General features: G+C 38.8%; 418 protein-coding genes, 24 tRNA genes, 1 other RNA gene, 4 pseudogenes and 2 other annotated features (1 of these 449 cut by a window edge). Of the genes and pseudogenes, 180 read left to right on the top strand and 267 right to left on the bottom strand.

Features of this window, described 5'->3' with window-relative positions; all coding sequences use genetic code 11:
* Together DPV85_RS02600 and DPV85_RS02595 are read left to right on the top strand one after the other, a co-directional pair.
* Positions 1-1,159: the 3' portion of an AsmA-like C-terminal region-containing protein gene (locus tag DPV85_RS02600; RefSeq protein ID WP_111326881.1), read on the top strand. The gene continues 32 nt to the left of window position 1, outside the view; 1,159 of the gene's 1,191 nt are visible here — the last part of the coding sequence; the start codon falls outside the window, past its left edge; the stop codon is at positions 1,157-1,159.
* A complete protein-coding gene (locus tag DPV85_RS02595) occupies positions 1,159-2,337 on the top strand; it encodes a sugar transporter (RefSeq protein WP_070868904.1) in 1,179 nt (392 codons plus the stop codon). The genes DPV85_RS02600 and DPV85_RS02595 overlap by 1 nt, the downstream gene beginning before the upstream one ends.
* 40 nt (positions 2,338-2,377) lie before the next feature.
* On the opposite strand, the gene DPV85_RS02590 is transcribed toward DPV85_RS02595, so the two are convergent.
* The 5 genes from DPV85_RS02590 to uvrD all read right to left on the bottom strand — a co-directional run bounded on the left by DPV85_RS02590 (position 2,378) and on the right by uvrD (position 8,546).
* Positions 2,378-3,361: a peptide ABC transporter ATP-binding protein gene (locus DPV85_RS02590; protein ID WP_111326879.1), complete on the bottom strand. Its 984-nt coding sequence runs from the start codon at positions 3,359-3,361 to the stop codon at positions 2,378-2,380.
* Positions 3,354-4,337 (bottom strand): dipeptide ABC transporter ATP-binding protein, encoded by a 984-nt coding sequence (dppD, locus tag DPV85_RS02585; RefSeq protein WP_111326877.1) that lies wholly within the window; start codon positions 4,335-4,337, stop codon positions 3,354-3,356. Before dppD ends, DPV85_RS02590 begins: the two co-directional genes overlap by 8 nt.
* 8 nt (positions 4,338-4,345) lie before the next feature.
* A complete protein-coding gene (locus DPV85_RS02580) occupies positions 4,346-5,242 on the bottom strand; it encodes an ABC transporter permease subunit (RefSeq protein ID WP_049370181.1) in 897 nt (298 codons plus the stop codon).
* 12 nt (positions 5,243-5,254) lie between these two features.
* Positions 5,255-6,259, bottom strand: a complete 1,005-nt coding sequence (locus DPV85_RS02575; RefSeq protein ID WP_165816458.1) for an ABC transporter permease subunit — start codon at positions 6,257-6,259, stop codon at positions 5,255-5,257.
* A gap of 109 nt (positions 6,260-6,368) precedes the next feature.
* Positions 6,369-8,546, bottom strand: coding sequence for a DNA helicase II (gene uvrD / locus DPV85_RS02570; protein ID WP_111326875.1), 2,178 nt, complete (start codon positions 8,544-8,546; stop codon positions 6,369-6,371).
* Positions 8,547-8,694: 148 nt separating this feature from the next.
* On the opposite strand from uvrD, the gene DPV85_RS02565 reads away from it, so the two are divergent.
* Positions 8,695-9,741 (top strand): ABC transporter substrate-binding protein, encoded by a 1,047-nt coding sequence (locus DPV85_RS02565; protein WP_111326873.1) that lies wholly within the window; start codon positions 8,695-8,697, stop codon positions 9,739-9,741.
* 69 nt (positions 9,742-9,810) lie between these two features.
* On the opposite strand, the gene fdhD is transcribed toward DPV85_RS02565, so the two are convergent.
* Positions 9,811-10,620 carry a formate dehydrogenase accessory sulfurtransferase FdhD gene (fdhD, locus tag DPV85_RS02560; RefSeq protein WP_111326871.1) on the bottom strand — a complete coding sequence of 270 codons (810 nt, stop codon included), beginning with the start codon at positions 10,618-10,620 and terminating at the stop codon, positions 9,811-9,813.
* A gap of 275 nt (positions 10,621-10,895) precedes the next feature.
* Between fdhD and fdnG the strand changes: the two genes are divergently transcribed.
* From fdnG to fdhE, 4 genes are read left to right on the top strand one after another with little or no spacing between them, the layout of a single operon-like run.
* Positions 10,896-13,979, top strand: coding sequence for a formate dehydrogenase-N subunit alpha (gene fdnG / locus DPV85_RS02550; RefSeq protein WP_165816457.1), 3,084 nt, complete (start codon positions 10,896-10,898; stop codon positions 13,977-13,979).
* Between the two features lies 1 nt (position 13,980).
* Entirely contained in the window at positions 13,981-14,913 is a 933-nt protein-coding gene (gene fdxH / locus DPV85_RS02545) for a formate dehydrogenase subunit beta (RefSeq protein WP_049366835.1), read from the top strand.
* The gene (locus DPV85_RS02540) at positions 14,906-15,622 is read left to right on the top strand and encodes a formate dehydrogenase subunit gamma (RefSeq protein ID WP_049365400.1); all 717 of its coding nucleotides are present in this window, start codon (positions 14,906-14,908) and stop codon (positions 15,620-15,622) included. The genes fdxH and DPV85_RS02540 overlap by 8 nt, the downstream gene beginning before the upstream one ends.
* Positions 15,623-15,682: 60 nt before the next feature.
* Positions 15,683-16,591, top strand: a complete 909-nt coding sequence (fdhE, locus tag DPV85_RS02535; RefSeq protein ID WP_049384057.1) for a formate dehydrogenase accessory protein FdhE — start codon at positions 15,683-15,685, stop codon at positions 16,589-16,591.
* Positions 16,592-16,645: 54 nt separating this feature from the next.
* Here the strand turns inward: fdhE and rimI are convergent, their stop codons facing one another.
* Genes rimI through DPV85_RS02520 form a run of 3 tightly spaced genes read right to left on the bottom strand, consistent with a single transcriptional unit; the run spans position 16,646 to position 18,090 of the window.
* A complete protein-coding gene (gene rimI, locus DPV85_RS02530) occupies positions 16,646-17,086 on the bottom strand; it encodes a ribosomal protein S18-alanine N-acetyltransferase (protein WP_070583420.1) in 441 nt (146 codons plus the stop codon).
* A 5-nt stretch (positions 17,087-17,091) separates the two neighbouring features.
* The gene (locus tag DPV85_RS02525; RefSeq protein WP_070583216.1) at positions 17,092-17,496 is read right to left on the bottom strand and encodes a DNA polymerase III subunit psi; all 405 of its coding nucleotides are present in this window, start codon (positions 17,494-17,496) and stop codon (positions 17,092-17,094) included.
* Between the two features lie 3 nt (positions 17,497-17,499).
* Positions 17,500-18,090 carry a hypothetical protein gene (locus tag DPV85_RS02520; protein WP_070583217.1) on the bottom strand — a complete coding sequence of 197 codons (591 nt, stop codon included), beginning with the start codon at positions 18,088-18,090 and terminating at the stop codon, positions 17,500-17,502.
* Between the two features lie 87 nt (positions 18,091-18,177).
* Here DPV85_RS02520 and rsmC point away from each other — a divergent pair, with 87 nt between their 5' ends.
* Complete coding sequence (gene rsmC / locus DPV85_RS02515; RefSeq protein ID WP_070583218.1) at positions 18,178-19,170, top strand: 16S rRNA (guanine(1207)-N(2))-methyltransferase RsmC; 993 nt, start codon at positions 18,178-18,180, stop codon at positions 19,168-19,170.
* A 10-nt stretch (positions 19,171-19,180) separates the two neighbouring features.
* The gene (locus tag DPV85_RS02510) at positions 19,181-19,678 is read left to right on the top strand and encodes a YbhB/YbcL family Raf kinase inhibitor-like protein (protein WP_049370169.1); all 498 of its coding nucleotides are present in this window, start codon (positions 19,181-19,183) and stop codon (positions 19,676-19,678) included.
* Positions 19,679-19,754: 76 nt separating this feature from the next.
* Here DPV85_RS02510 and DPV85_RS02505 read toward each other — a convergent pair whose 3' ends face one another.
* On the bottom strand, positions 19,755-20,105 hold the full coding sequence (locus DPV85_RS02505; protein WP_049362174.1) for a DUF496 family protein: 351 nt from the start codon (positions 20,103-20,105) through the stop codon (positions 19,755-19,757).
* A gap of 178 nt (positions 20,106-20,283) precedes the next feature.
* Between DPV85_RS02505 and serC the strand changes: the two genes are divergently transcribed.
* The 3 genes from serC to tpx all read left to right on the top strand — a co-directional run bounded on the left by serC (position 20,284) and on the right by tpx (position 23,046).
* The gene (gene serC, locus DPV85_RS02500; RefSeq protein ID WP_111326867.1) at positions 20,284-21,366 is read left to right on the top strand and encodes a 3-phosphoserine/phosphohydroxythreonine transaminase; all 1,083 of its coding nucleotides are present in this window, start codon (positions 20,284-20,286) and stop codon (positions 21,364-21,366) included.
* A 64-nt stretch (positions 21,367-21,430) separates the two neighbouring features.
* Positions 21,431-22,540 (top strand): histidinol-phosphate transaminase, encoded by a 1,110-nt coding sequence (hisC, locus tag DPV85_RS02495; protein ID WP_111326865.1) that lies wholly within the window; start codon positions 21,431-21,433, stop codon positions 22,538-22,540.
* A gap of 8 nt (positions 22,541-22,548) precedes the next feature.
* Positions 22,549-23,046 (top strand): thiol peroxidase, encoded by a 498-nt coding sequence (gene tpx, locus DPV85_RS02490; protein WP_111326863.1) that lies wholly within the window; start codon positions 22,549-22,551, stop codon positions 23,044-23,046.
* Positions 23,047-23,083: 37 nt separating this feature from the next.
* Here the strand turns inward: tpx and DPV85_RS02485 are convergent, their stop codons facing one another.
* From DPV85_RS02485 to gshAB, 4 genes are all read right to left on the bottom strand, one after another.
* Positions 23,084-23,869: a Cof-type HAD-IIB family hydrolase gene (locus tag DPV85_RS02485; protein ID WP_165816456.1), complete on the bottom strand. Its 786-nt coding sequence runs from the start codon at positions 23,867-23,869 to the stop codon at positions 23,084-23,086.
* 18 nt (positions 23,870-23,887) lie between these two features.
* The gene (gene ybeY / locus DPV85_RS02480) at positions 23,888-24,352 is read right to left on the bottom strand and encodes an rRNA maturation RNase YbeY (RefSeq protein ID WP_111326859.1); all 465 of its coding nucleotides are present in this window, start codon (positions 24,350-24,352) and stop codon (positions 23,888-23,890) included.
* A 1-nt stretch (position 24,353) separates the two neighbouring features.
* A complete protein-coding gene (locus tag DPV85_RS02475) occupies positions 24,354-25,442 on the bottom strand; it encodes a PhoH family protein (RefSeq protein ID WP_111315517.1) in 1,089 nt (362 codons plus the stop codon).
* 98 nt (positions 25,443-25,540) lie between these two features.
* Positions 25,541-27,814, bottom strand: a complete 2,274-nt coding sequence (gshAB, locus tag DPV85_RS02470) for a bifunctional glutamate--cysteine ligase GshA/glutathione synthetase GshB (RefSeq protein WP_111326857.1) — start codon at positions 27,812-27,814, stop codon at positions 25,541-25,543.
* 206 nt (positions 27,815-28,020) lie between these two features.
* Between gshAB and DPV85_RS02465 the strand changes: the two genes are divergently transcribed.
* The 3 genes from DPV85_RS02465 to DPV85_RS02455 all read left to right on the top strand — a co-directional run bounded on the left by DPV85_RS02465 (position 28,021) and on the right by DPV85_RS02455 (position 31,698).
* Positions 28,021-29,019 carry an iron ABC transporter substrate-binding protein gene (locus DPV85_RS02465; protein WP_111326855.1) on the top strand — a complete coding sequence of 333 codons (999 nt, stop codon included), beginning with the start codon at positions 28,021-28,023 and terminating at the stop codon, positions 29,017-29,019.
* Positions 29,020-29,111: 92 nt separating this feature from the next.
* The gene (locus DPV85_RS02460) at positions 29,112-30,632 is read left to right on the top strand and encodes an ABC transporter permease (protein ID WP_111326853.1); all 1,521 of its coding nucleotides are present in this window, start codon (positions 29,112-29,114) and stop codon (positions 30,630-30,632) included.
* Between the two features lie 13 nt (positions 30,633-30,645).
* Positions 30,646-31,698 (top strand): ABC transporter ATP-binding protein, encoded by a 1,053-nt coding sequence (locus DPV85_RS02455; RefSeq protein WP_111326851.1) that lies wholly within the window; start codon positions 30,646-30,648, stop codon positions 31,696-31,698.
* Between the two features lie 38 nt (positions 31,699-31,736).
* On the opposite strand, the gene DPV85_RS02450 is transcribed toward DPV85_RS02455, so the two are convergent.
* The 7 genes from DPV85_RS02450 to DPV85_RS02420 all read right to left on the bottom strand — a co-directional run bounded on the left by DPV85_RS02450 (position 31,737) and on the right by DPV85_RS02420 (position 40,564).
* On the bottom strand, positions 31,737-32,456 hold the full coding sequence (locus tag DPV85_RS02450; RefSeq protein ID WP_049365379.1) for a TerC family protein: 720 nt from the start codon (positions 32,454-32,456) through the stop codon (positions 31,737-31,739).
* A 69-nt stretch (positions 32,457-32,525) separates the two neighbouring features.
* The gene (gene uvrC, locus DPV85_RS02445) at positions 32,526-34,352 is read right to left on the bottom strand and encodes an excinuclease ABC subunit UvrC (RefSeq protein ID WP_111326849.1); all 1,827 of its coding nucleotides are present in this window, start codon (positions 34,350-34,352) and stop codon (positions 32,526-32,528) included.
* Positions 34,353-34,361: 9 nt separating this feature from the next.
* Positions 34,362-35,120, bottom strand: coding sequence for a 3-deoxy-manno-octulosonate cytidylyltransferase (kdsB, locus tag DPV85_RS02440; protein WP_049365377.1), 759 nt, complete (start codon positions 35,118-35,120; stop codon positions 34,362-34,364).
* Between the two features lie 9 nt (positions 35,121-35,129).
* Positions 35,130-35,309: a Trm112 family protein gene (locus DPV85_RS02435; protein WP_111326848.1), complete on the bottom strand. Its 180-nt coding sequence runs from the start codon at positions 35,307-35,309 to the stop codon at positions 35,130-35,132.
* A gap of 17 nt (positions 35,310-35,326) precedes the next feature.
* The gene (gene lpxK / locus DPV85_RS02430; RefSeq protein WP_111326846.1) at positions 35,327-36,307 is read right to left on the bottom strand and encodes a tetraacyldisaccharide 4'-kinase; all 981 of its coding nucleotides are present in this window, start codon (positions 36,305-36,307) and stop codon (positions 35,327-35,329) included.
* Positions 36,308-36,360: 53 nt separating this feature from the next.
* On the bottom strand, positions 36,361-38,109 hold the full coding sequence (gene msbA / locus DPV85_RS02425) for a lipid A ABC transporter ATP-binding protein/permease MsbA (RefSeq protein WP_111326844.1): 1,749 nt from the start codon (positions 38,107-38,109) through the stop codon (positions 36,361-36,363).
* A 52-nt stretch (positions 38,110-38,161) separates the two neighbouring features.
* Positions 38,162-40,564, bottom strand: a complete 2,403-nt coding sequence (locus DPV85_RS02420) for a DNA internalization-related competence protein ComEC/Rec2 (RefSeq protein ID WP_111326842.1) — start codon at positions 40,562-40,564, stop codon at positions 38,162-38,164.
* Between the two features lie 263 nt (positions 40,565-40,827).
* Here DPV85_RS02420 and dksA point away from each other — a divergent pair, with 263 nt between their 5' ends.
* The 3 genes from dksA (at position 40,828) to folK (ending at position 43,362) form a co-directional block, all read left to right on the top strand.
* Entirely contained in the window at positions 40,828-41,265 is a 438-nt protein-coding gene (dksA, locus tag DPV85_RS02415) for an RNA polymerase-binding protein DksA (RefSeq protein WP_049370154.1), read from the top strand.
* 235 nt (positions 41,266-41,500) lie between these two features.
* Positions 41,501-42,859 (top strand): polynucleotide adenylyltransferase PcnB, encoded by a 1,359-nt coding sequence (gene pcnB / locus DPV85_RS02410; RefSeq protein ID WP_207798031.1) that lies wholly within the window; start codon positions 41,501-41,503, stop codon positions 42,857-42,859.
* Positions 42,859-43,362, top strand: coding sequence for a 2-amino-4-hydroxy-6-hydroxymethyldihydropteridine diphosphokinase (gene folK / locus DPV85_RS02405; protein WP_014065105.1), 504 nt, complete (start codon positions 42,859-42,861; stop codon positions 43,360-43,362). Before pcnB ends, folK begins: the two co-directional genes overlap by 1 nt.
* Before the next feature lie 53 nt (positions 43,363-43,415).
* Here folK and dcuC read toward each other — a convergent pair whose 3' ends face one another.
* From dcuC to DPV85_RS02380, 5 genes are all read right to left on the bottom strand, one after another.
* Positions 43,416-44,774 carry an anaerobic C4-dicarboxylate transporter DcuC gene (dcuC, locus tag DPV85_RS02400; protein ID WP_111326838.1) on the bottom strand — a complete coding sequence of 453 codons (1,359 nt, stop codon included), beginning with the start codon at positions 44,772-44,774 and terminating at the stop codon, positions 43,416-43,418.
* A gap of 210 nt (positions 44,775-44,984) precedes the next feature.
* Positions 44,985-47,516: a tetratricopeptide repeat protein gene (locus DPV85_RS02395; protein WP_111326836.1), complete on the bottom strand. Its 2,532-nt coding sequence runs from the start codon at positions 47,514-47,516 to the stop codon at positions 44,985-44,987.
* A 14-nt stretch (positions 47,517-47,530) separates the two neighbouring features.
* The gene (hrpA, locus tag DPV85_RS02390) at positions 47,531-51,442 is read right to left on the bottom strand and encodes an ATP-dependent RNA helicase HrpA (protein ID WP_111326834.1); all 3,912 of its coding nucleotides are present in this window, start codon (positions 51,440-51,442) and stop codon (positions 47,531-47,533) included.
* A 2-nt stretch (positions 51,443-51,444) separates the two neighbouring features.
* Positions 51,445-51,828 (bottom strand): DUF423 domain-containing protein, encoded by a 384-nt coding sequence (locus DPV85_RS02385; protein ID WP_111326832.1) that lies wholly within the window; start codon positions 51,826-51,828, stop codon positions 51,445-51,447.
* Entirely contained in the window at positions 51,829-52,281 is a 453-nt protein-coding gene (locus DPV85_RS02380) for a DUF441 domain-containing protein (RefSeq protein WP_111326830.1), read from the bottom strand.
* Positions 52,282-52,447: 166 nt separating this feature from the next.
* On the opposite strand from DPV85_RS02380, the gene DPV85_RS02375 reads away from it, so the two are divergent.
* Positions 52,448-54,352, top strand: a complete 1,905-nt coding sequence (locus DPV85_RS02375; protein ID WP_111326828.1) for a monovalent cation:proton antiporter-2 (CPA2) family protein — start codon at positions 52,448-52,450, stop codon at positions 54,350-54,352.
* Between the two features lie 36 nt (positions 54,353-54,388).
* Here the strand turns inward: DPV85_RS02375 and rlmKL are convergent, their stop codons facing one another.
* From rlmKL to mltA, 4 genes are all read right to left on the bottom strand, one after another.
* Positions 54,389-56,524 carry a bifunctional 23S rRNA (guanine(2069)-N(7))-methyltransferase RlmK/23S rRNA (guanine(2445)-N(2))-methyltransferase RlmL gene (gene rlmKL / locus DPV85_RS02370; protein ID WP_111326826.1) on the bottom strand — a complete coding sequence of 712 codons (2,136 nt, stop codon included), beginning with the start codon at positions 56,522-56,524 and terminating at the stop codon, positions 54,389-54,391.
* Positions 56,525-56,642: 118 nt separating this feature from the next.
* On the bottom strand, positions 56,643-57,623 hold the full coding sequence (znuA, locus tag DPV85_RS02365) for a zinc ABC transporter substrate-binding protein ZnuA (RefSeq protein ID WP_111326824.1): 981 nt from the start codon (positions 57,621-57,623) through the stop codon (positions 56,643-56,645).
* Positions 57,624-57,790: 167 nt separating this feature from the next.
* The gene (gene tcdA, locus DPV85_RS02360) at positions 57,791-58,552 is read right to left on the bottom strand and encodes a tRNA cyclic N6-threonylcarbamoyladenosine(37) synthase TcdA (RefSeq protein WP_165816455.1); all 762 of its coding nucleotides are present in this window, start codon (positions 58,550-58,552) and stop codon (positions 57,791-57,793) included.
* Positions 58,552-59,679, bottom strand: a complete 1,128-nt coding sequence (gene mltA, locus DPV85_RS02355; protein ID WP_111326820.1) for a murein transglycosylase A — start codon at positions 59,677-59,679, stop codon at positions 58,552-58,554. The genes tcdA and mltA overlap by 1 nt, the downstream gene beginning before the upstream one ends.
* Before the next feature lie 191 nt (positions 59,680-59,870).
* Here mltA and DPV85_RS02350 point away from each other — a divergent pair.
* Positions 59,871-59,947: transfer RNA gene (locus DPV85_RS02350), tRNA-Met, on the top strand.
* A 58-nt stretch (positions 59,948-60,005) separates the two neighbouring features.
* On the opposite strand, the gene DPV85_RS02345 is transcribed toward DPV85_RS02350, so the two are convergent.
* From DPV85_RS02345 to metC, 4 genes are all read right to left on the bottom strand, one after another.
* A complete protein-coding gene (locus tag DPV85_RS02345; RefSeq protein WP_111326818.1) occupies positions 60,006-63,290 on the bottom strand; it encodes a TonB-dependent receptor domain-containing protein in 3,285 nt (1,094 codons plus the stop codon).
* Positions 63,291-63,485: 195 nt separating this feature from the next.
* On the bottom strand, positions 63,486-63,992 hold the full coding sequence (locus tag DPV85_RS02340; RefSeq protein WP_111326816.1) for a DUF2301 domain-containing membrane protein: 507 nt from the start codon (positions 63,990-63,992) through the stop codon (positions 63,486-63,488).
* 74 nt (positions 63,993-64,066) lie between these two features.
* The gene (gene mpl / locus DPV85_RS02335) at positions 64,067-65,422 is read right to left on the bottom strand and encodes a UDP-N-acetylmuramate:L-alanyl-gamma-D-glutamyl-meso-diaminopimelate ligase (RefSeq protein WP_111326814.1); all 1,356 of its coding nucleotides are present in this window, start codon (positions 65,420-65,422) and stop codon (positions 64,067-64,069) included.
* Between the two features lie 91 nt (positions 65,423-65,513).
* Positions 65,514-66,704 (bottom strand): cystathionine beta-lyase, encoded by a 1,191-nt coding sequence (gene metC, locus DPV85_RS02330; protein ID WP_111326812.1) that lies wholly within the window; start codon positions 66,702-66,704, stop codon positions 65,514-65,516.
* 141 nt (positions 66,705-66,845) lie between these two features.
* On the opposite strand from metC, the gene DPV85_RS02325 reads away from it, so the two are divergent.
* The 5 genes from DPV85_RS02325 (at position 66,846) to DPV85_RS02305 (ending at position 68,512) form a co-directional block, all read left to right on the top strand.
* Positions 66,846-67,448 (top strand): peroxiredoxin C, encoded by a 603-nt coding sequence (locus DPV85_RS02325; protein ID WP_049370140.1) that lies wholly within the window; start codon positions 66,846-66,848, stop codon positions 67,446-67,448.
* Positions 67,449-67,538: 90 nt separating this feature from the next.
* Entirely contained in the window at positions 67,539-68,096 is a 558-nt protein-coding gene (gene pgsA / locus DPV85_RS02320; protein WP_049365349.1) for a CDP-diacylglycerol--glycerol-3-phosphate 3-phosphatidyltransferase, read from the top strand.
* Between the two features lie 155 nt (positions 68,097-68,251).
* Positions 68,252-68,327 (top strand) — tRNA-Gly (locus tag DPV85_RS02315).
* 4 nt (positions 68,328-68,331) lie between these two features.
* Positions 68,332-68,418, top strand: a tRNA-Leu gene (locus DPV85_RS02310).
* An 18-nt stretch (positions 68,419-68,436) separates the two neighbouring features.
* A tRNA-Lys gene (locus DPV85_RS02305) sits at positions 68,437-68,512 on the top strand.
* Between the two features lie 135 nt (positions 68,513-68,647).
* Here the strand turns inward: DPV85_RS02305 and miaB are convergent.
* From miaB to DPV85_RS02275, 6 genes are all read right to left on the bottom strand, one after another.
* Positions 68,648-70,072, bottom strand: coding sequence for a tRNA (N6-isopentenyl adenosine(37)-C2)-methylthiotransferase MiaB (miaB, locus tag DPV85_RS02300; RefSeq protein ID WP_049371534.1), 1,425 nt, complete (start codon positions 70,070-70,072; stop codon positions 68,648-68,650).
* A gap of 151 nt (positions 70,073-70,223) precedes the next feature.
* Positions 70,224-71,048 carry a 3',5'-cyclic-AMP phosphodiesterase gene (gene cpdA / locus DPV85_RS02295; protein WP_111326810.1) on the bottom strand — a complete coding sequence of 275 codons (825 nt, stop codon included), beginning with the start codon at positions 71,046-71,048 and terminating at the stop codon, positions 70,224-70,226.
* Between the two features lie 7 nt (positions 71,049-71,055).
* Positions 71,056-71,679, bottom strand: coding sequence for an ADP-ribose diphosphatase (gene nudF, locus DPV85_RS02290; protein WP_111326808.1), 624 nt, complete (start codon positions 71,677-71,679; stop codon positions 71,056-71,058).
* 160 nt (positions 71,680-71,839) lie between these two features.
* Positions 71,840-73,159 (bottom strand): exodeoxyribonuclease VII large subunit, encoded by a 1,320-nt coding sequence (gene xseA / locus DPV85_RS02285; RefSeq protein WP_111326806.1) that lies wholly within the window; start codon positions 73,157-73,159, stop codon positions 71,840-71,842.
* Complete coding sequence (locus DPV85_RS02280; RefSeq protein ID WP_111326804.1) at positions 73,159-74,370, bottom strand: ribosomal protein uL16 3-hydroxylase; 1,212 nt, start codon at positions 74,368-74,370, stop codon at positions 73,159-73,161. Before DPV85_RS02280 ends, xseA begins: the two co-directional genes overlap by 1 nt.
* A 4-nt stretch (positions 74,371-74,374) precedes the next feature.
* A complete protein-coding gene (locus tag DPV85_RS02275; protein WP_049364381.1) occupies positions 74,375-74,701 on the bottom strand; it encodes an RnfH family protein in 327 nt (108 codons plus the stop codon).
* A gap of 81 nt (positions 74,702-74,782) precedes the next feature.
* Here DPV85_RS02275 and DPV85_RS02270 point away from each other — a divergent pair, with 81 nt between their 5' ends.
* The 4 genes from DPV85_RS02270 to tesB all read left to right on the top strand — a co-directional run bounded on the left by DPV85_RS02270 (position 74,783) and on the right by tesB (position 77,921).
* On the top strand, positions 74,783-75,199 hold the full coding sequence (locus DPV85_RS02270) for an EamA family transporter (RefSeq protein WP_014065081.1): 417 nt from the start codon (positions 74,783-74,785) through the stop codon (positions 75,197-75,199).
* A 60-nt stretch (positions 75,200-75,259) separates the two neighbouring features.
* On the top strand, positions 75,260-75,844 hold the full coding sequence (gene pth, locus DPV85_RS02265) for an aminoacyl-tRNA hydrolase (RefSeq protein ID WP_111326802.1): 585 nt from the start codon (positions 75,260-75,262) through the stop codon (positions 75,842-75,844).
* A 67-nt stretch (positions 75,845-75,911) separates the two neighbouring features.
* The gene (gene ychF / locus DPV85_RS02260; RefSeq protein WP_049355809.1) at positions 75,912-77,003 is read left to right on the top strand and encodes a redox-regulated ATPase YchF; all 1,092 of its coding nucleotides are present in this window, start codon (positions 75,912-75,914) and stop codon (positions 77,001-77,003) included.
* Positions 77,004-77,060: 57 nt separating this feature from the next.
* Positions 77,061-77,921, top strand: coding sequence for an acyl-CoA thioesterase II (gene tesB, locus DPV85_RS02255; protein WP_111326800.1), 861 nt, complete (start codon positions 77,061-77,063; stop codon positions 77,919-77,921).
* A 24-nt stretch (positions 77,922-77,945) separates the two neighbouring features.
* On the opposite strand, the gene rnhA is transcribed toward tesB, so the two are convergent.
* Positions 77,946-78,407, bottom strand: a complete 462-nt coding sequence (rnhA, locus tag DPV85_RS02250) for a ribonuclease HI (protein WP_005699219.1) — start codon at positions 78,405-78,407, stop codon at positions 77,946-77,948.
* A gap of 59 nt (positions 78,408-78,466) precedes the next feature.
* Here rnhA and dnaQ point away from each other — a divergent pair, with 59 nt between their 5' ends.
* From dnaQ to der, 4 genes are all read left to right on the top strand, one after another.
* Complete coding sequence (gene dnaQ / locus DPV85_RS02245) at positions 78,467-79,228, top strand: DNA polymerase III subunit epsilon (protein ID WP_054418076.1); 762 nt, start codon at positions 78,467-78,469, stop codon at positions 79,226-79,228.
* 87 nt (positions 79,229-79,315) lie between these two features.
* Positions 79,316-79,392: transfer RNA gene (locus DPV85_RS02240), tRNA-Asp, on the top strand.
* Positions 79,393-79,419: 27 nt separating this feature from the next.
* Positions 79,420-79,496, top strand: a tRNA-Asp gene (locus DPV85_RS02235).
* A gap of 111 nt (positions 79,497-79,607) precedes the next feature.
* Entirely contained in the window at positions 79,608-81,128 is a 1,521-nt protein-coding gene (gene der / locus DPV85_RS02230) for a ribosome biogenesis GTPase Der (RefSeq protein WP_049384377.1), read from the top strand.
* Between the two features lie 67 nt (positions 81,129-81,195).
* On the opposite strand, the gene hpt is transcribed toward der, so the two are convergent.
* Positions 81,196-81,735 (bottom strand): hypoxanthine phosphoribosyltransferase, encoded by a 540-nt coding sequence (gene hpt, locus DPV85_RS02225; RefSeq protein ID WP_049381715.1) that lies wholly within the window; start codon positions 81,733-81,735, stop codon positions 81,196-81,198.
* Positions 81,736-81,937: 202 nt separating this feature from the next.
* Positions 81,938-83,293 (bottom strand): metalloprotease PmbA, encoded by a 1,356-nt coding sequence (gene pmbA / locus DPV85_RS02220; RefSeq protein WP_111326798.1) that lies wholly within the window; start codon positions 83,291-83,293, stop codon positions 81,938-81,940.
* 88 nt (positions 83,294-83,381) lie between these two features.
* Between pmbA and yjgA the strand changes: the two genes are divergently transcribed.
* The 6 genes from yjgA (at position 83,382) to rapZ (ending at position 87,246) form a co-directional block, all read left to right on the top strand.
* Positions 83,382-83,918, top strand: a complete 537-nt coding sequence (yjgA, locus tag DPV85_RS02215) for a ribosome biogenesis factor YjgA (RefSeq protein WP_111326796.1) — start codon at positions 83,382-83,384, stop codon at positions 83,916-83,918.
* An 81-nt stretch (positions 83,919-83,999) separates the two neighbouring features.
* Entirely contained in the window at positions 84,000-84,608 is a 609-nt protein-coding gene (gene lptC / locus DPV85_RS02210; RefSeq protein WP_014065071.1) for an LPS export ABC transporter periplasmic protein LptC, read from the top strand.
* Positions 84,589-85,107, top strand: coding sequence for a lipopolysaccharide transport periplasmic protein LptA (gene lptA, locus DPV85_RS02205; RefSeq protein ID WP_049367753.1), 519 nt, complete (start codon positions 84,589-84,591; stop codon positions 85,105-85,107). The genes lptC and lptA overlap by 20 nt, the downstream gene beginning before the upstream one ends.
* 3 nt (positions 85,108-85,110) lie before the next feature.
* On the top strand, positions 85,111-85,836 hold the full coding sequence (gene lptB, locus DPV85_RS02200) for an LPS export ABC transporter ATP-binding protein (RefSeq protein ID WP_049364392.1): 726 nt from the start codon (positions 85,111-85,113) through the stop codon (positions 85,834-85,836).
* A 3-nt stretch (positions 85,837-85,839) separates the two neighbouring features.
* Positions 85,840-86,343 carry a PTS IIA-like nitrogen regulatory protein PtsN gene (gene ptsN, locus DPV85_RS02195; RefSeq protein WP_111326794.1) on the top strand — a complete coding sequence of 168 codons (504 nt, stop codon included), beginning with the start codon at positions 85,840-85,842 and terminating at the stop codon, positions 86,341-86,343.
* A gap of 45 nt (positions 86,344-86,388) precedes the next feature.
* Positions 86,389-87,246 (top strand): RNase adapter RapZ, encoded by an 858-nt coding sequence (rapZ, locus tag DPV85_RS02190; protein ID WP_111326793.1) that lies wholly within the window; start codon positions 86,389-86,391, stop codon positions 87,244-87,246.
* 40 nt (positions 87,247-87,286) lie between these two features.
* Here the strand turns inward: rapZ and DPV85_RS02185 are convergent, their stop codons facing one another.
* The 8 genes from DPV85_RS02185 to DPV85_RS02150 all read right to left on the bottom strand — a co-directional run bounded on the left by DPV85_RS02185 (position 87,287) and on the right by DPV85_RS02150 (position 94,750).
* Positions 87,287-87,967 (bottom strand): M15 family metallopeptidase, encoded by a 681-nt coding sequence (locus DPV85_RS02185; protein ID WP_111326791.1) that lies wholly within the window; start codon positions 87,965-87,967, stop codon positions 87,287-87,289.
* 1 nt (position 87,968) lies between these two features.
* Positions 87,969-89,102: a succinyl-diaminopimelate desuccinylase gene (gene dapE, locus DPV85_RS02180; protein ID WP_111326789.1), complete on the bottom strand. Its 1,134-nt coding sequence runs from the start codon at positions 89,100-89,102 to the stop codon at positions 87,969-87,971.
* A gap of 26 nt (positions 89,103-89,128) precedes the next feature.
* The gene (locus DPV85_RS02175; protein ID WP_049370122.1) at positions 89,129-89,473 is read right to left on the bottom strand and encodes an ArsC family reductase; all 345 of its coding nucleotides are present in this window, start codon (positions 89,471-89,473) and stop codon (positions 89,129-89,131) included.
* 154 nt (positions 89,474-89,627) lie between these two features.
* Positions 89,628-90,146, bottom strand: coding sequence for an opacity family porin (locus DPV85_RS02170; RefSeq protein ID WP_005696480.1), 519 nt, complete (start codon positions 90,144-90,146; stop codon positions 89,628-89,630).
* A gap of 50 nt (positions 90,147-90,196) precedes the next feature.
* Complete coding sequence (locus DPV85_RS02165; RefSeq protein WP_111326787.1) at positions 90,197-90,712, bottom strand: SprT family zinc-dependent metalloprotease; 516 nt, start codon at positions 90,710-90,712, stop codon at positions 90,197-90,199.
* 56 nt (positions 90,713-90,768) lie between these two features.
* Positions 90,769-91,923, bottom strand: coding sequence for a methionine adenosyltransferase (gene metK, locus DPV85_RS02160; protein WP_005696483.1), 1,155 nt, complete (start codon positions 91,921-91,923; stop codon positions 90,769-90,771).
* A gap of 183 nt (positions 91,924-92,106) precedes the next feature.
* Entirely contained in the window at positions 92,107-93,783 is a 1,677-nt protein-coding gene (recN, locus tag DPV85_RS02155) for a DNA repair protein RecN (RefSeq protein ID WP_111326785.1), read from the bottom strand.
* 76 nt (positions 93,784-93,859) lie between these two features.
* Positions 93,860-94,750, bottom strand: a complete 891-nt coding sequence (locus DPV85_RS02150; protein ID WP_054418107.1) for an NAD(+) kinase — start codon at positions 94,748-94,750, stop codon at positions 93,860-93,862.
* A gap of 130 nt (positions 94,751-94,880) precedes the next feature.
* Between DPV85_RS02150 and grpE the strand changes: the two genes are divergently transcribed.
* The 4 genes from grpE (at position 94,881) to DPV85_RS02130 (ending at position 98,997) form a co-directional block, all read left to right on the top strand.
* Entirely contained in the window at positions 94,881-95,450 is a 570-nt protein-coding gene (gene grpE / locus DPV85_RS02145) for a nucleotide exchange factor GrpE (protein ID WP_165816454.1), read from the top strand.
* Positions 95,451-95,715: 265 nt separating this feature from the next.
* Positions 95,716-97,842 (top strand): anaerobic ribonucleoside-triphosphate reductase, encoded by a 2,127-nt coding sequence (gene nrdD / locus DPV85_RS02140; RefSeq protein WP_111326781.1) that lies wholly within the window; start codon positions 95,716-95,718, stop codon positions 97,840-97,842.
* Positions 97,843-97,916: 74 nt separating this feature from the next.
* Positions 97,917-98,498: a uracil-DNA glycosylase family protein gene (locus tag DPV85_RS02135; protein WP_111326779.1), complete on the top strand. Its 582-nt coding sequence runs from the start codon at positions 97,917-97,919 to the stop codon at positions 98,496-98,498.
* A 124-nt stretch (positions 98,499-98,622) separates the two neighbouring features.
* The gene (locus DPV85_RS02130) at positions 98,623-98,997 is read left to right on the top strand and encodes a hypothetical protein (protein WP_049363859.1); all 375 of its coding nucleotides are present in this window, start codon (positions 98,623-98,625) and stop codon (positions 98,995-98,997) included.
* A 25-nt stretch (positions 98,998-99,022) separates the two neighbouring features.
* On the opposite strand, the gene DPV85_RS02125 is transcribed toward DPV85_RS02130, so the two are convergent.
* Both DPV85_RS02125 and DPV85_RS02120 read right to left on the bottom strand, forming a co-directional pair.
* Complete coding sequence (locus DPV85_RS02125) at positions 99,023-99,445, bottom strand: hypothetical protein (protein WP_111326777.1); 423 nt, start codon at positions 99,443-99,445, stop codon at positions 99,023-99,025.
* Between the two features lie 4 nt (positions 99,446-99,449).
* The gene (locus DPV85_RS02120; RefSeq protein ID WP_111326775.1) at positions 99,450-100,487 is read right to left on the bottom strand and encodes an IS1595 family transposase; all 1,038 of its coding nucleotides are present in this window, start codon (positions 100,485-100,487) and stop codon (positions 99,450-99,452) included.
* Between the two features lie 131 nt (positions 100,488-100,618).
* Here DPV85_RS02120 and DPV85_RS02115 point away from each other — a divergent pair, with 131 nt between their 5' ends.
* The 11 genes from DPV85_RS02115 to cydC all read left to right on the top strand — a co-directional run bounded on the left by DPV85_RS02115 (position 100,619) and on the right by cydC (position 115,911).
* On the top strand, positions 100,619-100,951 hold the full coding sequence (locus DPV85_RS02115; RefSeq protein WP_111326773.1) for a helix-turn-helix domain-containing protein: 333 nt from the start codon (positions 100,619-100,621) through the stop codon (positions 100,949-100,951).
* A gap of 107 nt (positions 100,952-101,058) precedes the next feature.
* Entirely contained in the window at positions 101,059-102,717 is a 1,659-nt protein-coding gene (locus tag DPV85_RS02110) for a site-specific DNA-methyltransferase (RefSeq protein WP_111326771.1), read from the top strand.
* 10 nt (positions 102,718-102,727) lie between these two features.
* Complete coding sequence (locus DPV85_RS02105; RefSeq protein WP_111326769.1) at positions 102,728-105,355, top strand: DEAD/DEAH box helicase; 2,628 nt, start codon at positions 102,728-102,730, stop codon at positions 105,353-105,355.
* Between the two features lie 199 nt (positions 105,356-105,554).
* On the top strand, positions 105,555-106,646 hold the full coding sequence (locus DPV85_RS02100; protein WP_111326767.1) for an IS1595 family transposase: 1,092 nt from the start codon (positions 105,555-105,557) through the stop codon (positions 106,644-106,646).
* A 29-nt stretch (positions 106,647-106,675) separates the two neighbouring features.
* Positions 106,676-107,158, top strand: coding sequence for a hypothetical protein (locus DPV85_RS02095; RefSeq protein ID WP_111326765.1), 483 nt, complete (start codon positions 106,676-106,678; stop codon positions 107,156-107,158).
* Positions 107,159-107,418: 260 nt separating this feature from the next.
* Entirely contained in the window at positions 107,419-108,816 is a 1,398-nt protein-coding gene (locus tag DPV85_RS02090) for a DASS family sodium-coupled anion symporter (RefSeq protein WP_207798030.1), read from the top strand.
* A 133-nt stretch (positions 108,817-108,949) separates the two neighbouring features.
* Positions 108,950-110,260, top strand: a complete 1,311-nt coding sequence (locus tag DPV85_RS02085; protein WP_111326763.1) for a nucleobase:cation symporter-2 family protein — start codon at positions 108,950-108,952, stop codon at positions 110,258-110,260.
* 113 nt (positions 110,261-110,373) lie between these two features.
* Positions 110,374-111,231, top strand: coding sequence for a co-chaperone YbbN (locus DPV85_RS02080; protein ID WP_111326761.1), 858 nt, complete (start codon positions 110,374-110,376; stop codon positions 111,229-111,231).
* Between the two features lie 89 nt (positions 111,232-111,320).
* Positions 111,321-112,274, top strand: coding sequence for a thioredoxin-disulfide reductase (gene trxB / locus DPV85_RS02075; protein ID WP_111326759.1), 954 nt, complete (start codon positions 111,321-111,323; stop codon positions 112,272-112,274).
* A gap of 146 nt (positions 112,275-112,420) precedes the next feature.
* Positions 112,421-114,181 (top strand): heme ABC transporter permease/ATP-binding protein CydD, encoded by a 1,761-nt coding sequence (cydD, locus tag DPV85_RS02070; RefSeq protein ID WP_111326757.1) that lies wholly within the window; start codon positions 112,421-112,423, stop codon positions 114,179-114,181.
* The gene (cydC, locus tag DPV85_RS02065) at positions 114,181-115,911 is read left to right on the top strand and encodes a heme ABC transporter ATP-binding protein/permease CydC (protein ID WP_111326755.1); all 1,731 of its coding nucleotides are present in this window, start codon (positions 114,181-114,183) and stop codon (positions 115,909-115,911) included. Before cydD ends, cydC begins: the two co-directional genes overlap by 1 nt.
* A 26-nt stretch (positions 115,912-115,937) precedes the next feature.
* Here cydC and ffs read toward each other — a convergent pair.
* An RNA gene (gene ffs / locus DPV85_RS02060) (signal recognition particle sRNA small type) lies at positions 115,938-116,036 on the bottom strand.
* Between the two features lie 127 nt (positions 116,037-116,163).
* Between ffs and nrdG the strand changes: the two genes are divergently transcribed.
* Positions 116,164-116,631, top strand: coding sequence for an anaerobic ribonucleoside-triphosphate reductase-activating protein (gene nrdG, locus DPV85_RS02055; RefSeq protein ID WP_111326753.1), 468 nt, complete (start codon positions 116,164-116,166; stop codon positions 116,629-116,631).
* Here nrdG and DPV85_RS02050 read toward each other — a convergent pair.
* The gene (locus tag DPV85_RS02050; protein WP_111326751.1) at positions 116,628-117,416 is read right to left on the bottom strand and encodes a TatD family hydrolase; all 789 of its coding nucleotides are present in this window, start codon (positions 117,414-117,416) and stop codon (positions 116,628-116,630) included. The two genes, nrdG and DPV85_RS02050, sit on opposite strands and share 4 nt — an antisense overlap.
* A gap of 58 nt (positions 117,417-117,474) precedes the next feature.
* Entirely contained in the window at positions 117,475-117,984 is a 510-nt protein-coding gene (locus DPV85_RS02045; RefSeq protein WP_005699853.1) for a peptidylprolyl isomerase, read from the bottom strand.
* 107 nt (positions 117,985-118,091) lie between these two features.
* Here DPV85_RS02045 and cysS point away from each other — a divergent pair, with 107 nt between their 5' ends.
* Positions 118,092-119,471: a cysteine--tRNA ligase gene (gene cysS, locus DPV85_RS02040; RefSeq protein WP_111326749.1), complete on the top strand. Its 1,380-nt coding sequence runs from the start codon at positions 118,092-118,094 to the stop codon at positions 119,469-119,471.
* A gap of 62 nt (positions 119,472-119,533) precedes the next feature.
* Here cysS and DPV85_RS02035 read toward each other — a convergent pair whose 3' ends face one another.
* Positions 119,534-119,875 (bottom strand): hypothetical protein, encoded by a 342-nt coding sequence (locus DPV85_RS02035; RefSeq protein WP_049370109.1) that lies wholly within the window; start codon positions 119,873-119,875, stop codon positions 119,534-119,536.
* Between the two features lie 112 nt (positions 119,876-119,987).
* Here DPV85_RS02035 and DPV85_RS02030 point away from each other — a divergent pair, with 112 nt between their 5' ends.
* Together DPV85_RS02030 and DPV85_RS02025 are read left to right on the top strand one after the other, a co-directional pair.
* A complete protein-coding gene (locus DPV85_RS02030) occupies positions 119,988-120,536 on the top strand; it encodes a sigma-70 family RNA polymerase sigma factor (RefSeq protein ID WP_111326747.1) in 549 nt (182 codons plus the stop codon).
* Between the two features lie 11 nt (positions 120,537-120,547).
* Complete coding sequence (locus tag DPV85_RS02025) at positions 120,548-120,715, top strand: zf-HC2 domain-containing protein (RefSeq protein WP_054418136.1); 168 nt, start codon at positions 120,548-120,550, stop codon at positions 120,713-120,715.
* A 34-nt stretch (positions 120,716-120,749) separates the two neighbouring features.
* On the opposite strand, the gene DPV85_RS02020 is transcribed toward DPV85_RS02025, so the two are convergent.
* The gene (locus tag DPV85_RS02020) at positions 120,750-121,310 is read right to left on the bottom strand and encodes a YtfJ family protein (protein WP_111326745.1); all 561 of its coding nucleotides are present in this window, start codon (positions 121,308-121,310) and stop codon (positions 120,750-120,752) included.
* Positions 121,311-121,421: 111 nt separating this feature from the next.
* Between DPV85_RS02020 and DPV85_RS02015 the strand changes: the two genes are divergently transcribed.
* A complete protein-coding gene (locus DPV85_RS02015) occupies positions 121,422-121,748 on the top strand; it encodes a zinc ribbon domain-containing protein YjdM (protein ID WP_111326743.1) in 327 nt (108 codons plus the stop codon).
* Between the two features lie 66 nt (positions 121,749-121,814).
* Here DPV85_RS02015 and pheA read toward each other — a convergent pair whose 3' ends face one another.
* The 19 genes from pheA to DPV85_RS01920 form a co-directional block, all read right to left on the bottom strand.
* Complete coding sequence (gene pheA, locus DPV85_RS02010; protein WP_111326741.1) at positions 121,815-122,972, bottom strand: prephenate dehydratase; 1,158 nt, start codon at positions 122,970-122,972, stop codon at positions 121,815-121,817.
* A gap of 8 nt (positions 122,973-122,980) precedes the next feature.
* Entirely contained in the window at positions 122,981-124,621 is a 1,641-nt protein-coding gene (gene ushA, locus DPV85_RS02005) for a bifunctional UDP-sugar hydrolase/5'-nucleotidase UshA (protein WP_111326739.1), read from the bottom strand.
* Between the two features lie 122 nt (positions 124,622-124,743).
* Entirely contained in the window at positions 124,744-125,661 is a 918-nt protein-coding gene (gene lpxC / locus DPV85_RS02000) for a UDP-3-O-acyl-N-acetylglucosamine deacetylase (protein WP_049364420.1), read from the bottom strand.
* 41 nt (positions 125,662-125,702) lie between these two features.
* Positions 125,703-127,010 (bottom strand): cell division protein FtsZ, encoded by a 1,308-nt coding sequence (gene ftsZ, locus DPV85_RS01995; RefSeq protein ID WP_111326737.1) that lies wholly within the window; start codon positions 127,008-127,010, stop codon positions 125,703-125,705.
* An 86-nt stretch (positions 127,011-127,096) separates the two neighbouring features.
* Complete coding sequence (gene ftsA / locus DPV85_RS01990; RefSeq protein ID WP_111326735.1) at positions 127,097-128,371, bottom strand: cell division protein FtsA; 1,275 nt, start codon at positions 128,369-128,371, stop codon at positions 127,097-127,099.
* Between the two features lie 28 nt (positions 128,372-128,399).
* Positions 128,400-129,185 carry a cell division protein FtsQ/DivIB gene (locus DPV85_RS01985; RefSeq protein WP_111326733.1) on the bottom strand — a complete coding sequence of 262 codons (786 nt, stop codon included), beginning with the start codon at positions 129,183-129,185 and terminating at the stop codon, positions 128,400-128,402.
* Complete coding sequence (locus DPV85_RS01980; protein ID WP_111326731.1) at positions 129,185-130,105, bottom strand: D-alanine--D-alanine ligase; 921 nt, start codon at positions 130,103-130,105, stop codon at positions 129,185-129,187. Before DPV85_RS01980 ends, DPV85_RS01985 begins: the two co-directional genes overlap by 1 nt.
* A gap of 59 nt (positions 130,106-130,164) precedes the next feature.
* Entirely contained in the window at positions 130,165-131,592 is a 1,428-nt protein-coding gene (murC, locus tag DPV85_RS01975) for a UDP-N-acetylmuramate--L-alanine ligase (protein ID WP_111326729.1), read from the bottom strand.
* Positions 131,593-131,664: 72 nt separating this feature from the next.
* Entirely contained in the window at positions 131,665-132,717 is a 1,053-nt protein-coding gene (gene murG / locus DPV85_RS01970) for an undecaprenyldiphospho-muramoylpentapeptide beta-N-acetylglucosaminyltransferase (RefSeq protein WP_111326727.1), read from the bottom strand.
* Between the two features lie 8 nt (positions 132,718-132,725).
* On the bottom strand, positions 132,726-133,910 hold the full coding sequence (ftsW, locus tag DPV85_RS01965) for a putative lipid II flippase FtsW (protein ID WP_111326725.1): 1,185 nt from the start codon (positions 133,908-133,910) through the stop codon (positions 132,726-132,728).
* 15 nt (positions 133,911-133,925) lie between these two features.
* The gene (gene murD, locus DPV85_RS01960; RefSeq protein ID WP_111326723.1) at positions 133,926-135,239 is read right to left on the bottom strand and encodes a UDP-N-acetylmuramoyl-L-alanine--D-glutamate ligase; all 1,314 of its coding nucleotides are present in this window, start codon (positions 135,237-135,239) and stop codon (positions 133,926-133,928) included.
* Between the two features lie 62 nt (positions 135,240-135,301).
* Positions 135,302-136,384 (bottom strand): phospho-N-acetylmuramoyl-pentapeptide-transferase, encoded by a 1,083-nt coding sequence (gene mraY, locus DPV85_RS01955; RefSeq protein ID WP_111326721.1) that lies wholly within the window; start codon positions 136,382-136,384, stop codon positions 135,302-135,304.
* On the bottom strand, positions 136,378-137,748 hold the full coding sequence (gene murF / locus DPV85_RS01950) for a UDP-N-acetylmuramoyl-tripeptide--D-alanyl-D-alanine ligase (protein ID WP_111326719.1): 1,371 nt from the start codon (positions 137,746-137,748) through the stop codon (positions 136,378-136,380). The genes mraY and murF overlap by 7 nt, the downstream gene beginning before the upstream one ends.
* 7 nt (positions 137,749-137,755) lie before the next feature.
* Positions 137,756-139,225 carry a UDP-N-acetylmuramoyl-L-alanyl-D-glutamate--2,6-diaminopimelate ligase gene (gene murE / locus DPV85_RS01945; RefSeq protein ID WP_111326717.1) on the bottom strand — a complete coding sequence of 490 codons (1,470 nt, stop codon included), beginning with the start codon at positions 139,223-139,225 and terminating at the stop codon, positions 137,756-137,758.
* A 14-nt stretch (positions 139,226-139,239) separates the two neighbouring features.
* On the bottom strand, positions 139,240-141,060 hold the full coding sequence (locus DPV85_RS01940) for a penicillin-binding transpeptidase domain-containing protein (protein ID WP_111326715.1): 1,821 nt from the start codon (positions 141,058-141,060) through the stop codon (positions 139,240-139,242).
* A 14-nt stretch (positions 141,061-141,074) separates the two neighbouring features.
* A complete protein-coding gene (gene ftsL / locus DPV85_RS01935) occupies positions 141,075-141,395 on the bottom strand; it encodes a cell division protein FtsL (protein ID WP_005696538.1) in 321 nt (106 codons plus the stop codon).
* Between the two features lies 1 nt (position 141,396).
* The gene (gene rsmH / locus DPV85_RS01930) at positions 141,397-142,365 is read right to left on the bottom strand and encodes a 16S rRNA (cytosine(1402)-N(4))-methyltransferase RsmH (protein WP_111326713.1); all 969 of its coding nucleotides are present in this window, start codon (positions 142,363-142,365) and stop codon (positions 141,397-141,399) included.
* Between the two features lie 84 nt (positions 142,366-142,449).
* A complete protein-coding gene (mraZ, locus tag DPV85_RS01925; RefSeq protein ID WP_005696540.1) occupies positions 142,450-142,908 on the bottom strand; it encodes a division/cell wall cluster transcriptional repressor MraZ in 459 nt (152 codons plus the stop codon).
* A gap of 209 nt (positions 142,909-143,117) precedes the next feature.
* A complete protein-coding gene (locus tag DPV85_RS01920) occupies positions 143,118-144,692 on the bottom strand; it encodes a carbon starvation CstA family protein (protein ID WP_111326711.1) in 1,575 nt (524 codons plus the stop codon).
* A 202-nt stretch (positions 144,693-144,894) separates the two neighbouring features.
* On the opposite strand from DPV85_RS01920, the gene DPV85_RS01915 reads away from it, so the two are divergent.
* The gene (locus DPV85_RS01915; RefSeq protein ID WP_111326709.1) at positions 144,895-145,128 is read left to right on the top strand and encodes a zinc ribbon domain-containing protein; all 234 of its coding nucleotides are present in this window, start codon (positions 144,895-144,897) and stop codon (positions 145,126-145,128) included.
* A gap of 49 nt (positions 145,129-145,177) precedes the next feature.
* On the opposite strand, the gene DPV85_RS01910 is transcribed toward DPV85_RS01915, so the two are convergent.
* The 6 genes from DPV85_RS01910 to lpcA all read right to left on the bottom strand — a co-directional run bounded on the left by DPV85_RS01910 (position 145,178) and on the right by lpcA (position 149,565).
* Positions 145,178-145,888, bottom strand: a complete 711-nt coding sequence (locus DPV85_RS01910) for an SIR2 family NAD-dependent protein deacylase (RefSeq protein WP_111326707.1) — start codon at positions 145,886-145,888, stop codon at positions 145,178-145,180.
* A 116-nt stretch (positions 145,889-146,004) separates the two neighbouring features.
* Complete coding sequence (gene artM, locus DPV85_RS01905) at positions 146,005-146,688, bottom strand: arginine ABC transporter permease ArtM (protein WP_111326705.1); 684 nt, start codon at positions 146,686-146,688, stop codon at positions 146,005-146,007.
* A complete protein-coding gene (gene artQ / locus DPV85_RS01900; RefSeq protein ID WP_111326703.1) occupies positions 146,688-147,359 on the bottom strand; it encodes an arginine ABC transporter permease ArtQ in 672 nt (223 codons plus the stop codon). The genes artM and artQ overlap by 1 nt, the downstream gene beginning before the upstream one ends.
* A 3-nt stretch (positions 147,360-147,362) precedes the next feature.
* Positions 147,363-148,082 (bottom strand): arginine ABC transporter substrate-binding protein, encoded by a 720-nt coding sequence (locus DPV85_RS01895; protein ID WP_111326701.1) that lies wholly within the window; start codon positions 148,080-148,082, stop codon positions 147,363-147,365.
* Positions 148,083-148,093: 11 nt separating this feature from the next.
* Positions 148,094-148,831, bottom strand: coding sequence for an arginine ABC transporter ATP-binding protein ArtP (gene artP, locus DPV85_RS01890; RefSeq protein ID WP_005696556.1), 738 nt, complete (start codon positions 148,829-148,831; stop codon positions 148,094-148,096).
* A gap of 149 nt (positions 148,832-148,980) precedes the next feature.
* The gene (gene lpcA, locus DPV85_RS01885; RefSeq protein ID WP_014065007.1) at positions 148,981-149,565 is read right to left on the bottom strand and encodes a D-sedoheptulose 7-phosphate isomerase; all 585 of its coding nucleotides are present in this window, start codon (positions 149,563-149,565) and stop codon (positions 148,981-148,983) included.
* A 199-nt stretch (positions 149,566-149,764) separates the two neighbouring features.
* On the opposite strand from lpcA, the gene DPV85_RS01880 reads away from it, so the two are divergent.
* A complete protein-coding gene (locus DPV85_RS01880) occupies positions 149,765-150,574 on the top strand; it encodes a DNA ligase (protein ID WP_111326699.1) in 810 nt (269 codons plus the stop codon).
* Positions 150,575-150,627: 53 nt separating this feature from the next.
* Here the strand turns inward: DPV85_RS01880 and trxA are convergent, their stop codons facing one another.
* Positions 150,628-150,951, bottom strand: coding sequence for a thioredoxin (gene trxA, locus DPV85_RS01875; RefSeq protein WP_005696559.1), 324 nt, complete (start codon positions 150,949-150,951; stop codon positions 150,628-150,630).
* Between the two features lie 117 nt (positions 150,952-151,068).
* Positions 151,069-152,178 (bottom strand): methionine biosynthesis PLP-dependent protein, encoded by a 1,110-nt coding sequence (locus DPV85_RS01870; protein WP_111326697.1) that lies wholly within the window; start codon positions 152,176-152,178, stop codon positions 151,069-151,071.
* Between the two features lie 255 nt (positions 152,179-152,433).
* Between DPV85_RS01870 and DPV85_RS01865 the strand changes: the two genes are divergently transcribed.
* From DPV85_RS01865 to DPV85_RS01855, 3 genes are all read left to right on the top strand, one after another.
* Positions 152,434-152,509: transfer RNA gene (locus DPV85_RS01865), tRNA-Gly, on the top strand.
* Positions 152,510-152,516: 7 nt separating this feature from the next.
* A tRNA-Cys gene (locus DPV85_RS01860) sits at positions 152,517-152,590 on the top strand.
* 28 nt (positions 152,591-152,618) lie between these two features.
* A tRNA-Leu gene (locus tag DPV85_RS01855) sits at positions 152,619-152,705 on the top strand.
* A 193-nt stretch (positions 152,706-152,898) separates the two neighbouring features.
* Here DPV85_RS01855 and DPV85_RS01850 read toward each other — a convergent pair.
* The 15 genes and pseudogenes from DPV85_RS01850 to DPV85_RS01760 form a co-directional block, all read right to left on the bottom strand.
* Positions 152,899-154,722, bottom strand: a complete 1,824-nt coding sequence (locus DPV85_RS01850) for a hypothetical protein (RefSeq protein WP_049366182.1) — start codon at positions 154,720-154,722, stop codon at positions 152,899-152,901.
* 107 nt (positions 154,723-154,829) lie between these two features.
* Positions 154,830-156,032, bottom strand: a complete 1,203-nt coding sequence (locus DPV85_RS01845) for a WD40 repeat domain-containing protein (RefSeq protein WP_049366180.1) — start codon at positions 156,030-156,032, stop codon at positions 154,830-154,832.
* Entirely contained in the window at positions 156,029-158,071 is a 2,043-nt protein-coding gene (locus tag DPV85_RS01840) for an alpha/beta hydrolase family protein (RefSeq protein ID WP_049366177.1), read from the bottom strand. Before DPV85_RS01840 ends, DPV85_RS01845 begins: the two co-directional genes overlap by 4 nt.
* Positions 158,064-159,386, bottom strand: a complete 1,323-nt coding sequence (locus tag DPV85_RS01835; protein ID WP_111326695.1) for a DUF4123 domain-containing protein — start codon at positions 159,384-159,386, stop codon at positions 158,064-158,066. The genes DPV85_RS01840 and DPV85_RS01835 overlap by 8 nt, the downstream gene beginning before the upstream one ends.
* A 231-nt stretch (positions 159,387-159,617) precedes the next feature.
* Positions 159,618-159,833, bottom strand: a pseudogene (locus tag DPV85_RS10000) (DUF6396 domain-containing protein); the annotation flags it as partial.
* A gap of 120 nt (positions 159,834-159,953) precedes the next feature.
* On the bottom strand, positions 159,954-160,454 hold the full coding sequence (locus DPV85_RS01820) for a hypothetical protein (RefSeq protein ID WP_165816453.1): 501 nt from the start codon (positions 160,452-160,454) through the stop codon (positions 159,954-159,956).
* A gap of 130 nt (positions 160,455-160,584) precedes the next feature.
* The gene (locus DPV85_RS01815) at positions 160,585-161,049 is read right to left on the bottom strand and encodes a lysozyme inhibitor LprI family protein (protein WP_111326691.1); all 465 of its coding nucleotides are present in this window, start codon (positions 161,047-161,049) and stop codon (positions 160,585-160,587) included.
* A 221-nt stretch (positions 161,050-161,270) separates the two neighbouring features.
* Positions 161,271-161,942, bottom strand: a complete 672-nt coding sequence (locus DPV85_RS01810; RefSeq protein WP_243584639.1) for a hypothetical protein — start codon at positions 161,940-161,942, stop codon at positions 161,271-161,273.
* A 199-nt stretch (positions 161,943-162,141) separates the two neighbouring features.
* On the bottom strand, positions 162,142-162,918 hold the full coding sequence (locus tag DPV85_RS01805) for a hypothetical protein (protein WP_111326687.1): 777 nt from the start codon (positions 162,916-162,918) through the stop codon (positions 162,142-162,144).
* Positions 162,909-163,055, bottom strand: coding sequence for a hypothetical protein (locus DPV85_RS09995; RefSeq protein ID WP_243584637.1), 147 nt, complete (start codon positions 163,053-163,055; stop codon positions 162,909-162,911). Before DPV85_RS09995 ends, DPV85_RS01805 begins: the two co-directional genes overlap by 10 nt.
* 352 nt (positions 163,056-163,407) lie before the next feature.
* Positions 163,408-164,382: a hypothetical protein gene (locus tag DPV85_RS01790; protein ID WP_111326683.1), complete on the bottom strand. Its 975-nt coding sequence runs from the start codon at positions 164,380-164,382 to the stop codon at positions 163,408-163,410.
* Positions 164,357-164,731: a glycoside hydrolase family 19 gene (locus DPV85_RS01785; protein WP_243584635.1), complete on the bottom strand. Its 375-nt coding sequence runs from the start codon at positions 164,729-164,731 to the stop codon at positions 164,357-164,359. The genes DPV85_RS01790 and DPV85_RS01785 overlap by 26 nt, the downstream gene beginning before the upstream one ends.
* 218 nt (positions 164,732-164,949) lie before the next feature.
* Positions 164,950-165,597, bottom strand: a complete 648-nt coding sequence (locus tag DPV85_RS01775; RefSeq protein WP_111326681.1) for a hypothetical protein — start codon at positions 165,595-165,597, stop codon at positions 164,950-164,952.
* Positions 165,594-168,131, bottom strand: coding sequence for a hypothetical protein (locus DPV85_RS01765; RefSeq protein WP_243584633.1), 2,538 nt, complete (start codon positions 168,129-168,131; stop codon positions 165,594-165,596). The genes DPV85_RS01775 and DPV85_RS01765 overlap by 4 nt, the downstream gene beginning before the upstream one ends.
* 36 nt (positions 168,132-168,167) lie before the next feature.
* Entirely contained in the window at positions 168,168-170,237 is a 2,070-nt protein-coding gene (locus tag DPV85_RS01760; RefSeq protein WP_111326679.1) for a type VI secretion system Vgr family protein, read from the bottom strand.
* 160 nt (positions 170,238-170,397) lie between these two features.
* Here DPV85_RS01760 and tssH point away from each other — a divergent pair, with 160 nt between their 5' ends.
* The 10 genes from tssH (at position 170,398) to DPV85_RS01710 (ending at position 184,977) form a co-directional block, all read left to right on the top strand.
* Positions 170,398-172,995, top strand: coding sequence for a type VI secretion system ATPase TssH (gene tssH, locus DPV85_RS01755; RefSeq protein WP_111326677.1), 2,598 nt, complete (start codon positions 170,398-170,400; stop codon positions 172,993-172,995).
* A 180-nt stretch (positions 172,996-173,175) separates the two neighbouring features.
* Positions 173,176-174,549: a DUF4123 domain-containing protein gene (locus tag DPV85_RS01750; RefSeq protein ID WP_111326675.1), complete on the top strand. Its 1,374-nt coding sequence runs from the start codon at positions 173,176-173,178 to the stop codon at positions 174,547-174,549.
* Between the two features lie 4 nt (positions 174,550-174,553).
* Positions 174,554-177,559: a toxin VasX gene (locus DPV85_RS01745; RefSeq protein WP_111326673.1), complete on the top strand. Its 3,006-nt coding sequence runs from the start codon at positions 174,554-174,556 to the stop codon at positions 177,557-177,559.
* 1 nt (position 177,560) lies between these two features.
* Entirely contained in the window at positions 177,561-178,592 is a 1,032-nt protein-coding gene (locus DPV85_RS01740; protein ID WP_111326671.1) for a hypothetical protein, read from the top strand.
* A 103-nt stretch (positions 178,593-178,695) separates the two neighbouring features.
* Entirely contained in the window at positions 178,696-179,667 is a 972-nt protein-coding gene (locus tag DPV85_RS01735) for a hypothetical protein (RefSeq protein ID WP_111326669.1), read from the top strand.
* Positions 179,668-179,819: 152 nt separating this feature from the next.
* On the top strand, positions 179,820-180,848 hold the full coding sequence (locus tag DPV85_RS01730; protein WP_111326667.1) for a hypothetical protein: 1,029 nt from the start codon (positions 179,820-179,822) through the stop codon (positions 180,846-180,848).
* Positions 180,849-180,943: 95 nt separating this feature from the next.
* Positions 180,944-181,957: a hypothetical protein gene (locus DPV85_RS01725; protein ID WP_111326665.1), complete on the top strand. Its 1,014-nt coding sequence runs from the start codon at positions 180,944-180,946 to the stop codon at positions 181,955-181,957.
* Positions 181,958-182,056: 99 nt separating this feature from the next.
* The gene (locus DPV85_RS01720; protein ID WP_111326663.1) at positions 182,057-183,025 is read left to right on the top strand and encodes an HMG-box domain-containing protein; all 969 of its coding nucleotides are present in this window, start codon (positions 182,057-182,059) and stop codon (positions 183,023-183,025) included.
* A gap of 151 nt (positions 183,026-183,176) precedes the next feature.
* Positions 183,177-184,205: a hypothetical protein gene (locus tag DPV85_RS01715; protein WP_111326661.1), complete on the top strand. Its 1,029-nt coding sequence runs from the start codon at positions 183,177-183,179 to the stop codon at positions 184,203-184,205.
* Positions 184,206-184,461: 256 nt separating this feature from the next.
* A complete protein-coding gene (locus tag DPV85_RS01710) occupies positions 184,462-184,977 on the top strand; it encodes an Hcp family type VI secretion system effector (protein ID WP_005696601.1) in 516 nt (171 codons plus the stop codon).
* Positions 184,978-185,072: 95 nt separating this feature from the next.
* Here DPV85_RS01710 and tssM read toward each other — a convergent pair whose 3' ends face one another.
* From tssM to tssB, 12 genes are read right to left on the bottom strand one after another with little or no spacing between them, the layout of a single operon-like run.
* Positions 185,073-188,759, bottom strand: a complete 3,687-nt coding sequence (tssM, locus tag DPV85_RS01705; protein WP_111326659.1) for a type VI secretion system membrane subunit TssM — start codon at positions 188,757-188,759, stop codon at positions 185,073-185,075.
* Positions 188,756-190,210 carry a type VI secretion system protein TssA gene (tssA, locus tag DPV85_RS01700; protein WP_111326919.1) on the bottom strand — a complete coding sequence of 485 codons (1,455 nt, stop codon included), beginning with the start codon at positions 190,208-190,210 and terminating at the stop codon, positions 188,756-188,758. The genes tssM and tssA overlap by 4 nt, the downstream gene beginning before the upstream one ends.
* A 1-nt stretch (position 190,211) precedes the next feature.
* On the bottom strand, positions 190,212-190,847 hold the full coding sequence (locus tag DPV85_RS01695; RefSeq protein WP_111326657.1) for a type VI secretion system-associated protein TagO: 636 nt from the start codon (positions 190,845-190,847) through the stop codon (positions 190,212-190,214).
* Positions 190,848-190,864: 17 nt separating this feature from the next.
* On the bottom strand, positions 190,865-191,710 hold the full coding sequence (gene icmH / locus DPV85_RS01690) for a type IVB secretion system protein IcmH/DotU (RefSeq protein WP_111326655.1): 846 nt from the start codon (positions 191,708-191,710) through the stop codon (positions 190,865-190,867).
* Positions 191,710-193,056, bottom strand: coding sequence for a type VI secretion system baseplate subunit TssK (tssK, locus tag DPV85_RS01685; RefSeq protein WP_111326653.1), 1,347 nt, complete (start codon positions 193,054-193,056; stop codon positions 191,710-191,712). The genes icmH and tssK overlap by 1 nt, the downstream gene beginning before the upstream one ends.
* A 3-nt stretch (positions 193,057-193,059) precedes the next feature.
* A complete protein-coding gene (gene tssJ, locus DPV85_RS01680; RefSeq protein ID WP_111326651.1) occupies positions 193,060-193,740 on the bottom strand; it encodes a type VI secretion system lipoprotein TssJ in 681 nt (226 codons plus the stop codon).
* A 13-nt stretch (positions 193,741-193,753) separates the two neighbouring features.
* Positions 193,754-194,533: a hypothetical protein gene (locus tag DPV85_RS01675; protein ID WP_111326649.1), complete on the bottom strand. Its 780-nt coding sequence runs from the start codon at positions 194,531-194,533 to the stop codon at positions 193,754-193,756.
* Positions 194,534-195,532, bottom strand: coding sequence for a type VI secretion system baseplate subunit TssG (gene tssG, locus DPV85_RS01670; protein ID WP_111326647.1), 999 nt, complete (start codon positions 195,530-195,532; stop codon positions 194,534-194,536).
* Positions 195,496-197,247: a type VI secretion system baseplate subunit TssF gene (tssF, locus tag DPV85_RS01665; RefSeq protein ID WP_111326645.1), complete on the bottom strand. Its 1,752-nt coding sequence runs from the start codon at positions 197,245-197,247 to the stop codon at positions 195,496-195,498. The genes tssG and tssF overlap by 37 nt, the downstream gene beginning before the upstream one ends.
* Positions 197,248-197,664, bottom strand: coding sequence for a type VI secretion system baseplate subunit TssE (gene tssE / locus DPV85_RS01660; RefSeq protein ID WP_111326643.1), 417 nt, complete (start codon positions 197,662-197,664; stop codon positions 197,248-197,250).
* Between the two features lie 11 nt (positions 197,665-197,675).
* Complete coding sequence (gene tssC / locus DPV85_RS01655) at positions 197,676-199,163, bottom strand: type VI secretion system contractile sheath large subunit (protein ID WP_111326641.1); 1,488 nt, start codon at positions 199,161-199,163, stop codon at positions 197,676-197,678.
* Between the two features lie 12 nt (positions 199,164-199,175).
* Positions 199,176-199,673: a type VI secretion system contractile sheath small subunit gene (gene tssB, locus DPV85_RS01650; RefSeq protein ID WP_111326639.1), complete on the bottom strand. Its 498-nt coding sequence runs from the start codon at positions 199,671-199,673 to the stop codon at positions 199,176-199,178.
* Between the two features lie 290 nt (positions 199,674-199,963).
* On the opposite strand from tssB, the gene DPV85_RS01645 reads away from it, so the two are divergent.
* The 3 genes and pseudogenes from DPV85_RS01645 to DPV85_RS01635 form a co-directional block, all read left to right on the top strand.
* Complete coding sequence (locus DPV85_RS01645; protein ID WP_111326637.1) at positions 199,964-200,233, top strand: PAAR domain-containing protein; 270 nt, start codon at positions 199,964-199,966, stop codon at positions 200,231-200,233.
* A 58-nt stretch (positions 200,234-200,291) separates the two neighbouring features.
* Positions 200,292-202,346 (top strand): type VI secretion system Vgr family protein, encoded by a 2,055-nt coding sequence (locus tag DPV85_RS01640; protein WP_111326635.1) that lies wholly within the window; start codon positions 200,292-200,294, stop codon positions 202,344-202,346.
* Positions 202,347-202,436: 90 nt separating this feature from the next.
* Positions 202,437-202,646, top strand: a pseudogene (locus DPV85_RS01635) (hypothetical protein); the annotation flags it as partial.
* A 58-nt stretch (positions 202,647-202,704) separates the two neighbouring features.
* Here DPV85_RS01635 and DPV85_RS01630 read toward each other — a convergent pair.
* The 4 genes and pseudogenes from DPV85_RS01630 to DPV85_RS01615 all read right to left on the bottom strand — a co-directional run bounded on the left by DPV85_RS01630 (position 202,705) and on the right by DPV85_RS01615 (position 207,290).
* Positions 202,705-204,089: pseudogene (locus DPV85_RS01630) on the bottom strand (cytochrome c peroxidase).
* Between the two features lie 232 nt (positions 204,090-204,321).
* Entirely contained in the window at positions 204,322-205,209 is an 888-nt protein-coding gene (gene hflC / locus DPV85_RS01625; RefSeq protein ID WP_111326633.1) for a protease modulator HflC, read from the bottom strand.
* On the bottom strand, positions 205,209-206,450 hold the full coding sequence (gene hflK, locus DPV85_RS01620) for an FtsH protease activity modulator HflK (protein ID WP_165816452.1): 1,242 nt from the start codon (positions 206,448-206,450) through the stop codon (positions 205,209-205,211). The genes hflC and hflK overlap by 1 nt, the downstream gene beginning before the upstream one ends.
* 129 nt (positions 206,451-206,579) lie before the next feature.
* A complete protein-coding gene (locus DPV85_RS01615; RefSeq protein ID WP_111326630.1) occupies positions 206,580-207,290 on the bottom strand; it encodes a 4'-phosphopantetheinyl transferase family protein in 711 nt (236 codons plus the stop codon).
* Between the two features lie 172 nt (positions 207,291-207,462).
* On the opposite strand from DPV85_RS01615, the gene DPV85_RS01610 reads away from it, so the two are divergent.
* On the top strand, positions 207,463-208,956 hold the full coding sequence (locus tag DPV85_RS01610; protein WP_111326628.1) for a PTS transporter subunit EIIC: 1,494 nt from the start codon (positions 207,463-207,465) through the stop codon (positions 208,954-208,956).
* Between the two features lie 79 nt (positions 208,957-209,035).
* On the opposite strand, the gene thrC is transcribed toward DPV85_RS01610, so the two are convergent.
* The 3 genes from thrC to thrA all read right to left on the bottom strand — a co-directional run bounded on the left by thrC (position 209,036) and on the right by thrA (position 213,812).
* Positions 209,036-210,310: a threonine synthase gene (gene thrC / locus DPV85_RS01605; protein WP_111326626.1), complete on the bottom strand. Its 1,275-nt coding sequence runs from the start codon at positions 210,308-210,310 to the stop codon at positions 209,036-209,038.
* A 97-nt stretch (positions 210,311-210,407) separates the two neighbouring features.
* Positions 210,408-211,352, bottom strand: coding sequence for a homoserine kinase (gene thrB, locus DPV85_RS01600; protein WP_111326624.1), 945 nt, complete (start codon positions 211,350-211,352; stop codon positions 210,408-210,410).
* A 12-nt stretch (positions 211,353-211,364) separates the two neighbouring features.
* Positions 211,365-213,812, bottom strand: coding sequence for a bifunctional aspartate kinase/homoserine dehydrogenase I (gene thrA, locus DPV85_RS01595; RefSeq protein ID WP_111326622.1), 2,448 nt, complete (start codon positions 213,810-213,812; stop codon positions 211,365-211,367).
* Between the two features lie 33 nt (positions 213,813-213,845).
* Positions 213,846-213,960 (bottom strand) — a sequence feature (Thr leader region).
* Between the two features lie 162 nt (positions 213,961-214,122).
* Between thrA and DPV85_RS01590 the strand changes: the two genes are divergently transcribed.
* The gene (locus DPV85_RS01590) at positions 214,123-214,827 is read left to right on the top strand and encodes a YggS family pyridoxal phosphate-dependent enzyme (RefSeq protein ID WP_111326620.1); all 705 of its coding nucleotides are present in this window, start codon (positions 214,123-214,125) and stop codon (positions 214,825-214,827) included.
* Positions 214,828-214,884: 57 nt separating this feature from the next.
* Here DPV85_RS01590 and murA read toward each other — a convergent pair whose 3' ends face one another.
* The 14 genes from murA to galT all read right to left on the bottom strand — a co-directional run bounded on the left by murA (position 214,885) and on the right by galT (position 226,647).
* Positions 214,885-216,165, bottom strand: a complete 1,281-nt coding sequence (murA, locus tag DPV85_RS01585) for a UDP-N-acetylglucosamine 1-carboxyvinyltransferase (RefSeq protein WP_111326618.1) — start codon at positions 216,163-216,165, stop codon at positions 214,885-214,887.
* Positions 216,166-216,173: 8 nt separating this feature from the next.
* Positions 216,174-216,431, bottom strand: coding sequence for a BolA family protein (locus DPV85_RS01580; RefSeq protein WP_005697151.1), 258 nt, complete (start codon positions 216,429-216,431; stop codon positions 216,174-216,176).
* A gap of 13 nt (positions 216,432-216,444) precedes the next feature.
* On the bottom strand, positions 216,445-216,780 hold the full coding sequence (locus tag DPV85_RS01575) for an STAS domain-containing protein (protein ID WP_111326616.1): 336 nt from the start codon (positions 216,778-216,780) through the stop codon (positions 216,445-216,447).
* 4 nt (positions 216,781-216,784) lie between these two features.
* Positions 216,785-217,432: a phospholipid-binding protein MlaC gene (gene mlaC / locus DPV85_RS01570; protein ID WP_111326614.1), complete on the bottom strand. Its 648-nt coding sequence runs from the start codon at positions 217,430-217,432 to the stop codon at positions 216,785-216,787.
* A gap of 21 nt (positions 217,433-217,453) precedes the next feature.
* Positions 217,454-217,960 carry an outer membrane lipid asymmetry maintenance protein MlaD gene (gene mlaD, locus DPV85_RS01565; RefSeq protein ID WP_049373950.1) on the bottom strand — a complete coding sequence of 169 codons (507 nt, stop codon included), beginning with the start codon at positions 217,958-217,960 and terminating at the stop codon, positions 217,454-217,456.
* A gap of 12 nt (positions 217,961-217,972) precedes the next feature.
* Positions 217,973-218,758, bottom strand: a complete 786-nt coding sequence (gene mlaE, locus DPV85_RS01560; protein WP_049366355.1) for a lipid asymmetry maintenance ABC transporter permease subunit MlaE — start codon at positions 218,756-218,758, stop codon at positions 217,973-217,975.
* Positions 218,755-219,549 (bottom strand): phospholipid ABC transporter ATP-binding protein MlaF, encoded by a 795-nt coding sequence (mlaF, locus tag DPV85_RS01555; RefSeq protein ID WP_049369220.1) that lies wholly within the window; start codon positions 219,547-219,549, stop codon positions 218,755-218,757. Before mlaF ends, mlaE begins: the two co-directional genes overlap by 4 nt.
* Before the next feature lie 72 nt (positions 219,550-219,621).
* Positions 219,622-221,154, bottom strand: a complete 1,533-nt coding sequence (lnt, locus tag DPV85_RS01550) for an apolipoprotein N-acyltransferase (RefSeq protein ID WP_111326917.1) — start codon at positions 221,152-221,154, stop codon at positions 219,622-219,624.
* A 74-nt stretch (positions 221,155-221,228) separates the two neighbouring features.
* Positions 221,229-222,125, bottom strand: a complete 897-nt coding sequence (corC, locus tag DPV85_RS01545; protein ID WP_111326612.1) for a CNNM family magnesium/cobalt transport protein CorC — start codon at positions 222,123-222,125, stop codon at positions 221,229-221,231.
* 356 nt (positions 222,126-222,481) lie between these two features.
* A complete protein-coding gene (locus DPV85_RS01535; protein WP_133253067.1) occupies positions 222,482-222,841 on the bottom strand; it encodes a hypothetical protein in 360 nt (119 codons plus the stop codon).
* Positions 222,842-222,965: 124 nt separating this feature from the next.
* A complete protein-coding gene (locus DPV85_RS01530; RefSeq protein WP_111326608.1) occupies positions 222,966-223,205 on the bottom strand; it encodes a VHS/ENTH/ANTH domain-containing protein in 240 nt (79 codons plus the stop codon).
* 167 nt (positions 223,206-223,372) lie between these two features.
* Positions 223,373-224,398 (bottom strand): galactose-1-epimerase, encoded by a 1,026-nt coding sequence (gene galM, locus DPV85_RS01525; RefSeq protein WP_111326606.1) that lies wholly within the window; start codon positions 224,396-224,398, stop codon positions 223,373-223,375.
* Positions 224,392-225,546 carry a galactokinase gene (galK, locus tag DPV85_RS01520; protein WP_111326604.1) on the bottom strand — a complete coding sequence of 385 codons (1,155 nt, stop codon included), beginning with the start codon at positions 225,544-225,546 and terminating at the stop codon, positions 224,392-224,394. The genes galM and galK overlap by 7 nt, the downstream gene beginning before the upstream one ends.
* Positions 225,547-225,600: 54 nt before the next feature.
* Positions 225,601-226,647: a galactose-1-phosphate uridylyltransferase gene (gene galT / locus DPV85_RS01515; protein ID WP_111326602.1), complete on the bottom strand. Its 1,047-nt coding sequence runs from the start codon at positions 226,645-226,647 to the stop codon at positions 225,601-225,603.
* Positions 226,648-226,862: 215 nt separating this feature from the next.
* Here galT and DPV85_RS01510 point away from each other — a divergent pair, with 215 nt between their 5' ends.
* From DPV85_RS01510 to mglC, 4 genes are all read left to right on the top strand, one after another.
* Positions 226,863-227,870 carry a substrate-binding domain-containing protein gene (locus tag DPV85_RS01510; protein WP_111326915.1) on the top strand — a complete coding sequence of 336 codons (1,008 nt, stop codon included), beginning with the start codon at positions 226,863-226,865 and terminating at the stop codon, positions 227,868-227,870.
* Positions 227,871-228,049: 179 nt separating this feature from the next.
* Positions 228,050-229,045 (top strand): galactose/glucose ABC transporter substrate-binding protein MglB, encoded by a 996-nt coding sequence (mglB, locus tag DPV85_RS01500; RefSeq protein WP_049373957.1) that lies wholly within the window; start codon positions 228,050-228,052, stop codon positions 229,043-229,045.
* A 78-nt stretch (positions 229,046-229,123) separates the two neighbouring features.
* Positions 229,124-230,638 carry a galactose/methyl galactoside ABC transporter ATP-binding protein MglA gene (gene mglA, locus DPV85_RS01495; RefSeq protein ID WP_165816451.1) on the top strand — a complete coding sequence of 505 codons (1,515 nt, stop codon included), beginning with the start codon at positions 229,124-229,126 and terminating at the stop codon, positions 230,636-230,638.
* An 18-nt stretch (positions 230,639-230,656) separates the two neighbouring features.
* Positions 230,657-231,667 (top strand): galactose/methyl galactoside ABC transporter permease MglC, encoded by a 1,011-nt coding sequence (gene mglC, locus DPV85_RS01490; RefSeq protein WP_049373959.1) that lies wholly within the window; start codon positions 230,657-230,659, stop codon positions 231,665-231,667.
* A gap of 113 nt (positions 231,668-231,780) precedes the next feature.
* Here the strand turns inward: mglC and iscX are convergent, their stop codons facing one another.
* From iscX to DPV85_RS01375, 23 genes are all read right to left on the bottom strand, one after another.
* Positions 231,781-231,975, bottom strand: coding sequence for a Fe-S cluster assembly protein IscX (gene iscX / locus DPV85_RS01485; protein ID WP_049366368.1), 195 nt, complete (start codon positions 231,973-231,975; stop codon positions 231,781-231,783).
* Complete coding sequence (gene fdx, locus DPV85_RS01480; RefSeq protein ID WP_005696659.1) at positions 231,975-232,316, bottom strand: ISC system 2Fe-2S type ferredoxin; 342 nt, start codon at positions 232,314-232,316, stop codon at positions 231,975-231,977. The genes iscX and fdx overlap by 1 nt, the downstream gene beginning before the upstream one ends.
* 45 nt (positions 232,317-232,361) lie before the next feature.
* Complete coding sequence (gene hscA, locus DPV85_RS01475; protein WP_111326598.1) at positions 232,362-234,218, bottom strand: Fe-S protein assembly chaperone HscA; 1,857 nt, start codon at positions 234,216-234,218, stop codon at positions 232,362-232,364.
* Positions 234,219-234,258: 40 nt separating this feature from the next.
* A complete protein-coding gene (locus DPV85_RS01470; protein WP_111326596.1) occupies positions 234,259-234,945 on the bottom strand; it encodes a DUF2625 domain-containing protein in 687 nt (228 codons plus the stop codon).
* Between the two features lie 74 nt (positions 234,946-235,019).
* Positions 235,020-235,541 (bottom strand): Fe-S protein assembly co-chaperone HscB, encoded by a 522-nt coding sequence (hscB, locus tag DPV85_RS01465; protein ID WP_111326594.1) that lies wholly within the window; start codon positions 235,539-235,541, stop codon positions 235,020-235,022.
* Between the two features lie 9 nt (positions 235,542-235,550).
* The gene (gene iscA, locus DPV85_RS01460; protein WP_032822628.1) at positions 235,551-235,874 is read right to left on the bottom strand and encodes an iron-sulfur cluster assembly protein IscA; all 324 of its coding nucleotides are present in this window, start codon (positions 235,872-235,874) and stop codon (positions 235,551-235,553) included.
* Positions 235,875-235,924: 50 nt separating this feature from the next.
* Entirely contained in the window at positions 235,925-236,308 is a 384-nt protein-coding gene (gene iscU / locus DPV85_RS01455) for a Fe-S cluster assembly scaffold IscU (protein WP_005696665.1), read from the bottom strand.
* Between the two features lie 54 nt (positions 236,309-236,362).
* On the bottom strand, positions 236,363-237,577 hold the full coding sequence (locus DPV85_RS01450; RefSeq protein WP_111326592.1) for an IscS subfamily cysteine desulfurase: 1,215 nt from the start codon (positions 237,575-237,577) through the stop codon (positions 236,363-236,365).
* Positions 237,578-237,640: 63 nt separating this feature from the next.
* Positions 237,641-238,096 (bottom strand): Fe-S cluster assembly transcriptional regulator IscR, encoded by a 456-nt coding sequence (gene iscR / locus DPV85_RS01445; RefSeq protein ID WP_049366379.1) that lies wholly within the window; start codon positions 238,094-238,096, stop codon positions 237,641-237,643.
* A 59-nt stretch (positions 238,097-238,155) separates the two neighbouring features.
* The gene (trmJ, locus tag DPV85_RS01440; RefSeq protein ID WP_111326590.1) at positions 238,156-238,875 is read right to left on the bottom strand and encodes a tRNA (cytosine(32)/uridine(32)-2'-O)-methyltransferase TrmJ; all 720 of its coding nucleotides are present in this window, start codon (positions 238,873-238,875) and stop codon (positions 238,156-238,158) included.
* A gap of 122 nt (positions 238,876-238,997) precedes the next feature.
* Positions 238,998-239,073 (bottom strand) — tRNA-Lys (locus DPV85_RS01435).
* 29 nt (positions 239,074-239,102) lie between these two features.
* A tRNA-Lys gene (locus DPV85_RS01430) sits at positions 239,103-239,178 on the bottom strand.
* 25 nt (positions 239,179-239,203) lie between these two features.
* Positions 239,204-239,279, bottom strand: a tRNA-Lys gene (locus DPV85_RS01425).
* Positions 239,280-239,454: 175 nt separating this feature from the next.
* Positions 239,455-239,922 (bottom strand): peptidoglycan-associated lipoprotein Pal, encoded by a 468-nt coding sequence (gene pal, locus DPV85_RS01420; protein ID WP_005696669.1) that lies wholly within the window; start codon positions 239,920-239,922, stop codon positions 239,455-239,457.
* Positions 239,923-239,946: 24 nt separating this feature from the next.
* A complete protein-coding gene (tolB, locus tag DPV85_RS01415; protein ID WP_049366381.1) occupies positions 239,947-241,230 on the bottom strand; it encodes a Tol-Pal system beta propeller repeat protein TolB in 1,284 nt (427 codons plus the stop codon).
* Between the two features lie 41 nt (positions 241,231-241,271).
* Complete coding sequence (tolA, locus tag DPV85_RS01410) at positions 241,272-242,519, bottom strand: cell envelope integrity protein TolA (protein WP_111326588.1); 1,248 nt, start codon at positions 242,517-242,519, stop codon at positions 241,272-241,274.
* 18 nt (positions 242,520-242,537) lie between these two features.
* Positions 242,538-242,957 carry a colicin uptake protein TolR gene (gene tolR / locus DPV85_RS01405; RefSeq protein ID WP_032803822.1) on the bottom strand — a complete coding sequence of 140 codons (420 nt, stop codon included), beginning with the start codon at positions 242,955-242,957 and terminating at the stop codon, positions 242,538-242,540.
* 78 nt (positions 242,958-243,035) lie between these two features.
* A complete protein-coding gene (gene tolQ, locus DPV85_RS01400) occupies positions 243,036-243,722 on the bottom strand; it encodes a protein TolQ (RefSeq protein ID WP_049369196.1) in 687 nt (228 codons plus the stop codon).
* A gap of 20 nt (positions 243,723-243,742) precedes the next feature.
* On the bottom strand, positions 243,743-244,171 hold the full coding sequence (ybgC, locus tag DPV85_RS01395) for a tol-pal system-associated acyl-CoA thioesterase (protein WP_243584630.1): 429 nt from the start codon (positions 244,169-244,171) through the stop codon (positions 243,743-243,745).
* 71 nt (positions 244,172-244,242) lie between these two features.
* Positions 244,243-244,530, bottom strand: a complete 288-nt coding sequence (ybgE, locus tag DPV85_RS01390) for a cyd operon protein YbgE (protein ID WP_111326586.1) — start codon at positions 244,528-244,530, stop codon at positions 244,243-244,245.
* Positions 244,531-244,532: 2 nt separating this feature from the next.
* Positions 244,533-244,631: a cytochrome bd oxidase small subunit, CydX/CbdX family gene (locus tag DPV85_RS01385; RefSeq protein ID WP_101494276.1), complete on the bottom strand. Its 99-nt coding sequence runs from the start codon at positions 244,629-244,631 to the stop codon at positions 244,533-244,535.
* 11 nt (positions 244,632-244,642) lie between these two features.
* Positions 244,643-245,782 (bottom strand): cytochrome d ubiquinol oxidase subunit II, encoded by a 1,140-nt coding sequence (gene cydB / locus DPV85_RS01380; protein WP_111326584.1) that lies wholly within the window; start codon positions 245,780-245,782, stop codon positions 244,643-244,645.
* Between the two features lie 14 nt (positions 245,783-245,796).
* Positions 245,797-247,362: a cytochrome ubiquinol oxidase subunit I gene (locus DPV85_RS01375; RefSeq protein ID WP_014064908.1), complete on the bottom strand. Its 1,566-nt coding sequence runs from the start codon at positions 247,360-247,362 to the stop codon at positions 245,797-245,799.
* A 458-nt stretch (positions 247,363-247,820) separates the two neighbouring features.
* Between DPV85_RS01375 and DPV85_RS01370 the strand changes: the two genes are divergently transcribed.
* On the top strand, positions 247,821-248,132 hold the full coding sequence (locus DPV85_RS01370) for a DUF5339 domain-containing protein (RefSeq protein WP_049368010.1): 312 nt from the start codon (positions 247,821-247,823) through the stop codon (positions 248,130-248,132).
* Positions 248,133-248,187: 55 nt separating this feature from the next.
* Here DPV85_RS01370 and ruvB read toward each other — a convergent pair whose 3' ends face one another.
* From ruvB to aspS, 9 genes are all read right to left on the bottom strand, one after another.
* Positions 248,188-249,195 carry a Holliday junction branch migration DNA helicase RuvB gene (ruvB, locus tag DPV85_RS01365; protein ID WP_111326582.1) on the bottom strand — a complete coding sequence of 336 codons (1,008 nt, stop codon included), beginning with the start codon at positions 249,193-249,195 and terminating at the stop codon, positions 248,188-248,190.
* A 13-nt stretch (positions 249,196-249,208) separates the two neighbouring features.
* On the bottom strand, positions 249,209-249,820 hold the full coding sequence (gene ruvA, locus DPV85_RS01360) for a Holliday junction branch migration protein RuvA (RefSeq protein WP_049368011.1): 612 nt from the start codon (positions 249,818-249,820) through the stop codon (positions 249,209-249,211).
* A gap of 59 nt (positions 249,821-249,879) precedes the next feature.
* On the bottom strand, positions 249,880-250,452 hold the full coding sequence (gene ruvC, locus DPV85_RS01355) for a crossover junction endodeoxyribonuclease RuvC (protein WP_111326580.1): 573 nt from the start codon (positions 250,450-250,452) through the stop codon (positions 249,880-249,882).
* A gap of 50 nt (positions 250,453-250,502) precedes the next feature.
* On the bottom strand, positions 250,503-250,937 hold the full coding sequence (locus DPV85_RS01350) for an ACP-like domain-containing protein (protein WP_049369189.1): 435 nt from the start codon (positions 250,935-250,937) through the stop codon (positions 250,503-250,505).
* Between the two features lie 17 nt (positions 250,938-250,954).
* Complete coding sequence (locus tag DPV85_RS01345) at positions 250,955-251,695, bottom strand: YebC/PmpR family DNA-binding transcriptional regulator (protein WP_005697071.1); 741 nt, start codon at positions 251,693-251,695, stop codon at positions 250,955-250,957.
* Positions 251,696-251,742: 47 nt separating this feature from the next.
* Entirely contained in the window at positions 251,743-252,201 is a 459-nt protein-coding gene (gene nudB, locus DPV85_RS01340; RefSeq protein WP_111326578.1) for a dihydroneopterin triphosphate diphosphatase, read from the bottom strand.
* Between the two features lie 101 nt (positions 252,202-252,302).
* Positions 252,303-253,571 (bottom strand): NRAMP family divalent metal transporter, encoded by a 1,269-nt coding sequence (locus tag DPV85_RS01335; protein ID WP_111326576.1) that lies wholly within the window; start codon positions 253,569-253,571, stop codon positions 252,303-252,305.
* 323 nt (positions 253,572-253,894) lie between these two features.
* Positions 253,895-254,275, bottom strand: a complete 381-nt coding sequence (locus tag DPV85_RS01330; protein ID WP_111326574.1) for a hypothetical protein — start codon at positions 254,273-254,275, stop codon at positions 253,895-253,897.
* A gap of 80 nt (positions 254,276-254,355) precedes the next feature.
* Positions 254,356-256,122, bottom strand: a complete 1,767-nt coding sequence (gene aspS, locus DPV85_RS01325; RefSeq protein ID WP_111326572.1) for an aspartate--tRNA ligase — start codon at positions 256,120-256,122, stop codon at positions 254,356-254,358.
* A 184-nt stretch (positions 256,123-256,306) separates the two neighbouring features.
* Here aspS and cmoA point away from each other — a divergent pair, with 184 nt between their 5' ends.
* Positions 256,307-257,032, top strand: a complete 726-nt coding sequence (cmoA, locus tag DPV85_RS01320; protein ID WP_111326570.1) for a carboxy-S-adenosyl-L-methionine synthase CmoA — start codon at positions 256,307-256,309, stop codon at positions 257,030-257,032.
* A 67-nt stretch (positions 257,033-257,099) separates the two neighbouring features.
* On the opposite strand, the gene DPV85_RS01315 is transcribed toward cmoA, so the two are convergent.
* A complete protein-coding gene (locus tag DPV85_RS01315; protein WP_111326568.1) occupies positions 257,100-259,766 on the bottom strand; it encodes a GDYXXLXY domain-containing protein in 2,667 nt (888 codons plus the stop codon).
* A gap of 124 nt (positions 259,767-259,890) precedes the next feature.
* Complete coding sequence (gene pgtP, locus DPV85_RS01310; RefSeq protein ID WP_005634143.1) at positions 259,891-261,219, bottom strand: phosphoglycerate transporter protein PgtP; 1,329 nt, start codon at positions 261,217-261,219, stop codon at positions 259,891-259,893.
* 234 nt (positions 261,220-261,453) lie between these two features.
* Between pgtP and gloA the strand changes: the two genes are divergently transcribed.
* Both gloA and rnt read left to right on the top strand, forming a co-directional pair.
* Positions 261,454-261,861, top strand: coding sequence for a lactoylglutathione lyase (gene gloA / locus DPV85_RS01305; protein ID WP_049356445.1), 408 nt, complete (start codon positions 261,454-261,456; stop codon positions 261,859-261,861).
* 74 nt (positions 261,862-261,935) lie between these two features.
* The gene (rnt, locus tag DPV85_RS01300) at positions 261,936-262,625 is read left to right on the top strand and encodes a ribonuclease T (RefSeq protein ID WP_111326566.1); all 690 of its coding nucleotides are present in this window, start codon (positions 261,936-261,938) and stop codon (positions 262,623-262,625) included.
* Positions 262,626-262,641: 16 nt separating this feature from the next.
* Here rnt and DPV85_RS01295 read toward each other — a convergent pair whose 3' ends face one another.
* On the bottom strand, positions 262,642-262,956 hold the full coding sequence (locus tag DPV85_RS01295) for an excalibur calcium-binding domain-containing protein (RefSeq protein ID WP_431830605.1): 315 nt from the start codon (positions 262,954-262,956) through the stop codon (positions 262,642-262,644).
* 175 nt (positions 262,957-263,131) lie between these two features.
* Positions 263,132-263,259: a sequence feature (His leader region), on the top strand.
* A 104-nt stretch (positions 263,260-263,363) separates the two neighbouring features.
* Between DPV85_RS01295 and DPV85_RS01290 the strand changes: the two genes are divergently transcribed.
* Positions 263,364-264,716: a Na+/H+ antiporter family protein gene (locus tag DPV85_RS01290; RefSeq protein ID WP_111326564.1), complete on the top strand. Its 1,353-nt coding sequence runs from the start codon at positions 263,364-263,366 to the stop codon at positions 264,714-264,716.
* Between the two features lie 38 nt (positions 264,717-264,754).
* The gene (priC, locus tag DPV85_RS01285; protein WP_111326562.1) at positions 264,755-265,336 is read left to right on the top strand and encodes a primosomal replication protein PriC; all 582 of its coding nucleotides are present in this window, start codon (positions 264,755-264,757) and stop codon (positions 265,334-265,336) included.
* Positions 265,337-265,403: 67 nt separating this feature from the next.
* On the opposite strand, the gene DPV85_RS01280 is transcribed toward priC, so the two are convergent.
* Both DPV85_RS01280 and rne read right to left on the bottom strand, forming a co-directional pair.
* Positions 265,404-265,493: transfer RNA gene (locus DPV85_RS01280), tRNA-Ser, on the bottom strand.
* A gap of 155 nt (positions 265,494-265,648) precedes the next feature.
* Positions 265,649-268,462, bottom strand: coding sequence for a ribonuclease E (gene rne / locus DPV85_RS01275; protein ID WP_111326560.1), 2,814 nt, complete (start codon positions 268,460-268,462; stop codon positions 265,649-265,651).
* Between the two features lie 426 nt (positions 268,463-268,888).
* On the opposite strand from rne, the gene rluC reads away from it, so the two are divergent.
* From rluC to hflX, 3 genes are all read left to right on the top strand, one after another.
* On the top strand, positions 268,889-269,869 hold the full coding sequence (rluC, locus tag DPV85_RS01270) for a 23S rRNA pseudouridine(955/2504/2580) synthase RluC (RefSeq protein ID WP_111326558.1): 981 nt from the start codon (positions 268,889-268,891) through the stop codon (positions 269,867-269,869).
* Positions 269,870-269,955: 86 nt separating this feature from the next.
* Positions 269,956-270,240, top strand: coding sequence for an RNA chaperone Hfq (hfq, locus tag DPV85_RS01265; RefSeq protein ID WP_111326556.1), 285 nt, complete (start codon positions 269,956-269,958; stop codon positions 270,238-270,240).
* 9 nt (positions 270,241-270,249) lie between these two features.
* Complete coding sequence (hflX, locus tag DPV85_RS01260) at positions 270,250-271,605, top strand: ribosome rescue GTPase HflX (RefSeq protein ID WP_111326554.1); 1,356 nt, start codon at positions 270,250-270,252, stop codon at positions 271,603-271,605.
* Here the strand turns inward: hflX and DPV85_RS01255 are convergent.
* From DPV85_RS01255 to mepM, 6 genes are all read right to left on the bottom strand, one after another.
* Complete coding sequence (locus DPV85_RS01255; protein WP_049372947.1) at positions 271,595-272,545, bottom strand: sigma 54-interacting transcriptional regulator; 951 nt, start codon at positions 272,543-272,545, stop codon at positions 271,595-271,597. The two genes, hflX and DPV85_RS01255, sit on opposite strands and share 11 nt — an antisense overlap.
* Positions 272,546-272,665: 120 nt before the next feature.
* Positions 272,666-273,574 (bottom strand): siderophore ABC transporter substrate-binding protein, encoded by a 909-nt coding sequence (locus tag DPV85_RS01250; RefSeq protein WP_111326552.1) that lies wholly within the window; start codon positions 273,572-273,574, stop codon positions 272,666-272,668.
* Positions 273,575-273,588: 14 nt separating this feature from the next.
* On the bottom strand, positions 273,589-274,350 hold the full coding sequence (locus tag DPV85_RS01245) for an iron ABC transporter ATP-binding protein (RefSeq protein WP_111326550.1): 762 nt from the start codon (positions 274,348-274,350) through the stop codon (positions 273,589-273,591).
* Positions 274,341-275,300: an iron chelate uptake ABC transporter family permease subunit gene (locus tag DPV85_RS01240; protein WP_111326548.1), complete on the bottom strand. Its 960-nt coding sequence runs from the start codon at positions 275,298-275,300 to the stop codon at positions 274,341-274,343. The genes DPV85_RS01245 and DPV85_RS01240 overlap by 10 nt, the downstream gene beginning before the upstream one ends.
* Positions 275,293-276,246: an ABC transporter permease gene (locus DPV85_RS01235; RefSeq protein ID WP_111326546.1), complete on the bottom strand. Its 954-nt coding sequence runs from the start codon at positions 276,244-276,246 to the stop codon at positions 275,293-275,295. Before DPV85_RS01235 ends, DPV85_RS01240 begins: the two co-directional genes overlap by 8 nt.
* A gap of 132 nt (positions 276,247-276,378) precedes the next feature.
* Positions 276,379-277,854 carry a murein DD-endopeptidase MepM gene (gene mepM, locus DPV85_RS01230; RefSeq protein ID WP_111326544.1) on the bottom strand — a complete coding sequence of 492 codons (1,476 nt, stop codon included), beginning with the start codon at positions 277,852-277,854 and terminating at the stop codon, positions 276,379-276,381.
* A 178-nt stretch (positions 277,855-278,032) separates the two neighbouring features.
* Here mepM and znuC point away from each other — a divergent pair, with 178 nt between their 5' ends.
* From znuC to tilS, 5 genes are all read left to right on the top strand, one after another.
* On the top strand, positions 278,033-278,827 hold the full coding sequence (znuC, locus tag DPV85_RS01225; protein ID WP_049356420.1) for a zinc ABC transporter ATP-binding protein ZnuC: 795 nt from the start codon (positions 278,033-278,035) through the stop codon (positions 278,825-278,827).
* 9 nt (positions 278,828-278,836) lie between these two features.
* A complete protein-coding gene (znuB, locus tag DPV85_RS01220) occupies positions 278,837-279,622 on the top strand; it encodes a zinc ABC transporter permease subunit ZnuB (protein ID WP_005699689.1) in 786 nt (261 codons plus the stop codon).
* Between the two features lie 87 nt (positions 279,623-279,709).
* A complete protein-coding gene (gene accA, locus DPV85_RS01215) occupies positions 279,710-280,657 on the top strand; it encodes an acetyl-CoA carboxylase carboxyl transferase subunit alpha (protein WP_070775685.1) in 948 nt (315 codons plus the stop codon).
* A 114-nt stretch (positions 280,658-280,771) separates the two neighbouring features.
* Positions 280,772-281,638 (top strand): pyridoxal kinase, encoded by an 867-nt coding sequence (pdxY, locus tag DPV85_RS01210; protein ID WP_111326542.1) that lies wholly within the window; start codon positions 280,772-280,774, stop codon positions 281,636-281,638.
* Complete coding sequence (gene tilS / locus DPV85_RS01205; protein WP_111326540.1) at positions 281,638-282,930, top strand: tRNA lysidine(34) synthetase TilS; 1,293 nt, start codon at positions 281,638-281,640, stop codon at positions 282,928-282,930. Before pdxY ends, tilS begins: the two co-directional genes overlap by 1 nt.
* Before the next feature lie 15 nt (positions 282,931-282,945).
* Here tilS and mutH read toward each other — a convergent pair whose 3' ends face one another.
* From mutH to DPV85_RS01190, 3 genes are all read right to left on the bottom strand, one after another.
* The gene (gene mutH, locus DPV85_RS01200; RefSeq protein ID WP_111326538.1) at positions 282,946-283,617 is read right to left on the bottom strand and encodes a DNA mismatch repair endonuclease MutH; all 672 of its coding nucleotides are present in this window, start codon (positions 283,615-283,617) and stop codon (positions 282,946-282,948) included.
* Positions 283,614-284,153, bottom strand: a complete 540-nt coding sequence (locus tag DPV85_RS01195; RefSeq protein ID WP_111326536.1) for a methylated-DNA--[protein]-cysteine S-methyltransferase — start codon at positions 284,151-284,153, stop codon at positions 283,614-283,616. The genes mutH and DPV85_RS01195 overlap by 4 nt, the downstream gene beginning before the upstream one ends.
* A gap of 90 nt (positions 284,154-284,243) precedes the next feature.
* On the bottom strand, positions 284,244-285,623 hold the full coding sequence (locus tag DPV85_RS01190) for an outer membrane protein transport protein (protein WP_111326534.1): 1,380 nt from the start codon (positions 285,621-285,623) through the stop codon (positions 284,244-284,246).
* Between the two features lie 209 nt (positions 285,624-285,832).
* Between DPV85_RS01190 and DPV85_RS01185 the strand changes: the two genes are divergently transcribed.
* The 10 genes from DPV85_RS01185 (at position 285,833) to mtgA (ending at position 293,537) form a co-directional block, all read left to right on the top strand.
* Positions 285,833-286,120, top strand: a complete 288-nt coding sequence (locus tag DPV85_RS01185) for a YfcZ/YiiS family protein (protein WP_049369142.1) — start codon at positions 285,833-285,835, stop codon at positions 286,118-286,120.
* Positions 286,121-286,273: 153 nt separating this feature from the next.
* Positions 286,274-287,311, top strand: a complete 1,038-nt coding sequence (gene purM, locus DPV85_RS01180; protein ID WP_111326532.1) for a phosphoribosylformylglycinamidine cyclo-ligase — start codon at positions 286,274-286,276, stop codon at positions 287,309-287,311.
* A gap of 68 nt (positions 287,312-287,379) precedes the next feature.
* The gene (purN, locus tag DPV85_RS01175; protein WP_111326530.1) at positions 287,380-288,018 is read left to right on the top strand and encodes a phosphoribosylglycinamide formyltransferase; all 639 of its coding nucleotides are present in this window, start codon (positions 287,380-287,382) and stop codon (positions 288,016-288,018) included.
* 111 nt (positions 288,019-288,129) lie between these two features.
* The gene (locus DPV85_RS01170) at positions 288,130-288,885 is read left to right on the top strand and encodes a beta-methylgalactoside transporter (RefSeq protein ID WP_111326528.1); all 756 of its coding nucleotides are present in this window, start codon (positions 288,130-288,132) and stop codon (positions 288,883-288,885) included.
* A 1-nt stretch (position 288,886) separates the two neighbouring features.
* Positions 288,887-289,441 carry a septation protein A gene (locus tag DPV85_RS01165; RefSeq protein WP_111326526.1) on the top strand — a complete coding sequence of 185 codons (555 nt, stop codon included), beginning with the start codon at positions 288,887-288,889 and terminating at the stop codon, positions 289,439-289,441.
* Positions 289,441-289,905 (top strand): acyl-CoA thioester hydrolase YciA, encoded by a 465-nt coding sequence (yciA, locus tag DPV85_RS01160; RefSeq protein ID WP_049372961.1) that lies wholly within the window; start codon positions 289,441-289,443, stop codon positions 289,903-289,905. Before DPV85_RS01165 ends, yciA begins: the two co-directional genes overlap by 1 nt.
* A gap of 11 nt (positions 289,906-289,916) precedes the next feature.
* A complete protein-coding gene (locus DPV85_RS01155; RefSeq protein ID WP_111326524.1) occupies positions 289,917-290,213 on the top strand; it encodes a YciI family protein in 297 nt (98 codons plus the stop codon).
* A gap of 66 nt (positions 290,214-290,279) precedes the next feature.
* Positions 290,280-292,472, top strand: a complete 2,193-nt coding sequence (locus tag DPV85_RS01150) for a transglycosylase SLT domain-containing protein (RefSeq protein WP_111326522.1) — start codon at positions 290,280-290,282, stop codon at positions 292,470-292,472.
* Positions 292,473-292,504: 32 nt separating this feature from the next.
* Complete coding sequence (gene trpR, locus DPV85_RS01145; RefSeq protein WP_049369133.1) at positions 292,505-292,813, top strand: trp operon repressor; 309 nt, start codon at positions 292,505-292,507, stop codon at positions 292,811-292,813.
* The gene (gene mtgA / locus DPV85_RS01140) at positions 292,791-293,537 is read left to right on the top strand and encodes a monofunctional biosynthetic peptidoglycan transglycosylase (protein ID WP_165816450.1); all 747 of its coding nucleotides are present in this window, start codon (positions 292,791-292,793) and stop codon (positions 293,535-293,537) included. Before trpR ends, mtgA begins: the two co-directional genes overlap by 23 nt.
* A 55-nt stretch (positions 293,538-293,592) precedes the next feature.
* Here mtgA and DPV85_RS01135 read toward each other — a convergent pair.
* Positions 293,593-293,668: transfer RNA gene (locus DPV85_RS01135), tRNA-Ala, on the bottom strand.
* 80 nt (positions 293,669-293,748) lie between these two features.
* On the bottom strand, positions 293,749-295,191 hold the full coding sequence (gene gltX / locus DPV85_RS01130) for a glutamate--tRNA ligase (protein ID WP_111326520.1): 1,443 nt from the start codon (positions 295,189-295,191) through the stop codon (positions 293,749-293,751).
* 172 nt (positions 295,192-295,363) lie between these two features.
* Between gltX and DPV85_RS01125 the strand changes: the two genes are divergently transcribed.
* The 4 genes from DPV85_RS01125 to DPV85_RS01110 all read left to right on the top strand — a co-directional run bounded on the left by DPV85_RS01125 (position 295,364) and on the right by DPV85_RS01110 (position 295,817).
* Positions 295,364-295,439, top strand: a tRNA-Val gene (locus DPV85_RS01125).
* 44 nt (positions 295,440-295,483) lie between these two features.
* Positions 295,484-295,559, top strand: a tRNA-Val gene (locus tag DPV85_RS01120).
* 59 nt (positions 295,560-295,618) lie between these two features.
* Positions 295,619-295,694, top strand: a tRNA-Val gene (locus DPV85_RS01115).
* A gap of 47 nt (positions 295,695-295,741) precedes the next feature.
* Positions 295,742-295,817, top strand: a tRNA-Val gene (locus DPV85_RS01110).
* A gap of 118 nt (positions 295,818-295,935) precedes the next feature.
* Here the strand turns inward: DPV85_RS01110 and DPV85_RS01105 are convergent.
* The 3 genes from DPV85_RS01105 to DPV85_RS01095 all read right to left on the bottom strand — a co-directional run bounded on the left by DPV85_RS01105 (position 295,936) and on the right by DPV85_RS01095 (position 299,081).
* Positions 295,936-296,928, bottom strand: coding sequence for an amidohydrolase family protein (locus DPV85_RS01105; protein ID WP_049374946.1), 993 nt, complete (start codon positions 296,926-296,928; stop codon positions 295,936-295,938).
* Between the two features lie 190 nt (positions 296,929-297,118).
* Positions 297,119-298,861, bottom strand: a complete 1,743-nt coding sequence (locus tag DPV85_RS01100; protein ID WP_111326518.1) for a DUF3413 domain-containing protein — start codon at positions 298,859-298,861, stop codon at positions 297,119-297,121.
* Position 298,862: 1 nt separating this feature from the next.
* Positions 298,863-299,081: a YejL family protein gene (locus DPV85_RS01095; RefSeq protein ID WP_111326516.1), complete on the bottom strand. Its 219-nt coding sequence runs from the start codon at positions 299,079-299,081 to the stop codon at positions 298,863-298,865.
* Positions 299,082-299,220: 139 nt separating this feature from the next.
* Between DPV85_RS01095 and yejK the strand changes: the two genes are divergently transcribed.
* The 4 genes from yejK (at position 299,221) to cpxA (ending at position 302,884) form a co-directional block, all read left to right on the top strand.
* Positions 299,221-300,237 (top strand): nucleoid-associated protein YejK, encoded by a 1,017-nt coding sequence (yejK, locus tag DPV85_RS01090; protein ID WP_111326514.1) that lies wholly within the window; start codon positions 299,221-299,223, stop codon positions 300,235-300,237.
* A gap of 62 nt (positions 300,238-300,299) precedes the next feature.
* Positions 300,300-300,713, top strand: a complete 414-nt coding sequence (bamE, locus tag DPV85_RS01085; protein WP_111326512.1) for an outer membrane protein assembly factor BamE — start codon at positions 300,300-300,302, stop codon at positions 300,711-300,713.
* A 63-nt stretch (positions 300,714-300,776) separates the two neighbouring features.
* Entirely contained in the window at positions 300,777-301,481 is a 705-nt protein-coding gene (locus DPV85_RS01080; protein ID WP_111326510.1) for a response regulator, read from the top strand.
* On the top strand, positions 301,481-302,884 hold the full coding sequence (gene cpxA / locus DPV85_RS01075; protein ID WP_111326508.1) for an envelope stress sensor histidine kinase CpxA: 1,404 nt from the start codon (positions 301,481-301,483) through the stop codon (positions 302,882-302,884). Before DPV85_RS01080 ends, cpxA begins: the two co-directional genes overlap by 1 nt.
* A 37-nt stretch (positions 302,885-302,921) precedes the next feature.
* On the opposite strand, the gene DPV85_RS01070 is transcribed toward cpxA, so the two are convergent.
* The gene (locus tag DPV85_RS01070; RefSeq protein ID WP_111326506.1) at positions 302,922-305,090 is read right to left on the bottom strand and encodes a heavy metal translocating P-type ATPase; all 2,169 of its coding nucleotides are present in this window, start codon (positions 305,088-305,090) and stop codon (positions 302,922-302,924) included.
* Positions 305,077-305,286 carry a heavy-metal-associated domain-containing protein gene (locus DPV85_RS01065; RefSeq protein WP_111326504.1) on the bottom strand — a complete coding sequence of 70 codons (210 nt, stop codon included), beginning with the start codon at positions 305,284-305,286 and terminating at the stop codon, positions 305,077-305,079. Before DPV85_RS01065 ends, DPV85_RS01070 begins: the two co-directional genes overlap by 14 nt.
* An 80-nt stretch (positions 305,287-305,366) precedes the next feature.
* On the opposite strand from DPV85_RS01065, the gene cueR reads away from it, so the two are divergent.
* Positions 305,367-305,753, top strand: a complete 387-nt coding sequence (cueR, locus tag DPV85_RS01060; RefSeq protein ID WP_111326502.1) for a Cu(I)-responsive transcriptional regulator — start codon at positions 305,367-305,369, stop codon at positions 305,751-305,753.
* Between the two features lies 1 nt (position 305,754).
* On the opposite strand, the gene metJ is transcribed toward cueR, so the two are convergent.
* Complete coding sequence (gene metJ / locus DPV85_RS01055; RefSeq protein WP_005696757.1) at positions 305,755-306,072, bottom strand: met regulon transcriptional regulator MetJ; 318 nt, start codon at positions 306,070-306,072, stop codon at positions 305,755-305,757.
* A gap of 227 nt (positions 306,073-306,299) precedes the next feature.
* Here metJ and aqpZ point away from each other — a divergent pair, with 227 nt between their 5' ends.
* Positions 306,300-306,989 (top strand): aquaporin Z, encoded by a 690-nt coding sequence (gene aqpZ, locus DPV85_RS01050; protein WP_049365679.1) that lies wholly within the window; start codon positions 306,300-306,302, stop codon positions 306,987-306,989.
* Between the two features lie 113 nt (positions 306,990-307,102).
* On the opposite strand, the gene galU is transcribed toward aqpZ, so the two are convergent.
* The 8 genes from galU to DPV85_RS01010 all read right to left on the bottom strand — a co-directional run bounded on the left by galU (position 307,103) and on the right by DPV85_RS01010 (position 315,751).
* Positions 307,103-307,990: a UTP--glucose-1-phosphate uridylyltransferase GalU gene (gene galU / locus DPV85_RS01045; protein WP_111326500.1), complete on the bottom strand. Its 888-nt coding sequence runs from the start codon at positions 307,988-307,990 to the stop codon at positions 307,103-307,105.
* A gap of 224 nt (positions 307,991-308,214) precedes the next feature.
* Positions 308,215-308,406, bottom strand: coding sequence for a carbon storage regulator CsrA (gene csrA, locus DPV85_RS01040; RefSeq protein WP_111304381.1), 192 nt, complete (start codon positions 308,404-308,406; stop codon positions 308,215-308,217).
* Between the two features lie 78 nt (positions 308,407-308,484).
* Entirely contained in the window at positions 308,485-311,109 is a 2,625-nt protein-coding gene (gene alaS / locus DPV85_RS01035; RefSeq protein WP_111326498.1) for an alanine--tRNA ligase, read from the bottom strand.
* A 187-nt stretch (positions 311,110-311,296) separates the two neighbouring features.
* The gene (uspA, locus tag DPV85_RS01030; RefSeq protein ID WP_005698692.1) at positions 311,297-311,722 is read right to left on the bottom strand and encodes a universal stress protein UspA; all 426 of its coding nucleotides are present in this window, start codon (positions 311,720-311,722) and stop codon (positions 311,297-311,299) included.
* Between the two features lie 104 nt (positions 311,723-311,826).
* Positions 311,827-313,119 carry a Xaa-Pro aminopeptidase gene (pepP, locus tag DPV85_RS01025; protein WP_111326496.1) on the bottom strand — a complete coding sequence of 431 codons (1,293 nt, stop codon included), beginning with the start codon at positions 313,117-313,119 and terminating at the stop codon, positions 311,827-311,829.
* Positions 313,120-313,131: 12 nt separating this feature from the next.
* The gene (locus DPV85_RS01020) at positions 313,132-313,680 is read right to left on the bottom strand and encodes a YecA/YgfB family protein (protein ID WP_049367870.1); all 549 of its coding nucleotides are present in this window, start codon (positions 313,678-313,680) and stop codon (positions 313,132-313,134) included.
* A gap of 111 nt (positions 313,681-313,791) precedes the next feature.
* Positions 313,792-315,438 carry a chaperonin GroEL gene (groL, locus tag DPV85_RS01015; protein ID WP_111326494.1) on the bottom strand — a complete coding sequence of 549 codons (1,647 nt, stop codon included), beginning with the start codon at positions 315,436-315,438 and terminating at the stop codon, positions 313,792-313,794.
* Positions 315,439-315,460: 22 nt separating this feature from the next.
* Positions 315,461-315,751 carry a co-chaperone GroES gene (locus DPV85_RS01010; RefSeq protein ID WP_005696765.1) on the bottom strand — a complete coding sequence of 97 codons (291 nt, stop codon included), beginning with the start codon at positions 315,749-315,751 and terminating at the stop codon, positions 315,461-315,463.
* A gap of 222 nt (positions 315,752-315,973) precedes the next feature.
* On the opposite strand from DPV85_RS01010, the gene aspA reads away from it, so the two are divergent.
* Entirely contained in the window at positions 315,974-317,392 is a 1,419-nt protein-coding gene (gene aspA / locus DPV85_RS01005; RefSeq protein WP_111326492.1) for an aspartate ammonia-lyase, read from the top strand.
* Positions 317,393-317,434: 42 nt separating this feature from the next.
* Here aspA and DPV85_RS01000 read toward each other — a convergent pair whose 3' ends face one another.
* From DPV85_RS01000 to pyrH, 15 genes are all read right to left on the bottom strand, one after another.
* Entirely contained in the window at positions 317,435-318,298 is an 864-nt protein-coding gene (locus DPV85_RS01000; protein ID WP_111326490.1) for a lysozyme inhibitor LprI family protein, read from the bottom strand.
* Positions 318,299-318,395: 97 nt separating this feature from the next.
* On the bottom strand, positions 318,396-320,249 hold the full coding sequence (locus DPV85_RS00995; RefSeq protein WP_111326488.1) for an SLC13 family permease: 1,854 nt from the start codon (positions 320,247-320,249) through the stop codon (positions 318,396-318,398).
* Positions 320,250-320,284: 35 nt separating this feature from the next.
* Positions 320,285-320,887, bottom strand: coding sequence for a ribonuclease HII (gene rnhB, locus DPV85_RS00990; RefSeq protein WP_111326486.1), 603 nt, complete (start codon positions 320,885-320,887; stop codon positions 320,285-320,287).
* On the bottom strand, positions 320,880-322,049 hold the full coding sequence (gene lpxB / locus DPV85_RS00985; protein ID WP_111326484.1) for a lipid-A-disaccharide synthase: 1,170 nt from the start codon (positions 322,047-322,049) through the stop codon (positions 320,880-320,882). The genes rnhB and lpxB overlap by 8 nt, the downstream gene beginning before the upstream one ends.
* Before the next feature lie 95 nt (positions 322,050-322,144).
* Entirely contained in the window at positions 322,145-322,933 is a 789-nt protein-coding gene (gene lpxA, locus DPV85_RS00980) for an acyl-ACP--UDP-N-acetylglucosamine O-acyltransferase (RefSeq protein ID WP_111326482.1), read from the bottom strand.
* 23 nt (positions 322,934-322,956) lie between these two features.
* Complete coding sequence (gene fabZ, locus DPV85_RS00975; protein WP_014064844.1) at positions 322,957-323,406, bottom strand: 3-hydroxyacyl-ACP dehydratase FabZ; 450 nt, start codon at positions 323,404-323,406, stop codon at positions 322,957-322,959.
* A 96-nt stretch (positions 323,407-323,502) separates the two neighbouring features.
* Entirely contained in the window at positions 323,503-324,528 is a 1,026-nt protein-coding gene (gene lpxD, locus DPV85_RS00970; RefSeq protein WP_070583022.1) for a UDP-3-O-(3-hydroxymyristoyl)glucosamine N-acyltransferase, read from the bottom strand.
* A gap of 12 nt (positions 324,529-324,540) precedes the next feature.
* Positions 324,541-325,149, bottom strand: coding sequence for an OmpH/Skp family outer membrane protein (locus DPV85_RS00965; RefSeq protein ID WP_049373177.1), 609 nt, complete (start codon positions 325,147-325,149; stop codon positions 324,541-324,543).
* Positions 325,150-325,252: 103 nt separating this feature from the next.
* Positions 325,253-327,631 carry an outer membrane protein assembly factor BamA gene (gene bamA / locus DPV85_RS00960; RefSeq protein WP_070868706.1) on the bottom strand — a complete coding sequence of 793 codons (2,379 nt, stop codon included), beginning with the start codon at positions 327,629-327,631 and terminating at the stop codon, positions 325,253-325,255.
* A 26-nt stretch (positions 327,632-327,657) separates the two neighbouring features.
* Positions 327,658-328,989, bottom strand: coding sequence for a sigma E protease regulator RseP (rseP, locus tag DPV85_RS00955; protein WP_111326480.1), 1,332 nt, complete (start codon positions 328,987-328,989; stop codon positions 327,658-327,660).
* An 8-nt stretch (positions 328,990-328,997) separates the two neighbouring features.
* Complete coding sequence (locus DPV85_RS00950) at positions 328,998-329,864, bottom strand: phosphatidate cytidylyltransferase (RefSeq protein WP_111326478.1); 867 nt, start codon at positions 329,862-329,864, stop codon at positions 328,998-329,000.
* Between the two features lie 11 nt (positions 329,865-329,875).
* Positions 329,876-330,595, bottom strand: a complete 720-nt coding sequence (gene uppS, locus DPV85_RS00945) for a polyprenyl diphosphate synthase (RefSeq protein WP_111326476.1) — start codon at positions 330,593-330,595, stop codon at positions 329,876-329,878.
* A 40-nt stretch (positions 330,596-330,635) separates the two neighbouring features.
* Positions 330,636-331,835 (bottom strand): 1-deoxy-D-xylulose-5-phosphate reductoisomerase, encoded by a 1,200-nt coding sequence (gene ispC / locus DPV85_RS00940; protein WP_111326474.1) that lies wholly within the window; start codon positions 331,833-331,835, stop codon positions 330,636-330,638.
* 89 nt (positions 331,836-331,924) lie between these two features.
* Positions 331,925-332,482 (bottom strand): ribosome recycling factor, encoded by a 558-nt coding sequence (gene frr, locus DPV85_RS00935; RefSeq protein ID WP_111326472.1) that lies wholly within the window; start codon positions 332,480-332,482, stop codon positions 331,925-331,927.
* A 124-nt stretch (positions 332,483-332,606) separates the two neighbouring features.
* Entirely contained in the window at positions 332,607-333,320 is a 714-nt protein-coding gene (pyrH, locus tag DPV85_RS00930) for a UMP kinase (protein ID WP_111326470.1), read from the bottom strand.
* A gap of 124 nt (positions 333,321-333,444) precedes the next feature.
* Between pyrH and DPV85_RS00925 the strand changes: the two genes are divergently transcribed.
* Positions 333,445-335,004, top strand: a complete 1,560-nt coding sequence (locus DPV85_RS00925; RefSeq protein WP_111326468.1) for a phosphoethanolamine transferase — start codon at positions 333,445-333,447, stop codon at positions 335,002-335,004.
* Positions 335,005-335,076: 72 nt separating this feature from the next.
* Here DPV85_RS00925 and tsf read toward each other — a convergent pair whose 3' ends face one another.
* The 4 genes from tsf to mtr all read right to left on the bottom strand — a co-directional run bounded on the left by tsf (position 335,077) and on the right by mtr (position 339,049).
* Positions 335,077-335,928, bottom strand: coding sequence for a translation elongation factor Ts (gene tsf, locus DPV85_RS00920; protein WP_005699805.1), 852 nt, complete (start codon positions 335,926-335,928; stop codon positions 335,077-335,079).
* A 133-nt stretch (positions 335,929-336,061) separates the two neighbouring features.
* Complete coding sequence (rpsB, locus tag DPV85_RS00915) at positions 336,062-336,784, bottom strand: 30S ribosomal protein S2 (RefSeq protein WP_005698638.1); 723 nt, start codon at positions 336,782-336,784, stop codon at positions 336,062-336,064.
* A gap of 169 nt (positions 336,785-336,953) precedes the next feature.
* A complete protein-coding gene (locus tag DPV85_RS00910) occupies positions 336,954-337,727 on the bottom strand; it encodes a class I SAM-dependent methyltransferase (protein WP_111326466.1) in 774 nt (257 codons plus the stop codon).
* Positions 337,728-337,792: 65 nt separating this feature from the next.
* Entirely contained in the window at positions 337,793-339,049 is a 1,257-nt protein-coding gene (gene mtr / locus DPV85_RS00905; protein WP_049375722.1) for a tryptophan permease, read from the bottom strand.
* Positions 339,050-339,170: 121 nt separating this feature from the next.
* Here mtr and DPV85_RS00900 point away from each other — a divergent pair, with 121 nt between their 5' ends.
* Positions 339,171-339,950, top strand: coding sequence for a M48 family metallopeptidase (locus DPV85_RS00900; RefSeq protein WP_111326464.1), 780 nt, complete (start codon positions 339,171-339,173; stop codon positions 339,948-339,950).
* A 128-nt stretch (positions 339,951-340,078) separates the two neighbouring features.
* Here DPV85_RS00900 and acrB read toward each other — a convergent pair whose 3' ends face one another.
* From acrB to priA, 5 genes are all read right to left on the bottom strand, one after another.
* Positions 340,079-343,183, bottom strand: a complete 3,105-nt coding sequence (acrB, locus tag DPV85_RS00895; RefSeq protein ID WP_111326462.1) for a multidrug efflux RND transporter permease subunit AcrB — start codon at positions 343,181-343,183, stop codon at positions 340,079-340,081.
* Between the two features lie 13 nt (positions 343,184-343,196).
* Positions 343,197-344,393 (bottom strand): multidrug efflux RND transporter periplasmic adaptor subunit AcrA, encoded by a 1,197-nt coding sequence (gene acrA / locus DPV85_RS00890; RefSeq protein WP_111326460.1) that lies wholly within the window; start codon positions 344,391-344,393, stop codon positions 343,197-343,199.
* A 30-nt stretch (positions 344,394-344,423) separates the two neighbouring features.
* On the bottom strand, positions 344,424-345,002 hold the full coding sequence (locus DPV85_RS00885; protein WP_111326458.1) for a TetR/AcrR family transcriptional regulator: 579 nt from the start codon (positions 345,000-345,002) through the stop codon (positions 344,424-344,426).
* 156 nt (positions 345,003-345,158) lie between these two features.
* Positions 345,159-346,049: a cell division protein FtsN gene (gene ftsN, locus DPV85_RS00880; protein ID WP_111326456.1), complete on the bottom strand. Its 891-nt coding sequence runs from the start codon at positions 346,047-346,049 to the stop codon at positions 345,159-345,161.
* Positions 346,050-346,142: 93 nt separating this feature from the next.
* Positions 346,143-348,332, bottom strand: a complete 2,190-nt coding sequence (gene priA, locus DPV85_RS00875) for a primosomal protein N' (RefSeq protein ID WP_111326454.1) — start codon at positions 348,330-348,332, stop codon at positions 346,143-346,145.
* A 113-nt stretch (positions 348,333-348,445) separates the two neighbouring features.
* On the opposite strand from priA, the gene trmB reads away from it, so the two are divergent.
* From trmB to DPV85_RS00830, 9 genes are all read left to right on the top strand, one after another.
* Positions 348,446-349,192, top strand: coding sequence for a tRNA (guanosine(46)-N7)-methyltransferase TrmB (gene trmB / locus DPV85_RS00870; RefSeq protein WP_049365646.1), 747 nt, complete (start codon positions 348,446-348,448; stop codon positions 349,190-349,192).
* Between the two features lie 50 nt (positions 349,193-349,242).
* Positions 349,243-349,584 (top strand): YggL family protein, encoded by a 342-nt coding sequence (locus DPV85_RS00865; RefSeq protein WP_111326452.1) that lies wholly within the window; start codon positions 349,243-349,245, stop codon positions 349,582-349,584.
* Positions 349,585-349,806: 222 nt separating this feature from the next.
* Entirely contained in the window at positions 349,807-350,349 is a 543-nt protein-coding gene (gene napF, locus DPV85_RS00860; RefSeq protein ID WP_049365644.1) for a ferredoxin-type protein NapF, read from the top strand.
* Positions 350,336-350,599 carry a chaperone NapD gene (locus DPV85_RS00855; protein WP_049367905.1) on the top strand — a complete coding sequence of 88 codons (264 nt, stop codon included), beginning with the start codon at positions 350,336-350,338 and terminating at the stop codon, positions 350,597-350,599. Before napF ends, DPV85_RS00855 begins: the two co-directional genes overlap by 14 nt.
* 63 nt (positions 350,600-350,662) lie before the next feature.
* Entirely contained in the window at positions 350,663-353,149 is a 2,487-nt protein-coding gene (napA, locus tag DPV85_RS00850; protein ID WP_111326450.1) for a nitrate reductase catalytic subunit NapA, read from the top strand.
* Positions 353,150-353,265: 116 nt separating this feature from the next.
* Complete coding sequence (gene napG / locus DPV85_RS00845) at positions 353,266-354,171, top strand: ferredoxin-type protein NapG (protein ID WP_049365641.1); 906 nt, start codon at positions 353,266-353,268, stop codon at positions 354,169-354,171.
* Positions 354,171-355,061, top strand: coding sequence for a quinol dehydrogenase ferredoxin subunit NapH (gene napH / locus DPV85_RS00840; protein ID WP_049374997.1), 891 nt, complete (start codon positions 354,171-354,173; stop codon positions 355,059-355,061). The genes napG and napH overlap by 1 nt, the downstream gene beginning before the upstream one ends.
* Before the next feature lie 21 nt (positions 355,062-355,082).
* Positions 355,083-355,511, top strand: a complete 429-nt coding sequence (locus DPV85_RS00835) for a nitrate reductase cytochrome c-type subunit (RefSeq protein ID WP_049356295.1) — start codon at positions 355,083-355,085, stop codon at positions 355,509-355,511.
* A gap of 11 nt (positions 355,512-355,522) precedes the next feature.
* A complete protein-coding gene (locus tag DPV85_RS00830) occupies positions 355,523-356,161 on the top strand; it encodes a NapC/NirT family cytochrome c (protein WP_005696808.1) in 639 nt (212 codons plus the stop codon).
* A gap of 49 nt (positions 356,162-356,210) precedes the next feature.
* Here DPV85_RS00830 and gss read toward each other — a convergent pair whose 3' ends face one another.
* Together gss and DPV85_RS00820 are read right to left on the bottom strand one after the other, a co-directional pair.
* A complete protein-coding gene (gss, locus tag DPV85_RS00825; protein WP_111326448.1) occupies positions 356,211-358,100 on the bottom strand; it encodes a bifunctional glutathionylspermidine amidase/synthase in 1,890 nt (629 codons plus the stop codon).
* Positions 358,101-358,270: 170 nt separating this feature from the next.
* Complete coding sequence (locus tag DPV85_RS00820; RefSeq protein ID WP_070775639.1) at positions 358,271-359,344, bottom strand: tRNA/rRNA methyltransferase; 1,074 nt, start codon at positions 359,342-359,344, stop codon at positions 358,271-358,273.
* Positions 359,345-359,493: 149 nt separating this feature from the next.
* Between DPV85_RS00820 and pssA the strand changes: the two genes are divergently transcribed.
* The 3 genes from pssA to bamJ all read left to right on the top strand — a co-directional run bounded on the left by pssA (position 359,494) and on the right by bamJ (position 362,509).
* Complete coding sequence (gene pssA / locus DPV85_RS00815; RefSeq protein ID WP_070775638.1) at positions 359,494-360,861, top strand: CDP-diacylglycerol--serine O-phosphatidyltransferase; 1,368 nt, start codon at positions 359,494-359,496, stop codon at positions 360,859-360,861.
* A gap of 124 nt (positions 360,862-360,985) precedes the next feature.
* Positions 360,986-361,855, top strand: coding sequence for an archaetidylserine decarboxylase (gene asd, locus DPV85_RS00810; RefSeq protein WP_070775637.1), 870 nt, complete (start codon positions 360,986-360,988; stop codon positions 361,853-361,855).
* Between the two features lie 21 nt (positions 361,856-361,876).
* Positions 361,877-362,509, top strand: coding sequence for a BamJ family beta-barrel-assembly machinery protein (gene bamJ / locus DPV85_RS00805; protein ID WP_054419202.1), 633 nt, complete (start codon positions 361,877-361,879; stop codon positions 362,507-362,509).
* 36 nt (positions 362,510-362,545) lie between these two features.
* Here the strand turns inward: bamJ and DPV85_RS00800 are convergent, their stop codons facing one another.
* Positions 362,546-362,926 carry a hypothetical protein gene (locus DPV85_RS00800; RefSeq protein ID WP_005696814.1) on the bottom strand — a complete coding sequence of 127 codons (381 nt, stop codon included), beginning with the start codon at positions 362,924-362,926 and terminating at the stop codon, positions 362,546-362,548.
* A gap of 112 nt (positions 362,927-363,038) precedes the next feature.
* Entirely contained in the window at positions 363,039-364,148 is a 1,110-nt protein-coding gene (proB, locus tag DPV85_RS00795; RefSeq protein ID WP_049368896.1) for a glutamate 5-kinase, read from the bottom strand.
* Positions 364,149-364,289: 141 nt separating this feature from the next.
* On the opposite strand from proB, the gene folA reads away from it, so the two are divergent.
* Entirely contained in the window at positions 364,290-364,781 is a 492-nt protein-coding gene (gene folA / locus DPV85_RS00790) for a type 3 dihydrofolate reductase (RefSeq protein ID WP_111326446.1), read from the top strand.
* An 85-nt stretch (positions 364,782-364,866) separates the two neighbouring features.
* Here the strand turns inward: folA and pfkA are convergent, their stop codons facing one another.
* From pfkA to dprA, 4 genes are all read right to left on the bottom strand, one after another.
* Complete coding sequence (pfkA, locus tag DPV85_RS00785) at positions 364,867-365,832, bottom strand: 6-phosphofructokinase (protein WP_049373141.1); 966 nt, start codon at positions 365,830-365,832, stop codon at positions 364,867-364,869.
* Between the two features lie 110 nt (positions 365,833-365,942).
* Positions 365,943-366,536: an HI_0983 family protein gene (locus DPV85_RS00780; protein ID WP_111326444.1), complete on the bottom strand. Its 594-nt coding sequence runs from the start codon at positions 366,534-366,536 to the stop codon at positions 365,943-365,945.
* Positions 366,529-367,305 (bottom strand): peroxide stress protein YaaA, encoded by a 777-nt coding sequence (gene yaaA / locus DPV85_RS00775; protein WP_111326442.1) that lies wholly within the window; start codon positions 367,303-367,305, stop codon positions 366,529-366,531. Before yaaA ends, DPV85_RS00780 begins: the two co-directional genes overlap by 8 nt.
* Positions 367,306-367,368: 63 nt before the next feature.
* The gene (gene dprA / locus DPV85_RS00770) at positions 367,369-368,484 is read right to left on the bottom strand and encodes a DNA-processing protein DprA (protein WP_111326440.1); all 1,116 of its coding nucleotides are present in this window, start codon (positions 368,482-368,484) and stop codon (positions 367,369-367,371) included.
* Positions 368,485-369,006: 522 nt separating this feature from the next.
* On the opposite strand from dprA, the gene leuA reads away from it, so the two are divergent.
* From leuA to DPV85_RS00720, 10 genes are all read left to right on the top strand, one after another.
* Entirely contained in the window at positions 369,007-370,554 is a 1,548-nt protein-coding gene (gene leuA, locus DPV85_RS00765; protein ID WP_005696823.1) for a 2-isopropylmalate synthase, read from the top strand.
* 168 nt (positions 370,555-370,722) lie between these two features.
* Positions 370,723-371,799, top strand: a complete 1,077-nt coding sequence (gene leuB, locus DPV85_RS00760; RefSeq protein ID WP_111326438.1) for a 3-isopropylmalate dehydrogenase — start codon at positions 370,723-370,725, stop codon at positions 371,797-371,799.
* 77 nt (positions 371,800-371,876) lie between these two features.
* On the top strand, positions 371,877-373,286 hold the full coding sequence (gene leuC, locus DPV85_RS00755; protein ID WP_111304353.1) for a 3-isopropylmalate dehydratase large subunit: 1,410 nt from the start codon (positions 371,877-371,879) through the stop codon (positions 373,284-373,286).
* A 10-nt stretch (positions 373,287-373,296) separates the two neighbouring features.
* Positions 373,297-373,899 (top strand): 3-isopropylmalate dehydratase small subunit, encoded by a 603-nt coding sequence (gene leuD / locus DPV85_RS00750; RefSeq protein ID WP_111326436.1) that lies wholly within the window; start codon positions 373,297-373,299, stop codon positions 373,897-373,899.
* Between the two features lie 175 nt (positions 373,900-374,074).
* Positions 374,075-377,767 carry a methionine synthase gene (metH, locus tag DPV85_RS00745; RefSeq protein ID WP_111326434.1) on the top strand — a complete coding sequence of 1,231 codons (3,693 nt, stop codon included), beginning with the start codon at positions 374,075-374,077 and terminating at the stop codon, positions 377,765-377,767.
* A gap of 45 nt (positions 377,768-377,812) precedes the next feature.
* Positions 377,813-379,003: a phosphoribosyltransferase-like protein gene (locus tag DPV85_RS00740; protein WP_111326432.1), complete on the top strand. Its 1,191-nt coding sequence runs from the start codon at positions 377,813-377,815 to the stop codon at positions 379,001-379,003.
* 223 nt (positions 379,004-379,226) lie between these two features.
* Positions 379,227-380,363 carry a reverse transcriptase family protein gene (locus DPV85_RS00735; RefSeq protein ID WP_111326430.1) on the top strand — a complete coding sequence of 379 codons (1,137 nt, stop codon included), beginning with the start codon at positions 379,227-379,229 and terminating at the stop codon, positions 380,361-380,363.
* Positions 380,364-380,394: 31 nt separating this feature from the next.
* Positions 380,395-381,174, top strand: a complete 780-nt coding sequence (locus tag DPV85_RS00730) for a hypothetical protein (RefSeq protein WP_111326428.1) — start codon at positions 380,395-380,397, stop codon at positions 381,172-381,174.
* 309 nt (positions 381,175-381,483) lie between these two features.
* Entirely contained in the window at positions 381,484-382,122 is a 639-nt protein-coding gene (locus DPV85_RS00725) for a hypothetical protein (protein ID WP_243584627.1), read from the top strand.
* Between the two features lie 172 nt (positions 382,123-382,294).
* Complete coding sequence (locus tag DPV85_RS00720) at positions 382,295-382,762, top strand: hypothetical protein (RefSeq protein WP_111326425.1); 468 nt, start codon at positions 382,295-382,297, stop codon at positions 382,760-382,762.
* An 89-nt stretch (positions 382,763-382,851) separates the two neighbouring features.
* Here the strand turns inward: DPV85_RS00720 and DPV85_RS00715 are convergent, their stop codons facing one another.
* The 6 genes from DPV85_RS00715 to DPV85_RS00690 all read right to left on the bottom strand — a co-directional run bounded on the left by DPV85_RS00715 (position 382,852) and on the right by DPV85_RS00690 (position 387,911).
* Positions 382,852-384,273 (bottom strand): sucrose-specific PTS transporter subunit IIBC, encoded by a 1,422-nt coding sequence (locus DPV85_RS00715; protein ID WP_111326423.1) that lies wholly within the window; start codon positions 384,271-384,273, stop codon positions 382,852-382,854.
* Positions 384,274-384,400: 127 nt separating this feature from the next.
* Positions 384,401-384,486, bottom strand: a tRNA-Leu gene (locus DPV85_RS00710).
* Positions 384,487-384,505: 19 nt separating this feature from the next.
* Positions 384,506-384,853: a preprotein translocase subunit SecG gene (secG, locus tag DPV85_RS00705; RefSeq protein WP_005696834.1), complete on the bottom strand. Its 348-nt coding sequence runs from the start codon at positions 384,851-384,853 to the stop codon at positions 384,506-384,508.
* Positions 384,854-384,969: 116 nt separating this feature from the next.
* Positions 384,970-386,913, bottom strand: coding sequence for a DNA topoisomerase III (locus tag DPV85_RS00700; protein ID WP_111326421.1), 1,944 nt, complete (start codon positions 386,911-386,913; stop codon positions 384,970-384,972).
* 4 nt (positions 386,914-386,917) lie between these two features.
* Positions 386,918-387,520: a recombination mediator RecR gene (gene recR / locus DPV85_RS00695; RefSeq protein WP_005696838.1), complete on the bottom strand. Its 603-nt coding sequence runs from the start codon at positions 387,518-387,520 to the stop codon at positions 386,918-386,920.
* Positions 387,521-387,581: 61 nt separating this feature from the next.
* Entirely contained in the window at positions 387,582-387,911 is a 330-nt protein-coding gene (locus tag DPV85_RS00690) for a YbaB/EbfC family nucleoid-associated protein (RefSeq protein ID WP_005696839.1), read from the bottom strand.
* 135 nt (positions 387,912-388,046) lie between these two features.
* On the opposite strand from DPV85_RS00690, the gene DPV85_RS00685 reads away from it, so the two are divergent.
* Positions 388,047-389,138: a metallophosphoesterase gene (locus DPV85_RS00685; RefSeq protein WP_111326419.1), complete on the top strand. Its 1,092-nt coding sequence runs from the start codon at positions 388,047-388,049 to the stop codon at positions 389,136-389,138.
* A gap of 45 nt (positions 389,139-389,183) precedes the next feature.
* Here the strand turns inward: DPV85_RS00685 and DPV85_RS00680 are convergent, their stop codons facing one another.
* From DPV85_RS00680 to mutY, 7 genes are all read right to left on the bottom strand, one after another.
* Complete coding sequence (locus tag DPV85_RS00680) at positions 389,184-390,554, bottom strand: L-serine ammonia-lyase (RefSeq protein ID WP_111326417.1); 1,371 nt, start codon at positions 390,552-390,554, stop codon at positions 389,184-389,186.
* 35 nt (positions 390,555-390,589) lie between these two features.
* Positions 390,590-391,828, bottom strand: a complete 1,239-nt coding sequence (locus DPV85_RS00675) for an HAAAP family serine/threonine permease (protein ID WP_111326415.1) — start codon at positions 391,826-391,828, stop codon at positions 390,590-390,592.
* A gap of 284 nt (positions 391,829-392,112) precedes the next feature.
* Positions 392,113-392,188, bottom strand: a tRNA-Asn gene (locus DPV85_RS00670).
* Positions 392,189-392,190: 2 nt separating this feature from the next.
* Positions 392,191-392,266: transfer RNA gene (locus tag DPV85_RS00665), tRNA-Phe, on the bottom strand.
* Positions 392,267-392,494: 228 nt separating this feature from the next.
* Positions 392,495-393,574 (bottom strand): membrane-bound lytic murein transglycosylase MltC, encoded by a 1,080-nt coding sequence (mltC, locus tag DPV85_RS00660; protein WP_005696844.1) that lies wholly within the window; start codon positions 393,572-393,574, stop codon positions 392,495-392,497.
* Between the two features lie 9 nt (positions 393,575-393,583).
* On the bottom strand, positions 393,584-393,856 hold the full coding sequence (locus DPV85_RS00655; protein WP_049365232.1) for an oxidative damage protection protein: 273 nt from the start codon (positions 393,854-393,856) through the stop codon (positions 393,584-393,586).
* Positions 393,849-394,967, bottom strand: a complete 1,119-nt coding sequence (gene mutY / locus DPV85_RS00650; protein ID WP_049373215.1) for an A/G-specific adenine glycosylase — start codon at positions 394,965-394,967, stop codon at positions 393,849-393,851. Before mutY ends, DPV85_RS00655 begins: the two co-directional genes overlap by 8 nt.
* A 192-nt stretch (positions 394,968-395,159) precedes the next feature.
* On the opposite strand from mutY, the gene rpmE reads away from it, so the two are divergent.
* Entirely contained in the window at positions 395,160-395,372 is a 213-nt protein-coding gene (gene rpmE / locus DPV85_RS00645; protein WP_005696847.1) for a 50S ribosomal protein L31, read from the top strand.
* 132 nt (positions 395,373-395,504) lie between these two features.
* Here the strand turns inward: rpmE and DPV85_RS00640 are convergent, their stop codons facing one another.
* A complete protein-coding gene (locus DPV85_RS00640) occupies positions 395,505-397,760 on the bottom strand; it encodes a FepA family TonB-dependent siderophore receptor (protein WP_111326413.1) in 2,256 nt (751 codons plus the stop codon).
* Positions 397,761-398,001: 241 nt separating this feature from the next.
* On the opposite strand from DPV85_RS00640, the gene DPV85_RS00635 reads away from it, so the two are divergent.
* The 3 genes from DPV85_RS00635 (at position 398,002) to DPV85_RS00625 (ending at position 401,088) form a co-directional block, all read left to right on the top strand.
* Entirely contained in the window at positions 398,002-398,709 is a 708-nt protein-coding gene (locus tag DPV85_RS00635; RefSeq protein WP_049373218.1) for a 7-cyano-7-deazaguanine/7-aminomethyl-7-deazaguanine transporter, read from the top strand.
* A gap of 14 nt (positions 398,710-398,723) precedes the next feature.
* Positions 398,724-400,040, top strand: coding sequence for an MFS transporter (locus DPV85_RS00630; RefSeq protein ID WP_049368826.1), 1,317 nt, complete (start codon positions 398,724-398,726; stop codon positions 400,038-400,040).
* A gap of 220 nt (positions 400,041-400,260) precedes the next feature.
* The gene (locus DPV85_RS00625) at positions 400,261-401,088 is read left to right on the top strand and encodes a class II glutamine amidotransferase (protein ID WP_049363313.1); all 828 of its coding nucleotides are present in this window, start codon (positions 400,261-400,263) and stop codon (positions 401,086-401,088) included.
* A gap of 68 nt (positions 401,089-401,156) precedes the next feature.
* Here DPV85_RS00625 and gorA read toward each other — a convergent pair whose 3' ends face one another.
* A complete protein-coding gene (gene gorA, locus DPV85_RS00620) occupies positions 401,157-402,527 on the bottom strand; it encodes a glutathione-disulfide reductase (protein ID WP_111326411.1) in 1,371 nt (456 codons plus the stop codon).
* 216 nt (positions 402,528-402,743) lie between these two features.
* Between gorA and DPV85_RS00615 the strand changes: the two genes are divergently transcribed.
* Positions 402,744-403,871 (top strand): glycosyltransferase, encoded by a 1,128-nt coding sequence (locus tag DPV85_RS00615; RefSeq protein ID WP_111326410.1) that lies wholly within the window; start codon positions 402,744-402,746, stop codon positions 403,869-403,871.
* Between the two features lie 141 nt (positions 403,872-404,012).
* On the opposite strand, the gene DPV85_RS00610 is transcribed toward DPV85_RS00615, so the two are convergent.
* Positions 404,013-409,265 (bottom strand): collagen-flanked surface repeat-containing protein, encoded by a 5,253-nt coding sequence (locus DPV85_RS00610; RefSeq protein WP_111326408.1) that lies wholly within the window; start codon positions 409,263-409,265, stop codon positions 404,013-404,015.
* 395 nt (positions 409,266-409,660) lie between these two features.
* Between DPV85_RS00610 and DPV85_RS00605 the strand changes: the two genes are divergently transcribed.
* A complete protein-coding gene (locus tag DPV85_RS00605; RefSeq protein WP_111326407.1) occupies positions 409,661-410,080 on the top strand; it encodes a hotdog fold thioesterase in 420 nt (139 codons plus the stop codon).
* Positions 410,077-411,048, top strand: coding sequence for a ferrochelatase (gene hemH, locus DPV85_RS00600; RefSeq protein ID WP_111326405.1), 972 nt, complete (start codon positions 410,077-410,079; stop codon positions 411,046-411,048). Before DPV85_RS00605 ends, hemH begins: the two co-directional genes overlap by 4 nt.
* A gap of 228 nt (positions 411,049-411,276) precedes the next feature.
* Here the strand turns inward: hemH and DPV85_RS00595 are convergent, their stop codons facing one another.
* Together DPV85_RS00595 and epmA are read right to left on the bottom strand one after the other, a co-directional pair.
* Positions 411,277-412,392: a porin gene (locus DPV85_RS00595; RefSeq protein WP_111326403.1), complete on the bottom strand. Its 1,116-nt coding sequence runs from the start codon at positions 412,390-412,392 to the stop codon at positions 411,277-411,279.
* 310 nt (positions 412,393-412,702) lie between these two features.
* The gene (gene epmA / locus DPV85_RS00590; protein ID WP_111326402.1) at positions 412,703-413,689 is read right to left on the bottom strand and encodes an elongation factor P--(R)-beta-lysine ligase; all 987 of its coding nucleotides are present in this window, start codon (positions 413,687-413,689) and stop codon (positions 412,703-412,705) included.
* Between the two features lie 279 nt (positions 413,690-413,968).
* Here epmA and frdA point away from each other — a divergent pair, with 279 nt between their 5' ends.
* The 5 genes from frdA to DPV85_RS00565 all read left to right on the top strand — a co-directional run bounded on the left by frdA (position 413,969) and on the right by DPV85_RS00565 (position 418,264).
* Positions 413,969-415,768, top strand: a complete 1,800-nt coding sequence (gene frdA, locus DPV85_RS00585) for a fumarate reductase (quinol) flavoprotein subunit (protein ID WP_111326400.1) — start codon at positions 413,969-413,971, stop codon at positions 415,766-415,768.
* Entirely contained in the window at positions 415,761-416,531 is a 771-nt protein-coding gene (locus tag DPV85_RS00580) for a succinate dehydrogenase/fumarate reductase iron-sulfur subunit (protein ID WP_065244112.1), read from the top strand. Before frdA ends, DPV85_RS00580 begins: the two co-directional genes overlap by 8 nt.
* 10 nt (positions 416,532-416,541) lie before the next feature.
* Positions 416,542-416,952 carry a fumarate reductase subunit FrdC gene (frdC, locus tag DPV85_RS00575; protein ID WP_049381565.1) on the top strand — a complete coding sequence of 137 codons (411 nt, stop codon included), beginning with the start codon at positions 416,542-416,544 and terminating at the stop codon, positions 416,950-416,952.
* 11 nt (positions 416,953-416,963) lie between these two features.
* Positions 416,964-417,308: a fumarate reductase subunit FrdD gene (frdD, locus tag DPV85_RS00570; RefSeq protein ID WP_111326399.1), complete on the top strand. Its 345-nt coding sequence runs from the start codon at positions 416,964-416,966 to the stop codon at positions 417,306-417,308.
* Between the two features lie 116 nt (positions 417,309-417,424).
* A complete protein-coding gene (locus tag DPV85_RS00565; protein WP_014064787.1) occupies positions 417,425-418,264 on the top strand; it encodes a MurR/RpiR family transcriptional regulator in 840 nt (279 codons plus the stop codon).
* A gap of 37 nt (positions 418,265-418,301) precedes the next feature.
* Here DPV85_RS00565 and DPV85_RS00560 read toward each other — a convergent pair whose 3' ends face one another.
* Positions 418,302-420,212 (bottom strand): bifunctional 5-dehydro-2-deoxygluconokinase/5-dehydro-2-deoxyphosphogluconate aldolase, encoded by a 1,911-nt coding sequence (locus tag DPV85_RS00560; RefSeq protein WP_111326397.1) that lies wholly within the window; start codon positions 420,210-420,212, stop codon positions 418,302-418,304.
* Between the two features lie 310 nt (positions 420,213-420,522).
* Here DPV85_RS00560 and iolD point away from each other — a divergent pair, with 310 nt between their 5' ends.
* The 3 genes from iolD to iolG are packed head-to-tail and all read left to right on the top strand — an operon-like array spanning position 420,523 to position 424,431.
* Complete coding sequence (gene iolD, locus DPV85_RS00555) at positions 420,523-422,469, top strand: 3D-(3,5/4)-trihydroxycyclohexane-1,2-dione acylhydrolase (decyclizing) (protein WP_111326395.1); 1,947 nt, start codon at positions 420,523-420,525, stop codon at positions 422,467-422,469.
* A 52-nt stretch (positions 422,470-422,521) separates the two neighbouring features.
* On the top strand, positions 422,522-423,418 hold the full coding sequence (gene iolE / locus DPV85_RS00550; RefSeq protein WP_111326393.1) for a myo-inosose-2 dehydratase: 897 nt from the start codon (positions 422,522-422,524) through the stop codon (positions 423,416-423,418).
* A 2-nt stretch (positions 423,419-423,420) separates the two neighbouring features.
* Complete coding sequence (gene iolG / locus DPV85_RS00545) at positions 423,421-424,431, top strand: inositol 2-dehydrogenase (RefSeq protein WP_111326392.1); 1,011 nt, start codon at positions 423,421-423,423, stop codon at positions 424,429-424,431.
* 296 nt (positions 424,432-424,727) lie between these two features.
* Here the strand turns inward: iolG and DPV85_RS00540 are convergent, their stop codons facing one another.
* The 6 genes and pseudogenes from DPV85_RS00540 to DPV85_RS00515 form a co-directional block, all read right to left on the bottom strand.
* A complete protein-coding gene (locus DPV85_RS00540) occupies positions 424,728-425,681 on the bottom strand; it encodes an ABC transporter permease (RefSeq protein WP_111326390.1) in 954 nt (317 codons plus the stop codon).
* A gap of 55 nt (positions 425,682-425,736) precedes the next feature.
* Positions 425,737-427,248 carry a sugar ABC transporter ATP-binding protein gene (locus DPV85_RS00535; protein WP_111326388.1) on the bottom strand — a complete coding sequence of 504 codons (1,512 nt, stop codon included), beginning with the start codon at positions 427,246-427,248 and terminating at the stop codon, positions 425,737-425,739.
* Between the two features lie 60 nt (positions 427,249-427,308).
* A pseudogene (locus tag DPV85_RS00530) lies at positions 427,309-428,240 on the bottom strand (substrate-binding domain-containing protein).
* A gap of 78 nt (positions 428,241-428,318) precedes the next feature.
* Positions 428,319-429,257 (bottom strand): substrate-binding domain-containing protein, encoded by a 939-nt coding sequence (locus tag DPV85_RS00525; RefSeq protein ID WP_111326387.1) that lies wholly within the window; start codon positions 429,255-429,257, stop codon positions 428,319-428,321.
* A gap of 270 nt (positions 429,258-429,527) precedes the next feature.
* A complete protein-coding gene (locus tag DPV85_RS00520; RefSeq protein ID WP_111326385.1) occupies positions 429,528-430,667 on the bottom strand; it encodes a Gfo/Idh/MocA family protein in 1,140 nt (379 codons plus the stop codon).
* 91 nt (positions 430,668-430,758) lie between these two features.
* On the bottom strand, positions 430,759-432,267 hold the full coding sequence (locus tag DPV85_RS00515; protein WP_054419141.1) for a CoA-acylating methylmalonate-semialdehyde dehydrogenase: 1,509 nt from the start codon (positions 432,265-432,267) through the stop codon (positions 430,759-430,761).
* A 254-nt stretch (positions 432,268-432,521) separates the two neighbouring features.
* Here DPV85_RS00515 and iolB point away from each other — a divergent pair, with 254 nt between their 5' ends.
* Entirely contained in the window at positions 432,522-433,352 is an 831-nt protein-coding gene (gene iolB, locus DPV85_RS00510; protein ID WP_054419135.1) for a 5-deoxy-glucuronate isomerase, read from the top strand.
* Positions 433,353-433,454: 102 nt separating this feature from the next.
* Here the strand turns inward: iolB and rplI are convergent, their stop codons facing one another.
* The 5 genes from rplI to infA form a co-directional block, all read right to left on the bottom strand.
* Positions 433,455-433,904 (bottom strand): 50S ribosomal protein L9, encoded by a 450-nt coding sequence (rplI, locus tag DPV85_RS00505; protein ID WP_049368816.1) that lies wholly within the window; start codon positions 433,902-433,904, stop codon positions 433,455-433,457.
* Between the two features lie 14 nt (positions 433,905-433,918).
* On the bottom strand, positions 433,919-434,149 hold the full coding sequence (rpsR, locus tag DPV85_RS00500; RefSeq protein ID WP_005696867.1) for a 30S ribosomal protein S18: 231 nt from the start codon (positions 434,147-434,149) through the stop codon (positions 433,919-433,921).
* 11 nt (positions 434,150-434,160) lie between these two features.
* Positions 434,161-434,487, bottom strand: a complete 327-nt coding sequence (priB, locus tag DPV85_RS00495) for a primosomal replication protein N (RefSeq protein WP_005627623.1) — start codon at positions 434,485-434,487, stop codon at positions 434,161-434,163.
* Positions 434,474-434,851 (bottom strand): 30S ribosomal protein S6, encoded by a 378-nt coding sequence (gene rpsF / locus DPV85_RS00490; protein WP_005627620.1) that lies wholly within the window; start codon positions 434,849-434,851, stop codon positions 434,474-434,476. Before rpsF ends, priB begins: the two co-directional genes overlap by 14 nt.
* Positions 434,852-435,041: 190 nt before the next feature.
* On the bottom strand, positions 435,042-435,260 hold the full coding sequence (infA, locus tag DPV85_RS00485) for a translation initiation factor IF-1 (RefSeq protein WP_005627617.1): 219 nt from the start codon (positions 435,258-435,260) through the stop codon (positions 435,042-435,044).
* Positions 435,261-435,563: 303 nt separating this feature from the next.
* Between infA and DPV85_RS10035 the strand changes: the two genes are divergently transcribed.
* The 6 genes from DPV85_RS10035 (at position 435,564) to DPV85_RS00455 (ending at position 440,657) form a co-directional block, all read left to right on the top strand.
* Positions 435,564-435,728, top strand: coding sequence for a glycosyltransferase family 25 protein (locus DPV85_RS10035; protein WP_332107980.1), 165 nt, complete (start codon positions 435,564-435,566; stop codon positions 435,726-435,728).
* Positions 435,729-435,810: 82 nt separating this feature from the next.
* Complete coding sequence (locus DPV85_RS00475) at positions 435,811-436,842, top strand: glycosyltransferase family 9 protein (protein WP_049356214.1); 1,032 nt, start codon at positions 435,811-435,813, stop codon at positions 436,840-436,842.
* A 41-nt stretch (positions 436,843-436,883) separates the two neighbouring features.
* Positions 436,884-437,744 (top strand): 16S rRNA (adenine(1518)-N(6)/adenine(1519)-N(6))-dimethyltransferase RsmA, encoded by an 861-nt coding sequence (rsmA, locus tag DPV85_RS00470; protein ID WP_111326384.1) that lies wholly within the window; start codon positions 436,884-436,886, stop codon positions 437,742-437,744.
* A 17-nt stretch (positions 437,745-437,761) separates the two neighbouring features.
* Positions 437,762-438,589: a bis(5'-nucleosyl)-tetraphosphatase (symmetrical) ApaH gene (apaH, locus tag DPV85_RS00465; protein ID WP_111326382.1), complete on the top strand. Its 828-nt coding sequence runs from the start codon at positions 437,762-437,764 to the stop codon at positions 438,587-438,589.
* Between the two features lie 9 nt (positions 438,590-438,598).
* Entirely contained in the window at positions 438,599-439,222 is a 624-nt protein-coding gene (locus DPV85_RS00460; protein ID WP_111326381.1) for a glucose-6-phosphate 1-dehydrogenase family protein, read from the top strand.
* A gap of 100 nt (positions 439,223-439,322) precedes the next feature.
* The gene (locus DPV85_RS00455) at positions 439,323-440,657 is read left to right on the top strand and encodes an NAD(P)/FAD-dependent oxidoreductase (RefSeq protein WP_049365317.1); all 1,335 of its coding nucleotides are present in this window, start codon (positions 439,323-439,325) and stop codon (positions 440,655-440,657) included.
* Between the two features lie 41 nt (positions 440,658-440,698).
* Here DPV85_RS00455 and folD read toward each other — a convergent pair whose 3' ends face one another.
* Positions 440,699-441,556 (bottom strand): bifunctional methylenetetrahydrofolate dehydrogenase/methenyltetrahydrofolate cyclohydrolase FolD, encoded by an 858-nt coding sequence (gene folD, locus DPV85_RS00450; protein ID WP_070775979.1) that lies wholly within the window; start codon positions 441,554-441,556, stop codon positions 440,699-440,701.
* A gap of 179 nt (positions 441,557-441,735) precedes the next feature.
* On the opposite strand from folD, the gene DPV85_RS00445 reads away from it, so the two are divergent.
* Together DPV85_RS00445 and DPV85_RS00440 are read left to right on the top strand one after the other, a co-directional pair.
* A tRNA-Pro gene (locus DPV85_RS00445) sits at positions 441,736-441,812 on the top strand.
* A gap of 52 nt (positions 441,813-441,864) precedes the next feature.
* Positions 441,865-441,941 (top strand) — tRNA-Arg (locus DPV85_RS00440).
* 156 nt (positions 441,942-442,097) lie between these two features.
* Here DPV85_RS00440 and DPV85_RS00435 read toward each other — a convergent pair.
* A tRNA-Ser gene (locus DPV85_RS00435) sits at positions 442,098-442,187 on the bottom strand.
* A 125-nt stretch (positions 442,188-442,312) separates the two neighbouring features.
* Here DPV85_RS00435 and dauA point away from each other — a divergent pair.
* The 6 genes from dauA to DPV85_RS00405 all read left to right on the top strand — a co-directional run bounded on the left by dauA (position 442,313) and on the right by DPV85_RS00405 (position 448,295).
* A complete protein-coding gene (dauA, locus tag DPV85_RS00430; RefSeq protein ID WP_111326379.1) occupies positions 442,313-444,055 on the top strand; it encodes a C4-dicarboxylic acid transporter DauA in 1,743 nt (580 codons plus the stop codon).
* A 62-nt stretch (positions 444,056-444,117) separates the two neighbouring features.
* The gene (gene rph / locus DPV85_RS00425; protein ID WP_049365314.1) at positions 444,118-444,834 is read left to right on the top strand and encodes a ribonuclease PH; all 717 of its coding nucleotides are present in this window, start codon (positions 444,118-444,120) and stop codon (positions 444,832-444,834) included.
* Between the two features lie 9 nt (positions 444,835-444,843).
* The gene (pyrE, locus tag DPV85_RS00420) at positions 444,844-445,485 is read left to right on the top strand and encodes an orotate phosphoribosyltransferase (RefSeq protein ID WP_111326378.1); all 642 of its coding nucleotides are present in this window, start codon (positions 444,844-444,846) and stop codon (positions 445,483-445,485) included.
* Between the two features lie 106 nt (positions 445,486-445,591).
* Positions 445,592-446,458 carry a co-chaperone DjlA gene (gene djlA, locus DPV85_RS00415; protein ID WP_111326376.1) on the top strand — a complete coding sequence of 289 codons (867 nt, stop codon included), beginning with the start codon at positions 445,592-445,594 and terminating at the stop codon, positions 446,456-446,458.
* Entirely contained in the window at positions 446,458-447,390 is a 933-nt protein-coding gene (gene dusC, locus DPV85_RS00410) for a tRNA dihydrouridine(16) synthase DusC (protein ID WP_111326375.1), read from the top strand. The genes djlA and dusC overlap by 1 nt, the downstream gene beginning before the upstream one ends.
* A gap of 152 nt (positions 447,391-447,542) precedes the next feature.
* Positions 447,543-448,295, top strand: coding sequence for a carbonic anhydrase (locus DPV85_RS00405; RefSeq protein ID WP_111326373.1), 753 nt, complete (start codon positions 447,543-447,545; stop codon positions 448,293-448,295).
* A gap of 52 nt (positions 448,296-448,347) precedes the next feature.
* On the opposite strand, the gene dapF is transcribed toward DPV85_RS00405, so the two are convergent.
* Both dapF and lexA read right to left on the bottom strand, forming a co-directional pair.
* Positions 448,348-449,172, bottom strand: coding sequence for a diaminopimelate epimerase (gene dapF / locus DPV85_RS00400; protein WP_014064761.1), 825 nt, complete (start codon positions 449,170-449,172; stop codon positions 448,348-448,350).
* A 121-nt stretch (positions 449,173-449,293) separates the two neighbouring features.
* Positions 449,294-449,920 (bottom strand): transcriptional repressor LexA, encoded by a 627-nt coding sequence (gene lexA / locus DPV85_RS00395; RefSeq protein ID WP_005698192.1) that lies wholly within the window; start codon positions 449,918-449,920, stop codon positions 449,294-449,296.
* A gap of 218 nt (positions 449,921-450,138) precedes the next feature.
* Between lexA and plsB the strand changes: the two genes are divergently transcribed.
* The gene (plsB, locus tag DPV85_RS00390; protein ID WP_111326372.1) at positions 450,139-452,592 is read left to right on the top strand and encodes a glycerol-3-phosphate 1-O-acyltransferase PlsB; all 2,454 of its coding nucleotides are present in this window, start codon (positions 450,139-450,141) and stop codon (positions 452,590-452,592) included.
* Positions 452,593-452,656: 64 nt separating this feature from the next.
* Here the strand turns inward: plsB and DPV85_RS00385 are convergent, their stop codons facing one another.
* The 3 genes from DPV85_RS00385 to DPV85_RS00375 form a co-directional block, all read right to left on the bottom strand.
* Positions 452,657-454,042 carry a DASS family sodium-coupled anion symporter gene (locus DPV85_RS00385; protein ID WP_111326370.1) on the bottom strand — a complete coding sequence of 462 codons (1,386 nt, stop codon included), beginning with the start codon at positions 454,040-454,042 and terminating at the stop codon, positions 452,657-452,659.
* Positions 454,043-454,205: 163 nt separating this feature from the next.
* Positions 454,206-454,706 (bottom strand): ribonuclease E activity regulator RraA, encoded by a 501-nt coding sequence (gene rraA / locus DPV85_RS00380; RefSeq protein WP_111326369.1) that lies wholly within the window; start codon positions 454,704-454,706, stop codon positions 454,206-454,208.
* Positions 454,707-454,751: 45 nt separating this feature from the next.
* The gene (locus DPV85_RS00375) at positions 454,752-455,663 is read right to left on the bottom strand and encodes a 1,4-dihydroxy-2-naphthoate polyprenyltransferase (protein WP_111326367.1); all 912 of its coding nucleotides are present in this window, start codon (positions 455,661-455,663) and stop codon (positions 454,752-454,754) included.
* A 61-nt stretch (positions 455,664-455,724) separates the two neighbouring features.
* Here DPV85_RS00375 and tsaA point away from each other — a divergent pair, with 61 nt between their 5' ends.
* Positions 455,725-456,462, top strand: coding sequence for a tRNA (N6-threonylcarbamoyladenosine(37)-N6)-methyltransferase TrmO (tsaA, locus tag DPV85_RS00370; RefSeq protein WP_111326366.1), 738 nt, complete (start codon positions 455,725-455,727; stop codon positions 456,460-456,462).
* Between the two features lie 36 nt (positions 456,463-456,498).
* On the opposite strand, the gene DPV85_RS00365 is transcribed toward tsaA, so the two are convergent.
* On the bottom strand, positions 456,499-457,545 hold the full coding sequence (locus DPV85_RS00365; protein WP_111326364.1) for an AI-2E family transporter: 1,047 nt from the start codon (positions 457,543-457,545) through the stop codon (positions 456,499-456,501).
* Between the two features lie 94 nt (positions 457,546-457,639).
* Between DPV85_RS00365 and arsC the strand changes: the two genes are divergently transcribed.
* From arsC to DPV85_RS00350, 3 genes are all read left to right on the top strand, one after another.
* Positions 457,640-457,990, top strand: a complete 351-nt coding sequence (gene arsC / locus DPV85_RS00360) for an arsenate reductase (glutaredoxin) (protein WP_111326363.1) — start codon at positions 457,640-457,642, stop codon at positions 457,988-457,990.
* Between the two features lie 65 nt (positions 457,991-458,055).
* Entirely contained in the window at positions 458,056-458,310 is a 255-nt protein-coding gene (locus tag DPV85_RS00355; RefSeq protein WP_049365298.1) for an alternative ribosome-rescue factor A, read from the top strand.
* 25 nt (positions 458,311-458,335) lie between these two features.
* Positions 458,336-458,632, top strand: coding sequence for a DUF5377 family protein (locus DPV85_RS00350; protein ID WP_111326361.1), 297 nt, complete (start codon positions 458,336-458,338; stop codon positions 458,630-458,632).
* 60 nt (positions 458,633-458,692) lie between these two features.
* Here the strand turns inward: DPV85_RS00350 and bamC are convergent, their stop codons facing one another.
* Both bamC and dapA read right to left on the bottom strand, forming a co-directional pair.
* Positions 458,693-459,694, bottom strand: a complete 1,002-nt coding sequence (gene bamC / locus DPV85_RS00345) for an NlpB/DapX family lipoprotein (protein ID WP_111326360.1) — start codon at positions 459,692-459,694, stop codon at positions 458,693-458,695.
* A gap of 102 nt (positions 459,695-459,796) precedes the next feature.
* Complete coding sequence (gene dapA, locus DPV85_RS00340; RefSeq protein ID WP_111326358.1) at positions 459,797-460,693, bottom strand: 4-hydroxy-tetrahydrodipicolinate synthase; 897 nt, start codon at positions 460,691-460,693, stop codon at positions 459,797-459,799.
* A gap of 116 nt (positions 460,694-460,809) precedes the next feature.
* Between dapA and bcp the strand changes: the two genes are divergently transcribed.
* Entirely contained in the window at positions 460,810-461,277 is a 468-nt protein-coding gene (bcp, locus tag DPV85_RS00335; RefSeq protein ID WP_111326357.1) for a thioredoxin-dependent thiol peroxidase, read from the top strand.
* Positions 461,278-461,373: the final 96 nt, after the last annotated feature.

Genomic DNA, 461,373 nt, shown 5'->3' with positions numbered 1-461,373 from the left:
GCTGTTTGCGATCTTTGCTTTTTTCTATACACGAATTCAAAAACTGGAAACAGTTATTACTACCACGCTAGCTCAGCATGAAACTACCTTCCAAGAGTTTAATATGGGCATTTTCCCTGAGCCGTATATTTCCTTTGACAAAGTTCAACATAATCAAATAAGTATTGAAAAAATAACTGGAAAATTTTCTCTGCCATCATTAGTTTTGGGTAATGCTCAACTACAAGAATTAGTTGCTCAAAATATCAAGTTATCCCCAAAGGCACAAAACTCAGCAAATGTTCAAGTGCATTTCAACGGTTTCCCACTTAATTATATTACTAGTGATGATATTCCATTTAGCACAACAACTCTCATTACTGTTGAACTAGCAAAACCACTTTATGGCAGTAATAGAATCTTTAATTTTCGTTTTATCAAAGGTCATGTTACCCTCCGTCGGGAAAGTGAATCACTTATTCAATTTGATCATGTTCAATTCAATCAGCAAGACCTGGGCTACATTGAAATTCATACAGATTTAACAAAGCCACAGAAACGTGCCATTGCTTACATTAAGCCTAGATGCACCACAAATTGTCTTGCTGTACTCAAATTTGATAGCTATCTACAAAAAAGTGCGGTCAATTTTTCTGGTAAAAATTTTCCTTTAACGCAGTTGTTAGCTTTACTTAATTTTCCGCAAACCATGACAGGTACGAGTGATTTTAACACTCAATTAGCCTTTACAAACTCAGAATTAATCGAAGGGAAATTTGATTTTAATGCACGTGATGGTGAGCTTTTAGGACTTAATCTACTGGATATGGCGGCACAGTATTTACCGATTAATTACAACAGTGATTTAACCGCGAGTAGAAATATGAACACGCCTTATGAGCGTTTTGAATCAAGCCTTTCATTCGAAAATCATTTGCTTAAAGTCGATAAAATAAACTTAAAAACAACCGCACTTTTAGCTGAAGGTGCTGGAGCCATTGATTTAGATAATGTACAATGCGACGTCAATTTAACCTTAAGATCCACTAACGAAAAATACAAAAAGCTGGCATTGCCTATTCGCTTTTTCGATAGTTGCTACTCACCACAGTATAAGGTAAATATTGACCAAAACTTTCGTCATCAATTGAAAGAATTAATTAAAGAGAAATTAAAATAATGTCATTTTATCAGAAAGCAGAAAGAACCCAATATTGGCGCGTAGTCATCATGGCTTGCGCCGCTTTTATTTTTAATACCACGGAATTTGTGCCAGTTGCGTTACTCACCGATATCGGACAAAGTTTTGATATGCAAAGCTCCGATGTGGGTTTAATGATGACCGTTTATGCTTGGACGGTTATGATTATGTCTTTACCTGCCATGCTCGCGACAGGCGATATGGAACGTAAAGGCTTGTTACTGAAGCTTTTCGTCATTTTTATCATCGGCCATATTATCTCTGTCATTGCGTGGAATTATTGGATTCTTCTCATTGCTCGTATGTGTATTGCGGTAGCGCATTCACTCTTCTGGGCAATTACCGCATCATTAGTGATGCGTGTAGCACCGAAGAATAAGAAAACACAAGCAATTGGTATGCTCGCTATCGGTACATCCCTTGCGACTATTTTAGGCTTACCATTAGGCCGTTTAGTCGGTCAATTAGTTGGTTGGCGTATTACTTTCGCAATCATTGCAGCATTAGCTTTGGTTGTGATGGTATTTATTATGCGTTTATTACCAAACCTACCAAGTAAAAATGCAGGCTCGTTATCTAGTCTGCCGATTTTAGCAAAACGTCCATTACTTATTGGACTTTATGCCACAACGGTAATCATTGTTTCAGCACACTTTACCGCTTATACCTACATTGAACCCTTTATGGTTCAAATCGGCGAACTAGATCCAAATCTTGCGACAATAATTTTGTTGGTATTTGGGGTTTCTGGCATTACCGCAAGTGTGATCTTTAACCGCTTATACCGTTTTGGTCCAACCCAATTTATCAGTACGGCAATGATTTTATTGGCAGTCTCTTTAGCATTTATGCTTGTTTCTGCAAGTTATACCGCCACCATGTTTACCCTTGCTTTTATTTGGGGTATTGGCATTTCTTGTATCGGACTGGCATTACAAATGCGTGTACTGCAACTTGCACCAGATGCAACAGACGTAGCAAGTGCCATTTATTCAGGTATTTTCAATGCGGGTATTGGTGCCGGCGCACTGTTTGGTAACCAAATCGCTCGCCATATTGGTCTTGAATATATTGGCTTTACGGGCGCAGCATTAGCGATGATTGCACTCGGCATCTTTGTCTTCTTCAACTTTCGCTATCGTTCTCAAAACGTCTAAAAAAATGACCGCACTTACTCAAGTGCGGTCATTTTCTTTTCTAATCTAGATGGAAACAAGCGATTAGCTTACCATCAGGATATTTTTCCAATTTCGGTTGCTCATTTCGACATTTATCAGTCGCTTTCCAACAACGCGGATTAAATGCACAACCCTTTGGAGGATTAATCGGACTTGGTAATTCTCCGGTTAATTTAATCCGTTGACGACGTAATTCAGGCGATAATCTAGGTGTCGCTGAAAGCAAAGCTTGTGTATAAGGATGCTGAGGATTATTAAAGATCTGCGCTTTTGTACCCATTTCAACACAGCGACCTAAATACATCACCATCACCTCATCTGCAATGTGTTCAACCACCGAAAGATCATGGGAAATAAACACATAAGATAAACCAAGCTCAGCTTGCAAATCCATCATCAAATTCAGCACTTGCGCACGAACGGACACGTCTAACGCAGAAACGGGTTCATCCGCCACAACCACGTCAGGTTCAAGCATTAAACCACGAGCAATCGCGATACGCTGACGTTGTCCACCTGAAAACATATGTGGATAGCGATCATAAAACTCTGCGCGCAATCCCACTTTCGCCATCATGGATAACACTTTTTCTTTACGTTCTTTAGCCGATAGATTGGTATTAATGACTAAAGGCTCTTCCAAAATTGTGCCGATTTTCTTACGCGGATTCAGTGAGGCATAAGGATTTTGAAACACGATTTGGATTTTCTGACGGCGCAATGCTTTCGTTTCGTGATCATTCTCTAAGAAATTTTGCCCGTTGTAGTACAACTCACCTTCTGTCGGTTCTTCTATCATCGTCAAAAGACGGCCTAGTGTGGATTTACCACAACCAGACTCGCCTACCACCGCAAGGGTTTTGCCACGCTCTAAGGAAAAAGACACACCATCTAACGCTTTCACTTGCTGTGTTTTAGCAAACATCCCTTTTTTGACCGGATAATATTTTTTCAGCCCAATAGCATTGAGCAATGGTGCATTTTCTTGTGCGACATCAGACATTGCTAGGTTCTCCTTGGGCATTTAATGGTGTATGACATTTTACTTGTCGATTTCCTACTTGGCGTAATTCAGGCTCCACAGTTCGACAAAGATCTGTCGCATACGGACAACGTGGATTTAGCAAACAACCTTGTGGGCGATCGTATTTACCTGGCACTACACCAGGTAAAGATTGCAAACGAGATTTACCTTCTGCAAACTCTGGTAAAGAACGCAATAACGCTTGAGTATAAGGATGTTTGGGTTCACGGAAAATATCTTCTGCTCGTCCTTCTTCCACTACTTGTCCTGCATACATCACAATAATACGATGTGCCGCTTCTGCAACTAACGCAAGATCGTGCGTGATCAGAATCAACGACATACATTCTTTTTGCTGTAACTCAAGCAACAAATCTACAATTTGAGCTTGAATGGTCACATCCAGTGCGGTGGTTGGTTCATCAGCAATGAGCAATCTCGGTTTACATGCAATGGCCATAGCAATCATAACACGTTGGCTCATCCCGCCAGAAAGCTGATGCGGATAAACATCAATACGTGATTCAGGATCAGGAATACCGACTAAACGTAATAGCTCTAAGGTGCGCTCACGACGTTCTTTTTTGCTGCCGCCTTGATGCGCTTTGATGGCTTCCATAATTTGGAAACCCACCGTATAGGCCGGATTTAAGCTTGTCATCGGGTCTTGGAAGATCATGGCAATATCTGCGCCAACTAATTCCCGCTTTTCTTTTGGCGGTAATCTTAAGAGATCTTTACCTTCAAATTCTAGCCCTTTCGCTGAAACACGCCCAGGAAAATCAATTAAGCCCATCACAGCAAGGGAACTTACTGATTTCCCTGAACCTGACTCGCCGACAATACCTAATACTTCGCCTTGATTGACTTGGTAGCTTATACGATCCACCGCTTTAAAAGGTGCTTTTTCATCACCAAAGTGAACAGACAGCTCTTTTACATCTAATAATGCCATTCTGCCCCCTATTGTTTTAATTTTGGATCGAGTGCATCACGCAACCCGTCGCCCATTAAGTTAAATGCTAAAACAAGCGATAAAATCACTAAACCTGGAATGGTAACCAACCAGTTTGCCGCCTGCATAAAGCTACGTGATTCAGATAACATAGTACCCAATTCTGGTGTTGGTGGTTTTGCACCGATACCTAAGAAACCTAAAGTCGCTAATTCTAAAATCGCATTAGAAATCCCCATCGTCATTTGTACGATAAGCGGTGCAAGGCAATTCGGTAAAATGACAATAAACATTAAACGTAATACGCTTGCTCCCGCCACTCGTGAAGAGGTGACATAATCTCTGTTTTTCTCGTTTAATACTGCTGCACGTGTTAAGCGCACATAACTTGGAATCGAAACCACGGCAATCGCCAACGTCGCATTCGTTAAAGAGGGCTCTAAAATTGACACCACCACAATGGTTAAAAGCAAGTTTGGGATAGCCAACATGATATCAATGAAACGAACAATTAATGTATCTAATGCTCCACCATAATAGCCTGCGAGCAAGCCAAGACTCGTTCCTAAAATGCAAGATAAAATGACAATAATGAAACCTGCAAAAACAGAAATGCGCGTACCATAAATAATGCGAGAAAGAATATCTCGACCAATGTCATCCGTACCCAGTAAATAAGCTGAATTGCCGCCTTCATACCACGCAGGCGGTAACAATAGCGCTGAACGATTTTGTTCGATAGGATCAAAAGGTGCAATCCAAGGGGCAAAAATACTGATTAATGCTACGACAAGAATAAAAGTGAGCCCAATCACCGCCCCTTTATTTTGTTTGAAATAAAACCAAAACTCCTGCAACGGTGTGCGAGGCGCAATCGTTTCAATAGATAAAGTTTGTTCCGTCATTAATAAGGCTCCTTATTGATGGCGAATACGTGGGTTTACCACGCCATAAAGTAAATCGATCGTCAAATTCACCACAATAATAATTGTAGCGATAATCAACACAGCGCCTTGTAAGACGGGATAATCACGATTAGAAATCGCATCAATAATCCATTTACCAATACCCGGCCATGAGAAAATTGTTTCGGTTAAAACTGCACCGGATAATAACTGTCCTACAATCAATCCCACCACGGTCACAACAGGGATCAGTGCATTACGTAGCGCATGAACAATCACAATTCGGGTATAACTTAAGCCTTTGGCTTTCGCTGTACGAATATAATCTTCACCTAACACTTCCAACATCGAAGAACGTGTCATTCGGGTAATCACCGCAAGTGGAATGGTACCTAGCACAATAGATGGTAGAATCAATGACTTAATGGCATTTACAAAGGCGCCTGGCACGCCTGAAAGCCAAGTATCGATTAACATAAAACCGGTTGGTGTATCGATCCAGAAACTGTCTTCTAAACGTCCCCCTTGTGGTAAATCTAACCAAGGTGAAACATATAAGATCAAAATTAATCCCCACCAGAAAATTGGCATGGAATAACCCGTTAATGACATAGCTGTCACGGTATGAGAAATCCAGCTATCTTTCTTGACAGCAGCAATCGTTCCTAGCGTAATGCCGGCAATTAATGACCAAAATAGTGCAAAGAAAGCCAATTCAAACGTGGCAGGGAAAAGTGTGAAAAACTCCCTCAGAACAGGTTGTTGAGTACGGAATGATTCACCAAAATCGCCTTGTATTACATTACCAATATAATTGAAATATTGCTGATACAACGGTAAATCGAGACCAAGTTGTTTCATCATTTGTTGATGAACTTCTGGCGTTAAACCTCGCTCTCCCATCATAATTTCCACAGGATCGCCTGGAATAAAATGAATGAGAGCAAAAGTCACAAAAGTGATGGCGATAAAGGTAGGAATCACCATCAAAATACGTTTTAAAATAAATTTAAACATCTACTTCCCACATGATAAAAGTGCGGTCATTTCTTCGAATGCTTTCGCACTTGGCACCTTGAGCATAAACATCAATATTCATACTCGTTGCAATAAAATCCTCCCGATTCTACCGCACTTTTTCTAATTTTGCCAAATGTGCAATCAACCACTTAATGCCTTGAGCTTGGAAAGCTATTTGTAAACGGGTGTTATTATCTGAGCCTTCAACGTTTATAACAGTGCCAAAACCAAACTTTTCATGTTTCACTTTTTGCCCCATTTTCCATTCATTTTCTGGCAAACTCGTGCTTAAACTCCCTACTTTCGCTTGGTTTAATGCTCGGGTGACTGTTCCGCGTAAACGGATTTCTTGAATGCACTCTGATGGCAATTCTGCAATAAAACGCGAAGGTAAATGGCGTTCTTCTTTCGTGTAAACACGACGACTTTCAGCATAACAAATGGTAAGTTTTTGCTTCGCTCGAGTAATGCCCACATAAGCAAGACGGCGTTCTTCCTCCAAACGACCAGGCTCTTCAAATGAACGGAAACTTGGGAATACGCCCTCTTCTACCCCCACCATAAATACGTGCGGAAATTCCAAGCCTTTTGCTGAGTGTAAGGTCATCATTTCCACACAAGATTGATGCGGTGAAGCCTGCTCTTCTCCCGCTTCTAAAGAAGCATGAGTTAAAAAGGCGGTAAGATCGGTCATATCCTCTGCTTCATCAGGTTTGATAAATTCTCGGGTTGCCGTCACCAATTCTTCTAAGTTTTCAATACGGACTTCACCTTTCTCGCCTTTTTCCTGTTTATACATATCGTATAAGCCAGAATGTTTAATCACGAAATCAGTTTGTGCAAACAGTGGCATTTCGGCTGTATCAACCTGTAAAGAATTAATCAACTCTTGGAAACGAAGCAATGCGGTTGAAGCACGTCCCGTTAGCATATTTTCTTGTGTGGCCACTTGTACTGCTTGCCATAAGGTAATTTGACGTTCACGCGTTAAGTTACGTAATACATCTAAAGTACGATCACCAATGCCACGTGTAGGGGTATTAATCACTCGCTCAAATGCCGCATCATCTTGACGATTATTGATTAAGCGTAAATACGCCAACGCATCTTTAATTTCTTGGCGTTCAAAGAATCGCATTCCACCGTAAATACGATAAGGAATTTGACAACGAATCAAGGCTTCTTCAATGACACGAGATTGGCTATTACTACGATATAAAACAGCACAATCATCTAATTTCCCACCGTCATCTACCCAATTTTGGATCTGATACGCCACAAATTTTGCCTCATCTAATTCATTAAATGCTGCATAAATACCTACTGGCTCACCCATTTCACCGTCGGTCCATAAATTCTTACCGAGGCGATCACTATTATTCGAAATAAGTTGGTTGGCACTTTTCAAAATATTGCCGGTAGAACGATAATTTTGTTCCAAACGAATGGTTTCAGCATTGAAATCTTTTAGGAATTTTTGAATGTTTTCGACCTGTGCACCACGCCAACCATAAATGGATTGGTCATCATCGCCCACAATCATCACTTTGCCCGTATTACCCGCAAGAATTTTGATCCAAGCATATTGGATTTTATTGGTATCTTGAAACTCATCCACCAAAATGTGCTGAAAACGCTGCTGATAACGTTGCAAAATCACTGGCTTTTTAGCAAATAATTCATACGCACGAATTAATAATTCAGCAAAATCCACTAAGCCCGCACGATCACAAGTATCTTGATAAATTTGATAAATCTTAATCCACTCTTTTTCCTGACGATCACCAAAATCATTAATATCTTGCGGTCTTAAACCTTCATCTTTTTTATTATTGATATACCAACACGCTTGTTTTGGTGGAAATGCTTTATCGTCATAATTGTGCAATTTCATCAAGCGTTTTACTAAACGAAGTTGGTCTTCAGAATCCAAAATTTGGAAATCTTGTGGCAAGTTCACATCTAAATGGTGAGCGCGTAATAATCGATGGGCAATGCTATGGAATGTCCCAATCCACATACCAAATAGATTCGATTGAGCATGTTTGGATAAGGTATCTTGAATACGATGACGCATTTCAGCAGCGGCTTTATTGGTAAAGGTTACCGCCATAATGCTGCCTTCAGAAATATTTTCTACGGCAATCAACCAAGCAATACGATGAGTCAAGACGCGAGTTTTACCACTTCCAGCCCCCGCAAGCACAAGGTAATTGCCAAGTGGTGCTGCCACTGCTTCACGTTGTTTATCATTCAAGCCATCAAGTAATTCTGAAATATCCATTGCTCTTATTTTAATCTGGTTAAATTTACAGGGAATTATAGTGGGAATTATGCGTTTAAACAATCCCAATATTTACAAATTTCCTCCGCCCGCTTATATTAGCAATATCAAATAATTACTATATATTGACGAAGAAAAAGGAGACATAATGTCAATAAAAACTACATTAAAATTAACCGCACTTTCAGCCCTAACCGCCCTCACGTACACTTCTCACGCACAGGCTGAAGGCAAACTCACCGTATATTGCAGTGTACAAAATGTCGTATGTGAAAAAGTCACGCAAGCCTTTAGTAAAAAATACAATGTAGATGCACAATTTGTACGTAATAGTACAGGCGTTGTATTAGGCAAAATTAAAGCTGAAAAAGAAAACCCACAAGCTGATTTCTGGTTTGGTGGCACGATTGAACCTCATCTCCAAGCGGCTGAATTAGGCTTACTTGAATCCTATCGTTCCCCATTACAAAAAGATATCATGCCGCAGTTTAAATCTTTAATGGATCAACGTGGCAATTTCACCTCTGTGATTTACTTAATGGAACTTGGCATTGGGGTCAATACTAAAAAATTAAAAGAATTGAATATTCCAGCGCCAAAATGTTATGCAGATCTAATAAAACCAGAATATCAAGGGCAAATTCAATATCCCGATCCACGTGTTTCTGGTACGGGTTATTCCCTTATCAGCACTTTTTCCACATTATGGGGAGAAGAAAAAGCTTTTGATTATTTAAAAAAATTAGAGCCAAATCTCATGCAACATACCAAAACAGGCCTTGCGAGCAACTATTTGGCTAACGGTACTGTAGCGATTGATTTAGGTTTTATGTTGGTTTATCCGCGTGAGAAGAAAAATGGTGCGCCAGTTGAAGGCATTTTACCATGCGAAGGCGTAGGCTATTCTTTAGGCGGGGCAAGCATTATTAAAGGAGCTAGAAACCTTGATAATGCCAAGCTATTTATGGATTTCGTGCTAAGCAAAGAAGCACAAGAAATTCCATGGAAAGAATCAGACTCTTACCAACTTCCAACCAATATCCATGCAGAACCTGCACCAGGTTTCCTACCGGCTGGTAAATTAAAACTGGTGAATATTGATTTTATGAAATTTGGTACAGATCAAGAAGGTAAACGCCTCACCCAACGTTGGGTTTCTGAAGTGCTCTTAGAGAGTAAATCGCCAAAAGAATAAAAGGAATAAACAAAAAGTGCGGTCAAAATAAGAATGTTTTTGACCGCACTCGTTTTTATATAGATAAAACTAAGCTAAAACCAACCGCTCTTTACCCGCATAGATATTAGCTTTTCCAGGGCGAGCAAAGCCGATAAGGGAAAGATTGTGTTGTTCAGCCATATTGACGGCAAGATCTGTTGCTGCAGAAATTGCAACAAGTAACTCGATGCCACAAGCGACCGATTTTTGGACCATTTCATAACTGGCTCGGCTTGAAACAAGTACGAATCCTTGCGGTTGATTCTGTTTAGCATGCCAGCCGATTAATTTATCTAGTGCCACATGTCGCCCAACATCTTCTCGAATCGCCAGTAAATTACCCGATAAATCAAAAAAGGCGGCGGCATGTGTCGCCCCTGTCTCTTTTCCGAGTGTTTGATTAGCTTGTAATTGTGCTAAGCAACCATCTAATAAATTTAAATTAAATTGGAAAGTGCGATCTAATTTTGGCAATTTTTTATAAACTTGTGAGATTTGTTCTGTGCCGCAAATGCCACATCCTGTTCTGCCTGTTAATGTTCGGCGATGATCTTTTAATGCCACAAATTGACGGCTAGATAATTCAATTTGCACTTCAATGCCATTGCATACTTCCACCACATCAATGCCATAAATATCCGCTTTTTTCTCAATAATACTTTCCGCTAATGAAAAGCCTAAAGCAAAATCCTCTAAATCTTGGGGAGAGCACATCATGACGGTATGTGCAATACCATTATAGACAAGTGAAACAGGGACTTCCGCAGCCAAACTATCTTGTTTTTCCACTAAAAGTAAGGTCGGATTTTCAGATGTTTTTTTTAAAAAATTAATTGTTTTTTGGATTATCCAGTGCATTATTTTTTCCCAATAAAATGACTGTTGTAAAAATGTTACTTTTTTTTAACAAAAAATGTTTGTTTTGTGATCTAGCTCAAGTTTTAAAGCGATTATAACAAGTTTTGATTATAGATTTTCGGTTAAAAAATAGTTAAAATCAGCTCCGTTTAAATTGGTCATTGTTATAATCAATTTAATGGTTGATACGTTATTTTAACGAAATCAAATAAATTATCTATACGAATTTATACTATCGAAATATCTTAACGGTTCGCCGTTATGAAGGAGTGATTATGCAGGTCTCTAGACGTAAGTTCTTTAAGATCTGTGCAGGTGGTATGGCGGGGACGTCTGCGGCAATGTTGGGCTTTGCACCATCATCTGTCTTAGCGGCACCACGTGAATACAAATTATTACGGGCTTTTGAATCCCGTAACACCTGTACATATTGTGCAGTGAGCTGTGGTATGTTGTTATATAGCACAGGCAAACCTTACGATGCTTTAAGCAGCCATACAGGCACCAATACCCGTTCTAAATTATTCCACCTTGAAGGTGACCCAGACCATCCGGTAAGCCGTGGGGCATTATGTCCTAAAGGTGCTGGCGCGTTAGACTATGTTAATAGTGAAAGCCGTGCATTATACCCTGAATATCGAGCACCGGGTTCGGACAAATGGGTTCGTCTTTCTTGGGAAGAAGCGATCAAACGTGTTTCTCGTTTACTCAAAGATGACCGTGATGCAAACTTCGTTGAAAAAGACGCAAGTGGCAAAACCGTTAACCGTTGGACCTCTACTGGTATTATGACCGCCTCTGCCATGAGTAATGAAGCCGCACTTCTTACTCAAAAATGGGTGAGAATGTTGGGCATAGTGCCGATGTGTAACCAAGCGAATACTTGACACGGACCAACGGTAGCAAGTCTTGCTCCATCATTTGGTCGCGGTGCCATGACAAACAACTGGGTTGACATCAAAAACGCCAATCTTATTATTGTTCAAGGTGGTAACCCTGCTGAAGCTCACCCTGTTGGCTTCCGTTGGGCGATCGAAGCGAAGAAAAACGGTGCGAAAATCATCGTGGTTGACCCTCGCTTTAACCGTACAGCTTCTGTAGCTGACCTTCATGCACCAATTCGTTCCGGTTCTGATATCGCATTCTTAATGGGTGTGATCCGTTACTTATTGGAAACTAACCAAATTCAACACGAATACGTTAAACACTATACCAATGCTTCATTCTTAGTTGATGAAGGTTTCAAATTTGAAGATGGTTTATTCGTAGGTTTTGATGAAGAAAAACGTACTTACGATAAATCTAAATGGAATTACCAATTTGATGAAAATGGTAATGCTAAACGTGATATGACCTTACAAGATCCACGTTGTGTGATTAATATCTTGAAAGATCACGTTTCTCGCTATACCCCAGAAATAGTTGAACGTATTACAGGCGTTAAGCAAAAACTCTTCTTACAAATCTGTGAAGAAATTGGTAAAACCTCTGCACCGAATAAAACCATGACGCACTTATATGCGTTAGGCTTTACTGAGCATACAATCGGTACACAAAATATTCGTTCAATGGCAATGATCCAATTACTCTTAGGTAATATGGGGATGCCAGGAGGCGGTATTAATGCATTACGTGGACACTCAAACGTACAAGGTACAACAGATATGGGCTTATTGCCAATGTCTTTACCTGGTTATATGCGTTTACCGAATGACAAAGATACGTCTTACGAACAATACATTAATGCGATTACGCCAAAAGATATCGTACCAAACCAAGTGAACTACTATCGTAATACCTCGAAATTCTTCGTGAGTATGATGAAAACGTTCTATGGTGATAAAGCAACCAAAGAAAATGGTTGGGGTTTCGATTTCTTACCAAAAGCAGACCGCTTATACGACCCTATCACTCATGTTAAGTTAATGAATGATGGCAAATTGAACGGTTGGATTTTACAAGGTTTCAACGTATTAAACTCATTACCGAACAAAAACAAAACTGTTGCAGGTATGAGCAAATTGAAATTCTTAATCGTGATGGATCCGCTTCAAACTGAATCTTCTGAATTCTGGAAAAACTTTGGTGAATCAAACAATGTGAATCCAGCAGATATTCAAACTGAAGTATTCCGTTTACCAACCACCTGTTTCGCAGAAGAAGATGGTTCTATAGCTAACTCTGGTCGTTGGGCTCAATGGCACTGGAAAGGCTGTGACCAACCAGGTGAAGCGTTACCAGATGTTGAAATTCTTTCTATGATTCGTGAAGAAATGCATCACCTTTATCAAAAAGAAGGTGGTCGTGGTATCGAATCTTTCGAAGCGATGACTTGGAACTATGCTCAACCGCATTCACCAAGTTCTGTAGAATTAGCGAAAGAATTGAATGGTTACGCGCTTGCTGATCTTCTCGATGCTGATGGCAATGTCATGTATAAAAAAGGTCAATTACTTAACGGATTCGCTCACTTACGTGATGATGGTACAACCTCATCAGGTAACTGGATCTATGTGGGTCAATGGACTGAAAAAGGTAACCAAACCGCAAACCGTGACAACTCTGACCCATCAGGTTTAGGTTGTACATTAGGTTGGGGCTTCGCATGGCCGGCAAACCGTCGTATCCTTTACAGTCGTGCTTCACTTGATATTAACGGTAATCCTTGGGATAAACACCGTCAATTAATCAAATGGAACGGTAAAAACTGGAACTGGTTAGATGTCGCTGACTATGGCACACAACCACCAGGCTCTGATGCAGGTCCATTTATTATGTCTGCAGAAGGTGTTGGCCGTCTATTCGCTGTAGATAAAATTGTGAATGGTCCTATGCCTGAACACTATGAACCAATTGAAAGTCCGATTGACACTAACCCACTACACCCAAGTGTCGTCTCTGATCCGACTGTTCGTATTTATAAAGAAGACCGTGAATTTATCGGTTCAAACAAAGATTTCCCTTATGTGGCAACCACTTATCGTTTGACCGAGCACTTCCACAGTTGGACTGCTCAATCTGCGTTAAATATCATCGCCCAACCTCAACAATTCGTGGAAATTGGTGAGAAATTAGCAGCAGAAAAAGGTATCCAAAAAGGTGATATGGTAAAAATTACTTCTCGCCGTGGCTACATTAAAGCCGTTGCAGTGGTAACAAAACGTTTGAAAGATTTAGAAGTCGACGGACGTACCGTACATCATGTGGGTATTCCAATTCACTGGAATATGAAAGCCTTAAATGGTAAAGGTAATCGTGGTTTCTCCACCAACACCTTAACACCATCTTGGGGTGAAGCAGTCACTCAAACACCAGAATATAAAACATTCTTGGTAAACATTGAGAAAGCGGAGGCATAATATGGCAGGAAGTGGTCAAGGCGTTCAATCGCAAGACATTATCAAGGTCTCCGCTACGTCTGGTTTAACACCAGCACCTCAAGCGCGTGATCATAAAGTTGAAGTAGCAAAATTAATCGACGTATCCACCTGTATCGGTTGTAAAGCCTGTCAGGTGGGCTGTTCAGAGTGGAATGACATTCGTTCTGATGTTAATGCTCAATGTGTGGGGATCTACGATAACCCAGTAGATCTCAATGCAAAAGCATGGACGGTAATGCGCTTTAACGAAGTTGAAGAAAATGATCGTTTAGAATGGTTAATCCGTAAAGATGGTTGTATGCACTGTTCAGAACCAGGCTGTTTAAAAGCTTGTCCTGCACCAGGCGCAATTATCCAATATGCAAACGGTATTGTGGATTTCCAATCTGATAAATGTATCGGTTGTGGTTACTGTATCGCAGGTTGTCCGTTCAACATTCCACGTATGAACCCAGAAGACAACCGCGTATATAAATGTACCCTTTGTGTGGATCGTGTTTCTGTGGGTCAAGAACCGGCTTGCGTGAAAACTTGTCCAACCGGTGCAATTCGTTTTGGTTCTAAAGAAGAGATGAAACTCTACGCAGAACAACGTGTTGCTGACTTAAAATCACGTGGTTACGAAAACGCGGGTATCTACGACCCTGAAGGCGTAGGTGGTACACACGTAATGTATGTATTACACCATGCGGATAAACCTGAACTTTATTCTGGTCTTCCAAAAGATCCAAAAGTTGACCTTACCGTCACCCTTTGGAAAGATGTATTGAAACCGGTAGCAGCTGTTGCAATGGGTGGTCTAGCACTTGCTGAAATCGCTCACTACTTAGCTGTAGGTCCAAACGTTGAAGAAGATGTAGAAGATCATCACCATGAATTTGAAGAAGATAAAAAAGGAGGCAAAGATGAGTAAGATTGAGATTAGCAATGATACTCGAATCATTCGTCATAGAACGCCTGCTCGTTTTAGCCACTGGTTACTCGTAATCTGCTTCTTTATGACGATGTTTACTGGTGTGGCATTCTTCTTCCCAGATTTTGCGTGGTTAACTGAAATTTTAGGTACTCCGCAACTGGCTCGAGCAATTCACCCGTTCACCGGTATCATTATGTTCGTTGCCTTTATTTTCCTCGGCTATCTTTACTGGGATCACAACATTCCAGAGAAAAACGATATTCGTTGGTTAAAAGGCATCGTTGAAGTATTAAAAGGGAATGAGCACGCTGTTGCAGATAACGGCAAGTATAACCTTGGTCAAAAAATGTTATTCTGGACATTGAACTTGGCGATGGTCACTTTACTTGTAACCGGTATCATTATGTGGCGTCAGTATTTCTCGCACTACTTCTCTATTCCGGTATTACGTTTTGCGATTTTCCTTCACTCTTTAAGTGCATTCATGTTGTTCACCGGTATTTTGGTACACATGTACATGGCATTCTGGATTAAAGGATCTATTCGCGGTATTGTGGAAGGTTGGGTAACTGTTCGTTGGGCGAAAAAACACCACCCGAAATGGTATCGAGATGAAGTACTTCCTAAGCTAGAAGAAGACCTCGAAAATGAAGCTGAAGGTAAAAAAGTAAAAACCAAAGCATTGTTCAAAGGTATCAATGGCTAAAATCAAAAAGTGCGGTTAAAATTGACCGCACTTTTTCTTATCAATACTTAAGAGACTATTATGAGTATCAAAATCTTATCTGCAGACGAAATCAAACAAAAAAAGAATTCATACGATATTCCACCTGTTTTGTTTGCTAACCCTAAAAATCTTTATCAACGTCGTGCAAAACGTTTAAGAGAATTAGCAAAAGATCATCCACTGGCTGATTATTTACTCTTTGCTGCAGATGTTGTGGAAACCCAATTAAGCGTATTTGAAAAAAATCCATTAGAAAAACAGCATTTCGATAATTTAAATGAAATTGAACCGTTAAATGCTAAAACATTTAAACGATCAGACATTTGGATTGAATATCTCAAAGAAATTTTACATAGCATAAAACCAAAAGCGAATGAGCAGGTTACTGCTACTATTGAAAATCTTGAAAAAGCCTCTGATAAAGAGCTTGAAGAAATGGCTACTCATCTTTTAAGCCAAGAATTTAATTTAGTGAGCACTGATAAAGCTGTCTTTATCTGGGCTGCACTTTCTCTTTATTGGTTACAATTGGCTCAACAAATTCCTCATAATAGCCGTCAAGAAGGTACAGATAATCTGCATTACTGCCCTGTTTGTGGTTCTGCACCAGTGGCAAGTGTTGTTCATATCGGCACATCACAAGGTTTACGTTATTTACACTGTAGCCTTTGTGAAAGCGAATGGAATTTAGTCCGAGCTCAATGTACTAATTGTAATGAACACAAAAATCTTGAAATGTGGTCATTAAATGAAGAGCTTGCTCTTGTTCGTGCTGAAACCTGTGGTGATTGCCAAAGCTACTTAAAAATCATGTTCCAAGAAAAAGATCCTAACGTTGAGGCAGTGGCTGATGATTTGGCATCGATTTTCTTAGATATTGAAATGGAAGAAAAAGGCTTCGCGCGCAGTGGATTAAATCCATTTGTCTTCCCTGCAGAAGAAGTGTAATTTTTACTTTTTAGATAAACAAAGTGCGGTCAAAATTGACCGCACTTTTGCATTCTAGAGATAACATGCCATCACGACAGCATTTTCTCGTCCACCATCTGGTTTTGGATAATAATTCTTACGAATATCAACCTCATTAAATCCTAGCCTTTCATAAAGGAAACGAGCCGGATTCGACTCTCGTACTTCCAGCCAAAGGGTTTGAATACCTTTCTCTTTAAGCTCACTCATTAAACCTTGCAATAAAAACGAACCGTAGCCCTTTCCTTGTTGAATCGGATCTATCGCAATATTGAATAATGTGGCTTCATCTAATACCGTTTGGCAAATAGCAAAACCAAACACTTGCTCTTTTTCCACTAATTTCAAATTGAGATAACGCTCGCCGACATTATTTTTCAATGTTCCCAATGACCAAGGCACAAGGTGTGCTGCTTGTTCAATTTCATATAGGCGACCCATATCGCATTCTTCAATAGGAAAAAGAGAAGGCATCATGATTAAATTTGTTGAATTTGTTGCCAAAGCTCACGCTTAGCTTGGCTATCTTGCTGGAATTGTGGCCAATCAACAGAGCGATAAACACGCTCGGCATTTAAGCAATAAGGCAAAGTGCGGTCGATTTCATCTACATTTTCAGCTAATAACCAATACCGCACAGAATGTTGTAATGTGATATGTTGAATTTGATCGAAATTCAGGCAAAGGCAATCTTCTTTGTTTAACTCGAGTGCCAGTCGAACATCTGAAAAAAGTGGAGAGTTCGATACGTTATCTTTCGCCACCACAATAAATTTCACTTGTTCAGACACACTCACACCAACCGCCCCTTGTAATACTTCTGGGCGATGTAGCTGCCAACGGGTTACCCCCATTTCATTTAAAAGCAGATTGCGTCTATCCATAGATTAACGAGCGATAGTATCTAACGGATAATCTCTTAAACCTTTAACAATCGCTTGTTCTTGCGCTTCGGTTGGTTTTTCTTGATACGCTTTTAAGCTACGGAAAGAAAGAATATTTTTCGCTTGATAAACCACGGCGATAAAACGTTGGAAATCTTTACCATCACAAGCATAGTAAACATCTGAAGCGTTACCAATTGTTTTTAACTCACATACTTTTTTGTTTGCATCAAGGTATTTTGTCGTTAATGCCGGAACATGTGAAACATCTTTTAGATAATAGGTTTCGCTCATAATGAATTTACGATTGCTACGATCTACATTCGCCGCACCACTTAAGAAACGCGGATCTTCTGATTTATCGAAGGCTTTCGTTTGTTTATAGAATTTCTCACCGTTGAATGTCACTTCTTGGTTACCTTTTTTAATGCGCTCAAACTGTGCATCTAAGCTTTGAGCTTGTGCCGCAGGTAATTCAACCGTTGAGCTAGTTGGTAAGGTTGAAGGTTTTTGCTTGCTACCTTGAATTTGTTCGATTAATTGACAGCCGGACAATAAACTTGCCATTGCCACTGCGGTGATGATTTTTTTCATAAATAATTCCTTAATAAATACGTCTAAATCGTTATCTTTTGTTAGAATAACACGTAATTTTAACCAATAAACTACAGGATTTAAAGCGTGATTTCTCTCGAAAGCGAAGTTTTACAACGCCATCTTCCCCTTTTTAACGGTAAATCAATTCTTCTTGCCGGTGGCATTAATGATGATTTCCCCCAAATATTAAAAAAACATTGTCAATCCGTACAAATTTGGAGCTGGTATTTTGATTATGCTAAAACCCAAAGTGCGGTCAATTTTGAGGTTGAATTTCAACCGCAAACCGATCTGATCATTTATTATTGGACGAAGAATAAACAAGAAGTGAATTTTCAGCTGATGCAACTACTCGCCAAAAGTAAAATTGGTCAAGAAGTATTAATTATTGGTGAAAATCGTTGTGGCGTCCGTTCAGCTGAAAAACTACTTGAACCTTATGGTGAAATTGGCAAAATCGACTCTGCACGTCGTTGCGGCTTATATCATTTTGCCTTACAAAAACAACCGCACTTTGATCTTCAATCTTATTGGAAATGCTACCAAAATGATGCATTAGGCGATCTCCGTATTTTCTGCTTGCCGGGTGTATTCAGTGCCAATGAACTTGATAATGGAACGTCACTTCTACTTTCTACCTTAACGTCACCAATTCAAGGCAAAGTGTTAGACATTGGTTGTGGTGCGGGTGTCATTGGTTCAATGATCAAAAAACATCACCCTAAAGCGGATGTCACAATGACTGATATTCATGCAATGGCAATTCAATCTGCTCGTCAAACGCTTGCTGAAAATCAGCTTGAAGGTCAGGTTGTCGCAAGTGATGTGTTTTCCCACATTGAGGGAAAATTTGATCTGATTATTTCAAACCCGCCTTTCCACGATGGAGTCGACACGGCTTATCGTGCAGTGAAAGAACTTATTCAACGAGCAAAATGGCATTTAACGGCAGGCGGAGAACTGCGTATCGTTGCTAATGCATTTCTACCCTATCCCGATTTATTAACACAACATTTCGGTAAGTTTGACGTACTTGCTCAAACCACCAAATTTAAAGTGTATTCCGTGAGAAATTAAGGAGAAAACAATGTTTGTAACCAGTTCAGCCATTCAAAATGGTGCCTTTGAAGACAAATATGGTAAACGCGGCACACAATTTAGCCCAAATGGTATGCCGATCTACTCTATCCCGTTTGAAATTCATGATGCACCTCAAGGTACCAAATCCTTTGCGGTTGTCTTAGAAGATAAAGACGCAATTACGGCGAGTGGCTTTGTGTGGATTCATTGGCTCATTGCGGATCTTGAACGTACCGTTATCCACGAAAATGAAAGTCAAACTGCAACAGATTATGTACAAGGTGCAAATACTTGGGCAAGTAAATTAGGTCAATTTGATATCGAAGAAGCCTCATTCTATGGTGGTATGGCCCCACCAAACTGCTTACATCGTTACGAGCTTATTGTGTATGCACTTGATACCAAACTTAACCTGAAACCGGGATTTCGTTTTAATGATCTACATTTTGCAATGCAAGGGCATATTTTAGATCAAGCTGTTGTGATGGGCACTTATGATGTTTAATCATTTATAGTTCATCCTAAAAACACCATAAAAAATGACCGCACTTCAACAAAGTGCGGTCATTTCTTTTAGGATTTTATAACGTGATTTTATTCGCGTCTTGCACTAATTTCGCGTGTGCTTTTTTCTGTTCTTTCATCTTATTGCTCGTTTCACGGCGTTGAGTAGAAAGTTCCGCATTGCGAATGTTGTAATCATCTACACGGCCTTCATAGTCGTCACGCATATTTTCAATAATTGCACGAACATCTTCAATGCTCATATCGTCACGGATATATTGATTTAAGTTATCTAATAATAAGACACGTTTTTGGTTATCACGAATTTTGCGGTTATTGTCTTCAATGTCACGCTTAAGTTTATTTTTTAAACGATATAAACGCACATACTCTAATACTTCTTGGAAGGACTTATTTACATTTCCCATGATCGACTCTCTCAAAGTTAAAAATAAACTTCAGGTAATGTAGCCTTTTTTTTCGTTCCCGTCAAAAGCTTAAATTTAAATTGATAGATTAGATCAAAAAACTGTTTGATTTAGTTGATTATCCTATTCGGTAGTGGTAAAAATGAAGAATCTATTCAAAATAAAATAAGGAAACACAATGTCAAAAGTCTTTAATTTTAGTGCTGGTCCAGCCATGATTTTCCCTGAGGTACTACACAAAGCACAATCTGAGCTAACTAACTGGCTTGGTCAAGGTGTGTCTGTGATGGAAGTCAGCCACCGTGGCAAATATTTTATGGAATTGATTGCTCAAGCAGAAAAAGATCTACGTGAGGTCTATCACATTCCAGATAACTATCGTGTGTTATTCCTACAAGGTGGGGCTCGTGGTCAATTTGCGGCATTACCGATGAACTTAATCGGTGAGAAAGGCAAAGCGCTTTACTTAAATAGCGGCCACTGGTCTGCAACTGCGGCTAAAGAAGCGCGTAACTTTGCTGAAATTGATGAAATTACCATTGTGGAAAATGGTGATCACACACACATCACCAATCTTGATTTCAGCGACATCGCTGAACAATACGATTACGTTCACTATTGCCCAAATGAAACCATCAGTGGTGTTGAAATTTTTGATGTACCAAATGTTGGCAATGCTGTTCTCGTGGCAGATATGTCATCTAATATCCTTTCTCGCGAAATTGATATTAGCAAATTCGGTGTCATTTACGCGGGTGCGCAAAAAAACCTTGGCCCAGCAGGAATTACGCTCGTGATTATTCGCGATGATTTAATTGGTCATGCTCGCCAAGCAACCCCATCAATTTGGAATTATGCAACACAGCGTGATGCCGACTCCATGATCAATACCCCACCAACCTTTGCTTGGTATCTCTGTTCATTGGTCTTCAAACACATTCAAGCAATCGGTGGCTTAAAAGAAATTGCAAAACGTAATGCAGTGAAAGCGCAAACCCTTTACGATTACATTGATAGCAGTAAACTCTATCGTAACGTCGTGGCTAAAGAAAGCCGTTCAACCATGAATGTGACATTCGTAACCGGTAATCCAGAGCTTGATGCTAAATTTGTCGCAGAATCTACAGTTGCCGGTCTTCAAGCTTTAAAAGGTCACAAAGTGCTAGGTGGTATGCGCGCCTCTATCTATAACGCGATGCCATTAGAAGGCGTACAAGCGCTCATTGAATTCATGAAAAAATTTGAAGCTGAAAATAGCTAATTATCTGATTCATTAAACTCAACGTGCGGGCTGAAAGGCCCGCTCGTTTTTATAAGGAAAGCATATGCAATACATCAACGTCGCCAATCAAGGCGTAAAATCTCTTTCACCTTACCAAGCCGGAAAACCAATTGAAGAACTCGAGCGAGAATTAGGCATTACTAATATCGTTAAACTTGCCTCGAATGAAAACCCTTTCGGTTTTCCTGAAAGTGCGAAAAAAATCATTCAAGCTCAACTGGATCATTTAACGCGCTACCCTGATGCGAATGGTTTTGAACTTAAAACAACTATTGCGAAAAAATTTGGTGTGCAACCAAACCAAATCACCCTTGGCAATGGTTCCAACGATTTATTAGAGCTCTTTGCTCATACCTTTGCGGGTGAGCATGATGAAGTGATTTATTCACAATATGCTTTTATTGTTTACCCTTTAGTGACGAAAGCTATTAATGCTGTCGCAAAAGAAATTCCCGCTAAGAATTGGGGACATGATTTAAACGGATTTTTGACCGCACTTTCAGATAAAACCAAGCTGATTTTTATTGCTAATCCAAACAACCCAACGGGGAATTTCTTAACGGAAGCAGAATTGGATGCTTTCTTAGCAAAAGTTCCTGAAAACGTGATTGTGGTATTAGATGAAGCTTATACTGAATTTACCCATCCAAACGAACGGGTTAATTCTTTTGCGTTACTAGATAAATACCCTAACCTTATCGTTTCTCGCTCCCTATCAAAAGCTTATGGTTTGGCGGGGTTACGTATTGGTTACGCAGTCTCTAATCCTGAAATTGCAGATTTATTAAATCGTATTCGTCAGCCATTTAACTGTAATAGCCTTGCTTTGACCAGTGCAATTGCAGTGATGAACGATGATGCCTTTATCGAAAAAGTGGCGGAGAATAATCGCCAAGAAATGAAACGTTATGAAACCTTCTGTCAACAATATGGCTTAGACTTTATTCCGTCTAAAGGTAATTTTATTACCATTGATTTTAAACAGCCTGCAGCATCAATTTATGATGCATTATTACGTGAAGGCGTCATTGTCCGCCCAATTGCAGGCTATGGCATGCCAAATCACTTACGTATCAGTATTGGCTTACCACAAGAAAATGACAAGTTTTTTACTGCACTTAAAAAAGTGCTTAATTTAGGAAATGAAAAATAGGAGCATTTATGACTCAAGTAACAATGATGGGTAATCCCATTGAAGTAAGCGGCAACTTTCCCAAAAAAGGGGAAAAAGTGACCGCACTTACGCTCACCAATAAAGAACTCGCTGACGTCACGCTTGATACTTATGCAGGAAAACGCAAAGTTTTAAATATTTTCCCAAGTATTGATACAGGTGTATGTGCAACTTCTGTTCGCAAATTTAATCAACAAGCAGCTAATTTAAAAAATGCTGTGGTACTTTGCATTTCAGCTGATTTACCTTTTGCACAAGCACGATTCTGCGGTGCGGAAGGTATTGAGAACGTAGAAACGCTTTCTACTTTCCGTCATAAAGAAGTCCATGACAACTTAGGGGTCAACATCACAACTGGTCCAATCGCGGGTTTGACTGCTCGTTCAGTGATTGTCTTAGATGAAAACAATAACGTGTTACATAGTGAATTGGTGTCTGAAATTAAAGATGAACCAAATTATGAAGCTGCACTAGCCGCACTATAATGAATAAGGCGCTTTTTCATAGAAAGCGCCTTTTTATTTATTCAGGAAAAATCTCATTCAATATCAATGCTATTCCATCATCATTATGCGAAGCTGTGACGCGATTTGCGGCTTGTTTAATCTCATCGGGAGCATTGCCCATTGCAACGCCTAATCCCACACTTTCTAGCATATCTAAATCATTAAAGTTATCGCCGAAAGCGACACATTCTTCCATCTTCACATGGAAGTAATCTTCGAGAAAACGTACTGCATTACCTTTTGTCGCGGATTTATGCATTACTTCAAGGAAATTCGCATGAGAACGGCAAATGCTTAAATGCGGAAATTTCTCTTTCAAGATTTGCTCAATACCAATCACTTCATCCGTTTCACCAATGATTTGAATTTTATGTGGAGAATAGACCGCACTTTCATCATAAGGATCAATCTGAATGCCTGTCACGCTACGTTCATAAATCACCCATTTATTATCCAAATCGCGAGCGACGCAATCATCATAGGTATAATAATTGACACCTAGTGCAGGATGGTCTGCTAATACTTGATTAATGGCTTGAATATCAGCGGGATCAATTTGTACCGAATAAATAGGCGTGGCGTTTTTATCTAAAATCAAGGCACCACTAAATGCCACAATGATGTTGTAGTTTTCAATGAGTTTCGCATAAGGCCAAATACCCAGCGGCGAACGAGCAGAGATTGGTGTAAATGGAATACCTTGTTTTGTAATGCGTTGAATTGCATCTAAGGTTTTAGGCGAAATTCGATGATCGGAAGTTAATAAAGTACCATCAAAATCGCTGAATACGGCTTTATACATAATTGCTCCAAATCGTCATTATTTTTCGGAAAGATAAGGGTCAGCAAAGCCCAAACCCTGCATAATTTCAGTTTCTAAACTTTCCATTTCTTCGGCTTCATCATCTTCAATGTGATCGTACCCCAACAAATGTAAGCTGCCATGCACAATCATATGCGCCCAATGTGCCATTAAAGGCTTTTCTTGCTCGATAGCTTCGCGTTCTACTACCTGGCGACAAATCACCAAATCGCCCAACAGCGGTAATTCCACTTCGTCAGGACATTCAAAAGGGAAAGACAATACATTGGTTGGACGATCTTTACCACGATAAGTCAAATTCAAGTCATGACTTTCCGCTTCATCCACAATACGTACTGTCATTTCCACATTATCACTTTCTGGTTGCACTGCAGCGGTTGCCCATTGCAGAATTTGCGTTTCTGATGGCAAGCCTTCTGTATTTTCACAGGCCAGTTGCAAATCGATAATCATATTGCCCATGTTATTCTCCTAAATTTGTTTCATTTTCTGACCGCACTTTTTGCTCACGCTCAGCTCGACGCTGCGCTGCGATTTCTTGGCGGCGAATTTCATCTTGAGCTTCCCATTCTTCGTAAGCTTGCACCACTTTTGCCACCACAGGATGTCGTACAATATCTTTACTCTCAAAGTAGTTAAAGCTCAATTCCGACACTTTGCTTAATACTTCCATGGCGTGGCGTAAACCCGATTTTGTGCTTCGCGGTAAATCGATTTGAGTCACATCCCCTGTAATCACGGCTTTGGAATTAAAACCTATACGAGTCAAAAACATTTTCATTTGTTCGACCGTCGTATTTTGGCTTTCATCTAGAATGATAAAACTGTCATTGAGTGTGCGACCACGCATATAAGCCAATGGTGCGATTTCAATCACATTACGCTCCATTAATTTTTGTACACGTTCAAAGCCAAGCATTTCAAATAACGCATCATAAAGTGGTCGTAAATAAGGTTCAATTTTTTGGCCTAAATCACCGGGCAAGAAACCTAATTTTTCGCCCGCTTCCACCGCAGGACGAGTCAGCAAAATGCGACGAATTTCTTGGCGTTCTAATGCCTCGACAGCCGCTGCTACGGCTAAAAAAGTTTTCCCTGTGCCAGCGGGTCCAATCCCAAAACTAATATCGTGCGTAAGAATATTATGTAAATACTGAATTTGATTTTCACCACGCGGTTTAATCAAACCACGCTTGGTTTTAATTGTGGTGCTATAGACGTGATTTTCACTGCGTGACTCACTGCCTTCTTGCGATAACATTCTGCTCTCTTGCAAGGCAATATGCACATCTTCCAAATCAAGTTCTTTCACTTTCCCCTTAATTGGTGCTGTCTCTACATATAATGCCTGGATTAATTTAGCCGCACGCTCAATTAATTGCTCATGATGTGGTTTCGGACTTTCATCGTTAGATTTCACCGTGAAAGTAAAATTATTGCGGGAAATATTGAGGTTAAATTCTTTTTCAATCAGTTTGATATTTTCATCGAATGCACCGCAAAGGGATTGTAGACGATCATTTTCTTGAGGTTCTAAGGTAAAAGTTGTCATTAAATTTCATTTTAGAATTGTGAATACTGTTTCCATTTTAGCCTAATTACGATGAATGTAAAACGGGCTTCACCAGCTGATGAAGCCCGATAACCAAATTAAGGCAATTCTGGGAAAAGCATCTTAATCACATTCATTGTCAATCGTCGAGATTGTCCACTAAATGGGAAAATATGCATCATCATCATAGGATTAAAGTTTGCCTCAATCACACCCCACGAATGTAAACTCGGTTCTGCCGGCTGTTTCAAATCAGGAATAATTAAATCTACACCACAAACTGCCGCCCCCATTGCCTTGCTAATCCCTACCGCAATTTCTTTGTAACTGGCATGCATTTCATCCGTCATATCAATAGAATCACCGCCTGTACTAATATTAGAATTCGCACGTAATTGAACAAGTTGCTCTTTTGCAGGAATAGAATTCACGGTTAATCCTTGCTCCTTAAGCTGCAACTGCTCAATATCCCCCAATGCTATTTTTTTCAATGGCGTACGACTGCCATCGCCCCGTAAAGGATGATCATTTTTAGCGGCAACTAATTCAGCAACGGTATGTACGCCATCTCCAATGACATTTGCTGGAACACGTAATAAGACGGCTAACGTTTGATCACCCAGCACAAAGAAACGATATTCAGTGCCAAGTAGATAATCTTCAACCATGATCTCTTTATCTTCACGGAAAGCAATTTCTACTGCTTTTGCAAAATCATCTCGATCCGTTACACCTTGCTGGAAAATACTGATCCCTAAACCAAAATTCGTTGATTTTGGCTTAATCACGACAGCTCGATTCTCAAAAAGTGGGAAATTTTCGACCGCACTTTTCACATCGGTAAACTCGATGCTTTGCGGTACATTAAATCCTGCTTTCGCTAACACTTTCTTCGTCACCACTTTATTTTCCATAATGAGTGGAGAAATATAGCTATCGTGAGAAGTCATATTACCGTTTTTGACATATTCCAAATGATCGCCAAATTGAAGACTGATAAATTGATCGCGTTCATCTAAAATCTCAATCTTTAATCCTTTTTGAATTGCATCAAACAATAACGCCTGTGTGGACAGTTCCATATTATCAAACGCACTTAATGCATAAAAACGTTCAAAGGCTTTTGCTTTATTGGATTGCGCGATATCCGCCCCTAACTGTTGGTAACTGCCAACCTGTTCAATTGCCGCGACTACTTTCGCACAAAGCGTTTGGTTTGGATCCGCAAATTGCCCTAATTTGTCTTTAACAATCGTTTTAATCTCATCACTCACATTAAGTTGTTCAAGCATCTTGAGCATTTCAAGGAGGACTAATTCGCCTTCTACCGCATAAACACTTTGCTCTCTTGGGTCTTCCCATGCGACTTCAGCAAGACGTGCTTTACCTAATTTTACGCCTTCTTGATCAGCGGTATCATTAAGCCATGCCATTAACAAAATAAAATAGTGAATGAATTTTGCATCAGCGAGTTCCATTCCATAAGGTGCAAACGGATTGAGATCAAACAAACGAAATTCTAAATATTGAATTCCTTTTTCAAGTAAATCTCGCGCTTTTTTAGCACCACGCAAACGTACACTCGAGTAAAACTCTTTTTCCGCAATCAAATCACCTGATTTCACCCAGTGTTCTAACGTCTCAACATACTCTTGCAAACTGTCATAAGAGACGTGGATCTTCGGATCATTCACATAACCATATTTCCCTGAACGTAAACTCCGCACATACTGATGCGGTTTAAGGGGTGAATTGCCTCTGAAATATTTTTCCTCTACCGTCGGTGTTGCAGAAAACAAGTAAAGTAAAATCCATTGATAGCGTAAGAAGTTCTTCGCTATTTTTAGGTAAAAATTATTTTGAAAATCAACCGCACTTTGTGTTTCATTTTGTGCATGAAATAAGGCATCAATAAACTTAGGGTCAATTTGAAAATTGTAATGAATACCACTGACCATTTGCTTATATTTACCGTAAGACTGGACTAAATGCTCTCGATAAGCCACATCTTCCTGATTATCTAATTGTGCAACCTTAATGTGTTCTTCTGGCGGTAACCCTGCAGGCATACTAAAAGGAAAAATAAATTCATCCTCTGGTAATGTACGCAAAGTCACTTCATGAATAGCTGAAAGCCACCGTAATGTATCCTCTAATTTCTTCATCGGAGGAGTCACCAATTCCAACTGACTTTCTGCAAAATCTGTTTGAATGTAAGGGTGGAAACGACGATTACCAAAGGCTTTGGGGTGCAATGATGTCACTATTGAACCATCCGCATGCACCCGTTGACTTTCCTTTTCAATCCCAAATGACCCTTGCTGAAATAAGAGCTCTAGGTGATATTGTTTAATGATTTGCTGAATATTCATATCCGTCCTTATTAGAAATTTCTACTAGACATTATGGAGAAAAATCAACATAGGACGAAGTAAAAAAATAGAATGGGATATGAAATTTTGATATAAGAGAAAAATATCTGAGAATTATTTGCATTATCTCTTTTGAATATATTAGAATGAGACAAATTTTATTTTCAGAAAATGGGCGATTTGCCCGATAACATAAAGGAGTTTTCATGAAAATTAAGCACTTCCAAATTGCCGCACTAACTGGCTTAATGGCGTTTGCAGGATTCGCTTCTGCAGATATTACCGTTTACAACGGTCAACACAAAGAAGGTTCTCAAGCTGTTGCTGATGCATTTACAAAGGCAACAGGTATTAAAGTGACCTTAAACAGTGCGAAAAGCGATCAACTTGCAGGTCAATTAAAAGAAGAGGGCGATAAAACCCCTGCTGACGTATTCTTTTCTGAACAAACGGCACCTTTCGCTGCTCTGTCTGATGCGGGCTTATTAGAACCGCTTTCTGCAGATACTATTAAACAAACTGCACACAAGGGCGTTCCTGTTGCACCGAAAAAAGACTGGGTCGCATTAAGCGGTCGTTCTCGTGTTGTGGTTTACGATCACACTAAATTATCTGAAAAAGACATGGAAAAATCCGTGTTAGATTATGCAACACCAAAATGGAAAGATAAAATTGGTTACGTTCCAACTTCAGGCGCATTCTTAGAGCAAGTTGTTGCGATTACCAAATTAAAAGGTAAAGATGCCGCTCTTAAATGGTTAAAAGGCTTAAAAGAAAACGGCAAACTTTATGCGAAAAACAGTGTTGCCCTTCAAGCGGTTGAAAATGGTGAAATACCAGCAGCGTTAATTAACAACTATTACTGGTATACTCTGGCAAAAGAAAAAGGTGCTGAAAACCTCAAAACACGTCTTTATTTTATTCGTCATCAAGATCCTGGTGCATTAGTGACTTACTCTGGTGCAGCTGTATTAAAAGGTTCTAAAAATAAAGAAGAAGCGAAAAAATTCGTTGATTTCTTAGCAAGCAAAGAAGGACAACAAGCATTTGTTTCAGTACGTGCAGAATACCCACTTCGTACCGACGTAGTTTCTCCATTTAACATGGAACCTTATGCAAAATTAGAAGCGCCAGTTGTTTCAGCAACCACTTCTGAAGACAAAGACAACGCAAACAAACTTATTGAAGAAGCTGGTTTGAAATAAGTTTAATTTGCTATGCAATATAGGGCGTGTAATACACGCCCTTCTGTTATTTACTCAACTTACTCTATACTGATATTTTAAAGGATTTTTCTGTGTCTAATCGCCCACCTCGCTGGCTTATAGCCTTAATCGTGCTGATTAGTTTGCCATTATTATTACCTTTTTTATATGTTATTGAGCGTGCTGCAGATGTCGGATTGGCTCGTAGCATTGAATTACTTTGGCGCCCAAGAATGTGGGAATTGCTCAGTAATACCCTACTTTTAATGATATTTGTCACGCTTTTCGCCATTATTCTCGGCACACTATGTGCATTTTTATTAGAACGTTATCGCTTTTGGGGAAAAGGCTTTTTCCAAGTTGCGATGACGCTCCCTCTTTGTATTCCGGCTTTTGTCAGTTGTTTTACGTGGATCAGTCTTACCTTCAGAGTGGAAGGCTTCTGGGGAACCATCGGCATTATGACGCTGAGTTCTTTCCCGCTTGCTTATCTCCCTGTCGCGGCGACCTTAAAAAGACTCGACCGCTCTTTAGAAGAAGTGAGCCTTTCATTGGCGAAAAGCCATGCTTACACATTTTGGCATGCGATTTTTCCACAACTCAAACCCGCCATCGGTAGCAGCGTATTATTAATTGCGCTTCATATGTTGGTAGACTTTGGCGCCGTGTCTATTTTAAATTACCAAACCTTCACTACGGCAATTTTCCAAGAATATGAAATGGCCTTTAATAACAACACCGCCGCCTTACTTTCTGGTGTGTTAATGGTGATCTGTATCTTTGTTGTGATGGGGGAAATTCGTTTTAGAGGCACACAAACACTCTATCAAAGCGGCAAAGGCGTAATACGTCCGTATCCATTGAAAACCCTCTCAGCAGGAAAACAAATTTTAGTCGTAAGCTTTTTCACGACCATTTTTGTGCTCAGTATTGGTGTGCCGATTACTATGCTGATTTATTGGCTAACCGTGGGAAGTTCCATTGAAGGTGCGGTCGATTTTGGGGAATTTTTTACCGCCTTCACAAATTCACTGACTATATCAACACTGGGTGCAACACTTACCGTTATTTGTGCACTACCATTGGTATGGGCTGCGGTACGCTATCGCAGTAAATTGACGATTTGGCTTGATCGAATCCCTTATCTACTTCACGCTGTGCCAGGGCTTGTTATCGCATTATCATTGGTCTTCTTTACCATCAACTATGCCTATTCCCTTTATCAAACCTTTGCCATGGTTATCGTTGCCTACTTTATGCTTTATCTTCCAATGGCGCAAACGACCTTGCGTAGCTCGCTTGAACAAATGTCTAGTAACATTGAAAAGGTAGGGCAAAGCTTAGGCCGTAGCAACTTTTATATTTTCCGTACCTTAGTCATTCCAGCTATGTTACCGGGGATTGCGGCTGCCTTTGCTTTAGTATTTTTAAACTTAATGAAAGAGCTCACCGCAACCTTATTACTGACCCCTAATGACATTAAAACGCTTTCAACTGCGGTGTGGGAATACACCTCTGATGCACAATATGCGGCTGCAACGCCTTATGCCATTATGTTAGTGCTATTTTCAGGGATTCCTGTATTTTTACTGAAACGATACGGTTTTAAATAACGAGAAGATAAAAATGACAACATTACTCGACATTAAAAATTTGAATAAATCCTTTAATGGGCAACAGGTTTTACACAATATCTCTCTGCAATTAGAGAAAGGTGAAATTCTATTTCTTCTTGGCGCATCTGGTTGTGGAAAAACCACCTTATTGCGTAGTATTGCTGGTTTTGAACAACCAACAAGCGGTGAGATTTGGTTAAAGAATCAACCTATTTTTAAAGAAAATCTCAATGTGCCGACCCAGCAACGCAAATTAGGCTATGTGGTACAAGAAGGCGTGCTATTTCCTCATTTAAATGTTTACCGCAATATTGCTTATGGCTTAGGCGATGGCAAAGGGAAAACGGAAGAGGAAAAACAACGCATCGAAGAAGTGATGAAACTCACGGGTATTAGCAGCTTAGCGGACCGTTTCCCTCATCAGCTTTCTGGTGGTCAACAGCAACGTGTTGCACTTGCTCGAGCACTTGCACCAAGCCCTGAGTTAATCCTGTTTGATGAGCCATTTAGTGCGTTAGATGAACATCTAAGAAATCAAATTCGTTACGATATGTTACAAGTATTAAGAGAAAGTGGTTCCTCTGCCGTATTTGTAACCCATGATCGCGATGAAGCACTATGTCATGCTGACAAAATCGCAGTGATTCAAGAAGGGAAAATTCTCCAAATTGCGACACCTAAAACGCTCTATTGGTCACCTCAGTATTTGTCTATTGCTAAATTTATTGGGGACAGCATTATTCTTCCTGCAACATTAAAAAACGATAGCATCGCGACCTGTCAATTAGGTGAAATTGCCATCGAAAATAAAGGAAATGGCCATACGCAAGGGAAAGTGTTATTCCGCCCTGAGCAATTCTCTCTTGCGAAAAAAATCCAAGACCCGACCGCTTCTTTTAAAGGTGAGATTAAGCGAATTGAATCAAGAGGACGAGCTATCAATATTTGTATTGATGTTTGCGGTTATGAATTGAATATCAATGAAGATCTCATCAACGAATACCATACTGACGAACAAGTCACCATGTATTTGTATGGGAAAGGGGTATTCTATAATGACTAAAAAAAGGCGGAACACATTGTTCCGCCTTTTTATATGATTTAATGACCAAGTGATTTTCGCATTTTGATGTTGAGCATTTCAACTACTGTTGAGAAGCCCATTGCAAAGTAAATGTAGCCTTTTGGAATATGAATATCCAAACTTTCAGCAATTAAACTTACTCCAACTAAAATTAAGAATGCTAAGGCTAAAATCTTCAATGTCGGATGGGTATCAACAAAATTACCAATTGGTTTCGCTGCAAACATCATCACACCTACTGCAATCATAATTGCCAAAATCATCACTGGAAGGTGGTTTGCCATCCCTACCGCGGTAATTACTGAGTCTAAAGAAAATACGATATCTAAAATCGCAATTTGGATTAATACACCCAAATAACTGACTTTCTTCTTGTTATTCTCTTCTTCATGATGTGCTTCAGGATGCATCGCCTCTTTAATTTCACCTGTACTTTTCACAATTAGGAATAAGCCCCCAAGGAATAAAATCAAATCGCGACCCGAAATTTCCTGACCAACCAAAGTGAATAGTGGCTCCGTTAATTTCATCATCCAAGAAAGGGAAACAAGAAGTAAAATACGGGTAATCATCGCTAATCCAAGGCCGATAATACGACCAGATTGACGTTGATTCGCAGGTAAACGTCCCACTAAAATACTAATAAAAATAATGTTATCGATACCCAAGACGATTTCAAGTGCGGTCAATGTGAGCAATGAAATCCATGCTTCAGGATCAACAAGCCATTCAAACATAATATGTTCCTATATAAAATCCGAAAGGTTGAAATAATAGACAGTTCGTGTAGAAAATCAAGATTTTTCCTAACTTTTTAAGGTCTCGAAAATCTTTTCGGCTAAGGCTTTAGAAATACCGGGTACAGAGGCGATTTCATCCAATGTGGCATTTTTGACACCTTGCAATCCACCTAAATATTTCAACAAGGCTTGACGTCGTTTAGCGCCTACCCCTTCAATAGTTTCCAATCCACTTTGGGTAAAGGCTTTTTGGCGTTTTTGACGATGACCGTTAATCGCATGATTATGGCTTTCATCTCGAATATGTTGGATTAAATGTAGTGCAAGGCTATCATCCGGCAAATGAATCTCACGATCTTGTTTGCTGATAATCAACACTTCTTGTCCCGCTCGACGATCTACACCTTTTGCCACACCAATTAAGTGCGGTCGATTTTTATCCCATTTTACGTTGAGGTGATGAAAAACCTCTAAGGCACGATTAAGCTGCCCTTTACCACCATCAATAAAAATAATATCGGGAATTTTATCTTCATCAAGATCGCGGTCGTAACGTTTCTTTAAGGCTTGCTCCATCGCTGCATAGTCATCACCACCTGTAATGCCTTCAATATTAAAACGGCGATAATCTGATTTCAGTGGACCTTCTTGATTAAATACCACGCAAGATGCCACGGTTTGATTCCCCATCGTATGGCTAATATCAAAACATTCCATTCGTTTAATTTCAGGCATATCGAGCAATTCGCAAAGGGCTTGATAACGTTCGTGCATTCGAGAAGATTGTTTGAGCTGAGTTGCTAAAGCTGCTTTGGCATTAATTTGCGCTAGTTGTAGATATTTACCTTTATCACCTTTAGCGGATTCTTGTATCACTACTTTTCTACCTGCTTGTTCAGTTAACAGGGCTTCAAGCTCAGCTTTTTCATCTAGTTTATGATCCACAATAATACTATTAGGAATACTTCTTCCCTGATGACCTTGCAAATAAAACTGCCCAACAAACGTCGCCGTTAATTCGGACAAATCAGTATTAGCAGGTACTTTCGGAAAATAACTGCGATTGCCCAATACTTTACCTTGACGAATAAACATCACTTGAACACAAGCTAAACCGTGCTGATACGCAATGGACATAATATCCATATCGTCCAAACGCTCATTGGAAACAAATTGTTTTTCGATAACCGCACGAACCGCTTGAATTTGGTCACGATAACGTGCCGCACCTTCAAAATCTAAATCACGGCTCGCCTGCTCCATTTTGCCGATGAGATAATCTAATACTTGCTGATCTTTTCCTTGTAAAAATAGTCGTGCTAATTCGACTTGCTGATTATATTCTTCATCAGTCACATAGCCTGGCACACAAGGTGCTGAGCAACGCCCGATTTGATATTGCAAACAAGGGCGGGAACGATTGTTATAAACCGAATTTTCACATTGACGAACAGGGAATAATTTTTGCATTAACGACAAGGTTTCACGCACTGCCCCCGCATGAGGATAAGGGCCGAAATATTCGCCTGCAATTTTTTTCGTTCCGCGATAAGAAGTAATACGAGGATGATGTTCTTTCGTCAGTAAAATAAAAGGATAGGATTTATCATCTCGCAATAATACGTTATAACGAGGCTGATAAAGTTTAATAAAGTTATGCTCAAGTAATAACGCTTCAGTTTCAGAAGAAGTAATGGTTGTGTCTATATGATGAATTGACGACACCAAGGCTTCTGTTTTTTTGCTGCTTAAGTTTTTGCGGAAATAGCTGGAAAGTCGCTTTTTGAGATCTTTCGCTTTGCCCACATAAATAACCTGATCTTTATCGTCATACATACGATAAACACCAGGTTCATGAGAAACGTCTGAGAGAAACTTCTTGGAATCAAACATCAGTAAAAACTATGCCAAAATTGACCGCACTTTTTCTAAATCTTCAGCCGTATCAACACCAACAGCAGGCACTTCTTTCGCCAATTCCACATGAATACGCTCACCGTACCACAATACACGGAGTTGCTCTAATTTCTCTAAGTTTTCTAACTGCGTTGGTGCCCATTGCACATATTGTTTAATAAAGCCTGCACGATAAGCATAAATACCAATATGACGGAGATATGCATCAGCCAGTTGCGCCTTTGAAGTATCCGCTAATTGCATAAATTGATCACGATCGTAAGGAATCACTGAACGGGAAAAATATAAAACGTAGCCATCTTTATCCGTAACAACTTTCACAGCATTTGGGTTAAATAACTCTTCCGCTTCGTGAATTTTTACCGCAAGTGTCGCCATATTCACGTTAAACTTCGCTAAATTCTCTGCCACTTGACTCACAATAACAGGTGGAATTAGCGGCTCATCCCCTTGGATGTTTACAATAATTTCATCATCAGCAATACTAAGCTTACTGACCACTTCCGCTAAACGCTCAGTACCAGAATTATGTGCTTCTGATGTCATACAAACTTCTGCTCCAAAAGCTTTTGCTGCCTTTTCAACTTGTTCGTTATCTGTGGCAATAATGACTCGGCTCGCGCCTGATTGTTGAGCTTTCTCAAAAACATGTTGAATCATGGGTTTACCGGCAATATCAGCTAAAGGTTTACCTGGTAAGCGGCTCGATGCAAAACGAGCAGGGATAATAACTGTAAATGACATAATCATTCCTTATTCTTTCAATCTTTCGGCTTTTTCTGCCAACAAAACCGGCACGCCATTTTCAATAGGATACGCCACTTGCTCAAAAGGGCAAATGAGCCGTTGATTTTCTTGATCGTATTTCAATCTTGCCAAACATCGCGGGCAAGCAATCACTTCTAATAATCGAGGATTAAGTTTCTCACACATATTTCACTCGAATAGAGTTAAACTAAATGACGGATTTTTTCCCACAATTGTGGAAGTTTTTGGCCTTGGTTTTCAGCCTCAACAATCTCCGCATCAACTGGAACATACCACCAATTCTCTTTAGCAAAAGCTTGGCATTTTACGGCATCCTTTTCGGTCATAAAGAGCGGTTGGTTTTCAGCGAGTTTTTCTAATAATTGCGGCTCGAAATGTTGATGATCTTGAAAAGCTTTCGTATTTTCTAAACGAATATTTAAATTTTCCAACATTGTAAAAAAACGTTGTGGGTTACCAATTCCCGCGATAGCTGAACCTTGGGAAAATTCACTTAACAAGCGTTTTTCAGCTGTCACTAAATTAATCGCATAATGAGGAACGAGCGTCATAACCGCATCTGAATAAGCATTTTTTCCTCCATTGGTAATCACAAAGTCCACATTTTTTAAACGACTTGGCAATTCACGCAAAGGTCCTGCAGGCAAAACAAAGCCGTTCCCTAAAGCTCGCTCTGCATCCATCACCACAATTTCAATGTCACGTTGCAACTTATAATGTTGTAATCCATCATCCGAAATAATCAGATCGCAATCCTGTGTGTTCAAAAGTAATTCAATCGCTTGTTGACGATTCGGTGAAATCACCACGGGTACACCTGTTCTTTTGGCAATTAAAACAGGTTCATCGCCCCCTTGAACGGGGTCTGTTTCCGGTGTGACAAGTAAAGGATAGGTTTTAGATTGGCTACCATAGCCACGAGAAATCACGCCTACACGTAATCCTTGTTTTTGTAACTCTTCAACTAGCCACACAACGACAGGCGTTTTACCATTTCCACCAACAGAAAGATTGCCGACAATAATGACCGGTTTCGGAGATTTATAAGAGGATAAGATATTCAGGGAAAATAATGCTCGGCGAATTTGGCTAATCAACCAAAATAGCAGTGAAAAAGGAAGGAGTAACCAAGCTAGCTTTGAATTAGAGTACCAAAAAGGCATTTCATTTATCCTATATTGATTTTGGGCGAACACATTGGTTCGCCCTTATTATTTTATCCGCTAAACTGCATACTGTGTAATTGTTTATACGCACCATCAAGCGCTAATAAATCTTGATGTGTACCACGTTCTTTAATTTCACCATGTTCAATGACTAAGATTTCATCGGCATTTTCAATGGTTGATAAACGATGCGCGATAACCAATACTGTACGATCTTTCTTCAGCTCTTCTAATGCAGACTGAATCGCACGTTCAGATTCGGTATCAAGAGCAGACGTCGCTTCATCTAAAATTAAAACCGGTGAATTACGTAATAACGCACGAGCAATGGCTAAACGCTGACGTTGGCCTCCAGAAAGACTCGCACCATTTTCGCCAATTACTGTATCAAAACCTTGTGGAAGCTTCTCGATAAACTCCAGGGCATAAGCTGCTTTTGCCGCTTCGACAATTTGCTCACGACTGTATTTATCTTCTGCCGCGTAAGCAATATTATTGGCAATCGTATCGTTAAATAAATGTACTTGTTGAGAAACGACAGAACAATTCTCACGTAAATTAGATAAACGATAATCTTGAATTCTCACGCCATCTAATAAAATCTCACCTTCATCAATATCGTAGAAACGCGTCACTAAATTGGCAATGGTTGATTTACCCGAACCTGAACGCCCCACTAATGCCACGGTTTTGCCTGCAGGCACATAGAAAGAGATATTATTTAAGGCTTTCTCTTCTTTACCCTCATAGGCAAAACTCACATTTTTAAATTCTAAATCACCTTTTGCGGGTTCGGCTTTATACGTACCATTATCTTTTTCAGTCTCTAAATCTAAGATCGCAAACAATGTCTGACAAGCCGCCATGCCTCGTTGGAATTGTGAGTTTACATTCGTCAAGGATTTTAACGGACGCATCATCGCTAACATAGAAGAAAAAACTACCGTGAAAGAACCCGCAGTTAAATTATCATCAGCAATTAATGGTGTCGTTGCTAAATAAAGCACTGCTGCCAACGCCAAAGAAGCAATCACTTGCACAACTGGATCTGAAATTGCATCAGCAGTTACCATCTTCATACCTTTACGACGCATATCGTTACTGACTTTATCGAAACGCTCTTCCTCCACTAATTGCCCACCAAAAGAAAGCACTACCTTATGCCCTTTCAGCATTTGTTCCGTCGCAGAGGTTAATTCCCCCATGGAATCTTGCATATTTTTACTGAGCTTACGGAAAATCTTAGATACCATGCGAATCAGTACTGCAATAATCGGGCCAATCACAAAAAGCACAAGTGTTAATTCCCAACTGGTATAGAACATCACAACAAGCAACGAAATTAAATAGGCTCCTTCGCGAACAATCGTCACTAATGAACTAGATGAAGAGTTAGCAATCATTTCTGAGTCGTAAGTAATACGAGAAAGTAATTTTCCTGTTGAATTACGATCAAAAAAGCTCACTGGCATAAACATTAAATGTTTAAACAAACGGCGGCGCATAATCATCACTACTTTACCGGATACCCACGCTAGGCAATAAGTAGAGACAAAGTTGGTCACCCCACGCAATATAATCATGCCAACCACAACAAATGCCATCATTTTCAAGAAAGAATGATCGGCTTTTCCGAAACCATCATCAAGCAAAGGCTTAAGCATATAAATCAAACCTGAATCTGCTAAAGCATTAAAAATTAAAGCAAAAGCGGCGACTAATAAGCCTGATTTAAACGGTGAAATCATCGGCCATAAACGCTTAAAAGTTTGTGTGGTTGAGAAATCTTTATCTTGCATAGTTTGTTCTTACATCACATTGTCTTAATAAAAATTGGCTGCATTGTACCTGTTATTTCGGGGATAATCCAATTACACGGGCAAACCAAGGTGAAAAATCTCCTCTCGCCTTTTCAATTTCAATGCCCTTTTCAGTAAAATTTAACCTTATATGACCTGAAATAGCGGTATTTTCGACCGCACTTTGATAACGATTTAACCGTTCAATCACGGTTGGATGAGGAAAATTCCACGCATTCCATCGTCCACTTGAAATTAAGGCAAGATCAGGTTTCGTCAGAGCCAATAAAAACTCGCCTGTTGAAGTTTTACTACCATGATGCCCCACTTGTAACACATTAATTTTGCCTATGTTTTCAGCAAATGCTCTTTCTGTCGCCACATCCGCATCACCGGTTAAAAGGATCTTGTACTGTCCATCTGTTAGTAAAATTACGCAAGATTGCGGATTCTCCGCTCTATCTGTTATTTGCGTTGGTGAAAGAACTTTAAAATCAAGTCCTCGCCACAGCCATTGTTTCCCCTGAAGACAAAAAGTGCGGTGCGTTTCGCCGTAGTTTTTACGAGAAGGTGTAATCAGTTCAATGTCTCGGTATGCGGCTAAAATCGCTTTAGCACCACCTGAATGATCGTTATCATCATGGCTTAAAATCAAAGTTTCAAGCTCAATGCCTTCCCGTTGAAGATAAGGTAATATTTCCAATTCTGCCATGGAAGATGCCCCTATTCCATTCTGCCAAGCAGGCCCTGTGTCATACAACACGCCTTTCCCCTCTTTCACAATTAAGGTTGCTAAACCTTGTCCCACATCTAAGGTATCTAGCTGCCATTTGGGTTTCGTGAAATATCGATATCCTAGCGTACTCATACAAATACTAAAAATAAGAATTATGCCCAATAGCGCTTGTTTATACTCTTTTGCCGATAAGATTTTTGTATGATTTAACGTGAAAAAGCGACTCGATTTTAACGGTGTATTTTTTGTTTGAGCTTGAGATGCAAAATACAATCTACTTAACATTCCGCCAAAAATAAGGCTTAAAAGTGCGGTCAGAATAAGAGATAAATTAATTGAAATCGGCACATATGAGCCTTGGAAAACACGGAGACATTGTGTAATACCTTGAGCAATCGCATTTGAAAAATACCAAGAAGAAAATGCACCATTCGTTAACACCGCAAAGAGAATCAAGGGTACAAGTAAGAAGCTATACAAGGGCACTGCAATTAAATTTGCTAAGAACCCATTTAATGCCAAGCCATTAAAAAAGAAAAGCTGAATAGGTGTGAATAAAATCAACAAACCAATCTGCAAATGAAACAATCCTAAAATCCACCGCACTTTGCGGGATAATTTTTGATGTTGCCATTCAATGATTGATAAGGGAACATATCGGTACCATACAATCAAACAGGTAACAGCACCAACTGAAAGCCAAAAGCTAACCGAAAGTGGCATAAGCGGATCACAAAAAAGCAAAAATGCCACCACCAAACACAGCATTTGCGAAGGCGTGTAATATCGTCGAGAACATTGAAGGATTGCAATAAAAAGCAATGCCATCATTGCACGAAAGGTCGGTAAACTAAATCCGGCTAAATAGGCATAACCTAAAGCAATCAACACACCAAAGCAAAGCGGAAACCAGGGCGAAATAACGCGTGTAGGCAGTGCAAATTGCAAAAATCGAGCAAAGAAAAATCCTATCCCCATTGCTAAACCGATATGGAGTCCTGAAATAGCAATCAAATGTGCTGTATTCGTTTGCTGATAAATCAGCCACGTTTTATTATCCAACCAAGCTCGCTCACCGAATGCCAATGCGATAAGTAAACCTTGTAAAGAAAGCCCTTCCGTCTGTTTGAGACTATTCTGTAGAAAATCTGTGCGATAAGAAAAATCTTCACTCATTTTGACCGCACTTTTCACATTCCCTACGGCAATAATTCTTTTGGAAAAATACCATTGCTGTCGATCAAATCCCCCATGGTTTAATCTCGCCGAAATAGGACGAAGCTTTACATCCGCCCGCCAAATTTCACCTACTTGTGGTTTTTCTGGTGCTCTCCAATTAATAAAAATTTGTTGTTCTTTCCCATCAAATAAAGAGGCCGTAGCAACCAACGTTTGATAATCTTGCTGATGAAAAATTTCTGAGATGTGGAGTTCTAACGTGATTTTATTCGGTAAACTTGAAATTCTCTCTGCTTGTCCCAATAACGATAAAGCGGGTGAATGTGCATAAGCTAAAGTAATCAAAAACAAGATACCGCTCATAAAAAAATTTCTGGCTTTAAAATAATTGAACCAATGGAAACAAAATGCGGTCATAACCAACAATAAAATGCTCAGCCCTGCTCGTTGCCAGGTAAACAGTAAAAAATCAGGCACGATAAGCAAAGAAAAGGCTGAAATGATGAGCATGATGCACAGTTGAAATAACGTGAGTTTCATTTGGAGTGTGATTTATAGCGAGAAAATAAGGCAACCTAGCCTTAACCTCATAAATAAACAAATAATTACGCCATTTTTTGCGATCTCGATCGCAAAATTTAAATTTCCAGGTTAAATTTATTTGCTAAATAGATGAAGTTCTGCTATTTATATCGCCCTTAAAATAACTAGGTTCTTATGTCAGCTATTTTTAGCAATAAGAACTAATCACAAAAAACAAGACAGGACGTCATTAAATTCTGTACTATTATTAGGAGTTATCAATGTCTAAGGCATCTCTAAGTTTGCTGGATTTAGCCGGTGTTACACCTTATCAACCAAAGAAAGGTGAAGAATACATGAATGAAGATCAAATTCTTCATTTCAGAAAAATTTTAACTGCATGGCATGAGCAAATTGTGGAAGAAGCATCAAGAACTGTTGCTCATATGCAAGATGAAGCTTCAAACTTCCCAGATCCAGCAGACCGTGCGACCCAAGAAGAAGAATTCAGTCTTGAATTACGTAACCGCGATCGCGAGCGTAAATTAATGAAAAAGATTGAATACACATTGAAAAAATTGGACACCGATGATTTCGGTTACTGTGATTCTTGTGGGGAAGAAATTGGCATTCGTCGCTTAGAAGCACGTCCTACTGCTGATCTTTGTATCGATTGCAAAACCCTTGCTGAAATTCGTGAAAAACAAGTCGCAGGTTAATTGATTCAAATAACCCAACGAAAAAGTGCGGTCAAAAACAACCGCACTTTTCGTGTTTTTATCAAATGCGCATTTAACATAGAGAATGGAGTAAATTATTCTTACTTATATAAAAAATTTATTTGGTAAAAAAACTAAAAAAGAAACTGAAACCAATATAAATTCCCCCGTCCAAAAAACGGCGCCAAAAACTGAAAAACCAAACGTTTCAAAAACAGAGCGTTCACAACCCAAGATCGCCCAGTCCTCTTCTCACCACAAAAAAACCAACACCCAAGCGCATCGTCACGACAAACATATCGTTAAAGCCTCTCATTTTGGTATTAACCCACGTATGTTTAGCCGTAATGCCATTACCGTGGTAGAAAAATTGCAACGCCAAGGTTATGACGCTTATATCGTTGGTGGTTGTTTGCGTGATTTATTGTTGGGCAAACATCCAAAAGATTTTGATGTAGCAACAAATGCACGTCCCGACCAAATTCAAGCGGTATTCCAACGTCAATGCCGTTTAGTCGGTCGTCGTTTCCGCCTTGCGCATATTATGTTTGGTCGTGATGTAATCGAAGTGGCCACATTCCGTGCTAGCCATTCGGACGCGCGCAGCGAAAATCAAGCAAAACAAAGCGATGAAGGGATGTTATTACGTGATAACGTGTACGGCACCATTGAACAAGATGCGGAGCGCCGTGACTTCACCGTAAATGCCCTTTACTACAATCCGCAAGATAATACATTGCGTGATTACTTCAATGGGATTGATGATCTGAAAAACGGAAAATTACGTCTGATTGGTGATCCGGTGACCCGCTATCAAGAAGATCCCGTGCGTATGTTACGCTCTGTGCGCTTTATGGCGAAATTGGATATGTTCTTGGAAAAACCAAGTGAACAACCCATTCGTGAGCTTGCACCATTGCTGAAAAATATTCCACCGGCGCGTTTATTCGATGAAAGCCTAAAATTATTGCAGTCTGGCAATGGCGTAAAAACTTATAAATTACTTCGCCAATATGGCTTATTTGAACAGCTTTTCCCAAGCTTAACACCTTATTTTACCGAAAAAGAAGACAGCCTTGCAGAACGCATGATTTTAACTTCGTTAAATTCAACTGATGAACGTATTGCCGACAAATTACGTATCAATCCAGCCTTTTTATTTGCGGCATTCTTCTGGTATCCATTACGCGAAAAAGTGGATGTGCTGAAAAATGAAGGTGGCTTAAACAATCACGATGCCTATGCCCTTGCGGCAAATGAAGTGCTTGATCAATTATGCCGATCATTAGCCGCACCTCGTCGTCATACATCCGTTATTCGTGATATTTGGATGTTGCAATTACAATTGCTTAAACGCACGGGTTCTCACCCTGCTCGCACGATGGAACATCAAAAATTCCGTGCGGCCTTTGATTTATTGGCGATGCGTGCCGAAGTGGAAGGTGGTGAAACCGTTGAATTGGCAAAATGGTGGCATGAGTACCAACTGAGCAATCAAGAACAACGTCGCCAGTTGGTTCAAGAACAACAAAAATTGCATCCTGCACCGAAGAAAAAATATTATCGAAGACGTAAACCTAAGGCGGCTAACTAATGGTTCAAGTGTATATCGCCCTTGGCAGCAATTTAAATACGCCGACAGAACAATTAAATTCCGCATTAGAGGCAATTTCTGCGCTACCTAATACCGAATTAAAATCGGTGAGCGGATTTTATCAAAGCAAACCATTAGGTCCGCAAGATCAACCTGACTATGTAAATGCGGTGGCTATGATCGAAACCACTCGCCCACCTTTAGCCTTACTCGATGAATTACAACGCATTGAAAATGAACAAGGTCGCGTGCGTTTACGTCGTTGGGGGGAGCGTACACTGGATTTGGATATTCTGCTTTATGGCGATCAAATCATTCAAAATGAACGCTTAACCGTGCCTCATTACGATATGAAAAATCGCGAATTCGTGATTGTGCCGCTTAATGATATCGCACAAGATTTGGTTTTACCGGAAGGCGAAAAAGTCGCAGATTTGGTGAAAGCCTTTGAAAATCATCAAATGCATAAAATCAAAAACAGCGAGAAAATTGACCGCACTTAACTTAAAACAAAGGGCTGATATTCACTATCAGCCCTTCTTTTTTGCCTATCAAATTAGGCAGCAACGGAAACAAAGATTTCTGTGCCGATAATCACACAAATAAAACCAACCAACATTGGGACAGACATACGTTTTACGATTTCAAATGGTGAGATGTTTCCCATACCGGATACTGCTACAACCACGCCAGAAACCGGTGATAAACCACGACCTAAGTTAGAGGCTTGTAACATTGGAATGGTTAAGAATGCTGGGTTGACGCCCATTTGTGTGGCTAATTTAGGAATTAATTCTGCAAAAGCGTAGAACGCCGCGTTACCTGAACCGGTCGCCATGGTGGCTAAAATGGTAATCACCGCAAGCACTAACATCATAAAGAAGGCTGAACCGCCGAAGGTTTGTGCTGAGTCGATTAAATTAGTGATAAAGCCGATTGTACTTAAACTTTGTGCAAATACACCTGCCGCCACTAAAAGCATCACCACACCCGCAAAGGCATCTGCCATACCGCGATATGCCACAATGAGATTATCGAAGGTTTGTTTTGCGTTAAAGCTACGTAAGAAATCTACCGCAGCAGTAATGATAAAGCAAAGCACCATCACGGTAACGATGTGTAAATTTGGTAAGCCCCATTTACCATCAAAAATCAATACGCCAATAATGGGTAATAATGGCAAAATCGCGTAGTAGTTTGGTGCTGTGGTTTTAATTTCATCTGCATTAATGCGTTCTACTTGCACACCTTCTTTTTTATCTAAATAACGCTGCCAGAAGAAGTGTGCTACAGCAATCCCTAAAATCGCAAAAATCGAAACCGGCAATGCGGTACCAAAGGCAAACTCACCTAAAGGAATTTTTGAAATTTCAGCCGAAAGCACCACGTCGCCTGATGTTGGGGAAAGGATAATGGAAATTGGCGATGCGCAAATTGCAGCCGCTGCCCCACGTGAAATCCCCACGTTTACCATCACAGGGAATAATGTCGCCATTAATAACACGCCTAAACCTGTTGCAGATGACACAGCAAAAGACATCAAACATGCAAGGAAGTAAGCAAACACCATTAAAATATAAGGTGAACGAATGTTTTTCAGTGGTTTTGACACCAATTTCACCACCACATCATTCGCGCCAAGATGGGTCATATACACAGAGAAACCACATAACACCATAATCATCAAGCCTAAGCCGCCGCCACGATTACCGAGTAGATATTTCACATATTCTAAAATATCAAAATAAGTAGAACCGGTACTTTTCACACCATCCGGTAAAATCGAATGCCCCATCAGCACTGAAATGAATAACAAGACCAAGCCACCGAACATCAATACGCCTGTCGCTGAATAGCCTTTCACGATGTAATATGCCACCAAGACAATGGCAATCAAACCTATTATCAGATCCATAATTTACCTCTTTATTAAAATAATAATATCAGCAAGATAGCGATTGAATTGGCACTTGTAAATCAGTTCAATACGAAAATTTGAGGTAGATCACAAAAAGAGTTTTGGGGAGAAAGTGCGGTTGGTTTTAGAGCATCTTTAAAGCAAAAAATCTTGCGAAACCAACCACACTTTTAGTTTATTATTAGAACAATAGAACCGTATAAGAAATTATTTATTTCTAAATGGATTTTTGGAATGACAAACTTTAGAACTATCTCTTAAAGCTCTAATAAAGAAATCTTCATACTGAGATGCTCCAATTGATAAATATATTTTATCTATATACTCTCCAATTGCCTCTTCATATTTTAAATACATTGATTTCTCATTTACATTTGAAACAATTCGCTTATCAAATAAATTTGTTATAAAAAATATTCTACATTCCTGCTCATCCTCAAATGCGGCATGTTTAACTAAAAACCTTAAGGGTAATAAAATATAATTAATCACATCAAACACATCATCATTAATATTATTTTTAATTATATTTCTTAATATAGACTTAATCTTATTAAGGTTATTTTTTGTTTCTATAGTTTTCTCATTAATAGTTCTTAAATAATCATTAAAATCCTTAGAAGACATTCCCCTTCTATAGAAATCAATCTCATTTCTCTTAGCTAATTTAATATAGTCGGATTCCTGATCTATATATATACACCTATAAACTGGTAGTTTTTTTATTTCATTATTATTAGCATTTGTATTTTCTTCTAAATAAGGTAAAGAAATTGGCAACTCTTTTCCTTCATAGTCAATAAAGTTATAAAATTCTGAATATTCATCAAAGAAATCTTTTCTTAAAACAATACTTACTCCTGAAGCTTCTTGGTTATTTTCTTTTCCATATAATCTAAACTGATTTAAGCTATCATGATTAAATGTAAAACAGCTAATAAATGAAGCAAGGCCAATTTCTCGATTAGGAAATCCTAGATAATCAAATAAAATTTTACCCTCTTTTGGATCATTTACATTTTTTATAGTACTTAAACGTAAGTTCGATGGCTGTTTATCATCACCTGAAAATCCTAATAATGAGAACGCTGTACTAGGTCTTGTATAATGGCAAATACAATCCTCATTCTTATTATCTAATTTTAAGCTATTTAAAATAGAAACAACTATTTCTTTTAAATCTTTTAATATTTCAATAAATTCATTTGAAGATTCTAAAATTCTTATAAAACACTCACTTTCATAACTATGAACTTTTTTAGAATATTTAAAATAAGTCATTGCATCAGAATATTTACCTTTGCAAACCAATATACTTCCAATTATAAATCTTGCTCTACAGAAAAAATATTCACTATCTTCTATCTTTATATCCAACAAGACCTTTATTGCCTCGTCAGATCTTTTTTGTTTATCTAGTAAAAGACCTAAATTAACACTTGCTCTTGCAAATTCTTTTGGAGAATCGTCTCTACCAACCTCTGAATAACTCTTCTCTGCAGCTTTATATTTTCCACGCTTGTTTAACAAATATCCTAAATTATTTCTTGCTCTAGCAAAGTGTTCTTTGTCATCTTCTTTTTTGACATTTAGATAAGCTTTTTTTGCCTCTTTATATTTTCCCCAATCACTATATAGAATTCCCAAATTCATTTGAGCAATTGCAAATAAACTCTTATCATCGTTACGCTCAACTTCTTTATAAACCAGCTCAGCTTCCTCATATTTTCTTCTTTTTTTTAATAATACACCTAAATTAATTCTAGATTTGGCATATTGTATTTTATCATCTTCTCTTCTAACCTCTTGATAGACTTTCTCTGCCTCTATATTTCTATTTAACTTACTTAATAGCACTCCTAAATTAATACTTAGAATAGCAAAATCTTTTGGAGAGTCCTCTCTAACAACTTCTCGATAAACTTTTTCAGCCTCTTCATATTTCCCGAATTTCTCTAATAATCTTCCTAAATTATTCCTTGATTTTGCAAAATATTCTCCACTATCCTCTTTTTGAATTATTCTATGAATTAGTTCTTCTTCTTTGTATCTTTCTTTTCTATTTAATAATTCACTTAATAAAAACATTGCCATAGCAAAACATTCTTTATTATCCTCTTTTTTTACTTTTAAATAAGCCTTTTCTGCCTCCTCAGATTTTCCCCATTCATCATATAAAATACCTAATTTCATTTGAGCAATGGCAAATAAACTCTTATCATCTTTTCTTCTTACTTGCTTATAAACCTGCTCAGACTCCTCATATCTTTTTTGTTTTTTTAACAGCACCCCTAAATTAATTCTAGATTTGGCATATTGTAATTTATCGTCCTCTCTTTTTACTTCTTTATAAACTTTTTCTGCCTCTATATTTTTGTTTAACTTGCTTAATAGAAGTCCTAAATTAATGCAGAGCATAGCAAAATCTTTTGGAGAATCGTTTCTAATAACTTCACGATAAACCATTTCAGCCTCTTCATATTTCTCTAGTTTTTCTAATAATCTGCCTAAATCATTTCTTGATTTTACAAAATATTCACCAATGTCATTTTTGTTGATTTCTCTATAGTACCTTTCTGCATCACTATATAAACCTAATTTTTCTGACAAAACGCCCAATTGTAATCTAGACTCTAAGAATTTATTTTCATCTGAATTAATCCTTGATATATTTTTTAATTCTATAATTTTACTTTTAATATTTTCATTATTTAATAAATCATTATTTATTTTGTTCATATTATTTCCTTTAACTAAACTTCATCAATCAAATTCAAAATCCGCTTATCCGACACCTGATACTTCGTGCCTAACTGCTGTGCAAATAAACTCACACGCAATTCTTCTATCATATAGCGAATTTCCGCCACTTCATCAGAAATCGGTTTGGATTTCGGCAGTTTAGCAAGCAATTGTTGATAAGCCTGTTGCACTTGTTTCACGCGTAGCATCGCGGCACGATCACGATTCACATCTTGAGCGAGTTTATCAATACGTTTATCAACGGCTTGTAGATAGCGCTGTAAATCCGGTAGGCGATCATAACCGCTCTTTTGCACAAAACCTGGATAAATCAATCCGCCTAACTGTGCCTTAATATCGGAAAAGGCAAAGGCCATAGTAAAATCCATTTTGCCTTTTAAACGTTGGTTTAAGGCGTGATTGAGAGATAGGATTTGTTCTACTTTCTGCGCAATATCCACGGTCACTTCGTTAAGGTTTTCTCGAACGAAATCACGTAATTTTTCAAAGCCTGCTTCATCCCATACAAACCCGCCAAAATCGGCAATCAGTTTATCCACCGCACAAGCAATACAGTCGTCAATCAAATCCAACACACGACCGAACGGGGTAAAATACAGCCCCAATTTGGCTTTATTCGGCAATTTTTCATGCAGATATTTAATCGGTGATGGTACATTGAGTAGCAACAATCGACGCAAACCTTCTTGCATCGCCACTGCTTGCTCAAACTCTGTTTCAAACAGTTTAATACCCACCGCATCTTTTTCATCCACAATGGCTGGGAACGCTTTGACGCTGAAACCGCGTTGTTTTTGTTCGTAACATTGTGGTAAATCTGCAAAGCTCCAAATATGTAGCCCGCTTTGCTCAATGCCGTCATCTGCCACAGCAGAAATGCTTTCCTGCACACGATCTTTTAAGTTGAATTTCAGCTCATCCAAATTCATGGATTCGGCAATTTTCTTGCCATTTTCATCCACCACACGGAACGTCATTTTCAAATGGCTTGGAATTTGTTCCCAATTCCAATGTTCCGCTTCTACGGTAACGCCCGTCATACGACGTAATTCATAAATCAACGTATCCAATAACGGTTTTTCCAACGGCACGGCACGACTTAAAAAAGCTTGAGCATAATTAGGTGCAGGCACGAAGTTACGACGATAAGATTTCGGCAGAGATTTAATCAGCGCAATCACCAATTCTTCACGCAAGCCTGGAATTTGCCAGTCAAAGCCTGTCATTTCCACTTGGTTGAGCAACGGCAACGGAATATGCACGGTCACCCCGTCCGCATCGGTGCCTGGTTCAAATTGATAAGTTAATTTGAGTTTTAAATTACCTTGATGCCAAAAATTCGGAAAATCCAGCTTGCTCACTTGTTCCGCATCATCATTAATCAAGAATGAACGTTCAAAATTAAGCAATTCAGGATCTTTTTGCTGCGTCTTTTTCCACCAGGTATCAAAATGTTTTTGGGAAACCACTTCCGTACCAATACGCTGATCGTAAAATTCAAAAAGCGTACGGTCATCCACCAAAATATCGCGGCGGCGGCTTTTGTGCTCCAACTCCTCTACTTCTCGAACGAGTCGTTGATTTTCTTTGAAGAATTTATGTTTGGTATGCCAATCCCCTTCCACTAAGGCAGATTGAATAAAGATCTCGCGGCTTACCGTTGGATCAATAGCACCGTAATTCACTGGCCTTGCAGCCACAATCGGCACACCATAAAGCGTGACTTTTTCATCTGCAATCACTGCCCCACGAGATTTCGACCAACGTGGTTCGGAATAGGATTTTTTAATTAAATGCTCAGCAAGTGACTCAATCCATTCCGGCTCGATTTCTGCCACCATGCGCCCCCAAAGTTTGGAGGTTTCCACTAACTCTGCGGCAATCACCCATTTCGGTTGTTTTTTGAAAAGCACAGAATTGGGGAAAATTGCAAAATGGGCATTACGTGCACCAAGATATTGTTGTTTCTCCGCTTCTTTTAAACCGATATGGGAAAGCAAGCCACTTAAAAGTGCGGTATGAATTTGCTGATATTCTGCTTTTTCGGAATTAATCGGCAACCCCATTTCACGCACGGTTAAGCGAATTTGATGATAAATATCTTGCCATTCACGAATACGTAAATAATTTAAGAAATCCTTTTGGCATTGACGACGGAATTGGTTTTTGCTCAATTCTTTTTGTTGTTCTTGTAGATAACGCCAAAGATTGAGGAAAGCCAAGAAATCTGATTTCTTATCAGCAAAACGACGATGTTTTTCATCGGAAGCTTGCTGTTTTTCTTGTGGGCGCTCGCGAGGATCTTGAATGGATAATGCGGCGACAATAATCATCACTTCATGCAACGCACCTTGAGAGACGGCGCTCAGCAACATCTTCGCTAAACGAGGATCCACTGGGAGTTGAGATAATTGACGGCCTACTGCCGTTAATTGACGTTTCTCACCTGATTTTGTGCGAACCAGTTCAAACGCACCCAATTCTTCCAACAGTTTTATCCCATCTTGAATATGGCGTTTATCCGGCGCATCAACAAATGGGAAAGCTTCAATATCATCCAAGCCCAATGCTGTCATTTGCAAAATAACGGAGGCTAAATTGGTGCGCAGAATTTCAGGATCGGTAAACTCTGGGCGAGAATTAAAATCCTCTTCCGAATATAAACGAATACAAATCCCTTCACTTACACGACCACAACGACCTTTACGCTGATTCGCAGAAGCCTGTGAAATGGGTTCAATCGGTAAACGTTGTACTTTGGTACGATAGCTATAACGGGAAATGCGCGCTGTACCTGGGTCAATTACATATTTAATGCCCGGCACAGTCAATGAGGTTTCTGCGACGTTGGTCGCCAACACGATGCGATTTAATCCGCTAGGATGGAAAATTTTATTTTGTTCTTGCGCAGACAAGCGAGCAAAGAGCGGTAGAATTTCCGTGTGTTTTAGATTTTGTTTTTGTAAAGCTTCGGCGGTATCGCGAATTTCACGCTCACCGTTCATAAAGATCAAGATATCGCCCCGACCTTCCGCTTGCAGTTCATCCACCGCATTAAGAATGCCTTGTAGCTGATCTTGATCGTCTTCTTCCACTACGGGACGATAACGCACTTCAACAGGATAGGTTCTGCCTGAGACTTCGATAATCGGGGCATTGTTGAAATGTTTGGAAAAACGTTCCACATCAATGGTTGCGGAAGTGATGATAAGTTTCAAATCACGACGGCGTGGTAAAAGCTGTTTCAGATAACCGAGAATAAAATCGTTGTTTAGGCTTCGTTCGTGGGCTTCATCGATAATCAAACAAGAATATTGATTGAGAAAACGATCGTTTTGAATTTCAGCTAACAGGATCCCGTCGGTCATCAATTTGATTTGCGTATCATCACTGATTTGATCGTTAAAACGAACCTTATAACCAACTAAACCGCCAAGCTCCGTTTCCAGTTCTTCCGCAATACGCGCCGCCACCGAACGAGCGGCTATACGGCGTGGTTGAGTATGACCAATCATGCCTAAATTGCCGAAACCTAATTCCAAACACATTTTCGGCAACTGGGTGGTTTTACCTGAACCGGTTTCCCCAGCCACCACAATGACCTGATGTTCAGAAAGCAGTTTTTGAATTTCTGCTTTGCGTTGGCTAACCGGTAAACTCTCTGGAAAAACAATCGGATTTTTGACCGCACTTTTACGATTTTCTACACGTAATTGGGCCTGTTCAATCTGAAGCTGAATTTCAGCAGCCACAGCTTGTTGAGCTTCTTGGCTTTTAATTTTTCCAATACCATGAATGCGGGCAGATAAACGACGTTGATCCACCAGCATGATATCCTTGAGTTTCGAAAAGAGAGATTGTTGTATCGGGTTTAATTCACGTCTGACTGATTTATTCTTCATATCTATTTACTTTTAAAACCACCGTAAGCCAAGCAAAGCCAACCAATTAAAAAGAGCGTACCTCCAATCGGTGTCACCCAAACGAGGAACTTACCCGCACCAAGCGCAAGTGCATAAAGGCTGCCACTAAAAAGAAGGATGCCATACGCCCAAGTCCCTGCAGCAAGATTAACTATTTTGTTTGCAACCAATGATTCACGGCATAATTGCAAAATGCCAATCGCTAAAATCGCAATGGTGTGGAACATTTGATATTTCACACCCGTTTCAATCCACGCTAATTCTTTAGGCTCTAAAACCTTGCTTAATCCATGTGCCGCAAAAGCACCAATTGTCACACACAAAAAACCGCTCAATCCTGCGATAAATAACCATTTGTTTTTCATTTAAAATTTTCCTATTAATATCGCTAAAATACCGGCGGCGATAAGTGGACCTACCGGAATACCGCCTAAGAAAGACACACCAATAATCGTACCAATTAATAATCCAGTCACTAAAACGGGTTGTTCTCCCATTAATGGTACCCCTTTGCCTGCAAGCCACGCCACTAATGCCCCGATTAAAATAGAGATTCCCATTTTCCAATTTAAAAATGAACTGAGATCAGGCAATTGGATTTTCCCCGAGACTAACGGCGCAAGCACACCAATCGTTAAAATGATGATCCCAATTTTTATCCCGTATTGCTCAAGTATGGGAATGTATTTGGATAATAAGGTTTGCTGCATGATTAATAACACAGCCGCTGAGATGGTAATTGCGCTGTTTTGACTCATTAAACCTAAAATGATTAAGAAAACCAACAATAACGCTATCACATTGAATTGTAATGACATAATACCTCTAAAGTGCGGTCAGAAAGATGACCATTTTTTGGCATGTAAAGTTTTTGTAAATTATACCAATTTCTTGCTTTTCTGTGTTTTTTATTTACCTAAAAAAGGCTAGAATACAAGAGAATTTTCTTCTCATACTCCCTGTTTTTACTAAGGTTTTTGCCCTATGTCGAATGCCGTCAGCCCTGAATTAATTAAAACTGTTGTTCTACTTGCAACCAGCGTAACCATTGTGCCACTTTTTAAGCGTATTGGTTTAGGTAGCGTGTTGGGTTATTTAGTGGCAGGCTGTTTAATTGGTCCTTCCGTTTTCGGCGTAGTAAAAGATGCAGAATCAGTTCTGCATATGGCTGAACTAGGTGTGGTGATGTTCTTATTCATCATCGGTTTGGAAATGCACCCAGAACGTTTATGGGCAATGAGAAAAGCAATCTTCGGGCGAGGTTTTCTACAAGTCGGACTATGTGGCGCATTGCTGACCTTTGCCGGTATCTATATTTTAAATCTTCCAAAAGAAGTCGCGTTTATTGCAGGTATGGGCTTTACCCTTTCTTCTACCGCGATTGTAATGCAGGTATTAGAAGAACGCGGGATTACGAACACACCAAAAGGCCAACGGGTGATTTCAACCTTAATCTTTGAAGATTTATCCATTGTGCCATTATTGGCTTCTATTGCCTTTTTAACGCCTGAAACCAAACATATTGAACATCAAACCAACTGGACATCTATTGCTATTGCACTCGGTGCCGTTGTCGGTTTAGTGGTTGCGGGTAAATGGTTAATGAACCCTATTTTCCGCTTAATTTCAAAAGCTCACATTCGTGAAATGATGACTGCAGCCGCCTTACTTGTGGTATTAGGCGCAGCCTTAGCCATGGAAGCAAGTGGCCTTTCAATGGCGATGGGCGCATTCGTCGCCGGTGTGATGCTTTCAGAATCTGCATTCCGTCACCAACTCGAAGCGGATATTGAACCGTTCCGTGGTCTATTGCTCGGTCTCTTCTTTATGGGCGTAGGGATGTCACTTGATTTAACCTTGGTGTTCGACAATGCACTTTGGTTATTAGGTATCGTGTGCCTTTATATCATCGGCAAAGCCTTAGCCGTTTACACTGTTGCACGTATTACGAAACTTGACCGAAAAGAATCCGTTGGACGAATGACCATCATGGCACACGGTGGGGAATTTGCATTCGTACTCTTCTCTGCTGCGACCACTGCAGGCGTGATGACAAAAGATCAAAATGCGACTTTTACCGCTGCCGTCATTATCTCGATGTTATTCTCCCCATTAATTGGTTTATTGATGCGTAAAATTAACCAACGCAAATCAGCGAATCAAGAGGAAAAAGTCGATACTAGTGATCTTGATCCAATTATGGATTTAGAAGATAGCGTGCTCGTAATTGGTTTTGGTCGTTTCAGCCAAATCGTGTGTCAATCGCTTCTTGTTCGAGGTATTAACGTCTCGGTGATTGACCGCAACATTGAAAACATTCGTGCAGCAGCGAAATTCGGTTTTAAAGTCTATTACGGTGACGGTATTCGTCTTGATGTTTTACGTGCAGCGGGTATCGAAAAAGCTAAATGTGTTGTCATTGGGATTAACGATACACAGCGAATTGAAAATATTGTTGAGAATCTGAAAGATGCTTATCCGAAACTCCCAATTTTGGCTCGAACTTATGACCGTAAAACGACAGTAAGTCTTATTAAGAAAGATGTGGACTTTATTGTACGTGAGACCTTTGAGTCTGCCCTCACGCTCAGTCATGCAACCTTAGTGCAATTAGGTGTAAATAAAATTGAAGCAGATGAAATCATTGCGGAAGTTCGTTATTTAGATCAAGAACGCTTGAATGAAGAAGTTTTACATGGTTTCTCAACGGACATCATCCGAAAATATTGGATGCCTAAACCCTTCATCAAACCACATTCTGATGCTGAAGCATTAAATGAAGAAACGGCTGAAATCTTAGAAAAAGAAGATGAGATCAATGATGCAGCTGCGGTCGAAACCCTTCTTCATGATGATTCTGAAACCGAAAAACAAAAAGAAGTCGAATAATAAAAAAGCCCGATAAATTATTATCGGGCTTTTTTATTAGGCTTTCATTGTCACAAGCCAGCAGTTGTGGATTTGTTTATTTCGCTCAAAATCAAGCGGTAAGGTTTTCGCTGAAATTTCGACCGCACTTAATCCCAATTCATCTAACGCCTCAAAATCCATTTTAAAACCACGTTTATTGTTCGAGAACACGATGGTACCGCTAGGGCGTAAAATACGTTTGAGATTACGCATTAATTTGATGTGATCACGTTGTACATCCCAACTGTCTTCCATACGCTTAGAATTCGAGAATGTTGGCGGATCCACGAAAATTAAATCAAACTGGCGATCACATTTCTCTAACCACTGCAAACAATCTGCCTGGATGAGCTTGTGCTGCTTGCCTTCAATATCATTTAAAATCAGGTTTTGCTCTGCCCAGTTTAAATAGGTGTTAGACATATCCACGGTCGTCGTCGATTTTGCCCCACCTAATGCCGCATGCACTGTTGCGGAACCGGTATAAGCAAAAAGATTAAGGAAATCTTTGCCTTTTGCCATTTCGCCAATCATTTTACGGGTTAAGCGATGATCTAAAAATAATCCTGTATCCAAGTAATCCGTTAGATTCACCCAAAGCTGTGCACCGTATTCATTTACATAGAAATATTCGCCTTTATTGGCCAATTTTTCATATTGATTCATACCTTTTTGTTTTTGACGGACTTTCAAAATCAGTTTATTGGTTTCAATACCGGTGACTTGTAAGGTTGCAGTCACGGCATCCAATAAACGTTGACGGGCTTTGTTTTCATCAATATTTTTGGGTGCGGCATACTCTTGCACCACAATATGATCACCATAACGATCCACCGCTACGTTATATTCCGGTAAATCAGCATCATATAAACGATACGCATCAAGGCCTTGCTGCTTCGCCCATTTTTCAATTTTCTTGATATTTTTCTGCAAGCGATTCGCAAAATCTACCGCTACCGTTGATGTGCGGTCAAATTCAAGCGGATTTTCAGCCGCACTTTCTTTACGTTCTGAAATTTGATAATTCTTCTGAACACAATCTAACGGGCCATTTTTCGCTTTAAATTGACGATAAGAACGCATACGCAAGCAATCAAGCAACGTAGATTCACTACTGAAAATCGACGCATTCCAACCACCAAATTCATTTTTAAGACGTTGTCCAAAGACTGAATACAGCGCAATCAAAGCAGGAGTTGTGCCTAAACGTTCACCGTAAGGCGGGTTACAAATCACTGTTCCCACTTCATCTGGACTTGGATTTTTTAATGCGGCGACATCACCTTGTTTCCACTCAATTAAGTGTGCTACGCCTGCATTTTGTGCGTTCTTTTGTGCTTTTTTCAGTACGCGATGATCGAGATCGAAACCATAAAAATGCGGTTTTGGATTTTGATTAAAATAAGTTTCAGCCTGCTGTACTGCTTCTGCTTTCACCTTATCCCAAGCATCTTGATTATGCCCTTTCCAGCAATCAAAGCCCCAATGTAAACGATGTAATTGCGGCGCAATTTGTGCTTCCATCTGTGCCGCTTCGATTAACAAAGTACCCGAACCGCACATTGGATCCACTAATGGAGTCCCTTTTGTCCAACCTGAACGAAGCACAATCGCAGCGGCTAAGGTTTCACGTAAAGGCGCTTGACCTGTATCTTCACGATAGCCACGTAAATGCAATGCTTCGCCACTTAAATCAAGTGAAACAACGAGTTCTTCTTTATTTAAATAAGCATGAATTCGCACATCCGGATAGTCTTTATCCACATTTGGACGCGCTTTCCCTTGGCGTTCAAAATAATCCACAATGGCATCTTTTACACGCATCGCACCAAATTGAGTGTGACGAATTTCTTGGTTTGTCCCGTTGAAATCGACAAAAAATGTGGTTTTCTCATCAAAATAACTTAACCAATCCTGCCCTGTCACAATTGAATACAAGTCTAAATCACTATATACCTTGCCATTTACAATCGGTAATAAAATACGTGAAGCTAAGCGTGACCATAATAAGCTGCGATAAAGTGTTTCATCATCAGCCTGAAAATGTACGCCGCCTTGTGCGATTTTACATTCCGTTGCACCAAGCTCAGTCAGTTCGACTCTTAAGAGTTCTTCAAAACCACGGGCAGTTGTGGCAAATAGTTGTTTCATGGGTTTTCTCGATAGGGAAAAATTGGGCGAATTATAGCACGAAAGTGCGGTTAAATTGGGGGATATTTCAAGAATATTCCCCCTCTTTTATAAAGAGGGGGCGAGGGGGAGATTTTAATTATTTACTTAAACATTGAGCATAGCTATCAGCTGTTGCTTGAAGGAAATTCGCATAAGAATTTGGACCAAGCTGTACGTTATCGCCAATAGGATCTAAACGACCTACGTTAACTTTTGTACTTTGAGCAAGAGAATCAATCACTTTTGGTGTGAATTGAGGCTCCGCAAAAAGACAATTTACACGATGTTCTTCAATTTCTTCTTTGATGTGAGCAATGGTTTTTGCACCTGGTGCCACTAATGGATTAATGGTGAAATAACCAGTTTGATTTAAACCATAAGCATCATTGAAATAGCTATAAGCATCATGGAATACAAAGAAGCCTTTATCTTTAAGTGGCGCTAATTGTGCTTTGATCTTGTCGCTTTGCTCAGTCAAAGTGCGGTTAAAATCAGCTAAGTTTTTCGCGATGAGCTCTTTTTTATCCGGATATTGTTCTGTTAATTTATCCGCGACTTTCTGTGCCACAATTTGGCTAATCGCTGGTGAATACCATAAATGCCAGTTCACACTTAACCCATTTTCATCCACATCGTGGTCGTGATGGTCATGACCGTGTTCGTGCTTATGATCGTGTCCATGTTTATGATCATGACCGTGCTCGTGTTCATCGCCTTCATGATAATGTTCATGATGGACTTTGCTTAAAAGCGGTTTAATTTCTGGAATATCAGAAATATTGATGACTTTTTTACTATCAATTTGGCTAATTGGTTTTGCTAAGAAAGCATCAATATCTTCACCAACCCAAAGCACTAAATCTGCAGATTTCACTTTTTGCACATCTGAAAGTTTTAAGCTGTAATCATGTGGAGAAGCACCAGCTGGTACTAAAACCTGTGTATCTGTCACACCGTTTGCAATAGATGATGTAATAAAACCGAGGGGTTTCACGGATGCTAACACATCTGCATTTGCCATCATTGGAAGGGTTAAAAGTGCGGTAGAAATTGCACTCATTTTTAATACTTGTTTCATGTTTGTTTCCTTACTTTTATTGGGAATTATTCTCAAAGCCAACATAGACTACTCCTTTTTGATAAAATTGCAACATTCCAAATAAAAAAATGAAGTGATATTTCTTCATCTTGTTAAATACTTTCATTCATAAAGAAAAAGCAACGTTTTCACGTCGCTTTATTTCTTTATTTTAATAATTTATCGATTACCCGAGAAACGGCAAAAAATCCAAAAGTTGCGGTGATCATAGTTGCCGCACCAAAACCATTTGCACAATTCATGGTAGCTGATACTTCACAGCCCTCGCCCATTTTAGGGAAAATCAGAGGCTGGGTGGAAAACACCGCATCAACTGCAAACTTACGTTGTGGATTTTGAGTAAAATTGAAATCCTTACGTAAAACTGACCGCACTTTTGCCAATAATGGATCTTGAATCGTTTTGCTTAAATCAGCAATTTGAATTTTCGAAGGATCGGTCTGACCACCTGCGCCACCAATGGTAATAATCTTGATTTTATTACGTTTGCAATAGGCAATCATCGCCGCTTTGGTTTTCACATTATCAATGGCATCAATGACATAATCATAGCCACGATTTAAGTATTCTGCTTGATTATCTGGTGAAATGAAATCATCGATAATATTCACCACACATTCTGGATTAATCAGCTTAATGCGCTCTGCCATCACTTCCGTTTTAAGCTTGCCAATATTGCCGCTTAATGCAGGAAGTTGACGATTAATATTGGTGACACAAATATCATCCATATCAATCATGGTGATCTGCCCTACGCCACTCCGAGCCAATGCTTCCACCACCCACGAACCTACGCCGCCAATACCAATGACGCACACATGAGCCTGACGCAAACGCGCCAAGCCTTCTGGTGTGTAAAGGCGGCCAATGCCGCCAAAACGTTGTTCGTAGTTATCGACTCGAGCCATTATTGTAGCACCCAAACACGTCCATAGTGTTTTGATAAACCTGCGATATGGCCTGCCTGATCACCAATACCACGATATAAGTCAAAGTGGTGACCATTTACCGCACCGCCCACATCAAGTGCCACCATTAAGTGTAATTTGTGTGTACCCATCCAGTTACCATCATTATCAATATCCGGCACTTCAACTAATAATACGGTTCCAGAAGGAATGACATTACGGTCAGAAGCAACAGCAGCCATTGGCACTAAAGGCACACCTGCAGAACCTTTTACTTCACCCGTTGGATCGTTTTTAAAGAAAACATAAGATGGATTACGTTCTAACAATTCTCGTACTCGAGATGGGTTTGCTTTCCCCCATTCACGAATCGCTTGGATAGACATTTTTTCTTTTGGAATTTCACCATCTTCTACTAACAAACGACCAACCGCTTGATATTTATAGCCATTTTGGCCAGCATAGGCTAAATAATTTAAATTGCCGTCACCATAATCAACATAGCCACTCCCCTGTACGCCTAATAAGAAGTTATCCATCATTGAATCACTGTAAGCGAGCTCTAAGCCTTGTCCAGCTAATGCACCATTATAAATTTCTGCACGGCTATAACGTTTATAACTTGGCATCGCATAAATTGGATGTTGATATTGGCCCTGTGCAGTACGGCGCGCATGAATAACCGGTGAGTAATAACCTGTCATCAACACATTTTGATAACCATCGAAACCTTTCATAATCTGTGGGTTAATGCCGTATTGTGCTAATTCATTCACATTAGCCCCTGCAAGTACCCAGTTAGTGATTTTGCCATAATTCGCCGCAAAGCGATTTGTTAATGAATTTGAATAATCACGAACATTCGTCAACTGCGTTAAAAAATCACCTTGATTAACAACCGCACTTTTGTTCTCCACGGAAGCCACTGGGCTTAAAATAGCTTGTTGATAATTACGTCCACTATACTTTGCACCAAATTTTTGTGGATCGTCGCCTGTCGCAGTACGCGGCAAGCTAGAATTATTTTTTGAAGAGACTTTACTTGGTGCTGAACCACATGATGCAAGCACTGAAACAGCCGCCATTACAGAAAGAATTTTTACGGCGAGATTTTGACGAAATTTCATTCTTATTTTCCTAAATTAAACTAACTAATACAAAGTTGCATACGCTATCAAAAATTCCCTTTTAGGACTAGCACTATTTCATAAAATGATTAATTAATATTCACATTGTTTATTTTCTTAACAAACAGAAAGTCAAATTCAGTTTAAATCTTGCAATAATTTTTGAAACGAGTATATTACGCGCCATCAGACGCGGGGTGGAGCAGCTTGGTAGCTCGTCGGGCTCATAACCCGAAGGCCGTCGGTTCAAATCCGGCCCCCGCAACCAAATTATAAAGCACCGAAATTTCGGTGCTTTTTTGTATTCAAAGTGACTGTTTTCTATTCTAGAAGGTTGCCGTCAACCCAAATTTAATCGTTCTTCCCGGTGCAGGCATGGAGGAACGTGTCATTGGATCAAGATAATAACGATCGGTTAAATTTGTCGCAGACAATGACAGCGCAAGATTCTCATTCACTTTGTAATTCATATACGCATCTACCAAGAACACTGGTTGCCAACGTGGGTTATTATTGCTATTGGCAAACCAACCAGCATCACGCAAGGATTTATTGCGGGTTTCTTTTACATTGGTGTGATACACCATGCGCGTGCCAACTTCTAATCGTTCATCTAAGAAACGTACACCAAGATTTGAGGTAATGCTGTATTTCGGTAAAATGGCATTTTTTAAGTAGCCGTTTTCATTACCACCATTAACACATTCGGGATAGGCTTTAAATGTACGTATATCACCCGTACTACCAACATCTCGAATTGCTGAACTTTTATCGCAGAATTTATTTTTGATGTTGTAGCTAATACCGATATCACCGAAGATGCGACCTTGATCATAACGAGCGGATAATTCTACACCTTCTAAAATCCGTTTATCAAACTGCTTCATCTCATAATTAATATCACGGTCAAAAATATTTTTCGTGGTGTTTTTGTACCAATTTAGGCGAATATCCGCACGGCGTAAACTTGGGAAGAAACCACGTAAATCATGTACATAGCCCACTTCAATATTTTTGCTGTGTTCCGGTTTACGTTTATAAAGTGGCGTGAGAATATCAATGGAATAGCCAATGGTATCTTCAAAAATACTCGGCATACGTTTGGTTTCATCATAGCGCACATAAATTCTGGCGTTATCACTTAAAAATGCGGTAGCACTAAAGGAAGGTGCCCAAGCGTGATCTTTACGCTCTGCCTTTTTCATTTTTTCCCACTGTTCTTTGGTTATTGGTGTTTTTTCTGGCGAACCGGAAAAATCAGCACCAATGTCATATAAATAATCTTCTTTCCCGGTTTGTGGATGGATTGCTTTTTTTTCTAACATTTCTTTTGTAATGCGTCCATCCGTAAACGGAAAATGCTCAACAGAAAAATTACCATATTCGTCCCGTTCCCAATAAATAGTCTGCGTTGCAGATTCATCCCATTCACCATTATTATTACCACTGAGCTGTAACCAACTATCATATTCCTCATCTGTGGTTGGAGTCCAGCCATGTGAAACAACATACTCATCACGATCATCAAGCCATTTTTGTAATTCTGGTGAATCATCAGCAGGTATTGGATATAATTTTTTAAATTCTGCCTCAAGAGAAACTCTTAAATTATTTTTTCTTTCAAAATTTATATAGTCTTGTGTTATTTCAGGGGCGACTTGTTTCAATTTTCTTACTGTAAATGGAATACGTGATTCGGTTAATACCTCTTCCTGTTTTAAGTTTGCAATTTTCTCCTGCAAACCGCGATCCTTAGATTTGTAATGGGTATATTTCATCCCGGCAGTCAGTAATAACCAATCGGTTGGTGAATATTCAAATTTAAAGCCTGCATTGAATTCATTTCGGTTGCCTTTTCGATTTCCTGAACGAGCAGAGTTTGATACTCGGCAAATACCATGTAAATTGCCTTCCACACAGGTAAGGTTTTCCCCTTCTGTTTTAGCATCAGTCTCGTATTGATTAAATGCAGTAAGTTGATATTTATCCCAAAGCTCATAAACATTGGTACTGTCTAAAGTTTCACGACGGTAATTTGTCATAATGCTTAAACGAAGTTTTGGACTTAGTTCCGTGACATTGCTAAAGGTTATTCCCATATGATTATCACGGGCAAATTGCACTTGAGCGGGTTGAGTATTAAAAATCCCATCAATATTTTTAAATTTAGGATTTTTCATATATTCTTTTACTTTATTATGAAAAATTTCATAAACGCGATCTTGTGCTCGTTTACGTTCAACAGGATCTTCTATCTGATCAAAATCATAAGCTTTATCACCGAGTTCATTAACCAGTTGGATGTACGCTTCACTTCCAAGTAATTGAGTTTCATAATCGCTAAAAAGCACATCGCCCGGTGAGCCGCCCGATGTATTAGTTGCCGTATCATTTTTTACTGCCCAAACACCTATCTTTAAATCAAGCCATTTGTTATCCGGCGGGTTATAGGAAAACTCAACATTACCTGTTTTTTGTTTTACATCTGCTAGTGGCCATTGGGTGACGGTATTACGCGCAGCATAGTTATAGCCAAGTCGGGAAGGCATTATGTCACCATAATTTATTTGCGTGTCTCGGAAGTTCGCTGAAAGTGAAGTATGTTTATTAAAGTGGAATTTTCCCTTTAATAACCAAGATCGGCTTTCATAAGATGTATTTGGTACTTCTTCACCCGGTTTATAAATTCGAGCAATGAGTGGAATATAAGGGTCATCGGAGTTTTTATCTAAATTAAGCGGGCCGGTTGTTCCTTCACCGTATTTTTTTCCTCCCCGTTTACCAGCAAAATAATTCCCTTTATTACGATAAGCATACGCCCCTAAGACTTCATAACCATCGTCTTTTGCGGCTAACGCTAAACGTACAGCATTATCGTGTAAAGGTTTGTTTCTGCCTTTTTTTCTTGGGCTAATCCGATCATCATCTTTAAAATACAACGCCCATTCAGCTAATTCAGCACGCCCATCCGGTGCAACAAGTCGATAATCCTGCCCAATAGGTATGCCTTCATAAGGACGAGCCTTAATGGAATTGTTGGCTGTCTCCGTTTTAAGCTCAATGCCCCATTTCTTGCCGGGTTTGATGATGTCGTCGGGGTTGAGCGTCGTCATACGAATCGTACCTGCCGCGCCGGAGCGTAAAGTGCGGTCTAAATTGGGACCTTTTTCCACATTTACTTCACTCACTAAAAATGGATCAAGATAGTTACGATTACTTACACCGGAATAACCGCGCCAAATGGTAATCGCCTGTTCAGTATCATCAACTAATACAGGAATCCGACCTTGTCCCCAAGAACTTCGAATGATTGGATCAATCGCACCGCCATTACGCGCATCGCCACTATAGACGCCTGTAATACCACTTAATAAATCAGATACAGATTGAGAATGATAAGTTTCAATTTCTTTTTTGCTTTTATATTCAGTGACATTGTTTTTACTATAAACCTCATCTTTACCCGCTAATATCTTATTTTCTGCCGTTGCATTAACATTAATGGTTTCCAATTGATTTATTTCTTCCGCTAGAGCTACTAAAGGGGTTATCCCCATAAAAGAAAAAAGCAATAAAGTTGCGGTGGTGTAATTTTTTTTTGAGTCATCCATCTCAATCCTCCTCAATCTAATAATGATAATAATAATGATATTTATTATTATATATTGATCATTAAAAAAAACTATCGCATAGATCGGCTTTATATTAAAAAATGAGAACAAGATCACAATTTTAATTTTTATAGAATACTAAAAAATAAAAAGGCACAATGTTTTGAAACATTATGCCTTTATTTATCAATCTTATTAGATTTGATACTTTGTCTTATCGCCAATATCAAAGTGCAATGACATTCGCCATTTTTGAACCGCAAGAATCAATAATAATCCGCCGACAATTAACGATAAAATTCGAGTAATCCAACCCCCTTCAAATACCCAAGCAAACCAAAGTGCGGCGACAAATGCAGGTTGTAAATTTAATAGCGGTACTCTAAAACAGAAGTATTCTTTAAAGCATAAACCGCCCAGTGTGACTAATGCACCACCTAACGCTAATTCATGCCAACCTAAAAGCGCACATAAGAGTGCAAGCCACATGGCAAATTGAAATGTTAAGCGGAAATGCTTTAAATAAATATGAAGCGATGATGCACAACAAGTTGCTGCAATTAATACGGCAATTTGAGCCTGTTGAGGATACCAAGTTAAAGCCAAGATGCTAAATGCTGCAATCACAAAGCCTGTACGATAAATAATGACGGTGAGTTTATCCCAAACATCCATTGGAGATTCAATATGTGGATCAGCCATGCTATTTCCTTATTTCTGATGATAAAAAGTGCGGTCAAAAATACTCTCATTTTTGACCGCACTTTATATTGAGATTATTTTAATCGATCTAAAATCTTTTGATGAATGCCACCAAAGCTACCGTTTGACATTACAAGAATCTGATCCGTTGGTTTCGCTTCAGCCACAATCATATCCACTAATTTATCAATATTTCCTGTGTAATGTGCGGGTTGAACACATTGTCCCGCAATTTCAGCCACATCCCATGGAATATTATCTGGTTGTAACATAAACACCGCATCAGCTCGTCCAAGTGCTGGTGCAATTTCATCTTTATGCACCCCCATTTTCATAGTGTTTGAACGAGGCTCTAATACGGCAAGAATACGTACGCCACCACCCACTTTGTCACGCAACGCCGTAAGTGTCGCCAGAATTGCTTCTGGATGGTGAGCGAAGTCATCATAAACCGTAATACCGTTGACTTCCCCCTTCACTTCTAAACGACGTTTTGCATTGATAAAGCTACCTAATGCCTGACATGCATCTTCAATTTTGACACTCACATGGTAAGCGGCTACAATTGCCATTAAAGCATTGTGCATATTGTGCTGTCCGACAATATTCCATTTCACTTCAGCCACTTTTTTACCGTGATGGAATACAGCAAATTCAGAACAATCATTAGTAATACGTTCCGCAAACCATTCTTTATCTTTACCGATAAATTGCTGTTCTGACCAACATCCCATATTGAGAGTTTCTTTCACACTCTGTTCATCTGCAAAAGAAAGAACACGTCCTCTGGAAGGAATGGTTCTGATCATATGATGGAATTGACGCTGGATCGCGTGAAGATCGTCGAAGATGTCAGCATGATCGAAGCTGATATTGTTGATGATCAAAGTTTTTGGATTGTAATGTACAAATTTAGAACGTTTATCAAAGAACGCCGTATCGTACTCATCCGCTTCAATCACGAAGAACTCACTTTCCCCTAAACGAGCAGAGGTACCAAAATTCCCCGCAATTCCCCCGATTAGGAAACCTGGTTTTAACCCATTTTGTTCTAAAATCCAGGCCAACATACCCGTTGTTGTGGTTTTACCATGTGTACCTGAAACTGCTAACACCCAACGATTACGCAATAAATGATCATGTAACCATTGTGGGCCTGATGTATAAGGCAACGCATTGTCTAAAACATATTCCACGCAAGGATTACCACGCTTCATAGCATTTCCGACAATTACCATATCGGGTGCTGGCTGAAGTTGAGCTACATCATAATTAGGAATAATTTCAATACCCTGCTCTTGTAAAAAAGTGCTCATTGGCGGGTAAACATTAGTATCGGAGCCTGTGACTTTATAGCCCATTTGTTTGGCAATCATCGCAACGCCGCCCATAAAGGTCCCGCAGATGCCTAAAATATGAATATGTTTCATTGTTCTTCTCTAGTTGCTAAAAATGCTGACTATGATAAATCAACTCAAAGATTGAGTAAATAAGGGCTGTTTACATAAACAGCCCTCTTTTTTATTTGATTCGATCAAAGCCAGCTTGAAGATCGGCAATTAATTCATCCATATCTTCAAATCCAATATGCAGACGAATTAATGAGCCTGTTAATTTACGTTCAATACCCGGGCGAATTTTCGCAATTTCTTCTGGTTGATTACATAAAATGAGCGATTCAAACCCGCCCCAAGAATAAGCCATCGTGAACAGTTCAAAGTGATCCATAAAGGCTGAAAGCTCTTCGTCATTTAAACGCTTATGTAATTCAAAAGAGAATAAACCGCTAGCCCCCGTAAAATCACGTTTAAAGTTTTCATGACCTGGACAGCTTGGTAACGCTGGATGATAAACTGCTTTCACTTGTGGTTGTTCACTTAACCATTTGGCGACTTTTAAACTACTTTCATGATGTTGTTTTAATCGCACTCCTAAGGTACGAATACCGCGTGCTGTCGTATAAGCGGAATCAGCGTCAACCATTTGTCCCATTAAATAAGAATGTTCACGCAATTTATCCCAAGTACGTGCATTAGCCACTGCGGTACCGATCATAATATCAGAATGCCCTACTAAATATTTAGTCCCAGCTTGAATAGAGATATCAATACCGTGTTCTAACGCTTTGAATAATATGCCCCCCGCCCATGTATTATCGATCATAATGACGATTTCGGGACTTACGGCTCGAACGGCTTTAACAATCGCAGGAATATCGGGTACTTCCATTGTTAAAGAACTTGGTGACTCTAAAAATAAGACTTTCGTGTTTGGCTGCACAAGTTTCGCAATATCAGTACCTATCATTGGATCATAATAGGTCGTATCAATATGCATTTTTTTCAAAATCACATTGCAAAAATCTTGTGTTGGCTCATAGGCAGCCCCTGTCATTAAGACGTGATCGCCCGTTTCTACAAATGATAAAATAGCATTGGTTACCGCTGCGGCACCACAAGGATAAAGATAGCAACCCGCTCCACCTTCCATTTCACACATTAAATCTTGAAGCGCAAAGTGTGTTAACGTGCCACGGCGTCCATAGAAAAGCTCTCCCTTGTAACGATTTTTTGTGCAATGTTTTTTATCTGCAATAGTGTCAAACACTAAAGAAGAGGCACGTTGGACCACCGGGTTTACCGCCCCTTGGGTAAAACGTTTTTTACGCCCAGCATGAACCAGTGTGGTCGATAAGGTATGATGTTCTGACATATATTTCACCTGTAACTTAGACAATATTAATTAATTCAATAGATAAAAACAGCTGTTAAAGTGCGGTCAATTTTTTTAAAATACTAACCGAGTTTTTGCGTTAGCAAAATTTTTATTAACATTTATATAGGAATTATGACTATGGTATTAGTAACTCGTCAAGCTCCAGATTTTACTTCTTCTGCAGTTTTAGGCAATGGTGAAATCGTTAACAACTTCAATTTCAAAAAACACGTTAATGGTAAAGCTGCGGTATTATTCTTCTACCCATTAGACTTTACTTTCGTTTGCCCATCTGAATTAATCGCATTCGACCACCGTTATGAAGAATTCAAAAAACGTGGTGTTGAAGTTGTTGGTGTATCTATCGACTCAGAATTCACTCACAATGCATGGCGTAATACCCCAACTGAAAACGGCGGTATCGGTGCAGTTAAATATGCATTAGCAGCTGACGTTAAACACGAAATCGCTAAAGCATACGGTATCGAACATCCAGAAGAAGGCGTTGCATTACGTGCTTCATTCTTAATCGACAAAAACGGTGTTGTTCGTCACCAAATCGTAAACGACTTACCATTAGGTCGTAACATCGATGAAATGTTACGTATGGTAGATGCGTTACAATTCCACGAAGAACACGGTGAAGTTTGCCCAGCTCAATGGGAAAAAGGTAAAGAAGGTATGAAAGACAGCCCAGAAGGTGTTGCTAAATACTTGAAACAAAACGCTGACAAACTTTAATTTTTAAGAAAAAGCCACATTAAGTGGCTTTTTTTATTTTTGTAGATCCTTTAAAATGAACGTATCTTTAACCAAAGTGCGGTTATTTTTATGAAATATAATATTCCCATTTTCCTGACGATTCTCCGAGTGATTTTAATCCCATTCTTCGTCTTGGCGTTTTATTTGCCTATCCCTTCTGCGCCTTTTATTACCACTCTTATTTTCTTTATCGCGGGCGTCACCGACTGGTTTGATGGCTATCTTGCTCGAAAATTAAAACAAACAACCCGTTTTGGTGCTTTTCTTGATCCTGTAGCTGATAAAGTAATGGTTATTACTGCGCTTGTATTAATTGTGGAATATCAACATTCTTTCTGGATTACCATCCCTGCGATTATTATGATTTCACGTGAAATTATTATCTCTGCTTTACGTGAATGGATGGCTGAGTTGGGTGAACGTAATAAAGTAGCCGTTTCATGGCTGGGAAAAGTAAAAACTACCTCTCAAATGCTAGCTTTAGGTGGATTACTCTGGCGATATAACGTTTATATGGAAACATTGGCAATCATACTACTTTACTTAGCTGCAATTTTAACGGTTTGGTCAATGCTCCAATACTTGAAAGCAGCAAAAGGTAGCTTGTTAGATAACATTGAATTATAAAATTGACTAAATTTTAAATAAAAGGTGCGGTTATTTTAATCGCACCTTTTGTTTTTGAATTATTTTTAACCAATCAAAAACTTTTTTTACGAATTTTATTTGACACAATGAGATAAATCCGTAAAATACGCCCCGTTGTTTGGCAACAAGCAAACGCGGGAATAGCTCAGTTGGTAGAGCACGACCTTGCCAAGGTCGGGGTCGCGAGTTCGAGCCTCGTTTCCCGCTCCAATTTGCCCGAGTGGTGGAATCGGTAGACACAAGGGATTTAAAATCCCTCGCCTTTCGAGGCGTGCCAGTTCAAGTCTGGCTTCGGGCACCATTTCAAAATCATACCAGTGGGTCGTTAGCTCAGTCGGTAGAGCAGCGGACTTTTAATCCGTTGGTCGAAGGTTCGAATCCTTCACGACCCACCACTTTAAATCAGCACCTTAATGGGTGTTTTTTTATGCCTAAAATTTAGGATAAAGACTTTCCTACTCTCTTTTCTAAAAAACACATAAAAAAATAACCGCACTTTCGTACGGTTACTTATCTATATTCTTAAATGATTAGCCGTGATAACGTCCTACGCCTAATTCATCTTCTTTACGAGTACGGTTCATCACTTCTTGTGGAGATTGTGCAATACGTAATCCCATTTGGTCTTCAGTACGCACCACTTCACCACGTAGAGAGTTAGTATAAACATCAGTAATCTTGATATCGACAAACTTACCGATCATATCTGGTGAGCCTTGGAAATTCACAATACGGTTGTTTTCCGTACGTCCCGTTAATTCCATAATATCTTTCTTAGACGGCCCTTCTACCAATACACGTTGCTCTGTGCCAAGCATACGACGGCTATATTGCGCCGCTTGTTGGTTGATACGCTCTTGTAAAAGATAAAGACGTTGTTTCTTCTCTTCTTCGGTTACATCATCTGGCATGTCTGCTGCAGGTGTACCTGGACGCGCGGAATAGATAAAACTAAAGCTCATATCAAAATTCACTTGTGCGATTAGGTTCATTGTTTGTTCAAACTCTTCATTGGTTTCACCTGGGAAGCCTACAATGAAATCTGAGCTGATTTGAATATTTGGACGCACGGCACGTAATTTACGAATAATCGATTTATATTCTAACGCGGTATGCCCACGTTTCATCATGGTTAAAATACGGTCAGAACCAGCTTGCACCGGCAAGTGAACGAAGTCCACTAATTCTGGTGTATCGCGATACACGTCAATAATATCGTCAGTAAATTCGATTGGGTGACTCGTGGTAAAACGTAAACGGTCGATACCGTCAATAGACGCTACTAAACGCAATAATTCCGCAAATGTACAGATACCGCCATCAAATGTCGGGCCACGATACGCATTTACGTTTTGGCCTAATAAATTGATTTCACGAACACCTTGATCGGCCAACTGCGCAATTTCAAATAATACATCATCAACAGGACGGCTCACTTCTTCACCACGGGTATAAGGCACCACGCAGTAAGTACAATATTTATTACAGCCTTCCATAATAGACACAAACGCGGTTGGGCCTTCTGCGCGAGGTTCCGGTAAGCGGTCAAATTTCTCAATTTCTGGGAAACTCACATCCACCACCGAACTTTTACCGCCACGAATTTGGTTAATCATTTCTGGTAAGCGATGTAAAGTTTGCGGACCAAATACGATATCCACATAAGGTGCTCGATGACGAATATGCTCACCTTCTTGTGATGCTACACAACCGCCCACACCAATCACTAGATTTGGATTTTGTTTTTTTAATTCTTTCCAACGACCTAACTGATGGAACACTTTTTCTTGTGCTTTTTCACGGATAGAACAGGTATTTAGAAGTAACACATCTGCTTCTTCTGGAATATCAGTTAATTCCAAACCATGTGTATTTAAGAGAAGATCGGCCATTTTTGATGAATCGTATTCATTCATCTGACAGCCCCATGTTTTAATATGTAATTTTTGCGTCATATTGCTTAAAAAATAAAGATTAGTAAAAAGATAAAATCGGTCGGCTATTGTACAGATTTGTGGGAATGCTGGCTAGTGTAAAATGGACTTTTACCCCTTTCGGTATAGAAAAAGTGCGGTTAAAATCACCTGAATTTTAACCGCACTTTATTTAGTATCCTTCTTCCTCCATATTCGGTAGGAATGTTTTTTGTTTGATTCGTTTCACTCTCGTTTCAATTCGCCCATCTAGATGTAGCTCAATTTCACGCCAACCTGGTTGTAAGGTATCTAAAGCAAAATGGTTGCTGTCCGGCTTAAATTGAATGCAAGTCGCTGGTGTTGCCATGGTTTGATAACCTTGCCAATAGCCATCAACCTCTTGATGAATATGACCGTATAAAATCCCTTTTACATTGTTGAATTGAGCCAGAACCTCTGAGAATTCATGAGCATTACGTAAGTTATGCTGATCAAGCCATGCTGAATTCGTTGGTAATAGATGATGATGTAATACGACTAAGCTATGACGCGCTGGATTTTCAGCTAATTTTGTTTTTAACCAATCTAACTGATAAGCGCTTAATTCACCATGAGGCACACCAGATACTTGGCTATCTAACAAAATCACTTGCCAATGTTTTCCAAGAAGTAAATGTTTTGACGCATTAATAGGCGGTTGGCTTAAATGCTCAACCATTTTGGGTTGAAAATCATGGTTACCCGGAAGCCAAAATACTGACTTATTTAATGGTTTAACCATTTCAACAAATCGTAGATAACCTTCATCGCTACTATCTTGTACCAAATCACCCGTCGCAAGCACGACATCATAATCAAAAGATTCTGCCTGAATTTCTTTTAACACCTGAGAAAAGCTTTCGTGCGTGTTAATACCTAATAAGTCTTTGCTTGTATCCTTAAACAAATGAGGATCGGTGATTTGTAATAATTTGACGATCTCAATCGCGGATTCGTATTCAAATCTATTGTTCATGGGACTCCTATTGCCAACGTTGCTGCAATTGGGCGTAATTTAATTGAAGCCATTGCAAGCCCATTACTGCAATGCCATTATCAATTTTGCCTTCACACATCCATTGATAGGCTTGCTCACGTTTCACCACATGAACACGAATGTCTTCATTCTCTTCTGCTAAACCATGAAGTCCCTTGGCTTGCGAGCTATCTACTCGACCAACAAACAAATGAATACGGTCGACGACACCGCCCGGGCTATCCCACACGCTTAAACAATGTGTGAGATCTTGAACAGATACACCTGCTTCCTCTTCACTTTCACGCAAAGCGACTTCTTCAGGTTGTTCCCCCTCTTCTATCATGCCGGCGATCAATTCTAATAACCAAGGGGAACGAGCTGATTCAGGTTGATATGCACCAATACGTACTTGCTCAACTAAAACCACTGCATCTTCTTCCGGATCGTAAGCAATTACTGCAGAAGCGGCACCTTTGACCAACAACTCCCGTGTCACGACACCACTTTCACCACCGGCAAAAAGCTTATGTTTAAACTGTACTTTCTTAAGTGTAAAAAAACCTTTATAAACAGTTTCTTCATTAAGAACTTCTATATCATGCTGACTAAACTGTTGAATTTCTGACATCATTACTCTCCTAGTATCGAGGTCGCATAATACTCCCATAAAAAAATAAAAAAAACTGAACCCTCTGTTTTTTTGTTGAAACTTTGAAGCTGGTCACAAAAAAAGAAAACCTATGATGATTTCTTATTCATCATAGGTTTACATTAAGAATCTATTTGAATTAACAAACGCGGCTGGTTATTTCCCCGTCAGCCACCTTCGTTTTAATCGTATCGCCTGTTTTGACTTGTTTCACACTCACAATGGCATGTTCTTTGGCATCCTCTGCAATGGAATATCCTCGTGCTAACACTTTCAATGGGCTTAATCCATCCAACTTGCCACACAATGTCGCCAATTTATTTTGGCGTTCCGTGACTTGACGATTCGCCCCTAAATTTAACCGCACTTGTAACTGAGCTAAATACTGTGATTGTTTTTGCAATCGATAAGGCAACGGATTTTGTTTTAAGCGCACTGAAAGTGCGGTCAATTTTTGCTGCGTTTTATCTATTTGGCGCTGCATCGCCAAGACTAAACGATGATGTAATTGTTCCGTTCTGGCTTTTTGCATCAATAATTGATTTTGCGGATGTTGGTTTTGCAGGCGTAAACGTAACTGTTGTAAACGTTGTTGTTGATGACTAAAAATGCGATCTAACGCCATCTCTAAACGCTGTTGTTTATAGGCTAACTGTTGAAGTAACTCGTGCTGATTGCGACTCACTAACTCCGCCGCAGCTGACGGTGTCGGCGCACGTAAATCAGCCACAAAATCGGCAATGGTGACATCCGTTTCGTGGCCTACTGCACTAATAATCGGTAAATTAGAACGGAAAATTGCACGTGCCACTTCTTCTTCATTAAAACACCAAAGATCTTCTAAGGAACCTCCACCTCGACCGACGATCAATACATCCACTTCTTGACGAGCATTGGCGAGTTCAATCATTTGGACGATTTCAGCCGTTGCTTCTTTGCCTTGCACGGCCGTTGGGTAAATCACAACCTTTAAACTGGGATCGCGGCGAGCCAAAATATGCAGAATATCTTGCAATGCGGCACCAGTCGAAGAGGTAACAATACCCACTGCTTTAGCAAAGTCCGGTAAGCTTTTCTTCAAGTTTTGTGCAAACAACCCTTCAGCCGCCAATTTCATTTTGAGCGCTTCAAATTGCTGTTGCAATAATCCTTCGCCAGCAGGGTGCATAGATTCAATAATCAGCTGATAATCACCGCGAGGTTCATATAAACTGACATTTGCCCGCACCAAGACCTGCATACCATTTTGCGGACGAAATCCCACGCGCAAATTTTTCATGCGGAACATCGCACCGCGAACTTGGGCATTTTCATCTTTCAGCGTTAAATACCAATGCCCCGACACAGGTTGGGTGAAATTGGAAATCTCCCCCGTAAGCCAAATCTGTGAAAAATTCCCTTCCAGCATTTGGCGGGCAGCGCTGTTCAGTTGGGAAACGGAGTAAATGTTTTCAGACATTATTCTATCAACACCCAACCGTCATCTAGCCAGTTACAAATCGAATCGAGCAATAATTCCATTGTACTTTCAGGATCTTCTGTATCATTCACTAAATTATTTAAGAATGTCCAATCTAGCGCTTCACCATTAGAAAGACGTTTCAGCACTTCCGCTTCAATGACATTCACTTCATCTAACCATTCGCCATTAGCATAAATGCGGAGCGGATTTTCGGTGTAAAGCAATTTGCAGTTATTGTCCTGCATTAATACACCTTGTTCCTCTTCTAAAATTGACCGCACTTCGTCAGGATCGGACATTTCATCGGACACCAACATTTCATAGCGACGTGAGCTCACTGTACTGGCTACTGCTTGTTTGAACAAGGCATCAAAGGCTTCAGACTCTGCCAATTTTGCTAAGAATTGTTTCTTCATTGCCTGAATATTTTCATCTGCCAATTTACCCGTACGTTGCTCCGCTTGCGTTAAACGTAACGGTAATTGGAATTCGCTTAAATTCAATTCAGGATCTTGATGACAAAACGCTTTATTCACGTTATCAAAAATGTCTGCTAAATTCGGATAACGCAAACCAAAAGAAAAGGTCAAACAATCATCTTCAGCCACACCATAATGCGACATGCGAGCCGGAATATAAAGAATATCGCCTGGATTCATGACTTCATCAATGACCAATTCGCCCATGTCATCAAAAATACGAATCGGCTGATTCGGTTTAAATTCTGTGGAAGAATCACACCATTTACCTAACTGCCAACGGCGATGACCATAACCTTGCACCAAGAACACATCATATTCGTCATAATGCTTACCAACGGAACCGCCTTTAGGTGCATAAGACACCATAATATCATCGCGTTGCCACTGTGGGATAAAGCCAAACTTATTCCAAAGCTGACCGAGTTCAGTGCTCCATTGTTCTAAATTTTGGACGAGCACCGACCATTTCTCCGGTACATCTGCAAAATCTTCTTCGGATAACGGACTAAAAAATACTTTCCAATTATCATCTGAAAAGGTTTTTACTAAACGCGCCGTCACATCTTCGCCTTGTGCTAATTCGATGATATCGTCAGGCTCAAATTGACCAACAATTTCAGGCAAGCCATTACGAATAATCAATGGTTTTTTCTGCCAATAATCACGCAGGAATATTTCAGGGGTAATGCCATCAGGCAGACAATATTGGTTGGAAAGTGCGGTCATTTTTTTACTCCTTTTCCTGTTTTTCTTGTTGAGCTTTTTCTTGTGCGGCTTTGGCTTGCTCTGCTGCACGTTTACGACGAATTTCTTTCGGATCCGCTAACAATGGACGGTAAATTTCAATACGATCACCATCTTTTAACTGATCGTTTAGTTTTGCTGGACGGGAATAAATTCCTACTTTATTCTCGCGCAAATCAATCTCGGTAAACTGTTGTAAAATGCCCGATTGCAAAATAGCCGTTTGGATCATCGTGCCTTCATCCACTTTGAAGGACTTCAAATAATAACGATCCGGCAAGGCATAGGCGATTTCAATATTGATTTGGTTCATGTCTTATTCTGTCTTGATGAGTTTTCCGTTATTATAGCGGAAAAGTGCGGTCAATATTAACGATAAAATCAGGAGTTCATCATGAATTGGGTATTTTTTGCCATTGGTTCAGCCTTTTTTGCTGGACTTACCGCTATTTTAGGCAAATTAGGGGTTGAAGGCATTAACAGCAATCTCGCGACCTTTATCCGCACAATTGTGGTTTTACTCGTTACAGCGGGTATCATTAGCGCCCGCAATGAATGGCAACTACCACAACATATTGCTGCAAAACCTCTCACCTTTTTAATTCTTTCTGGTGTTGCTACGGGCCTATCTTGGCTTTGTTATTATCGTGCGTTACAAATGGCGCCCGCCTCTTGGGTTGCGCCCATTGATAAACTCAGTGTCGTGATTGCCATTATTTTAGGTGTGGTATTGTTAGGCGAACCCTTAAGTATGAAATTAGTCATAGGAAGTCTATTAATTCTCTCAGGTGTTTTAGTCTTAGCCTTATAGATTGAGAAATTAGCCCTTTTTCGCTACAATACGCCACTATTTTTATTCAAGCAGAAAACTATGTCTGAAATTAAACTCATCGTGGGGCTGGGAAACCCTGGCGATAAATATGCGGAAACCCGCCACAATGCAGGTGAATGGCTGATTGAGCGTTTAGCTCGTCGCTTTAATGTTTCGCTTAATGCAGAAAATAAATTCTTCGGTCACGTGGGAAAAACACTGATTAACGGCAAAGAAGTGCGTTTTTTAGTGCCAACGACGTTTATGAATTTAAGTGGAAAAGCCGTAGGCGCACTTGCTAATTTTTATCGCATCAAACCAGAAGAGATTTTAGTGCTACACGATGAATTAGACTTACCACCTGGCACCGTAAAATTAAAACAAGGTGGCGGACATGGCGGACATAATGGTTTAAAAGATATCGTGGCACAGCTTGGTAACAGCAACAATTTCTATCGTTTACGCATTGGCATTGGCCATCCTGGACACCGTGATTTAGTTTCAGGTTTTGTGCTTAACAAACCCGCGCCTGCAGAAAGAGAAGCACTCGATAAAGCGTTAGACGAAGCCACCGATTGCATTGAATTGCTTTTCAAAGAAGGCATGGTGAAAGCCACCAATCGCTTAAACAGTTTTAAAATTTAACTCAAAAGTGCGGTGAAAAAACACCATAAATTTTAACCGCACTTACGCTTACAATAAGGAAAACATCATGGGATTTAAATGTGGTATCGTTGGTTTGCCAAACGTCGGTAAATCTACCCTTTTTAATGCATTAACCAAAGCCGGTATCGAAGCGGCAAACTATCCGTTTTGTACAATCGAACCAAATACTGGCGTGGTACCAATGCCGGATCCGCGTTTAGATGCGCTAGCGGAAATTGTTAAACCTGAACGCGTATTACCCACCACCATGGAGTTTGTGGATATCGCTGGTTTGGTTGCGGGTGCAAGTAAAGGTGAAGGCTTAGGTAATAAATTTCTAGCTAATATCCGTGAAACTGATGCAATTGGTCATGTTGTTCGTTGTTTTGAAAACGACGACATCGTGCACGTTGCGGGTAAAATCGATCCATTAAGCGATATCGAAACTATCAATACCGAATTAGCCCTTGCTGACTTAGACAGCTGTGAACGTGCAATCCAACGTTTACAAAAACGCGCTAAAGGTGGTGATAAAGACGCAAAATTTGAACTCTCTGTGATGGAAAAAATCCTTCCTGTACTTTCTGAAGCAGGCATGATTCGTTCTGTTGAGTTAGATAAAGACGAACTATTAGCAATTAAAAGCTATAACTTCCTCACATTAAAACCAACCATGTACATTGCGAACGTGAATGAAGACGGTTTTGAAAACAACCCATATTTAGACAAAGTACGTGAATTTGCTGAAAAAGAAGGCTCTGTTGTGGTGCCTGTATGTGCGGCGATTGAAGCAGAAATTGCTGAACTTGATGATGATGAAAAAATCGAATTCTTACAAGATCTTGGTATTGAAGAACCAGGCTTAAACCGTGTAATTCGTGCGGGTTATGCCTTATTAAATCTTCAAACCTACTTCACTGCGGGTGTGAAAGAAGTGCGCGCATGGACAGTTTCTGTGGGTGCAACCGCCCCTAAAGCAGCAGCTGTAATCCACACAGACTTTGAAAAAGGCTTCATCCGTGCAGAAGTAATTGCTTACGATGACTTCATCCAATTCAAAGGTGAAAACGGTGCAAAAGAAGCAGGTAAATGGCGCTTAGAAGGTAAAGACTACATCGTCCAAGATGGTGATGTTATGCACTTCCGCTTTAACGTATAAAAACGCTTTAGACCGCATGATTATGCGGTCTTTTTGTATTTAGAAAAGGAAAAAACAATGTCGGATAAATTAAATCAACTCATCGAATTGTTAAAATTAGAAAAAATTGATGATCTTATCTTTCGCGGAGCCAGTGAAGACTTAGGTTTTCACCAAGTGTTTGGCGGTCAGGTTGTGGCGCAATCTCTTTCTGCCGCGATGCAAGTTGCCCCTACGGAGCGTGTACTCCATTCTTGCCATGCTTACTTTTTAGCACCTGGCGATAGTCAACACCCGATTATTTATGATGTGGAAACTTTGCGTGAAGGACGCAACTTCTCTGCATTACGCGTAAAAGCCATTCAACATAAAAATGTGATTTGTCATGTTACTGCTTCATTTCAAGTACCCGAAGAAGGTTTTGACCATCAATCAGCCATGCCGCAAGTGCCTGGTCCTGAACAATGCATTGATGAACATGAAATCATGTTGAAAGTGGCGCAGACTTTGCCTGAAAGCTTGAGTGAAAAATTTGCCCAAGAACGCCCATTTCAGATTCATAGCCGATATTTGAACAATCCATTTGATGGTCGTGAACTCCCACCCGAACAATATGCTTGGTTTAAAACCAATGGAGAAGCACCACTGGATTTGCAGACGCAACAATGTCTCTTAGCGTATTTTTCTGATTTCCACTGTATTTTGACCGCACTTCACCCACATGGGAAAGGCTTTTTACAGAAAGGGATGAAAGTGGCTACAATCGACCACAGTATTTGGTTTCACCGCCCTTTCAATTTAAATAATTGGCACTTACATGCCATTGAAAGTAATAATGCTTCTGCGGGGCGAGGTTTAGCGAGAGGACAAATTTTTGCTGCAGATGGCACATTAATAGCCACAACACAACAAGAAGGATTAATTCGTTATCAAGAATAACCGCACTTTAAAACAAGGTGCAGATTACCCTTCGTAACCAATATCTTCGAAGGTCGGATTTTCTGCACCTTGTTTGGCTAATTCATCACAAATTTCATTTTCACGATGGCCTGAATGGCCTTTCACCCACTGCCAATCAATGTTATGGGTTTGAATCGCCTGATCTAACGCAATCCATAAATCTTGGTTTTTTACCGCTTTGCCCGTACTCGCTTTCCAATTGTTTTTCTTCCAATTGTAAATCCATTGTGTGATGCCATTTTTCATATATTGGCTATCGCTATAAAGCGTCACATGGCAAGGCTCTTTTAAGCTATTTAAAGCCTCAATCACTGCTCGTAATTCCATGCGATTATTAGTGGTTTTGAAATACCCTTTTGAAATATGTTTTTCATGCTGTTTATAGCGCAGGACAATCCCTATGCCACCGGCTCCCGGATTGCCGAGGCAAGATCCATCCGTAAAAATTTCAATCTGTTTTTGCATAACTAATTCGAGCTTGTGTAAAATAGGCAGTATTTTAAAGGAAACAGATAGGTAGAACAATGATAAATCCGGATCGCCAGATTGTACTGGATACTGAAACCACCGGTATGAACCAAATTGGTGCGCATTACGAAGGACATTGCATTATTGAAATTGGCGCGGTGGAAATGATCAACCGTAAATACACGGGCAATAATTTTCACATTTATATTAAGCCGGATCGTTTGGTTGATCCCGATGCCATTAAAGTTCACGGTATTACGGATGAAATGCTGGCGGATAAACCGGATTTCAAAACAATTGCACAAGACTTTATTGAATACATTCGTGGAGCCGAACTGTTGATTCATAATGCCCCCTTCGATGTGGGCTTTATGGACTATGAATTCCGTAAACTCGGGTTAGATATCAAAACAACCGACATTTGCCTCGTCACCGATACGTTACAAATGGCGCGCCAAATGTATCCCGGCAAACGTAATAGCTTAGATGCGTTGTGTGATCGTTTAGGTATTGATAACAGCAAACGAACACTCCACGGTGCGTTACTGGATGCGGAGATTTTGGCCGATGTTTATTTATCCATGACGGGCGGTCAAACCAGTCTATTTGATGAAGATCATGCGGATAGTTCAATTATCCAAGCTGGTGCTAATATGCAAGATCTTCAAAGTGCGGTCAATTTTTCGCAGAATTTAAAAGTGTTACAACCCACTGATGATGAACTCCAAGCCCATTTAGATTTCATTAAATTGGTCAATAAAAAAAGCGATGGCAAATGTTTTTGGTCTATTCGTGCGGGGGATGAAACCTCACATTAATCGGTTATCTATTAATCAGATAAACATAAAAAAGAAAAAAAAGATTGACGGTTTTAACGTTCATCATTATTATACCCAGCACTTAGCGGAGTGGTAGTTCAGCTGGTTAGAATACCTGCCTGTCACGCAGGGGGTCGCGGGTTCGAGTCCCGTCCATTCCGCCAATTTAAAACTTGTCTTAATATACTCACGGAGTGGTAGTTCAGCTGGTTAGAATACCTGCCTGTCACGCAGGGGGTCGCGGGTTCGAGTCCCGTCCATTCCGCCAATTAAGCCGAGATAATGAAGCACCAAAAGGTGCTTTTTTTATGCCCGAATTTTACCTGCCAGCCAACATTCGCTATAATTAACCAAATTTACATTTTACAGAGATATTTTTATGACAACTCCTGTCGTTGCCTTAGTGGGTCGCCCAAATGTAGGTAAATCCACCCTATTCAACCGTTTAACCCGTACTCGTGATGCGCTTGTCGCTGACTTCCCTGGTTTAACCCGAGATCGTAAATACGGTCATGCCAATATTTCTGGCTATGATTTCATTGTGATCGATACCGGCGGTATTGATGGCACTGAAGAAGGCGTTGAAGAAAAAATGGCGGAACAATCCTTATTAGCGATTGAAGAAGCCGATGTAGTGCTTTTCTTAGTGGATGCGCGTGCAGGTTTAACGGCTGCAGACATTGGCATAGCCAATTACTTACGCCAACGCACTAATAAAACAACCGTGGTTGTAGCAAATAAAACTGACGGTATTGATGCAGACTCACACTGTGCGGAATTTTATCAATTAGGCTTAGGTGAAATTGAACAAATCGCCGCATCACAAGGCCGTGGCGTGACTCAATTAATGGAGCAAGTACTTGCACCTTTAGCGGAAAAATTACAAGAAAACGAAGCAGAAAATGACCGCACTTCTGATGAAGAAGAAAAAGATGAATGGGATCACGAATTTGACTTCGATTCAGAAGAAGATACTTCATTGATTGATGAAGCATTAGACGAAGAGCTTGAAGAAGAACAAGATAAAAATATCAAAATTGCGATTGTAGGCCGTCCAAACGTTGGTAAATCCACATTAACCAATCGTATTTTAGGTGAAGATCGCGTGGTGGTTTACGATATGCCAGGCACAACACGTGACAGTATCTATATTCCAATGGAACGCGATGGTCAGCAATACACCTTAATTGATACAGCAGGTGTGCGTAAACGTGGTAAAGTGCATTTAGCCGTTGAGAAATTCTCTGTCATCAAAACATTACAAGCGATTCAAGATGCAAACGTGGTATTACTCACAATTGATGCGCGTGAAAACATTTCAGATCAAGATCTCTCTCTACTTGGCTTTATCTTAAATGCGGGTCGCTCGCTTGTGATCGTCGTGAATAAATGGGATGGCTTAGATCAAGATGTGAAAGATCGCGTCAAATCCGAATTAGATCGCCGTCTTGATTTCATCGACTTTGCCCGTGTGCATTTTATTTCTGCTTTACATGGCAGTGGCGTGGGTAATCTTTTTGATTCGATTAAAGAAGCTTATGCTTGTGCGACGCAAAAAATGACAACTTCCCTTCTCACCCGTATTTTACAAATGGCAACGGATGAGCATCAACCACCAATGATTGGCGGTCGTCGTATTAAATTAAAATATGCTCACCCAGGTGGTTATAACCCACCAATTATCGTGGTGCATGGTAACCAAATGGATAAATTACCGGATTCATACAAACGTTATTTATCTAATTATTATCGTAAGAGTTTGAAAATTATTGGTTCGCCAATTCGCTTGCTATTCCAAGAAGGTTCAAACCCATTCGCAGGTAGAAAAAATAAACTCACACCAAACCAATTACGTAAACGTAAACGTTTAATGAAGTTTATCAAAAAAGCGAAACGCTAATCTTAACAAACAAAGAGCGGTCAAAAATCACTGTGAATTTTGACCGCTCTTTTTATTGAAAAATAAATTATTCGTCTATAACCACTTTGCCAATATAGCCTAAGTTGCGATAACGTTGTGCGTAATCAATGCCATAGCCGACAACAAATTCATCCGGAATAGAAAAACCAATCCATTCAACCGGTACTTCCACTTCTCGGCGAGAAGGTTTATCTAATAAGGTACAAATCGCCAAGCTTGCAGGATCGCGTAAATTTAAAATGCCGCGCACTTTTTCAAGGGTGTAACCTGTATCAATAATGTCCTCAACAATCAGCACGTGTTCATTACGAATATCCCCTTCAAGATCTTTCGAAATTTTCACATCGTGATTACTTGTCATCCCTGCGCCATAACTTGATGTGGTCATAAACTCCACTTCTACCGGTAATTTTAATTCACGCACGAGATCGGCCATGAACATAAATGAACCACGTAAAAGCCCAACAACAATCAGTTTATCAATGGCTTGTTGTTGATAAAAATGCGTAATTTCTGCGCCAAGTTCAGTAATGCGGCTACGAACATCTGCTTCTGAAATTAAAATATCGACGTGGTGTTTTTTCATGGTCTTTCCTTTTTAATTTAATCGTTTGCGTATTCTATAATAAAAAAGGCTGAAGTTTAAACCTTCAGCCTTTTTAACCCTAACGAATTTACTTTCTACTCTACCTGTTGGAGCAATCTGCAATCGCTGCTAAACAGATGTGCGTATAGTAGCAGAAAGAAATCACATGTCAATAAGAATTATTATCATTTTTAAAAAAATATTAATTTCCTGAAATTTTCATCTTATCTAACAAGATTGAACCTGTTTGAATATTGGATCGATGTTCAATATCATCTGCTACTGCTACAATATTTTTTAACATATCCTGCAATTGACCAGCAATAGTAATTTCAGCAACTGGATATTGGATCTCGCCATTCTCCACCCAGAAGCCTGCTGCGCCACGGGAATAATCCCCCGTCACAATATTTACGCCTTGCCCCATGACATCTGTCACCAATAAACCGGTGCCCATTTGACGTAAAAGTGCGGTCAATCCACCCATTAAATTTGGTTTCACGAGCCAGTTGTGAATACCGCCTGCATGACCGGTACTTTGCATGCCCATTTTTCTACCGCTGTAACTGGTGAGCAAATAGGTTTGCAATACGCCATCTTGAATAATTTCAAGATCCTGTGTACGCACCCCTTCGCTATCAAAAGGCGTGGAGGCTAAACGTTTTAACAAATGCGGACGCTCACTAATTTGGAACCAATCTGGCAACACTTGTTTTCCAAGATGATCGAGCAAGAAACTGGATTTACGATATAAGCTGCCGCCACTAATCGCGCCCGTTAAATGAGAGATTAATCCTGTTGCCACATCATTTAAGAAAATCACCGGCACTTCACGTGTCGTTAATTTTTGTGGATTTAAACGCGCAATCACTTTTTTCGCACAATTCTGCCCTACCCAATCTGCTGGAGAAAGCGCATCAAACTCACGTGAAACTGTATATTCGTAGTCATTTTCAAGTTGATCTAGCTCGCCACCAATCACCGAACAGGATAAAGAATAGCGGCTAGATAAGTAACTTTGTAGCATGCCATGTGTATTACCATAAACACGCACACCAGTATGCGAATTAAAGCTTGCGCCATTACTATTCACAATTTTAGCATCGTATTCCAACGCTGATTTTTCAGCTTCTAAAGCTAATTTCGTAGCCTGTTCAACATCAACACTTGCCCCATGATAAAGCGCTAAATCGGGCGCTTCAAAAGCCATTAGTTCTTTATCGGCTAGCCCTGTGCAATCATCTGGTGAGGTATATTTTGCAATAGCAAGTGCTGCTTCAACCGTATTTTTAATCGCTTCTTCACTTAAGTCTGAGGTAGAAGCATTGCCTTTTTGTTGGCCTAAATAAACAGAAATGCCTAATGCCCCATCGTTAGTAAATTCAACATTTTCAATCTCTTGCAGACGGGTTGAAACCGATAAACCACTCACTTTTGTCACGCCAACTTCAGCGGTGGCTCCCGCTTTCTGCGCAGTTTCAATCGCAAAACTGACTGCATCACGCAATGTTTGCTCTTGAGATTTTAAAAGTGCGGTTAAATTTTCTGCTGTTTTCATGATGATAATCCTATTAAAAATTTGCGCCATTTTATCTTATTTTGAAAGTTTATGCTAAAATGCACCAAATTTTTCATAAGGTAATAGAATGGCAAAACGTAAGAAAAAAGAAGCCTTTGATTGGGAAGATGAAGACCAAGAAGAGATTATTTGGGTAAGTAAAAGTGAAATCAAACGCGACGCTGAGGATTTAAAACAGCTCGGCGAGAAATTGGTGAACTTAACCAAAGCAAATCTGACTAAGGTTCCACTAGACGATAGCTTGAAAGATGCCATTGAATTAGCGCAACGCCTACAAAAAGAGGCGCGTCGTCGCCAATTGCAATATATTGGTAAGCTCTTACGCTCAATTGATGCAGAGCCTATTCGTGAAGCTTTAGAAAAAATTGAAAACAAACATAATCAGCAACAAGCGATGCTGCATAAATTGGAAATCTTACGTGATAAATTAGTCGCGAAAGGTGATGCGGCATTAACTGATTTGTTAAATGAACATCCTTCTGCAGATCGCCAACAATTACGTAATTTGATTCGTGCAGCACAGAAAGAGAAGGAACAAAATAAGCCATCAAAAGCTTATCGCGAGATTTATCAGATCTTAAAAACACTCATTTTAGAAGACTAAAATACGGCTATTTTTGACCGCACTTTGTGTCAAAAAAGTGCTATGATTAGCTACCCTTTCAAGAAGGAAAAAACGTTATTTATGAATATTCGTTGGAATATTATTTTAGGTGTCATCGCCTTGGCTTTATTAGGCTGGTATTATTCGCTTAATCAAGATCATGGCGATTTACAAAGCCTAATCAAAAAGCCTGATAGCCCAGAATACGTCGGTAATAAAATGGAAACTACCGTATTCTCGCCTGAAGGTAAAAAGCAATATCTCGCGATTTCCGACAAAGTGGAATATTACACACAAGACGGTCATACGGATTTTATTTCGCCGTTAGTCTATCTTTTTGATGTCTCTTTAGATAATAAAGACAAAGATACGAAAACCGATAAAATTCAATTAGAAAAACAAAATTGGAAGCTTAGCGCGAAAAAGGCAAAATTAACTAAAGATCAAATGCTCTATCTTGAAGGCGGCGTAGTTGCCGAGAGCCTTGATCCTTTATCTCGCCTGCAACGTGTTGAGACCGAAGCGGCAGTGATTAATTTAAAAACACAAGACATTACTTCCGATACACAAGTAAAAATTAACGGATTAAACTTTAACTCAAGTGGATTGAAGTTGGTCGGAAATTTACGTCAGCAAGTTGCAACTCTAAAGGAACAGGTAAAAACATATTATGAAATCAACAAACAATAAAATTCTGCTTTTAACAGCGTTAATGATGACTTCTTTATCTGCTTTTGCGTTAAAAGACGATACCAATAAACCGATCAATATCGTCTCAGATAATCAATCTTTAGATATGGAAAACAGCGTGGTGACCTTTACGGATAACGTTGTTATTACACAAGGTTCTATTTTGATTAAAGCCAATAAAGTGGTTATTACTCGTCCGCCAGAAAATTCAGGTAAAAAAGAAACCGTCGAAGCATTTGGTAGCCCTGTTACCTTCCACCAGCAACTTGATGATGGTAAACCTGTTGACGGTAAAGCGAATAAAGTTCACTACGATTTAGGCACTGAATTCTTAACATTAACCGGTAATGCTGAATTAAAACAATTGGATAGCAAAATTAACGGTGAACGCATCACTTATGATGTGAAAAAACAACAGTTAAAAGCCAATGGTAATGGAAAATCACGCGTGCAAACCGTTTTAATTCCAACCCAATTACAACAAAAAGGTAAAAAATAACCGATGTCTGTATTACAAGCTGAATTCCTCGCAAAAAGCTATAAAAGCCGAAAAGTGGTTTCTGATGTGAGTTTAACCGTAAACTCCAATGAAATTGTGGGCCTGCTTGGTCCAAATGGTGCGGGTAAAACCACTACTTTCTACATGGTCGTCGGTTTAGTGCGTCACGATCAGGGAAAAATCACCATTGACGGTGATGATATTAGCGTATTGCCTATGCATGAACGTGCGCGCAGAGGAATTGGCTATTTACCGCAAGAAGCCTCTATTTTCCGCCGTTTAACTGTCTATGAAAATCTTATGGCGGTATTAGAAATTCGTAAAGATCTCACTGCAGAACAACGCAGAGAGAGAGCGGATGAGTTAATTGATGAGTTCAATATTAGCCATATTCGTGATAGTCTTGGACAATCGCTTTCTGGTGGTGAACGTCGTCGTGTAGAAATTGCACGCGCATTAGCGGCAAATCCAAAGTTTATTTTATTAGATGAACCTTTTGCGGGTGTAGATCCAATTTCAGTCACGGATATTAAGAAAATCATCACGGATCTCCGTAATCGTGGCTTAGGTGTGTTAATTACAGACCACAACGTACGCGAAACCCTTGATGTTTGTGAACGTGCCTACATTGTTGGTGAAGGGAAAATTATCGCAACCGGCACACCAGAAGAAGTCATGAATGATGAGCACGTTAAACGTGTCTATTTAGGCGAACAATTTAAACTATAACCTATGAAATTTACGACATTGCTCTCCCCTGATGATATTCGTCAGGGGGTTGCTTTTTCTAGCAAGAAACGATTATTTGAATCTATTGCCACTTTCGTTGTGGAAAAACTTCACTCTGAAAATGGTAAACAAGCTTGTTTTGAATGTTTATTTGAACGAGAAAAATTAGGTAATTCAGGATTAGGCAATGGTGTCGCCATGCCTAAAGCTAAGTTACCTGCTACTGTGTCAGATAAGATCCAGACGGTATTTATGCAATTAGAAACGCCTGTCGAATATGATGCCGCCGATAATAAACCGGTGGATATCGTTTTTGCTGTGCTCGTACCCGAAAATCACTGCCAAGAATATATTCCTGTTCTGGCAGAAATCAATGAAAAATTAACTGATAAAAACTTAATTAAACAACTTCGTTCAGCACAAAGTGCGGATGAAATTTGGCAAATTTTTGAATGTGCCGATCATTCAGAGGAATCTGAGGATGACACAAATTTAGATAATATTTAACCTCAAGAGGTATAACCTAACCTACAACCATAAGGAATCACGCAGATGGAAATTATCATTATCAGCGGTCGCTCTGGAGCCGGGAAATCTGTCGCATTACGAGCCTTAGAAGATATGGGCTATTATTGCGTGGATAACCTTCCTCTCAATTTACTTCCTCAACTCACGCAGATTCTCGCTAACACTCAATCGGCTGTTGCGATCAGCCTTGATATTCGAAATCTTCCTCATTCCAGTGCTGATTTAGACAAAATTTTGACTGATATTCAAGCCTCTTATTCCGTCAAAATCATCTTTCTGGACAGCGATCGCAGTACACTTATTCGCCGTTACAGCGATTCACGTCGTCTTCATCCACTTTCGGCTCAAGATCTCCCACTTGAATCAGCGATTGATTTAGAATATCAACAGCTTGAGCCTTTAATTCAGCATGCTAATTTTATTATTGATACCGCACCACTTTCTACTCATTCGTTATCTGAACGTTTAAGAGAAGTTTTACGTGGTAATACGGATAAAGAACTTAAAATCGTGGTTGAGTCGTTTGGCTTTAAATACGGCATTCCGCTTGATGCCGATTATGTCTTTGATGTACGTTTTCTACCTAATCCACACTGGAACCCAGAACTTCGTCCAATGACGGGGCTTGATGAACCTGTTGCACAATTTTTACTTGCGCATGATGAAGTGAATAATTTTATCTACCAAACGCGTAATTACATCGAAACATGGTTACCGATGTTAGAGCAAAATAACCGAAGCTATCTCACCATTGCTATCGGCTGTACAGGAGGTAAACATCGTTCTGTTTACATCGCTCAACAAATTGGTGAATATTTCCAAGCCAAAGGCAAGAATGTAAAAATTCAACATAAATCCTTGGAAAAGAATAAAAAGAATTAATCAAACCATAAAAAAACGCAGCGGCTTGCTGCGTTTTTTGTTAAACCACATATTGCTCAAAAATCTCGGGTAAATGCGCAATTAACGTTTCTTTTCCTGCTACGGTTTCATGCTGCCAAACTTGCAATAGCACGTCTGGCGTAAATAATCGTGATGCCTGTTCTGCTAAAGGTAAATAGCTAATATGCCAAGGCTCTCGACCAACTTTCTTACCTTTAGGTTGACTTATAAATGGCAAAGCAAACTCAAAGTGCGGTAGATTTTCAGTGAGAAATTCACTTAACTCAAAGAAATAACCACCTCTTTCATATTCCCAAGGTTCAAGTTGTAAAGATTGACCTTGCGGCAAAAGATCAGGATCAAAAATATCGATTTCTGTTCCCCAATGATGACGACTTCCCCCAGGAAGCGCTGACCAACGTAAAATGGCTTGTGCTTTTTGCCAATCATCTAATAACGCTAAATCTAATGGATTTCCCGCATCATCATGAACCTTGCGTTCACCGTTAAATTTACCGTTCCAAATGAGTTGTTGACGTTCAAAATCACGAAAGCTGCTCGCGGGTTGCAAATTAAAGCCATTTCTGACTGCACTTTGCTGCAATCCTTGAAATGCTTTCATTGCCTCAGCTTGCAAAAAATGATTTGGAGAATGAGGTGTAGGCAAATTGATCAAATGTTCACGAGATTTGCCGGTTAACATTTCTGGCGTTAATTTCATCTTACTTATCCAATAAATTCACTAACATTTGATGATAAATCTGACCGCACTTGGCAAGATCATCAACGTTTACACATTCATTCACTTTATGAATCGTTGCATTAAGCGGTCCAAATTCCACAACTTCAGCGCCCATCAATGCAATAAAACGCCCGTCAGAGGTACCACCGCCAGTTTCTGCTTGTGGTGTAATACCGGTTGTTTGCTCAATAGCTATCGTTAACGCATCTAATAATTTACCCGGTTTCGTTAAAAATGGTTTACCCGATAAATTCCAATCAATACGGTATTTCAAACCATGTTTTTCAAGCATTTCCGCCACTTTCTGCTTAATGCTTTCATCAGTCACTTCTGTACAATAACGTAAATTGAATTGCACATAAAGCTCACCAGGAATGACATTATTACTCCCTGTGCCTGCATGAATATTCGCAATTTGCAAACTGGTTGGCGGGAAAAATTCGTTGCCGTTATCCCATTGATATGTGGTTAATTCCTGTAAGAACGGCGCTGCTTTGTGAATTGGGTTTTCTGCTAAATGAGGGTAAGCTACATGACCTTGAATACCTTGAATATAGAGGTTGCCCGTAATCGAACCACGACGGCCATTTTTGACTACATCGCCTAATGTTTTTGAACTAGATGGCTCGCCTACCATGCAATAAGTGATTTTCTCACCGCGCGCCATTAAGGTTTCGACAACACGTACCGTGCCATCTTTCGCGGCAGCCTCTTCGTCAGAAGTAATCAACAAAGCAATCGTTCCTTTATGATTTGGATTAGCTTTCACATATTCTTCTGCCGCCACAATCATTGTCGCCAATGAGCCTTTCATATCTGCCGCACCACGACCATAAAGCATATCATCCACAATTTCGGCAGAAAACGGCGGATAAGTCCATTGTGTTTCATCGCCCGTTGGCACCACATCGGTATGCCCTGCAAAAGCGATAACGGGCCCACCACTACCATGCTTCGCCCATAAATTTAACGTATCGTTGAAAGGCATCCATTCAATTTGAAAGCCGAGTTTTTCTAAACGCTCCGCAACTAGTTGCTGACAGCCTTCATCATTTGGGCTAATAGAGGGGCGACGAATGAGGTCTTGTGCCAAAGAAACCACTTTTTCTTTCATAAAAACTCCTAAGAAATCCTGTTCTTTTAAGCAAATACTGCACTATATTCTTTTTCATTGAAGCCAATTAAAGCTTTACCATCTTGCAAAATAATCGGGCGTTTAATTAACGTTGGATTTTCGGCTAAAACGGAAAGTGCGGTGGATTTTGAGAGTGACTTTTTCACATTTTCATCAAGATTACGCCACGTTGTGCTGCGTTTATTGACTAAATTTTCCCAACCAAATTGTGCTTCTGCTTGTTGTAAGAATTGAGTATCTAATCCATCAACACGGTAATCATGCAATTTATGTTCAATATTATGTTCAGTTAACCACTTCAACGCTTTTTTCACCGTATCACAGTTTTTAATGCCATAAACGATAATCATATTCTCACCTCTAAAAATAAAAAATCCTCGATTTCATTTAGAACGAGGATTTTAACTGCTACATGAATTAATCACAAATAGATTAACCCTATATAACTTATGCATCCAAAAGAAAAAGTGCGGTAAAAATCAACCGCACTTTTCAAAAGGGAAATTAGAATTCGTAACCTACGCCCACTTTAGCGCCATAGTTATTCACTTTAGTATCGTCAAAGCTACCTAAACGGTTATACTCTAAACCACCGTTTGCATACACTTTGTCTGCTAATTTATATTTAGCACCCGCAACTACACCATAACCCACTTTGGTTTCAGAAGAGCTTTTATAACGTTGTTCTGCGCGATCTTCAAATTTGAAACGGTTAGCCGCAAGACGAGCACCTACATAAGGTTCAATTTGAGAGTTGGTATCGAAGTCATAGAATACTGTCGCACCTAAACCTTGAACTTTAGTGCCTTGGAAGTTACCGTGATGAGTATAATCACCCGCTACACGCACATTACCTAATTTGTAACCTACTGCAACACGAGGTTCAATTTTAGTTTTGCTTGAACCACCATTGGTTAATTTAGTTCTTGAAAGACCAAGATCACCTTCTGCATATAAACCTGCATTTGCAGTTGAAGCAACCGCTAATGCACCGACAACGATAGCTAATAATGATTTTTTCATTGGATAACCCCTGTTATTTGATTGAAAACACTAGAAATATACCACACTGCTTATGAATTTTCACTATGAAAAACCAATTTTCCCTGACATTTTCGGCATAAATAGGCAATTTTATCGCGTTGAATACTATTATGCCGACGAATTGTTAAGTAATGGGTCTGACATTCACATTGATAAGCAAACATTTTACCTTGTACACTTTCCACATCGAATTGATGGCAAGTATCAGCCGGAAGATTAAATAACTGTGTCATCACCGCTTGCCATTCCTGTCCATGCGGTTTCACCCGACCAAATACTTGATACACAATAAGATGGGCTAATTCATGGGGAACTACCTGACGAATAAATTCATCTGAGTTCTCGAGTAGCAAAGTGCGGTTAAATTTAATCTCATTTTTCTGCAAGTATGCAACGCCTGCCTTTACACCTCGCAAGTCATAACTGATTGTCGGAATAGGAAATTTCTGTTGAAAGTGACGTTCAGCCAGTTGTAATGTTTCTGCAAGCTTGCGTTGCACCTGCATTTTTAAATGCCGAAACTGAGTTTGAGATGACATCATCATACTAAGTAAACAAAAACCGCTAAATTAGCGGTTTTTATCATATACATTTAATTTACTTATTTTAGACCTGCTGCCGCACGTAATTCTTCAGCGCGATCTACTTTTTCCCATGGGAACTGTTCACGACCAAAGTGTCCATACGCCGCAGTTTGGCGATAGATTGGTTGAATTAAATTTAACATTTTAATTAAACCATAAGGGCGTAAATCAAAGAATTCACGCACTAACTTAACCAATACTTCGTTTGATACTTTTCCTGTACCAAAGGTTTCTACCATGATAGAAGTTGGCTCTGCCACACCAATTGCGTAAGAAAGTTGAATTTCACAACGATCTGCAAGGCCAGCCGCAACGATATTTTTTGCCACATAACGCGCAGCATAAGCCGCTGAACGGTCTACTTTTGATGGATCTTTACCAGAAAATGCACCTCCACCATGACGAGCTGCGCCGCCGTATGTATCGACAATGATTTTACGACCCGTTAAGCCACAGTCCCCCATTGGGCCACCAATCACAAAACGACCGGTTGGATTGATGAAATATTTTGTTTGTTGAGATAACCATTCACTTGGCAGAATTGGCTTGATGATTTCTTCCATCACACCTTCATAAATTTCTTTTTGTGACACTTCTTCACTATGTTGTGTAGAAAGGACGACTGCATCTACACCCACGATTTTGTTATCTTCGTATTTTAAGGTCACTTGGCTTTTCGCATCAGGGCGTAACCATGCTAATTTGCCACTTTTGCGCACTTCTGCTTGTTTTTCCATTAAACGGTGCGCATAAGTAATCGCTGCTGGCATCAAGACTTCGGTTTCATTTGTTGCATAACCAAACATAATCCCTTGGTCACCCGCACCTTGATCTAATGGATTCTCACGATCTACACCTTGATTAATATCCGATGACTGTTTGCCAATCGCATTTAATACAGCACAAGAATTGCCATCAAACCCCATTTCAGAGTGTTTATAACCAATATCACAAATCACTTGACGAGTAAGGTTTTCAATATCAACCCATGCTGATGTAGTAATTTCACCACCCACTAACGCCATCCCTGTTTTAACATAGGTTTCGCAAGCCACACGAGCTTTAGGATCTTGTTTTAAAATTTCATCAAGTACCGCATCAGAAATTTGATCGGCAATTTTATCTGGATGTCCTTCTGAAACTGATTCAGAAGTAAATAAATAACTAGACATAAGTTTTCTTCTTTTCTTTTGGATGTATTGACGTATAGACGTCTATAATACGCTTTTTTGACTAATAAGCAAGCATTTCTATCAAGTATTTTTGAAATGTGACAAGAAGAATCTAAGCTTTACGACAGAATTCACTCATTAATACATTAAATTGGTGACAAACACCCATTTATTTACCTGATTTTATTTAACTAAATCCAACATCTCTCGTGCATTCGCCAAGGCAAGATCCGTAATTTCACTGCCACCGAGCAATCTTGCAAGAGCAGGAACGCGCTCTTCTTGAGAAAGTGCGGTCATTTTAGTTTCTGTTTTATCATCAACGGTAAATTTCTCAACATTAAATTGATGATGTCCGTGGCATGCTACTTGTGGTAAATGGGTCACACAAAGCACTTGGCATTTATCACCTAATTGGCGCAATAATTTACCGACCACGCTCGCGGTTTTTCCACTAATACCAACATCCACTTCATCAAAGATCAATGTTGGAATCGCCGATTGATCGGATGTTAAGACTTGAATCGCTAATGAAATACGAGACAATTCACCACCTGATGCCACTTTTGCTAGCGGTTGTGCCTGTTGTCCTAAATTACTGCGTAAAGTAAAGACAATATTATCTGCACCATTTGCCGCTACTTTAGTTAAATCTGAATTCACTTCAATAAAAAACTCTGCATTTTCCATTCCAAGTCCTTTGATAGAATGTGTAACCTGTTGTGCTAATTTCCCTGCAGCTTGGCAACGGCTTTCATGTAATTGTTTTGACGTATGTTGCATTTTCTCAAAGGTAGCTTTTTCTTCTAGAATCAGACGTTCTTCACTTTCTGAAAAATCTAAAAGTGCGGTCAATTCTGCTTTTAATTTTTGATGCCATTCCACCAACTCTTCAGGTTTCACATTGTGCTTGCGAGCGAGTTGTAAAGCTTGACCTAGACGTTGTTCAATCTCTTGTAATAACATCGGATCTTGCTCAATATGAGATGCAAGGTGTTGGACTTCACTTGTCGCCTCTTGCACTTGAATTAGTGCATCATTCAACATGGTTTGAACGGAAGCATAGCGAGGATCTAACTCACTTAATTCATCAATATACTGTGTCGCACGATAAAGCATAGAGTCAATGCTCACCGTCTCATTTTCGCTGAGTAGCTGTAAGGCTGATTGTGATAACTGTGTCAGCTGTTCGCTATTTGATAGACGACGTTGATCCTCTTCTAATTCTAAATATTCATTTGGACGAAGTGCAAACTCATCCAATTCCTCTACCTGATATTGTAAAAGTTGTTTCTTCGCTTCATTTTCGGCAACTTTTTGTTGGAAATTTTTAACTTGCGTTTGAAGATTTTTCCATGCTCGATAATCTTCTCGCATTTGTGCGAGTAAATCATTGTGATGTGCAAATGTATCCACCAACTGAAGCTGATAATCATTTTTCAATAATAATTGTGAAGCGTGCTGCCCATTAATATGAATAAGATGTTGTCCTATTTCTTTTAATTGGGAAGCCGATACTGGCGTGCTATTAATAAAGGCTTTAGAACGCCCATCTGCATTAATGACACGACGTAGAATACAATCGGAGGGATTATCAGGATCTTGCAATTCTTGCTCTTGCAACCATTGATAAGCGGGATTAGTTGGTTCAATAAAAAATGTCGCGCAAATTTCAGCTCTTTCCTGCCCTTCTCGAACCATAGAGGTTTCAATACGCTGTCCCAAGCATAATCCCAACGCATCAATAGCAATGGATTTTCCTGCACCGGTTTCCCCCGTGATCACAGACATTCCTTTCGCCAATTCAATCTCTAATTGACGAACAATTGCAAAATTATTGATGGTAAGTTGGGTTAGCATAAAAAATCTCCTTAACTGTATATCTATATATTATAACTGATATAATATACAGTAAAGAGATTTTTAACTTTTTGGATTAGAAATTTTTAAGCCAACCTAATTTCGTGCTTAATACATTGTAATAATTGTAATTTTTCAGGTGTAATAGGCGCAGTTTATGCGGACTTTTTTCAATATGCACCACATCATCTGGGCAAAAATCGAGTGCAATTTGACTATCACAGCCTAATTCCAACTGTGAAGTGTTATGTTCTGCAAAGCGAATTGAAATTTTACTGTCTCCATCAATTACTAATGGTCGAGAAGAAAGTGTGTGTGGGAACATCGGCACAAGGGCAATCGCATTTAAATTTGGCGTTAAAATCGGGCCGCCTGCGGAAAGCGAATAAGCCGTTGAACCGGTTGGAGTGGAAACAATCAATCCGTCTGAACGTTGAGAGAAGGCAAATTTATCATTGATATAGACATGGAAATCAATCATGTGCGCAATTTTAGCGGGGTGAATCACCGCCTCATTTACTGCATTACCACTAGAAATAATTTCACCATTGCGTTCAATTTTAGCTTCCAATAAAAAACGCTCTTCGACAAAAAACTCGCCGCGTTCTAAACAAGCTTCAAGCTGTGCATAAGCATTTTTCGGATCGATATCGGTCAAAAAGCCCAAGTTACCTCGGTTAATGCCAATCATTGGAATATGATATTTAGCTAAAATGCGAGCACGCCCTAGCATATTGCCATCACCACCAATCACTATCACAAGTTGTGCTTGCTCACCGATTTGTTCAACTGTCGCTAAAACCTCTTCGGGTAAACCAAATTTTTCACCGACCTCTTTTTCGACTAAAACTTGATACCCTCGCTCTTTCAGCCATTGATACAAGTTTTTATGCATTTGCAAATTAATATCGCGACGTGGTTTTCCCATTAAAGCGATGGTTTTAAATGATTTAACTAATTCATCCATAACTATAATTGCTCCCAAGTGCAAACTCACCGATTTCTGACCGCACTTGAATTTAAAATTTTAGCCATTATATTACATAACAATTCAGTTTTGCTAAAATAGCACTAATTTTTGATAAATGGAGAAAAAGATGTCAGAACAAGCACAAAACTTAAATGAAGAACTTGTTGAAGAAGTTCAGCAGGAAACCACTTCAACGGAAGATCCGTTAGAAGAAGTGATCGCTCGTGTACAAGAGCTTGAAGAACAATTAAAAGCACAAGTAGAAGAAACCTCTAAAAAAGAACAAGATTTATTGCTTCGTACTCGTGCAGAAATTGACAATATGCGTCGCCGTAGTGAACAAGATGTTGAAAAAGCGCATAAATTTGCATTAGAAAAATTTTCAAAAGACATTTTAAATACCATTGATAACTTAGAGCGTGCGCTTTCAACCCCTGCTAATAAGGAAGATGAAAGCATCAAAGCGTTATTCGATGGTGTGGAGCTAACCTTAAAAGAGTTACTCTCAACGGTGGCTCGCTTTGGTGTTGAACCTGTTGGCGCAGTGGGTGAAACCTTTAACCCGGATCTCCACCAAGCCATCTCTATGCAACCAGCTGAAGGGTTTGAAAGCAACCAAATCACCACCGTTTTACAAAAAGGCTATACCTTAAATGGTCGTGTGATTCGCCCAGCTATGGTAATGGTTGCAGCTTAATTTCTTTTCTATGACTTAAAGAGCGGACGATTTTTCGTCCGTTTTTTATTGCTAAAAAACTTGATTTAGATCAAATTTATTAAAAAATAATTTGAGAATAATTCTCAACAAAAACACTCTTTCTTTCCAGATTTAACAAGGTTTAGACTCAATTTCAACCATCAAAAATTGATAAATAACACTACATATTGTGTGTTGATCTATTAAATAAAACTATATATAGTGCTTTCGATTTTTTTCATAGCTACCTTACAGGAGTCATAAAATGAACGCTTTCTTCGTGATTAAGCGTGATGGTTCACGAATTGGGTTTGACCTACAACGTATTACTAATGCAATCAAAAAAGCAGCAAGTGCGGTCAATATTGTTGATGAAATTTATATCCATGATCTGAGCCAGCAGATTAATACTGAAATTTTTAGTCATTATCAGCATGAAATTGATATCAACCAAATTCAAAAAATTGTTGAAGATCACTTAATGACAAGCAAGTATCCACAAATTGCACGTGCTTATATTGAATATCGTCACGATCGCGACCTGGCACGTGAAAAACGCAGCCAATTAACCAAAGAAATTGAAGGACTGATTGAGCAAAGCAACGTGGAATTGCTTAATGAAAACGCAAATAAAGATGCGAAAGTTATCCCTACCCAACGTGATTTACTGGCGGGTATTGTGGCAAAACATTATGCCAAACGTCATATTCTGCCAAGAGATGTCGTTGAAGCCCATGAAAAAGGAGAAATCCACTATCACGATTTAGATTACGCGCCATTTTTCCCGATGTTTAACTGCATGCTCGTTGATCTAAAAGGCATGCTCTCTCGTGGTTTTAAAATGGGTAATGCCGAAATTGAGCCGCCTAAATCTATCGGCACAGCAACAGCGGTTACTGCACAAATTATTGCTCAAGTCGCCAGCCATATTTATGGCGGTACAACCATTAATCGCATTGATGAAGTGCTTGCGCCTTATGTTCAACTCAGTTTCGAAAAACATTTAAAAAATGCCGCACAATGGCAAATTCCTGATGCTGAAGGTTATGCAAAAGCACTCATTGAAAAAGAATGTTTTGATGCGTTTCAATCCCTCGAATATGAAGTCAATACGCTCCATACATCAAATGGCCAAACGCCGTTTGTTACCTTTGGTTTTGGCTTAGGCACAAGTTGGCAAGAACGTTTAATTCAGCAATCAATCTTGAAAAACCGTATTCGTGGTTTGGGTAAAAATCATAAAACACCGGTCTTCCCTAAACTGGTCTTTACCATTAAAAAAGGCGTGAACCAAAACGAACAAGATCCGAACTATGACATTAAAAAACTGGCATTAGAATGCGCTTCAAAACGCATGTATCCAGATATTTTAAACTATGATCAAGTGGTTAAAGTTACAGGCTCATTCAAAGCGCCAATGGGTTGTCGTAGCTTCTTAGGTGCTTATGAAGAAAACGGTCATGAAGTGCATGATGGTCGCAATAATTTAGGCGTGGTAAGTCTGAATCTGCCTCGCATTGCTCTTGAAGCACAAGGAAATGAAGAAAAATTCTACTGCACTTTAGATGAACGCTTAGCCCTCGCGAAGAAAGCCTTGCTTACCCGTATTGCTCGCTTAGAAAATACCAAAGCCCGTGTCGCGCCAATTCTCTATATGGAAGGCGCTTGCGGCGTTAGACTAAAAGCCGATGATAATGTTGCGGATATTTTCAAAAATGGACGAGCATCCATTTCTTTAGGATATATCGGTATTCATGAAACCATCAATGCACTGTATAAAAAGGGACATATTTTTGACGATGAGCAACTACGTGAAAAAGGTACCGCGATTGTGCGTCGTTTAAATGAAGCGGTAAAACAATGGCAGAAAGAAACAGGTTATGCATTTAGCCTTTATTCCACACCTAGTGAAAACTTGTGTGATCGCTTCTGTCGTTTAGATACCAAACAATTTGGTGTCATTGACGGCGTTACCGATAAAGGCTACTACACTAATAGCTATCACTTAGATGTAGAGAAAAAAGTGAATCCATACGATAAATTAGACTTTGAAATGCCTTATCCTGAATTAGCGAGTGGCGGCTTTATCTGTTATGGCGAATACCCTAACATTCAACATAACCTGAAAGCACTCGAAGACGTATGGGATTATAGCTACGATCGCGTGCCTTATTACGGCACCAACACGCCAATTGATGAATGTTATGAATGTGGTTTTACAGGAGAATTTAATTGCACAAGTAAAGGCTTTGTCTGTCCGAAATGCGGTAATCATGATAGTGCAAAAGTCTCCGTGACCCGACGGGTTTGTGGTTATCTCGGCAGTCCTGATGCTCGTCCATTCAATGCGGGCAAACAGGAAGAAGTAAAACGTCGAGTAAAACACCTATAATGCTGAGATATTGATTATGATAAAATAGCTCATCAAAATTGAGCTATTTTTATTCCAATAAATAAGGAAGTACTATGCCAACACTTACACAAATCACTCAATCCATCATGCAAGATCCCGACAATCGATCGTTCACCGAAAAAGGCATTGAACCGCTTTTTGCTGCACCAACGACAGCTCGTATTAATATCGTCGGACAAGCCCCAGGAATTAAAGCCCAAGAAACTCGTTTATATTGGAATGATAAAAGCGGTGATCGCCTACGTGAATGGCTAGGTGTGGATCGCGATACCTTTTACCATTCGGGTATGTTTGCTGTCATTCCGATGGATTTTTATTACCCAGGCAAAGGCAAATCCGGTGATTTACCGCCACGCAAAGGTTTCGCGGAAAAATGGCATCCAGCAATTCTCACTAATTTACCCAATATTGAGTTGACGATTCTCATTGGACAATATGCACAAAAATATTATTTACCAGAAAATGAGCTTAATGTGACTGAAACAGTTCACCATTTCCGTGATTTTCTCCCTCATTTTCTCCCGCTCGTTCATCCTTCTCCACGCAACCAAATTTGGCTCAAGAAAAATCCATGGTTTGAACAAGAGATAGTTCCAACATTACAAAAGCAAGTGAAAGCGATTTTATATCGTTAAACAAATATCTCTCTAATAAAGTGCGGTCAAAAAACTCGGTATTATGTAGCAGTTGCACAAAGATTTAACCGATTAAAAACCTTAAAATCCCTATTGAAATTTTAACTCAATAGGGATTTTTATTATGGCACAAAAGTTGCTGAAACACGAGTTAGTGGAACGCCTATTAAAGCTAAAAGAAAAGCAAGATGAGCTGACGGTGCAAATGCAGTGTTTGTCACAAGAGATTAACGCATTAGCTCAACCTTATATGCCTAAAGAACCAAAACCGCAGCCCTTGATTACGATGCGATTAGTTGCTCAAGTTTTGCGTGAAAATCCCGATTGGATGTTTTGTGGGGAGATTGCTGAAAAAACCTTGGCATTGTTAGGAAAACCACAATTTGTTGATATGGGCGATAAGCACTATAAGACAGTCAATCGAATACTGGTTAAATTGCGTAAAAGAGGAATCGTTGAAAATGGGTTGAAGTTTTGGCGGTTAAAGCCATTAAAATAGGGATAAAATAGCGGTAGAAATACCGCTATTTTTGTTTCCATTGCCAGTGAACCTCATTTCGGCTGATTTGAATTCTATCAATCCATTCTCTTTTATAAAACTCATTCAGTTGTTTACGAACGGAATCAAGGTGTTTTTCGGACGGTGTATCAGGATTTTGTTCAATCTCAAAAATGCGCTGCGTGAGTTCGGCAATTGTAAAGGCTTTAGTGGGTGCTTCTCGCATCATTTGTACGATGTATTTACGAATTTTCCCTTTAAAGAGCTTATATTTGGAACGGTACACAAAGTTGTCCGTATTATAAAGAGCTACATCAGTTTCCTGTTGAGTAAGCTCAATAGCACGTTTTAATGTGGCAATGTTTGCATCAAGCAGCGCAAGATGATGTAATACCTGTTTACGCTCAAATTCAAACTCTTTGAGTTTCTTATCAAGGTTGTATGCCATATATCTACTGCCAAATCACTTCTTGATGAATAATTTTACGTTGCCAATAACCGCACCATTCATTGTTATCGTTGGTGGTTTTCAAACATCGGCTTAATACATCAATAAACTGTACTTTATTTGAGGTGCGGCGATTATCCTCACGGTAGGCAATTTCATTCGCGTAGTTAAGTAGATATTCGTTACTGATACGGTGAACTTGTCCGTAGTACATACGTTTGAAACGACTGAACAAACTTTCTGCCTGATTATTTGTTACACCTAAATCGCTACGATATTCTTCTTTATGGTTTACAGTTCTCAAATTATAGTAAGGTAACAAGACATCATAAGCCGTACTTTCATCGGTATTGATTTGCGTATTAGGTTTAATGAACTTATCGGCAAAACTTTTCACTACCGATTGCGATTCCGTATGCGCCACAAAAACGTGAGAGCGTTTTGCCCCACAATGCAGCGCATTACTGGCTTTTTCTTCTGGTGAATAATGCTCACGCGCAACCATGACACAACGTTTATCAGGATTCTGATTTTCCTTTAAACGATAGTCAATACGGTCAGATTTCTTATTTGCTTTACGTGGTGCAGGATGAACATAAGTACCGTCCATATCCACTACACCTGAAAGTGGTTTCATATCACGGCTTTCCAGTAATGCCTTGCGGAATTTATGTGATAAAACAAATGCCGTGCGAGGATTAAGTTTTGCATTACGTGCTAATTGAAGGGAAGATAAGCCTTTGACGGCATTTACCCATTCCATTAAAGCATAGAGATAAACCTTAATCGGTTTCTTGCGATTAGCAAAAATAGTGCCAGAAGTGACACTAAAAGTGTGATTACAATGTTTGCAACGCCATTGTTTACGTGTAGAAATATAATAAGGCTTGTGTTGTAACCCACATTTAGGACAAGTGATGAACTCTTTTCCACCCCATCTTAATTCACAAAGCAAATCATACGCTTCTTCTTCCGAGAGTTGTGCAATCTCGTAGGATGAAAGTGAGCGAGCTTTGCTAGAAAGTAAGAAATGCTGAGTCATCGTCTTGTTTAAAATTTATGTTAATAGAGATTTTAAATATGCTCAAACGTGATAAAATGCGTTTAAACTAAAAACAAATATACGCTCATTTGCGTAATTTGTCAATTGCAAATTGAAAATGGAGCGCTCAAATGTGTATATCAGAAAGATTAAGACAAGTTTGTGAAGCTAAAAATTGGAAAATTACAGATTTTGCAGAGCAGGCAGGAATAGCTTATCGCACAATGCAAGGTTATATCGGTGGTGAACGTGAGCCTAATGCAGAAGGAATGTCAGGCATTGCTAAAGCGGGAGTCAATTTGAATTGGCTCGTAAGTGGTGAAGGTGAGATGTTTCAAACTATGATGCTAAAAAATGAAATCTCTGAACAAGAAGAAAAGCTAATAGCAAATTACCGCATGATGCCTGAAAATTTAAAAGATGCTTTTTCAATTTCTTTTAAAGAAATTTCAGAAAAACAATAAACTTTAACATTAATTTTATAAGAGATAAAAATGAATAGATTTAGCTTAATTTTAACTTTTTTAAATCATTTCATTTCTTTTTTATCTAATATATTCAAGGAGGCTGTATGCCACAACTAACTTGGGTTGGAAAAGATAAAGTCAAAAATCATCATCACGATATCCCTTTCCATCTTTTAAAAAAAGAATACGATTTTAAAGCTAATAATGGCAAACCTGAAAATAGCCAAAATAATATGTTAATTCAGGGCGATAATTTATTAGCATTAAAAAGTCTTTTACCTAAGTACGAAGGGAAAATTAATTGTATTTATATTGATCCACCATATAACACAGGTAATGAAAAATGGGTATATAACGATAATGTAAATGATCCTCGTATCAAGAAATGGTTAGGTGAAGTGGTAGGTAAAGAAGGTGAAGATCTATCTCGTCACGATAAATGGCTTTGTATGATGTATCCTAGATTGAAATTACTACATCGTTTGTTAGCTGATGATGGGGTTATTTTTATTAGTATTGATGATAATGAATTTGCTCATTTAAAATTAATTTGCGATGAAATTTTTAGACCAGTTAATCGGATAACAAGTATTTCAGTAATCAATAATCCCAAAGGTAGAAGTGACGAAAAAGACATTGCAACAGCCCACGAATATCTTATCATTTATAAGAAATCAGATGATATTTATCTAAGTGGATTTGATGCAGAAGAAAAAATAACAAAAAGATACAATAGAATAGATAAAGATGGTTTTAAGTGGAGAGAAATAGATTTAAGAAAAACAGGTGATAATGATCTTAAAGAAGATAGACCAAATATGTTTTATCCTTTTTTTTATGATAAAGATAAAAATATATTATCGTTAGATGAATTTCCTAATGCGATAGAAATACTACCGATGAAAGATAGTACTACAGAAGGGTGTTGGCGCTGGGGAAAAGATACATCAAAGGAGAATATAAAAAATTTATATGCTAGATATATGCCAAATAAGAAACAGTGGAGCATCTTTGAAAAAGATTATTTTGATGTAAGTGAAAAAATAAAATCCACATCAATTTGGGATTTTAAAGATGTAAATAGTGAACGCGGTACAGAAATTTTTGTTAAAGAACTTAAATTTGATAAAAATGACTTCCCTAAACCTAAACCTATAGGAACTATTGAACGAGCTTTACAGTTAGCAACAAATAAAAACTCTATAATTTTAGATAGTTTTATTGGCAGTGGCACAACCGCCCACGCAGTCTTAAATCTTAATGCCAGAGATGGTGGCAATCGTCAATTTATCGGTATTGAAATGATGGATTATGCTGAAAATATTACAGCGGAACGAATCCGCAGAGTAATTAATGGTTATGGTTCAAAGTCTGAAACTCAACAAGGTACTGGTGGGGGGTTTAGTTTTTATACTATTGGAGAGACCTTGTTTGATAAAGAAGGTAATTTAAATGACCGTGCTGACTTGCAAAGTATTCGTGAATATATCGCACATAGTGAGAAACTAGAGACTGTATTTAATCAAGAAATAAGCGGTTATTTTTTAGGTAAAAATTACCAAACAGCTTATATTTTTTATTATGAAGCTAATCAAATTACTACATTAAGTTTAGAGTTTTTACGTCATTTAAACTCTGATTTCCTTTCTAAAAAAACGCAAGATTATATTATCTATGCTGATAAATGTACATTAAGTGATGAGCAGTTAGCGCAATTTAAAATTAGATTCAAACGCATACCAAGAGATATTAGCAAATTATAAGGAAAGAAGAATGGAATTAAATAGTTATCAAGAAAAAGTAATCCTTGATCTTAATGATTATCTGGAAGAATTAAATAAATATGGTAGTAAGAAGTTAAATCAATCCTTTGCTAGTTATTGGTTAAAAAAAGGTGTAGCTAACCAAAATTATATAGAAAAAATTCCAAATACACCTCACGTTTGCGTGAAAGTGCCTACAGCTGGAGGAAAAACCTTTATTGCCGTCAATGCCTTGCGATCTATTTATGATGCAGCTGAATATCACGGAGAGAAGAAACCTCGCTTTACTGTTTGGCTTGTACCTTCCACTGCTATTTTAGAACAAACATTAAAAAATTTACAAAATCCCGAACATCCTTATCGTCAAAAATTGAATGTATTATTCAATGGGCGAGTCAATGTATATGAAAAAGATGATGTGCTACTTGGACGAGGATTTGACGCAGACACGGTAAAAAGTGGAATTTCTATTGTGATAATGACTTTTGATGCATTTAGAACAAGAAATAAAGAAGGGCGTTTGATTTATCGTGAAAATGGTTACTTAGCTTCTTTTGATACTAAAACAACAGCTCTGCCAGAGAGTGATGATACTTCGTTAATTAACGTAATTCGTAGTCTTGAACCTGTAGTGATTGTTGATGAAAGCCATAATGCAACATCTGATTTATCATTAGAAATGCTGAGTAATCTGAATGCAAAATTTATTTTAGATCTGACTGCAACACCAAGAAGGAATAGTAATATTATTTCTTATGTAAGTTCACTTTCTTTAAAGAAAGAAAATATGGTTAAGTTGCCTGTTAATGCTTCTAATCAAGCAAATAAAGAAGATGTATTGATTTCCGCAGTGACTTTCCAACATTATTTGGAAAAAGTAGCCAAACAAGCCTTTGAGAATGGCGAGCCTTATGTTCGCCCTATTGTATTATTTCAGGCAGAAGCTAAAACTAAAGGAGATAATACGACTTTTGAAAAAGTAAAACAAACCTTAATAGAAGAATTACAAATTCCAGCAGAACAAATTAAGATTAAAACAGCAGAAATAGATGAATTAAAAAATGTTGATCTATTTTCGCCTGATTGCCCAGTTCGTTTTATAATTACAGTAAACGCTTTAAAAGAAGGTTGGGATTGCTCGTTTGCATACATTCTAGCTAACTTAGCAAATAAACATTCTGAAATTGATGTAACTCAAATTGTAGGGCGTATTTTACGCCAGCCAAATGCGAAGCTGTTTAGTAATCCATTGCTTAATATGAGCTATGTGTTCACTGCTTCAGCTCAATTTAGAACAGTGTTAGGTAATATTGTGGAAGGTTTAACTTTGGCTGGGTTTAGTCCAAAGGATTACCGTGCAATTAATTCCAATATAATCAAGAATGAAGAATCTATAAAACCAGTTTCAGATAACAAACCTATTGAGTTGCAGCTAGATTCAGATTTTAAAGAAGATGCAACAGAAAAAGAAGAGTTTAATTTTGATAAAAATAGATTAAAAAATAATTTAAAAAATCAAAATATTGATGAAATTAATCTTGGTGCTACATCTAGTGATTTTACAAAAGAAGTCATAACACAAAGTGAAAACTTTAATTTAGAAGTGAAAAACAGTCATTCATCTATTCCTAGAGAATTAAGTGAAAATATGAACATAGCGAAGATCAATCAAGAATTTACTGAAACAATTGGAAGCATATATATCCCTCAATTTTTTGAAACAGTTTCAGGGCTATTTGAAGATGAAGTCTTATTTGATAAAAATAATCTACTAACAAATTTTGAGTTAAACAAGTGTGATACAAATATCTCTTTTTCAGATTTAGATCCAGAATTATATAGTATTGATGTTGAAAATGAACAAAATGCTAAATTCTCACCATTAAATAAAGAAAAATCCGAACAGTTATTAAAATTATTTAGAAATTATTCTTTAGAACAAAAAAAAGAAAACCTTGTAACTAGCTTGCTAACTTTTGCTGGAAAAAATGCTTTTTTCCCTATTGCAGATTCTGAAATTCGAGTTTACTTTAGAAAAATCATTGAACAAATGAGCCTTGCTGATATGGAAAGCTGTTTAATTAAGCCCTCCCCATTTTTTGATAAGATCAAAAAGAAAATTAGGCAATTACAAGAAGATTTTGGTAAAGAAGAGTTTTTTAAATGGATAGATCAGGAGCGTTTTCAAATTAAAGCCGAATATCAACTTCCAATAGACATTACACCACAAAGCTTTGCTGATTCATTAAGCCGCAGCTTGTATGAGAGAGAGGCTAGTATGAATAATTATGAATTCAATGTAATTTCTCGTGTTATTAGTTTAGATAATGTTGTTTGGTGGCATCGTATTGATGATAAAAGAAAAGAATATAGCTTTAAAATAAATGGATTTATTAATCATTATCCTGATTTCCTGATATTAACCAAGAAAAACACCTTGATTTTAGTTGAGGTAAAAGGAGAACAACTAGCCAATCCTGAATCTAAGAATAAATTAGAGTTAGGGAAAAAGTGGGAGTCTCTTGCAAACCAACTTGGTTTACCGTATAAATTTAGATACTTTATGGTGTTTATCACTAAACCTATGGAAGGAGCTAAATCACTAGATGAACTAATTGAAACAATTTCTTATCTTTAGAAACTTTAGCGAGCTTAGGCTCGCTAGTTTTTCTTGCAAATCGATCAAACTTTGATCTAAAATGCCACCCACTTTTGAGCAAATCTTCTCGTTTGCTTTTTTCATATTTAATTCGTTCAACCAATTTAGCAAGAGAAACATAACTTATTGACTACAAAACAATAAGTTGAAAGTTGATTATACACGTTGAACGAAAAAAATGAAAAACAACAAGAAAACATCACCACTTTTACTTTCTGCACTTCGCAATCTCTCTGCGTTCGCTATTTACGATTTATCTGATACCGAAATACTCATTCTTCTTAAAAATGCTCGTTGGGGAAATTCTCATTGTTTTCATACTGTTCAATGTCCTCGTTGTCAGATTGAGCATAAAGCCTATTTTATTTCTTCTCGTAAGCAATGGCAGTGCAAACATTGCCAACATCGTTTTTCTGTAAAAAGTGGTACGATTTTTCAGCACACTAAACTTTCCCTAAAAAAGCTACTGTTATCGGTTTATTATTTCACTATCAATAGTAAAGGGATTTCTGCTCTTAACTTATCTCGTCATATTGGCGTGCAATATAAAACGTCATGGGCATTACTACATAAATTCCGTGAAGCAGTCGAAAAAACGCAAGATTACACACCACTCACGGGCATTATTCATATTGATGGTTGTTATGTGAATAACTACCTTCGCCCAAAAAATTTTAAACATAAGCGAATTGATAGACGTAAGAGATGTCACCAACGTAAAGATAAATCCTGCGTTATGGTTTTCCGTCAACAAGCTGCAAATCAGGAAATAATAAAAGGAGCCGACCGCACTCTCGTTGCATTAGTTAAAGAGGAAAATGCTGATGATATGCTTGCTTTAACACATAGCTTAGTCGCACCAAAATCTACAATTTGTGCTGATGAAAATCCTGCTTATGATGGCTTGGCATTTCACTATGACTTATGTCGCGTAAATCATTCGCAAGAATATTGCTCGATTGACGGCACCACCAATAACCTAGCTGAATCCTTCTTTGCAAGATTTAGAAGAATGATTATGGGTGTGTATCATAAGATGGGAAATAATTACATGATGCACTATGCGAATGAAACCGCATGGCGTGAGGATTTTCGTTACCAGTCAGATAAAGACAAATTCGACAACGTACTAAAACGCTGTTTGAAAGCCAGACCTTCACGAGATTTAACTGGTTACTGGCAGGGAAATAAGAAACCTGCGGCAAAATTCGGATTGGAAAGTTTATGTTTGGAAGCCTCAAACGATAACCAATATTTAGCCGTAGCCTAAATAATTTAAAACAACATTAAGGAGCAATGATGGAAGCTATGACACACACTCCACTTAACGTGGATTTAAAAAAGATGGACTATGAAATATTCAAAACTTTTATGCGAGAACTGGCTCAGATGTATTCAAACGTAAAAGATGATGCCTATCTGTTGTTCTATCACAATTTGCGAGACCTTGCGAAAGAAGTCAGTACTTTACCCCGTAATCCATTGATATTTTACGGAGCTTATGAAATCGCCAATAATCAGGTAGTTGTAGCGATATTTGAAATGCAATTTACCGATGAAGTGTTTGAAACCGAAGATGGGAAACCTTATCAGATGCTTTCTATTATTAGTAGTTTTGCAGAAGATAAAATCTATCTACGTTGCCCGACAAAAATTAGAGAACACCTCACCCAACCTGAATACGTTGCTCTCTGCGAACAGGCTTACCCTGCAATGATGGAACAAATGCTGCTAGAGGAGCAGCGAGAAAGACTGTTTAGAAGAAAACGGAAAAGTGAGTAACGTAAAAATAAGTAGAATTCTGTAAAATACATTTATAAAAAATAATGCCCTTATCGAAATAAGGGCATTTTTGTACGGTTTTGTTTAAATTTTGGTCTTTGTGCAACTGCTACATAATACCGAAAAAACTCGTGATTTTGACCGCACTTTGCTTTAATACTAATCAATTTTTAGTACTCCCTATTTTCTGATTAAACGCACTTATGCTAAAATCGCCAACTTCTTAAAATATATAGAAAAAATATATAGGGAAAAAATATATGCAACAAACCCCCATTACAGACTCGCAATCTAAAGCTTGGAATAAAAATACAGTGGTATTCCTTGCTGATGTGATTCTATTTTTTGTTTTATTAAACATTCTTCCTTTTGAGCCTACTGCCAATAAAGGCTTAGCATTATTGGCATTCGTGGCTATTTTATGGTTAACAGAAGCAGTAAACGTGACGATCACGGCGCTATTTGTTCCTATTTTGTCGGTATTACTCGGATTGGTAAATAGTCGTGAGGCGCTTGTTGCCTTTGCAGATCCCACTATTTTCTTATTCTTTGGTGGTTTTGCACTTGCTACAGCATTAAATGTGCAAAAGATCGACCAAATGATTTCCAACAAAATCATGCAATTAGCGAAAGGTCGTCTTTTTGTTGCAGTGCTTTACCTTTTCTTAGCGACGGCATTTTTATCCATGTGGATGAGTAATACGGCGACGGCAGCGATGATGATCCCGCTTTCAATGACCATTTTGAGTCAATTAGATCAAAAAGAAGAACATAATACTTATGTCTTCGTACTTTTAGGGATCGCTTATAGCGCAACCATCGGTGGGATGGGGACGCTTGTAGGAAGCCCACCTAATGCGATTGCCGCTTCACAGCTCCATTTAGACTTTGCTGACTGGTTAATGTATGGTACGCCAGTCATGTTAATTTTGTTCCCGATTATTATTGGTTGGCTATATCTTGTTTTTAAACCAAAACTAGGCCTTCGTTTTGCTGCTGAATTTGAAAAAATTCACATGACCAAACAACGTATTTTAACTTTGATCATTTTTATCACGGTAGCGATTCTTTGGATTTTTGGTGGCTACATCAACCCTATTCTTTCTCAATTATTAGGTTTACCAAAACCAATTGGCAGCTTTGACAGTATGGTTGCGCTCTCAGCAGCAATTGTCATCTGTGTAACCGGTATCGCAAGCTGGAAAGAAGTGCAAGAAAATACAGAATGGGGCGTGTTATTCCTCTTCGGTGGCGGCTTAACCTTAAGTTCTGTACTCACCCATTCAGGTGCAAGTAAAATCATGGCAGATGGTATAGTCTTCATTATTGAGGGTGGCCACTACCATGTGATGGCATTAATTGTTGCTGCCTTTATTGTCTGCTTGACTGAATTTACCTCAAACACTGCAAGTGCAGCTTTACTGGTTCCAATCTTTATTTCCATCGCACAAGCACTGAATATGCCACCGCTTGGTTTTGCGATGATTATCGGCCTCGGAGCATCTTGTGCCTTTATGATGCCGGTTGGTACCCCACCGAATGCGATTGTGTACTCGACAGGTTTTGTTAAACAATCCGAAATGATCCGCGTGGGTAAATTTATTGATTTAACCTGTATGCTAATTATCGGGACAATTGCTTATATCTTCTGGATGTAACCTTTAAAACCTAATAAGTGCGGTTAAAAACAAGATGATTTTTAACCGCACTTTTTTATTTTATTACGCAAACGTTTGCCTCAAATCAAAATTAACGTATAATTCGCACAATTTTTTTACTTAGGGAAACCAAATGAATAACAACCTGCTCTATACAGTGGAAGACAAACCACCTTTCGGATTGAGTTTACTCCTTGCTGCACAACATTTACTTGCCGCACTCGGGGGAATTATTGCTGTACCATTGGTCATTGGTAACGTCTTAAAATTACCTACCGAAGATACCATTACGCTAGTGAATGCTGCACTCTTGATTTCTGGCGTGGTGACCGTTATTCAATGTAAAGGCTTGGGACCTGTGGGCATTCGTTTGCCAAGTGTGATGGGAACCAGTTTTACTTTCGTTGCCGCTGCACTGGCCATTGGTTTCAGTGAATATGGCATCGCCGGTATATTAGGTTCTTCTCTCATTGGTTCCTTAGTGATGATTATTGGCAGTTTCTTTATGCCGTATATTCGCAAATTGTTCCCACCGCTTGTGACGGGGACTGTTGTCATGATGATCGGCTTAAGCCTCATTCCTGTTGCGGTTGACTGGTTTGCGGGTGGTCAACGTGGTGATGCGAATTATGCTACACCTGAAAATTTAATGATGGCGAGCTTTGTATTGGTGATCGTGGTTGCGCTCGTGCAATGGGGCAAAGGTATTTTCTCCGCTGCTGCGATCGTTATTGGCATGATGACAGGCTATCTCGTTTGTTTAGCCATGGGCTGGGTGAGCTTTGAAGGCGTCAAACAAGCGCAAACTTTCGCGATTCCACAACCACTACACTTTGGCTTAGCCTTCCCAATTTCAGGTATTATCGGCATGTCCATTGCGTATTTAGTCACGATCGTTGAATCAAGCGGTAACTTCTTAGCACTGGGTAATGCGACTCAAACAGAAATCACCGGTAAACATTTACGCGGTGGTGTTTTAGCCGATGGTTTAGGATCTGCCTTGGCCGCTATTATGTCCACCACACCATTCTCTTCATTCTCACAAAACATTGGTGTCATTTCTCTAACTGGCGTGGCTAGCCGTCACGTGGTTGCACTAACCGGTGTACTTCTAGCACTAGCGGGCTTATTCCCTGTATTTGGTGCATTAATTGTTTCAATTCCATTACCAGTATTAGGCGGTGCAGGCTTAATGATGTTCGCGATGATTATCGCCGCGGGTATCCAAATGTTGGATAAAGTGGCACGTAGCAAACGTAATGGTTTAATTATCGCGATTTCCATTGGCTGTGGCTTAGCCGTGACGACTCGTCCAGAATTGCTTGATAAATTACCGCACTTTTTCAAAGAAGTGCTCGGTTCAGGCATTACCGTAGGTTCATTACTTGCCTTAATTCTTAATCTCGTGCTTCCTGAAGATAAAGTGGAAGAAACAAAAGAATAGATAGTAAATAAGGGCAGATTAACACTGCCCTTTTCTTTTCCTGTAAAACATTTCTAAAACTGACCGCACTTTGTTAAAATCAGACATCATTTTCCATTCATCAAGGAATAAAAATGGCAGATTTACCTTTTTTAGTTGAACTCAACGAACAAAATCTTACTGAAACGTTGCAACGTTCGGTGGAAACCCCGCTTGTCATTAACTTTTATGCGCCAAGCCATAAAGAATCGGCAGATTTTGCAAAAGTTCTACAACGTGTTGCAGAACAACACCAAGGACAATTTATTCTCGGCTTAGTCAATTGTGAAACGGAGCAAATGATTACAGCTCAATTTCGTATTCAAGCGTTACCAACAACCTACCTTTTCAAAGAGGCACAAGCATTAGATGCGTTCCCTGGCGCATTAGATGAAGCCAGCTTATTACAACGTTTGAGTGCGATTTTGCCAAAAGAAGAAGATTTAAAATTCCAAAAAGCCTTGGATTTTTTACAAGTGGAAGATTACGACTCTGCTCTTCCATTACTGAAAGAAGCCTGGGAGCTTTCAGATAAGAAAAACAGCGACGTGGCATTACTTTATGCGGAAACCTATATTGCTATGAAGAAAACGGAACCTGCGGCAGATATTTTAGCGCAAATTCCGATTCAGGATCGCGACAGCCGTTGGCATAGCTTACAAGCACAGATTGAGCTTTTAATTAAAGCAGCCGATACGCCAGAAATTCAGCAATTACAAGCGGATTATGCGAAAAATCCAACGCCTGAAATTGCGTTGAAATTGGCAGTTCAGCTACATCAAGCCAATCGAAACGAAGAAGCATTAGATTTATTATTTAGCATTCTAAAACAAGATCTTTCTGCAGAAAATGGTGAAGTGAAACAACAGTTTTTATCTATTTTATCAGCCATTGGCAATGCAGATCCTATCACCAATAAATATCGCCGATTGCTGTATTCATTGCTTTACTAATACGATCAACTATTTTTTTATGCATGAAGGCTTTATAATGAACGAATTCCAAAAGCTTCATGCTTTATTCTATAAACAAAGGATTCTTTATGTCAGACGTTAAACACAGCAAATTATTAATTTTAGGTTCGGGTCCTGCGGGTTATACCGCCGCTATTTATGCTGCTCGCGCAAACTTAAAACCTGTTTTAGTGACCGGTCTTCAACAAGGTGGGCAACTTACCACTACAGATGAAATTGAAAACTGGCCGGGTGATTTTGAAATGACCACTGGCCCAGGTTTAATGCAACGTATGTTGCAACACGCCGAAAAATTTGAAACCGAAATCGTGTTTGATCACATTAATAAAGTCGATTTATCTTCTCGCCCATTCAAACTTTATGGCGATATGCAAACCTTCACATGTGATGCATTAATCATCGCAACAGGGGCATCAGCACGTTATATCGGATTAGAATCTGAAACCGCTTATAAAGGCCGTGGCGTTTCAGCTTGCGCAACCTGTGATGGTTTCTTCTATCGCAATAAACCGGTTGCCGTTGTCGGTGGCGGAAATACCGCGGTTGAAGAAGCGCTTTACTTGGCTAATATTGCGTCTGAAGTGCACTTAATCCACCGCCGTGATAGCTTCCGTGCAGAAAAAATCTTAATCGATCGCTTATACAAAAAAGTCGAAGAAGGCAAAATCGTGCTTCATACTGACCGCACTTTGAATGAAGTGTTAGGCGATAACATGGGCGTAACAGGTGTACGTTTAGAAAACGTAAAAACTGGCGAAAAAGAAGACGTGAAATTAGACGGTTTATTTATTGCTATCGGTCATGCGCCAAACACTGAAATCTTCCAAGGTCAGCTTGAACTTAACAACGGTTATATCGTCGTTAAATCTGGTCTTGAAGGCAATGCAACAGCAACCTCTGTAGAAGGCGTATTTGCTGCGGGTGATGTAATGGATCACAACTATCGCCAAGCCATTACTTCAGCGGGTACAGGCTGTATGGCTGCATTAGATGCTGAACGTTATTTAGATGCACTAGAATAAATAAATTTCCTTATTTATTTTCCCCCTCTTTAGCCAAGAGGGGTTAAGGGAGATTTTAAAGAATCAATTTTGTATCAATAAACTCGCCCTTCAAGCTCCCTCTCAATAGAGAGGGAGAACTTTTTAAATACTAACTCTACAAATCTATGGACAAACTTCGCCAAAAATATTTACAAAAATGGCTTCGTGCGCAGCAACAACCTGTTAAAAAATTAATGCGCACCAATATTGCCCTTGCCACACTTTCTTCCTTAATTCTTGTGGCTCAAACCTATTTTCTTGCGACATTGCTCGACAAGCTGATTATGCAAAATGTCGATCGCGGTGAGCTGGTTCCATATTTTATTGCATTAATCATTACTTTTGCTTTGCGTGCGGTCATTTTATGGCTACGCGAAAAAATTGGCTTTAAAGCAGGTCGATTACTGCGCAATCATATGCGTCAAAAGATCTTAGATAAAATCCATCAAGTTGGACCGGCCACCATCAATAATAAACCAGCCGGAAGCTGGGCAAGTATCATGCTTGAACAAGTGGAAAATCTGCATAACTTCTATGCGCGTTTCTTACCACAACAAAGTTTGTCTGCCATTGTGCCAATGGTGATTTTAATAGCTGTATTCCCACTCAACTGGGCTGCTGGACTGATTTTGATGGTCACTGCACCGCTTGTACCAATTTTTATGATTCTGGTAGGGATTGCGGCAGCAGATAGCAGCCAAAAAAATATGGCTACCCTTTCTCGCTTAAGTGCTCAATTCTTGGATCGCTTACGTGGTTTAGAAACCTTGCGTCTTTTCAACCGCACTTCAGAACAAACACAACATATTGAAAACACAACGGAAGACTTCCGTGAAACGACCATGACAGTACTTAAAATGGCATTTCTCTCTTCTGCTGTGTTAGAGTTTTTCACCTCCATTTCCATTGCTTTAATGGCGGTGTATTTTGGTTTTAGCTATTTAGGTCAAGTCGAATTTGGTACTTATGGCACTACGCTGACCTTATTTACCGGTTTTTTCTGCTTAATTCTTGCACCTGAGTTTTATCAACCATTGCGTGATCTCGGGACTTACTACCACGATCGTGCAGCCGGTATTGGTGCTGCTGATGCCATTGTCGATTTCTTAGAGGCAGATTATTTAATTGCACATCAGGGTAATGAACAAATTCCAGCACAAAGTGCGGTCGAAATTCAGGCTGAAAATTTAGTGGCGCTTTCTCCACAAGGTCAACCATTAACGAAGTCCCTTTCATTCCATATTCCGAAAGAAAGCCATATTGCCCTTGTGGGCCAAAGTGGTGCAGGAAAAACCTCTTTAATCAATGTATTACTCGGTTTCTTGCCTTATGAAGGCAGCTTAAAAATTAACGGTGTGGAACTGAATCAAAGCCGTTTAAGCGACTGGCGCAAACAAATTGCTTGGGTCGGACAAAACCCATTACTACTACAAGGTAGCATCAAAGAAAATCTACTTTTAGGCGATATTCAAGCAACTGATGAGCAAATTGAGCAAGCCTTGATTTCTGCCCAAGCGAAAGAGTTTACCGATAAATTAGGCTTGGATAGCGAAATTAAAGATGGTGGCATTGGTGTATCCGTAGGACAAGCTCAACGCTTAGCTATCGCTCGCGCTTTACTGCGCAAAGGCAATTTATTATTACTCGATGAGCCAACAGCCAGCCTCGATGCTCAGTCTGAAAATCTGGTACTTGCTGCCCTTGCAAAAATGAGCCATAACCAAACGACCTTAATGATCACACACCGTATTGAAGATCTAAAACAATGTGACAATATTTTTGTGATGCAAGAAGGTGAAATTATTCAACAAGGGCATTTCAACCAATTAAAAGATCAAGGCTTCTTTGCCGAATTATTGGCTCAACGAAAAGAGGATATTCAATAATGCGTGCTTTACTTCCCTTTTTACGTTTATTTAAATTTGCCAAGTTGCCTTTATTTTTAGGCTTGGTTTTAATGATTACAGGCCTTGCATCTAGCATTGGCTTGCTGACCACATCGGGTTGGTTTTTAGCGGCAACGGCCATTGCGGGTCTTGGCACGTTATTTAATTTCTTCTATCCTTCTGCCTCTGTGCGTGGGCTTGCCATTGGCCGTACCCTTTTCCGTTATTTTGAAAAGTTGGTGACACACGATGCGACTTTCCGCATTTTGGCTAAATTACGGGTACAAGTTTTTGAGAAAATTATTCCATTAAGCCCTGGTGTGTTAAATCGCTACCGTAACAGCGATTTGCTAAACCGCTTAGTGTCTGATGTAGATACCCTCGATAGCCTTTATCTTCGCTTAATTGCGCCATTTATTACGGCTATTTTTGTGATTCTAGCCATGTGTATTGGCCTAAGTTTCATCAATACTCCTTTAGCCTTAGGTTTAGGCATTAGCCTACTTTTATTGGTATTCGTTATTCCAACCGTTTTCTACCAACTGGGTAAAAAATTTGGTGATAAACTCGTGCATTCACGTGCACTTTACCGCACACAATTCTTAGAATTTATCCAAGCACAAGCGGAATTATTGCTCTTTAATGCTGAAGATAAATTGAAAGATAACATGGCTAAAACCGAAGCCAATTGGCAAGCAGATCAACAAAAAGAAGCCAATTTAAGCGGATTTTCAACCGCACTTTCACTCTTTTTAAATGGCTTAATTATTGCCGCAATGTTGTGGTTTAGCTCACAAGCGGAGTTTGGTAACGATGAATATCGCATGGCGTTTATTGCACTCTTCACTTTTGCGGCCTTAGCCTCATTTGAAATCTTAATGCCATTAGGTTCAGCATTCTTACATATCGGGCAAGTCATTGCGTCAGCTGAACGCGTGACAGATATTATCGAACAGCAACCATTAGTGACCTTTAATGGCAAAGCGGAGTTCGATCAAAACGCCACAACATTAATTGAAGCGAAAGATCTTTCTTTCACTTATCATGAACGTCAAAATCGTGCTTTAGAGAATTTGAATTTAACCATTCAAAAAGGTAAAAAAGTCGCAATTTTAGGTAAAACAGGCAGCGGAAAATCCACGCTATTACAACTTTTAGTACGTAATTATGATGCCAATCAAGGAGAATTATTCCTTGCTGGAAAACCGATTTCCGATTATGCAGAAGACACATTACGCAGCCAATTCTGCTTTTTAACGCAACGTGTTCATGTATTTAGCGATACACTTCGTCAAAATCTGCAATTCGCAAGTGCGGTCAATATTTCAGATGAAAAAATGATCGAAGTATTAAATCAGGTTGGTTTAGGCAAATTGTTGGAACAAGAACAAGGCTTAGATATTTGGCTAGGTGATGGCGGCCGTCCGCTTTCTGGTGGAGAACAACGTCGTTTAGGCTTAGCGCGTATTCTGCTTAATGATGCACCAATTTTATTATTAGATGAGCCAACTGAAGGCTTAGACCGCGAAACTGAGCGCCAAATTCTGCGTTTAATTCTTGCCCATGCTGAAAATAAAACCTTAATTATGGTGACTCACCGCTTAACGGCGATTGAGCAATTTGATGAGCTTTGTGTGATTGATGAAGCGAAGCTAATTGAAAAAGGCACTTATGCAGAATTATTGCAACTAGAAAAAGGGTTCTTCAAACAACTAGTGGAGCGTGTGTAAAATAAGGAAGGATAAGTTGGGTGGAAATCTTCCCAGCTTATTCTCGGCACACAGAAATTCCGACTTTGGCTGCTTTCTTCCGAACCTGACCGAGTAAACCGGACACCGTTGCGAGAGACCGAGAAGATTTCCATTGATATCGCAATGCGATTAGGTGGGCTATTATGCAAGAATTGGCCCTGTATTGCAAAGGTTAATTTATCAATTCGGTAAATTTGGCGAGAAAATCAACCGCACTTTTAAGGTAAAACCATGAACTATCTCCAATACTACCCTACCGATGTTATAAATGGCGAAGGCACGCGTTGTACCCTTTTCGTTAGCGGTTGTACGCATGGTTGCCGAGGTTGCTACAACCAAAAGAGCTGGTCTTTTGATAATGGCGTATTATTTGATGAAGCGATGGAACAACAGATTATCAATGATTTAAAAGATACGCGCATTAAACGTCAAGGGCTCACGCTTTCTGGTGGAGATCCGATGCATCCTCGTAATGTTGAAGCCTTACTTCCTTTTGTACAGCGTGTAAAAAAAGAATGTCCCGATAAGGACATTTGGGTGTGGACGGGTTATAAACTGGATGAACTTGATGATTATCAACGTCAAATGTTGCCTTATATTGACGTGCTCATTGATGGAAAATTTATACAAGAACAGGCTGACCCAAGCTTGGTTTGGCGCGGTTCAGCCAATCAAGTGATTTATCGTTTTAAGGTTTAACCGAATAAGGTTAAGCTATTCTGCCAAGCCGTTTCTTTAATCACTTCAGCATTTTCACTTCTTAAACGGCATAACGCTTCAAAGGTGTGAACTATCCGCTCTGGTCGATTAGGTTGTCCTTGAAAGCCAAACACCGGCATATCTGGTGTATCCGTTTCTAATACCAACGCCTCTAATGGCAACTTCGCAATCGCTTGACGCGTTTTATTTGCGCGTTCATAAGTAATAATACCGCCCACGCCAATTTTATAGCCTAAATCCACAAATCGTTTTGCTTGATCATAACTCCCTGAAAAACCATGCACCACACCACATTTTGGCAAATTGGCTTGTTTTAAAAAACGGAATAATTGCTCATGGGATTTTCGGCTATGTAAATTGACCGACAGATTGTATTTCTTCGCTAAATAAAGCTGACTTTCTAAAAAATGCTGTTGTTTTTGCCATAATTCATCAGCCAATAAATCTGCAATCGCACACTCTAAGCCTATTTCTGCTACGGCTGTACAATTTTGATTACGAACAGATAATGCTGCGTCCAATATCTCTAAATCATGCTCCTGATGCTCTTTGATATAAAGCGGATGCAACCCAAGTCCACAATAAAGATGCTCAGGGAAAAGTGCGGTCATATTTTGGATCGTTTTAAAATCCGACTCTTTTACCGCCACAATCAAGATTTTCTGCACATCAGCTTGCTTAGCGTTATCCACCAGCTGAGCTAATGGCTCTCCCGTGTCATGATGAAGATAATCGAGGTGGGTATGAGTATCGAAGAAAGGCATTACGTTATTTCACTTAAGAAAAAAAGTGTGTAGATTGCGCATCTACACACCAAATTAATTATTCAACAGAAACGGATGTAATCACCACATCTTCGGTCGGAACGTCTTGGTGGAAACCTTTATTACCGGTTTTTACTTTTTTAATTTTATCAACCACATCCATGCCTTCAACCACTTCACCGAATACGGCATAGCCCCATTCTTGTACCACTTCGCGGCCAAACATCTCTTTTGAGCGGTAGTTTAAGAAGTCATTATCTGCCACGTTAATGAAGAATTGTGCGGTTGCGGAATGTGGATCAGAGGTACGCGCCATGGCAATTGTGCCACGTTTATTGCTTAAACGATTGTTGGCTTCATTTTGGATCGGTGCATTTGTTGCTTTTTCACGCATTCCGCTTTCCATACCACCGCCTTGGATCATAAATCCATCAATAACACGGTGGAAAATTGTGTTATTATAGAAGCCGTTTTTACAATAATTTAAAAAGTTTTCTGCAGTGATTGGCGCTTTATCAAAATCAAGTTTAATTTTAATATCGCCAAAATTTGTGTGTAATGTAACCATGTTGTTTTCCTCTTGAAAATTAAGGCATTCATTATTCCACAAATGGCGAGAAAGTGCCACCATGAGCAGAAAAAGTGCGGTCGGATTCCAATCAGAAGAGAAAAAATATGTTAAAGATCTTTAATACCCTCACTCGAGAAAAAGAAGTGTTCAAACCTATCCATGAAGGAAAAGTGGGTATGTATGTGTGCGGCGTGACCGTTTACGATTTATGCCATATTGGCCACGGCCGTACCTTTGTATGTTTTGATGTGATTGCTCGCTATTTACGCTCTTTAGGCTACGATTTGACTTATGTGCGTAATATCACAGATGTGGACGATAAAATCATTAAACGTGCATTAGAAAACAAAGAAACCTGCGATCAACTTGTGGATCGTATGGTGCAAGAAATGTATAAAGATTTTGATGCGTTAAATGTACTACGCCCTGATTTCGAGCCTCGTGCGACACATCATATTCCTGAAATTATTGAGATTGTGGAAAAACTGATTGCACGTGGTCATGCTTATGTTGCAGACAATGGCGACGTGATGTTTGATGTGGAAAGCTTTAAAGAATACGGCAAATTATCACGCCAAGATCTCGACCAATTACAAGCGGGCGCACGTATTGAAATTAATGAAATCAAGAAAAATCCAATGGATTTCGTGCTTTGGAAAATGTCAAAAGAAAACGAACCGAGCTGGCCATCCCCATGGGGCGCAGGTCGTCCAGGTTGGCACATTGAATGTTCAGCGATGAACTGCAAACAACTTAGCGAACATTTTGATATTCACGGTGGCGGTTCTGACCTAATGTTCCCGCATCACGAAAATGAAATTGCACAATCTTGCTGTGCTCACGGTGGTCAATATGTGAATTATTGGATCCATTCTGGCATGATCATGGTAGATAAAGAAAAAATGTCGAAATCCCTCGGCAACTTCTTCACTATTCGTGATGTATTAAATCACTACAATGCAGAAGCGGTGCGTTATTTCTTACTAACGGCACACTATCGCAGCCAACTCAATTATAGTGAAGAAAACCTGAATTTAGCACAAGGTGCATTAGAACGTTTGTACACCGCTTTACGTGGCACCGATCAAAGTGCGGTTGCTTTTGGCGGTGAAAATTTTGTGGAAGCCTTCCGTGAAGCCATGGACGATGATTTCAACACGCCGAACGCTCTTTCTGTCTTATTTGAAATGGCGCGTGAAATCAATAAATTGAAAACTGAAGATGCAGAAAAAGCCAATGGTCTTGCTGCGCGTTTACGTGAATTAGCGGGTATCTTAGGTTTACTTCAACAAGATCCAGAAAAATTCTTACAAGCTGGCTCTGACGATGATGAAGTCGCAAAAATTGAAGCGCTTATCAAACAACGCAATGAAGCTCGTGCAGCTAAAGATTGGGCTGCTGCAGATGCGGCTCGTAATGAACTCACTGCAATGGGAATTGTGTTAGAAGACGGCCCTAACGGCACGACGTGGCGTAAACAATAATCTCACTTTGATACAAAAACTGCGGTCAAATTGACCGCAGTTTTTCTTTTAAGAAGAAAGCATTACATTTTCGGTTTTTCCATTGTTTTTGCTTTTTTCTTCATTTCTTTTGCTTTCATTTCTTTTGTTTTCATATCATCAGATTTCATTCCTTCTGATTTCATATTATCCATTTTCATGTCGTGAGATTTCATATCATGAGATTTCATCATCCCATCAGATGCCATTTTGTCATTTTGCATTGGCATAGCGTCTTTTGTCATCGGCATGGAATCTTTTGTCATCGGCATGGAATCTTTTGCCATCGACATTTCATTAGATTTCATATCGGTCGCATAAAGACTGGTTGCGAAGAAAAGTGCAGCAATAGCAGTAAAGGTTGTTTTTGAAGTAATATTTTTCATTTTGAATCTTCCTTAATTTGTGAATAATTAGCATTGGATGGAAAGGTTTCCCCTTTCATTATCATTAGACGAATGAGAAATCTATTTCTTACACTTTTTTCAAGGAAAAAATATGAAAACTGGAATTTCCAATAAAGACTTGGCTCAAATTAGAGAGCAAATGCTGAAATTTGCCACATTACAGGTGGGCGATTCTGTATTAGCTGAAGATTTGGTGCAAGAGAGTTTTTTAAGTGCATTTAACCATCTTGAGCAATTTAAACGACAAGCGGCATTTAAGACCTGGGTCTTTGCTATCTTAAAAAATAAAATCATTGATTTTCTTCGCCAGAAAGGCAAATTAGTGCTAGAAACCGAAATTGAAGATGAAGAACAAACTAATCATTTCTTTGATGAAGGTGGACACTGGAAAGCTGAACATTCCCCGCTTGATCTTGAACAGAGCGAAAGTGCGGTCTATTCCGAAGAGTTTTGGCTGATTTTTGAAACTTGTTTAACTTGCCTGCCCGCCAAACAAGCCAAGATTTTTATGATGAGAGAGTTTTTGGAATTATCTTCCGAAGAAATTTGCCAAGAAAATCAACTAAGCATAAGTAACTTGCACACGACCCTCTATCGTGCCCGCTTACAACTTCAAAACTGCTTATCTCATAAACTTTAAGGAGTGACTTTATGAAATGTCGCCAAGCGACTCGCCTCATATCAGATGCTCAAGAACGCCAATTAATGACCAAAGAAAAAATTGGGCTCAATTTGCATCTTGCCATTTGTACACATTGCCGTAAATTTCAACGAAATTGTGGCACATTGAGAAAATTAATGAAGGATTTCAAGGGATAAAAAAGCGGAAGACAACTTCCGCTTATTTACTCTATTAATTCGCAATTAACGCTTCTGCACGTGAAATCACTTCTTTAACTTCATCATCCGTCAATTTACCTTCTTTCACAAATTGCACCTTGCCGGTTTTATCAAGCAAAATAATCACGCTATCTTTTTCACGTAATCCCCATGCATTTTTGACCGCACTTTTATCATCTAAAATCACTTGGCTGTGGGCATTTTCTTTTTTACCTTTTTCTGCACTACTTTTCACAAACATGCCTGTGCCCACGACGGCATCATCTGCATTAATAATAGTCGTGGTTTGATATTTAGCTTGGTTAAAATGAGAGGCTTTGATGGCTTCTATCATCGCTTGATTTCTCTCTTTTGCCGCACTTCTGCCTGCAATATGCTGAATCACTCTAACTTTGCCTGGCAATGCCGTTGAGCTCCATGATTTATAAGACACATCATTTCCATTTAAAGTGATTTCACCTTTATCCGAAACCGTTACGTTCGCTAAAAGCTGATTAGGTTGAATATTGTGTGCGAATACATTGACTGAAATTAAACTTCCCATCACTGCACTCAAAAGCATAATTTTTTTCATAAATACCTCATAAATTCCGTGAAATTGCCCATTTTTTGGCGAATAGTCACTTTTTTGTTATACTCCGTGCGCATTATACTTTGCTTAAATCAGATAAAGAAGGAAAAAGAAATGGATCAAATGCCAGCTTGCCCAAAATGTAAAGGCGAATATGTTTATCATGATTCTGTAAATTTTGTTTGCCCTGATTGTGGCAATGAGTGGAATGGTAACGAAACAGTTGAAACCGATGAAGATCAACTAATTGTTAAAGACAGCAACGGTAATTTATTAGCCGATGGTGATGATGTGCTTTTAATTAAAGATTTAAAATTAAAAGGCTCATCTGAAGTGTTGAAGAAAGGCACTAAATTCAAAAACATCCGTCTAGTCAACGGTGATCACAACGTCGATTGTGGCAAAATTATGTTGAAATCAGAATTCTTGAAAAAAGCTTAAGAATTCCCAATAAAAAGAGCGGTCGATTTTAACGTTGTTTTAATCGACCGCTCTTTTTTATTTTCGTTATACCTTCGCAGGCTTCACAATTTCACTTGGATAACAACCAAGTACTTTCAGATAGTTACTGAATTGCTTAAGCTCTTCCAAGGCAATTTGGGTATCTGGATGATGAATGTTTCCTTCAATTTCTAAATAGAACATTTCTTCCCAAGGCTTGCCATAAATAGGACGAGATTCAAGCTTGGTCATATTAATACCGTGCTTTTTAAACACAAGTAAAGCATCCACTAGAGAACCCGCTTGTTGCGATGTTGCCATTAACAATAAAGTTTTCGTATGAATTTGCGGTGAAACTTCTCGAGCTTGTTTAGCTACCACAATAAAACGAGTGATATTGTTCTCTTGGTTAGCAATATTATGTTTTAACACATGTAAGCCGTAAAGCTTGCCACCATCTTCATTACCTAATGCCGCAATATTCGGTTTATTCAAGCTTGCCACAAGCTGCATTGCATGAGAGCTACTTTCGCAGTACTCAATATGCACACGCTCAAGACTTTGAATAAATTGACTACACTGCTGGATTACCTGTGGATGGCTATAAAGTGTATCAATTTTGCTTAAATCATCCTGCTCATTCACTAAAACACAGTGCTTGATAGGATAAGCCAACTCCCCTACCAATGATAAGCTAGTATGTTGAAGCAAATCATAAACTTCATTAATTGCACCTGATGTGGTGTTTTCTAAAGGAAGTACACCATAATCAGCTTCCCCACTTTCAACTTTTTCAAAAATTTGAGCAAAGGAATCGCAACTGATTTCAGCAAATTGTTGATGGTAACGAGCCGCATAGTTACGCGCAGCCAAATTAGAGTAAGAACCACGCTTGCCTAAGAAAGCGACATGTAACGTTTCTTCTCGTTGCTCATTGAGTTTTTTCTGCAAATACACTTGCTGTGTGAGCACAGAATCTTCAATGATTTTTTGGAAGACTGATGTAATATACTGTGGTTCAAGCTGATAATTTTGACTTTCAGCAAATTGCACAAGCTCTTGTAAGAGCTGTTGCTCTCGCTCTAAATCGCGCAACGCTTTTTGCGTGACCTCTTTGCTTCTCACTACATCATATGCCAGGCGGTGACGCTCTGAAAGCAGCTTTAACAAGCTGCGATCAATTTGCGTAATTTGCTGACGAATTTCTGATAAATCTAATGCCATTTCATTCCTTATTTAAAGGTTACTTCATTATGAGGGATGTATTTCTCCGCATTAATAGGTGAATTTTTCTCAAAAAATTCTTTTAAAACATCCGCATCAATAAAACCTGTGTTAACAAAAGTTGGATTTTTTGTCATGACTGGATAACCATCTCCACCTGCTGCATTATAGCTTGGTACAGAAATACGGTAAGTTTTATTTAAATCCAATGGTTTACCTTGAATCTTCACATTTTCAACTTTCTTATCCGAACGATTCACTGTCATGCTGATACCTGAATATTGTGCATAAGCACCAGAATCCACTTCTTTCAATGCCACCACATTTAAATAATCCAATAATTCTTTACCGGTTAATTCAAAATAGCTCACAATATTACCAAATGGATGGATTTTTAAAATGTCTTTATAAGTCACATCACCTTCTTGGATAGAATCACGAATACCACCTGAGTTCATGATACCAATGTCTGCTTTCGCTTTTTGACGTTGTGCTTCTGCAATTAAGTGACCAAGGTTAGTTTGTTCAAAACGAATAATGGTACGATCACCTTCTAACTTACCATTTAATTTCCCCACTTTTTGGCTTAATAAAGCATCACCTTTATCTTGGTAAGACTTTAAAAGTTTTTCCATTTCCGGATCTTGTGGAATCTCTTCCGCATAGTTCAAATATTCTGTTTTACCGTCTTCTTTTTTCACTTTTTTCTTCAAGTTCACTGGAATTAATTGATAATTCACTAATTTTAATTCACCATTTTTGAACTCAAAGTCAGCTCGACCAACGTATTTCCCCCATTCAAATGCTTGCATAATCCAAGTACCATTTTGGAAATCCGGTTTACATGGCTGAGTTGGTTGATAATCTTTAATCCATACACCTTTGTCATCCACACAAATCGGATCATGGCTGTGACCACCGATAATCATATCGAATGCGCCTTTATCTAAATTACGTGCAAGACTTACATCACCCGGCGCATTTGACCCATGTTTCGCATCATAGTAATAGCCCATATGTGTTAAAGCGATTTTTACATCGGGCTTAACTTTTTCATTTAGCTCTTTTAATGTGGCTTTTGCTACTGTTGTTGGGTCTTCAAACTTCACATTGTGAAGATATTCTGGGTTACCTAATTTTGCAGTATCCTCTGTGGTTAAACCCACCACGGCAATTTTAAGATCTTGTTTATTTAAAATGGTATAAGGCTTAACTAAGGTTTTACCTGTTTTCGTATTAATCACGTTTGCAGATAAGAATGGGAAGTTCGCCCATTTTTCTTGCATGTCAAGGATTTGTAATGGATTATCAAACTCGTGGTTACCTAATACAGTTGCTTCATATCCCATCGCATTCATTGCTTTAATGTCAGGTTTTGCCGTTTGCATATCTGACTCAGGTACACCAGTATTAAAATCACCTGCATTTAATAAAACGAGTGAGCCACCTTTTTTCTTCACTTCTGCTTTCACACGATTAACAATTGTTTTGTGTGCTGGAAAGCCATATTCACCTTTTGCATTCGGCCAAAAATGTCCGTGTGTATCATTGGTGTGCAATATGGTAAATTGATAGGTTTTATCTTGTTCATATGCCATTGCCGCAGAAGTTGCTAGCACAAGAGGAAGCACGGTAAATAATTTTTTCATAATAAAAAACACCTCTATTTTTGACCGCTCTTTACCTTCGCAGAAAACAAAAATAACATAGCAAGATGGGAAATAAAAAAGCTATACTCCCGAAAGAAGTATAGCTTTTCAACAAAACATTGTTAGATGAGTACCTGCGCAGGCGCAACATAACCTTGTGGAACTTGTTTCTTATCTTCAAAAGTAACAAATTCCCACGCTTCCTGATCGGCAAGTACAGCACGGAGTAACTTATTATTTAAACCGTGACCAGATTTATAAGCTTTGAAATCACCGATGATGTTATAGCCACACATATAAAGATCGCCAATCGCATCAAGCATCTTATGACGAACTAATTCATCTCTGAAACGTAATCCATCTTCATTTAAGATACGGTAATCATCTAATACGATGGCATTATCTAAGCTGCCACCTAGCGCAAGACCTTGAGATTGAAGATACTCAATATCTTTCATGAAACCAAAGGTTCTTGCACGACTAATTTGATGTACGAATGCCTGTGCTGAGAAATCCATCACGTAATTGCGTACATTTTTACTAATCGCAGGATGATCAAAGTCGATTGTGAAATCTAAACGGAAACCATTATAAGGTTTGAATTCTGCCCATTTGTCACCGTCTTCTACTCGTACATTTTTCTTAATACGAATAAATTTCTTCGGTGCATTTTGTTCTTCAATACCTGCATCTAAAAGCAAGTAGATGAATGGGCTTGCGCTACCGTCCATGATTGGAATTTCAGGTGCATCAACTTCAATAATAATATTATCGATACCTAAACCTGCTAATGCTGCGTTTAAGTGCTCTACGGTTGAAACACGCACACCTTGCTCATTCACAAGTGCAGTACAAAGCATCGTATCACGCACTGAATCAGCATTCGCAGGGAAAGTCACCGGCGGATTAAGATCGGTACGGCAGTAAATCACGCCAGTATTCGGCATAGCCGGGCGCAACGTTAATGTTACTTTTTTACCGCTATGTAAGCCTACACCTGTGACTTTAATGCTTTGTTTTAATGTTCTTTGTTTAATCATCTTTTTTACCTTATTGCTTAACAACAAGATTACTTCTACTCTTATTTCTCATCACGACCAAATGATGCCGGATTAAAGAAATTAGGATTATTTCTTAATTGCTCTAAACGGCTTGGATCAAGCGGTTTATTTAAGTTACCGTATTGTGGATTTTGCTCCTGTGTTGGTTCTGGTTGTAGATTATGTCTTAATGCATCTAAACCATGTAAACCAACTGGCGGTTGTGGCTGAATCGTTTCTTGTGCTACAGGTTGTTGAACTGGCGCTTGTTGTACTGCTGCTTGAGGACGAGCAATCACTACCGGCTCAGCCGCAACAACATCACCCAAACCTGTTGCAACGATCGTTACACGAATTTCATTGCTCATTTCAGGGACTAAACTGGTACCTACAACGATAGTCGCGTCTTCTGATGCGAAGCTACCTACTGTGTCACCCACCACGTTAAATTCGTCAAAGCCGAGATCCATGCCTGAGGTAATATTAACAAGAATACCTTTAGCATTAGAAAGATCGACTTTCTCTAATAAATCATTTTTAATCGCAAGACGCGCTGCTTCTTCTGCACGACCTGCACCTGGTTCACTTTGAGCTGAACCGAAACCAATCATTGCTTGGCCCATTTCCGACATAACGGTTCTTACGTCTGCAAAGTCCACGTTGATTAAACCTGGAGACGTAATCATATCAGAGATGCCCATAACAGAGTTACGTAATACGTCATTAGCAGCAGCAAAAGCATCAATTAACGTTGCATTTTTCGGGAGAACTTTTTGGATTTGTTGGTTAGGAATGATGATCATTGAATCCACATATTGTGAAAGATCTTTAATCCCTAATTCAGCAAATTGCATACGTTTTTTGCCTTCAAAGCTAAATGGCTTAGTAACAACAGCAACGGTTAAAATGCCTAATTCTTTCGCAACTTTAGCGACGATTGGTGCGGCACCAGTACCTGTACCACCGCCCATACCGGCTGCGATAAAGACCATGTCTGCACCTTCAAGCATTTTACGGATTTCTTCTTGATCATCTTCAGCCGCTTTACGACCTACGTTTGGGTTTGCACCCGCTCCAAGACCTTTTGTTGTTGCCCCACCAATTTGTACAGTTTGTTGAACTTGGCTTTTGCGTAATGCTTGCGCATCGGTATTCACCGCATAGAATACGATCTTACCGTGTTCTTCGCTATCAATTGCACTTTCGCCCAAGAAATTACCATTGAATTCCTGTTGCACCATGTTAGCAACCATGTGGTTAACTGCGTTACCGCCGCCTCCACCAACACCGACAACCTTAATCAGTGCACCTGTTTGCTCTTCAAAATCACCATACTCTGGGTATAACATTTGCTGTTCTCCGTTACTGCTAATACTCTGCTAGCACATTAATAAAAGTTAAATTTTTCCTATTGTAAATGAAAAAGCCAAAATGATCAAAATTCTGATTTCACTTTATTGAAAATATTTTTAAGGCCTTTCCAGAATTTTTTTCCTAATGCTTCATCACCATAGTTACTATCCACAGGATCATTATCACTATTTTGATGATGGTATTGTAATAATCCCACTACAGTTGAATATTGTGGGCGATTTACATAATCTGTTAAACCCGTAATATTTAATGGACTACCAATACGCACTTGGCAACCAAATACATTCGCAGCACAATCTTTTAAGTCTTCAATTTGTGCACCACCACCGGTAATAACGACACCAGCAATTAATTCAAATTTAATATGTTTGCTTTCTAAATCTTCTTTGAGCTTATCTAATTCGTCCTTAACAACGCCTAATAGTTCAATATATCTTGCTGAAGTGATTAAAGATAAATCACTTTTTGTTAAAGCACGTGGCGCTCGACCGCCAATACTTGCTACTTCAATTTTCTTATCACCATGTAAACGTGCCGGATATAATGCACTCGCATAATTCACTTTAATGCGCTCTGCCTCTGCACGAGAAACGGTACATGCATGAGCAATATCGTTCGTTACAATATTTCCTGCGTAAGGAATAACCTTGCTGAAACGCAATGAGCCATTGGTATAAACCATCATATTCATGGTGCCTGCACCGAAATCAACTAAGCAAACACCAAGATCTTTTTCATCTTCAGTTAAAACAGAATGTGTTGCAGCAAAGCCGGAGAACACGACTTTATCAACTTGCAATCCACAACGCTCAACTGCTTTTTTCAAGTTATTCTGCCAGTCTTGGTGACACGCAATTAAGTGTACGTTTGCTTTTAAACGAACACCTTGTAAACCTAATGGATTTTTAATATTAACTTGTTTATCTACGGCATATTCTTGTGGAATGATGTGTAATAAAGAAAGACCCTCAGGTAATTTCACTGAACTCGCTGTATGTAAAGCATCATCAATTTCATCTTGAGTCACTTCATTTTCAGAAATAGCAACAAAACCGCTCTCATTCAGGCTTTGAATATGTTCACCTGTAATCGCAAGAGTCACGCTCATAATTTGGCAATCGGCCATTGATTCAGCTGCCTCAATGGCACGTTGGATAGAATTAACAACGGCATCTAAATCAGTAATACTGCCACGATCAATCCCTTTTGATGGACAACTACCCACGCCAAGTACATTTACTACGCCATCAGGAAGCACTTCCCCAACGACAGCAACAACTTTTGATGTACCAACTTCAAGACCTACAATTACTTTCGGTTCCAACTCTTTTGCCATTTTCTTATTACACCCAATGAATTATTTTTTATTTCTCTGTCAATCCAACCGCTGCTGATGCAGATGCATAGCGCAAATCTACATAATCAATTCGTTTACCTTCAGGCACTTCAATTTGTGGATAAATCGTTACAAATCGATCTAATTTTGGTTTCCAATCTCCGCGCCCAAGTTTCAATACTATATCATTATCTAGCGTAACTTGCCACGCACCACGATCATCAATTGTCACACCTTTAACCACCAAATTTTTCGCTTTAAAATCAGCAAAAATTTGATTCCAAGCCTCTAATACTTTCAAGCTTTGATAATCCGGACCACCTAAATAAGGTAAAGCTTTTTCTTTTAACTTATCCATCGGCAATTGGAAAACGGTTCCCTCTTTTGTGACGAACTCTGTTTTGTTCCAAATAGCGACTGGCTGATATTCGGATAACCAGATACTTAAACGATTTGGCCAAATTTTACGAACTACCGCACCTTTTACCCAAGGAATCGTTTCAAGCTGCTCTTGAATTTGCTTAACGTCCTGTCCCCAGAAGCCCTTAAGTGAACCCATTTTGAGCAATACGTCTTGCACATCCGGATAAGTGGTAAATTCATTTTGACCCACTAATGCATAAGCAGTGATTTTTCTATCACCGTCTAAGCTTTCAAGCCAATTTTGCCAGTTTGAATAAACGAAATACCCTAGCCCCGCACAAAGTAACAGCAAAGCAAGTTTAATCTGCAACATAAAACGGAATTTACTTTCTCCGTTAGATGAGCGACCAAATTGCGTTGGCGGTGTATTTTTGCGCTTAATTACATTCATTACGCACTCAACTCCAAAATTTTCACGACGAGTTGTTCAAATGAAATACCGACTGTTGATGCAGATTTAGGGAATAAACTGTGACTTGTCATGCCTGGGTTCGTGTTTACTTCGACTAAACGGAAATTACCTTGTGAATCAGTCATCACATCAATGCGGCTCCAGCCACGACAACCCACGACGTCATAAGCACGCTTAACTAATTTCGCTAATTCTTGCTCACGTTCAGCAGAAAGTCCTGCGGGACAAAAATACTGAGTGTTATCTGAAATATATTTCGCATCGTAATCATAAAACTCACCTTCTGGCACAATGCGAACAGCAGGCAACACTTCGCCACCTAAAACAGGTACCGTTAATTCATCGCCAGCCAACCATTCTTCAATCAAAATGGTGTTATCAAATTTGAGTGCATAATCGACCGCACTTTTTAATTCTTCGACTGCTTTTACTTTTGTTAAACCCACACTTGAACCTTCAAGAGATGGCTTAACCATCAAAGGTAAACCTAATTTTTCGACCACTGCTTGTGGGTTTAGTTCGTGAGCGTTTTCTTTGGTCACGATCTCCATGTCAGCGACAGGTAAACCAAAGGCTTTCCATAACATTTTAGTACGCATTTTATCCATAGTTAACGCGGAAGCCATCACGCCACAACCCGTATAAGGCAAACCGATTTGTTCTAATAAACCTTGCATGGTGCCATCTTCACCACCGCGGCCATGTAAAATGTTAAAGACACGATCAAAACCATCTGCTTTTAAATTCGCGACATTATATTCTTTAGGATCGATACCATGTGCATTATAACCTTGGCTCACTAATGCATTTAACACAGCTGCGCCAGAATTAAGAGAAACTTCACGTTCAGCAGATGTACCGCCTAACAATACAGCAATTTTTTCTTGTTTTAAATTCATTGTTTTATCCTGTTTTCTTTTTATTCTTCATCAAAAGTGCGGTTATTTTTTCGATGTATTTATGCTTTCCAACGCTCAGCTAAACCACGAGAAATTTTGCTTACACTTCCCGCGCCTTGAGCAAGAATTAAATCGCCATCTTGAATAATTTGATCTAACACATCGCCAAGTTGTTCCGTATCAGAAACTAAAATTGGATCGACTTTCCCTAGATTACGAATAGAGCGACAAAGTGCTTTACTATCCGCACCGACAATTGGTGCTTCGCCGGCTGCGTAAACGTCTAACATAATCAATGCATCCACTTGGGATAATACTTGCACGAATTCATCAAATAAATCGCGAGTACGTGAATAACGGTGAGGCTGGAAGATCATGACAATACGTTTATCTCCCCAGCCTTCACGTGCTGCCTTGATTGTTACATCAACTTCTGTTGGGTGATGACCATAATCATCCACTAAGCGTACTTTACCATTTGGACGAATAAACTCACCTAATTGATCGAAACGTCTGCCCGCACCTTGGAAATCAGCAAGCGCTTCTAAAATCGCTTCATTGCCAATGCCTTCTTCTTTTGCCACAGCAAGTGCTGCCGTCGCATTTAACGCATTGTGTTTACCTGGCACATTCAATAATACATTGATGCGTTCACCACTTGGGCAAACTACGGTGTAATGGCCTTGGAAACCGGTTTGTTCATAATCTTTGATACGATAGTCAGCATGCTCGCTGAAACCATAAGTTAAGACTTGGCGTCCAACTTGAGGAACAAGTTCCATTAATACCGTATCATCTGCACACATCACCGCTAAACCATAGAATGGTAAGTTATGTAAGAACTTCACATAGGTGGCTTTCATTTTTTCAAAATCACCACCATACGTATCCATATGATCCGGTTCAATATTAGTCACCACAGAAACCATTGGTTGCAAGTGTAAGAAAGATGCATCACTTTCATCTGCTTCTGCAATTAAATAACGGCTTGCACCTAAATGCGCGTTTTTACCGGCAGATTTAACTAAACCACCATTAACGAAAGTTGGATCCAGTTTCGCTTGAGTATAAATCATCGAAATCATGGCTGTCGTTGTGGTTTTACCATGGGTACCAGCTACTGCAATACCATGACGGAAACGCATAATTTCAGCCAACATTTGTGCTCGCTGAATCACAGGAATACGATTTTGTTTAGCGGCAATTAATTCTGGATTATCTTCATGGATCGCGCTTGATACAACAACGACACTTGCCCCTTGCACATTTTCCGCTTGGTGACCAATGAAAATTTTTGCGCCAGCTTGAGCAAGACGCTGAGTCACGACACCATCTGCAATATCCGAACCAGAGATATCATAACCTTCATTTAATAAAATTTCGGCAATCCCACTCATACCGGCGCCGCCGATACCAATGAAATGAATTTGTTGAACCCGACGCATCTCAGGAATAATCTTTCTAATTTCATCCGAAATATGTTTCATATTATTTCACCTTTATTTTTAACCGCACTTTTAGGTTAAGGGTTTATTTGCTATCCCTCAACTTCTCTGTTCTTATTTCGCGTTCTCTACGATGACATCAGCTACACGTTTAGCTGCCAATGGGGCCGACATTTCTTTTGCCTTAATCGCCATCGCTAACAAGGTTTCACGATCTATTTTTTCTAAGAAATCAACCAACACATCCGCATTTAATTCATTCTGCTGAACAATTTTAGCTGCGCCTACATCAGCAAGAAATTTCGCATTTAAATATTGTTGTTGATCTTTATGCTGGAATGGTACAAAAATTGCTGGTGTCCCCACTGCTGCTAATTCACATACTGTTAAAGCACCAGAACGACAAATCACCACATCCGCCCAAGCGTAGGCTTCTGCCATATCATCAATAAATTCTGTAATTTTGACCGAATCTGCACGTTCACCATAAAGTGCGGTCACATTTTCAACAGAACCTTTACCCACTTGATGACGCACTTCTAGTTTATCTGCCAAACGCGCTACTACTTGCGGAATCGTTTGATTGAGTACACGAGCCCCTTGGCTTCCACCCACGACAAGTACTCTCAATTTTCCGCTTCTTTCTGAAAAACGCGCTTGTGGTGATGGCATTTCAAATAAATCTTGGCGAACTGGATTTCCTACCACTTCGGCATCTTTGAATGCAGTTGGAAAAGCTTGTAAAACTCGGGTTGCGATTTTTGCCAACCATTCATTGGTTAAGCCTGCTACGGCATTTTGTTCATGTAAAATAACTGGCACACCGCAAAGTTTTGCAGCAATACCACCTGGGCCGGACACATAACCGCCCATACCTAATACCGCATTAGGTTGATATTCTTGAATAATTTTACGAGCTTGTAACACGGCTCTTAAAATAGCAAAAGGCGCACCTAGTAAAGTTTTAATCCCTTTACCACGCAACCCTGAAATTTGAATAAAACGAATAGGAATGCCATGTTTTGGTACAAGCTGTGCTTCCATGCGATCTTTTGTACCTAACCAGCAAATTTCCCAACCTTCTTTTTGTAAGGTTTGAGCAACAGCGATGGCGGGGAAAACATGTCCACCCGTACCACCGGCCATAACTAATAATTTTTTACTCATAAATATCCCTAATCATCTCTCAGACGTGCTTGACCACCACGTTGTAATCTATTTTCATGGTCAATACGCAATAAAATTCCTACGGTTGCCGACATAATAATGATACTTGAACCACCGTAACTCACTAATGGGAAAGTTAAACCTTTTGTCGGTAACATCCCTAAGGCCATGCCCAGATTGACGAAACCTTGGAAGAAAATCCAGAAACTAATACCTAAAGCAAAAAAGCCACGGAAACGCTGTTCTAACATGAGAGATTCACGTCCAATTTTCATCGCGCGGAAAATCAATAAACCTAAAAGAATGACAACAACAAAAATACCAATAAAACCGAATTCTTCACCAATAATTGCCATGATAAAGTCTGTATGTGCTTCAGGAAGATAATCAAGTTTTTGAATGGAGTTACCCAGCCCTTCCCCACTAATTTCACCACGACCAAAGGCCATTAAAGAGTTAGTTAGCTGGAATCCTGTTCCATAAGGATCTTTAAACGGCTCTAAGAAACCGGTAAAACGTTTTAAACGATAAGAGGCAGAGAGAACCAGCCATACAAAGAGGAGTATGCCTGTACCAATTAGCAAAATAAATTGCCAAAAATTCGCACCGACAATAAAAAGCATACCAAAAGTGATTACAAATAGTACCACGGTACTCCCTAAATCAGGTTGAGCGAGTAAGAATACACCTAATACGCCCATCACAATAAAAGGCTTAGCTGCACTAAATTTTTTACCACGCACTTCATCATAACGACGCGTAAAATAGCTTGCTAGGAAACAGGTTAGCGCTAGCTTGGCAAATTCCGCAGGCTGGAAATTTAAAATTCCCAAAGAAATCCAACGTTTAGCACCATTAACAGAAGTACCGATACCGAGAACCAGTATTAATAAGACAATGGCTAATAAGAAAATTTTAGCGTACCACTTTTCCCATTGAGAAGAAGAAATTTGGAGGGTTAAATAACAAGTCGCTAAAGAAAGTAAAACATAAACAGCATCACGTTTAGCAAAATAGAAGGTATCATTAAATACGCGTGCACTGTAAGGCATTGAAGCAGAAGTTACTGCCACCAAACCAATCAGTAATAGCACGACAAAAAGCCAAAACAATGCGCGATCATAGAGCAACCCTTGCGGCGTCACTCTCGCCCATTGTTCATAATTTTGTTTAATTTTATTGATAAATTCCATTACTACCCTAATTCTTTAAGCTAATTTTGCTAAACGAGTAAACTCTTCGCCACGTTTTTCAAAAGAGGCAAATTGATCCAAACTTGCACAAGCAGGAGATAATAACACCATATCACCTGATTTTAAATGTGGACGTAAAAATGAAATGGCTTGCTCCATGGTTTCAAACAAATGGCTTTGACTTGAAAGTGCCGCAAGTTGTTTGCCATCACGGCCAAAGCAATACGTTGAAATATGAGGTTGGTTGATTAAATCAGCGAGTTCAGAAAAATCCGCACCTTTACCATCACCACCTAATAAAAGGTGTAACGTTCCCTCAACATATAATCCTGCCAATGCTGCAACGGTGCTACCTACATTGGTGGCTTTAGAATCATTAATCCAACGAATGCCATTCGCTTGATGGGCTAATTGGAAACGATGATCTAAGCCTTTAAATTGACGAAGTGCGGTACGAATTGCCTCTAAATTTATACCTACTGCTTGCGCTAACGCTGTCGCCGCTAAAATATTCATGTAATTATGACGGCCAACCAAGGTTGCTTCATCACAAGGTAAAATGACTTCCTCTTTCGCCATTAAGTACTGTTTGCCGTTTTCGGTTTTCAACCAGTAATCTGCTTGATTTTCAGCAAAAGACACCACCTTCTTAGCTTGATTTTCACCTTCGCCAAAAGTGAGTTTATCTTCTAAATTCACTACTGCTGTTTCTGCATTGTGGTAAATGCGTAATTTGGCTTGGCGATAATCTTCTAAATCCACATAGCGATCCATGTGATCTTCAGTCACATTAAGTACAGTCGCTGCAGCCGCTTTCAAACTATAAGTCGTTTCAAGTTGGAAACTGGAAAGTTCTAATATATAAAGATCGCAATCTTCATTTAATAATGACAACGCCGGAATGCCAATGTTTCCACCCATTCCTACTTTTATTCCCGCCGCTTTTGCCATTTCATAGACCAATGTTGTCACGGTGCTTTTACCGTTAGAACCAGTAATTCCTACAATTGGTTTGGTGGCGGCTCGGCAGAATAATTCAATATCTCCAATCACTTCTACGCCCGCTGAAAGTGCGGTCTGAATTTCAGGTGTTTTTACCGCGAGTCCCGGGCTAATGACAATAATATCGCTTTCAAGTAACCATTGTTGATTTAGACTACCCGTGTGTAAAGGAACATTTTTAGGTAATTGCTCTGCGCCTGCTGGATGTTGGCGAGTATCAATTACACGAATATTCGCTTGTTGAGATTGAAGATATTCAACGCAAGAAAGACCTGTTTTTCCGAGGCCTATGATGGTGATAGTTTTATTTTGATATAGAGTTGTCATGTTGTTTTTCTTCTCTCGTATTCTGGGATCACGCAGGGTGCAACAAGTGCACCCTACAAAAATTATCTTAGTTTGAGCGTTACAAGCCCCATCAACACCAACATTAAGGAGATAATCCAAAACCGAATAATCACTCTTGGTTCTGGCCAACCTTTTAATTCAAAGTGGTGATGAATTGGTGCCATTCTAAAAATACGTTGTTTTCTTAATTTGTAAGAACCCACTTGCAAAATCACAGACAAGGCTTCAACAACAAATACACCACCCATAATCACTAATAAGAATTCTTGACGAACAAGGATGGCAACAACACCGAGTGCTCCACCAAGTGCTAGAGAACCTACATCCCCCATAAAGACCTGAGCTGGGTAAGTATTAAACCATAAGAAACCTAAGCTCGCGCCTACGATTGCGGTACAGAACACCACCACTTCAGAACTATATTTGATATAAGGAATATGTAAGTATTCTGCAAAATTAACGTTACCGGTCGCCCATGCAATCAAAGCAAATGCACCAGCTACTAAAGCTGTTGGCATAATGGCAAGACCATCTAAACCGTCGGTTAAGTTTACCGCATTACCAGTGCCTACAATCACAAAGTAAGACAACACGATATAGAATAAACCTAATTGCGGCATGATATCTTTGAAGAATGGAATCACTAAACGGGTTGCATCGGTATCATGACCTAACCAATACAACCAAATGATTGCCACTAATGCGACTACTGACATCCAGAAATATTTCCAACGCGCAATTAAACCATCGGTATTTTTACGTGTAATTTTACGGAAATCATCCACAAAGCCAATTGCACCGTAGCCAAACAACACAAATAAGCAAATCCAAACATAAGGATTCATTAAGTTAGCCCATAATAACGTACTCACACCGATGGAGAATAAAATCATCACACCGCCCATAGTTGGGGTGCCTTTTTTCGCAAAGTGACTTTCAGGACCATCATTACGCACTTCTTGGCCAAATTTTAAAATTTGAAGGCGTTTGATCACTTTCGGACCAATCCATAAAGAAATGAAAAGTGCGGTCAATAATGCCAAAATCGCACGTACGGTAATATAGGAAATGGCATTGAATGCCGTTTCATAGCGAACTAAATATTCAGCAAGCCAAACTAACATAAGCTATCCTTTAATGAATAAATCGTCTCTTCCATTTTCATTGAGCGCGAGCCTTTCGCTAATACGACGACTTTTTGGTTTTCTTGTAATTTCTGTTTAATAATATCTAACGCATAAGCTGTCAATTCAGCTTTATCTGTAAAATGTTTTCCCAAAACAGCTTCAGAAATGACCGCACTTTCCGTTCCGTAAGAAAGCACTAAATCTAATTTCGCTTGTTTTGCATGTTCGCCCACTTGTTGATGACATTTTAGACTATCCTCGCCTAATTCTTTCATATCGCCCACGAGTAGAATGCGGAAAGCATCATAACCTTTTAAAACATCAATCGCCGCTTGTAAAGAATCGACATTCGCATTGTAAGTATCATCTAATAAAAGGAGATTTTCATTTACTTGAATCGGGAATAATCTTCCTTTAACTTGAGAACGATGTTCAAGACCTACTTTTACATCAGCGAGACTTGCGCCCACATTCATGGCAAGTGCGGTCGCCGCCAACGCATTTTTAACATTATGCTCACCTAAATAAGGTAAATTAATTTCAATGCTACCTTTTGGCGAAACTAACGTAAATGTTGATCCATTAGGTGAATGTTTTACATTTTCAGCTTTGTAATCGCCACCATTAAAATATTGAATAGCATGCGAACTAATTTCTTTTTGCCACAATTCAATATAATTATGTTCACTGTTAATAATGGCTACACCATTTGGGGTTAAACCACGATAGATTTCACCTTTCGCACGTGCAACACCTTCAATTGAACCAAAACCTTCTAAATGTGCTGCTGCTACATTATTCACTAATGCGGCTTCAGGCTGAGCAAGATGCGTAGTGTAATCAATTTCACCTTGATGATTAGCACCTAATTCAATAACAGCAAATTTATGTTGTTCGGTTAAGCGTAATAACGTTAATGGTACGCCAATATCGTTGTTGAAATTACCATTTGTGAATAACACGGCCTCAGGATTACCTGCTGTTTGTTGCAGAATGGATGCTGTCATCTCTTTCACTGTGGTTTTACCTGAAGAGCCTGTCATCGCCACAGTACGAGGATTAATTTTTTCACGTAACCATTTTGCTAATTGACCAAGGGCTAAGCGCGTATCTGCAACAACTAATTGTGGCGTTGCAATTTCAGTGTTGGCTTGTTGCACAACTAAGGCTTTCGCACCTTGCTCAACGGCTTTATCTAAGTATTGATGTGCATCAAAATGCTCACCTTTTAATGCAAAGAAAAGTGAGTTGGATACCGATTTACGCGTATCCGTATTGATATTTTCAACAACGGCCTGCTCATCTCCAATAAGATTAGCATTTAAAATTTTAGCAAGCTGTTGGGTAGTTAGTTTAATCATTCTGTTTTTATTTTTTCGTTAAATAAGCTTCAGCCACTTCTTGATCGGAGAAATGAAGTGTTTTATCCCCAATGATTTGATAGTTTTCATGCCCTTTACCGGCAATCACAATCACATCATTTTCAACCGCATTCTCAATGGTAAATTTAATAGCTTCTTCGCGATCTGGAATCACTCCAACATCTTCCATTCGACTAAAACCAGTCAGGATATCTGCTTCAATTTTATTTGGATCTTCTGTACGCGGATTATCTTGGGTTACGATCACTAAATCTGCAAACTGCTCAGCAGCTTTTGCCATCAGCGGACGCTTGCCTGCATCACGATCTCCGCCACACCCAAAGATACACCAAAGTTTACCTTTGCAGTGTTCACGCGCGGCATTTAATGCCTTTTCTAATGCATCTGGAGTATGGGCATAATCAACGATAACCGTTGGTTTTCCTGCTTTTTTAATCAATTCCATTCTTCCATTTACCCCTTTTAGCTGTGAAACAGTACGGATAAGATCGTCGAAAGAATAACCTAAAGCCAATAAAACGGCTGTGGCTAACAGCAGATTACTCACGTTAAAGGCGCCAATTAATGGGCTATGTAATGTGCCATTACCCCAACTTGAAGCAACATCAATCACTGCACCTTCGTGAGTAAAACGAATCTGTGTTGCATAAAGCCATTGTTTAGAAGTTGGTTGAAAATCTGGGCGACAGCTGACTGCAATACCATTTGGTAATTCACTTAACCACGCAGCCCCAACTGAATCGTCAGCATTGAAAATTTGTAATTCGGGGGCTAAATCAACGAAAAAGCGTTTTTTAGCTTCCGCATACTTTTCCATTGTCTCGTGATAATCCAAATGATCACGACTTAAATTGGTAAAAATGGCGGCTTTAAATTTAAGGGCTTCAACGCGATGTTGAACTAAACCATGTGAAGACACTTCGATAGAAGCAAAATCTGCCCCATTCTCTACAAAATCAGCAAGGTTTTCTTGAACTTCAACGGCTGAGCCTGTGGTATTTTTTGCTTCTTTGACTTGACCTAATAAACCATTGCCAATGGTGCCCATGACAGCAGCTTTATGTCCTAATAAGGTCGCCCATTGAGCTAATAATTGAGAAACGGTGGTTTTACCGTTTGTTCCAGTCACACCAACTAAAGTCAATTTTTCGGAAGGATTATCATAAAATTGACCGGCCAACGCTGAAAGATTGGCAGATAAATGATAATAATGAATCACAGGCACATTATTTTGCCATTGGATGTTCAAATGCTCGTTTTCTAAATCTGTTTCTAAAACGACCGCAATTGCACCAGAAGAGATGGCTTGAGGAACAAATTGACTCGCATCAAAACGATGCCCTTTTACTGCCACAAATAGATCTCCTTGAGTCACTTTGCGGCTATCTAACACCATTGCCTTCACATTAATGTCTGAAAGCACCGGAAGATCAAAAAGTGCGGTCAATTTTTTCATTGTTTTGCCTTTTCTTAATTCATTTTTTCAAGTTTTTGATCGCTTAAGCGAACGGTACGTCTTGCTGTTTTTTCTGTTGGTTCTGCATCTGGCGCAATACCATTAGCGCGTAATGCATAGCCCATGATGCTTGAGAATACTGGCGCAGATACCGCACCACCATAGTACTGCCCGGCTTTCGGATCGTTAATCAAAATAACTAATGCATAACGTGGATCGCTAATTGGTGCAATACCCGCAGTAAATGCCACATATTTATTAACATAGTGACCATTTTCAATTTTTCGCGCTGTACCTGTTTTCACGCCAACACGATAACCTTCAACCATCGCACGTTTATTTTTGATCGCGACTTTTTCTAACATGCCCACTACGTCTTTCGTGATTTTTTCAGAGAAGACACGTTGACCAATAACTGGCGGATCTACTTTAGTAATAGAAAGTGGGCGATAAATCCCAAAGCTACCTAAAGTTGCATAAGCGCGTGCAATTTGTAATGGTGTTGAAGTGATGCCATAACCATAAGCCACAGTAGCACGTTCGATATCTGCCCAACGTTTACGGTTTGCATTTAATACACCACGTTGTTCACCAATTAAGCCTAACTCAGTATCTTTACCTAAACCTGCATTTTGGTAAGTTTCCATTAATGCTGAAGGTGGCATACGTAACGCAAGACGGCTCACACCACGGTTACTGGAGTTAATCAAAATTTCATCTAAGGTTTGTTGTGGGCGAGGTGCCACGTCGACAATTTCTTTACCACTTACGGTAAATGAACCTGTATTAATTACCTCATCACGTCTCACTGCGCCACGTTGAAGTGCGGTCAATACAACAAAAGGTTTTACGGTTGAACCGGGTTCAAAGGTATCGGTAATCGCACGGTTACGTTTTAATTCATCTTTGACATTAGCCAAATTATTTGGGTTATAAGAAGGTGCAGTTGCCATAGCTAATACTTCACCCGTACGTACATCCACCAATACGGCTGTGCCTGATTCTGCTTTGTTCTCTGTTACCGCTTTTTTGATTTCACGATACACCATGGATTGTAATTTTTCATCAATACTTAAGGTGACATCTTGTGCATCGTATTTTTTCTCATCAGCAATATGTTCAACCACGTTACCACGTTTGTCTTTACGAACAACACGCGCACCGTCTTTACCCACTAACATTGAATTGAAGCTTGCCTCAACACCTTCAATCCCTTTACCATCAATGTTAGTAAAGCCGATTAATTGAGCCGCCTCTTCTACACGAGGATAAAAACGACGTGGTTCTGTCTCTAGTGAGATACCTTTAATTTTGAGTTCACGGATATAATTCGCTTTGCTCGCTTCTACTTGACGTGCTAAATACAAGAAGCCTGATTTTGCATTTTTCTCAATTTTTTTCACCAACTCGGCTGGTGTCATATTTAATTCGTTAGCAAGGGCTTTAATACGTTCTTTATCATCTAATGCATTTTCTTTTAGCATTAAACGCGGTTCAGCCACGATTGCACTCATCGGTACACTCACCGATAACAATTGGCCGTTACGATCTAAAATTGAGCCGCGAACAGAGAGGACATCATCTTTACGTAATGAACGTTTGTCCGCTTCACCAGAAAGGGTTTCAGAATTAACAGATTGCACATAAGCAGCACGAGCTACTAATGCGCCTAAACCTAAGAAAATAAAACTTGTTGCGATGAGATAACGACCACGAAGAAAGCATTTCTCAAACACCATCTTCGGTTTATTTGGTTTTACTGAGGCAGGTTGAGCCAATTTTCTAATTGTTTTCTTTGGCTTTACTGGTTTCTTAGAGGAATTAAATCTAACCATTTTATTCAAAATCCCTATTCAAAAATAACCACTTCTTGTTCACTTTGAACACGTTGCATTTTTAATGTACCGATTGCAATGGATTCAACTCTTGTATTATCACTTTCGGTTGCTTCTTGTAATTGCAAATTGCGATATTCGTTTTCAAGCGCTTGGTGTTGTAATACCAACTGCCCGTTTTCAGAAATCAAGCCTCTTGTTTGGTGGGTCATCCAAATTGTGCCCATTGCAGAAGCTAAAATTAATAAAAGTAAGACGACAATTAATTTATTAGAAGAAAAAATATCTTCAACGAGAATATGTTGTAAAGGATAACGTTCGCTATTTTCTAACATCTTATTTCACCCTTTCCGCAATACGTAACACCGCGCTTCTTGAACGTGGATTCGCTGAAATTTCAGCCTCACTTGGCTGGATTGCCTTACCTATGATTTTTAATTTTTGATTACGTTGAATTTGGTCTTCACGTAATGGTAAACCTCTCGGAATATCCTCACCTTTACTTTGTTTACGCATGAAATGTTTTACCATTCTGTCTTCAAGTGAATGAAAACTGATAATCGATAAACGCCCTTCAGGTGCCAACATATCTAATGCAGAATTCAATACACTTTCTAACTCATCTAATTCAGCATTAATATAAATTCGAATGGCTTGGAAGCTACGAGTTGCTGGATGTTTATGTTTATCTTTAAACGGTACAGATTGAGCAATTAATTCAGCGAGCTGAGAAGTACGACTTAAACATTCTGTGCCATTTTTAATCGCACTTTTGTTGAACTCTACGATGGCAGTCGCAATTCGTTTTGCAAAACGCTCTTCCCCGAAGGTTTTTAACACCCAAGTTAAATCATCAACAGATACCTGTTTTAGCCACTCTGCCACGGATAAACCTTGTGTGGTATCCATGCGCATATCTAACGGGCCATCTTTCATAAAACTGAAACCACGCTCTGCTTCATCAAGCTGTGGAGATGATACGCCTAAATCCAGCAAAATACCGTCAATTTTACCAACTAAATCGAGTTTTTGACAGATATCTGGAATGTGTGAAAAGCTATTATGTTCAATATGAAAACGAGGGTCTTGAATTTTTTCAGCTTCAGCAATTGCACGAGGATCACGATCCACTGCAATTAAACGACCATGTTCAGAAAGCTGCGAGAGAATGAGGCGAGAATGACCACCACGACCAAAGGTACCATCGATATAAATTCCGTTTTCTTTCAACGCCAAACCATTCACCGCTTCGTGAAGCAAAACCGTGATATGTTCAGGTGCAGAAAAGGAATTTTGCGTAGTCATAAATAAAAAGTAAACGTTAAATCAAAATCGATAAAGAAAAGATAGAGCGGCGCAAGCACCGCTTATCCTGCTAGTGCTGCTGTTCTATAATGACAGCATTTTTAGTTCTTCAGAAGCACCGAATTCAGCACTTGAGCCAATTTCGATATCCTCATCAATTTGTGCGTACCATTCAGTATCGCTCCAAATTTCAAATTTGTTCAACTGCCCTACCAACATTAAGCCTTTTTCTAATTTTGCGTGTTGACGTAATGGACCACTCAATAAGATACGACCTTGCGCATCCATTTCACATTCTGTGGCATAACCGAGCATTACACGTTGTAAACGGCGCTGATTTGGGTCAAAGTTGGAGAGTGAAAGTAGTTTTTGTTCGATTTTTTCCCATTCATCTAAAGGATAAAGTAATAAACAAGGTTGACGAATATCAACGGTACAAACCATTTGACCTTGGTTCTTTTCCATGATTTCAGCACGATAACGAGTAGGAATCGCTACACGACCCTTCGCATCTAAATTTACCGCTGCTGCACCACGAAACATTTCTCTACCTTTAAACGTTTATTTTTAGAAAAATTTGGCAGAATTTTCCACAAAATTCCACTTTTCACCACTTTGCGTAAGTTTATCGGTTGTAGCCTTAACTTGCAAGCAATTAAAACGTAAAGATTGGTAAATTTTGGCAATAAAATAAACAAAAAAACCGTTTAAGGTCTCCCTCAAACGGTTTTTCAATTTTTAACTCAATTTAATTAGTTATTTACATACGCTTCTTCGTCACGATCACCTAATGGTTTAAGCTGTGTGAAGAATAATACCAAGCAAAGAACAGTTAAGCCTAAGCCGATATAAACAGATAATTGATAGTCTAAACCGAAACCGATTTTGTTGTATGCAAGATAAGTAAAACATACAGTACTGATAAATGCCGCAGGGATTGTACATACCCAGTGGAATTTATTATAGCGATATAAGTACGCTGCTGCAGTCCATAACATAACCATCGCGGTGGTTTGGTTTGCCCAAGTGAAGTAACGCCATAAGACAGAGAAATCCACTTTTGATACGATATAACCAACCACGAATAATGGTACAGCAATAATTAAACGTTTAGCTAAGGTTTTTTGTTCTAAATGGAAAAATTCTGCAATAACAAGGCGTGCTGCACGGAATGCTGTATCGCCTGATGTAATTGGAAGAACAACCACACCTAATACTGCAAAAATACCACCAACAAGACCTAAGAAGTGGATTGAAGAATCATAAACCACTTTAGAAGGCGAACCCGCTTTAATCGCAGCTAACAAATCTGGTAAAGAATCATAGAAACTTAAACCAACTGCACACCATACTAATGCAATCACACCTTCACCGATCATCGCACCGTAGAAAATGAAACGCCCTTCTTTTTCGTTTTCAGTACAACGTGCCATTAACGGACTTTGTGTTGCGTGAAAACCAGATAATGCACCACAAGAGATAGTTAAGAACAAGAGTGGCCATAATGGTAAATCTGCACGGGTTTCAAAGTTTTGGAAGAATTTCTCAAAAGACATACCGTCCACAGAACGATAGAAAGAAATTGGATCTGCTGAGCTAAGATCTGCACTTACTAAACCATATACCATACCTACAGACATAAAGAGTAATAATGCACCGAAGAATGGGTAGATACGACCGATGATTTTATCAACTGGAAGTAATGTCGCAAGAATATAGTAAATGAAGATGATACCAGTCCAAACACTGATAACTGTCGCTTTATCCATACCCCAAACGGTAATACCACCTGCTTCAGCTACTTGATGGATTTCTTCCGCATTGCTAATAGAAATGCTACCTGATGCGGCACCGAACACATCCATTGTAATCGTACCCATTAATTGAGCTGGACTTGCAACGAATACCACCCCCACTAATAATAAAAGTACAACTGCTAGGATGTTAATAAATGCTTTAACCGGACGACCTAAGTATTTACCTGCTAGGTTAGGCATAGATGCACCACCATTACGTACACTTAACATTCCGCAGAAATAATCGTGTACCGCACCGGCAAAGATACAACCCACTACAATCCAAAGCATTGCAACTGGTCCGTATAACGCACCAAGAATTGGACCAAAGATTGGACCTGTACCTGCAATGTTTAATAATTGAATTAACCAAATCTTAGTTTTAGACATTGGCATATAGTCAACGCCATCATTCATTGTATAAGCTGGCGTTTTACGGTTTGGATTGATCACAAAAATGCGCTCAATTACACGACTATAAAAGAAATAACCTGCAAGCAATAACGCCACGCAGAAGAAAAACCACAACATAAAAAATACTCCTCAGGAATAAATGAATACCGAAATTTAGTCATATACTAGACTTCGTCGGCGGTATTCTAAGTGAAAATCATCAAAATCAAAATTTTAATTTTTACATTGTTTCAATTTTGTGATCCATGTCACGTTTATCATTCCGTTTTTTTCACTTACAATAGGCATATAAATTAAAATAATTAATAAAGGATTATCAATGGCTCTCACCCGCTGCCCTGAATGTCGTAAAAAAATCAGCGAATCTGCTCAGTTTTGTCCAAATTGTGGGTTCTCTTTTAAAAAAGAAGATCTTGAAATTTACAAACAAAAACTCGAACAACGACGCCAACAAAATGCCGAAATTAATCGAAAAAGTACTAAACTTCACCTTATTTGGTTGGCTATTTTTACTATCGTTATCTTATTGGCAAGTTGGTTAACGGGGAAATAACAAAGTGCGGTCAAAAAACAATGAGAATTTTGACCGCACTTCATCTTTATTACTTAGCTACAGGTGAATCTTTTATTTTATCTAACAATACACTCACCACCTTCGGTACGCCCTTTCCCGCTTTTTCTTTTATTGCGATGACTTGCTTACGAACAAATCCTGTATTGGGATTTGGATCGACCAAGTAAATTGGCGCTTTGCTTGGCGCTTCATTAACTAAGCCATTCGCAGGATACACTTGCAAAGAAGTACCAATCACTAACACGACATCCGCTTGCTCTACGATATCCACTGCACGTTCTAACATAGGCACCATTTCACCGAAAAAAACAATATATGGGCGCATTGGATGACCGTTAGGATCTTTATCTTCCAATTTCTGATCGCCAAAACAATCCACAATATAACTTTCATCAAAACTACTACGGGCTTTATTCAGTTCACCATGTAAGTGTAAAACATTCAAACTTCCTGCTCGTTCATGTAAATCATCCACATTTTGCGTGATAATTCTCACATCATAGGCTTTTTCTAATTCAACTAAGGCGATATGTGCAGCATTTGGCTTAGCTGCAGCCGCATTTTTTCGTCGTTGGTTATAGAAATCTAATACTTTTGCACGATTCTTTTGCAAGGCCTCAGGCGTACAGACCTCTTCAACTTTATGCCCTGCCCATAAACCATCTTCTGCTCTAAATGTAGGAATACCACTTTCGGCACTAACTCCTGCGCCTGTTAATACGACACAAATAGGTTTCATAATATCCTCCTCAGTACTTTATATTATAAGCCTGAAAAACAGATTTACTTCGCATTTATAATAAAAAATCGGGCAATTTTTAAACTGCCCGATTTGTTTCTATTTTTGACCGCACTTTATGCCTTGGCGGTATCAATACGTTCGAATGACAACACTTTATTTTCTAACTGACGGAGTAATAAAGTGGCAATACCAGTAATGATGAGGTAAATACCGCCTGCAATACCATAGATAGTTAACGCATCATATTCTGTGCCGTAAAGTTGGCGTGCGTATCCCATGATATCCATGATCGTAATGGTAGAAGCTAATGCTGTACCTTTAAATACCAAGATAATTTCATTGGTATAAGACGGGAGCGCACGTTTTAACGCATAAGGAATGAGAATTTTCAAAGTCTGCAGACGACTTAATCCTAATGCCGCACAGCTTTCCCATTGACCTTTAGAGATCGCTTTTACTGCTCCATGAAATAATTGGGTTGAATAAGCGGCACTATTCAAAGCTAAAGCTAATGCTGCACAGAACCATGCGTTGGAGAATAATCCCCATAATGGGCTGTCCACCAACCATTGGAATTGGCCTGGGCCTGCATAAATTAAGAAAAATTGCACTAAAAGTGGAGTGCCTGTAAATAAAACAAGGAACAAATTGACCGCACTTTTCACCAGTTTATTGCCGATAGAAAGCAAGAAGGTTAAACCCAATGCTAAGAAAAAGGCAATAAACAAAGACACAACTGTAAGCAACAGGCTAGTCGGAATACCTTGAGCAATCACTGCTAAATACTCTTGAAACATTATTCGACTCCCCGTTCAAATCGAGTGAAACGTAATTCTAATTTGCGAATACCTGCTTGGCTGATCAACGTAATCACTAAATAAATTAATGCAGCAATACCATACCAAGTAAAAGGCTCATGGGTATTTGTATTAATGTATCCTGCTTGACGCATTAAGTCATCTACCCCGATTAACGACACCAGTGCGGTATCTTTTAATAACACGAGCCATTGGTTGCTTAAGCCCGGTAAAGCGTGTCGCCATACTTGTGGCATAATCAAATGGATGAAGGTATAAGGACGGCTTAATCCTAAAGCAGCACCTGATTCCCACTGCCCTTTTGGAATGGCTTGAATCGCACCACGCAAAGTTTGTGAAGCATAAGAGGCAAAAATCAAAGACAATGCAAATACACCACAACCAAAGGCGCTGAATTCGATATACTCCCCTGTCAGCATTTCTACTACTTGGGTTGAACCAAAATAAATCAGTAGAACCACCAAGATTTCCGGTAAACCACGCAATAAAGCAATCACAACAGAAGCTGGTTTTGCAATAAAGACATATTTATTTGCTTCTAAGGCGGTAAAAATAATACTGAGCAATAAGCCGACAATTAACGAGCAAATAGCAAGCCCTAAGGTCACTAGGGCTGCATGTCCAATTAATGTAAGATAATCATAAAACATAGATTATTTTGTCATCCATTTGTCATAGATTTTTTGGTATTCACCATTTGCTTTCACGGTTTCTAAACCTTTATTTAAGCTTTCTAGCAATTCTTTACTTGATTTATTCACCGCGATACCTAAACCATTACCGAAATATTTTTTGTTAGTCACTTTCTCGCCAACAAATTGAATTTCAGGCTCTTTAGAAATCATATCAGACAATACGGCGGTATCACCGAAGATGATATCAATACGACCATTTTTTAAGTCTAAGATCGCATCTTGTAAGCTTGCATAAGATTTTGCATTATATTGCTTGGTTTCTGCGGCAGTATATTGTTGGAATGTTGTTCCGTTTTGAACACCAATTGTTTTTGCTGAAGCTAAATCTGCTTTGCCTTTTAAAGCCACATAACTTGCTGTGCTATCATAATACGCATTAGAAAATGAAACTTGTTTTGCACGCGCTTCAGTAATATCCATCGCAGAAATCGCTGCATCAAAACGTTTTGCTTTCAAGCTTGGAATCAATGCATCAAAAGCTTGGCTCTTAAAGTGACAAGTTGCTTGAATTTCCTTACAAATTGCATTCGCCACATCCACATCAAAACCGATGATTTCACCTTTTTCATTCGTTGTTTCAAATGGCGGGTAGCTAGGCTCCATCGCAAAAGTGATTTCTTGTGCATTCGCAGCAAAAGCTGAGCCCATTAACATTGCAGTTAAAAGTAATTTTTTCATGTTGTGTTTCCTTATTCTGAGTGTGAAAGATATTGTTTAAATTGCTCGGTTTTTGGATTATCAAAGCAATCTGCACTGCCCATTTCAATAATCTTACCTTGTTCCATATAAACGACCTTTGTCGCCACTTTTTGTGCCACGTTCACTTCGTGAGTTACAATCACTTGAGTAATGCCCGTTTGCTGAAGTTCTTTAATGATATCAACAACTTGAGCTGTAATCTCAGGATCCAGTGCTGCCGTTGGTTCATCAAACAACAACACTTGTGGTTTCATCATTAATGCTCGAGCAATGGCAACACGTTGTTGCTGACCGCCAGATAAGTGAAGCGGGAAACGATCGGCATGCTCTTCTAAACGTAAACGTTTTAAAAGTTCTAATGCATCTTTTTTCGCTTCTTCCTCGCTAATGCCTAACACTTTTTTAGGCGCTTCAATCAGGTTTTCAATCACCGTTAAATGTGGCCAAAGATTATATTGTTGGAATACCATGCCTACATCTTGACGCAGTTGACGAATGGCTTTCGGATTATTATTAGCCTGAGACAAATCAAAGTGGTTATTCGCAATATGTAATTCACCAGAGGTTGGTACTTCTAATAAATTTAATGTACGGATTAACGTACTTTTTCCTGCACCACTTGGTCCGAGTAACACCACGGTATCGCCTTCTTGTGCATCAAGATTGATATCAAACAATGCCTGTGATGAACCATAAAAGAAATTCAAATTTTTAACACTAATCGCCATTTTAAGTTTACTGCTGTCCTTGATTGACTTGTAAGAATGAATAAATATTACTTTTTAGTGATTATTTATGCAAGTGTTTTTTATAAAAAATCCCAAAAAACTTTTTGGGATCTTTAAATCATTGAATTTTTAACCGCACTTATCGCGTATTAAGCCTCTTTCGCCATTTCAAATTCAACTAGCATCATTAAAATATGGATCACTTTGATGTGAATTTCTTGAATACGATCTGCATAACCAAAGTGTGGCACACGAATTTCAACATCCGCTAAGCCCGCCATTTTACCGCCATCTTTACCTGTCATCGCAATCACTTTCATGCCTTTTGCTTTTGCCGCTTCAATCGCATTTAAGATATTTTTAGAATTGCCTGATGTCGATAATCCAAATAAAACATCGCCTTCTTTACCGACTGCTTCAACAAAGCGAGAGAATACATATTCATAACCAAAGTCATTACTTACACAGCTTAAATGACTTACATCTGAAATCGCAATCGCAGGATAACCCGGGCGGTTTTCACGATAACGACCGGTTAGTTCTTCTGCAAAGTGCATGGCATCACAGTGAGAACCACCATTACCGCAAGATAATACTTTCCCGCCATTTTTAAAGCTTTCCGCTAATAATTTAGCCGCTTTCTCAATGAGTTTGATGTTGTTATCATCTGAAACAAACTTATTTAATACGTCTTGTGCTTCCACAAGCTCAGCTTTAATTTGATCAAAATACATTTTATTCTCCTTAAAAATTAAAATTCGAAATCGCGTTGGCATTGTATAGCGTTCATTTCAAATAATCCACTGCTCTTTCTTATCTCTCTATTTTCCAGCTTACTTCTCATTATTTTGCGATACGAATCAAAGATTCAATTAAAAACGCTGTAAAAAATGACCGCACTTTTTAAACTCAAACAATTTAGAAGGAGAGATTATGCGAGTAGTTTATTTATTACTTTGTATGCTATTCAGTCTAATAATTTGGGCGAATGAGCGTGATTTAATGCTATTAGACACTTATGAAAACCAAGATGTTCAAGGCTGGGTAATGTCTGAAAAATTAGATGGGGTACGCGGTTATTGGGATGGCAAAACATTATTAAGTCGTCAAGGACTACCCTTGCCCGCGCCGACTTATTTTACCGCTCACTTTCCGCCTTTTGCCATTGATGGTGAGATATTTAGTGAACGTAATCAATTTGAAGAGATTGCCTCTATCACGAAATCCTTTAAAGGTAATAATTGGGCAAAATTAACACTTTATGTTTTTGATGTACCGAATGCCTCAGGAAATCTCTTTGAACGTCTTAAAACCTTAGAAGATTATTTAAAAGACCACCCTACACCTTATATCAAGATTATTCCGCAAATTCCAATACGAGATAAAACGCATTTATTCGAGTATTTACATGAAATTGAAAGGAAAAAAGGTGAAGGTGTTGTGTTACGTAATCCTAATGCCCCTTACGAACGGAAACGCAGTACACAAATTTTGAAGCTTAAAACCGCTTATGATGAAGAATGTATGGTGGTTGAGCATCACAAAGGAAAAGGACAATTTGAAAATATACTCGGTTCACTCACCTGTGAAAACCATCGTGGAAAATTCAAAATTGGTTCTGGATTTAATCTGAGTGAGCGCGAAAATCCACCGCCTATTGGCACCACAATCACCTATAAATATCGAGGATTAACTAATTCCGGAAAACCTCGTTTTGCCACTTATTGGCGAGAGAAAAAATAAGAACGGTCAAAAACATCGCTATTTTTGACCGCTCTTTATGTTTAATAACTCAATTATAGGTGTTGATTAATAAACGCCGCTAATTGATTTTTTGGTAATGCACCGACTTGTGTTGCAACAAGTTGGCCATTTTTGAAAAGTAGTAAAGTTGGGATACTACGTACACCAAATTGACCTGCAACTAATTGATTGTCATCTACGTTGATTTTAACGATTTTTGCTTTACCTGCGAATTCAGGTGCGATTTCATCTAAAATTGGCGCAATCATTTTGCAAGGGCCACACCATGGCGCCCAGAAATCCACTAATACTGGAATATCAGATTGCACAACAGTAGTTTCAAAATCTGCATCATTAATATGTAATACTTCGCTCATTTTTGTTTCCTTATTTAATAAGGTGTTGACAAATCAACACCTAGCGTTAATTGATGTTATTCATAATAGCACAAGGCATATTGAATTGCACAGATTAGTCCGATTGATAAAAACTAATTATTTAAGTTGTGCAAACGCCTGTAATAAATCGGCTTTGATGTCTTCCACATCTTCTAAACCAACAGAAAAACGCAATAATGTGTTTGTAATACCACGAGCGACGCGTTCTGCTTCTGGAATATCCATATGAGTTTGGGTGGCTGGATAGGTAATAAAGCTTTCTGTTCCCCCTAGACTTTCAGCAAAGGTAATCAATTTGATTGATTTTAAGAACGTATTCACCCAATTTTCATCTTTCAAACGGAAAGAAAGCATACCGCCTTTATTTGGATATAATACGCTATCAATTTGTGGCTGTTCGCGTAAAAATTCTGCAATCGCCTTTGCATTATCTTGATGGCGTTTCATACGTAATGAAAGGGTTTTCATTCCACGCACGGTTAACCAAGAATCGAATGGCGAAAGTACTGCACCTGCACCATTTTGAATATAGGCGATACGATCACAAAGCTCTTGTCCTTTTGCAATAATCAAGCCAACCAAACTATCATTATGACCCGCAATATATTTTGTGCCACTATGGATCACAATATCTGCGCCTAAATCTAATGGACGAGATAGCACAGGAGTTAAGAAAGTATTGTCTACAATCATTAACAAGTTGTGTTTTTTCGCTAATTTTGAAATTTCTACTACATCACACTCTTCCATTAATGGATTAGATGGGGTTTCAATAAAAATCGCTTTTGTATTCGCTGTAATCGCAGCTTCAATTTCAGCTAAAGAAGCTGTATTCACATAAACAGGTTTTACACTGTTGTTATTTTTATAGGCAAAATCCAATAAACGATAAGTCCCACCATATACATCACTTGACACAATCCATTCATCAGGACCTTTAAATAGGTTCATTAACACTTGAATTGCCGCCATGCCGGAGGAAAAAGCAAAACCACGATCACCATTTTCTAATTTTGCTACGGTATCTTCCAAAACACTACGCGTTGGATTTTTCGTACGCGTATAATCAAACCCGGTACTTTCACCAATCCCGTGGTGGCCATAAGCCGTTGAAAGATAAATAGGCGTAGAAACTGCACCAGTGCGCTCATCACTGCGATTTCCCGCTTGGGCTAATAATGTATCGATAGAATATTGTTGTGTCATAATTTACCTCTAAAACATGCAAAAATTTGACCGCGCTTTTCTTGATTTAATGGCGAACAAAACGCTCCAATTTTGTCATAAAGCCACTCTCGATAAAAGTAGAAATTGAAAACTCTGTGAAAATTATATTCTTGTGCTAAATTTTGCTGTAATTTCAACCGAAACGAAGATTTTTTCAACATTTGAATTTTTTTTTCAGATCTTCGATTGACAGAGTTTAAAATTTCCGTAAAATTCACCGCACTAACAGCGTATGCGGGAATAGCTCAGTTGGTAGAGCACGACCTTGCCAAGGTCGGGGTCGCGAGTTCGAGCCTCGTTTCCCGCTCCAAACTAACGGCGTGTTAGCAAAGCGGTTATGCACTGGATTGCAAATCCATGTAGCTCGGTTCGACTCCGGGACACGCCTCCATAACCACGCAGTTAGTTAATCACTCGATGCCCGAGTGGTGGAATCGGTAGACACAAGGGATTTAAAATCCCTCGCCTTTCGAGGCGTGCCAGTTCAAGTCTGGCTTCGGGCACCATTATTCATTCCAATCGAATAATCAATATCTCATTCAATAATTAAATATTTTATCCAAACTATTAAATAGAACTTCTATTCTGTTTCAAAAATTTTAGTTATCGTCTACATTTGAAATTATTTATTCCCAGAAAAACAATAATTTTTCTTAATAAAAGTGCGGTAAAAATTCGCACTTTTACTACATAATTCTGCTATTTAAATATTTCTATTTGGTAGCTAACCTGTTTCAATTCACATATTGGTGTTTTATTCGTTTGAAGCATACTTTCCCAATTCTCATGGTCAAAAACCGAGATATCCACTTGTTTATCTGAAAAATGCGTTAATTTTAACTCTGAATAATAATTTACACATTCCCCTAATCTGATGGTTTCTTGGGTTTCTGTTGGTCTGACTTCTCCCACTAATGTGATTATTTTGCCTTGTTGATCGACTAGTGCTTTCTGCAAATAAAATGGAAATCCGTTGAGAGTTAGCATTGTTTTGTGATAATTATATGGTGTAAAAACCAATAGCGCTGTATCAGAAATATTTTTATGCTGTGATTTATTTAATATATCCACATATTCTACATTTCCCATACCAACTTGAATCGGATCGTTTTCAATCCATAATAGACCATCCATATTTTCACACTCAGCTAATGCAAAATTATGGTAATCAAGCGTGTTATCGACAGGTTCCAAAAGATGAAGAAAACGCGAATTGCTATTTTTACTGCAGGAGAAAGTGCCAATTTTTGTACTCTCATCTGCAAATTTAGCCAAAATTGAAGATTCTGTACTTTCAAATGAGATAAGATTTACCTCTCCCCAAGAAAAGGATTTTTGGCTGCTCAATACTTTATCTAAGTATGGATATTCAGGTGCCCAAGTGACTTCCACATTATCATCTAAATGCTTGAAAATATTTAAGATTGGATCTCCTTTCATTTCGCCCACTTTAGTGGTTTGCAACTTCTCAAGAGGATTAGAGGAGTAAGTTAGCGAAGTTTTGAACGTCTCTGGACAAGATTCAGAAAAATGATGACTAAATTGTTTGATGAGATGCAAGGTTGCTTGTTCATTTTGGAGATCTGTTAAAATTACATCGAATTTAGGTGATTTAATGAGACATTGATCGATTTTTGTGTTGTTTAACCCCGTCTGATGTTTTGCTGAACCAATAAGAATCATCGGCTTGCCTTCTTGGTTTAAAATCAATAAGAGATCATCGACAATCCATTCTTCTCCAATTCTAGCGTATCCTTGAGGCCTCGCTGTCCAATAAGGATTAGGTAAGCTATTTAAGTCCGCAAGTTTGGTGGTTATTTTCTCTTTATAGATTGGAAGCCCAGAATTGTAATAGAACACAAAATCTTTAAGCTGAATACGATGTTGATTTAGCATTAAGGCGAATTCATCAACCTTACATTCAGAAAACTCAAATTCTTCAGCTGTTAAGCCTTTTTCTGCATCCTCTTGTTTTTTTCTTTTAAAGCCTAGTTCATGTGTACATTTTATGCCATGAGGCAATTCTTTTGGCTGAGTTAGACTTATCACATCAACCTGATCATAGTTTATGGGAGCTTTGAAAGAAGTCAGCTCAAAGTTTCCCCATTTAAAAGTAGGTTGATTACCATGTTCGTCTTTTAAGTTATCGGTTTTGGCATAAAGCGTATAGCCATATTCTCCAATTTCTGCCTTGGAAGGAAGATTTTCTAAGGCTTCGACTAGTTCGTGTTCACGTTGTATCTTTTGTTCTTGCACGCTTTGGGCATCTCGATATTCTGTCCATTTAGTATATCCCCAAGGAATGCTTATGGTTGGAATAATTAACAGAAGTTTTATTTTAGTTGTTAATGGCTTATCAGTTATTAATCCTATAACCGCATATAAAGCAAAATAGATGATCAGAAGAACCGCATAAGCTGGTAAAAGCCACCACGCAAAAAAGACAATAATATCCCCTGATATCAACGCTCCAACTAAAAATATAACTAAAACAAGGAAGATACCAACAATAACTTTAATCATCACTCTAACCTTCGGAGTATCACATAAAAATATTATATGGAGTGAATTATACCATTAAGGAAAGTACGGTTAAAAAACATTCGAAATGCTAACCGCACTTTTAACATTTAATCTGCCACCCAGATTTTCTCTAATTCCATTTTCTCAGGATGATATTTATACACATTAATTCCACCGCCGGTAGCTTGCCCGGTGACGAGAATATGAGCTTTTGGTGAAGAGGAGACGCTGAGGTTTCTCTGATAGTAATTTGTTGAAATACTCGGGTCGTTGCCGATTTCTACATAGGCTTTAATCCATGGTTCTCCAACGGTAAATAGACGGGCGAGTTCATCACCAAATCCATCTTTATTACCACTTTTCCCCAGTAGAATAAAATCTTTTTCAGTTAAAAAAGCAATTGCAACAGTATGATTTAATGCTAATTGTTTATTTTTAAATTTATCCGGTTTAGGTAATAGTTTTTGTTTATAACGCTCTGAATTTTCATGATTAAGATCACTATTAACTTGGGCTAGGTCTTGTCGATTATTAAGGTTATGAATTTCCCACATATAATTTGACAAGTTTTCACCTCCCGTCACTACCCAATCACCATTAGGGCTAATTAACCCCGTAGTATATCCACAATTTCCATAAAGACGGGCTAGCGGTTTTAGGGTATGCCTATCCCATAAAGTCACTCCGGTGTAGCTGCTTCTTTTACTGCTATCAGGATTTACTGGATTGATCGTCAAATTTGTCTCTACCACAGGATAAGGTGATGTTGTACATGTTTCAGTCGCTGATAAAAAATAATCCTTAGTCATTGATAAAGTTAGAGGGAAAGGGATACCTCCATCGGTATAAACAGGCACAAGATCTTCTCCATATCCCTTATAAAGCTGCCCGTTATCTTCCATATTGGAGGAAAGATAAAATTGTTTATCTGCTGACATAATATGCGTTTTCACTTGGAAGTGTCGGAAGTTAGTTACTTCTTTACCCTCTACATTTTGGATATGTACAATATTTTTACTGTCCTGCCACATAAATTCATGACTATCGGGAATAAACGCTGCACTAAAAGCATTAGCATTTCGGGCAAGTATTGTCTTTTCCTTTCTATCAACATCCCATAACACCAACTGACCAATAGGTTTATGTCGATCGGCATCTTCCGCAGCATGAGCACTAATGACATAACGGCCATCGGTTGAAACACTCAAAGAAAGCACAGGGGCTGTGCTAATGTATTTATATATACCAAATAAAATAACAAATAGAATTGTGGTTAGTACAATGATGCGGATTTTTAAGCTCCTACTCATTTTTTATATCTCCCAAAATTTGATTTCTCATTTATCCATTCATCAATTATTCTGCCTTTATAGCTTTCTTTATAAATATCAGGGAATACTTTTTGAGTATCTAATGCTTTCCATTCCCACTCTCGCATTGCCGAGTGGGAAATAAAATAGTTACTTTGATCCCAAAACCAAAATTGTTTTTTATTTTGGGCTGTAATAAATGAATCTATCCATTCTTTTTTTCTAGCCTCAGACAACCCTTTATTATTAAACCATGTACCTAAAACAGTTAATCTCTCTCCTTGATGACCTAGAGCAGGGCGCACAGCCATATCATTTACATATATTGTCCAGTTATTAAACACCTGATAAGTTAATACATCGACAATGTGTTTAAAATGTTCGTCTTCAGGACGGAAACGGCGGAAATGACTCCAAGGTTTTAAATAATTTAATTGAGTATTTAAATCCGAAGATACTGTATTGGCTTCCTCTAATAACAACCTTGCAATTTCTTTTTTGATTTCCATGCCCTTAGGGGTCGCCTCAGGATTATCCTGCCCCCATTGTGTTCCTTTATGTATCTGGCCATAGCGTTTGATTTCCTCAATGGTTTTATAATATTCACCTATTTTATTTTCTTTATAGTAATCTTTTAATGCGCCAGTAGTATTTGCTAATGAAGTATATTTTTTCGGATACGCTCCACCAAGCAACCCCGTATACTCTTGATCTCCACCACGACTATCCCCCCCCAAAACACCATCTTCTTGGGAATACAGCACACGAAGATATTTCACTGTTTTATGTGCATAAGGAAATAGTTCCATTGCCACCGGATTTTTCACGCGAGTATATGAGTCAGTTATTGAATTATCAGCTACAGCGGCTTCCCACATAATCAGATTATCAATTTTCTCATCATAGGCTCCGTCAAAATCACCTAAAATATTCAATGCACTTAATGCAACTCGGGCGCCTAATGAATGAGTAATAATATTAACTTTAATGCCTTCATTAAATAATTCTATCAATACCTTTGCGAGCTCTCGCCCTGCTTCGTTAGCATACATTTCCGCCCTGAAAAAAACCATGGAAGGATCAACACTACCAGACCAAGTCACTCCGATAATTCGGTGGTATTTATCCCAATCGGTAAAAGGATCATCGTAATTTAATTTACCTGATGCAGCTAAATTCAAATAATATTCAACATGTGGAAACCAACCTAAAGCTTTATGACCATTAACTTTTAAATCTACCTCATTGTAAACGTGCTTAACATAAATATTGTCATCCTCTTTTGCTTGCTCAAGGAGTGTATTTTTCGCCAATTGACCAATCGCCTTGTTATCATAATGCAAATAAGGTCTCTGAACCTGATCGGAAGGCGGTAGATTCGAATATTCTGGAATATCCCCAAAGTCTTCCGCTTGTGGAAATTTTCCAATATGGCCAAGAGAAACATTATAGCCATGAATAAACAAAGTGGCTGTGTTACCATCATCTTTTATCTGTTTAATTTGTTTGCTTGATAACCTTACATTACCTTTTTGACGAAAACGCAAATTCAATAAAATCGGTGGAGGAAGATAAATTGCCTTCACTTCTTTTGCATTTACCGAAACAAACACTTTTAGTGGTTTAGCAAGTTGTAATCGTGGATCTTCAGTTTTTTCATCATTTGCTTTGATCAGTACATAACCGTCTGAATCATTAAAAAATGCTTGCTCATCTTTATCAGTAAGCTGTCTGCCATCTTTTTTATGTCGGTCGTATTTTGGTGCTGTATCAGGACCTCTCATTAATTGCCAGGAAATTAAACCGCACTTTACACCAATATGATGGCTATCGCCGTTTTCATCAATTTCACCGTAAGAAACACCACCATCTTGGTCATAAACCTTTACCATAATACCTTTAGGTAAAGAACGCTCAAGGGTATCTTTATGATGAATAATAATGTCCGTGCGACAAGCTGCTGTTCCTGTCTCAGTGGATTCCGAGTGGTGTTTTTCTTCAAATTGATGATAAAAAGGTTTTTCATTGGTATTAACCATGTAAATTTGCTCCCAATTTATTACGGATAATCTTTTGATTTTCTAGAATACTTATCCGTTGTTTTATAAGATATCGTTTTTTTTGTTCTGCGATATCACTTTGCAAAATTTGATTAATTTTTTTCTCAGGATCTAATATATCAATTACGTTGCCATAGGCTAAACTCAGTAAAGCAAATAATCCAATATCAATAGTTTGATATAAAGCACAAGTTTGACAAAGACGATAGCAATGTTGAACGACTTTTTCAATTGTCGCTCTGTCATAGTGGTCATTTAGCATTGGGATAGTATCCAGTAATTCAGTAACCAAATTTTTTAGTAATACAGCATTTCTTTCATCAACAATTGTATTTAATTCAAATTTATCAAACTGTTTCTTAGCTGGTGTTATTTTAGCCAAATCTATTGTAGGTATATAATGCACGACATCATTTCCCTTAGGCAAAATAAAGGAATCGATTAAACCTTGCCCCCAAAAAGTTGCTAATTTTTTTGGATAATATATTAAACGGTCAAAATGGTCTTCCAATACTGTCGGGTCATAAAAGCGAAAATAGAGCAAGCGTCCGTCATAGGTCGGCATGTAGATAAATTTTCTGAAATGGTGCAACAGCTCATCAAATGTCGCGGTTGAGCGAAAGAAAAAACCAAATGATTTATTCCACTGTTGAAATCCATCCTCAGACTCTTTTCCTTTCGGGCTTTCACTGCATAACTCTTCCACAAAAGGATGATTTTCTGGTAAATGCAATAAATAAGGCGCTGTCTTTTTTCGTCTTTCACCGTCCTCCCCTTTAAATAAACATGCACTTTGAATATCATCCAATTCAAAACGCTGGGGAAACCAAACACTTACCTCTGCGTTGATAATGGCATAACATTGAGAATTGCTGTCTTCAGGCCACAGATAAGGCTTAATCGAATCGGGGATTGGTTGAAACAAGAAAGGAGAATGTTCATCTTCTTGTCTTAATGGAAATTCATTTTTGGTTAAGCATGCTGTTTTGCTTTTTTCACTTTCTAGATATTGGTTTGGATTAAAAATGAGAATAGGATGCTGTTCTGATAAATCTTGAGCTAGCGTTTTCAATTGCTCAATTAATGTCTCATCAGCATGACGTTGAAAATACGTATTAAGCGGTAAAGGAAGAAACGTATACTGCAATCGGAGCTGGTTTTGCTGCTGATACACCGTAATATAATTTTTTGCAATTTCTACATTAGAAGCATAGATTAAGATAATAATATTTTCTTGTTCATTATTAGAAAGCTGCAGACCATTAACGGCATAAACTAGATTTTCATACTGCATAAATTTCCCCTTTATTTACAAAGAGGTATTATAATAAATTTATTGATAAAAGCTAATCCCTATCAACTTGGATTACATTCTAAATAGAAATATAAGCAAAACAAGCCGATGATTGCCGCAATCACTAATACGAATAAAATTTTTAAACACTTTTTCATTATGTAACCCTGTTAGAACAACACGCTCAAATAAAACTGTACTTTACAATCTAAAGTGCGGTCGAAATTTTTGTTATTTTTTCACTTCTCTTAGTAAACCCGTTTCTAAATCCAACCTGGTATCCACCCAAAGTCCTACCTGATTCACCAGTTTCTGCATCAGTGCCTCACTCGGTTTAGGCGGAGCTTCCCCTTCATACCAACGCTGGAAGGCGATTTTACCGTCCCATTTCGGTAATTTTGCCGGGGGTAAGGGTACAATATCGTCCAAATCATGAACTTTGGGGCGGGGAGTCATAATAAGAAAGACAATCTGAAATAATTCTATAACATTTATAGTATTCTTGAGCTTATGGTAAATTAAAAAAAACACTGTTACATTAATAACAATGTTTTTAATTATCTAAAGCTAATAAACATTAAGCAATTTAGAAAACTCAATATCTTTTATATTTAAATCTTTAAACTTAATAACCTTTGATTCTCCCGTTCTAGATTGGATTATATCTTTCTTAATAAGATACACTTCATGTGAATGCACATTAAAATAATACCTCTCTAGATTAGACTGACCATTTCCATATTCAAAATCGATTGTAAATAAATTACCACTTTTATTTATTTCAGGGTAAACATCTCCTAACTCAGAAAACAATTTCTTACTATATACATAATTACCAGAAATATTAAAAAATACATCATATTTCTTATCATAACAGACATCTCCGCGATTATCTAAGTATGACACTAAAAATACTTCAATATTATTTATCTCAACTCTATTATTTAATAAAATACCCTTATGAGACAAAGCATTATTTAATGGAATGCTCTCTTCAATACATGGATTAATCAACTCTTCATCTTTAGCTAACACATTAGAAAAAATAAAGAAAGATAACACTAACAAAAAATTTTTTCTCATCTTACCACTCTCTAATTTTAGATCTGCATTCTTTCCATATTTAAAGAAAAGAGTGCCATCCTTAATAAAATAACTATGCTATTTTAAGGTTATTTATTTCTATTCTCTATGTACTTTATCTATCACTTAATAGCTTAATAATATTATCATCTTTAAACGTACAAGCTCTCTTATTAAAATCACATAAAAAAACCGACTCTAGCAAATCATTTCTCTCATTAATGGCTTTGGTTGCACAATCAATAAAATTTATCTTCCCCTCCTGACCATTTTCAAGTTCAGGATAACATTGCTTAAATTTTGATATATTCCATTTTTTTTGAGATGAAATTAGATACTCTCTTATCTTTTGATTTTCTTGTTGGATTGATACTTTATAGTTAAAATTTAATTTTTTTTGGGCCAGTATGTACCCCTTACTTACACAAGACATTAAATCTGCTTCTTGCACACTTCCAGACAAACAAGGCTTAGATAATGCATCTGAAACAAGCAAGTCTTCTGGCTCAAGAGAAAAAACTAAACGAGAAGAAAAAAGTGATAGAAAAATTACCACTGTATATTTATTATTGTTAAACAAATCGATTCCTTTTGACTTAAACTATACCATCAATAAATTAATCATATTTTCTCATTTAACATTATAAGCCCCATGAAATGGGGCAATATTGGATAAAACCAAGTCTATAATTCGCTAAAAATAGAATAACTATATAGGAAAAGTGCGATTCATTTTATATGAAACAAACCGCACTTTAGAAGTTGAAAAACAGGTTTACTATATACTTACAACATTAACCTCTATCTTGTTAAAAACTCACTATTTACACTTAAATAACTAATATTATAAGATCTCATCCATTTGATTATATTCCCCTTTCCTGGAAATAATATTTTATACCACTTATTGCTTTTAGAATCCTTTTTAACATCAAGTATCAATACCTTATCCCCTTTAACCAAATACATATCAGTCTTATTATAGTTTTCATTATACAAATAAGATTTTTTATTAACATATCCAAGAGAAAACATTCTATTTCCATTATCAGAAATATCTGTAGAAATATTTCGTCTAAAACTTACAAGATTATTGATTATAAACTCATCAACTTCTGATGGCCCACCACCCAAATAATAATATTCATACTTATCCAAGAGTAGATTATCATCTATCAATTTATAGGTATATATATTAGAAACACCATCAAATCCACACTCTATAGATATTTTATCTTTTGATATAGGGATAATGCTAAACTCTCCACATTCATTATTATCTTTTATGCGTAGAGTATCATAATAATTATTACCTAATTTTAACTCGCATTGATAGCTTATTGAATCAGATTGACTACAAGAAATTTTAGACTCCATATCACCACTAAATTTTTGCAGCCCATTCATGCTAGATGTAGCTTCAGCATAATAAGATATCAACAAAGTAATAATAAAAATAAATTTAATCATCATAACCTTCAAATTTCTTTTGTAGACTTTTGCTATATTTTGTGTTTTTAATACCAGCAGTAGAGAATTTATACTCTCCCATAGGCTTAGATAAATTCAAATTAGGACATTCTTGTATATTATTATCTCTAATAAGCGACTTAACCCTATTATGCTAGTAAAAAAAATAACCGCACGTTGTAAAGTGCTGTTAATAAATCATTTAATTTAAATCAACTGAATCAGCTTTAATCCACATGTTGATTTCTTTTTTTCCTTTGTAATTTATAAGGTACCATTTTTCATTTTTTAAAGATCTCACATCATTAATTATGACTTGATCCCCTTTAATCAAATACATTTTACTTATACTATTAGGAGATGTATATAAATAGCTTCTTTTATTAACAAATCCAATATCCTTACATGAGGATGTATTAATACTCTCATTTAAATATTCACACTTCATATATTTTTCACTCAATACCCCCCCATCGGAAGAAATATCATAATTAATAATCAATATACTTTTATCATCATATGTACTAAAAAAAATATTCTTATCATGGCCATTAATGTTTAGAACAAAATTATCGTTTTTATTAAAAAAAACATAATCTTTAAATCCATACCTGGACTCAAGACTATCTATAAATATTTCATTAATATCTTCTACATTTATACTATTATGAAAATTTAAAAAATAACCATAATACCTATCACACTCTGGAGAATAATTAATTCGCTCTATCTTTAATATATTTCCATTTAATTTACTAAAAATATAACTCAATTCAGTTTTAGTAGATGAAGCATTATATGAATTTGATATAACAATAACATCTTTATTATCCAATAACACGCTACCTAACTCATCATTAATTAAGATAGTTTTAACTTTATTACCATCATTATAAATATTATTATCTTTTACATAATATTCAGAAAAAGCAAATTGAGGAATAAACAATAGCAAAATAAATAATCTTTTTATAACCATCTTAAACACTCCTCTAATTTAGATGCATATCCAGCTATGCTAGCAGCGTTATCCATACCGTTAATAACCCTTCTGGCATTCAGGTAGTCAGCACTATCTTCTGAAATATAACTTGATATTTTTTTCGTCGTAAACATTCCTGTTTCCATTCCATATATCATTATTTTAGTTGCATTCTTTTGATCTAAAGCTAATTCTGGATTATTAACAAGATCTTTTTTTAGGTATTCCCCTGATTTCCTATAATTTTTCTTCCATGTAGTAACAGTACCTCGCCGCTTTCACCTATTTGGTTATATTCACCCATCAGACCTAATATTTCACCCGCTTTAATCTCAATGGGTTTATCCAGCTTTACTTCAACATCAGCTTGTGTATCTATTTTATGCTTACATAGTTGCAAAAGTTTCTTGATTATTTGGCGTGCAGCTGTTAGTTTTTAAAAAATAAAAAATAACCGCACGTTACAAAGTGCGGTTAATAAATCATTTAATTTAAATCAACTGAATCAGCTTTAATCCACATGTTGATTTCTTTTTTTCCTTTGTAGTTAATAAAATACCATTTTTCTCCACGCTCATCTATTTTCTCATCTAAAATAGAAATCCGATCTCCCTTAATTAAGTACATACCGCTCTTAATACCAATAGATGAATATAGATAGGATTTATTTATAACAGTGCTTGTAGCACCTGTTTTTCTATTTATAACCTTTTCTAAATAATTCTTTTCATTTATCAACTTTAATTTAGACAGCTCGCTAAGGATAATGGAATATTCTTTTTCATTGCTATTTCCATAAGGAAAAATTGATAGTAACTTCCTATAACGGTCAACTCCATTAACAATATTTATATCCCCCTCATTAAATCTTTTTATAAAGTCATCTAGTGAATTCTCAAAAAAATAATCTAACTCACAATTACTTTTAATATATTCATCAGATAAGTCATAATTAGGTAGTTTATCTTTAAGATTAGGTATAGAAATATCTAAGTCAATATTATTAAATTTACATATGTACTTTTTAGAGTAATCATCCAAAAAACCACTCACTTCAGAATTAATATTTTTTAGAATCCACTTTTTATTATTATATGTAATGTAATAACTATTAATAATATTTAATTTATCTGTATTTGTTGTTATAAGAATTGTATATTCGTTACTCTTTGGTTTTTTTATATCATTAATTCTCTCGCCTCCATCCTCAGAAAAATTACTCCCTTTAAGGACGAGATGGTAATTATTATTATTTTTTTTAAAAAACAACAATTCATCTCCAAATCCATTTACATTACTAATAACCTTATCAGCAACTCCATCATTATCAATGTCAATATCTCTATTAAAGAATTCATTACTATTTAAGTAATATTTAATATCTACATCATCAGCACTTGCGAAACAAGCAAAGAGAAATATAGATAGTATTATTTTATTTTTTGAGGTGGTTATTTTCATAATTAAAAATTCTCTTTAATTCATTAACATAAGATATTCTTTCTTCAATAGCATACTGACCACCATTTACCAAAAATGTAACTTGACGGGTATTGTCATCATCAGCAACTAAATTTATATCAATTGTTGTATGAGTAGGTAATTTAGTTTTTGGGTATTTAACTTTCACACCACTTGGATTAGGGTATCTAGCACTTAATAAATCACCAGCATTTAATAATTTTCCTCTTTTCCAGAAATACCCGCTAGCATCAACTGCCAAATGAAGATTTTGATTTAAAAGAGCATAATTTTTCTTGTAATCATTGTTCATCTTTCTTATATCGGCCCGGATAGTCATATTTTTCATAAACTGTCGCTGAATTGACCGCACTTTTAGACGTATCACTATCAGTAATCCTGGATGCCTGTGAATGATGTTGATGTTCGAGGTTGTAATTCGGATTTAAAAGGTGTAGTCTTGCAAGGTTTGGCAAGTTGATGATTAATTTTTATTGGTAAGTTGATGATTAGTTTTTAAAAGAACAAAAAATAACCGCACGTTACAAAGTGCGGTTAACAAATTATTTAATTTAAATCAACTGAATCAGCTTTAATCCACATATTGATTTCTTTTTTTCCTTTGTAGTTGATTAAATACCATTCATCTTTATTATCAATATAATGATAAAATACTTTAACTTTATCACCTTTAATTAAGTATTTATTACTATTTTTATTCGGTTGATTATAAAGCAATGCCTTATCCTTCTTTATGGAAACTTCATCTGGCAAACTTAATGTATCCATTTTACAGAAACCATCATTAGAATTTTCTTTAGTCAAAACTTCACCTGTTGATAAATCTAATATTGAGCAGTAGTACTCTACATGTTTCTCAGGTTTTTCTTCTTGGTTATATACATAACCAATTAGATCATAATTTAAAACAAGAAAATCATTATTATAATTATTATCAAAAGATCTATCCCATGATATAAAATCAGGACTATTACATTTTAAACTTAAGTTAAAACCATAGTCTAGAAAACTTAACCTATCTAAAATAGGTATATTCTTATTATCTTTTTTATTAAACAAATTTAATTTACTACAATTACCACTAGAATCCAAAGATAATCTATAAATGTCATTTTCAAATAAAACATTATTCTTTTCAGATGAAATAACAGAAAATGAAAATAGCAATAAAAATAATATTATCAATTTTTTCATAATTTCTTTTTCAACTCCATATATCTTGTTGGCATATCAGTTCCATCTCTATTTACTCCATAGTAATCAATAATTTCTTTTTCATATTTATTATGCAACGCCCCCCAAGTATTAGGATTTTTGCTTACATTAGGGTTTTTGGAAAAGAAAGAATCCAATGCTATACCAAAATATTTTGAAACATTGTTAGGTCGATTAACATGATGATCTAATACTGTTGCTTTGCCTAAATTACTTTTTACATAACTTGCTATTTGATAGTTATAGCCTTTAGGAATTATATTTAAGGCTAAACGAAGCCTATCTATAAAATCTAGAACTTGAAGTTCTTTATATTCATCTGTATCTATAGCTTCAGCAAAAATAGCTACAGCCTTATTTGGTACAAACTTTCCATATGTATCCGCTGTATATCCATTCCTAATTATGTTTTTTAACTCAGCACCGGTAACATCATTATAATAAGCTACATACTCGCCCGATTTAAGACGAACATCCCATCCACAACACTTGAAGTACTTATCAAACAACTGAGGAAATTGCTCTTTAAACTTATTCATTTGAGTTGGTAATTCACCCGCACCTAGAGAATTTATTGTTTTTTGACTAGCACCTGCCGTTAATATCTCGCTGTCATACGATTGAACGGCATCTAAATTACCTTCATTTGCAGACATAGCAATAAGTATTCGTGATTCATCTTGAGAGACTTTACCCTCTGATATAAGTCTGTTCCAATGAGCATAACTACTTAAAGGCTGGTTACCTTTATAAACCGGACCATATTGTGTCCTTACTTTAGTTTTATACCTAGTACATTTAATCGCATTAATAAGTTTCTGTCCACATTGACAACCTGCAACAGCCAACCACCCAATCAACCCCAACGGATGCAGATAATACGCCTGCTTGTTCGAGTTAAATCCGTCCACCTCTAACTTTATCGATAAGTCAGCTATCCGTTTCTCTATTCTCTTAGCGGTATCTTCTTTTCCATTTGCACGGTAAACACCACAGGTTTGACTAAAATCTGCCGTCCTGGCCTTCTTCCATTCGCTGTCATGTTTGACAACAATTCCCGTTAATCTTCGTTGTTGTACTGGGGTTAATAATAAATCCTTGAGCTTTCCTGCCTCAAATACCACTGGCTTGTTTTTATCCTTATCTAAACTAAGTTCGTTCATAATGGACTTAAACACCGGGTCTAATTCATTTTTCTGCTCAGTCGTTAAATCACCTTTCGGGTCTATGTTTTGATGAAGAGGATGTTTGAATATACAAAGCCCATTTCCAGATTGATTAAAAATATTCACACCAGGGAACAATAAACCATGTGTTAAATGGCTACTATCCACATAAATCCCACCCTCTTTATTCTTTTGTGGCAAACTATAAAGATAAGGTTGTACATTGTAGTAATCTTTACCCACCTTATCCGTTTTCTTCTTCACGGTCTGCTTCGCTACATCCGCTAACGGCACCATGATTTCAACTTTGCTTTTCTCAAGCTCTATCACTTCACCATTCGTTATACTATAAAGCTGACTACCTCGTGCTACATACAGAAAGTTATCTTTTATCCCTTTCTTTTCTTTGTCCTTTAGATAAGCTGCCTTCGCTTTTGCTGTAAATTGGCTTATATCATCATAAGTAAACACTTCCAAATGTAGGAGTTTTTCACCACTTTCACCTATTTGGTTATATTCACCCATCAGACCTAATGCTTCACCCGCTTTAATCTCAATGGGTTTATCCAGCTTTACTTCAACATCAACTTGTGTATCAATCTTATGCTTGCTTAGCAGTGGAAGGCCTTTGATTTTCTCATTTTGCATCTCCTCATAAGACTGATTAAAAATGCGCCAATGCTCACCTGGTTTAGGTTTATGCTCAACCGTTTTATTGTCCTTGGTCTCTCTATACCAAAGTAATTCATCAAACTTATCTTGCGTCTGCGTGTGTCGTTTGACTCCAATCGTTACGCCATTCTTCAACTCCACTCGTGGATTAAGCGGATTATTTTGTGCATCTCGGATAACAATCTTATTATCTGCCGACTTGGTGATACCAACAAGCTCTTCTATTCCACTTTTGTAATCACTTAATTTCGCTGTATGACGATAAAGCGAATAAAACGTCAGCACATTGTCTTTCGGATAAGCTACTTCATGTTTCAGTAAAAAAAAGCCCGTAGAATACACCGCACTTGCTTTTGATGATTCAGATTTGGCATCGGTTTTATATTCACTATCCACTTTATAAGCTATCAATTTGCCATCGGCTATCGCACAAATCTTGTTATTCTCAAATTCACTACTCGGAAACTTTGAGGCTCTTAAATGAATCCCTTGATGCCAAAGACCACTATTATTAAATAAAAAGCGCGCACTTTCATCTCCTGCAAGATGATTAAAGTATTGTTGAGACAGATTCGTGGTATTGCTTCTCGGTTTCAGTGGGTAGGCAACATTAGGTATTTTCGGACTTTCGACTTTTGAGGTTTCTGGAGTCGCTTTCTTCTTTTGTTCTGGCATAATGAAAACTTCCTTTATTATTCTTATTGTAATGAATTATGAAATAATTAAATCTTGAATATCTACCGGTTGTGAGCCATTAGGTTGCGTTTCAAACGGACTCACCCCATCTGCCGCCCCCGCATCTTCCGTAAGTGGTCCCTCAACATACACATTCCCAATCAGCGTAATCCCTTCTTGGTTTAACACGATTTCACCGGCAGGGCCTTGAATATGAACTTCGTCATAACCTTCTAAATCAAACTGTTTACAAACTTGTTCAAAAAGCTCACCCGCAACCCAGCTGCCATTTTGAGCAATTTCAATATTTAAATCCTGTCCGACTTTGATGAGGCTATCAGCATGGACGTTAACTCGACGGTTATTATTCACATTCAGAATATCGTCTTTTTCTATTTTCGTGATTCGATTGCGTCCAATACTGCGTATTTGGTCTCGATTGATAGTCAGGTCTTCATCCTGTCCGACTGTTTCTGTACGGTCATTGCCTATATGGATTGTTTCATTGCGACCCACTTGCTCTGTGCGGTCATGCCCCACTTGGGTCGTTTCATCATGTTTCACAATATGATTAAGGTCTTTCTCTGCATGAATAAAGACTTCTTCACGACCCATTTCATCTTCAAAACGCAACTCATTAAAACCATTGCCCTTATGGGTTTTGGATTTAATCGTCATGCGGGTTTTGTGCTTTGGAAGCTCGTAAGGGGGCTCTGTGGTACTGTGATAAGTTCTCCCCACAACAATCGGTTGGTCCGGGTCACCATTTAGATATTTCACCAGCACTTCATGGCCAATGCGCGGAATCATCATATTACCGTATTGTGCGCCCGCCCAACCTTGCACCACTCGCACCCAACAAGAGCTGTGCTCATCAAAGTTGCCTAATCTATCCCAAGGGAATTGCAGTTTGACTCTTCCCCATTCATCACAGTAGATTTCTTCGCCTTCAGGGCCCGTAACATGGGCAACTTGTGTACCGCGAATAATTGGGCGAGGCTTTAATGGACTGCGCCAAGGCTTGTTGTGAGGAATCAGGAAAAGTGTGTTTTCATAACGGTTGCCTTCTTCTCCCGCTTCTTCATCTAAAGCGCCTGTTTGTTTACCCGAATGCTCTACTCGCACCACTAGCCAATCTTGATTAAACGCTGAATTAGCATGCCCTTCTAAGGTAAAACCATAACCCGGTACGACACGCATATCATCGCCCACAGCATTCGCCGTTTCAGAAAGGGCCAGTTCTGATTCTAAACGATAAAGACTAAACGGATTACCTTGTTCATCTTTCTTATATCGTCCCGGATAGTCATATTTTTCATAAACTGTCGCTGAATTGACCGCACTTTTAGACGTATCACTATCAGTGAGCGCGGATGCTTGTGAATGATGTTGATGTTCGAGGTTGTAATTCGGATTTAAAAAGGTGTAATCTCGTAAGGTTTGGCTTGTTGTCGTCACCTTACGGCAATAGTCAAATCGCCAAAGGCAAGCAAATGAACGGTCTCCTGCGGGCTTTGCATTATAGGTTAAGGTGCCAAGAATCGGAGAAGCGATACTTTGATGGCCAAAACGCAACTCATGGCTGTCTGCTCGATGGTCAAAGTAATAATACCAGCCTTCTTCCGCCGCCAAGCGTTCAATAAAGGCTAAATCGGTTTCGCGATATTGCACACAATATTCACGCTCCCAATCTGAAGGTAAAGGCTCAAAGGAAACCTTTTCTACGCGATTTTTTTGCAATAAAGTGCGGATGATTTTTTCGCTGTTTTGATGTTGGAAGATTCGGCTATCAGATTGAAATGCTGCTCGCGCTAAAGCCGGCTCCACCACCATTTGATAATGCGTGCGAACAAACCCTGTTTTCCCCAAACCGAAACTGGTCACAATTCCATTCAAATAGCGAACCGGTTGTTCACCTTGCCAAAAAGTGAAGGTCACGGATTGATCCATTAATGCTGAAAATGAAATATTCGGATCAAAACTTGATAACATAAGCTCTAACCGAAATGGTTCTGAAAGCCCTTCAGTCAGCTTAAAACTGATCACATCAAAAGTATGTTTTTCACCGGCATCAAGGGTGTAACGGTAGTCGGATTGAACAGCCATGATTATCCTTTATTTAACGCGTAAAATATCGTCTAGTATAATGTAATTTCATCTATTTCTAAATAGTAAAAATAGTTGTAGTAAATTTCTATATAAAAAAATAAAATACCCAAGTTTATTTATCTTTCAAATGCTTTATTAAACATAAGGATCTCAAATAATGATCAAAATTAACTTAGCCGCGACACTAGGTGCATTAAATGATGTTTCTAAATTAATGTTAGAAGAATCTGCCGCTTATGCAATTAGTTGTGGTGAATCGGAAGTGCTTCCAGCCCATTTATTACTTAAGTCATTGGAAAATCCATTCTCAGACGTTCGCTTTATTTTAAATAAACTTAACATTTCTCACGAAGAATTGACCGCACTTTTACTCAGCAAAACGCAAACATCTCACACTAATATTGACTCTGTACCAAGCTTCTCGCCATTATTGATTGAAATGTTGCAAGAAGCATGGTTACTCGGCTCACTTGAGTTTGAACAGACACAAATTCGCAGTGCAAGCATTTTCTTAGCATTGGTATTGAATGCCTCTCGCTATTTGCCAACCGCTGTTGCAAGCTATTTAAATCAAATTAACAAAGAAACATTACGCCAATCTTTACTTGTATTTGCTAAAGGCTCCGCAGAATCTCAAGCTACACAAGAAAATACCGCAGCACCTTCAGCTGTACATACAGATCAATCTGATTTAGCACGTTTTGCTGAAAATTTAACTGCTAGAGCCTCTGCGGGTAATATTGATCCTGTTCTTGCTCGCGACAAAGAAATTGATCTGATGATCGATATTCTTTCACGCAGAAGAAAAAACAACCCAATTGTCGTTGGTGATGCGGGTGTCGGTAAAAGTGCATTAATTGAAGGATTAGCATTACGCATCGTCAATAAACAAGTTCCACCACATTTACAAAATGTTGAACTATGGAGCCTAGATCTTGCTGCTTTACAATCTGGCGCATCAATCAAAGGGGAATTTGAAAAACGTTTAAAATCGGTGATTGACTTTGTAAAAAATAGTACAACACCAATTGTGCTTTTCATTGATGAAGCCCATACCCTTATTGGTGCGGGTGGTAGCGAAGGTGGCAACGATGCAGCCAACCTTTTAAAACCGGCTCTTGCTCGTGGTGAACTTCGCACAATTGCAGCAACGACTTGGTCTGAATATAAAAAATATGTAGAACGCGATCCTGCTTTATCCCGTCGTTTCCAGTTAGTGAAAGTAGATGAACCTTCTATTGAAGAAAGTATTGTCATTCTACGTGGTTTAAAACCTCTCTACGAAAAAGCGCATGGCGTTTATATCACGGGTGAAGCACTTGAAACAGTAACAAAATTATCTGCGCGTTATATTGCGGCGAAAAAACTTCCGGATAAAGCCATCGATATTTTAGACACGGCTTGCGCTCGTGTTTCTACGGCAAAGGACACACCACCAAAACGCTTAAGCTACTTAGATAATAAGATCCATGAAATCAATGTTGCCATTGCTGAATTTGAGCGTGATTATCAGCTAGGTGAAACGGTTGATAGTACAGTGAAAACCAAACTAGAAAACCAACTCACTGAATTAGCCGAAGAAAAAAATGTGCTTTCTTCTCGATTTGAATCTCAAAAAGCATTAGTGGAAGAAATTTTATCATTACGGAGCAAGCTCTCTGATTCTGAAACAGAATATACTGAAGAAGAACGTCAAGAATTGATCGCTCAATTACAAGCGAAAAAAGCGGAATATGAAGCAATCAAACCTGAAGAATGCTTAATTCATGCAGAAGTGGGCAGCAAACAAATTACTGCGGTGATTGCTGATTTAACTGGTATTCCGGTGAATAGCATGACAGGTGATGAACTCACTAAACTCACTGAGCTTCCTAATATTCTTAACGATAATATTAAAGGGCAATCTCAAGCCATTGAGCAAATTCACAAAAACTTGCTTACTGCTATGGCGGATTTACGCCGTGCCGGCACACCTTTGGGGGCATTATTGCTGGTTGGACCGAGTGGTGTGGGTAAAACTGAAACCGCAATTCAAATTGCAGAACATATCTTTGGGGGCAAACAATTCCTGACCACGATTAATATGTCTGAATACCAAGAAAAACATACTGTTTCACGTTTAATTGGTTCGCCTCCGGGTTATGTGGGCTATGGTGAAGGTGGCTTACTAACTGAAGCTATTCGCCAAAAACCATACTCTATTGTATTATTAGACGAAGTGGAAAAAGCCCATCCAGATGTGCTTAACTTATTCTATCAAGCCTTTGATAAAGGTGAACTCGCAGATGGTGAAGGTCGTTTAATTGACTGTAAAAATATTCTCTTTATGCTCACCTCAAACTGTGGTTTCGATGCTGCAAATGATCAGTTTGCCGTGAAAAGTGATGAAGAATTACGTCGTTCGCTTCTCACATTCTTCAAACCGGCATTGCTTGCCCGTATGCAAATTGTGCAATATCACTATTTAACGACAGATGTAATGCAACGCATTGTAAAAGCAAAATTAGCGAAATTAGAGAAATTAATCGCTGAGCGTTATAAAGCGACTGTTACTATCGCAGAAAATATTCTTAAACATATTGAGCAACAATGTGAAGCCGATACAAATGGTGCCCGTTTGGTTGATGCAATTCTTGAAGGACAACTTTTACCACCACTTTCCTTGGCATTGCTTCAACGCATCGCGAGTGGTGAGAAAATGTCAAATATCACGATCAATTTTGAGAATGGTGAATACCTCGTTGAGATTGCGTAATTTATGATACAAAACGTCTAAAAATTTGACCGCACTTTGGCTTTCATTCATAAAGTGCGGTCATCTTTTAAGTTATTTTCTTGAGGTTTATATTTCAATCTTTAGATTTGAACTGCACAGCAGTTATTGCTATGATTTCAGAAGGCATTTTGCCTCTTCAATCATTTTAAAAGGAACATTATGTCTATATCCCTTTGGATTTCCACTGCATACTTACAAGAATCTCCAAGTACGGATAAATTTGTCGCATTATTGGCTTTTGCCGATAGCCGAGAAACATTTGAGCAGCTTGTAAAAACCACCTTTAACTCAGAACAAACGCATTATCAATATCAATTAGCCCCTCTGAAAGCTGAAATCTTTTTTCAACGACATGGGCAAATGTGGCTTGCGTATCAAGCTAATGGATTAAAAGAAGGTGAAGTACGGGTAGTAGAATTAGTTGGGGATAAACCAAAAGAAAACTTTGCTAGCGAGACTAATTACTTACTTTGTCATCAAATCAACAATGTGGAATTGCTAGATAGACAGTTTGAGCGCCACCCGAAAATCTTTGCACCTGATGAGATTTTTAAGCTGCTCTTCCCTAACACACCGATTCCGCCCAATATGACTCAACTGGGTTGGTCTGAAAATCACCAGGAACCAGTTTTCCCCTTGCCCGTTTGGGATGAAAACACACTAAAAAAAGATATCGCACTGTTTGGTGAACCATTACCGGAATTAAAATGTTATTTCATCTTAGACGCGAATAAGCATAAATTTTTAAAACCTGAAAGCTTTCACTGTAGAATTGAAAACCTATTCCAAGGCGAGTTTGCGGAAATCACCAAAGAAATAGGCCCTTATTTAGTCGAAGTTATCCCTTACCCAGACTATAAAGCTGAGAGCGAATTAATGGGCTTGTTTAGTGATGAAGGTGCAATGACAAGATTCAATTGGCATGAAGAGTTAGGCATTTTTATCCACTCCCGTTATGATTTTGATACCGTATTACACCATCTTCGCCACTTTCCAGTAATGAAAGACGAAAATGGAAAGTGGTTTTTCTTCCGTTTTTATGACCCAAAAGTATTACGTAATTATCTAGATGTTATCGCCACCAGCCCCGAAAAACTTAATAAGTTTTTTGGTTATGAAAAGCGCATTATTCATGCTTTTGGCTCTGGCATTGGAGACAGTTTTTATTATTATCAAATTAAAGCATTACCAGAAGACACTAGAAACATTCCCATTATCCTAACTGATTTTGAAATAAAAGGATTTAAAGATAAAAAGTGGCTGGAAACGAGAGAAAAAATGGTTGGATATATTTTAAAAACTTATCCTCATGTTTATTCCCCTCTGGAGCAAGAACAATTAATTAAAAATTTAGATGAAGGAAGGAACAAAAACTATATTTACGAAACAGCAATCGTGCAATATGCTGTTGCCAAACAAAGTGCGGTGAAAAACGGACGAGATTTTGCAACACTTGAAAAACAATTAGAACAAGAGTTCCCGACACCCTTAGCCCGTGCAATACAATTATTTAATCTCTTAAATTTGGAATAAGAAAATGGCAAATAAAGAACAAGATTATAAACCACAAGCAAAACCTGCCGATGAAGCAACCAAACCATGCCAAGAATTTATTCGGCTTTATCCCACAAGATGGGCATTAACAGACGGTGCATTTGAAAAAATTAAAAACACCGGCACAATACCTACTCCTCCAAAAGGAATAGCTGAAATGAACAGTGATTATGATCTCCGCCGTTTGCGTGATGGTTATATCTATATTTTGGCGACTAAAGCTGAATGTCAAAAGTTTAAAATAACTACTGAAGCATCTAATGGTGAAGCTTGGTATATTTATGACTGCAATAGTGATGGTGATAAACAAACATTTCATAAATGGTCTAAGAATTTTTTTGAGCAATGGGTTAAAGAACAATCTGAAAAGGATACATCTGAAAAGGATATATCTCAAAACGATACATCAAATGAGGTAAACGAAGATAATTCTCAACAACTTGAACAAAACAACAATGTAGATCTCGCTACTAGGGAAGCTCCTCAACTAGCAGAAATAGAACAAGTTAATGTAGCCGGAAAGCGATATACTGCATTTATAGAATTAAATCGGGCAATTGAAACCGCATATATTATGTACTCAGAATTTAAGTTGCCATACGAACTATTGCAGGCAATAGAAAGAGATCCTTTAGTTAAGATGTTCTGGATGAAAAAAATTCCGACTAATGCGCCTTCCAGCCTCACATTAGATATAAAAACGACAGAGAATATAGTTAATGATTTTGCTAGCAAAACAAAGTATGTACGAGACTATACCAGTAACTTATATCGTAATCATCCCATAGGAAAGCTTAGATCCTGGAAAGAACAACTACAGAAAATAACCCATTCAGAAGGGGTTGTTGTTGCATTAGATGATCCTATTGGTATTGCAAGAGACTTAGATTATTACGTTTATTATTTAGATGATAAACGTCAAGAGGTCTTAGCCAAATATGAATATGCATTTATTACTGCACAGATAATTGATGCACATGTCACACAATTACAGAAAGCGGAAAATAGTAAAAGACGTCGTTCTGTCTCTCCATATGTGCCGTATGATGCAAAAATGGACATGACAATAGAGAAAGTATATGCCCAATTAAATATTCAGGACTCTCACCTCAACAATAGTGAAGACTCAATCGTTGAAATACTTAAGAAGGAATTAGGCATAACTCAAACCATTCATGGTGTTAATACGATTAATAAAATTGCAAAAATACCAAACTTATTTAATACACATATAGATAATGTGGTACATAGCATTTGTGATCATATAGCTAAAAACACTCAACAAATAAAAAATTTATTTGAGTTATATGAGAAAAACAAAAGTGAGCCTATGGCTAGTTTATGCTGTCAGTATTTTGAGGGGCTTATTGGGCATTTAAGTTATACATCCCTAGGGCAGCAAGCTTTAATTACTGCATTCAACTTTAATAATGATGTAGTGACAAAAACGCAAAAACAAGTTGTAGCAAAAATAGCAGAATCATTAAAAAATTTATTAGATTCTTTTAAGAATTTTCTAAGCTCTCTTGCCAACATGGGGAATTTTTATCGTTTTAATCTCTATTCCTTTGATCGAATTGTTCAAGTTATCAGTAATGAAGTAGTACTAGCAGGTAGTTATAGAGAAAATGGCAAGCGGTACTATAAACGAACTGAAATCATGCGGAATATGGAAGAAGTTTATCGAAAAACCGGTGTATTTGGGCAAGAGGAATTCTTATCCGAAAAAAAAATTTTTAGTCATTCGAATAAATTAAAAGCATCACGAAAAAAACTCACTACAGAAGAGCTCATTCCTATAAGAACAGAACTTCCTAAAGGCTTAAAAGTAGATGATTTAGACTTTAAACGGGTAACTGAGCTCTCATCCAAACTTGATGGTGCAGCAAAACTGTTTGCTTTTTCAGCTATATTAGGCTTTTTTACTGAAGATTCCAGTTATACCAAAGAAGGGCAATGGGCAAATAATGCCACATTTGCTACTTTATTAGCCTTGACAGAAAAAGTTGCACCAAACAGCAATTTAGGATTTGAGTTTAAGCAGGTTGCTGGTCAACGCATGTCTTTAACAGCAATTAATAATGCAACAGGAGCAACATTCTCAAGCAGCTGGCAAGCTGCAAGGGCGGGGTTGTTTAATTTCGGCACAGCGCTGGCAGGTATTGGCGTATTAGTTGAAGTGGCAAATGCCCATGAAGCTAAATATAAAGGCGATGAAATAGACTATTGGGGGGCGGTATCTAGAGGTACTGGTTCTGCCTTAATAGCATTATCTCCCGCAACGTTAGGCACCGCGTTAACCATGATGGCATCCACATCAGCGAACGTGGCATTTGCCGGTGCTGCATTGCGTATAGCCGCAATGGCATTACCTTATGTGGGCGCAATATTGCTATTAATCGGTGTTGGTTTAGCATTGTTTAAGAAAAGCGACATGGAGCTTTGGATTAAACATAGCTTTTGGGGAGATAGTGATAATTATTGGGGAGAAGCTGTTGGGGCTTATGGTTGGAGTGAACCTAGGGATCAACACTTCAAAGAAAATATTTTTGACCATAGCATTTTTTATAATAAAGAAGCCCCAGAGTTTAATTACTATAAATTAGAAATTCAAAGGCTATTTGCTATAACAGAAAAAATTAAATTTGAAGTAATAGATAAGCATCATATTTTAGTGATGCATCCTAATATAAATACATCAGATACAGCACAAAAACTAAAAATTACTCACAAATCTATTACCATAAGACGTTCACCTTTCTTGGAAGTGTATTCTGAACCTCAAATTATTTTTGATGAAAATAGGTCGGGGCAGGCAATATTATATTTTAAAGATTGGTCTATTAGAGATTCTCTGAGTGGAAATCCTTTATTAGTTAATGCCGATGAAATGGAACGCCTCAAGTTACAAGTTTCCATTCCTCGTTATAATCAAGCGACTGAAGACATAACATCAGATACAACAATATTGGATATAAAAGGTAAGTAATATGCTGTTAAAAAAAATCTACCAAGACCTAGGATTTTCAATACGTAAAGTCAATGAAGATGAAATCGAAATCAAAAACTCAACTTTTGATGGCTATTTACGTGGTTTCTTCAGAACTCTAATTATTGGTATTTTCTCTGTAATTGCATTTTTAGATTATCAACACAAAGAGCCTCCTTTATCTGGAATATATAATTCTGTAAAAGAGGATTTTTACTGGGCAAGATCACCCGATACAATATTAATTCCACTGTACAAATATCGAGTGTTAAGAGAAAATGATCCTAATTATTTTATTAAAAACCCTAGTAAATATCCTCCCATGTCTTATGAGGAATATCGTAAACCATTTTTAGAAAATCATTTTTGGCGCACACACGTTTTTTACTTTGAGCTAATTCCAATCTTTTTGGTATTTGTACTCTTTTTCTATCCCCGCCACCGATCAATTCGACTTAACCGTAAAGAGAGGGTCATTTATATGCAGGCATTTCATAAAATCTTTGTAATGCCGGTACCGGATAAAGACGATCCGTTAATGGGCATGAAATATAACCGCTTTAGCTTTTATATGTTCGGTAGCCGCAAACACTTTTCGTTGTTGATGACGGGGCTTGTAGTGGAAGGGAAATACACCGAGGCTGAACTTTTAGGTTGTTATCCCCTGCCGAATCCTCTGCATAACATGCACCTGATTAAAGCCATGCGAGAGTTTTTTACTCAAGAAAATCCTGAGTTTTTAAAACATATCGGTAGGTTTTATCGCACCCCATGGCTTCGTCCTGCTATTGCTTTTTGTAACAGCTTCAGTTTTATTCGTTTTCCGATTTCCAGCCGGAAGAAAATCGACCGAGCTATTGCAGAACACAAAGCGTTTTGGAATTCTCTTTCTTACAAACAACAAATGCAACGTTATGATAAAGCAGTCAAAGAACAACAAGAACTTAATGAACAACTGGCTTCAGAAGGTTTAATTAACGAAGTTAACAATGACTGGGAGGAAACCGAAAAATCGCCAGCTTTGCAAGATTAATAAACAGGTTGATTGAAAAGTGCGGTAAAAATTTTCAATGTTTTAAAACGCTTAAAAAATCAACTGCACTTTTATTTGAGATTCATGAAGTAAAAAAGAAAAAATGTGTAAACAACTACGTTTTTCAATCCGAAAAATCAATGAAGACGAAATCGAAATCCGCAATTCTTTTTTTGACGGTTATACTCGAGGATTTATTCGGCTCTTATTTATCGGTATTTTTTGCATGAGTTGGTATCAAAATGCCAAATATAAACAACCGCCTTTTTCCTATGAAATTGCTGCAATAAAGGAAGATTTTGATGCAGTTTTTTTTCCTGATAAAGGAATTACTGAATTATATGAGGAACATATAAAAATAAGATCAGATCCTGAATTTATTAGAGACTTTCCAAATGCAAAGATTAAATCATATGAAGAATTTAGAAAACCTTACATAGAGCGGGATAAATGGAACAGAATTCGATTTTTCTTCCACCCAATTTGGATGGCATTCCTGCTATTTTTATTCTGTCTGCCGCGCCCGCGTGGAATCCGAGTAAACCGTAAAAAACGGATTATTTATGCACCAATTTTAAACGGCACCTATCGCGTCGCCTTTGTGCCGAAGGAAGGTGACCCGCTGGGTGGCGTAGTCTATTCCTGTTATGGCCCACACCCTTTCGGCGGGGAAAGTTTATACTCTTTTGTGATGGCCATTCGGGAAGAGAAGAACATGCTTCCCTCTCGTCATTATTTGGGCGTGTATCCGTCGGTGACTTCCAAGCAAAGCATTGATATTTTAAACGCCATTCGCGCTTATCTCACAGAAGATAACCCTGAATTTTTAAAACACATCAAGCGCCGTTTTAGCGTATGGCATTACATCGCCACTATCCCGTTTTGCAACGCTTTTGCCCTTCCCGTGCCGTTTAACCGAGGTAAAGCTGATGCGGCTATTGAACAAGCCCTCGCAGAATGGAATAAAAAAACGAATAATCAAAAACAAAAATGGTTTAAGGATATAATAGCTGAAGAACAAAAAATCATTAATGAAGAGCTTACCATCAAAGGCTTAGATAATCACTCGCCATAAGATAAGTTAGAAAAGTGCGGTAAAATCTTTCAACGTTTTAAAACGCTTAGAAAATCAACCGCACTTTTATTTTTTGTGAAAATTAGAATAGAAAGCATCCCGTAAGGTATACTAAATGCAAAAAATCAGATTCAGAAATAATAAGGAAAACGATGAATCGAAATCAAATTTACCATGATCTTGGGTTTTCAATACGTAAAGTCAATGAAGATGAAATCGAAATTAAAAACTCAGCTTTTGATGGCTATTTGAGAGGTTTTTTTAGAATGCTTATTATTGGTATCTTTGCAGTGATTGCATTTTTAGATTATCAACACAACGAATTCCCCTTATCTGGAATATATAGTGCTATAAAAAATGAACTAAGTTTTGGATTCTATTCTGATGAAGTAATTAAACCTATGCATGATAGACATATTATCACTAGGAAAGATAGCGAATTTATAAAGATGTTCCCCGATGAAAAGATTCTTTCTTATGAAGAGTATAAGTCAGAATATAGCACTGATATATTAAAATCTAAAATATGGTTTATTCTTCACTCTATTTTATTTCTCTTTATTTTCTTACTCTTTTTCTACCCACGCCACCGCTCCATTCGACTTAACCGTAAAGAGCGGGTCATTTATATGCAGGCATTTCATAAAATTTTTGTCATTCCTGTGCCGGATAAAGGTGACCCATTGATGGGCATGAAATATAACCGCTTTAGTTTTTATATGTTCGGTAGCCGTAAACACTTTTCGTTGTTGATGACGGGGCTTGTAGTGGAAGGGAAATACACTGAAGCTGAACTTTTAGGTTGTTATCCTCTACCGAATCCTCTTCATAACATGCACCTGATTAAAGCCATGCGAGAATTCTTTACTCAAGAAAACCCTGAGTTTTTAAAACATATTGGTAGATTTTATCGCACGCCATGGCTTCGTCCCGGTATTGCTTTTTGTAACAGCTTCAGTTTTATTCGTTTTCCTGTTTCCAGTCGGAAGAAAATCAATCAAGCCATCGCGGAACAAAAAGCTTTTTGGAATACGCTTTCTTATAAACAACAAATGCAACGTTATGATAAAGCAGTCAAAGAACAACAAGAACTTAATGAACAACTCGCCTCAGAAGGTTTAATTAACGAAGTCAACGATGACTGGGAGGAAACCGAAAAATCGCCAGCTTTGCAAGATTAATAAACAGGTTGATTGAAAAGTGCGGTAAAATTTTTCAATGTTTTAAAACGCTTAAATAATCAACCGCACTTTTATTTGAGATGAATAAAGAAAATATGCCAGAGCAACAAAAAGAAAAAGATTTGATTGATAAAATAAGTGAATTTTTTATTAATAAACATAAAGATATTGCCTACTCCATTCGTAAACGTGGCAACGATGAAATTGAAATTCGAGACTCCATTTTTGATGGTTATGCTCGTGGGTTTATTCGCTTTGTTTTAATTGGCATGACACTCATTAACGTATTTCATGGTTCATCTGGCATTCCATTTTATAGCCAATATCTCGAGGCAAAAAGTGATTATGAATGGGCTTTCAATCCTGACAAGCCAGCTATGGAAAATTATTTAAGTTACAAAGATAGAATGGAGGAAGTTAATCAGTTTAGAGAAAATAAATTGGAGATAACTCCATATGCAGAATATAAATATGGAATTTCCCCCAAATCACCACTAAAAGATTTTATCCTTGATATCATTTTAATTCCCTTTGTGGTCTTTGCCTTTTTCCTTCCCCGCCCACGTGGTTTTCGTGTCAATCGCAAAAAACGGGTGATTTATTGGCAAACCATCTTCGGCAGCCATGCTATTGCTTTCGTACCGGAACAAGGTGACCCGCTAGGCGGAATCAATTACAGCCGTTTCGGCTTGTATGCGTTTGGTGGGCATGAACGTTTTTCATTGCAACTTTGGATTGACGACTACCTTTCCAAACGTCGCGTCACTGCCCTGTTCGGCGTATATCCAAGCCCAAGCTCGGAACATAACGCCCAAATCCTACGCGCTATTCGTGCCTATCTTACGGAAGATAATCCGGAATTTTTAAAGTATGTAGGCAGAGATTTTAAAAACTTCGGGTTAAAATTTAACATTGCTTTATGTAATGCCTTTGCACTGCGTGTGCCGTTTAGTCGTAAAAAAGCCGACCGAGCCATTGACCTGGCGCTTGCCGAATGGAATAAGAAAACCCCGAACCAAAAACAAGGCTGGTTCAACGAATGCCGCGCAACACAAAAACTCATCAATGAACGTCATCTGCGGGAAGAATTAGATAACGAAGTAAAATAAACCAATTTAAAACAAAGTGCGGTAAAATTTTCAACGTTTTAAAACGCTTAAATAATCAACCGCACTTTTATTTGAGATTCATGAAGTAAAAAAGAAAAAATGTGTAAACAACTACGTTTTTCAATCCGAAAAATCAATGAAGATGAAATCGAAATCCGAAATTCTTTTTTTGACGGTTATACTCGTGGATTTATTCGGCTCTTATTTATCGGTATTTTTTGTATGAGTTGGTATCAAAATGCCAAATATAAACAACCGCCTTTTTCCTATGAAATCGCTGCAATAAAAGAAGATTTTGTTTGGGCATTTAATCCTGATAAAAAAATTTACCCTATATACGAAGAAAGTAAGAGAACTCATAATGATCCAGAGTTCAGAAAAATGTTTCCTAATAATAAGCTGCTTCCTTATAACGAATATAGAATTCCTTACATCGAAAGAAGAACTACTGAAAGAGTTAGAGCTTATTTCCACCCAATTTGGATGGCATTCCTGCTATTTTTATTCTGTCTGCCACGCCCGCGTGGAATCCGAGTAAACCGTAAAAAACGGATTATTTATGCACCGATTTTAAACGGTACTTATCGCGTCGCCTTTGTACCGAAGGAAGGTGATCCGCTGGGTGGCGTGGTCTATTCCTGTTATGGCCCGCACCCTTTGGGAGGAGAAAGTTTATACTCTTTTGTGATGGCCATTCGGGAAGAGAAGAACATGCTTCCCTCTCGTCATTATTTGGGTGTGTATCCGTCGGTGACTTCCAAGCAAAGCATTGATATTTTAAACGCCATTCGGGCTTATCTCACAGAAGATAACCCTGAATTTTTAAAACACATTAAACCCCGTTTTAGTGTGTGGCACTATATTATCACCATCCCATTTTGCAATGCTTTTGCCATTCCCGTACCGTTTAACCGAGGTAAAGCTGATGCGGCTATTGAACAAGCCCTCGCAGAATGGAATAAAAAAATGAATAATCAAAAACAAAAATGGTTTAAAGATATAGCTGAAGAACAGAAAATCATTAATGAAGAACTTACCATCAAAGGCTTAGATAATCACTCGCTATAAGATAAGTAGAAAAGTGCGGTAAAATTTTTCAACGTTTTAAAACGCTTAGAAAATCAACCGCACTTTTATTTTTTGTGAACATTAGAATAGAAAGCACCCTGTAAGGTATACTAAATGCAAAAAATCAGATTCAGAAATAATAAGGAAAACGATGAATCGAAATCAAATTTACCATGATCTTGGCTTTTCAATACGCAAAGTCAATAAAGACGAAATAGAAATTAAAAACTCAACTTTTGATGGCTATTTACGTGGTTTTTTTAGAACTCTTATTATTGGCATTTTTTCTGTAATTGCATTTTTAGATTACCAACACAAAGAAGCGCCCCTATCGGGAATATTAGAAGGAATCAAAAATGATTATATTTGGGCTATTAATCCAGATATAAAAATTAAACCTTTATATGAAGAACATATAAAGATTAGAAGCACTCCTGAATTTATTAAAAATTTTCCAGATGAAAAAATAGAAAGCTATAAAGAATACAGAAAACCATATATAGAAAATCATTTTTGGCGAACACATGTATTTTACTTTGAGCTAATTCCAATCTTTTTGGTATTTATACTCTTTTTCTACCCCCGCCACCGCTCAATTCGTCTTAACCGTAAAGAGCGGGTCATTTATATGCAGGCATTTCATAAAATTTTTGTCATTCCAGTGCCGGATAAAGGTGACCCATTGATGGGCATGAAATATAACCGCTTTAGCTTTTATATGCTCGGTAGCCGCAAACACTTTTCGTTGTTGATGACGGGGCTTGTAGTGGAAGGGAAATACACCGAGGCTGAACTTTTAGGTTGTTATCCCCTGCCGAATCCTCTGCATAACATGCATCTAATTAAAGCTATGCGGGAATTCTTTACTCAAGAAAACCCTGAGTTTTTAAAACATATTGGTAGATTTTATCGCACGCCATGGCTTCGTCCCGGTATTGCTTTTTGTAACAGCTTCAGTTTTATTCGTTTTCCTATTTCCAGTCGCAAGAAAATCAATCAAGCCATCGCGGAACAAAAAGCTTTTTGGAATACGCTGTCTTACAAACAGCAAATGCAACGTTATGATAAAGCCGTCAAAGAACAGCAAGAGCTTAATGAACAACTGGCTTCAGAAGGCTTAATTAACGAAGTCAATGATGACTGGGAAGAAATCGAAAAATCGCCAGCTTTAAGTGATTAGCAAGGTTTTAGTTATAATATTAATAAAAGTGCGGTGGATAATTGAAATGTTTTTAAAACATGTAAACAATTAACCTTACTTTAAAGTAGAGTTTATTTAACCCCTTAAATATCATGGGATTTAAATACTCTAACCATTTAAAAAATTTACTTATTTCATCTAAAATTTAATGTTAAATCGTTTATAATTTGATATAGTTACACTTGTCTGTAAAGACAATAAATATATTCATCTTTAAAGTCATTAGGAGAATTTTATGCCTACACCAGCATTTATTTCCATTGAAGGTAGTAATCAAGGAAAAATTACAGCAGGTGCATTTACCGAAGATTCTGTCGGTAATGTTTATGTTGAAGGTCATGAAGATGAGATCATGGCACAAGCGATTAGCCATATCGTGACTGTTCCAACTGATCCACAATCAGGTCAACCATCTGGTCAACGCGTTCACAAAGCATTCAAATTTACTTGCTCTTTAAACAAAGCAGTACCTTTAATGTATAACGCATTAGCTTCTGGTGAAATGTTACCAAAAGTTCAAGTAACTTGGTTCCGTACCTCTATCGATGGTCGCCAAGAAGAGTTCTTCTCAACAGTATTAGAAGACGCAGTAATTGTTGATATGAACTTAGTGATGCCAAATGCTCAAGATCCAAGCAACGCACCATATACTCAATTATTAGAAGTAAGTATGAGTTACCGTAAAATTAACTGGGATCACACTATTGCTGGCACATCAGGTTCTGATGACTGGCGTAGACCACAAGTTTAATTTTATCTACTTGATGAAAAAGCTAAATAGAAATCTATTTAGCTTTTTTATTTTCTATAAAAAAAGGGAAATATTATATTTCCCTTTTACTTAAATTAATTATTTTCTGGAAACTTCACTTCTTCTTCATAAATTTCCATTGGTTCTAAAGAGCTTTTACCTTCTTTTTCCGTATCAAGTAATTTTGATGGCAATCTAAAGTTGCTTAATACGCCACCAAAGAACGGATTTGTGCCATTTTCTACCGTTAATCTATAATTGATCGCCCCACCATTTAATTTAAATGAGAGATCTACAGATTGTCCATTTACCTTCTTCGCCGCCTGATCTAGTACTCGGAATAATGACCATTCACCTGTTCGACGAAGAGTTGATGTGTCCCCAGTTGATGTTACGAGCGTTAAGCTTGTTTCTACATCTTGTCGTGTCGTATTTGGCCAAATTAAACGACTTGCAGATGGCACCTCATGGCTATACTTCAGCAACTGCCCATCAATATTAAATGTTGATGCCGTGAACTTACCAGAAAGCCCCAACGGTTTTAAGCTGAAAGAAATATTCACATTACCTGAAGCATCAAAATAATTTCGTTGAATATTTTGTAAATCCTGAAGTGCGGCTAAAAATGATGATGAAATCACGCTTTCACCGTTCACGACAGAAAGTTCCGCATTGTCTTCTAAGAAGAATTTTAAATAATCATTATAAAAACGCTGCACTCGTCCGTTTGGCCCAAAGAACTCACGGAAATCATCCAATGAGATATTTTCGCTTGCCTTACGATTTAATGGGTAGCGATTTGCGATTCTGCTCTTATAGAAACCATATACATTACGATTCCATAGTGCATTGATCTCACTTAATGCCGTTTTTAGTTCTAGTGTCCAAGCCTCATCCGCAACTTTATTTAATTGAGTTGAAAGAGGCTCTGCCATTTCATTCGCTAAACGTTTTAAATCAACAGTTGGATTTGTTCGTTCTAAATTAAGCTCTGCCATAATGGCTTTCAATGCAGTTTGAGATGGCTCCGGTGATTTCTGAATCGTCTGCATATAGAATTTTAACTCAGACAATTTTTTCATTACCGTATCCATATGCGGCTGTCCAGCATCTGATGCGGCTTTTACCTCATTAACCAAAGGAGCAAAATGTTGTGCAATTTGCAATGAGGCCATTTGATTTGCTGTAGCTACATTTGTATTTTCATTACGATTTTCAGCATTAATTCCCGATAGACTTGGATAAATATCACTGTTCTTATCAATTAAATTAATCATTTTTTGTAATGGTTTTTCATTACCAGTTAAAGCATCTAATACGTCTACTGCATGACGCAAATCAACAAAATGAATAATCTCTAAATTATTTAGTGCATCTTGCCATGTCTGAATGTAGTCCGCGATGTAACGCTCTCGAATCTCTTCAGATAAATTGGCAAGCTCTTCTTTTGAATAATTCGTCGTTTGCTGTTTACCTAGCACCCAAGCATCTATCGCAGCAAGTTGCAGCAAATCCTGAGCCTTAGGATCATAAAAATCTTTATATGCCCAATCAGTAAATAGTGGACTAATTAATGTGCCATACCAACTAATATTTTTATCTCTAAAGAACGTTTTAGGATCTTCAGTTGTAAAATCAGTTTTAAATATAGTGGTAAAAGTTTGCCCAATTTCAGCTTTCAAATCAGTGGCTGGCTGCAGTTCTGTATTTGCCAGAATTTTAAAGTTTTGATAAACACGGTCCGCCAGTGGTAATTTGCTGTATTCCTGCTGTTTATCTGCAATTTTCTTATCAAACATGCTGAGATCGGGATCTACATGTTCCATTGCATAACTAAAATGAGCCATAAGCTGACGCTGAATATCTGGATTCTTAGGATAATTTTTTTGCAGATATTTCGTCATCCACTGCTCAGGAATTTTAACCTTTCTATTTGCCATATCGTCAATCATTCGATAAACACGCAATAGCTCAAGTCCTTCATTGCTATCTTCAGGTAAAGCGTCCATTTGCTCAATCAATCCCATCGCAATTTCAGGTAAAAAACGCTCCCCAAGGAATTTTTTATAGGCTTCACTTACTTTTCCGCCTACTTTTTTACCTTGGTACAACCCAAAATCTTTAATTATAGGTAAGGCCTTTTCATAGTCTCCATAACCATATGTTGCCTGACGTAATATGTTCAATGGTTTTAATAAATTACGTCCTGTTGGATCCATGGATTGGCTAATATTCATCTGACGGAATTCTTCTGTCAATTTTAGAATTTTTACTGATGTTGTTTTATTTTGATAGAAGTAATTTTGCCATGTCGCTAAAACACAAATACCACACACAGCCATCGCAACAGCACCTAGAATAAACTTACGTTTACTTCGTCGAATTTCTTTTTCATTATCGCTAACAAGACCCGCTTCAGGATAAATAATATTTTGAAAGAAATTATACGTGAAATAGGTTCTTTGAGAGCGCTCTGGCAAATAGCTTGGCACAACATGAGGTAAATCAAACTGCTTAGAAATAGCTGCTTGATAAAAATCCATTGGAATGCCTTCTTGGAAGATAGAAGAAAAATACACACCACGAACATAAGGTGTAGTTGTGAAACGATCGCTCTCTAATACATCGCTAATAAATTGAAGCAGAATATTCTGCATACCACCTAATTGGCGAGCATACATGTAAAGTGACTCTCGTTCTTCTTGTGAAATTGTTCCTGCTAATTTATCAAAAACAATTTCCTCGATCTCTTTAACAAAAGCACTATAACTATCAGCCAACTCTTTTGTCCAATTATCGATTTGTTCATCTGTATTTAATGTGAAAGAAAAACCTAAATTTTTATGACGTTCAGCTTGTTTCAAATCATTATAGAATGTTTCAAAACCCTCAATAAGATCGGCCTTGTTTAAAACAACATAAACGGGTATACGCGCCCCAAACTGTTCAGTTACTTCACGGATTCGGTTGCGTAATATAACAGCTAATGCTTGTCTATCACTGTGATTTGATGCAATTAACTTTGGAAGATCAACAACTAAAATAATGCCATTAATTGGTCTTTGTGGACGAACATCATTAATCCAATCAAGTAAATGTAACCATAGTCCTTTTGCAATTTTGCCATCTGGATCACGTTCCGTACCTAACTGCTGAATCATTCCACCTTCAGGATCAAGCAAAATAGCATCATCACTTGCCCACCAGTCAATTTGATATAAAGAATTCTCGCGCATATAACGCTTAGAGGTTCGCTCTACTGCGGTAAGAGTAAATTTTTGGTTCGAGCGATTAATAAAGCTTGTTTTACCAGCTTCATCAGAACCGAGAACCATATACCATGGAAGCTGATAAATGTAATCTTTATTAGATAAATGATTTTTAAGTGCTTCAGACATCAGTTCAAGGCTGTCATCTTGATCCTTGATATAAGGGAGAATAATGTCTTTTTCCTCTTGCTCTTTCTCTAAATCATTTTTTTCTTTGTTTAAGCGAGCGTTCTTGAATTGAAGTTTCAAAATAGCAATAATTGCTAAAGTAAGCAAAACAACAACGGTGGCAATAATTCTGCTGCCCATTCCAACTTGTTTCGCTAAGTCATAATCCCAACCTTTTTCATTTGAAAGGCCTGTGAAACTCCAAGATGTACCATAAGTCCAAATTCCGACAAAAATAAGAATTAGACCTAATGTAAGTAATACAGGAAGTGAATTTCTAAGATGTGAAAAAATAGGACGCGTAAACTGGCGAAAAATCCCTAATAATTGGTTCAAATAATTCATTCATTATCCTTTAATAATTTATCTTTTAATTGTTCTATTTGAGTAAAAAAAGTACTATCCCACTCTTCAACTGTGTATTTTTTACAGTGATTAATCAGTTCAGACAGCTCATTAAGCGCAATCGATAACATATCCTCTTTTAAGAAAAAACGTATTTTCTCAAATTGTAAATAATGCTTTGTTCTAACATCAATCACTGATTTTAACTGTTCATCAATTTTTTTCAGAACAGACACAAAACCTTCAGCCGAATAAAGTTCATCAAGATCACTCTCTAATGAGTTTTGTACTGAAGCTTGAGTGCTTACATTCACACTATTATTATCGGAAAGCCAATCCGAAACAATATCACTCAAAAAAGGCTCACCATTTTGGAATTTTGCTAAATGAAATGCAGGAAACTTATTAACAAATTGTTCAGTTACACTTCTAATCGTTTCTGCCGCCTCTTTAAATTTTAAAGCTTGGCAACATTTTGCAGACAAGTAGCTCCCTTCAATCCAATATGGGCTTGTTGTTAACGTTTTTTCAATACGATTTAATAACTCCACACTTGGTGATGAAACAACTAGATCCCGATAATCACTTACTTTATCAAGTGGAACGGATTGCATGGCTGTAATACCTTGGCTATTCATCTCTGGTAGTTGGGTAATACTATGCCATAGCCCAAATCGACGGCTTACGTAACCCAATATTGATGAAGGCTGTAATTCACAAGTGGTATCTGCAACTTGAAAGTAAAATTGTTTTAATTGACGAGCATTTGTCAGTTCAAATTTATTTACGTCAGGAATATTTAAAGAAATTTTCTCAGCAGAAACTTGGCTAGCAGTAATTGGTGCATCTGTAGCCGTTTGGTCTGGTACGACTTTATTCACTTCTTTTGTCTGAGAATTCTCAACAAAATCTGACCGCTCTTTTACGAAACGTCGTAATCGAGCTAAAGTAGACTCAACACCTGGAAGTTTTTCATTTAATTGAAGCGAAAGTACCTCTATAAGTTTGTCTATCTGCTCATTTTCTACTGCCGTAAATCTTACATCTGTATTATTTGATGCTGCGTTTTCAAGGCGTTCAAAGATCAGTGTAATGAACTTTCCTTTAAAACGATTAATTGTATTATCGGTTGAAGGCTTAGGATAAGCATTAAAAAGAAACTTCTTATTGAATTCAGAGAACAATGATAGAAAGTCAACAAGATTAGACTTAAATCCTTTATAAAGTAAGGCATAACCTAGATATTGTAAAACCTTATAGTCTTTACAAGACTCAGATAAATACTGCTGAGAATGTGAAATAATCCCTTCCCAATCAATCGTATCATGCTGCAAAGAACCAAACTTCATGACTTGCTCATCAAGCGCAGAGAAAACAATACCCTCTTCATCAGGTGTACCGACGGGAAAATATTCTCCCGCAATATCATCTAAAATGCTCTGATACTTCATTTTACCAACCACATTCTTTTCTTATTGGCGCAACTTGAGATGCTAGTCCGTTATTTTTGAAAATAAACTGACGATCTTCTTGAGGAAGAGAAACTGAAAACGTATCAATATATAAGATTGATTTTAATTGTTGTATTGCATAAAGTCCTCGCCCTGCATCTAACAAATAACCTCGTTCGGCACTCTGCCAGTCAATTTTAGAGGCTGTATGATTTGTATCGTTATTAGCAATATGAACATTCAGTAAATTATGTTTAACGGGTTTATCCAATGCAATTTGGAATCTTGTGATATTGTCTTTGCAAGCAACATATATTGAGGCACTTCCGTCATTACTTAATAAAGCAAGTTCTAAATTATTTTCAGCCCAAGCATCTCGCCCATCAACTTTAGCTAATGTAAAAATATCACCAACTAATTTAGGAACAAGATTACTGACCACACGATCATCTATCATTTGCTCTCTAACCGGTGTGTTAAATACCTTATCAAAACATGCAAGACGATTAATATTTGACTTAATTGAAACACATTGCCCTGCTTTATCCATTTTTTCTTCAGATAAACTATTTGCAGAATATATTGATAAGAAAAAAGCAAACGTCGCTTTACATACAAAAGAAAGACGCGGTGCCATAGCAAAATCCCTCATTACTACATATTATTAATAATGTCATTTACATTATTAATAATCTCAGTTGAATATGAATCCAAGAACATACTATATAAGAAATAAATTAACGCAAAAGCAAATAATGTTCCCCATGCAACACGGTTTAATGACAATGGTTTCTTTACCGTATAATCACTTTTGTAAAGATGCATTTGCTGATTTCTCTGATAATCATACCCACGTAATGGTCTCAGTGTTTTTTGTAATTTAATTAAAATATTTTGAATATTTTCTTGACCATGTGGACTAAGGGCATACTGTCCTTTAAATCCAAGAGCTAAACAAATGTACATAAATTCGAGCAATTCATGATATTTTTCAGGTTCAAGCATCGTTCTTGATAAGATCGAGTAAAACTTTTCTCCACCCCATGTTTCATTATGAAAATGAGCAAGTAAAGAACGCTGCCCCCAAACTGAAGAGCTTCCCCAAGGCGTTGCCATCACCATTTCATCAATAAATGTACACACACAATATCGGAATGAAAGCTGGAATGCACTGTCATAGTTCAATTCTTTTACTTTTTCACTCAATGCCATGATTTCATTTTGCATTCTAGTATATAAACTTCCGATGTCCTCTATGGACGATAATTTTCTTAGTCTAAGAGCTGTCGCTAATAGTGGGTTTGCCAATTCAACTAAGGCATTGTAGGAGTGGGTTTGTAATTGAAAGTCATAGTCAATATCAAAATCAACATTTCCAACTTGCTCATAAAGAAGATCAGTTTTTTCATTAATTACTGGCACATTATTTGTAATGAAAACTCGATCTGAAGGCATATCAATTGATGAATTATATGTATTCAACAACTCTCTATTATTCATTATGCTAAATCTCCACGAATAGCCCAAAACTCAATCTCTAATCCAGGATAATTTCCTGTAATATGGAAACCAAATCCAGATGAAGTCAGCAAATTCTCCCAATATGGCGATGTTTTATCTAATTGGAAATACATAAAACCAGAATGGTAAGGCAAATATCGAGGAGCTACAGGTAGAGCACTCACAGGAACACCAGGCAATTGTAAATGAACAAGTTGATTGATTTGCTCGATACTTGATATCTTAGTTTGTTGAATAAACTGATTCTTTAATAATTCTGGTTGTAAATGAGCTTTTACAGCAATGATAAATTCAGCTGTAGAATAAAGTGATGCATCATTAACCTGAGCCGTATAAATTCCATATTGACGAGCAACAACTGGCAATGGTACAACTTTTGTATTTGTCACGATACTTAAATAGGACTTAATATCATTAAATAAGGGCTCTAAAGAAGTCGCTGGATTTTCATGAAGATAATCATAAAAAGTTTCTGAAAATCTTTCTTTCAAAACAAAAGTAGTCAGCTCGCTACGTAATGAAGCAAGTAATTCATAAACAGATAAAGGATGTACTTTACCTAATTTCACAATGCTTTTTATTAATGGTGAAACTCTATTAAGGCTTAAAAGCATAAGGAAATCATTAACATCAGCTACACCAGATTGTTCTGGACGCCCAATTCTGCTCACAATGTTTTGTGCTCGTAATGAAACTAAATCAGATAACTCTGCTAATTTTTTCATGAAGACCGGCATTGCATTAATATGCAATGACATAGGATAAAATGCTTCATCTAATATAACTTGATGCTCTAATGTAATATCCTTGATCTTTGCAATGGGTAAAGAAACATAATTACTTAAATCATCTAATGAAGATTTTAGAAAATATTGATTTTTCAACAACTCAAGCTGAGTATAGTTTCCACTTTCACTATGAGAGTCTTTCACTTCAGTAAAAACAATTTCACTTCGGAAATCCATTGAATCTGAATTACTTGATGAATATTTAATTTCACCTTCTCCATTTGTAACAATAGGCAAACAAAGATAAATCGTTTCACCGACAAGATTGCTAGTTACAGCAATTGGAGAAGGTAAACTATCTGTTAAAGGTAAATCAAAAAGTGTTCCATCTGGCATCACACCTTTGCATTCCGTAATGCCAAACTTTCCAAAAGAAAGCTGCTGTTGATCAAAAGCAATTTTCTCAAAACCTAGATTATAAGCCGAGATATCAATAACTTGCTTCAGTTGTGATGTTAAAAAACGGCTTTCTTGCTGAAAATGTTGAGGCCTAATGAATAGGCCTTCTTTCCACAAAACACGATTTGATAAAGACATGGATTAATTATCCTTAAAAATTTCAACTTTAGAGTCTAACACACGAATTAACAGTGGATAACTTTCCCCACCTTTAGGTTTGACCTGTACAATACCTTTCCATTTGCGGTTTTCATAACCATTAAAAAGAGCTACAACTCCAATATAATGAGTTTTTTCATTCATTTCTTCTGAATCCACAAATCTGAACTGATTCGGTGCAATAATTAAATCAATATTTGAAACATATGTTTTGCCCAATGATTCAGTGAAATCATTACCACGAAAATCATCATATGTACTACTTAAAAATAGCGACTTATCCGTTAATTGGAAAACTTTTAACATGACAGGGGTTGCTCTAGCATCAGCCTTTCCATTTTCCTGCTCAATAATTTGCTTATCGGAATTGGTACTATTGGCTGTCGCATTTTTTTTGTATTCATGAGCTGTCATTGGACGTTTAGCTTGAGGTTTTAAAGCATCTAAATCTTCGAACTCTGCTGCAGCTTCATCACTTACTACAGCAATAGCATCATCTTTTGGAGAATAAACGTTAATATTTGCACGATCCGTTGCGTAAATAGAAAGTGAATAAGTCGATGGTTTTACTAAACGTGGATTAACACTCGGTCCATTATCTGAAGAGCATCCCGCCACAGTTAATGCAACAGCAGTAAACATAAATAAAGATTTTAATTTCATAAGATTTCCTTAGTTATTTAATAAAAAATAGAGGATCTAAAATAGGCTCCACTTGTTTTGACTTTGCATCATCTTTATCTTTTAAAGTTGATACAGAATTCTGTATTTTTTCATATTCAATTGTAGATATCGACTTTACTAACTCATTTGGTGACTCATTAACATCCAACGGGGTATAGTATTCCAACACACTATGAATATGCGGGTTAAAAAATTTATATTCTGTAGACCCAAATTGATGAGGCATCGCATTCATTAACTCTGAAGAAGGCTCATCATCTACTTTTAATGCCAATAAAGGGTCTAAATTCGTATCATTTGCTTTTAATTCAAGTAAATCTTGATTAATGTTCTCTTTCTCAAAATCATAATGATATTGCTGAGAATGTCCTAAATTTAAGATTGTATTATCCGTTTGTTTATTCAATAAATAAGATAATTCATCTTGTAAAGTAACCATTTCTGCTTCATTAGTAAAAATCTTAGCTCTAATCTTATAATTACATAGAGAAATGAGATCATTATCATTTAATTTGATAATCCCCCCCATGGGAAGAGCACTCGTTGTTCCATTAATAAAAAGCTTTTTACTATGAGCTATTAAACAGAAATCAGCATTATAATACTTTATTTCAAACTCAATATCAGAAATTTCATTCTTCCAATTATCTATTTTCCAATTTACATTTGATGCAGATCCCACTAAACCACCAGCTAAATCAAAATAGCAATAAGGTAATGTTCCTCTTTCGAGCATAAACGCATCGGTTACCATCAATAAAAGTTTATGCACTTATACCGCTCCTTCAATGATCACCTGGTTTAAAGTATGAGCGCTTGTTGAATCTGCATTAATCAATGTCGTCCATCCTAGCCAACTAGAATTATCCTTTCCTAAAATAAAGGTAGATTGCGTATCCGGATGTAAACCTAATGAAATATCATAAGGCAGTGGATCTTTTAATAGAAAGCGAATCAATTCTTGAAGATGCTTATATTTTTCAGTATTTGGCAAAAATTGGTAAAACTCATTTAATTTCAGATTATCAATATTAACTCTAAACTTATTTGAAAATGATTCAATCTTGTCACCTGAAATAAAATTATTACCTAACATCATATTCTGCATACCAAGTTTATTTTTTTGTTCGCTTTCTATTTCAACAAGTTGTCTTACATGCTCTTCAATCGAAACATCATCCAAATCAAAATAGTACCGAATAATATCAGTTAGTATCTGCGGAGTTCTTATACCCGATTGTATAAGACCAATATAATAAAAAATTTTACTCCAATTTAAATGAGAGAATTCAATAAAGTCCTTAGACAGTCCCAAAATATTTAGAATATCCCGAGAATAGTCATCTGAAAAATCAGATTTAAACCGTATATAATATTTATACTTTCTCCAAATTTGGTGAAATATTGTAAGCAAGTGATGATTAAAGAAATCTAAATATTTTGCTTGAATAGATTCATTCTCATACGATGCCTCTGCAATTTCATCCAAAACACTTCCAGGAAGTGGGCCTGATGCACCTTGTAATCCTAAAAAGTTAACAAAAATTTGGAATATTCTTTTTCCTTCTTCATCTTGAATAACGAGCTGCTCAATATCCCCAACTGGAAAGTTAATTTTAGGATTACTAAAGAAACGGAATATCGATTCTTCAACGAGAGTATTTTCTAATTCATCTAAGCTCATTGACGATGCATCAGCAATTGTTTCTACGAGCTGATGAAACCCAAACTGAATTAGATCACTCTTTGAAGAGAGGTTTTCTGTTCCCATTTAAATATCTCGTTATTACTTGTATTGATAATTTCTAAAAGGTGAAATGAATTTATCGTGCCATATAATCTAAAAAATTCAGCAAGAATCGAACCAAATAAAAACAACTCCCCTTCACAGAGGAAATTATTGCTATCTATTCTTAGTACTGATTTTTGACCTCTATATACAATGCCTTTTATGACCTTATCAATTGGACGAGTCGTAATCGACTCCATTCCAGACAAACGTTTTTCTGTTCGTCTCAATGCTTGCACATCATACATTGCAGAAAAATCATAAGTTAGCAAAATTTCCTTTAAAACATCTAGCTTCGTTAAGGATAAATAATTAAGTGAAAGATTAGAAACTAACTTCCAATGAATCGATTCATCTAGAACTGCTCTCACCGTTTTTACTGGCAATGTGATATTTTTAAAATCAATATAAGACGGTGTATTTTGTGATGGCACACAAATATCACCAATCCCTAAAAACTCTGGTAAATTATGATTTGTACAATCTAAATCTATAGATATTGTCTCTCTGGAACTATCTAAAATTTTATTAGAATCAGATACAAAAGAAACAAAATGATCATAACCCGTTTCTTCAATATTATCTTTAATAATTGATTTATAGTATCCACTCTCGCCAGATGAAGAGCTGTGAACAAATGATTCAAATTTTGGATAAGTATAAATCTTATTCCCCGTCTCTTTTAAAAACGTTGAGCCTGAAACTCGCCTAATATCAAAGATCTCGAAATGCTCCCGATTAAAACCTGCCGGAATCACTGGATATAGATCTTTTTTTCCATCAAGATTTAATGGAACAGCATCATGCTCAAATAAATTAATTATTGGAACACAATATAGGGAAAAATCAGCTTGTGTTAATTTTAGATCTTTAGGAAAAGAACGATTAAACTCAAAAAATAACTTAAATTTTTTCTTATCAAATCGACTTAAATACAGATGCAGCTTTCTTAGCTTAAAGAAATAAAATTTTTTAGGGAAAAAGAAAAACTCTTGTAAGAGACGATACCCATCAAATGCATTATCAGGGTAAGGAATCAAGGATTCCTCTTTATCAAAACCAACAGGAGAAATAACATCCAGTGGTAAATTAATTACACCATCTTCCGATTTAATATAAACTTTTGTTAAATAATTAAAAATCCATTGATAACAAGTTAAAGCGCTGTAATCACTCCCAGATAAATAAAATGACAATTCATCGCACTGTATGGAAGAAAAATCACTATCTGTGATATTTTCTAAATCTAATTCAATAATTGTAGACTCGCTGCCTGATGTGCTTTTTACATCATTTAAAACAAGTGGATAAACAGCAACATCCATCGTTGTTTGAAACTGACAAGCCGTACCATCTACCGGTTTAGACGACACAAACGTTCCTTTAGGAACTATATGTTTTGTTGTAATAGCCCTTTCTTTAGGTTGAAAGTTTAAAATTGCACAACTTGGTAAAGGACGCAAATAATTTGGCCAAAGAAGCTGAATCATTGATTGAGTTATTTCTGGTAAATTATCTTGTACTTTTTCTTTCAAACGTGCAGTTAAAAAAGCAAAAGATTCAATAATTCTCTCTGCCTCAGGATCAACTATCTCATCAGATAAAAATCTTGATAAGTGAGGATAAATCTTTGAAAAATGTTGACCATCCCTTTTGAGAAAGTCTAGCTCAGATCTAAAAAACTCTTTCAAAGACATTTACACAACCCTAAACTTCTTATTTGAACTATCCAAGATAATATTTAATTCAGTTAACTCATTTTTTTGTTTTAATAATACAACGCAGGTTATACGGAAATTAAGCTGAAGAACATCATATGCATCATGAATATATTCTATTCTTGTAATACGAACCCTTGGCTCATAGCGCTCTAAGCTGGAACGAATATTTGCAACAATTGTTTGGCTTAAACTTTTTGTGGTTGCAGTTGCATCATTAAAGTCTTTTAAACCAAAATCGGGTGCACATAACGTGCACCCTTCTTTTGAATTAAGTACTAATTCTATGTTTCTTTTTATCGAACGAATTAAATCACTCACAATTTCTGCTTCAGTCTTCTTTTTAATGACATCCGTATTCTGTGGTGCAGTTTTAACCCTGTTCCAAAATCCCATAAAACAGCTACTTATTTATTATTATCAATATCTAATCGACCCACAAGGGAAAGATCGAAACTTGCCCCCATATATTTAAAGTGCGGTCGAACAGATAAAGAAACTTTGTACCAACCTGGTTCTCCTGCAACACTTGATACTTCAACTTTAGCAGAACGTAATGGTCGACGGCTACGAACTTCTGCTGGTGGGTTCTCTTGATCTGAAACATACTGTTTCAACCAAACATTTAACTCTCTCTCAAGATCTTGACGTTCTTTCCACGAGCCGATCTGTTCACGTTGTAATACTTTCAAATAATGCGCTAAACGGTTCACAATGAACATATATGGTAATTGTGTACCTAATTTATAGTTTGTTTCAGCCGCCTTGCCTTCTTCCGTATTTGGGAATTTTTTAGGTTTTTGGACAGAATTAGCTGAGAAGAATGCAGCATTATCGCTTCCTTTACGCATAGTTAAAGGAATAAAACCTTCATCTGCCAATTCAAATTCTTTGCGATCTGTAATTAATACTTCTGTTGGGATCTTCGCTTGTAACTGCCCAAATGATTCAAATAAATGAACTGGTAAATCTTCTACCGTACCACCACTTTGTGGACCAATAATATTTGGACACCAACGATATTTAGCAAAACTATCTGTTACTTTCGATGCCATCAAGAATGCAACATTGCTCCACAAATAGTTATTATGGTTACCATCAATTCCTTCATTGTAATTGAAGGTTTTAACCGGATTTTCAATCGTGTCGTAAGGTAAACGAGACAAGAAACGTGGCATTGTGAGTGCTAAATACTTAGAATCTTCAGATTCTCTTAATGCTCTCCATTTAGCATAACGAGGTCCTTCAAAAATGTCTTTTACTTCTTTAATTTCAGATAAAGATGCGTAGCTATCTAGTCCAAAGAACTCTGGACCTGCGGCTGAAATAAATGGAGCATGAGACATCGCACCAACAGATGAAACATATTGTAATAATTTAATATCTGGCGCAGATGGCGTAAACGTGTAGTTACCAACAATAGCTGCAACTGGCTCACCACCAAATTGGCCATAGTTTGCGGAGTAAACATGTTTGTATAAACCGCTTTGAGTAATATCAGTCGCATACTCAAAATCATCAAGCAATTCTTCTTTGCTTACATTTAGTACTTCTATTTTAATGTTTTCGCGGAAATCGGTACGATCTACAAGGAGTTTCAAACCACGCCAAGCTGATTCCATTTCTTGGAATTTATCATTATGTAAAATCTCATCTACTTGATGACTGATTTTCTCATCAAGACGAACAATCATTTCATCGATAAGTGTCTTATTTACAACTGCATCTGCACTATCAGACTTCAACATTTCAGAAATAAATTCTGCAATACCTCTTTGTGCAATACTATAATCTTCATTTTCAGGTTTAAAACGTGTCTGCTCCATCACCTGATCAAGTAAGCTTGTCGTTTGCGAATTCTTTTCAGCTTTTGCCGTTTGATTCTTAGTAACCATATTCTACTACCTTTATTCTTTTTCTAAAATGATAGCCAATTCTTTTTCCAACGCTTCTCTTGCGTTTGGATCCGCAATTAACTCTTGCAATTTATTTCTAAATGCAGGGATGTTCCCCATAGGCCCTTTTAATGCAAGAAGGGCTTCTCGTAACTCTAATAATTTGTTTAATTCTGGTACTTGTTTAGCAATATTATCAGGTGAGAAATCTGCCATGCTTTCAATTTTTAGGCTAATACCAAGATCTTGATTTTCGGCATTTTCTTCTAAGCGGTTTGGTACCGCTACATCAATCGTCAAATTAGATTGTTTCATTACAGCATCAAAATTGTGCTTATCAATAGAAACCGTCTCTCTTTCTTCAAGGCTTAAGTCTTCTGCAGCACCTTTAAAATCACCAGTAACTAAAAGTTTTAACGGTAATTCAACTTCATCAGTTTGACCTTCTGTAGCCGGAGTATATTTAATATTAATTCGCTCTTTTGGTGCGACTGAACCTGTTTTAGACATATAAAATCCTCTTTGAAATTTAAACTGATTTCTATTTTTAGATAACGAACTAAAAAATAACTAGATTATAAAAAATCACGGTTACTAAATCAATGACGAAGTCAGCAGTATAGAATAATTTTTTACAAATGATATTTGTTATGTGGCAAAATTAAACAACACCCATACTATTTTAGAAGATATGTATTTTCTTTTTAAAATAAACACATAAACTATCAATTTTACAAGAAAATCCTATCATTTTAGTTTAGAATGTAAAGGTTAAACATTTCATAGATTAAGGAGAAGTCATGTCTGCTCGTAGCGTAATCGTTATTGGAGATAAAACTACCCATGGAGGTACCGTACTTCAAGGATCACAAACCATGACTGCCGGAGGCAAAAATGTCGCCCGACAAGGTGATTTGGTCTCATGTCCAAAATGCAAAGGTAACTTCCCGATTGTTGAAGGTTCATCTATCATGCAAGCTAATGGGCGAGGCATTGCCCTTGAAGGAATGAAAACTGCCTGTGGTGCAGAATTAATTGCTTCACAATCTATGATGAAAGCTAAAGCATAATTTATTTAGTATTTATATAACGCTATTATTACTGCCAATATTTTTATAGGAATTCCAAATGGCCGTTCAATCCGATTATCGTTACAGTCTTACCGTTAATGGTGCCACTCAATTCGAAGTAGTCCGTTTTGTATTAAAAGAACATTTATCTACACTCTTCCGACTTGAACTCGATCTCGCAAGCTTTGGTTCTGAACCGAATTTTCATTCTCTAATCGACCAACCTGCTACGCTAACCTTTTGGCAAGGAGATGAGGTAATACGTAGTGTCAACGGTATCGTTACGGCCTTAAATCAGAGGGAAACTGGTTTTACTCGAACTCGTTATCACATGGTGATTGAACCATCTTTATGTCGTGCAGGTTTACAAACTGATTTACGAATATTCCAACAACAAGACTCTCAAAAAATTATCGAAACGCTACTGAGTAAAAATCAAGTACCTCAGAGCCAATTCCATTTACAAACGCCATATTGGACACGTGAATACTGCGTGCAATATCGCGAAACTGATTTAAATTTTATTCAACGTTTGGCTGCCGAAGAAGGCTCTTATTATTACTTTGAACATACCAATGATAGCCATATCCTTCATTTCTCCAACTCGACAACACTTTCAGAGAAAAAAGGAAATTTAGTTTATAACGCAATGCCGGCGGGACAACGTCCAGAAGCAGCTGTGTGGCATTGGTCCTACGAAGAAAAACTGGGTACTACTCTTCAAACTTTACGTGATTATACTTTTACAAATCCTCGTTATAATCAAGAACACCAATATTCAGGTCAAGGTAATAACAAAGGCCATGGTAGCATTTATGAGCGGTATGACTATCCAGGCCGTTATAAACGTGATGCTCAAGGTGAGCCTTTTACGCAATATCGTTTGGAATACGAACGTAGAGAAGCGGAATTGGCACTTGCACAAAGTGATGATTTACGTGTACAACCAGGTTATGTATTTGGCTTAGAGGGACATCAACGAGAGGCCTTTAATCGCGATTGGTTAGTAGTCGGAGTTGAACATTATGGTTGGCAACCTGGTGTATTAGAAGAAGAAGCAGGTGAAGAAGGTAACCGCTATGAAAACCGTATTAAACTTATTCCAAATACCACACAATGGCGACCAGAGCCGCAACCAAGACCTGTTGTTGATGGGTCTCAAATGGCCCATGTAGTTGGCCCAGCTGATGAAGAGATTTACTGTGATGAATGGGGACGTGTAAAAGTCCAGTTCCCTTGGGATCGTGAAGGGCAAAATAACGAGCACAGTTCTTGCTGGATTCGAGTCAGCCAAGGTTGGGCGGGAGCGCAATTTGGACATATTGCCATCCCTCGTATTGGCCATGAAGTAATGGTTGATTTCTTAGAGGGCGATCCTGACCAACCAATCATCATGGGACGTACTTATCACAGCACAACGGAACCGCCTTATGCTCTGCCTGAACATAAAACGCGTATGACCATAAAAAGTAAAACCCATAAAGGTAACGGCTTTAATGAATTACGTTTTGAAGACGAAAAAGACCGAGAAGAAATCTTTATTCATGCAGAAAAAGACCAAAATAATGTTGTAAATAATGATGAAACAACACAAATTGGGCATGATCGAACCGAACAAGTAGGACATGATGAAACAATTAACATCGGAAACAACCGTACTGAAATGGTTGGGCAAGATGAGTCATTAACGGTAGGTCGCGATCAATCTAATAAGATCAATCGCAATCGCATGACTAAAATTGAAAAGGATGAAGTATTAAACATCGGGAATCATCTATCAATGGATGTGTATGCCAATCAAGAAGTTAAAATTGGCCGAGATTATTCTCATCAAACAAGTCGCAATGCGGTTTTCAAAGCAGGGAAAGAATTAAAACAACATAGTAAAAACATTAAATTAACTGGTACTACACAAGTAAATATTCGTGGAAAAGCAGGTACGATTGTTATTGATGGCTCTGGTATCACGTTAAAAGGTAAAGTGACTGTAAAAGGTAATTTAATACAATCTAGCGGAACACCAGAATCGCCAGCAGTATTGTCTCTTGCCGCAAACGAAGCAAAACCGATTTGCGAAGTTTGTGAAGCCATGAAAAATCAAAAACAGAGTTAAAATCAACCGCACTTTATAACAAAAGGACAGCTAAGCCGTTAAACTTTGCTGTCCTATGTAACCTTTATGATTACACTTTTGTCTAACAATAATGATTCGTTATTTACTTTTATTTTGAATTATCTCGGCAGCGAAAATCCGGACGAAGAATACGGCAAGTTCTTTAAAAAAGAAAAACGTATCACAAGTGACTACTTCAACTGGTTCTATCAATTTAGCCTCTTCCCACAAATCGGCTATAACGAAAAGAAAACCGAAGCACGTATTCAGGCATGGCTTGCAAAGAATAGTATGCAATAATATTAACCCACAAAAAAACGACCGCACTTGCGGTCGTTTCTATTTAGCCATTTAAAGATTATTTCAATTTTTCACCTTTAAATTCACCTGTCAAACTTTCTAAGAAAGAGGTGATGTCCTCCACATCTTTTTGAGCAGGCTGTTGCACGTTACTTTGGTATTTCAACATTACGCTCACAGCGTCTTTTAACTCTTTTGCTGAGGCATCATGAAAATATGGTGCAGTAAGTGCGATATTACGTAAAGTTGGCACTTTGAAGCGATGCATATCGAATGGATCTTTAGTTTGTGCAAAGCGACCTTCATCTGCATCAGTTAATGGCGTGCCGCGATCTTTAAAGTAATCGCCGTAGAGACCCATGTATTCATAAGATTGTCCACCCATTGCTACGCCGGTATGACAAGTATCGCATTTATGTTGTTTGAATAACTCATAACCGCGAACTTGTTGTTCGGTCAAGGCTGTTTTATCCCCTTTCAAATAACGGTCAAAATCACTATTTGGCGTAATTAATGTTTTTTCATATTCACCAATCGCGTGAGTTAAGGTTTCTTTCGTCACTTGTGGATATTCTTTTAAGAATTCTTTTTTGAACTCTTCATCCATTTCAAAACGTGCCACGATGTCATCCCAAGAGTATGAGCCCATTTCTACCGGATTTGTTGGAGGACCTTTCGCTTGATCCGCTAAATCTGCCGCTCGACCATCCCAGAATTGAACAAAGTTGAATGCAGCATTGAATACAGTTGGTGCGTTGATTGGGCCTTTTTTACCATCAATACCTGTTGAAGTATCAAGTCTATCCACACCACCTTTATCTAATTGGTGACAAGTATGACATTGAATAGAACCATCGCCTGATAAACGTCCATCAAAGTAAAGATCATGACCTAACGCGACTTTTGCTTCATCAGTCGCAATACTGTCTGGAATCGGTTGAACTAAACGATCGGCATCAACATTTGGTGTTTCTTTTGGTAAAGACATTTTACGAGCTTCACGAATCCAGTTAAGCAACGCTACTTTTTCTTGCTCATCTGGTTTGCTTCCCCAGTGGAGATGTCTGAATTTAGCAATTGGCATTTCATTATTTTCAAGTACGCGTTGTAATTTTGCTAAATCAGCTTGGGATAATTTGCTTGGATCTTTTAAACCTTCAAGTAAACGATCTAGGCGGAAAGCACGAAGCCCACTTTGAATATCCGATTGCATTTCATCACCCACAATCGGGAATTTTGAATAAAATGGAAGCGGTGTGTTTGGACTATGGCAATATTGGCAACTGTTATCAAATAAGGCTTTTGCCACTTTTTCTTGTTCGCCAGTATAGCGATTTTCCATTAAGAGTTGGCTCGCGTTCTCTTTATCAAATTGATGTAGATACCCCCGCCCAAATAACCTAAGATAGCAATGGCTGCACCGCCAATAATCAGTTTTTTCATCTAATAATCCTCCAAACGATCAATAAACATAAAAAAGAAACGTAAAACTTAAAGTAAGGTGATTATGCCAAAAAATTGGCTTATATTTTGTATGGATTTAATTAACTTTGGCTATGGATTCGATTGATTGCATTAAAGAGTGTTTTACTTTATAAATGAAAATTCCCCTAAAAATGAAGCAATAAAAAATGCGGCTATTTCTAACCGCACTTTACTTTTTATTATCTCTCGTTTATTTCTTTGGCGCTTGCATAAAGCGGAAGAAATCACTGTCTGGTTTCAAGATCATCATATTACCTGAACCCTCGAAGCTACTTTCATAGGCTTTTAAGCTACGAATAAAGCTATAAAACTGTGGTTCTTGAGCAAAAGCTTGAGAATATAATTTTGCTGCTGCCGCATCACCATTACCACGTAATTCTTGTGCAGTTTTATTTGCATTCGCTAAGATCAAGGTCACCTTACGATCCACGTCTGCTTGAATGAATGCTGCTTTTTCTTTACCTTGAGAACGGTGTTCACGGGCAACCGCATCGCGTTCTGCACGCATACGTTGGTAAATCGAAGAAGAAACTTCATCCGGTAAGTTAATTTGTTTTACGCGAACATCGACGACTTCAATCCCTAATTCAGAGGTACTATCCTGCCCTGAATTTAACGCTTTTTTCGCCCCCGCCATTAATTCACCACGCGTACCAGAAACGATATCTTTAATTGTACGTGTACCAATTTCTGAACGCAGACGGTCATTCACTTTACGGCTTAATAAGCTTGAAGCTTGGTTATAATCGCCACCACCCGTTGCAGTATAGAAACGACCAAAATCGCTGATTTTCCATTTCACGTAGGAATCCACCAACAAGTCTTTTTTCTCGACTGTCACAAAACGAGTAGCTGAACCATCAAGGGTACGAATACGCGCATCAAGCACCTTAATGCTATCAATTAAAGGCAATTTGAAATGCAAACCTGGTTCATACACCACAACTTTGTTTTCTGCATCACGTTGTACTTTGTTAAAACGCAACATGATGCCACGAGTACCCTCAGTTACAACCACCACGCTGGAATACAACACCGCAGCAATCACCACAATAATCAGAAGTAAAAATTTACGCATTAGTTAAATCTCCCTTGGCGAATGCCTTCATTTGATTGAACTGGTTGAGCCGTTTGCGTTTCTACACGACGTTCCTGTGTCGAAACAGGCGCAGAACTGACTGCACTTTCTGAAGTAGTGGTCACTGGCTTAATCGTCTTTTTACCCATTAATTGCTCCAATGGCAATACGGTTAAATTGTTACCATTATTGCTATCTAGCATCACTTTAGGTGTATTTGCCATGACTTTTTCCATGGTTTGAATATAAAGACGCTCTTTTAACAAATCAGGCGCCGCTTTAAATTCAGGCAGAAGACGTTGTAAACGTTCCACTTCCCCTTGTGCATCAAGCACAACACGATCTTTATAAGCGGTTGCTTCTTCAACGATACGCTGTGCATCACCACGAGCGATTGGCTCTTTCTCGCGAGCATAAGCCTCTGCTTCACGAATGTAACGTTGTTCGTCTTCCTGTGCTTTAATCGCATCATCGAAAGCATCTTTCACTTCTTCTGGCGGACGTGCAGATTGGAAGTTCACGTCAATCACTTCAAGTCCCATATCATAAGGTTTGATAATATCGTTCAACGCTTTCCAAGTATCTTCACGCACTACGGCACGACCGGTTGTCAGCACATCATTCATAGTCATATGACCGATCACATAACGAAGTGCGCTGTCAGTCGCTTGTCCAAGACTATTGTCCGCATTGCTTACGCTAAACAGGTATTTTTCAGGATTTTGCACGCGATATTGCACAGTCATTTCTACTTTAACCATGTTTTCATCTTTGGTTAACATCGCACCTTGCGTTTTAAGCTCACGAACTTGTTCTACATTCACTGGAATCACTTTATCAATAAAGGTTGGTTTCCAGTTTAAACCTGGTTGAACGATAGAATGAAACTCGCCAAAACGTAACGTCACGCCACGTTCTGCTTCTTTAATGGTGTAAAAACCGCTTGCCCCCCAAATAATCCCTCCGATGACGACGGCGATCGGTAAAATTTTACCTAAATTAAATGAAGGCACATTAGGCGAAGTATTATTTGAACCACCTTTTTTATTACCCCCACCTAATTTTTTCAACAGATTATTGAATACTTCTTCAATATCTGGTGGTGATTGCTCCTGATTTTTATTGTCTCGCGATCCCCAGCCATTTTCATTTTGCTTATCTGATGAATTATCTGACTGTTTTGGACCGCTACTCTGTCCCGGTTTACCCCAAGGATCTTGATCTGGACCGTTTTGCGACATTACGTTCTCCATTTGTCTAAAATTTTTAATGAGTTTAACGAAATAAATGGGGTTAGTCTATGAAAATACAAGTGGCAATGCAAATTATTACAAAATAAAAAATCCTTGAATATTTTTAAGGATTTTCTTTTATTCATTTACTTGGTAAATCAAGGTTTTTTTTATATTTTTTTCAAGTAATTTTTTTCCATCCCATTGATAAAAGTGCGGTTGAATTTTTGACTGATTTATAAATGCCGCAAAGTAAAAAGGCAATTCATCCGTAAAGATCAACTGACCTTTTGGACAATAATCTGAGAAGATCTGCAGTTGCTCTGGCAAATGCGTCACACTTGATAACTTCACGATTCCTACGCCTTGTGATTTCAATACTGCTTCACGCAAACACCAACAACGATAAAAGGCCAGGTCTGCATCAGTCTGTTTAGCAAACCATTCTTGTTCTGCTTGTGGCGCAATATGCGCCATGAGCGCAGAAAAATTCCGTTTTTTTGAAAATTCAATATCAATACCGACCGCACTTTTTTCTGATTCATTAATATGTAGCAATACGGCAACCCAATCGCTAGAGTGACTAATGTTAAAATCGATATTCTCAACGGGAAATTGTGGTCTGCCACTTTGCGTACGATAAATTTGCCCTAAAAGTGCGGTCGATTTTTCCGCTGTTTTTAGCAACTGCCAAAGTAAAAAATGCGCCAATCGACGGCATTGATGTCGTTGCGTTATCCGAGAATTCCCCTTCGGTTCTATACGTAAATTTTCAGGGACAAGATCCGTAGGAATTTCATCAAAAGTAAAAGGTTGTTGAATATTGGCGTAGGCAATAAAAGTTGTCATAAAAATAATGAATAAACACGCAAGTTTGATTGCATTATAAAAGGAAATCCACCGCACGCCAACATAAGCTAAAACTCATCAAAGCAAGGTATTAGATTGAAACTTTGAGCAGTTTCACAGATTTTTCTTCTCAAATACGTTACATTTCGAAAAAGTAATCACAGGAGGTTCTATGTTTAAACAACTTCAACAAGTCGGTAAGTCATTCATGTTGCCGATTGCTATTTTGCCTGCTGCAGGTCTTTTGCTCGGGATCGGTGGTGCGCTTTCCAATAAAGCAACAGTGCAAGCCTATCCAATTTTAAATAATGAGGCACTACAGGGTCTGTTTCAGATTATGTCAGCAGCCGGTAGCGTGGTGTTCGCTAATTTAGCCTTATTATTGTGTATTGGTTTAGGTATCGGCTTAGCCAAACGTGACAAAGGCGTTGCTGCTCTTGCAGCGGTTGTCGGCTATCTCATTATGACAGGCACCATTGCCGCATTAATTCCGATTTTCTCTCCTGATGTAAAAAGTATCGATACAGGTGTGATTGGTGCATTGGTGATGGGCTTGATTACCGTTAAATTACACAATCGCTATCACAACATCCAATTACCACAAGTATTAGGTTTCTTTGGCGGCTCTCGCTTTGTGCCAATTGTGACGGCTTTTTCAGCCATTTTTGTTGGATTAGTTTTCTTCCTCATTTGGCCAACTTTCCAACAATGGCTTGTCTCTGCAGGTAAAAGCATCGCATCCATGGGAACCTTTGGAACATTCTTATACGGTTTCTTAATGCGATTATCTGGCGCGGTTGGCTTACATCACATGATTTATCCACTGTTTTGGTATTCTGAATTAGGTGGTGTGGAAATGGTCAATGGCGAGATGATTGTTGGTGCGCAAAAAATCTTTTTTGCTCAATTAGCGGATCCAAATCACCATGGTTTATTTACTGAAGGAACCCGTTTCTTTGCCGGCCGTTTTGATACCATGATGTTTGGCTTACCCGCAGCCTGTTTAGCCATGTATCACTGTGTACCGAAAAAACGTCGTGCACAAATTGGCGGGTTATTCCTTGGTGCAGCCCTCACCTCTTTCATTACTGGGATTACTGAACCGATCGAATTCATGTTCTTGTTTGTTGCACCATGGCTTTATGTATTCCACGCATTCTTAGATGGGGTGTCTTTCTTTATTGCCGATTATTTAAATATCTCTATCGGGAATACTTTCTCTGGTGGTTTTATTGATTTCTTGCTCTTCGGTATCTTACAAGGTAATGAAAACACCCATTGGTTGCGTGTCATTTTCGTCGGTATTCCTTGGGCACTGCTCTATTATTTCTCTTTCGTTTTCTTGATTCGCATCTTTAATGTGATGACGCCAGGACGTGGTGAAGAAACCGAAGAAAATGTAGAACAAGAAACCAGTTCACTGACTGAAAATGCACATAAAATTATTGCAGCATTAGGTAACGCTGAAAATATTGAAAACGTTGATGCGTGTATTACTCGCTTACGCGTTTCGGTTAAAGATGTCAAAGCCGTTGATAAAGCTACATTGAAAAAATTAGGTGCGATTGATGTGCTTGAAGTCGGTGGTGGCGTACAAGCTATTTTCGGTGCCAAAGCCGTACTCTATAAGAGTGAAGTAAATCAAATCTTAGGAAAAGAAGATTAATTCCTAAAAATAAAGGGCGTTTATCCCGCCCTTTTGAGTGACAAAATAAAAGTGCGGTCAAAATCAACCGCACTTTTTATTATTTCAACAAATATGCACGTAATTGTGCAAAATCGTCATCCATTTCATCAGAAAGTAATGGTAATTTATTGTGTTTATCCAACGCTTCCGGCAATGGAAGATCGAGCGAAAGAATACGCTCCACAGACTCTTTAAATTTCGCTGGATGTGCCGTACATAAGAAAATACCGGTTTCATCCGCTTTAAGTTGGTCTTTCAATACTTGATAGGCGATCGCACCGTGTGGTTCACATAAATAACCTTTTGCGTACATCGCTTTTAAGGTTTCTTCTGTTTCGCCATCGCTTAACATACCTGAACCTAAATCACTTAAATTCCAGCCATTGCGTTTGAATAGTTCTTCTACACGTGGCCAGTTGTTCGGACGACTGACATCCATCGCATTAGAAAGCGTGGCTACAGTCGCTTTAGGTGCCCAGTTACCTGATTCTAAATAACGCGGCACAGTATCGTTCGCATTGGTTGATGCAATAAAGCGTTTAATTGGCAAACCTAATGTTTTCGCGATTAACCCTGCGGTTAAATTACCGAAGTTACCACTTGGTACAGAAACCACGACATTATCACGTTTTTCTTTTGGTAATTGCGCGACCGCCTCAAAGTAATAACATACTTGCGCTAATAAACGGCTAATGTTGATGGAGTTTGCTGAGTTTAAACCAATTGCTTGACGTAGTTCGGCATCATCAAACGCTTGTTTGACTAACGCTTGGCACGCATCGAAATCGCCATTAATCGCAACAGTGCGGATATTCCCACCTAAAGTACAGAATAGTTTTTCCTGTAATGGGCTGATTTTGCCTTTAGGATATAAAATCACGACATTGATATTTTCCAAACCGTAAAATGCGTGGGCAACCGCTGCGCCAGTATCTCCAGATGTCGCTGTTAAAATGGTGATTTTGCCATCACCACGCACCGCAGCGAGCGCCTGCGCCATAAAACGACCACCAAAGTCTTTAAATGCTAAAGTTGGACCATGAAATAATTCAAGGGCATAAATATTGTCTTCCACTTTTTCTAATGGTGCCGTAAAGGTGAACGCATTTTTCACCATCGCATCCAAAGTGGCTTTCGGCAATTCTTCACCGATTAAGGTGCCAAGAATTTTTTGGCTACGTTCAACCAATGGTAAGGCTAATAACTCATCAATATTGGTTAAAGCGGGGATGGTTTCTGGAAAGAACAAACCTTGATCTTTACCAAGTCCTTGACGTACTGCTTGCGCAAAATTTACTTGTTCTTCAGGGTGTTTGATATTGTACAAATTCATTGTATATCCGTTAATTATAGAGTTTTAATAAAATGTTATTCCCCTCTTATAAAAAGGGGATAAAAATATAAAAAAGGGGATAAAAGCGATTTATTGTTTAACCGAGCTCTCTCGCGCCATCATTATCGACTTTACAAACATGCACAAAACCTTCATTGTTTTGTAAATAATGATTTTCTAAATAAGTCGCCAGTTTTGTTGCGATTTGTAAATCAGGTGCGATGGAGAAAATCGTTGGGCCAGAGCCTGAAATCCCCGTTGCTAATGCGCCTAAATCACGAGTAGCTTGTTTCACTTCTGCGAAATTTGGTAATAAAGCTTCACGATAAGGTTCCGCAATCACATCTTTCATCATCATCGCTGCCAGGTTTTCTTGATGAGTGTGACATGCATGCACAAAGCCACCTAAATGACGACCATGAGAGATCACATCTTGACGTGTGTAGCTTTTCGGTAAAATTGCGCGCGCTTCAGCGGTTGAAACCTCAATGCCTGGATAAGCTAAGACCCAATACCAATTATCAAAAAATGGCAGTTTTTGGCAAATGTTACCGAGGGATTGTACCATAAATTGCACACCGCCTAAGTAACAAGGTGCCACATTATCATAATGGATCGAACCTGAAATACGACCTTCTAGCTCCCCCATCATTTCTAACAATTCCATTTTTGAGAATGGTTCATCGTGGAATTTATTTAATGCCACTAATGCAGCTACGATTGAGCACGCACTTGAGCCTAATCCCGAACCAATCGGCATATTTTTCTCAAGGGTCAAACGCAATGGTTTGACTCTCACATTGCGTAATTTTAATTGCTCACTAAACAGTACATAGGCCTGATACACGATATTTTTTTGTGGTTCCTTTGGCAATTTACGCACAAAATAGCCCGCACTTTCGAGCTCAAAACCACTTGGAATAGAGTCAATCTGTACGACATCACCTAATAATGAACCATCAATTGGTGAAATGGCTGCGCCTAATGTGTCAAACCCTACACTAATATTTGCACTCGATGCGGGAGCATAAATTCTTAACATATTATGTCCTTTTTAGTGATGTAATGTTCTTAAAATATCCGCAAAGATACCTGCTGCAGTCACGGCATTACCCGCACCATAACCACGTAATAGCAACGGAATTGGTTGATAATAACGAGTGTAGAACGCAAGGGCGTTTTCACCGTCTTTCACCTTATACAATGGGTTATTTTGATCCACGGCAATGATTGACACTTTGCAGTGGCCATCTTTAATTTGGCCTACGTAGCGCAATACTTTGCCTTCCGCTTTCGCGGCTTCAACGCGTGCTTTAAATTCCGCGTCTAATTGTGGCAACATCGCCATAAATTCATCAGCAGATTTGCCTTCAGAGAAGCCTTTCGGTAATACTCCCTCCACTTCCACATCGGAAAGCTCAAGTTCTAGACCTGCTTCACGCGCTAAAATAAGCAATTTACGTGCCACATCTTGCCCCGATAAATCATCACGAGGATCTGGTTCTGTAAAGCCTTTTTCACGTGCAAGTGCGGTCACTTCTGAAAGAGAAAGTCCTTCTTCTAATTTGCCGAAGATGAAAGAAAGTGAGCCAGATAAAATGCCTTCAAAATACTCAAGTTCATCACCTGCAGCCAATAAGTTCTGTAAGTTTTCGATAACCGGTAAGCCTGCCCCTACGTTAGTTTCGTATAAGAATTTATGTTGGCTTGCTTGTGCATTACGACGTAATTCATGGTAATAGGCTAATTCACGGGTATTCGCTTTTTTGTTTGGGGTTACCACATGGAAGCCTTCTTTTAACGCTCGCGCATAAAGTCCTGCGACCGATTCAGCCGTTGTACAATCGACAAAGACTGGATTCACTACGTGATGTAATTTAATGAAAGATAACAACACATCGAAATCAGAAGGTTGGGTTGCATTTTCAAGATCAGCTTTCCAATTATCTAAATTCAATCCGTTTTCATTTAAAAGCATTTTTGTTGAATTCGCTAAGGCACAAACACGGATCTCAATATCCTTCTTTGCAAGGTACTCTTTTTGTTGTTTGATTTGTTCAATCAATTCACCGCCTACCCCACCTACGCCGACTAGAAACATATCGACGACCTTCTTATTATTAAAAAGGGCTTGGTGAGTCGCTTTCACAGCTTCAATCGCTTTATTTTGCGCCACTACCGCTGAAATTGAACGCTCAGAAGAACCTTGTGCAATCGCGACTAGGCTGATATTCGCTTGAGCCAATGCAGAGAAGAAACGAGCTGCGATACCCTTAGCTTGTTTCATGCCATCGCCCACAACAGAGATAATAGAAAGATCTTTTGCAACTTCAATCGGTTCTAATTCATGGGCTTTTAATTCTGCAGCAAACTCTTGTTCTAAGATTGCTTTCGCAGCATCCGCTGATTTCACTGGCACACAGAAACTGATGCTGTATTCAGAAGAAGACTGCGTGATTAAAATGACCGAAATCCCTGCTTTCGACATGGCAGAGAAGACACGAGCAGCCATTCCCACCATACCTTGCATACCTGGACCTGAAACGTTAAACATTGCCACGTTATCAAGGTTAGTAATCCCTTTCACCTGTAACTCTTCAGATTTTACATGGCCATCAATCACAGAACCTGGCGCAGATGAATTACCCGTATTTTTAATTACACATGGAATTTGTTTTGGTAATAATGGACCAATTGTACGCGGATGGATCACTTTCGCACCAAAATAAGAAAGCTCCATTGCTTCACGATAAGAAAGGCTTGGTAATAAACGTGCATCTGGTACTAAACGTGGATCACAAGTATAAACGCCGTCTACATCAGTCCAGATTTCGCAAACAGACGCATCTAAACAAGCAGCTAAACAAGCTGCTGAATAATCAGAACCGTTACGACCTAATAACACTAATTCGCCTTTGTCATTACAAGCGGTAAAACCTGCCATTAAGACAACTTTATCCTTTCCGATACTTTTCGCATCAACGCGTTTTATAGATTCTTCAATATCAACTGAAGATTCTAAGTAACCGCCCTGCGCTAATAATTGTTTAACTGGATCAACAATGTGAACATTGTATCCACGTGCTTCAAACCACGCTTTCATCATAGCAATCGATAATTTTTCACCACGGCAGTCAATGGTTGCTTTAACTTTATCTTCTACTTTGCCAGCTTGGCGGATTTCTTCTAATAAACCTTTAATTTGGGCAAATTCTGCATCAATGAGGGCTTTGGTACCCGCAAGATCAAATTTATTATTTTCAGCGTACAAACCATTAATGATGTTATAGAAAATTTCAATGGCTTCGTTAAAGTGGGTATCGGTTGGTTGGTTTAATGCGGCTTTTTCAGAGAGGGCGACAAGATGATTAGTAATTTTAGCAGGAGCGGATAACACACCGGCTGCTTGTTCTTCTAAATGAGCTTTTTCGATTAATTGAGCTGCTTGCGAGAAACGCTCAGGGTTGGCTAATGAAGTGCCACCAAATTTTAATACGCGCATGATAATATCCTCAAGATGTTGTGATTTTTAAATATTAAAAAACCCGCACTAGACTGAATGCGGGTTTTCCTGATCCTGTTTGCTACGCACTAACCCGCCCCATTAATTGTCGTAATGGTCATAATAATGGTGGTAATAGTGAAAGTGCGGTTATTTTTCATTGTATTTTTACCTTGAAAAAAGATGTGTTTAGAAATACCGAAAAAGCGCGAGCTTGTCAAACATAAAATCGAAAAAATGAAGATTTTTTCTAAAAATCATTACTTTCGTGTAGAATAAAACGAGTTTTACATTGGTCAGGAAGGAAATGATGAAAATTCAACAAGCTCTCGAAACCATTCATCAACAAATCCAAACATCCACTCAACTTGCACATCGTCCTGAAAGTGCGGTCACTTTATTAGCCGTTTCTAAAACGAAACCTAATGAAGCCATTTTAGAAGCCTATCAAGCCGGACAAAAAGCATTTGGGGAGAACTACGTTCAAGAAGGTGTAGATAAAATTCAGTATTTTGAAGTACAGAATATTCAGCTTGAATGGCATTTTATTGGCCCATTGCAATCCAATAAAACGCGTCTTGTGGCTGAGCATTTTGATTGGATGCAAACGCTAGAACGTGCAAAAATTGCTGATCGTTTAAATGAACAACGCCCTGTCAATAAAGCCCCACTGAATGTTTTAATTCAAATTAATATCAGTGATGAAGCCAGTAAATCAGGTATTCAACCGAGTGAAATGATTGAGCTTGCAAAACACATTGAAAATCTACCGCACTTACGTTTACGTGGATTAATGGCGCTCCCTGCACCAACAGATAATGTCACTGAACAAGAAGCGGCTTTTAGCCAGATGGAACAATTATTTGAACAACTTAAAGCCGCTTTGCCTCATCAGCAAATTGATACGCTTTCAATGGGAATGACCGATGATATGCAAAGTGCCATCAAATGCGGCTCGACCATGGTGCGTATTGGCACAGCCATTTTTGGGGCGAGAGATTATTCGAAAAAATAATGAATAGAAAATAAAAAAGCGGTCAAAATTGACCGCTCTTTTTTTATCTGGATTTAATTAAATTTCTTCGCTCTTTTCAGAGAAACGTTCAATCTTCGCACCTAAGCAACGAAGTTTATCTTCAACGTGCTCATAACCACGATCGATATGATAAATACGATCTACGATGGTTTCACCACTTGCGATACAACCTGCTAATACAAGGCTGATTGATGCGCGTAAATCTGTTGCCATGACTTCGGCTCCAGAAAGATGCTCAACACCATGACAAACTGCTGTATTACCTTCAATCTCAGCTTTACCGCCCATACGAATTAATTCTGGAATGTGCATAAAGCGGTTTTCAAAGATGGTTTCAGTAATGATACTGGTGCCTTCTGCCACCATGTTTAACAAGGTGAACTGAGCTTGCATATCTGTTGGGAAGCCTGGGTGTGGTGCAGTACGAATATTCACTGCTTTCGGACGATTGCCATGCATATCCAATGTAATGCTATCTTCTGTGACTTCAACTTCTGCGCCTGCTTCACGAAGTTTATCAATCACCGCATCCATGGTATCCGCTTTGGTATTTTGACATACCACGCGACCACCAGAAATGGCCCCCGCAATTAAGAATGTGCCGGTTTCAATACGATCTGGAACCACGCTGTGTTCACAACCAGTTAAACGTTCTACACCTTCAATCACAACGTGATCAGTACCTGCACCGGTAATTTTCGCGCCCATTTTGTTGAGGAAGTCTGCAGTATCAACAATTTCTGGCTCGCGAGCAGCGTTTTCAATGATTGTTGTACCTTTTGCAAGTGTTGCAGCCATCATGATAGATAAAGTCGCGCCAACGCTCACTTTTTCCATCACAATACGCGTACCTACAAGACGATCAGCAACAACCGCTTTTACGTAACCTTCATCAAGCTCAATGGTCGCACCGAGTTTTTCTAAGCCACTAATGTGAAGATCGACTGGACGTGCACCGATAGAACAACCGCCTGGTAAAGAAACTTGACCTTGATTAAAACGAGCCACCAACGGTGCTAATGCCCAAATAGAGGCACGCATGGTTTTTACTAATTCATACGGTGCAACGAAGTGATCAATTTTAGAACAATCTAATAATACTGCACCTTCAGCATCACGCTCCGACACAACGCCAAGTTTACGTAAGATTTTTAAAGTGGTATCAATATCTTTTAGTTCTGGTACGTTTGTTAATTTAACCGGCTCAGTTGCCAAAATTGCAGCAAAAAGAATAGGAAGTGCAGCATTTTTTGCACCTGAGATGGTTACAGTACCACTTAAGCGAGATTTCCCGCCATAAACACGAAATTTTTCCATAGAAAATCCTAGCTTGCTTGATGTAATAGACGATCCATTTTCCACTTTGCAGTGGTATAGGTTTTAATAGTTAAAGCGTGAATTTCGCCAGTTTGGAAATAAGGCATTAATGGCGCGTAGATGGTTTGTTGCTGCTTTAATTTAGAAAGTGCTGAGATTTCATCACTCACTACAATCACACCAAAATGTGCATTTTCACCTTGAGCATAAACTTCATCTACATTCAGGCTTTCTTTTAAAATACGTTCAATTTCTTGCAGTTCCATTCGGATTTCCGTTTTAATTATGGTCGATAAAAGTGCTAATCCAATGAGATAAATTCACTAAATCAGCAAGGGTTAATAACTGTTCTGGAGGGTTTATCAACCGCACTTTCTTATTTAGTAACTGCTCACAATCGTGTAGAAAATCACACAATAATGCAAAACCGGCAGAATCAATTCGATTAATTTCAGTTAAATCAAATTCAATGAGACTTTGATTGTTTTGCTTTTCTGATAAAAAAGAAGCACGTTGTTGCCATAATGGTAACAACGTGTTGCGGGATAGCTCCCCCGATAATTGGAGAGCTATCTTATCATTATTTTGGATTAAATCCCACTTTAACGCAGTCATTCGCTTATTTGCTCAATGTCACTGGTGCTGCAGCAGATTTTTGAATTTGAGCAGTTAATGCATCAATACCTTGTTGACGTAAGATACCACTCCATTCATTTTGTTTGGTGACAACCATGCTCACGCCTTCAGCAACCATGTCATAAGCTTGCCATTCACCAGTTTTACTGTTTTTACGCCATTTAAAATCTAATTTGATTGGCGCTTGTCCACCATTTTGCATGATATTTACACGAATACTCACAAGGTTTTTGTCACCTACTTCTTTAGCCGGTTCAATTTGAATATTTTGATCGGTGTAAGCGGTTAACACTTGCGCGTAAGCTTGTTCGATAAAATCACTGAATGCTTTAAAGAATTTTTCACGTTGTTCTGGTGTGGTTGATTTAAAGTGTGAACCTAGCACCAAAGAACCTGCATAGTTTACTTGCACGTAAGGTAATAAATCGTTACGCACGATAGTACGTAAATAGTTTGGATCCTTTTTAATTTTTGCCTGATTGCTTTTGATATCGGCAAATAACTTATCTGATGCTTGTTGCATCAACACATAAGGGCTTGTTTCTGCACGTACAGTTTGAGTCACAAAAAGTGCAGTCACTGCAAATGCCATCACGCTAAACCATTTTTTAAACTGAGTAAATTTCATCATAAATCTCCTAAATAAAGATTATTATTTGGCTTCAGGTTCTGCTTTATCTGCATTACCGTCTGCTTTTTTATCACCGTAAAGGAACTGGCCGATTAAATCTTCCAACACCATTGCGGATTTTGTGTCTTGAATTTGGCTACCGTTTTTTAACATCGCGGTTTCACCATCATCAAAGCCCATACTTAAGGCGATATATTGCTCGCCTAATAATCCCGATGTTTTGATCGATAACGAACTATTTTCCGGAATTTCTTTATATTCTTCATTAATCGCGATACTGACTTTTGGTAAGTAAGATTTTTCGTCTAACGTAATGTCAGACACGCGACCAATGACTACCCCACCAAGTTTAAGTGGTGCACGGACTTTTAGTCCACCAATATTGTCAAAAGTTGCAGTCACTGTGTAAGATTTTGTTTCACCAAAACCTTGTACATTTGCTACGCGTAAGCCTAGGAACACTAACGCAGCGATACCGAGTAGTAAAAATAAGCCTACCCAAAATTCATATTTAATTGTTTGTCGCATAAAAATACCCTATTAGCCTGCCCCAAACATAATGGCAGTTAAGATGAAATCGAGTCCAAGTACCACAAGTGATGCGTGGACAACCGTTCTGGTTGTGGCTTGACTGATACCTTCTGATGTCGGAATACAATCATAACCATTGAATAACGCAATCCACACCACGGCAATGGCGAAAAATACGCTTTTAATAAATCCGTTTAGAATGTCATAGCTCCAGCTGACGGCATTTTGCATCACAGACCAAAAGCTACCTGCATCGACACCTTTCCAATCTACGCCTACAAGCGCACCGCCCCAAATACCAATCGCGGTAAAGAGAAGCGCAAGAATTGGCATCGCAATCAGACCCGCCCAAAAACGCGGCGCAATCACTCGACGTAATGGATCGACCGCCATCATTTCAAGGCTGGAAAGTTGTTCTGTGGCTTTCATTAAGCCAATTTCAGCAGTTAATGCTGAACCTGCACGACCCGCAAATAAAAGTGCGGTCACTACAGGGCCTAATTCACGTAATAAAGACAGCGCTACAAGTTGTCCAAGGCTGGTTTCTGCTGAAAAATCAACTAAGACCACATAACCTTGTAAGCCCAACACCATTCCAATAAATAAACCTGAAAGCAGGATAATTAGTAAAGACTGTACACCTAATACGTGTAATTGCTTCACTAATAAAGGAAAATGTTGACGAATTTGCGGCTTACCCACTAACGCACCAAACAACATAAAGCCAGAACGGCCTAATGCACGGAAAAATTTGATTACGCTTCGTCCAAGTGAAGAAATCATATCAACGATCATTTAAATAATTCCTCCACATAATCACCTGCCGGATAATGGAATTTTACCGGACCATCTGCTTCACCTTTCAAGAACTGCACCACTTGAGGATCTTGACTCGCCAGCAGTTGCTCTGATGTTCCTTCGGCAATCACATGTTTATCCGCAATGATATAGGCATAATCCGCAATGCTTAATACTTCCTGCACATCATGGGAAACCACGATAGACGTTAAATTCAGCGCCTCATTTAAGCGTTTAATTAAGCTCACAATTACGCCCATGCTGATTGGATCTTGCCCCGTAAACGGCTCATCAAACATGATTAAATCTGGGTCAAGTGCGATCGCTCGAGCCAATGCTGCACGACGCGCCATCCCCCCAGAAAGCTCCGAAGGCATCAAATCTGCCGCACCACGTAAGCCCACCGCTTCTAATTTCATCAACACAATTTGACGAATTAGACTTTCTGGCAAACGCGTATGTTCGCGAATCGGAAATGCCACGTTATCAAACGTTGAAATATCCGTAAATAATGCACCTGATTGGAATAACATTCCCATGCGTTTACGTACTTCGTAAAGCTCGCGATTTGAAAGACGACAAATATCTTGTCCATCAAACAAAATCTCGCCTTGTTCAGGATATAACTGACCACCGATTAATTTCAGTAGCGTGGTTTTCCCGATCCCTGATGGCCCCATAATAGCCGTAATTTTGCCCTGTTGGACTTTTAAATTCAGGTTATCGTAAATCACACGCTCACCTCGTTTAAAGGTCAAGTTTTTGACTTCGATTAGATTTTTATTCATTAAAATCTCATTGGTTTTACAAGAAGAAATTTATTTTCCTCTCACGTTAAAAAAGTGCGGTCGTTTTGACTGCTATTTTTGTGAAAGGTTCAAGCGGCGTTTTAATAACGTCGTGAAGCCACGTAATAACACAAAAATCAATGACAACACATAAATAGGTAAATTACCTAATGCTGCATAAGGTGTTTTACCTTCTGTTGGCACCATTTTATGGGTCAGTGTTGTTTCCTCAAATTGAGGTGCTTGTGCTTCAATGTTGCCTTTTGCATCAATAAACACTGAAATCCCCGTATTGGTTGCACGAATTAATGGTTTACCTAATTCGAGCGCGCGCATTCTAGCCATTTGCAGATGTTGCCAAGGGCCAATGCTATCACCAAACCACGCATCATTAGAAATAGTCAGCAAATAATCTGTTTCTTTTTTCAGATTTTCACGAAGTTGCTCACCAAAAATAATTTCATAACAAATAGCTGGCGCAAAAGCATGTTGTTTTGCCATAAAAGATGGCTGTACCGCATCGCCACTTTGGAACGCAGACATTGGCAAATTAAATACGGAATTAAGTGGACGCAACAAACTTTCTAACGGCACGTACTCACCAAATGGCACGAGATGATGTTTGCTATAACGATTTTTTGTCGTCAACTCATAAGGAAAATCAGGATTCCCTGCCGTCACAATGGAATTTAATAATTTACCGCTTTGTTCATCACGATATACGGTACCAATCATCACTTCCGTATTTTTCTCTTTCGCTACCTTATCTAAAGCTTCAAAAAATGGCGAGATCGCATTTTCCAAAGTTGGCAATGCCGACTCGGGTAAAATAATTAAATCAGACTTGCCTAAATGTGCCAAAATTTGTTTTTGATAGATGTCTACCGTGGCATAAAGATATTCAGGATCCCATTTTAAATTTTGCTCAATATTACCTTGTGCAAGCGTGACTGTTAGTCCTTTACCTTCTTTTGGTTGAACAAAATTCACTTTACCAGCATAAGCACTTAATCCACCCACAACCAATAATAGCAATGCATTCACACTGACTAAATTCAATTGTTTTTTCGATAGTGCAAAAATAAAATTAAAAATGACCGCACTTGCCCAAACAGTAAAGAATGTCAGCCCCGTGACACCAAAGATCGGCGCGATGCCGAAAAATGGACTGTCAATTTGGGTATAACCAAATTGTAACCACGGAAAACCGGTAAACACCCATCCACGCAAGAATTCAGTCAATGTCCAAATCGCGGCAAAAATGACCGCACTTTGCACCTGAAAACGTTGCACTAAATAGGTGAAAAGCATTGGATAAAGTGCAAGGTAAGCCGAAAGTAAGCCCACCAAGAGATAGCTCACACCAAGGGATGCCCCACCAAATTGATGAATGCTGACATTTAACCAACTTATACCAAAACAGAAAAAGCCCATCGACCACAAAAAGGTGGCCAAAAGTGCGGTTGATTTTTTGGCATTTTTTGCCACAAAAAGCAATCCGACTAAGGATACATAGGCTAATCCCCAATAATCAAACGGTGAAAAGGCAAATACGCCAATTACGCCAGAAATCAGGGCTATAAGATAAACGACTAATTTATTCATTTTATCCATACTACAAAAAAACATTCCCCCTCTTTAGCAAAGAGGGGGCTAAGAATACGGTCAAACTGAGTAACTTACTCAGCTTGTTCTTCCACGCCTTCCATATCCGATAAATGCTCATCCTGCACGGTTACGCGTACCTGAATTAAACGGCGACTATCGGCAGAAGTGACTTTAAATTGAATATTTTCTAAGGTGATTTCTTCACCACGCTTAGGCAAATACCCAAAGGCTTGCATGATTAAACCACCAATGGTATCCACTTCTTCATCATCAAAATGCGTATTAAATTGTGCATTAAAATCATCAATATCCGTTAGTGCACGCACGGCATAAGTGTGGCGAGAAAGCTGACGAATATCTGCGACATCTTCCTCATCAAATTCGTCTTCAATATCACCGACAATTTGTTCGAGAATATCTTCGATAGTCACCAAACCTGATACCGCACCAAACTCATCCACCACAATCGCCATATGGAAACGCTCAGAGCGAAAATCTTTTAGCATACGATCGACACGTTTACTTTCCGGCACAATCACGACTGGACGTAACAACTTGGAAAGTTCGAACTCTTCCGCATCTTCACGTAAAAACTTAAGCAAATCTTTTGCGTGCAAAATACCTTCAATATTATCGCGGTCATCCGTATCTGCAATCACAGGAAAACGAGAGTGGGCTGATTCAATAATGGTATTCAAGCAGGCATCGAGATCTTGATTCGATTCAATAAATACAATTTGCGAGCGAGGAATCATGATATCGCGCACGCGAAGCTCTGCGATTTCCATTACTCCTTCAATCATTTCACGAGTGTTTTGATCGATTAAATCGTTTTGTTCTGAATCGCGAATCACTTCCACGAGTTCTTCACGGTTTTTCAACTCACCTTGGAAAAAGCGACCAATAAGTGATTGGAAAAAAGATTTTTTAGTTGTTTCAGTTTGATTACTCGAATGTTCTTCGTTCATAAAATTAAATGTGTTACTGTCGGATTGACGGTGTGAAAAGTAGCATATTTTGACAAAAATCGCAAAAAACTTAAGCTAAATGGCTGAAAATAAAGTGCGGTTAAAAACATGGTAATTTTTAACCGCACTTTTACTTTAAAACTCTAGTCGTTGCGTTAACCCTTCCTCTGGTTCTTGACTTCGGAAAATCAGCCATAACCTCAACACATCAATCATAATTCCACGATGCAACGTAAGATAAAGCGGAAATCTGTGCAAGATATACGCTATTTGGATAGGTATACAATATCCGACCAACACGGATATTGCCTAAGGCGGAATGTCCACCGAGCATGACAGTCATAAAAACCTCTAATCTAAACTGAAAAATAAACTTCATTACTTATGTTGGGTTCAGATAGTAAGAAGTCATACCAATTAGATAAAATGATCTTAAATTGGTCAAACCCAAGATAATCATCGGGATATTCTTCATCACCCCAATAAATAGTTACTTTATCTAACGAGATTATCGCACCTAAAGTTTGCCCCCACATATCATATTCAAGAATTTCTTTTTTAGATATTTTATCAATCTCTTCTAGACCATTTTTTATCCACTTTTGTAAATGGCTTATACCTAATCCCTCATCATCAATTAAAAAATGAGTTATATTTAAATCTTCATTTATATTTAGAATAGAGCAATGTGGTTCTAAAGATCCATCTTTCCACATATCGATCCAACTAAACTTAACATTTATCATATGCTACTTGTCTCCCATAACTGGATAAACTGTAGTTTTAGGTTCTTTGTATCCTTCTACTTCTACACAGGGGTGATATTTTCCAATATTCATTTTATGGATAATATTTTTTATCCAACAAATTAAGATTTTCTAATATTTCATCATTTGTCATATAAAAAACAGGTTCTATTATACTAATCAGATCCAATGCAAAATCACGAAACTCCTCTCTCCAATCAATTGATGAATTCATCAATTCTAAGGCTCTATAAGAAATCTCCTGTTCTGATGCATTATTACTTACCATGGATCTAATTTCATTTATAAAGTCTTGTTCACTATATCTGATCATTTTTATTTCCCAATTGAACTAACATATCAACAAATGAGCATTAGTATTCTGAGATTATCAATAAGCTATTACCTAATACATTCAAATATACCTTAAATACTCTATTCATAAGAATAAAAAATGCGGTTAAAAATACAATATTTTTTAACCGCACTTTCAAGGATTACCTATTTAAACCTAAACTCTGTCCACTGGTAATACCGTTCACCAGCTTTTTGAATACCGCCATAATTTTGCCATTCTGGATGGTTTGGGGTATCAGGAAGGCATTGAGTTTCAAGTGCGATGCCACTGAAATCTTGATAAGTGCTACCTTCACGAGTTGGAGTGCCGGCAAGATAGTTTCCCGTATAAACCTGTAACGCCGCTTGGGATGTGAGCACTTCAAGGCTTAAATCTTCATTAGGGGAAGTCAATAATACACAAGGCTTTTGCCATGCTTTATTGACGATAAAAGAATGATCGTAACCTTTTGTTACCACTTGATCGCCTTGTTGGAAATCTTGTGCGATTGGTTTTGCCACACGAAAATCAAAGCTGGTATTCACCACATGCTTAAGTGGTGAATTTGGGATGCCTTCGCCATCAACCGGTAAATAGAAATCCGCATTAAGGCGTAATGTATGATTTCTCACATCACTGCCCTGCTCAGCATTTTCCAAATTGAAATAAGCGTGGTTTGTTAAGTTCAGCGCGGTATCTTTATCGCTTTCTGCTTCGTATTCAATTTTTACACTATTTTCATCGGTCAGCGTGTAAATCACATTAGCTTGAACATTACCTTCAAAACCTTGATCACCATCGGGAGATACAAGGGAAAAACGCACAAAATTCTGACCGCACTCTTCCACCTTCCAACGGCGTTTATCAAAGCCTTCTTTACCACCATGTAATTGATGTTTGCCTTGATTCGCGACCAGCTGGATTGTTCGCTCACCCAATTCAAATTGGGCGTTAGCGATACGATTTGCGTAGCGTCCTACGCTTGCACCCAAATAAGCGGTTTGATGAGGATAATCTTCCACTTTGCAGCCAAGTAAAACTTCTCGCAACTCACCATTCACGGGGACTTTACAAGAAAGCCAAGTGGCTCCCCAATCCATAAATTGCACGGTCATGCCATTCGAATTGGTGAGTTGAACAAGTTGATAAGGCTGTCCATCTGGTGCATTGAACGCCGTTTTTTCTAGCATAGACTCACTCCTTGTGAGGCTGTGCAAACGTAGAAATCTTCTTTTAAACCCGTTTGTTTCTCATAATTATCGGCAATAATTTTACGCACTTCTTCAACTTTATCATGAGGTGCAAGGGCAACAATACAACCACCAAAACCACCGCCTGTCATTCTCGTGCCACCGGTTTTACCAATCACTAATTGAGCAAGTTCAACAAGATAATCGATTTGTGGCACGGTAATCTCGAAATCATCACGCATGGACTCGTGAGATTGCCCCATTAACTCGCCTAATTTTGTTAAATCGTTATGTTTTAACGCTTCAACCGCATCAAGCACACGTTGATTTTCAGTCACCACATGGCGTGCACGTTGAGCCACTAAAGAATTAAGTGCGGTCAATTCTGCTTCTCTTTTTTGGAATTCTTCTACTGACACATCACGTAACGCTTTCACACCAAAGAATTCTGCCGCTTTTTCACATTGCCAACGGCGTGTATTGTATTCACCCGTCACCAAATCATGGGGTACATTTGAGTTCACAATAATAACAGCAACATCTTTCGGCACAGGTGTTGGCTGTGTTTTTAAGCTACGGCAATCAATCATTAAGAGATGATCTTTTTCTCCTAAAGCGGAAATTAATTGATCCATGTTCCCGCAATTTGCACCAACGAATTTGTTTTCAGCTTTTTGACCAATTAAAGCAATCTCTGTATGTGTTAAAGGTAAATCACTGAGTTGTTGACAGAACTTACCCGTCGCTACTTCAAGAGCAGCAGAAGAACTCAAACCAGAAGAATGTGGCACATTTCCGGAAATCACCAAATCAGCACCTTGTTTAAATTGTGGGCAACGTTCTTGAATAAATTTAACGACACCACGCACATAATTCGCCCATTTTTGCTCACTTTGAGGGAAATCTTCATCAAGAGAAAAGGTATCCTCAAGATCAAGATCTGCTGCATAAACATTCCAAATATGATCAGTACGTTTTGATCCCGCAATGGCTGTACCATAATTGATCGCACAAGGCATTACAAAGCCATCATTGTAGTCGGTATGTTCGCCGATAATGTTCACACGACCTGGTGCATACACAGTCAGTTCAGGTTGCTTATTATATTTTTGAGTAAAAATGTGTTGGGATTTTTGGACTGGAGTCATATTATTTTCCTTTATCTTTCACACTCCCTCTTAACTCAAGAGGGAAAGGATTTCTTAACGTTCTTTGTAATGTACTTCGCTTAACGCACGTAATCTTTCTGCGGCTTGTTCAGCGGTGAGGTCTCGTTGACTTTCACCCAGCATTTCATAACCCACCATAAATTTGCGAACCGTAGCAGAACGCAATAACGGTGGATAAAAATGTGCATGAAGCTGCCAATGTTCGTTATCTTCACCATTAAATGGTGCTGCATGGAAGCCCATCGAATAAGGGAAAGACGTTTCAAATAAGTTATCGTATTTTGTTGCCAGTTTTTTCAATATCACGGCAAGATCTTTAGCTTGAGCCTCGGTTAATTCTGTTAAGCGTTTTACATGCACTTTTGGCAATAACAGGGTTTCAAACGGCCACACCGCCCAATAAGGCACCACCGCAACCCAATGCTCGGTTTCCACCACAATACGTTCTTTTTTCTCTAATTCTTTTTGAACGTAATCCACTAAAAGTACCGAACCGTGTTTTTCATAATAATTTCGTTGAGCAACATCTTCACGTGCAACTTCATTCGGTAAAAAGCTATTTGCCCAAATTTGTCCGTGCGGATGTGGATTGGAACATCCCATTGCCGCGCCTTTATTTTCGAAAATCTGTACCCACTGATATTTTTGACCCAGTTCACGCAATTGCTCTTGCCACACTTTAATCACTTCTTCAATTTCAAGTGCGGTCAATAATGGCAAGGTTTTGCTGTGATCTGGTGAAAAACAAATAACACGGCTTTCACCACGAGCTTGGCCCATTTGGAAAAGAGGATCGACTGATTGCTCTGGCGCGGGTGTATCTTCTAATAAAGCCGAGAAATCATTTTTGAATACATAAGGTTTATGGTAATCCGGATTAGATTCGCCCGTGATACGTTTATTACGCGGGCAAAGATAACAATTTGGATCGTGGCTTGGCTTTTGTTCCTCACTCACTTTTTCTTGTTGCCCCTGCCATGGACGTTTAGCACGATGTGGCGAGACTAAAACCCATTGGTCAATTAACGGATTATAACGACGATGTGGATGATCTGTCGGTTCAAATACGGTTTCGCTCATATTTTTGCTCCAAAATGTAAACGATTACAAAAAATTTTCTCATAAGATAACAAATTAAAAAAAATAAACCGTGATCATTATCACAAAATCAGGAAATAAGCCGCTCATCCAATCACTTTTTTGTGACGAATGTAGCATTTTTGAAAGTAACCGCTTTCAATTTTATTCAAATTTACTATGATAATTGCTATGAAAAAATGAATGAGAGCCCTGTTATGCCTACAATTCGAGATGTTGCTGAATTAGCTTGCGTGTCAGTTGCCACTGTTTCCCGGGTGATTAATCACTCTCCCTCCGTAAGTGAAAAAACCCGTTATTCGGTACAACGTGCAATGGAAGCCTTAAATTATCAACCCAATGCAAATGCACAAGCTCTGGCGGTACAAAATACTGATACCATTGGCGTGGTGGTTACCGATGTAACGGATCCGTTCTTTGCTATCTTGGTTAAATCGGTCGATAAAGTCGCTGAAGAGCATCAAAAAACGATTTTGATCGGCATTGGATACCATCATGCAGAAAAAGAGCGTGAAGCCATTGATACCTTGCTACGCAAGCGTTGTAGCTGTTTGGTTGTTCATTCCAAAGCCCTTTCTGACGAAGAGTTACAACATTATTTAGAAAATGTACCCGGTATGGTGGTAATTAACCGCGTGATTGCGGGTTATGAAAATCGTTGCGTCAGCCTTGATAACCGCCAAGGTACCTATCTTGCCACTGAAATACTGATTCGTTATGGTCATAAGCACATCGCCTACATTGGTTCCAACCACGGTATTTTAGATGAAACTGAGCGCAAGGAAGGCTACTTAGAGGCCTTAGAAGCGCATAACTTCCCCATTGTAGAACAAGCCATTGTGCATAATTCGCCTGATTTTGAAGGCGGTGAAAAAGCCATGATTGATTTATTGAGCTACAACTCCAATTTAACCGCAGTGGTGGCCTATAACGATACAATGGCAGCGGGGGCAATTTCCGTTTTAAATGAAAACAATATCAAAGTCCCGAAACAATTTTCCATTGTGGGATTTGATGATATGCCAATTGCTCGATATTTAATCCCAAAACTCACTACGATTCGATATCCAATTGATTTAATGGCAAATTATGCGGCAAAACTAGCGTTAAGTTTAGTCGATTCGTCTATTGTTACACCGACTGTTGTTCAATTTAATCCAACATTGGTGAGACGTTTTTCCGTAGAAAATGCAATAAAACCGTGATGGAGATCACAAATTTAAACATTGCTATGTAATCGTTTTCATTTATGTGAGTTTGATCACAGATTAACAGTTTTGATTTCGTTATGATGGATTCAGTTGCAATAGATGTACGCAACATTCCTCTATTTGATATATAAAAAATCAACAATAAAATCTCTTTCTCTAATAGGAGCGTTTTTATGAAAAAAACAGCAGTATTAAGTGCGGTCGCTTTAGCAATCGGTTTAGGTTCAGCAACTTCAGGTTTCGCAGCCGATAACCGTATTGGTGTTACCATTTATAAATATGATGACAACTTCATGTCATTAATGCGTAAAGAAATCGATAAAGAAGCGAAAGCCCTTGGTGGCATTGAGTTATTGATGAATGACTCTCAAAATGCACAATCTATTCAAAACGACCAAGTAGATGGTTTGCTTTCTAAAGGTGTAAAAGCCCTAGCCATTAACTTAGTGGACCCAGCTGCAGCATCAACTGTTATCAACAAAGCGAAACAAGATGACATTCCTGTTGTTTTCTTCAATAAAGACCCTGGTGCAAAAGCAATCGGTAGCTATGATCACGCTTACTATGTGGGTACCGATCCGAAAGAATCAGGTTTAATCCAAGGGGATTTAATTGCAAAACAATGGAAAGCAATGCCAGCCTTAGACTTAAACAAAGACGGTAAAATCCAATATGTATTATTAAAAGGTGAACCAGGTCACCCAGATGCTGAAGCACGTACTAAATATGTGATTGAGCAATTAAATGCGAAAGGTATTCCAACCGAGCAATTATTTATTGATACCGGTATGTGGGATGCAGCAATGGCTAAAGATAAAGTGGATGCATGGTTATCTAGCTCTAAAGCTAACGAAATTGAAATGATTATTTCAAACAATGACGGTATGGCATTAGGTGCATTAGAAGCAACCAAAGCACACGGTAAAAAATTACCAATCTTTGGTGTAGATGCATTACCAGAAGTACTTCAATTAATTAAGAAAGGCGAAATTGCTGGTACTGTGTTAAACGATGGCGTTAACCAAGGTAAAGCAGTTGTTCAACTTTCTGCAAATCTTGCTAACGGTAAAGCAGCAACAGAAGGTACACAATGGAAATTAGAAAACCGTGTGGTACGTATCCCTTATGTTGGTGTAGATAAAGATAACCTAAGTGAATTCTTAAAATAAGAAAATCTATTGCTTTTCTTTAATTTTAGGGGGAAAGGAAACCCAAATTCCCTTTCCCCTTTTTTGATGAGGTTGGATATGACAACTCAAACCCAAGACAGTGATGTACTACTGACAATGACGGATGTCAGTAAGTCTTTTCCCGGTGTAAAAGCCCTTGATCACGCCAATCTAACAGTTCGTTCTCACTCTGTTCACGCCTTGATGGGCGAAAACGGGGCGGGTAAATCTACATTATTAAAATGCCTCTTCGGAATTTATGCAAAAGACGAAGGTGAAATTTTATTCTTAGGCAAACCTGTTGATTTTAAAACATCAAAAGAAGCCCTTGAAAATGGGATTTCAATGGTTCACCAAGAACTTAACTTGGTGCGTCAAACCAGTGTAATGGATAACCTATGGTTGGGTCGCTACCCACTTAAAGGTCCTTTTGTGGATCACGCCAAAATGTATCGTGATACCAAAGCGATTTTCGATGAATTGGATATTGATGTTGATCCAAAAGAAAAAGTGGCCAAACTTTCCGTTTCACAAATGCAGATGATCGAAATTGCGAAAGCGTTCTCTTATAACGCTAAAATCGTAATTATGGATGAGCCAACATCCTCACTTTCAGAAAAAGAAGTGGAACATCTTTTCAAAATTATTCAAAAATTAAAAGATCGCGGTTGTGGCATTATCTATATTTCACACAAAATGGATGAAATCTTCAAAATTTGTGATGAAATCACCATTCTTCGTGATGGTAAATGGATCAATACCGTTGAAGTTAAAGGCACCACCATGGAAGAAATTGTTTCAATGATGGTTGGCCGTGAATTAACACAACGTTTTCCTGAAAAAACTAACGTACCAAAAGAAATCACGCTTGAAGTGGAACATTTAACTGCGGTGAATCAACCTTCCATTCAAGATGTTTCCTTTAATTTACGCAAAGGTGAAATTTTAGGTATTGCAGGTCTTGTTGGTGCAAAACGAACCGATATTGTGGAAGCCATTTTTGGTGTACGCGAATTAAAAGAAGGGACGATTAAGCTCAATGGAAAAATCGTGAAAAATCATACCGCACTTGAGGCGATTAACCACGGTTTTGCTTTGGTGACTGAGGAACGTCGTTCAACCGGGATTTATTCAAACCTAAGTATTGAATTTAACTCTTTGATTTCAAATATGAAATCTTACCTCACCCCATGGAAATTGCTCAGCAACAAAAAAATGGCGAGCGATACACAATGGGTGATTGATGCGATGAACGTGAAAACACCTTCTCACAAAACAACGATTGGATCGCTTTCTGGTGGTAACCAACAAAAAGTCATTATCGGCCGTTGGCTTTTAACCCAACCAGATATCTTAATGCTCGACGAACCAACTCGTGGTATTGATATTGGGGCAAAATTTGAAATTTATCAGCTCATTCAAGAACTCGCTAAAAAAGATAAAGGCATCATTATGATTTCATCAGAAATGCCGGAACTATTAGGCGTAACAGACCGAATTTTGGTCATGAGTAATGGTCGTGTTGCCGGCATCGTTGAAACGGCAAAAACGTCTCAAGAAGAAATTTTGCAACTTGCCGCAAAATATTTATAAATCATAAAGGAACAAATTATGAGTGCCTTACCAAAAAATAAATCATTCGATTTCTTAAAACAAAATGCGATTTATTTTGTGTTGTTGATTTTACTTGGCATCATCATCGCACAAGATCCAACATTCTTGAATGTTCGCAACTTTAGTAACATTTTAACTCAATCATCCGTCCGTCTCATTATTGCCCTAGGTGTTGCAGGCTTACTTATCACTCAAGGTACCGACTTATCAGCCGGTCGCCAAGTAGGTTTAGCAGCGGTTATTTCTGCTACTCTCTTACAATCAATGGAAAACATGAACCGCGTGTTCCCGGATTTAGGTGAAATTCCTATTCCAGTAGTTATCCTGACTGTTTGTGCGGTAGGTGCTGTAATCGGCTTAGTGAATGGTTTAGTTATCGCTTATCTCAATGTAACCCCGTTCATTGCAACCATGGGTACCATGATCATCGTTTACGGTTTCAACTCACTTTATTATGATGGCGTAGGTGGCTCACCAATTGCAGGTTTCAGTGAATCTTTCTCTAACTTCGCACAAGGCTTCTTCAGACTTGGTTCGTTCAAATTATCCTACATCACTATTTATGCGGCGATTTGTGCATTCTTAGTTTGGGTAATGTGGAATAAAACACGCTTCGGTAAAAATATCTTTGCTATCGGTGGTAACCCTGAAGCAGCAAAAGTGTCTGGCGTAAACGTCGCGCGTAACCTTGTTGTGATTTACATGATTGCAGGTATGTTCTATGCATTCGGTGGTATGTTAGAAGCTGGTCGTATCGGTAGTGCTACCAACAACCTCGGTTTCATGTATGAATTAGATGCGATTGCTGCCTGCGTAGTAGGTGGTGTATCCTTCGCTGGTGGTGTGGGTACTGTTATCGGCGTAATCACTGGTGTTATCATCTTCACCGTTATTAACTACGGTTTAACTTACATCGGTGTAAACCCTTACTGGCAATATATCATTAAAGGTAGTATTATTATCCTCGCGGTTGCTATCGACTCCTTAAAATACGCGAAGAAAAAATAATTAAAAACAACGATAAAAATAACCGCACTTTAGTAATAAAGTGCGGTTTTATTTTGAGGTAAATTCTCAAAACAAAAAGCGAGCCTCTCAGCTCGCTTTTTTAATCGAATCGATTACTCGTATTCATCTAACCATTTCAACAAAATCGCTTCCAGAATACTCTCGTTAGATTTCATTGGATCATCATCAAAACCGTCTAGTTCACAAATCCACTTATGCAAATCCGTGAAACGTACCGTTTTAGGATCTAAATCTGGATTACGATCATAAAGCTCTTCTGCGATAAGTTGGGCATCAGTCCATTTCATTAGTGGGCTGCCTCATTCGCATGGTTAATATTATATTTAGGGATTTCCACCACTAAATCTTCATCACCTACGACACATTGGCAAGAAAGGCGGCTATCCATTTCTAAGCCCCATGCTTTATCCAACATGTCTTCTTCTTGATCGCTGGCTTCATTTAATGAATCAAACCCTTCACGAATAACTACATGGCATGTTGTACAAGCACAAGAACCATCGCAAGCGTGGTGAATTTCAACGCCCGCATTATGTGCCACTTCTAATAAGTTGTCGCCTGCTGCTGCATCAACCACCATACCCTCTGGGCAGAATTCTTCATTCGGTAAAAAAATTACTTTTGGCATATTACTTTCCTTAATATAAAAAACTCGTTAATTTATAACCGCACTTTATTCCTCAATGTCAGATACAGATTTACCTGTCAGCGCTTGATTAATGGATTTATTCATTCGTCTTGCCGCAAATTCTTGAGTCGCGACATCAAGGGCTTTGATTCCTTGAACAATAGCATGACGATCTGTTCCTTCTTTTACATCCATTAATTGTTTCAATGCATTTTCAATTTGATGGAATTCGGCTTCAGTTAATAATTCCGCCCCATCTTGTTGTAATGCCACAATCACACTTTCAATCACACGATCTGCCTCAACTCGCTGCTCGGCTAATTCACGGGCTTGCATATCATCTTGTGCATGATCAAAAGAAGATTTAATCATTGCTATCACTTCTTCATCCGTTAAACCATAAGAAGGCTTAATTTGAATAGATGCTTGGACTTTTGTAGATTTTTCCATGGCGGTTACACTTAATAAGCCATCCGCATCCACTTGATAAGTCACACGAATATGTGCGGCACCTGCCACCATTGGTGGAATACCACGCAATGTAAAACGACCTAAAGAGCGGCAATCATCCACCAACTCACGTTCACCTTGTACCACATGTACCGTCATCGCTGTTTGACCATCTTTAAAGGTGGTAAATTCTTGCGCGCGAGCCACTGGAATCGTGGTGTTACGTGGAATGATTTTCTCCACTAAACCGCCCATGGTTTCAATACCTAAAGAAAGCGGCACCACATCGAGTAACAACATATCGCTGTCATTTTTGTTGCCCACTAAAATATCCGCTTGAATTGCCGCACCTAAGGCTACTACTTTATCTGGGTCAATCGAGGTTAATGGCGTTTTACCGAAGAATTCGCCTACTTGCTCACGTACGTAAGGCACGCGAGTTGAACCACCAACCATAACCACTTCTTGTACGTCTTCAGCTTCAATATGCGCATCTTTCAATGCTCGACGGCAGGTTAATAAAGAACGTTTTACCAATGAGTGGATTAATTCATTGAATTGCTCACGACTTAACTCACCTTCAAATCCGCGCCAAGAAATGACCGCACTTTGCTCACTCGTTAAAGCAATTTTAGTCTGAGTCGCTAAGCTCAAAAGTTCACGTTGTTCATTCACATTTTGTGGTTGAATACCCGCTTGTTCAACAATCCAATCTGCAATTAAATGGTCAAAATCATCACCACCTAAAGCGGTATCCCCACCTGTTGCTAAAACTTCAAATACGCCTTTAGATAAGCGTAAAATTGAGATATCAAAGGTACCGCCACCTAAGTCATAAACAGCGATGACGCCCTCTTTTCCGCTATCTAAACCATAAGCGACTGCTGCAGCAGTGGGTTCATTTAATAAACGTAATACATTTAACCCTGCAAGACGTGCTGCATCTTTTGTACTTTGGCGTTGAGCATCATCAAAATAAGCGGGTACGGTAATCACCACGCCAGAAAGCTCACCTGCAAGGCGCTGTTCTGCAATATGATTTAAACGAGATAAAATATCCGCAGAGACTTCAATTGGGCTTTTTTTACCTTGATGCGTGACCAATAATGGCAAGCCATTTTCACTTGCCACAAATTCATACGGTAAATTGGTATAACGAGCTTGCACATCACCAAGACTACGTCCAATCAGACGTTTTACGGAAATAATCGTATTCTTAGGATCAACCGTAGCTTTTGCAAATGCTTCTGTACCAACAAGTTTTTCATTTTCACCATAATAAACGACTGAAGGCACAAGGCTTCTGTCTTGTTCATCATTCAAAATGGTGGCTTGACCGCTACGTACAGCCGCAACTAAAGAGTTTGTTGTACCTAAATCAATCCCTACCGCAAGACGATGTTGATGTGGTGCAGCCGTTTGTCCTGGCTCTGCTATTTGGAGTAATGCCATATCTCTTTTTATCTCTAATAATTAATTAGTTAAAGGCTTATTATGCGACAGAATAAGCTTGTGCAAATTTATCTTGTTCGGTGAAACTTGCGTTGTAATGGGTTTCAATGTTGACTTCGCGTCGCTCACGCTGATTAATATCAGTTGTTTTATCTTCCGAAAGCTCTGGTGTAAAAACAATCATGTGGTTACCATCGAGTTGTTTTACATCCTCTTGCCAATTTTGCCAAAACAGATTTTGGTAAAATGCTTCAATGTCACCATTTAATGCCCAAGCTAAGAAATCCGTATAGGTAAAATTTAAATCATGCCAAGTTAAGTCTTTCGGCGAAAAATAGTAAATCTTGCCAAGATTATCCCCTAAAGAACCGCCATTTAAGGCAAAATAACCACCAATGACATCGTCTGCAACGAGCAAATATTTTGGTTTATCACCGGATTGATTAAAGGATTTGCTAAAATTCCAGTCCATTAATCCACGTGGTAATTTAAAACTACCTGACCCTAATATACGTAACCAACCATGATGGATTAAAATGCCGCCAGTTTCATAAATGACCGCCCCCATTGGAGAAGAAGTGGGCATTTGCATGGTGAAAAGTTCACGTTCTGCACTGGATTGATCTTTTTTAATCACTTCACAATGATTACGAGCACGCTCAATCCATTGGGAAATGGTTCCCCAAGCAGATTTTGAGGCATCAGTCAGTTGTTCTAAAGTTTGCATAATCGAGTTTCATTAGTATGAGGGCAATTACCCATTTATCAATAGCGAAAAGGGCGTATTAAACGCCCTCAAGATTATAATTCAAATAGACGTTCTTCTACTTGGCTAATTTCATCCGCCAATTTTTTTAGAAAACGTAATTTATCACAGAGCTGTGCAGCAGTTGACCATTGTTGCTCATTTAGTTGTTCTTCAAGTGCGGTCAACATTTCTTTTGTTTCTTTTTTAACGCGTTTCGCAAAGGATTCTAACGCATTTTCATCCTGGCTTTGCTCAATGTTTTCGAGTTCTTCTCGCCATTCTAATTGCTGCATTAGGAATGCCATATCTTGTGTGCTCTTTTGCTCTAAATCCTGTGTTTCTCCCGTATTTAACGCAATAATTGCTTCTGCACGTAAAATTGGGTCTTTCAAGGTTTTTAATGCATCATTAACTTCTGTTGACTTTTGCATTGCGATACGTTGTTCTTGCGCATCTGCCGTAACAAAATTATCAGGGTGCAAGCTCTTTTGAAGCACTAAATAGCGTTCAGACAAAAGGGCTTGATCAACATTAAAAGCAACGGGCAAATCAAAAATAGCAAAAGGATTTGTCATCTTTATTCCTTAAACATGGAAACTTTCACCACATCCACATGATTCTTTCACATTTGGATTGTTATATTTAAAGCCTTCGTTCAAGCCTTCTTTGACATAATCTAGCTCAATGCCATCTAAATAAACCAAGCTTTTTGGATCGACTACCACTTTCACGCCATGCTGCTCAAAAACAAGATCGTCATCATTGAGCACATCAACGAATTCAAGCACATAGCCTAAACCCGAACAACCTGATGTTTTCACACCTAATCGTAAACCGATGCCTTTTCCACGATTTTCAAGAAAAGTACGAACTCGTTGTGCCGCTTTTTCAGTGAGTGTTATAGACATATTCTGATCCTTAAATTGATAAAGTGCGGTCATTTTCAACCGCACTTTGATTACTTACCTTGTTTATTTTTATAGTCAGCAATAGCGGCTTTAATTGCGTCCTCTGCTAAAATTGAGCAGTGAACTTTTACTGGTGGTAATTCAAGTTCTTCCGCAATTTGACTGTTTTTGATTGCACCTGCTTCATCTAAAGATTTGCCTTTTACCCATTCGGTAATTAAAGAACTTGATGCAATCGCAGAACCACAACCATAAGTTTTAAATTTTGCATCTTCAATAATGCCGCTGTCATTTACTTTGATTTGTAACTGCATAACGTCACCACAAGCCGGTGCGCCAACCATACCCGTTCCTACTGAATTATCTTTTTTATCCATCGAACCTACGTTGCGTGGATTTTCATAATGATCGATAACTTTTTCGCTGTACGCCATATTATGTTCCTTTCCTAAATAAGTTGCTATCAGGCGGTCTAGCCGCCTTTAAAATTAGTGGGCAGACCACTCAATTGTATTTAAATCAATGCCTTCTTTGAACATGTCCCAAAGTGGCGATAATTCACGAAGTTTTGCGACTGCATTACGTGTTAAATTAATGGTGTAATCAATTTCTTCTTCCGTTGTCCAACGACCGAGCGTGAAGCGAATTGAGCTATGTGCTAACTCATCATTACGACCTAATGCACGTAGTACATAAGATGGCTCTAAACTCGCAGAAGTACAAGCCGAACCAGAAGAAACTGCCACATCACGCAATGCCATCATTAAAGATTCACCCTCAACATAGTTAAAGCTGATATTTAAATTATTTGCTACGCGGTGTTCCATTGATCCATTTACATAGGTTTCTTCAATTTCTTTCAAGCCATTATATAAACGATCGCGTAAAGCTCTGATACGCGGAATCTCTGTCGCCATTTCTTCTTTTGCAATACGATAAGCTTCGCCCATACCCACAATTTGGTGTACAGGTAATGTACCTGAACGCATACCACGCTCATGACCACCACCATGGATAATTGCTTCTAAACGAACACGCGGTTTACGACAAACATATAATGCACCGATACCTTTTGGTCCGTACAATTTGTGGCTAGACATTGACATCAAATCAACCGGTAATTCAGCAAGATTAATTTCGACTTTACCGATACTTTGGGTCGCATCTACGTGGAAAATCGTTTTATTTGCACGGCAAAGCTCACCAATTGCTTTAATATCCTGAATCACACCAATCTCATTATTAACGTGCATAATTGACACAAGAATCGTATCTGGACGCAATGCAGCTTTGAATTTCTCAAGATCGATTAAACCATCTTCTTCTGGATCTAAATAAGTGACTTCAAAGCCTTCTCGCTCTAACTGACGACAAGTATCCAATACGGCTTTGTGCTCAGTTTTACAAGTAATAATGTGTTTACCTTTTGTTTGATAAAAGTGCGCCGCACCTTTAATTGCAAGGTTATCTGCTTCTGTTGCACCTGAAGTAAACACAATTTCACGCGAATCTGCACCAATCAAATCCGCAATTTGATTACGTGCAATATCAACCGCTTCTTCAGCTTGCCAGCCAAATTTATGTGAACGAGATGCAGGATTACCGAATACACCATCAATAGTTAAATATTCCATCATTTTTTTAGCCACACGTTCATCAACTGGACATGTTGCAGCATAATCTAAATAAATTGGTAATTTCATTTTCACTCCTAAATAACTACTAAAAATGCTATCAATTTGACCGCACTTGAATCTACTTTCCCATTATTGGTTGACTACAATTAAGTCATCAAAATCTTTGTGAGCTTTATGCTTCCCAGCTTTTTTCTCTACAAGCTCAGCTAATGTAATCTCATCTAAAAAATCAGAAATACGATCACTTAAATCTTGCCATAATGTATGAGTTAAACACTCAACTCCACCTTTGCAATTTCCTTTACCAAGACATCTTGTGACATTAATGTTCTCATTTACGGCTGAAATCACCATGCCAATAGAAATTTGATCAGTTGGTAACGCTAAACGATAGCCACCACCTGGGCCACGAACGCTTTTTACTAATCCACCACGACGCAATTTAGCAAATAATTGCTCAAGATAAGAAAGTGAAATATTTTGACGTTCTGAGATATCAGCTAAACAAACTGGATTTGTTCCTGCGTGTAGTGCGATATCTAAAATTGCGGTAACCGCATATCGTCCTTTAGATGTTAGTTTCATAAAGCATCCCTATAAATCGCCATCTAGGTAGTTTACCTATCTGACTATGATAGTCAATTTTACTCTTTTTGCAGATTAAGGCGTTTTTCAACCGCACTTAACATTCCTCGCAAAATATTTAATTCATTTTTTTCTAGAGAAGAACGGTTATAAAGTCGTCTTAACTTTTGTATAACCCCTTGATTTTGAATAAAACCAAGAGACTGATACACCTGTTCCGTATGAGCAAAAAAATACTCCATTTCTTGTGCTGTTGGATAGATATCTTCTATCGTTGAAAGTGTACTTTCCGTTTTATTTTTTGTTAAAAATGCCATTCGCATTTCATAACTTACCAACTGTACTGCCATCGCTAAATTGAGCGAAGAATATTCAGGGTTAGCAGGGATATTTAAATGATAATGACATTTAAGTAATTCGTCATTTGTGAGTCCAACACGCTCGCGACCGAACACGATCGCTACTTGCCCTTGATGTGTACTGGCTTTCTCTGCACACTCTCTTGGCTCAATCAGCGTACTCTGTAAATGACGTAATCTTGCACTCGTACCAATTACTAATGAGCAATCTTCTATTGCTTTTTCAAAAGTATCAACAATGTGGGCATTACGCACAACATCATCAGCGCCTGCTGCTAATGCAATAGATTGCTCATCTACCGATTTTGGTGAGACCAAATAAAGATTGGATAATCCCATTGTTTTCATCGCACGCGCCGCTGAACCGATGTTCCCGCTATGTGATGTTTCAACCAAAACAATTCGAATATTTTGTAACATTTTATGCCCGACTTAAATTTGTGGATATTCTACCATAATAACCGCCAAATATAGTCAAGAATTTTGAAAATATTTTACTTTTTTGTAAATTTATTAACAAATAGGAGGAATAAGATGTTGACTGGTGGGCTGTGAGAGGCTCGAACTCTCGACCGACGGATTAAGAGTCCGCTGCTCTACCAACTGAGCTAACAACCCAACCGGTTAAATAATGATCTTTAAATAGATGGTGGGTCGTGAAGGATTCGAACCTTCGACCAACGGATTAAAAGTCCGCTGCTCTACCGACTGAGCTAACGACCCGTTTGGGAATTCTTCGAAATAAAAGTGGTGGGTCGTGAAGGATTCGAACCTTCGACCAACGGATTAAAAGTCCGCTGCTCTACCGACTGAGCTAACGACCCACATCATTTCGTAACAGATGCGTATATTACCGATTTTATTTTCTGACGCAAGAAAAATCTGAAGAAATTGTGTTAATTGCGTGAATACTCGTCAATTTCTGACAAGATCTTAGAACAAATAAAAAAGGAGAGTATTTCTACTCTACCTTTTTCTAAGAATCAAAATTCTCTAAAATTAGTATGCTAACACTGCACGACGGTTTTTAGAGTATGCTGCTTCATCGTGACCTAACACTGCAGGTTTTTCTTCACCGTAAGAAACAGTTGATACTTTACCAGCGTCAACACCTTTACCAGCTAAGAAACCCTTAACTGCATCAGCACGACGTTGACCTAAAGCGATGTTGTACTCTGGAGTACCACGTTCGTCAGTGTTACCTTCAACAACAACTTTAGAAGCTGGAGTTGCATTTAAGTATGCAGCGTGAGCATCTAAGATTTGAACGTATTCACCTTCGATGTTGAATTTGTCGAAACCGAAGTACACGGTGTTGTAACGTTGTTGAAGATCTTCAACAGAGTAACCACCGAAAGTTTGACCGTTGTTAGCACCGTTGCCTGCTGCATCGTTGTTTGATGAGCTACATGCTGCTAATGCAGCTACTGAACCAGCAACTAATAATGATTTAACAAATTTGTTCATTAGATTTCTCCTCAATGAGTTTTTTTATTTAGTCAAGTATGGAGACCAAGCTGGAAATTTCACTTGGCCATTACTTCCTGGAAGACTCGCTTTAAAGCGACCATCTGCAGAAACTAATTGTAACACCTTTCCTAGCCCTTGTGTAGAGCTGTAAATAATCATGATACCGTTAGGAGAAATACTTGGACTTTCACCTAAGAAAGATGTACTTAATACTTCAGAGCTACCACTGGTGAGATCTTGTTTCACCACATTGTTATTACCATTGATCATCACAAGCGTTTTACCATCACTACTGATTTGCGCACTACCGCGACCACCAACTGGTGATGCACCACCACCGCTTGCGCTCATACGATAAACTTGTGGTGAACCACCTCTATCTGAAGTAAAGAGAATTGAGCTACCATCTGGAGACCATGATGGTTCTGTATTATTACCCGCACCGCGAGTTAATTGAGTAGGTGTACCTCCATTTGAACTCATTACATAGATGTTTAATAAACCATCTTGTGAAGACGCAAATGCGAGTTTAGAGCCGTCCGGAGAGAATGCTGGTGCACCATTATGGCCAGGGAAAGAAGCAACAACCTTACGAGAACCTGAACCTAAGTCTTGGACGACAAGTTGTGATTTTTTGTTCTCAAAAGATACGTAAGCTAAACGTTTACCATCTGGAGACCATGCTGGAGACATAATTGGTTGTGAGCTACGATTTACAATAAATTGGTTGTAACCATCGTAATCTGCTACACGAACTTCATAAGGCTGTGAGCCACCATTTTTTTGTACCACGTAAGCAATACGTGTTCTGAATGCTCCACGAATACCGGTTAATTTTTCAAATACTTCATCACTCACAGTATGTGCACCATAACGTAACCATTTATTAGTCACTGTATAGCTATTTTGTGCAAGCACTGCACCTGGTGTACCTGATGCGCCCACAGTATCAACTAACTGATAAGAAATGTTATAACCGCTACCAGTTGATGTCACTTGACCTACCACAACAGCATCAATACCTAAAGCTGTCCAAGCTTCTGGTTTCACTTCTGCTGCAGTCGTTGGTTGTTGTGGCATTTGGCTTACTGGAATTGGGTTAAATTTACCACTATTACGTAAGTCATCTGCAACAATTTGACCAATATTTTCAGGTGCAGAACCTGCGAAAGGAACAACTGCGATAGGACGAGCGCCATCAACACCTTCATCAATCACAATTCGAACTTCATCTTCTGCCATTGCTGTGCTTGCAAATGCAAACATCACCACAAATAGCCCCATAACACGTTTGATCAATTTCATTTAATCACCTTATTTTAACGTTGTTACTTTCTTAAAACCGATTATCGAGCATTGATATCAAAATCGATAGTCGGCGCTTTATATTTTTCATAAATAGCATCAGATGGTGCTGCAGGAACTTTTTTCGTTCTCGCTACCGCACTTAATGCTGCAGTACAAATATCATCAGGTCCAGAAACGCGTTGGTAGCCTAAAATAGTACCATCTCGACCGAGCTGGATTTTAATACTACAAACCTTACCAGCAAAGCTTGGATCCTTTAAGAAACGGCGTTGAATTTCACGTTTAATGACACCCGCATATTGGTCACCAACTTTACCACCATCTCCAGCACCAAGTCCTGCACCACTACCTTGTGTACCACCTTTATTTGCATTACCACCTTTAGATGCACTACCACCACCGACATCACCGCCGTTCATGAAGTCATCTAAAGCCGCTTGATCTGCTTTACGTTTTGCTGCGTCAGCTTTTGCCTTCGCATCAGCCTTCGCTTTCGCTTCTGCATCCGCTTTAGCTTTTGCTTCAGCCTTCGCTTTCGCCTCTGCATCGGCTTTCGCTTTTGCATCGGCTTCAGCTTTTGCCTTAGCCTTGGCATCCGCCTCAGCTTTCGCTTTAGCATCTGCTTCTGCCTTGGCCTTCGCTTTTGCTTCAGCATCGGCTTTCGCTTTTGCCTCAGCCTTGGCTTTAGCATCAGCTTCAGCTTTTTCTTTTGCTTTTTGAGCTTCAGCTTGTGCTTTAGCTTTTGCTTCTTCCTCAGCCTGTTTAGCAGCTGCCGCTAAACGTTTCGCTTCCGCATCAGCTTTTAACTTCGCTGCTTCAGCGGCTTGTTTTGCTTTCGCTTCTTCAGCTTGTTTCTGCTTTTCTAACGCCTCTTGACGAGCAAGTTCTTGTTGCTGTTTTTGCTTCTCAATTTCTTGCTGCTTTTGTTTTTCAAGTTCTTTTTGACGTTGAATTTCCTGCTGACGCTTAATCTCTTCTTGTTTCGCAATTTCTTGCTGATTTGGTTCAGGTTCTGGCTCTGGTTTTTTCTCTTCGACTACAGGTTCTGGTTTTTTCTGTTTATCAGTTTGACCTTTTTTCTGTTGTTGAATACGTCCCCATTCCTGCGCTGCGCTGCCAGTATCGACCATCACAGCTCCCATGGCATCACCTTCACCTTCTCCACCACCCATTATTTCAACGGTTTGATAAAGAGAGCTCCAAATCAACAAACCAAACAATGCAAGGTGCATCGCAATAGAGATGACAAACTCATTTGCACGTTTTTTTCGTCGATTATTCTGCACGGTTTTACCTACTTATTCTTAAATTGGGTTGGTCATTAAACCCACAGACTTAATGCCGGCAAGATGTAGTAAATTCAGTGCTTTAATCACTTCTTCATAAGGTACATCTTTTGCTCCGCCCACTAAGAACATTGTGTTATTGTCTTTATCAAATTCTTGTTTTGATAATTGGGTGACCATTTCTTCGTTAAGGCCTTCTTGGCGTTGACCACCAATAGAAATCGAATACTGCCCTACACCTGCTACTTCTAAGATAACCGGTGTTTTATCTTCATTTGATACATTTTGACTTTGCACCGAATCAGGGAGTTCCACTTGAACGCTCTGACTGATAATCGGCGCGGTTGCCATAAAAATTAACACTAAAACTAAAAGAACATCGAGAAATGGCACGATGTTAATTTCAGATTTAATGTCTTTACGCTGACGACGAGCCATAATTTCCTCTAAAACTTCGCTAAAATCCACCGCACTTTTCGTTTTATTTATTAAGTGCGGTCAATTTTTCATTTATTTTTAATGGGGCGCTTTACCAAAAGCTTGACGATGTAAAATTGTGGTGAATTCATCAATGAAGTTACCATAATTTTGTTCAATCGCATTTACACGTAAGCTTAAACGGTTATACGCCATTACAGCTGGAATCGCCGCAAACAAACCAATTGCGGTTGCGATCAAGGCTTCTGCGATACCTGGAGCAACCATTTGTAATGTTGCTTGTTTCGCACCACTTAATGCCATAAATGCGTGCATGATCCCCCAAACGGTACCAAATAAACCAATATATGGACTTACAGAAGCAACTGTTGCTAAGAAAGGTACACGGCTTTCAAGCGCTTCTACTTCACGATTCATCGCAAGATTCATCGCACGAGTCGTACCCTTGATAATTGCTTCTGGTGCATTCGCATTCACTTGTTTTAAACGAGAGAATTCTTTAAAGCCGACAAAGAAAATTTGTTCGCTACCTGTTAATACTTCACGACGATTAGATAAACCATCATAAAGCTTATTTAAATCTTCACCAGACCAAAAACGATCTTCAAAAGTGTTCGCTTCTTTTAACGCACTCGTCAAAATACGGCTACGTTGAATGATGATTGCCCAAGAAATAATTGAGAACGAAATTAAGATCACAATTACAAGTTGAACAACGATACTCGCTTTTAGAAAAAGATCTAAAAAGTTCAATTCTGCAGTCATTGCATACTCCGAAAAGTTATTTACTTTAAAAATGCCGCTTTTAATTCTTCAGGAATTGCGACAGGTTTCATTTTGCCTAGATCAACACAGGCTACCTTAACAGTAGCCTTCGATAACACCACTGCCTCACGAACTAACCGCTGTTCAAAGAGAATTGTTGCTCCTTTCACTGCCTTTATTTCAGTTTCGACAATAAGATAATCATCCAATTTTGCCGGAATACAATAGTCAATAGACATGGTTTTGACCACAAAGGCCAACTGTTGTTCCTGCAATAATGATTGTTGGGAAAAATTAAGCGTTCTTAAATATTCTGTTCTCGCGCGTTCAAAGAAATGTAAGTAACGTGCGTGATACACTACTCCGCCTGCATCCGTGTCCTCATAATAAACACGAACCGGAAAGGTAAAACATTGGTTATTCAAAATAATGCTCAAATTATCAGCCATAACAAGCCGCTTATTTTAGAGCCTGTTCATTAGATGTGCAAGCTCCAAATAATAATATTTGTCTATCGTTCTTATAAAAACCAATGCTGAACAATAGCAATTATTGTGGTGAAATAACCAATATATGGCAAGAAAACAAGCTGCCATATTGCTCGGCGAATATCGAATCCGATACCGTGGATCCATAAATTAATCAATCCCCAAAAGATTGCAAGAATCCAAGCAGGATGAGCAGTTCGAAGTGCGGTCGAAAATTGACTTAAATTTAAAAAGAAAGCCGCAGTTAAAAATAACGCTAAAATAAACGAAAGGGTTCGCAAGGAACCCTTATTACTTAATTGATAGAGTGAATTAATCATCATTACTCGTCAAATTTACCTGACTTTTCTTTGCCAATGGTCAATTTAGCACTCACCATAACTGCAGCCAACACACCCACTACCCAAATTACGTATAACATATTGTTTCTCCTTAGTATAATGAGTTTTTGTTGTCTTCAACAAAGCTTTCATCCAAGCGACCAAACATTTTGTAGTATGACCAAATGGTGTAAAGCAATGAGATGGTAACAAATACTAGTGCCAAGTAGAACATTAAGGTTAATGTTAATTCACTTGACGTTGCATCCCACATTAACAAGCTTTGTTCTGGATGAGTACTTGAAGGCATTACAAATGGGAACATTGATGCTGCCGCAGTGATGATCACGCCAGCCATGGTTAATACAGAGAAGAAGAACGCAAAACCACAACGATTTGCTTTAGATGCAACCACATTTAATAATGCACCAACCACAGCTAATACTGGGAACGCCCATAAAGCTGGATTTTCATTGAAGTTTTTGAACCATGCACCTGCTTCAACTGCTACTTGCTTACCTGAAGCTGGTGCTGATGCTGCAAAATGATCAATCGTGCTAGTCACCACATAACCGTCTTTGAATGAAAGCCACACACCTGCAAGTACAAAAGTAATTAATGTTACTAATGCACCAATTTGTGTAATTGCTCTTGCACGATCACGCAATGCAGCAGTGGTTTTCATTTGTAACCAGTTTGCACCGTGAGTCACTAACATTGCAAGGCTTAACACACCGCAAAGTAATGCGAATGGGTTTAATAATGCAAAGAAAGAACCTGTGTAAGTTGCTTGTGAAAGTTCATTTAATTCGAATGGTACACCTTGTAATAAATTACCAAATGCTACACCGAATACTAATGCAGGTACAAAACCACCCGCAAATAAGCCCCAATCCCACACAGCACGCCATGTTGGATTATCAATTTTCGCACGATATTCAAAACCAATTGGACGGAAGAATAACGCAGCTAACACTAAAAATAAGGCAATATAGAAGCCTGAAAACGCTACAGAATAAACAATCGGCCATGCCGCGAAGATTGCACCACCAGCAGTTAATAACCAAACTTGGTTACCATCCCAGTGTGGAGCAATAGAGTTAATCATAATACGTCTTTCTACTTCTTTCTTACCTGCTACGGGTAAAAGTGCGGTCACGCCCATATCGAATCCATCTGTTACAGAGAAACCGATAAGCAATACAACAACTAGCACCCACCAAATAATACGTAGAATTTCATAATCAAGCATAATCCATCTCCTGCTTATTTAGATGATTGCTCAAAATAGTATTTGCCGGTTTTCAATGCACTTGGACCTAAACGTGCATATTTAAACATCAAATACATTTCCGCAATAATGAAGAAGAAGTAAAGTACACAAATTAAACCGATAGAGAACCATAAATCACCTACACTCAAGTTAGAGGCAGACACACCTACCGGTAATACTTCATAAATCGCCCATGGTTGACGACCAAATTCAGCTAAGAACCAACCAAATTCAATCGCTAAGATTGGCAATGGGATACCCCAAAGCAATGCTTTAAGTAATAAGCGAGAAGAAGTCACTTTGTTACGTAAATTTTGAACAAATGCACCAAAGGTCAGTAAAATAATTAAACCGCCTGCTGCTAACATACCACGGAACGCCCAGAAGTTAGGACCTACGTTTGGAATAGTATCACGTGCTGCTTGTTTAATTTGTTCATCCGTTGCATCTACAACTTTATCTGTGTAACGTTTTAATAATAAACCGAAACCTAAATCACCTTTGACTTCATCAAATTTTGCTTTAGTTTCTGGATTTACTTGGCCTGCTGATTTTTTCTCTGCTTTTAATTGTGTGAATAAATCATAAGCAACCATACCGTTACGAACACGACCTTCATTTTTTGCTTGAATTTCTTTCAAACCAACGATTTCAGTGTCTAAAGAACGCGTTGCAATTAAACCACCTAAATATGGGATTTCAATCGCAAAATCATTTTTCATTTCTGCAGTATTTGGAATCGCCACTGGGTGGAATGGGGCTGGTGCAGGATGAGTTTCAAACTCAGCTTCCATTGCAGCTAATTTCACAGGTTGTGCTTTACCGATGTCGTAACCTGATTCATCACCCATAATTAATACTGCTGATGCCGCGATAAAGCCAAAGGTTGCTGCTACAGAGAATGAACGTTTAGCAAAACCAATATCACGGCCTTTTAATAAATAAAATGCACTAATACCTAATACAAACATAGCACCAGTTGAATAACCTGCTGTTAATGTGTGTAAGAATTTACTTTGCGCAACTGGATTTAACCAAAGATCTAAGAAGCTGGTCATTTCCATACGAACGGTTTCAAAGTTAAACTCTGCCGCTACCGGATGTTGCATCCAACCATTCGCGACTAAAATCCACATCGCAGAAAGGTTTGAACCAAAGGCTACGCAGTAAGTTGCGAGTAAGTGTTTACCTTTAGTTAAACGATCCCAACCGAAGAAGAATAGACCCACGAAAGTGGATTCTAAGAAGAATGCAAGTAATGCTTCGATCGCTAATGGCGCACCGAAAATATCACCTACATAGTGAGAATAATAAGACCAGTTTGTCCCGAATTGGAACTCCATGATAATACCGGTCGTTACCCCTAGAGCAAAGTTAATACCAAATAACTTACCCCAGAATTTAGTCATATCTTTATATACTTCTTTGCCCGTTTTAACATAAATGGTTTCCATGATCACAAGAACGAAAGATAAACCTAATGTTAATGGTACAAAAATGAAGTGATATAACGCAGTTAATGCAAACTGCAAGCGTGAGAGATCAACAACGTCTAACATCTCAACTCCTTGTATAAATCTACAAGATTTTCACTTTATGATTACCAAGGATAACCCCAAATAACCACCCCAAACTACTCAACAGAACTTGTTAAGAAATATTGAATTATTTACGTAATAATTACCTTTTCTATTCTCAAAACAGAATACAGTAACCGATTACAATATAAATATTCAAAGATTTGCCCTATTCTACTACTATTTATGAGGATAAAAAACAGAAAAAACCGTTATCTTGATCACATTTTTTGATATAAGTTACAAAATACCCTATTTTGCATAACAATAACAAAATTGATCCACATCAAATTCTGTATTTTTTGCTCAAAATGGAAAAATTTATCTATCACAAGGAAACTTTATTTAAAAAAAATGGACAAAATAATCACTAGACAGGGCTGCAAGATTTTGCTATTTTTTAGCCTAATAATATTTGGAAAGATTTGTAGGGATTTACAATGAAAAAAATTTGCGTAATTTTGACCGCACTTTTCGGTTCTATGGCATTATCTGCTACCGCAGCACCTCTTACAGAAAACAAAGCTGCTCTTCCACAACAATGTACACAGTTATTTAAAGAAACAGAAAATTTGATTGCTCAAGCAGAAAAACAGCCTGGCACTCATACTCAAGTAGGTAAAATCAAAAGTAAACTGAACCAAAGCAAACAGCAAATTCTTGAAATGGAATTAGCGACTCAACAAAAAAGCTGTGATGTGGGTTTAGCAAGATTAAATAGCATGAAAAGCTATACTGAAGGAACTAACTAAGCAGGTTTCAAAAAGAAAGGACATATTGATATCAATATGTCCTTTTTTCTATCTCTTATTCTGACGGCTTCTGAAGTCCGAAGTGTCGATAAGTTAACGAGGTCGCAATTCGGCCTCGAGGCGTACGCTGTAAAAATCCTTGTTGAATCAAGTAAGGTTCTAAAACATCCTCGATAGTGTCTCGTTCTTCACCTATTGCTGCAGCCAAGTTATCTAACCCAACTGGTCCACCATCAAAACGTTCAATCACTGCGGTAAGCAATTTTCTATCTAAGTAATCAAAGCCCGCATCATCTACATCTAACATTGAAAGCGCTTGCTTCGCAATGTCTGCCGATATAATGCCATCATTACGCACATCAGCAAAATCTCGAACGCGACGCAACAAACGATTTGCAATGCGAGGCGTGCCACGTGAACGACGAGCGACTTCAAAAGCGGCTTTATCTTCTAATTCCAGGTTTAAGCAAGAGGCACTTCTTGTCACAATAGAAGTTAAATCTTCAACGGAATAAAATTCTAAACGCTGAACAATACCAAAACGATCACGCAATGGTGAAGTTAAAGAACCCGCTCGAGTTGTTGCACCAATTAATGTGAAAGGTGGTAAATCTAATTTAATTGAGCGTGCAGCAGGGCCTTCACCGATCATAATATCCAGCTGATAATCTTCCATTGCTGGATAAAGCACTTCTTCAATCGCTGGGGAAAGACGGTGAATTTCATCAATAAACAACACATCATGGGGTTCAAGATTGGTCAGCATTGCCGCTAAATCTCCAGCTTTTTCAAGCACAGGACCTGATGTGGTGCGAATATTCACACCCATTTCATTCGCCACAATATTAGCTAGCGTCGTTTTTCCTAAGCCTGGAGGGCCGAAGATCAAAAGATGATCTAAGGCATCTTGACGTAATTTCGCCGCCTTAATGAAAATATCCATCTGCTCTCGCACTTGTGGCTGTCCCACATAGTCCGCTAAAAGCTTTGGACGAATCGCACGATCGATGACATCTTCATCTATCTTTGCCTGACTGCTAATAATTCTATCTGCTTCGATCATATCTGTTTAATCTTTATAATGCGGCTTTTAAGGCTTCGCGAATTAATTGCTCACTGCTCAAGTCAGCTTTAGCTACTTTTTTCACCATTTTTTCAGCATCGGTTGGTTTATAGCCTAACGCAATCAGCGCAGCAACTGCTTCATCAGCTGAGCTCTCCGCTTGACGCAATTCTGAAGTCGAAGGAATATGCTTGCTCTCCACAAAGAAATCACTTTGGCGAACATCTTTAAACTTCCCTTTTAACTCTACCAATAAACGTTCAGCCGTTTTCTTGCCCACACCAGGAATTTTAACTAATTTCGACAGTTCTTCTCGTTCAATAGCGTAAGCAAACTGCTCTACTGACATTGCAGATAAAATTGCGAGTGCCAATTTAGGACCAACACCATTGGTTTTAATTAATTCACGGAATAAAGTGCGGTCAGTTTTTTGGGCGAATCCAAAAAGAAGATGAGCATCTTCACGCACAACAAGATGGGTAAATAAAGTAGTTTCTTGCCCGATTTCAGGTAAGTCATAAAAACTGGTCATTGGTAACAATAATTCGTAACCGACGCCTTGAACATCAAGCAAAATTTCAGGTGGTTGTTTTTCTAATAAGATGCCTTTTAAACGACCGATCATAAGATTTCCATGTAAAAAAATTTTTGCATAGAATAAAATAAAACTGGATATTAATCCAGTTAAATTTTTAATCTAAATCGACCTCGACTGTACCTTGTTTTTAAAAGTGCGGTCATTTTTTCGTGTTTTTCTGTGGTTTTGACCGAGCTTGCAATATGCAAGGAATGTTGAATGGTATGAGCATGAGTGATAGCAATGGCTAAAGCATCTGCCGCATCAGCTTGTGGTTTATCTGAGAGCTTCAAAATTCGTGTCACCATGTCTTGAACTTGAGCTTTATCTGCAGAACCAATCCCAACGACAGTCTGTTTCACCAAACGAGCGGCATATTCAAATACCGGTAAATCATGGTTCACGGCTGCCACAATCGCCGTACCACGTGCTTGCCCGAGTTTTAAAGCTGAATCCGCATTTTTAGCCATAAACACTTGTTCAATGGCAAACATATCGGGCTGAAATTGTGTGATGATTTCTGTCACGCCAGCATAAATTCGTTTTAAGCGTGTAGGTAAATCCTCTACCTGCGTGCGGATTGCTCCACTGCCGAGATATTCTAAATGTCGACCATTTTGTCTAATCACACCATAACCCGTTACACGAGAACCTGGGTCAATGCCTAAAATAATACTCATAAACTCTCAAAAATAAACGGCCGGTCAATGCCGGCCGTTTTTAGCGTTAATTATTGGTTTGCTTTTGCAGTTGCTTTTGCATCTACATCACAGTTTTTCACAACAATTTTATCTGCTTTTTTACCTTTGATTAAAAGATTTACTGGCACAACAGAATCAAATTTATCTAAAGTTAAACCACTATCTACATTCCAAACATATTTGCCAGAAGTAAATGAAGTGAAGTCTTTTTGAGCTGCATCACGAGCAAAATCTTTCGCGATAACTTTGTTACCCACCATCACCATTGCTGCTGTTGGCTCTTGGTTTTCGAATTGATAAACTGCAGTTACAGTTTTCTTGTTACAGGTATAAACTACTGTTTTATCAGTTACAGTAGGGGTTGCCATTTGTTCCGCTTTGTTTTCCATTTTTGGTGCATCGCTTGCACATGCTGATAAAACAACAAGAGCGGCCATTGCTGGTAATACTTTAGCAAATTTCATTATAAATCTCCTTAAAATTACAGCTGAGCTGCAACTTCATCACTAATTTCACCGTTATGATATACGTTTTGTACATCGTCACAGTCTTCTAACATGTCAATTAAACGCAACAATTTAGGCGCAGTTTCAAGATCAAGATCAACTGTTGTTGATGGAATCATTGTCACTTCTGCGTTATCAATTTTAAACCCTGCTGCTTCGATTGCATCGCGCACAGAACCTAAATCTTCCCACGCAGTATAGATTTCGAATGAACCATCATCTTGTGGTTGAACATCATCTGCACCGGCTTCAATTGCCGCCTCCATTAACGCATCTTCTTCACCTTGGCTAATTAAAATCAAGCCTTTTTTGCTGAATAAGTAGCCCACAGAACCTTCAGTCCCTAAGTTACCACCACATTTAGTGAAACTTGGGCGAACCTGTGAGATGGTTCGGTTTGCGTTGTCACTTAGACACTCAACCATCACAGCAGTTCCACCCGGACCATAACCTTCGTAAATTCTTGTTTCCATATTGGTGTCATCACCACCACCCACACCGCGTTCAATCGCACGGTTAATGGTGTCGCGAGTCATATTGCTCGATAAGGCTTTATCTACTGCCGCACGTAGACGCGGGTTAGCACTTACATCACCGCCACCAATTTTTGCAGCAGTCACTAATTCACGAATTAATTTTGTAAAAATTTTACCGCGTTGCGCATCTTGTGCTGCTTTACGGTGTTTAATATTTGCCCACTTACTATGGCCTGCCATGTTGTTTTCCTTCTTATCTTAAAAACGTTTTTAAATGAAATCCTCTTCTACAGAGGAAAGCCGTTCATCAAATATTTTTTGATGGCCTCGGCATTATTCGGCGATTTTGTCATTTGGATCGCATGTTCTGGTGAAACCCATTGATACGCCAAATGCTCACTTAATATCGGTTCAAATTCCTGCTCAACTGCCAATAAAAACCAATGTTCATGACAGTGAGTCACATTCGGTGCGTATTTATAGCGGAAATGCGGAAAAATTTCAAATTCTATACTCTCTTTACAATCAAAAAGTGCGATCGAATTTTCTTCTATTTTTAATCCTACTTCTTCCCAAACTTCTCGAATTGCTGTTTCTCTTGGTGTTTCATTGGTTTCCAGTGTCCCCGTAACGGATTGCCAAAAAGTGGAATCATCTTGGCGTTGAAGCATAAGAACACGATGCGTGCTTTCCGCATAAATTACCACGAGAACCGATTGATTATTTTTATATTTCAAGCTCATCATCTACATAATTGAGAATGGGCAGCATCATACCTTTTCTACTAAAAACTTTCAAAAAAATTACCGCACTTTAAAACTAAAGTGCGGTAATTATCTCAATTATTTTAGTTTAACCAGCCAGCTTGTTGGGCGATAAACAAGCCTGCAAAGGCTGTTAAGTAGAATAAACCGATAAGGGATAACCACAATAATCCGCCTTTTACACTGTGTTTCGCGTGCTTAGTCAGAGATAAATTCAACCAAGCAAAGATTGGTGCAGAAACAAATGAAGCAATCATCGCGAATTTCAGCATTGGGCCTACTGCATTATTAAAGTAGAAAATAATCGCTAAACCAGATAACGCCGCAAAAATCATACCGATATTAAGAATTCTCACAGAGCTTTCTTGTTTACCGAATAAGATACGCAAAGATTCAACATTGGTACGAGAGTAACCATCAATTACTGTAATTGTTGTACCAAACATACACATGAACGCAATGACTGCAATTAATAAGCGAGACCATTCACCGATAGTACTTGCATACATATTGATAAGTTGTGCGATATATTTTCCGCCAACCAGCTCTACGGTTTCAGGAGAACCATATTGTACCAATGCGCCAAGCGCTAAGAATACGACAGCTAAAATTGCTGTACCGATATAACCCACGTTGAAGTCAAATAAACCATCTTCATAAGATACTTTCGTTAGACGACGTTTTGCCACCACCCACATAGAGTTAACAGCAGAAATTTCAATTGGTGCAGGCATCCAGCCCATTAAGGCCACTAAAAACGCTAATTTACTTAATTCCCATGGAGAAGGCGCTACAAAATCAGGTGTGGCTACGCCATTGATACCATTACGCATAAAAGCAATCACGACAGCGCTCACGGTTGTTACCGTTAAAGCAATCATGATGATTTTCGATAAACTATCTAATAAACGATATTTACCCAACAATAAAATGCCGGTTGTCACAAGAATCACTAATGAGCTTAATACTGGCATTGGTAGAGGAATTGGCGTAATGAAGGTTAAAATTGCGGCTGTTAATAATCCCACTGCAGCAGTATTAATTACTGTGGCAAAAACGTTTAAAGCAAGGAATAACCAAAGGTAGAACTTCCCTTTTTGACGGTAACCTTCTAACAAAGTATTACCGGTATCTAGGGTATATTGAACACCGAAACGGAAGAAAGGATATTTAAATAAGTTAGCAAGAATAACAATACTCACTAATTCCCAACCATAGATTGCACCAGCTTGGGTAGATGCAATAATATGCGAACCACCAACAGCTGCTGATGCCATCACTATGCCCGGGCCTAAGGCAGAGAATTTACTCGCCCACGTTGATTTTTCTACTGGAGTTGAAACTTCACTCATAAAATGTTCTCTTATAAATGAATCATAAATCAAAAAAGGTCTTATTTATAATAGAATTTTATCCTCGAGTAAAGTAAATAAAGTTCCATTTAAAGAAGAATAAAAGAGTAAAAATCTAATTATTTTGAAATTTCAGGATATAACTTCAAAACAAATAAAACTACATCATATTCATACCAAAAAAGTGATGTATTTAAGTGAATAAAATTTTTTCAATAAAAAGAAAGTGCGGTCAAAATCAGTTGAATTTTTGACCGCACTTATATCGCATTAGCTCATACTAGATACTAAAAACTAGAATAGTCATGAGAAACAAGTCCCCTCTACTCTGACACTTTTGAAGTTTGAGTAAAATATTTATTTACACTTGGTCGATAGAGAATTAATCCAAACACAATTAAGCGAACGACTGAGCCAATAAATAAAGTTGAGTCAAGACCGTAGCTAATCCAGCTCCACACAATATATAAAAGAGCTGATATTATAAATAAGATCCGACCACTATTTTGCCCTTCAAGCAATTTAATACCTGTAAGAAAAATTAATACACCCAGAACAAAATTTATTAGGTATAGTCTCAAAATCTGTTCAAAACTTAAACTAAATGTTTCTTCAAATAATGAAAAAAGTAGGGAAAAGCAACCACTAGCTCCCCCCAGTATGTATAACCAAGCAATCACACTTACAGATATTGGGCGTTCCATTTTATACCTTGCAATAACACCTATAACTTAATAAACCAAAAAATCGACCGTAAAACTACGGTCGATTTTAAAAACAGAAACTACTCAGCTTTAGTCACTGCGATACTCAGCTCAGCTAATGCCTGTGGATTTGCAAAACTTGGCGCCTCTGTCATTAAACAAGCTGCGGCTGTTGTTTTCGGGAATGCAATCACATCACGGATATTTTCAGTGCCTGTTAAAAGCATGGTTAAACGGTCTAAACCAAATGCTAAACCTGCATGTGGAGGTGTACCGAATTTTAATGCATCTAACAAGAAGCCGAATTTTTCGCGTTGTTCTTGTTCGTTAATACCAAGAATACGGAACACGGTTTGCTGCATTTTCGGATCGAAAATACGCACTGAACCACCACCTACTTCGTAGCCATTAATAACCATATCGTAAGCATTTGCTACCGCACCGGTTGGATTCGCTTCTAATTGTTCTGGCGTAAAATCTTTTGGTGAAGTGAATGGGTGGTGCATTGCTGCAAGATTACCCTCTTCATCACGTTCAAACATTGGGAAATCAATCACCCAAAGTGGTTGCCATTCGTCTAAACGAGTTAAGCCAAGATCACGACCTAATTTCAAACGTAACGCGCCCATTGCATCAGTGGTGGTTTGCCATTTGTCTGCACCGAAGAATAAGATATCGCCAGTTTGAGCTTTCACACGTTCAGCTAACGCTTTCCATACCTCTTCATTTAAGAATTTCGCAATCGGGCTTTGTACGCCTTCAAGGCCAGCATTAATGTCATTTACTTTCGCCCAAGCCAAACCTTTTGCACCGTAAATACCAACAAATTGTGTATATTCATCAATTTGTTTACGAGTGATTTCTGTACCACTTGGTACACGAATGACTGCCACACGGCCGTTTGGATTGTTTGCAGGCTCATTAAATACTTTAAATTCAACATCTTTAACGATATCTGCCACATCGACTAATTCAAGCGGGTTACGCAAATCCGGTTTATCTGAACCAAAACGAGTCATCGCTTCTTGCCAGGTCATTTGTGGGAATTTACCTAAATCCACACCAATGATGTTTTGCCATAAACCGTGTACCATGCGTTCCATGATCTCACGTACTTCTGGCGCAGTTAAGAAAGACGTTTCCACATCGATTTGGGTAAACTCAGGTTGACGATCTGCACGTAAATCTTCATCACGGAAACATTTCACGATTTGATAATAACGATCAAAACCAGACATCATTAGAAGCTGTTTGAAAAGCTGAGGTGATTGCGGCAATGCATAGAATTTGCCTTTATGTACACGACTTGGCACTAAATAGTCACGCGCACCTTCTGGCGTTGCTTTGGTAAGCATTGGGGTTTCAATATCAAGGAAACCATTGTCATCCATAAAACGACGCACAAAGCTGGTGATTTTTGCACGGGTTTTCAAACGTTGTGCCATTTCTGGACGACGTAAATCTAAATAACGATATTTTAAACGTTGTTCTTCGGTGTTATTTTGGTTGAAGTCTAATGGTAAAACGTCAGAAGCGTTGTAGATGCATAATTCTTTCGCTAATACTTCTACTTCGCCTGTCGCCATATTTTTATTAACTTGATTATCAGGACGCGCGATTACTTCACCTTTAATTTGAATACAAAATTCATTACGTAAGCCTGAAGCTGCGGTTAAGGCTTCTTGATATTTCGGGTCAAAACAAACTTGTACGACACCATCGCGATCACGCATATCAATAAAAATTAAACCACCTAAATCGCGACGACGGTGAACCCAACCGCTTAATGTTACTTCTTGTCCAATATGGTTGCGGTTTAATGCACCGCAATAATGTGTACGCATCATTTCTATATTCCTTTCATTTTTCTAAAAATGGATAATTAACGCGTTGATTATACGGAAAAAGACATGCCTTTTAAATTGAAAAGCGAAATTTATTTGATCCTTTAAAAACTTTCACTAAAATGACCGCAGTTTTTTGCATTTTATCTAAATAAATGCCCTCTCAATACAACAACAGAACTCAATCATGATGAAAGATACAATTTTTGCAGCCCCGATCGAAAAACTGGGCGATTTTACTTTTGATGAAAGCGTGGCGGAAGTTTTTCCCGATATGATTCAACGCTCGATTCCTGGCTATTCCAATATTATCACGGCGATTGGTATGTTGGCTGAGCGTTTTGTGACTGCAGACAGCCAAGTCTATGATTTGGGCTGTTCACGCGGTGCGGCAGCTCTTTCTATGCGACGTAATATTAAACAACCGAATGTGAAAATTATCGGTGTCGATAATTCTTTGCCAATGGTGGAACGCTGCCGTCAGCACGTTGCGGCTTATCATAGTGATGTACCCGTAGAAATTCTTTGCGATGATATTCGTCAAATTGAAATTAAGAACGCCTCAATGGTAGTGCTCAACTTCACATTGCAATTTTTACCACCGGAAGATCGTGTAGCCTTGATCACCAAAATCTACCAAGGTTTAAACCCAAATGGTGTATTAGTGCTCTCTGAAAAATTCCGTTTTGAAGATGAAAAAGTGAATGAGTTGCTTATTGACCTCCACCACCAATTCAAACGTGCTAACGGTTACAGTGAGCTTGAAGTGAGCCAAAAACGCACCGCACTTGAAAATGTCATGCGTACTGACTCGATTAATATCCACAAAGAGCGGTTAAAAAACATCGGATTTTCACACGTCGAATTATGGTTCCAATGTTTTAATTTTGGGTCAATGATTGCAGTGAAATAATCATAACCCAATCAATAATCTAAAAAATAAGGGCGTATCAAATACGCCCTTATTTGTCACCAATGCTTTATAGCCCTTTTAAATCCTTATCCAATAAACGAGCTAGCAACAAAATACCGTCTTTAAAGCGATACTCTGCATATTCTGCTTGTGCATAATATTCACCTTTCCCTTCTGCAAAGAAATAATCTTGGCTTGGTAATCTAGGAAGCCAACCACCTTTATAACGAATTGGTAAATAAACATTTGGTGTGCAATGTTTAAAATCTGTTGGTATCTCTGATTGCTCCTCACAAAATGTCGCAACATGATTTTTATCAAGATGAACAAGGATATAAGCTTTTTTCTCCGAAGGACTTGATTCATCTATACCAGTGGTTTCAGTGATTTCATTAGATTCAACAGTTTCAATAGGCTCATTACTTTCAAGAGGTTCATTTGATTCAGGTAAAACCTGACTTTGCTGAAACTCAGATAAAATAGCGTAATTCAATACCATATAATCGCCTTGCATCAATGAACGAGGATCCACAGGGGCGATTTTTAAGACAACAGGCTTACCAGTAGCCAGCACATCTTCAAATTGCTGCACTTTATAGTTCACCGCCCCCAATAACGCAATCACAAAGACGCCAACAAGCCAAATCGGTGCTTTAAAAACAGAATGGTTTTCTACCGCACTTTGTGAAGGCGCTTTATAACGTGCATACAAGAATAAAGTAACAATCGCAAAAATAACGGCAAAGCTTACTAGCAATACCCCTTTATAGAGTAATGGGATGCTCAATTGGTAATAGAACCCACCTAAATAAACAACAAAGGCAAATACCAAAAGACCGAAGAACGCACGGCTGTCCGTCCAATAAACAAGCAATAATAACGCTGTTAAATATAGAATGACGGGTATCCCAATAAAGCCTAATGCAAACAAGGTTAATACTAATAAAATTAACACTGCTTCTGTGTGTTTGGATTCACTATGCTTATTCATTAGTGCATAGACAATTAATGGTAATGCACAGACAAGTAAATATAAGATATGACTAACATCAAACTGGAAGTGTGACCAAAATTGCCCACTTAAAACTTGCAACACATTATCAAGACTCATCGCGTCTGCTGGCATGACATCACTTGAAACATCTGTATCGATAAGACCATAATCTACCCAAGGAAACGCCATATACGACGGCACAGAGATCCATAGAGAGAATAATACTGTTCCCCAGGCAATAGGCTTTAAATGAATTCGCTCTGATTGATTAGGTCGCATGACCCAATAAAAGAGTACAATCGAACTCAGGAGCTGGATTTTATTAAACCATGCGTTATTAAACCATGTGTTATTCAAGCTGTAATTATGGAAATATAGATTATAGGAAATTTGCCAAAAAACGAGAAGCTGGGTAACCAGAAGAATTCTCACTAAAGAATTCGGCATCAATTTGTAGCTAACGATAATAATGACTGTAAAAATCAGTGCGGAGATAAAAATACCGAAATTTGAATCCTCGCTAAATTCATATCCTAATAAAAGAAAAAAATCATCAAATTTAACAAGCAAATAGAATCCTAAAAAACTGTTTGCGATTAGAAAAAATAAACCTGCTAAAATTATAGTGTATTCATTTTTATCTTTATTTAAAGTAATCAACCAAGCTATACCAAATAAAAGAATACCAACAATGAATGCACTAGACGCATCTAAACCTAAAAATAAAAATAACCAAACACCTATAGTCACGAAAGCTATCAATAAAGCTATCATCCATAGTATTGAAATCGCCCAATGGGATTTCTTATTATTTGGATATTCTTGTTTATAGCGTTTCACTAACCACTTGATTGCCATGACAGTGAAAATAAAGCCAATCAATCCTAAAACCACCCCCTCTTCTACACCACGAATCAAAAGAGATGCCAATACACCACGAATCAAAAGAGATGCCAAAAAGCAATAAGCGCCAAGCAAGGCTATGACTGAAATAATTAAATTAATAAAATCAAAGCGATATTTGTGATATACATAAAGTGCGATTAAGGCAGGAATAGCAATTAGCAAAGAACTGAGTGGTGAACGACCAAGCTCACCCCAAGCATAAGCATAAAAGTACACATCATAAATTACTATTAAACCGAATAAACTGGCAAAAGTCAGTACTAGAAATACTTTGGGTAAAATGCGCCAATGTTGGTCATGAAAAGCTTTACTGAATAATTCCGATATCACAAGCAATCCAGCATTAATCAGCACGGCATAACACATTGAGTTATGCGAGTTTTGTTCATTAAATAAATAAAACGCAACATTGGCGGTGGCGGCAAATAATAATGCAGAGGCCACATTCGGAAATAATAATAAAAATGGAAGTTGACAAAGTGTCCAAACAGCAAATAACTGCCATACATCGGCCCCTGTTTGATAGGTTTGGCCGACTAAGGCAAATAAACCGCCAATCAAGACAGAAACAACAAAAAAAAGGCTATATGTCTTCCACTTTAATTTTTCTTTGGCTTGTCGACGACTCTCTCGAATAAAGCAATAAATACCTAATACTACTGTCACTACAAGCAATGTTTGTAAGCCATAAATTTTGGCTAAATCAGAAAAATAATCTAAATTAGCTGCAATTAACGTAACTACTCCACTCGTTAAAAATCCCACAGTTAATAATAAAAACAGTAAATTTAAATAACGTTGCCAAGAAAGATTAAAAAGGCCTGTTGTATTCATTCATTTTTTCCTTTTTTATAAGAGATTAGTATTATCTTAGCATAATAGTCAGGTAAATAAATAACAAAAATGTGGCTAAATAATACAATTTAGCCACATTTTAATTTAGGTCAAATAATATTTATTACGCTGCATTCGGCTTATGGAGTAAGGTAAAAGCAATAAAACCAAATCCTAAGAAGCAAGAAACAATCAAGGCATAAAAACCGCCATCCCAGCCAAATAAGTCTACCAGTTTACCCATCACATAGCCTGCGCTCGCAGAACCTAATAAGTACCCAAATAACCCCGTTAAACCTGTCGCTGTACCTGTTGCAACACGTGGCACAAGATCAGCTGCTTGAAGCCCTATCATCATTACTGGACCATAAATTAAGAAACCGATAGCAACAAGACAAATATTATCTACGAGTGGATTTCCTTCTGGGTTTTTCCAATAAACAATAATCGCGATTAATACACCGGTTAGGAATAATAACATCGGTGGTGCACGGTGACCTTTAAATACTTTATCACTTAAATAACCGCTAGCAAGCATACCAAATATACCTGCGTATTCATAAAGGAAATACGCCCAACTTTGTTTGTCTACAGAGAAATGTTTCACTTCTTTTAGATACGTTGGTGCCCAGTCAATAATGCCGTAACGAATGAAATACACAAATACGTTCGCAAGTGCAATCGCCCATAAGAACTTATTATTAATGATGTATTTCATAAAAATATCTTTAGACGAAAGCGTGTGAGCTGATTCAACTTTCTCTACGATTTTTTCACCTTTCCATTCATCTACTGGCGGTAACCCTTGAGACTCAGGTGTATCGCGCATTAAATAGAACATGATGAATGCTAATACAATGGCAATTAAGGCTGGTAAATAGAATAAAGATTGCCATACGCCGAAAATCGATAAACCGAGAAGCGCTAATGGACCGATTAAACCACCACCTAAGTTATGTGATACGTTCCACCAACTCCACCACACACCACGCTCAGAAACTGAGAACCAGTTGGTCATTGTTTTTGCACCTGGTGGATATCCCATTCCTTGGAACCACCCATTTAATGCGGCTAACACAATCATCAATGGAATAGAAGAAAGTACACCAGGTACTAAACCGAAAATTAAGCTCACTAATGCAGAACCTAATAAACCAATGGTAATAAAATATTTAGGATTACTACGATCAGAGATGTTTCCCATAATGAACTTACTAAAACCGTAAGCCAGTGACAAGGCTACCCCTACTGTACCTAAATCAGCTTTAGTAAAGCCATATTCATCAATAAGATAAGGAATGGCTAAAGAAAAGTTTTTGCGGATAAGATAATAAGCCGCATACCCGATAAATACTCCAGCAAACACCTGCCAACGTAATTTTTTATACTCGGCATCTGTTCTAGAACTTTCAATTCTTGGTGCTGGAGGAGATGCTTTTAAGAATGAAAACATCTTTGTTCTCCTATAATAATTTATAACTTGTCATATTGTTGCAATAGCTAGACCATTACAACAAAAAACAGATTACCAAAACCGAATACAAAACAGAGCTCCGATCACTACAAATGATTAGTTCATTTACATCATTCAACAGCACCAATTTCTGGAACAAATTACGTTCTAAGTCTATTTAAAAATTTCTATGCTATAATCCCCCAACACCCAAATAGAAAAGAGGAAAACAAGATGCAAATTTTACACACAATGCTTCGAGTAGGTGATTTAGACCGCTCTATTAAGTTTTATCAAGATGTTTTAGGTATGCGTTTATTGCGTACGAGTGAAAACCCAGAATATAAATACACGCTTGCATTTTTAGGTTACGAAGATGGCGAAAGCGCTGCAGAAATTGAATTAACATACAACTGGGGCGTAGATAAATATGAACAGGGCACTGCGTATGGACATATTGCTATCGGCGTTGATGATATTTATGCTATTTGTGAAGCAGTTCGTGCAAGTGGTGGTAAAGTGACTCGCGAACCAGGCCCTGTTAAAGGTGGTACAACCGTTATTGCTTTCGTTGAAGATCCAGATGGCTATAAAATTGAATTTATCGAAAATAAAAGCTCAAAATCTGGTCTAGGCAATTAATTAAAAGTGCGGTTGATTTTTTCGCTCTTTTATAACGCAGGGTTACCTGCGTTATTTATTTTAAAGGATACAATATGTCCAATTCTCAAGAAACTCCTTATCACCACCAATTAAAAAATCGTTTTCGTGGCTACTTTCCTGTCATTATTGATGTGGAAACAGCGGGATTTGATGCAAAAAAAGATGCGCTTTTAGAGCTTGCAGCAATCACCTTAAAAATGGATGAGAATGGCAATTTACAACCTGATCAAAAATGCCATTTTCATATTGAGCCATTTGAGGGCGCGAATATTAATCCGGAATCACTCAAATTTAATGGGATTGATATTCACAATCCATTGCGTGGTGCCGTATCTGAATTAGATGCGATCACGGGATTGTTCCAAATGGTGCGTCGTGGACAAAAAGATGCAGAATGTCAGCGTTCTATCATCGTGGCACATAATGCGGCTTTTGACCAAAGCTTCGTGATGGCGGCAGCTGAACGTACGGGTGTAAAACGCAATCCATTCCACCCTTTTGGGATGTTTGATACTGCAACGCTTGCTGGTTTTATGTTTGGGCAAACGGTGCTCGTCAAAGCGTGCCAAGCGGCAAAAATTCCTTTTGATGGCAAACAAGCACACTCTGCGCTATATGATACTGAACGTACCGCAGAATTATTTTGCTATATGGTGAATCATCTAAAAGATCTCGGGGGATTCCCGCATATTGCTCAAACAGATGAAACGAAAAAAACAGATGAAAATCAGACCGCACTTTAAAGTGCGGTCATTCATATTAATATTTTCGGCATTTACTCGAGCCATATTTACTGCCGCCAGGTAAACACTCACAAGCCTCACCATCACGATCTCTATCGAGCCAAGTTGCTCCATTTCTCTCATAATAACGTTGAGCTTCTTCTTGTGTAGCAAAATTACTGCATTGTACCCTTGCAAAAGTTGCCATACTCAGAAAACTACATAGTATAATTAATCCAATTTTTATAAATGACATTTTATCCCTAAGCCCCATAGTTATTGCTGTTGTTATAAATCTAAAATATCCTTGCCAAAGACAATGCTTAAAAAACCTAGAAAGCATTGTTTTCATTGTAATTCCTCAAGTTAAAGTTATCAATAAAACAACAAAAAACCAGACCGCACTTTAATTTTTAAAATTTTTTAGAAAAAAAACTTGCAATCGTTTTCGCTTTACCGTATTTTAAAAAGTAATTCAATTTAGTTATCTAAATAAGAGAGTTTCCAATGAACTTTATCCTTCGTCACCATCATCGCCATTCAACTGAATAATCTTTCAGGCTGTTGGTGTGCTTGGAAGATTTCTTCCGAGCTGACAAGATAAAGATCAAAAAAATCTTACCCCTCGGAAGGCAACTTTCGAGGGGTTTTTGTTTTGTTATTAATTTACAGGAGTTTATTACTATGCGACATTTAACCTTAAATCAATTTTCTTTTATACGACCTTTTTCTTTTAATTAATCAATAAGGAACAACAATATGTTATCGAATCCCGTTGTTATTTCAATTGTCGTGCTACTGGCGTTAAGCTTGCTGCGCGTAAACGTGGTTATCGCACTGGTGATTTCCGCTCTGACTGCAGGCTTATGTGGTGACTTAGGTTTAGGAAAAACCATTGAAGCCTTTACAGGTGGTTTAGGTGGTGGTGCTGAAGTAGCGATGAACTACGCCATGTTAGGCGCATTTGCCATTGCGATTTCAAAATCTGGCATCACTGATTTGCTTGCCTATAAAATCATTACCCGAATGAATAAAACACCAACCGGCAAAAATTTAGCTTGGTTTAAATATACGCTACTTAGTATTTTACTTTTATTCGCCATTTCATCCCAAAACTTACTCCCAGTGCACATTGCGTTTATCCCGATTGTTGTGCCACCGCTACTTTCTATTTTTAACCGTTTAAAAATCGACCGTCGTTCAGTGGCTTGTATTATTACCTTCGGTTTAACAGCAACCTATATGATCTTACCGGTTGGTTTCGGGAAAATCTTTATTGAAAGCGTTTTAGTTAAAAATATCAATCTTGCTGGTGCATCACTCGGCTTACAAACCAGTGTAGGTGAAGTTTCTCTTGCTATGCTTATCCCTGTTTCAGGTATGATTCTTGGTTTACTCACTGCTGTATTTGTTACCTATCGCAAACCACGCGAATATGTTGTGACAGCGACTGAACCAACTACAACTGAAATTGAACAACACATTGCAAACATTAAACCTATCCAAATTACCGCAAGTGCGGTCGCAATTGTCGCCACTTTTGCTACACAGCTTTTCACAAGCTCTACAATTATTGGTGGTTTAGTTGGTTTAATCATTTTCGGTGTATTCGGTATCTTCAAACTCAAAGAAAGTAATGATATTTTCCAACAAGGCTTACGTTTAATGGCGATGATCGGCTTTGTTATGATTGCAGCTTCTGGTTTCGCTAATGTGATTAATACCACAAGTGGTGTGAAAGAATTAGTTGATGCACTTTCAACCGGTGCGATTCAAAGTAAAGGCGTTGCGGCATTCTTAATGTTACTCGTTGGGTTATTGATTACCATGGGTATTGGTTCTTCTTTCTCAACTGTACCAATTATTACCTCAATTTATGTACCACTTTGTCTCTCTTTTGGCTTCTCACCACTTGCGACAGTCGCTATCGTAGGTGTAGCAGCAGCATTAGGAGATGCGGGTTCACCGGCTTCTGACTCAACACTTGGGCCGACATCCGGTTTAAATATAGATGGTAAACACGACCACATTTGGGATTCTGTTGTGCCAACCTTTATTCACTACAATATCCCATTATTAGCGTTCGGTTGGATTGCAGCCATGACCCTTTAATCGTTATAATCCCTGCATACATTATGCGGGGATTTTTTATGTCTATTCAATCATTACTCAATACGCTCGAGCAAAAAGTACAGCAACTGACTCAAGCCTATCAAACTGACTCTGATAAAAAAATCAACGCGAAATTTAACCGCACTTTATTTACCGAAGATTTTGAAACCGTCGGTTTTTATCTCAAAGAAATCCAGCAGAGCTTAACTAAGCTATCTAATATCCCCCATCAAAATGAAGAGCAAATTGTATTTATGGCAGAACATCTTTTAGGGCAATGTACCGTCTTGACTGAAGCCATGAATCGCAAGCATAAAAAGTCCATTCAACCGAAAATAGCAGAGCCACAAGTTGCAAGTAGTAAATCACAACATAGCATTCATCGTCTCCCTCCTAGAGAGCGTCTAGAAAAGTATTATGAAGCCTTGCAGCAACTCACGGAAAAATACGAAGAAGCCAAAGCACAAGCTAATACGGCACAAATAGATATTCAACGAGATATACATAAGCAAACAGCCGCAATTTATTTAACGCGCCGTCAAAAATGTTTAGAAGCGATTGAGACCTTAGAAGAATACCTTGCCTTTAAAGAGGCCCAAGAAAGTGCGGTCAAAAAATAAGATATTTTTAATAGACTGAAAAGCAAAAATCCCTAAATCTTTCGACTTAGGGATTTTTTGAATTTGATGGCGGAGGAAGTGAGATTCGAACTCACGGAGGGCGTAAACCCTCGCCGGTTTTCAAGACCGGTGCCTTCAACCACTCGACCATTCCTCCGTGATTTAAGCGAGGTGAATAATACGTTTTTTCCCCCACCCCGTCAAGCAAGAAAATAAAAAAATTATCTGACTGACTACTTTTAAATCACTATGTTTTAAAAATACACAAAATAAAAAACGGAACCTACTGGCTCCGCTTTTATTATTGAGATATTACTCTGCTTTTGCTTGTGTCGCTTCAGAATAAATATGACTAATTGCACTATGATGGCCTGCGGCGCCTTTACCGTTAAAGTAATAGCGAGACTCCGTCCATTCTACAATTGGGAATGGTTTGGACTCTTCATCTGGTGCTTTAGCTAATGTCATCGCTGCTTTAGTGTGTTGTACCGCTGAAATGGTACCTGGACAACCAGTGAACACATAAGAACGAACAAACTCTGTTTTCTCTTGTGGTTCAACTTCTGTCGTTGCAACTTGAGCAACAGGTTCTGATTTATGATGCAAGCGTTCTAATGATTCTTGCACTTTCTGTTGAACCGCTTCATTTGCCGGTTGAGTAATGAAATCTAACGCTGGTTGTGCTTCAACTGATTTCTCTTCCACAACAATACCTGTTGCAGGCGTGATCACACCTTTTTTCGTTTTTTCTTGCTCAAGCAATTCATCCACAGATAAGAAATTGCTTTCTTTCGCTGCATTCACAACAGAATAATCGACACAAACTTTACCGCTTGCTAATTCAGGTGAAGCAACTGCTGCAAATAATGGCATTGGTGACTTCACTTCATTACGACGACGGCGTTGATTATTCGATGTACGTAAATGACGTGGAGTACGACGCTGACGTTCTTGACGTGGTTTATCTTCAGCATTATCAGCAACATTGTTTTCAACCACTTGATTTTGAACAGTCTCAACAGCTGGCACTTCAACTGCTTCAGTAACATTTTCAGTTACATCATTTGGATTGTCATCAATACGAACACGTTTACGTAAATCACGACGTTGACGACGCTCTGCTACTGGTTTTTCTGCTTTTTCTTCTTGACGATTATCATCAGAAACATTAGCGAAATTAACCGCACTTTCAGATGTCACTTCTTCATTCGCGTTACGGCGATTGCGACGATTATTCACACGCTCGCGAGTTGGACGCGCATTTTCTTCATCTGTATTTTTCGCATTATCGTTATTTTCGTTATTGCGAGAACGACGATTATTACGACGATCTTGATTACGACGATTATTACGGTTGTTGTTACGATTGTTGCGGTTGTTTTGGTTTTTCTCTTCTTCTTTTGGTTCAGAAGCAAATAAACCTTTAATTGCGGCAACAATTTTTGCAAACAATGACGGTTCTTCTGATTTACGCTCAACTGGTGCTGGTGCAGCCGTTGGAATCGATAGAGATACTGCTGCACTTTCCATTACTTGCTCAGAGGTCACTGCTGCAGTTTCGATATTGCGAGAAACAAGAGACTCTTCAGGTACGAAAGCATCTTCTTGTGTTTCATGGAATTTTGCTAAGTTGTAGCTTAATTCATTAAGTTCTTCACCTTCACGTACGCGGAACACACTGAAGTGCGGGGTTTCCATCGCTTCATTTGGTACTACAATAATCTCTACATCATGGCGTTTTTCGATGCTGCTTACTGCTTTACGTTTTTCGTTAAGTAAGTAAGACGCAATTTGTACAGGCACGATAGTGTGTACTTGTTTGGTATTTTCTTTTAACGCTTCTTCTTCGATTAAACGTAAGATTGAAAGTGATAAGCTTTCGTTATCACGCACTTTACCTGTACCTTGACAGCGTGGGCAAACATGGTGAGAAGACTCACCTAATGATGGACTTAAACGCTGACGTGACATTTCCAACAAGCCGAAGCGAGAAATACGGCTAATTTGAATACGCGCACGGTCTTGACGCACGGCATCACGGATACGGTTTTCTACTTCACGTTGGTGACGAACTGGTGTCATATCAATGAAATCGATGACCACTAACCCACCTAAGTCACGTAAACGTAATTGACGAGCAATTTCATCTGCGGCTTCAAGATTCGTATTTAATGCGGTTTCTTCAATGTCACCACCACGCGTTGAACGCGCCGAGTTGATATCGATCGCCGTTAACGCTTCTGTCACATCAATGACAATCGAACCACCAGAAGGTAAACGCACTTCACGTTGGAAGGCGGATTCAATTTGTGACTCAATTTGATAGTGACTAAATAACGGCACTTCACCTTGATACAATTTCACACGATTGATGAAATCTGGACGTACAAGTTTGATGTGCGCTTTCGCTTTTTCAAATACTTTCGGGCTATCAATTAAGATCTCACCGATATCACGACGCAAGTAATCACGGATCGCACGAACGATCACATCACTTTCTTGGTGAATTAAGAACGGCGCCGGACGGCTTTGTGAAGCTTGTTTAATCGCTTCCCAATGATGTAATAGTACTTTCAAGTCCCATTGTAATTCTTCTGGTGATTTACCCACACCCGCTGTACGCACGATAAGGCCAACGCCTTCTGGTACATCTAAAGAACTCAATGCTTCTTTTAATTCGATACGTTCATCGCCTTCAATACGGCGAGAGATACCACCTGCACGCGGATTGTTTGGCATAATCACCAAATAACTACCGGCAAGGGAAACAAAAGTGGTTAAGGCTGCGCCTTTATTGCCGCGTTCTTCTTTGTTTACCTGAACGATCACTTCTTGGCCTTCAGTCAAAATATCACGGATATTTGGACGACCTTGGAACACATAATCAGCAGGGAAATATTCGCGGGCAATTTCTTTTAAAGGAAGGAAGCCATGGCGCTCTGCACCATAATCCACAAAGGCTGCTTCTAAACTCGGCTCTACACGAGTGATTTTTCCTTTGTAAATATTCGCTTTTTTCTGTTCATGACCCGGACTTTCAATATCCAAGTCGAATAAACGCTGGCCATCGACCAACGCAACGCGCAACTCTTCTTTTTGAGTCGCATTGATTAACATTCTTTTCATTGTCAATTTCTCGTTTGAATTATCTAAAATACCTTGAAAATTAACCGCACTTTATAGATTTACTGACCTTAGCCATCGACCTCGTGTTTCTCGCGAACAGTCAATCTCACGACTGTGTGTTGCTGGGTGCATTGATAGCATACTCAATTGTTATCTAAGACAATTTTCGTAAAACAATGCGGTGTGTTAATTACGCATTGCAAGGAAGCGTTAACCTTCAAGAAAAATATGTTGATTATCAATGTCTTATGCCATTCGCCGCATTGAGTTTTGACCAACATACAAAATCGCTTTCTAAATGCCAAATTTTAGGCGTAGAAAGACGCTCTATTATCCACATTCAGGGCTAAATTAGCAAGGCATTCTTGCTATTATCACCAGGGATATTGTGATATGATTCAGCCCAATTTTTAAAGGACAGATTCAATGACTGAAAAACAAGAAAAAATTATCAATCAATCCGTCAAAATGCTCACGATTTCTGAGGATGAAGCAGGACAACGCATTGATAATTATTTATTGGCAAAATTAAAAGGTGTGCCAAAAAGTTTGATTTATCGCATTCTGCGTAAAGGCGAAGTACGTGTGAACAAAGGGCGAATCAAACCTGAATATAAATTGCAAAATGGTGATGTGGTGCGTGTACCACCGGTTCGTGTTTCTGAAAAAAATACTGCCCCAATTTCTAAAAACTTGAACAAAGTCGCCTCCCTTGAAAGCCATATTATTTTTGAAGATGATTGTTTATTAGTATTGAACAAACCTTCCGGCATTGCGGTTCATGGCGGGAGTGGTTTGAATTTTGGCGTGATTGAAGCCTTGCGTGCATTACGCCCAGAGGCTCGTTTTTTAGAATTGGTTCATCGTTTAGACAGAGATACATCGGGCATTTTATTAGTCGCCAAAAAACGTTCTGCCTTACGCAACTTACACGAACAACTTCGTGTTAAAACCGTGCAAAAAGATTATCTCGCACTCGTACGCGGCCAATGGCAATCTCATGTAAAAGTCGTGCAAGCCCCTTTATTAAAAAATGAACTGGCCAGTGGCGAACGCATCGTTAAAGTCAGTGAACAAGGTAAACCTTCGGAAACTAGATTTAGCATTGAAGAACGCTATCAAAATGCGACCTTAGTAAAAGCTTCACCCGTAACAGGTCGAACCCATCAGATCCGAGTTCATACTCAATATGCAGGCCACCCGATTGCATTAGATGATAAATACGGTGATAAAGAATTCGATAAATATATGCAGGATATCGGGCTTAATCGCTTGTTTTTACATGCGTTTTCTATTCGCTTTGAGCACCCTAAAACGGGTGAAACATTACGCCTCAATGCGCAACTAGACGAAAAAATGAAAGCAATTCTGAAAAAACTGCATGAAAGCAAAGAGATAAACCCATAGACAAGAAAAATGTTTATTGTTATATTTGATGACGGAGACAACTCGTTTCTATCATTAATTAACATATAACAACAAAGGATAGCAAAATGGCAAAAGGACAATCATTACAAGATCCTTATTTGAATGCGTTACGCCGTGAACGTATTCCTGTTTCGATTTATCTCGTTAATGGGATTAAATTACAGGGTCAAATCGAATCATTCGACCAATTCGTGATTTTATTAAAAAACACTGTTAATCAAATGGTGTACAAACACGCTATTTCAACTGTGGTTCCAGCACGTTCTGTTTCTCACCACAATAATAACGGCGGTCATCATACAGCACAAACATCTGACGCTGTAGCGGAAGTAGAAACACAAGCAGAATAATTCTGTTCAATGAATGATTTCATCAATTTAAGTGCGGTTGAAAATTCACCTGAAATTTCAACCGCACTTTCGTCATCTAAAACAGGCGACAATAGCCAATCAGCAAAAGATAAAGCTGTCGTCGTGCATGTTTTCTTTTCTCAAAATAAAAACATTGAAGATTTACAAGAATTCCAACTTTTAGCAGAATCTGCCAATGTTGAGATTTTACAAATCATCACCACGAGCCGAGCGACACCACAAGCAAAATATTTTATCGGTGAAGGAAAAGCACAAGAAATTGCGGATGCAGTAAAAGCCTTAGATGCCGATGTTGTTTTGGTGAATCATCAATTAACCCCTGCACAAACCCGTAATTTAGAAAGCATCTGCCAATGCCGAGTAGTGGATCGCACGGGGGTGATTTTAGATATCTTTGCCCAACGAGCCCGCTCGCACGAAGGGAAATTGCAAGTTGAATTAGCTCAACTTAAGCATTTATCCACTCGATTAGTCCGTCGAAAAACCGGCTTAGATCAGCAAAAAGGTGCGGTTGGATTGCGAGGTCCTGGTGAAACGCAATTAGAAACAGATCGCCGTTTAATCAAGGTTCGTATTGCACAGTTGCAAAATCGTTTGGCCAAAGTCGAAAAACAACGCAATCAAAATCGCCAAACCCGACAAAAAGCGGATATTCCGACCATTTCTTTAGTGGGTTATACCAATGCGGGGAAATCAACACTATTCAATTTCATCACGCAAGCCAATGTCTATGCGGCGGATCAGCTTTTTGCTACCCTCGATCCCACATTAAGACGTTTACAAATTCAAGATATTGGTACGGCAATTCTCGCCGATACCGTGGGTTTCGTTCGCCAACTTCCCCATGATTTAGTTTCCGCTTTTAAATCTACCTTGCAAGAAACGGTCGAAGCCAGTTTGTTATTGCACGTCATCGATGCGGCAGATGCTCGAAAAATCGAAAATATTGAAGCTGTGAATTTAGTGTTGGAAGAAATTAAGGCTGATAAAGTGCCTGCATTATTGGTGTATAACAAAATTGATTTATTGGAAAATGTGGCGCCTCATATTGAATATGATGACGAGAATAAGCCCGTTGCCGTTTACCTTTCCGCACATTCAGGTAAAGGATTAGATCTACTGCTTGAAGCCATTAAAGTGCGGTTGAAAAATGAGATACTTTCTTTCACCCTCACGCTGCTCCCACAAGAGGGCAAAATCCGCCATGCGCTCTATCAATTAGATAGCATTCGTCACGAGCAAATTTCAGATGAAGGTGAATTTATCCTCAATGTACAAATTGATAAAGTCGAATGGCTCAAACTTTGTAAACAATTCCCTAACCTGTCAGAAATTATTTACTAATACCGTATTGTTTTAATTTATTGGCAATCGCCGTATGTGATACGCCTAATCGTTGTGCCAATTTTCGCGTACTTGGATATTGTGCATAAAAAGCGCGGAGTACACTCGCCTCATATTGCCCCATGATCTCATCCAGGGTTTGCTCACCAAAATCATCCACAGAAATGACCGCACTTTGTATAGGTTTTAAATTTAAACTTTCAATATCAAGCTGGTTATTTTTTGCTAAGGAACAGGCACGATACAAGACATTGTATAGTTCTCGCACATTACCTTGCCAAGGCTGACTTTTTAAATAATTTAAAAAATTAGCCTCATATTGCGGCATTGAAATCTTAAGCTGTGTGCTGATTTCTTGTAAAAAACCTTCGGTTAAAGGCTGAATGTCCTCCACTCGCTCACGCAATGGCGGCACATTTAGTGCTAAAACATTTAAACGATGGAATAAATCACTGCGTAATTTCCCTTGTTCTAACAGTTTTTCCATCGGTTCTTGTGAAGTACAAATCACACGAACATTTGCATGATGTTCTTTTTCTTCACCTACTCGACGGAAAGAACCATCGGTTAAAAAACGTAATAATTTTGCCTGTAAACTTAATGAAAGCTCAGCAATACCGTCCAGCAACACCGTGCCTTCGTTAGCATATTCAAAAAAACCGATGGTTTCACTGTCACCCACTTTACGCCCAAACATTTCGCTTTCCGCATCTTCATCCGGCAAACCTGCACAGTTTACTGCAATGAATTTTTTCTCACGGCGCAAGCTCGCAAAATGGCAAGCTTTTGCTAATAAGTCTTTACCTGTGCCCGTTTCACCTTGAATTAAAAGTGGTACATCAAACATCGCAAAACGTTGTGCATTTTCGACCGCACTTTTCATGGAGAGGCTTTGAGTGACAAAGCAAGAGAAAGGATCTTGTGGATTAAATGTCAGCATAAAATAAGCTCAATTTTATTGAATGATGCCGATATAATAGGGAGTTTATTGATATGTGTAAAGATTAATTTACATATAAAAAGGGCAATCGTTGACTGCCCTTTTAGATGATTTTTTGTATTATTTTTTCACTGCACGATCAAGTTCTTGTGCGATGATTTCCATGCTTTCTAAACCACCAAATGCAAGATACCAATTGGCAGCATCAAGATACACAATGTGTCCATCTTTATATGCTTTGGTTTGTTTGATGATATCGTTATCCAATACTTTTTGTGCATTGTTGGCTTTTTCTGTAATGGCCGCTGTACGATCTACGACAAGTAAAAAGTCTGGATTTTTTTCTAAGATATATTCAAAACCAACACTTTGTCCGTGCGTAGACGATTTGATGCTGTCATCAATCGGTTTAAAACCAAATTTTTGATACACCATACCATAACGAGAACCGTCACCAAAGGCACTGATTTTACTTTCATTAACCAACACCAATAAGGCTGTTTTGTCCTTCGCATCTTTGGCGACTAGGTCAACCTTACTTTCTAATGCTGAAAGTTTTTCTTTCGCAACATTTTCTTTACCAAAGATCTGACCAAGTGCGGTCACATTTTGTTGAAAACTCGGGTAGTAATTGTTGTAGTCATTTTCAACATTAAATACTGGTGCAATTTCTTTAAATTTGTCGATCATTTTTTCTTGACGTTTAGACGCAATGATCAAATCCGGATTGAGTTCGTTAATTTGCTCCAATGATTGTTCTTTCAAATCACCGACATTCTTATATTTTTTGTCTGCAAATTCTGAAAGATAGTTTGGAATTTTTCCACTTTGTGGGAAGCCCACGATTTTATCTTGCACACCTAATGCACGAAGTGTGTCTGCCGCACCAAAATCAAGCACAATGACTCGCTGTGGATTTTGTGGCACAACCTGCTTTCCAGCGGCATTTTCAACGGTAATATCTGCAGCTTGTGCAATACCGGCAAATGCAAAGAGTGAAAGTGCTAAAGTTGATAATGTTTTTTTCATGAAGATTTCCTTATTTATCTAAAATAAACGGCAATTTTATGGTTGTCGATATCCTGAATAGGTATCGCCATGTCGTAAATATCTTGTAGCACGGGCGATTGCATAATGTGGTTAACTTCCCCTTGATGCACTAATTTTCCATTTTTCATGGCAACAATGTAGTCTGAATAACAAGAGGCAAAATTAATATCGTGAATCACAATCACCACAGTTTTGTTGAGTTCTGTCGCTAATTTACGTAAAACTTTCATTATCTGAACAGAATGTTTCATATCCAGATTATTTAATGGTTCATCCAACAAAATATAATCCGTATCCTGCGCAAGTGTCATCGCAATATAAGCGCGTTGTCGCTGCCCACCACTTAAGTTATCGATATATTGATGACGAATATCATCTAAATTCATATAAGCAATGGCATTATCAATAAAAGTGCGGTCAATTTGGGTTAAGTTTCCTTTGCAATAAGGAAAACGCCCAAAGGCGACTAAATCTTCAATGGTTAGACGCAAATTAATGTTGTTAGTTTGCTTTAAAATCGCAAGTTGTTTCGCAATATCGCTACTTTTCTTGCGATTGAGCAATTCACCATTGAGATAGATCTCGCCACTATCAGCATTCAACAAACGGCTCATAATAGACAGCACAGTGCTCTTCCCCGCACCATTCGGCCCAATAAAAGATGTAATTTTCCCCGTAGGAATGGTGATGGACACATTATCCACCACCTTTTTGCTTCCGTAACTTTTAGTAATATTGCGAATTTCTATTGCCATTTTTTGTTTGCTCTTAATAACAAATAAATAAAGTACACGCCACCGACAAAATTAACGATGATGCTTAATGTCGTGCGGAACGTAAAAATATGGGTCACTAATAATTGCCCTAAAACCAAGGTTATGATGGAAATTAACATCGATGCAGGAATGAGTACCTTGTGGCGATAATCACGAACAAATTCAAAGGTCACGTTCATCACTAATAACCCGAGGAACGTAAGTGGGCCAACAAGTGCGGTCGACACTGACGTTAAAATTGCCACGAGAATTAAGAGGACTTTTAAGGTCTTTTGATAATCGATTCCTAAGTTAATGGCATTTTCGCGTCCTAACGCCAACACATCAAAGCAATGCCAATATCTCAAACTGAAAACAATCGTCGCCACTAAAATGGCTAATGCCACCCACAAGATTTGAGTATTGATTCGGTTGAAACTTGCGAAGCCAATATCTTGTGCGATCTGGAATTCATTTGGATCAATCAATACTTCCATAAACGTCGTTAAGCTACCAAAGAAGGTGCCGAAAATAATCCCGACGAGCAACAAGAAGAAAATATTTTGGTTTTCTTTCTTAAATAGGAAGTGATAAAGCACTAATGAAAACGCCATCATTAATCCCGTACACAAGACAAACAATGCAATGGAATTCATGGAAAGCAATGTGCTTGAACCGAAAAGGAAGATAATCGTCGTTTGAATCAGCAAATACAGCGAATCTAACCCTAAAATACTCGGGGTGAGAATTCGGTTATTCACGACGGTTTGGAAAATCATCGTAGCAAGTGCAATTGCCGCGCCTGTAATCACAATCGCAATTAAGGATAAGGCACGATTTTCCAAGGCATATTGCCAACGGTTCGGTAAGTTGTAGCCTAAATAGAGTGCAAGAGAAACAATGGCTAACAACGACAATACAATCAGTTGAGAAGAAGATTTCTTAGCCATTTCTATACCGCTTTAATAATAAAAATAAGAAGATACCACTGCCAAATACACCAACCACGGCATTAATGGAAATCTCATAAGGATAAATCACACTTCGACCTAAAATATCGCAAAATAAAACAAATACAGCGCCTAGCAAGGCGGTATGAGATAATACTTTCTTCAAGTTATCGCCCAAATAAAGTGTGACGATATTCGGAATAATTAGCCCCAAGAAAGGGATCACGCCAACAGACACGATAATAATCGAAGACACGACCGCCACAATGAGCAATCCGAGATAAAGGACCTGGTTGTAATTTAGACCTAGATTAACCGCAAAATCTTTCCCCATCCCGACAATAGAAAAACGATGCGCAAATAAATAAGCCACGATGAGTGTAGGAATACTGAAATACAACAATTCATAGCGACCAGACATCACAAGAGAAAAGTCCCCTTGTAACCACCCGGATAAGTTTTGCAATAAATCTTCTTTGTAAGCAATAAAGGCGGTAATCGAACTGATGATATTACCGAACATAATCCCCACTAAAGGTACAAAAATGGTGTCCTTGAATTTCAAACGGGACAGAATCGTCATAAATAACAATGTGCCAAGGAAAGACACAATCACCGCAATGGTCGTTTTTAACAACATTGAAGCCGTTGGGAAAAACAGCATCGCCATTAAAATCCCTAATCTTGCACTATCCATGGTGCCCGCAGTGGTGGGAGAAACAAATCGGTTTCGACTGAGTTGCTGCATCACTAAGCCACAAATACTTAAGGATGCACCCGCAATCAAGATACTGATTAAACGCGGCATACGACTGATGAGAAATATCTGCCATTGATTACCTTCAAAATTCAGTAACCCTTGCAGATTAACAGTACTTACCCCGAGAAAAAGTGAAACAAAGGAAAGCACGATCAAAAGAAAAATTAGATAACGTCGCTTAATCATAAAAATGAGAATAATTCTAAAATGCAAAAAGAATAGCATATTGAAGGAAAAGAAGAAAGGTGGAGAGCAGTCAGTTTTGGGTTAATTCTTAATCGAATAAAAATGCGGTCAAATTTGACCGCACTTCATTCGCTATAATTTTAACGTTCTTTCGACTTCTTTCGCTCGAACTAAGAATTGCTTACGTTCTGCCGTTGCCATTCCGCTGCTGCTACCCGGCAATTTCACCGTAAGCGGGTTCACCGCACGTTCATTAATATGAAACTCGTAGTGCAAGTGTGGACCAGTTGAGATACCCGTATTCCCTGTTAATGCAATGCGCTCTCCTTTCTTCACGGTTTGACCCGCACTAACTAAAGCACGACTTAAATGCATATACACTGTTTGATATTCACGACCATGGCGTATCACCACATAACGTCCTGCACCACCTGCTTGATAAGCCACTTTTTCTACCACACCTTCTGCAGGCGCAATAACTGGCGTACCTGGTGAAACAGCAAAGTCCACCCCTTTATGCGGACGAACACGTCCTGTTACCGGATGGCGGCGATTTGGGTTAAATGGTGACGAAATACGCGCTTGACGTTGCAATGGATAACGCGCAAAGCCTTTACCAAGGGTTTCCCCTTGCTTATCGTAGTAACGACCATTGGCGGCTTGAATACCATAATAGCTCTTACCATCTGCCATGATGTGAATCGCTTCAACGTTACCTTGACCCGTTAATTTATCACCTAAATATTCACGTGATACCAAAATCGCAAATTTGGTGCCTTTACTGAGTTTTTGAAGACTTACCTGCCACTGTAACGCAGAGCTTAACTGGCTGATTTGACGACCATCCAAACCTAAATCACGCAAACTTGATGCAAAAGATCCGTTAATCGTGCCTTTTAGCACCTCTTTCTTCCAGATACTTTTCTTCTCTAGAATTTGGCGTTTAAACTTACCGTCTTCCGTGCGTTCATAAATGCGTTCTTCTTTTTCAGACACCAACCAGTTTAAATATTCCAGTTGATCTTCTTTATCTAAAATCCAATAGAACTGCTGACCTGCGCGCAAGGTTTTTAATTCAGGATATTCGGCAATTAAATTCTTCGCTGTATCATCTTCTAAACCTGAAAGCTCTAACACGTCTTTTAAGGAATCACCACGCACCACGGTATGACTAAATTGATCGGTAATACGCAATGCCTGATCAGCTACATCTAAAATACCGCTGAGCGCATCTTGCGCATCTTTTGGTAAATCAGTTAGCTCATCAAACTGCGGTTTAATTTCATCCACTTCATCATCTTTGGCTTGAAGATCATCATCGTAAGAAGTTGCATCTTCCGTATTCGCATTCTGCTTCGCTTCTGGATGTTCGCCTGCTTGAGGTTGAGACTTATCAGATTCTTTTTTTTCAGGTGTAAGAGATTGATATTGAACGTTATCCACCATCTCTGGCTCAAGATTGCTTTGCAGAGAGGGATCATAGTCAGCGGTATCTTTAAAGGCGAGGAAAATGCCCGTTAAAATAAGTAAAAGTGCGGCAAAAAAAATCGCCGCTTTTATGCGGGACTTTCTTTTCCGTCGATCTCTAGCTAATTTAACGTGTTGCAAAATAGATACCTTTAAAATGAATAAAAAGCTTTTCGCTCTTCAGACTACAAACTCTAAAAAAAATTCATTTTACCCTAAAAATGTCAAATCTTATGCCTAAATATTAGGCATAGTCGGAATTTCTTGAGAAAAACAAGGAAATGAGCTATTTTAGTGAGCTATTTTTAGAGGGGGGATTATGCAGATTCACGCCATTCAACCAGCTCAACCAACACCATTAATTACGCTGAAAAATATCAATGTGGTCTTTGAACAAAAGACGGCATTGCGGGATATTAACCTCAGTATTTATCCTAATTCAATTATCACCATTGTAGGCCCAAATGGTGGAGGAAAATCGACCCTCTTAAAAACTTTATTAAAATTACAAACGCCGACATCTGGTGAGGTGATTTATAGCACTAATGTCAGAATTGGCTATGTCCCACAAAAAATTCACTTAGACCACAGCTTACCAATGACGGTTGAGCGTTTTCTTGCGCTCAAAAAAGGCGTTAAAACACAAGAAATATCAACCGCACTTGAGCAACTCTCTATTACGCATCTGAGAAAAAATAATATGCAAAAACTCTCAGGTGGGGAAATGCAACGCGTGTTATTAGCTCGTGCGATTTTGAACAAACCCAATTTACTGGTGCTAGATGAACCAACTCAAGGGGTCGATATTAATGGTCAAGCTGAACTTTATCAGCTGATTCACCGTACTCAACAAGCCTTAAATTGTGCGGTTTTAATGGTTTCCCATGATTTGCATATCGTGATGGCGGACAGTAAAGAAGTGTTGTGCATCAATCAACATATTCGCTGTGCCGGCACACCCGAAAGTTTATCGAATGATCCAACATTTATACGCCTTTGGGGCAACCAAATCTCACAAAATGTGGGCTTTTATACGCACCATCATAATCATCATCATAATATGCACGGTGATGTTTGTAGTTGCAGTGCCAATCCATCTGAATGCCAACAATAAGGAAAAATCATGTTTGAGATTTTATTTCCCGCCTTGCTTACAGGCTTACTGCTTTCCTTAATTACCGCACCACTGGGTGCTTTTGTGGTGTGGCGTAAAATGGCTTATTTTGGTGATACCCTTTCCCACTCAGCCTTGCTTGGTGTGGCGTTAGGGATTTTCTTACAAATTAACCCTTATGTTGCCATTGTAATTTTGACGATTATTCTCGCCGTATTAATGGTTTGGCTCGAAAGTAACACGCAATTTTCAGTGGATACCCTTTTAGGCATTATCGCACACAGTTGTCTTTCCCTTGGTGTGGTTACGGTTGGCTTACTAAAAAATGTCCGCGTAGACTTAATGAGTTATCTTTTTGGGGATTTGCTCGCCATTAATTTTAACGACTTACCTTATATTGGCACGGGTGTCCTCATTGTATTAGGCACACTGCTTTACTTCTGGCAAGCCTTACTCTCCACCACTGTCTCACCTGAACTGGCTCAAGTGGAAGGCATTAACATCAAAAAAATGCGATTTATCTTGATGATTTTGACCGCACTTACAATCGCATTAAGTATGAAGTTTGTTGGAGCCCTGATTATTACATCGCTATTAATTATTCCAGCTGCAACAGCAAGACGTTTTGCAAAGACACCTGAACAAATGGTATTTATTGCCATTTTAATCAGTATGCTTTCCGTCGTTGGCGGGTTATTCCTTTCCGCCTTTTATGATACCGCTGCGGGGCCTTCTGTCGTGATTTGTTCCGCATTTTTGTTTTTGTTATCATTACTAAAAAAGGAATATTTATAATCCGCTCCAACCAGTGAAAACCATTTGCACCGCACCTTAAATCTTGATAAAGTGCGGGCAACTTTTGACGATATTTTAGGATAAGAAATGAGCCAAGAATATTTAGATTTTGAATTACCTATTGCTGAACTTGAAGCCAAAATTGAAGCGCTACGTTCAGCATCTGATGACAAAATTGATTTACACGATGAAATTAAACGCTTACAAAAGAAAAGCGATGAATTAACCAAAAAAACCTTTGCAAATCTTGATGCATGGCAGGTTTCTCGTATGGCACGTCACCCAAATCGTCCATACACGCTTGATTATATCGAACATATTTTTACTGATTTCCAAGAACTTGCAGGCGATCGTGCCTTTGCAGATGATAAAGCAATCGTAGGTGGTCTTGCTCGTTTAGATGGTCGCGCAGTAATGATTATCGGCCACCAAAAAGGTCGTACAGTAAAAGACAAAGTGACTCGTAACTTTGGTATGCCTGCACCTGAAGGTTATCGTAAAGCGTTACGTTTAATGCAAATGGCTGAGCGTTTCAACTTACCTATTATTACCTTTATCGACACGCCAGGGGCTTACCCGGGTATCGGTGCGGAAGAACGTGGTCAATCTGAAGCGATTGCTCGTAACTTACGTGAAATGTCTACCTTAAAAGTACCTATTATCTGTACCGTAATCGGTGAAGGCGGTTCCGGTGGTGCATTAGCCATTGGTGTGGGAGATAAAGTGAATATGTTACAATATTCAACTTATTCCGTTATTTCACCAGAAGGCTGTGCTTCTATCTTATGGAAAAGCGCAGAAAAAGCGTCAACCGCAGCAGAAGTCATGGGCTTAACCGCAACTCGTTTAAAAGAGTTGGGTTTAATTGATAATATCGTTCAAGAGCCATTAGGTGGTGCACATCGTAATTATCATGAAATGGCACGTAATTTAAAACAATGCCTTGTTGAAGAACTAAACGAACTCGATACCTTCGACAAAGATGGCTTATTAGAAAGACGTTATGAACGTTTAATGTCTTACGGTTATTGTTAATAAAATAGAAAAAGAGCGGTTAGTTTAACCGCTCTTTTTTGTGTTTTGAAAAAATGTTGCATGGATGCAAGAAACAGCATCAATGCCTAAAATAATATAAAAGGAGAACTCAAAATGAAAAACGTATTAGCAATCCAATCTCACGTGGTTTATGGCTTCGCTGGCAATAAATCTGCGACCTTCCCAATGCAGCTCTTAGGTGTAGATGTATGGGCACTCAATACCGTGCAATTCTCTAACCATACTCAATATGGGAAATGGACGGGCATGGTGATTCCACAAGAACAAATCGGCGAAATTGCCAACGGTTTAGATGCCATTGGAAAACTGCAAGAATGTGATGCATTGCTTTCCGGTTATTTAGGTTCAGCTGAGCAAGTTGACAAAATTATCTATGCTTTAGAAAAAATCAAAGCTCGTAACCCAAATGCACTTTACTTGTGCGATCCCGTTATGCCAAATGCCGAAAAAGTCTGCGTGGTCGCCGATGGTGTACGTGAACGCTTAATTGAAAAAGCCATTCCACGTGCAGACATCATGACACCAAACCTTTCTGAGCTTCGTACGCTGTCTGACTTCCCTATCAATACGTTTGACGATGTGCTCAAAGCGGCTAATGCGTTAGTTGCTAAAGGTGTGAAGAAAGTGTTAGTTAAACACTTAGGTAAAGCAGGTAAATTGAATGATCCTGATACCTTTGAAATTATTATGGCGACACCAGAAGGCGTATGGCATTTAAGTCGTCCGCTTTATAAATTTGACTTTGAACCAGTTGGCGTGGGTGATTTAATTGCAGGTACTTTCTTGGCGCATTACTTAAACTGTGGCAACGATGTCGAAGCTTTTGAAAAAATGAATAATGCTGTTGCAGGCGTAATGAAAACTACCTTTGATTTGAAATCTTACGAACTCCAACCTATTGCTGCGCGTTTTGAGATCTTAAATCCAAGCACAAACTACAAAGCCGTTAAAGTTGCCTAATGGATCTTTTTTCATTATTCCAAGCACAAATCCCAACCACCGCCAATAAGCTGCTCATTGCTTTTAGCGGTGGTTTGGATTCAACTGCACTGCTTTCTTTAGTTAAAAAACTCAGCGAAAAACGACCGCACTTAAGTCTGCGAGCTATCCATATCCATCACGGATTAAGCCCGAATGCGGATGCTTGGACGGCTCATTGCCAACAACTCTGTGAGCAATTTGCCATTCCACTTATTATTGAAAAAGTCAAAGTGGAAATGCACGATGGCATTGAAGCGGGCGCAAGAGAAGCACGCTATCAAGCTATTTCAACACATATTCAACCAAATGAATATCTAGTCACTGCACATCATTTAAATGATCAAACTGAGACTTTTTTCCTGGCGCTAAAACGCGGAGCAGGATTGCAAGGTTTAGGTGCCATGCAAAAAGAAAGTCAATTGTTCGGGATGTCTATTCTACGCCCACTCCTTTCTTTTAGCCGTAATGAATTAAAAGATTACGTTCAGCAAGAAAATCTATCTTGGGTCGAAGACGAAAGTAATCAAGATAATTATTACGATCGCAATTTCTTACGTAACCAAATTTTGCCTGAAATACGCCAACGCTGGGGGCATTTTGATCATGCTGTTCAGCGTGCCGCACAACATTGTTTTGAGCAACAACAACTGATTAATGAATTATTACAAACTTGCTTTGAGCAGCACATTCTTGAGGATCAAAAACAGTTTTCGCTCCTAAACTTTCTAGACTATTCATCGCAAAAACAAACCTCACTTTTGCGTATGTGGCTGGCTAAAAATCAAATTGCCATGCCAACGCAGGTTCAATTAATGCATATTATTGATGATGTTATTCAAGCCAAAGCGGATGCCTCCCCACAATTTCAACTTGGGGAGCATATTATTCGTCGTTATCAACAATGTCTCTATTTAACGAGAAAATTCGCTGATTTGTCGCAAACTTGCCTTGATATGCCGTTAAATCAACAGATTACCTTACCTGATAATCTTGGAACAATTTGTGCAGCCCACAACGCGAAAGGCATTTTAGTCAATTGGAACGAAAAACAGGTTCAACTTGCTGATACACAAGAGCCGATTCAAATACGATTTGCTTATACTAGCAAAGTAAAACGCCAACATAATCGCCCTGCCGAAACCATGAAAAAAATCTGGCAAGAGCTCGGTGTTCCGCCTTGGCAACGAAATCGTATTCCACTCATTTTTTATGGTGAGACTTTACAAAGTGCGGTAGGTTTTTTCCGTGTTTTTCAGAACTTAGAGAAATAAAAAATGGGTGATGATTCACCCATTTTTATGATTAAGAAAAGCGTTTAAAATGCCTGCTGTAAACTCTTTCCGTAAATAAAACCCCAGCGGCAAAGTATCAATCACTTCCCCATTTTTACCAATGCCTTTCGTAATGGCTTTGCTGTTTGCACCTTTGGGGCGCAGTTGCATGACTTCACCAATACGTGCCGTAATCTGATCTAACTTTCCGAGCACAATATAATCCATCAACTCTTCCCAATCTTGGCGTAATTGATGTTCTTGTTCAATCGAAGGTTGCCATAATATAGGTTGGCCAATATGGCGCTCATGCAAAGGAATGTCTCGACTACCTTCAATAGGAATCCACAAAACTTTCGATAATTTATGGCGAATGTGCGAATTTTCCCAATTCACGCCCGAGTTTTGAACCAAAGGCGCAAGGCTAACGAACGTGGTTTCCAACGGAAAACCTTCTGCATTAATGGGCAACGTTTTTAATTCAATGCCTAAATGGGAAAAGTCCTGCTCTGCTTTACTGCCGGCAGTCGCTCCTAATGCGGTTTCAAGCAACATTCCAACCCAACCTTTATCGCGTTTTAAATCAGGCGGAACGGGAATATTTAATTCATCTGCAAGTTCACCAAAGGTTAACCCCGCAATAGATTGCGCTTTTTCTAATAAGGCTTGTTCGGTTTGTGGGATCATTCGTGGTATTTCTTCAATAATTTCGGTTTAACGTATTCTATGCCTTTGTCGATGTAAGGAATATTTTCTAGTTTCAATAAAAAGCGTTTTGCCGGCAATCCACCACCAAAACCAGTAATTTCACATTTTTTCCCTAATACACGATGACATGGAATGATAATACTAATGGGATTACTCCCTACCGCACCGCCAACGGCTCGCACCGCCTTAGGGTTATTAATGCTTTCGGCTAACCCGCCATAACTCGCCGTTTTACCATAAGGAATTTGACGCAATGCTGTCCAAATCGCTTGTTGAAATGCGGTACCTTTAGGCGATAAAGGAATATCGGAGAAACTTTCTGGCTCGCCATTAAAATAACGCCTTAAAGCGCACCGCACTTTTTCAAAAAGCGGTAAATCCTGTCGAAAAATCCAGTTTGGATTTGGCGTGGTTTGTTCTAATTCACAATCTAAATTTGTAAGGTTTTCACCATCAGAAAGCATTAATAACCGACCAATTGGTGAGTCCATATAAGCATAAAAAAGTGCGGTCATTTTTCTCCCGTTTTTTATGGGACCATATAAGAAAAAAGCACACCGAACATACATTCGGTGTGCTACGTATTATGCTAAATTTTTTACAAATTAGAAACTGTAGTTTAAGTTTAAACCGTAAAGGTTAGCACTTGATTTAACTTTAAATTGACCTGATAAACCTTCTTTAAAGCTATTTTTCTTACCATGTAAGTGTGCATATCCAAAATCAGCTGATAAGTTTGGGGTAAAACGATAAGTTGCCCCTAAGCTATACCACATACGATCTGTGTCTGGAATTGAAATTGATGGATGATTGACACTGGCATTCTTATCATAAGCAACACCCGCTCTTACTGTTAACGCTTCAGTTGCATCATAAGAAAAACCTAGTGCATAACGTGAAGAATTACTGAATTTTTCATCTTTATGGAATAAAACGTTACCGCTTTCACCATAAGCAGTTAAGCTTTTCAAACGTTTCCATTCAGTATATTTATAACTATATTGAACCGCTAATTTATCCGTTAATTTATGGAATCCCGAAAACTCCCAATAAGCTGGCAAGTGTAAAGTTAAACTGCCGGGAACGTTCTCACCTCCGGTTGCCTGAGTAATTGGCAAGGTAACTCCAGTATTTGCTAATTGAGATAATAATGCATTATATGTAACAGGGAATTCATTTGAATAATTACCTTTAAATTTAACATTTACTGCAGAGTGATATGCTAAACCCCAACGATGATTTTCATTAAGTTTATAAGTTAAACCAGCGTTCCATCCTAGGCTCCATTTATCACCTTTAATTTTAGAAACCGATGTATTTGCTGGGGCGTTTGCTAATTGCTTAGCAACTACTGATAACTGCGTTGCTTTAGCAGTCTGTCCAGCCGCACTTAATTTTGCTGCCATTGCACCTAATTTTTGTGCAACCGCTTTACCACCGATACCTAAATAGCGTTGGACTTCTGCATCAGAATAAATTGCATTTAGACCTACACCAAAACTAAAACCATAGCCTAAATCATATGCACCACTTAAATTAAAATTTAATGCTTTTAATTCTGTTCTACCACCATATACACCAGCAGCGTAGGTATCATTATATTCAGATTTTAAACCATAATTAACATTCATACCGCCGCCCAATGCGAAGCGGTCGTTTACAGGCACAACCACATACATATTAGGAATAATGGCATTTGGAATGACATTTTTATGATTAGCTGGTACTCCACCAATAGTACCCGTGACATCAACATCTGCATCAACTAGAATACCACCAGCAGATAACTCTGCTTTTTTAAACTCTGTCATTAATGCTGGGTTAGTTGCAGCTACTGAAGCATTATCAGCAATTGCTGCTTCACCCGCATAAGCACGACCAAGACCTGATGTAGAAACTTCTGCTAATTGGAATGCGGCAGCATTTGCACCGCTTGCTGCTAACAATGTGGTCATTGCTAATAGCGTTTTATTAAATTTTGTCATTTGGAACCTTTTGTTATTAATAATAATGAAAAAAGCCGCGAGATTCTAAAACTCCAATAAATGGAGTGCAAATTATTTTAGATTAATTTTAAAGTGTTCCGACCAGTGATAAATAAATGATATTTAAATTAAAAAAATGTGGCTACTTTGGCAGAGCGTTTTAAAAATGCTAGAATAGAACCAATCTTAATTTTAAATAAGGAAATCCTATGACAGTAACATGCAAAGCAGAAGAATCTCTCACTTGTAGTTGTGTTGATGTGGGTACGATTATTGACGGTTCAGATTGTTCTGTTGATATTCATCAAACCTATGCGAATAAAGCTGAAGCTGAAGCAGCACTTAATCGTTTCATTGAAAAAGCTCGCAAAACCGAAAGCGATCCTTGCGAGATTAAAAGTGAAATCACAGAAACTGAAAATGGCGCAAATTTAACAGCTCGCTTTACATTTAGCTGCCAAGCTGAAGCGATGATTTTTGAATTAGCGAATCGCTAAAAACTTTTTAGAAATTGACCGCACTTTATCCTTTAAAATAAAGTGCGGTTATTTTTTTAGTTAAAACCCAATTAAATCACTATCGCAAACGTTTGCTTAATCTGATACAATCACGCCGTTTTATCATTTAACCTAAAAATATAGGATAACATTGTGAGCAAACCATCATTAAGTTATAAAGATGCAGGCGTAGATATTAATGCCGGTAATGAATTAGTTGAACGTATTAAACCACACGTGAAACGAACTACTCGTCCTGAAGTCATCGGCGGATTAGGCGGCTTTGGTGCATTATGTGCTATTCCGGGCAAATATAAAGAACCTATCCTTGTATCAGGTACAGACGGTGTAGGAACCAAATTACGTTTAGCCATTGACTTAAAAAAACACGATACCATCGGTATTGATTTGGTTGCAATGTGTGTTAACGATTTAGTCGTGCAAGGTGCAGAGCCATTATTCTTCTTGGACTACTACGCGACAGGAAAACTTGATGTGGATGTTGCTTCAGATGTGGTCAAAGGCATCGCAGAAGGATGTGTACAATCTGGCTGTGCATTAGTGGGTGGCGAAACTGCCGAAATGCCAGGTATGTATCACGCTGGAGATTATGACCTTGCAGGTTTCTGTGTAGGCGTTGTTGAAAAATCAGAAATCATTGATGGTAGCCAAGTTAAAGTGGGAGATGCCTTAATTGCACTTGGTTCAAGTGGTCCACATTCAAACGGTTATTCTTTAATTCGTAAAGTCATTGATGTTGCTGGCGTAAATCCAGCCACTGAACAGTTAGATGGTCGTCCATTAAGTGAACAAGTGCTTGCACCGACAAAAATCTATGTAAAATCTGTTCTTGCGTTAATCAAACAAACCGAAGTCCATGCTATTGCGCACTTAACGGGTGGCGGTTTCTGGGAAAATATCCCGCGTGTATTACCGAAAAATACAAAAGCGGTTATTGATGAAAGTAGCTGGGAATGGCAACCGGTGTTCAAATGGTTACAAGAAAAAGGCAACATTGAAACCTATGAAATGTATCGCACATTCAACTGTGGCGTTGGCATGGTGATTGCATTACCTCAATCGCAAGTGGAAACCGCTTTAGCAATTTTAAAACAATCTGGTGAAAATGCCTGGTTGATCGGTCATATCGAAAGTGCGACAGATAGCGAACCACAAGTAATCATTAAATAATTTCAATTTTCCATTTCAGGGCGAAAATTTCAGAATGAAAGGTTCGCCCTTCTTTTATGTAGAATAATATGAAAAAAATTGCTGTCCTGATTTCAGGGCAAGGATCAAATCTTCAAGCGATAATTGAGGCTTGTCAAACTGGATTTATTCCAGGAAAGATTGTAACTGTCATCAGTAATAAAATCGATTCATTTGGCTTAGAACGTGCTGAAAGTGCGGGCATTCCTAGCCGAGTTTTTTTACGTCAAGATTTTACGTCCAATCTCGATATGGATAAGGCTATCGGTGATTATTTAGAAGATCTCAGTGTTGATCTCATTGTGTTAGCCGGTTACATGAAAATTTTAACCAAGCCATTCACACAACGTTTTGCAGGGAAAATTTTAAATATTCATCCTTCCCTTCTGCCAAAATATCCTGGGTTGCATACTTATCAAAGAGCACTTGAGAATGGCGACAGCGAACACGGTACAACCGTACATTTTGTCAATGAAGAGATCGATGGGGGCGCCATCGTATTACAGGCTAAAGTGCCTATTTTCCCTGGCGATACTGTCGAGGAGATTGAGCTTCGAACTCGTGAACAGGAATATCACATTTATCCTTTAGTGATTAAATGGTTTGTCGAAGATCGATTAAAACTCATTGAAAATCAAGCTTATTTAGACGGTAAGCCATTGCCACCTAATGGTTACGCTAATGAGTAAAGCGATATACGCTCTTGAAAAGAGTGACTTAAATCACCATTAAACAACCTGATTTTATGAAAAAAACAATAAACCCTGTATAATCGGGACTTTATTATTGTGGGATATAGTATGCAAATTAACTTTACTCAGATTTTTCAAGATAGCCTCAATTTTATGCGTAATCAGCGGAAAATCGTGCTGATTTTCGTTGGACTCTTTGTTGCCACACAATTGATTAATGCATTAGTGAGCGTTCCAATGCCGAGTTTGGGTGATAATCCTAATCCATCACAACAGGATATTATTGATGCATTGAGCAAAGTAGAGCCAACTGCACTGATTGGATCGTTTTTATTCCAACAATTGTTGATGTCTTTTATTGCAACCTTCGGCATTGCAACTATTCATCATATTAGTCAGCAAAATGAAAATCCGATTAATCAAGGTCTCATGCTGACATTGCGCCGTTTTTTAGGTGTGGTCGTTTTAGATATTTTTATGAGTTTGCCGCTTTTATTTGGCCTTGCTGATGTCATGAGCTCATTTTTAAACAAAAATGCCCTCTCCCCTCTAGCCTTTGTTTCAATGGTATTTGGTTTATTTTTCTTTGTTCGCCTATGCTTATCGCCTGTGCATTACATTGCGTCCAATCAATCTATCGGGCAAAGTGCTTTACAAGTATGGCGTGCAGGTATTAAGCGTAATGGTGTATTAATTATTTATGCTTTACTCACTTATTTACTTCTTCCTTTAGTGGTGAACACCATTGGTGCAATCTTGGGTTCATCATTTTTAAGTGCTATTGTTGGTATCTTGGCTGCATTATTTCAAATGTTTATTTTGGTATTTACTTACCGTTTTTACAGCTTATTTATGAAGGCTTAATATGAAACAACTTCTTGAATTTATTCCGCTTGTTCTCTTTTTCGTCTCCTACAAAATGTTTGGTGTGCGTGAAGCGGCGATTGTCTTAGTCATTGCGACCATCATTCAGATGGTTGTACTAAAACTGAAATATGGCGTGATTGAGAAACAACAAAAAATCATGGCAATTGCTGTCGTCTTTTTTGGATTGCTTACTGCTTATTTCAATGAAATCAAATATCTACAATGGAAAGTCACAATTATTAATGCCCTCTTCGCCATTGTTTTATTGGTTGCACAATTCCAATTCAATACGCCACTGGTGAAAAAGTTATTAGGCAAAGAAATCCAATTACCGGATAATGTGTGGAACAAATTAAATGTAGGCTGGGCAGGATTTTTTATTCTGTGTATGCTGGTAAATATTTACATCAGCCAAAATATGTCTGAAGATGCTTGGGTTGATTTCAAATCTTTTGGTTTACTTGGTATGACCTTTATTGCAACAATTGTCAGCGGTGCTTATATTTACCGTTACTTACCTAAAGATGATCAAAAAAATGACGGGGACAAATAATGGTTTCAAATCTTATCGATAAAGACGGTCGTCAATCTAAAGGCGTATTATTATTACGTACCTTAGCGATGCCTTCAGATACCAACGCGAACGGTGATATTTTCGGTGGCTGGATTATGTCACAAATGGATATGGGCGGAGCAATTCTAGCAAAAGAAATTGCTCATGGTCGCGTTGTCACCGTTGCCGTAGAAAGTATGAATTTCATTAAGCCTATCGCCGTCGGTGACGTGGTGTGTTGTTACGGCCAATGTCTCAGTGTGGGTCGTTCTTCTATTAAAATCAAGGTAGAAGTATGGGTGAAAAAAGTTGCCAGTGAACCAATTGGGGAACGTTACTGCGTGACAGATGCCGTATTTACCTTTGTAGCTGTAGGAAAAGACGGCAAATCCCGCTCTATTCCACGTGAAGGTAATCTTGAACTAGAACGAGCATTAGCCTCTATCGAAGAATTAAATTGTTAAAAGGATAAATGATGTATTACGTGATTTTTGCCCAAGATATTCCTGGTACTTTAGAAAAACGCTTTGCTGTACGTGAGCAACATCTTGCTCGTTTAAAACAATTACAAGCAGAAGGTCGCTTATTAACAGCAGGTCCCAATCCTGCCATTGACGATGAAAATCCAGGTGAAGCTGGCTTTACCGGCTCAACTGTGATTGCTCAATTCGAAAGCCTGTCTGCAGCAAAAGACTGGGCAGCACAAGATCCTTATGTTGAAGCTGGCGTTTACGGTGATGTCATTGTGAAGCCTTTCAAAAAAGTTTTCTAAATAAAACGAACTCTACACTCAAAGACGGATCTAAATATCCGTCTTTCTCTTTATATGGAATCTCCTATGCGAGCACTTAAACACGCGACAATTTCGTTATTAATTTTAACCTCACTTTCAGGCTCAGCTTTGGCTAATCAACATGCCCATAAAAGCCAAAATGAAACTGCGCCACAAATTAACCTTGCAGAAGAACAAGCCAAATGGACACAACAACAGCACGCTCATGAATTAAAGCTGATTGAACAACGAGCGACTTTTCTGCAATTAGAATCGCTCCTAAAAAGTGCGGTCAAAAATAATCATGTTTCTAATAATGCCAAATTATTTCTTAGGCTTATTGATTCTTTAAAAGGCTATCCATTGCAAACTGATGCTATGGCGGCTTATTTAGATGCGCGTGTAAAAACCGTTAATCGCGATACGCCTCGTGAAGAAGTGAATGCATTGAGAACAGACATTGAACAATTTATTCAGCAACATTCCTCTCATTTTCTACGTGGAAAATTAGAACAAAGTATTTTTACGTTGTTAATCAATGCTGAAGATACTCAAGCACTTGCCAAACTCACGCCAAATAATTTGGAAAGACAAATTGCCGTGCTTACAGCTAAATATCAAATAGAAGCAGCCAATACCAGTCAGATGACAGAAAATCAATCAAACGACAAGAATAAATCGGCTATTTTGTCTGAATATGAACAGCTTTGGCTCAACAATGCTGAACTTCCGAATGATGCTCAGCTGTGGGCTGCTTGGTATTCACAAGGTGGACGGACTGAAGAGAAGATCTATCAAAAAGCGGAGATGCTCTTTGGTAAAAATGATGCGAAAGGCCTCGAAATACTCGCTAAAGAGTTAGAAAAAATTGAGAATGCTAAAGAAGACGAACAAGTAGCCGCTCATTTAGCGCTCTATCAGGATCTCTTAAAAAATCCAGCAAATTTGAAAATACTCGCGGAGAGACTGCCATTAATGGATGGTAATACGAATAAAATCACCAATAAATTTGCCGTAGTGCTAGGTTTTTCTCGTTATTTGCGGACGATTCCGGAAAATATGAATGAGCCAACTTTCACCCCTTACGAGCAATGGGCGAAGAATTGGCAATTAAATGAAACGGAATTACGTGATTGGAAAATCGCCTTTATTAGCCGTTTCTTTGATAATGAAAGCCCTAACTTTGTGCAATGGCGCGATCAAGAAATCCTAAAACTGAATGCCGATAACCTCATTGAACGTCGTTTACGTACGGCTATTTGGCAACAAACGGATTTGCTTGTCTGGTTAAATGCCCTTTCCGATGAGACGAAACAAAAACAAGAATGGCGTTATTGGATGGCTAAAATAGCTGCTCAAGCATCCGATAAAGATGCGAAACAACGATTAGAAGCTTTAGCGAAAGAACGTGGTTTTTACCCAATGTTGGCTGCGGTCAAATTAGGACATTCCTACAAACTGGATATGCCTAAAATTCCTCAAGAGTCCAATATCCAAGAGAAGTATTCAGCTGAATTAGCTGAGATAGCAGAACTGCGTCAATTAGATCGATTAGGTGCAGCCAAACAACGTTGGCGTTCTCTATTAGAAAAATTACCGCAAGAGAAACAACTTTCGTTAAGCCAATATGCGAATGAACAAAATTGGTTTGAATTAGGCGTGGATGGGTCGATTATTGCGAAAGCATGGGATTATATCGGATTACGTCTACCAAATGCTTACAGTCAATATTTTGATATTGCCCTCAGTAATGTGAATCTCAGCGCAACGGAACCTCAAGCGATTGTGGATAATCGTGTCACCAAAACTTTTGCCATGGCCATTGCTCGCCAAGAAAGTGCTTGGAATCCAATGGCACAATCTTCCGCAAATGCTCGAGGATTAATGCAGTTATTACCGAGCACTGCACAAAAAACGGCAGAAAATCAGCAACTTCCTTATAACGGTGAGTTAGATTTATTCAAACCGCTTAATAATATTTTACTCGGTACGGCGCACTTAAATGAGCTGAATGCTAAATATCCAAACAATCGCATTTTGATCGCCTCCGCCTATAATGCGGGAGCAAGCCGTGTAGAAAAATGGCTTGCGAGAGCCAATGGCAAATTGGCTATGGATGAATTTATTGCCTCCATTCCATTCTTTGAAACGCGAGGTTATGTTCAAAACGTATTAACTTACGATTTTTACTATCAAAACCTACAAAACAAAGAAAAATTACAAACCTTTAGCAAAGAGGAATACGATCGGCTATACTAGTCGCACTAGTTTAATAGTATAGGATTGTTGATATGTATATTAGTCGCAATTTAGAACAATGGAATGCTTTCCTCACGACCTTGCAAACCGCGTTTGAACAAGGGAAAGCACAAGATTTATTAACGCTTCTGCTCACGCCAGATGAGCGCGATGCAGTAGGATTACGTTTACAAATCGTGGCGCAGTTATTGGATAAAAATCTCTCACAACGAGAGATTCAACAAAATCTCAATACCAGTGCGGCAACCATTACGCGTGGTTCTAATATGCTCAAAACAATGGATCCGGATTTTATAAACTGGGTGAAAAGCCAACTCGATGAGCAAGCTGCAAAAAACTAAGCGAATTCTGACCGCACTTTTACATCTTTTTCGCCCCTCTTGGTGGAAAAAAAATTGGCAACGGGTTGCGTGGCGTTTTTCTCTCGCAATCCTGGTGTTTTTCATTTGCTTCCGCTTTATCCCTGTTCCCTTCTCTGCCTATATGGCACAGCAAAAAATCGGGCACTTATTACAGTTGGATTTCAGCTATTCAATCAAATACGATTGGGTAAGTCTTGATGAAATCTCACCGAATATGCAACTTGCGGTGATTGCTGCTGAAGATCAGAAATTCCCCCACCATTGGGGCTTTGATTTCGAGGCAATTCAAAAGGCCTTTAAATTTAATGAAAAATCTCGCCGAACCCGAGGCGCTTCAACAATTTCTCAACAAACAGCAAAAAACCTCGTTCTCTGGCATGGACAAAGCTGGTTTCGTAAAGGGTTAGAAGTTCCCATAACGGCATTAATGGAAATCTTTTGGTCCAAAGAACGGATTTTAGAAGTATATTTAAACATCGCAGAATTTGGTAATGGTATCTTTGGTGTAGAAGCGGCCAGTCGCTATTATTTCAAAAAATCGGCGAAGAATTTAACTCAATCAGAAGCGGCATTACTCGCAGCGGTTTTACCAAACCCTATCATCTATAAAGTGAATAAGCCTAGTGCGTTAGTTCGTAAAAAACAAAGTTGGATTATGCGACAAATGAATGGATTAGGCTTGAATTATCTAAAAGAAATGTAGATTTGCCATAAAGAAAAAACCTTGAGACTCACTTTCAGTTTCAAGGTTTTAAATTTGGTGGAGATAATCGGGATCGAACCGACGACCTCTTGAATGCCATTCAAGCGCTCTCCCAACTGAGCTATATCCCCAAATAACGCAAGCTATGATAAATTTCGGCTGATAAACTGTCAATATTGAAATAATCAAATCCCGCTTATCAGCCTAAATATTAAGCGTTTTGAGATTTAATAAAATCAATGGCACGTTGGATGCGCGCTAACACACGTTCACGACCGATACCCACTAATGTCACATCCATAGAAGGTGATTGACCTGAGCCTGTTACTGCTACGCGTAATGGCATCCCGACTTTTCCCATACCCACTTCTAATTCAGCCGCGGTTTGTTCAATCGCTTCATGAGTAGAATGTAAATCCCAGCTAGAAAGTGCGGTCAATTTTTCTTTTACTTTTTCAAGTGGTTCAATCGCTGCTGCTTTAAAGTGTTTCTTCACTGCCGCTTCATCAAAGCTTTCAAACTCTTCGAAGAAATAACGGCTTGCTGATGCCATTTCTTTTAAGGTTTTACAACGTTCTGCAAGCATCGTCACGATTTCAGTTAATGCTGGGCCATTTGATGTATCAATACCTTGATCTTTATAGTGCCATGCAAGGTGTTTTGCCACATATTCAGGTGGTAACTCACGAATGTAATGGTGATTTAACCACAATAATTTTTCCGTGTTAAATGCACTCGCTGATTTACTCACATGATCTAATTCGAAGAATTTAATCATTTCTTCACGTGTAAAGATCTCTTGGTCACCATGACCCCAACCTAAACGAACAAGATAGTTGATTAAGGCTTCTGGTAAATAACCGTCATCACGATATTGCATCACACTTACCGCACCATGACGTTTTGAGAGTTTTTGACCATCATCACCATTAATCATAGAAACGTGCGCATATACTGGAATTGGTGCGCCTAACGCTTTTAAGATATTAATTTGACGTGGGGTGTTGTTAATGTGGTCTTCACCACGTACAACATGAGTAATGCCCATATCCCAGTCATCTACCACCACACAGAAGTTATAGGTTGGTGAACCGTCGGTACGACGAATAATTAAATCATCTAATTCGGTGTTGCTGATTTCAATGCGACCACGCACCGCATCATCAAACACGACTGAACCTTCTGTTGGATTTTTAAAACGTACTACGTGTGGCTCATCAGCTGCATGATTGTGATCATATAAACAATGACGGTCATAACGTGGTTTTTCTTTGTTTTGCTCTTGTGTATGGCGTAATTCTTCTAAGCGTTCTTTAGAGCAATAGCAACGATAAGCCAAGCCTTGCTCAATCATTTCATCAATCACTTGATTGTAACGGTCAAAGCGTTTGGTTTGATAATAAGGACCATGCTCCCAAGCAAGGTTTAACCACTCCATCCCTTCAATGATTGCCGCTGTTGCTTCCGGTGTAGAACGCTCTAAATCGGTATCTTCAATACGTAATACAAATTCACCGTTGTTATGTTTTGCAAATAACCAAGAATAAAGGGCTGTACGTGCACCGCCCACGTGCAAATAACCTGTCGGGCTTGGGGCAAAACGCGTACGTACTTTGACATTCGAATCTAATTCAAAAGGAGGATCAATTTTCATTTTCTTAATAACCTATTCATTTACAAAAATTACCTTTATTTTACTACGACTTGCATGACTTCTAAATAAAAAATCTGATTTTATGCCTATTTTTGCAACAACTAGACGCTTTTTCATAAAAATATATTGACTGAAATCTCATTATACTTATAATGCCAATCCACAACATTAAGGGCGATTAGCTCAGTTGGGAGAGCACCTCCCTTACAAGGAGGGGGTCACTGGTTCGAGACCGGTATCGCCCACCACTTTTTCCAAAGTTGGCTTTAATGTTGTAAAAGTTTGACCAAGCGGGCGATTAGCTCAGTTGGGAGAGCACCTCCCTTACAAGGAGGGGGTCACTGGTTCGAGACCGGTATCGCCCACCACTTTTCTAAAGTGTTCTTTCCGCTCAAACTTTCCCATTATTTAAACGCTTTTCTTATGTGGGCGATTAGCTCAGTTGGGAGAGCACCTCCCTTACAAGGAGGGGGTCACTGGTTCGAGACCGGTATCGCCCACCACTTAATTTTAGTGTTTAAATAAATCCGAATACCTTTTCAGGTGCATCGGGCGATTAGCTCAGTTGGGAGAGCACCTCCCTTACAAGGAGGGGGTCACTGGTTCGAGACCGGTATCGCCCACCACTTTTCTTAAAGTCCTTTTTTAAATCAGTCAAATTAGCATTAGTTCTGTTTTATCTTATAAATAAAAACGGCCACAAAACATTTCATTTTATGACCGCACTTCTATCTAATTTTTGGATTAAACTGGCTCTAAACCTAACACTTTACGTCCATTGATACTGGCAATATCAACCATTGCATCAAGATGTGGGAAACGACAGCCTGCAGCAAGCAAGCTTAGTTCTTGCCATAAATCCCCTTCACAAAGTGGCACCATATAATCACAGATATTATCCGTACCTAACGCGACTGTAATCCCTTCTGGAATCATTTCATCTGCAGGTGTCAAGGCATTATGGAAAGGCATCAAATCTTCTTTTCGGTTACTATCAATCCACGCCATTGGACAAGCAATCATCATCATTTTGGCCTGACGCATTTTTTCATAAAGTTTATAGCGGTATTCTTTGCTATGTGCACCAATGGAAATACCATGGATTGCCACGACTCTCCCTTCCATACCATGTTCAATGGTTTTATCACACAGCTGTTCGGTTTCTTTTTCTTTCGGAGAGTTGAATTGGTCCACGTGCACATGACACATAATGCCGCGAGACTTAGCCGCATCAAGTAAAATATCCATTGCCTCAAGGCCGCGACCATAATCAAGCTCATCACGATAAGGCAAGCCACCAATCATATCCACCATATCAGAGCCAATATCAAACCATTTGCGAGCTTCTGGCTCAATGACCCCTTTCAAGGTCTGATTTGCGAATTTCAAAATAATGTCATGCTTATAGACTTCGCGAGCTTTGTGTGCAGCAATGATGGCTCTGTCTTCACAAATCGGGTCGATATCCACAAAAGTACCAAATGCCGTCACCCCTTGGGAAATCATCAACTCAATCGATTGACAGAAACGGGCGTAATAATCATCAACACTTGATGTACGTTTCACTTCATCCACTAAATCCCATTTTTGTTGAAGATTACTATTGTGATAAATACCGATTTTTTCGGGTGTCATTGTAAAAGCACGATCTGCGTGAGCATGGGCATTAACCCAGCCGCCTTTTTTAATAATTTCGTCTCGAATAAACGTTTTAAAGCTACGAACGTGATTTCTCATAATAACTCCGCCAAAAAAGAAAGGAAAAGAGAGACGAGAAGTGTATTAATTGAAAAGCAAACCCAATAAGGATCTGATCTATTGTGAATTGTTTACAATGTTATGAAAAATTCGCAGATTTTAATTAATAACATCTTTTCAGTCTTTCAACTGGGTGCAAAGTATAAGATTTTAAGCACAAAAAAGCTATCTATTTATTGACAAAAGAACGCTCTTGTTTGAAAACCTCTAAGAATAAGCCGAGCGGTGGGCGGCTAGAAGATTGCTCAGTATAAGTGCGGTCAAATTTCTTATAGTTTCCTTTGCGATCAATATGATACTGTGTGCCATCCGGCTGAATAATGACATTCCAACGGAAATTCGATGCCAACACCCAAGGATCGCCATTAAGCTCAAATAAATTGCGACCTTGTGCATAATCCGAAACTGGATTTTTCACTTTAAAGATTGATGACATCAATGCCGGTAACAAATCAGTATGGCTCGTTAATTTAGAGACTTCTTGCACCGGTAAATCTTTCCAGTAAACAATAAACGGCACTTGGATTTCATCACGACCAAAATAGTTTTCTTGCTCTTTTTCATCCAGCTTATTAAAGGTTGTACCATGTTCTGCTGTAATAATGACTATCGTATTCTCTAAAGAAACTGATACTAAGGTTTCATCAATCTGTTGGTCTATATCTGCAATCGATCTGGTGTAATTTTCTTCCGTTTTATCCGTAATATCTAAATCCACATAAGCAAACCAAGGCTTATCATTTTTTAAGAGTGATAAAACACTATTTCTCGCGTCTTTTGGCGAAGAGGCTTTCACTTTAGGCAATTTCACATTACGGAACAAGGCTTGTTTAAATAAACTGTCTTTAAATGCCGTAGACGAATAAGCGACAAATTGATATTTCTCATCTTGTAGCTTTTTAATTAATACCGACGGTGTGTGATTACTCAAAATACTGTCCGTATAATTCGCATTCAGTCCATAGAATAAGCCCACTAAGCCGGCATTGTTCGTATTGCCGCTACTGTAATGATTAGTAAATTGAGTAGAGCTTGTGGCAAATTCAAATAATTTAGGCATTTTCTCACTAGTCAGCGCATCATAACGTAAGCCTGAAACGGTAATCACGAGGATATTTGGTTTGTTCTCAACTTGCTCAAACTGAAGGTCTTTTTTCGGATAATCAAGTTTTAATGCGTCTAAACGCCCTTCTTGCTCTAAGCGCTGAGAGTATGTTTCCGCATTAATAAATCCTTGTTTTTCCAAAAAGGTTCGAGCAGTCATTGGATAAGAAAGCGGGAAGTTTGAACGTTGCATGGTAATCGGACGATATAAAAATGCATCCGCCCAAGCATAAATTAAATGTGTCGCGATAAACGTGGAAGTTAACACTAACCCCACTTTTTTCAGCCATTTTTGACGTTCTAAGCTACGTAATTTTTCCCAACTCCAACGAGAGAAAAGCATTTGGATTAGCAAAATAATCGGCATCGGTGCAAAGAAAATTTGCCAATCTCGTGAAAGATCGCCCTTTTCAGGATTCACTAATAAATTCCAAACGATAGAAGAAAGGTGGATATTAAAACGGTTAAACACTTCCGTATCAAACAGTAATAAAGTGGTGCAAATTGTCGCGATAATCACCGTTAACCCACGGAAAGTGCGGTGATTTTTGATGATAAAACTCAGCGGGAAAATCACTAGCAAATACAAGGCAAAAACACAAAAACTGAAATGACCTAATAAGCTGATAAAGAAATAAATTTTGCCGAGTAAGGTGTCTGGCCAATCAATGAGAAAGGCATAACGACTACCAATAAGAATTGCGATGATAATGTTAAAAAAAGCAAACCAATGCCCCCACGAAATTTTTCGTGAGGTTTCTTCACGGTATTCACGTCCGTTGAATTTGCTTTTTTTAAACCACCACATTTTACTTTGTTTTTACCGAATTCATCAGAGAGTTGGCAAAGGCTTGTGCTAATGCTTCACGCTGTGTAGCTGGCACGCTAGTGGTTAATAAATTACTCGCCATATTACCTAAAGCGATAAGAGAAAGATCAACGGGTGCTTTGTGAGTTTCAAGCACGCTAATCATATCGTTAATGATGGCATTAACTTGCCCATCGGAATACTTTGAATGTTGAGCCATTTGGAATGTTTAAGCCTGTTCTAAATACAAAAAAACTTCTCATATCATACCCGATAATTTGCTCAATCTGAATAATTTCTTTTTTCTTGCATAAAAAGTGCGGTTATAATTTAAGGCAAATTTTACGAAGGAAAAAATTATGAGCATTACGGTTAATCAAATCGTGCTACATCAATTAGTTAAGCACGCTGAAAATGAAACCACTACGATGGAAAGCGTGTTGCGTGATGAGCTTCTCACCATTACACCAGAAGTCGAACAAATGATGTTGCAATTACATCAAGGTTATCAAAATAAAGGCAAAGCTTTTGGTGTCTTCCAAGAGAATTCCATTTTTGCACAAGATCTTAATCGTTTATTAGAAAATGAAATCAACTTTTTAAATTTCAGCCAACAATCCACAAAATTATTAGCGCAAGAATTAGACAAATATAATTTTGCAGACAGCGGTACCCTTATCCTATGCCAATATAATTTTTTAGCGACGGATTACCTATTCATTGCTTTGTTGGATAGCCGTATCAGTATGTTAGTTGACGAAAATCTTGAAATTCACCGTACAGAATACTTAGATATCACACAATTTGATATTGCGGCACGTATCAACTTAACGGATTTGCAAGTGAACGCAAACTCAAACCGCTACCTTACCTTCATTAAAGGCCGTGTTGGCCGTAAAATTAGTGACTTCTTTATGGATTTCTTGGGGGCAGAAGAAGGATTAAATCCACAAGTTCAAAACCAATGCTTATTACAAGCGGTAAGTGACTACTGTGAACAAGGTGAACTAAACAAAGAACAAACTCAGGCGGTTAAAAAGCAGGTATTTGAATACTGCAAAGGTCAATTAGCAAGCGGCGACGAGATCGTATTAACTGAACTTTCAGCCAATTTGCCGACTCTAAACGAGCGCCCTTTTGTCACCTTTACAGAAAATCAAGATTACGGCTTGGAAGAAACCATTCCGCCAGTACGTTCAGCCTTAAAAACATTAACGAAATTTTCGGGCTCTGGTAAAGGTGTGACATTAAGTTTTGATGCGGATTTATTGAATAACCGTGTTGAATGGGATCCACTTACAGATACTTTAACAATCAAAGGGATACCACCAAATTTGAAAGATCAACTTCAAAAAGCATTAAAGTGCGATAATTAATTTGGCAAGATCATAAAGTTTCGGTATCATTCGACATAATTTTGCAGTAAAAGGTAAAAAATATGCAATTAAAAACATTTTTAGGTGCAGTTGTTTTAGCATTAAGCTTAACTTCTTGTTCAACTGTACAAAAAGTCGTTTATCGTATTGATGTACCACAAGGTAACTATTTAGAAGCGGCTACTGTGGCACAAGTAAAACCTGGCATGACAGCCCAACAAGTACAATATTTACTTGGCACACCGGTTTTAATTGATCCTTATAGTAACTTAACTTGGTATTACGTATTCTTACAACAACACTCTTACCAAAAACCTGAGCAGCACACATTTACAGTGAAATTTGATCAAAACGGTTTAGTAAGTAGTGCAGAATTAGATAAGCCATTACCTGAAGTGGAAAAACAAGACGAAAATAATACTATCATCAGCACACCTGAAAACGCAGGTAAGAAAAGCTGGTGGAAATTCTGGTAGTCATAAAAAAACAATACCTGCTTGTCATATCAAGCAGGTTCGTTGTATTACAAGGGAATAAAAATGTCAAAAATTCTATTAGTTGATGATGATATTGAACTAACAGATTTACTTGCAGAAGTCTTACGACTGACTGGTTTTGAAGTCGAAGTCGCAAATAATGGTCAAGAAGCATTAGACAAGTTAAACTCAAGTCACCAATTAGTCTTATTGGATGTCATGATGCCTGTATTAAACGGCATTGAAACACTCAAGAAAATTCGTCAAACATCAAACGTCCCTTTAATGATGCTTACTGCACGTGGTGAAGAAATCGATCGTGTACTAGGCTTAGAGCTTGGTGCCGATGACTATTTACCAAAACCATTTAACGATCGCGAGTTGGTTGCCCGCATTAAGGCGATTTTGCGTCGCGTTAGCCCATCAGAAAGTTCTCAAAATTCGACCGCACTTCCATCAGAAGAGAATACATTGGAATTTTGTGGTTTAGTCCTTCATTCTGGTCTTCAACAAGCCTCTTATAAAGGCCAAGATCTCGGTCTAACCGGCTCTGAATTTGCGCTACTTCATAAACTTGTGCTTCGCCCTGGACAAATTGTCTCGCGTGAAGAATTAAGTATGAATGTGCTTGGCAAACACCTTTCTCCTTTCGATCGCTCGATTGATATGCATATGTCAAACTTGCGCAAAAAACTTCCAGAAAGAGACAATGGCTTACCATGGCTGAAAACGCTACGTGGTCGTGGTTACTTATTGGTTTGTGAATAATGCTTATTAAGAAATTTAGCTTAAATCAGCTCACTATACGCACATTCACTGTCTTTTGGTTGGCATTCTTTGCCATGACCGCGCTTTTAGTCGCACTCCCTTATTTTGATAGCCGCTTATACTCAGATTTAAATCAAAATGAAATATCGAGCTATCAAAAGAAACTCGTTGAATCAATTCGTAACAATAGAATCAATGGTATTCTCGCAGGCGTTCCTGTGCTTCCAACTGATAAATTCGACTCTGCTCGCCCAGTCATCATGACGCCTGAAAAAGAAATCTTCGGCGCTTTAGGCGAAGAAAGAATACATATTGCTCAGTTCGCCCAAGAATCAAGTAACTTCGCCCAGCCACAACGCAAAACGTTTAAAGATATTCAAATTGCAGGACCTTTTAAAGTCTATATTGGTGATTCCGACCAAGCATCCGAATTATTCTTTGTGTCTCGAGCAAATGGCCAACAAGAAATCTTACGTTATATGCTTGATCACCCTTGGATCTTACTGCTCTTAACGTTAATTATCACGACTCCTTTGCTTTGGTGGTTCACTCATACCATCGTCAAACCGATTACCAATTTGCAAAAAGCCGCTAATAGCGTGGCATTAGGTAACTTCAAAGTTGATAATGAGCTAGCGAATCATGGTCCATCAGAATTACGAGAAGTCGGTCAAAGCTTTAACAAGATGTCGATTGCGATTGATAATCTCATTTCGAATCAACACAATCTACTGTCATCTATTTCTCATGAATTAAAAACACCACTGACACGTTTACAACTTTCCACAGCCTTGGTTCGCCATCAAACGGGTGATATTGAGCCAGTTAAACGCATTGAGAAAGAAATCCAACGAATGGACAAAATGATTAGCGAGTTGTTACTCATTTCTCGTCAACAAATGCATTCTCAAATGGAGCACAATTTATTTTCTATTGTTCAACTCTGGGACGATGTCATAAAGGATGCTCTATTTGAAGCTGAGCAACGAAAAATAACTTGTGATGTGAATATCTCTATCTTACATCCTAAAAAACACATGATTTATGGTAACCTAAGCTTACTCACCAGTGCAATTGAAAACATTGTTCGTAATGCATTGAAATACACTAAAGACCGTATTTTCCTAACTATTAACTTACAAAAAAATGAACAGGATGAGAACTGCCTACAAATTCGAGTGGATGATAATGGCTTAGGCTTACCACCTGAAGAGTTTGATAAAATCTTTAAGCCATTTTATCGTGTAGATGAAACCCGAACACGGGCCACGGGTGGAACTGGGTTGGGATTAACCATTGTTTATAACGTAGTTAATGAACACCATGGAAAAGTATGGGCAGAATCCAGTAATTTAGGTGGACTTGCCGTCACTATTCAACTTCCATTATGGAAACAAAGTTAGTTCAAACAAAAGGCGATATTTTCATATCGCCTTTTTCTTATCTAATTTTCACTCGTTTTAATCGCAGTGCATTTGACAGTACAGAAAGCGAACTCATCGCCATTGCTGCGCCAGCTAATACAGGACTTAAATAGCCCAATGCGGCAAGTGGGATACCTAGCACATTGTAAATGAGAGCAAAGAATAAGTTTTGCTTAATATTCTTTAATGTCGCACGAGAAATCATTAATCCATCGACTAACTGATCTACCGAATGCTGCATGAGTGTCGCCGATGCGGTTTGCTCTGCAACATCAGAACCCGATTTCATCGCAAAGCTTACATTAGCCATCGCTAAGGCTGGTGCATCATTCACACCATCACCAACCATTGCTACTACTTTGCCTTGCTGACGTAATGCCTCAATATAAGCAGCTTTGTCACGTGGACTGCAATTACCCTGTGCAGTTTTCACACCTACTTGTTTGGCGACATAATCAACGACAGATTGCTGATCGCCGCTCATCATCACCACATCAATATTATGTTGATGTAAACGTTGAATCGCCTGCAAACTATCCTCTTTTAGACTGTCTGCTAGGGCAAATGCACCGATTGGACTGTTATCCACGGATACCGCAACAATACTCGCAATTTGCCAAATTTCTTGCATATTATCTGGTAAGGTTAAGTCACAATAAGCTGGCTTACCGACTTTAACCAAACCTATTCCGTCAATGTGAGCAGAGATGCCCAGTCCCACTTCTGAATGAATTGAAAGTGCGGTCGGAATTTCAAGTGATTTTTCCTGTGCAGCCAGGACTATCGCTTTAGCTAAGGGATGATTGGCATTTTGCTCAACGGAAGCCGCAATGCGATATAAATCTTCTTCAGAATAGATCGCACTTTGTGGTTGCCAAACAGCGGCAATTTTGAGTTCTCCTTGAGTTATCGTTCCTGTTTTATCTAATACCACCGTATCCACATGCGCTGCCTCTTCCATGGATGCTGCATCTTTAAACCAAATCCCTGCATTGACTGCTTTCCCCATTCCCACCATTATGGCAGCAGGTGTAGCAAGTCCTAACGCACAAGGACAAGCGATAACTAACACGGCAACCGCATGAATTAAAGCGGTAACCCAATCACCTTTTATCCACCAGGTTGCTCCAAATGTTATCGCGGAAATCAATAACACGGCTGGCACAAATACAGCAGCAACTTTATCGGCAAAACGAGCAATCGGTGCTTTTGTACCTTGCGCCTCTGAGAGCGCTTTCATCATATCACCCAATAGGGTTTGCTGACCGAGTTGATTGGCTCGATAAATAAGGCTACCTTGTGTCACCATTGCCCCTGCAAGCACAGGACTTTGAGACATTTTTTCTAATGGTTGAGATTCACCGGTTAAATGACTCTCATCGCACCACCCCCCCCCCTGTTCAACTACGCCATCAGCTGCAATACGTTCACCTTGATTAGCTCGTAAAATATCGCCTATTTTTACTTGATCGAGAGGAATCGTTTCCCAACGATTTTCACGTTGAACACTGACCTGTTTTGGGGTGAGTTGTAATAATAATCCTAAACTATTTAAGCTTTGTTTCTTCGTTCTTTCCTCAAGAAATTTCCCAAGGCTGACGAAACCGATGACCATCACCGATACTTCAAAATAGACATGAGATGCGCCATCATGCCCCATTGACTGATGATAAAACAGCATAAAGACCGAATAGAGATAAATCACCAACGTACCAGTACTTACCAGTACATCCATATTGGCCAAACCACCTCGAATACTACCAATCGCACCTTTATAAAAAGGAATGGCTAACCAAAGTTGCACAATGCTCGCAAGAACAAATTGCCACATTGGTGGAATCATCCAAGAATGATGATTAAACATCATCCCGATCATTCCGATTAAAAAAGGAATGTTAATGAACAAAAGCAACCATAAACGCGGACTAATCTTCGTTTCATTAGGTGCGCTAGGCAGCACATTTTGCTTTAGAATGCCATTAAATCCCGCTTTTTGAATAATTGTCAAAATATCTTGTTCTGAAGCCTGAGATGAATCAAATACTACGTGCGCTTCCTCTGCCGCAAAATTCACGCCCGCGTCAGAGACAAAATCATTTCTATTCAATACTTTCTCAATCCGATTAGCACAGGATTGGCAGGTCATCCCCTCGATTTGAATGGCTATTTTTTTATTCTGTTGCATAAAAACCTGCGTCTTCAATTGTTTCAATTAATTGTGGAATACTGACCGCACTTTGATCAAAGGTAACCACTGCTTTACCATCATCAAGTGTTACTACGGCTTTTTCTACACCATTAAGTTCTTCCAACACTCTTGTGACGCTTTTCACACAACCACCACAAGTCATCCCTGTTACATGTAATGTAATTGATTTCATATTTACTCCTTAATTATTGATATAGATTGAAATTAAGCTTACTATAAACCTTAACATAAGGTTAAGGTCAAGGATTTTTTATGAACATTAGTGAAGTAGCAAAATTAGTCGGTTTATCAAGTAAACAAATTCGGGATTATGAGAAGTCCGGCTTATTAAAACCAGCACAGCGAAGCCTTTCCGGTTATCGCCATTATGAAGAAAAGGATTTAGAACGACTACGTTTTATTCGTCACTCTCGAGATGTTGGGTTTTCACTCCAACAAATTCACCAACTTTTGCAATTACAGGATAATCCCAATCGTAGTAGCCGAGAAGTTAAAGCACTTACGACGCAGCATATTAAAACATTGAATGAGCAAATTCATCACTTGCAAAAAATGGTAGAGGAATTGGAACGATGGCATAACGCTTGTCAGGGCAATGATTGCCCTGAATGCAGTATTTTAGACGGATTAAAAGGATAAATTAATATTCCCAGCTTTCAGGATCGATGCCTAAATCACGCATGATCTCTTTGGCATTTTCAGGAATCTCATCATGGCGTTCTTTCATTAAATCTGCATCAGTCGGTAATGGCTGACCCGTAAAAGCATGCAAGAATGCCTCACAAAGCAATTCACTATTTGTTGCATGGCGCAAACTTTTCAGCTGACGACGCGTACGCTCGTTCGTCAAAATTTCCAATACTTTAATTGGAATAGACACTGTAATTTTTTTGACTTGCTCGCTCTTTTTGCCATGTTCTGCATAAGGGCTAATATATTTGCCATCCCAGTTTGCCATAATGCACCTTAAATAACCTGATAATTTATCCGTATTTTAATGAAAAATAAGCAAAATGACAATCTAGACGGCTAAAAGTATAGCATGCTATTTCCCTTACATTCACTTACAAACATTTACAATAATTTGCAGAACTAAAAACCATTACTTTTGACTAAATGCCTGTTGCATTCGCAATACATTATTGTTATTTGAAGATAACGACATGTTTAATATTGAGGTCTATTATGTCAAAAAAACTTTTTGCTGAATTCTTCGGCACATTTTGGTTAGTTTTCGGTGGTTGTGGTAGTGCAATCTTTGCCGCTTCTGTCAACCTAGGTATCGGTTATGTGGGCGTTGCATTTGCCTTCGGTTTAACCGTATTAACCATGGCTTACGCAGTAGGTCACATTTCTGGTGGTCACTTTAACCCAGCTGTAACACTTGGTTTAGTGGCTGGCGGTCGTTTCTCTGCTAAAGATGCCCTTCCATACATCGTTTCTCAAGTAGTTGGTGGTTTACTAGCGGGTGCTGCACTTTATCTTATCGCATCAGGTAAAGCGGGCTTTGATGTGACTGCAGGTTTTGCATCTAATGGCTACGGCGAACACTCTCCTGAAGGTTATTCTTTAGAAGCAGTATTCGTAGCAGAAGTATTATTGACTGCATTCTTCTTATTAATCATCATGGGTTCAACTCATAAAAATGCAGCTGCAGGTTTTGCGCCAATTGCAATTGGTTTAGGCTTAACGTTAATCCACTTAATCAGCATTCCTGTATCAAATACCTCTGTAAACCCGGCTCGTAGTACTGCAGTTGCGGTATTCCAAGGTTCTTGGGCAATCGACCAATTATGGTTATTCTGGGTTGCGCCGATTATCGGTGGTATTTTAGGTGGTATTATCTACCGCACTTTATTAGCGAAAAATAACTAAGATTTCATTTCATAAAAAAAGAAGAAGGCATCATTAGATGCCTTCTTTTTTATCTTTTATATTGTGTAATCCAAATATATAAATAAAAACCACCTTTCGGTGGTTTCAGTCTATTATAAGGTTTTTGCAAGATCTTTTAGGAAAGCTTTAAACTCTTTACCTAATTTATCATGACGAAGACCATATTCTACAAAAGCTTCCATATAACCAATCTTGTCACCACAGTCAAAGCTTCTGCCTGTCATATGGAACGCTTCAACGGTCTCTTTCTCAATAAGCATATCGATTGCATCCGTTAATTGGATTTCATCGCCCACACCAACTGGTGTTTTTTCTAATAAATCCCAAATCGCAGCAGAGAACACATAACGACCAACAACAGCAAGATTTGATGGTGCCTCTTCCACAGATGGTTTTTCAACAATGCTATTAATTTTAACGCTATCGCCACCTTTTAACTCTACGCCACCACAATCTGCGATACCATAGCTACTCACTTCATCCGCGGCAACAGGCGCTACCATAATTTGGCTTGCTTGTGTTTCTTTAAAACGTTTAATCATTGCTGAAAGATTTTCTTTCTTTTGATTTGCCGTAAAATCTGCTAAAAGCACATCAGGTAACACCACTGCAAACGGCTCGTTTCCAACGACAGGACGACCACATAGCACAGCATGGCCTAAACCTTTCGCATTGCCTTGACGAACGTGCATGATGGTTACATCTTTAGGACAAATAGAACGAACCTCTTCCAAAAGTTGACGTTTAACACGTTTCTCAAGCATGGTTTCCAACTCAAAAGACGTATCAAAGTGGTTTTCAATCGCATTTTTAGAAGAATGTGTGACTAACACGATTTCTTTGATACCAGCTGCGACACATTCATTCACAACATATTGAATCAGTGGTTTATCCACAAGCGTTAACATTTCTTTTGGAATTGCTTTTGTTGCTGGCAACATACGAGTACCTAAACCAGCTACGGGAATAATTGCTTTCATTGATTTTCCTTTTTGTTTTAATATGGAATGACCACACTTCTATACTAAAAGTGCGGTCATTATTGATTAAATTTTGATAGATTTAAGTTGGAAAAGTTCCTTCTCTACCTTTATAACTCAAATTTCCGTTATTTTTAAAATCTTGCAAACCAATGTGTTTAATTTTTTGAAAAACGTTAATTAAATTATAAATAGAATGTAAAACATTCATAAAACTCGTCGGTCTAAGATGCCCCATCTATATGTTCATCTTTTGACTGCAGAATTCGTTGGTAAATTTCCTCTCGGTGAACGGATACTTCTTTAGGTGCTTGCACACCGAGTTTGACTTGGTTTCCACGTACACTCAAAACCGTGATAGAAATATCCTCTCCAATGAGAACACTTTCGCCAACTTTTCGAGTTAAGATTAACATCTTTTATCTCCTTAGTTTGCATTTATTAGATATCCCTATCAATCAAGTAAAGATCGGCATCCCACCGACCTGCTTGTACTACAGATTATTGCTTAACCAGTTTTGTGCGACAGTTAATGCTAGATTCACATTTTCTGGTTGGGAGCCTCCTGCCATTGCCATATCAGGGCGACCACCGCCTTTCCCACCAACTTGCTGAGCCATTAAATTCACTAGCTCACCAGCCTTCACTTTAGTAGTTAAATCGCTTGTTACGCCAACGACGAGGTTGACTTTATCATCTAAAATAGATGCAAATACAATTACGCCTGAACCAAGTTGATTTTTTAAATCATCAACCATCACACGTAACGATTTAGTTTCAATTCCGTCTAGTTGATGTACGATTACAGAAACATCATTAATTTTAACCGCACTTTTCACTAAATCGGACCCCGCTTGCATTGCGGCTTTTTCTTTTAATCCTTGTAATTCTTTTTCTGCTTTCTTCGCTTTATCTTGAAGTTGCTGAATTTTCTCAACAAGGGTATTAACGTCAGATTTAAATAAATCTGCACTTTGAGTAAGAATGCGTTGTTGATTATGTAACCAATTAATTGCATTTTCACCCGTTACCGCTTCAATACGACGAACACCTGCTGCAACTGCAGTTTCCGCCACAATTTTAAATAAACCGATATCACCAGTACGTTTAGCATGAATGCCACCACAAAGTTCAACGGAGAAATCACCCATTGTTAAAACACGTACCACATCAGCATATTTTTCACCGAATAACGCCATTGCACCTTTTGCTTTTGCTGCTTCGATATCCATTACGTCCGTTTGAACCACAAAATTCTCACGTACTTTTTGGTTTACCAGCGTTTCAATTTCGTTAAGCTGTGCTTTGGTAATCGCTTCCGGATGAGCAAAGTCAAAACGTAATGCTGTATCAGATACTAACGATCCTTTTTGCACTACATGGTGACCTAAAACTTGACGCAATGCGGCGTGTAATAAGTGTGTTGCAGAATGGTTAAGTGACGTTTGATGACGTCTTGCTGCATCCACAACCGCATTGACTGTTTGTCCGACTTTTAAACTACCTTGCTCCAACTCACCAATATGACCAAATACTTGACCATATTTTTGAGTATCTTTTACATTAAACTGAATACCTTGAGAGGTTAAATAACCACTGTCACCAATTTGACCACCCGATTCTGCATAGAATGGAGTATTTTCTAAAATTACCACAGCGCTTTGGCCTGCAGTAATACTCTCTACTGATTTACCATCATGGAAAAGTGCGGTCACTTTGGCTAAAGATTCTGATTCAGTATAACCTTCAAATTTCGTTTCACCTTCTACACGAATAACATTGTTGTAATCCATGCCGAATTGGCTTGCAGATTGTGCGCGTAAACGTTGTGCTTCCATTTCACGCTCAAAACCGGCTTCATCAATTGTAATATCACGCTCACGACATACGTCTGCAGTTAAATCAAGTGGGAAACCATAAGTATCATAAAGTTTAAAGGCTACTTCACCTGACAACACACCATCTTTCACTTGAGCTAGCGCATCATCTAATAAGCTTAATCCGCGCTCTAATGTACGAGCAAATTGTTCTTCTTCTAAACGAAGTAATTTTTCTACATTGGCTTGTTTTTCTTTAACTTCTTTGCCTGCTTCTGCCATGACCTCAATTAAAGTCGGCACAAGTTTATAGAAGAACGCTTCTTTAGCACCTAATAAGTGGCCATGACGCACTGCTCGACGGATAATACGACGTAATACATAACCACGACCTTCGTTTGATGGAATTACGCCATCTGCAATTAAATATGCACAAGAACGAATGTGGTCTGCAATTACGCGTAATGATTTATTAGTTAAATCTGTTGTTCCTACGATTTCTGCTGTTTTTGCAATTAATTTTTGGAAAATATCGATCTCATAGTTAGAGTTTACGTGCTGTAATACAGCAGAAATACGCTCTAAACCCATTCCAGTATCAACCGATGGACGTGGTAATTTTTCCATTGTACCGTCTGCTTGACGGTTAAATTGCATGAATACCACGTTCCAAATTTCGATATAGCGGTCACCATCTTCTTCCGGAGAGCCTGGAGGGCCACCCCAAATGTGATCACCGTGATCGTAGAAAATTTCAGTACATGGACCACAAGGACCTGTGTCACCCATTGCCCAGAAGTTATCTGATGCATAAGGCGCACCTTTGTTATCACCGATACGAATAATACGTTCTGCTGGCACACCAACTTCTTTATGCCAAATATCATAAGCTTCATTATCGGTTTCATACACGGTTACCCATAATTTTTCTTTTGGTAACCCGAGCCATTGTGGAGAAGTCAAATACTCCCAGGCAAAATTAATCGCATCATGTTTGAAATAGTCGCCAAAACTGAAGTTGCCGAGCATTTCAAAGAAAGTATGGTGACGAGCTGTATAACCTACGTTTTCTAAGTCATTATGCTTACCACCTGCGCGCACACAACGTTGTGCAGTTGTCGCACGTGAGTAAGGACGTTTGTCCATACCAAGGAACACGTCTTTAAATTGGTTCATCCCGGCATTGGTAAAAAGCAATGTCGGATCGTTTTCAGGCACAAGTGAACTACTTGCGACGACCTGATGCCCCTTGCTATGGAAAAAATCAAGGAATGACTGTCTAATTTCTGCTGTTGTTTTCATTGATAAAACCTTGTGTCTCTATCTCGATCACGATTTATAAAAAAGCTCACTATTCTTGCATATTTTGACCTAGAGAAAAAGGCTTTTTCACTGATCTTAAAAAAGAAAACCGCACTCTACTGCATTAATTGAGAAGTGCGGTTAAAATTTACGTTATTTTAATAGGGCTAAAAATAATTTTTGATCACTATTCGTCGCGAAGTGGCACAACCAACATATCAATTTTAATGGTATTCATCACTTGACGTGTTGAAGACATCAATTTACTCCAAAAATCTTGGTGATGACCTGTCACTAGTAGATCTACATCATACTGATCAATAGCGTCTGTCAAAACTTGACCTAAATCACCGCTACCGCTCAATTTTTCTTTTATTGGATAACCAGCATGTTCTGCTAAATTAATTAGTGCTTTTTGGGTTTCGCTCGAGATTCTATCTTGCATTGATGACATATTGACATCAATTAAACCAGTATAGAGATCCGAGAAGTTTACATCTACATGGATAATGGAAAGTTGCGCATCATTGCGTTTTGCAATTCCCACGGCTTTTTTGAGTAGAAATTCACTTTCATCAGAAAGATCTACCGCAACTAAAACGTGTTTATACATAATCAACTCCTTACTGATTTAATTGGCATTTTTTCATCTAACTGCATAGTAGCACTTTGGCTACAGGAAAAACTTGCACTAGATCACAAATTTGAGAATTTTTCTCAATTTTTCATTAAATTCTCAATATCATCGATTTCTTTTGGTGCCGCAACTGTCAGATTTTTGTTGCCGTATTCAGTCATCAACAAGTTATCTTCAATACGCACACCAATGCCTTTATATTGCGCTGGCACATCCGCCTCTTCTGAAATATAAATACCTGGCTCAACAGTGATGATCATCCCCACTTCAAGTGTACGGCTACGATCATCATCATAGCGACCAACATCGTGCACATCCAAGCCAAGCCAATGGCCTAAACCATGCATATAAAATTGGCGATAGGCTTTTTCTTCAATCAGCTTATCTACATCCCCTTTCAGAATGCCTAAATCCACCAAGCCTTGAGTTTTAATACGAATCACTTCGTCATTCGCCAGTTTAATTGAATTACCTGGCACTAATAACTCAATCGCGCGTTTTTGTGCTTTTAAAACTAATTCATAAATCTCACGTTGTGGCTGAGTAAATTTACCATTTACAGGGAACGTACGTGTAATATCGCCTGCATACATAGCAAACTCACACCCTGCATCAATCAACACAAGATCGTCATCTTTTAATGGTTGATCATTTTCGGTGTAGTGCAAAATACAGGCATTATCGCCCCCGGCAATAATGGAATTGTAAGACGGGAATCTTGCCCCATGACGATTAAATTCATGCAGAATTTCGCTTTCAATTTCATATTCAAAACGATTCGGACGAGTTACTTGCATCGCTTTAATATGTCCAAATGCTGTAATTTGTCCCGCTTGCTGCATTAATCGAATTTCATTTGGTGATTTAATTAAGCGCATCTCACTTAACATCGGCTGCCAATCAAAAACAGCGTAAAATTTCACCGCACTTTCAGCTATTAATTTGTCGCCCCAAGGATGACGATCTGACACATGATAAAGTGCGGTCAATTTTTCCGTTAATTTTGGAAATTCAGTTTTGAAATCATCAATAGAATAGGCTTCATCGACATTGAGTTTTTGCGGTGCGCGCTCAACGCCTAATCGGCGACCATTCCACGTTTCAAGCAAAGGATCTCGTGGGCGAAGAAATACAACCGTTTTTTCAGCCTCTTCCGTTTTAATCAATAACAATGCAGAATTTGGCTCATTAAAACCCGTTAAATACCAGAAGTAACTGTCTTGACGGAAAGGAAAATCACAGTCGTTATTACGACGTTTTTCAATTTCGGAAAATAGCAACAAGGCAGAATTTGGCTGCATTTGCGCTAACACTTTTTGACGACGTTCTGTAAATTCCTCTTGCGGTAATGCCGCCATGTATGCGAGATCCATGTTTCGCTCCTTTTAATGTAATATCGGTTTTATTTCTTGCGCATCATCGTTGAAATGGGTGTAAAACAACATCGCAATGGTGCGAACATATTCAATAATTTCTTCTAATGCTTCGGCAAGCTCTTCTTCATCATCTTCTTCATCATAACCAAGCTGACAAATATCTTGTAAATCATCTACCGCTTCGCCAATTTCACCTTTTTCCTTATCCAATTCTGTCTGAACAAGACCTAAACCCAGTAAAAATTGGTTTGCCCAATCTGATAAACTGTCTGCACGGGCAAACACGCTCTCATCTTCTGTTAATCCCAATTCAAAATCAAACCCTTCTACGTCCCCTAAGGTTTTACCAATCTGTTCATAGATTTCGGTAATTGGCTGAATTAATGCGGTTGGATAGGCGTGGTTATCGTTACTGAATTGATATAAAAGCGGTAACCAGCTTTGATCTTTCAGTCCACCACAAATTAAGCCGCTCAAAAAGCCATGTAATTCAGTTGCATTAATACCAATACCGGCAGATTTGAGTTGTTGATTAAGTTCAGTTTGGGAAATTGTCATTGTTATACCTATAAAATCATCGAAAACCATTAAAGTGTAGCACCACACAAATAAAAATGCGATCGCATTTCTATAAAGAAAAACGATCGCACTTTCTTTCGCAAAGGGGAATTACATCATTCCGCCCATGCCTCCCATACCGCCCATGCCGGCAGCGCCTAAATCGGCTTTATCATCTTTTGGAAGATCGGTCACCATACATTCAGTGGTAATCATTAAGCCCGCTACTGAAGCGGCGAATTGTAACGCAGAACGAGTTACTTTAGTTGGGTCTAAAATACCCATTTCGATCATATCACCGTACTGTTCAGTACCTGCGTTATAACCAAAGTTTCCTTCGCCATTTTTAACCGCACTTGCTACAACTGATGCTTCTTCACCTGCGTTAGTGACGATTTGACGAAGTGGTGCTTCCATTGCACGTAATGCAAGTTTGATACCTACATCTTGTTCTTCGTTATCACCTTTTAAGGTTGCAGCCACTTTGTCTGCTGCACGAACTAAGGCAACACCACCACCTGCAACGATACCTTCTTCAACAGCGGCACGAGTTGCGTGTAACGCATCATCCACACGATCTTTTTTCTCTTTCATTTCGACTTCAGTTGCTGCACCAACTTTGATTACAGCCACACCGCCGGCAAGTTTAGCCACGCGTTCTTGAAGTTTTTCTTTGTCATAATCAGAGGTTGATTCTTCGATTTGTTGACGAATTTGAGCCACGCGACCTTTGATTTGTGCTTCATCACCCACACCATCAATGATCGTGGTATTGTCTTTGTTGATGACTACACGTTTTGCTTGACCTAAATCTTCTAATGTCGCTTTTTCAAGTTCCATACCGATTTCTTCAGAAATCACGGTACCCGCTGTTAAGATCGCAATATCTTGTAACATTGCTTTACGACGATCACCAAAACCTGGCGCTTTTACTGCTGCCACTTTCACGATACCACGCATAGTGTTCACTACTAAGGTTGCAAGTGCTTCACCTTCGATATCTTCAGCAATAATTAATAATGGTTTACCTGCCTTCGCTACACCTTCTAATACTGGAAGTAATTCGCGAATGTTTGATACTTTTTTATCTACTAAAAGAATGTATGGATTGTCTAATTCAACAGTTGCTGTTTCTGGTTTGTTGATGAAATAAGGTGATAAGTAACCACGATCGAATTGCATCCCTTCCACAACCGCTAATTCATCGTCAAGACCTGTACCGTCTTCTACGGTGATCACGCCTTCTTTACCCACTTTTTCCATTGCTTGAGCAATTAATTGACCTACAATGCTATCTGAGTTAGCCGAAATTGTCCCTACTTGCTCAATTTCTTTAGAAGTTTCACAAGGTTTAGATAAATTTTTAAGCTCAGAAACAACCGCACTTACCGCTTTATCGATACCGCGTTTTAAATCCATTGGGTTCATGCCTGCAGCCACAGCTTTTAAGCCTTCATTTACGATAGCTTGAGCAAGAACTGTTGCGGTCGTTGTACCGTCACCGGCTGCATCATTGGCTTTAGAGGCAACCTCTTTCACCATTTGCGCACCCATATTTTCAAATTTATCTTCTAATTCAATTTCACGTGCGACAGATACACCATCTTTAGTGATGGTTGGTGCACCAAATGATTTATCTAAAATTACATTACGACCTTTAGGGCCAAGAGTCACTTTTACCGCATCTGCTAGTACATTCACACCTTTAAGCATTTTTACGCGTGCATCGTTACCAAATTTTACGTCTTTTGCTGCCATTTTCTTTTTTCCTTAATTTAAATTATTCCACAATCGCCAAAATATCGTTTTCAGAAATGATTAACACTTCTTCACCGTCGATTTTTTCACTTTTCACGCCATAGCCATCATTGAAAATGACCGTATCACCAACTTTTACATCTAAAGGTTGAACAGTACCATTTTCCAAAATACGACCTTTACCTACTGCTAATACTTTTGCACGGGTTGATTTAGTCGCTGCTGAACCGGTTAATACAATACCGCCAGCTGAAAGAGTTTCTACTTCTTCACGTTTGATGATTACACGATCGTGTAAAGGACGAATATTCATGATTAATTTCCTTCTTATTAAAATAAAGTGTTTTAAATGTGGGGATAACTTTTTCGGTTTCAAGGGGATAAATAAAAAAATTCTTGCCCTAAAAAAACTTATGTGAGAAATGAAAATATCTCTTACACCTTTTATTTGAAATGTGATCCATATCAAATTTATTTTCGATGTAAATTCCTATAATTACCTCAAATTAATTAACAACCCAAAAAGGTGATTAAAATGACTCAATACAGAAAAGAAGTGGATTTATTAGGCGAACGTGATGTGCCAGCGGATGCATATTGGGGTATCCACACATTAAGAGCGGTCGAAAACTTCAACATTTCTAATGTAACCATTTCTGATGTACCGGAATTTGTTCGCGGCATGGTAATGGTAAAAAAAGCAACTGCCCTAGCAAATGGTGAATTAGGTGCTATTCCAAGTGATATTGCAAAAGCGATTGTAGCTGCTTGTGATGAAATTCTTACCACGGGGAAATGCTTAGATCAATTCCCATCTGATGTATATCAAGGTGGTGCGGGTACTTCTGTCAATATGAATACCAACGAAGTGGTTGCTAACCTAGCGCTTGAAAAAATTGGTCATAAAAAAGGTGAATATGATGTTATTAACCCAATGGACCACGTGAACGCTAGCCAATCTACCAACGATGCGTATCCTACCGGTTTCCGTATTGCGGTATATAACAGCATTTTGAAACTTATCAACAAAATCCAATACTTACATGATGGTTTCGATAATAAAGCAAAAGAATTTGCTAAAATTTTAAAAATGGGTCGTACTCAATTACAAGATGCTGTACCTATGACCGTTGGTCAAGAGTTTAAAGCGTTTGCCGTATTACTTGAAGAAGAAGTACGTAACTTAAAACGTACAGCAGAGTTACTCCTTGAAGTAAACCTTGGTGCAACCGCAATCGGTACAGGTTTAAATACACCAAAAGGTTATACAGAATTAGTGGTAAAACACCTTGCTGAAGTAACTGGATTACCTTGTGTACCTGCTGAAAACCTAATCGAAGCAACATCTGACTGTGGAGCTTATGTAATGGTTCACGGTGCATTAAAACGTACCGCAGTAAAACTATCTAAAGTATGTAACGACTTACGTTTACTCTCTTCTGGTCCACGTGCAGGTATTAAAGAAATTAACTTACCTGAATTACAAGCAGGTTCTTCTATCATGCCTGCAAAAGTGAATCCTGTTATTCCAGAAGTGGTAAACCAAGTTTGCTTTAAAGTAATTGGTAACGATACTACCGTCACTTTCGCATCTGAAGCTGGTCAATTACAATTAAACGTAATGGAGCCAGTGATTGGTCAAGCAATGTTTGAATCTATCGACATCTTAACCAATGCTTGCGTGAACTTACGCGATAAATGTGTAGACGGTATTACTGTCAACAAAGAAATTTGTGAAAACTACGTATTTAACTCAATCGGTATCGTAACTTACTTAAATCCATTTATCGGTCACCATAATGGCGACTTAGTGGGTAAAATCTGTGCTCAAACCGGTAAAGGTGTACGCGAAGTCGTATTAGAAAAAGGTTTATTAACAGCAGAACAATTGGATGACATCCTTTCTGTAGAAAACTTAATGAACCCAACTTATAAAGCGAAATTAAATAAATAAACACGTAATAAAAAGGGAGCTTAGCTCCCTTTTTTTAATAGTTTATTCAAAATCTTCATCAGAATAAAACTGTTCCTCCCCAGCTTTTATCTTTTTTAGCTTTTCTACACGCATTCTATTTTCGCTCATTAAACAATAATGCTCTCCTAATCCAGGATTAACAAGAGCGCATTTACTATTTCGATAACGAATCCAAGTTTTTTGAAAGGTTTCTAGTCCTTTTAAATCATAGTTAACTTCATTTAAATCTGAGCTTTGTTTTATCTGTCTGGTGATTTCTTGATATAGCTGATTGATTTGTTTTTTATATTGTTCAGAGGTCGAGTCTATGCAATAACTAACAATAGCATTATTGATACCCGCTTCTGGATCTTCTTTTTTTAATTCCTTAATCGTTTCATCAAGACATTGCGAGTAAACATCTTCACTAAGGTTACCATTTTTTTCCGTTGAATAAAAAAGTTCATCTCCTACCTTTATCTTTTTTAGCTTCTCTATACGTTGTTCATTCTCATTCATTAAGCAAGAAAGATTTTGTAATCCTGAATTAAAAAGCGCACATTTATTATTTCGATACTGAATCCAAGTTTTTTGAGAAGTTTCTAATTGACTCAATTCATCACTAGCATCTCTTGAGTTTTTTGCTTTTTTAACTTGTTCGTTAATTTCTTTATATAACCTATTAATTTTTTGTTTATACATATATGAGGTGTATTCCATACAACTAGCTACAACAGCATTATTGATGTCTGCTTCTGAATCTTCTTTTTTTAATTCTTTAATCGTTTCATCAAGACATTGAGAATAGATATCTTTGCCACTATTGAGATCAATAGATACCGCACCTTCATTGGCGAGTAAAGACGAGCAAAGACAAAGAATAGCTAGTGTGGTAAGTTTTTTCACATTTTTTCCTTAAATAAAAAATTCGCCTTAAAACCCAGATGTTAGGAGCAAGAATTTTGCAAGAAATGTCTCTCTTATGGTCATAACTGCTCTTCATTTAAAATGGAAATAATATTGGCACAATAAAAACAGTCACCAACATAACAATTAAGGTAAAAGGTACGCCAATTTTTATAAAATCAGCAAATTTGTAGCCACCTGGTCCCACCACCATGGTATTTACTGGAGAAGAGACTGGGGTCATAAATGCAGCTGAAGCTGCAATCGCGACGACCATTGCGAATGGTACGGGAGAAACATTAAGTTGCTGAGCAAGAGAAATCGCAATGGGTGCCATCAAAATTGCAGTAGCAGTATTCGATATAAACAACCCGACTAATGCACAAAATACAAAGAGCACAATCAATACCGGATACATTCCCCATCCATCAATGATTTGTGTTAACCATTTCACCGCAAACTCAACTCCACCTGTTTTTTGAAGTGCGGTTGAAAATGGCATCATTCCGATAATCAGAATAAGACTCGGCCATTGAATGGAGTCATAAGCACTTTTAGCATCCACGCAACGGAAATAAGCCAACATTAAACAACCAATCAAGGCAGCCACAACATTCGGCACAGCGCCTGAAACCATCAATACCACCATAGTTAAAATGGATAGTAAGGCTAGTGGTGCTTGACGTTGAGCTGGTACGGCACGCCCCATTTCTTTCGGATAATTCAATACCAAGAAATCTTTTCGACGATCACGCATCGCTTGAATAAGTCGCCAATCGCCAATCACTAAAAGCAAATCACCTGAGCGATATTTTTCTTTAAAAGCATCACTCAACACCACACCATCTCGCTTAATCCCAACCACATTTAAGCCATATTTTGTGCGGAATTGTAACTCTGCAGTAGTTTTACCAATACAGGCTGAGTTTGGCACAATAATTAACTCGGCCATTCCAATAGAACGAGCTTGCTGATCAAACGATTGGGATTTAATTTCGGCAGGTTCTAAATGAAATTCCTGGCAAAACATATCAAAATTGAAATCACAGCGTTCCAAATCCACCATGAGGATATCTTTTGCTTTTATCTCTGACGTACCAAGAGGCATGATGTAACTTGGTCGGAAATGTTTCCAACGCTCAATCGCCAATACATTGAGTTGGTAACTAGAACGCAAATGAAGTTGGTCTAAGGTTTTACCCACGAAAGGGGACGGGCTTTTCACCACCAAACGCTTGGTACGATCTTTCAAACCATATTCATTAATTAACTCATTCATGGAGCTCTGTGCCGTATCTTGATTACTTTCATCACTATTATCCGAAAGCCATCGACGAGCGATAAGCATATAGCCCATTCCAAGCACTAGGATCAGCAATCCGATTGGCGTGAAATCAAAAAACTCAAGACGAAGATTGGTATCTTTTACTAATTCCGCGTTCACCACAAGGTTCGGCGCTGTCGCGATTAATGTCATCATCCCGCTGATTAATCCTGCCACACTTAATGGCATCATTAATCGTTTTGGTGAAATATTCATTTGACGGCAAATCATCATCACAACAGGAATAAAAACAGCAACCACACCTGTCGAGCTCATAAATGCGCCTAATCCTGCCACTGAAAGCATCAGTAAAATGAGTACCTTGGCTTCGCTATTTCCTGCTACTTTCAAGATGCCATCGCTTACACGATAAGCAATTCCTGTACGAACTAAACTTTCTCCGACGATGAAGAGCAAAGCAATGAGGATAATATTGGGATCACTAAAGCCAACTAAAATCTCTTGAATGCTGAGAATACCACTTAGATAAAAAGAGAGCATCACCAATAAGGCCACCACGTCCATACGAATTTTATTATGTACAAATAAAATAATGGCCGCACCAAGCAGTATTAATGTCCAAAACAATGGACTCACCCAAAGTACATGCTCAAAAATGGTATTCATACGCTATCCTTCAATCTTAAAATCTTTCAAGCTAACTAGTCTTCCATGCCTAATGCTTTCTTCACAGGCGAAAAACTTCGACGATACTCTGGTAGAGGACCCAGTTCCGCTAATTTTTCTAAGTGTAATTTGGTCGGATACCCTTTATGTTGAGCAAAAGCATATTCTGGATACTTTTTATCTAACGCTTCCATTTCCTGATCGCGTGCGACTTTTGCCAAAATAGAGGCTGCACTAATTTCAGCCACAAGTGAATCTCCTTTCACTACCGCTTGCGCAGGCAAACCAAGATTAGACGGAATACGATTGCCATCTACCAACACAAAGTGCGGTTGAATTTTTAAGGCTTTTACTGCTCGCTCCATGGCTAACATAGAGGCATGAAGAATATTCAATTCATCAATCTCGGCTGGCTCTGCTCGTCCCACTGCCCAAGCTAAGGCTTTCTCTTTAATTTCTGCTGCGAGTGCAAGCCGTTTTTTCTCAGTGAGTTTTTTAGAATCTGCTAAACCTGCAATCGGCTTATTCGGATCTAAGATCACTGCGGCTGTGACAACTGCCCCCACTAAAGGGCCTCGGCCAACTTCATCCACTCCTGCAAATAATTGATAACCTTCAGGATACACAAAATCAGTCATGCTTTTGCTCCAATAAATCAATTACAGCTTGTGCAGCTTGACTATCCGCATCACATTGAATTAATTTGTGTAATTCAGTAAAACTTTGAATTAAAACACTGCGAGATTTGACCGCACTTTCGTCATCGCCCAAATACTGAGAAAGTTGTTCTGCTAATTTTTGCGGTTCGCAGTCTTCTTGAATCATTTCAGGTACAAGCATTTCATCTGCCAATAAATTAGGCAATGAAATATATTTTGTTTTGACTAATCGTTTTGCCAAGAAATAGGTGAAAGGTTTCATTCGATAGCCTACCACCATTGGCGATTTACACAACATCGCTTCAAGTGCAGCCGTACCTGAAGCAAGTAAAGTGGCTTCGGCAGCAATCATCACTTGGCGTGCTTTACCATCAATTAAATGCATATCGAGATCAGGTGCAATCTGCGCCTTTATTTCCTCAAATTGCTGGCGACGTTTTTCATTCACTAAAGGGACTAAAAACTGCAAGTCTGGATATTTTTCTTTTAATAATAATGCGGTTTTTAAAAATGGTTCTGAGAGGAATCCAACTTCGCTACCACGACTCCCCACTAAAATAGCAAGATAACGTCCTTTTTCATCAATACCTAAGTTCTGGCAAGCTTCCGTTCTATTTGGTTTTAATGGAATCGCATCTGCCATAGTATGACCAATAAAACGGCAAGGCACATTGAAACGATCATAAAAGGCTTTTTCAAAAGGAAGAAAAGCTAATACTTGATGGGTTGCTTTAGCAATTTTATAAATACGATTTTGACGCCAAGCCCATACAGATGGGCTCACGTAATGAATGGTTTTAATCCCTTTTTCTTTTAATTTCAGTTCAACGGTAAGATTAAAATCTGGTGCATCAATACCGATAAATACATCCGGTTTAATATCAGAAAGTTGTTCGATGACACTGCGACGAATTTTTAGCAATCGAGGCAAATGCTTGAGAACTTCTACTAACCCCATAACAGAGAGCTCTTCCATATCAAAAAAGCTTTCAAAACCTTGAGCAATCATTCTCTCACCGCCAATCCCGACAAACTTAGCTTGCGGATAGTGGCGTTTAAGCGCTTGAATGAGGCCTGCACCAAGAATATCACCAGAGACTTCACCGGCAATAATCGCAATAGTCGGATTTTCTTTTATCATTAAATTTACCTTAAAAAACGACCGCACTTTGAACAAATCATAGTGCGGTCTCTTTGTTATTCATCATTTTCTCTTAACGAGAAAAGAAACGTTAATTAACGAATAATGCCACGAGTAGAACGTTTGAAGAATTCCACAAAGAAACTAATTGCAGATTCTGTTTGCGCAATTTGTTCAATTTCAGGCAACACTTCTTCAAGGGTTTTACCACTGCGGTAAATCATTTTATAGACGTTACGAATCGCGTGCATGGTTGGTTTATCAAAACCACGACGTTTTAATCCTTCAAGGTTAACACCGAAAGGTTGTGCATGGTTACCTTGAGCCATCACATAAGGCGGCACATCTTGGCTAACCATAGAACCACCGCCTAGCATAACGTGTGCCCCTACGATCACAAATTGGTGAATCGCAGACATACCACCAACAATTACGAAATCATCTAATTCAACATGACCAGCAAGTGTTGCGTTATTTGCTAAGATACAGTTATTTTTGATTTGGCAGTCATGGGCAACATGTACGTTTACCATGAGTAAATTGTTATTACCAATACGTGTTACACCACCACCTTGGATAGTGCCGCGATGAATCGTCACATGCTCACGAATACGGTTTCCATTACCAATAATGGTTTTTGTTGCTTCGCCCTTATATTTTAAATCTTGGTTTACTTCACCAATGCTGGCAAATTGATAAATCTGGTTATCTTCACCAATCACGGTATCGCCTTTCACGACAATGTGAGAATTTAAAACAGTACGTGCTTTAATCTCAACGCTCCCTTCAATAATACAGAAAGGACCGATAACAACATCTTCGCCAATAACTGCGCCATCAGAGACAAGCGCGGTCGGGTGAATTTTTGCACTTGGGTGGATCATACTTACCCCTTAATTTTATTTAATTATCGACGAGCACACATTAATTTGGCTTCACAAGCTACTTCACCGTTTACGGTTGCAATACCCGTGAATGCTGTAATACCACGACGTTCTTTAATCACTTGAACGTTCAATTCCATTTGATCTCCAGGTAATACCGGGCGTTTGAAACGCGCTTCATCAATACCTGCGAAATAGAATAATTCTCCACCTTTTAGTTCATGGGTTTTAAATGCAAGGATCCCCATTGATTGTGCCAAAGCTTCAAGAATTAACACACCCGGTAAAATTGGCTCCCCAGGGAAATGACCGGTAAAACAAGGTTCGTTTACGCTGATATTTTTAATTGCTTTTAACCATTCACCCTCTTTATAGTCTAACACACGATCCACTAATAAAAATGGATAACGATGTGGCAATAAGGTCATAATTTCTTTTGCTTCAATTACTTTACTTACTTGATTCTCTGACACGTCTAATACCTTTAAAATAAATAATAATAAAACACTGGAATTATACGATATTTCTGTATAAAAATAAAACGCACCCTAGGGTACGTTTTAAAAATCTTAGCCAAGTTTTTTCTCAAGGGCTTTCAGTCGTTTATTCATACCATCAATCCCCAAGGTAAGTGCGGCTGTTTTTCGCCACTCTTTATTAGTTTGTAATGGGATACCCGATGAGTAAACGCCTGGTTCAGTAATTGGACGCATTACCATCCCCATACCAGTCACTGTTACCTTATCGCAGATTTCCATGTGACCATTAATCACACTTGCTCCGCCAATTAAACAATAACGCCCCACTTTTAGGCTACCCGCCATAATGACACCGCCAGCTACTGCTGTACCTGTGCCGATATGAACGTTATGCGCAATTTGACAAAGGTTATCAATAATGACGTTATCTTCAATGACTGTCGCATCTAAGGCGCCACGGTCAATACAAGTGCAAGCACCAATTTCGACATTATTACCAATGATCACTTGACCAACTTGTGGAATTTTCACCCAGCGACCACGATCATTTGCATAACCAAAACCATCACTACCGATGACTGCTCCTGATTGAATTAAGCAATTTTGTCCAATTTCTACTTCATGATAAACGCTTACGTTTGCCCAAAGCTGTGTACCTGCACCAATTTTTGTGAATTTACCCACAAAACAACCCGCGCCAATAATCACGTTATCGCCTAATACAACACCTTCTTCAATAACGGCATTTGCACCAATTGATACATTTTCACCAATTGAAGCTTTTTCAGAAATAACCGCACTTGGGTGGATATTTTGAGCAGCTTTCGGAGTGGTATCCATATATTGAGCTAATACGGCATAAGCAACATAAGGATCTTTAACGATAAGTAAGTTACTTTCAGGGGAGCAAAATTCCACATCTGCTTCTGACACGACAAGAATACCTGCTTTAGATTCGGCTAATAAAGGACGGAATTTTGCATTAGAAATGAAGGTAAGCTGGTTAGGTTCTGCTTTTGACAATGCGGCAATATTATTAACGACAACGTCGGCGTTACCGCGAAGGGTACCGCCGACTTTTGCTGCTAATTCCTGTAAAGAATAGGATTTTTGCATTATGAGAACCTATTATTTTTTCTCTTCAGTTTTTGCTGGAGCTGCTTTTTCAGTTGCCGGAATAGATTTTAATACTTCTTCAGTAATATCTTTACCATCTACTGCAAATACGACAGAGTTAGCATCTAAAACATAAGTATAACCTTTTGCTTTTGCTAAGTTATTAGTTGCAACTTGAATGCTTTCTAATAATTTACCACGCTCTTCAGTTTGACGTTTTTCGTTTAACTCTTGGAACTCTGCTACTTTTTTATCTTGCTCTTGCATTAATTTATTTAATGCAGCTTCTTCATCTGAACCAAATTTAGTGATTTCTTCTTGGCGTTTTTGAATTTCAGCTTGACGTAAACGAGGTGCATCTTTTTGTAAAGCTGCAACTTTTGCTTCTACTTTTTTACGAGATGCTACGATTTTGTCATCAATTTCTTTCTTACTTGCAGCAAGTTTATCCGCCATTGGTTTGAATTCTGCATCTAACTTATCTGCTACAGCTTGACGATCTGGGTGGTTTTGGAATAAGTAACCCGCGTTGATGAATGCGATATTTTCATCTGCAGCAGCAAAACCTGATGCAAGTGCAAGACCTAAAGAAAGTGCGGTAACTTTTACTACGTTTTTCATATTTGAATTTCCTTAAATTAGTTTAGTAAATATTCCTGTGCCAGCTAACTCACTGACACAGAACGAAGATTTTGACTTAAATAGAACGTAAAAGTTCAATTTATTAGAAAGAACCACCAATACTGAATTGGAATTGTTCTACATCATCATTTTCATATTTTTTGATTGGTTTCGCATAAGAGAATACCAATGGTCCAATTGGTGATTGCCATTGGAAAGCAACACCAGTTGAAGCACGGACTCGGCCTGCTTTACTGTAATCAGGTAATGTTGCATAAATCGGAGATGATTTTAAGCCTTCTTTATCTGATTTCCATTTTGTATTCCAAACGCTCGCTGCATCAACGAAAAGTGAGGTTCTTACGCTATTTTGGCTTTTATCTCCAACAAATGGGGTTGGAACAATAAGTTCGACACTTGCTGTAGCCATCGCGTTACCACCAACGACATCAGTACTTTGATACCATTGGCCATATTTGTCTTGATAAATCGCATTAGGACCTACCGCACCGTAAGCAAAGCCACGTAATGAACCGATACCACCAGCCGTATAAAGTTGATAGAACGGTACACGTTTACCACCTAAGCCATTTGCATAAGAAGCGGTTGCTTTTCCAGATAATACCCAACGATGATCACGATCTAATGGGTAGAAACCTTGAAGCTCAGCGCTTAATTTATAATACTTATTATCAGATCCTGGAATGGTGACACGACCACCTAAACTTGCTTTTACCCCTTTAGTTGGGAAATAGCCACGGTTTAGACTGTTGTAGTTCCAACCAAATGAGAAATCAAAATCATTAGTTTTGATTGAGTTTCCAGTCAAATTCATTGACTTCATGTATAAATCACGGTTGTATTCATACGCGAAGTTACTGATTTTATTATAAGTATAACCTAATCCCACATAATATGAGTTGTTCTCATTAACAGGGAATCCCAATGTGACATTACCACCGTAAGTTGTACGTTTATAGGTTGATGAAGTATCACTTTTCGAGTTATCGTAAGTTTCATAGAATACGTTTCCACCTAAACTTACCCCATCTTTAGTAAAGTATGGTTCTGTATAACCCAAGTTTACACTTGTACCGTAGTCATTACGGGTACCTGCTAAACTTACTGCTGCACCCGTTCCCAAGAAGTTATCTTGTTTCACACTTGCTTGATAGCTGATACCACTCTCTGTACCATAACCGATACCAAAGTTAATACTACCAGTATTACGTTCTCTTACTTTATATACGACATCGACTTCATCATTAGAACCTTGAATTGGTTCAACACGATTTTCTACACTCTCAAAGAAACCCGTTCTATCTAAACGTACTTTACCTAACTCAACTAATTGTGAGTTATACCAAGTCCCTTCTTGCTGACGCATTTCTTGACGTAATGTACTATCTGCAGAAACCGTATTACCTTCAAAGCGAACTTGACGAACAGATAAACGACGTCCCGCATCAACCACAAAGGTTAATGCTAATGTTTTATTCGCGTCATCAAAAGTTGGTACAGTATTCACTGTTGCACTACCGTAACCACGTTCACCTAATTTATCTTTAATTAAGCTTTCAACATTTTGCACATCCGCACGACTGAATGTATCATTTAAGTGAAGTTCACCTAATAATGGTTGTAATTCATCAGCCATACCACCTAAGTTACCGACGATACGAGCAGAACTTAAATTGTATTTTTCACCTTCACTTACATCAATAGTGACATCTGCTTTTGTATGCTCTTCATTTAACTGAACATCTGTTTTTGTCACTCTGGCTTTGGCATAACCATTATTTTGGTAGTAGTCTTGGATAGCTTGAATATCTTTGTCAAACTGAGAACCATCAAACTTATTACCCCAAAGTTTCCACCAAGAATCTGGTTGAAGCTCCATTTGTTCTTGTAACTTACTGCTAGAAATCGCTTCATTTCCATTAAAAGTAACAGAACGAAGTTTTGCCGTATCATCTTCATCAATTTGAAGTGTAATTTCTGCGCGGTTATTTGGTAAAGTTGTCACAATCGGATCAACTTTCGCATTATAACGACCTATACTCTTATAATGTTCTCTTAAGGTTTTCGCAAACTCTTCTAATTTCGCACGATTTAAGACATCACCACTTTTGAAACCATTTGCATCAAGGTTTTGTTTTAATGCTTCTGTTGGAATAACTGAGTTACCTTTAATATTCACTTCAGAAATGATTGGTTTCGCAATAACGCTCACAACTAATGCGTCGCCATCTTGGAAAGCTTTAACATCATCAAACTGTCCACTTACGAATAATGAACGTACAATATTGGCTACATCTTTATCCGTTACACGCTGACCACTACGAACAGGAAGGCTTGCTAGAATTTGCTGTTCTAAGTCTCCTTGAGCACCGTCAACACGAATGTCTTTTGCTACAAATGGTGCCGCAAATACACTCGTTGTAGTACCGAATAATAAACTTGCGATTAGAAGTTTTTTCATCGACTTTATCCTATAAAAAACAATAGTTATAAACGTAAGAAATCATTAAAAAGCACAAAAATTGTTTGAATTAACAAGATTGTGAGCCCTATACGATAACTTAAATTTTGTACCCGTTCTGAAACAGGTTTTCCTTTGATAGCTTCCGCCGCCAAAAATACGAGATGTCCACCATCTAAAACTGGCAACGGAAATAAATTCATTATGCCTAAATTAACACTGATTAACGCGAGAAAACTTAAGAAATAAATCACGCCAGCGTTAGAAGATGCGCCTGCACCTTGGGCAATTGAAATTGGCCCAGCCAAACTGGAAAATGAAAGCTCTCCACTAAACAATTTCCCGATTGCCTTCACAATAAACCACGAAATTTGGCCTGTCTTTTCCACACCTTTTTGTAGGGCATCAAGAATACCATATTTTAATTCAGTTCGATACTGTTCGCCAACTTTTAAGAACGTCGGACTTAACCCAACAAACCATTTACCATCTTGATTCTTCTCCGGTTGCAAGATTTTGTCAAAAATTTCTTGACTACGTTCGACCTTGATTGTAAAAGGTTGACCTTGTTGCACCAGTGCAACAAAAGCTTTCCAATCAAGTGCGGTCGAATTTTCTGCTAAAATTTTATCGCCAATTAACAAGCCTGCTTTTTCTGCTGGTGAGTTTTCCACTACTTTTGATAATGTCATCTCCACTTTACTTGAAACGGGATTGATCCCTAGTGTTTCAAATGATGTTTCTTTATCTGGTTCAAATGTCCAATTTTGCAGATTAATGGTTCGTTGATAAGGTTGCTCTTCACCAAAAGGTGTTAATGTGAGTTCAACCGAATCAGAACCTAACTTATCAGTGAGCAATAAATTAATGGTTTCCCAATCGGGTGCATTCTTTCCATCAATTGCTAAAATCTGGCTATTCGGTTCAATTTGAGCCATCGCAGCGGGAGAATTTGGCGTGACATTTTCAATGACCGGTTTAACACTCGGAATCCCAACAGAATAAATCACCCAATATGCCAAAATCGCAAAAATAAAATTAGCAAGGGGACCTGCAGCAATCACAAAAGCACGTTGAGCTACCGATTTGCTTTCAAATGCCTGCGATTTTAATTCTGCTGGAACGTCTTCATTTCGTCCATCAAGCATTTTGACATAACCACCAAGCGGAATGGCTGAAATAGCAAATTCGGTGCCTAATTTATCTGTGCGTCGCCAAATCACTTTACCAAAGCCAATCGAAAAACGATGAACTTTAATACCACACTTTCTTGCCGCCCAAAAATGGCCGTATTCGTGTACGGCAACCAGCACGGCAATTGCAACAATAAATGAGCCTAGCGACCACAAAAACGACATGTTCTATCCTATAATACAAAGAAATAGAAGTATGTGAAGAATGGTACTGCGGCTGTTAAGCTATCAATACGATCTAAAATACCGCCATGACCTGGAATTAATTGACTACTGTCTTTAATGCCTGATTCACGTTTAAACATACTTTCGGCTAAATCACCTAATACAGAAATAGCCACAGTTGCCACAGAAAGCACAACAAAACCGCCCATTGCACGGCTACCTAATAAAGTTTCACCTGAAAAATGAATAAATACAAACGCCAATACCGCTGCAGTGATCATGCCCCCAAATACGCCTTGCCATGTTTTTCCTGGTGATACTTTCGGCGCAAGTTTGTGCTTACCAAAGGCTCGTCCGGCAAAATATGCACCTGAGTCAGCAGCCCATACTAATACAAATACATAGAGCAATAAGAATAAACCATGATGAGGATCAGCAGTATAATTATCTAAACGTAAACGTAAGACAGCGGCAACAAAGGGAATCAACGTAGAAAACGCAAATAGAAGTTGCAAAGGAATATTTTTACCCCAAAACTTCGCTGAGCTTGGATAAGTCACCACTAACACCAATGCAAGTACCCACCAACCGACAGAGTTTAGCAATAAAAGCGGTAAGTAGTTTTCAAACACTCGCCCCGCATCTAAATAATTCCCTTCGTTATAAAGCCAAAGGAAAATAAATGCGCCTAAAAACGCCGCAATACAAAGGCGTGCTAAAGGATTTTTAAAACGAGCAAATTGAGCCCACTCCCAAATACCAAGCGTCGCCACAAAGCCTAAGGCTAGGGCAAAATAAAATGGGGTAAATAAGAACAAGGCACATAATACCAAAGCAATCAACACAATGGCTGATAATACACGTTCTTTAAGCATAAGTTCTCCGCTTATTCTGTCCCGCCAAAACGGCGATGACGTTGTTGATAGCAGGCAATTGCCTGATTAAAATCTTTTTCACTAAAATCTGGCCAAAGCACATCTAAAAAACACAATTCCGCATATGCAATTTGCCAAAGCAAGAAATTACTAATGCGTTGCTCACCGCTTGTGCGAATTAGTAAATCGACAGGCGGTTCATCTTGTGTAACTAAATGTTGCTGGAAAAGTGATTCATTAATATCACTCACCAAAATCTCATTATTTTTTACTTTTTCAGCGAGTTGTTGAGTCGCTTGAACAATATCCCAACAACCACCGTAATTCGCCGCAATATTTAAAGTCAGTGCGGTATTATTTTCTGTTAAATTTTCTGCTTTTGCGATCTTCTCTTGCAATTTCTCACTAAAACGAGAAACATCACCGATAATCTTTAGACGAATATTGTTTTTGTGTAATTTTTTAACTTCTCGATCAAGTGCCTGCATAAAAAGCGTCATTAATGCGCTTACTTCTTGCTCGGGACGATTCCAGTTTTCGCTGCTAAATGCATATAACGTCAAAAATTTAACGCCAGTTTGTCGTGCATAACTCACCGCACGACGCACTGCCGCCACACCATTTGTATGGCCAAAAATACGCAACTTATTTTGTTGTTTCGCCCAACGCCCATTGCCATCCATAATAATGGCAACATGTTCGGGGATATTATTGTTATCAAGTTCTTTCATTCTAAAATATTCGGATTTTATGACCGCACTTTTGCGTATTCTACATCAACTTTTTAATCAGCGAATCGGCTAATTCACGGGCTTGCTTATCTACGGCTAATACATCATCAATGCTTGAAATGGCAGAAGATGGCATGTGCTCAACCGATGCTTGGTTAATTTTTGCAATATCCATAAATTTAATATAGCCATCTAAAAAGGCTTGTACGGCAATTTCGTTTGCCGCATTCATTGCAGTTGTCGCATACTGCCCTTCTGCAAACGCATCGATCGCTAATTTTAAATTTGGATAACGATTAAAATCAGGCTCAATAAATGTCAATTCTTTGATTTTAAAGAAGTCTAATGGTTCCACACCACTTACGGTACGATTTGGATAAGCCATGGTTTCCGCAATGGGCGTTCTCATATCCGGATTGCCCATTTGAGCAATGACCGAGCCATCGACATAACGCACCATCGAATGAATAATAGATTGAGGATGAATAATCACTTCCATTTCATCAGCCGATGCATTGAAGAGCCAGCGCGCCTCAATATACTCTAAACCTTTATTCATCATCGTGGCAGAATCCACAGAGATTTTTTTGCCCATTGACCAGTTTGGATGAGCAACAGCTTGTTCTGGCGTAATAGATTCAAACTCGTTTAATGGCGTATAACGGAAAGGCCCACCAGAACCTGTTAAGACAATTTTACTGACGCCCAATTCTTTTAAGGGACAGAATCCAACCTTTTCTTGTGCTTCAGGCGGTAAGGATTGAAAAATCGCGTTATGTTCGCTATCGACAGGCAATAATTTTGCTTTTGACTGTTTCACTGCATCAATAAAGATCTGACCACAAGTCACTAATGATTCTTTATTTGCAAGTAAAACTTTCTTACTCGCTTTTACCGCCGAAAGAGTCGGTAGTAATCCAGCTGCCCCAACAATGGCTGCCATAACTTGATCGGCATCTGGATGTGCTGACAGCTCACAAATGGCTTTCTGTCCAGCTAAGACTTCCGTTTTAATGTGGTGTGAAGCTAATTTTTCTCGCAATACCTTTGCTGCATTTTCGTCATCTAATGCAGCAAAGTGCGGTTGAAATTTCACGCATTGTTCAAACATCGTCTCAACATTTTTGTCCCCCACTAACGCAAAGGCATGGTATTTGTCAGGATTATGTTCGATAACAGAAAGGGTGCTATGACCAATAGAACCGGTTGATCCTAAAATAACAAGATTTTGTTTTTGCATAAAATTTCGACCGCACTTTGTGCTTTTATTTTTTTATCAGAATAGAACAAGGGCAGACACTTGGTCTGCCCCAAAACATGGCTCGACAATTAGAAATCCATTAATTCTTTTTCTTTATCTGCTAAGATCTCATCCACTTTTTTGATATAACTATCAGTGACTTTTTGAATGATTTCTTCTGCTTTGTGTTGATCGTTTTCGCTGATTTCTTTGTCTTTTAATAATGCCTTGATTTTATCATTTGCATCACGGCGAACGTTACGAATCGCCACTTTACCTTGTTCACCTTCGCTTTTTACGATTTTGATTAAATCACGACGACGTTCTTCAGTTAATGGAGGAAGAGGCACACGAATTGTTGTACCTGCTGAAGATGGGTTTAAACCTAAATCAGACGTTAAAATTGCTTTTTCTACTGCACTGATTAAAGCACGGTCAAATACTGTTACCGCTAAAGTACGCGCATCTTCTGCAACAACGTTAGCTAATTGACGAAGTGGGGTCGCTGCGCCATAGTATTCCACTTGGATCGCATCTAATAAGCTTGGTTGTGCACGGCCTGTACGGATTTTTGCAATATGCCCACGCAACGCTTCGAGGCTTTTTTCCATGCGAGCTTCAGCATCTTGTTTGATTTCATTAATCATTCATCTGTCCTTTTTAATAAATAAAGATAAAACACAGTGATTTTACTGGATTTTTAGGGAGTTTTGAATAAATTTATTCATAAAAAAGGCGAGATTATCTCTCGCCATTTTATTCTTGAAAAAATTAACTAATCGTTGTGCCTTCTTCTGTACCTAGTACCACTTGGCGTAATGCACCGGGTTTACACATATTAAATACACGAATTGGCATACCGTGGTCACGAGCGAGTGTGAACGCAGCTAAATCCATTACTTTTAATTCTTTATCAATTACTTCTGCATAAGATAATTTATGGTATAGCTTTGCATTAGGATTTTTTGCAGGATCGCAATCATACACGCCATCAACTTTGGTCGCTTTTAACACGATATCCGCTTCAATTTCAATACCACGCAAGCATGCAGCAGAATCTGTAGTAAAGAACGGGCTCCCCGTTCCCGCTGAGAAAATCACCACACGTTTTTCACGTAACATTTTGATGGCTTCAGACCAGTTATAGGTATCGCAAATCCCATTTAATTGGAAAGCAGACATTAATTTTGCATTCACATCTGCACGATGAAGCGCATCGCGCATTGCCAAGCCATTCATTACGGTTGCAAGCATCCCCATATGGTCGCCCACTACGCGATTCATGCCGGCTTTAGCTAATTTTGCACCACGGAATAAGTTACCACCGCCGAGCACAACACCAACTTCCACGCCCATTTCAATTAATTCTTTAATCTCTAAAGCCATACGATCGAGGATAGAAGGATCGATACCGAAGCCCTCATCACCTTGTAATGCTTCACCACTTAATTTCAATAAGATTCGTTTGTAAATTGGTTGGCTCATTGTTTTTTCCTTTGTCGGTTACAAAAATTGGCTTATTTTAGCAAAAGAGTGAAAAAGTTAAAAATGGAAATTGGTCAGAAAAGTGCGATAAAATGGTGCACTTTTGATTTTATAGGCAAACTTTATGAAGATATCAAAAACCTCACAAATTTTAACCGCACTTTTTTCTTTGGCTTGTGCCATTCTTGCAGGTTACCTGATTTTACGAGGCTCAGGGATGTTTCCAGAGCCATCTATTAATTTGATTTTACTCACAGCCCTTTTCATTATTTTATTAAGCAGTAGCCGAAAATCCTTCTATTTTATTTTATTGCCCTTAGTTTGCTTGCATGCATTTTATACACCAACAGGCTTAAATTTTGGTGCTCCAAGCTATCAATATATTGCTTCGGTTCTTGCGACAGATATGTTGGAAACTAAAGAGTTTCTATTACAAATTCCAGTAAGTAGCTATTTAGCCGCATTGGCTATTCCACTATTAGTCTTTTTACATTATAAAAGTGCGGTCAAATTTGGTGTGAAATTTTATCGCAATAAAACATTTATCGCTTTGGCTACCCTGTTAATTGGTTATAACTTACCGATTGCTGCGCCATTAAAAGAAACCATTGATTCCACTGTTAAAATCGTTGATGAATGGCAAAAATTGAAAAAAATGTCACAAGAAAGCAACTGGGGACAATCCACATTAGAAAATTCTAAATACCAAGATTATGTGATGATTTTGGGTGAAAGTGCGAGAAAAGATTACTTGCATGCGTATGGATACCCCGTCAATGACACACCATTTATGTCATCTGCAAATGGTACACTGATTGATGGCATGACATCCGCCGGAACCAACACTGTCGCCTCATTGCGCTTAATGTTAACGTTACCTGATAAAGAAAAATGGGAACCAAACTATGATTTAAGCTTAGTGGATCTCATTAAGTCTGCTGGTCTGAAAACCTACTGGCTGTCTAATCAAGGTTTCTTAGGTGAATACGACACGCCGGTCGCGTCTCTAGCTTCAAAATCTGATGAAACCATTTTCTTGAAAAAAGGCGGGAGCTTTAATTCTACAAACTACAGCGATTTTGATTTAATCCCTAAATTTGCCCAAGTTTTAGAAGATCCAACGCAAGGTAAACGCTTTATTGTATTACACATTTATGGCTCACATCCGCTTGCTTGCGATCGCGTTGAAGATTACCCGAAAATTTTCAATGACAATGATATTGAGAAAAAGAACGAATACTTAAATTGCTATATTACATCCATTAAGAAAACCGATGATTTTATTAAGAAAGTGTATGAAACGCTCAAAGAAAACGAGCAAAAAACACACCGCACTTTCTCCATGATTTATTTTTCAGATCATGGTTTATGTCATCAGGAAGATGATAAACATGGCGTCACCTTGTTTAACCAAAACTGTCACAGCCAATTGCATCATAATATTCCGCTCTTTAAGATTTCATCTGATGATACGGCACGTAAAGAATACAAAGCCTTTAAATCTGGTTTGAATTTCTTAGAAGGTATTGCTAATTGGATAGGCATTAAAAATCCGAAGCTGACATTAGAAGAAGATTTATTCTCTGAACAAGCTGACAAAGATGATTATGGTCTGAAAAAACTGATTGAAGAAAAATATCGTAAAGATGCAGATCCTGCCATCGATATTCGTCCAAAGAAATAGAAAATCTCAAATTTCAGACAACAAAAAAGCCGATATTCAATATCGGCTTTTTTTATATCTCAATGGAGACAATTAAGCGTTACCGCCAGTGATTTTTGCAACTTCAGCTGCGAAATCTTCTTCTTTTTTCTCGATACCTTCACCTACTTCTAAACGGATGAAGTTAGACACTGAAGTGTTTACTGATTTTAAGAAGTCACCTACAGATACAGAAGGATCCATTACGAATGGTTGACCTGTTAATGAAACTTCACCAGTGAATTTCTTCATACGGCCTTCAACCATTTTCTCTGCGATTTCTTTTGGTTTACCAGAGTTAACTGCGATATCAATTTGAATTTGACGCTCGTGTTCAACAACATCTGCAGGTACATCTTCTGGGTTCACGAATTCTGGTTTAGATGCCGCTACGTGCATTGCCACTTTTTTAAGTTCATCTTCTGAACCTTCACCTGCAACTAATACACCGATTTTTGCACCGTGTAAGTATTGAGCAATAACTTGACCTTCTAAGTAAGCAACACGACGGATGTTCATGTTCTCACCGATTTTAGCCACTAATGCAGCACGTTTTTCTTCAAATTGTGCTTGTAAGGCTTCGATAGTGGTGCCTTTGTGTGCTGCTGCGAAATCAGCTACTTCGTTTGCTAAACCTAAGAAGCCAGCATCTTTTGCTACGAAGTCAGTTTCACAGTTCATTTCAACTAATACACCGAAACCATTTTGTACACGAGCAAGGATAACACCTTCAGCTGCAACACGGCCTGCTTTTTTAGCAGCTTTAGCTTGACCAGATTTACGCATATTGTCGATTGCTAACTCGATATCACCGTTTGCTTCAACTAATGCTTTTTTACATTCCATCATACCGGCACCGGTACGTTCACGAAGTTCTTTTACTAATGATGCTGTGATTTCAGCCATTTTAAAAATCCTCTGTCGAAAGTACGATTCATTTTGACCGCACTTTTAGATAAAAATATAGGGGCTAAATTTTAGCCCCTATGCCAATTAATCGTTTGATTATTAAGGGCTTCGCCTTATTGCAAAACTTAAATTATTCTGCGTCAGCTGCTAATTCTTCAGCAACTTGAGCTTCGTTACCACGACCTTCTTTAACCGCTGCTGCAGCTGCAGAAACGTAAAGTTGGATAGCACGAGTCGCATCATCGTTACCAGGGATAACGAAATCTACGCCAGCTGGAGTTGAGTTAGTATCAACGATAGCAAACACAGGAATACCTAGGTTGTTTGCTTCTTTAACAGCGATATGTTCGTGGTCTGCACCGATAACGAATAACGCATCTGGTAAGCCACCCATATCTTTGATACCACCAAGGCTTAATTCAAGTTTTTCCATCTCACGGGTACGCATTAACGCTTCTTTTTTGGTTAATTTGTCAAAAGTACCGTCTTGAGATTGAGTTTCTAAATCTTTTAAACGTTTAATTGATTGACGAACGGTTTTCCAGTTAGTCAACATACCACCTAACCAACGGTGGTTTACATAATATTGTTGACAGTCTAATGCTGCAGCTTGTACTGCTTCTTGAGCCGCGCGTTTAGTACCAACGAATAATACTTTACCGTTGTTGCTAGCAATACGGGTTAATTCCGCTAAAGCTTCGTTGAATAAAGGTAAAGTTTTTTCTAAGTTGATGATATGAACACCGTTACGAGCACCAAAAATGAAAGGTTTCATTTGTGGATTCCAGTAACGAGTTTGGTGTCCGAAGTGTACGCCCGCGTTGATCATGTCGCGCATTGAAACTTGTGCCATAATATTTTCCTTTTGTTGGGGTTGAGCCTCCACATATCAGCTAATCGACCGTTTGGCACCCCGATTAAGCCTTAATGATATGTGTGTGTTGTTAATAATTAAAAACGCTGCTTTTGAAACCCAAAAACAGCGGTGCGATTTATACCATAAAGTGCGGTCAAAAACCAGCTTATTTTGTTAAATTCATCACTTTTCTTGCTTTAATAAACAATAAAGGGGGACGATGCCGCAAATCTTTAAATTCATCATGCCATTGTGGCTGCTCGGCTAACATGGGTTCAGCCATTTGTTCAATTTGAAAACCTGCAGCAATTAAATCATTAATAATCGTTGCCGTCGTGCGGTGATAGGTTTTAAAAGGTTGTTGAAACCAATTCCGCTCTCTCAATCCTTCATCACGGTAATGATTTAAACGATAAGCGACTTGCTGTTTTTTCTCATTTTTTTCCCAGCGCTCCCCTTCTTTATGGCAAGTTGTAATCGGATGCTCTTGGGAAAAAACTAATGTACCATTAGGTTTAAGTTTGTTGGCAATAGAAGATAATAAAGCAGGAAAATCTTCAATATAGTGAAAAGCAAAAGAGCTGGTAATGACATCAAAATCACGTTCTGGCAATTCCGTTAATTTTTCCATCGGTAACTGATATAAGGAAAAACGCCCTGAAAATTGACCGCACTTTTGTAGATCTTTTTCGGCTTGTTCGAGCATTTTAACTGAAAGATCCGTTCCCACTACTCTCGCCGCATTGCGTTCTAAATAGAGTTGCAAATGTCCGCCCGTTCCACAGCCTAGATCGAGTAATTTTTTCTCTTGTAAATCAGGTAAGAGGGAAAGCATCGTTGGCTTTTCCACTATTTCATTGAGACTGATGGGATTAGATCGAAGTTTTTGATAAAGCGCAAAGAAGTTTTCTTTATCGTAAACACTCGTTTTGTTATTCATTTTGTTTCCTATGCAAAATTAAAAAGGGCGTATTTGATACGCCCCTACTATATTAACGTGAAAACTTATCCTGCGAAACTTGCAAACCATCCTAAGTTTGCGCCTACTTGTGCCACAATATTTAACACACCGAATAAGATTACAAAGCCAATCATAAAATTACCGCCATACACTTTATAAGTCGCATTTGGGAATTTTTGGCGACTTGCTTTAGCAAGCAGTGCTGGCACGATTGCAGCCCAAATTGTTGCAGCTAATCCAGCATAACCAATGGCAATCACGAAACCATAAGGAAATTGTAAACTTAACAATAGTGGAGGTAAGAATGTTACCAATGTGGTTTTTGTTCTGCCTAATACGCTGTCATCAAATTTAAATAAATCGGCAATATAATCAAATAAACCTAACGTTACCCCTAAGAATGAGGTTGCAATAGCCATATAAGCAAAGAAATTCAATACAACCGCAATGTATTCCACTTCAATATATTTGTGTAATGCTTCTAATAATGCCGATACATCGCCGCCTTTTTCAATTACGGGTGCAAATTCTGTACGAGGTAAATTACCTTGCACCGCAAGCTGCCATAAGATGTAAATCACTAAGGCTAAGCCTGTACCAATAAAGATTGATTTCATTACACGACTACCATCACGATCGTAATATTTTACGAGACTCGGTACATTTCCGTGGAAACCAAAAGACACTAAGCAAACAGGAAGTGCGGTCAATAAATAAGGTAAATAGGTTTGCTCGCCTTCTGCAATACTATTGAATAACACTTCTGTTTTTACAGAGCTCAATAAACCTGCGGTAGAAAGGAAGAAAGCGACTACCATTCCAACAATCAATACCGTCGTGAAACGGTCTACAGCTTTAGTGGAAAGCCACACGAAAGCCGCAAGAATAAAACAGAAAATTAAGGATCCAGAAGTACGTCCAATATCGACCGCACTTTCAGCAGAACCAAAAGCTTGGTTAAGCAAGTTTTGTGTAATACCACCGCCTGAAGTGATGTAGGCATAAGTCAAAATATACAACACAAAAGCAACTGAAAGACCATTGATAATATTCCAGCCTTTACCTAACAAATCTTTTACGATGGTGTCAAAGCTAGAGCCGGTAGGATAATGTAAGTTGGCTTCTAAGATCATCAAACCTGATGTGGTCATACAGAACCAAGTGTAAACCAAAGCAAGAATAGAGCCGATAAACCATACGCCAGCCGTTGAGGTTGGGTTTGCAAGCATACCTGCACCAATCGCGGTACCTGCAATAATCATGGCGCCGCCTAATAAAGAAGGAGATTTTTTTATTGTCATCGTTAAGTCCTAAAATAAAAATTTGCACTATTATAGTAGTGCAAATTTAAAAGACAATCTTTTTGTATCGACAAAACGCAATAAATTTATATAATCAGCCATCTCAATAAAAGGATAATTTATGAAAAAACAACTCAAAAGTTTTGCTTTTGCTGTATTAGCTGGGGCGGTTATCACATCTTGTGCGGATTCTGCCTCAATCAATCAAGAAGCGGCAAGCAGCTATACACAAGAAATGGGGAAAATTCGCTCACAAGGTGCGATTGATACCACATCAAATACCGCAAGACGTATTCATCATGTCTTTAACAAAATGGTGCCTTATGCAAACCAAGCGAATGAAACTGGCTTAAAGTTTAATTGGCAAATCAATGTCATCAAATCTAAAGAGCTCAATGCTTGGGCTATGCCTGGTGGGAAAATGGCTTTCTACACAGGTTTAGTGGATACCTTGCAACTGAACGATAACGAAATCGCAGTCGTAATGGGTCATGAAATGGCACATGCTCTAAAAGAACACGGTAAAGCCAAAGCTAACTTCGGCACGATAAGTGCTATTGCTGGTGCAGTTGGTGGAACAGCATTATCTGCCGTAGTAGGTGCGGATATGACTGATTTAGTTGCACTGACCAAAGACTTTGCTTTAGATAAACCTTACTCTCGTAGTGCAGAAACTGAAGCAGATGAAGTGGGTCTCATGTTAATGGCTCGCTCAGGTTACAATCCTCAAGTCGCGCCTGGCTTATGGCAAAAAATGGCTAAAGCCTCTGGTGGCTCTAAAGGTGTGCTTGACGTGTTAGCTTCTACTCACCCGAGTGATGAGTCCCGTCAAGAAAACTTACAACGCTTATTACCAGAAGCAATGGAACTTTACAAAGCCGCTAAAAATAAAAATGGCTAAATAAAACGGTCTAAAATTGACCGCACTTTCATAAATAAAAAGCGAACATCATGTTCGCTTTTTTTAATATCTAAAAGAAAACCGCACTTGAAAAATCAAAGTGCGGTTTGTTTTTATCGTATTTTCAATTAATGTTGTTCGTTAATGTGACCTTCAATTGGTTTCACATTTTCATCAAACACTGGTAACGGTTTGTGTTCGCTTGCAATGTATGAATAAATCACTGGCAACACGAACAAGGTAAACAATGTACCGATTGCCAAACCTGCCACGATAACGATACCAATACTGAAACGAGATACCGCACCTGCACCTGTTGCATAAAGCAACGGTACAAGACCTGCAATCATCGCTGCGGTTGTCATCAGAATTGGACGTAAACGTACTTTAGCCGCTTCGGTAATCGCTTCAACACGCGTTTTACCATGATTTAACTGCTCTTCTTTCGCTACTTCACACATTAAAATACCGTGTTTTGTGATAAGACCAACTAAGGTAATCAAACCAACCTGTGAGTAGATATTTAGCGTTGTCCCTGCAATACCAAAAAATCCGAAGGCATTTAAGGCTAACAATGCCCCACTCACGGCTAACGGAACAGAAATCAGAATCACGATTGGATCGCGAATTGATTCAAACTGAATTGCCAAGACTAAGAAAATAATCACTACCGCAAGTAAGAACGTTACAGCAAGCGCATTACCTTCTTGTACTAACTGACGCGCTTCACTTTTAAAGTCATAGTTATAACCCTGTGGTAACGTATTTTTCGCATTGTCCTGTAACCATTGGATCGCATCACCAATTGAAGTACCTGGCATCGGTACAGCACTAATCACCGCAGAGTTTAACTGGCTGAAACGAGGCAATGTACTTGGTTGTGGTTCCAATGTAGCCGTCACCAAGCTGCTTAATGGAACAGAGGTACCATTTGCTGCGGTGATGTAATACTTATTAAAACTTTCCGGAGATAAACGATTGTCACGTTTTACTTGGGAAATAATTTTGTAAGCTCGACCATCAATATCCACACGTTCAATGGTTGCGGCAGATAAGAAGCTGCCTAACGTACGGCTGATTTGTTGCATCGTAATGCCGTAAGTCCCTGCTTTTTCACGATCAATCTTAATGCGCATTTGAGCGGTATCAAATTTAAGATCGAGATTGGTATAAACGAACTTACTGGATTTTTGCATATCCTCTAAGAATTTACCGGCCACATTTGCTAAATCGCCGTAATCTTGTGATGTGCTGATCACAAAACCAATCGGAGGTCCTTGCTCCCCTGTATCAATTTCTGGGAACGAGAAGCCTTGAACAGATACCTCAGGAATTGATTTCGCTTTCGCATTTAATTCATTTAAGATCTCAGTTTGGCTTTTTGAACGTTCTTTCCAGTCTTTTAACGTAATGACGTTTAAAGATTGGTTAGAACTTGGCGCACCTGAAATTGTCATGGCAAACTGCACTTCTGGCGTATTTTTTAAAATCTCTTGATAAGGTGCCATCGCATTTTGCACATAATCCACGTTTACGTTAGACGGTGCTGAACCAATCGCCAAAAATGCCCCTTTATCTTCTGGTGGGGTTAATTCACTTGAAAGTGATTTAAACAATACCGGTAAGGTCGCAAAGATAATCGCCGCAAACATCAACATACATTTACGATTAACCATCACCAAATCAAGGACATACGCATAAGCTGCATTTACTTTGCTTAGTGTATGCTCTACTCGTTGCTCTAATTTACTTGGCTCCGCATTCGATTTCAGTAACTTACTGGTCATCATTGGTGAAAGTGTTAATGCCACGATACCTGAAATAAATACCGCCCCTGCAAGGGTTAAGGCGAACTCTTTAAACAATGTACCCGTAATCCCCCCCATTAACGCCATTGGAGAATATACTGCAATCAAGGCAATGGTCATGGAAATAACCGGAACGGCAATTTCACGCGTACCTATAATCGCCGCACGGAATGGCGTTTCACCTAACTTAATGTGGCGGTCTACGTTTTCCAATACCACAATCGCATCATCTACCACCAAACCGATCGCCAGAACCAATGCCAACAACGTCATCAGGTTAATAGAGAAATCAAATGATTGAAGCAACATGATTACCCCAATTAATGAAATCGGAATAGTGATAACCGGGATTAAAATCGCGCGGAATGAACCCATAAACATGGTAATCACCACCAACACGATTATCGTTGCCTCAACAATCGTTTTGATTACTTCATTAATTGAGTTATTAATCGCAATTGTACGGTCATATAAGATGTCAGATTCAATAGCATCCGGTAGATTATTTTTAATACTGTCATATAGCGGACGTACTTTCGCAGCTACCGTTAATGGGTTTGCTGACGAGGTTGGGTTAATCGCTAATACAACAGAATCTGCGCCATTGGCTACCGCACGTGAGCTATCGCTTGATTTATTTAACTCAATATCAGCGATATCGCGTAAACGTACTAACTTATCACCGTTAGACGTCACAATTAAGTTACCTAATTCTTCAACCGATTTTGTCGTGGTTTCTACTTTGTTTTTATAGGTTACAAAATAGCCATTATCATTACCTGCTGCTGTTTGAATGTTATTCGCTGATAATGCGGACATCACTTGTGTGGCAGAAAGGTTTTGAGCTGCCATTTTTTCTGGGTCTAACCAAACACGAAGCGCGTACTCTGATGCACCAAAAATATCTACACTTGCCACCCCTTCTACGGTAAAGAATTGTGGTTTTACTACACGTTGAATATAGTCTGTTACTTGGCTTGCATCGAGTTTGTTAGAACGGAAACTAATATACATAATCCCCGAACCACCGGTTGATGAAGAAATCGTTGGATCTTCAATACCACTTGGCAATTCAGAACGAACTGAGTTAACTTTAGCTAAAACATCTGCCAAAGCCGCATTCGGATCGGTATTTAATTTCATTTTTACGGTGACAGTTGACGTACTTGGGCTAGAGCTTGAAGACATATAGTCCACATTATCTGCTTGCGCTACCGCCTCTTCAATTTTGGAAGTAACAAACGCTTGAATTAAGTTCGCATCCGCCCCTGGATATGCAGTGGTCACCTTAATCACCGTCGTGGTCATTTTCGGATATTCGCGCACAGCCAATTTCGAGATCGCTTGTAATCCTAAAAGAATGATTAACAAGCTAATCGAAACCGCCAAAACAGGACGACGAATAAATATATCGGTAAATTTCATTCGCTTTTCCTAATTAAAGATTCGTTTTATTCGCAGGTTGTTCAGTACCTACGCCCGCTTTATCTGCAACAGAGACTAATGCACCGTTACTTAAGTTTTGCTGACCGCCGGTCACAATTTTATCGCCGACTTTAACTTCATCGCCTTTTAATTGTGCATAAATACCTTGACGATCTTTCGTAAATACAGTGATTGATTTTGCACGGTACATATTCGCCGCTTTTTCTGCTCCGCCTAATTTCTCAATATCTTCATCGGAAAGTGCGGTCAAAATATAAAGCGATTCGCCATACATGTTGTAGCTCACTGCCACTTGTGGCACAACGATTTGATTATGCTCAGTTGGTAAAGCGACATTTAAGCGAGTAAACATACCGGATAATAATTTTGCACCATCTTCTGGTTCAAATGTTGCTTGAACATCGACTAAACCCGTTGAAGAATTAATTGCCGGCTCAATGGCAGTAACTTTTGCTGCAAAGGTTTCACCTTTACGCGCATCTGCCGTAGCCGTTACTTTTTGACCAATATGCAATTTATCTAATAGGTTTTGAGCAATCGCAAAATCCACTTTCATAGAAGAACGATCTTCCACACGCACAATTTCAGTACCGTTTGAAACGTACTGACCAGCATTCACTTTCACGATACCGGCTTTACCATCAAATGGTGCCACGATTTGGCGACGCTCAATGGTTGCTTTTAATGACTCAATATTTGCCGCTTGTGCTTCATAAGCTGATTTTGCGTTATCTAATTCTTGACGAGAAACGGCACCGCTGCCCGCAAGGTTTGCATAACGTTGATAAGTTTGACGTAATGACACCACTTGAGCTTGAGCCGCTTGTAAGCTTGCACGCTCAACGGAACTATCTAACTCAACTAACAAATCACCCTTTTTCACGCTTTGGCCATTTTGCACGAGCACTTTAGACACGGTTCCAGCGCTTTGTGCACTTAACATCGCCCCTTGATTTGGACGAACAAGACCTGTTGTTTCAATGATCGGCGTCCATTCTGAAGCCTTAACTGTCATTGCGGTAACAGGAGAAGCTGTTTCAGGTTTATTTGCTAAGAAATCAGCAATACCTTTTGCTTTCATATGATTAAGAAAAATCATTGCAGCAAAAATTAACACAAATACGCCTAACGCTAATTTCAAAAAGAAAACGTGTGAGCGCTTTGGTCTATTAGTTTGAGTTATACTCATTTGGAAAACTCCATTAAGACAATAAAATGACTACTTCTGAATTGCACGCCAAGAGCGTTCAATGACAGATTCTAACATCGCATCGGTTACTACCGTACCGAGATATTTAATATCTGAGGCTAAAACCATTGCGGTTTTAAGACTCAGCAAAAATAACAGATGAGGATCTAAATCAGCTAACACATTTGCTGCTTGTCCCTTTATACAAAACTGATCCCAACACGAATGCTCCATTTCTTTGCAGGTTTCAATAAACTCTGGCAAAGATCGATATTTATTCATGTTTAACAGAATCGTTGGATTTTCTTGCAGAAAATGCCAAATATTCCACCACATTTTTCTGTATTGCTCGAAAAAAGATTGGTTTTCATCAAAACCTTCTTCAATCGCCACAACAAACTTATTGAACACTCGACGAGCAAATTGTGCTAATAACTCGTCTTTACTCTTAAAATAAAGGTAAATCGTGCCAGCTGCGATGCCTGCTTCCTTGGCTAACTTATGCATAGAAAGATGATGTAATCCTTCTTTTGCCATAAGACGATCTGTTGCATCAAAGATCTGCTCGCTGACATCAAGCTTCGTTTTAGAGGCTTTTACTTGTCGCATAATAAAAAATTAAATTCTTAGGGTTATATATGAGAAAGGTCATTTAAGATGAATACTTAAAATGAATGAACGTTCATTTTATTGTTTTTTTGTTTTTTGGCAAGTGAAAATATAAAAAAAGTGCGGTTATTTTTAACCGCACTTTTAAATTCTGAATTACATTCCAATCACTACGCAACTCGCCACAGATTTTGCTTTATCTTGTGCAGCAGCTGCGGCATCTCGACTACCAAATGGTCCCACGCGTACGCGGTTCCATTCTTCACTTGTCGCAATTTGTGCATTCACACCCGCCATCGCAAGGCGACCTTGTAAGCTTTCTGCTTGTGCACGATTTTTAAATGCACCACATTGTAAACCAAATTTTTTACCACCAGCCTGTACTTGCTGTTCAGCGGGTTTTGGTTCTGCTTTTTTCGGTTGCTCAGTTTTAGCTGGTTCCGTTTTAGCTGGTTCCGCCTTCACTACTTCTACTTTTTTCGGAGGTTCAGGCTTTTTAACTGGCTCTGTTTTTTTAACTGGCTCAGGCTTTTTCACTTCCGTTTTTGCTGTTTGCTGTGGCTGTGTTGGTTGAGCTTGCACTGTCTGTGCTGGTTGAGCTTGCTGTGCTTGAGCCGCGGCTTTTTCCGCATTCGCCGCTTCTTGCTCTTTACGTTGAGCTTCTAATTTTTTCGCTTCTTCTGCCGCTTTTTGTTCTTTTTCCATTTGAATAAGCACTTGACGCTGTTCTTCCGTCAAACGCATATTTTTTTCAACAGAAGAAGGATTATTATCCACCGGCACCGTACGAGTTTCTAATTCTTTAATATAGTGCCACACTTCTTCCGGGCGATTTGGTAGTACACTTTTCGGTTGCGGTTTTTCCGGTTGAACCGTTGTTGTCACGACAGGTTCAGGCGTTTTACTTTTTAAGAAGTAAAGCCCTAAACCAAAACCTAATACCGCCACCAACGCAAGACCAATTAAGGTATTACGATTAAAACGTTTCTTTGCTTTCTTTTTATTATTTTTTGAGCCGCTTCGACCGGCAAAATCTCGATGAGCCACGATAAAATCCTAAAATATTCGATAAATTAAACTTAGAGTATAAAAAACGCTTAATTCTACTGAAAAACTGTGCATTTTTCTAGGGAATTTTTGCTAACTCAAATCCAATGGATCTACGTCTAAAATTAACCGTACTTGAGAATACTTTATCAGCTCTGGTGAATATCGACTCAATGCTGCCTGTAATTGTTTCCGAGACGCGTGCTGTAATAATAACTGCCAACGATACTGCCCCGCTTTTTTGCTAAACGGTGCAGGAATCGGCCCCAATACTTGCAAGCCTTCTATTTTTTGTTCATAGAAGAAAGACGCTAATTGCGATAATGCATTTTCCGCCTCTTCAGAATGACGGCATTGTGCTTTAAACAACGCTTGGAAACTAAATGGAGGCAAACCCATATTATGCCGCAACTTCAAGGTTTCTTCTGCAAAGGCTTGATAGCCCTTTTCAAGTAAGGTGGTTAATAACGGGTGATCCGGATAATGCGTCTGCAAAACCACTTCGCCCTGTTTTTCCGCCCTGCCTGAGCGTCCTGCAACCTGCACATAAAGCTGAGCCAAACGTTCTTCGGCTCTGAAATCAAGGGAAAATAAGGCATTATCCACATTCACTAAAGCAACCAAGGTGACATTCGGGAAATGGTGCCCTTTGGCTAACATTTGGGTGCCAATTAAAATCTGACTTTTACCTTGCTGAATATCGTCTAAATAACCTTCAAGCTTGCCTTTTCGCGCTGTACTATCACGATCGATACGTGCAATATTATATTGAGGGAAACGTGCTTTTAGAGTTTCCTCCAGTTGTTCTGTACCTAAACCTGTTGTGACTAAATGCGTTGAACCACAATGACCACATTGCATCGGCACTGTTTTTTGTGCACCACAATGATGGCAGCGTAAAACGCGCTGATGTTGGTGATAGGTATAAGGTTTTTCGCAATGATGACATTCATCAATCCAGCCACACTCATGACATAACAACACAGGCGCAAATCCACGTCGATTAAGGAATAACAATACTTGATTACCTTTTTCTAAGTGTTCCTGCATACGTTGCAACAGCGGTTCAGATAAGCCGTTTTGAATTCGTTGATGTTTTAAATCAATCACAAATTGACGAAGTGCGGTCGCATTTCCAGCCCTTTTTGATAGCACCAAATGATGATATTTGCCATTTTGTACATTATTCACACTTTCCAAACTTGGTGTGGCAGAACCTAATAAGATAGGAATATTGAGTTTTTGAGCAAGCACAATGCCTAAATCTCTCGCATGATAGCGCCAACCATCTTGCTGTTTAAATGAGCCGTCATGTTCTTCATCTAAAATGATTAAGCCGAGATCTGAAAACTGGGTGAAAATAGCCGATCTCGTGCCAATTACGATTGCACTTTGTCCTGTTCTTGCGCGTTCCCAAACATTTAAGCGCTGTGTATCATTCAAGTTGGAATGCAATACATCTATTTCGACATTAAAGCGAGCTTGGAAACGTCTCACGGTCTGAGGAGTAAGCCCAATTTCAGGAACAAGCACTAAAACCTGTTTGCCTTTCTTTAAAACTTCTTCAATGTATTGCAGGTAAATTTCAGTTTTACCCGAACCAGTCACGCCCTCTAACAACCACACATTAAAGCCTTCTTGGAAAAGCAACTGGCTAAATGCAAGGGCTTGTTGCTTGTTTAAGGTCAATCGGTTATCAAGATTAACTAAAGGCTCATCCCCTAAAGCTTGTTGCCAACTTTTTTGTTCAGTAGGCACGATAATCTCTTCCACATAATCTTTGCCCTTTAAGGCTGACCAAATCGCGGAACTAATCTCATTGTTACCTTTTTCTAGATCTTGCGTTATCAATAAATTTAAGACTTCAATTTGTTTTTTAGCGCGTTTTAATTCACCTGATTCTAACGCTTGTTTTCCAAGGTCCGTAATACGCCAAAAAGTGCGGTCATTTTTAACCGCACTTTCTCCATTGCGGAGTTTGACTGGCAACGCTTGAAACAACACATCGCCTAATGCTGCACGATAATAATTAGCCGACCAAGCTAACCAATCCCAAGTTGTGGAATTAAAAAGTGATTCAGCATCAAGTACATCAATAATCGGTTTTAACTTTTCTTTTGCGACATCCGAAGAAGCGGGCAAATCCACCACGATCCCGACTCGTTTTTGCGAACCAAAAGGCACCAACACGCGTCCACCTACGATTGGCGTCAAGTCTGGCGAATAGAGATAATCAAAAAATCGGGGAAGCGGTACGGCTAATGCAACTCGGACAATATTCATAACAAAAAACAATTAAAAATTTTCGCTATTATACGGGAATTAGGTGGAAAAATCCCACAACCTTGCCTTTTAGTGTATAATCGCCGCCAATTTTAATTGAGCGAATAAAAACCATGACAGAAGAGCAAAAAACCTTTGCTGATCAAAAACGTAAAACCGTTGAAACGGCTGAATTTACAGAAGATGGTCGTTATAAACGTAAAGTTCGTAGCTTTGTGTTGCGGACAGGTCGCTTAAGTGATTTTCAAAAAAATATGATGAATGATCACTGGGCTGATCTTGGATTAGATTATCAAAATGCCCCTTTTGATTTTGTCGCTATTTATGGTAATACGAATCCCGTTATATTAGAAATTGGCTTCGGAATGGGGAAATCTTTAGTGGATATGGCTGAAGCGAATCCTGATAAAAATTATCTCGGTATTGAAGTACACACACCTGGTGTAGGTGCCTGTATTGCTTATGCGGTAGAAAAAGGCGTGAAAAACCTTCGCGTGATTTGCCATGATGCCACTGAAATTCTACGTGATTGTGTAAAAGACGGCGAATTGGGCGGCTTACAACTTTTCTTCCCTGACCCTTGGCATAAAGCGAAACATCATAAACGCCGTATTGTTCAACCGCACTTTGTGGAGCAAGTCGTGCAAAAATTACAACCAAATGGTTTTATTCATATGGCAACGGACTGGGAAAACTATGCGGAACAAATGCTCGAAGTGCTTTCAGCCAATGAAAATTTAGTCAATACTGCCGAACAAGATTATATTCCACGTCCTGATTTCCGCCCTCTCACAAAATTTGAGGCGCGCGGTCATCGCTTAGGTCACGGTGTGTGGGATTTATACTTTAAGAAAAAATAATCATCGAGATGATGACTATACCCATTACCTTAACATAGGAGAACATTGAAATGACAACTCGTAATCAACGTCAACGTAAAAAACTTCACTTAGCAGAATTCCAAGAATTAGGCTTTTTAGTGAATTGGCAATTTGCTGAAGGTACCAGCATCGAAACTATCGATGGAACCGTTGATCGTTTTATTGCTGAAGTGATTCAACCAAACGGCTTAGCTTATGAAGGTAGCGGCTATTTACATTGGGAAGGCTTAGTTTGCTTAGAGAATATCGGTAAATGTGATGAAAGCCATCGTCAATTAGTGAAAAAATGGTTAGAAGAAAATAAATTACAACAAATCGAAATCAGTGAATTATTCGATATTTGGTGGGATTACCCAACCCAAAACGCATAATATTTTAAACTCACTTCAGGGCGGTTCTTCCGCCCTATTTAATAATCATTTTCACTTATATTTTAACAATTTATTTACACTAATAACATATTTTCAAAATATCATTGATCTATCTCAACAAAAGTGTATATTTCTTAAAAACTACTCCTTTTAGGTAGTTACTATTTTTTTATTAGCACTAGATAATGCATCCCTTGAAAATACCGAACTTTAAAGAAAAATATGGCGATTGAAAATCCTTCTCGCAGACAATTATTACGTGGGCAATTTTTACAATCGTTACATTCTGAAAACGCGAAAATTCAAGGTATTAATGCTATCCGTCCACCTTGGTCGATAAACGAGAGCAACTTTACGGATAAATGTACGCGGTGCGGTGATTGCATACTAGTATGTGAAACCCAAATTATCGTAAAAGGCGATGGCGGTTTTCCTGAAATACAATTTGACAAGGGCGAATGCACGTTCTGCCAAAAATGTGTTTTAGTCTGTGAACAACCGATTTTTCGTTCATTAGAAGAAGAGCCTTGGGCACATAAAGTTGAAATTACAACGCAATGTCTCACAGAAAATCGAGTGGAATGTCGAAGTTGCCAAGATAGCTGTCCGATGAATGCCATCCGTTTTCGATTACAGCTTGGTGGTGTGGCAAAACCCATATTAGATTTAGAAAGCTGTAATGGTTGTGGCGCTTGCCTAAGTGTTTGCCCGACAAAAGCAATAAAAATTTTTAATATTGAAACAAATATCGATGAGTCAATTTAGCGAAAATGAGAACTGGTATGTATGCAGCATTGTTGTGCAAGCCAGACCAGAAAAACTTAACCAAGTCAAAGAAGCCATTTTAGCGATTCCAACCGCTGAGATTCATGGCGAAAAATCTGATGAAGGCAAATTGGTGGTCACCCTTGAAAGTAACCGTCAATTAGCATTAGCGGATCTTATGGATGAAATTAAAGATATCCCAGGAGTAATTGTCGTTTCTTTAATTTCGAATTACTTAGATGAAAAATAAATAATTTAGGTATACATGCCATTTTGTATATTCTAAAAAATTCAACAACGAGTGGGGAAAACTATGGAACTTAATCGTAGAGATTTTATGAAAGCCAATGCTGCGCTTGCAGCAGCAGCGGCTGCCGGTATGACCATCCCTGTTAAACAGGTTGATGCGGCAGAAGATATGGGCATCAAATGGGATAAAGCGCCATGTCGTTTCTGTGGTACAGGATGTAGCGTATTGGTAGGAACCAAAGATGGTCGAGTTGTCGCAACTCAAGGTGACCCAGATGCAGAGGTAAACCGTGGTTTAAACTGTATCAAAGGTTACTTCCTTTCTAAAATCATGTACGGTGCAGACCGTGTACAAACTCCGTTATTACGTATGAAAGATGGTAAATTCCATAAAGAAGGTGACTTTACACCCGTTTCTTGGGATCAAGCTTTCACTATCATGGCGGAAAAAATCAAAGACATCTTGAAGAAAAAAGAACCAAATGCTGTTGGAATGTTCTCTTCCGGTCAAACAACCATCTACGAAGGTTACGCAAAAGTAAAACTTTGGAAAGCTGGTTTCCGTTCTAATACTATCGACCCGAATGCTCGTCACTGTATGGCGTCTGCAGCAGTTGCGTTTATGCGTACATTCGGTATGGATGAACCAATGGGTTGCTATAACGATATCGAAAAAACTGATGCATTTGTGCTTTGGGGTTCAAACATGGCGGAAATGCACCCAATTTTATGGTCTCGTATTTCTGACCGTCGTCTTTCTTCTGATAATGTGAAAGTGGTGGTTATGTCAACATTCGAACACCGTTCGTTTGAATTAGCTGATGTGCCTATCGTGTTTAATCCACATTCAGACCTTGCAATCCTTAACTACATCGCAAACTACATTATCCAAAACGATAAAGTAAACTGGGATTTCGTTAATAAACATACTAAATTCAAACGTGGTGAAACTGATATCGGTTATGGTCTACGTCCAGAACACCCACTTGAAGTTGCAGCGAAAAACCGTAAAACTGCAGGTAAAATGTATGACTCTGACTTTGAAGAATTCAAGAAAATCGTTGCACCTTATACATTAGATGAAGCACACCGTATTTCTGGTGTACCAAAAGATCAGCTTGAAACTCTTGCGAAGATGTACGCAGATCCAGAACAAAACTTAGTATCTTACTGGACAATGGGCTTTAACCAACACACTCGTGGTGTATGGGTTAACCACATGATCTATAACGTACACTTATTAACCGGTAAAATTTCTAAACCAGGTTGTGGTCCGTTCTCATTAACTGGTCAACCTTCAGCTTGTGGTACAGCACGTGAAGTAGGTACTTTCGTTCACCGTTTACCAGCGGACATGGTAGTAACCAATCCAAAACACGTTGAAATTACAGAGAAAAAATGGAAATTACCAAAAGGCACCATCCCAACTGTACCTGGCTATCCAGCGGTACAACAAAGCCGTGCCTTAAAAGACGGTAAACTAAATTTCTTATGGCAAATGTCCACCAACAATATGCAAGGTGGTCCAAATATCAATGACGAAATTTTCCCTGGTTGGCGTAACCCTGAGAACTTTATCGTTGTTTCAGACCCTTACCCATCCGTTTCTGCGGTTGCAGCAGACTTAATTCTTCCAACTTGTATGTGGGTAGAAAAAGAAGGGGGCTACGGTAACGCTGAACGTCGTACTCAATTATGGCGTCAACAAGTGAAAGGCCCAGGTGAGTCTCGTTCTGACTTATGGCAAATTGTTGAATTTGCTAAATACTTCAAAACGGATGAAGTATGGGGTGAAGAATTATTAGCTCAAATGCCAGAATACCGTGGTAAAACCTTATACCAAGTACTTTTCGAAAATGGTGAAGTAAACAAATTTAAAGTACCAACCGATGTTCCGGGATACATCAATGATGAAGCAGATCACTTTGGTTACTACCTACAAAAAGGTTTATTCGAAGAATACGCTGACTTCGGTCGTGGACATGGTCATGACTTAGCACCATTTGATACTTATCACCAAGTACGTGGTTTACGTTGGCCGGTTGTTGACGGTAAAGAAACCTTATGGCGTTACCGTGAAGGCTTTGACCCGTATGTCAAACCAGGTGAAGATATCGCATTCTATGGCTATCCAGATAAAAAAGCGATTATTCTAGGTGTGCCTTATGAAGCACCTGCAGAATCACCAGATGAAGAATATCCATTATGGTTATGTACTGGTCGTGTACTTGAACACTGGCATACCGGTACCATGACTCGTCGTGTACCTGAATTACACCGTGCATTCCCAAACAACTTAGTTTGGATGCACCCTGCGGATGCGAAAAAATATGGCTTACGTCATGGGGATAAAGTGAAGTTAATCACTCGTCGTGGTGAAATGATCACTTACTTAGATACCCGTGGTCGTAACAAATGTCCTCAGGGCTTAATTTATACCACCTTCTTTGATGCGGGTCAGCTTGCGAACAAATTAACATTGGATGCAACCGATCCAATTTCAGGCGAAACCGACTTCAAAAAATGTGCGGTTAAAGTGGAAAAAGCGTAGGATTTTCCTTTCGTTTCTAGTCGCTCCTCTCTTTCAAGAGAGGGGAATTTAAAATAAGAGCGGTCAAATTTTGCAACATTTTTACAAAATCAGGCCGCTTATAAAAGGAAACGCAGATGAGACTTGATCCTAACCGTCGTCAGTTTTTAAAAAATGTGACAAGAACGGCTGCCGGAGTGTGTGGGGTTGGTATTATTCTTGGCTTACAGCAACAACAAGCTAAAGCTAAAGAAGGAATCGCCTTACGTCCACCTGGTGCTTTACCGGAAAAGGATTTCTTGGCAGCTTGTACCCGTTGCGGACAATGCGTCCAAGCGTGTCCATATGATATGTTGCATTTAGCTTCGCTGATTTCACCAATGGAAGCTGGCACACCTTATTTTATCGCTCGGGATAAACCTTGCGAAATGTGTCCGGATATTCCTTGTATGAATGCTTGCCCAAGTGGCGCATTAAGTGAGGAACTTAAAGACATCAATGATGCGAGAATGGGGTTAGCCGTATTGCTAGACCATGAAACTTGTCTTAACTGGCAAGGGTTGCGTTGTGATGTGTGTTACCGCGTTTGTCCATTAGTGGATAAAGCAATTACACTTGAACGTATCCACAATGATCGTACAGGGATTCATGCAAAGCTTATTCCAACTGTTCACTCTGATGCTTGCACCGGATGCGGTAAATGCGAACAAGCTTGTGTATTAGAAGAAGCGGCAATTAAAGTCTTACCGATGGATATCGCCAAAGGACTACTCGGTCGCCACTATCGCTTAGGCTGGAAAGAAAAACAAAATGCCGGAAAATCCTTAATTGAGGAGCAACATCCGGATGGCTTACGTCCAGCAATGGATGCTCGTATGCCGGAAGGCTCACATGAGCCGGTTTATCAGCCAATGCAAGTTCAACCGAACCAAAAAGTGGCAACACCAAACCGTGCAACAATGGATTATGTACCAAATCCAACAACAGTTCCGGAAGCAGAGCAATTCCCAAATCTGGACTTAAACATTAAGGGGGTTAAATAATGGCTGAAAAATATACCCCGAATAAGCCTAAAGATGCAGGCTTAGAAGCTCGCCAAAAACTCGGTTGGTGGCATGCTTATCGCTTTTTAATTCTACGTCGAATCAGTCAATTAAGTATTATTTTAATGTTCTTAAGTGGCCCAATTTGGCAAGTTTGGATTCTAAAAGGCAATTACAGCTCAAGCATGCTTTTGGATACTGTGCCATTGACAGATCCATTGATTACCGCTGAAAGTTTAGTGACAGGTTACCTACCAGAAATCACAACGATTATTGGTGCCTTAGTGATTGTCATATTCTACGCTATCGTTGCAAGCAAAGCCTTTTGTAGTTGGGTTTGCCCAATGAATATGGTAACAGATGCTGCAGCTTGGTTACGTAGAAAATTAGGTATTCGACAATCATTAAAAATTTCACGCCAACTTCGCTATGTGATTTTAGCCGTGATTTTAGTTGGTAGTGCAATAACGGGGACACTCTTATGGGAGTGGATAAACCCAGTCGCAGCACTTGGACGCATCTTTGTCTTTGGAACAGGCGCAACCCTTTGGTTGGTCACAGTCATCTTTTTATTTGACTTACTTGTTGCTGAGCATGGCTGGTGTGGTCACCTTTGTCCAATTGGTGCGATATATGGTGTCATTGGTGCTAAAAGCCTGATAAAAATTAATGTAGTCGATCGCGATCGCTGTGACCGTTGTATGGACTGTTATAATGTTTGCCCAGAACCGCAAGTATTAAGACTTCCTTTACACGGTGGACCTGAAGATAGCCAAATTATATTGGCAAAAGATTGTATTACTTGTGGACGCTGTATTGACGTTTGCGCAGAAAATGTATTTACATTTGGCTCTCGCTTTGAGAAACAAATAAAAATTAAAAATATTTAATTATTTAATGGAGTGGATTTCATGAAAAAATCATTTATTTTCATGCTGGCTTTATGTAGTGGATTGGCATTTGCCGATGCGCCGCAAGTTGCAAACAGCATTGATAAAACAGCAGAAAGTATTGCACCAGCATTTACGAATCCTTATAAAGATGTTGGTAATATTCCTGTAACCTTCCCTCACCAACCACCACTTGTTCCACACAGCATTCGTGGTTTACAAGTGACTAAGAATGCTAACCAATGTTTAGGCTGTCACTCTCCGGATGTTGCTCCAACAACGGGTGCACCTCGCGTACCTGAAAGCCATTTTTTAACACGTGATGGACAAAAAACAGAAGGCACTTCGCCACGTCGTTATTTCTGTTTACAATGCCACGTTCAACAAACTAACGTGAACCCAATTATCCAAAATAAATTTGAAACTATTCGTCAAATGCAAGGTAAATAAGGAGCTAAACCATGATTAAATCAAGCATTCAGAAAGTTTGCCGTTGGTTACGCTCTCCGAGCAAAATGGCAATTGGTGGGGTTATTTTATTAACTATCATTGGTACTATCGTTGGAACTAACCTGTTTAATGCTGGAATGGCGACAACTAATACAGAGCAATTCTGTTCAGACTGTCATACTAATGACGTTGTACCTGAGTACCAAGCGTCAATCCACTTTAGTAACCGTTCAGGTGTGAAAGCAATTTGTTCAGACTGTCACGTTCCACATGAATTTATTCCAAAAATGGTTCGTAAAATGCAGGCATCGACTGAAGTTTATGCTCACTTTACAGGTAAAGTCGATACTAAAGAAAAATTCGAAAAACATCGTTTAGAAATGGCTGAACGCGAATGGGCGCGTATGAAAGCGAATAACTCACAAGAGTGCCGTAACTGCCATAACTTCAATGACATGGACTTTACTCAACAAAAAACTGTGGCACAACAAATGCATGCACTTGCACAGGAACAAAACAAAACCTGTATCGATTGTCACAAAGGTATTGCACATAACCTTCCACACATGGAAAAAGTACAACAAAGCTTTATTCCAGCGGATATGTTAAAAGCAAATGAAAAACCTGCAGATAACAAAGATGCAAAATAATCTTATAGCAAAATAATAAATCGGCACTCATTGAGTGCCGATTTTGTTTTTATTTTTTAAGGAAATCTTTATCAGATAATACCCTTAACGGTTGCATATCACTATTTCCCATAATGACCAAACTCGGGTCTGAGCGTAAACAGCTACCACCATAATGCCCACCTACAGTAAAAGTACAGACCTGAACATATTGGTCTTCCACTTTTGGTAAACACCAAAGCTGTTGATAAATACTCTCCTGTTTACTAAAACGACCATCTTTACTATCAAGCACTGATTTACACTCACCAATTAATTTCACATTATCACCTCGGCGACCAGCAATTGGTTTTTGTGCGTAACCACTTTTAATCAGCTCAGGTGTCAATTCAAATCCTGCTTCTAGTAGATAACGATGGTTTGGGAATAATGACCACAATACTGGTAAGATCGCTTTATTACTTGGAATTGCCGTCCACAGTGGCTCATAAACTAGAACTTCTGGACGAAGTAACACATCAATCAACCGCACTTTATCTTCCGGATAGCCTGTACGAATTGGTGGTGCCACTTCCATGCCTGTTGCATCTTCACGAAGTTGCTCCAACATAGTTTCCCAGGCCCACGTTTTCCATACTGTTTTTACTTGGTTATCTTCATCATCAATCAAACGACCTCGACTATCCCAATGTAACCCCTCGGTCCCATGAATAATTTTGGCTTTAAATCCTGCTTGAACCAGTGCATTGCGCATAAATAATGCGTGATAATCTTCCTCATCATCGTGATCTTGCATAATATGAACAAGTGGCGTGGCTTCACTATGTTTCCAACAATCCGCTAATGCATTACGTAAGCCATCGGCAGGATTATCGCCTATATTCAATCCACCCTGAATTGCCCATCGATTCATAAACTCACCAGCTTCAGCGTGACAAGAAGCTGAATCTGCATTGTATTCATATACTTTCAATCCACGACTATCCATGCAGAAATCTAAACGCCCCGTAATAGTTTGATAACGGCGATTTTGCCAAGATAACCGTAAGCGAGGCCAAAGCAATTTAGGAATATTAAAATATTGTAATAACTTATCGTCTTTTAAGACTTTATCTGTGGCATGCAAATACATTAAATGCAATTCATTGGTTGCACGAATTAACTCATGTTGTGCTGTTTCAGATATCGTAAAATAGCGATATTGATCCGAATGGCTGACTTTATGCCCACCCATTGCTTTCACATATGCCGCTTCAAATTCGTTTTGCTCATTCAGCCATTTATGCTCAAACTGACCATTGTTTTCTATATGTTCAGCATGAATCTCAAGTTTCTCTTTTTCTGGTGTTGGCCGCGGCAGACTGTATTCGGTATCTTCTGTTTGGATCATCCAACCTAAAATTTCTGTATCATCAAAGGTATCATGCAGAAAATAACCACTTTCGGAAACCGTCATCGGTAATTCGCGAGTCCATTGCTGCCCACTTGGTAAGCGAGAGTGAATCACGTTTTGCTCGGCAATGCGAATTTTATCTTCTAATACCTCGGTAATGATCGCCACATGCCCCGTATGCTTAAATTCACCGCCCTCCTGCCAAATTAACAATGCACCTGCTTCAGGCTTACGTTTACAACCATTTGCAAAGGCTTGTAAAGGTAATAAGGCATCATTCACCACTTGACGTAAAAATCGTAAAGAAAAGATCTCGTAAGCCATTCCTACATCAGTAAATACCATGCCATGGTTGAGATAGAGATAGCGACGTGCAAACTCCACACACTGCCATTTATATCCCATATACTCTCGCCCTAAATAACTGCGAAAGGCGGCATCATCGGGATACTCTTTCTCATCTGCTGTATGATAATCGGATGAATAAATTGCAATGCCACCCGGCGCATAGCCTAATAAGCTCCCGAAAGGATCGTGTGTACTGATGTTTGCTGAACGTTCAGGCATAAAAACTCCCTATTAAATAACAACTAGAAGTAGTATAGATCTTTTGTCTGATTCCCCCCAAAGGCTTTTACAAGAAATATCAAAATTTGAAGCTCACACAATTTTGAAAAAGAAAAAGGGCTGATAGATGTCAGCCCCCAAAACAAACCTCAAAATAACCGCACTTAAGGTTATTTCACATACCAATGTGCTAATAAAATCCCTGTGTTTACTGCAATATTTAATCCGGTTTTTAATGGATTGCTTAAAGAAAGACGCACATTTACATCTTGTTTCTCACGAATATCATCCGTACTACCTTCGCTCAATACCAATGCGACTTTCTCTGCAAATTTGAGTTGTTCCAACGCAACGCCTTGTTTATTGGTTGATACATGAATAATCTGATAGCCAGCTTTGCGTAAGGCCTCTAAAGCGATTTCAGTACTTTCTGTTTCTAAAATACGAATATGCTCCATTCCGCCTTCAGCCACACGCATAGCAGCGGGCGCATAAAGCTGTTCAACTTGATTTGTCACCACATTTTTAATGCCGTAGAAGGCGCAAGTACGCACAACGCCACCTAGGTTTTGCGCATTATTGACTTGATCAAGCACGACTAAGCAGTCTTCTTGACGCGGCACATCTAAATAACCTTGCAAAGAAAAAGTTCGTTGTTTTTTCACTAACATACAAATGCCGCCATGATGCTCGGTACCACTCACTAAGCTCAACTCATCGTTATCTACCACGTGATACACTTTTTTATTTGCGGCTAAATAACTGAAAATCTCGCCAATTCGATGTGCCATTTGCACCGTTGCCCATACGCGAACAATGCTCTCCGGACGCTCAGCAAACAATTCTAAACACGCATTTTCACCATACACTTTCATTTCTTCAGCGCGGTTCTTTTTAATTTTCTCAGGTGCTCGTGGTGATAATGCGCCCGTTTTCTTTTCTTTCGGTTTATAACTCACGCCCGTACTTTTCACCGTTACTTTTACCGAGCCACTTTCTCCATTCGCTTTATTTAATGAAAGTTCAGCAATTTTCGGTTCTCTCACTTCTTGCTGTTGGAAGCCACGAGAAGGTTTACGATCATCCCGTTTTTTATCAAAGTGCGGTCGATTTCCCTCACGTTTTTCATTATTACGACGATCATCAAAGCGACGCTCTTTATCATTAAATGTTCGTTTTGGGCTACGCTCTTGAAAAGATTTGGTGGGGTTTGTTTGGAATGATGGTTTGCGTGAATTGCTCATAATTTGCTTCTCGAAGGAAAAATTGGATAATAATTCGCCAAAAAATGCGAAAATTTGTGAGCATTATAACGAAAAAAAACCTTTTTTCTATCAATCCACAAAGGAAATATTGTAAACTAGAGCATTAATTTTTAGTGTAGAGATAGATTATGTTAATCAATAAAGCTAAACGAGCAGAACAAAATTTAAAAAATTTACCTTTTCTTCCTTTACAGGCAGAGCAGGTTGAGTTTCTGTTTAGTCCGCTTGAATTCAAAGCACAAATTATAGAATTAATTCGCCAAGCTAAAAAACGTATTTACGTGACCGCGCTTTATTGGCAAAAAGATGAAGCAGGACAAGAAATTCTCAATGAGATTTATCGCGTAAAACAAGATCATCCAGAATTGGATGTGAAAATTTTAGTAGATTGGCATCGCGGACAACGCAATTTACTCGGTGCAGAAAAATCTGCCACTAACGCTGATTGGTATTGTGAACAACGCCAAACCTATCAACTTCCCGATGAACCCAATATGTTCTTCGGTGTGCCAATTAATACTCGCGAAGTCTTTGGTGTATTACATATTAAAGGCTTTGTGTTTGATGATACCGTGCTTTATAGCGGCGCAAGTATCAATAACGTGTATTTACAACAACAAGATAAATACCGCTACGACCGCTATCAAAAAATCCATAATGCTGCACTGGCAGACTCTATGGTTAATTTTATTAATGATTATTTATTGGATTTCAGTGCGGTACATCCATTAGATGTGGCTAATCGCCCTCGCACCAAAGAAATTCGTAGTGCAATAAAAGCTTATCGTAAAAACTTATCTGCCCATGCGGAATATCAATTGGAAAGTGCGGTTGGTTTTTCAGATGTTTTAACCATTTCACCTCTTTTTGGTTTAGGTGCATCAGGCAATGAATTAAACCAAGTTATTGAAGATTTATTCTTACAAGTTCAGGAAAAATTGGTGATTTGCACGCCTTATTTCAACTTCCCTCGCACGCTAAGAAGTAAACTTGCCCGCTTATTAGAACAAGGAAAACGTGTCGAAATTATCGTAGGTGATAAAGTTGCGAACGATTTCTATATCCCACCAGAGCAGCCATTTAAAATGGCAGGCGCATTGCCTTATTTATATGAAAGTAATCTTCGTCGTTTCTGCGAGAAATTTGATGCTTACATTAAAAACGGTCATTTAACGGTGCGTTTATGGAAAGATGGAGATAACACCTATCACCTCAAAGGTGTTTGGGTGGACAATCAGTATATTCTTTTAACAGGGAACAACCTAAATCCTCGCGCATGGCGTTTAGATGCGGAAAATGGATTATTAATCCACGATCCAAAACAAGAACTTCTGCCACAAGCGGAAAAAGAATTGTCGCACATCCGCCAACATACCAAAGTATTGCAAGATTATTCTGAATTAGAAGAATTAACGCAATATCCTGAACCGGTGCAAAAACTGTTGAAAAAATTTGCACGAATTCAAGCAGACAAATTAGTCAAAATGATTTTATAAACGTAAAAGAGGCCGACAAATGTCGGCTTCTTGCTTGTATCTTACGCAAAAACATCGACTAACATTGCACAAGTGAAATAAGTTGTTATAATCGCCCAACTTTTTAATCTTATCGGAGAAATCAATGAACCCAATTTCTTATTGGCAACGCCTAAAAGTTGCATTTCAATATGTGATGCCGCAAATCTATATGACACAAGCAGCAGGTTGGTTAGCTAAACAAAAATGGGGCGCCGTGACACATTTTGTGATTAAAGCGTTTGCAAAAAAATACAACATTGATATGAGCATTGCTGAAAAAGAAAAATTCAGTGATTACGCCAGTTTTAATGAATTCTTTATCCGTCCATTAAAGGAAAATGCACGACCAATTAACCAAAATCCAACCGCACTTTGTTGCCCTGCGGATGGCCGTGTAAGTGAATGTGGACACATTGAAGATGACTGCCTATTACAAGCAAAAGGTCACTTCTTCAGCTTAAATGATTTATTAGCGGAAGATAAAGATTTAACCGAGACCTTTAAAAATGGGGAATTCGTCACCACTTATTTATCACCACGTGATTATCACCGTGTACATATGCCATGTGATGGTACACTTCGCAAAATGATTTACGTGCCGGGTGATTTATTCTCCGTCAATCCGTTTTTAGCGAAACATGTGCCGAACCTCTTTGCACGTAATGAGCGTGTGATTTGTGTCTTTGATACTGAATTCGGTACTATGGTACAAATCTTAGTAGGTGCGACAATCACCGCAAGTATTGGCACTGTTTGGGCTGGCGTTATTAATCCGCCACGTCATAACGAAGTGAAAGTATGGACTTATGAAGGTGAAAGTGCGGTTAAATTAAGCAAAGGTCAAGAAATGGGTTGGTTCCAACTTGGTTCTACCGTGATTAATCTATTCCAAGCCGGCCAAGTGAAAATTGCCGATCATTTAAGTGTTGATGAACCTGTTCGCATGGGTGAAATCTTGGCATTGAAAAAATAGTTTTACAACAAAGGAAAAAACATGACAGCTCAAATTTTTGAACAAGTAAAATTAGAAAGTATTTCTGAAAAAGGCAGCTACGGTATCGGTTTACAAATCGGTCAGCAATTAGCTGATAGCCAAATGGATATTTCTGTTGAAGCGGTAGCAAAAGGTATTTTCGATGCGTTAAACCGTAATCAACCTGCATTAGAAATTAATGATTTAATGCATTCTGTTCAAGCACTTCAACAACAAGCGGCTGAAGCACAACAAGCGCAATTCAAAGCGATTGAAGAAGAAGGTAAAAAATTCTTAGAAGAAAACGCGAAAAAAGCAGGTGTAAACGTGACTGACAGCGGTTTACAATACGAAATTTTAACCGAAGGTAACGGAAACAAACCATCTGCAACTGATAAAGTACGTGTTCACTACACTGGTACATTACCAGATGGTACTGTATTCGATAGCTCTGTTGCTCGTGGTGCACCAGCTGAATTCCCAGTAAATGGCGTAATTCGTGGTTGGGTTGAAGCATTACAAATGATGCCTGTTGGTTCTAAATGGAAACTCACTATTCCACACGAACTTGCTTACGGTGAACGTGGTGCAGGTGCATCTATCCCACCATTCTCAACCTTAGTATTTGAAGTTGAATTACTCGATATCCTTTAAAAAGAAAAAGTGCGGTTAATTTTAACCGCACTTTTTTTATTCTTCTTCGTCTTCGCTATAACGATCATCATCGTCATAATCATAGGTTAAGAGAGCATCCTCATCATAACCCTCTATATCAATCTGAACGCCATTTGAGCCTGCATCAAAACCATTAAACCATGCGGTTCTCAGCTCTTCAGGTACACGTCGGCCACAATAATTAATTCGTTTATTCAATTGAGATTGGCTTTGCGCTTGGAAATCTTTTCCTACACGATAACCATCTAAATACCAGTCATCTTTATCATGACAAACCGTCGTATTTAAACGTTTTACGTGTTTGCTCACTGAAATTGGGCTACGATGTTTTACATAATAGCCCTGCGTACAAGCACTTAATAGCCCAACAGCTAAAACGGTCGCTATTAATCTCATGTTGTCTCCTTTTACTACTTAATATCGGGTTATTGCCCTTTTTATGGTTTTATAGACCAACAAAATAAAAGGAAGGTTCAGAAAATATAAGAGATCCGATTTCTATTTTAAGCTATAGCACAATCATGTCATCACGATGTAACGCAACTGCACCATACTCATAGCCAAGAATTTGTTCAATTTCTTGGGATTTTTTCCCTTTGATTAATTCCAACGCATCGCTGTTATAACGCGGCATACCGAGTGCAATCACTTTACCTGAGGTATTCTTAATTTTGACGACTTCACCACGTGAGAAACGCCCTTCCACAGCCGTAATCCCTGCAGGCAACAACGATTTATTCTGTACTAACATGGCATTTTCAGCACCCTCATCAATCGTCAGCATACCCGCTGATGGAGCTGCAAATAACCACTGTTTACGACTTTCGAGACGATCTGAATGATGTGCAATAAATTTCGTACCAATTGGTTTATCGTAGGCTAAATCCACAATCACATCAGGTCGGCTACCTGGTGCAATTATCGTTTCAATACCTGAACGCGTTGCCACATCTGCTGCAATAATTTTTGTACTCATCCCGCCAGTACCAAGGTTTGTACCACTACCGCCTGCAATCGAACGAATATGATCAGTAATTTGCTCAACCACTGGAATCAATTTCGCATCTGGATTTTTACGAGGATCGCTTTCGTATAAGCCTTGTTGATCCGTTAATAAGTAAAGTTGTTCTGCTTGCACTAAAATCGCAACTAACGCCGATAAGTTATCGTTATCCCCTACTTTAATCTCAGCCGTTGCTACCGCATCATTCTCGTTAATCACTGGAATAATGTGATTGTCCAACAGCGCATGTAATGTATCGCGCGCATTTAAAAAACGTTCACGGTCTTCAATATCGGCACGAGTTAATAAAATTTGTCCAATGTGAATATCATAAATCGCAAATAATTTTTCCCAGGCTTGAATAAGCTGGCTCTGCCCTACTGCAGCTAAAAGCTGCTTGGAAGCAATGGTTGGAGGAAGTTGAGGATGATTTAAATAATGTCGTCCTGCGGCAATCGCACCAGATGTCACAATCACGACACGGAAACCCGCTTGATGAAGTTGTGCAATCTGACGAACAATATCGACCATGTGAGGGGCATTTAATTTAGGTGAACCATGCGTTAATGTGCTAGTACCAAATTTTACGACGATTGTTTTGCGATTTGCCGACATAGTTTGTCCTCAGTGAAAAAATAGAAAAGTGCGGTTAAATTAGCACTAAAATTAATAAAAATCACGAAAAATCCAATCTTATATACAGATTTTGTGAATAGCTATGATATAATGCAAAAAAAGAAAAATAGGATAGAAAATATGACATTAAGTTTAATCGTTGCGACAACAAAAAATAACGTCATCGGAAAAGATAATCAAATGCCTTGGCACTTACCTGCCGATTTAGCCAGGTTTCGTAAAAACACTACGGGAAAACCGGTGATTATGGGCCGTAAAACTTTCGAAAGCATTGGTCGCCCACTACCGAAACGGACTAATATTGTCCTTTCACGCACGCCTTACGAACATGAAGGTGTCATCTGGAAAAATAGTTTTGAAAGTGCGGTCGATTTTGTCAAAGAATTTGATGAAATTATGTTGCTCGGCGGCGGAGAGTTATTTAAACAATATTTACCTAAAGCAGATAAATTGTACCTCACGCAAATTCAAGCAGACATTGACGGCGATACCTTCTTCCCTGAAATTAATTGGGCTGAATGGAACATCGAGTTTGAAGAATATCGCCAAGCTGATGAAGACAATCCCTATGATTGTCGTTTTTTAATTTTGCAGCGTAAGAGAAATACCTAAAAGCTTAATCTAAACAGATAAAAATAGGGCTAAAACAATGATTGCTTTAGCCCGATTTCTTTTATTTTAAATAACCTTACAAAGATTATTCTAAGCGTTTAGCCATTTCTAACCAATCTGCTTTAAATTCACGACGCATATTGTTGATTGCATCAATAATATCATGGTGAACTAATTTTTCATTTTGAATACCCACACAGTAGCCACCTTTACCTTGTAGCAATATATCTACCGCATATACGCCCATACGTGAAGCTAAAATACGGTCGAAGGCACAAGGCGAACCACCACGTTGAATATGGCCTAATACAGTTGCACGGGTTTCATGACCTACGCGAGCCTCAATCTCACGAGCGAGAGAATGAACGTCAGTGATTAACTCAGTAATCGCAATGATGGCGTGGCGTTTTCCACGAATAATACTGCGTTCAATTTGACGAATTAATTCTTCGCGGTTAAATTCCATTTCAGATGCCACAATATATTCACAACCACCGGCAATACCTGCAGAAATAGTCAAGTCACTACAGTGACGCCCCATAATTTCTACGATAGAAATACGTTGGTGAGAACTTGAGGTGTCTCGTAAACGGTCAATCGCATCAACGGCTGTTTGTAACGCTGTTTCGTAACCGATTGTGTAATCCGTACCAGCCACATCGTTATCAATTGTTCCTGGAATACCCACACAAGGGAAACCATGTTCTTCAGTAAGCAATTTTGCTCCCATGTAAGAACCGTCACCACCGATAACAACTAAAGCATCAATACCGTGAGAACGTAAAATTTCTGCACATTTTTCACGTACCGCAGGATCTTTAAATTCTGGGAAACGCGCAGAGCCTAAGAATGTACCTCCACGGTTAATAATATCTGATACACTATAACGATTTAACTGTTTGATTTTATTATTATATAAGCCTTGATAACCGTCATAAATCCCAAATACTTCAAGCCCTTCTGCAAGAGCTGCACGAACAACGCCACGGATGGCAGCATTCATACCTGGTGCATCACCACCGCTGGTTAATACAGCAATTTTTTTAATCATATTTACCTACTTTGAACTCTAAGAATAATTGGCGTCAAGATTACACCATCCATTATTTCTGCTCTAGAAAAATTTTTAAAATTTACGTGGAATTTGATCTAGTATAAGTTTTAGTGATGGAAATAACTTTCACATTTCCAAGAAAGATCGGCTTTTTGTAATGTCTTGCTTTCTTTCGCCACCAAATACTTTTGTAAATTTTTCACAATTTTTACTTTGTTTAAACGTTGAAATTTCTTACCTTGTTCCACTTTTTGGGAATATTGATATTGCACAAAGCCACAATGTGGCACATTTTTACCCTTAGCAATATCCACTTGCCAAGACGGATTTTGTTCTGTCGGAGCATAAATGACATAACCATTTAACTCTGTGGCAGGCTTTTTCGGATTCGTTGAATTTGCAAGAATTTTGAAATCTTTCACCCCTAAATTACGGTATACCTTCTCACGCAATGCTACGCGTTGCTCAATAGAACGGGATAAATCACGATCAAGCAACACTTCAATTTGAGACTGCCAATTTTCCAAGGTATCCGGCTCTGCAAGATAAACATAACGCGCAATCGTATCCAAATCTTGGCTTGCAGTAAGTTTATAAGTTTTGCCGTTGTACTCAATTTTTTCAGGAGTTTGAAGCTGACTCACTTTTGCCGCACAACCTGAGAGTAAAAGTGCGGTCAATATAACCAGGATTTTATTCATTGATATCTCGCTTAAATACAAATTCTTTTTCAGTAGAGGATGTCGCATCAAACCAATAACCACCAAGGTCAAACTCTTTCAGTTGTTCAACACGTTCCAAACGATTTTGAATGATAAAACGACACATTAAACCACGGGCTTTTTTCGCATAAAAGCTGACCACTTTGTATTTACCATTCTTATTATCTAAGAAAACAGGCTTTACAATTTGTGCGTTTAATTGGTTTTCTTTTACTGATTTATAGTATTCATCGGAAGCTAAATTGATCAAAACACAATCGCCTTGCTCATCAAGTGCCTGTTGCACGGATTGAGTGATAATGTTACCCCAAAAAGCATAAAGATCTTTCCCTTTGGGATTCGCTAACTTTGTGCCCATTTCCAAACGGTAAGGTTGCATTAAATCAAGGGGTTTAAGTAAACCATATAAACCAGAAAGCATACGTAAATGACGTTGCGCGAATTGTATATCTTCATCAGATAAACTATTAGCATCCAAACCAGTGTAAACATCACCTTTGAATGCCCAAATAGCTGCGCGTGAATTTTTTTCGTTGTGAGATTTTGTCCATTCAGCAAAGCGAGCCGTATTTAAGCCCGCAAGTTTATCGCTAATAGACATTAATGAAGAAAGATCTTGGGGAGATAATTGACGACAGATTTCAATCAGTTGCTCACTATAATCCGTCAAGTGCGGTTGAGAAACAGGCAGATTTCTGACCGCACTTTCAAAATCTAAGGTTTTTGCCGGGGAAATAATGGCTAACATAGGTTCTCCTTTCTAAAACTGGACCGTATCTTAGCACAGGATTGCCTCATCGCTCTACCCCGTTTATGCTATCCGCTTATAGAGTCCATTCTCATTGACGATTAAATCTTGTAACTCCAAATCTAATAACTGCACTAAAAGCAAATCCACCGGCAAATTCAATGCTGCAGATAAATCATCAAGACTTATCGGTGTATAAGTAATATATTGATAAAGTTCAGGATGACTCGGCTCCACTGTAGGCATTTTGGCAGTAAGTGGTTGAGCCACCGACTGATTGATTGGCGTATGTACTGGAGGCTGAAAAACAACGCTATGATTGAGGCTATCTAAAATATCTTTGACATTTTCCACCAACATCGCACCTTGCTTAATCAGTTTATGACAGCCCTGACTGTATTCACTTTGAATATTTCCTGGCAACGCAAAAATGTCACGATTTTGTTCTAAGGCATAACGCGCCGTAATCAATGAACCGCTTTTCTCTGTGGCCTCAATGACCAAAGTCCCCAATGAAAGCCCGCTGATAATGCGATTACGACGAGGAAAATTTTCAGCAATCGGTGCTTGCGTAGGGATAAATTCAGAAACTAACGCGCCGTTATTCTCGATAATTTGATCCGCTAATCGTCGGTGTTTAGCAGGATAAATATGCTCTAATCCACTGCCCAATACGGCAATAGTTTGCCCTTGAATATCGACCACCGCTTGATGACTAAATCCATCGATACCTAAAGCCAGCCCACTCGTCACCGTCAATCCTGCGAGAGAAAGCTCTGTCGCAAAATATTTTGCCCAATATTCACCGTAAGCCGAACAATAGCGGCTCCCAACCATGGCGATTTGCTGTGCAGAAAGTGCGATCAAATTGCCTTTCACAAATAATAAAGGCGGAAAACCACTAATTTGTTTAAGTAAAAAAGGATACCCATCTGAAAAACAGTGAATTAAATGATGCCCTTCTTTTTCAGTCCAACTCAAAGCGGGCTCAATGAATTTCATTTCAGGCTGAAACCAACGACGAATCTGCAAAGCATTCCAGCCCATTTGTTGAAATGCAACTTCATCATAATTTAATAAGTCTTCTATACCTGCATGGGTCAGAATTTGTTGAATCCGCACACTCCCCAATTTAGGCACTTGTGCCAACCGCAACAAAATCGACGTAAAATCGCTCATCTTTCTCTCCTTTAAAAAGTGAATTATGGCTAGATTGGTCTCAAAAAATGAAAGATTTGTCTTAATTTTGCGATTCAGATCGCAAAAAGAGAAAAAATTTTAGAAAAAATCTGCATACCAGAAACAAGGAATAAAACAGAACAAAAATGGCTTCTTAAAAGCCATTTTTAGAGATTAATTTCGAACAATGGTTTATATTTAGAGAAATAAACTTTTAAGATTATGTTGAGATATTCATTTTAGATATAAATCACTGATAAATGATTTGACAGCAAAATTTTTATCCGTAATATGGACAGCGTTTTACAGAATTTTTTACAGGATTATCTTTTTATGTACCAAGCTGTGTCTTTATCTCTCAACCTCCTGCTCTCACATTCTTTGTGCGGCTAAGTTGTGGATAAAAAACACCTTTATGTAAAAAATCTATTATCAACCCGCACTTTTAAAATTGCGGGTTTTTTCGTTTTAAAATCACGGTAAAAATGACCGCACTTTGAGTGATAAAAGAAGGAAAATACTATGACAGATCGCGTTATTATTTTTGATACCACCTTGCGTGATGGCGAACAAGCGTTAAAAGCAAGCTTAACCGTTAAAGAGAAATTACAGATTGCTTTAGCTCTTGAACGTCTAGGCGTGGATGTGATGGAAGTCGGTTTTCCAGTTTCTTCTCAAGGTGATTTTGAATCCGTTCAAACCATTGCACGCCATATCAAAAATAGTCGTGTTGCGGCACTTTCCCGTGCGGTAATTAAAGATATTGATGCTGCAGCTGAAGCCTTAAAAGTGGCAGAAGCGTTTCGTATCCATACATTTATTGCAGTTTCAGCATTACACGTTGAAGCCAAATTAAAACGTACCTTTGACGATGTGGTTGAAATGGCGGTAGCCGCAGTAAAACATGCACGTAATTATACTGATGATGTAGAATTTTCTTGCGAAGATGCAGGCCGTACCGGTATCGACAATATTTGTCGTATTGTTGAAGCGGCAATTAATGCAGGTGCAACAACTGTAAATATTCCTGACACTGTTGGTTTCTGCTTACCTAATCAATTCGGCAATATTATTGCTGAAGTACGTAACCGCGTACCAAATATCGATAAAGCTGTGATTTCCGTACATTGCCACAATGACTTGGGTATGGCAACGGCTAACTCCTTAACCGCTGTACAAAATGGTGCACGCCAAATTGAATGTACTATCAACGGCATTGGTGAACGTGCGGGTAATACCTCACTTGAAGAAGTGGTAATGGCAATGAAAGTTCGCCAAGAATTCATGGGCGTGGATACACGTATCAACACACAAGAAATTCATCGTGTCAGCCAAATGGTGAGCCAACTTTGTAATATGCCAATCCAACCGAATAAAGCGATTGTAGGTTCAAATGCTTTCGCACATTCATCCGGTATTCACCAAGATGGTATGTTAAAAAACCAAAATACCTACGAAATCATGTCGCCAGAAACTATCGGCTTGAAGAAAGAGAAATTGAACTTAACCGCCCGTTCAGGTCGCGCAGCAGTAAAAGGCCATATGGCAGATATGGGCTACACCGAACAAGATTACGATTTAGACAAATTGTATGAAGCATTCTTAAAATTGGCAGACAAAAAAGGCCAAGTATTCGATTATGACTTAGAAGCTTTAGCCTTTATCGATATGCAACAAGGTGATGAAGATCGTTTAGTGTTAGATAAACTTTCTGCACACTCCACTAAAGAGTATCCAGCAACTGCGTTTGTTCAAGTGGAATTGGATGGTAAAAAATTAAGCACCTCTTCTATCGGTGGTAATGGTCCGGTTGATGCAGTTTACAATGCGATCTTGAATTTAACCGGCTTAGATATCAAAATGTCCCACTATAACTTAACTGCAAAAGGCGAAGGTGCTGAAGCCTTAGGTCAGGTGGATATCGTGGTTGAACACGAAGGCCGTAAATTCCACGGTGTTGGTTTAGCAACAGACATCGTTGAATCTTCCGCACTTGCTTTAGTTCATGCAATTAATGCGATTTATCGTGCGCATAAAGTCGCCGATATTAAAAGCCACAAACATCATTAATTAATTGAGTCCCCCTCTTTAGCAAAGAGGGGTTAGGGGAGATTTGGCAGAAGCAACATCAACCTCTGCGGTAAATTTTATATCGTTAAAATCTCCCCCCAGCCCCTCTTTACAAAAGAGGGGAGAAAATTAACCGCACTTTGGTGTGACTGAAATAGGAAAAACAATATGCAATCATATAACATCGCTGTTCTACCGGGAGACGGTATTGGTCCAGAAGTGATGGCTGAAGCCATTAAAGTATTAAACAAAGTCCAAGAAAAATTTGGTTTCAAACTTAACTTTAACGAGTTTTATGTGGGTGGTGCTGCAATTGATCATTGTGGTTGCCCATTACCGGCAGAAACCTTAAAAGGTTGTGATGAGGCTGATGCGATTTTGTTTGGCTCTGTAGGTGGCCCAAAATGGACAAATTTACCACCGGATCAACAACCTGAACGCGGTGCATTATTACCATTGCGTAAACATTTCAAATTATTCTGCAATCTTCGCCCTGCTACCCTTTATAAAGGACTCGAAAAATTCTGTCCATTACGTGCAGATATTGCAGCGAAAGGGTTTGATATGGTGGTTGTGCGTGAATTAACTGGCGGGATTTATTTCGGTCAGCCTAAAGGTCGTGAAGGCGAAGGTGCACAAACCAAAGCATTCGATACCGAAGTTTATTACAAATATGAAATCGAACGCATTGCTCGTGCGGCTTTTGATGCGGCAATGAAACGTCGTAAACACGTGACTTCCGTGGATAAAGCTAACGTACTACAAGCCTCAATCTTATGGCGTGAAACCGTGACTGAAGTGGCAAAAGACTACCCTGAAGTCACTTTAGATCACATTTATATCGACAACGCGACCATGCAATTAATCAAAGCACCTGAGTCTTTCGATGTGCTCCTCTGCTCTAACATTTTCGGCGATATTATTTCTGATGAAGCGGCGATGATCACGGGTTCTATGGGAATGTTACCATCTGCTAGCTTAAATGAAGAAGGTTTCGGCTTATATGAACCGGCTGGCGGTTCTGCACCGGATATCGCAGGTAAAGGCATTGCCAATCCAATCGCACAAATTCTTTCTGCAGCAATGATGTTGCGTTATAGCTTCAACTTAAATGATGCGGCAGATGCGATTGAAAATGCCGTGCAAAAAGTCTTAGCAAATGGTCACCGTACGGGTGATTTAACCGATGATTCTGCACCTGTTTCAACGGCAGAAATGGGTACATTAATCGCTAACGCAATCTAATAAAAACAATTAAAGTGCGGTTTAAAAACACCCTAAAATTTGACCGCACTTGCTACCCTAACGAATTGAGAAAAATTATGGCAAAAACTCTTTACGAAAAATTATTCGATGCCCACGTGGTATATGAAGCTGAAGGCGAAACGCCGATTTTGTATATTAACCGTCATTTAATCCATGAAGTGACCAGCCCACAAGCCTTTGATGGTTTACGTGTGGCAGGCCGCCAAGTACGTCAAGTCAGTAAAACGTTCGGTACCATGGATCACAGTATTTCTACCCAAGTACGTGATGTGAACAAACTTGAAGGCCAAGCGAAAATTCAAGTATTGGAACTCGCTAAAAACACAAAAGCGACCGGTATTCAATTATTCGATATGACCACAAAAGAACAAGGTATTGTGCATGTCATGGGGCCTGAACAAGGTTTAACCTTACCAGGCATGACTATCGTTTGTGGTGACTCTCATACCGCCACCCACGGGGCATTCGGAGCCTTGGCATTTGGTATCGGGACATCCGAAGTCGAACATGTATTAGCCACCCAAACCTTAAAACAAGCTCGTGCGAAAAATATGAAAATTGAAGTGCGTGGCAAAGTGGCGCCAGGCATTACCGCAAAAGACATTATTCTTGCCATTATCGGTAAAACTACCATGGCGGGCGGTACAGGCCATGTAGTGGAATTCTGCGGTGAAGCCATTCGTGACCTTTCCATGGAAGGCCGTATGACCGTTTGTAATATGGCGATTGAAATGGGGGCAAAAGCAGGTTTAATCGCACCAGATGAAACCACTTTCGAATACTTAAAAGGCCGTCCACATGCACCGAAAGGTAAAGATTGGGATGATGCCGTTGCTTATTGGAAAACCTTAAAATCCGATGATGATGCGAAATTTGACACGGTCATCACGTTAGAAGCCAAAGATATTGCACCACAGGTAACTTGGGGAACAAACCCAGGCCAAGTAATCGGTATCGATCAGCCTGTGCCAAACCCAGCAGAAATGACCGATCCGGTGACTCGTGCTTCAGCAGAAAAAGCATTGAATTATATTGGCTTAGACGCTAACGCTGATTTAAAAGAAATTCCAGTAGATCAAGTGTTTATCGGTTCTTGTACTAATGCTCGTATCGAAGATCTACGTGCCGCTGCTGCTGTCATGAAAGGCCGTAAAAAAGCCGATAACGTAAAACGTATTTTAGTCGTGCCAGGTTCCGGATTAGTGAAAGAACAAGCAGAAAAAGAAGGCTTGGATAAAATCTTTATCGAAGCGGGTGCTGAATGGCGTAATCCTGGCTGCTCAATGTGCTTAGGGATGAACGATGACCGTTTAGGTGAATGGGAACGTTGTGCTTCTACATCAAACCGTAACTTTGAAGGTCGCCAAGGCCGTAATGGTCGCACTCACTTGGTGAGCCCTGCCATGGCTGCCGCAGCGGGAATGTTCGGTAAATTCGTTGATATTCGTGACGTCACATTAAACTAAGGAGCAGAAAATGGCAGGATTTAAACAAATTTCAGGCTTAGTAGTGCCATTGGATGCGGCAAACGTGGACACGGATGCGATTATTCCAAAACAATTTTTACAAGCCATTACCCGCGTAGGTTTCGGCAAACACTTATTCCATGAATGGCGTTATTTGGATGTAGAAGGCACTAAACCAAATCCAGATTTCGTGCTGAATTATCCAAAATATCAAGGCGCGACTATTTTATTAGCGCGTAAAAACCTTGGTTGCGGTTCTTCTCGTGAACATGCACCTTGGGCGTTAGCCGATTACGGTTTCAAAGTGATGATCGCACCAAGTTTTGCGGATATTTTCTACAACAACAGCTTAAATAACCACATGTTACCGATTCGTTTAAGCGAAGAGGAAGTGGAAGAGATCTTCCAATGGGTATGGTCAAATGAAGGCAAACAAATCCATGTGGATTTAGAAGCGATGACGGTCACTGTAGGTGACAAAGTCTATCACTTTGAACTGGATGAATTCCGCCGTCATTGTTTGTTAAACGGCTTGGATAACATCGGTTTGACGTTACAACATGAAGATGCCATCAGTGAATACGAAAAAAATATTCCAGTATTTTTACGTTAATCTGTTTTTTTACTCGGACAGCAAATATTGCTAACCATTCGGCGGACAATTTGTCCGCCTTTCTTTTTGAAAACATTCCATTTTTTTACCGCACTTTCTCCCCTTTTATTTGACAGTATCCATGCTTATCCCTATTATTCCGACCAATATTGATTGATTTTAAAAAGAGCTGTCTATGTCACATAATCAAACCGAATTACTGAAAAAATCCCTCGCTGAACGCATCCTCATTTTAGATGGCGCGATGGGGACAATGATCCAAAAATACAAACTCACCGAGGCTGATTTTAGAGGCGAGCGTTTTAAAGAAAGTGCGGTTGATTTACGTGGCAATAATGACTTGCTCACCTTAACCCAACCGCTGCTAATTTCTGCGATTCATGAGAAATACTTACAAGCGGGCGCCGATATTATTGAAACCAATACTTTCAGTTCTACCACCATTGCGCAAGCGGATTATGATTTACAGTCTATTGCCTACGAACTGAATTTTGCAGGCGCAAAACTAGCGCGTTTGGCCGCTGATAAATACAGCACGCCAGAAAAACCTCGCTTTGTCGCCGGTGTATTAGGGCCAACTAACCGCACCGCCTCTATTTCTCCTGATGTAAACGACCCGGGTTTCCGTAATGTGACGTTTATGGAATTGGTCGATGCCTATGCTGAAGCGACCAAAGGCTTAATTGAAGGTGGTGCTGATTTAATCATGATCGAAACCATTTTCGACACGTTAAACGCAAAAGCCGCTATTTTCGCCATTGAAACCGTATTTGAAGAATTAGGTGTGGAATTGCCGATTATGATTTCCGGCACCATTACCGATGCTTCCGGCCGTACCCTTTCTGGGCAAACCACCGAAGCGTTCTACAACTCGCTTCGTCACGCTAAACCACTAACGTTCGGTTTGAACTGTGCGCTAGGCCCGAAAGAACTTCGCCAGTATGTTGAACAACTATCTAAAATCAGCGAAACCTATGTTTCCGTCCACCCAAATGCAGGCTTACCAAATGCCTTTGGTGGCTATGATCTAGGTGCTGAAGAGATGGCTGCACACCTTAAAGAATGGGCTGAAAGTGGCTTTGTGAACATTGTCGGTGGTTGTTGTGGTACGACGCCAGAGCATATCAAAGCCTTTGCTGATGCAATGCAAGGTATTGCACCACGTAAATTGCCTGAAATTAAAACCGCAATGCGTTTATCCGGCTTAGAGCCACTGAATATTGATGATGAAAGCCTATTCGTGAACGTGGGCGAACGTAATAACGTGACAGGTTCGGCGAAATTCAAACGTTTAATTAAAGAAGACAAATTTGCTGAAGCCATTGAAATTGCTATCGACCAAGTGGAAAACGGCGCGCAAGTGATCGACGTCAATATGGACGAAGCCTTGCTCGACGGCAAAAAATGCATGACCCGTTTCCTCAATATTATGGCGACCGAGCCTGATGCCGCTAAAGTGCCAGTCATGATCGACTCATCTAAATGGGAAGTAATTGAGGCAGGTTTGCAGTCGGTACAAGGTAAACCAATTGTGAACTCTATTTCGTTAAAAGAAGGCGAAGAAATCTTTATTGAACACGCTAAACTGGTGCGTAAATATGGTGCCGCCGTAGTGGTCATGGCGTTTGATGAAGTGGGTCAAGCCGATACTGAAAATCGCAAAGTCGAAATTTGTAGTCGTGCTTATGACATTTTAGTCAATCAACTTGGCTTCCCACCAGAAGATATTATTTTCGACCCGAACATTTTCGCCATTGGTACGGGGATTGAAGAACACAACAACTACGGCGTGGATTTCATCAATGCCACTGGTCGCATCAAACGTGCGCTACCGCACGCGAAAATCTCGGGCGGGGTGTCAAATGTGTCTTTCTCATTCCGTGGTAACAACGTGATGCGTGAAGCCATTCATGCCGTCTTCCTCTATCACGCTATCAAACAAGGCATGGATATGGGGATTGTGAATGCAGGACAACTTGCGATTTATGACGATCTCGATCCTGAATTACGTGAAATCGTAGAAGATGCGGTATTAAACCGCAGCCCTGATGCCACCGAAAAACTACTCGATATTGCAGAAAAATATCGTAACCAAGGCAACGATGAAAGTGCGGTCGATTCTGTGGCTGAATGGCGTACTTGGCCGGTTGAAGAACGTTTAAAACACGCGCTTGTGAAAGGGATTACTACTTACATTGTGGAAGATACGGAAGAAGCTCGCCAAACCTTACCAAGCCCATTAGATGTGATTGAAGGTCCGCTAATGGCAGGCATGGACGTAGTCGGCGATTTATTCGGTGACGGTAAAATGTTCCTGCCACAAGTGGTGAAATCTGCACGCGTGATGAAACAATCCGTGGCGTATTTAGAGCCATTCATCAACGCCACCAAACAAAAAGGTTCAAGCAACGGTAAAGTGGTGATTGCGACTGTAAAAGGCGACGTGCACGATATCGGTAAAAACATCGTAAGCGTAGTAATGCAATGTAATAACTTTGAAGTGATTGACTTGGGCGTGATGGTGCCAGCGGACAAAATCATTCAAACCGCCATTGATGAAAAAGCCGATATCATTGCTTTAAGTGGTTTGATTACCCCTTCTTTAGATGAGATGGAATACTTCTTGGGTGAAATGACTCGCTTAGGCTTAAATCTGCCTGTAATGATTGGCGGTGCGACCACCTCTAAAGAACATACAGCCATTAAACTTTATCCAAAATATAAAGAACACGGCGTATTCTATACCTCAAATGCATCACGCGCGGTCACGGTGTGTGCGACATTAATGAACCCAGAAAGCCGTGCGGCATTGTGGGAACAGTTCAAGAAAGATTACGAGAAAATTCAGCAATCTTTCTCTAACCGTAAACCGCTTCGTAAACAACTGAGCATTGAAGAAGCACGTGCAAACCGCTTTGATGGCTTTAGTGGCGAATGGGCAGATTACGTGCCGCCAAAACCAAACCAAACCGGTATTGTGGAATTTAAAAACGTACCGATTGCCACATTACGTAAATTTATCGACTGGTCGCCATTCTTCCGCATTTGGGGCTTAATGGGTGGCTACCCTGACGCTTTCGATTATCCAGAAGGCGGCGAAGAAGCACGCAAAGTGTGGAATGATGCACAAGTGGTTTTAGATGAATTAGAGCAAAACCATAAACTCAACCCAAGCGGTATTTTAGGCATTTTCCCTGCGGAACGTGTGGGCGATGATGTGGTGTTATTTTCTGATGAAGAACGCACACAAACCATTGGCACCGCTTATGGCTTACGCCAACAAACCGAACGAGGCAAAAACAGCAAAAGCCCATTTAACTTCTGCTTAAGCGACTTTATCGCCGATCGCGAAAGCGGTAAAAAAGACTGGTTCGGCATGTTCGCTGTCTGTGCGGGTATTGAAGAAATGGAATTAGTGGAAGGCTATAAAGCGGCAGGCGATGACTATAACGCCATCTTGTTACAAGCTGTGGGCGACCGCTTAGCTGAAGCCATGGCAGAATACTTGCACTTTGAGCTACGCACCCGCATTTGGGGGTACACGCAAGAGGAATTCGACAACCAAGGGTTAATCAATGAAAACTATGTCGGCATCCGTCCTGCACCGGGTTATCCAAGCTGCCCTGAACATACTGAAAAAGCCTTGATTTGGGATTTATTAGAAGTAGAACAACGCATCGGTATGAAACTCACCGAAAGCTACGCCATGTGGCCTGCAGCTTCTGTCTGCGGTTGGTACTTCACCCACCCTGCAAGTAACTATTTCACTTTAGGTCGCATTGATGAAGACCAAGCTCAAGATTATGCCAAACGTAAAGGTTGGGATGAGAGAGAGATGATGAAGTGGTTGGGTGTGGCGATGAAGTAGATATTTACTACCAACTCTAGAAAAAAATAATGAAGATATAAAACTATGACTAAAAATAAATCATTCGTTAAAAGTTTATCTCCAGCAAAAATAGACTCATCCCCCGAAATTCAAGACTGGCTTTCTCAATTTCCAGCAGGAAGTCAGCCTTTAGCAAAATTATTATTAAGCCATTTGAAATTTATTTCTCGTGATGATTATTCTAGATGGGTGAGCCAGACTATTTTATCTTTCTTAGATGAGGAATCTACTTTTGCCCTGTATTCTGTTAGAAAATTAAATATTCCAAAAACCTCAACCTCTCCTTATTATTGGGAAAAAAATAAAGAAGCTATTTATAGACCTGGAACATCTCAGGGAAGTGAAGATCTAGTTTACTCATTAATATCTAATTTAGTACGCCAAAATAGTAAATTTTTATTAGACCATCCATCACTAGATGAACTTAAAGATAAAAAAGTTAGAAACTATATTCTAATTGATGATTCCATCGGTAGTGGAGATAGAGTATCTGAATTTATTAATTCAATGTTAAAACACCCCACATTTTTCAGTTGGTGGAATTTTGGTTGGGTTAATATTCATATTGTTAGCTTTTCTCGTTTTCACGAGTCTGAAAAAAAAATAATTATGAATATTAGGGGAAAAGATAAAGCCGGAAATAAAATTAAAAAGTTGTCTAAAATTACATTTACAAGCAAATTCGTTTACCATAAAAACTGGATAAATTCTCGCTGGGGAAAAAACTATGAGCAACTCATAGAATTATGTAAAAATCAGACCCAAATACTCTCTTGGGCAAGATTAGGGTATCGGAAAGTATTCTCCAATATTATTTTTTATCATAGCGTACCTAATAATACCCCAGGAATTATATGGTTTGAAGCACCTAATTGGAAACCATTAATGCCACAAAGATCAGTTCCAACATGGCTTGTAAATTTGCTTGAAATGAATGATGAAATTAATATCTCCGCCCCTATAAGTGATGAACTTTTGAATATTCTAAGACTAATTAAAAGAGGAATTAAGAAACCAAGCAGCATATCTCAAAGACTTGCCGTTGATGTAAAATATGCAAATAATTTGCTAAGTCATATAAAAAAGATGGGATTAATAGATGAAAATACTCGATTAACATGTAGAGGATTAGATTTTCTCTATAAAAAAAGAAATATTAACTTGCCATCTTGGGACTATAACATGTATATTCCTAAATCCTGGTGTGTGGATTAAAAAACATTTAGCCATCAATATTGTTGATAGTATTGATGAATCTGCGAAACTTTTAGTTTCATAGGTGGGGATATTGGATAAATATCTCTGGATAAATCTTATGTTATGGCAGTTAGACTGCCCTTCAGCATCAATCCTAGCTTTTCCTACGATGTCTCGGGATAGGATTGATGTTGATGGTTCCCCCCCTCGAACGGGAGGGAGAACCCAAAAGGAAAAGTAAATGGAAATTTTTTCTGCACACCAGCTATTTAATAAAGCTTCCTCTAAACTTGGCGATGTTTCAGCTAAAAAGCTAGTTAGCTATTATCAGAATCTACAGACTCAAAATCTACCTATAATTTTTACATTACGTCATTTATCAAAAATTACTAGCACACACTATCTCGTCCTGAGAAAAACAATTATGCGCCGTAGAGAGAGGGTTAATTATCGAATATTTTCTATTAGAAAGCGTTCTGGTGGATACCGATATATTCATCAAGTCAATAAAGAACTATTTAAAGTTCAGCAATTTATAAATTCTGAAATACTACAAAAAACACTACCACACCCAGCTTCTTTTGCATTTCACTCTAATGGAGGAGTAAAAAGATGTGCTTTAAAGCATTGCGGGGCAAAATGGTTATTTCAATATGATTTAAAGGATTTTTTCTATACAATAAACGAAAAAAATGTATATGAGATATTCTATAATCTGGGCTATCGTTCTCTTTTAGCTTTTGAATTAGCAAGAATATGCACGACTACACGCCTGCCTAAATGTCTAAAAAATTACATAAATTCTTATTCCAATTGTATAAATTATAAATTTTATAATAATCATCTACTTGGCATATTACCTCAGGGAGCTCCAACTAGTCCTATGCTTAGTAATTTAGCTGCATTTGAGCTAGACACATTATTGACTGATTTAGCAAAAAAACATGACCTTGTTTATACAAGATACGCTGATGATATTACCTTTTCGACATATTTAGATAAAAGAAAAGAAAAATTTACGATACATAAAGATATTGTAAAAACCATCGTAGAAAGTGGATTTATTATAAATAATAAAAAAACTAGAATTGCAGGTCCAGGAGCTAGAAAAATTGTACTTGGTTTATTAGTAGATGGAGAAAAACCTAGAGTTCCCAAAGAAACATATAAAAGAATAGAGCGTCTTTTATATGCTTCTAATAAATATGGACTAATAGAAACAGCTAAACATGAGAACTTTGATACACCATATGGATTTTATAATCATATCTCAGGGTTAATGGCATTCGTTAAAGATGTTGACTTTGAAAGATGGAAATATTTGAATAATGTCTTTTCAAAAATAGAAGACCCATTAAATATATTTATTCAAAACTAACCCAAAAATCCCACTGCTTGTAAGGAACCCTATGAAAAAAATTATCTCTTTGCTTTGCTTAGTATTAGCTGCTTGTTCTAGTAACAAGGCTTCATCTTCTCCTGAAGAAATCACATACATTTCAGAATCTTCCGGACTGCGGCATATCAGTGATGATATTGTGTATATTCGAGATATTATCAAAACCCCAGATAACAAAATTTACTTACTTGGTGATACCGAAGATTACGAGTTTTCAGGGGCTGAAATAGAATATCTTCGACCTTTGTTACAACCTGAATACATCACACCAATGTTAAAAAAAGAAGACAAAAATTACGACCTTAGCATCGGTATTTATGCTGATCGTAGCCATAATAATGTCCAGTTAAAATATCGTTTGAATATGCCAGTTAAGCATATAAAAACATTACGCCAAAGTCTTCAGGGGCTAAAACCACGCTGGACTAACTATTACAACGATGGGGGATGCAATACAAATGATTTCTTCTATCCAGCACCTGCTGATTGCAAAGGAAAAGAACGCCCAACTCAACTCGTATTCGAAATAGATGCCCAAGAAGATAGACTCAATGGGAAAATCGTAAAACTAAGTAACCGAGATGATATTCTGAAAAATCCATCTCTTCCTATTGCAATAAGATCGTATGTATATAATTATCGTCTAAAAACAGATAAAGAAAAACGTTCAGAAAAATGGGAGGATACAAAAGAGGCTGCTAAAGACGGGGTTAAAGATACGCTAATGATTATTACCGCACCAATATGGCTGCCTGTTATCTACTTTGGTTTCAAAGACAGAATTGGCTAATTCAAAGAACACTATTATCAATAGCACCACCCCAAGTGTTGGTGCTATTTTTTCTTTCATTTCATACTTTCTCGACATTTAGCCATTCCTATAAAAGATAAATAGCAAAATAATTTTCTATTCAGTAAAATCATTTTAAATCCAGATATTTGTGAGGCCCCTTATGAAAAAAATTATCTCTTTGCTTTGCTTTGCTTATTATTAGCAGCTTGTTCTAGTAACAATACGCCACCTGCTTACGACAGTACGACGCCCTTTCACCTATATATGACTCACTTGGGAGATGAAAAAATATTGATTCGAAGTATTGTGAAAACACCGGATAATAAAACTTATTTACTGAGTGATAACGAAGATTATGAGCTTTCAGGCATTGATGCGCTTTATTTACAACCTTTATTCCAGCCTGAATACATGACAAAGCTTTTAAAATCCAATAGAAGTGATGATAAATTTTATCTAGCGCTTTCCTTTGCTGCTGACCGTAGTAATAACCTTGTTAAAGTATACTATGAGTTAGTATTACCGATGAAATACCTTAATACGCTTCGTCAAAGCCTAAAGGGACTAGAGCAACGTTGGAAGGTATTTTATGATGGCGGTGATTGCCATATAAGTGATTTTTTCCACCAAGAACCGTCAGAATGTAAAGGTGGACCTAGAACCAAAATTACCCTTTATATGGGATGGGTAGAGAAGCCAATAATCAATGGGCGTATCGTGAAATTGAATAACCGTGATGAAATTTTGAAAAAATCCTCACGCTCTATACCAATACCTGCATATCTTAATAATTATCGTCTAAAAACAGATGAAGAAATTCGATCAGAGAAACAAGATAAGATGAAAGAATCAGCCAAATATAGAGCAAAAGAAGCCTTTGACATCATTACTGCACCAATTTACTACCTTATGTTGATCGTGGCGGGTCCTGTTATGGGCAAGTAGTTACTTATCATATTTCATTTTCTTTATAATGGCGCACGCTCGCGGCATGTGCCAAATTTTACTAAAAAACACTTCAAAAACTCACCGCACTTTCCCCTTTGTATATTGCACTATCCCCAATTTCCGCTATTATACTCCCTTTCTCATTCACTCTACTCTCGGAACTTTATCAATGAATAAATTTAAAATAGCATTACTCACGGCTGCATTCGTAGGGTTGTTTGCTTGTACCACAACACAACAACCAAAGAAAACCGTTAAAACACGATACCTTAAAAATAACATTAGCCAAGCGGAATTAAACAATCCGAAAGACTACAAACGTTATTATTATTCTTGCCGTAATTCAGAAACGGGGGCAAGTTCGTATTTAACCACTTACTTTCCGCTTTCAAGAGAAAGTCGCATGAAAGATAACTTTGGTATTTATTTCCAATTAGACGGTGGAAAAGCAGTGCCGTTTGATCATGTGGAAAATCGTACCTTAAATGCACGTGGAAATCGCTTTGAAGTGATTTATCGCTCTTATGAGCCGATTGATGGCAGTTATGTTGATTTAATCGCACGTGAAAATAATTCTGTGTACTACAAGAATAATCAAGGCATAAGAAGCACCTGGTTAAACTGTCGAGAAGGCTAATTTTCACTGAAAGTGCGGTCATTTTTAGACGCATTTTTCCAAACAAAAAAGCACGAGGTTAAACTCGTGCTTTTTCTTTTGTATCTCGATTATGCTTTTGCTTGTGCGCGTTTCACAAAAATGACAGAAAGCGTGAATGCCACTACAAATGAAATCACCATACCGATGCTGTACATTGCAAGACTATCTGGTTTGATAGATGGAATACCCAAGAAACCTGCAGCACCTAATGCAATGGCTTTTACATTGAAGAATGCGATAAAGGCACTTGATAAGCCTGAACCAATCATCGCCGCAAAGAAAGCCTGACGATAGCGTAAGTTCACCCCGAACATTGCAGGTTCAGTAATCCCTAATAATGCAGAGATACCAGATGGCACCGCTAAACCGCGTACTTTTGGATCTTTTAATGCCACTGCCACACCTAAACAGGCCGCACCTTGTGCGATGTTTGACATTGCGGCGATTGGGAAAATGAATGTACCGCCTGTATTTGCCATTTCAGCTAATAATTGTGTTTCAACTGCAATGAAGGTTTGGTGCATACCGGTAATCACGATTGGTGCATAGAATGCCCCGAAGATTGCACCACCAACGAAGCCTAAGGTGTCATATAACCAAGTTAAGCCTGATGCAATTAATGAACCCGCTTCACGGCCGATTGGACCGATTACGGTAAATGCTAAGAAGCCTGCAATAAAGAGCGAGAATAATGGGGTAATGAGATTATCTAAGTAAGAAGGCACAAACTTACGGAAGGTTTTTTCTAAGGTTGCTAATACCCAAGCAGAAACTAATGTTGGGATAACCGTGCCTTGATAGCCGACTTTTTCAATTTCAAGACCGAATACATTCCAGTATTGGATTTTGCCTTGCGCAAGGGTTAATGCGTAGTTCCAACCGTCTGCTAATGCAGGGTGAACCAACAACATCCCAAGCGCTGCCCCTAAGAATGGGTTACCGCCGAATTTACGGGTTGCAGAGAAACCAAGTAATACCGGTAAGAACACAAACGGTGCGTTCGCGATGGTATTAATGAAGTCCACCAAATCTGCAAGACCTGGGTGCATATCAATCACGCTTAACTCGTCAACGAAGAAACCTTTCGCTGTAAGCATGGAGTGAATACCCATTAACAAACCGCCAGCTACGATTGCCGGAATGATTGGCACGAAAATATCCGCTAAGCCTTTCACCAAACGTTGCAATAAGTTTTGATTACCTGACGCTGCTTCTGCCACTTCGGCTTTGCTCACATCGCCAATACCAAGCAATTTGGTAAGTTCAGCATGGACTTTATTCACCGTACCTGAACCAAAGATAATTTGATATTGACCGGCGACAGCAAACTGCCCTTTCACGCCTTCAATGTTATCAATACCTTCTTTGTCCACTTTGCTTTCATCGTTTAGCACAATACGTAAACGCGTTGCACAATGTGCTGCTGTTGCGATGTTTTCTTTGCCACCAAGCTTATCAATCACTTGCTGGGCGATTTGAGGGAAGTTCATAGTGCTCTCCTAATGGGTTTCTAGAAAAAGAAAATCGACAGATTGTAACCAAAACAGGGGATAATAACTAGCTATTCAAGCAAATTTTAGGCGAAAAAAAACCGACTTAATTAAGTCGGTTTATAATTGGTGCTCTGGGCGAGACTTGAACTCGCACGGCCTGCGGCCACTACCCCCTCAAGATAGCGTGTCTACCAATTCCACCACCAGAGCGTTTATTCTGTTTTATTCCTTATTGCGGAATATCGTTATTTTTGTTTTCAACTGCTGGAGCAGCTTGTTGTTGCTGTTGTTGAACTTGTTCAGCAGTTTGAGATAAATCGTCAAATGAACCTTTTTGTACGTTACCACGGTGAGAGTTGATATTACCCAACACTAAAGCAATCACAAAAAAGCCAGTTGCTAAGATTGCGCTGGTACGGGTTAAGAAGTTACCTGCACCTGCAGAACCAAACATGGTACCTGATGCACCGCCGCCAAATGACGCACCTGCGTTCGCACCTTTACCTTGTTGAACAAGGATAAAGCCGATTAAGGCGATACAAACTAATACATAAATAAATAATAAAATATTGTACATTATTCTTTCTTCTCTAAATTGCGATTTCGCAAGAAAACTGGGAGCAAATGTTATATAAAATTCATGCTTTTCGCAAGCGCTTTCCCATTTTTTTTACTTAATTGTATTAAGTTTAATCAATTTTCAGCGTTTAAATCTTCCGATTTTTTGACCGCTCTTTTTCGTTTAACGGATGTCGCATTTAAACCTTTTGAAATCTGACTTAAACGACGTAATGCAGTGAAATCCACAAAGCGCACTAAATCTGGCAACATTTGATTAAGCGTAAACATAAATTGCTGATAACTCGCCTGTTTTTGGCTGATATCCGTTAACTGCGCTTCCCAATGTGCCGTCATATCAGGTTGTGTGGCAATATCTGGTAACGCTGAAATGAGGATCCGCCCCGTTTCTGTGCTGTGAATATTGCGTCCTTTTTTCGTCAAAAAACCGCGTTTAAACAGCAATTCAATAATGCCCGCTCGGGTGGCTTCTGTGCCAAGTCCATCTGTTTCACGCAGAATTTTTTTCAATTCTTTATTTTGCACAAAGCGCGCAATGCCTGTCATGGCGGAAAGCAACGTCGCATCAGTAAATGGTTTTGGCGGTTGCGTTTTTTTGCTCACCACTTCGCCTCTTTCACAGTAAAGGATCTGTCCTTTCTTCACGATCGGCAATAGCGGCTCTTGATTTTCATCTTCATCTTCTTTACCAAGCAATTCTTTCCAACCTGCGGTTTGCAAGTTGCGCGCTTGAGCCACAAAAGTACCACCTGCAATACTTAAGGTAATTTTACTTTTACGATATTCCGCATCTGGACAGAATTGTAATAAATACTGGCGTGCAATCAATTCATAAATACGTTGTTCATCAATACTTAAATTGATCGAGCGCATGTTAGCTGTCGGAATAATTGCATGGTGCGCTTCCACTTTTTTATCATTCCAGCAACGATTGCGCTGCTCGCTATCCACCACCGATGGCAAGGTTTGATAAGTCTGACAATGCTGTGAAATCGCATTCATCACTTTATGTCGTTCAGCAAAATGCTCTTCCGGCAAATAGCGACAATCAGAACGTGGATAAGTAATCAAACGATGGGTTTCATATAAACGTTGACAGGTATCCAACACGCTTTGCGCTGACATGCCAAACCGTTTTGCCGCATCAATCTGCAATGCTGACAAGGAATAAGGTAAAGGCGCCGTTTCTTTTTCTCGCTTATCTACATATTCGGTCACTTCGGCAGGTTGATCAGTAATGCGTTTCACCACATTTTCGGCTAAGCCTAAAGATAGTACACGACCATCTTCATCTTGGTAATCTTCACAAGCCTTACTCGGTTGCCAAAGTGCCGAAAAAAGTGCGGTCGGATTTTCAGACGTTTTTTCGTCTTTCACCCATGCCAACACTTCATAGAAATCTTTGGGTTGGAAATTTTCAATTTCCAAATCACGGCGAACAATCAAGCCTAATACGGGGGTTTGCACTCGCCCAACGGAAAGCACGCCATCATAACCCGCTTGGCGACCGCGAATGGTATAAGCACGAGTCATATTAATGCCGTACAGCCAGTCCGCACGCGCACGCGCCAGTGCAGAGGTAGCCAATGGAATAAAATGACGATTAGGTTGGAGTTTTTGTACCGCTTTTTCGACCGCACTTGGGTTAAGATCGCTAATCAAACAACGCAAAATCCCATCACGTTTTTCCGCTGATAAATTGACATAGCTAAACACTTCATCCACCAGCAACTGCCCTTCTCTATCCGGGTCACCTGCGTTAACTAAAACATCGGCTTGATGAATCAGTTTTTCTACCACGGAAAGTTGTTTTTTGACTTCCTTTCGCGGTAACAAAATCCATTTTTCAGGAATGATAGGTAAATGTTCTAAACGCCATTGTTTGAATTTAGGATCGTAGGCATCCGGTTCTGCTTGTTCGAGCAAATGCCCCACGCACCAAGTCACCACATCATCATTGCCGCATTTAATAAAACCATCACCCCGTTGATGAGGTTTTGGCAATACATCGGCAATCGCTCGCCCAAGACTGGGTTTCTCGGCAATAAACAGGCGCATAAAATTAGTCGATCTGACGACGACCTAAGAAAGAGTGGGTTAAGGTCGTGCCATCCACGGTTTCTAATTCCCCACCGACAGGGATCCCGTGAGCAATACGACTCACTTTAATATTATGTTGATGGCAAATTTCAGCAATATAATTAGCTGTGGCGTCGCCTTCTACCGTTGGGTTCGTGGCTAAAATCACTTCGTGGAAAGATTCTTCTACCAGACGTTTTTGCAATAAATCTAAACCAATCTCTTTTGGACCAATACCATCTAAAGGCGATAAATGCCCCATTAAGACAAAATAACGCCCAGAAAATTGTCCTGTTTGCTCAATGGCCTGAATGTCTGCCGGCATTTCCACCACGCAAAGCAAACCTGAATTTTGGCGACGAGGATTGTTACAAATATTGCACGTTTCCTCTTCGGTAAAATCACGACACTGTGAACAATGCCCAATTTTAGACATTGCTTCCGTTAACGCGCGTGCTAAGTTCATCCCACCGCTACGGTTGCGCTGTAAAAGATGATAAGCCATACGCTGCGCTGATTTCGGGCCGACACCCGGCAAGCAACGAAGATTTTCAATAAGATGTTCTAAAAGTGGACTGCTTTGCATAGTATTTATGATGGGAGAAAATGGATGGTGTGTGAATCGATAAACACACACACCCGATGAATTAAAATGGAAGTTTCATTCCTGGCGGCAATGGCATGCCTGCGGTTACAGAAGCCATTTTTTCTTTTTGTAATTCTTCTGCACGACGGACAGCATCGTTGAATGCGGCAGCAATTAAATCTTCCAACATTTCTTTGTCGTCTTCCATTAAAGAAGGATCGATCTCAATACGACGACAGTTGTGCGCACCATTAATCGTGATTTTTACTAAACCTGCACCGCTTTCGCCAGTTACTTCTAATTGGGCAATTTCTTCCTGCATTTTTTGCATTTTTTCTTGCATTTGTTGGGCTTGTTTCATTAAGCCGCCTAAACCGCCTTTTCCGAACATTGGATTTTCCTTCTTGAATTAACTAAAACGAGCCGCATTTTAGCGAAAAAATTTGCCTTTGGGAACAGAGAAATTTATTATTCCACACTTCAAAACCGGGTCAAAAACGACCGCACTTTTATTTAGGAATTGCAGATGGAAACTCGTTATTACTTTATATTTACGGCAGCCATTATTTTGTTACAACTGCTGATTTATATTTTTAATAAAACGCTGATTTGGTGGCTGAACAAACCACTCTCTCAAAGGGCAAGACGAACTATCACTTTTACCAGTTTTTTGCTTCCTAATGCCTTAGTTATTTGTCATTTTTTAAAGCTTTTTACGGTATTTCGACTTATTGCTTTAGTGCTCGCGCTGCTTCTTTTTTCAGCCTTTGCGAGCATTGCTGTGGGATGTATTCACTTCCTTTTCCGAAAATCCAAATCCATCGCAAAAATCGACCGCACTTTGCGTATTGCTTATCCCGTTTTATTTATTGGTATCACTGCCTTAAGTGTGTATAACGCCTATGTCACCCGTGTTATTCATTATGAAATTACGCTAGATAAACCGATTAAACCATTGCGAATTGGCATGGCAAGCGATCTCCACTTAGGCAAATTATTTGGCGGGAAAGAATTGGATAAATTGGCTGATATTATGCAGCAGGAAAAGGTCGATATCATTTTACTGCCTGGCGATATTATGGATGATAACGTCAACGCTTATTTAGCCGAAAAAATGCAACCCCATTTAGCGAAACTCAAAGCCCCAATGGGCGTTTATGCCACACTCGGCAATCATGACTTATTCGGTGACCAAGATCGAATTGATCAAGAAATTCGCAAAGCGGGTATTACCGTGTTAAGAGATGAAACATTAACATTAAATAATGAATTGGTACTGATTGGACGAAATGACAATCTTGCTCACGATAGACCAAGTACCGAGACGTTATTAAAACAAGTGAATACTGACTTACCGATCATTCTATTGGATCACCGTCCAACAGATATCGAAAAACATGCTTCACTCCCGCTTGATATTCAAGTTTCTGGGCATGCGCATAAAGGGCAAGTATTCCCCGCGAGTTTGATCACAAAAATGATGTATCGTTTGGATTATGGTCATGAAAAAATTGGCAATCCACATGTTTTTGTCACTTCAGGTTATGGCTTCTGGGGCATTCCAATGCGCTTAGGTTCTCAGTCTGAAGTGATTATTATTGACGTGAAAGGGAAATAAAAAAGAGCGGTCAAAAATGACCGCTCTTTTATTATCAATTAGCTCTTAAGAACACACTACTTTTACCGCTAAGCCACCTTTCGATGTTTCGCGATATTTGGCATTCATGTCTTTACCTGTTTCATACATGGTTTCGATCACTTTATCCAAGGTTACGCGAGGATTAGTGGTTCGGCGTAATGCCATACGGCTAGCGTTAATCGCTTTCACCGAAGCAATCGCGTTACGTTCAATACAAGGTACTTGCACTTGGCCACCAACCGGGTCGCAAGTTAAGCCCAAGTTATGTTCCATCGCAATTTCAGCTGCGATACACACTTGTACTGGTGTACCACCTAAGATCTCAGTTAAACCTGCGGCAGCCATTGAACATGCCACGCCCACTTCACCTTGGCAACCGACTTCAGCCCCCGAAATAGATGCATTCATCTTATAAAGGGAACCTATCATACCGGCAGCCAATAGGTATCGTTCAATGACTTCTGGCGTTAAAGGTGCAACAAATTTTTCATAATAAGAAAGTACCGCCGGCACAATACCACACGCACCATTAGTTGGTGCTGTTACGACGCGACCACCTGCCGCATTCTCTTCATTTACCGCAAGGGCAAACATATTCACCCAGTCGATCACATACATTGGGTCATGGGCTAAACGGCCGCTATTCGCCTCCAAGAGACGATAAAGTGATGGCGCACGACGGGCAACTTTTAATGGCCCAGGTAACACCCCTTCTGTTTTTATACCATGTTCAATACAATCTTTCATGGTTTTCCAAACATTCTGTAAATGTGCTTCAACCTCTTTTTTATCGCGTAATGCTAATTCATTTTTCATCATCACTGTTGAGAGCATTAAGCCACTCTCCTGACAATGTTTCAAAATATCTTCAGCATGTTGATAAGGATACGGCACAGTCACTGGATTTTCTTCCTCTTGACCAAAATGTGCTTCATCCACGATAAAGCCACCACCGATAGAGTAATAGGTTTGGCGGTAGAGCACTTTACGATCAGCATCTAATGCAGTAATGGTCATACCGTTTTCATGCAATGATAAAAAGGAATTATGGAATACCATATTGGCATCCCAATCGAAATTAACGTTTTTTTTGCCCTGTGCAATCGACAGTTTTTTAGTTTGTTTAACCTGTTCGATAAAGGTTGGGATTAAATCAATATCCACATCATGCGGTAGATAACCGGCCAATCCCATAATGATCGCAATATCTGTATTATGACCATGTCCCGTCATTGAGAGAGAGCCATACACATCAACGTGCAAGGTTGCAACGGCATCAAATTTACCTTGCTCGATTAAATCGTCAATAAACTGCTTGCCTGCTTTCATTGGGCCGACAGTATGGGAGCTGGATGGCCCAACTCCCACTTTAAACATATCAAATACACTAATCATATTATTTTAAATCCTAAGCTAAACTAAAAAGTCGCTTATAATAATCCATATACGACCGCGGAGATAGCAATTAATCCCATAACTGTAACAAATACATTGCTAAAACGACCTTGATAGCGTTTCATTGCTGGAACATTGCGAATCGCATACATAGGCATAATGAAAAGGATCATCGCAATGATTGGGCCGCCAAGGGATTCAATTAAGCCTAAAATACTTGGGTTAATGATTGCTACGCCCCATAAAGTGAGTAAGAAGAATACTGCGGTACCGTAATTTAATTTTTTACGATTTACACTTTCACCTTTCATTTTGAGGTATAAACCTTCTAAACCTTCACGAGCCCCTAAATAATGGCCAAAGAATGAACTCGTAATCGCTAAGAAAGCCACTAATGGTGCAAAATAAGAAATGTATGGATTATCAAATTTGTTCGCAAGATACGACAAGATACTGATATTTTGTGCTTTTGCCTCTAATAACTCTGCCGGTGTTAAAGTTAATACACAACTAAACACAAAGAACATCACGAAGAAAAGTAATACGGTTGAAGTGCCTTTTTCTGTATGACCAATGTGATATTCCGTTTTATCAAAATCTTTATATTCACGTTGTTGAGAAAGTGTGAAAGAAGAAATTGCCGGAGAATGGTTAAAAGAGAATACCAACACTGGAATAGTTAACCACAATGTCGTCACAAAACCACTCGCTGTAGGAAGCTCATAAAGCATTGATGCATTCCATTGAGGAATGAGATAGATTGATAATGCAAAGAGAATCAATACCAATGGATAAACTAATAATTCAGTGATTTTCAACATTACTTTTTCACTGAATAACATTACCGAAATCAAGATCGCAATCAATACAAAAGAAAGAATGACACGATTTGGTGAAGCCATGCCTAATTGGTTAACAATGAAGGAATCAATGGTATTGGTGATCCCGTTTCCATAAATCAATAAAATTGGAAAGATCGCAAAGAAGTACAATAAGGTAATTAATTTCCCCGCTGTCGCACCAAAATGCTCTTCTACCACTTCGGTAATATCACTGCCTGGTTTAGAAGAAGACAACACGAAATAAGCCAAACCACGATGCGCAAAATATGTCATCGGTCCGACTAAAATCGCCATCACAACCAATGGCCAGAAACCGCCCATCCCTGCATTGATTGGTAAAAATAATACCCCTGCGCCCACCGCAGTACCAAATAAATTTAATACCCAAGCTGTATCAAATTTATTCCATTTTTTATTAGTTTTAGTGCTCATAAATCACCCTCTAAAGTTAAATTATAAAATCTTTATCCAATGAATATTCATTCATTAAATTAATGGTGGCATTATGATAACGTTAGAGGGTGATCGCAAAGTACAAAATAATAAAGTGTGATCTTGCTAACAATTTTATGTGACTTTTTTACATAAATATTTATCTAGATCAAAAAACTGCGGTGAGAAATTTGAGCAAATTTTAAAGAGAGGAAAACAACAGAATAATGCTGAATTCTAAAAAGCAAAAAGCCGCTAAATTACTTTAGCGGCTTCTTAGAATTTGGCTCCTCCTGCGGGACTCGAACCTGCGACATATGGATTAACAGTCCACCGTTCTACCGACTGAACTAAGGAGGAAATGGTGCCTCGAGGCGGAATCGAACCACCGACACGGGGATTTTCAATCCCCTGCTCTACCGACTGAGCTATCGAGGCGTTATCGTTATTGGCTACTGCCTGACAACGGAGCGTATTAAACTATTTTTTCGGGTATCGGTCAACAATTAAATTCAAAAAAAGTAAAAAAGTTGGTGTGTTTGAGTGGTTAATAACCAAAACGACTATAAAAAGAACGTATTTTGTAAAACTCAATCAAAAATAACCGCACTTTCTCAAAAAATAATGCCCGAAATTTCTTTCGGGCATTGTATTTCATCGTAGAAATTATCGTCTTACGCGGAATTTCTTCTGCGCCGCATCCACTTTCAACAAGTAGTTTCTTGCTTGTGAGGATGGGTGTGCAGTCGTTAAGATACGATACACTTGTTCTGGATACATCTGGTTGATCTTATAGATCGCCTCATCTTTATCCTCATCGAATACGCGTAACACTGCACCTGCACCACTATTGTAGGCAGAAATCATTGCAAAACGTTTAGAGGTAGGATTAGTAATACCATCTAAATATTGATTTTGCAGAATCCATAAGTAAGAGACACCCGCATCAATGTTATTTGCTGGATCATAAAGGTAACGTGCAGATGGTTGTCCACCTTTACCTTTCATCGCAAATACATCACGACCTGCTGTGCTTGGTACCACTTGCATTAAGCCGATTGCATTCGCATAACTGATCGCATACGGGTTGAAGCTAGATTCTGTTTGCATAATACCTAAAATCAAGCTTTCATCAATACCATAGCGTTCTGCAGCTTTACGAACTAATGGAATATATTTTTGTGCACGCACTTCAACGTGGTTTGCAATCATTGAGATCACCACAAATTGCACAGTGTTACCATTTTGTAAGCGGCGAGTTTGTAATTTATTTTGGATTAAATAAGTCGCAAAGTTACTTGCAATCACTTGGTTAGCAATTTGCTGACCATTGTTATCCACAACCTGACCTAATAAGAAAGGACGAGTACTAATCGGCACATCGCCAGAAGCAAATAAGTCGATCCCTTTTGCATCGGAACCCATCAATAAAGTATGGACAATCGCATTGTGTAAGCGATTAAGATCTTGTTGAGTTTCAACAATAATTGTACCTTCGTCAAAGCTTACGTGGCTACGCGTATAGAAAGAGTCCGTGTATTTCACGTAGTCTTTACGACTCGCCACTAAAAGCTCATTTACCCCCCAAATACGATCGATATTATGGGAGAATTGACCCGTTAAAATATCTAAACCTTGCGTGTCTTTTGAAAACACTTCGTCATAATTAATGCCACGTCGATGGGTTGGCGAGTCGCTACAAGCATATAAAAGTGGAAGTAGCGCCAATAATAAATACTTTTTCATAATCTTTTGTTATTTAGATGGGGGAACGTAACCTTCAATATGCACATCTTTGCCTTCAAATAAGAAATTCACCATTTCTTCTTCTAATAATTTACGATGTTCGGCATTCATCATATTGAGTTTTTTCTCGTTCACTAACATGGTTTGCTTTTTGATCCATTCACCCCATGCTTGTTTACTAATTGAATTAAAAATACGTTTACCTAATTCACCGGGATACAGTTGAAAATCCAATCCTTCCGCATCTTGTTTCAAATATTCGCAAAAAACAGTTCTAGCCATAATAATTCCTTACAAATTGCGTTAATAAATTTTTCACAGGCTGAGCTAACCCGATCTGTTCAGGTGACGTTGGATCATACCAATATTTGACCGCACTTAATAGACCAGATTGAGATTCTTTTCCTTTTTCTGACAATTTTTTCCAATCTGAACGAGCGCTCTCTTCAGATTTTCGATCAACTTCAACATAAATGGGATGAATATCTAAGTGAAAATGACTAAACGTATGACGGAAAGTTACCCATTCTTGATACTCGGTAATCCCTTGTTCTTTCAGATAATTCAGCAATGTTTGTTTATCATCAAACTGAGGAAAACAATACAATCCGCCCCATAAGCCTTTGCTTTCGCGCTGTTCTAGCCAGACTTTCCCTTGATAAGATAAAATCAAAAAATAGCTTTGTTTTTCTGGCAACAATTTTTTCGGTTTCTTTCCAGGGAATTCTGTCCACTTTTCGAGTTTATTAGCTAAACAATCATTATTTAGAGGACAAAGATCGCATTTAGGTTTTGTTCGAGTGCAAATCGCCGAGCCGATATCCATCATCGCTTGATTAAATTCAGCGACTCTCGTGGTTGGTGTAACCTGTTCACTCAACTGCCATAATTGATTTTCGACTTTCTTTTCGCCAGGCCAACCCTCAACAGCAAAATAACGAGAAAGAACGCGTTTTACATTACCATCTAAAATTGGATAAGGTTGATTTTGTACGGAAGATAAAATTGCGCCAGCCGTCGATCGCCCCACGCCTGTTAATGCCCAAACTTGCTCAAATTGCGTTGGAAATTCGCCTTGATATTCATCTCTGATGGTTTGAGCGGCTTTATGCAAATTTCTCGCACGGGCGTAATAACCTAGTCCCGTCCATAAATGCAATACTTCATCTTGCGACGCATTAGCAAGTGCGGTCACATTAGGAAAGGTTTTAATAAATCGCTCAAAATAAGGGATGACTGTGGAAACTTGAGTTTGTTGTAACATCACTTCGGAAAGCCAAACACCATAAAGGGTTTTATTTTGTTGCCAAGGCAAATTTTTACGCCCAAACTTTTCATACCATTGTAAAACAGAATGGGCAAAAGGGGCATTCACAGAGGATTGGGCTAACATAACTTTCCTAAAGTGCGGTCAAAATAAGCAAAAATTTTGTGATGATTCTATCACTAAAGCACACCTCTTGATCAATTTGATTTTTTCAGTATAATTCGCAGTCTATTTGGTGCCGGATTGTCGGCGATTATTAACTCACGCGGTGTAAGTGGAGAGCATTTATAGCGGCGTGGCTTCAATTTGAGGTTTTCTATGAAACAAGGTATTCATCCAGAATATAAAGAGATCACTGCAACTTGTTCTTGCGGTAACGTGATCAAAACTCGTTCAACTTTAGGCAAAGACATCAACCTTGATGTGTGCGGTAGCTGCCACCCATTCTACACTGGTAAACAACGTGTTGTTGATACTGGTGGTCGTGTTGAACGCTTTAACAGCCGTTTCAAAATCCCAGGTACAAAATAATTTGAATCTGTGTGAAGAACCCTGCCTATGCAGGGTTTTTTATTACCTGAAATTCACCATTTTTCAAATTCAATCAATAAAAAAGTGCGGTCAAAATCGACCACACTTTTTCTATCATTTCTAAATACTCAATTAAAATGAATATTTAACTGTTGCATAATAAGCACGACCAGGTTCGTTATAAGTATGAGCATTGTAATTTGTACTGCTTGATGAACGATAAATGCGTTTATCAAATAAGTTACTTACGCCAACACGAATGCTGATTGTATCTTTCCAATTATAACCTGCACTTAATCCCCAAACTGCATAGCTACCGATATCTTCTGAGTTAGCTAGCTGATTAATATTTTTGCCGTTACCATTTTCCATACGGTTTTCCGGATTTTTACGGGATTTTTGTTTACCGTATTGCGTATAAGTCAACATTGCATCCAAGCTATCTGTAATTTGATAACTTAAGCTTGAGTTCAAGGTATATTTCGGCACGATAGAAAGCGGGTTACCTGTATCTTTATTTTTGGTTTTATGCATATAAGTGAAGTTATTCACCCAGTTTAATTTATCTTGGATTAATGGTAATGTCAGATTACCTTCAAAACCTTCAATCACTGCGCGGTTTGCATTACCCCATTTATACACATAGTTACCTAAGTTAGTTAAACCGATAAATTCACCATCAGACACGATTTTGTTACGATAGTCATTACGGAAGTAAGCCACAGAAGCAAGAAGCCCGTCTTTATCATATTCAATTCCGATTTCTTTATTCCAGCTGGTTTCTGGTTTAATGTCGCTATTACCTTGGAAATAACAAGTTTTATTATTTGGTACATTCGTTGGACAACCTTGACCTAAAGTAAACAACAAGTAATTCGGGTTAGTTTGATAAAGATTCGGTGCTTTATAAGCTCTTGCTATCCCACCTTTAATTCTCCAATCATCGTTGAGGCTTTGTAAGAAGTTTAATCCGCCACTTAGATTAGAACCAGAATAGGTGTTGTAATCATAACGCAAAGATGGTGTTAAGATGGTAGATTGGGTTGCTGAAATATTATCTTCAACAAATACTGCCCATTCAGTTTGACTGCTATGACCACCTCGTACATTTGAGATGCCGGTTGGTAGGCGTTCTTTCAAATCATAAAGCACCTTCCCTGTATTCTTGTCTCGTCGTCCACCAAGTAACTGTGTCATAGAAGCGTCATCATCTAAACTGCTATGTGCACCTTCAAAACCAACTGTCAGCATATGATCTACACCCAAGGTAAATGGGATATAGAATTCTGAACTAAAACGCGTATTTTTAAGAATAGAATCGCTAAAAGCTGACGTGCTAGAATAACTACCTTCTGGACCACCCGCTAAATATTCTGGTAAACGGCTGTTTTTAGTTTTATCAAAAGTAATATAAGTTTTATTGTCAAAATGATCGAATTTACCTTCATAGGTTAAAGCATAGTTCTGACGATATAAACGAGCAGTTTCAGCTTTATTTCCTGCCAACGTTTTGGTTTCAGGATAGTTTTTATTATTGTAAAGCCCTGCTGAGCTATTTTGTGTATCACCGTTATAAATATTGCCTTGACGACTGAAACCAGAATCCAAGGTTAATTTATTTTTCTCATTGATATTCCACACTAAACGACCATTAATATCTTTATTACGTACACCTTCACGACCAGCAATCGCAGGATCACCATTAATACCGACTTCATCCGCTTGAGTTTTGTTCCAGTTACCATATAAACGGAATTGCAATACGTCTTTAATTAACGCTCCGCTTAGATTAAAACCAACACGGTTCGTTGCACCCTCTTTGCTATCTTCTGGTTGGTTGGTGTAATAACTTAAGCTACCGTGTAAATCATTGGTAACAGGCTTAGTGATAATATTCACCACCCCACCCATTGCACCTGAACCATAGCGTGCTGCTGAAGGACCACGTAATACTTCAATTTTTTCAATCGCTTCAATCGGCACCCAGTTGCTGTCACCACGAGAGTTACGTTCACCACGCACACCATAACGTTCTGCATTACGAGAGGTGACCGGTTTACCATCCACTAAAATCAATGTATTTTCAGGTCCCATTCCGCGAATATCAATTTGACGTTTGTTTCCGCGTTGTCCTGTAGATGAGTTACCCGTTAAATTCACACCTGGCATAGTGCGTAATACTTCAGAAATATCATTTGTCGCAGGTCGTTTTTCTAAATCTTTTGCAGTCACAAGAGAAGAACCAAGCGATTGTTTTACCTGATCTTCCGCAGTAACTTTAATTTCCTCAAGTTTCTCTTCTGCATGAGAATAGTTTGAAAAAAGTGCGATTGTTAACGCACTAAATGCGAAGAATGATGTTGTTTTTAAATGATTGGATTTATACATTGAAATGCTCTCCTGGCATATGTGGAATAAATAATGCCCGAGAATTCTAGTACAATATAATTTTACTGTAAATAACAATTCTTATCATTTTTATTGAATTTAAATAAAATACCTGATTTTTTGACCGCACTTTCTTGCAATCCAAATAAATTCTAGTATTATTCACGGCTCGCCAATTTGGCGGATTTATTTCTCATGTCGGGTTCCCTACCCCCGATTAACCAACTAAAAAGGTCTTAAAATGAAAATTAATACTCCGATCTTCAATGATCAACAAAAACGTTTTGCTTTAATTTTATTAAGCTTATTTCACATCTTCATCATCACAGCCAGTAACTATTTCGTTCAAATTCCATTTGAAATCAATTTAAAATTGACCGCACTTGGTTTTGCTGATGATTTCTCATTCCACAGCACATGGGGCACACTCACTTTCCCATTCATTTTCTTAGCCACCGATTTAACAGTACGTGTATTTGGGGCAAAAGAAGCGCGTTGGATCATCTTTATCGTGATGATTCCAGCGCTTATCGTGAGTTATATTGTTTCGGTTGTTTTCTCTAATGGACAATATCAAGGCTTAAGTGCATTAAGTGAATTCAATATGTTTGTTTTCCGTATTGCGTTCGCCAGCTTCTGTGCTTATGTTTTCGGACAATTATTAGATGTGTTAGTATTCAACCGCTTACGCCAATTAAAAACATGGTGGATTGCCCCGAGCAGCTCCATGACATTTGGTTCCCTTGCGGATACCTTTATGTTCTTTTGTGTCGCATTTTATAAAAGTAGCGATCCATTTATGGCAGAACATTGGTTTAGCCTTGGATTTGTCGATTACTTATTTAAATTATTTGTCGGCATCGTCTTGTTTGTTCCCGCTTATGGCGTGGTACTCAGCATGATTTTGCGTAAACTTCAATCTCTCGCAAGCTCCCGCCAGTTTGCTTAACTTAAGGAAATAAAATGACTGAAACCCTTTCTCTTAGAGCCAAAATAGAACAAAGCCCAATGGGGGCTTATCAATGGATGATTGTGGTGATGGCTGCCATCATGAATTTACTTGATGGCTTTGATGTATTAGCCCTGGCCTTCACCGCAACAGCCATTCGTAGCGAATTTGGCCTCACGGGGATTGAGTTAGGTTATTTATTAAGTGCCGGCTTATTTGGTATGACTGCCGGCTCACTTTTCCTTGCACCACTTGCGGATAAAATTGGTCGCCGTCCATTGTTATTAATGGCGGTATCACTCTCCGCTATTGGGATGTTAGGTTCGGCGTTTATCTCACAATATCAATGGCTTGGTTTCTGGCGCGTTATCACTGGGCTTGGTGTCGGCGGTATTTTAGTGGGCACAAACGTGATCACCAGTGAGTATTCTTCTCGTAAATGGCGCAGTTTTGCGATCAGCGTCTATGCAGCAGGATTTGGTATCGGTGCGGTATTAGGTGGCATGTTTGCCGTGATGCTACAAGGTGAGTATGGCTGGCGTTCTGTGTTCCTAGCAGGCGCTATCTTAACCGGTTTACTTTTAGTGGTGTTATTTATTTGGTTACCGGAATCCATTGATTTCCTTACCTCTAAACAACCTAAAAATGCGGAAATGCGGTTAAATTTAATCGCCCAAAAAATTGGTTTAGCCGGTGATTGGAAACTTCCTGCAAAAGTAGAAAAAGTTAAAAGTAAATTACCTATTAGCCAATTATTCAGCGAAAAATACTTACATTCTACCCTGTTAATTTGGACGGCTTTCTTTGCAATCATGTTCAGCTTCTATTTTATCAGCTCATGGACTCCAGCCTTATTAAAAGAAGCGGGCATGACGACAGAGCAAAGTGTGAGCGTTGGAATGATGATCTCATTAGGGGGCACTTGTGGCGCCTTAATCTATGGCTTACTGGCTAGCCGTTGGACAGCACGCGGCGTGTTAATTTTATTCACTGTCTTATCTTCTGCAGCAATCATTACCTTTATCTTATCCTCGTCCGTTTTATGGATTGCGATGGTATTCGGTATTTTAGTTGGAGCACTCATGAATGGCTGTATCAGCGGTCTTTATACCTTAAATCCGCTTACTTATGATGCCGATATTCGTAGCACTGGTGTGGGCTGGTCGATTGGTGTGGGTCGTATTGGTGCAATTCTTGCTCCAACGATTGCCGGCCAATTATTAGATATGGGTTGGGACAAACAGAGTTTATATGTTGGCGTTGGCTTTGTGATGTTGATCTCAACAGTCGCACTCTTTTTCTTAAAAAGCCGCTCCGAAATTAAAGCATAATCTTAAAAAATATAGCAAAAGGCGTGATAAACACGCCTTTTTTATTGACTTAATAAAGTGCTCATCCCTAGCCTTCAGATCAGAAAGATTTTCAGGTTATTTTATGTAACATTTTCTTCTAAAAATCCTTTGTTATCCATCTTGAATTTCAACGCATTATGGTGTTAAATCAGCACACATTATAAGGTTATAAAAATATAAAAATAAGTTGTAGGAATTTATGTGCCAATTACTCGGAATGAACTGTAATACACCGACGGATATTGTCTTTTCTTTTGAAGGTTTCCGTCGTCGTGCTGGTCTTACTGACTGCCATTCAGATGGCTTCGGTATCGCTTTTTTTGAAGGTCGTGGTGTGCGTATTTTTCGTGATAACCATGCAGCCTCTCAATCTCCTATTGCGGATTGTGTAAAACAATACAAAATTAAATCGCTTAATGTGATTGCTCACATTCGTAAAGCAACGCAAGGTGGGGTAACCATTGAAAACACGCATCCCTTTATTCGTGAAATTTGGGGACAAAACTGGGTGTTTGCTCACAACGGTAATTTAAAAGATGTGCCAGATATGTCTGAGAGTTTCTGTCAACCGATTGGCTCAACGGATTCAGAAGCCGCATTTTGTTATATGGCAGAATATTTAAAAAATCGCTTCCGTCGTAAACCGTCTGAAATGGAAATTTTTGAAGCCATTCAAGACATTACCAAAGAGCTCTCACAAAAAGGCACCTTTAACTTTATTCTTTCGAATGGAGAATGGATGATTGCCCACTGCTCAACCAATTTGCATTACTTAACACGTAAAGCCCCTTTTGGTAAAGCACACCGCATTGATGATGATGGCGTCATTGATTTTAATGATTACGCAAAAGATGGCGACAAAGTCACCATCATTACGACGTTCCCTCTCACCAAAGATGAACCTTGGGTTAAAATGGAACATGGTGGTTTCGTATTCTTCAAAGAAGGGGACAAAATTGCTGAGGTCGTCGGTGTGGCTAAAGAAATGGAAGATGATGGTACATTAGGCAATCGTGCAGCAGCCTAATAACAAATCACAATAAAAAGTGCGGTCAAAAACATCAGAGATTTTGACCGCACTTTCTTTATCTACAATTAACGCATTGTGACAAATTCTTCTGAACCTGTTGGGTGAATTGCTACCGTATTATCAAAGTCTGCTTTAGTTGCACCCATTTTGATTGCCACCGCAAAACCTTGAATCATTTCATCCACACCAAAACCAATGCCGTGTAAGCCTACGATTTTTTCTTCTTTGCCGACACACACTAATTTCATGCGACAAGGTTGCCGATGTTCGGTGACAGCGGTGTACATTGCCGTGAAAGAGGATTTATACACTTTCACATTTTCTTCGCCATATTGCTCAATCGCTTGTGGCTCAGTTAAACCGACTGTACCAATTGGCGGATGGCTGAACACAACCGTTGGCACAAGGTTGTAATCTAAATGCTCATTCGGTTTGTTATTGAATAAACGCTCAGATAAACGACGACCTGCTGCCACGGCAACTGGTGTTAATTCAATACCACCTTCGATAATATCACCTACAGCATAAATGCCAGGCACGTTTGTATTTTGGTATTTATCAACAATAATTTGTCCGCGTGAATTCGTTTTCACGCCTGTTACTTCAAGATTAATCACATCAGTAGCAGGTTCACGACCAATCGCCCAAATTAAGGTATCCACTGTAGTTTCACGACCATCTTGTAATTTCAAGGTAAGCGAACCATCCGCATTTTTAACCACTTCTTCTGGTAATGCTTTGGTATGTAATTGGATACCATCTTGTGCTAACACTTCAACCAAGGTTTCCACAATTAATGGATCTTGATTACGCAATGGAGCATGTTGGCGCACAAATAAATGTGTTTCGCTACCTAAGCTATTTAAAACACCCGCTAATTCAACTGCAATATAACCCGCGCCTACCACTGCAACACGTTTGGGTAATTCATTTAGAGCAAATACACCATTTGAATCAATTCCGTATTCTGCACCTTTTACTGCAGGAATACTTGGGCGGCCACCCGTCGCAATTAAGATATGATCGGCGGTCACTAATTCTGTTGAACCATCTGCATAGCTCACTTCAATCGTTTTCGCATCTTTAAAACGCGCAAAACCATTTAGAACATCCACGTTATTTTTCGCTAATACATTATTGTAAGACGTATGAATACGACCGATGTAAGCTTGACGGCTCTCGACTAATTTCGCGTAATCAAACTTTTTCACTTCTACATCAAAACCATAAGCAGGTGCATAGTTATTAATGGCTTCTGCAACTTGTGCGCCATAGAACATCACTTTTTTCGGTACACAACCTACGTTTACGCAAGTACCACCGAGATGTTTTGCTTCAATAATTGCACATTTTTTGCCATAGCTTGCCGCACGGTTAATTGAAGCAATCCCACCTGAACCGCCACCGATCGCAATATAATCATAATGTTTAGTCATTTTCATTATCCTTTTTTACTCATTGGAATTTTGCTCTATTGTGCCTAAAACTGAACGAGAAAGCTATAAATTGATGTGATTGGAATTGTCTATATGTGAGGAAAAAGTGCGGTCATTTTTCGCATAATTTTCAGCAAGCAAAATGTATTTTCGCTATAATGCTCTACGATAAAAATAAATTCTCAACTTCACAAGTATTTCCCGAAACGTATAAAAATGACGCAAAGAACTGATAAAAAAACAATCTGTTTAAATATGATTGTTAAAAATGAATCCGCTATCATCCGAGATACATTAGAGAACATTATTACTCATGTTCCATTAGATTATTATGTCATTAGTGATACAGGCTCAGACGACAATACTGCAGACATTATCAAACAATTCTTTGATGAAAAAGGCATTCAAGGCGAAATTCACCACGATGAATGGGGTAACTTTGCCCATAACCGTAACTGTGCGTTACAACATGCACAAGGAAAAACCGATTATGTATTAATCTTTGATGCCGATGATCGCTTTGAAGGAAATTTTGTATTACCTGAAGAACTAACGAGCGATCGCTATTATCTACGCATGGCAAATAGCGTTACAGGTTCAAATGTTTACTTCCGAGTTCTCATGTTTCGTAATGATGGTTCATTCTATTGGCGTGGCGTATTACATGAATTCATTGAACAACGTAAAACGACTATCACTGAGCAAAAAATATTCGGCGATTACTATGTCATTAGTGGTCGTTTTGGGGCTCGTAGCAACAACCCTCAAAAATATTTCCAAGATGCTCAAGTGTTAGAAAAAGCCTTCTATTCACCTGAAGATGAAGATCTTAAAGATCGCTATGCGTTTTATACCGCACAATCTTATCGTGATGCAGATATGCCTGAAAAAGCTATTGAGTGGTATGCCAAACGTGCAAATTTAGGGGGATGGTATGAAGAAGTTTATTATTCACTTCTCCAAATTGCCCTATTAAAAATTGAATTAAATGCGCCATTAGATGAAGTACAAAATCTTTTACTTGCTGCTTATGAATATCGTCCACAACGTGCGGAAAGCCTTTATCATTTGGCGCGTCAATTACGCCTTCACGATAAAATCAAGCTTGCCTATATCTATGCGAGTGCGGCAGTGAGTATTCCTCTCACTAAAGATATTCTTTTTGTTAATCACTCTGTTTATGAATGGAAAGCAAAAGATGAACTTGCTGTTAGTGCATATTGGGTAGGCAACTATCAACTTTGTCATGATCTCTGCTTAGAATTATTAGCCAATTCAACTATTCCAGAACGAGATAAACAACGTTTCCAAGAAAACTTGAGATTTGCTAAAGAGCATATGTAGAAAACCTAAGATATAAATTGAAGTAATCGCTATTCAATCAGCAAGTACAATTTATATACTTACACTTCTTCTACAATCATCCTCTAAAAATAAAAAACCCAGCCGAAGCTGGGTTTTTATCTATCTTAATGGAAAGTTAAATTACCATTGGTAACCTACACCCACAGAGCCACCTACGTCGCCTTGGGTATTTGCGTTACCTTGAAGTTTGAAGATAACTTTACCATTGTCACTTGAACGTGAGTAACCTACTGCTACAGCGCTTTCACCTTTGAAAGTACCTGCAGAAGCGGCAACCATTGATTTACCTGGAATATAAACTTGTGGTAAACCTGCTGCTGCGTTAGCACCTGCGATACCACCGCGAGCTTCTTTGCCCACTTTATTGATACGTTTATGTACATCACCAATTGATTGTTTCAATTGAGATACGTTAACCGCATCTGTATCTTTAGTACCTGCTTTCACGTTGTGAACTTGGTTGCCACCCATATCAACATTACCACCTTTATTAACAGTTAAGTCATTTGTGGTTACGCTGTTATGGTCTACATCATTTGTTGTTGAAACAAGGATGTCGCCACCATTTTGCTCAATCGCGATGTTTTTACCTGCAGTATAAGTAATTGTTTTACCGCTAGTAATTTTCGTTGTTGAGCTTCCGCCTTTCTTAGCAACTTTGTTTCCACCATCTTTAGTTGCAACATTAAAGTTGGTTGAACCATTTGATACTAATTGGCCTTTATCGTTCACTGTGATGGTATCGTTATCAACGTTCACATCAAAGCTAACTTTAGATGTTGTACCATCTTCATTAGGCACTGCTGTAACAGTGATACCTTTACCATTTACAAAGTTCACAGTATTGCCATGAGTTACTGCATCAACAGCATTACCATTTGCTTGTAGGTTCCAGCCAGAGTTCAATACATCACGAACTGTCGCTGCTTCTTTTTTCTCCACATCAGTGATATTTAACACTTTGTCATCCACAACGGTTGTTGGGTTTTCAATGTGATGTTTTAAGTTAGCCACTTTACCATTTGTAATTGTGGTGTCACCCGCTTTGATTGTTGGTGCTGAGATTGTGCCAGTCGCAGTTACATTTCCAGCTGTTACGTTAGTAGTTACATTTACACTATTAACTTCTAAGTCTTTTGCTAATCCCACAGTAATGGTATTGCCTTCAACTTTAGTCATAATGTTTTTACCAGCATCAAACTTGGTCCAGTCATCATTAGCTTTTGCACCTGTAACGTTCACTTGAGTACCAAGTTCTGCTTTGTGTGCTTCACCAGTGTTACCACCGAAGATTAAGCCATCATCCATGGTTGCAACTTCACGTTTGATTGTATTACCGTTCTCATCTTTGAGAGGGTTACCATCTTTGTCTGTTGGTACGTAAATGATACGTTGGGTAGTTTTACCTGGTTTACCATCAGCACCGACTTCACGGTTTACAAGTGTTTGTTTACCGTTGTCTGTTGTGATGTTGATAGATGCACCGTCTTTACCGTCTTTACCTTTCGGTCCGGTTAAGCCGATTTGACCAACGCCGTCTTTACCAGAGATAGAAACTGCATCTTTGCCGTCTTTACCGCTGATTCCAACTTTGCCGTCTGAACCATCTTTACCAGGTTTACCATTTTCAGCTTTAACAGGTTCTGAAGGTGCTGTAATGGTTACACCGTCTAAACCATCTTTACCGTCTTTACCTTTCGGACCATTAACTACAACTTTATCTAAGTTAGTTACAGTGCTGTTTAAGGCAAATTCAACTTTCGCACCATCACTGTTGTTGGTTTGGTTAACAGTTAAGTTTTTACCTGCTGACATTTCAACAGTGTTTTTATGTTCAATGGTTTTCGCATCGGTTTGTGAACCTGGTGCTTTGTTACCTGTAGATTTAATATCCCAAGTCATCACACCGTCTTTACCATCTTTACCATCTTTACCATCTTTCACAGTCGTGGTTGTAGTGCTTACATTACCATCTTTGTCTGTGTTAGTGATTACGATAGTTGAAGTTCCGTTTTCTTTGGTTACTTTAGCTTCAGTTGATGCACCGTCTTTACCATCGATACCATCTTTACCATCTTTACCATCTTTACCATCTTTCACAGTCGTGGTTGTAGTGCTTACATTACCATCTTTGTCTGTGTTAGTGATTACGATAGTTGAAGTTCCGTTTTCTTTGGTTACTTTAGCTTCAGTTGATGCACCGTCTTTACCATCGATACCATCTTTACCATCTTTACCATCTTTACCATCTTTCACAGTCGTGGTTGTAGTGCTTACATTACCATCTTTGTCTGTGTTAGTGATTACGATAGTTGACGTTTTAGCTGCTTCATCACGGGTTACTTCACCTTTAGTTGATGCACCGTCTTTACCGTCTTTACCGTCTTTCACTGTTGCAGTTGTAGTGGTTACATTACCATCTTTATCTGTGTTAGTGATTACGATAGTTGACGTTTTAGCTGCTTCATCACGAGTTACTTCACCTTTAGTTGATGCACCGTCTTTACCATCTTTAACGATAGTTGTAGTAACTGAACCAGTCTCTAAATCAGTAATAGTGATTGTGTGGGTGCCGTCGCCGTTATCAACAACTTCACCAGTGATACTACCACCTTTTTCACCTGTGTCACCTTTGTCACCTTTCGCGCCAGTATCACCTTTGTCGCCTTTCGCGCCGGTGTCACCTTTGTCGCCTTTCGCGCCAGTGTCACCCTTGTCGCCTTTCGCGCCAGTTGCACCAGTGTCACCTTTGTCACCTTTGTCGCCTTTCGCGCCAGTGTCACCCTTGTCGCCTTTCGCGCCAGTTGCACCAGTGTCACCTTTTTCACCTTTAGCACCAGCTGCACCGTCTTTACCGTCTTTACCGTCTTTAACGATAGTTGTAGTAACTGAGCCAGTTTCTAAATCAGTAATAGTGATGGTGTGAGTGCCGTCGCCGTTATCAACAACTTCACCAGTGATGCTACCACCTTTTTCACCTGTGTCACCTTTGTCACCTTTCGCGCCAGTATCACCTTTGTCGCCTTTCGCGCCTGTGTCACCTTTGTCGCCTTTCGCACCAGTGTCACCTTTGTCGCCTTTCGCACCAGTGTCACCTTTGTCGCCTTTCGCACCAGTGTCACCCTTGTCGCCTTTCGCGCCGGTGTCACCTTTGTCGCCTTTCGCACCAGTGTCACCCTTGTCGCCTTTCGCGCCTGTGTCACCTTTGTCGCCTTTCGCGCCGGTGTCACCTTTGTCGCCTTTCGCACCAGTGTCACCCTTGTCGCCTTTCGCGCCAGTTGCGCCAGTGTCACCTTTGTCGCCTTTGTCGCCTTTCGCGCCAGTTGCACCAGTGTCACCTTTTTCACCTTTAGCACCAGCTGCACCGTCTTTACCGTCTTTACCGTCTTTAACGATAGTTGTAGTAACTGAGCCAGTTTCTAAATCAGTAATAGTGATGGTGTGGGTACCGTCGCCGTTATCGACAACTTCGCCAGTGATGCTGCCACCTTTTTCACCAGTGTCACCTTTCTCACCTTTAGCACCTGTTGCACCGGTATCACCTTTAGCACCTGTTGCACCGGTATCACCTTTTTCACCTTTTTCACCAGCAGTTGCACTGATTTCAATGGTGGTACCGTTACGTTTAATCTCAATGTTTTTACCTGCATTGATATTTACAGTATTTGATGCTTTAACATCCGCTGCTTGAGTATCACTACCTTCAGTAATTTTACCGTTTGTACCTGTTACCGCAGATGAATTCAAATGCCATGAAACATTGTTCACAATATCAGTTACAGTACTTACGTTAGTTAAACGAGCACCATAGTTACCACCCGTTGCTTTATCGCCATCTTTATCATAAGTAGCCGCACCTGCAGTTGTAGTAGAAATAGCACCAGTTTTTGCATCAACATTGTAAGTTGTTACATTGCCTGTAGTAGTATTCGTTACAGTTAATGCATCTTTAGTAGTAGTTGTCACTGCTGCTGTAGTATCTGTACCACCAGCCACTTTTGCATTGATTTTAACTGAACCATCAGGGTTATATTCAACTGTTGTGTTATCACCAGCTACGATATTTGCGTTATATTTAACAATCGTTTTACCTGGAGTAACATTCCCTACACTATCCTTAGACGCAGGAGTATTTACCACTGTTGCAGTCGTACCTCGACCATTTTGGAATTCAACGACATCTTTGTGATAAACATTTGATTCTTTAGGTTGAGCATTAACCGTGCTATTACCGCTTACAACCCAGTGATGATTATTAATTTTGTCATCTAAATCATTTGCTACAGTGTAAAGCTGTGAACCGTTAACCGCATCAGTTGAAGTTTTAGTTAAGCGACCCGCTGCCACGTTTTGAATTTGACGCTCGCTACCTGCTTTACCAACAGAAACAACTGCACCATCACCTAATGTACTCTCGTTACCCGCAAAACCGCTGTAAGTTAAAGTACCAACAGTCGCTGTATTGGTTGGAACAAAATTCGAAGTTGTAGATTCAGAACCTAAAGCTACAGAATTATTTGCTACTGCTTTTGCACCAGAACCAATCGCAGTTGTATTAACACCTGATGCTTGAGCAGCTTCTGCTGGAGTCATTGATCCACCAATAGCGACAGAGTTTGTACCAGAAGCATTTGCAGACGTACCACCAGCAAATGAAGCAGTACCAGTTGCTTTTGATGCCGCACCCACTGCAGTCGCACGCTCAGCAGTAGCCGTTGCATATCCACCTAATGCAGCTGCATTACGTGCAGTAGCAGTAGTACTAACACCTACAGCTACCGCATTATCAACAGTTGCTGTAGCACTTTTACCTGTTGCAACAGTATTAGCTGCAGAAGCATTTGCTAAATAACCAACAGCAACTGCGGCTGTCCCTGTACCCGCACCACCTGCTTTTGACTCTTGACCAATGGCAACAACAGAGTCTGCAGTCGCGTTAGAATATGAACCAACAGTAACCGATTGAACACCTGAAGCAGTTGTATTTGAACCTATAGCTACTGCATGATCTTTTGTTGCGTTAGTGTCTTTACCGATAGCAATTGTGTTAGTCCAGCTTGCAGTAGAATTTGTACCAATTGCAATCGAGTCTTGCTTTGCAGCATTTGCATTTCCACCTACCGCAATCGCGTGACGACCAGCAGTTGGATTAGGCACATTGTTTGGTGCGATATTTACCGCATCATTAGTTGTAAGATCGGCTGCAGCCATTGCTGATTGAGATACCGCCAATGAACCAATCACAGCACCAGCAAGTGCGGTCAATTTCACGATCTTTTTAGATTTGGTTTTACCCTTAGCATGCCCAAGTTCAGAAACAGCTGTCCACGTTTGTGTAGCATGATTCCAAATAACTTTAAACACTTTGTTCATATCAATTTATTCCTTTTATGAGGATGATAAAGAAGCTGTTACTTAAGCAACAGCGCCGAAAAATTCAACGTCAGAAAGGCGGCGACCACAGATTTTGACAATAGTTTCCCCTTCCTTTCTGGTCGGAACAGCTTATTCTAAGCGAACTTTGTACAAAAAGGAAGCATAATAAAAAGGATTTACCAAAAATTACAATTAATTAAGATAAAACTTTAGTTATGTAAATATATGTAAAGATTTCTGGAATTTATTACAAAAAAATTAAAGATATGTAAATTTTTGTGCAAAAAACAAACATTTTCTGGGCTAAAAGTGCAACATTACTTTTCTTTTTGCTTTACGAAAGTATCGAATTAGATCAAACTAACGCCATCAAATAAGATAAGGAAAAGTACATGGCAATTTGGAAAAAAGCATTCACCCTTGAGCAGCTCAATGAAATGGGGAAACATTGTGCTGTTGGGCATTTAGGGATTGAAATTTCAGCTTATGGCGAAAACTGGATTGAAGCAAAAATGCCGGTTGATCATTGCACCACTCAGCCTTTCGGTTTATTACATGGTGGCGTGTCTGTGGCATTGGCTGAAACCATTGGTTCATTAGCCGGATTTCTCTGTATAGAAGAAGGGCAAGTTGCCTTAGGATTAGATATCAACGCCAATCATCTTCGTCCAGTGAAAAAAGGTTTTGTTACCGCAAAGGCTATGCCAATTGCTTTAAGTCAAAATACTCATGTTTGGCAAATTGACATTCGCGATGAACAAGATAAACTTTGCTGCGTTTCTCGATTAACGCTTTATATCAAACATTTATGACTACAACTCAAAAAATTGGCATCATTTTAGCGAACCTTGGTACGCCTGATGCCCCTCAACCCGCAGCGATCTCCCGTTATTTAGCGGATTTTTTAATGGATCCCCGCGTGGTCGATTTGCCTCGTTGGAAATGGTATCCTCTTTTAAAAGCCATTATTTTACCGATGCGTTCTAAACGTATTGCTCAAAATTATCAAGCTATTTGGACAGAACAAGGCTCTCCCCTGCTTGCCATTACAAAGCAACAACAAGCCGGTTTACAAGCTTATTTAAATGAACAAGGCATCAATGCTCAAGTAGAAATTGCCATGACTTATGGCAATCCTTCAATGCAAAGTGCGGTCAAAAATTTACTTAAAAATGATGTAGAACGCATGATTGTGTTGCCGCTTTATCCGCAATATTCTAGCACCACAACGGGCGCATTAATCGATGCCTTCAATCGTGCCATTGCACAAGAACGTAATATTGTGCCTTTTGAGTTTATTCATTCTTATCATCTTGATGAAAACTACATTAATGCCTTAGTGGATTCGATTAAAGTGCGGTTAAAACCCGATGAGTTTTTGCTTTTTTCTTATCATGGCATTCCATTGCGTTATGAGAATATGGGCGATTATTATCGTCAGCACTGCAAACAAACCACTATTGCCATTGTGGATAAATTAGGTTTAACCGAAAACCAATGGAATATGACTTTCCAATCTCGCTTTGGTCGTGAAGAGTGGTTACAACCTTATACAGATCACTTTTTAGAAGAAGCGGCTTCTCAAGGGATTCAAAAAATAGCGGTAATTTGCCCAGGTTTTTCGGTGGATTGCTTAGAAACCTTAGAAGAAATTGAAGTTGAAAATAAAGAAACGTTCTTAAATCACGGTGGTATATCTTATCACTACATCCCCGCATTGAATGCTGAAAAAGCACATATTGAAATGATGGGTAAATTGGTTTTGGATAAGTTGAAGTAGTTAAATCTCCCCAACCCCTCTTTGCGAAAGAGGGGGGAGCTTAATAGCCTCATAAACGTTCTCCGTTCTTAACTCTCTCAAATATATTCCCAATAAAATCACTAAAAGCAACATCATAAAAAAGCCCCTCTTTTGTAAAGAGGGGTTGGGGAGATTTAAGAATTAAAAAAAATAAACAAAAAGGCGAACCTTTCGATTCGCCTTTTTAGATTCTTATCTAATCAAAGATTAGAAGAATACACGCATACCTACACCGATAGCTCTGTCTTTAATTTTACCTGTGTAAGCGTAACCGCCATTTGCGTTTTCAGCATACTTTTTAGCTGTTACGTATTTACCTTCTACGAATAATACAACTTGTTTATGAAGTTGATAGTCAGCACCAAGTAAGAAACCGTGAGTTTTATCTTTAGTCGTTTCACCTTTTACGCGTTCATATAGGTAGTTACCATATACTTGAGATGCTGGAGTTACTTGATATGCGAAACCTGGAGACACATAGAATTTGTTAGTTTTGTCACTACCATCTTTTTCATGCGCATAACCAAAGTCACCCGTTAATTTGAAGTCAGCAAATTTATAACCTAAAGATGCTAAAACGCCATCTAAGCGGTGAGCATGCGCTGCATTAGTTTCAAAGTTGGTATGACCGTAAGCTAAACGAGCATCAAGATCACCCGCTGTGTATAACGCACCTAAAGCGAAAGCATTTTTAATGTTACCAGTTGGATCTGCTACATAAGTTTGTTTACCGTTAACGTCTAGAGCACCTTTTTCAGTTTTTAAAGGTCTTCCCATTTCATCATGACGTTGACCAAAGTTATAGTTTGCACTTAAGTGTAAACCTTCGATACCTTTATAGTCATAACGAACTACACCAGTACCAGAAGTAGGAATATAATCACCTTTTGGAATAAAACCATATTCGTAGTCGTTAGCTTGGCTTAAATCATCCGCGATGGTTAATTGACGACCAAATGTGATGTCACCAGTCGCTTTGCTACCTAAACCTACGTAAGCACGTTTAGTATAAAGGCTACCGAATTTATCACGAGATTCTGTATCGTTGAAACGGAATTCTAAACGACCTAATGCATAGAAATCGTTATCTAAGTTATGTTTTACAGTGATGCCGAAACGTGAACCTGCATTACGTAAAGCAGAGTTAGCTTTTTTAGTTGATTGGTTAGCGGCGTTATACTCTTTTTTATCCGCTTTTTCCATGATTAAACGAAGAGAACCGTTTAATTCAACTTTAGTACCTTCGTTGTCATAAACTACTGCTGCGTTCGCTGCTGAAGCGGCAAATGCAGAGACGATTAATGCTGCTAGTGTCTTTTTCATAATTGTTATTCCTTTTGGTTGTTACCTATGATTTTTGATTGAAGCAATTTTTCATAAAAAGTTCAATCTCCGAAATAGACGTCGCAAATATTACAAAATAAACCTATAGTGTCAATGGAGGATCCGTTTCAATTTTCTAAAATCGGATCAAGATCACATTTTTTGCGCAAAAAAGGATATTTTTTAATCAAAAAATCCTTTCACATCGAACTTTTCAGAATTTTGTCTATACAACTATCTCTCTATTTTGAGCAATTTGTTCTTCTTTTTTATTCATTTTCGAAGAAATAATGAATATTTTTTGAGCAGACTAAGCACATTCCACCGAAAATGAAATCACTTCTTTAATACTTTCAGCGCCTAACGCAATCATAATGAGACGATCAACACCTAAAGCTACGCCTGATGTATTCGGAATTCCTGCTTGTAATGCCGCCAGTAAACGATGATCAATTTCACGTTGTGGCAAGCCTGCTTTTTCGCGTAGGCGGTTGTCTTGCTCAAAGCGGTGTTGCTGTTCACGCGCATCGGTGAGCTCATGGAAACCGTTGGCTAACTCTAAGCCTTTATAATAGAACTCAAAACGTTCTGCCACGCGGCTATCTTCTGGGCTAAGTTGTGCGAGCGCTGCTTGGGAAGAAGGGAAATGATAAACCGCAACAGGGGCCTCTTGTCCGATTTTAGGTTCTACCACTTCACTAAATAAAAATTGCAATAACGTATCACGATCTTCATCTTCATCTGCCATAAAGTTGTGCTTACGCGCCGCTTCTACTAATTCTTGACGAGTCGCTGATAATGGATCTAATCCTACATATTCTTGGAAGACAAATTGATAACTTAAGGTTTCTGCAGGTTTGCAATCTAGGATCTGTTGTAATAAATCATCTACTTCATTCATTAGACGGTACATATCAAAGTGCGGTCGATACCATTCAAGCATGGTAAATTCCGGATTATGGCGATTGCCCGCTTCTTCATTACGAAACACTTTGCCAATTTGAAAGATCGGTCCACTGCCTGCCGCTAATAAACGTTTCATATGATATTCCGGGCTAGTAGAAAGCCACAGCGTTTTCGACAGTTCATCAAAAGGCGCAATAAACTCTGTATTAAAAGTTGAAAGGTGAAGATCCGTCACACCAAATTCACTTAAAACAGGCGTTTCCACTTCTAATAATCCACGTTCAGTAAAAAACTGGCGGATATCCGCAATGATTTTGGCACGCGCCAATAAATTTTTAATTGAGGCGGAAGGTTGCCATTCTGTTTTTTTATCGCTAAGTGCGGCGGTCATTTTTTTCTCCGTTTTCACCTTTAAAATGAATTAGGCTATTGTAAACAAGACTGATTTTTAACTCAATAATCCTACTAAATCATTCTTAAACGCAAACGGTTATCATCTATAAATATATAAAAAATTAACTTTTTTGAGTTAGATCACACTTTTGATATTTTATCCCTTTATTCGGGAAAAAAAGTTACTAATTTGTAAACAAAAGTGGCAGAATTACCACAAGCCCCTATTAATTTAGGGCGTTTTATTTTTTTACTTTCTATATGATTGGAGGATATCGTGCAAACGGTTAATGTCGATATTGCTATTGTTGGTGCCGGTGGCGGCGGTTTACGTGCAGCAATTGCAGCAGCAGAAGCAAACCCTAACTTAAAGATCGCATTAGTTTCTAAGGTTTATCCTATGCGTAGCCATACGGTTGCAGCAGAAGGTGGTGCGGCCGCAGTAATTAAAGAGGAAGATTCCTACGATAAACACTTCCACGATACCGTTGCCGGTGGCGACTGGTTATGTGAACAAGATGTAGTGGAATACTTCGTTGAACATTCTCCAGTGGAAATGACTCAACTTGAACGTTGGGGTTGCCCTTGGAGCCGTAAAGCAGATGGCGATGTGAACGTGCGTCGTTTCGGTGGGATGAAAATCGAACGTACTTGGTTCGCGGCAGACAAAACCGGTTTCCACTTATTACATACTCTTTTCCAAACATCCATTCAATATCCTCAAATTCAACGTTTTGACGAGCACTTCGTTTTAGATATCTTAGTTGATGATGGTCATGCTCGCGGTATGGTTGCGATGAATATGATGGAGGGTTCACTTGTTCAAATCAACGCAAATGCGGTTGTGATTGCAACTGGTGGTGGTTGTCGTGCATTCAAATTCAATACCAACGGCGGTATCGTAACTGGTGATGGTTTATCAATGGCATATCGTCACGGCGTTCCTCTTCGTGATATGGAATTCGTCCAATATCACCCAACCGGCTTACCAAACACTGGTATCTTAATGACTGAAGGTTGTCGTGGTGAAGGCGGTATCTTAGTGAATAAAAACGGCTACCGTTATTTACAAGATTATGGTCTAGGTCCTGAAACCCCAATCGGTAAACCTGAAAACAAATATATGGAACTTGGTCCGCGTGATAAAGTTTCACAAGCATTCTGGCAAGAGTGGCGTAAAGGCAACACCTTAAAAACTGCAAAAGGTGTGGATGTGGTTCACCTTGACTTACGTCACTTAGGTGAAAAATACTTACATGAACGTCTTCCATTCATTTGTGAATTAGCAAGTGCTTATGAAGGTGTAAACCCAGTTAATGAACCAATCCCTGTACGTCCAGTTGTTCACTACACCATGGGTGGTATCGAAGTAGATTACAACAGCGAAACTCGTATTAAAGGTTTATTTGCTGTGGGTGAGTGTGCGTCTTCTGGTTTACATGGCGCAAACCGTTTAGGTTCTAACTCGCTTGCTGAATTAGTGGTTTTAGGCCGTGTTGCAGGTGAATATGCCGCACAACGAGCAGCAGAGGCGAAACCTGCAAACCGTACAGCAGTTGATGCGCAAGCTCAAGATGTTGTCGCTCGCCTTGAAGCACTTTACAACCAAGAAGGTAATGAATCTTGGTCTGAAATCCGTGATGAAATGGGTACCGTCATGGAAGAAGGTTGTGGTATCTACCGTGACCAAGAAAGCATGCAAAAAGCAGTAGATAAAATTGCTGAGCTTAAAGAACGTTATAAACGTATTCGTGTTGCAGACCGTTCAAGCGTATTCAATACCGATGTACTTTACACGGTAGAATTAGGTTACATCCTTGATGTGGCACAATCAATTGCCAACTCTGCAATTGAACGTAAAGAGTCTCGTGGTGCACACCAACGCTTAGACTACACCGAACGTGATGATGTGAATTATTTAAAACACACCCTTGCTTACTACAATGGCGATGATGCACCGCGTATTGAATACAGCCCGGTGAAAATCACTAAATCTCAACCAGCAAAACGTGTTTATGGTGCTGAAGCAGAAGCGGCAGAAGCGGCTGCAAAAGCTAAGGAGCAAGCAAATGGCTAATTCACCGGTAATGACTGTAGAAGTATTACGCTACAACCCAGAAAACGATCAAGAGCCACATTTAAGCTCTTATCAAGTACCTTATGATAACCAAACCTCTCTTTTAGATGCGTTAGGTTACATTAAAGATAAACTTGAACCGTCTCTTTCTTATCGTTGGTCTTGCCGTATGGCGATCTGCGGTTCTTGCGGGATGATGGTAAATAACAAACCAAAATTGGCTTGTAAAACGTTCTTACGTGATTACAGCGGCCACATGCGTATTGAACCATTAGCAAACTTCCCTATTGAACGCGACTTAGTGGTTGATTTAAGCCACTTTATCGAAAGTTTAGAGGCTATTAAACCTTATATTATTGGTAACGAAGCACCAGCATTAGATGGTAAACCACACCCATCAAAAGAATTGCAAGTAAGCCGTACTAAACAAACCCCGGCACAGCTTGAAAAATATCGTCAATTCTCAATGTGTATTAACTGTGGTTTATGTTATGCGGCTTGTCCACAATTCGGTTTGAACCCTGAATTCATTGGCCCTGCAGCGATTACCATGGCACATCGTTACAATCTTGATAACCGTGACCATGGTAAAGCACAACGTATGCCATTATTAAATGGTAAAAACGGTGTTTGGAGCTGTACTTTCGTCGGTTATTGTTCTGAAGTGTGTCCAAAACACGTGGATCCGGCTTCTGCAATCAACCAAGGCAAAATTGAAAGCGCCAAAGATTATGTTATCTCAATGCTAAAACCAAAAAGCTAAGGGGAAGAATATGTCAGTAACATTAAGTAAACGTAAAAAATATGTTCGCCCAATGACGGCTACTTGGTGGCAAAAATTGGATTTCTACAAAGCTTATATGGTGCGTGAAGCAACCTCTATCTTTGCTGTATGGTTCTGTATCGTATTGCTTTATGGCGTACTTTGCCTTGCAAGCAATCCTGTTCCAGGTCTAGGCATTATTGATTTCATTGGCTTCTTAAGAAATCCAATTGTGGTGTTCTTAAATATCATCACATTAATTGCGACTTTATATCACACTGCAACTTATTTTGTGATGACACCAAAAGTGATGAACATCATTGTTAAAAATGAACGTTTGCCACATCACGTGTTAAGAAATGCACTTTGGGCAGTTACAGCTGTGATTAGTGTTATCGCATTAATTTTAGTTTATATGTAGGGAGAGAAAAAATGGTCGATCAAAATCCAAAACGCTCTGGTGAACCGCCAGTATGGTTGATGTTTGGTGCTGGCGGGACTGTCAGTGCGATTTTCTTCCCTGTGGTAATCTTAATCCTTGGTTTATTGTTGCCATTCGGATTAATTGATCCACATAACTTAATTACATTCGCTTATTCTTGGATCGGAAAATTAATTATTTTAGTTTTAACAATTTTCCCAATGTGGTGTGGTTTACACCGTATCAATCATGCGATGCACGATCTTAAAATCCACGTGCCAGCAGGCGGATTTATCTTCTACGGCCTCGCAACCATTTACACTGTTTGGGTGTTATTTGCCGTATTAGGTTTGTAATTTAAAAATACTAAATTGATAAGTAAAAGTGCGGTCAAAAATGACCGCACTTTTTTCTTGAATTTTTCGTTCATCTCTATAAGATCTGAGAACATTTATTCTAAAAATAACTTTATATGAAAGAAAAATCTCAATTAACCAATTTACAAACAGAAATACAAACTCGTTACGATAGTTTAAGTAAAAGACTTAAACAAGTTGCAAAATATATCTTAGATAATAGCGACAGTATTGTTTTTGATACCGTTGCCGTTATTGCAGAAAAGGCTGATGTTCCTCCTTCAACGCTTATTCGTTTTGCTTCTGAATTCGGTTTTTCCGGTTTTAACGAAATGAAACAAATCTTCCGTGAAAATCTTATGGAAAAGACCACTAATTACACGGAAAGACTTCAACTTTCACATAAAATTGCTAAATCAGAAGGTGAAGAATCACCAGAAGATATTTTGACTATTTTCTCACAGGCTAATAGCCAAGCATTACATCAGTTAGCGGAACAAACTACAAATGAACAAATTAATGAAGCAGCCAAAATCCTCAAAGAGGCCAATAATATTTTTATCATTGGATTAAAGCGTTCTTTTAGTGCTGCCTGCTATTTAAACTATGCCTTACAACACTTAGATTGTCGTTCTTTTTTAATTAATGGATTAGGTGGAATGTTTGATGAGCAGCTTAATCAAGTCAAAGAAGGAGATGTTGTTGTCGCCATTAGTTTCTCACCTTATGCAGCCGAAACGGTTAATATTAGTAAAGTTTGTGCTAAAAAAGGGGTTAAACAAATTTCTATTACGGATAGCCAAATTAGTCCATTACTTGCATTTAGTGATATTGCATTTGTCATCAAAGAAGCACAAGTACTCGGCTTCCGTTCTCAGTGTTCAACAATGACCCTCGTGCAAACACTCGCAATTGTATTAGGTTTAGAAAAAGAAAAAGATAAAAACACCAAATAATAAAAATGCCCCAATATGGGGCATTTTACATTTACAATTATTGACGAGATTTCCAAAGTTTAATAAGTCTTCTGTATCTTTCACTCACTTCAGCAACAAGCCCATCATCTGTTAATTTTCCACTTAACCAATCTCCTGATGGTTGCCCGAAAATTGTTCGTCCTACAGCAAAACCTTTGACTAAAGGTGCATTAGCTGATGCATCAAATACTGCTTTAAACTTATCTTCCGGTGCATCCAAACCTAAAATCAAGATTCCACGGCAATATGGATCATTTGCTTGAATGACTTCGCTAATATGTGCCCAAGCTTTTGCTGAAACACCCGGTAATTTCCACCAATCCGGTTTAATGCCCAAATGATAGAAATGAGTAATAATTTCAGCATAGTATTCTTCATTTTGCTCCATATCTGAAGGTAAAATCACTTCTAATAGCAATTCATGCCCGGTTCGACAGCAAGCTTGATACACTTGTTTTAATATTGCATCTTGCTCTGTTTTCATTTCAATACTGTCTTTCGGATGGTAAAAGACCAAACATTTCACTACATGTTCTTGTGGCCAGGTTGCTAATTGACTACCTAAATCACCATATTCCAAACGTAATGGGCGAGAAGCTGGAAGTTCAATTGGACGTCCAATCCACCAATGTTTACCGGTAATTTCATTTAGTGCAGCTTGACCAAAAGTAGTATCGGCAAGAATTCCTGCTTGTCCATCATAAATTCCCTCTTCCTGTGCAGTTCTTTCTGCAGCTTGTAAGAGAAGTTGTTTCAATTTAGGAATTCGTTTGACATCTGCACCACATTTCTCAGCGAGATCAACTAACTGTTTGCGATGATCAAAAGCAAAGATACATAAATTATCCCATTTTGCTTTTCGGGTAGTGACTCGATGTAAATGATTTAATTGTGGATCTAAATCTGGACGAGGTACTGATTCTGCGCGAGCTAAGTAATTATCTAACTCGGCTTTTGTTGGCATTGCTGGAGCACAACCGTGGCGAGACACAACCAATGCACCACACGCATTTGCATAACGGCAAGATTGCTCCCAACCTTCATTATTAATGTAACCTCGAATGAGCCCTGACATGAATGCATCCCCTGCACCAAGCACGTTCAGCACTTCCACTCTCACGCCATAAACATTTAATCCACCATCCAAATCATCAGGGATATCCCCTTCAAATACTGAACAACCTAATGCGCCACGTTTACAAACCAAAACAGCATGGCTGAACTTACGCACATTTTTAAGTGCGGTTAATGTATCAGTTGAACCACCAGCAATATGAAATTCTTCTTCGGTACCCACGAGTACATCAAAATGATGTAATACTTCTTGTAACGATTTTGTCACTGCTTCTGAATCAATAAAGCGAGTTTCACCATCACCAAGAGAAGTTAGCCCCCATAATACTGGGCGATAATCAATATCTAACAAGCGTTTCGTATTATTTCTACCGGCATACTCTAATGCGGTTAACACGGCTTCTCTGGTTTTCGGGTGGGATAAATGAGTCCCTGTAATAGCTAATGCTTTAGCGGAGGCAATATAGCTTTCATCAAAGTCTTCTTTTGTAATAGCCATATCGGCACAATTTTCACGATAGAAAATTAATGGGAATGTATCCTGATCTTTAATACCTAAAATGACAAGTCCGGTTAGACGTTCTTTATCCGTAATGAGATGACTGGTATCTACGCCAACACGCTGTAATTCTTCACGCAAGAAACGGCCCATATGCTCATCCCCAACACGTGCTAGCATTGAGGATTTCACACCTTGCACAGCAGTTCCATAGGCAACATTACCTGAAGATCCACCTAGATATTTGGAAAAAGAAGATGTATCTTCTAATCTCGCACCAATTTGTTGCGCATAAAGATCAACAGCTACGCGACCGAGACAAATGAGGTCTAGTGTTTTTTCTACCGTTTTCATAATGCCATTCCTTCTAATTAATAAAGTTGCTTCGCTAATACAAATTGAAACATATATTTCAAAAAAAGCAATAACGAAATTTCATTTTTTAGATATTAATTACAAAATCAATATCTAAAAACTGTTCTACTACATCTAAAACAATCCTGTTTACTACACTGTCTAACCTTCATTTATAAAATCGAATTCTCGAGCTAAAAAAAAATTTGATCTATGTCTCAAAAATGAAATTTTTATTTCAAAAATATTTAAAATTAGAAGAATGCTTATATACTAGCACTAATGCAAGTTACCCTAAAAGGAGATTACAATGAAAACTGTAAGACTAACTGTGGCACAAGCGCTAATAAAATTCCTTGATAATCAATATATTGAGTTTGACGGTAAAGTCACTAAATTTGTTGAAGGTATCTTTGGTATTTTTGGACATGGCAATGTATTAGGTATTGGTCAAGCATTAGAACAAGACAGCGGTAATCTCATCGCTCGTCAAGGGCGTAATGAACAAGGTATGGCTCATGTGGCCATTGGTTTTGCAAAGCAAAATCTACGCAAAAAAATTTATGCTTGCACCTCTTCTGTTGGACCTGGAGCGGCCAATATGATTACAGCAGCTGCAACCGCAACAGCTAATCGTATTCCACTTCTTCTTTTACCGGGTGATGTGTTTGCAACCCGCCAACCTGATCCTGTTTTACAACAAATTGAGCAATTTCACGACTTAAGCATTAGCACAAATGATGCATTTAAAGCAGTAAGCAAATATTGGGACCGTGTTAGCCGTCCTGAGCAATTGATGACTGCCTGTATTAATGCCATGCGAGTATTAACTGACCCAGCAGATACCGGTGCAGTAACTCTTGCGCTACCTCAAGATGTTCAAGCTGAAGCCTATGATTTCCCTGAATATTTTCTACAAAAACGGGTTCACAGAATTGAAAGAACACTACCAACTGAGCCGATGTTGAAATCTGCTATTGAGCTTATTATGAGCTCGAAAAAACCATTAATTATTTGTGGTGGTGGTGTGCGTTATTCAGAAGCCGCAGAACAACTCAAGCACTTTGCAGAAACATTCCATATTCCTTTTGCAGAGACTCAAGCGGGTAAAAGTGCGGTCGTTTCTGAACATAGTTTTAACGTTGGTGGTGTAGGCGAAACAGGTTGTTTAGCCGCTAATCTCTTGGCAAAAGAGGCTGACCTCATTATCGGTATTGGTACTCGCTATACGGATTTCACAACTTCCTCTAAATGGATCTTCCAAAATCCAGAGGTAAAATTCCTAAATGTTAACATTGCCCGTTTTGATGCTTATAAATTAGATGGCATTCAAGTGGTTGCTGATGCGAAAGAAACGTTAGAAAAACTTACCGCACTTCTCTCGCCAACAGGTTATCGCTATCGTGCTCAATGGGGCAATTCAATTAGTGAAGCTAAAGCACAATTTAAACAGGAATTACAACGTATTTATCACGCGACTTACACTGAAAAAGATTTCATCCCAGAAGTAAATGATGCCTTGGATCGAGAAAAAGTTTATGAGGAATTTATTAAGCTTACTCAATCTTGCTTAACACAAAGCCGTGTTCTAGGCATTCTCAATGAGACCTTAGGTGAAAACGATATCATTGTTGGAGCTGCTGGTAGCTTACCTGGCGACTTGCAAAGAGCGTGGCAATCTAAAGGCGAAAATACCTATCATTTAGAATATGGCTATTCTTGTATGGGCTATGAAGTCAATGCGGCTTTAGGCGCAAAATTAGCTCAACCAGAAAAAGAGGTTTATGCCTTATTGGGTGATGGCTCTTATATGATGCTTCATTCTGAACTTGTCACATCCGTACAAGAAAATAAAAAAATTAACGTAGTTTTATTCGACAATATGACTAACGGATGTATTAACAACTTACAAATCGGCAATGGTATGGATAGTTTTGCGACAGAATTCCGTTTCAGAAATCCACAAACTAACAAATTAGATGGTGGATTCGTACCTGTCGATTTTGCCATGAACGCTGCTTCTTACGGATGTAAGACATACAAAGTCACAACAGAAGAAGAATTGTACGCCGCCTTAGCCGATGCTAAAAAACAAAATGTTTCCACCTTAATTGATATCAAAGTACTACCAAAAACCATGATCCATGGCTATGGTAGCTGGTGGCACGTCGGCGTAGCAGAGGTTTCTAAAAAAGAGACTATCCGTAAAGCTCATGAAAATAGTGTGAAACACATTAACGAAGCGAGACGCTATTAGTCAAAGACTTGATTTATCTCCAATTTAACCACTCTTTCGAGAAGGAAATACTATGAAAGCTGAAAACGTGAAATTAGGTATCGCGCCAATTGGTTGGACTAACGATGACATGCCTGATCTTGGCAAAGAAAATACCTTTGAACAATGTGTTAGTGAAATGGCGCTGGCCGGTTTTACTGGATGCGAGGTCGGAAATAAATATCCGCGCGATGTGGAAGTGCTAAAACACAAATTGAGTGTTCGTGGAATTCAAATTTGTAATGCTTGGTTTAGTACCTTTTTTGTAGATGGCAAAAAAGAAGAAACGATCAAAGAATTCATTAAACATCGAGATTTTCTTCATGCTATGGGAGCCAAGGTTATTGGCTGTTCCGAACAAAGCCGTAGTATCCAAGGCACAACAAAAGCTGTTTTTAAAGAAAAAACTGTTTTTACTGAAGAAGAATGGCAACTCCTTGCTGAGGGCTACAATGAACTAGCCAAATTAGCAGCTGAAAAAGGGATGAAAGTATGCCTACATCATCACATGGGTACAGGTATTCAAACTCCAGCTGAAATTGATAAATATATGGCTGTCGTTAACGATGACGTGTATTTGTTATTTGATTCAGGTCATATCTATTATTCTGAAGGCTCACAAAAAGCGATGCTAGACGTATTAGAAAAATACATCGACCGAATTTGCCACGTGCATTTAAAAGATGTGCGTGATGAAGTCGTTGCTGAAGTAAAAGCAAATGATCTTAGCTTTTTAGAAGGTGTTCGCAAAGGCACATTCACCGTACCAGGTGATGGTGTAATCGATTTCAAACCAATTTTTGATATTCTTGAAAAACACAATTATAAAGGCTGGATGGTGGTTGAGGCAGAACAAGACCCTGCCATCGCTAACCCATTTGAATACGCCGTCAAAGGCCGTAAATACATTAAAGAAACAGCGGGGATCTAATTATGATTAAAGTAGGTATTATTGGCGCCGGTCGTATTGGTCGCGTACATTCTGAAAGTATTACAAAATATGTGAAGGGCGCTGAAATTAAAGCAATTTCTGACGTCAGAGTAACGGATGAGCTCAAACAATGGGCAAAAGGCATGGGCATTGCTCATGTTTATGAGGATTACAAACAAATTCTACAAGACCCGGAAATTGATGCTGTATTAGTCTGTTCATCTACCAATACCCATGCGCCAATTTCTATTGAAGCTGCTCGAGCAGGCAAACACATTTTCTGCGAAAAACCAGTTGATGCAGATGTCAATCGCATCAAAGAGGTGTTGGTTGAAGTGGAGAAAGCTGGCGTAAAATTCCAGGTTGGCTTTAATCGCCGCTTTGACCATAACTTCAAAGCGATTAAAACTCGTGTAGAAAATGGTGATATTGGTGAACCACACTTAATTCGAGTAACCTCTCGTGACCCTGATGCACCACCAATTGAATATGTAAAAGTATCTGGTGGAATGTTCTTCGACATGACCATTCATGACTTCGACATGATTCGCTATTTATCTGGTAGTGAGGTTGTAGAAGTGTATGCAGCTGGTGGTGTGCTGGTCAATCCAGAAATCGGTAAAGTTGGCGATATCGACACGGCTGTTATCACCTTAAAACTTGCTAACGGCGCTATTGGCGTGATCGATAATAGTCGAAAAGCAGTTTACGGTTACGATCAACGAGCTGAAGTATTCGGCTCAAAAGGTGCGGTGCAAACTCGCAATGATACCGATTCTACTGCGGTTTATTCCTGTGAAGCCGGTGTGATTGCCGAGAAACCTAAATACTTCTTCTTAGAACGTTATATGCAATCTTTTGCTGACGAGATGGCTTGTTTTGTTGATTCCGTAGTGAACGACAAACCGACTTTAGTGAATGGTAATGATGGGTTGCAACCAGTGATTATCGCACTTGCGGCTAAACGTTCATTAGATGAAGGACGCCCAGTTAAATTAGCAGAAATCGCTTAGAACTAAACATATAAATATGGAAAGAGACCTAAAGAAATTTAGGTCTTTTTTATATCCTAAAACGACAAAAAATGGTGAGAAACATTCCCTCATTTACCATAGAGATTTTGTTGCCAATAAGTCCAATTAGCATTTCAGATAATTACTACATCATTTCAAAAACATCCTCTTTTTTGACCGCACTTTTCTTAATAAAAACGTATATATGTATTATTCTCTTTATGCTTTAAATCTTAATTCAAATAAAAAGGCTACCATAGGTAGCCTTTTCTGAAATCAATAGATATTTGTCTACATTACCCTTTTTTGCGACGTTTTAAGGTATCAAGTAATACTGCGATTACAATAATTGCCCCTTTAACAATTTGTTGCCAGTATGGATCCACACCTAACATATTTAAGCCTTTATTGGTGGTACCGATAATTAAAGCCCCAATCACACACATTGGAATCGTACCAAAACCTCCACTTAAAGAAACCCCACCAATAACTGCTGCTGCGATAGCATCAAGCTCCCAAGCCAAACCGTAAGATGGGTTACCAGCATAGGTTCGTGATGCAAGTAAAGCACCCGCTAATCCAGATAATGCACCACCTAGAATATAAACCCAAATTAATGTTCTATTTGTGTTAATACCACAGATTTTAGCTGCATTCAGGTTTCCACCTACTGCATAAACATGACGACCAAAGGTTGAACGGCTAAGTAAAATATGAGAAGCGATTACAATTAAGATATACAGCAAGACCAGCCCAGGAAGTCCAAAAATATTTACATCCGCAATCCAGGTAAATGCTTCTGAAGAGGCATCAATTGGACGACCATCAGAGTAAAGCTGTGCGGCACCACGTGCAATAATCATCATACCTAAAGTTGAGATAAACGGCGGAATACCACCAAGCGCTGTAAATCCACCATTAAACAATCCCAATAAAGCACCAATTAAAATTGATGCAGCAAAAGCCAATAGCGCTGATGATACGCTATCGCCACCAGTTACAATTGAAGCAGAAACGACTGCTGTAAGCGCCACCACAGAACCAGATGATAGATCGATACCCGTTGTGATAATGATGAAGGTTACACCAATTGCAATAATACCAAACATGGATACTTGTTCGATAATACTCCATACTGTTCTAGCTGAAAAAAAGCCGTCTATCGAAACAGACAATGCCAAAAAGAGAAGAATTAAAATTAAGACCATTCCATACGCATTAATCATTTTCTTCAGTGTCACGTTTTCCATAATAAACCTCTCACTTTTTTAATCTTAATAAATAAACTATTCTAATTAATAGACGCTAACCCGAAGCTAATTCAAGTACTCGCTCTTGAGTCAATTCTGTATGTGGAATGATGCCAACTTGATGCCCTTCATGCATAACCATAACGCGATCACTCATTGATAAAAGCTCCAACATATCTGACGTAATCATAATGATTGTTTTACCTTGTTTTGATAACTCAACCATCAATTTATAGAGCTCAGCTTTAGCCCCTACGTCAATCCCTTTCGTTGGTTCATCTAAAATCAAAATTTCAGGCTCTAGTAATAACCAACGAGCAAGCAATACTTTTTGTTGGTTACCTCCAGACAGATTATTCGTAATCACATCCACATTTGGCGCTTTTATTTTGAGTTTTGTTTTTTGTTCATTTGCCGTTTTTTGTGCTCTTGCAACAGATACGAGAAAATTCTCTAAATAAGGCGACATTTCAGGCATGATCATATTGTCTGTAATGCTCAGATTTAGGAACAAGCCTGTCAATTTTCTGTCTTCAGTTACAAAGCCAATTTTATGCTTCATGGCATCTAGTGGATTATTAATAATCGCTTTTTCGCCTTTAATATAAATCTCACCACTATCCGCAGGTTTATAACCAAATAAGCCTTCTACAATTTCTGAACGACCTGCTCCAACTAATCCAGCAATTCCAAAGATCTCACCTTTACGTACAGCAAAATTAATATCTTGATATTTTCCTTCTCGGGTAAAATGTTTAATTTCTAAAACAATCTCATCAGATAACTCAAAACGCTCACGTTGGAACATTTCTGACATATCACGGCCAACCATCATGGAAATGAGTTGTTCTTTGGTCACTTCTTTTGTTGGCTTCGTATCCACATATTGACCATCGCGAATTACCGTGATCTCATCAGACACTCTAAAAACTTCATCTAATTTGTGAGAGATGAAGATAATCGCAATGCCTCTTGCTTTAACCGTCTCAATAATGCGATAAAGTTGATCTACTTCATTTTCAGTTAATGCCGTTGTTGGCTCATCCATAATGATCACTTTCGCATCATTAGAAACGGCTGTCGCAATCGCAACCAACTGAGCTTTTGCGACCGATACATCGGACATTTTTTCTGTAACATCCATTGGCACACCAAGTTCTTTTAAAATAGCGGAAGCTTGCTCATTCATTGCTTTTTGATTAAGGAAAAATTTACCTTTCGTTATTTCTCGACCTAAATAAAAATTATCCGCAATCGTCAAATTAGCAGCAGGAGAAATTTCCTGAGGCACCATAGTGAGACCTCGACGAATTGCATCAATAGGGCGTCCCGGTTTAAAAGGTTTATCATCTAGAATAAGTTCTCCACCTTCATCAGGAATATAAATTCCATATAGAATTTTCATCAATGTGGATTTACCAGCTCCATTTTCCCCCATCAGAGCATGAACACTTCCACGCTTGACCCGGAGATTGATCTGATCTAATGCCTTAACCCCAGGAAATGTTTTCGATACATTTCTCATTTCTAAAATATAGGGAGAATTTGAGCTATTACTATTCGTCATGTTTAACTCCTTGACTCGGTAAAAATAAATACGGAAATAACGTTATAAAGTGCGGTCAATTTACTCCTTATATTTGTTGATATATTGTTCCTTCATTTCTGGGGTAACCAATTCAAAAGGAATCCAGTTATATTTGAGAACGTCTTCACCAAGCGCAGCCTTGTAGGCCATTTCTGCACTCAATCGTCCTTGTCCTGATGCAGATTGATAAACGGTAGCATCTAATCCGTTACCTAAATAAGCTAAAGCATCTGGTGTTGCATCAATTCCTACAATGAGTATGTCTTCATCTTTAAAGCCAAGTTTCTTTGCAGCCAATAAAGCCCCTATCGCCATTTCATCATTATTGCTTAGAATTACATTTGTATCTCGGTGAGCTGAAAGCAAGTTTTCTGCGACTTCCATCCCCTTAGCTCTATCCCATTTTGCTTCTTGTTCTGCGACCACTTTGATTTCAGGATGCTGTGCAAAGATCTTTTTATTACCCTCTGTTCGTTTAATTTGAGCTTCTAAACCCAACGTCCAAGTAAAATAATGGCTTTAGCTGGTTTACCATCCAATGAATTAACAATAAATTCTCCCTGCATTTCACCACTTTTAATTTCTTCAGAACTAACGTAGCTCGCTACATATTGCATGTCTTCTTCATTCGGTTTCACTGTTACCACAATTAAAGGAATCTTCGCTTTTCTTGCTTTTAATCCAATGGCTTTTACGATCTTTTGATCTGTTGGCATAATGATCAAAGCATCAACCTTCGAATCAATAAAATTTTCCACATCATTTAACATCTTGGCGGGATCGCCATTTGCATCGGCATATTTAAATTTAAGGTTAGATTGGGAGGCGACAAACTTATCCATGGAATCCTGCAAATAAGTAGGATATTTATCTGCAAGGCTATACATTGAAACGCCAACTACTATCGACTTGGCTAAAATAACTGGGGCAAAAAAGAGACTAATAACTAAAATGCATACCTTTTTTAACATTGTTCATCCCTCCATTAATAAATCTCTTTAGCTTTAACCGGAAGGGTTATCACCCTTCCGTTATTTAGATGAGAAAATCTATTTTTTATATCTCGCTTGATATTCCTCTTTTTTATCTGGTGTAACGAGTTCAAAAGGTACCCATTTCACAGCTGGAACTTTTTCACCTTTTGCAGCAAGGTAGGCCATTTCAGCCCCCGCAGAACCTTGTCCTGCAGCTGATTGGAATACTGTTGCATCTAATCCTTTACCTAAATAATCTAATGCATCAGGTGTTGCATCAAGACCAACAATAATTAAATCTTCATCTTTAAGACCTAATTTTCTGCCTGCTAATACCGCCCCAATCGCCATTTCATCATTATTACTAACAACAACATTTAAGTTTTTATTTGCCGCAAGTAAGTTTTCTGCAATTTCTAGGCCTTTAGCTCTATCCCATTTACCTTCTTGTTCAGTAAAAATTTTAATATTTTTATGCTGACCAAAAATTTCCTTATTGCCTTGTGTACGCTTAATTTGAGCATCTTGACCTAAAGGTCCCATCAAGATTGCAGCTTCAGCAGGGTTACCTTTTAAGGTATCAACAATAAAGTTAGCTTGAATACGTCCACCTTCGATTTCATCCGATCCTACATAACTAGTAACGTACTGCATATCTTCATCTAATGGTTTACGATTGATAATAATGAGAGGGATACCGGCTCGTTTAGTTTTTTTGCCAATAACCTTAACAATATTTGGATCTGTTGGAACAACAAGTAATGCATCAACTTTTTGATCGATAAATGTTTCTGCATCATTTAATAAACGAGCGGGGTCACCATTCGCATCTGCGAGTTTAATTTCCACATCATCATGTGCTTTATCAAACTCACGAATGGCATCTTGAAGATAGGTTTGCCATTTATCAGAAAAGGCAACCATTGGTGCACCAATCACAACATTTTTAGCGATAACAGCTTGAGACGTTAATAAAACTCCACCACAAAGTAACGCAAGCAATGTTTTTTTCATAATGCTACTCCCTTTATTAGTTAAACGAATAACAAAGACTGAAATACAGCTATACTCTCACAGTATGCGAATATAAATTTCATCGAGGTACAAATTGGAATAAATCATCCAACACTATCTATATCATTAAAAGAAGATTTTCTGCAACTGTCATTTTTTGAAAGTGTGAAGTAGATCTTACTTTTTAGTCGAAAATATTTACTATTCGCAAAATCTTCCGATTAATAATAAAAAAATAAGGGGCACTATAATTGAATGCCCCTCATCGAATTACGCTATTTCTTCCACATTTACCCAACGTTTTTGGTGATACGATAATGCTATTGCATCTAACACGCGAGACACCTTATATCCTTCTTCAAAATCAGGATATAAAACACCTTCAGGTGAAGCTAAACCATTTACTAAATCTCTGATCTCCACCGTTTTCTGATCGTTAAAACCAATGCCATGACCTGCGCTCACACAAAAATTCTTGTAATCAGGATGCAATGGTCCAGTAAGGATTGTTTTAAATCCTTGTCTTGCTGGATCTTCATCATGTAAATAAAGCTTTAATTCCGCCATTCTTTCTTGAGTATAAGAAATACTGCCTTTTGTCCCCGTAATCACATAGCTCAGTCCCATTTTTCGTCCACATGCAATTCGAGACGTTTCAATAGTTCCCATGCATCCATTATCAAATCGAACCAATGCTGTCGCCTGATCTTCATTCTCAACATCTAAACGCTCTTGTAAATTATGAGGATTTGGGCGATTTTTAATTACTGTTTGCATATCTCCGATAACAGCCCGAATATCCTGCCCTAATAAATACTGAGACATCTGCACAATATGAGCGGCTAAATCTCCCAATGCACCTAGTCCTGCTTTTTCTTTCACGCAATGCCAATCCAATGGTGTATTTTCATTAGCTAAGTAATCTTCATTATGAGTACCATAAAAATGCACTACTTCTCCAATTTCACCATTAGCAATAATTTCTCTGGCTAATTGAGTAGTTGGATTCTTTATGTAATTAAACCCAACCAGGGTCTTAACATTTGCTTTCTTCGCCGCTTCATACATTAATTTGGCATCTTCTGCAGTGAGAGCTAGCGGTTTTTCAGAGTAAACATGTTTACCATTGGCAATGGCTGCTAATGCAATTTCTTTATGAAGAAAGTTTGGAGTGCAAATATCTACTACATCCACATTTGGATCTTGCACAATATCCCTCCAATCGCCCGTAAAACGATTAAAACCGAATTCTTTTGCCTTTTTCTCTGCTAATTCAGGTGTAATCTCGGCTAAATATTCCAGAACCAATTCAGCGTCAAGTGGGAATACTGTTGGTGCCTGAGCATAAGCAATAGCATGGCAACGACCGATATACCCAGTACCAACCAAACCAATACGAACCTGTTTCATACGATATCCTTACTATTTATTGCATAGAACAAGAGGAGATAACGTCCTCAATACGATTATCTCCTCTTCATGATTTAAAAAATTATGTTAATTAAAGTGTCGGCATACTAAATGCAGCATTTTCAATTACATATTTATTTGGCCAACGTGTTGTTGTTGTTTTCATCTTCGTATAGAAACGAACACCGTCTGGTCCATAAACGTTCAAGGTACTGTAAGATGAATGTTTCCAACCACCGAAGCAATGGAATGACATTGGTACTGGAATTGGCACGTTAATACCCACCATACCTGCCTGAACGTGATATGCAAACTCACGAGCAGCACCACCATCAGAGGTAAAGATAGCTGTACCGTTTCCATAAGGGTGTTCATTAATTAACTTCATTGCTTCTTCAAAGCTTTTTGCTCTGACGATACCTAATACAGGTCCAAAGATCTCTTCTTTATAAATCACCATATCAGAAGTGACATTATCGAACAAGGAACCACCGATAAAGAAACCATTCTCATGACCAACTGGTTTTTTACCTCGACCATCAACAATAAGTGTTGCACCTTCTTCCACACCGGTTGTAATGTAATTTGTCACATTATTGAGATGTTGCTGAGTAATTAATGGACCAAAATCCATCTCTTTTTCACCATCTTTTGGAATACCTGGACCATAACGCAGTGCTTCTACTTTCGGTTTTAAAGCTGCCACTAATTTATCTGCAGTTTCATCGTCAATCGTAACAGCCAATGCTAACGCCATACAACGCTCACCCGCAGCACCAAATGCCGCACCTAATAAAGCATTTGCGGTAGATTCAATATCTGCATCCGGCATGATTAATGCATGGTTTTTCGCTGCGCCAAAAGTTTGTACGCGTTTGCCGAATTCAGAACCAACTTTATATACATGTGCTGCAGCTGGTGTAGAACCCACAAAACTCACAGCATGAACACGCGGATCACGCAATAAAACTTCATTATCATGACGATCACCATGTACCACATTAAATACGCCATCTGGTAAACCTGCTTCTTTTAACAGTTCAGCCAAACGAATAGATAAGGAAGGATCTGCTTTAGCTGGTTTTAAAATAAAAGTATTACCGCAAGCTAATGCAATTGGGAACATCCACATTGGAACCATTGCAGGGAAGTTAAACGGCGTAATACCAACAGTTACCCCTAGTGGTTGCAAAGATGAATGAATATCGATGCCGCGTCCTGCTTGCTCTGAAAATTCACCTTTTAATAAATGAGGAATACCGCATGAGAATTCAACAACTTCCAAACCACGAGTCAATTCACCACAAGCATCAGAATAAACTTTACCATGCTCCTCTACAATTAAACGTGCTAATGAATCCCAATCTCTTTCCAATAATTCTTTAAACTTAAACATAATCCGGGCACGACGTAGCGGAGAGGTTGCTGACCAATCAGCAAAAGCTTTATGTGCTACTTCGATAGCTTCATTTACATCATCCGGAGTACTCATAATCACTTGGCGAATTTGCTCACCTGTTGCAGGATTATAAATTGGATGCGCTTTTGTCCCTCTGCTTGGCACTTGTTTACCATTAATAAAGTTATAAACAGTTTCCATTTTGAACTCCTTCATACAGTTTCAGAAATTAAGATGCGACAAATGAATAACAACTTGCATAAAAAACAATACTCATTCTTTAAATCTAGTATAGAGTAGGCAAATAAATTGAACTTTTCAATCCACTTTATGAAATATTGGATACTTTATTTCATTTATGTGATCTATGTCTGATTTTTTAGAAATCTCGCTAGATTAATTTAATGAACGGAGTATCATCTAAAGAAGTTGTTCGGCTATTTTAGGAGCATGAAATGAGTTATTTACTATCCAAATCACGAAAAGATCATCCTGAAAAGAATGGTGAAGTACAAAAAATCACCCCAAAAACAGCGAATTGGGAGTACGTTGGTTTTGAAATGTACCATCTACAAGAAGAGCAAGAACTAACTTTTGATACTGAAAATACTGAAACCTGTTTTGTTCTCGTTGCTGGTAAGGCTACTATTGTTACATCCCAAGCCACTTTCGAGCATATTGGTAATCGCGCCTCTCCATTTGAGCGCATTCCACCTTATTCAGTCTATGTTCCACACCAACAAAAAGTACAAATCAAAGCTGAAAGTTATTTAGAATTGGCTGTTTGTAGAGCACCAAGTCAAGGTAGTTTACCAATTCGCTTAATTAAGCCAGAGGATGTTGGTGTAGAAAAACGTGGATATGGAAATAATAAGCGCTTAGTACATAATATTCTCCCTGAGACTGAAACCGCAGATGCCTTATTGGTTGTTGAAGTATTTACAGATGAAGGTAATACGAGTTCTTTCCCTAGCCATAAACACGACGATAAAAACTCTCCGACTGAAACCTATTTGGAAGAAACCTACTATCATCGTTTCTCACCATCACAAGGTTTTGCATTACAACGAGTTTATACTGATGATCGTTCGCTAGATGAATGTATGGCGGTGTATGATGGGGATGTTGTTCAAGTACCAAAAGGATACCATCCGGTCGCAACTATTGCAGGTTATGACAATTATTATCTAAATGTTATGGCTGGTCCTGTAAGAAAATGGCGGTTTACTTGGGAACAAGATCATTCTTGGATTAATAGTGAAAAATATGCAGATAAATTTAAATAATTTGAGATACTATTTTTGAGTAAGAAAAAATATTTTTCTAAATCTGTATAAACAAAAAACCCGACATAACGTCGGGTTTTCTTTTATCAAAAACTTTGATAATTATTCTGCAACAACGATAACATCTAATGTTGCAAATACTTCGCCGTGAAGTTGGAAACGAACATCGTGATCACCAAGAGTACGGATTGGACCGTTTGGTAAACGAACTTCGCTTTTCGCGATTTCAACGCCTGCTGCAGTTACTGCTTCTGCTACATCACGAGTAGTGATTGCGCCGAATAAACGACCTTCCTCACCAGCTTTAGATGCGATAGTTACAGAACCTAATGCAGTCACTTGTGCTGCACGAGCTTGAGCTGCTGCTAAACTTGCTGCTGCCGCTGCTTCTAACTCTGCACGACGAGTTTCAAAGTGTTCAATGTTAGCTTTAGTTGCCATAACTGCTTTACCTTGAGGGATTAAGAAGTTACGAGCGAAACCAGATTTAACATTAACTTGATCACCTACGTTACCTAGGTGAACGATTTTATCTAAAAGAATTACTTGCATTTCCTAACTCCTTCTTAATTGTGATGAGAATCAGAGTAAGGTAATAACGCTAAATAACGAGCGCGTTTGATTGCGCGTGCTAATTGGCGTTGGTACTTCGCACGAGTACCGGTAATGCGGCTTGGTACAATTTTGCCGCTTTCAGAAATGTAGTTCTTTAATGTAGCGATATCTTTGTAATCGATTTCAACAACATTTTCCGCTGTGAAACGGCAGAACTTACGACGACGGAAATAACGTGCCATTTGGCTGTCTCCTAATCTATAAATTCGATTTGCTCGGCATGCAATACTAACTGCGTTAAACCATTTGAGGTTTTATGTGAAGTTATAAACCCCACCACAAGAAGTTTACTGCCGACCGTAATGCTTTGAGTTTTTTCTATTAACTGATTGCCACTGACTTGAACTGGCATCTTTAACCACGCTTGGCGTGATAAACCACTTTCGACTTGTTCGGAACGATGTTCCAGCCAAAACTGGCAATGCGCAATCCCGTTAGGGCTTTTGCTTCGTTTAGGTAATTGACACACTGTGCCGATTAACGAGAAGCGATTATCAAGTTTTGAATTACTCTTCAGCATCCTCAAAATCGTTGTTTTCAACTTCAGCTAAAGGTTTACGTTCTTCTTTAGCCGCTTTCATTGGGGACGCTTCGGTTACGGCGTGCTTAGTATGGATAACAAGACTGCGTAATACAGCATCGTTATAACGGAAAGTCGTTTCTAGCTCGTCGATGACTTGTTGAGGCGCTTCTACATTCATAAGCACATAGTGTGCTTTGTGTAATTTGTTAATTGGGTACGCTAATTGACGACGACCCCAATCTTCTAGGCGATGAACTTGACCACCAGCTTCTTTAACAGAACCTGTGTAACGTTCGATCATACCTGGTACTTGCTCGCTTTGGTCCGGATGAACCATAAACACGATTTCGTAGTGACGCATTACTGCTCCTTACGGGTTAATCAGCCTTTGACGTAGATTAGCCACCAATCTGCAAAGGCAAGGAACGAAAAAATGAACGTGGCTAAGGGCGCTGATTATACAGATTTTTTTTCAGACTTCAAATAATTTGTACGCTTTTCAAACAAAAAAAGCCGATATCAACATATCGGCTTTTCTTTTCATTTCTAAATTAACGGCTACGGAAAATGATACGACCTTTGCTTAAGTCATAAGGTGTCATTTCTACAGTTACTTTATCGCCCGTTAAGATACGAATATAGTTTTTACGCATTTTGCCAGAAATATGTGCAGTCACCACGTGACCATTTTCTAACTCAACGCGGAACATGGTATTTGGTAAGGTTTCCAAAATTGTGCCTTGCATTTCAATGCAATCTTCTTTTGCCATTTTATCCTCTAAAATAATGATTTTTTGACCGCACTTTTTGCGGCTATAAATGAAAAACGGGCGAATTATAGCCGTTTTTAATGTTAGACGAAAGATTAAAATGGTATTTTGTTGAAATCCCCATTATTTTTTCAATAATTCGATTATAATGTTCCACTAAAGTCAATTAGGTAAAGAATTTAATTTAGCATACGAGACCAATAAGATATAGCCTTATGCAGTATCACCTTTCCCAAAGTGGCCCCCTATCTAAAAGGCTAAAGCAAACTTTACTATGATGTTCCTCAATCTGTATGTAAAACAATGACTTCAACCCAAGGGTTATTTATGGCTATACCTAAAATATTTGTAATTAGTTTAAAAAATTCAACAAGAAGAGAAAATATTGCTAAACGCCTTTCTGGTTTAAGGTTAGACTTTACTTTTTTTATTCAACAGATGGAAAGAAATTGCCTGCTTCCGTATTAGGATACCTCGATTATAATTTCTCCCCTAAATACTATTTATCATCTAAGTCATTAAAGTTTATGGACATATGATGGGAAACAATATGAATAAGCTAAAAGCCCTAAGGTTAAAAATCGGGAAATTGATACTTGATAAATCGTCAAGATCCCCCTTCCAAAAAAGTTTAGAACATCCTAAGAGTTTCTTATTTTTGCGACAAGATGGGAAAATTGGCGACTATATCGTTAGTTCTTTTGTTTTTCGGGAGATAAAGAAATTTAACCCCTTGATAAAGATTGGTGTCATCTGCACGAAACAGAACGCTTATCTGTTCCAAAAAAATCATAATATTGATGAGATTTATCTTGTAAAGAAAAGAAGCATTCTCGACTACATTAAGACAGCACTGCTTATTAGAAAAGAAAGATACGATGTTGTCATTGATCCAACCATTGTACTTAGAAACCGAGACTTGTTGCTATTGAGAATACTCAATGCGCGTAATTATATAGGCTATAGAAAAGCGGATTATAATATTTTTAATATAAATATTACTAAAGACGGTCATTTTTCAGAGATTTATAAAGAGGCTTTAGCCCAGTCAAATATCAGTCTAAGTGATGAAAGCTATGATATTCCGCAAGATGGCTCAACTAAAGAAGAAATTCTTCAGTTTATTACTGATAACAAGTTAAATAATTACATTACAATTAACTTCTATGGCGCGGGGAAAAATAGAAAATTTAACGATGCCCATATTGTAGATTACTTAGCATATATTAGAAATCATCGTAAATGCCCATTGGTCTTACTCTCAACACCAGATACTCATGAGCATTTAAGTAGAATCGCTAATCAATTTGACGATGTGTTTGTTTATCCAAATTCTCGCACAACGATCTACCATACAATTGAGTTGATTAGAAACTGTACTCTACTTATTTCGGTTGATACATCAACTATTCATATTGCTTCGGGTTTAAATAAACCTATAATTTGTTTTTACTCGCAAGACAAAGAAAATTTTACGCATTGGCATCCCAATTCTAAAAATGTATGCCATATTATTCATTACCGTGATAATGTTAATGCTCTCTCTCCGAGAGAAATAAAACCAGAGTGGCTAGATATTTAAAGATACCAACCACAAACTGTATCATTTATTAGATTATTTTTATGAATTCAAAAAAACACTTAGGTCATACCGCCCGTAAACGCTTTGGACAAAACTTTTTACATGATACTTCTGTGATTCAAGGTATCGTGGCGGCAATTTACCCACAACCCAATCAATTCTTAGTAGAAATTGGTCCAGGACTCGGTGCATTAACAGAGCCTGTTGGAGAGCTTGTCGATCATCTTACTGTAGTAGAACTTGACCGAGATTTAGCTGAACGTCTACGTCATCATCCATTTTTACATCAAAAGCTCACCGTTATTGAAACGGATGCCATGCAATTTGATTTTGGTGAACTTTATACAAAAGAACATTTAGCAGAAAAAGGTCAGAAATTACGTGTATTTGGTAACTTGCCTTACAACATTTCTACCCCATTGATGTTCCACTTGTTTAAGTATCACGATGTGATTCAAGATATGCACTTCATGCTGCAAAAAGAAGTAGTCAAACGGTTATGCGCAGGGCCAAATAGTAAAGCTTACGGTCGTTTAACCATTATGGCGCAATATTTCTGCCAAGTGATGCCTGTGCTTGAAGTGCCACCTTCCGCATTTAAACCAGCACCGAAAGTAGATTCAGCTGTTGTGCGTTTAATTCCGCATAAAGAATTACCTCACCCTGTAAAAGATCTATATTGGTTGAACCGTGTTTGCTCCCAAGCGTTTAATCAACGTCGTAAAACATTGCGTAATGCGCTTTCAACACTATTTTCACCTGAAAATCTGACCGCACTTGGTATTGATTTAAATGCACGAGCAGAAAATTTAGCTATCGCAGATTATGCACGCCTAGCCAACTGGTTGGCAGATAATCCACCAGTAGATGTCAATAAAGATGAAATCTTAGATTCAGAATAGTAAAAGAGCGGTCAAAAATGGCAACCTATTTCGTCGGTGATTTACAAGGCTGTTATGATGAATTACAGCTTTTATTAGAACGAGTAAACTTCAATCCTGTGCAAGATAAACTTTATCTTGTGGGGGATCTTGTGGCGCGTGGCGATAAATCACTTGAATGTCTTCGTTTTGTAAAATCACTTGGAAGTGCGGCACAGACTGTCCTTGGTAATCACGATCTGCATCTAATTGCAACCGCACTGGGTATTAAAAAAGTGAAGCCTCGTGATCGTGTCGATGCTATTTTTAATGCGCCCGATTTTGATGAACTTATTGACTGGTTACGCCATCAACCCTTACTTGTGCATAATGAAAAATTAAACTTCCTGATGGCACATGCAGGCATTTCGCCAGATTGGGATTTGGAAACCGCGAAATCTTGTGCAGCTGAAGTGGAACACATTTTACAGCATGGTGATTTTTATTATCTCATTGAAAATATGTATTCAGAACAACCCAATCGTTGGTCGCCAGATTTGCAGGGCTTAGCACGTCATCGTTACATTATTAATGCGTTCACTCGAATGCGTTTTTGCTATTCAGATCATCGCTTTGATTTTGCCTGTAAATCCTCTTTGAAAGATGCGCCGGCGGAGCTTATACCTTGGTTTAATTTGGATAATCCTCTTTATAAACAGATCCCGATTGTATTTGGGCACTGGGCAAGTTTAGTCGATGAGAATCTCCCTCAAGGTATTTATGCCTTAGATACAGGTTGTGTGTGGAATAATCGAATGACTATGTTGCGTTGGGAAGATAAACAGCTCTTCACACAAAGTGCGGTCAAAAATTACTGTGATTTTTAAGGAAACACTATGCTCTCACTTAATGCTGAATCTTGCGAACTGTTCAATATTCCGTTCTACCAATTCGCCCAGATGAAGAAATTTTGTCCGGAAGATATTCCGGCAATTAAAGCTGATTACAAATTACATTGGGATAACTGGAAAGCGATTATTCAAGAAGTGGCAAAGCAACTTGGCATGCCTTTTGCGAAACCGCATATTGAAAGTTGGACCAATGGCTGGCAGGTTCGCGCGCATTTCTTCGCTTATTTTAAATACGAGTTTAACCAAAATTCTGCAGCTATTTTTTCTGTGCTATTAAATCGTCGCCGACTAAGAGTATGTTTAGATTGGCATTGCTATCGTGCAAATCGCTCACAAATTAATGTGCAACAATATAATCAGTGGCTTGACCAATTTGACTTCAAACAATTTGCCGATTTTGATATTTGGCGAGAAGATGAAAGCGAATATGGTGACTTTCGCCAAGTGAAACAAATTGCTGAAAAAGATCTCTTTTTACGATCAGAGGAAGATTTTTGGTGCATTGGTAAAAGCATTGAAAAAGCTGAACTTCATCAAATTGATCCCGTTTCATTTATCACAAAAACCATTCAACAGTTACAACCGCTTTACGATCGCTGCCATCAATAAAGTGCGGTCATTTCCATTAAATTTTTTCGTCTTGTTTATTTGTTATGCTATCATTACATTAGTTTAACATTTTTAACAATTTTGCTTTTAGGAGTACTTTATGAAAAACGTCGTTATCGTTGGCGGTGGCGCCGGCGGCATAGAGTTAGCGACATTTTTAGGTGACAAATTAGGTCGTAAAAAACAGGCTAAAGTGACGCTTGTGGATCGCAATGCGACCCACTTATGGAAACCCTTATTACATGAAATTGCTACAGGTGTGATGGATGATGGTACAGATTCTCTGAGCTATCGTGCACACGGGAAAAACCACCATTTCAGCTTTGAGCAAGGCTCAATCACGCGTATTAATCGTGAGCAAAAATATGTTGAACTTGCCCCAGTTTATGGGCAAGAAGGCGATATGCTCGTGGTTGCGCGCCGTATTCCTTATGATTACTTAGTGATTGCGATCGGCAGTAAATCGAATGATTTCAATACAAAAGGCGTTGCCGATAACTGTATTTTCTTGGATAGCTCAGATCAAGCACTTCGCTTCCAACAAAGAATGTTGGAACTATTCCTTAAATTCTCTGAAAACCGCGCATTAGATGATATTGGTGAAGAAGAATTTAAACAGAAATTAGTGGATGAAAGTAAAGTCAATATTGCGATTGTTGGCGGCGGTGCAACTGGTGTGGAATTAACTGCTGAGCTTTATCATGCGACTGAAGACTTGTCTTCTTACGGTTACGGTAAAATTGATAATTCTTGCTTGCAAGTCACCTTAGTTGAAGCAGGTCCTCGCTTATTACCGGCTCTACCTGAAAATTTATCTGCAGCGGTATTAGATGAATTGCAAGAAATGGGGGCAAATGTGAAATTAAATACCATGATCACGGAAGCCCAACCAAATACACTTATCACCAAAGATGGCGAAGAAATCAAAGCTGACCTTATTGTTTGGGCGGCGGGTGTTCGCACTTCAACGGTGACACAGCAATTCGATGGATTAGAGCTTAACCGTATCAATCAATTAGTGGTAAAAGATACCCTTCAAACTACGGTGGATGACAGTATTTTTGCCATTGGTGACTGTGCGGCATTAATGCAACCAAACGGTAAATTAGTTCCGCCAAGAGCGCAAGCGGCACACCAAATGGCAAAAGCTTGTGCAAAAAATATCTTTGCACTTTTTGAGCAAAAACCATTAAAAGCCTTCAAGTACAACGATAAGGGAACCTTGGTTTCTCTTTCAAGCTTTACCGCATTGGGTAGCATTTCAAATAAATTTGGGAAAAACCCACTGACTGTTCAAGGTAAATTTGCACAGTTTGCGTACGTGTCTTTATATCGTATGCATCAACATGCTTTGCATGGATGTATTAAGATTGGCTTGATTATTTTAGTAGATAAACTTAACCACTATTTAAAACCAAGATTGAAATTACATTAAGACAAAAAGTGCGGTCAAATTTAGCCGCACTTTTTTATTTCTTAAACCAGTTGATTGTTACGCTCATAGGCATAAAGTGTATTAAACATCAGCATGGCAACTGTCATTGGTCCTACTCCACCCGGTACTGGCGTAATATAAGCCGCTTTTTGTATCGCCACATCATATTCCACATCGCCCACTAATTTGCCATTGATACGGTTAATCCCCACATCAATGACTGTTGCCCCTTCTTTAATCCAATCGCCCGGAATAAAACGAGGTTTACCCACAGCTACCACTAAAACATCCGCCTGACGAATATGATGTTCTAAATCTTTGGTAAAACGGTGCGTTACCGTGACAGTAGCGCCTGCCAATAATAATTCAAGCGACATTGGACGCCCTACAATATTTGATGCACCAACGATCACGGCATGCTTACCGTGTAAATCAATACCTGTAGTTTCTAATAATTTCATCACACCATAAGGGGTGCAAGCGCGTAAAGTTGGAATACGCTGACATAAGCGTCCCACATTATAAGGATGGAAACCATCCACATCTTTTTCAGGGCTAATACGCTCAATCACTGATGTGCTATTAATTTGTTTAGGCAATGGAAGTTGCACGAGAATACCATCAATGGTTTCATCGGCATTCAATTGATCTATCAGTTGTAGTAATTCTGCCTCCGACGTTGTTTCAGGTAAATCATAGGATTTTGAAACCATCCCGATTTCCTCACAGCTTTTTCGTTTACTGCCTACATAAACTTGAGAAGCGGGATCTGCCCCCACCAAAATTACCGCAAGTCCTGGCGCACGTTTACCTTGAGCACGATAATGTTCAATTTTATTGGCAACATCCGATTTGATTTTTTTTGATAGTTCAGTACCTGAAATAATTTGAGCAGTCATGCGTTTTTTCCTCAAGATGGCATTAAGTAAACGTTTGCTATTTTAACTGACTACGCCTTATTTTACAAAGACAACAAAAGAGCGGTTAAAAAAACTGGAATAATTTTGAGCAGTTGAAAGAGGAATCTAAAAAATTAATTGACTGAAAAGAAAAGCTCACTATAATTGTGCTCAATCGTCGGCGAGTAGCGCAGCTTGGTAGCGCAACTGGTTTGGGACCAGTGGGTCGTAGGTTCAAATCCTATCTCGCCGACCACTTCTTTTATATTTCCCTCGAAATTCCATACAAAAGATGTAACCCTTGAAATGCGCCCTTAGCTCAGCTGGATAGAGCAACGCCCTTCTAAGGCGTGGGTCAAAGGTTCGAATCCTTTAGGGCGTGCCATAACTCATCTCAATCTATTATTGTTTTTCTATTTACTTTTTCAGCGAAAGTAATAGCTCTACGCATATTTTATACAAAGAAAAATAACGTCAATTCTAGATTTCAAAATGATTAGTTTAAAAGATGATTTTAAATTCAGAAAAGAAAATATTTGAATGGCGGTGAGAGGGGGATTCGAACCCCCGATGCACTTTCGCACATACACGCTTTCCAGGCGTGCTCCTTCAACCACTCGGACATCTCACCGTTTTGAAGTGCGTGAAATATAAAGATTTATCTAAGATTAGTCAAGTTTTTTGAGCTAGAACATAAAAAATCCTATTCCTTTTAGCTAAAATATAAACTTATCTCTTTTCTATCGTCGTATTTTTATGCAAATCAAATCACTCTTTTCTAAAAATGTGTTTCTGGCTGTAAAACCATTTAGCGCATTGAAAGAATCTTTCCGTGAAGGTTACGGAAAACAAAAATTGATTAAAGATATTATTGCGGGGCTCACTGTTGGAGTCATTGCGATTCCCCTCTCCATGGCCTTAGCGATCGCCAGCGGTGTTCCACCACAACATGGTCTTTATACGGCTATCGTAGCGGGTATTGTGATTGCATTAACTGGTGGATCGCGTTTTAATATTTCTGGACCAACCGCGGCATTTGTCGTGATTTTATATCCCGTCACCCAACAATTTGGACTCAGTGGTTTGCTTATGGCGACGCTGCTCTCGGGGATTATTTTAGTCATCATGGCGCTGTCTCGATTAGGACGACTAATTGAGTATATACCTCTCCCCGTTACACTTGGCTTTACCTGCGGGATTGGCATTACTATCGGTACATTGCAAATCAAAGATTTCTTAGGTTTAGATATTACCCAAATGCCACCTCACTATATTGAAAAAGTACAGGCTATTTTGACCGCACTTCCAACGATTAGCTGGGCTGATACCGCTGTTGGTGTGGTCACCTTATTTGTTCTCACACAATGGCACAAACTTCGTTTACCTGTGCCTGGTCATTTACCTGCTGTGATTATTGGTACACTGATGGCATTAGCCTTAGGACAATTTGGTTTCTCGGTTGAAACTATTGGTACGGCATTCCACTACACCTTAGCGGATGGCACAACGGGAAATGGCATTCCTAATGTCTTGCCTGAATTTGCCTTACCTTGGAATATTCCAAACTCACAAGGTGAAGTCATCAATTGGAATTTTGATCGCATACAGACGCTCTTACCTGCAGCCTTTTCAATGGCAGTATTAGGTGCGATTGAGTCACTACTTTGTGCGGTCATTTTAGATAACATGACGGATACTAAACATCGCTCCAATAATGAACTACTCGCTCAAGGCTTAGGGAATATTGTTTCACCATTCTTAGGTGGGATTACCGCAACAGCAGCCATTGCGCGCTCAGCAGCTAATGTGAAATCGGGTGCGGTATCACCAATATCTAGTGTTATTCATGCACTCTTAGTCTTATTCTCACTGTTATTCTTTGCGAATGCCCTGTCTTACTTGCCACTTTCCTCCATGGCTGCTCTATTGTTGATAGTCGCATGGCATATGGCAAATGTGCCTGAAATTATTCGTTTGGCGCGTCGTTCCACACAAAATGAAATTGCGGTGTTGTTCACTTGCTTAATTCTCACCGTGTTATTCGATATGGTGATTGCCATCTCAGTTGGCGTATTATTGGCGAGCCTCTTATTTATCCGCACCATTGCAGAAATGACAAAAGCTATTGAGCAACCTGCACCAGAAGATCTGAATGATGTGTTAGCTTATCGTATCAGTGGCCCATTGTTCTTTGCGGCGGCAGATAAACTCTTTGCGGATTTGCACGATAAAACCGTACATACGGATCACGAAATCAAACATATCGTATTGCAATGCGATGCTGTGACCGTACTCGATACTGGGGGCATTCATGCACTCACTCACTTTGTACAACATATGTTGCCACATCAACAAATCTACTTGTGCAATATGCAGTTCCAACCACTGAGAATGTTAGTGAAATCAAACTCTGTTCCTGAATTGCAAAAAATTAACTACGGCTCAGATTTACAAGATGTCTTTAATAAAATTCGTGAGTTTGAACAAGCAAATCCATAAAACAGTGAAAAGCGTGCTAAAATAGGCACGCTTTTTTATCAATAAAAATAAAGGAATTCAGAATGCGTCCAAATAATCGTGAAAATCATCAATCTCGTCCAATCAAAATCACCCGTAATTACACGAAACATGCTGAAGGCTCAGTATTAGTTGAATTTGGTGATACCAAAGTATTATGTACGGCGAGTGTTGATGAAAGCGTACCGCGTTTCTTAAAAGGACAAAATCAAGGTTGGGTGACAGCAGAATATGGCATGTTGCCACGCTCTACACACAGCCGTATGCAACGTGAGGCCGCAAAGGGCAAACAAGGTGGACGTACCATGGAAATTCAACGCTTAATCGCACGTTCATTGCGTGCCATGGTTGACTTAGAAGCCCTTGGCGAACGTTCTATTACCTTAGACTGCGATGTGATTCAAGCGGATGGCGGTACAAGAACAGCTTCTATCACTGGTGCAGCAGTGGCTTTATGTGATGCTATCAATGGTTTAATCGCTAACGGCACATTAAAAACCAATCCAATCAAAGGTCTGGTTGCTGCAATTTCGGTTGGAATTGTTGAAGGTGAAGCCGTGTGTGATTTGGAATATGTGGAAGATTCAGCCGCTGAAACAGACATGAACGTTGTGATGATGGAAGATGGCCGCATGATCGAAGTGCAAGGTACTGCAGAAGGTGAACCATTCAGCCACGAAGAATTACTCACCTTATTGGGCTTAGCAAAACAAGGCTGCGAACAAATCTTCGCTGCACAACGTGAAGCATTAGGTTTATAGGAACAAAAAATGGAAAGCTACAAAATCGAATTTATTAAATTCGCGCTGAGCCGCCAAGTGCTCAAATTTGGTGAATTTACCCTAAAATCAGGTCGAAAAAGTCCTTATTTTTTCAATGCCGGATTGTTTAGTACTGGCGCAGATCTTGCTCGCTTAGGTGAATACTACGCGAAAGCAATTCAATCAAGTGCGGTCGATTTTGATGTCATTTTTGGACCTGCCTATAAAGGTATTCCGATTGCGACGAGCGTTTCCATTGCACTATTCAATCAATTTAATCGTGATACACCTGTTTGCTTTAATCGCAAAGAAGCGAAAGATCACGGTGAAGGCGGTAATTTGATCGGTAGCCCATTAGCCGGCAATGTGTTGTTAGTCGATGATGTCATTACAGCTGGCACAGCCATTCGTGAATCCATGGCGCTTCTTGAAGTCAATCACGCCAAATTAGCCGCCGTATTTATTGCATTAAATCGTCAGGAAAAAGGCAAAGGCGAACTTTCCGCTATTCAAGAAGTGGAACGTGACTATCAGTGCAAAGTGCTTTCTATTATTGATTTGGATGATTTAATGCAATTCATTGAAAAAGAACCCGATTATCAGCAATATTTACCTGCGATGCGGGCTTATCGTGAAAGTTATGGTGTGTAATTCATCACTTGAAAAATAAGAATAAAGCCATATTAATGTAAGGGCAGACATTTGCGTTTGCCCATTATTGTCAAAAGACCTTTTGACCGCACTTTAGGGGAAGAGAATGTATTTTTTTGGAAAGATTATCGGCGTTTTTCTCGGTTTTAAATGGGGAGGCTTTTTAGGCGCCATCGCTGGACTTATTTTAGGCTCTATCGCAGATAAAAAACTCTATGAGCTTGGTTCGGTTAACTCTAGCTTTTTTAAGAAAAAAACGACCCGACAAGCGCTCTTTATGCAAACTACTTTTGCGGTACTTGGACATTTAAGTAAATCCAAAGGTCGTGTAACAGAAGAAGATATTCAACTGGCGAATCAGTTGATGAATCAGATGCAATTAGATGAGAGTCATCGCAAACTTGCTCAAGAGGCATTTAGTCGAGGTAAAGCAGCAGATTTTCCACTACGTCAGGTGATTCGCGAATTTCGCATTGGATGTGGACAACGAGCTGATTTACTGAGAATGTTCTTGCACGTACAAGTGCAAGCCGCATTTGCTGATTCTCAATTACATGACTCAGAAAAAGAAGTGCTTTATGTGGTGGCTGAAGAGCTTGGTCTTTCCCGTATGCAGTTTGAGCAAATGCTGGCAATGGAAATTGCGGCTCGTCAATTTACCCAGAGTGGATTCTATCGCCAATACCAACAGGGCGGTTATCAACAGCAAGGTAGCTACCAATACCAACAACAAGGTGGTTACCAGCAATCTTCAGGCCCAACATTAAGCGATGCTTATAAAGTATTGGGCGTGAGTGAAAGTGATGATCGCAATGCCGTAAAACGTGCATATCGTCGTTTAATGAATGAACATCACCCAGATAAATTAGTCGCTAAAGGCTTACCGCCAGAAATGATGGAAATGGCTAAAGAAAAAGCGCAGCAAATCCAAGCCGCTTACGATTTAATTTGTAAAGTGAAAGGCTGGAAATAGTGCGTGTTATCCTCGCCCCCATGCAAGGGGTGCTCGATCCTTTTGTTCGCCAACTTCTAACTGAAGTGAATGAATACGATCTCTGCATCACCGAATTTGTCCGCGTGGTGGATCAACTCTTACCCGAAAAAGTCTTTTATCGTCTTTGCCCTGAACTCAAAAATCAGGGTTTTACACCTTCTGGAACACCTGTCCGTGTCCAACTTTTAGGTCAACATCCGAACTGTCTTGCTGAAAATGCCCATCGTGCCATTGAGCTTGGATCACATGGTATTGATTTAAATTGTGGCTGTCCATCCAAAACCGTTAATGGCAGTAACGGAGGTGCAGCACTTCTCAAGCAACCTGAACTAATTTATCAAGCGACTCTAGCCTTACGAAAAACCGTACCTAGTCATTTACCTGTCAGTGTGAAAGTGCGATTAGGTTGGGATTGTACTTCACAAGCTTTTGAAATTGCCGATGCAGTACAACAAGGTGGCGCCACTGAAATCACTATTCACGGCAGAACCAAATCCGATGGATATCGTGCCGATCGCATCAATTGGGAAAAAATCGGTGAAGTGAGATCTCGCTTAACAATCCCAGTAATTGCTAATGGTGAAATTTGGTGTTGGGAAGATGGTCAAGCATGTTTAAAAGCGACCGGGTGTGAAGATCTAATGGTCGGGCGTGGTGCATTAAATATTCCTAACTTAAGCCTTGTACTCAAACAAAATTGCGAAAAAATGCCTTGGCTGGATATTCAAAAAATCTTGCAAAAATATGCGAAAATGGAAAATTTCCATGATTCTGGTTTTTATCATGTCGCCCGAATCAAACAATGGCTACGCTATCTCAATAAAGAATATCCTGAAGCGGACATCGTTTTTGAACGAATTAAAACCAGCAAAACTGCAAAAGATCTGAGAGAACGACTCTGTCATAGCTAAAAAAGTGCGGTCGAAATAGACGGCTTTTTTAGCATTCCCTCACTCGTACGACGAGTTAAACACTCAAACAAAACTTGACCAAAATCAAAAAGTTATCATACAGAACCAGTAGAATCGATGAGGCATATACCACAAAAAAGGAGAGGTGCCTTATGAAGACTCGTCTATTGCTTTCTAGCTTACTTATCGCATTAAGCGCAACATCATTTGCCCAAACGCATAAAGAGCATTGGTCTTATAATGGGAAAGAAAGCCCTGAACATTGGGGTGATTTGCTCACCGAGTATCAAACCTGTAAGCTAGGGAAGGTTCAGTCACCTGTTAATCTCGAAGCTGATAACGGCATGAAAGTAGCAAATAAACCACTTAAAATGAATTACTTCCCTGCGGAGTATCAAGTGGAAAACAATGGACATACCGTGCAAGTCAGTGTTGCACAAGAAAATGCCCCATTTATTACGCTCAACAATAAACCATTTTATTTAAAACAATTTCACTTTCACACACCAAGTGAACATACCTTTAAACGCCAACATTATCCTTTAGAAATTCATTTTGTCCATCAAAGTGAAGATAAAGCGTTAGCGGTTGTTGCCGTAATGGTGAATGAAGGTGAAGCTAATCCAGCATTAGCGCCAGTCGTTGAGAAAAAACTCACCGTTGGACAAAAAGAAAAATTGGCTCAACCACTTGATATTCAAGCACTAATGCCAAAAGAGATGGCACGCTTCCGCTTAAATGGATCGCTCACTACTCCACCTTGTAGTGAAAACGTGGCTTGGACCATTTTTAAAGCCCCAATTCAAGCAAGCAAAGCACAAATTGCCGCGATAGAAGAGATGGAAGGGAAAAACAACCGCCCAACGCAACCATTAAATCAGCGTGATGTGGAAGTTGAACAATAAGTAAAAAATGCGTGGATCGTATCCACGCATTTTTTATTCAGATTAGAAGAGATTAAAGGTGAATATTACCATCATAGATATGAGTCGCATCACCCGTCATATAAAGCGGCGAACCTACGCCTTCCCACTCAATAAGCAAGCTACCACCAGGTAGATCAACCTGCACTTTGTTATCAAGTAAACCTTGCATAATTCCAACAGCCGCTGCAGCACAAGCACCACTGCCACACGCTTGCGTTTCACCTGCACCACGTTCATATACACGCAATTTAATGTGGTTACGATTGACGACTTGCATAAATCCAGCGTTTACCCTTTCCGGAAAACGTTCGTGATTTTCTAATAATGGACCTAACTCTGCTACATTGGCCGTTTCAATATCATCCACTTGAACAACACAATGTGGATTGCCCATTGATACCGCACCACAAAGCACTGTTTGAACATCGGTACGCAGAATATAATTTTTTTCAAATTTATTTGCAGTAAAAGGAATTTTATTAGGTTCCCAAATCGGCTCGCCCATATTGACGCGAATTTGCCCATCTTCTTTTACCGTTAAAACCATTTTTCCTTTTTGCGTGCTTACTGCAATATCCTTTTTATTAGTCAGCCCTTTTAAGGTGACAAAACGCGCAAAACATCTTGCCCCATTTCCACATTGCGACACTTCACTGCCATCGGCATTAAAAATACGATAATGGAAATCTAAATCTGGATCATAAGGTGGCTCAACAATTAAAAGCTGATCAAAACCAATTCCACGATGACGATCGGCTAAGCGTTTAATGGTTTCAGGGGTAAAATAGGCATTTTGTGTCACAGCATCAACAACAACAAAGTCATTGCCAAGGCCATGCATTTTGGAAAACTGCATGTTTCCTTCCTTGATTTGAAAATTTTTTGGCATTATAGAGAGCAATAAGCCGAATGGCAAATAGCCAGAATAGACAAAGTGCGGTCAAAAAACACTTTATTTTCTCACCGCACTTTCATCATTACATCCAAGCGTTATTACGAATGATCCCTACTGCAATCCCTTCAATTTCAAAATGAGGCTGTTCTTCAAGATTAACGACAATCGGCTGAAACTCTTCATTTTCTGCATGCAGATAAATAACAGAACCTTTTCGTTCTAAGCGTTTTACTGTCACTTCATCTTCAATTCGTGCGACAACAATCTGTCCATTTCGCACATCTTTTGTGCTATGTACAGCAAGAAGATCGCCGTCTAAAATACCGATATCTTTCATGGATTGGCCATATACTTTTAATAAGAAATCAGCTTGAGGCTTAAACATATTAGCATCAACACGATAGGTACCTTCAATGTGTTGCTCCGCTAAAATAGGTTCCCCTGCTGCCACGCGACCAATGAGCGGTAAGCCTTCTTCTTCCTCATCATTTGCACTGTCATCAATAATGCGAATACCGCGAGAAGCCCCCGCAACAATTTCAATTGCACCTTTACGAGCAAGTGCTTTTAAGTGTTCTTCCGCCGCATTAGGTGATTTAAAGCCTAATTCACGAGAAATTTCTGCACGAGTTGGCGGCATGCCCGTGGTTTCTAAATGGCGTTTTAAGAGTTCCAGCACTTCTTGTTGTCTGGCAGTTAATGGTCTCATATACACTCCTGTTACTTTATACAGAATAACTGTTAGTATATACAGAAAGATGACGATTGCAACAACTATTTTCTAGCGATAAAAGTGCGGTCAATTTTTTTCATATTTTTGACTGCTCATCATAAATCGCAAATGTAAATTTTTAGAATTTGACTGGTCGAATGTGTTAAAATGCCTGACAATACCTAGAAATGTCTAACAAAAAGAGAATATTAATTATGTCTGGCATCGTAAGTACTTATCGTAAATTATTAGAATTACCGCTTTCGGTTTTAGTAAAAAATAATCCTATTCCCGCTCAACCCATCGAAGAGCTTCAACTCAATATCAATCAACCTATTCTTTATGTTTTACCTTATACCTCTCAAACTGACTTCGTGATTTTCCGTCGTAACTGTTTGAGTGTAGGTTTGCCTGATCCAGCTGAAAAGAATGTGATTGATGGCGTAGCATTACCACGTTATGTCTATTTAGATGAAGGTCGTCGCTTTTTTAAATCAAAAGGCGCAAAAGATGAAACCGCTAAAGTCTTCAATAAATACTTAGAACTGCACCGTGATGCAGCCGATTTAGATGTACAACTCATTCCTGTTTCTGTGCTTTGGGGGCGTTCACCAGGTAAAGAAGATAAAGCAAGCTTGCCCAATCTTCGCTTATTAAACGGTATTCAAAAAACCTTTGCGGCAATTTGGTTTGGACGTGATACTTTTGTGCGTTTTTCTCAAGCGCTTTCTTTGCGTTACATGGTAAATGAGCACGGTTCTGATGAAAAAATTGCGCAAAAACTGGCTCGAGTGGCAAAAATGCACTTCGCTAAACAACGCATTTCCGCGACAGGACCTCGTTTGCCAAACCGCGAAGCGATGTTTAATAAACTCTTAAATTCCCAAGCGATTCAAAATGCGATTGAAGATGAGGCAAAATCAAAAAATATCAGCCGCGAGAAGGCCTACGCTGAAGCCGAAAAAATTCTTCATGAAATTGCAGCAAATGTAAGTCATTCAAGCCTTCGTGCAGCGGATCGCTTCTTACGATGGTTATGGAACAAACTGTATTCAGGGATTGATGTACAAAATGCGGACCGAGTACGTAAATTAGCATTAGAAGGACATGAGATTGTTTATGTGCCTTGTCACCGTAGTCACATTGACTATTTATTACTTTCTTATGTGCTCTATCACCAAGGTCTTGTACCGCCACACATTGCAGCAGGGATCAACTTAAACTTCTGGCCAGCGGGTCCTTTATTCCGTAGCTGGGGGGCATTCTTTATTCGCCGTACATTTAAAGGTAACCGCCTTTACTCTGCAATTTTCCGTGAGTATTTAGGGGAATTATTCCACCGCGGTTATTCCGTCGAATACTTTATTGAAGGTGGTCGTTCTCGTACAGGTCGCTTGCTTGCACCGAAAACCGGTATGATGTCAATGACACTACAAGCGCTTCAACATAACCAAACGCGTCCAATTTCTGTGGTGCCAGTATATATCGGTTATGAACACGTATTAGAAGTAGATACTTATGCGAAAGAATTACGTGGTGCCGCCAAAGAAAAAGAAAATGCTGGCTTGGTTTTACGTGTGATTAAGAAATTACGTAATTTAGGTCAAGGTTTTGTGAATTTCGGTGAGCCAATCACACTTTCCAATTACCTCAATCATCATTATCCAGAATGGAAAGAACAACATCATGAGGATAAACCACACTGGTTTAACCATGCGGTGGGATCTGTTTCTAATCAAGTAATGGTGAATATTAATAAAGCTGCAGCCGTCAATGCGATGAATTTAGTGGGGACCGCTCTACTCTCTTCTCGTCAACGTGCACTTTCTCATGAGCAACTATTAGAACAACTCTCTAGTTATCAAGAAATGTTAAAAAATGTACCGTATTCTACTGATGTGGTACTGCCAACTGATACACCAAAAGCGATGCTTGACCATGTATTAAGCTTAGATCGTGTGGGTGTGTTAGTTGAAAAAGATAACTTTGGGGAAATTATTCGTTTAGAACGTAATTCTGCTGTTCTCATGACGTATTACCGCAACAATATTCAACACTTATTTGTGTTACCTTCTCTTGTTGCGAGCATCGTTTTACATTATGAAGCAATCCAAAAAGATTTATTATTGGATGCGGTACGTAAAATTTATCCATTCTTAAAAGGCGAACTCTTCCTTCATTTCAATGAAGAAGAATTAGATACACAAATTAAAGCCATTATTGATGAATTTGCGCGTCAAGAAGTTATCCAAGCCAATGATAATTTCTTATCTATCCACCGCGCTAAAGTTCGTATTTTACAACTTTGGTCTGCGGGTATGCGTGAAATCTTACAACGCTACTACATTACAGTAAGCATTTTACGTAGAGATCCTGAAATTGCCCGTGGTTTACTAGAAAAAGAAAGCCAATTGGTGGCACAGCGTCTTTCAGTATTACATGGTATTAATGCGCCAGAATTCTTTGATAAAGCGGTATTCTCTGCCTTCATTGCTAACTTAAAAGAAGAAGGTTACTTCGATGATGACAAAGAAAAATTACACGAGCTAGCAACAATCTTAGAGCATTTGATTTCTAGTGAGATTTGCTTAACGATCAACGGTGCTGCAGATAAAGCAGATGAAGTTGAGATTGAAGTAGAAGAAGATAAATCAAGTAAAGATGAATAATCTTTATTTGAAATAACAAAAGGGCGTGTTGGATATCTTCAACACGCCCTTTTCTTTTATACGATTAATTCAACCAGAAATAATATCCAATTGTCGCGATAACAAATATACACACAATATTTAAGATAAATCCAGCTTTGATCATATCACTTTGACGAACTTCACCTGTACCAAACACAATTGCATTTGGCGGTGTTGCTACCGGTAACATAAATGCACAAGATGCACCTAAACCGATAATTAACGCAAGACCAATTTCCGGCATACCGAGAGATTGCGCGATAGAAATAAAGATTGGTACTAATAACGCCGCACTTGCCGTATTGGAAGTAAACTCAGTTAAGAAAATAATGAAGGTTGCGACCAATAAACCAATGAGGTAGTAATGTTGTCCTTGAACCAAGAATACAATACCGTCAGCTAACACTTTGCTTGCGCCCGAATCTTTTAACACTGCACTCAAGGTTAAACCACCCCCGAAAAGCATCAATACGCCCCAGTCAGTGCTTTCTTGGATTTGTTTCCAATTTGCTACACCGGTTGAACAAATAATGACAGCCGCAAGTAATGCGACGACGCTATCAAAACTACCGATATTTTTAGCAAGACCAAATACACCTGAAATGATTGGATTAATATAACTACTAAATACCCAACAAAGTGCAATAACACCAAAAATGACAAGCGTTAAAATGCGTTGGCCATTCATTTCAATACGTTCAAAGTTTTGTTCAAAATGTAAATTAAGTTTTGGTTTAAAGACAATGAAAAGTGTACCAATCATCAACGGCATCAAAATGAGCATAATTGGTAAGCCATACCATAACCAATCAGAGAAGGTTAAATGTAAGTTACTTGCAACGATAGCATTTGGTGGGCTACCCACTAATGTACCCATACCACCAATACTCGCACTATATGCAATCCCTAATAATACGAAGACATAAGTATTATGTTCTTTTTCTTTATCAAGTTTGCTTAAGATACCCATCGCTAAAGGCAACATCATGGCTGCTGTTGCTGTGTTACTCATCCACATAGAAAGGAAAGCCGTAATGGAGAAAAGATACATCACAGCGACAAATAAATTTCCACGAGCCATTGCCATGATTTTATTGGCAATCATTTTATCGAGTTTTTGTATATGTAAAGCTGTCGCTAAAGCAAAGCCACCAAAGAATAAGAAAATGGTTGGATCAGCAAACGCGACTAAAGCTTGCTTGGTTGTCACCAAATCAAGGGCAATCGCAAGTAATGGCACCAACAGAGCGGTCACTGTGACATGCAATGCCTCAGTTAACCAAAGAATCGCCACAAAGGCTAATAATGCTAAACCAGCATTTTCCTTAGGCGCGAAAGGTAAAGATTTTAATAAAATAAAAAAACAGGCTATCGCCAGCAGAAAGATAATCCCACTTTTATAATTTTTAGTTGTGTTTGTTTCGTTCATGAGTCCCTCCAAACTGATTACAGATGAACTATTTGCGATGTTAAATGAATGTTACAAACTTTCAACCAACAAATGTTTAAAATGTGATCTTGTTCAAAAAAAATTTAACAAAAAAAGTGCGGTTATTTCTAACCGCACTTTAAAAAGGTCAATAATTTCAAAATTATTCTTCTTCGAAATCTTCTAAATCTAATGCTTCTTGTGAAAGAATAATACCTGTTAAATCGGCATAAATGTAATCTTCAGGGAAAAACGTCACGCCTCCAAAATTCACTGGAAGATCACTTTCACCATGATTATTTTCATCTGCGCCAACTGGAATTGGTGCAAGCGCATGGATACCAATATCAATATTTTCAAGTTGTTGAATTTGACGCACTGCACCATAAACGATAATGCCCGCCCAGTCATTATCTGCGGCAAGTTGTGCAAGCTCAGCATCAATTAAAGCACGACGTACTGCACCACCGCCATCTACGACAAGCACTCTGCCATTACCATTTTCTTCGAGAATTTCAGCAATTAATCCATTATTTTCAAAACATTTTACTGTCGTCACTTTGCCGTAGAAATTGCTGATGCCACCAAAACTAGAAAAAATTGGCTCAACCACATCCACTTGATCAGCATAAATATCACAAAGTTCTGAAGTATCGATATACATAATGTACCCCTTGTCGTTAAAATTTTTTCTCTAGTATAAGCCGATTTAGCCGATAAGCAAGCCTAAACTAAACAAGATATTGATAAATAAAGAAATCATTGACATCTGTGCTAACATCGGACGTAACACTGCAGGCTCTTTACTACGATAAACAAATAATGCGTGTTTTAATAATAATGGAAATGCTAATAAAAATAAGAAATGCCAAGGACTAAATGCGGTTGATACCGCAAATAGCACATAACATAAAGCGGCAATGCTTAATAAAACACAGTGATAAATGCGTCCTTTCTTCGGGCCAATACGCACAACCAGGGTATTTTTTCCTACCTTAGCATCTTGCTCAATATCACGTAAATTATTGATATTTAAAACAGCTGTTGCTAATAAACCTGAGCCTAACGCAGGTAAAGTAATTAAGCTATCAATGCTGTGAGTTTGTAGATAATAGGTTCCACCTACACCTAATAGTCCAAAAAAGAGTAACACTGACAGATCGCCTAAACCTAAATAACCATAAGGTTTAACCCCTACGGTATAAGTAATGGCAGCAATAATAGCTAGAATACCCAAACCCGCAAAGGCCAATAAATCTGTGAGACTTTGATATGCGATACCAATTAAGAATGCACCTGAGAAAAATGCTCCCGCCGCCATTAAAATTAAGCCCCACTTAAGTTCATTCGCGGAAATCGCACCTTGCTGAATACCGCGTAAAGGCCCAATACGTTCTTCAGTATCTGACCCTTTTTGATGATCGCCGTAATCGTTAGCAAAGTTGGAAAGGACTTGCAATAAAATGGTAGTGAGCAAGCAAAGTAACATCACGGTGAGATTAAAACTTTCTTTATCTGCCCAATATGCCAATGCCGAACCAGTAAAAATAGAAGCTAACGCCAAAGGCAAGGTTTTTGGGCGAGCGGTTTCCCACCACATTTTCAATTTATGATTTGTCATTTTTTTTGACCGCACTTTTGATTACAATAAAGGGCGTATTCTACACGGAAATTGCCTTTTTATGAATGATTTAACACTGACTCTTCACCCGATTGCGGTGATTCACACACCTTATAAAGAAAAATTCTCGGTACCTCGTCAGCCAGATTTAGTACAGGATGGCATTGGTATTGTGGAACTGCTCCCTCCGTATAATTCACCAGAGGCAGTGCGAGGATTAGAGCAATTTAGCCATCTTTGGCTTATTTTCCAATTCGACAAAGTACCCTATGGGAAATGGCAATCCACTGTTCGTCCCCCTCGTTTAGGCGGCAATCAACGTGTCGGTGTATTTGCTTCACGCGCTACGCATCGCCCTAATCCGCTAGGCTTATCCAAAGTTGAATTACGCCAAGTGGAATGTATTCATGGACGTGTTTTTCTGCATTTGGGCTCCGTGGATCTTGTCGATGGCACACCTATTTTTGATATTAAACCTTATATTGCCTATGCTGATAGCGAACCTGAGGCAAAATCAAGTTTTGCACAAGAAAAACCACCTGCAAAATTAAACGTAGAATTTACAGAAATCGCCCAAAGCGCAGTTAAAAAATATCACAAAAACCGACCGCACTTAGCTCGTTTTATTACGGAAGTGATCGCACAAGATCCCCGCCCGGCTTATCAACAAGGCAAAGAAACCGATCGTATTTACGGTATTAGTCTGTACGAATTTAATATTAAATGGCGTATTAAAGCAGGGACAACAGACTGTGTGGAAATTTTGGATATCCAAAAATTAAAAGAACAAAAAAGCTGACTTTCGTCAGCTTTCTTTTTATCGTTTTAATTCTGTCTAATCCGGTAATGCATTCAGCACAGCTTTAACGAGCGTTGCCAATGGAATCGCGAAGAATACGCCCCAGAATCCCCATAATCCGCCAAAAATCAGCACTGAAATAATGATTACTAAAGGGTGTAAATTAACGACTTCAGAGAATAAATACGGTACCAACAAGTTTCCATCGAGAAATTGACTCACCGCAAAGGCCACAATTAAATACCAAAACGTTGGGGAAATGCCAAACTGGAACATCGCCACTAAAGCAACAGGAATCGTCACCAATACCGCGCCGATATAAGGCACTAATACAGAAAGCCCAACGGCAACAGAAAGCAAGAGTGGATAATTTAAACCAAAGCTTAAAAAGATGATGTAAGTCACCACGCCGACAATCAAAATTTCCAACAACTTACCATGAATATAATTCGCAATTTGTTGCTGCATTTCATTCCATACTCTTGATGCCAAAATACGATTTTTAGGCAAAAATCGGCTCACACCAGCAAGAAGTTCGCTTTTATCTTTCAGCATAAAGAACATCATTAATGGCACTAAAAATGCATAAATACCCAGTGATACCAGGTTCATTAATGAACTAATCGACAATTTCACTGCAGACTCGCCATAGCCCAAAATCTTTGCACGAGCGGCACTGAAAAAGGTATCAATCATGGTGTAATCAATGAGTTCAGGATAATGCTCAGGAAGGGCTAACAACCATTCATGTAACTTATTGAACATGGCTGGCAAATCGCTTAATAAGGAAATCGTTTGATTCCATAATGTTGGCACAAGTCCGAAGAAAATTAATAACGCTAAGGTTATAAACCCACCAAAAATGACTAACGTAGCGAGCATTCGAGGAAATTTTAATTTTTTCGTTAGAAAATTAATCGGCATTTCCAATAAATATGCTAATACAATGGCAATCAGCAAGGGGGCGATTAAATCACTAAAGAAATAAATCGCAATAAAGCCAAACAACAAAATGGCAAGTAGCCCCATCGCCTGCGGATCGCTTAAGCGACGGCTATACCAATTTTTTAGCATTTCTAACATAAAGTCTTCCTAAACAAGTATTTTTTGTCATTATAAGTTAAAATTTGAATCAATCCTATATCCACTCATTCAACATAAAATAGAAGGAAACGTTATGTCTGTGACGATTTATCATAATCCGCGTTGCTCAAAAAGCCGTGAAACCTTAGCTTTATTAGAAGAAAAAGGCATTCAACCGACGATTGAACTTTATTTACAACAACACTACTCTATTGAAGCATTGCAGCAACTGGCTAATAAATTAGGATTAGATGATGTCAGAAAAATGATGCGTACCAAAGATGAACTTTATCAATCATCAGGGTTAGCTAATCCTGCATTAACGAATGACGATTTATTAAAAGCCATCAGTGAAAATTCAGCCCTATTAGAACGCCCGATTGTGGTAAAAGGTGAAAAAGCTAAAATTGGACGACCGCCTGAAAGCGTACTCGCTATTTTGTAATTCTATTCATTTTCGCTATAATGAATTGCCGTGAACCACTTCACGGCAATTTTTTAGAGGTAAATATGACAAAAAAAACAAAAAGTGCGGTTGAAAATCAGCCCATTTATCAACACGCCAAAGGAGTCGTGAAAGATAATGCTGTGATGGCACTATTACACGACAAATTATTCCGCCAACGCGTTGAGAAAAAACGTAAAGGCAAAGGCAGTTACCAACGAAAAGCAAAATATGCGAGCAATTGGTTTGAAAAGCCCGATGATAAAGTTTTTGATTTCAGAAATTTTATCATCGGGTTTTTCGTTTCAATTTCAGTATAAAAAATAACAAACAGAGGAAGTCTATATGTCAATCAAAACAGAAGTTTTATTTAACAATACTTGGAATGTCCGTATCAGTGATCCAGGTGAAGAAGGGGCTCAAAGCCACTTTTTTGAAACCATTTATCTCACGCTCACGGCTTATTTTGAGAGCGAAAATGTGCGTTATGAATTTGTGCGTAAAGTAGAAGATCAAGTAAAAATCAAACGCTCATTTACAGAATTAAGCGAGTTATTCAAATTCTTAGGGGATTATTTGGACCCAGTTTCACTCGGTAACCTAGGTGTAAAAATAGGTAACTTAGGCGTGAAAGCTGAATAAATTTTTTCTAATAAAAAAGTGCGGTCAAATTGAACCGCACTTTTTATTTCTCAACTCCTATTATTGTGCAAGTAATACACTTAATGCAGAATACAAGGATTGAGCAGCCTCATTTGGTAATGCCTTGCCGTCTTCATCAGTGATGACGACCGCACTTTGTTTACCTACTGCGGAGATTTGCATTTGGTAAACACCTTTTTCTAGATTAGGCGGATTCACACCTAAACGTAGCCACTCTTGTTTATCCAATGGTTTATATTTTAACTCGCGATAGCCACGGCCTGCCGATTCCGATGTGGATTTAAAGCCTAATTTAGGTAAAGTCGAACCTAAACGTTGCCATGCTTGACCAAAACTTGCATCCATACCTAATGCCATTCTACCGTTCGTATCAGTAATTAAACCTGATTGGAAAGGTCCTGCTGAGGCATTATTTAAATCCTGTTGTTGCTTGTTATAAGCGTTAGTAAGCGCAGCAACAAAACGATTTAAACGATCCGATGCATAGCGCTGTTTATCTGCTTGATTTGGTGTGTAAATCACACCATCACGACGCATTTGCTCCACAGAAACAGCCAACGCACTCGCATCTTGCGCTGTAACTTGTTCAATTTTATAACGGATCTCTGTATTGGCTTTATCATCTGCACGACCCGTTGGTGCCCAATCACTAATTAATACCGCACCATTTAACGTCGAATTTGTGCCTTCTTCTTTTAATAAACGCTCAATTTGTTTGAGGTTATAAAGCTCTGCTTGTGCATCCGTATAAACAATCAATGCACGTTCACCATCAAATTGTGTCAAAGAATTTTTGATAATCGCTAATGGGGTTGAAGGCGGACGAATATCCACGCGTTCTTTTTTCGCATTAAGCTGAGGAAGTTCATAAGTCGGATCAGCTTGCGGCAATGTTACCCCACCACTTGCTAAAGGAGAAAAGCTCGGTATTTCACGATCAGAATTTTGATAAGTGTCATTAGCCGTCTGCATTTTTTCTACGCTGTTTGAACATGCCGATAACAATGCTGCTGCGACTAAACTCAGTACGATTTTTTTCATTCCTTAAATCCTTTCAATAAAAAATAATTAGAATAATGACCGCTCTTTGACAAATAAAAGAGCTGAAAGTTTAAAGGGCTGTAAAAACAACCCTTTAATTCATTAAATTAGTCCTGCAACTTTTAATGCTTCTTCTACTTTTACTTGCGCGCTTTCGCTTAACACAGTAAGTGGTAAACGTAAGTATGGAGTCTTAATTAAGCCTAAACGATATGCTGCCCATTTGACAGGGATTGGATTTGATTCAATAAATAAATTCTTATGTAAAGGCATTAAACGGGCATTAATTTCTTCTGCTTTCGCAAAATCGCCCGCTAAAGCATAACGACACATTGCCGCCATATCTTTTGCTGCGATGTTATTCGTCACCGAAATAACACCTTCACCGCCTAATTTCATGGCTTCTAAACCTGTTGCATCATCACCGCTTAACACGATGAAATCTTTACCTGCAAGCTCTTTAATTGCAGTAACTCGTGAGACATCACCCGTCGCTTCTTTAATGCCCACAATGTTATCAATTTGAGCCAAACGCGCCACGGTTTCAGGTTTCATATCACTACCTGTACGACCCGGTACGTTATAAAGAAGTTGTGGCAGGTCCGTGCATTCTGCAATCGCTTTAAAATGTTGGAACATGCCTTCTTGAGTTGGCTTATTGTAGTAAGGCACAACAGATAAGCAACCCGCGACTCCGCTATCTCGTAGCAATTTTGTCATAACAATAGCTTCACTGGTTGCATTTGCACCTGTGCCGGCAATAATTGGAATGCGCCCTTTTGCAAATTCAACCGTCTTCTCAATTACTCGAACATTTTCATCAATGCTTAAAGTGGCTGCTTCACCCGTTGTTCCCACAGAAACAATCGCATCGGTGCCAGAATTGATATGAAACTCAACAAGTTTTTCTAATGTTTCAAAATCGATGTGTCCATGATTATCCATTGGTGTTACTAAGGCAACGATGCCGCCCGAAAATAAAGGATTTTGCGTAGTCATAAGCACTCCATTTACATCTATTCTACTTTTTAATCATAACATTTGAAAATGCCTAGTTATAATGGCTAAAATACCCCAAATTTACAAATCATTTTTGACATTTTTAAGGATTTTTTATGAAAACATTACAAGCCGGTGACTTAGCACCACAATTCTCACTTTTAAACCAAGACAATCAACTTATTTCATTAGGTGATTTTAAAGGTAAAAAAGTGCTCGTGTATTTTTATCCAAAAGCCTTAACGCCAGGCTGTACAACTCAAGCCTGCGGTTTGCGTGATGCTAAACGTGAGTTAGAAAAATTAGGAGTAGTCATTTTAGGTATCAGTACAGATGCGCCAAAAAAACTGGCTCAATTTGTTGAGAAAAAGTCGCTCAATTTCACCTTGCTTTCTGATGAAGATCACCAGGTTGCCGAGCAATTTGGTGTATGGGGTGAAAAGAAATTTATGGGACGCACCTATGACGGCATTCACCGCATTAGCTTCCTCATTGATGAACAAGGCAAAATTCAACACGTTTTTGATAAATTCAAAACAGGCGAACATCATCAGGTTGTCTTAGATTACCTACAATCCCGTTAAATCCCCTCTCAAAACAACCGCACTTTCTATGATTTATCTCAAAGTGCGGTCAAAAAAAATAGCCATTTTTCTAATTTATATTTACGCTCTATTTTC

It is taken from the genome of Haemophilus parainfluenzae (genome assembly GCF_003252725.1).
Classification (GTDB): domain Bacteria; phylum Pseudomonadota; class Gammaproteobacteria; order Enterobacterales; family Pasteurellaceae; genus Haemophilus_D; species Haemophilus_D parainfluenzae_L.
This window is presented reverse-complemented; position numbering and strand designations above follow the sequence as displayed.

Coding starts and splice junctions, on each gene's coding strand:
- DPV85_RS01100 (WP_111326518.1), bottom strand. CDS start 298,861: ATGTGGTGGTTTAAAAAAAGCAAATTCAACGGACGTGAATACCGTGAA.
- rsmA (WP_111326384.1), top strand. CDS start 436,884: ATGAATTCAAAAAAACACTTAGGTCATACCGCCCGTAAACGCTTTGGA.
- ybeY (WP_111326859.1), bottom strand. CDS start 24,352: ATGGGCAATATGATTATCGATTTGCAACTGGCCTGTGAAAATACAGAA.
- gss (WP_111326448.1), bottom strand. CDS start 358,100: ATGCCTGAACGTTCAGCAAACATCAGTACACACGATCCTTTCGGGAGC.
- secG (WP_005696834.1), bottom strand. CDS start 384,853: ATGTACAATATTTTATTATTTATTTATGTATTAGTTTGTATCGCCTTA.
- DPV85_RS01720 (WP_111326663.1), top strand. CDS start 182,057: ATGTGTAAACAACTACGTTTTTCAATCCGAAAAATCAATGAAGATGAA.
- iolG (WP_111326392.1), top strand. CDS start 423,421: ATGATTAAAGTAGGTATTATTGGCGCCGGTCGTATTGGTCGCGTACAT.
- DPV85_RS01775 (WP_111326681.1), bottom strand. CDS start 165,597: ATGAAAAAATTGATAATATTATTTTTATTGCTATTTTCATTTTCTGTT.
- csrA (WP_111304381.1), bottom strand. CDS start 308,406: ATGTTAATCTTAACTCGAAAAGTTGGCGAAAGTGTTCTCATTGGAGAG.
- apaH (WP_111326382.1), top strand. CDS start 437,762: ATGGCAACCTATTTCGTCGGTGATTTACAAGGCTGTTATGATGAATTA.
- leuD (WP_111326436.1), top strand. CDS start 373,297: ATGGCAGGATTTAAACAAATTTCAGGCTTAGTAGTGCCATTGGATGCG.
- uspA (WP_005698692.1), bottom strand. CDS start 311,722: ATGTATAAACACGTTTTAGTTGCGGTAGATCTTTCTGATGAAAGTGAA.
- DPV85_RS01790 (WP_111326683.1), bottom strand. CDS start 164,382: ATGAAAATAACCACCTCAAAAAATAAAATAATACTATCTATATTTCTC.
- DPV85_RS01645 (WP_111326637.1), top strand. CDS start 199,964: ATGTCTGCTCGTAGCGTAATCGTTATTGGAGATAAAACTACCCATGGA.
- DPV85_RS00610 (WP_111326408.1), bottom strand. CDS start 409,265: ATGAACAAAGTGTTTAAAGTTATTTGGAATCATGCTACACAAACGTGG.
- mlaC (WP_111326614.1), bottom strand. CDS start 217,432: ATGATGAAATTTACTCAGTTTAAAAAATGGTTTAGCGTGATGGCATTT.
- metH (WP_111326434.1), top strand. CDS start 374,075: ATGTCACATAATCAAACCGAATTACTGAAAAAATCCCTCGCTGAACGC.
- DPV85_RS02185 (WP_111326791.1), bottom strand. CDS start 87,967: ATGAAATTAACGCCAGAAATGTTAACCGGCAAATCTCGTGAACATTTG.
- DPV85_RS00595 (WP_111326403.1), bottom strand. CDS start 412,392: ATGAAAAAGACACTAGCAGCATTAATCGTCTCTGCATTTGCCGCTTCA.
- pheA (WP_111326741.1), bottom strand. CDS start 122,972: ATGGCATTAGATTTATCAGAAATTCGTCAGCAAATTACGCAAATTGAT.
- priA (WP_111326454.1), bottom strand. CDS start 348,332: ATGAATATTGTCCGAGTTGCATTAGCCGTACCGCTTCCCCGATTTTTT.
- DPV85_RS02025 (WP_054418136.1), top strand. CDS start 120,548: ATGAAATGTCGCCAAGCGACTCGCCTCATATCAGATGCTCAAGAACGC.
- DPV85_RS01915 (WP_111326709.1), top strand. CDS start 144,895: ATGGCTCTCACCCGCTGCCCTGAATGTCGTAAAAAAATCAGCGAATCT.
- DPV85_RS01870 (WP_111326697.1), bottom strand. CDS start 152,178: ATGACACAACAATATTCTATCGATACATTATTAGCCCAAGCGGGAAAT.
- asd (WP_070775637.1), top strand. CDS start 360,986: ATGAACCCAATTTCTTATTGGCAACGCCTAAAAGTTGCATTTCAATAT.
- serC (WP_111326867.1), top strand. CDS start 20,284: ATGTCAAAAGTCTTTAATTTTAGTGCTGGTCCAGCCATGATTTTCCCT.
- mltC (WP_005696844.1), bottom strand. CDS start 393,574: ATGAAAAAGTATTTATTATTGGCGCTACTTCCACTTTTATATGCTTGT.
- lpxK (WP_111326846.1), bottom strand. CDS start 36,307: ATGCCTTTTTGGTACTCTAATTCAAAGCTAGCTTGGTTACTCCTTCCT.
- metJ (WP_005696757.1), bottom strand. CDS start 306,072: ATGGCAAACTGGGATGGCAAATATATTAGCCCTTATGCAGAACATGGC.
- DPV85_RS01840 (WP_049366177.1), bottom strand. CDS start 158,071: ATGGTTAATACCAATGAAAAACCTTTTTATCATCAATTTGAAGAAAAA.
- murE (WP_111326717.1), bottom strand. CDS start 139,225: ATGAAAAAATTGACCGCACTTTTTGATCTTCCGGTGCTTTCAGACATT.
- DPV85_RS01740 (WP_111326671.1), top strand. CDS start 177,561: ATGCTGTTAAAAAAAATCTACCAAGACCTAGGATTTTCAATACGTAAA.
- mtr (WP_049375722.1), bottom strand. CDS start 339,049: ATGACAATAAAAAAATCTCCTTCTTTATTAGGCGGCGCCATGATTATT.
- dapE (WP_111326789.1), bottom strand. CDS start 89,102: ATGAAAGAAAAAGTGGTTTCTTTGGCACAAGACCTCATTCGTCGCCCC.
- cmoA (WP_111326570.1), top strand. CDS start 256,307: ATGATGAAAGATACAATTTTTGCAGCCCCGATCGAAAAACTGGGCGAT.
- galT (WP_111326602.1), bottom strand. CDS start 226,647: ATGAGCGAAACCGTATTTGAACCGACAGATCATCCACATCGTCGTTAT.
- tssE (WP_111326643.1), bottom strand. CDS start 197,664: ATGGGATTTTGGAACAGGGTTAAAACTGCACCACAGAATACGGATGTC.
- DPV85_RS01640 (WP_111326635.1), top strand. CDS start 200,292: ATGGCCGTTCAATCCGATTATCGTTACAGTCTTACCGTTAATGGTGCC.
- trmJ (WP_111326590.1), bottom strand. CDS start 238,875: ATGTTACAAAATATTCGAATTGTTTTGGTTGAAACATCACATAGCGGG.
- DPV85_RS01095 (WP_111326516.1), bottom strand. CDS start 299,081: ATGGCTCAACATTCAAAGTATTCCGATGGGCAAGTTAATGCCATCATT.
- folA (WP_111326446.1), top strand. CDS start 364,290: ATGACATTAAGTTTAATCGTTGCGACAACAAAAAATAACGTCATCGGA.
- rne (WP_111326560.1), bottom strand. CDS start 268,462: ATGAAAAGAATGTTAATCAATGCGACTCAAAAAGAAGAGTTGCGCGTT.
- DPV85_RS00565 (WP_014064787.1), top strand. CDS start 417,425: ATGAAAGAAAAATCTCAATTAACCAATTTACAAACAGAAATACAAACT.
- DPV85_RS01150 (WP_111326522.1), top strand. CDS start 290,280: ATGCGAGCACTTAAACACGCGACAATTTCGTTATTAATTTTAACCTCA.
- DPV85_RS00675 (WP_111326415.1), bottom strand. CDS start 391,828: ATGAGCACTAAAACTAATAAAAAATGGAATAAATTTGATACAGCTTGG.
- plsB (WP_111326372.1), top strand. CDS start 450,139: ATGTCTGGCATCGTAAGTACTTATCGTAAATTATTAGAATTACCGCTT.
- tilS (WP_111326540.1), top strand. CDS start 281,638: ATGGATCTTTTTTCATTATTCCAAGCACAAATCCCAACCACCGCCAAT.
- ptsN (WP_111326794.1), top strand. CDS start 85,840: ATGAAATTTACGACATTGCTCTCCCCTGATGATATTCGTCAGGGGGTT.
- DPV85_RS00540 (WP_111326390.1), bottom strand. CDS start 425,681: ATGGAAAACGTGACACTGAAGAAAATGATTAATGCGTATGGAATGGTC.
- hflX (WP_111326554.1), top strand. CDS start 270,250: ATGAATGATTTCATCAATTTAAGTGCGGTTGAAAATTCACCTGAAATT.
- DPV85_RS01575 (WP_111326616.1), bottom strand. CDS start 216,780: ATGACTGCGTTAAAGTGGGATTTAATCCAAAATAATGATAAGATAGCT.
- DPV85_RS01470 (WP_111326596.1), bottom strand. CDS start 234,945: ATGCAAACTTTAGAACAACTGACTGATGCCTCAAAATCTGCTTGGGGA.
- DPV85_RS01185 (WP_049369142.1), top strand. CDS start 285,833: ATGACAGTAACATGCAAAGCAGAAGAATCTCTCACTTGTAGTTGTGTT.
- DPV85_RS01785 (WP_243584635.1), bottom strand. CDS start 164,731: ATGAAAAATATGACTATCCGGGCCGATATAAGAAAGATGAACAATGAT.
- tssC (WP_111326641.1), bottom strand. CDS start 199,163: ATGGTTACTAAGAATCAAACGGCAAAAGCTGAAAAGAATTCGCAAACG.
- dnaQ (WP_054418076.1), top strand. CDS start 78,467: ATGATAAATCCGGATCGCCAGATTGTACTGGATACTGAAACCACCGGT.
- tssA (WP_111326919.1), bottom strand. CDS start 190,210: ATGAAGTATCAGAGCATTTTAGATGATATTGCGGGAGAATATTTTCCC.
- DPV85_RS01880 (WP_111326699.1), top strand. CDS start 149,765: ATGCGAGTAGTTTATTTATTACTTTGTATGCTATTCAGTCTAATAATT.
- iolE (WP_111326393.1), top strand. CDS start 422,522: ATGAAAGCTGAAAACGTGAAATTAGGTATCGCGCCAATTGGTTGGACT.
- DPV85_RS02450 (WP_049365379.1), bottom strand. CDS start 32,456: ATGTTTGAATGGCTTGTTGATCCTGAAGCATGGATTTCATTGCTCACA.
- DPV85_RS01590 (WP_111326620.1), top strand. CDS start 214,123: ATGAAAATTCAACAAGCTCTCGAAACCATTCATCAACAAATCCAAACA.
- DPV85_RS01345 (WP_005697071.1), bottom strand. CDS start 251,695: ATGGCAGGCCATAGTAAGTGGGCAAATATTAAACACCGTAAAGCAGCA.
- rimI (WP_070583420.1), bottom strand. CDS start 17,086: ATGCCTTCTCTTTTTCCTATTGAAGAATGCGATATGGGTCGCCTATAT.
- DPV85_RS00655 (WP_049365232.1), bottom strand. CDS start 393,856: ATGGCTAGAACTGTTTTTTGCGAATATTTGAAACAAGATGCGGAAGGA.
- DPV85_RS01610 (WP_111326628.1), top strand. CDS start 207,463: ATGTTTAAACAACTTCAACAAGTCGGTAAGTCATTCATGTTGCCGATT.
- trxB (WP_111326759.1), top strand. CDS start 111,321: ATGTCAGACGTTAAACACAGCAAATTATTAATTTTAGGTTCGGGTCCT.
- DPV85_RS02580 (WP_049370181.1), bottom strand. CDS start 5,242: ATGACGGAACAAACTTTATCTATTGAAACGATTGCGCCTCGCACACCG.
- dksA (WP_049370154.1), top strand. CDS start 40,828: ATGTCTAAGGCATCTCTAAGTTTGCTGGATTTAGCCGGTGTTACACCT.
- DPV85_RS00715 (WP_111326423.1), bottom strand. CDS start 384,273: ATGAACTTCCCTCAAATCGCCCAGCAAGTGATTGATAAGCTTGGTGGC.
- napG (WP_049365641.1), top strand. CDS start 353,266: ATGAGACTTGATCCTAACCGTCGTCAGTTTTTAAAAAATGTGACAAGA.
- trpR (WP_049369133.1), top strand. CDS start 292,505: ATGTATATTAGTCGCAATTTAGAACAATGGAATGCTTTCCTCACGACC.
- mraZ (WP_005696540.1), bottom strand. CDS start 142,908: ATGTTTCGTGGTGCAGCAGCGGTAAATTTAGATGCGAAGGGTCGTGTA.
- rnhA (WP_005699219.1), bottom strand. CDS start 78,407: ATGCAAAAACAGATTGAAATTTTTACGGATGGATCTTGCCTCGGCAAT.
- kdsB (WP_049365377.1), bottom strand. CDS start 35,120: ATGTCATTTACAGTTATTATCCCTGCTCGTTTTGCATCGAGCCGCTTA.
- DPV85_RS00780 (WP_111326444.1), bottom strand. CDS start 366,536: ATGAATAAAATCCTGGTTATATTGACCGCACTTTTACTCTCAGGTTGT.
- hfq (WP_111326556.1), top strand. CDS start 269,956: ATGGCAAAAGGACAATCATTACAAGATCCTTATTTGAATGCGTTACGC.
- ruvA (WP_049368011.1), bottom strand. CDS start 249,820: ATGATCGGTCGTTTAAAAGGCATCTTATTAGAAAAACAACCACCTGAA.
- DPV85_RS00560 (WP_111326397.1), bottom strand. CDS start 420,212: ATGAAAACGGTAGAAAAAACACTAGACCTCATTTGTCTCGGTCGCGTA.
- DPV85_RS02420 (WP_111326842.1), bottom strand. CDS start 40,564: ATGAAACTCACGTTATTTCAACTGTGCATCATGCTCATCATTTCAGCC.
- gltX (WP_111326520.1), bottom strand. CDS start 295,191: ATGAAAATTGATCCTCCTTTTGAATTAGATTCGAATGTCAAAGTACGT.
- DPV85_RS00735 (WP_111326430.1), top strand. CDS start 379,227: ATGGAAATTTTTTCTGCACACCAGCTATTTAATAAAGCTTCCTCTAAA.
- DPV85_RS01155 (WP_111326524.1), top strand. CDS start 289,917: ATGTATTACGTGATTTTTGCCCAAGATATTCCTGGTACTTTAGAAAAA.
- pmbA (WP_111326798.1), bottom strand. CDS start 83,293: ATGAAAACAGCAGAAAATTTAACCGCACTTTTAAAATCTCAAGAGCAA.
- bamC (WP_111326360.1), bottom strand. CDS start 459,694: ATGAAAAAAATCGTACTGAGTTTAGTCGCAGCAGCATTGTTATCGGCA.
- dauA (WP_111326379.1), top strand. CDS start 442,313: ATGCAAATCAAATCACTCTTTTCTAAAAATGTGTTTCTGGCTGTAAAA.
- dprA (WP_111326440.1), bottom strand. CDS start 368,484: ATGAGCGATTTTACGTCGATTTTGTTGCGGTTGGCACAAGTGCCTAAA.
- DPV85_RS00615 (WP_111326410.1), top strand. CDS start 402,744: ATGACGCAAAGAACTGATAAAAAAACAATCTGTTTAAATATGATTGTT.
- artQ (WP_111326703.1), bottom strand. CDS start 147,359: ATGTTTTATGATTATCTTACATTAATTGGACATGCAGCCCTAGTGACC.
- tpx (WP_111326863.1), top strand. CDS start 22,549: ATGACTCAAGTAACAATGATGGGTAATCCCATTGAAGTAAGCGGCAAC.
- rraA (WP_111326369.1), bottom strand. CDS start 454,706: ATGTATATCGATACTTCAGAACTTTGTGATATTTATGCTGATCAAGTG.
- ushA (WP_111326739.1), bottom strand. CDS start 124,621: ATGAAAAAATTATTTACCGTGCTTCCTCTTGTGCTAGCAACTTCTGCG.
- DPV85_RS01530 (WP_111326608.1), bottom strand. CDS start 223,205: ATGATCAGATATAGTGAACAAGACTTTATAAATGAAATTAGATCCATG.
- DPV85_RS02325 (WP_049370140.1), top strand. CDS start 66,846: ATGGTATTAGTAACTCGTCAAGCTCCAGATTTTACTTCTTCTGCAGTT.
- lnt (WP_111326917.1), bottom strand. CDS start 221,154: ATGAATAAATTAGTCGTTTATCTTATAGCCCTGATTTCTGGCGTAATT.
- lptA (WP_049367753.1), top strand. CDS start 84,589: ATGAAATCAACAAACAATAAAATTCTGCTTTTAACAGCGTTAATGATG.
- lpxB (WP_111326484.1), bottom strand. CDS start 322,049: ATGATAAAAGAAAATCCGACTATTGCGATTATTGCCGGTGAAGTCTCT.
- DPV85_RS02020 (WP_111326745.1), bottom strand. CDS start 121,310: ATGAAAAAAATTATGCTTTTGAGTGCAGTGATGGGAAGTTTAATTTCA.
- dppD (WP_111326877.1), bottom strand. CDS start 4,337: ATGGCATTATTAGATGTAAAAGAGCTGTCTGTTCACTTTGGTGATGAA.
- lpcA (WP_014065007.1), bottom strand. CDS start 149,565: ATGTATTTTGATCAAATTAAAGCTGAGCTTGTGGAAGCACAAGACGTA.
- DPV85_RS01250 (WP_111326552.1), bottom strand. CDS start 273,574: ATGAAAAAAACATTATCAACTTTAGCACTTTCACTCTTTGCATTTGCC.
- DPV85_RS02345 (WP_111326818.1), bottom strand. CDS start 63,290: ATGGATGACTCAAAAAAAAATTACACCACCGCAACTTTATTGCTTTTT.
- DPV85_RS01940 (WP_111326715.1), bottom strand. CDS start 141,060: ATGGTTAGATTTAATTCCTCTAAGAAACCAGTAAAGCCAAAGAAAACA.
- folK (WP_014065105.1), top strand. CDS start 42,859: ATGGTTCAAGTGTATATCGCCCTTGGCAGCAATTTAAATACGCCGACA.
- iscU (WP_005696665.1), bottom strand. CDS start 236,308: ATGGCGTACAGCGAAAAAGTTATCGATCATTATGAAAATCCACGCAAC.
- DPV85_RS02375 (WP_111326828.1), top strand. CDS start 52,448: ATGTCGAATGCCGTCAGCCCTGAATTAATTAAAACTGTTGTTCTACTT.
- DPV85_RS01845 (WP_049366180.1), bottom strand. CDS start 156,032: ATGAGTAGGAGCTTAAAAATCCGCATCATTGTACTAACCACAATTCTA.
- DPV85_RS01735 (WP_111326669.1), top strand. CDS start 178,696: ATGTGTAAACAACTACGTTTTTCAATCCGAAAAATCAATGAAGACGAA.
- mglC (WP_049373959.1), top strand. CDS start 230,657: ATGAGTGCCTTACCAAAAAATAAATCATTCGATTTCTTAAAACAAAAT.
- leuB (WP_111326438.1), top strand. CDS start 370,723: ATGCAATCATATAACATCGCTGTTCTACCGGGAGACGGTATTGGTCCA.
- DPV85_RS01910 (WP_111326707.1), bottom strand. CDS start 145,888: ATGAAACCTATTTGTGTCGTATTAACAGGCGCAGGAGTTAGTGCCGAA.
- DPV85_RS01370 (WP_049368010.1), top strand. CDS start 247,821: ATGAAAAAAATTTGCGTAATTTTGACCGCACTTTTCGGTTCTATGGCA.
- fdx (WP_005696659.1), bottom strand. CDS start 232,316: ATGCCAAAAGTAATTTTTTTACCGAATGAAGAATTCTGCCCAGAGGGT.
- iscR (WP_049366379.1), bottom strand. CDS start 238,096: ATGAAACTAACATCTAAAGGACGATATGCGGTTACCGCAATTTTAGAT.
- tssF (WP_111326645.1), bottom strand. CDS start 197,247: ATGTCTTTGAAAGAGTTTTTTAGATCTGAGCTAGACTTTCTCAAAAGG.
- DPV85_RS01295 (WP_431830605.1), bottom strand. CDS start 262,956: ATGAAAACAATGCTTTCTAGGTTTTTTAAGCATTGTCTTTGGCAAGGA.
- DPV85_RS01330 (WP_111326574.1), bottom strand. CDS start 254,275: ATGGAACGCCCAATATCTGTAAGTGTGATTGCTTGGTTATACATACTG.
- DPV85_RS00690 (WP_005696839.1), bottom strand. CDS start 387,911: ATGTTCGGAAAAGGCGGTTTAGGCGGCTTAATGAAACAAGCCCAACAA.
- galU (WP_111326500.1), bottom strand. CDS start 307,990: ATGAAAGCAATTATTCCCGTAGCTGGTTTAGGTACTCGTATGTTGCCA.
- DPV85_RS01450 (WP_111326592.1), bottom strand. CDS start 237,577: ATGAAATTACCAATTTATTTAGATTATGCTGCAACATGTCCAGTTGAT.
- aqpZ (WP_049365679.1), top strand. CDS start 306,300: ATGTCAAAAAAACTTTTTGCTGAATTCTTCGGCACATTTTGGTTAGTT.
- DPV85_RS01385 (WP_101494276.1), bottom strand. CDS start 244,631: ATGTTATACGTAATTTGGGTAGTGGGTGTGTTGGCTGCAGTTATGGTG.
- thrA (WP_111326622.1), bottom strand. CDS start 213,812: ATGCGCGTATTAAAATTTGGTGGCACTTCATTAGCCAACCCTGAGCGT.
- djlA (WP_111326376.1), top strand. CDS start 445,592: ATGTATTTTTTTGGAAAGATTATCGGCGTTTTTCTCGGTTTTAAATGG.
- pal (WP_005696669.1), bottom strand. CDS start 239,922: ATGAACAAATTTGTTAAATCATTATTAGTTGCTGGTTCAGTAGCTGCA.
- DPV85_RS02465 (WP_111326855.1), top strand. CDS start 28,021: ATGAAAATTAAGCACTTCCAAATTGCCGCACTAACTGGCTTAATGGCG.
- DPV85_RS01335 (WP_111326576.1), bottom strand. CDS start 253,571: ATGAGTGAAGTTTCAACTCCAGTAGAAAAATCAACGTGGGCGAGTAAA.
- dcuC (WP_111326838.1), bottom strand. CDS start 44,774: ATGGATCTGATAATAGGTTTGATTGCCATTGTCTTGGTGGCATATTAC.
- DPV85_RS01245 (WP_111326550.1), bottom strand. CDS start 274,350: ATGGCAATAGAAATTCGCAATATTACTAAAAGTTACGGAAGCAAAAAG.
- uvrD (WP_111326875.1), bottom strand. CDS start 8,546: ATGGATATTTCAGAATTACTTGATGGCTTGAATGATAAACAACGTGAA.
- DPV85_RS01745 (WP_111326673.1), top strand. CDS start 174,554: ATGGCAAATAAAGAACAAGATTATAAACCACAAGCAAAACCTGCCGAT.
- DPV85_RS02120 (WP_111326775.1), bottom strand. CDS start 100,487: ATGACTCAGCATTTCTTACTTTCTAGCAAAGCTCGCTCACTTTCATCC.
- acrA (WP_111326460.1), bottom strand. CDS start 344,393: ATGAGTATAACTCAAACTAATAGACCAAAGCGCTCACACGTTTTCTTT.
- tolQ (WP_049369196.1), bottom strand. CDS start 243,722: ATGACTGCAGAATTGAACTTTTTAGATCTTTTTCTAAAAGCGAGTATC.
- DPV85_RS02035 (WP_049370109.1), bottom strand. CDS start 119,875: ATGAAAAATATTACTTCAAAAACAACCTTTACTGCTATTGCTGCACTT.
- DPV85_RS01510 (WP_111326915.1), top strand. CDS start 226,863: ATGCCTACAATTCGAGATGTTGCTGAATTAGCTTGCGTGTCAGTTGCC.
- cydD (WP_111326757.1), top strand. CDS start 112,421: ATGGACAAACTTCGCCAAAAATATTTACAAAAATGGCTTCGTGCGCAG.
- DPV85_RS00925 (WP_111326468.1), top strand. CDS start 333,445: ATGAAGATATCAAAAACCTCACAAATTTTAACCGCACTTTTTTCTTTG.
- DPV85_RS02270 (WP_014065081.1), top strand. CDS start 74,783: ATGAATTGGGTATTTTTTGCCATTGGTTCAGCCTTTTTTGCTGGACTT.
- DPV85_RS02115 (WP_111326773.1), top strand. CDS start 100,619: ATGTGTATATCAGAAAGATTAAGACAAGTTTGTGAAGCTAAAAATTGG.
- bamE (WP_111326512.1), top strand. CDS start 300,300: ATGCAATTAAAAACATTTTTAGGTGCAGTTGTTTTAGCATTAAGCTTA.
- yejK (WP_111326514.1), top strand. CDS start 299,221: ATGAGCATTACGGTTAATCAAATCGTGCTACATCAATTAGTTAAGCAC.
- DPV85_RS01315 (WP_111326568.1), bottom strand. CDS start 259,766: ATGAATACAACAGGCCTTTTTAATCTTTCTTGGCAACGTTATTTAAAT.
- DPV85_RS00885 (WP_111326458.1), bottom strand. CDS start 345,002: ATGCGACAAGTAAAAGCCTCTAAAACGAAGCTTGATGTCAGCGAGCAG.
- DPV85_RS00365 (WP_111326364.1), bottom strand. CDS start 457,545: ATGTTAGAAATGCTAAAAAATTGGTATAGCCGTCGCTTAAGCGATCCG.
- nrdG (WP_111326753.1), top strand. CDS start 116,164: ATGAACTATCTCCAATACTACCCTACCGATGTTATAAATGGCGAAGGC.
- DPV85_RS00700 (WP_111326421.1), bottom strand. CDS start 386,913: ATGCGCCTGTTTATTGCCGAGAAACCCAGTCTTGGGCGAGCGATTGCC.
- hscA (WP_111326598.1), bottom strand. CDS start 234,218: ATGGCATTACTCCAAATAGCAGAGCCAGGACAAACGGCTGCACCACAT.
- DPV85_RS02395 (WP_111326836.1), bottom strand. CDS start 47,516: ATGAACAAAATAAATAATGATTTATTAAATAATGAAAATATTAAAAGT.
- hscB (WP_111326594.1), bottom strand. CDS start 235,541: ATGACAAATCCTTTTGCTATTTTTGATTTGCCCGTTGCTTTTAATGTT.
- tcdA (WP_165816455.1), bottom strand. CDS start 58,552: ATGGCTCGAGTCGATAACTACGAACAACGTTTTGGCGGCATTGGCCGC.
- artM (WP_111326705.1), bottom strand. CDS start 146,688: ATGTTTCAAGAGTATTTAGCAGTGATTGCTCAAGGTATTCCGACTAGC.
- DPV85_RS02275 (WP_049364381.1), bottom strand. CDS start 74,701: ATGAACCAAATCAATATTGAAATCGCCTATGCCTTGCCGGATCGTTAT.
- DPV85_RS00910 (WP_111326466.1), bottom strand. CDS start 337,727: ATGAATAACAAAACGAGTGTTTACGATAAAGAAAACTTCTTTGCGCTT.
- folD (WP_070775979.1), bottom strand. CDS start 441,556: ATGACTGCTCAAATTATTTCAGGTACTGAACTATCAAAAAAAATCAAA.
- DPV85_RS01810 (WP_243584639.1), bottom strand. CDS start 161,942: ATGATGATTAAATTTATTTTTATTATTACTTTGTTGATATCTTATTAT.
- mraY (WP_111326721.1), bottom strand. CDS start 136,384: ATGTTAGTTTGGCTTGCTGAATATTTAGTTCGCTATGAAACGGCATTC.
- DPV85_RS01695 (WP_111326657.1), bottom strand. CDS start 190,847: ATGGCACCGCGTCTTTCTTTTGTATGTAAAGCGACGTTTGCTTTTTTC.
- tolR (WP_032803822.1), bottom strand. CDS start 242,957: ATGGCTCGTCGTCAGCGTAAAGACATTAAATCTGAAATTAACATCGTG.
- ruvC (WP_111326580.1), bottom strand. CDS start 250,452: ATGAGTATTATTTTAGGCATTGACCCAGGTTCTCGTGTAACGGGTTAT.
- frdD (WP_111326399.1), top strand. CDS start 416,964: ATGGTCGATCAAAATCCAAAACGCTCTGGTGAACCGCCAGTATGGTTG.
- DPV85_RS00800 (WP_005696814.1), bottom strand. CDS start 362,926: ATGAGATTAATAGCGACCGTTTTAGCTGTTGGGCTATTAAGTGCTTGT.
- fdxH (WP_049366835.1), top strand. CDS start 13,981: ATGGCAGGAAGTGGTCAAGGCGTTCAATCGCAAGACATTATCAAGGTC.
- DPV85_RS01615 (WP_111326630.1), bottom strand. CDS start 207,290: ATGACAACTTTTATTGCCTACGCCAATATTCAACAACCTTTTACTTTT.
- ftsL (WP_005696538.1), bottom strand. CDS start 141,395: ATGTTAGAAAATAGCGAACGTTATCCTTTACAACATATTCTCGTTGAA.
- gorA (WP_111326411.1), bottom strand. CDS start 402,527: ATGACTAAACATTATGATTATATTGCGATCGGTGGCGGTTCAGGTGGG.
- cydC (WP_111326755.1), top strand. CDS start 114,181: ATGCGTGCTTTACTTCCCTTTTTACGTTTATTTAAATTTGCCAAGTTG.
- ybgC (WP_243584630.1), bottom strand. CDS start 244,171: ATGGCTGATAATTTGAGCATTATTTTGAATAACCAATGTTTTACCTTT.
- DPV85_RS01805 (WP_111326687.1), bottom strand. CDS start 162,918: ATGGTTATAAAAAGATTATTTATTTTGCTATTGTTTATTCCTCAATTT.
- DPV85_RS02110 (WP_111326771.1), top strand. CDS start 101,059: ATGCCACAACTAACTTGGGTTGGAAAAGATAAAGTCAAAAATCATCAT.
- DPV85_RS00460 (WP_111326381.1), top strand. CDS start 438,599: ATGCTCTCACTTAATGCTGAATCTTGCGAACTGTTCAATATTCCGTTC.
- cysS (WP_111326749.1), top strand. CDS start 118,092: ATGTTAAAGATCTTTAATACCCTCACTCGAGAAAAAGAAGTGTTCAAA.
- xseA (WP_111326806.1), bottom strand. CDS start 73,159: ATGTCTGAAAACATTTACTCCGTTTCCCAACTGAACAGCGCTGCCCGC.
- DPV85_RS02525 (WP_070583216.1), bottom strand. CDS start 17,496: ATGGATAGACGCAATCTGCTTTTAAATGAAATGGGGGTAACCCGTTGG.
- accA (WP_070775685.1), top strand. CDS start 279,710: ATGAGCCAAGAATATTTAGATTTTGAATTACCTATTGCTGAACTTGAA.
- cpdA (WP_111326810.1), bottom strand. CDS start 71,048: ATGAACAATAGATTTGAATACGAATCCGCGATTGAGATCGTCAAATTA.
- znuC (WP_049356420.1), top strand. CDS start 278,033: ATGCAGATTCACGCCATTCAACCAGCTCAACCAACACCATTAATTACG.
- DPV85_RS01350 (WP_049369189.1), bottom strand. CDS start 250,937: ATGAAATTTGCTAAAGTATTACCAGCAATGGCCGCTCTTGTTGTTTTA.
- DPV85_RS00680 (WP_111326417.1), bottom strand. CDS start 390,554: ATGATTAGTGTATTTGATATGTTTAAAGTGGGAGTTGGGCCATCCAGC.
- rpsR (WP_005696867.1), bottom strand. CDS start 434,149: ATGGCACGTTATTTCCGTCGTCGTAAGTTCTGCCGTTTCACAGCGGAA.
- ychF (WP_049355809.1), top strand. CDS start 75,912: ATGGGATTTAAATGTGGTATCGTTGGTTTGCCAAACGTCGGTAAATCT.
- hemH (WP_111326405.1), top strand. CDS start 410,077: ATGACTACAACTCAAAAAATTGGCATCATTTTAGCGAACCTTGGTACG.
- DPV85_RS00350 (WP_111326361.1), top strand. CDS start 458,336: ATGTCAATCAAAACAGAAGTTTTATTTAACAATACTTGGAATGTCCGT.
- DPV85_RS01985 (WP_111326733.1), bottom strand. CDS start 129,185: ATGAATGTAATTAAGCGCAAAAATACACCGCCAACGCAATTTGGTCGC.
- uppS (WP_111326476.1), bottom strand. CDS start 330,595: ATGAAAGAACTTGATAACAATAATATCCCCGAACATGTTGCCATTATT.
- artP (WP_005696556.1), bottom strand. CDS start 148,831: ATGGCGATTAGTGTTAAAAATTTGAATTTCTTTTATGGTTCATCACAG.
- tssJ (WP_111326651.1), bottom strand. CDS start 193,740: ATGAAATTAAAATCTTTATTTATGTTTACTGCTGTTGCATTAACTGTG.
- yaaA (WP_111326442.1), bottom strand. CDS start 367,305: ATGTTAGCCATTATTTCCCCGGCAAAAACCTTAGATTTTGAAAGTGCG.
- iolB (WP_054419135.1), top strand. CDS start 432,522: ATGAGTTATTTACTATCCAAATCACGAAAAGATCATCCTGAAAAGAAT.
- DPV85_RS00635 (WP_049373218.1), top strand. CDS start 398,002: ATGAAAATTAATACTCCGATCTTCAATGATCAACAAAAACGTTTTGCT.
- DPV85_RS01165 (WP_111326526.1), top strand. CDS start 288,887: ATGAAACAACTTCTTGAATTTATTCCGCTTGTTCTCTTTTTCGTCTCC.
- DPV85_RS02050 (WP_111326751.1), bottom strand. CDS start 117,416: ATGCCTTTCTTCGATACTCATACCCACCTCGATTATCTTCATCATGAC.
- DPV85_RS00995 (WP_111326488.1), bottom strand. CDS start 320,249: ATGAATACCATTTTTGAGCATGTACTTTGGGTGAGTCCATTGTTTTGG.
- DPV85_RS01010 (WP_005696765.1), bottom strand. CDS start 315,751: ATGAATATTCGTCCTTTACACGATCGTGTAATCATCAAACGTGAAGAA.
- mtgA (WP_165816450.1), top strand. CDS start 292,791: ATGAGCAAGCTGCAAAAAACTAAGCGAATTCTGACCGCACTTTTACAT.
- lexA (WP_005698192.1), bottom strand. CDS start 449,920: ATGAGACCATTAACTGCCAGACAACAAGAAGTGCTGGAACTCTTAAAA.
- tsf (WP_005699805.1), bottom strand. CDS start 335,928: ATGGCTGAAATCACAGCATCATTAGTAAAAGAACTTCGTGAACGTACC.
- DPV85_RS00580 (WP_065244112.1), top strand. CDS start 415,761: ATGGCTAATTCACCGGTAATGACTGTAGAAGTATTACGCTACAACCCA.
- DPV85_RS01080 (WP_111326510.1), top strand. CDS start 300,777: ATGTCAAAAATTCTATTAGTTGATGATGATATTGAACTAACAGATTTA.
- DPV85_RS02280 (WP_111326804.1), bottom strand. CDS start 74,370: ATGACCGCACTTTCCAACCAATATTGTCTGCCTGATGGCATTACCCCT.
- grpE (WP_165816454.1), top strand. CDS start 94,881: ATGTCAGAACAAGCACAAAACTTAAATGAAGAACTTGTTGAAGAAGTT.
- thrC (WP_111326626.1), bottom strand. CDS start 210,310: ATGAATTTGTACAATATCAAACACCCTGAAGAACAAGTAAATTTTGCG.
- DPV85_RS01715 (WP_111326661.1), top strand. CDS start 183,177: ATGAATCGAAATCAAATTTACCATGATCTTGGCTTTTCAATACGCAAA.
- aspS (WP_111326572.1), bottom strand. CDS start 256,122: ATGATGCGTACACATTATTGCGGTGCATTAAACCGCAACCATATTGGA.
- DPV85_RS01240 (WP_111326548.1), bottom strand. CDS start 275,300: ATGGCTAAGAAATCTTCTTCTCAACTGATTGTATTGTCGTTGTTAGCC.
- DPV85_RS02485 (WP_165816456.1), bottom strand. CDS start 23,869: ATGTATAAAGCCGTATTCAGCGATTTTGATGGTACTTTATTAACTTCC.
- mlaF (WP_049369220.1), bottom strand. CDS start 219,549: ATGAATAAAAATCTAATCGAAGTCAAAAACTTGACCTTTAAACGAGGT.
- cpxA (WP_111326508.1), top strand. CDS start 301,481: ATGCTTATTAAGAAATTTAGCTTAAATCAGCTCACTATACGCACATTC.
- nudF (WP_111326808.1), bottom strand. CDS start 71,679: ATGTCAGAAATTCAACAGTTTAGTCAGCATGATATAGAAGTTCTTAAT.
- DPV85_RS02340 (WP_111326816.1), bottom strand. CDS start 63,992: ATGGCTGATCCACATATTGAATCTCCAATGGATGTTTGGGATAAACTC.
- DPV85_RS00720 (WP_111326425.1), top strand. CDS start 382,295: ATGAATAAATTTAAAATAGCATTACTCACGGCTGCATTCGTAGGGTTG.
- DPV85_RS01980 (WP_111326731.1), bottom strand. CDS start 130,105: ATGAATTTAAAACAAGAAAAAATTGCTGTATTGTTAGGCGGTACATCT.
- DPV85_RS00900 (WP_111326464.1), top strand. CDS start 339,171: ATGAAAAAACAACTCAAAAGTTTTGCTTTTGCTGTATTAGCTGGGGCG.
- rapZ (WP_111326793.1), top strand. CDS start 86,389: ATGGAAATTATCATTATCAGCGGTCGCTCTGGAGCCGGGAAATCTGTC.
- fdhD (WP_111326871.1), bottom strand. CDS start 10,620: ATGCACTGGATAATCCAAAAAACAATTAATTTTTTAAAAAAAACATCT.
- mutH (WP_111326538.1), bottom strand. CDS start 283,617: ATGATCCCACAAACCGAACAAGCCTTATTAGAAAAAGCGCAATCTATT.
- icmH (WP_111326655.1), bottom strand. CDS start 191,710: ATGAATAATAGAGAGTTGTTGAATACATATAATTCATCAATTGATATG.
- rseP (WP_111326480.1), bottom strand. CDS start 328,989: ATGTCGTTTTTGTGGTCGCTAGGCTCATTTATTGTTGCAATTGCCGTG.
- DPV85_RS02435 (WP_111326848.1), bottom strand. CDS start 35,309: ATGTGTGAGAAACTTAATCCTCGATTATTAGAAGTGATTGCTTGCCCG.
- leuA (WP_005696823.1), top strand. CDS start 369,007: ATGACAGATCGCGTTATTATTTTTGATACCACCTTGCGTGATGGCGAA.
- ispC (WP_111326474.1), bottom strand. CDS start 331,835: ATGCAAAAACAAAATCTTGTTATTTTAGGATCAACCGGTTCTATTGGT.
- DPV85_RS01710 (WP_005696601.1), top strand. CDS start 184,462: ATGCCTACACCAGCATTTATTTCCATTGAAGGTAGTAATCAAGGAAAA.
- rlmKL (WP_111326826.1), bottom strand. CDS start 56,524: ATGAAACAACTATTTGCCACAACTGCCCGTGGTTTTGAAGAACTCTTA.
- rpsB (WP_005698638.1), bottom strand. CDS start 336,784: ATGGCACAAGTTTCAATGCGCGACATGATCAACGCGGGCGTACACTTC.
- DPV85_RS00525 (WP_111326387.1), bottom strand. CDS start 429,257: ATGAAAAAAACATTGCTTGCGTTACTTTGTGGTGGAGTTTTATTAACG.
- DPV85_RS00520 (WP_111326385.1), bottom strand. CDS start 430,667: ATGAAACAGGTTCGTATTGGTTTGGTTGGTACTGGGTATATCGGTCGT.
- murF (WP_111326719.1), bottom strand. CDS start 137,748: ATGATTAAACTAACTACCCAACAGCTTGCTAAAATTTTAAATGCTAAT.
- lpxC (WP_049364420.1), bottom strand. CDS start 125,661: ATGATTAAACAAAGAACATTAAAACAAAGCATTAAAGTCACAGGTGTA.
- lpxA (WP_111326482.1), bottom strand. CDS start 322,933: ATGATCCACCCAAGTGCAAAAATTCACCCGACCGCGCTTGTCTCTGAT.
- DPV85_RS01190 (WP_111326534.1), bottom strand. CDS start 285,623: ATGACAAAATTTAATAAAACGCTATTAGCAATGACCACATTGTTAGCA.
- pfkA (WP_049373141.1), bottom strand. CDS start 365,832: ATGATTAAAAAAATTGCTGTATTAACCAGCGGTGGTGATGCACCAGGT.
- ftsA (WP_111326735.1), bottom strand. CDS start 128,371: ATGGCAAAAGAGTTGGAACCGAAAGTAATTGTAGGTCTTGAAGTTGGT.
- hflK (WP_165816452.1), bottom strand. CDS start 206,450: ATGTCGCAAAACGGTCCAGATCAAGATCCTTGGGGTAAACCGGGACAG.
- der (WP_049384377.1), top strand. CDS start 79,608: ATGACAACTCCTGTCGTTGCCTTAGTGGGTCGCCCAAATGTAGGTAAA.
- DPV85_RS02520 (WP_070583217.1), bottom strand. CDS start 18,090: ATGAAAAAAATCATCACCGCAGTGGCAATGGCAAGTTTATTGTCCGGC.
- DPV85_RS02475 (WP_111315517.1), bottom strand. CDS start 25,442: ATGACAACTTTTACCTTAGAACCTCAAGAAAATGATCGTCTACAATCC.
- nudB (WP_111326578.1), bottom strand. CDS start 252,201: ATGATGAGCTTGAAATATAAAAATAATCAATCGGTTCTCGTGGTAATT.
- DPV85_RS00865 (WP_111326452.1), top strand. CDS start 349,243: ATGACAACTCGTAATCAACGTCAACGTAAAAAACTTCACTTAGCAGAA.
- DPV85_RS01375 (WP_014064908.1), bottom strand. CDS start 247,362: ATGTTAGACGTTGTTGATCTCTCACGCTTGCAGTTTGCATTAACTGCG.
- infA (WP_005627617.1), bottom strand. CDS start 435,260: ATGGCAAAAGAAGATTGCATTGAAATGCAAGGCACAATTTTGGAAACC.
- rnt (WP_111326566.1), top strand. CDS start 261,936: ATGTCCAATTCTCAAGAAACTCCTTATCACCACCAATTAAAAAATCGT.
- rpsF (WP_005627620.1), bottom strand. CDS start 434,851: ATGCGTCACTACGAAATCGTGTTTATGGTTCATCCGGACCAAAGCGAG.
- lptB (WP_049364392.1), top strand. CDS start 85,111: ATGTCTGTATTACAAGCTGAATTCCTCGCAAAAAGCTATAAAAGCCGA.
- iolD (WP_111326395.1), top strand. CDS start 420,523: ATGAAAACTGTAAGACTAACTGTGGCACAAGCGCTAATAAAATTCCTT.
- hrpA (WP_111326834.1), bottom strand. CDS start 51,442: ATGAAGAATAAATCAGTCAGACGTGAATTAAACCCGATACAACAATCT.
- DPV85_RS01725 (WP_111326665.1), top strand. CDS start 180,944: ATGCCAGAGCAACAAAAAGAAAAAGATTTGATTGATAAAATAAGTGAA.
- DPV85_RS00640 (WP_111326413.1), bottom strand. CDS start 397,760: ATGTATAAATCCAATCATTTAAAAACAACATCATTCTTCGCATTTAGT.
- miaB (WP_049371534.1), bottom strand. CDS start 70,072: ATGACGCAAAAATTACATATTAAAACATGGGGCTGTCAGATGAATGAA.
- lpxD (WP_070583022.1), bottom strand. CDS start 324,528: ATGCAAAAATCCTATTCTTTACAGGAATTAGCAGCAAAAGTCGGCGGT.
- DPV85_RS00515 (WP_054419141.1), bottom strand. CDS start 432,267: ATGGAAACTGTTTATAACTTTATTAATGGTAAACAAGTGCCAAGCAGA.
- tolB (WP_049366381.1), bottom strand. CDS start 241,230: ATGAAATTGATCAAACGTGTTATGGGGCTATTTGTGGTGATGTTTGCA.
- DPV85_RS00405 (WP_111326373.1), top strand. CDS start 447,543: ATGAAGACTCGTCTATTGCTTTCTAGCTTACTTATCGCATTAAGCGCA.
- rsmH (WP_111326713.1), bottom strand. CDS start 142,365: ATGACTACGCAAAATTCCTTTTCTGCACCTGAACATATCACGGTTTTG.
- bamA (WP_070868706.1), bottom strand. CDS start 327,631: ATGAAAAAACTTCTAATCGCAAGTTTATTATTCGGTACTACAACGAGT.
- pgsA (WP_049365349.1), top strand. CDS start 67,539: ATGAAATATAATATTCCCATTTTCCTGACGATTCTCCGAGTGATTTTA.
- trxA (WP_005696559.1), bottom strand. CDS start 150,951: ATGAGCGAAGTATTACATATTAATGATGCAGATTTTGAAACTACTGTT.
- murA (WP_111326618.1), bottom strand. CDS start 216,165: ATGGAAAAATTTCGTGTTTATGGCGGGAAATCTCGCTTAAGTGGTACT.
- DPV85_RS02080 (WP_111326761.1), top strand. CDS start 110,374: ATGGCAGATTTACCTTTTTTAGTTGAACTCAACGAACAAAATCTTACT.
- murC (WP_111326729.1), bottom strand. CDS start 131,592: ATGAAACATATTTCGGATGAAATTAGAAAGATTATTCCTGAGATGCGT.
- DPV85_RS02045 (WP_005699853.1), bottom strand. CDS start 117,984: ATGGTTACATTACACACAAATTTTGGCGATATTAAAATTAAACTTGAT.
- napF (WP_049365644.1), top strand. CDS start 349,807: ATGGCGATTGAAAATCCTTCTCGCAGACAATTATTACGTGGGCAATTT.
- DPV85_RS00830 (WP_005696808.1), top strand. CDS start 355,523: ATGATTAAATCAAGCATTCAGAAAGTTTGCCGTTGGTTACGCTCTCCG.
- priB (WP_005627623.1), bottom strand. CDS start 434,487: ATGCTGAAGAGTAATTCAAAACTTGATAATCGCTTCTCGTTAATCGGC.
- DPV85_RS00730 (WP_111326428.1), top strand. CDS start 380,395: ATGAAAAAAATTATCTCTTTGCTTTGCTTAGTATTAGCTGCTTGTTCT.
- alaS (WP_111326498.1), bottom strand. CDS start 311,109: ATGAAAACAACAGCAGAAATTAGACAGTCATTCCTTGATTTTTTCCAT.
- DPV85_RS01730 (WP_111326667.1), top strand. CDS start 179,820: ATGAATCGAAATCAAATTTACCATGATCTTGGGTTTTCAATACGTAAA.
- DPV85_RS02455 (WP_111326851.1), top strand. CDS start 30,646: ATGACAACATTACTCGACATTAAAAATTTGAATAAATCCTTTAATGGG.
- DPV85_RS01750 (WP_111326675.1), top strand. CDS start 173,176: ATGTCTATATCCCTTTGGATTTCCACTGCATACTTACAAGAATCTCCA.
- DPV85_RS02130 (WP_049363859.1), top strand. CDS start 98,623: ATGGCACAAAAGTTGCTGAAACACGAGTTAGTGGAACGCCTATTAAAG.
- murG (WP_111326727.1), bottom strand. CDS start 132,717: ATGAGTAAAAAATTATTAGTTATGGCCGGTGGTACGGGTGGACATGTT.
- nrdD (WP_111326781.1), top strand. CDS start 95,716: ATGAACGCTTTCTTCGTGATTAAGCGTGATGGTTCACGAATTGGGTTT.
- rpmE (WP_005696847.1), top strand. CDS start 395,160: ATGAAACAAGGTATTCATCCAGAATATAAAGAGATCACTGCAACTTGT.
- hflC (WP_111326633.1), bottom strand. CDS start 205,209: ATGCGTAAATTTTTACTTCTGATTATTGTGGTGATTGCTGCGGTGTTG.
- DPV85_RS02100 (WP_111326767.1), top strand. CDS start 105,555: ATGAAAAACAACAAGAAAACATCACCACTTTTACTTTCTGCACTTCGC.
- mglA (WP_165816451.1), top strand. CDS start 229,124: ATGACAACTCAAACCCAAGACAGTGATGTACTACTGACAATGACGGAT.
- DPV85_RS02015 (WP_111326743.1), top strand. CDS start 121,422: ATGGATCAAATGCCAGCTTGCCCAAAATGTAAAGGCGAATATGTTTAT.
- trmB (WP_049365646.1), top strand. CDS start 348,446: ATGACAGAAGAGCAAAAAACCTTTGCTGATCAAAAACGTAAAACCGTT.
- iscA (WP_032822628.1), bottom strand. CDS start 235,874: ATGTCTATAACACTCACTGAAAAAGCGGCACAACGAGTTCGTACTTTT.
- pyrH (WP_111326470.1), bottom strand. CDS start 333,320: ATGAGCCAACCAATTTACAAACGAATCTTATTGAAATTAAGTGGTGAA.
- dapF (WP_014064761.1), bottom strand. CDS start 449,172: ATGCAGTTTTCCAAAATGCATGGCCTTGGCAATGACTTTGTTGTTGTT.
- corC (WP_111326612.1), bottom strand. CDS start 222,125: ATGAACGAAGAACATTCGAGTAATCAAACTGAAACAACTAAAAAATCT.
- rluC (WP_111326558.1), top strand. CDS start 268,889: ATGACTGAAAAACAAGAAAAAATTATCAATCAATCCGTCAAAATGCTC.
- mutY (WP_049373215.1), bottom strand. CDS start 394,967: ATGTTAGCCCAATCCTCTGTGAATGCCCCTTTTGCCCATTCTGTTTTA.
- priC (WP_111326562.1), top strand. CDS start 264,755: ATGTCTATTCAATCATTACTCAATACGCTCGAGCAAAAAGTACAGCAA.
- DPV85_RS01760 (WP_111326679.1), bottom strand. CDS start 170,237: ATGGCTGTTCAATCCGACTACCGTTACACCCTTGATGCCGGTGAAAAA.
- DPV85_RS02175 (WP_049370122.1), bottom strand. CDS start 89,473: ATGATTATCGTTTATGGCATTAAAAACTGTGATACGGTGAAAAAAGCG.
- ruvB (WP_111326582.1), bottom strand. CDS start 249,195: ATGATCGAAGCAGATAGAATTATTAGCAGTCAGGCAAAGATAGATGAA.
- frdC (WP_049381565.1), top strand. CDS start 416,542: ATGTCAGTAACATTAAGTAAACGTAAAAAATATGTTCGCCCAATGACG.
- DPV85_RS00855 (WP_049367905.1), top strand. CDS start 350,336: ATGAGTCAATTTAGCGAAAATGAGAACTGGTATGTATGCAGCATTGTT.
- DPV85_RS02090 (WP_207798030.1), top strand. CDS start 107,419: ATGCAACAAACCCCCATTACAGACTCGCAATCTAAAGCTTGGAATAAA.
- DPV85_RS01920 (WP_111326711.1), bottom strand. CDS start 144,692: ATGTTGTGGTTTTTCTTCTGCGTGGCGTTATTGCTTGCAGGTTATTTC.
- iscX (WP_049366368.1), bottom strand. CDS start 231,975: ATGAAATGGACTGATGCCCAACTTATCGCAGAAGAGCTTTATGATCGT.
- gloA (WP_049356445.1), top strand. CDS start 261,454: ATGCAAATTTTACACACAATGCTTCGAGTAGGTGATTTAGACCGCTCT.
- DPV85_RS02565 (WP_111326873.1), top strand. CDS start 8,695: ATGTCAATAAAAACTACATTAAAATTAACCGCACTTTCAGCCCTAACC.
- mpl (WP_111326814.1), bottom strand. CDS start 65,422: ATGAAACATATTCATATTTTAGGCATCTGCGGGACCTTTATGGGCGGC.
- DPV85_RS00625 (WP_049363313.1), top strand. CDS start 400,261: ATGTGCCAATTACTCGGAATGAACTGTAATACACCGACGGATATTGTC.
- groL (WP_111326494.1), bottom strand. CDS start 315,438: ATGGCAGCAAAAGACGTAAAATTTGGTAACGATGCACGCGTAAAAATG.
- uvrC (WP_111326849.1), bottom strand. CDS start 34,352: ATGTTTGATTCCAAGAAGTTTCTCTCAGACGTTTCTCATGAACCTGGT.
- mglB (WP_049373957.1), top strand. CDS start 228,050: ATGAAAAAAACAGCAGTATTAAGTGCGGTCGCTTTAGCAATCGGTTTA.
- DPV85_RS00630 (WP_049368826.1), top strand. CDS start 398,724: ATGACTGAAACCCTTTCTCTTAGAGCCAAAATAGAACAAAGCCCAATG.
- galK (WP_111326604.1), bottom strand. CDS start 225,546: ATGACTCCAGTCCAAAAATCCCAACACATTTTTACTCAAAAATATAAT.
- DPV85_RS02575 (WP_165816458.1), bottom strand. CDS start 6,259: ATGTTTAAATTTATTTTAAAACGTATTTTGATGGTGATTCCTACCTTT.
- DPV85_RS09995 (WP_243584637.1), bottom strand. CDS start 163,055: ATGTTTACGACGAAAAAAATATCAAGTTATATTTCAGAAGATAGTGCT.
- bamJ (WP_054419202.1), top strand. CDS start 361,877: ATGACAGCTCAAATTTTTGAACAAGTAAAATTAGAAAGTATTTCTGAA.
- aspA (WP_111326492.1), top strand. CDS start 315,974: ATGACTCAATACAGAAAAGAAGTGGATTTATTAGGCGAACGTGATGTG.
- DPV85_RS00740 (WP_111326432.1), top strand. CDS start 377,813: ATGACTAAAAATAAATCATTCGTTAAAAGTTTATCTCCAGCAAAAATA.
- DPV85_RS02165 (WP_111326787.1), bottom strand. CDS start 90,712: ATGATGATGTCATCTCAAACTCAGTTTCGGCATTTAAAAATGCAGGTG.
- ftsW (WP_111326725.1), bottom strand. CDS start 133,910: ATGGAATTTATCAATAAAATTAAACAAAATTATGAACAATGGGCGAGA.
- tssB (WP_111326639.1), bottom strand. CDS start 199,673: ATGTCTAAAACAGGTTCAGTCGCACCAAAAGAGCGAATTAATATTAAA.
- napH (WP_049374997.1), top strand. CDS start 354,171: ATGGCTGAAAAATATACCCCGAATAAGCCTAAAGATGCAGGCTTAGAA.
- DPV85_RS01255 (WP_049372947.1), bottom strand. CDS start 272,545: ATGCTGACATTTAATCCACAAGATCCTTTCTCTTGCTTTGTCACTCAA.
- DPV85_RS00535 (WP_111326388.1), bottom strand. CDS start 427,248: ATGACGAATAGTAATAGCTCAAATTCTCCCTATATTTTAGAAATGAGA.
- acrB (WP_111326462.1), bottom strand. CDS start 343,183: ATGAAATTTACCGATATATTTATTCGTCGTCCTGTTTTGGCGGTTTCG.
- bcp (WP_111326357.1), top strand. CDS start 460,810: ATGAAAACATTACAAGCCGGTGACTTAGCACCACAATTCTCACTTTTA.
- frr (WP_111326472.1), bottom strand. CDS start 332,482: ATGATTAATGAAATCAAACAAGATGCTGAAGCTCGCATGGAAAAAAGC.
- cueR (WP_111326502.1), top strand. CDS start 305,367: ATGAACATTAGTGAAGTAGCAAAATTAGTCGGTTTATCAAGTAAACAA.
- rph (WP_049365314.1), top strand. CDS start 444,118: ATGCGTCCAAATAATCGTGAAAATCATCAATCTCGTCCAATCAAAATC.
- mlaE (WP_049366355.1), bottom strand. CDS start 218,758: ATGATCGTTGATATGATTTCTTCACTTGGACGAAGCGTAATCAAATTT.
- gshAB (WP_111326857.1), bottom strand. CDS start 27,814: ATGAATATTCAGCAAATCATTAAACAATATCACCTAGAGCTCTTATTT.
- DPV85_RS02590 (WP_111326879.1), bottom strand. CDS start 3,361: ATGTCTGATGTCGCACAAGAAAATGCACCATTGCTCAATGCTATTGGG.
- DPV85_RS02150 (WP_054418107.1), bottom strand. CDS start 94,750: ATGGATGAATTAGTTAAATCATTTAAAACCATCGCTTTAATGGGAAAA.
- DPV85_RS01290 (WP_111326564.1), top strand. CDS start 263,364: ATGTTATCGAATCCCGTTGTTATTTCAATTGTCGTGCTACTGGCGTTA.
- DPV85_RS02385 (WP_111326832.1), bottom strand. CDS start 51,828: ATGAAAAACAAATGGTTATTTATCGCAGGATTGAGCGGTTTTTTGTGT.
- DPV85_RS00965 (WP_049373177.1), bottom strand. CDS start 325,149: ATGAAAAACGTAGTAAAAGTTACCGCACTTTCTTTAGGTCTTGCACTT.
- DPV85_RS01170 (WP_111326528.1), top strand. CDS start 288,130: ATGCAAATTAACTTTACTCAGATTTTTCAAGATAGCCTCAATTTTATG.
- hisC (WP_111326865.1), top strand. CDS start 21,431: ATGCAATACATCAACGTCGCCAATCAAGGCGTAAAATCTCTTTCACCT.
- DPV85_RS01195 (WP_111326536.1), bottom strand. CDS start 284,153: ATGACCGCACTTTTTTATGCTTATATGGACTCACCAATTGGTCGGTTA.
- znuB (WP_005699689.1), top strand. CDS start 278,837: ATGTTTGAGATTTTATTTCCCGCCTTGCTTACAGGCTTACTGCTTTCC.
- metC (WP_111326812.1), bottom strand. CDS start 66,704: ATGTCAGAACATCATACCTTATCGACCACACTGGTTCATGCTGGGCGT.
- napA (WP_111326450.1), top strand. CDS start 350,663: ATGGAACTTAATCGTAGAGATTTTATGAAAGCCAATGCTGCGCTTGCA.
- tssM (WP_111326659.1), bottom strand. CDS start 188,759: ATGAATTATTTGAACCAATTATTAGGGATTTTTCGCCAGTTTACGCGT.
- epmA (WP_111326402.1), bottom strand. CDS start 413,689: ATGACCGCCGCACTTAGCGATAAAAAAACAGAATGGCAACCTTCCGCC.
- msbA (WP_111326844.1), bottom strand. CDS start 38,109: ATGCAAGATAAAGATTTCTCAACCACACAAACTTTTAAGCGTTTATGG.
- fdhE (WP_049384057.1), top strand. CDS start 15,683: ATGAGTATCAAAATCTTATCTGCAGACGAAATCAAACAAAAAAAGAAT.
- proB (WP_049368896.1), bottom strand. CDS start 364,148: ATGTCGGCAAATCGCAAAACAATCGTCGTAAAATTTGGTACTAGCACA.
- ftsZ (WP_111326737.1), bottom strand. CDS start 127,010: ATGTTATACCCAGAGTATGGTGATTTTGAAGAGCAAACAGGTGCACTG.
- mlaD (WP_049373950.1), bottom strand. CDS start 217,960: ATGCGACAAACAATTAAATATGAATTTTGGGTAGGCTTATTTTTACTA.
- recN (WP_111326785.1), bottom strand. CDS start 93,783: ATGCTAACCCAACTTACCATCAATAATTTTGCAATTGTTCGTCAATTA.
- DPV85_RS01835 (WP_111326695.1), bottom strand. CDS start 159,386: ATGCAGTATGAAAATCTAGTTTATGCCGTTAATGGTCTGCAGCTTTCT.
- DPV85_RS02170 (WP_005696480.1), bottom strand. CDS start 90,146: ATGAAAAAATCATTATTAGCTATCGTTGTCGGTGCATTAGCGGTTGCT.
- DPV85_RS00475 (WP_049356214.1), top strand. CDS start 435,811: ATGAATAAGCTAAAAGCCCTAAGGTTAAAAATCGGGAAATTGATACTT.
- DPV85_RS00950 (WP_111326478.1), bottom strand. CDS start 329,864: ATGCTTAAAGAACGTGTATTATCAGCCATTGTGTTGATTGCTTTGGTA.
- tesB (WP_111326800.1), top strand. CDS start 77,061: ATGTCGGATAAATTAAATCAACTCATCGAATTGTTAAAATTAGAAAAA.
- ybgE (WP_111326586.1), bottom strand. CDS start 244,530: ATGATTAATTCACTCTATCAATTAAGTAATAAGGGTTCCTTGCGAACC.
- DPV85_RS02510 (WP_049370169.1), top strand. CDS start 19,181: ATGTTTGTAACCAGTTCAGCCATTCAAAATGGTGCCTTTGAAGACAAA.
- DPV85_RS02380 (WP_111326830.1), bottom strand. CDS start 52,281: ATGTCATTACAATTCAATGTGATAGCGTTATTGTTGGTTTTCTTAATC.
- DPV85_RS01065 (WP_111326504.1), bottom strand. CDS start 305,286: ATGAAATCAATTACATTACATGTAACAGGGATGACTTGTGGTGGTTGT.
- DPV85_RS00835 (WP_049356295.1), top strand. CDS start 355,083: ATGAAAAAATCATTTATTTTCATGCTGGCTTTATGTAGTGGATTGGCA.
- recR (WP_005696838.1), bottom strand. CDS start 387,520: ATGCAAAGCAGTCCACTTTTAGAACATCTTATTGAAAATCTTCGTTGC.
- dapA (WP_111326358.1), bottom strand. CDS start 460,693: ATGACTACGCAAAATCCTTTATTTTCGGGCGGCATCGTTGCCTTAGTA.
- DPV85_RS02030 (WP_111326747.1), top strand. CDS start 119,988: ATGAAAACTGGAATTTCCAATAAAGACTTGGCTCAAATTAGAGAGCAA.
- leuC (WP_111304353.1), top strand. CDS start 371,877: ATGGCAAAAACTCTTTACGAAAAATTATTCGATGCCCACGTGGTATAT.
- purN (WP_111326530.1), top strand. CDS start 287,380: ATGAAAAAAATTGCTGTCCTGATTTCAGGGCAAGGATCAAATCTTCAA.
- galM (WP_111326606.1), bottom strand. CDS start 224,398: ATGCTAGAAAAAACGGCGTTCAATGCACCAGATGGACAGCCTTATCAA.
- pepP (WP_111326496.1), bottom strand. CDS start 313,119: ATGGATCTCGCATACATGGCGGCATTACCGCAAGAGGAATTTACAGAA.
- arsC (WP_111326363.1), top strand. CDS start 457,640: ATGTCTGTGACGATTTATCATAATCCGCGTTGCTCAAAAAGCCGTGAA.
- lptC (WP_014065071.1), top strand. CDS start 84,000: ATGAATATTCGTTGGAATATTATTTTAGGTGTCATCGCCTTGGCTTTA.
- DPV85_RS00355 (WP_049365298.1), top strand. CDS start 458,056: ATGACAAAAAAAACAAAAAGTGCGGTTGAAAATCAGCCCATTTATCAA.
- tssH (WP_111326677.1), top strand. CDS start 170,398: ATGATCAAAATTAACTTAGCCGCGACACTAGGTGCATTAAATGATGTT.
- DPV85_RS02095 (WP_111326765.1), top strand. CDS start 106,676: ATGGAAGCTATGACACACACTCCACTTAACGTGGATTTAAAAAAGATG.
- cydB (WP_111326584.1), bottom strand. CDS start 245,782: ATGCTTGATTATGAAATTCTACGTATTATTTGGTGGGTGCTAGTTGTT.
- DPV85_RS01020 (WP_049367870.1), bottom strand. CDS start 313,680: ATGACAATTTCCCAAACTGAACTTAATCAACAACTCAAATCTGCCGGT.
- DPV85_RS02135 (WP_111326779.1), top strand. CDS start 97,917: ATGCCAACACTTACACAAATCACTCAATCCATCATGCAAGATCCCGAC.
- DPV85_RS01895 (WP_111326701.1), bottom strand. CDS start 148,082: ATGAAAAAATTACTTTTAACTGCAATGTTAATGGGCTCAGCTTTTGCT.
- DPV85_RS01765 (WP_243584633.1), bottom strand. CDS start 168,131: ATGCCAGAACAAAAGAAGAAAGCGACTCCAGAAACCTCAAAAGTCGAA.
- DPV85_RS00385 (WP_111326370.1), bottom strand. CDS start 454,042: ATGAACGAAACAAACACAACTAAAAATTATAAAAGTGGGATTATCTTT.
- mltA (WP_111326820.1), bottom strand. CDS start 59,679: ATGAAATTTCGTCAAAATCTCGCCGTAAAAATTCTTTCTGTAATGGCG.
- tsaA (WP_111326366.1), top strand. CDS start 455,725: ATGAATGATTTAACACTGACTCTTCACCCGATTGCGGTGATTCACACA.
- pgtP (WP_005634143.1), bottom strand. CDS start 261,219: ATGTTTTCATTCTTAAAAGCATCTCCTCCAGCACCAAGAATTGAAAGT.
- DPV85_RS02085 (WP_111326763.1), top strand. CDS start 108,950: ATGAATAACAACCTGCTCTATACAGTGGAAGACAAACCACCTTTCGGA.
- DPV85_RS01070 (WP_111326506.1), bottom strand. CDS start 305,090: ATGCAACAGAATAAAAAAATAGCCATTCAAATCGAGGGGATGACCTGC.
- hpt (WP_049381715.1), bottom strand. CDS start 81,735: ATGAAAAAACACCACGTCGATATTTTAATTTCAGAAGCAGATGTTCGT.
- DPV85_RS10035 (WP_332107980.1), top strand. CDS start 435,564: ATGACTTCAACCCAAGGGTTATTTATGGCTATACCTAAAATATTTGTA.
- tssG (WP_111326647.1), bottom strand. CDS start 195,532: ATGGGAACAGAAAACCTCTCTTCAAAGAGTGATCTAATTCAGTTTGGG.
- rplI (WP_049368816.1), bottom strand. CDS start 433,904: ATGCAAGTAATTCTTTTAGATAAAATCGTTCACCTAGGTAACGTAGGT.
- DPV85_RS01850 (WP_049366182.1), bottom strand. CDS start 154,722: ATGATTAAAGTTATTGTTGGTATCTTCCTTGTTTTAGTTATATTTTTA.
- rnhB (WP_111326486.1), bottom strand. CDS start 320,887: ATGACTGATTTTGTGTATCCTGAAGGTTATCAATTATTTGCAGGAGTG.
- DPV85_RS02595 (WP_070868904.1), top strand. CDS start 1,159: ATGTCATTTTATCAGAAAGCAGAAAGAACCCAATATTGGCGCGTAGTC.
- murD (WP_111326723.1), bottom strand. CDS start 135,239: ATGACAACTCTATATCAAAATAAAACTATCACCATCATAGGCCTCGGA.
- pssA (WP_070775638.1), top strand. CDS start 359,494: ATGTTAATCAATAAAGCTAAACGAGCAGAACAAAATTTAAAAAATTTA.
- thrB (WP_111326624.1), bottom strand. CDS start 211,352: ATGTTAAGAATTTATGCTCCCGCATCGAGTGCAAATATTAGTGTAGGG.
- DPV85_RS01105 (WP_049374946.1), bottom strand. CDS start 296,928: ATGAGAAATCACGTTCGTAGCTTTAAAACGTTTATTCGAGACGAAATT.
- DPV85_RS00375 (WP_111326367.1), bottom strand. CDS start 455,663: ATGACAAATCATAAATTGAAAATGTGGTGGGAAACCGCTCGCCCAAAA.
- metK (WP_005696483.1), bottom strand. CDS start 91,923: ATGTCTAGTTATTTATTTACTTCTGAATCAGTTTCAGAAGGACATCCA.
- yciA (WP_049372961.1), top strand. CDS start 289,441: ATGGTTTCAAATCTTATCGATAAAGACGGTCGTCAATCTAAAGGCGTA.
- DPV85_RS02125 (WP_111326777.1), bottom strand. CDS start 99,445: ATGGCATACAACCTTGATAAGAAACTCAAAGAGTTTGAATTTGAGCGT.
- pyrE (WP_111326378.1), top strand. CDS start 444,844: ATGGAAAGCTACAAAATCGAATTTATTAAATTCGCGCTGAGCCGCCAA.
- DPV85_RS00455 (WP_049365317.1), top strand. CDS start 439,323: ATGAAAAACGTCGTTATCGTTGGCGGTGGCGCCGGCGGCATAGAGTTA.
- DPV85_RS02540 (WP_049365400.1), top strand. CDS start 14,906: ATGAGTAAGATTGAGATTAGCAATGATACTCGAATCATTCGTCATAGA.
- DPV85_RS02505 (WP_049362174.1), bottom strand. CDS start 20,105: ATGGGAAATGTAAATAAGTCCTTCCAAGAAGTATTAGAGTATGTGCGT.
- DPV85_RS01580 (WP_005697151.1), bottom strand. CDS start 216,431: ATGGAACTGCAAGAAATTGAACGTATTTTAAAAGAAAGCCTGAATGTA.
- DPV85_RS00605 (WP_111326407.1), top strand. CDS start 409,661: ATGGCAATTTGGAAAAAAGCATTCACCCTTGAGCAGCTCAATGAAATG.
- DPV85_RS01535 (WP_133253067.1), bottom strand. CDS start 222,841: ATGTGGAAAGATGGATCTTTAGAACCACATTGCTCTATTCTAAATATA.
- DPV85_RS02105 (WP_111326769.1), top strand. CDS start 102,728: ATGGAATTAAATAGTTATCAAGAAAAAGTAATCCTTGATCTTAATGAT.
- znuA (WP_111326824.1), bottom strand. CDS start 57,623: ATGAAACAAGTATTAAAAATGAGTGCAATTTCTACCGCACTTTTAACC.
- pth (WP_111326802.1), top strand. CDS start 75,260: ATGTCTGAAATTAAACTCATCGTGGGGCTGGGAAACCCTGGCGATAAA.
- tssK (WP_111326653.1), bottom strand. CDS start 193,056: ATGTCTTTATCAAATCGTGTTTTGTGGAAAGAAGGCCTATTCATTAGG.
- DPV85_RS00685 (WP_111326419.1), top strand. CDS start 388,047: ATGGAAACTCGTTATTACTTTATATTTACGGCAGCCATTATTTTGTTA.
- pdxY (WP_111326542.1), top strand. CDS start 280,772: ATGAAAAACGTATTAGCAATCCAATCTCACGTGGTTTATGGCTTCGCT.
- DPV85_RS00820 (WP_070775639.1), bottom strand. CDS start 359,344: ATGAGCAATTCACGCAAACCATCATTCCAAACAAACCCCACCAAATCT.
- yjgA (WP_111326796.1), top strand. CDS start 83,382: ATGGCAAAACGTAAGAAAAAAGAAGCCTTTGATTGGGAAGATGAAGAC.
- DPV85_RS01235 (WP_111326546.1), bottom strand. CDS start 276,246: ATGATTAAGCGACGTTATCTAATTTTTCTTTTGATCGTGCTTTCCTTT.